We start from the raw sequence: 420,436 nt of genomic DNA, 5'->3' as shown, positions 1-420,436 counted from the left end.
CCTGTTTCCGGCATCTAAGCCAAACTCAGGCAGAAATTCCACTTATCCCTGCTGTGCAGTTTTCCCGAGCCACCTCTCCCCCACCACAACATATTGTGTCTGAGAAATCTCGGTTGGTACTGAAACATAAGCAGTTCGAACAGGATCCGTTGTTGATCGCAATTGAGAAGAACTGGATAGGCACCATTCGGCAAGTGCATAGCTTTCCGAACGACTACACGTGACGCGCTGAGCTGAAACGCCGCCGTACAATGCGATTACATGTGGTTACAGCTACTTTGACATACGCTCGGGCCTGAACAATCCTTCCATGGTCGGCAAAGCCGCCGATGGTAAGGAGAACTTCACATGAAAATCGTAAAATCAGACCGACCGGGCTACAAGGCCAAGGCCGGCGCAAACGGAACTGAGCTTCGCTACTGGATCCCCGCGCGGGCCATCAAGGCCGCGCCGATCGATCTTTCAGATGTCGCATCGAGGGTGATTCCCTCCGATGCGCCGATGAAAACCGTCAACGCGCTATGCACCGCGTGGACACAGGAGTTGTTCGATGAACTGCTCACCATCCCGGTCAACAGCGAGTTCGATCCGCGAATCGAGTTCGATGGAACCATCGCCTCGCTGATCAGCTGTTACCGGCGCGATCCGTCATCGCCCTATCAGGGGCTCAAGCACACCACCCGCCAGCGCGACTATGAACCATCGTTGCGGATGATCGAGAAGCATGTCGGCGAGCGAGCCATCGGCGCGCTGCGCGGCAGCGACTTCAAGCGCTGGTATGAAAACTGGCTCAAGCGCGGCCAGCGCACTGCACACGGCGCGATCAGGAAGGTCCGGGCGATCTTGAGCTACGGAGTGGCCGAGAAGCTGCCAGGCTGTCAGGAAGCACGCGAAATCCTCGCTGTGATGAAGTTTGCGGCACCGAAGCCCCGCAAGGTCGCCCTGACCTACGAATGGGCGCAGGCGATCGTCACCGAGGCAATGCAGCGTGGCGCCTACTCGCTTGCGCTCACCCAGGCGCTGCAATGGGACAGCGGCTTGCGCAGGATCCACATCATCGGCGAATGGCAGCCGGGCGCTGATGGCAGCGGCGGGGTGATCCGTGGCGGCAGTCGCTGGGTCGGGCCTACCGTGGCCGATATCGACGCGGACGGGGTTTTCCGGCCGAGCAATATCTCGGGCAACAAGGCAGCGCCGGCGCATGACCTGTCGGGCTATCCGATGGTTCAGTCGGTACTGGCAAAAATGGCGCTTCCGAAGTTCGGGCCGCTGATCGTCAACGAGAACACCGGCCTGCCCTACTGGAATCGCGAGTACACGAAACTGTGGAGAACCATCGCCCGCGAGGTCGGTGTGCCTGATGACGTGTGGTCGATGGACACGCGCGCAGGAGCCGTGACCGAAGTCGAAGAAGCATTGGGGATATCGATCGCCGGCAAATTTGCCGGTCACTCGAACCCTCGAACGACGCTTGGCTATGTCCGTGACGATGGCGTGAAGGTGTCGCGCCTGGTTGCCGATGCCCGGCGCAAGATGCGCGAATCGTAAATCGCATGGAACCGTGTGGAACTGTGGAATTGGCTAAATTGTTGAACAGCACGAAATCTGAATACATTCAACCGCTTGGTTTGGAGCGGGTAGCGGGAATCGAACCCGCGTATTCAGCTTGGAAGGCTGCTGCTCTACCATTGAGCTATACCCGCATTCATGACCCCGCGACGGTGGTGGAGGAAGTTGGATTTGAACCAACGTAGGCGAAGCCAACGGATTTACAGTCCGTCCCCTTTAACCACTCGGGCATTCCTCCGGACCAGCCGTCAGGGTCATGCATCCAAGATGGACAGCCTGAAAGCTTCAGGCGTCGCGGGCCAAGTGATTGGTTGGAAACACCTGTACCGCGGTCGGCGTTATGACGGCGAGAGGTTCCCGTGTCAACACGGATTGAGACAAAAACCGACAGTTCTTCCAGACCCGCCCCCGGCCTGCCGCGGCGGCCCCTTGCGGTGCGGTCGCAAAAGCATGGGCACAGCACCGATTGCACCCTACGGCAATTGGCGTATAAGCGCGCCATGAGCAAAGATGACGATGCCGGCGCGCCCGGTTCCAACCGCGACACCCATTACGCAAAGCTGCGCCGCGCCCACCGCGATGCCAAGCGCGACCAGCAAGGCCTGCCGCCGGCGCAACCGCGCGGCAAACGCGACCTGCCGGCACGCAAGGGCACGCTGTATGCGGACCGCGTCGCCCCTGACACGATCTATCTCTATGGCCTGCACACGGTGCGTGCGGCGCTCGACAATCCGTCGCGGCGCATCACCGCGATGAAGGCCACGCGCAATGCGCTGATGCGGCTGGAGATTGCCGAGGGCGCCGACCTGCCCTACCCGCTCGAACTGGTCAGCCCGCAGGAAATCGACCGGCTGCTGGGTGACGACGCGGTGCATCAGGGTGTGCTGCTGGAAGCCGCGCCATTGACGCCAAGGCCGCTGTCGGCACTGGGCGACACGCAGCTTGTGGTCATTCTCGACCAGGTCACCGACCCGCACAATGTCGGCGCGATCATGCGCTCGGCGGTGGCCTTCGGCGCCGGTGCGCTGATCACCACCCAGCGCCACAGCCCGCAGGAATCGGGTGTGCTGGCCAAGGCCGCCTCCGGTGCGCTCGAACTCATCGACCATATCGAGGTCCGCAACCTGGCGGCAGCGATCGAAGACATCAAAGCGCAGGGCTTTGTCACCATCGGGCTTGATTCGGAAGGACCGGAGCCGATCGAGGCAGGGCTGTCGGGCGAGAAAATCGCCCTCGTGCTCGGCGCCGAGGGCAAGGGCTTGCGGCAAAAGACACGCGAGACCGTCGACATCCTGACGCGGCTCGACATGCCCGGCGCGATCAAGTCGCTCAATGTCTCCAACGCCACGGCAATCGCGCTTTACGCGGCGCGCCAGCATTTGAGCCGAAGCGGATCTGCCTGAACCGGCGGGCTTGCCGGGCCGCACCGGAGACGCCGCGGCTGCATTTGAGGGCAACCAGCTCTCACCGGGACGGAAAGACAGCCGATCACGCGATTTTTGCTTTACAGGCGCGATCAATATGCTATCCGCATCCCCGCTGCCCTTGTAGCTCAGTTGGTAGAGCACCTGATTTGTAATCAGGGGGTCGCGGGTTCGAATCCTGCCGGGGGCACCATTTTTTCAAATATTTGGCGAGATTTTGCTCGCCCCGCTGCCCAGCCGGGAAGCGCATAGTAAGCAATCCAAAGCTGGCTCGCACAGCAACAAACCTGCGTGAGCAACCCCAGCTGATTCGATTAGAGACGAGACCGACACATCCTCCATCTACGCCCTGGGCCGATTTCCCGATACGGAGTGCTTAGCGTGTGACCTGAGCGCCTTCATCTTCTCGGCCACCTCGGTCGTGATGCCGCCACCTTGGCCAGTATCAACCTCGACCCTTTTGACCCCGACGTTCAGCGTTTGTGGCGCACAGCCGATTTTCGACGAAATGGACAGGATCGCCTGCCAACGCGATCCATTCTGGTCCTGAATGTCCAGAACCAAACCCACCGCGCGCTCACGCACTTCGGGGGAAAACTTGTTCGTTGCCCTGCCCATGATGCTCCATACTACTCAGGAGTGGGAGCCTCCGACAAACCCGGCGCGGTTCAACCTGCGCAACAACGTAGTCCCAGTCGAAAATCGGGGCGACCGCATTCCACCTGAAATCATACCTGAAACAGATTCAGCCCAACATTGCCTGCTTGCGCCGATTTAGAGGAAGAATCCGCCTGCGAATTTGCGAGTTGTTCGATGTCGTTCGCGGCCGGATCAGGTGCACTGTTGTAGGCTGGGCCAGTCACGGACCACCACCTCTCACCAAATTGAGACGCTGGGTTCGTCAAAAGAGAATGGTGGCGGGTCTCGAGCCATTCTACCAATAGCTGATACGCAAGATAACTTTGAGACTCTCGGGAGGAGCACAGACATGAAAACTAGCACCACGGCGCGGTTGCTTGCAGCAGCAGGACTTGCGATCGGCGTCACCCTGACCGGCGCTGTTGCGTCATGGGCCGCGGATGTCACACTCAAGGTGACCGCCCAGCTTCCGGCCTCACATCCGACCACATCAAACCTTATGGAATTCAAGGAAATCGTCGAGGAGAAGTCCGGTGGCGAGATCGCGGTCGAAATCTACGACTCCGCCCAATTGTACAAGGACAGCGAAGTGCCGCAGGCGGTCTCTTCCGGTGCAGTCGCCATGGGTACAGCTTCGCTGACCCGTTTCGCCGGCACCATTCCGGCCGTTGATTTCTTCTATGTTCCGTTCAGCCTGCCGTCGCTCGAAGCCGTCGAGAAGGCAACCGCGCCCGGAAGCGAAATCCGCAACCTGCTGGATGGTGCGATTGCCGAAACCGGCGCCAAGGTGCTGTGGTGGCAGGCCGTTGGCGGCGCTGTGGTCATGAGCAACAAACCGGTTCACATGCCCGATGATCTCAAGGGCATGAAGGTTCGCGTGTTCGGCAAGACGCTGGGCAATTTCGTTGAATTGCTGGGCGGCGCACCAGCCCTGATTTCCGGCTCCGAGCAGTTCCTTGCCTATCAGCGCGGCACGGTCGATGCCGGCATGTCTTCGGCAGCGGGCGTGACTTCGCGCAAGATCTACGAGGTGCTCGACCATCTCACCGTCACCAATCACGCTGACGTGGAATTCGTGGTGCTGATCAACCAGGGCGTATGGGATGGCCTTAGCGATGCCCACAAGGCGATCGTCGATGCTGCCGCCAAACAGGTGGAAAAGAGCCTGCGCGACGACGTCAACCGCAAGGAAACCGAGGCGATCGACTTCGTCCGGACCCAGACCAAGATGGAAGTCATCACGCTTGATGACGAACAGCTTGCCGCCTGGAAGAAGGCGTCTGCGCCGATGATCGACAAATACATCGAAAGCTCGGGCGACCTCGGTCGTAAAGTTGTGGAAGCTGCCGAGGCGCTTCAGTAGACTTCGGTTTCTGGCGCCGGCCGCACAGGGTCGGCGCCATTAACTCCAGGTCGGGGCTTGGTCCGTCGATGTTCAGCAAAATCACCGGTTATTTCGCCATTGTCGCCAGCGCGCTTTTCGTCGCGATCGGGGTGATGATCAGTTACGAAGTGGTCATGCGCTATGTCTTCCTGGCGCCCACCAGCTGGACCGAGGAGATGGCGCGGTTTTTCCTGATCTGGGCGGTCTACATGTCAGCCGCGCACCTGCTTCACAAACGCGAACTGATTTCGATCACCGTGGTACAGGACAGGATGTCGCCCCGCTGGCGGCTGGCGAGTGAATTTCTGACGCTGATCTGGATCGCCGCCTTCAGCGTTGTCGCTGTCTGTTATGGAGTGGTGACGGTCAACGAGAGCATCCAGATTGGCCGCAAGACCGCCTCGATGCTATCGGTTCCGCAATGGCTGACAGAAATCTCCATTCCAATTGGCTTCGCGCTGCTTTTCGTCCAGTGCCTGGTCGAGGCGCGGGGTTTGCTTCGCGACGGCCATCCGAAGGGTAACGTCGACCGGAATTGGGAAGATACCATCTAGATGACCGCGTTCCTGATCATCCTTTCGCTGTTTGCTGTCCTGCTGGTCGGGATACCCATTGCCTTTGCACTCGGCGGCATGGGCGCGGTGCTGATCATCCTTGATGGTCTCAACCCGATTATTGTTACCCAGGCGCTCTACAGTTCGGTCGATTCCTTCATTCTGCTGGCAGTCCCGCTGTTTCTGCTGATGTCCAATATCCTGCTCAAGGGTGGCGTTGGCCGTGACCTGTTCGCGGCCGTTCAAAGCTGGGTCGGGCACTGGCCAGGCGGACTGGCCGTGGCAACAGTCATTTCCTGCGCCATCTTTGCCGCGATTTCAGGCAGTTCGATTGCCACCGCGGCGACGATTGCGACGGTGGCAATCCCGGAAATGACGTCACGCGGCTACCAGCGCCCGTTCGTGCTCGGGTTGCTTGCTGCCGGTGGCACGCTGGGCATCCTGATCCCGCCATCGGTACCGCTGATTGTCTATGGCGTCTTGACGGAGCAAAGCATTGTTTCGCTGTTTCTGGCCGGCGTAGCGCCCGGGTTGCTTCTGGCGGGTTTGTTCATCGCCTTTTCCATGCTCTATGCCGCCTACACCAAGGCCTTCGATCCGCTGCCCAAGGCAAGCTGGGAGGAACGCAAGGCAGCCAGTATCCGGGCATTGCCCAGTGTCGGCCTGGCTCTGATCATCTTCATCGGTCTCTATGGCGGCGTATTTACACCGACAGAAGCCGCCGGTGTCGGTTTCGTGCTCGCTATCATCATCACCGCGCTGATGCTCCGCACACTCACCTGGCAGCTTTTCGGCGAAGCGGTGATCGGATCAATGCGGACCACCGTGACGATTTTCCTCATTGTTGCCGGCGCCAAGATCTTCGCAAAGGCGATCACGCTTTACCGGATTCCCCACGAAATCTCCGGGCTGATCATCGACAATTTCGACCAGGTCGGCTCGTTCATCTTCGTCGTTTGCATTGCGTTGCTGATCCTCGGTTTTTTCCTCGAATCGCTGTCGATGCTGCTGATCGTGGTGCCGGTCCTGTTTCCTGCACTGTTGAGCATGGGCATCGATCCGGTCTGGTTCGGCATCGTCTTCATGTTGATGATCGAGATCGCGCTGATCACGCCGCCGGTGGGGCTCAACCTGTTTGTCATCCAGGCGGTGGGCAAGGCCACTCTGGGAGAGGTAACCAAGGGTGTTCTGCCTTTCCTGGCGATCATGCTGTTGACTGTGTTGCTGATCTACCTGTTTCCGCAGATCGTTCTGTTCATCCCGTTCGGATAGTCGAAAGGGCCTCTGCATTCGGCCAGACGGGACACAGCATTCGCCAATCGAGACTTGCCGATTTGCCGGGCATGTCAGAGTTTCGATCCAGCCGCTGCTGCGTCATTTCCACCTTGGAGCGTGTCTGGCTGCCGGCTCCGACAGTGTCTGAACGCATTGCCCGGACATTTTTCGCCGCTATCCTCCAAAGCGTGGCGCATGTGCAGGTTTGGAGCAGTCCGGCCCGGTTTTGAGTGAAGCAAAGTGAGACCATTGTGAGCGTCCATACAACATCGAAGAAGATCACCTCCCAGCACATTCGCTCGCGCAAGGGTGGCGAGCCGATTGTCGGCCTGACCGCCTATACAGCCTCGATGGCCAAGGCGATGGATTCCATCGTCGACTTCATCCTGGTCGGGGATTCGCTGGCGATGACGATCTATGGCGAGGATTCTACGGTGGGCGTCGACCTCGACACCATGATCCGGCACGGCAGGGCCGTGGTGCGGGCCTGCAATCATGCCTGCGTCGTGGTCGATATGCCGTTTGGCGACTACCAGGCAAGCCCCGAGCAGGCCTTCATGAGTGCGGCCCGGATCTTGCGGGAAACCGGATGCGATGCGGTCAAGCTCGAAGGCGGTATCGAAATGGCCGAAACCGTGGCCTTCCTGTCGGCACGCGGTGTGCCGGTGATGGGCCATATCGGCTTGACGCCGCAATCCATCAACACGATGGGCGGGTTCAAGACCCAGGGTAAGGATGAGCTTGCCGTTCAGGAACTGATTGCCGCGGCAAAGGCTATGGAAAGTGCGGGCTGCTTCGCGTTGGTGATTGAGGGGGTGATCGAATCTGCCTCCGAGAAGATCAATCAGGTGATGTCGATCCCCACGATCGGCATCGGCGCCTCGGTGGATTGTGACGGGCAGATTCTCGTGATCGATGACGTGATCGGTATGTTCGAGGATTTCAAGCCGAAATTCGTCAAGCGCTATGCCCAGGTCATGCCCACCATCCGCGAAGCCATCGAGACTTTTGCGAACGAAGTGCGCACCCGGCAGTTTCCTTCAGTCGACCATGTTTTCGGTCGCTCCAAAGGGTAAGCAATGGACCGGATTGAAATCACTGAAGTCGGACTGCGTGACGGGCTGCAGAACGAAAAGACGTTCTTCCCGACCGCTGATAAAATCGACATTGGCAACCGCCTGGTTGCAGCCGGTCTGCACCGACTTGAAGCCACCTCGTTTGTTTCGCCCAAGGCGGTGCCGCAACTTGCCGACGCCGAGGCGGTGATCGGCGGCATCAAGCCCGTCGACGGGCTTGTGCTTGAGGCGCTGGTGCCGAATGAGCGCGGCGCCAAGCGGGCCATGGCGGCAAATGTCAAGGTCTGGGTCGCCTTTGCATCGGCCACTGAAAGCCATTCGCTGGCCAATTCCAACGCCAGCATCGAGACAGCGCTTGAGCGCATCAAGCCGCTTGGCGAATTGGCCAAATCGGCTGGCGCTGAGCTTTATGGCTCGGTGGCCGTGGCCTTTGACTGCCCGTTCGAGGGACAGGTCGGGACCGCCCAGGTGCTCAGGCTCGCCGAGGCTTACCATGCGATGGGAATCCGGGTTCTCAAACTTGGCGACACCATCGGCTCTGCGTCCCCGCGACGGGTAAAGGAACTGGTTTCGAGCCTTCAGGCGGAACTGCCGGACATGCAGCTGATCCTGCATTTTCACGACACGCGCGGCATGGGGCTCGCCAACGTCATGTCGGGACTGGAGGCAGGTGCGAACCGGTTTGAAAGCGCCCTTGGCGGTCTTGGTGGTTGTCCGTTCGCACCGGGCGCATTGGGCAACATCTCGACCGAGGACCTGGTGCATTTGCTGCATCTCGAAGGCCTGTCCACCGGCATTGATTTGCCGGCTCTGATTGGCGTAGGCAAGCTGCTTGAAAGCAGGCTTGGCCGCCCCCTCCCCGCCCGGCTGTTGCGCTCAGAACCGGTCGGAACCCTTTATGACCTGAACGCCTCGGCACGCGCTTCGGGTTGAACCAACGGCGCCCGGCCACCAGCGCCAGGCAATGACGGAGACAAGCATGAGCCTCAGTGGAATTCGGGTTGTCGATCTGACACGCATTATTTCCGGTCCGTTCTGCACCCAGCTCCTTGCAGATCTGGGCGCGGACGTGATCAAGATCGAAACCATCGGCGGCGACCCGCTGCGCGAACAGGGCGCCAAGGTGAATGGCTTCAGCTGGTATTTCGCGGCCTACAATCGCAACAAACGCTCGGTTTCGCTCGATCTCTACAGTGATGAAGGCAAGGCCATTCTCAGGCAGATAATCCGCAGCGCCGATGTGCTGGTGGAGAATTTCAGGCCGGGTGTGCTCGACAAGATGGGCCTGTCCAAACCGGAACTGGAAGAACTCAATTCCAATCTGATCGTCTGCAACATCAGTGGCTTCGGCGCCAGCGGTCCGTATGCGCAGAGGCCGGCCTTCGATTTTATCGCCCAGGCCCTCAGTGGCTTCATGAGCGTCAATGGCGTCGAAGGCGAACCGCCGCTTCGTTCCGGGTTGCCGATCAGCGATCTGGTGGCGGGCCTGTATGGCGCATTGGGGGTGGTCTCGCGCCTCGTGGGGCGGCAGGGGCCCGGCGAAACGCCTTCCGGGGTTCAGAATGTCGACATCAGCCTGACCGACAGCATGGTCAGTCTGCTAAGTTACATGGCGTCCGATCACCTGGCGATCGGCAGGTCCCCGATGCGCAGCGGCAATGATCACCCGCTGGTTGCGCCCTATGGTGTGTTCGAAACGGCGGACAAGCCGATTGCGCTGGCGCCCAGCAATGACGGTGTTTACGCCAAGTTGCTTGCTGCGATGGATCTGCAGCATCTGCACAGCGATTCCCGGTTCGTGACCAATGCCGACCGGCTGGCCAATCGTGGTGCATTGCGTGATATCCTGGAGCCAATCTTCAGGTCCGCCCCCAGCGCCCACTGGATCGCGCTCCTCAACAAGGCGGGAGTTCCGGTGGGACCGATCCTGACGGTGCCGGAAGTCTTCGAGGATCCCCAGATCATGCACCGCGATATGAAGATCGAGGTCGATCATGGCGATCGCGGCCCCGTGCAGATGTTGGGCTTCCCGATGAAATTCAGCCCGGATTTCTGCGAAATCCGGCTTGCGGCTCCGACCTTGGGCGAGCACAGCAGCCAGGTGCTGGCTGAAGCCGGTTTCAGCCAGGCCGAGATCGACGCATTCGTCCAGCACGGCGTGTTGCGTCAGGACTGACCAGACGGTTTTGCCCGTTTGTATCCTGGCGCCTCGCTTGGCTTCCGTGAGATGCCGCGGCTTCCGGAAGCGGCTGGCGGAGCGTGTTGATCGTTATCAGTCTTGCGGAGCACCGCGGCGGCGAGTAGGTTCCGGCCATGCCAGCCACCGGCATTGCACCCACATTTTGCGCTGCCGGTCACCGTCGTCATCCGTGATCAGAAAAGCCTCTCATGAATATTGACTTTGTCAGCCTGAAGGCATTCTTGACCGTCGTCGATACCGAGAGCATTCGCGCCGCATCGGACAATCTCAACCTGTCCATTTCCGCCGTCAGCCGGCGCATATCCGAGCTTGAGATCGAGTTTGGCCAACAGCTTTTCACACGCCATTCGCGCGGCGTGGAAATCACGGAAGCAGGACGGCTGCTGGCCGCGCACACCCGCGAGACCTTTGCAACGCTGGGGCTGATGTGCTCGGATATGGAAAAGCTCAAGGCGGGCGACATCGGCCGGGTGATGATCAGCGCCAATGGCTCGTCGCTGGTCAATGGACTGGCCAGACATATTCGCGAGTTTCTCGATGCCCACCCCAACGTCGCCGTCGATCTTCAGGAACAGCTGACACCGGATATCCTCCAGCACGTGGCCGGCGGCTCGACCGATATCGGCTTCGTCTCCAACACCATGCGGTTGCCCGAGGGCGTGACGACCTATCCCTACTGCAGCGACAAGCTGGTGCTGGCGGTTGCTGCAACCCACGCCCTGGCAGGCCTTGGAAGCGTGCGGTTTTCGCAGATGCTCGAATTCCAGGTCATCGGTGTCAGCGAAACCAGTTCACTCACACGGCTGCTGCGGAAGGTTGGCGGCATGGCCAATTCGGGATTCAGTTACAGCTACATGGCCAGCACCAACGAGATAGCCCGCACAATGGTGGCCAACAATCTCGGCATTGCAGTTCTGCCCGAGCAATTTGTCCTGCCCTACACCGACATGCTGCCCATCCGCGCGATCCCGATTGCCGAGGAATGGGCGCATCGCGAGATCTCGATGGTCATTCGCAGCGGAGAGGAAATTTCCGGTCCGGCAAGAGCATTCTTTGACTGGATCTGCAAGATGAACATAGATCAAGAGATTATGCAGCGTTAAGTTCGTTTCCAGAGTTTTTTTGCTTTGATCGGTAATTGATGTTCCGGGTGTTGGCACGGCCATTCCCGTCTAGCACAGCGTCAGCAATCGTCGCACCTTGCCCTTGCAGAACTTCAACCTGCCGAAGCTTCGATACGATCTCTTCCGGCTTCTCTCGTTTTCCAGCCATCGCTGATCCTTCAATTTGAGGGGTAATCCATCCCGGTTGGTGGATCCCTTTCAGGGGGCAACTCCAACCCCACAAACTATTGCCGACACGTCATGAGCTGCGCTGTCGTCTCGCTGCGCATTCGCCGCATGGTCAAAAGCACCAGATCACCAAGACGCATCGCCACTAACGCTGCACTTGTAACCGCAGCCGCCCAGCGTATGGATTACGTTGGTAGTAAGGGTGTCGCAGGCTCGAATCCTGCCGGGGTGCCATTCTTTCAATGATTCAGGCCGCGCAGGGATTGCGCGGCCCTTTTTTAAGCTGCCGTCAAGGTGCCAGCGGGAGGCAAATCGCGGCGGGCGGCAGTTCCGCCGCATGCGTGTCTCCACAATCGCAATCAATTCAGAAATGTCCGCCCAGCAACCGGTCGATCGGGGCGTAGTCGTCGGTCAGGCGGGCGGGCGAGCTTCTTGCGACAAGGCGGTCGGTGAAGCTTTGGGCCATGGCCGCGAAGCGGGTCGGATCGGGTGCTGCTGCCGTGATGGCGGGAAACGCTGTCGGCCTGTCTGCCGCGACAAGGACGAAGACCCGCTGCTCGCCGGGGACGGGCAGGCTTTCCTCGGTCCAGATCTCGACACTTGCAAACACCGACTGCAGCGTTGCCGCTATGGCACTGAGCGCCTGCAGGCGTTCGGGGAAATCGATGACATTCATCAGGAAAACGCCGTCTTCGGACAGCCGGGAGCGGACCAGGCGGAAAAATTCCTGCGTGATCAGGTGCGGCGGCACGGCGATGTCACCGAACGCGTCGCCAACGATCACGTCGTAGCGCGCATCCGGCCGCCTCTGCAGGGCGACGCGGGCATCTTCATCGAGAATGCTCATGCCATCCGGCTCGAGCCAGAAATCACGTACCGCGGTTGCAGTCACTTGCGGATCGATCTCGGCCACGGTTATCGGCCCGGTGTTGCGGTCAGCCCAGGCGCGCGGCACCGAATAGGTTCCGCCGCCGATGAAGAACGCGGAAAAAGGTCCCGGCTCCAGCCTGCCCCTGGCAATCGCATCAAGCATCGCGGTGAATTGGGAAAACATGGTTCGCGGCAGATCCCGGGCGCTGGTGCCATGCGACAGGTGATCGAGAACAAGCCGCCTGACCGGCGCGCCCGGATCGGCCGACACATCCAGGACCCGGATGCAGAAATACTGGCTTTCCGTGGTGCAGCTGGACACGCGTGACACCGAGAAAGTGCCGAGCGCCATGATCAGTACCGCAACCACCAGCGCCACCACCGGATGACTGACCGGGCGGACGAGCCACAGCATGAGTGCCGCGGCAAACAGATAGATTGCCGTGACGATGGCCAGAGTGAGTGCCGTTCCGAGCCAAGGGATGAAGACAAACCCGGCAAGCAGCGTCCCGGCAATCGCACCGACCGCGCCGGCGGCGAACATGGCACCGAGCGAGCGGCCCGATTGCGCGCCCTGCTGCATCACCGCGATCTGCGCCAGCACCGGGGCCGGAACACCGGCAAACAGCGACGGCAGGAAAAACACGCAAGTGGTCAGGATGACGATGCTCCAGAGCGGATGATCCACCGAGCCCAGAACCGGCCCGCCGATCAGCCGCAGCAGCAGAAGCGCCGCCGCAGTCGAGAATGCCGCCGCCAACAGGATCCAGCCGGTCCGGGCCAGTGCCTGTCTTGCCTGCCGCCCGGCAATGTGGCCACCCCACCAGTGTCCGGCGGAGAACCCGGCAAGCACCACCGCGATGATCGACGTCCAGGTGTAGAGCGACATGCCGACATAGGGGGCCAGCATCCGGCCGGCGACGATTTCGACGATCAGGCTGACGCCAGAGACCGCAGCCTGAAGCGCAACCAGAAGCCACAGCGGCACATGTGTTTGGGGCATCCGCATCCATCCTGCTCCCGGGGTCAGACAACATCTTCATCTTTATCCGGCCTCACCACCAAGACAAGCCATTGCCGGAACCGCGGTGACTTTGACCTGCGGCAATGCATGTTCTGTTTCAAGCGTGTATTGATCACATCTGTCCCCATCCTTGGGTGCGCCACGGGTGCCCTTTGCCCGGGGACAGATTTCGCTGGCTTCGGGACCATCGGGGCCTGAATATGAACTGACATGATGTGCGGCCGGGCCCCGCGCGCAACCATCAAGGGACGGCAACTGACGTGACCGATTTTCTTCAGGACCGTTTGAAGGTCGCGCTTCTGGTGATCTCCCTCACCGGTCTGATTGCCGGGCTGGTGCTGAGCCTTGCCGGTTTTCCTCAGGCCGCAGACCTCGCCTGGTCAGCAGGCGTCATTCCTGTGCTGGCGGGACTCCTGGCCGAAATCGTCAGGAGCCTGAAGGGCGGAGAAGTGGGCCTCGACATCGTTGCCGCCTTGTCGATGACGGCTGCGCTGATATTTGGCGAGACGCTGGCCGCGGCTGTGGTGGCGCTGATGTATTCGGGCGGGACCTTGCTTGAAAGCTTTGCCGAAGGGCGGGCGCGCCACGAGATGCGCAGCCTGTTGTCACGGGTTCCCCGCACCGCGTCCAGGCACCTCGATGGCACCCTCGAGGAAGTCCCTCTGGAGGAGATCGAGCCGGGCGATCTGCTGCTGATCCGGCAAGGAGACGTTGCGCCCGTCGACGGCACTCTCGAAAGTGGCCAGGCCATGCTGGACCAATCAGCGCTGACCGGAGAATCACTACCGGTTCGTCTTGATCATGGCGCGGAGGTGATGAGCGGCTCCACCAATGCCGGTGAAGCCTTCGACCTTCGGGCGACACGCCATGCCAAGGACAGCACCTATGCCGGCATTGTCAGGCTGGTCGAAGCGGCACAGAAATCGAAAGCGCCGATGGGCCGGTTGGCGGACCGCTACTCGATGGTGTTCCTGGCTGTCACTGTGGTGATTGCCTTTGCGGCCTGGTGGTTTACCGGCGATCCGATCCGGGCTGTCGCGGTTCTTGTCATCGCCACGCCATGCCCCTTGATCCTCGCGGTGCCGGTGGCGCTGGTGGCTGGACTTTCCCGGGCTGCGCATTTCGGCGTGCTGATCAAGGGGGCAAAGCCGCTCGAGGCGCTGGCGCAGATCAAGACCCTGATTCTCGACAAGACCGGCACGCTTACCGATGGCAGGCCGGTGGTCGTGGCCATCGAGAGCTACGGAGAGCTGTCGGAAGCCGAAGTGCTTCATTTCGCGGCTGCGCTGGACCAGGCCTCCAAGCACCCGATCGCGCAGGCACTGGTGGCTGCTGCAAAGGCACGTGGAGAGGCCCTGCCCTTTCCCCAAAACCTTGATGAGACCGCCGGAGAAGGCATTTCCGGCATCATCAATGGCAGGAAGATTGCCGTTGGCGGATCCAGCTACATCGCGTCTCTGGTCGGGACTGCAGGGCCGGAATTGTCGACGCGGGAAGCCGGAGAGGTCGTCGTTGCCCTGGCGGTCGATGGCAAGCCTGCCGGTCGCCTGGTCATGGCCGACACATTGCGCACCGGAACGGCTGATCTGCTGGCCGGACTTCGCAGACGCGGCATCGAGCGTATCCTGCTTGCGACAGGCGATCGCCAAGCTGTGGCCGAGGCCGTGACCGAAAAGCTCGGACTTGATGCGGTGCGGGCCGATTTGACGCCTGATCAAAAGGTCTTGCTGGTCCTGAGCGAGCGCAAGAATGGCCCGGTGATGATGGTCGGCGACGGGGTGAATGATGCGCCTGCGCTGGCGGCTGCCGATGTCGGTGTCGCCATGGGCGCGCGCGGTGCAGCCGCGTCGGCAGAAGCCGCCGATGTGGTTTTGCTGGTCGATCATCTCGACCGCCTTCTGTCCGGACTGGAAATCGCACAACGCTCGAAGCGGATCGCCCTTGAAAGTGTTGCCGTGGGCATCAGCCTGTCCGTGGCCGGAATGATTGCGGCCGCCCTGGGTTATCTGACACCCGTTCAAGGCGCGGTTCTGCAGGAAGTGATCGATGTCGCGGCAATTCTGAATGCGCTCAGGGCATTGCGTATTACACCGACGGTTCCTGGCTTGCCCGCAGTCACGCAAGCGGCTGCAAGGTCTGCCTGAAGCCTGGCCGCAGCAAACAGCGTTCCTTTCGGCAAAGACGCCGCGTGTCTGCCCTTGCATCCTGATCTGCCAATCGCCATTGTCACTCAAGGAGTGGGAGTAAGCTCATCACATGACTTGGAAATTCAGTTTCATTGCCTCACCGGCGCCGGACGCCCAGGAGGCGGCAACCCATCTCGCCGCACTTTATGGCAATACCCGCCAGCAGGATGCGGACATTATCGTGGCACTGGGTGGCGACGGCTTCATGCTGCAAACGCTGCATGAGCAGATGAACAGCGGACGCGCCGTCTACGGCATGAACCGGGGGTCTGTCGGGTTCCTGATGAATGACTACTCGGATGAAGATCTTCCGGGCCGGATCGACGCTGCGGTGGAGAACATCATCCGCCCGCTCGAGATGACCGCCAAGGACGCGCATGGCGCCACCCACAAGGCGCTTGCGATCAACGAGGTCTCGTTGCTCAGGCAGAGCTACCAGGCGGCCAAGCTGAGACTGTCGATTGACGGCCAGGTGCGGATGGAAGAACTGATCTGCGATGGCCTGATGGTGGCCACGCCCGCCGGATCGACCGCCTACAACCTGTCGGCCCACGGCCCTATCCTGCCGCTTGACGCCCAGTTGCTGGCGCTGACACCGGTCAGCCCGTTCCGGCCGCGGCGCTGGCGCGGAGCCTTGCTGCCCAACAAGGTGGTAGTCACGATAGATGTTCTGGAAAGCGACAAACGCCCGGTCAACGCGGTTGCCGATCATATCGAAGTCAAATCCGTGACCCAGGTCCAGGTGGCTGAATCCAAGGAATCGACCACCCGGATCCTGACCGATTCCAGCCATTCATGGAATGACCGTATATTGGCCGAACAGTTCCTTTACTGAGGCGAAACCAAGGGAGGTTGCGTGATGATCCGTAGAGCATCGAAATTGTTGCTGGTACTTGCCTGCCTCGCCGCTGCGGCGCCGGCCGCAGGCCTTGCCCAGGAGGCTGAGAAACTGGCCGAGAGCCTGTCGCCCCGGATTCTGTTCGTCACCAGCGGTGGCTATTGGGAACAGGAGGATGCCGAGGCCGGTTCACCGCAGCGCGGCTATTACCGGCTGATCGCCATTCGCGGAGAGGACAACCGTTCGCTGGTCGAATTGCAGCACATCGCCCTCGCGCCGGGTGGACCGGACGTTGTGACCACCACAAGCATCGAAGAGATCAACACTCTTGGCGGTTACATCACCGATATCCGGCCGGAGGATTCGACCGGAGCGGCAAGCCAGATGGGCTTTGCCGCCTACATCTATCTCAAGACCGATCCGAAAGTGGTCGAGCCGGAAACATGGGCACTCTATATCGACGAATTCGGAGATATCGTGGTGGAGCGATCAAGCAACTGACCACCCACATGCGCCGGGAAACTTCCAGGAACGCTTGATGGTCGGATACGGACAATCTGCCTGAGGGGCAGACCTGCAATCAATCGATGTCTTCGACGTCGGCAGCGCCACCATAGACGCGCTGGGCAAGGGCTGCTTCCATGAACTGGTCGAGGTCGCCATCCAGCACACCTTGCGGATTGGTGCTTTCAGTGCCGGTGCGCAGATCCTTGACCAGCTGGTAGGGCTGAAGAACGTAAGAGCGGATCTGGTGACCCCAGCCGATCTCGGTCTTTGAAGCCGCTTCCTCGTTGGCCGCTTCCTCGCGCTTTTTCAGTTCCGCCTCGTAGATCCTCGCACGGAGCATGTCCCATGCCTTGGCGCGGTTCTTGTGCTGCGAGCGTTCCTGCTGGCACTGGACCACGATCCCGGTCGGATTATGGGTGATGCGGACGGCCGAGTCGGTGGTGTTGACGTGCTGGCCGCCGGCGCCGGATGCGCGGTAGGTGTCGATTCGGCAATCGCTCTCGTTGATATCGACATCGATCGAATCATCGATCACCGGGTAGGTCCAGATGCTCGAGAACGAGGTGTGGCGGCGGGCCTGGCTGTCATAGGGCGAGATCCGCACCAGACGGTGAACGCCCGATTCGGTCTTCAGCCATCCGTATGCATTGTGGCCCTTGATCAGCAGCGTGGCGGACTTGATGCCGGCTTCTTCGCCGTCGTGGATTTCGAGCAGTTCGACCTTCATGCCGTGCTGTTCGGCCCAGCGGGTGTACATGCGCAGCAGCATGTTGGCCCAGTCCTGGCTTTCGGTACCGCCGGCGCCGGAATGGACTTCAAGATAGGTGTCATTGCCATCGGCTTCGCCAGAAAGCAGGGATTCGATCTGTTGGCGGGTGACTTCGGTGCGCAGCTCCTTAAGCGCGGCCTCGGCCTCGGAGACGATGGCCGCATCACCCTCCTCTTCGCCCATCTCGATAAGTTCGAGATTGTCGGAGAGCTGGGATTCGAGCCGCTTCAGGCCGTTGATGGCGTCGTCAAGATGCTGGCGCTCGCGCATCAGCTTCTGGGCTTCCTGCGCATCATCCCAGATCGAGGGATCCTCGGCCTTGGCGTTCAGCCATTCCAGACGTTTTTGGGCAGGTTCCCAGTCAAAGATGCCTCCTCAGCAGGCTTATGGCCTGCTTGATTTCGTCGACAACGACCTGGGTTTCTGCGCGCATTGTTCTCTGGTTCCATGCTGTTGTGTGGCAAGCGTTCTTGCCGAAGCGGGCGGACCATAAGGTCCACTCCGCACGATGTAAAGGCGTCAAGGGCGCCGATTTTCCTGAGCGTCAGTAGAGCCCGCCGACACCGTTGACCACCGCCTGGTTGGCCTGCGGCGATATGGTGGTGATGGCGTCACCGGTGGCGAAATCTTCCAGTCCGATGACCGAATAGACATCCGAGGGGCCGGTCCCGGGCTTGAATGCTTCCATGATCACATCACCCTCGCCTTCAAACGCCTGCATGCCGGTCTTGCGGTTGATGGCGATCAGCTTCATGCCCGGCGGGACACGGAAATCGGCAGGCCTGGTGCCTTCGAGCGCGCCCTGCATGAACTCGTTGAACACAGGGGCTGCCAGCGCACCGCCGGTGGAGCCGCGCCCCATCGGCTTCGGCGTGTCAAAGCCGATGAACACGCCGGCCACCAGGTCTGCGGTGTAGCCCATGAACCAGGCGTCCTTTTCCTCGTTGGTGGTGCCGGTCTTGCCGGCGGTCGGACGGTCAAGCTTGACCTTTCCGGCGGCGGTTCCGCGGGTGACAACACCCTCCATCATCGAGGTGATCTGGTAGGCCGTCATCGGATCGAGCACCTGCTCGCGGGTATCGATCACTTCGGGCTCTTCCTGCGAGATCCACGCTGTGGCGATACAGGCGTCGCAGCTGCGTTCCTCATGCTTGAAGATGGTCTTGCCGTAGCGGTCCTGGATGCGGTCGATCAGCGACGGCTTGATCTGCTTGCCGCCATTGGCGAGCACGGAATAGGCCGAGACCATGCGCATCACCGTGGTCTCGCCCGACCCCAGCGACATGGCCAGCACCGGCAGCATGTCGTCATAGACACCGAACCGCTCGGCATATTCGGCCACGAGGTTCATGCCCATGTCCTTGGCAAGCCGCACGGTCATGAGGTTACGCGAACGCTCGATGCCGAGCCGCAAGGTCGACGGGCCGGCGGAGCCGCCGCCATAGTTCTTGGGCTTCCAGAGTTCGCCACCGGAGACAATCTCGATGGGAGCGTCGAGCACCACTGAAGCAGGCGTATAGCCGTTGTCGAGGGCGGCTGCGTAAACGAAGGGCTTGAATGCCGAGCCCGGCTGACGCTCGGCCTGGGTTGCCCGGTTGAACTCCGACTGGGCGAAGGAGAAACCGCCAACCATGGCAAGCACGCGACCGGTGTGCGGATCCATCGCCACCAGTGCGCCCTGGATTTTCGGCGGCTGCCTGAGGCGAAGACGTTGTACGCCCTCCTTCTCGTACGGCTCGACATAAACAACGTCGCCCGGCTTCAACACGTCGGCGGCGGATTTTACATTGCGGCTCTTTTCGCCGTCGAAATTGAGCCTGAAGGCCCATTTCATGTCCTCGGCCAGGATCGAGCCGGTAACGCGCTCGGCACCGGCTGCGCCAGACACTTCCCGACCCGGACGAAGGCCGACATCGACCTTGTCGTCGGTTGCCGACAGGACAACGGCGAGCCGCCATTCGGGCATGTCGCGCAAGGGGTCGACTTCGCTCAGCGGAGCACCCCAGTCGCCGGACACGTCAATGCGCGTGACGGGGCCGCGGAAGCCGCGGCGCTCGTCATAGGTTATCAGACCCTTCTGCAGCGCCTTGCGGGCAATTGCCTGCAGTCTCGGGTCAAGCGTGGTGCGGACCGACAAACCGCCTTCATAAAGCGCGTCATCGCCGTAACGGCCGATCAGCTCGCGGCGGACCTCCTCGGCGAAATACTCCGAGGCGAACAGGTAGGATCCGGTCTTGCGCGGCGTCACGCCCAGCGGCTGCGCCTTGGCTTCGGCACCATCGGCGGCGCGGACATAGCCGTTCTCGACCATGCGGTCGATGACCCAGTTGCGCCGCTCGACTGCACGTTCGGCGTGGCGGAACGGATGATAGTTGTTCGGCGCCTTCGGCAGGGCCGCGAGATAGGCCGTTTCGGCGATGGTCAGTTCGTTGACCGACTTGTTGAAATAGGTCAGTGCCGCACCAGCGATGCCGTAGGAGTTGAGGCCGAAGAAGATCTCGTTGAGGTAAAGCTCGAGAATCCGGTCCTTCGAATAGGCCTGTTCGATGCGGAAGGAGAGAATGGCTTCCTTGATCTTGCGCTCGTAGGTCTGGTCGGACGAGAGCAGGAAGTTCTTGGCGACCTGCTGCGTGATCGTGGATGCACCCTGGCGCCCGCCGGTGCGGATGTTGTTGACAACCGCACGGGCCAGGCCGACCGGATCCACGCCGGGGTGATGGTAGAAATTCTTGTCTTCAGCCGACAGGAAGGCAGCCTTCACCCGGTCCGGTATCGCCTGGATGGGCAGAAACAGCCGCCGCTCGCGGGCGTATTCCGCCATCAGTTCGCCAGAGGCTGCATGAACGCGCGTGGTCACAGGCGGCTCGTAGCTGTTGAGGACCTCGTAGTCCGGCAGGTCCTTGGACACATCTCCGATGTACCAGGCAACACCGGCTGCAACGATCAGAAACAGCACGGTCCCAATCCCGAAGAAATATCCAATCAGTCGTATCATCAGCCAGCTACCGTTTGCTTGTCCTGTCGGCCCGCCTGGCTGTCGCCAGGGCATGAGCCCGCCATGTCGTGTGCCCGGTTAGCCCGGACAATGTGAATAAAATAGGGCGCAGCCGCATTTGCCGCATCATACTTGCCGCCCGAAGGAAGCCGGAACGCCTTGCGGCTCAACATCGGCGCCCGCCCAAACCATTCGAGGTTCAAAGGCCGGTGCACCGCAAATTTGGCCGGCATCGAGCAGGTCCTCGCCCGTCGCGCCGTTACCAATCCGACAAACCGCTTGTTCCATCCAGATTCGTAATTCGCTTTATCGGCCATCATTGCCTGCCCGCCAAGATCATTTCGCGGTAATTCTGCACGGACTGGGCGAGCAATTGCGCCGTGCTTTTCCGCCACTCCTCGTCGTTGAGCAGTTTTTCATCTTCCCGATTGGACAAATATCCCATTTCCACGAGGACCGAGGGGACATCGGGCGCCTGCAGCACGCGGAAGCCGGCATGCCGCAACGGGTTCTTGATCAACTTGACCTGTCCCTCGAAGGAATTGATCACCTGCTGGGCAAGACCGGTGGAAAACACCCGGGTTTCGGTCCGCGCCAGATCGACGAGAATGGCTGCAATCGCTTCGGGCGCGTTTTCCAGGCTCGCGCCGACAATCGCATCCTCGCGGTTTTCCTGGTCAGCCAGCGACTGGGCCAGCGCATCGGAGGCCTTGTCTGACAGGGTGTAGACCGTCGCGCCGCGCAGCGAGCGCACGGCAATCGAATCAGCATGCAGCGAGATCAGCAGGTCCGCCGCCTCGTCGCGCGCCCGGCGAACCCGCGCCGACAGCGACAGGAAGCTGTCATCTGTCCGGGTCATCGCGACGCGGATGCCTTCCTCTTCCTCGAGGGCTGCTTTCAGCGCCTCTGCGAAGGCAAGAGTGACATTCTTCTCCATCGAACCTGCAGGGCCTTCAGCACCGCCGTCGATGCCGCCATGTCCCGCGTCGATCACGATGGTCAGCGTGTCGCCCGGAGGCGCGGCCGCTTGCCCGACTGCCGCATCCTCATCCGACTCGGGCCAGTTCGAGGCGGTCACTTCCGCCGAAAATTCGTCCCGGTCGAGAGTGGTGATGTCAAACACCATCCGGTGCACGGCGCCGGCGGCTTCCTTGCTGGTTTCGACAAGTTCCATTTTCGCCGGCGCGGTGAATTCGAACACCATCCGCGCCCTTCCCTTGCCGGAATTGCCATAGCGGACGGAGGAAACCAGCCCGCGCGCCTGCAGGGAATCGTCCGGAAAGGCGAAGACCGTTTCGGGCAGGTCGATCACGGCGCGATAGGGATTTTCCAGATAATGCAGCCTGAATTCGGGTTCGCGCTCGAAGTCGAGCACCAGACGGACCCGGCTTTCATCGCCCGCCAGGCGGGCAGCAATGACAACATACCTGGAATCACGCGCATCGTCCGGCATGGCAAGGGATACCGCGGGCGAGACAATCAGCATGGCATGGGCGACAAGCGTTATCAGCACACAGGAGAATACGGCGCGGGCCCACGCCAGATACGGGCGCCCGCTTGCTTCAATCCGCCGGTGTTTCGCACATAACCGCATTCGTCAGCTTCCAGCCTTCAACCCTTGGGGCCACCCCTGCACGGCCCGTTGCCAGCTGATAGCGGCAAACAGCGTCAAGAGAATGGCACGATTCGACTTGCGAACCCGGCAAGAGCATCGCGCATTCGGGTTAACCATCCGTTCACCATGATTTCGGGCAAAATTCTTACCCAGACGTCCGCAACGTCAACCCGCGCGGTTGTACAACCTGAAGTGCAGATGTTTTCAGTTGCCAGATCGCTACTCAGCCCATAAAAGCTTTCATTGGGTAAGTATATTGACGGGATAGAACTGTCACCCTTCCGGCCGCCGCCTGTAACAGGCCCAGGGCGCCAGGAGTGCGGATCGTCCGTCGTCTAATAATGTTCCTTCCCCGGAGCGGCCAGCTCTTTGTTTCCATCCAGGAAACCCAATCTGACTGCTCCTGCCAGGCAATATGGCCGAAAATGCGGAAAGGCTCTTCAGCCTTCGACAGCACCAAGGCCACGACAGTGATTAAACCCGGCAGGCGAGGACTCCTGCCACAACCTTCGCGGCCTTGCTGCCGCACGCCCCTTCAAGGGCTTTCATCGGTCCGCAAGGACTATACGCAAATGAAATTTCGGCCGGCTTTTATGGTGCAAATGCGGATCTCCCAAAGTGTTAGCAGGCCCCGGGCATACAACGCCCCGGGTACTGTCCTGCTGACCACTGCTCCATGCCGAGTACCGGAATACCTATCATCCGGCGCACTCCCCACCGACCATCCCCTGCCCCGACTTTCGGAGCGGCGGAGTCTCACGTCGAGAGCGCGCCGAGGAGCTTACATTCAATGGCAGAAAAAATGCTTATCGACGCCTCCCATCCCGAGGAGACTCGCGTCGTTGTCGTACGTGGAAACCGCATAGAAGAATTCGATTTCGAATCAGAGCACAAAAAGCAGATCCGAGGAAATATTTATCTGGCAAAGGTGACACGGGTTGAGCCGTCACTTCAGGCCGCTTTTGTAGATTATGGTGGCAACCGCCACGGCTTCCTGGCGTTCTCGGAAATCCACCCCGACTATTATCAGATCCCGTTGGCCGACCGGCAGGCGCTGCTTCAGGCAGAAGCCGAAGACGCTGAGAACGACCCCGACTTCGAAAGCGCAGATGAGTCTGACAACGGCTCGAGCCAACCCAAATCCAAGTCTCGGTCCAGGGCTAAGCCCGCTGAAGACGATGACAGCAGCGAAGACGGCAAATCTTCGAAGTCACGTCCGCGCCGCAGCCGTCGCGGCAAGAAGTCCGACGACACGCCCAAGTCCGAAGATGCTGACGCAAACGCTGCAGCAGAGGGCGAAGACGCTACATCAAGCGAAGAGCCCGTCAGCAATGCAGACGACGCGCCCGCTGAGGATGTCGTGGTTGCAACGAATGCGGCTGAAAGCGATACGGCGGAAACGCCCGGTTCGACCGATGACAGCGACGACGATGACAAGCCGACCGAAATGGCTGCTGACGTTGAAGCCGACGAAATCTCCGAACCGGTAGCGCCGCGCAGACGCAAAGCCAAAAACAATGATGATGATGCTTCCGCGGATGATGAATCCGTCGAATCGGTCGGTTCCGAAGACGCAATGGAAGAAGTTCCGACACGCTCGCAGCGCAAGCCGCGCAAGCAGTACCGGATCCAGGAAGTCATCAAGCGCCGCCAGATCCTGCTGGTTCAGGTGGTCAAGGAAGAACGCGGCAACAAGGGCGCGGCCCTGACAACCTACCTGTCGCTGGCCGGCCGCTATTCCGTGCTGATGCCGAACACCGCCCGTGGCGGCGGCATCTCGCGCAAGATCACCAATCTTCCGGACCGCAAGCGTCTCAAGGAGATTGCACGCGAACTCGAAGTGCCCAAGGGCATGGGCGTCATCCTGCGTACAGCCGGCGCCAACCGCACCAAGGTCGAGGTCAAGCGCGACTTTGAATACCTGATGCGGCTTTGGGAGAACGTCCGCAACCTGACGCTGAAGTCAACGGCGCCAAGCCTCGTCTACGAGGAAGGCAGCCTGATCAAGCGGTCGATCCGTGACCTTTACAACAAGGACATCTCGGAAATCGTCGTTTCGGGTGAAGAAGGCTACCGCGAAGCCAAAGACTTCATGAAGATGCTGATGCCGAGCCACGCCAAGGTGGTTCAGCCCTATCGCGACCTGCACCCGATCTTCTCGCGCTCGGGCATCGAAACCCAGCTTGACCGGATGCTGCAGCCGCAGGTGACACTGAAGTCCGGTGGCTACATCATCATCAACCAGACCGAGGCGCTGGTCGCCATCGACGTCAACTCGGGCCGTTCGACCCGTGAGCACTCGATCGAAGACACGGCACTGCAGACCAACCTGGAAGCTGCAGAGGAAGTTGCCCGCCAGCTCAGGCTGCGCGACCTTGCCGGCCTGATCGTCATCGACTTCATCGACATGGAAGAAAACCGCAACAACCGCGCGGTTGAAAAGCGGATGAAGGATTGCCTGAAAAACGACCGCGCCCGCATCCAGGTTGGCCGGATCTCGCATTTCGGCCTTCTGGAAATGTCGCGTCAGCGCATCAGGGCTTCGGTTCTGGAAAGCACGATGCAGATCTGCCCGACATGCGGTGGCAACGGCCATATCCGCTCGCAATCATCGGTGGCGCTGCACGTGCTGCGCGGTGTCGAGGAATACCTGCTCAAGAACACCACGCACGACATCATCGTGCGGACGACTGCAGACACTGCGCTCTACATGCTCAATCACAAGCGCGACACGGTAGTCGATCTGGAAAACCGCTTCGGTGTTTCGATCAGCTTCTCGGCCGATGAAGAAGTCGGAGCCAACCACTTCGCCATCGATCGCGGCGCAGCGGTGGAATCGCCGGTCAATATCGAGCACATCACCGTCAATTCGCCGTCCTATCCCGAAGATGACGACGATCCGGAAATCGTCGATGAAATCGACGACGAGATCACGGAAACCGAGGAAACTTCGGAAGCCCAGGGCGACGACCGTCCCGAGCGCGAAGATGGCCAGGGCAAGAAGCGGCGCAGACGCCGTCGCCGCGGTGGCCGCAAATCCGACGGTGAAAACGGCAATGGCGACGATCAGTCCGCCTCTGCCGACAATGGCTCCGATCAGGACGAGAAGAGCGACAACGGCGATGCCGACGCATCATCCGACGAAGACAGCACCGAGGCTGCATCTGACGGTGAAGGTGACGACCAGCGCCGTGGCAAACGCCGTCGTCGCGGCAAGCGCGGTGGCCGTCGCAATCGCGAAGAAGAGGCAAATGGCTCGGCAGAGTCGACCGACGACAACGGACAGGCGGACGAGGCTGCGGCTTCATCCGACGCGGATTCCGCTGCTGCCGAAGTAACTGCCGACGTTTCCGAAGCGGACCCTGCAGTGGAAGCTGCGCCCGCCGCGGCAGAGCAGACAGAAGACGCACCGGCAGCCGAGGAAGAAGCGCCCTCCAAGCCGGCCCGCAAGAAGCGCCGGACCAAGGCGCAGATCGCTGCCGACAAGGCCGCCGAGGAAGCTGCAGCAGCTGCTGCAGTCGAAGCGGACGTCAGCCCCGACATCCCGACCAGCTCCGAAGCCGAAGCGGAAGCGACACCGGAAGCAGCCCCCGAGGCCGTAACTGCGGAGAGCAGCGAAGCCGAAGAGAAGAGCGAAGAAACAGCGGCTGACCGCACTGCGCGCACCGACCTGGCAGCCATTGCCACCGCACCGGTGGTTACCTCATCGAGTGGCAAGGATGAGGAAAAGAAACCCAAGAAAGCCGGCTGGTGGCAGAAGCGCGGATTCTTCTGAGCCAAGTCCTGGAGTGAAACGAAAAAACCGGCGTACCCACGCCGGTTTTTTTTGCTCTCTCGAAGCGAGGATTCCGCTCCGGGCCTCACTTCAAGTTCCTAACTCATTTTATCAGCACTTACTAATAATTCATTCCTATCATTGTGTTTTGTCACCATCAGCATCGCGCCGGCAATGGCCTAGCGGCTGCCAAACCAACCTTCGATGCGGTCGAGCGCAGTCACCATGTCCGCATGGCTTCCGGCATAGGAAAACCGCATGAACCGTGCGCCGTCCACGGGGTCGAAATCCCTCCCCGGCGTTGCCGCGACGTGAATGTCGGACAGCATCTGGCGGGCAAAGGCCATCGAATCATTGGTGTATTCCGACACATCCACCCAGGCGTAGAAAGCACCATCCATGGGTGCTGCGAACGGCAAGCCAAGCGCGGGTAGCCGTTCGGCAAGCAGGGACCGGTTCTGCCGGTATCCCCCGCGAACCGCTTCCATCTCGGCGGTCCCGTCCAGGGCCGCTTCAGCGGCAATCTGGGAGAGTTCCGGCGCGCTGATATAGAGGCTTTGGGCCAGGCATTCGACAGGCCGCACCAGGTCGTCGGGCAGAACCATCCAGCCGATCCGCCAGCCGGTCATGCAGAAATATTTCGAGAACGAGTTGATCACCACGGCATTGTCGGAAACGGAGAGTGCGGTTGCCTCCTCCCCGCTCCAGGTCAGGCCGTGATAGATTTCGTCGGAAATGAAGGCCACGCCACGCTCGGCACACCAGGCGTCGAGTTCGGCGATCGCCTGCCTGGAATGAACCGCGCCGGTGGGGTTGGCCGGGCTCGCGATCAGGACGCCAGCGACGCGGGCGCCGGCCTCACGTTCGGCTGCCTCGATTGCCGCCGGCGTCAGGGCATGGCCGGTCTCCGCCCCGACCGCAATCTCGATCACCTTGAGACCGAGAGCGGAGAGAATATTGCGGTAGGCAGGATAGCCGGGCCGGGTGATGACCACGAGGTCGCCGGGATTGAAGAGCTGCAGGAACGCCAGGGTGAAGCCTGCCGACGAGCCGGTGGTGACTGCAATGCGGCGCGGGTCGATATCCACACCGTATTGATGCCGGTATCGCGCGGCGATCGCCTGGCGCAGGCTCTTGAGACCCAGCGCATCGGTATAGCCAAGCCCTCCGGCCTCAAGCGCACGCATGGCGGCAGCCCTTGCCGTCGCCGGTGCCGGATGGGCCGGCTGCCCCACAGCCATGGAGATGACAGGCTTGCCCTCCCCCTTGAGCCGCGTCGCCTCGGCCAGAACATCCATGGCATGAAACGGTTCAACCGATGGCTTGCGCTGAATTGTCAAAACTCGAACTCCCCTGCCCGTCATCCGGCGTACCGGACCAGGGCTCTATCGTCAGTAACATCGTGATGTGGCCACGAATGCGGCGCAATCACATCCGCGCCCGTGTCAGGTATGCGCGGTTGGCCGCACAAATGCCCGATTGTCGTGGCCATCACAAGAGCGAGAGTTTGATGGCTTGTTCCGGTTGAGCGATTGCTTTTCCGGACTTAGACATTACCTTCCATGTTCATGACAAGGACATCACGCATGATGGCGAAAGCTACCCGGACGCCGCATACAGGCACAAAGGAAACAGGCTGGCTCCGCCGCGCTGTCGGAACAGTGACGGCTGTTGCGCTTTGCTTCACGCTGACGATGCCGGCCCATGCCCAAGGCAGGGTCGCAGTGGTCCGCGATGCGGAAATCGAAACCCTTCTCAAGGACTATGCGAGCCCGATTTTCAAGGCCGCCGGACTGAAGACAAGCCGGGTGCAGATCGTCCTGGTCAATGATCGGAGCTTCAACGCCTTTGTCGATGGGCAGCGGATGTTCATCAATACCGGCGCACTTGCCGATTCAGCCGTACCGAACGAGATCATCGGGGTCATCGCGCATGAAGCGGGCCACCTGGCGGGCGGCCATCAGCAACGGCTGCGCGAACAGATTGCCACAGCTCAGACGCTGGCCATTGTCGGTGGCTTGCTGGGTGTCGGAGCCCTTGCCGCCGGAAGCATTGCCGGCAGCAGCGGCGGTGCCCAGGTCGGCGGGGCGCTGATCACGGCGACACCGACACTGGTTCAGCGCAATCTTCTGAGCTATCGCCGCTCGGAGGAAATGAACGCCGACCAGGCAGCCGCGCGCTATCTCAATGCCACCGGGCAATCGATGCAGGGCATGCTGACCACTTTCCGGCGGTTTTCCCAGAGCCTGTCGCTGTCGGGCGTGCAGGTGGATCCTTACCAGATCAGCCACCCGCTGCCCCGCGAGCGCATAGCATTGCTGGAAGAACTGGCGCGCAAGAGCAAATATTTCGACGCCAGGGATCCGCAACGGCTCAATGAGCGGCATCAATTGATGCGGGCAAAGATCGCGGCCTATTCGGGAGGTGCGGCCGCAGTGGCGCGGATGTTCTCCAAGGACCGCGGCTCGCTTGCGGCGCGCTATGGCGAGGCCATTGCCACCGACCTTTCGGGCAATTCCGCAGCATCACTGAAAAAGCTGGATGCGCTAATCCGGGAACAGCCCAAGAATCCCTATTTCCACGAGTTTCGCGGCGAGGTGCTGCTGAAACTGCGCAAGCCCGACGAGGCGATCAAGGCGTTTGCCCAGGCGGTCAAGCTTGACCGGACCAAATCGCCGCTGATCCGGGCGCGTCTCGGATTTGCGCTGGTGGCATCGGGCAAGCCGGGAAACATGAACCGCGCCATTCAGGAATTGCGGGTTGCGGTCCAGGCCGAACCCGACAATTACACCGCTTACCGCAACCTCTCCCAGGCCTATGGCCAGGTCGGCGACATAGCCAATGCCGAACTGATCATGGCCGAGGGGAATTTTCGCGCCGGCAATTCCAGGGAAGCCAAGGCATTTGCCGCCCGCGCCCTGCAGAAGCTGCCGAAGGGCTCGCCCGGCGCCATCCGCGCCAATGACATCTTAACCATCGGAAAATAGAAAGCTTCTTCAGGCCGCACCAGACGCGGCCCGCATGGACAGGCATAAGGATTGATCGACATGGGATTACATAACCGCAAGGGCCTGATGGCCGCTCTTCTGATCGGCATGTCGACAGCACTGCCGCTGCCGGCCGTGGCGCTTGACGATACCCAGAAGCAGGAATTCGGCGCCTTCATCCGGGAATATCTCCTGGCAAATCCGGAACTTATCGAAGAAATGAGCCAGGCGCTTGAGATCAAGAAGGAAGCCGAAAGCCGGGTGATGGCGCAGGCCGCGATCACGGACAACAAGGACGCGATCTTCAACGCCCCCGAAGACATCGTGCTCGGCAATCCGGACGGCGATGTCACGGTGGTCGAATTCTACGATTACAATTGCGGCTTCTGCAAACGTGCGATGACGGACATGCTTGCCCTCTTGGACAAGGATCCGAATGTCCGTTTCGTGCTCAAGGAATTTCCGATCCTCGGCCCCGATTCCCTCGCAGCCCACCGGGTCGCGATGTCGTTCCGGGCGCTGGCGCCCGAGCAGTATGGCGAATACCATTTGAAACTCCTTGGCGGTGACGTTCGTGCGACGGAATCGCATGCGATTGAACTTGCAAAGGGTTTTGGCGTTGACGAAGCCGCGCTGCGGGATGGAATGAACGATCCGGCAATCGATCAGTCGATCCGCCAAACCTATGAACTGGCCAATGCGCTGGGCATTTCAGGCACGCCATCATTTGTGATCGGTGATGAAGCGGTGTTCGGCGCAGTCGGTGAAGACGTGCTGCTGGGCAAGATCGCCAACATGCGGCAATGCGAAAGCACCGTCTGCTAGATCCTGACACCCGCAGGCATCGTCAAGGGCTTGATACAGCTTATCGAGCCCTGGTCTCGGGACAATCGCTTGTGGACAATGCGGTGCGGCTGCGAAAGCTTTGCCAACGGCTTGGCCAGACAGTGTATGGGTGGAGGCCAGAGGGCCTGCACCTGAAGCGAGGGTTTCGGGTCTATTCGCAGTTCCAGATGCCGCCCGGGCTTGTCACCGGGCAGTTCGGGGCTGTAAAGGACAGACAACCAGCGGTACGGCTTGAACTGCCGCCCGCAACAACAAAAACAAAGGCAATAGTCCGATGGCAACACGAAAACCGTCGATCGACCAGGATCTGATCCGGGATCTGGCCAATATTCTCAACGAAACCGACCTCACCGAGATCGAGGTCGAGCAGGATGATTTGCGCGTCCGGGTGAGCCGTGCCGGTACACCGCAGATGGTTCATGCACCGGTCGCGCAGCAGCAGATGCCTGCACCGCAGCCGGTTGCCGCACAGCCTGCTGAAGCTGCCCCGGCGGCTGCGACATCGGCCAATGCAGTGACAGCTCCGATGGTCGGCACGGTCTACCTGTCGCCTGCCCCGGGCTCCAAGCCGTTTGTCGAGGTCGGCCAGTCGGTCAAGGAAGGCCAGACCATCCTGATCATCGAAGCAATGAAGACAATGAACCAGATCCCTTCACCGCGCTCCGGCAAGGTCGTAAGCGTTCTGGTTGCCGATGGCGATCCGGTGGAATTCGCTGAACCGATGATCGTGATAGAATAAGTGAGCGAGCCTATGTTCTCCAAGGTTCTCATTGCAAACCGTGGTGAGATCGCGCTCCGGGTGCTGCGCGCCTGCAAGGAGCTCGGTATCAAGACTGTCGCGGTGCATTCCACCGCCGATCAGGACGCCATGCATGTGCGCCTTGCCGACGAGAGCGTTTGCATCGGCCCGCCGCCCTCGCGCGACAGCTATCTCAACATTCACCAGATTGTTGCCGCCTGTGAAATCACCGGCGCAGATGCCGTGCATCCGGGCTATGGCTTTCTCTCCGAGAATGCCAAATTCGCCGACATTCTCGATGCCCACGGCATCACCTTCATCGGACCGACCGCGGATCATATCCGCATCATGGGCGACAAGATTACCGCCAAGAAGACCGCGGAAGCGCTGGGCATTCCGGTGGTTCCGGGATCCGAGGGTGAAATCACTACCGATGAGGACGCTGCCAAGATCGCCAAGGAGATCGGTTTTCCGGTGATCATCAAGGCGACTGCCGGTGGCGGTGGCCGCGGCATGAAGGTGGCCAACAACGAGGAAGAACTCTCGCTGGCGCTGTCGACCGCGCGCTCGGAAGCGGGTGCGGCGTTCGGCAATGCCGCGGTCTATATCGAGAAATATCTGGGCCGGCCACGCCACATCGAGATCCAGGTGCTTGGCGACGGCGAAGGCAACGCGGTTCACCTGGGCGAACGCGACTGTTCGCTGCAGCGGCGGCACCAGAAGGTCTGGGAAGAAGCCAATTCTCCCTCGCTGAACGAAGACCAGCGCATGGAAATCGGTGAAATCTGCGCGGCGGCGATGCGCAAGCTGAAGTACCGCGGCGCGGGAACCGTCGAGTTCCTGTATGAGGACGGCAAATTCTATTTCATCGAAATGAACACCCGCCTGCAGGTCGAGCATCCCGTTACCGAAGCCATTACCGGCATCGATCTGGTCAACGAGCAGATCCGGGTCGCTTCGGGTGCCGGTCTGTCGGTCACCCAGGAAGACATCCGCTTTCACGGCCACGCCATCGAATGCCGGATCAATGCCGAGGACCCGGACACGTTCGTCCCCTCGCCCGGCACGATCACCCATTACCATCCGCCCGGCGGACTTGGCGTGCGCGTCGATTCGGGCGTGTATCAGGGCTACAAGATCCCGCCCTACTACGACAGCCTGATCGGAAAGCTGATCGTTCATGGCCGGACACGTGTCGAGTGCATGATGCGGCTCAGGCGGGCGCTCGACGAATTCGTGGTCGACGGCATCAACACCACGATCCCGCTGTTTCGTGATCTTCTTGCCAACCCGGACATCGCAAATGGTGACTACGACATCCACTGGCTGGAAAAATTCCTTGCGGCCAAGGCAGGCAAATAGGGCTCTGCTGACACTGGTCCGGGGAGGCTGAGGTGCGGCACGGCGCCAATCCCCAGATTACCCCTGATCTGCTGCTGCGCGCCTATGCCTCGGGATTGTTTCCGATGGCCGATTCGGCTGACGATCCGGACCTGTTCTGGGTCGAACCGGAACTGCGCGGCGTGCTGCCGCTCGACGGGTTTCATGTCCCCAAGCGGCTGGCGCGCACCGTGCGGCAGGCGCCGTTCGAAATCCGCTACAACACGGCGTTTGACGAGGTTGTCGCGGCCTGTGCAGAAAGCGTCGAGAACCGCCCCTCGACCTGGATAAATTCCACCATTACCGAACTCTACAGCAGCCTGCACAGACTCAACCATGCCCATTCCGTCGAAGCCTGGAAAGACGGCAAGCTGGTCGGCGGGCTCTACGGCGTTTCCCTGCGGCGGGCGTTTTTTGGCGAAAGCATGTTCAGCCGCGCCACCGATGCCTCAAAGGTCTGCCTGGTGCACCTGGTCAACAGGCTTCGCGAGCGCGGTTTCGTGCTGCTTGATACCCAGTTCACCACCGAGCACCTGAAGCGCTTCGGGGCGATCGACGTGCCGCGCGAGGAGTATGCCGGCATGCTGGCCGAAGCGCTCGAGGGGGCCGACCTGGCCTTTTCCGACGCCCCCTGAAGCCGCGGCAACATCCCTCAAATAGCCATGGTTACGCGGTAGGAACGATCTCCTTCCGGTTCCTCCGGCTCATACCCATCCGCATGTAGCGCCCGGTCAAAAACCACCGGGTGAGACCAGAAGACGCCGCCGGACAATTCCCGGGGGTCTTGTGCTCAGGCGATAGATGACGAGGTGAATGGAACCGCTGTGGGCGCCAACGCGTTGACCGCTTGAAGGAACGTTATCCGACAGGAGTTGCCCTCGTGACATTGACACGCATATTGCTCGCCTCCACCGCCATAAGCCTCGCCGGCCTTGGCTCCTCCGGCGCTGCGCCTTTCAGCCAGACACGCTCACTCGACGCAGCAAGACCTGCGGTGACGCAGTATCTGAGCCTAGTGCAATTGAGCATCGGCGATGCGGAAGCGCAGCTGGCCGAAGCACTTGCCCGCAAGGCAGAGGCGGAAGCGTCGGGCGGCGATCTTGCCGCGGCTCAGGCCGAGGTCGAGGCGGCGCAGGCCGGGCTCGCGGCCGCCCAGGCCGCAGTGGAAGCTACGGCGGAACCGACGGTAGAGGCCGTAGAAACGCCCGCCGCCCCCGTACAGGTCCCGGAAGCAACCGAAGCGCCGGCCGCCAGCGAAGAGGCACCTGCGGAAACCGTGCAGCCTGCACCGGAACCTGCCGGCAAACCCGAGGCAGCAACCGAGCCCGCGCCGGAACAACCGGTGACCGAAACGGCACCCGTAGAAGACATCCCGGAGCCTGCAGCTGAAGTGGAAGCTGCCCCAGAAATGCCCGCCGCTGTTGCCGAAGAAGCTGCCCCTGTTCCAGAACCCGCCCCCGAGGCTGAAAACACAACGGAACCGGAAATCGTTGATGAACCAGTACCTCCCTCAACAGTCACGCCCGAGCCCAAGCCCGCCATACAGTCTGAGGAAACTCCCGCGGCCACAGAAACGACCCCGGCGGAGACCGTTCCCGGCGACGCGCCGGCCCCCGTTGAACCAGCCGATGCTGCAGAACAGCCTGCAGCCGAAGTTATTCCGGAGACCAAACCGGCGGCTGCCGATGCAGACACCAAGGCGCCGGTCACTCCGAAGGAAGAGGTTTTGACCTTGCCCATCCAGGATGGCGCGCCTGTGCTCGACAGTGCCAAGGAAGAGCCGGTAGCCGGCGATGGCGACGCTTCCCGGGCCGCGGCACCCGCTTCCAGCGAACCTGCACCTCCGCCGCCAACCTCGGACGCGGATGCGCAAGCCTCCACGGCAAAGAGCGAACCGGCACCCAAGGCGTTGTCAGAGCGTGGAGAACGCACCAGCGAGCGTCCGGAGCGCGAAGCGCAGACCAATGTGAGCATCATCAACCAGATCGACAACCGGACCATCATTGAAGTCGACAACCGCACCATCGTTGAACATGACGACCGGGACCGGCTCCAGGCCGGCAGCAACGAGGTTTATTACGAGCGCCTGGGCGGTGGCCGCGTGCGCGAGGTCATCGTAAGACCGAACGGCGTGCAGCTGGTAACAGTGACCAATCGCTGGGGCGATGTGATCCAGCGCAGCCGGGTGATGCCGGACGGCCGCGAATATGTGCTGTTTTACGCCAATGCCAACAGCGACGGTTCGCGCGAAGCCTTTGTCGATCCAGGCCGGAGACTGCCGCCGCTGCGGTTGTCGATCCCGATCAGCGACTACATCCTCGATTCGACGGATGCCAACCCCTCGGCGTTTCTCGAGTTCCTGATGGAGCCTCCGGTCGAACGGGTCGAGCGTCTCTATTCGGTCGAGGAAGTGCGCCGTTCCGCCCGTATCCGCGACAAGGTTCGCCGGATCGACCTCGACAGCCTGACTTTCGAATTCGGCAAGGCGACGATTGCCGAAGACCAGATCCAGCGGCTATCGGACGTTGCCGATGCCGTCACCAGCATCCTCGAGCGCAACCCGGCGGAGACGTTCCTGATCGAAGGCCACACCGACGCGGTGGGCCGCGACGAGGCGAACCTGCTTCTCTCCGACCGCCGGGCAGAGACGATTGCCGTAGCACTGAGCGACGTGTTCGGAATTCCGCCGGAAAACCTGGTGACCCAGGGCTATGGCGAGCGCTATCTCAAGGTCAGGACCGAGGCGCCGGAACGCTTGAACCGAAGGGTCACGATCCGGCGGATCACCCCGCTGGTGGCCCCTGTCGCATCCCGCTGAGCACAAACACCAAGCCAGACAACTTCAACGCCGCGCATTCACCAAGATGCGCGGCGCTCTTCTGTGTGATTGTTGATATCAGCATATAAACCGGCAGGTCCGCGGGACAGATATCCAAGGCGCGCAGTGCCCGGCGGAAATCAGTTGCCGGCGGTTGGCGGCGGAACGTCTGATTCTTGCTTGCAGTCCTTGAGCCAAACGTCATAGACGGCATGGTCAACCGCGTTCAGCCCGGGAGAATCCGCGAACATCCAGCCGGTGAACAGACGGCGGATCTTGCGGTCGAGGGTGATCTCATCAACTTCGACAAAAGTGGTGGTCTTCGGCGCTTCGGTTTCGTCGCGGCTGTAGCAAACGCGCGGCGTTACCTGCAACGCGCCGAATTGCACGGTCTCCCCGACATAGACATCGAAGGTGGTGATTCGTCCGGTGATCTTGTCGATACCGGAAAACACTGCCACCGGATTGTCGATGCGAGCGGCATGGACAGCAGCCCCCGCAGCGAAAAAGGCCGAACCGGCAACCAGAACCGCACCTGCGGTCCTTGCAAGACTGTCTAAATGGAAAATCATTCGCTTCACTCGTCACAAGGCCCATTGAAGGCCGTTCCCGGCATGTCTCCGGCCGGGAACTTAACCCTTTGCCGTCTATGAAGCGTTAACCATGAAATGTGGCATGGCTGCGCCGAAGAGATGGCAGCAGGTCAGGATTTCGGGGTCCACGCATCATAATCGCCGGTGACATGCGGACGCGCGCCCTGATTGAGGATCGAGCCCTTGGGACGGTATGCGCGCCCGGTTCCGGTCATGTTGGCCTGATGCGCCTGTTCCCAGGGCTTTGCCGCATAGGTTTCGGTTGCAGGGGAAACGTCGGTGCGATGATGCATCCAGCCGTGCCAGCCGGGAGGAATCGCTGACGGTTCCGATGGTCCGTTGAAGATCACCCAGCGGCGGGTGCGGCCTTCGGAATCAGAGCCGCCTTCATAATAGACATTGCCGGCAGCGTCTTCACCGACCCGTTTTCCGTGGCGCCAGGTGTGAAACCTGGTTCCCCAGGTCTGTCCGTTCCACCAGGTGAACATCTGAAGAAGTAGTGCCTTCATGAAAGCCTCTCGTTCGTGGACCTGACGGCCATATTGCAGCCGCGTCGCATTCCGCCTTATGACCCGCTGCGCCGGCATTGTCCAGTGTCGCGGCAACCCTGGTCAGCGCAATTTCATCTTGAAGCCGAGATGGCTCTGGCTGAAACCAAGGCGTTGATAAAACCGGTGCGCATCGTGGCGGGTGGCGTTTGACATCAACTGTATCAGGCGCACACCGCTTGCCCTGCCCTGCTCGATGGCGTGGTTGATCATCGCCTGGCCGATCCCGTGACCGCGCATGTCGCTGCGGGTATGGACGGCCTCGATGGTCAGGCTCAGGCTGCCCTTGCCGGTCAGCGACGTGATCAGCGTGGTCTGGAACGTGCCGACCACCTCGCCATCGCGAACGGCAACGAAAAGGCTGTCGTTCGGGCTTGCGGCAATGCGGTCGAATGCCGCGAGGTAATCCGGCAGATCGGCCGGATCGTCGCTGTCACCGTGCCCGCCAAGCGTATCCTGGGCAAACATGGCCGCAATCGCTGCCACGTCGTCGCGTTGTGCCGTCCGGATTGTCACGCTGTCTGTCATGTCTTCACACACCGGCTGGCGAAAGGGTCGCCACCGAGAACAGCACGCTGAACTGCTCACACCAGATCACGACCGAGCCCCAGTCTGCAATATCGGCGGTTGCCGGTAGCACGTAGGTCTGGTCGCCCTTGTTGCCCTTGAGCGGGCCGAGCGAAAGCCACTGACTGGCGTTGACGTCGGCAGATTTCTTCGGGTCGGGGTTCTTGACCAGCCAGACTTCAAGGTCCGGGCCGTTGGTGACTTCGAATTCGGCAAACCGGAGCAGCGTACCGCCGGCAGCATTGGACAGGACCTTCACACTTCCTGAGCCGCGGTGGGCCCCGTCGACATCGCGGAAATTTCCGCTGCGCAATTCGCTCAGTTCGAAACCGGCCGGAAGCTCTTCGTTGACGACGCGGTCAATAAAGGCCGGTGAAAACAGGTACCAGAAGCCGGCACCGGCGATAAAGCCCAAGAGGAAGACCGGTATCGCGATTTTGTAAACCTGCGTCATGTCTCATAACTCTTTGAAGGTCCCCAGTGCTGTTTGACTAGCACAGCTTACGTGAAGTGTCGTGAGGTAAGGCTGTGGAAAACATCGTGATTGATCAACTTGCCGCGGCCCTGGCGCTCCAACTCGCCTGCTCGCTGTTCAGATGAGGAAAATGCCTGCATGATCACAGTCTCTGCATGAACAGGGGAAAACTGATGATCATGAAATTCATATGCGCGGCCCTGATCGCGCTGGCAGGGGCTGCGCCTGCCGCCTTCGCCCAGAACGGCCCCATCGGCATCGCCTTTGCCGAAGCACCGGAACAATCGTCAGGTGTATGCACCGGACAGAGCACAGACAAGACGCTTGCCTGCGCGCGGACCAAATGCGTTGAAGGCGGGGCGAGAGCGGAAGACTGCCTCCGGGTCAAATGGTGCTATCCGGCAGGCTGGTCGGCGGACTTGTTCGTCCAGCACACCGAAGGCCTGCATTGGCATCAGTATCTTTGCGGCTGGGACAGCAAGGAGGCCCTGTTGGCAGCGGTTGCGGTGGCCTGCGACAAGACCCTGCGCCCTTACATCATGGAATGCTCGGCGGTGCGGCTGTGGGACAACAATGGCCGGGAACAGGATGTAAACTGAGGTTGTGAATGCGCCTGGAAGTGGTCAGCCTAGAAGCGGCTTGGTCATGATCACGGCGGGTATGCCCGATTCGCCCTTGCCGCAATTTTCGGTGCGGCCGGTCTCGGTCATTCCGTGCGACTGATAGAACGCGATCGCCGGTTCATTGCCGGGATCGACTTCCAGCGACAGGGTTTGCGCGCCGGGGAAACAGGTTTCGATTTCGGCAAACAGATCCCGGCCAATGCCCAGCCCCTGACATGCGGGCCGGACGTAAAGCTGGTGCAGAGAGACGACATGGGTGCCCGGGGCGTGGCTGGCGAAAGCAACGCCACCAATCTGCTTGCCGTCATCAGCCACAAGGAATTCGCCGTTGGGGCGCTCCATATAGGCCTTGATCGCGGCTTCCGAATGCCAGTCGGCGATGATTTCCTCGACCCGCGCCGCGCCGTAGAACGGAGCGTAGGTGGCGCGCCATGTCTCAGCCAGCACATCCCGGATAGCCGGGATGTCTCTTGACGATGCGGAGCGGACGAAGAACATCAGTTCAGCCTATTCCTCGATGCCGAGCTTGGCCTTGACCAGATCCTGCACCGCTTTCGGATTGGCCTTGCCGCCGGTTGCCTTCATCACCTGGCCGACGAACCAGCCGGCGAGTGCGGGCTTGGCGGCGACCTTGGCGACCTGATCGGGATTGGCTGCGATGATATCGTCAACGGCCTTTTCGATCGCGCCGGTGTCGGTAACCTGCTTCATGCCCCTGGCTTCAACGATCTCGGCCGGCTCACCGCCCTCGGTGAACACGATCTCGAACAGATCCTTGGCGATCTTGCCGGAAATGGTGCCGTTCTTGATCAGATCAAGAATGCCGCCGAGCTGCTCGGGTGAAACCGGAGTCTCTTCAATGCCTTTGCCGGCCTTGTTCAAGGCGCCAAGCAGATCATTGATGACCCAGTTCGCAGCGGTCTTGCCGTCACGTCCCGCGGCCAGTTTCTCGTAATAATCGGCAATTGCCTTTTCCGAAACCAGGATCGAGGCGTCATAGACGCTCAGGCCCATGTCGGCGACAAAACGGGCCTTCTTGTCGTCGGGCAATTCCGGCAATTCCGCCTTCAGCGCATCGACAAAGGCCTGATCGAATTCGAGCGGCAAAAGATCCGGATCGGGGAAATAGCGGTAGTCGTGCGCGTCTTCCTTCGAGCGCATCGAGCGTGTCTCGCCCTTGGCCGGATCGAACAGGCGGGTTTCCTGATCGATGGTTCCGCCGTCCTCGATGATGGCGATCTGGCGGCGGGCTTCCGATTCGATGGCCTGACCAACGAAGCGGATCGAGTTGACGTTCTTGATTTCGCAGCGGGTGCCGAATTCGCCGCCGGGCTTGCGCACCGAGACGTTGACATCGGCGCGCATCGAGCCTTCATCCATGTTGCCGTCACAGGTGCCGAGATAGCGCAGGATCGAGCGCAGCTTGGTAACATAGGCCTTGGCCTCGTCAGCCGAACGCATGTCGGGCTTGGAGACGATCTCCATCAGCGCCACGCCGGAGCGGTTGAGATCGACATAGGACATCGAGGGATGCTGGTCATGCATCGACTTGCCGGCATCCTGCTCGAGATGCAGCCGTTCGATGCCGATCTCGATGTCCTCGAAATTGCCCTTGCGGTCGGGGCCGACCGAAATGATGATCGTGCCTTCGCCGACGATCGGATCCTTGAACTGGGAGATCTGATAGCCCTGCGGCAGATCCGGGTAGAAATAGTTCTTGCGGTCAAACACCGAGCGGTTGTTGATCTGCGCTTTCAGGCCAAGCCCGGTGCGCACGGCCTGGGCCACGCATTCCTCGTTGATCACCGGCAACATGCCGGGCATGGCGGCATCAACCAGGCTGACATTGGAATTGGCAGCCTTGCCGAATTCCGTCGACGAGCCGGAGAACAGTTTGGATTTGCTGGTTACCTGGGCATGGACTTCCAGACCGATGATGATTTCCCAGTCGCCGGTGGCACCGGCAATCAGGCGTTTCGGATCAGGGGTACGGGTATCGACAAGGCTCATGACAGGCTCATTATCTTTGAAGGATCAGCTCCCTGTCGGGTAGAACAAAGCCGGCCCGACTGCAAGGCTTTACCGGCACAGGGCGGCCCAGCAGCGGGAAACTACCTGCAAAATGTTTGACCGAGATCAATGCGGGCACCCGGGCACCATGGGATTCTCAACTCAACATCGAAGAGGAGATGATCATGAGCGTACTTGATATTTTCAGCCGTTTGACAAAACAGGCCGACCTTATGGACGCCATGATGACCAAGCTTGGCGTTGCCGACGAGATCTGGAAACTGCCCGATCATGCCGGCGTGCTGCGCCGGGCCGCCAACCGCTGCTTGACCTGTGACCGGCCGGATGCCTGCCAGAGCTGGCTGTCGCACGAGGTCGATGCGGACGAGGCTCCCTCGTTCTGCCGCAATCACGATCTTTTCGAGCGGGTGCTCAACAACGCGAATTCGCAACCCGCAGCCTGATTTCTGGCTCCCGCCTATTCTGCTCCCTCTAGGCAAAGAGATCTTTGCCCGACTTGAAAGCCCGGATCGGGATTCCCGTGTCCGGGTCTTTTTTTGGGCTTTCGGCAGAAGGCCGCTTTTGCAGCACTGCGTGCCCGGGACATGACAGTGGCGTCATTCAGAGATTGTAGAGACCGTATTCGCCGGCATCGGGATCAACCGGATCGCTGTGGGGCTCGAATTCCTTGATCATTTCCACCTTGTCGATGTCCTCGTCGAGCGGTTCGGAATAGGTCACGAAGTAGGTTTTGACGCGATAGCCAAGCCGCTTGTAGAGCCGGATCGCATCCAGGTTTCGGGCATGGGTGTCGAGCCGCGCGGCGGAAAACCCGCGTTGCCGGATGCCGGATTCGATCTTGTCGAGCAGCGCCGTGCCGATGCCCCTGCCCTGAAATTCCGGCAACACCCAGAGATCGGTGATGAAATCATCGGCCTTCTCGCACGAGCCCCAGCCGGCAAGTTCGCCATCCCATTCGGCAACCAGGATATCGGGCCAGCAGCGGGTGCAGAAATCGTAATAGGCTTCCCTGGCGTTCTCGCGCAGGCGCTCCGCATCCTCTCCCCAGACGCGAATCGCCTTTTCCCAGGCGGCCAAACCGATCTTGGCGAGATCCTGGGCTTCGGCGGAAGTTGCAGGCCTGATAGCAAGCATTGTGACCGCTCCGTCGAATTTCCGCCAGGCGAAGATGCATGACGCTTACGAGGAGTTTCGCCGGAAACGGGCGGTTCATCAAGCCCTGCACCGTTTTACCGGGTAATTGCGCAACAGTACCAATCTTTCGAAGCGGCCGCACAGAGCTGCGATCTTGATCCAGCCACAGCCGGTTACTATCGTGCACAGGTCCATCACCGGAGCCTTTATGTACTTCCTGTCCGAGTCCCGATAAAGGGCCTGCGTCCTGCGTTCAACACGCCGCGCATGGCCCAACAAAAACATGAAGCCGCTGACGTCCGTGACGTCGGCCGATGTTTTTGTGCGCTCAACCGAGCGCTATTGGACAGAACAGACAATGGATATCTCCCGCGCTGAACAGCGCATTTTACACCTGCTGGCGCAAGGCGGCAGGATCGAACTGACCCGTGATGACAACCGGAAAATTGCCGAAATCAAGCTCATCACCCGGGAAGGCTGGCTGTTTACCGGTCTGGAACCTGAAACCTTTCGCAAGCTGAAGCGCAAACGCGCGATAAGCTCGCGCAAGGGCCAGCCCTATGGCGTCACACGTCGCGGGTTGGAGCTGGTCAGATCGCAGTTGAACAATCGCTAAACGCAAAAGCGGCGCCTCAGGGCGCCGCTTCTTTCAAGCTGTCTGTTTGGAACCGGTCTCACCACCACTTGTTCGGTTCGAAACGGCCTGCGGCCTGTTCGATGACGTGGGCGGCCTTGAACAGGGTTTCTTCCCCGAACGGGCGGCCGATCAGCTGCAGGCCAAGCGGCAGACCCTTCGGGTCAAGGCCCGCAGGAACCGAAATTCCCGGCAAACCGGCCATGTTGACGGTGACGGTGAAGACGTCCTGCATGTACATCTTGACCGGGTCGCTGGCCAGGCTCTCGTCGCCGATGGCAAAGGCCGAAGACGGGGTGGCGGGCGTCAGGATGGCGTCGACGCCGGCATCGAAAGCGAGCTCGAAATCGCGCTTGATCAGGGTGCGTACCTTCTGGGCGCGCAGGTAGTAAGCGTCGTAGTAACCGGCCGAGAGCACATAGGTGCCGATCATGATGCGGCGCTTGACTTCCTGGCCGAAACCTTCGGCACGGGTCTTCTCGTACATCTCGGCAATGTCCTTGCCGGGCACGCGCAGGCCGTAACGGACGCCGTCGTAGCGGGCCAGGTTCGACGAAGCTTCAGCGGGCGCGACGATGTAATAGGCCGGCAGCGCATACTTGGTGTGCGGCAGCTCGATATCGACGATTTCGGCGCCGGCGTCCTTGAGCCAGGCGATCCCCTGCTGCCACAGCGCATCGATTTCGGCGGGCATGCCGTCGATGCGGTATTCGCGCGGAATGCCGATTTTCAGGCCCTTGACCGAACCGCCCAGCGCTGCTTCGTAATCCGGCACCGGCATGTCCACCGAGGTGGTGTCCTTGTCATCGACCGATGCCATCGACTTGAGCAGGATTGCGGCATCGCGCACGTCGCGGGCAATCGGGCCTGCCTGATCGAGCGAGGAGGCAAAGGCGGCAATGCCCCAGCGCGAGCAGCGGCCATAGGTGGGCTTGATGCCGACGGTGCCGGTAAACGCCGCAGGCTGGCGGATCGAACCGCCGGTGTCGGTGGCTGTCGCGCCGGCGCACAGCAGTGCCGCAACGGCCGCCGCCGAGCCACCGGAAGAACCGCCGGGCACCAGATTGGCGTTGGAACCTTCGGCGCGCCAGGGGTTGATCACCGGACCGTAGTACGATGTCTCGTTGGACGAGCCCATGGCGAACTCGTCCATGTTGAGCTTGCCCAGCATCACCGCGCCATCGGACCAGAGATTGGCGGTAACGGTCGATTCGTAACGCGGCTCGAAGCCGTCGAGCACGTGGGAACAGGCCTGTGTGTGCACGCCCTCGGTTGCGTACAGATCCTTGACGCCGAGCGGGATGCCCTCGAGCGCTCCGGCAGAACCGCCGGCGCGGCGGGCGTCGGAGGCCTTGGCCATCTCGCGGGCCTTGTCGGCTGTGATTTTCACATAGGCGTTGATCGCCGGGTTGGCGGCCTCGATGGCGGCCAGGTAGGCGTCGGTCAGTTCAACGCTGGTAAAGGCACCCTTGCCCATTTCGTCACGGGCTTCGGCGATGGTCAGACGGGTCAGGTCACTCATGCGGACAACTTCTTTTCAAAGAACCGGGAATAGCCGGAATCAGGGTAATCGAGGACGGCGCCACATTCGGTGAAGCCATGATTTTGATAAAGCCGGACGGCGGCGGCAAGCCCCTCGCCCACGCCGGTTTCAAGAACCAGCCGTTTCATGCCCTTGGCGCGGGCACGCGCGCAGATCGCATCCAGCAGTGCCGAGCCTATGCGCTGGCCACGGACCCGCGGGGCAGTGAACATGCGCTTGACTTCGCCGGTGAGAACTCCGGCATCCAGGCCCGCATCCTTGAGCGCACCAATACCGATGGCCTCGCCGGCGTCGTCACGTGCCACGAACACCGTGGTATCGTCGCCCGCCATTTCCTCGATGTTCAGACCGAAATGGAATTCGGCCGGCGCCAACGGCACCAGATAGGCGTCCAGGGCTTCCACAAGCCCTGTGACGTCATCCTGAAGCGGGGATTCAATGGCGACCGAGACAGCCATGCTGCTACTCTACCACCTTCGGGACAACGAAGAAGTTGTCGGTGGATTCGGGCGCGTTGGCGACGATGTCCTCGGCCTTGGAGCCGTCGGTGACAACATCGGCGCGCTTCTTCATCGCCATCGGGGTGACCGATGTCATCGGCTCGATGCCGTCGACATCGACTTCGGAGAGTTGTTCGACAAAGCCCAGAATGGTGTTGAGTTCACCTTCCATGCGGGCGGCTTCCTCGTCGGTGACCGCAATACGGGCCAGGTGCGCAACGCGTTTGACGGTGGCAAGATCTACGGACATCGGGTCCTCATCGGGTGGTGTGAACAGGTGGCCCCGCTATAGCGGCGAGCGGGCAGACGCGCAACTGCGGGCTGATGATTTGTCATCGCGAACGCCATAAAGGGAGCGTGAAAGTCAATCCTGCTTGATCGCAACCACATGGAGCCAATCGGTTGGTCGTCCGTCATAGCCTCCGCCCTTTTCGGCTGTGATTGTCACATCAGCCCAAGCTGATGCAGCGTACCATTCCCGCAAGGTGCTCTCGGAAGGATAATTGTAATACCGGTTGAACCGGTCGCGGCCTTCTGTTTCGCCAGCCTTGAAACTGGCGTAAAAGGCTCCGCCTTTCTTCAATGCGGCATGAATTTTCGATAAGACGCCCGGCAGATCTTCTCTGGGGACATGCAACAGGCAGGCATTCGCCCATATTCCGTCACAGGTGCTTTCCTCATCCAGATCCGCGAACAACAGCGTGGCAACCGGGATCCCGAGGCGCTGTTCTGCCGCTTGGGCCAATTCTGGCGTCCCATCCGTCGGATGCACCTCGTATCCCCTGCCGATCATGAATTCACTGTCCCGCCCGGCACCGCATCCCAACTCGAGAATGGCAGCTCCGGCTGGCAGCAAAGACAGAAAAGCCTCGATATGCTTCGAATTCGAATATTCATCGCGTGAGGCATAGGCTGAAGCTTCCCGGGTATAAAAGCTGAGCGTCCGATCATCCTGGCTCATTTTCTTCCCATGTTCCGCTTCGCGGCCAATCAATGGATAGACCTTCGATCCCGTCGCGTTTTGCCAAAAATTGCCCAGTCAGGGCGTCAGACAGTCACGCTTTCACCGGATTTGGGCACGGCGACGTTCTTGGCATCGTCTTCCATACCTTCGACAAAGGCATCCGCGGTCTGGTCCAGCGCCGGGAACGTGCCGTAATGGCAGGGCAGCACCTTGGCGAAGGAGAAGTACCTGCGGCAGGCAAGCGCTGCCACCGCGCCGCCCATGGTGAAACGGTCGCCGATCGGCACGATGCCGATTTCCGGGCGGTGCAACTCGTTGATCAGCGCCATGTCGGAGAAAATGTCGGTGTCGCCCATGTGCAGAAGGCCCGGCTCATCCTCGAAATGCAGCATCAGGCCGTTTGCGCTCCCCAGTGAATGCGACACACCGTCGGTGGTGATCTGCGCCGAGGAGTGGAAGGCGTTGACGAAAGTGGCCGAAAAACCATCGAGCGAGATGGTGCCGCCGGTGTTGCCCAGTTCAAGCTTTTCGACCCCCTGGTGGTGGCCAAGCCACATGCCCAGATCGTAATTGCACAGCACGACCGCGCCGGTTTCCTTGGCAATGGCCGCCGTGTCGCCGATGTGGTCCGCGTGGCCGTGGGTCAGCAGGATGTGGGTGACATCCTTGACCGCATCCTTGCGGTCATTGCCTTCAAAGGATGGGTTTCCGGTGAAAAAGGGATCTATCAGGATTGTCGATTTGGCTGTTTCGAGCCGGAACGCCGAATGGCCCAACCAGGTTATCTTCATCGATTGCACTCCCTCGCAATTTGCGGATTTGTTCGCTAAAGCAACATCTAGCGCGGCTGAAGCTGTGGCGCAAAGGCAGAGAGCAAAAAATGGCCGCTATCACCATCGAAGAGCTTGCAGGGCAAATTCAGCCCGGACAGACCATCGCCGGCATCGACCTGGGGACGGAAACCATCGGTCTGGCTGTCTCGGACCTGTCGCTCAGGCTTGCCTCGCCGCGGACGGTGATCAAGCGCAAGAAGTTCACACTCGACGCCATCGCGCTGATCGCGGCGCTGGAACAGGACAAGGCGGGCGCTGCGGTGATCGGCCTGCCGGTCAACATGGATGGCAGCGAAGGTCCGCGGGCCCAGGCAACACGTGCCTTCGTCCGCAACATGGCGCAGAAAACGGACCTGCCGTTCGTGTTCTGGGACGAGCGGCTGTCGACGGTTGCGGCGGAACGGGCGCTGATCGAGATGGATGTCTCGCGCAAGAAGCGCAAGGAGCGGATCGATTCGGCCGCCGCCAGCTTCATCCTGCAGGGCGCGCTCGACCGGCTGACCGGTTTGCGCGCTGGGCAGGATGCATCAGGAAATACGTGAGAACTCGGCTTCGGCGGTGTTGCCGGTGTGCATTGGGCTTTCGCCCTGTTCGGTCCAGCCCAGCATCTTGCGGATGGCGGCCCAGATCTGCTTGCGGCGGCGCTTGATCACGATGAAACCGATGACCAGAAACGTGTCGAGTATGATCGCCTTGAGCACCAGCGGCGGAATCGTTTCGGGCGGAATGCCGAGCAGGTTGCCGTAGATGGTGAACACCAGGTCGTGCAGCTCGCGGCTGAGAATGCGGTAGCCGAAATTGATGTCGTAATAGGACAGGCCATACCAGCTTCCCAGCAGGACGATCGGCATGATCCAGAGGACGAGAAAAACCTTCATGACTGTGTTCCATGCCTGGAGAAAGATGCAAGCTGGGCGCTGAAAGCGGCATGATTGGCAGCGTGATCGGCAATCACCTGATCAAGCTCGCCCAGCCCCTCCTCCACCACATCGTCGGGTTCGATCCGCGCCTGTGCAAGTGACATGACGGTCAGGAACAGACCGCCAAGCGCACCGAATTCAAGCGCCAGCAGAGCGCCCGCCTGGCCGCCTGCAAAGAAGACGAGCGTCGACAGCATTGCGGCGAGCACGGTGCAGGCCACCGCCCCTTGCGCCAAGGGCCGCGCCTCGCGTTGTTCGCGTTCCTGACCGAACACGTAGAATATCATCGCAAACAACAGCAGCCCGGCCGATGCGGCGCTGAAACCGCCGAGAAGCCCGAAGACGACGCTTTGACCTACCGGTGACAAGCCGATCGCCTGCATTGCTGCGATGGCGCTATCGACCAGCCCGGAATCGGCAAACAGCGTCAATCCGGCCAATTCGATACCGCCCTGCGGCGCGTAGGTTACAACCAGCGCCAGAAGCGACAGGTAGCAAACCCAGAACAGCATCATCGAGGCGTAATACAGGCGACTTGAAATCATCACGGATCCGTCGGGGCTCATGGATGTGGTTACTCTGAGCAGACACCATGCCGGTGGTGGCTGGGTCACGCAATGTAAACCATTTGTTAAGGTTAACAGCCGCCATTGCCCAACGCACTTTAGCCGCTTATGAGAGGGCGCAATCCATCCGGCGGTACCCATGATCCCCATATTCGAAAGCATCCTGCCGATTTTCCTGATCGTGCTTCTCGGCATTGTCCTGCGTCGGGTCCCGTTCATCGACCAGAGCGTCTGGCCGGGTCTGGAAACGCTGGGCTACTACCTGTTCTTCCCGTTTTTGCTGTTTCTCACCCTGGCCAAGGCCGACTATTCCGGCATCGAACTGGGCACCGTCGCGATTGTGTCGCTGCTCGCCGTCGCGGTCATGACTGTTTTTTTGCTGGCGCTGCACCCGCTGGCACGGGCACTGGGCATGACAAATGCGAGCTACACGACGCTGTTTCAGACATCTTCGCGGTGGAATGCGTTCGTGGCGTTGGCGATTGCGGAGAAAATGACCGGCGTGAGCGGACTGGCTCTTGTTGCACTGGTCATGGCGCTGCTCGTCATCCCGCTCAACTTCATCAATGTGGCCATGCTGGTCTGGTACGGAACCGGCGGCCGCAGCGCCCTTACCCTGGTCAAGCGGATAGCCGGCAATCCACTGATTCTTGGCTGCGTCGCAGGCATCGTCGTCAATGCCCTGCCCTTCGGAATGTACCCACCGTTCGAGCAGGCGGTCGACCTGATCGCCCGTGCTTCCCTGGGGCTCGGGCTGCTGATGGTCGGCGCGGGTCTCAAACTCAACGACGCGCTTCGCCCCCGCCCGGCGGTGCTGGTGCCTGTTGCGCTCAAACTGATCGCGTTCCCGGCCATCATGGTGGCGCTGGCGGTGGTCTTCGGCCTTGGCGGCGAATCGCTGATCATCCTGGCGCTCTGCGCGGCCGTGCCCACGGCGATGAACGGCTACCTGCTGGCGCGGCAGATGGGCGGCGATGCACCGCTTTATGCCGCCGTGACCACCGTGCAGACGGTGGCCTCCTTCCTGACAATCCCGGCGGTGATGTGGGCTTCCGGGTTGATCGCAGCCGCTCAGGCTGCCGGCGGATAGAGCAGATCGACGATCTGGCGCGCATCGAAGCGGGCATCGAGCATGCCATAGGTCGAGCGCCAGGCGCCGCCGAGCCGGGTTTCGACAAAGGCTTCGGCCACGTGGCCTGATCCCAGACGGGTCAGTTCGGCGGCAGCGGCAGCCAGCGCCAGTTGCTCGGTCAACAGTCGCGCAGCCCCCTCATCGCGTTCGGCCACCGCCATGCAGGCGCGCAGCACGTCCACGGTGCGCGGGCCCGCGGCGCCGAGATCCTTGTTGATGCTCTCGAGCGCGACTTCGCAGAGGTCGCGGCCGCGTGTGAGTACGCGCAAGACATCGAGCGCCATGACGTTGCCCGAGCCTTCCCAGATGGCGTTGACCGGGGCTTCGCGGTAGTGCCGGGCGACCGCGCGTTCCTCGACATAGCCATTGCCGCCCATGCACTCCATCACCTCATAGATGACCGATGGCGCGATCTTGCAGACCCAGTACTTGACCACCGGGGTCAGGAGCCGGGCGATTGCCGCCTCGGAGGGGTTGTCGCGGGCCTTGTCGAAGGCGCGCGCCAGACGCAGAGACAGCGCGGTAGCCGCGGCTGTCTCAAGCGCCAGATCGGCCAGCACACGTACCATCAAAGGCTGGTCGATCAGCAACTCGCCAAACACCCGCCGGTGGCGGCAATGGTGCACGGCTTCAGCCAGGCTGGCGCGCATCATGCCGGCCGAGGCCAGCGCGCAATCGAGCCGGGTCAGCGTCACCATGTCGAGAATGGTGCGCACGCCCTCGCCTTCGCCACCGAGCAGAAAGCCGAACGTGTCGCTGAACTCAACCTCGGAGGAGGCGTTGGAGCGATTGCCGAGCTTGTCTTTCAGGCGCTGCAGGCGAAGACCGTTGAGACTGCCGTCTTCGAGAATGCGCGGCACCAGAAAGCAGCTGAGTTCGCCGCCAGCGTCGCCACCGGTCTGGGCCAGCATGACGAAGGCGTCGGACATCGGTGCTGACAGGAACCATTTGTGGCCCGACAGCCGGTAGACCCCCTCGCCCGCGCGGGTCGCGACACTCTGGTTGGCGCGCACATCGGTGCCGCCCTGCTTTTCGGTCATGCCCATGCCGATGGTCACGCCGGATTTCTGCATCGCCGGACGGTGGCTTGAATCATACCGGCGCGAGACCACCTGCGGCGCCCAGGCCTTCTCGATGCGCGGCGAGGCCATGATCGCGGCAATCGAGGCATTGGTCATGGTCAGCGGGCACAAATGGCCGCATTCGAGACCGGCGGTAAGGAAAAAGCGGATGGCGCGGGCCTGGTGCGCATAGCCCGCCTCCTCGCGCTTGCCTTCCCAGACCGAGCCCTGCAGCCCCCCAGCCACACTCCGGCGCATCAGCGCGTGCCAGCTGGGATGGAAATCGACCTGGTCGATGCGGTTGCCATAACCGTCATGGGTCCTGAGCTCGGGCACGGAGCGGTTGGCGATGCGCGCAAGATCCTGCGCTTCGGCCGATGCCACGAACTTGCCGACCGTTTCGAAATCGATGCGGAGCGCGCGCGGCATGTCGGCCGCGATGTCCTTCAGCAACGGATCGGAGCGATAGGCGTTGTGCCCGGAAAAGGGCGGGCTTTGATTGTCGGCCTGGTGGCCAAAGGCTTGAATAGGGCTCATCGAACCTCGCTTACAGGGATTCGCGCGGTTTTGCATGGGGACATCGCGCATTTGAGGCCCCGGCAAGCTTGCCCCTGCCCCAGAACCTTTCTATAGACCGGCAAAGACCTCAACCCGATGGGACGCATGATGTCATTTCCGCACCGCCACCTGCTCGGAATCAAGGGGCTTTCGGAGCCGGACATCCACTATTTGCTCGATCAGGCGGACGAAGCGGTCAAAATCTCCCGCCAGCGCGAAAAAAAGACCACCACATTGCGCGGCCTGACCCAGATCAACCTTTTCTTCGAGAATTCGACACGGACCCAGGCTTCGTTCGAGCTGGCCGGCAAACGGCTTGGCGCGGACGTGATGAACATGTCGGTTGCCAATTCGAGCGTCAAGAAGGGCGAAACGCTGGTCGACACGGCGATGACGCTCAACGCCATGCGGCCCGACGTGCTGGTGGTGCGGCATTCTTCCGCGGGCGCCGTGGCGCTGTTGTCTCAGAAAGTGGGCTGCCCGGTGATCAATGCCGGCGACGGCGCGCATGAACACCCGACACAGGCACTGCTTGATGCGCTGACCATCCGCCGCGCCAAGGGCAAGGTCGGCCGCCTGATCGTCGCCATCTGCGGCGACGTGCTGCATTCGCGCGTCGCCCGGTCCAACATCCTGCTGCTCAACGCGCTTGGCGCGCGGGTCCGGGTGGTTGCCCCCTCGACGCTGCTTCCGTCCGGTATAGAGGACATGGGCGTGGAGGTGTTCCGGCGCATGGATGAAGGGCTCAAGGATGCGGACGTGGTGATGATGCTGCGGCTGCAACGCGAACGCATGGCGGGTTCGTTCGTGCCCTCGGTGCGCGAGTATTTCCGCTATTACGGTCTCGACGCCGAAAAGCTCAAGTCCGCGAAGGAGGATGCGCTGGTGATGCATCCGGGACCGATGAACCGCGGCGTTGAGATCGCCTCCGACATTGCCGACGGGCCACAAAGCGTTATCGAGCAGCAGGTCGAGATGGGGGTCGCGGTGCGAATGGCCGTGATGGAGACGCTGATGCTGCACGGGGAGCTTGCCCGATGACTTCGAGAGTTCTCCGGAATGTAAGAATTGTCGATCCCTCGACGGACATGGACGAAACCGGCGACATCGTCATTGTCGACGGCAAGATCGCTGCCTGTGGTGCGAAAGCTGCCGAATTCGCAATTGCTTCCGACGCCGAGATCGAGGATTGCAGCGGCCTGATCGCCATTCCCGGGCTGGTCGACGCCTGCGTGCATATTGGCGAACCGGGTGCCGAGCACCGCGAGACCATCGCCTCGGCCAGCCGGGCTGCGGCCAAGGGCGGGGTGACCTCGATCATCATGATGCCCGACACGGACCCGGTGATCGACGACGTGGCGCTGGTCGATTTCGTCCAGCGGCTGGCGCGTGACGAGGCGATTGTCCGCGTCTACCCGGCCGCGGCCCTGACCAAGAGGCTCAACGGCGAGGAAATGACCGAATTCGGCCTGCTTTTCGAGGCCGGCGCGGTGATGCTGAGCAATGGCCGGCATACGGTCGACAATCCGGCGGTGATGCGGCGGGCGATGACCTATGCGCGCGATTTCAACGCGGTGATCGCGATGGCGACGCAGGACCGGCAACTGGGCGGCGCAGGGGTGATGAACGAAGGCCTGTTCGCGAGCTGGCTGGGATTGCCCGGCATCCCGCGCGAAGCCGAAATCATACCGCTGGAACGCGATCTGCGGCTGGCGGCGCTGACCCGCTCGCGCTATCACGCGATGAGCATTTCGGTGCCCGAATCCGCCGAGATCATTCGCGCAGCCAAGGCACGCGGGCTTGATGTCACCGCCGGGATCTCGATCAATCACCTCACGCTCAACGAAACCGATATCGGCGAGTATCGCACCTTCTTCCGGCTGTCGCCGCCACTGCGGACCGAGGACGACCGCCGGGCGATGGTCGAGGCGCTGGCTGACGGCGCCATCGACATCATCGTGTCGGCGCATGACCCGCAGGACGTCGACACCAAGCGCCTTCCCTTCGCGGACGCCGAGAACGGTGCAATCGGGCTTGAAACCCTGCTGGCGGCGGCACTGAGGCTTTACCATTCAGGCGATGTTCCGCTGATGCGGCTGGTGGACGCCATGTCCACCCGCCCGGCGCAGATCCTCGGGCTTGACGCGGGAACGCTGAAAACCGGCGCGCGCGCCGACATCGCGCTCGTCGACCCCGAATATCCTTGGGTGCTTTCCAAGGACGATATCGTTTCAAGGTCCAAGAACAGCGCGTTCGAGGACGCCCGGTTTACCGGCAAAGTATTGCAAACCATGGTTGCAGGTGTCACAGTTTACCGGGCCTGAGAACGGCCGGGAACGCCAGCCAACCGGGGTCGTGGGAGGAAGAACGCGCCGTGCCTGATATGATCCAATGGACGCTGTCCGCTCCCCTGATGCTTGGTTCCCTGCTGTTTGGCTATCTTTGCGGCTCGATCCCGTTCGGCCTGCTCCTGACCCGCATGGCCGGGCTTGGTGATGTGCGCAGCATCGGTTCGGGCAATATCGGCGCAACCAACGTGTTGCGCACCGGCAACAAGAAGCTTGCCGCGGCGACCTTGCTCGCCGATGCGCTGAAGGGAACGGTTGCGGTCGTGGCTGCACGCCATTTCCTCGGCATGGAGGCCGCGCTGATCGCCGGTCTGGGTGCCTTTCTGGGCCACCTTTACCCGGTCTGGCTGAAATTCAAGGGCGGCAAGGGCGTTGCGACCTATCTGGGCGTGCTGCTCGGGCTTGCACCGCTGATGGTGCTGGTGTTCGCCGCCGTCTGGCTCGGTATGGCCAAGCTGTTCCGCTATTCCTCGCTGGCGGCACTGGCTGCCGCCGTGGTGGTTCCGGCCGCTCTCTATATGTATGGCAAGCCGGAGGTTGGATCGCTGTTCGTGGTGATGTCGCTGATCACCATCCTCAAACACCACCAGAACATCCGCCGTCTGCTTTCCGGCACAGAAAGCCGGATCGGGGACAAGGGCTGATGCCTGCCGGCGACGAAGGGAGACGCGGCGTCCCCCTTTCCGATCGCCAGCGACTGAACTGGCTGCGGCTGATCCGCTCGGACAATGTCGGCCCGGCAACCTTTCGCGACCTGATCAATCATTTCGGTTCGGCCGAAACAGCCATCGCGCAACTGCCGGAACTGTCGCGGCGCGGCGGATCGGCACGCGCGATCCGGGTGGCCAGTATCGATGATGCAGAACGCGAACTGGAGGCGGCACAGAAATTCGGCGCCGTCTTCATCGGCATTGGCGAACCAGACTATCCGCCGGCGCTGCGGCGCATCGACGGCGCACCGCCCCTGATCACGGCAATCGGCGACCTGGCGCTTTCAACGCAGGTTTCAGTCGGCATTGTCGGTGCGCGCAATGCCTCGGTCTCGGGCGCCAAGATGGCGGCACGAATGGCGCGGGAACTTGGCGCCGCGGGTTATGCCATCGTCTCCGGCTTTGCCCGCGGCATTGACGCGGCAGCACACCGGGCGAGTATGGAAAGCGGCACGATTGCGGCGCTGGCGGGTGGCCTGGATCAACCCTATCCGCCGGAAAACAACGAACTCTACCAGGAAATCTGCGCCGGCAACGGCCTGGCGATCAGCGAGATGCCGATGGGCTGGGAACCGCGGGCGCGGGATTTCCCCCGGCGCAACCGGCTGATTGCCGGAATCGGGCTGGGGCTTGTGGTGATCGAGGCCGCGCAGCGCTCGGGCTCGCTGATCACCGCACGGCGCGCCGCGGATTTCGGCAGGCTGGTGTTCGCTGTTCCCGGTTCGCCGCTCGATCCGCGCGCGGCGGGAACCAACGGGCTGCTCAAGGACGGCGCCATCCTGACCACCGGCAGCAGCGACGTGATTGACGCCCTGGCGCCGTCGAGCCGGGTGTTTCCCGACGACGCCCCCTTTCTTGAAGAACCGGAGAGTGAAGACGGCGCACCGTTTGCGGAGCCGCGTGACGATGACCGGACAAGGGTAATCGAGGCGCTGGGTCCCTCGCCTGCCGAAGTGGATGACATCATCCGGCATACCGGTGTTTCGGCACAAACCGTCTACCTGGTGCTTTTGGAGCTGGACCTGGCCGGCCGGTTGCACCGGCATCCCGGCGGCATGGTGTCGCTGGCCTTTGACGCGGACTAGAAGTTCCGGGCGGCTCTAGTTCTGCTGCCCGACCACGCTGAGCGGCCTGGAGCCCGCCAGCACGTCTCCTGCCTCAAGATAGGCCATCTCGATCAGATAACACAGCATGTCGGCATTTTCGTTGCGTGCAACGGCACCCAATTCCCCCAGCATCTGCCTGATATAGGCGATGTTTTGCTGAGTGCGCGCTTTCTCAAGCTTGTCTTGAGAGGGGTGGGTTTGCATTGACGCTCCCTTGGTGTTGACCGTCCCCAGGCTCATGGAGAGTGGTGCACAGATCATAAAAACACGATACCTTAGTTATCTTAAATTGCAATACAGTTGTAATCGCGTTTTAGTTGTATTCGGGTTGCGAAATGGCCGTAAATCGGAAGATGGGCTTGACCGCACCGATTTCGATGTACATTTCGTGGGCCAAATCGGTACGGCGCGAATTCGCGCGGCATGCCGAAAACCCGGCCGAATGCGAGCAACCTTATGAATGTAGTGGTAGTGGAATCGCCTGCGAAGGCAAAAACGATCAACAAGTACCTCGGCAGCGGGTACAAGGTACTGGCATCGTTCGGCCACGTCCGCGACTTGCCGGCCAAGGACGGTTCGGTGCTTCCCGACGAGGATTTCGAGATGAAATGGGAGGTCGACACGGCCTCCAACAAGCGGCTCAAGGATATCACCGAAGCGCTCAAGGGCGCCGATTCCCTCATTCTGGCGACTGACCCGGATCGTGAAGGCGAAGCCATTTCCTGGCACGTGCTGGAAGTGCTGAACAAGAAGAAGGCGCTCAAGGACAAGAAGGTCTCCCGCGTCGTCTTCAATGCGATCACCAAGAAATCGGTTCTCGATGCGATGGCCAATCCGCGCGAGATCGACACGCCACTGGTCGACGCCTACCTGGCGCGCCGGGCGCTCGACTACCTGGTTGGCTTCAACCTCTCGCCGGTTCTGTGGCGCAAGCTGCCCGGCGCACGTTCGGCCGGCCGCGTTCAATCGGTGGCGCTCCGCCTGGTCTGCGACCGCGAAAGCGAGATCGAACGCTTCGTCTCCGAGGAATACTGGCAGATTTCGGCTGACCTGAAGACCCCGCGCGGCGATGGTTTCACCGCACGGCTGACCTCGCATGACGGCGAGAAGATCACCAAGATGTCGGTGTCCGACGGGGAGCTCGCCAACAAGATCAAGGACATGCTGGAGGGCGCATCGTTTGTCGCCGACAGCGTCGAAGCCAAGCCGAACCGGCGCAATCCTTCTCCGCCCTTCACCACATCGACGCTGCAGCAGGCAGCCTCCTCCAAGCTTGGCTTCAACGCCTCGCGAACCATGCAGGTGGCGCAGAAGCTCTATGAAGGCATCGACATCGGCGGCGAGACCGTCGGTCTGATCACCTATATGCGTACTGACGGCGTGCAGATGGCGCCCGAAGCGATCGAGGAAGCCAGAACCGCGATCGAGACGCGGTTCGGTGCACGCTATGTACCTGAAAAGGCGCGCCTCTACTCGACCAAGGCGAAGAATGCGCAGGAAGCGCATGAGGCCATCCGCCCGACCGGTTTCGAGCGCGCTCCGGATGACCTGAAGAAGTATCTCGATGCCGACCAGCTCAAGCTCTACGACCTGATCTGGAAACGCGCCACCGCCAGCCAGATGGCCTCGGCAGAGATCGAACGGACCACGGTGGACATCACCGCCTCCAAGGACGGCAAGACGGCCGGCCTGCGCGCCACAGGCTCGGTGATCCGTTTCGACGGCTTCATTGCCGCCTACACGGACGCCAAGGAAGACGGGGAGCAGTCCGATGGCGACGGCGATGATGATACCCGGCTGCCGGAAATCAATGCGCGGGAAGCACTGGCAAAGGACAAGATCAACGCCAGCCAGCATTTCACCGAACCTCCGCCGCGCTACTCGGAAGCTTCGCTGATCAAGAAGATGGAAGAGCTCGGCATCGGCCGGCCGTCGACTTATGCCTCGACGCTGGCAACGCTCAGGGACCGCGAATATGTGCTCATCGAGAATCGCAGGCTGACCCCTGAACCCAAGGGCCGTCTGGTCATCGCGTTCCTGGAGAACTTCTTCAACCGCTATGTCGAATTCGGCTTCACCGCCGATCTCGAAGAAAAGCTCGACCGGATTTCGGCGGGCGAGCTGGCCTGGAAGGATGTGCTGCGCGAATTCTGGACCGAGTTCCATCAGCATATCGACGACACCAAGGAGCTTCGCGTCACCCAGGTGCTCGATGCACTCAACGAAGCGCTTGCGCCGCTGGTGTTCCCGGTGCGCGAAGATGGCTCCAATCCACGGATCTGCCCGACCTGCGGCACCGGCAACCTGTCGCTCAAGCTCGGCAAGTACGGCGCCTTTGTCGGATGTTCGAATTATCCGGATTGCAACTTCACCCGCCAGCTGTCCAGCGATCCGAGTGCGGAAGGCGAAGCATCACTTTCGAACGAGCCGAAGGATCTGGGAAAAGACCCGCACACGGAAGAGCCTATCACCTTGCGCACCGGCCGTTTCGGACCATATGTACAGCGTGGCGAAGGCAAGGAAGCCAAGCGCGCCAGCCTGCCCAAGGGATGGGCGGTCGATTCGATCGATCACGAGAAGGCCATGGCGCTTCTCAGCCTGCCGCGCGACATTGGCCAGCATCCCGAATCCGGCAAGATGATCTCCGCAGGCATCGGCCGTTACGGACCGTTCGTGCTGCATGACGGCACCTATGCCAACCTGGAATCGGTGGAAGACGTGTTTTCCATCGGCCTCAACCGCGCGGTCACCGTGATCGCGGAGAAACAGGCCAAGGGTCCGGGCCGCGGACGCGGGACACCGACAGCGCTGAAGGCACTCGGCGACCATCCCGATGGTGGTCCGATCACCGTGCGCGACGGCAAGTACGGGCCTTATGTCAACTGGGGCAAGATCAACGCCACCCTGCCCAAGGACAAGGTTCCGGCTGAAGTGACGGTTGAAGAAGCGCTCGAAATGATCGCCGCCAAGGCCGCCGCCTCGGGCAAGAAAACCAAGGCGCCGGCAAAGAAAGCAACCAAGGCCAAAGCCAAGCCAAAAGCTGCGGCGAAAAAGCCGGCTGCAGCCAAAAAGCCAGCTGCCTCCAAGGCCAAGAAGGACTGAATTTGGGACACCCTCCCCGCAAACCCGGGACCAGCAAGCCGAAAACCGGCAAGGGTGACGGCAACGCAGCAGACGCACGCCCGGCCTTCCGGCGCGGCGACCTGCCCGACAGGGAAACCATCCTGCGTTTCCTTGGTGAAAACCCCGATCGCGCATCAAAGCGCGATATCGCCAAGGCCTTTGGCCTGAAAGGCGATACCAGGGCCGAGTTGAAAGACCTTTTGCGGGAACTCGAGGACGAGGGTCTGATCGAGCGCGACCGCAAGATGCTCAGGCGCCCCGGCACTCTGCCCGCAGTTGCGGTGCTCGAAATCACCATGCGCAACAGCGATGGCGACCTGGTTGCCCGGCCGGCGGAATGGCTCGAGGATCACGGCGCCGCACCCGTGGTGACTGTGCGCCAGTCCAATGCAGGGCGCGAGCGCGGCAAATCCCGTTCGCCATCGACTGCGGCAAGTGTCGGCGACAAGGTGCTGGCACGGATCTTCGCGTCGACGCATGGCAAGGGGACGAGCTACACCGCCCGGATCATGAAAATCCTCGACCGGCGCGACGGGCTGGTCCTCGGGGTTTTCCGCTCGACGCCCGGTGGTGGCGGCCGGCTGATGCCGATCGAGCGGCGCGGCGAGGAATTTGCAATCGATCCCGATTTCACCGGCGACGCCAAGGACGGCGACCTGGTCGAGGTCGAAACCGCGAAGCTGGGACGGATGGGGCTTCCCCGCGCCAAGGTGCACGCGGTGCTGGGCTCGGTGGAGGGCGAAAAGGCGATCTCGATGATCGCCATCCATTCGCACGGCATTCCACACGTGTTTCCGGCCGAGGTGATCGAGGCCGCGGAAAATGCCAAACCGGCGCCGCTTGCCGGCCGTGAAGACTGGCGGCATGTTCCGCTGATCACCATCGACCCGCATGACGCAAAGGACCATGACGACGCGGTCTATGCCGAGGAAGATCCCTCCCCGGACAATCCCGGCGGCATCATCATCACCGTGGCGATTGCCGATGTCTCCTGGTATGTGCGGCCCGGAACCCCGCTTGACCGCGAGGCGCTCAAGCGCGGCAACTCGGCCTATTTCCCCGACCGCGTCGTGCCGATGCTGCCCGAGCGGATCTCCAACGATCTGTGTTCGCTGCGCGAAGGCGAAGACCGCCCGGCGCTGGCGCTGCGCATGGTGTTTTCGGCCGAAGGCCGCAAGGTCGGCCACAAGTTTCACCGGGTGATGATGAAGAGCGCCGCCAAACTGTCCTACCAGCAGGCACAGGCGGCGATTGACGGCAATCCCGATGACAAGTCCGGGCCGTTGCTTGATACTGTGCTGAAGCCTTTGTGGAAGGCCTATGCCGTGCTCAAGCGCGAGCGCGACCGGCGCCAGCCGCTTGATCTGGACATGCCCGAGCGCAAGATCCTGCTGACGCCGGAAGGCAAGGTCGACAAGGTGATCGTCCCCGAACGGCTCGACGCCCACCGGCTGATCGAAGAATTCATGATCCAGTCGAACGTCGCGGCAGCCGAAACGCTGGAGAAACGCAAGCAACCGCTGATCTACCGGGTTCACGACCAGCCGTCGCTGGCAAAGCAGGAAGTCCTGCGCGAGTTTCTCGGCACGCTGGGCCTGTCGCTGGCGCGTGGATCAGCCATCCGGGCCAATGCCTTCAACGGCATCCTGGCCAAGGCCGTTGGCCAGCCCTACCAGGGCATGGTCAACGAGATGGTTCTGCGCAGCCAGAGCCAGGCCATCTACTCGCCTGAAAACATCGGTCATTTCGGCCTCAACCTGATGCGGTACGCGCACTTCACCTCGCCGATCCGGCGCTATGCGGACCTGATCGTGCATCGCGCGCTGGTCGGAGCCTTGGGGCTGGGCGAAGGCGGCATCACGCCGGACGAGGAAGCGGCGCTTGAAAGCATTGCCGCAGAGATATCGACGACCGAACGGCGGGCCATGGCCGCAGAGCGTGACACCGTCGACCGGCTGGTCGCGCACCACCTGGCCGGGCGCATCGGCGAAGCCTTCGACGGGCGCGTCTCCGGCGTGACCAAATCGGGGCTGTTTGTGAGCCTGCCTCAATTTGGCGCAGATGGGTTTATTCCGGTTTCAACTTTGGGACTGGACTATTATCACTATGACGAGGCCCACCAGGCGCTGACGGGTGAGAAGACCGGACTGGGGTATCGTCTGGGGGATGAAGTGGAGGTCAAGCTGGTCGAGGTGATCCCGCTGGCAGGCTCAATGCGGTTTGAGATGCTGAGCGAAGGGCAGACAATGCCAAAGGGTACCCGATCGTTTCACAAATCAGGCCGCGCCCGCCGGGGCACACCGAAGAAGCCCGGCACACGGCCACCTCGCGGACGGCGCTGAGACAGCGCCAGGCGACAAGACAGGCGTCCCAAGCGCCGGTCAGAACCAGGAGAGACAAGATGCTCGAATTTGGCGGCAAGGCAGCCCATGATGTCCAACAGGACGCGCCCAGAGACACCTGGCGCGCCGTCAAGCGCGGCCTGCTCGGTCGCTGCCCCAATTGCGGCGAAGGCAAGCTGTTCAGGGCTTATCTGAAGCCGGTGGATGCCTGTTCGGACTGCGGTGAGGAAATGATCCATCACCGGGCCGACGACTTCCCGGCCTATCTGGCGATCTTCATTGTCGGCCATATCGTCGTCGCGGGCTTCATGGCCACGGACAGCTGGCTGGTTCTTGAAAGCTGGCAGCACCTGTTGATCTGGATCCCGGTGACGATTGTCATGACGCTGGCGATGCTTCAGCCGATCAAGGGCGGGGTCATCGGATTGCAATGGGCATTGCGCATGCACGGATTTGGCGGTGAGTCGGAAGACCCCTTGCTCGCCGATGCCACCTACGAGGATGCGCGATGAGCGACAGCGTTACCGCCAAAACCGCGCTCCTGACAGAGGAACATCAAACCAGGACAAGCGAGAAGCGGTATCCGACGCGGGCGCCACGCGACGCGGCGTCGCTGATCCTGATGGACCGGAGCGGCGATGTGCCCCGCGCGCTTCTGGGAAAGCGCGGCAAGGCTCATGCCTTCATGCCCGATCTCTACGTGTTCCCCGGCGGCCGGCGCGACCCGGGCGACAACCGGGTGCCGCTTGCCCGTCCCTTGCGCAACGAAGTGCTGGACAAGCTATTGGTGCGGACACAGGCCCGGTTTCGCGACCATGCGGCCCGCGGCCTGGCCGTGGCCGCCGCGCGGGAGATGATGGAAGAGGCGCATCTTTCGCTCACACCTTCCCAGCACGCCGATTCATTGTGCCCGGACGTCTCGCATTTCCGCTTCCTGGCCCGCGCAATCACACCTCCGGGCCAGTCCCGCAGGTTCGACACCCGGTTCTTCGCCTGTTTCTGCGACGAACTCGACCTCGATCCATCCGCGGTTCGCGACAGCGATGAACTGCATGACCTGACATGGCTGCCGGTTGATGACCATGAAAGCCACCCGTTGCCCCGGATCACCCGGGTGATTCTCTCCGATCTGGTTCAGGCGCTTGACGAAGACCCCTCTTTACCATTTGGCAAAGCGGTTCCGTTCTACTACTCCCGCAACGGACGCTTCGTTCGCGAATTGATTTAAGGCGAATTCCAGATGGACAACTCATCCTCACGCACTCCCGTGATCCGCGAGGATATCCACTGGCCAGCCCTGATCGCAGCGGTCGCGTCCATTACCGCGGTCGGCATCGCCATCGGCCTCGGGCTGCCACTGTTGTCCATCATCCTGGAAAAACGCGGCGTTTCATCCACCATGATCGGCCTGAACTCGGCGATGGCCGGTGTGGCGGCGATGGTTGCGGCACCGCTGACAACCATGATCGCGCAGCGGCTCACCGTGGTTACCACGATGGTGCTGGCGATCGTTGCCGCCGCGGCCAGTGCGCTCGGGTTTTATTATGCCGAAGCCCTGTGGATGTGGTTTCCGCTGCGGATCGTGTTCCACGGCGCCATTACCGTGCTGTTCGTGCTCTCCGAATTCTGGATCAACACCGCCGCCCCGCCGTCGCGCCGCGGGCTTGTGCTCGGCATCTACGCGACGGTGCTGTCGCTGGGATTTGCGGCCGGGCCGCTGATCTTCTCCGTCATCGGGTCCGACGGTGTGCTGCCGTTTGCGATCGGGGCCGGCATCATCCTGCTTGCCGTCATCCCGGTTCTGATGGCGCGCAAGGAAAACCCGGTGATCGATTCACAGCCGGACCTTCCGTTCATGCGCTACGTGTTCCTGGTGCCGACAGCGACAGCTGCTGTGTTCATCTTCGGCGCGGTCGAATCGGGCGGGCTGTCGCTGTTCCCGATCTATGCGAGCCGCACCGGCTTTACCGAATCACAAGGCGCCCTGCTGCTGATGATGATGGGGCTGGGCAATGTGCTGTTCCAGATCCCGGTTGGCCTGATTGCCGACCGGATGAAGGACAGGCGCCCACTTCTGTCCCTGTTTGCCATCATCGGCCTGGCGGGGTCGCTCGCCCTGCCCTTCCTGATCCACAACTGGCTGCTGACGGCTGTTATCCTGCTGTTCTGGGGTGGCAGCGTGGCGGGCCTCTATACGGTCGGCCTGGCGCATCTGGGGGACAAACTGCACGGTGCGGACCTGGCGTCGGCCAATGCCGCCTTCGTATTCTGCTATGCGCTGGGGATGCTGGTGGGGCCGCAAACCATCGGCGTCTCCATGGATATTGCCGGTGATCACGGATTTGCCTGGGCGCTGGCGTTCTTTTTTGCGCTTTATGTGGCCCTGACGCTGTTTCGCATCGTGCTGCGGCCAAAACGGGCTTGACTTTCCCGGCGGCTTTTGTAGTTTCCGCGCAAGTTTCGCCGTGGAGCCTTGTGCGCTGTCCGCGGCTTCATTTTTGAAGAAGGCAAGACACCATGGCCAAGGCGACCACAATCAAGATCAAGCTCCTGTCGACTGCCGATACCGGCTTTTTCTACGTTACCAAGAAGAACAGCCGTACCTTCACCGACAAGATGGTGAAGACCAAGTACGACCCGATTGCCAAGAAGCACGTTGAATTCAAGGAAGCCAAGATCAAGTAATCTGGCTTGCCTACCTGCCTTCGGGCAGGATTTTCGACGGCAGACAAAAAAACCCGCCTCCTTCCGGAAGCGGGTTTTTTCGTGTCGAGGGCCGATCGAAACAAAGGCGTGGAACGAGGATGCCACAATGCACTTGGTCTCGATCGGCCACCCCACGACCCAGGAGATGCGGCGGACCTGAACATCATGGGGTATTCGAAAACTCTTGCTGTCGCAGGATGCCAAGAAGGCAGTCCCAAAACACTGCATGTGGGGATAATATTTGTCCCAAAGCGGTAAAAAATCAATAGTTTCTTAAGACTATTTCCAACAAGTCGCCGATAGTGGTTAATATTGGATTCAATTTTAACTATTAATCCGCCCGGAAACATAGATCACAAAACTATGCTCGGGCCTTTTGAATTGCCCGGGCAGTTTGCAAAACAACATTGAGAAAATAGTCAGGCAGCCTGTCCGACAACCTGGTTCCGGCCATTGTTCTTGGCCTGGTAAAGCGCCTTGTCAGCGCGACGAAGCAACGAGTCGGCGCCTTCGCCATCTGCTTCGAGCGTTGCAATGCCCACCGAGGTGGTCACTGGCGCGGCGACACCGGAAGCCGCGATCCTGAAGGGGGCGCCGGCAACGGCATCACGCAGCCGCTCTGCCACCTGGGCGGCGATCTCGAATGTCGTATCCGGCATCACCACCACGAACTCCTCGCCACCATAGCGGCACGCCAGATCGGCGCCGCGCACTGCCCCGCGCACGCGCTTGGCAAATTCACGCAGCACATCGTCACCGCCCTCGTGGCCGTGGGTATCGTTGATGGACTTGAAGAAATCGATATCGGTGATCAGCACCGACAAAGGACGTCCGCGGCGATTGGAGCGATCGACCAGGGTTGCCAGGTGGGTATCGAGATAACGGCGGTTGTTGAGGCCGGTGAGCGCATCGGTCACGGCGAACTCGACCGATTCGGAAAGGCTGGCGCGCAACCGGTCGGAATAACGCTTGCGGCGGATCTGGGTGACGCTGCGGGCCACCAGTTCGTTGGGATCGAGCGGGCGCAGGAGGTAGTCATTGACGCCGAGCTCGAGCGCGCGGATCACGAGATCCTCCTCGCCCTGTTCGGCGACCACCAGCATCGGGATGAACCGGGTCCGGTCGAGCGAGCGCAGCTGGGAGCAAAGCCGCAGCGGATCGTAATCCTCGAGCGACGAGGACACGATGACCAGTTCGTAAGGCTTGTCGGCAGCCTCGAAGAGTGCGGCCTGCGGATCGGCGATTGCGGTAATCTCCGCAACACCGCTCAGGGCCCGCGACATGCGGTCCTGCGTGTTGGCGCGGCTTTCGACAAGCAACACCATGCCGGGTTCATCAAGCTTGCCCTGATGCGGCGCAAGAAGCGTTTCCAGCCCCATGCCACGCGCAGTCTCGGCACGCAGACGCAACTCGTCACTCAGCGCCTTGAAGCGGATCAGGCTCTTGACCCTGGTCATCAGCTGCAGGTCATTGACAGGCTTGGTCAGAAAATCGTCGGCGCCGGCCTTGAGCCCGCGAACACGGTCCGCCGGCTGATCCAGCGCCGTGACCATGACAATGGGAATGTGGGCGGTGCGCGGGTTCTGCTTGAGCCGTTCACAGACCTCAAATCCATCGATACCCGGCATCATGATGTCGAGCAGAATCAAATCGACCGGCGTCTGGTCACAGATTGTCAGTGCAGTCATGCCGTCGGCGGCGGTCAGAACTTCGAAATACTCGGCCAGCAACCGGGCTTCGAGAAGCTTCACATTAGCCGGAATGTCATCAACCACAAGGATGCGCGCGGTCATGTCAGCTCTCCACCCTCACGCATCGCCGAGGTAGGTCTTGATGGTTTCGATGAACTTGGGCACCGAGATCGGCTTGGAGATATAGGCCTCGCAACCACCCTGGCGGATACGTTCCTCATCCCCCTTCATCGCGAATGCGGTAACGGCAATGATCGGAATGACATGCAGGTCGTCGTCCTGCTTGAGCCATTTGGTGACCTCGAGACCGGAAACCTCGGGAAGCTGGATATCCATCAGGATAAGGTCGGGACGATGCTTGCGGGCAAGATCCATCGCTTCCAGACCGTTGCGGGTCTGGATCGTCTTGTAACCTGACGCTTCGATCAGATCCCTGAAGAGTTTCATGTTGAGTTCATTGTCCTCAACAATCATAACCTGCTTTGTCATACCCGATCCCATTCCCGATCCAGCCAGACAATACACTTGCCAGACCCTGTCGTTGCCGACGACCAATGGTTGATTTCACCGGCTTCCGGCTGCCCCAGTCCACGCAAAATCTGATCCGCATAACCGGTCAACAGCCTCACCTTAGTTCCATTAGGTTGAAAAAGTGGTAATCGGTCATTTCGAATACCGTGCATGAGATTTCGGAAGGACAGGACAGTGATGGCGGATGCGGAAGAAACAGCGATTGCCGTGCTGGTCTGGCTTGCAGGCGAGCCTGAACTGATGGGCCGCTTCCTGGCCCTGACCGGGCTTGAAGCCTCCGGCCTGCGCGAGGCCGCAAAGGAGCCGGGCTTTCTTGCCGGGGTTCTGGGCTTTCTGATGAGCCATGAGCCGACCCTGCTGGCATTCTGTGCGGCAACCGACACCAGGCCTGAAACGATTTCCCGCGCGTTCCAGGCCCTGGGCGGCAGCACAGAGGTATGACGATGCTTATCCCCGATGCCGAACATGATGATCTCCATCTTGGCGAGCGGCCGCTGATCGTGTGCGACATCGACGAGGTGGTGCTGGAATTCGTCACCCCCTTCGAGGCCTATCTCGATCAAAATGGCCACGAGTTGCGGCCCACTTCGTTCCGGCTGCATGGCAACATCTTCAGCCGCGCCGACGGCAGCGAAACGCCGGGCGAGACCGTCAGCGCCATGCTCGAAGCATTCTTTCAGGCCCAGGACGAGTGGCAGACGCCGGTGACGGAAGCGGCAGACTGCCTGGCGCGGCTGTCCGCGCAGGCAGATATCGTGTTCCTGACGGCGATGCCGCCACGCCACCGGGAGCAGCGGCGAACTCTGCTCTCCCGGCATGGCTTCGACTACCCGATGATTGCGACGGAATCCCCCAAAGGCCCGGCCGTCCAGACGCTGCACGGTGCGCGGGCCCAGCCGGTGGTGTTTATCGACGACATCTTTGTCAATCTGCAGTCGGTGCGCAAACATGTACCCGAGACGCTGCTGGTCAACCTGATGGCCAATGAAAACTTCCGGACGCTGGCGCCGCACCCCGGCGAAGGGGTCGCGATCGCCCGTGACTGGCCACATGCCGAAGCGCTGATTACAGCCCATTTCGACAAGGCCGCCGGCTGAGCGATCGAAAGCAGCGCCGGTCCCTGTGAGATAGGCAGCAGGGCAAATCATGCAAGCACTTGCCGCATCAATGGCCGTCCCGGCTTCCGTTCGGCAACACGCTCAAATCCTGCCTTCTCGAACACCGATACGGAACCTACGAACAGGCCGACAGATTTCGACTGACTGGCCTTGAGTATCGGGCAGGCCTCGACAACCCGGGCACCATTGTCCCGTGCATGGGCCACCGCAGCGCTCAGCAAGGCGTGGCTGATCCCCTGCCCGCGACGCTTGGACTGAATGAAGAAGCAGGAAATCGCCCACAGTCCCGGATCGGACGGGTCGTCTCCCTCAAGCGGCCGTGACACCGTGCGGGGAGTGTTCCAGCGCGGCACATGGGATCGTGGCGTTACCTGCACCCACCCCACCGGAACGCCGTCATCGAGCGCGACCAGGCCGGGCGGCAAAGGCTGGCTGGTGGCGTCTTTCAACAGCTGCTTCCGGTCATCCCTGGAAAGCACCTCCCGTTGTTTCGGCGCCAGCCGGAAATAGCTGCACCAGCACCCGTAACAGGCGCCCTGCGGGCCAAACAGGGTTTCGAGCGATGGCCACAGACTGGCGCTGACGGGGTGGATGTTCAGGGTCAAAAAGTTCGGGCTCCAGCGGATTTGGCAGGCTTGTGAGTCTGAAGATTATTGCGTAACCTGAGAATGTTCAACCTTTGTTCTCATTCATGAACCCATGACCCAATCACCGCCGCCTCCAGATCCGGTTCCCGGTTTTTGCCGCGACTGCCTGACGCCTGCCGGCGCGGGGCGGCGCTGTGTGAGATGCGGCAGCCCCAGAATCATACGGCATGCGGAGATTGACGAGCTGACGCTGGCGCATGTGGATTGCGATGCGTTTTACGCAACGGTGGAAAAGCGCGACAATCCGGAGCTGGCCGACAAGCCGGTGATCATCGGCGGCGGCAAGCGCGGTGTCGTCTCCACCTGCTGCTACATCGCGCGGATTCATGGCGTGCGCTCGGCAATGCCGATGTTCAAGGCGCTGGAAGCCTGCCCCGACGCTGTCGTGATCAAGCCCGACATGGAGAAATATGTCCGCGTCGGGCGAGAAGTGCGGCAGATGATGGAGGAACTCACGCCCTTGGTACAGCCGATCTCGATCGATGAAGCGTTTCTCGATCTCGCCGGTACCGAGAAACTGCACAAGGACACCCCTGCGCGCACGCTGGCGCGCTTTGCAGCGCGGGTGGAAGCGGAAATCGGCATCAGCCTGTCCGTCGGGCTGTCCTATTGCAAGTTCCTCGCCAAGGTCGCCTCCGATCTCGACAAGCCGCGCGGGTTTTCGGTGATCGGCAAGCAGGAAGCGCTGTCGTTCCTGGCGCCCAGGCCCGTGTCGCTGATCTGGGGCGTCGGCAAGGCCTTCTCGGCCACGCTGGAGCGCGACGGCATCCGCACCATCGGGCAGCTGCAGACGATGGAAGAAACCGCGCTGATGCGCAGCTACGGGGTAATGGGCAAGCGGCTCTACCATCTGGCGCGGGGCGAGGACGACCGCACCGTGCACGCAAACGAGGGCGCAAAAAGCGTGTCTGCCGAAACCACCTTCAATTCCGACCTGTCGGAAGCAAAGGACCTGGTGCCGGTGCTCAGGCGATTGTCGGAGAAGGTGTCAGCGCGCCTGAAGGCATCGGGGATCGCCGGACACACGGTGGTACTGAAGCTCAAGACCTCCGATTTCAAAAGCCGGACACGGAACTTCAAACTCGAGGACCCGACCATCCTGGCTGACCGGATCTTCCGCACCGGCCTGCACCTGCTCGAACGCGAACTCGGGCAGGACCGGTTCCGGCTGATCGGAATCGGGGTCAGCGACCTGACCGACGCGGAGCGCGCCGATCCGCCCGACCTGGTCGATCCGGCAGCGGCGCGGCGGGCGGTGGCGGAAAGTGCCATCGACAAGGTGCGGCAGAAATTCGGCCGCGACATCGTCGAGACCGGCTACACGTTCGGAACCTCACGCAAGCTGCGGCAGGCGGACGAGGATTAAGCCGCCCTGCCCCCTCCTCCCGAAGCGCCTTAAACCAGTTCGACGTCCAGCACGCCGGGTGCGGCCTTCAGCGCCGAGGCCAGCTGCGGCGAGATCTTGTAGCGATCCGGCAGGGTGACCTCGATTTCGCGGCGGCCATCATCCTTGATCATGACGAAGGACACCTGCCCCTCGCCGCGCGATTTCAAATGGGTCGAGACCGAATTGAGCGGCCGTGCATCACGCATGAAGACCCTGAGCGCCGACTGGCCTCGGGCAGCGCGATCCTCAAGCGAATCTGCGGTCTGGATTCTCAACCCGATGCCTTCGGGCCGTTCTTCGGCATGGACGGTGATGACGATCGACTTGCCCGGTTCGAGCAGTTCACGGTAGAGCGCCAGGCCTTCCGAAAACAGCACGGCCTCATACTGGCCGGAGCTGTCGGAAAAGGCGACGATACCCATCTTGTTGCCGGTGCGGGTCTTGCGTTCCTGCTTGCTGGTCACGGTGCCGGCGAGCCGCCCGGCGGTGGCGCCGGCCTTCACGGCAAGGGAAAAATCGGCCCAGGTCTGGACCCGCATCTTGGCGAGAAGATCATTATAGGAATCAAGCGGATGGGCGGAAAGATAGAAGCCCAGCGCCTGGTATTCGCGATGCAGTTTTTCCGCAGGCAACCAGGGCGTCGCGGCCGGCAGCTGGATTGTTTCCGCCTCGACCGCACCACCACCGATGCCGAACATGTCGCTCTGTCCGCTGATGCGGTTTTCCTGGGCGCGCTGGGCAAAGCCAAGAATCCGGTCGAGCCCGCCGCTCAGAATGGCACGGTCATGACCGAAACAATCAAATGCTCCGGCGGCGATCAGGCTTTCGAGCACCCGGCGGTTGACCTGGCGCGGGTCGATGCGGGTGCAGAAATCCTCGAGAGAGGCAAACGGCGTATCACCGCGCACCTCGACAATATGCTCGACCGCGGCATCGCCGACGCCCTTGATGGCAGCCAGCGCATAGTAGATCTTGTTGTCGCCGGTTTCGAAATGCCGGAAACTGGTCTGCACCGATGGCGGCACCACTTCGATGCCGAGGCGCCGCGCGTCCTGCCGGAAATCGACCAGCTTGTCGGTGTTGGACATGTCGAGCGTCATCGAGGCGGCGAGGAACTCAACCGGGTAATGCGCCTTGAGGTAGGCGGTCTGGTAGGAGACGATGCCGTAGGCGGCGGCGTGGGACTTGTTGAAGCCGTAGTTTGCGAACTTGGCGAGCAGATCGAAGATCATGTCGGCCTGCGGTTTGGAAACGCTGCGTTCGACAGCACCCTCGACGAAACGGGCGCGCTGCTTGTCCATCTCCTCCTTGATCTTCTTGCCCATGGCACGGCGCAGAAGGTCGGCTTCGCCGAGCGAGTAACCGGCCAGAACCTGGGCGATCTGCATCACCTGTTCCTGGTAGACGATCACGCCCTGGGTCTCGGCCAGCAGGCCATCGATCTTGGGATGGATCGATGCGACCTCTTCCTCGCCATGCTTGCGGGCGTTGTAGACCGGGATGTTCTCCATCGGTCCCGGACGGTAGAGCGCCACGAGGGCGATGATGTCCTCGATCCGGTCCGGGCGCATGCCGATCAGCGCCTTGCGCATGCCCGCCGATTCCACCTGGAACACGCCAACAGTCTCGCCGCGCGAGAGCATCTCGTAGGTGGGCTTGTCATCCAGCGGCAAGGCTTCGAGATCGATGGTGATGTTGCGCTTGGCGATGAAACCGACAGCGGTTTTCAGCACCGTCAAGGTTTTCAGGCCGAGAAAGTCGAACTTGACCAGGCCGGCCTGCTCAACCCATTTCATGTTGAACTGGGTGACCGGCATGTCCGAGCGCGGATCGCGGTACATCGGCACCAGTTCCGACAGCGGCCGGTCACCGATCACGATGCCGGCAGCGTGGGTCGAGGCGTGGCGGTAGAGGCCTTCCAGCTTCTGCGCGATATCGAGCAGCCTGCCGATGGCCGGTTCCTTGTCCACCTCCTCGGCAAAGCGCGGCTCTTCCTCGATCGCCTTGCCGAGAGGCGTCGGGTTGGCCGGATTGTTGGGCACCAGCTTGCAGATGCGGTCGACCATCCCGTAGGGCATTTCCAGCACACGGCCGACGTCGCGCAGCGCCGCGCGTGCCTGCAAGCTACCAAAGGTGATGATCTGCCCGACCTGTTCGCGGCCATACTTGGCTTGCACGTAACGGATCACCTCTTCGCGGCGGTCCTGGCAAAAATCGATATCGAAGTCGGGCATCGAAACGCGGGCGGGATTGAGAAAGCGTTCGAACAGCAACGAGAACCGCAACGGGTCGACATCCGTAATGGTAAGCGCATAGGCCACCAGCGAACCTGCACCCGAACCACGGCCGGGCCCGACGGGAATGTCGTGGTCCTTGGCCCATTTGATAAAGTCGGCCACGATCAGGAAGTAACCGGGAAACTTCATGTTCTCGATGATGTCGAGTTCGACGTTCAAGCGCTCGCGGTAATCGTCTTGCGTATATCCTTCGGCCAGGCCAATCCTTGCCAGCCGGCGCTCCAGCCCCTCGATCGACTGCCGCCTGAGTTCGGCGGCTTCGGCAGCAAGTGCTGCCTGCGGATCGTCTTCTCCGCCCCCGGTAAAGCGCGGCAAGATCGGCGCCCGGCGCTCGACAATCGCGCTGCACCGGCGGGCAATTTCTATCGTGTTTTCGAGAGCCTCCGGAATGTCCGCGAACAATTCGGTCATTTCGGCGCGCGACTTGAGGCAATTGTCGACGCTGAGCCGCGGACGGCGGTCGTCCGACATCACCGCGTTGTTGGCCACAGCCATCAATGCGTCATGGGCTTCAAAATCGTCAGGTGTCGGAAAGAACGCCTCGTTCGTGGCAACCAGCGGTACTTCTGCGTCGTAGGCAAGCGCGATCATCCTGGCTTCATGGGCCCGGTCATAGCCACCCTGGCGCTGCAGCTCGAGGTAAAGCCGGTCACCGAACACCTGCTTGAGGCTTTCCAGCCGCGCCCTGGCCTGTTCTGGGTGCGCGTCACGTATCGCCTGGTCGACAGGGCCGCCTCCGGCGCCGGTGAGCGCGATGATCCCTTCCGCCCCCTGCTGCAGCCATGACAGCATGATATGAGGCCGGTCGGTGTTGTCGCCGCCAAGATAGGCCTGACTGACAAGGGCCACGAGCCGGTCATAGCCGGCCGGGGTGGCTGCATACAGCACGATCGAAGGCCGCTTCTGAAGATTATCGCGGTGCGACCGGCGATCCCCGGACTGGCCGTCTTCCATGTCGATATCAAGCTGGCAGCCGATGAGCGGCTGAATGCCGGCTTCCATCGCCTTGATCGAAAACTCGAGTGCGCCGAACAGATTGTTGGTATCGGAAATCGCCAGCGCCGGCTGGTCATCGGCCACAGCCCGCTTGATCAGGGTCTTGATCGGAAGCGCGCCCTCGAGCAACGAATAGGCCGAATGCACCCGCAGATGCACGAAACCGGGCCAGTTCCCGCTCTCCCGATCGCCAGCCTGCCTGCCGCGCTCCCGCGCCTGCTCCGCTCCTGCGGCCAGATTGGCCAGCAGTTTTGCCGACTTGTTTTCGCGTGCCATTGTTGCCCTCTGCCGTCTGATCCGCGGCCCAGCACCATGCCGGTGCAGCCGAAGACTCAAAGGCCAATTGTGAGGACCCGGACCGTAAAGTCCAGAGCACATGCAGCTAAATCAGCGCGGTCCCGCAGTGCGATGGCGAACATCGTCGGAGGGGCCTCAAGCCACCCTCTTTTAGGGCAGCAACACCCCCAGCAACTTGGGGGTTATTCGGGCCCGGCAGAGGACATGCCGAACCCATTCAAACAGATGTTCACGTCAGAAAAATCCAGCGCAATCAGAAGGCCATGGCAAGAACGGCGAAGCTCGCCACAAACAGGGACATGGAAACGAAAGCGGCAATGTCACGGGCAAATGCAGTCATGATCAACTCCTGTTAATTCCCTATGTGTATTATGTATGTTCTATCTTTGTTCCATTGTCAATCACATTTGTGGCGAATTCTCGATACCGGGCTTTCAGCATCGTTCAGCGCCAGGAAACGTCGACAGGCGCGGATAAGTGCATGCGGGATTGCCAGACAGGAACGGACGGACCGGCAAACAAAAAGCCCGGGCGCAGGCGCCCGGGCTCTCAACTTTTGCACTTGTCAAAAGAGGCTTAGTTGCAGGCGTCCTTGAGACCCTTGCCGGCCGAGAACTTCGGCACGTTGCGTGCAGGAATATCAACTTCCTTGCCGGTCTGCGGGTTGCGGCCCTTCGAGGCTTCGCGACGCGAAACAGTGAAGTTGCCGAAGCCGATCAGGCGGACGTCGCCGCCATTCTTGAGTTCACCGGTGATGGTTTCGAAAACGGCTTCAACAGCCGAAGTTGCGTCACCCTTGCTGAGGCCCGATTTCTCGGCAACAGCTGCCACGAGTTCATTCTTGTTCATTTCCGTCCCTTTCTGGCGTTATGTCGACTCATTTCGTTCGATGCGGTGATCCTACGCATCTCGACGTCCCGTGCAACCAAACTCCCCGGAAACCCGGGCTTTATAACGGTTTTTCACGGGGAAAACGTTACTTTCCTGTTCGGTGAACCGCCGGACGCCTCCGAAATCATGCTGAAAGGCGGCAAGCCGTTCCCTTTCGGCACATCCTGCCCGTGATTCCAGTCCTATGCGGCGTCTGAAGATACAAAAACGGGCGGGAGATTCTCCCGCCCGAAAGGCTTTATCGAATGCTGGCAACAGCCTAGTGGGCGATGGTGGCTCCACCGTCTTCACCGGCATCTGCCGCGATCGGGGTTTCCGTCTTTGCGTCGGGATCCCATGTGATCGGTTCCGGCATTCTGACCAGCGCATGGCGCAGGACATCGCTCATTTTGGCAACCGGAATGATCTCGAGACCGTTTTTGACATTGTCGGGGATCTCGGGGAGATCCTTGGCATTGTCTTCCGGGATCATCACGGTCTTGATGCCGCCGCGCAGGGCCGCGAGCAACTTTTCCTTGAGACCGCCGATCGGCAGCACCCGTCCGCGCAGCGTGATCTCGCCGGTCATGGCAACATCACGGCGCACCGGAATACCGGTCATGGTCGAGACGATCGCGGTCGCCATGCCGACGCCGGCCGAGGGACCGTCCTTCGGCGTGGCGCCTTCGGGGACGTGAACGTGGATGTCACGCTTGTCGAACAAGGGCGGCTCGATGCCGAAATCGACGGCCCGCGAACGGACATAGGATGCCGCCGCAGAAATCGATTCCTTCATCACGTCGCGCAAGTTGCCGGTCACGGTCATCTTGCCCTTGCCGGGCATCATCACACCTTCGATGGTCAGCAGTTCGCCGCCCACTTCGGTCCAGGCAAGCCCGGTTACAACGCCAACCTGATCGTCAAACTCGGCTTCGCCATAGCGGAAGCGCGGCACACCGAGATAGTCGGACAGGTTTTCGGCGGTCACGCTGACCTTCTTGACCCCGGTCTTGAGGATCTCGGTCACAGCCTTGCGCGACAGCTTCATCAGCTCACGCTCGAAGTTACGCACACCGGCTTCGCGGGTGTAGGTGCGGACGATCTGCAGCAGCGCCTCGTCGGTGACCTCGAACTCCTCGGGCTTGAGCGCATGATCGCGCACAGCCTTGGGCAGAAGGTGCCGGCGGGCAATCTGTAGTTTCTCATCCTCGGTATACCCGGCGATGCGAATAACCTCCATCCGGTCCATCAGCGGAGCCGGAATGTTGAGCGTGTTGGCCGTGGTGATGAACATCACGTTGGACAGGTCGTACTCAACCTCGAGATAGTGGTCCATGAAGGTCGAGTTCTGTTCCGGATCGAGCACCTCAAGCAGTGCCGACGACGGATCGCCACGGAAATCCTGACCCATCTTGTCGATCTCGTCGAGAAGGAAAAGCGGGTTGGTCTTCTTGGCCTTTTTCATCGACTGGACGACCTTGCCGGGCATCGACCCGATATAGGTACGCCGGTGACCGCGGATTTCGGCCTCGTCACGGACGCCGCCAAGCGCCATACGCACATATTCACGGCCGGTCGCCTTGGCAATCGACTTGGCGAGCGAGGTCTTGCCGACGCCGGGAGGTCCGACGAGGCAGAGGATCGGGCCCTTGATCTTGGACGACCGCGCCTGCACGGCAAGATACTCGATGATCCGCTCCTTGACTTTTTCAAGGCCGAAGTGATCCTCGTCGAGCACCTTCTCGGCGGCATTGAGGTCAATCTTGACGCGGGATTTCTTGCCCCAGGGCAGACCAAGCAACCAGTCGAGGTAGTTGCGCACGACGGTGGCTTCGGCCGACATCGGGCTCATCTGCTTGAGCTTCTTGAACTCGGCGTCCGCCTTCTCGCGGGCTTCCTTGGACAGCTTGGTCTTGGCTATGCGGGCTTCCATTTCGGCCATCTCGTCGCGGCCGTCCTCGCCGTCGCCGAGCTCCTTCTGGATCGCCTTCATCTGCTCGTTGAGGTAATATTCGCGCTGGGTCTTCTCCATCTGCCGCTTGACGCGGGAACGGATGCGCTTTTCCACCTGCAGCACGGAAATCTCGCCTTCCATGAAGCCGAGCGACTTTTCCAGCCGGCCCTTGACCGAGACGGTCGAAAGCATGTCCTGCTTCTCGGGGATCTTGATCGACAGATGCGAGGCAACCGTATCGGCGAGCTTGGAATAGTCGTCGATCTGGCTGGCCGCGCCGACCACTTCGGGCGAAATTTTCTTGTTGAGCTTGACGTAGTTTTCGAACTCGGAAACCACGGAGCGCGACAGGGCCTCGATCTCGACCGGGTCTTCCTCGGGCTCGGCGAGCTCGACGGCGCGAGCTTCATAATAGTCTTCGCGGTCGGTGTACTCTTCGATCTCGGCGCGCGCGCGTCCTTCGACGAGAACCTTCACGGTCCCGTCGGGGAGCTTCAGCAGCTGCAACACATTGGCAATGGTGCCGATTTGATAGATGCCCGCAGGTTCGGGATCGTCGTCGCTGGCATTGATCTGGGTGGCAAGCATGATCTGCTTGTCCGATCCCATCACTTCCTCAAGCGCACGGATCGACTTTTCGCGACCGACAAACAGCGGCACGATCATGTGTGGGAAGACAACGATATCGCGCAACGGAAGAACGGGATAGATACCTGCCTCTTCGGGGGCGTGTGATGGGCTCACATTTTTATCCGGCATTTTGTTTCCTTTCGTGGTCTGTTCAGACCGATTGGCAACGCTGCACGCGGTCCCGGTTCATCCAGCAACCGCCATTTGCGTCCTTGTAGGGGTAAACCCCTTTCCAGTCTAATTGGAGAACCGGCGCCCCGGTTTCAAGTCAGATCATCAACGGCAAATTGTTTCATTACCGATTCGCGACAATATTAGACATCGAAAGTGGCGGGAAGCTGGAGCGGGGCGAAAAACATCACTGCGCATGCCGGCTTAGGCAACGCCTGTAACGGCCGTCAACCCGCCTGGCAAACCACGCGGTGGTCAAGGGGCGGTCCAGTTTCACGCTTTCCAGCGTGATCTCCGGGATGCGCGCAAACGGCGGGTCTTCGCCATAAGTGGTTTTGTAAAGTGCAGTCAGCCGCGTGTAGCTCAGGGTTCCGGTGAAGCCGAAGTCCTTTTCGAGTAGAAGATCCCGCCGGACCTGGCGCGCATCGAGATCAAGCCCGCTTGCTTTCGCAACCCGCATGATTGCCTGCTCCGTCCGGCTTATCGCGGCCGAAGCCTTTTGCCCCTTGTAGATCAGGAGATCGCCGTCAAGAGCGAGGTCCTTGCCGTCCAGGCGGGAGACAACCCACTGAAACGCGGCATTGCGGCTCGAGTGACGGCCGGCATTGTAATCGGCGAACCGGTGCACCTTCCTCGTATACCCGCTCCGGTAGGCCAGAAGCTGCCGGGTTCCGGCCAGAATGCCGCCGCGGCGGGTGTAGAGATAGTCCCGCACACGATAGATATCCTCGAAATAGAGCGGCCGGCCAAGATAGCGGCGCTCGAATTCCAGGGCCGAGGCCACGGACACCTGCATCGATCCGATGGTCGTGATCTCGTTGCGGGCTTCAAGGAATTCCGCCGCCCCCAATCCGTAGTCGCGGTCGAGTTCGATGATGGACTGGATGGTGAGAGTTTCCCCGATCAGCTTCCGGTAGGCGACATCGATGTCGCGTTCCGTCCGGGCCGCCCGAAGCCGTTCAAACAGGCGCCGCTTGATCGACGGATCAGCGGCAAACAGGGTTCGCAGCACCAGCGCATTCAGCCCGGTTCCCTCAAGTTTTGCCTTCAGGGCAGCGATGGCGCGCCGTCCCAGCCCCTCCACCGGCGGGTTGGCCTTGAAATTGGATTCCTGATCGATTGTGGCAATCAGCGCGCAGACGTTCTCGGCACTGCGGGACAGGCCGGAAAACTGCAAGGCCCAGAGAATGTCCCGGGCCCAGCCGGCAGCGTCCTTCAAGCGGGGCCGGGCAAGACTGATCAGGCGCCGGGTCTGGTCCTGCCCTAGAGACTTCTCGGCAATGCCGGCCGAGACTGCTGCGCGCTCCGCGGCCAGCAATGGACCAACCGGCACAAGGCCCAGCGTGATGGCGACGATCAGGGCGCCCCGGCAGGCACGGGCCAAGCGTCCGACAATCACACCAGCCCTCCCCATCCGTTCCTCTGCCCGCCGTACAATCTATGCAGCATTTCGCCGGCAGACAACAAGTCAGCCGATTACAGGGAGGCCGGAAACGAAAACGGGCCCCGAAAGGCCCGCTCAAACAGATCTGGATGTGTCCGGCGTCAGGCCACTCAGGCGGACGCTGAATCCTTGGTCTCGCCGTCCCGCTCCGCGTAGATGTAGAGCGGACGCGCATTGCCGGTGACGACATCGTCGGAAATGACGACCTCGCGCACACCTTCAAGTGTCGGCAGTTCGAACATGGTGTCGAGCAGGATCTTCTCCATGATCGAGCGCAGTCCACGTGCACCGGTTGCGCGGATGATGCCGCGCTTGGCGATTTCCTGCAGAGCGCTCTCGTGGAATGTGAGTTCCACATCTTCCATCTCGAACAGGCGCTGGTACTGCTTGACCAGAGCGTTCTTCGGCTCGGTCAGGATCTGGATCAGCGCGGACTCGTCAAGATCCTCGAGCGTGGCAAGAACCGGCAGACGACCGATGAATTCCGGGATGAGACCGAATTTCACCAGATCTTCTGGCTCGAGCTCGCGCAGGACTTCGCCAACCCGGCGTTCGTCCTGGGCGCGAACATTGGCGCCAAAGCCGATCGAGGTCTTTTCGCCACGTGCGGAGATGATCTTGTCGAGGCCGGCGAATGCGCCACCGCAGACAAACAGGATGTTGGTCGTGTCAACCTGCAGGAATTCCTGCTGCGGATGCTTGCGGCCACCCTGTGGCGGCACGGACGCAACCGTGCCTTCCATAATCTTCAGAAGCGCCTGCTGAACGCCCTCGCCCGAGACATCGCGGGTGATCGAAGGATTGTCCGACTTGCGCGAGATCTTGTCGACCTCATCGATGTAGACAATGCCGCGCTGGGCGCGTTCGACGTTGTAATCAGCCGACTGCAGCAGCTTGAGAATGATGTTCTCGACATCCTCACCGACATAACCGGCTTCGGTCAGTGTCGTTGCGTCGGCCATGGTGAACGGCACATCGATGATGCGCGCCAGCGTCTGGGCCAGATAGGTCTTGCCGCAGCCGGTGGGGCCGACGAGCAGGATGTTGGACTTCGCCAGTTCAACTTCCCCCGACTTGGAGGAGTGGTTGAGACGCTTGTAATGGTTGTGAACCGCCACCGACAGGATCTTCTTGGCCTGGTGCTGGCCAATCACATACTCGTCGAGTGTGGCGATGATTTCCTGCGGGGACGGCACACCATCGCTGGATTTCACCATCGAGGATTTGTTTTCCTCACGGATGATGTCCATGCACAACTCCACGCATTCATCGCAGATGAACACTGTGGGACCGGCAATGAGTTTGCGCACTTCATGCTGGCTCTTGCCGCAGAAAGAGCAATAAAGGGTATTCTTTGAATCGCCGCCGTTGCTGCCGCTGACCTTGCTCATTTCACTTTCCTTCCCGCGATCCCGGCATCAATGCCCGGATGTATGGCGCCTGACCGCAAAACCGCCGTGGCGATGATGCATACAGGCAATCTAGGGGTACAAACCCGACCATCAGGTAAACATTCCTGCGGCCGGTGGCAACGAATCCCCGTCAATCTGGCGATGCTACGCCAGAGAAATTGAACATAGACTTAACGTCCATATTAGCGCGCTCTGGCTCCTGCGCCACCCCAAGCACACACAAACGTGTTGCAGGAGTAGCGCAATGGCCTTGAAAACGACGCCTGTTTCGAAACAATAAGCCGTGTTCCCGTTCTTAAGAATCCGTCTCGATGTACTCGCGCTTGTCAATAACGCGGTCAATCAGACCAAAACCAAGCGCCTCTTCGGCCGTCATGAAGTGATCACGATCCAAAGTCTTCTCGACTGTTTCGTAATCCTGGCCGGTGTGGGTGACATAGATATCGTTGAGCCTGCGCTTCATCTTGATGATGTCCTGCGCGTGGCGTTCGATGTCGGATGCCTGGCCCTGGAACCCGCCTGAAGGCTGGTGCACCATGATGCGGGCGTTCGGCGTTGCAAACCGCATGCCCTTCTCGCCGGCAGCCAGCAGCAGCGAACCCATCGAGGCCGCCTGGCCGACGCAGAGCGTGGAGACCGCAGGCCGGATGAACTGCATGGTGTCGTAGATCGCCATGCCGGCCGTGACTACGCCACCGGGCGAATTGATGTAGATGGCGATTTCCTTCTTCGGGTTCTCGGCTTCGAGAAACAGAAGCTGGGCGCAGACAAGCGTCGCCATGTGATCTTCAACCGGGCCGGTGATGAAGATGATGCGCTCCTTGAGGAGCCGCGAATAGATGTCGTATGACCGTTCGCCGCGGTTTGTCTGCTCAACGACCATGGGCACCAGGGCCATGGCGTTATCAATTGTATTTTTCATTGCGCTTCCCTTGTCAAACGGCCCGGCAGACGGCAAGCCTGCCCAGAATCAGTCCTATTGAACCCACTACATAGAGTGTGCCCCCCCGCCGCTTCAAGACGCAAGGCGGCGAAACGGCTGAGATCTCTTGTTCACCACTGACGTTAAAGTGAAGTTACGGTTTTGAATTTGTCGGTATTTAGGCGACAATTCAGCTCATCGCCCGGTGGCTTCTGCGCCATTGGCCCGGCCCGACCCCGAAGACCTGTGTGAAACGCCTGCCGAATGCGGGGACAGACCGGTAGCCACACTGTTCGGCGATTTCGGCCATATCCAGACCGGGTTCGGTCAGCAACTGCCGCGCCCGGATCATCCGCCACTGGGTCAGGTAGGCAACCGGAGTGAGGCCGACCCGTTGCATGAACTTCTGGGCGAAGCGCGAACGCGACATGCCGGCATGCCCGGCTAGTGTGTCCAGGGTCCATTGCCTGGCCGGCTGGGCATGGATCACGCTCAAGGCCTTTCCAAGCCTGGGATCGGCCAGCGCGGCTGCAAAACCTTCATCAGCGCGACCGGCAAGACGTTGACGGGCAACCTGCATCAATAGGATTTCAACTGCCCGGAGCACAATTGCCGCCTGTCCCGGAGCCTGTTCACGGGTCTCGGCACGCAGCAGATCCAGGGCGGCGATTGCCCCGGCGGGCATTTCACAATCCGAATGCGGCAGCGCTATAACCGCCGGCAGGTTTTTCAAGACCGGATGGTCGATCGCCTCGTCGAAACGCAGAAACCCGCACAGGATCCGGCATGACGGCCCCTGTTCGCCAAACTCCAGAACACCGTCAAGCGGCGGTGCACGCGACAGCACCTCGTCAAGATCAAGAGCCTGGCTTACATCCTCGCCGGACGAGAGAGTTTGTGGTGCTCCGTCCGGGATCAAGACCAGTTCCCCCTGAGCCACAGAGACTTGCCGCTCTCCTGGAACCGTGACGACACAGGCACCTTCAAGAACGAGATGAAACCTGATGCGGCGCTGCTCGGCCGCCAGACGGACGGCGAAATCGCCCCGAAAACAGGTGCTGAAATAGAGGCCGGCTTCCAGACGAAGTGCCGCAAAGACTTCCGTGAGAACATCCATACGCGCATATCAAGCAAGTTTTGGGACGACCTGCAAACTAATCGGGCATACTGAGCAGTGATATGCGCAACCAGCCGGTCTAGAAATCCCTGTAATCCATATCGCTTGCCGGGAGTTCAATGCCTTGCCGATCGAAACCGCCTTCGCCCTTGCGGGCTTCGCCTTCGTCATGTCTGCGTCGCCGGGACCGGGCAATTTTCTGTTGCTCGCTTCGGGCGTCAATTTCGGCTTCGGCCGCTCGTTGCCGCTGATCTTCGGGATAAGTCTCGGGTTTCTGGCAATGGTGCTGATGGTGGGGCTGGGACTGGGGCAGCTGCTCAAGGACCATCCCGTGCTTGGCGAGATCATCAGGATCGCCTGCGGGATCTACGTGGTATGGCTGGCGGTCAAGATCGGTCGCAGCCGTTCGCTCGGTCCGGATGGCGAACAGAAAATCGGCCACCCATTCACCTTTGTCCAGGCGGCAATGCTGCAACTGGTCAACCCCAAGGCCTGGACGGTGGCGATCATCGTGACCGGGTCCTATGTCGATCCGCAACGGCCGGTTGCCAGCCTGGCAGTACTGGTGGGGTTGTTTGCGCTGGTCAACATTCCGTCGATAAGCCTTTGGGCGATATCGGGAAAGGCCTTGCGGTCCACCCTCGAACAAGGCCACCGGATCGTGGTTTTCAACATCGCCATGGCGCTGTTGCTGGTCGTATCGATGGCGCCGGTGATCCTCTCGGCAGCGCAGTGAACCGCAGTTTGTGCCGCGGCCGATTCGTCCCGGCATGTGGCCGAGGCGGCAAACGTCAATGTTTTGCTTTCCTTGCGCCACAGAGTGAGTCACACTCTTTTCTCAAGTCGCGGAGACGGCCCAAAGAATGCCGCTGCCGCGACAAGGGAGCGTGTATCATGATTGAGTTCTTGCCTTTCCGCCGCGGCATTGCCGCCGCCATTCTGGCCCTGTCCGTCGCCTCACCGGCAGCCGCCGGCGGCAAAACACTGGCCTGCTACCAGCAGGTTCATCAGCCAGCGGTCTACAGGACCGTTCACGAACAGGTGGTCGTCAGACCCGGCGGCGTTGTCCACGAAACCATCCCTGCCCGCTACAGCCAGGTTACCGAGAAGGTGCTTGTCGCGCCTGAACGGGTGGTCGCACGGCACATTCCGGCCGTAACCAGGACAGTGCACCAGACCGTCATGGTCCGGCCAAAATCGGTTGGCTGGGAATGGCGTCACGTCCACGGCGTCAAGACGCTGTGCAAGGTGGTGCATCCGGCACAATATGCCACGCGGGCGCAAACCGTCGTGGTGCAGCCCGCGCGCACCGTGCACGAGCGGATTCCGGCGCGTTACGCGCACCGCACCCGCACCGTTCTGGTTCAGCCGGAACGCACCATTGCACGGCACGTGCCGCCGGTGATCAAGACGGTGGCGCGCACGGTAGAAGTCCGTCCAGCCTCTGCGGGCTGGGTGCAGGTTTCGGGCAAACGCCGCTGTCGCTGACAAGCTGCAGCCGCATGGCTGGCGTCCGGCGACACCATGTCGTCATCATCACGCGCGGTGGAGTTGCCGCGCGAACCGGGTGTCAACAGTAGCGCTCGGCATTGTGAATGCCGACCCGGCTTTCGCGATCGATTTCAACAGCAAGCGTCATGATTTCACGGCACAGTGAATGCGGATCCGGCAGGCCGCGGCATTCAATGATGATGTGATCGCGTGTGCAAATTTCGCTCGGGGACGTGGCCGTCTTCCTTTCCGAAAACATCCGACGTGGGCGGGGAGAAAAATACCTGAATTTGACCCGCAAAAACCGCCTCTGATGGGAACAAGGGATTTTGCCGGGTCCGATTCCGCGCTAAAGCCTCGTTCATGACCATACACGCGCTTTCCGTTTCGCAAGACCCGAGAGATCCCGGTTTCGTCCAGGATCCCTACGGCTTTTATGCCGACATGCACCGCACCTCCCCGGTTTTCTACTGGCGCGACTACGGCATGTGGTGCGTGGCGGGCTATGACCAGGTCAACGCCTTGCTGCGCGACCGGCGGCTTGGCCGGGAGAACCGCTGGGGCGCACCGCTGAACCACGTCGAGAGCCGTGAGCATCTGCATGATTTCGACCGGATCGAGAGTGGTTCGCTGCTCGAGCGTGAACCGCCGGCGCACACTCGGCTGAGAACGCTGGTCAACCGCGCCTTTGTCTCCCGTTCGGTGGAGCGGCTGCGGCCACGGATCAGGGCGCTTGCCAACGAACTGATCGACGCCCTGCCCGCCGGTCAGCCTTTCGATCTGTTGCCGTCGTTCGCCACGCCGATCCCGCTGACGGTGATCTGCGAGTTGCTCGGCGTTCCGGTGGACCGGGGCAATGACCTGCTGTCCTGGTCGCATGCCATGTGCGAGATGTATGTGCCGCAGCGATCGCACGAGACAGAGCTGCGCGCCAATCGCGCCTCGGCGGAATTCGGTGCGTTTTTAACAGCGCATATCGAAGAGCACCGGCACAATGGCGCCGACGATCTGCTTTCGGCGCTGATCGCGGTGCGCGACACCGGCGAAAAGCTCAGCGATGACGAGCTGATCTCGACTTGCGTGCTGCTGCTCAACGCGGGACACGAGGCAACCGTGCACCAGACCGGCAACGCGGTGAAGACAATCCTCGAGCAAGGCGGCGATCCGCGCAGGTTCCTTGCCACGCCGGAGTTGGCGGCGGCCAGCATCGAGGAGACGCTGCGCTTCGATGCGCCGCTGCACATGTTCACCCGCTACGCCTACGAGGAAATCGACCTTGGCCCGGTGACGCTGAAACCGGGAGAACAGGTGGCGCTGCTGCTTGGGGCAGCCAATCGCGATCCGTCCGCCTTTGACGCACCGGACGAATTCCGCCCGGGCCGCACTGACCAGAAGAATGTCAGTTTCGGAGCTGGCCTGCATTTTTGCATCGGCGCGCCGCTGGCCCGGCTGGAATTGCAGGAATCGCTTGCCGTGCTGTTCGAGCGCCTACCGGACCTGACGTTCGAGATCCCCCCGCGTTACCGCGACAGCTTCCATTTCCATGGACTTGAGAGTCTGGTTGTCAGCTAAAGGCTGCGGTAATACTCAGACATCAATAAACATTAGCGATTACTAACTTAAAGCCGTTTTCGCACGCAATACATTAGTTTTTTATAACGTAATCTTTGCGAGTCGTTTCAATCACTTCCCAACTTCCCTTGAAGCCGGGCCTGAGGATGAAGCTGTCGCCGGTTTTGACGGTAACGGTTTCGCCGCCATCCTCGGAAATCACCGAAACGCCTTGCAAAATGCGGCAATATTCCCATTCGTCGTAGGAGATCCGCCATGTGCCGGGCGTCGATTGCCAGATACCGCAGTAGAGGCCGTCGCGTTCCTCAAGGTTCCAGGTGGTATGAACCGGATCGCCTGAAATCACCTTCTCCGGTTCCGGTCTCGAGATTTCCGGCTCGACAGACGGAGTGACCGGGATGAGGTTTGCCTTGGTCATGATAACGCACCTAAAATGAATTGAACCGGAAGCCGCCGTCCATGCAAGAATTGAGGCAGGATGCACCAATGCGAATAGACAAAGCAATTGAAAGCTCGATGATGATGGACGACGCCACCTGGGCGCGCCATGCGAATCCGTGGAGTTTCTGGACGCGGGTGCCAATCCTGGTGCTGTTCGCGCTTGCCGTGTGGAGCCGCGTCTGGATCGGCTGGTGGTGTCTTGTCCCCATCGGTCTGGTGATTGTGTGGACGCTGGTCAATCCGCGCGCCTTTCCGCCACCGGCCGGACTGGGCAACTGGGCGTCGCAGGTTGTTCTGGGTGAACGCTACTGGCTTGCTCGCAAGGCCACCCCGATCCCCGCGCAGCATGCGAAAGCGGCCATGATCCTGAGCGTGCTGTCGGGCGTTTCGGTCATCCCGCTTGCCTACGGCCTCTGGGTGCTCGACCCCTGGGCAGCTTTCGCCGGCGCCATGTTGTCATCGGTGTTCAAACTGTGGTTCGGCGACCGGATGGCGTGGCTCTCAGCAGACATGCAAGGCTCACACGAGGGTTGAGCCAGCGTATTCAACAGACCTGAGTGTCACATTCGCTGATAGTGAACGTGTCCGCCTGTTCGGTCAGCGAAGCGTCAAACTGGCGTCCATCGGCACATTGGGCGCGGGCTTCAAATGTCAGCCGCCCGGCCAGTTTGCCTTCCTTGATGTTGAGAAAATAGTCGACTGCACAGGCCTTCTCGGTGGCGAGCTGTTCCGACAGCTGATCGAGCCAGGCAGGATTGGCCGACTGGGCGTGGGCAAATGGCATCATCGCCAAACCTGTGGCCGCTGCAAGTATCAGGGATTTCAGAGTGATATGGGACATGGGGCCTCCACCATTCAAGTTCAGGTGAAGTCTAGCTCCATTGACGGGCAATTGCCTTGTTACAGATCAAACGGCCCGGCTGTTTCGGCCGGGCCGTTGATTTCAATGCTGCTATCGAGGCCTCAGGCCTTGGCGAGTGCCTGATCGAGATCGGCGATGATGTCCTTGACGTCTTCGATGCCGATCGACAGCCGCACCACGTCCGGTCCAGCGCCGGCTGCGGTCTGCTGCTCAGCTGTCAGCTGGGCGTGGGTGGTCGAAGCCGGGTGGATGACCAGCGAGCGGGTGTCGCCGATATTGGCCAGGTGCGAGAACATCTCCAGGCCTTCGACAAACTTGACGCCGGATTCATAGCCGCCCTTGAGGCCGAAGGTGAAGACCGCGCCTGCGCCCTTGGGCGCGTAACGCTGCTGCAGGGCGTGGTTCTCGTGATCCGGCAGGCCTGCATAGTGCACCCAAGACACCTTGTCGTGCTTGCTGAGCCATTCGGCAACAGCCTGGGCGTTGTCGCAATGGCGCTGCATGCGCAGCGGCAGGGTTTCGGCGCCGGTCAGGATCATGAAGGCGTTGAACGGCGAGATCGCCGCACCGAGGTCGCGCAGGCCGATCACCCGGCAGGCAATGGCAAAGGCGAAGTTGCCGAAGGTTTCGTGCAGAACGATGTTGCCATATTCCGACCGCGGCTCCGACAGGATCGGATACTTGCCCGATTTCGACCAGTCAAAGGATCCGCCATCGACAATGATCCCGCCCATGGAATTGCCGTGACCACCGATGAACTTGGTCAGCGAATGCAGAACGATGTCGGCGCCATGGTCGATCGGCTTGATCAGGTAGGGCGTGGCCATGGTGTTGTCGACGATCAGCGGCAATCCGTGCTTGTGCGCCACTTCGGCGATCGCATTGATGTCGACGAAAGTGCCGCCGGGGTTGGCCAGGCTTTCAACGTAAATCGCCTTGGTGCGCTCGTCGATCTGGCTTTCAATGCTGGCCATATCCGCCGGATTTGCCCAGCGAACGTGCCAGTCAAACGACTTGAAGGATTTGCCGAACTGGTTGATCGAACCGCCATAGAGCTGGTTGGCGGCGACAAAGTTGTCGCCCGGGCTCATGATGGTGTGGAACACGATCAGCTGTGCGGCGTGGCCGGAGGCAACGGCGAGCGCGGCGGTGCCGCCTTCGAGCGCTGCAACCCGCTCTTCGAGCACGGCCTGGGTCGGGTTCATGATGCGGGTGTAGATGTTGCCGAAGGCTTTCAGCCCGAACAGCGCTGCGGCATGATCGGCGTCATCAAAGACGAACGCGGTGGTCTGGTAGATCGGCGTGGTGCGCGCGCCCGTTGCCGGGTCCGGCTGGGCCCCCGCATGAATGGCAAGCGTATCAAAACCTGGTTGATTGTTCGACATGGACCTCTCCCCTTGTGCCCTGAATTGGCGTCGAGGTGGTTATCCCGCATGTCCGCGTCACGGTCAAAGAAGAATTTTGCGCAAGATCCGGGGCAAGCGTTGGATATGGCGCAATCCAGGGGCCATGACCGGAATACTTTTCTGCGAATTGCGCCAAGGGGACAGTCTGAGTGCCCGGCGATGCATGGTGCGCACCATTGGTGTCCCGGAAGCCCGGCGCTCGTGCCCTAAAGCGATGCGTCCGCAGCAGCGCAATCAGGCAATTGCGACAACAACCAGTCGCGCGATGGGCGGACCTGATCCGGCAGATCCTGCAGCACATCATCGACAACTTCGGCAGATACCGCGCTCACCTCGCAGCCATAGGCTTCGAGATCGCCGTCCGGATTGTCTTGCTTCCATTCGAGGTAATCCTGGCGTTCGAAGGCAATGGCCGCGGCTATGCCGGCGACAGGAAGAACCACAAGGGCCCGGCGCAACCTGGCCTTGGCCTTGGTTCTGAGCACGGCTGCGGCGATGGCCTTTCGATTGGCAATGGCGGCTGCGGCAGCGCTGGCCGTCATCGTGGTCACCTGCGCCGTGAGTGAAACCGCCCAGATCCCCATGCTGACAGCTGTTGTTGCCAGTGACACGCACAGGGCCACGAGAAACGCGGTGGTACGGATAAATCCAATGAAACGCATGATGACGGCAACCCCAAACCCCGGCCTGCCTTCCCGTCACTTGCGACGGCAGCAAGCCTAAAACAGACATCCTGCAAAGCAATGAAACGAAACTGTGTCAAAGCTTATCGCGCGACGCCATACAAATCGTCAGCGTTGCCGGTTGCCTGCATGGCTTCTGGCAGAGCGCTTGTGCAGTTCAAAGCCAAGCGCCACCAACACCAGAACCGGCCCTGCACTCACCAGCAACATCAGATTGATAAGATGGGGAACCGTCAGGACATCAGCGATGACATCCGGTGTGAAACGGCATCTTTGGAAAGCGAAGTCGCTGAATTCGCAATCAAAATCCAAGAACAAGGATATGGACATGGAAACGAGGAAATAGCCGCCACACCACCTGAGCATGAATACGGACACTCTGCTTTGGGCATAAAAACTCAAGATCACCGCAATCAACGGCAAGCCCAATGCGACAATTTCAAATATCATCATTTCAGCGACCCAGGGAGAGCCGACCGTGTCAGGACTTCCCGTCCTCCGGCTCAGTCCTGAGGCCGTAGCTTTGAAACCCCGTGCGCATTACCGGTTTGCGCGATGACAAAACACCCGAGTTGACACCGTTCCAGCCGATTTCGCCGGACAGGCGGGCATATTCGATCTTCGGGCAGCGGTTCATCACCACCTTGATGCCGGCGGCTTCGGCGCGGGCGGCGGCTTCGTCATGGCGAACAGTCAGCTGCATCCAGATGACCTTGGGCAAAGGATCGAGCGCCAGTGCTTCCTCGACAATGCCGGGCACCGCGTCCGAGGCGCGAAAGATGTCGACCATGTCGATGGCGACGGGAATGTCGGCAAGCCGCGCATAGGTCATCTGCCCGAGAATGGGCTTGCCCGCCTGCCCGGGATTGACCGGAATGACATCGTAGCCCTTGCCGAGCAGGTATCTCATCACGAAGAAGGACGGACGAACCTCATTGGCCGACGCACCGACCACGGCGATGGTCTTGACCGACTGCAGGATGCCGGAAATGTAGGCGTTGTCGTAATTGTCGTGGTTCATTGGCGGACTTCCGGAACAATAATCTCCCAGATGTGGCAATGGCCGGGGGTGACGTCAAGCGCCAAAGATCTTGTCTTCCTCCTGATCTGCGCCACAATTGTCTGTATTCTCGATGCCAATGGACCCAGGGAGCTCCCATGACAGAGACATTCAAGCCCATCCGGATGGTGTTGCCGGCAGCAGTGGTTTTTGCGGCGGCACTGGCCGCGACCACCGGTCCGGCAAATGCAATCAGCCGCATCGAAACCATGAAAAACGATTGCAGCACCATCCGCGGGACGCTGATACGCGAGGGCGCGGCGATCCTGAGATACACCTCGAAGCGGGGATTGCCGATCTATGACCGGTACGTCAGCTCGTCGCTTCTGTGCGAAAGCCCGTCAGTCGGGGTCTGGGCCAGGGTGCCCGCACGCGACACCAATTCATGCCGGGTGATCCGCTGTGATCCCCATGCCGGCGATGACGAGGACGGCCTGCTCAACTTCCGCCCGCTGTTGCGCCTGAAATAGCAGCCAGCTGGCGAATCCTCAGAGTTGCGGACGAAACCTGATTTCGCCTGAAACCCGGGGGCCGCGCCCTGCCCCCTATTCCGGCAAGGTCATGTGGCCGTCTTCATCCAGGTCCATGAACGGATTGTGCGCCAGTTCCCACAGGTGACCGTCGGGGTCGGCGAAATAGCCCGAATACCCGCCCCAGAACACCTCGTGCGGTTTCTTCACCGGCTTGGCGCCACATTTGACCGCAAAGGCCCATGCCTTGTCGACCTCATCGCGTGAAGCGAGATTGTGCGCCAGCGCCGTGCCTTCGAAAGCTTGAGGCCTGGTGGGCTCAAGACCTGCGTCGGCCGCCAGTGCATCGCGCCCGAACAGACCAAGCACGGTGCCCCTCATGTGGAAGAAGGTCACATTGTCATTGGACGCCGAAGAGCGCTTGAACCCGAGTTTCTGGTAGAATGCTGTCGATACAGCGACATCGGCAACACCGAGCGTAATCATGCTGATACGGGGCTGCAATGTCATCTGAACTCCCTCCAGTCACCATTTCTCACGCCACTGGCAACATCGATCCAATACGGAACATAAGGCGAACATAGAGCGTTTTATTGGTTGCGTCAACGACCGGACAGGTGGCTGAATTGCGGCAGTTCGGGGTCGATCTACTCCCCAGTCCATTCCGGCTTGCGCTTGGCGATGAAGGCGCCGATGCCTTCCTGGGCATCGCGGGCCATCATGTTTTCCACCATCACGCCGGCGGTGTATTCATAGGCGTCCTCAAGCGACATCTCGGCCTGACGATAGAACGCCTCCTTGCCGATCTTCACGGTCAAAGGCGACTTGGACGCAATGACCTCGGCGTATTTCATCACCACCTGATTGAGGTACTGGCGCGGCATGATCCGGTTGATCAGCCCGAATTCACGGGCGGTCGAAGCGTCGATGGTCTCGCCGGTCAGCAGCATTTCCATCGCCTGCTTGCGGTGCACATTGCGGCTGAGCGCCACCATCGGTGTCGAGCAGAACAGCCCGATATTGACGCCCGGGGTGCAGAAGGTCGAGGTGTCGGTGCACATTGCCAGATCGCAGGAGGCGACAAGCTGGCATCCGGCGGCGGTGGCAAGGCCGTCAACCTCTGCGATCACCGGCACCGGCAGATGCACAATGGTCTGCATCAGTTCAGCGCAGAGCTTCATGGTGCGGGCGAAGAACGCCCTGCCCCGATCCTCGTCGGCGCGATGGACCGTCAGTTCCTTGAGGTCGTGGCCGGCGGAAAACAGTTTTCCCGGCGTCGCAGAGGCGATGATCACCACGCGAACGGAGGCGTCCTCACGCGCGGTATCCAGTTCGGCCTTGAGGGCTTCCATCATGGCTATCGACAGGGCATTGGCCGGCGGATTGTTCATCTCCAGCCTGAGCACATTGCCGTGTCTTTCGACCTTGATCAGGCCGGCGGGTGCATCCTGTTTCAACTCGATGACGTTCATGTGTCGGGACCCTTTTCACTATTTGCCGGCAATTTAACGCGGCCAGCAGGCTGCGGAAACCCCACGACGGCGTTGACCACACCCTCGATTTCCGCAACGGTGCCTGCCAGAGAGAATCTGGCGGGAGCGTGCGAAACAACAACATGACAACAGCTGTCGCTGGATACCAGCCAGGATTGCTTGCCCACCAACACCTTTCCCTTTCCCGCACAGGAACCCGCCCATGCCCGCACCGGTAACGCCCGTGATGTCCGCCCCTGAAGTTTCGGCCTATCTCGACGAGGTCTTTCCGCAGATCAGGACGAACGGGGACAATATCTCGGTGGAATCGGTATCTGCCGGAACCACGCGTGTTCGGCTCCATGCCGACGACAAGCACCTGCGTCCCGGCGGAACGGTGAGCGGCCCTACCCTGTTCATGCTTGCCGACCTTGCAGCTTACGCGGTGATCCTGGCCCATATCGGCAAAGTGGCGCTGGCGGTCACCACCAATCTCAACATCAACTTCCTGATGAAGCCCGAACCCGGCCCGCTGGACGCCACCGCGATGATCCTGAAACTGGGCAAGCGTCTGGTGGTCACCGACATTGGCATCCGCGATTCCGGCGGGGAACTGGTGGCGCATGCGACGGCCACATACTCGATTCCACCGCGAAACTGAGCCATACCAGCTGAAATTTGTACGGTATTATTATACCTCACACGTAACTGATTGTTTTTGAAAACCTATTTTTGCTTTGCGTCGAAACCGTCTGCTTGACGCTCATATGTGGCTCGCCTATAAGCACGCAGCGTTGGCACCTTTACGGGCACCGGCGCAAAGTTGGTGTGGATGAAGGCCTTCCGGCATTCTTCCGAAACAACACAAGCAACAAGAAACGTCCGGCGGCTGATCTGATCGGTTCCGGATCCTGAATGAAGAGAGAACTTAAATGAAAACCTTCTCGCAGAAGCCTGCAGAGGTGGAAAAGAAGTGGGTGATTATCGACGCGACAGATCTCGTCGTCGGCCGTCTCGCCACTGTTGTTGCCAACCGCCTGCGCGGCAAGCACAAAGCCACCTACACCCCTCATGTTGACGATGGCGACAATGTCGTGATCATCAATGCCGAAAAGGCGGTCCTGACCGGCAAGAAGTACACCGACAAGAAGTACTACTGGCACACCGGTTATCCCGGCGGCATCAAGGAGCGCACCGCGCGCCAGATTTTCGAAGGTCGCTTTCCCGAGCGGATCATCGAAAAGGCTGTCGAGCGCATGGTTCCGCGTGGGCCCCTCGGCCGTCGCCAGATGAAGAACCTGCGCGTTTACGCCGGTGCGGAACATCCGCATGAAGCCCAGCAGCCGACCGTCCTCGACGTCGCCTCGCTGAACACCAAGAACAAAAGGAGCGCCTGATAATGGCTGAACTCAATTCGCTTGAGGAGCTCGGCGCATCGGTCAACGCTGCCGAAGCTGAACCTGCCGCACCGGTTCACGTCCGCAAGGTCGACGACCTGGGCCGTTCCTACGCAACCGGCAAGCGCAAGAACGCGATTGCCCGCGTCTGGATCAAGCCCGGCACCGGCAAGATCACCGTCAACGGCCGTGATTTCGTGACCTACTTCGCACGTCCCGTGCTGCAGATGGTTGTGCAGCAGCCGGTTGTCGCCGCTGACCGTCAGGGCCAGTTCGACGTCGTCTGCACCGTCACCGGCGGCGGCCTCTCCGGCCAGGCCGGTGCTGTTCGCCACGGCATCTCCAAGGCGCTGACCTACTATGAGCCGGGCCTGCGCGCGGTTCTCAAGAAGGGTGGCTTCCTGACCCGCGACAGCCGCGTTGTCGAACGTAAGAAATACGGCAAGGCCAAGGCCCGCCGGTCGTTCCAGTTCTCCAAGCGTTAATTCGCAGGAGCAACATTGGAAAGCATTCTGGACGGGGCTTCGGCCCCGTCTTTTTTTGTGCGTTATGACGGGAGCAGCCCTACAGGAACCACGAGACCCCTGCCGATGCGGGGTGCCTATTCAGCCGGACCGGTGACCGCCGCGGCTGGCGCAACTCCAGACGATGGCTTCCGCCGCAACTTGCGCAGGGTCCAGCGCGACAGCGGTGTTTCGATGATCATATAGTAGGCCGCAGCGCCCAGAACCGCGATGACGGTCATGATCAGATAATGCACAGGCCAAGGCAGCTCCACCGTCGTCACCGCCGAGATGACGTGCTTGATATAGAGAGTGATCACGAAGACATGGGTGAGATAGAGCGCATAGGACCAGTCGCCCAGGCGCGCGAGCAGCGTGCTGCGGAAATTGAGAACGCCGAGCCCGCCATACAACACGGCGGCAGACGGTATGCCCCAGAACAGCACCCTGAGATCACCCACCGGCCGTTCCCATTGCAGGATCAGCAGCACGGCTCCGGTGGCAAAGACCGCCAGCTTCGTCAGCCCGGGTCGGCCGTGACCGGTCTGGCTCCATGCCCGATAGACCAGAATGCCGAAGATGAACTCGAGCAGGATCGGATCGGTGTAAAAATTCATCGTCGGGATGGCCGGCTGTAGCCATACGCCGGCAGCAACGAGACAGATGATGACCACAGATGTCCCGATCAGCTTGCGGTCGGCAAACAGGCCAGCCGTCAGCGCCACGATCGCATAGAAGAACATCTCGTAATTCAAGGTCCAGCCGACCACCAGCAATGGGCCGGTGCTGCCATCGCCGTGGTCGAGGGCGACGAAGGACAGGGAAGTCAGCAGCGTGAAAATATCTGCCGTCGTCGAATTGAACAGGCTGGGCTTGAACGAGGCCAGCGCGAAGACCGCCAGCGTGATCACCCAATAGGCCGGGACCACCCGCGCGATGCGGCGGATCCAGAATTCGCGGCCGTCGAAGGTCCCGGGCCGGGCCACGATCATCGCCATGACAAATCCGGACATGACGAAAAACAGGTCCACGCCGGCGGCGCCGACATGGTCGATGCGTTCGGGATCCAGCCCCCAGGTCTGCTGGGACAGCGTTGAAATGTGGTAATAGACAACAGCCAGTGCCGCTGCCGCACGCAGATATTGCACGGAATACAGCGTCTCCGACGAGACGGATGAAGACCGGTCTGCGCTCATTGCTGTTTTCCGTCTCCTGGCTTCCATTCCCTGTACTGGGCAGCCATCGTTAACCGACAAAGCTTCTCAAACCCTAAATCCAGTCAATTGTGACGGCGGCTTGGGCAACCGGGACGCTTCGGCATGGCTTTATCATGACGGCTGAATGGACTAGACAGGAACTGCATTGATCACTCGCGTCCGGGACCCGACCATGGCCAACAAATCCATCGACCACGCCTTTACCGCCCGTTCGCTGACCTCGGCGGCAAGCGATCCGACCTATGCCGGGGCGCTGTCGTTCATGCGGCGCAAATACACCAAAACGCTCAAGGGAGCGGACGCGGTGGTCTGGGGCATTCCGTTCGATGCCGCGGTGTCGAACCGGCCAGGCGCCCGTTTTGGCCCACAGGCAATCCGGCGGGCATCGGCGATCATGGACAATGATCCGCAATACCCGTTCGATCGTGACCTGTTCGAGGCGATGGCGGTGATCGACTACGGCGATTGCCTGCTCGACTACGGCAACCACCAGAAGACACCGGCGACCATCGAGCGCGAGGCAGGCAAGATCCTGGCATCTGGCGCATTCCTGATGAGCATGGGCGGCGATCATTTCGTCACCTGGCCGCTGTTGAAATCGCACGCCGCAAAGCATGGTCCGTTGGCGCTGGTGCAGTTCGACGCACATCAGGACACCTGGTTCGACGACGGCAAACGGATCGACCACGGCTCCTTTGTCGGCCGCGCCGTGCGTGACGGGGTGATTGACCCGACCCGCTCCATCCAGGTTGGCATCCGCACCCATGCACCGGAGGATTGCGGCATCCGCATCCTCTACGGCCACGAGATCGAGGATATGTCTGCCGCCCAGATCGCCGGAACCATTCTCGACCATGTCGGCGATGCGGCCTGTTACATCACCTTCGACATCGACTGCCTCGATCCGGCCTTCGCACCGGGAACCGGAACACCGGTGGCCGGCGGCCCGTCCAGCGCCCGGATGCTGTCTGTACTGCAGAAACTCGGGGGGCTTGATATCAGGGGCGCCGATATTGTAGAGGTTGCTCCAGCCTATGACCACGCGGACATAACCGCGATAGCCGGAGCCTCTGTCGCCATGCATTATCTCGGACTGCTCGCAGAACGCCGCTCGCGACGATAACGTCTCGCAAGCCCTCAACGCCGCTTCGCGCCTGACGCCGAAGCGCTGCGCAAGTCCCTGAATTATATGCATGAACGGAGAAGCCCGATGGCTCCCAAGATCTTTATTGACGGCGAACACGGAACAACCGGCCTGCAGATCGTATCGCGGCTGCAGGACCGGACCGATATCGAACTGATGTCGATGCCGGCCGAACAGCGGCGGGATGCGGATGTGCGGACAAAGTTCCTGCGCGAGGCCGACATCGCCATTCTGTGCCTTCCCGACGACGCGGCGCGGGAAGCTGTGGCGCTGGCGGCAGATGCGGGAACACGGTTCATCGACGCCTCGACCGCGCACCGGACCAATCCCGACTGGACTTTCGGCTTTGCCGAACTGTCCCCCGGACAGGCTGCACGCATTGCAGGCGCACAGTTCGTCTCCAACCCCGGCTGCTATTCGACCGGCGCCATCGCGCTGATCGCGCCATTGGTGGCTGCGGGGCTTCTGCCTGCCGACTATCCGGTCACCATCAATGCGGTGTCGGGCTATACCGGCGGCGGCAAGCAGCTGATCGCGCAGATGGACGATGCGGGCCACGACGATGCGGTCACGGCCGCCTATTTTGCCTATGCGCTGACGCTGGCGCACAAGCATGTGCCGGAAATCATTGCCCATACCGGGATTGCGCGGCGGCCGGTCTTCACGCCAGCCGTGGGCCGTTTCGCCCAGGGCATGCTGGTCAATGTACCGTTGCATCTCGACCTGATGACCGGCAATCCGTCGATGGCGGATGTCCACTCTGTGCTGGAAAAGCACTATGCGCAGGGCGGCGTTGTCAGCGTCGTGCCGCTGGCGGAGAGTGCCGCTCTGGCGCGGCTTGACCCGGAAGAGCTGGTCGGGACCAACGGCATGAAGCTCTATGTCTGCGGCACAGAGGGTGCGGGCCAGGTCAACCTGGTGGCGTCGCTCGACAATCTCGGCAAGGGCGCTTCGGGCGCCGCGGTGCAGAACCTCGATCTGATGATCGGCGCCTGAGCCTGCTCAGGTCCTGACTTCCACGGCGGTCTCGAAAGGGTACGCGCCGTGGAAACCGCGCCAGTGGGCGACGGCAAATCCGAGAACGAGAACAGCCCAGCCCTGGTGCAGCAAGGCCCAGCCAACCGGCACCTGGGTGAGGATGACCACGATCCCGATCAGCGCCTGAATGGTGATCATGCCGAACAGCACCACCGCGCGGCGGCAATGGGTGGAACCCCGGCCGCGCCGGATCGACGCCACCATGTGCCACAATGCGAGGGCAAAAAGCAGATAGCCGCCGAGTCGGTGGACGAATTGCACGGTGAGTTCGTTTTCAAAGAAATTGCGCCATGCCGGCGTGATTTCCAGAAGTCCTTCGGGCACCAGCGCACCGTTCATCAGCGGCCAGGTGCTGGAAGCCAGCCCGGCGTCAAGACCGGCGACCAGCCCGCCAAGATAGATCTGTACCAGCACGAGTCCTGCCAGAGCCCCTGCCCCGCGCTGCAGCCCGATGCTTGGAACCGGATCAGCGGAATGACGGGCCAGCCCGCGCATCACCCAGACAATCGCCGCGAAAATCAGGCAGGCAAGCGTGAGGTGCGTTGCCAGCCGGTACTGGCTGACGTCAACCCGGTCGACAAGACCGGAGGCGACCATCCACCAACCGACAGCACCTTGCAGCCCGCCCAGGACCAGAAGCCCGAACAGAGGCCAGCGCAAGCGCTTTTCAACGCGCCCGGTCGCAAGGAAAAACAGGAACGGCACGCCAAACAGCACGCCTACGCCGCGGGCCAGCAGCCGGTGCGCCCATTCCCACCAGTAGATGGTCTTGAACTCGTCGAGACTCATGCCCTTGTTGATCAGCTGGTACTCGGGGATCTGGCGGTAGAGTTCGAGTTCTTCCTGCCAATCCGCTTCGCTCATCGGCGGAATAACGCCGTGAATCGGTTTCCACTCGGTGATCGACAGGCCGGAATCAGTCAGCCGCGTGGCGCCGCCGACCAGCACCAGTGCGAAAATGGCGACCAGCACGATGAAGAGCCAGATGCGCTGCGCCGTCCGGTTGCGCCGGATGCGCTGCTGCTCGGCAATCACCGGATTTGCATCCGGCGACGGTGTCTCCTGGTTTTCAACTTGCGGAGCGGCGATACTGGCAGTCATGTCCGATTTCTTCCTTTGAACAACAAGGCGGACATGTGCACCACAGCTTGGTGCAAGGCAAGGGTTATGGCTTTGCGGCATGCCGTCGCGGCACTGACCGGCCACCTGCTTTTCCTTGCACTCAGTTTCAAAGCCGCTATGTCGGTTCCTGTACCAGCTGAAACGTACACAGTCACAAGGCCTGCCCCATGCCCGTCCGCCTCAAGAAACTCATCGGAACCGTGATCATCGTCGCGCTTGTGGTGCTTTACGCGCTTGTTGCCACAACGATCGCCACTTACCGGCTGGCGGAATCGGCCTGGTACGTGCACCTGCTTTATTTCCTGTTCACCGGCGTACTCTGGGTGGTGCCTGCGATGTTCGTGATCCGCTGGATGGAACGTCCGCCGAAGAACAAGCAGGCCTGACGCACAGCTGCGGTTGCACAGGCACCGCTTGGCGTTAACGCCATATTAGCCTTCAGTTACGCTTTTCGCTGCCAATGCGGCGATATTTACCCGATTTTCGATACTCCGCGCCATGCTCCCGCAAGAAGCATGGAATTGCGAGAGCGTTGACATCATGGCGAATGCACAGAACCTAACCACGCCGCTGGGCACAGCTGCAAACCGCGCCCGTCCACTTGCCCACCAGCTTGCGGCAAAGGTGACGTCGCACCCCGGCGCAGTGCTTGCCCTTTGGCAGGATCTGGAAGCCGACCCGGCGGTTGCGTTCCATCAAAGCCGCGCCTGGGTCGAAGCCTGGGCCCAGGGAACCGGCAAAGACCTCTCAATCGTCACACTGGAGCAGGACGGCGCACCGTTTGCTATCCTGCCACTCGAAATCGAACGGATGGGCGGGCTGAAAATCGCCCGCTTCGCCGGAACCGCCTACTCCAATGAAAACACCGGGCTGATCGACACCGGGAAATCAAACCGCATCGAACCGGTTTCTGCAGCTCAGCTGGCCGCAGCACTGTCCCGCGGCGGGCTATCGGCTGACATCGTGCTGTTTGACAAGATGACGCCGGACGCGGCTGCCCGCGTACCCTTTTCCAGGCTGCCGCGGGTATTCCATCAGAACCCGAGCTTCCAGCTGCCATTGTTTGAAGACTTCAACACGGTGCTGGCCCAAATCAATGGCAAGCGCCGCCGCAAGAAGTATCGCGTCTCCGAGCGGCGGCTTGAGGCCATGGGTGGGTACAAGCACATCACCGGTGACACCGACGCCGAGGCATTGCGGTTGCTCGACACATTCCTTCAGCAGAAATCCGTGCGGCTGACAGCCCAAGGGCTTCCAAACGTGTTTGCCGATCCGGGCATACAAGCCTTCCTGCGCCAGCTTGCCACGACGCGTGACACGAACTGCAGTCCGGCGCTCGAACTTCACGGCATCGAGCTTGCCGGCGGCGACCATGCAGGCCGGATCATCTCGGTGGCCGGACTGACCACCAAGGATCGTCACGTCACCTGCCAATTCGGCTCGATCGATGAAGACGTGGCTGCCGATGTGAGCGCCGGAGAACTGCTGTTCTACCGGATGATCGAACGCGCCTCTGCGGCTGGCCACCAGGTTTTCGATTTCGGTGTCGGCGACCAGCTCTACAAGCGCTCGTGGTGTCCGCAACGCACAGAACTGGTGGATTGCTACGTACCGCTCAATTTCAAGGGACGCCTGGCCGCTCCCTTGATCGTCGGCATGATCCGGCTGAAACGGCAGATCAAGACGTCACCGATGCTGCACAAGATTGCGGCCCGGGTGCGCAGCCTGATGGTGCACAAATCAAAGCCGGCACAGGAAGCTGACTGACCGCGTCAAGCCGCGATCAACCGAATCCGTTTCCTGTTCAGGCAGCAGTGCTGCGATTTCCGAGCGGGCTGACCGGCTGACCCGGTGTCATCAGCAACACATCCTCAAAGCCCTGTGCATTGAATTCCGCCAGCATTCGGGCGACTTCGGCTTCACCGGAGCGCAAGATCGAGAGCACGATCTCTCCACGTTCGGCACGGGCGACCCTGGCTATAGAGGCCGCGTCGGCAGCGCCGCATTCAACAATGACCAGGTCATAGGCTTCCGTCAGCGCATCGATGATCATCGGCAAACGGTCGATGGCACGCATGGCGCGTCTTGCATTGGCGTTGCCGCGCGGAATGATGTGGGACGATGACAACCGGTCGGGATGGATCGAGTCGGCAATGCTGATTTCGCCGCACATCAGATCCGTCAGGCCCGGAAGACGCACGGATTCGGCCATCAGTTCGGTCGGGCACGCAGACCCGGTCAGATCGATCAGCAGGGTTTTCAGACCGTCGCCGGCGACCGTGCGGGCAAGCATGACGGCTGCAGCGGAGCCTTCGTCGCCCTCGGGAGAGACGCAGACCGCCACAGGGGTCACGTCGGTAACCAGCTGTTCGGCAACCGCCTCGACACTGAAATCATCGGCATCATTGGAGATGTGCGGCAATGGTCCCGCGATGTCCGCGGACGGCTGTGCCGCAGCCACGACCGGTGCGACCTGCCCTGTCGCATTGCCTGCGACCGGCAGCTGATCGTCGGGCGCAACCCGCACCAGCCCGGATGATGGCCGCAAGGCGCGGCCGGAGAACAGTTCCCCCAGCATCACGCCGATGGAAGACAGCAGAAATGCCGCAAGCGCCGAGACAATGATGATCGGTCCGGTTTTCGGGAAATAGGCTTCGGAAGCCGGCACTGCGCGCGAAATCACCCGGGCATCGGCAGGCAGGGCCTTGGGCTCGGTGCGCGACGCTGCCTCGCGGTAGCGGCTCAGGTAGGTTTCCAGCAGTTCTCTCTGTGCTGCAGCTTCGCGTTCGAGCGAGCGCAGTTCAACGGCCTCCTCGCCCTCGCGGGCCGATCCGGCTTTCAAGGCGTTGAGCTGGGCCGTCAGTTCCTCTTCGCGAATGCGCGCCACCTTGGCATTGCTTTCGAGGCTGGAAAGTACCTTGCGGATTTCTCCGAGGATCTGCTGTTCGATATCAGCCAGCTGCGCGCGCAGTCCCTTCATGCGCGGATGCGCCTCCAGAAGCGTCGTCGACAGATCGGCGAGTTGCGCCCGGACATTGCCTTCGCTTTCGCGCAGCCGCTGAATGACCGGGGAATCCAGCACATCCGACACAGCATCGACGGCCTGGCCGTTCTTGAGCGCACTGCGCACAGATTGCGCACGGGCTTCGGAATCTGCCCGCTCGGCCCTGACGCGGCTCAATTCAGTCGAAATATCAGAGAGTTGCTTGGCAGCAATGGTGTCCTGCTGATTGACAAGCAGGAGGCCGGTGCGGGCACGGTATTCTGCGACCTTGCTTTCGGATTCACGAACCTTCTCGCGCAGCTTGGCAATTTCCGGTTCAAGCCAGGCACTGGCGTCGGTATTGTTTTCAAGCTTTGCGCCCGACTGGAATGCCAGGTAGGCGTCGACAAGCGCATTGGGGACGGCTGCGGCAAGTGCGGCGTCTTCGGACGAGAACTCGATGCCGATAACCCGCGATTCCGGCACGGCATAAACGTCGAGCTTCTTGTAAAATTCCTTGAGGATGCGTTCCTCGGCGGGAACATCGAGCGGGTTCTTCTTCAGCCCGAGCATGATGAGCAGATCGCCGATGGCCGAGGGATTGGCGGCGGGATCGAATTCCTCGCGTGAGGACAGGTCGAGCGTGCGCGCCACCTGCTTGACCAGATCTGTCGAACGGAGAATCTCGACCTGGCTGGTGACTGCGCGGTCATCGAACGTGACGTCTGATGCCTGCTGGTTCTGATCGCTTGAATAGACCGGCTCGCGGGTTTCGATCAGAAGCCGTGTTTCCGACTTGTAGAGCGGATTGAGCATGCCGGTAACGATGAAAGCCAACCCTGCGGCCGCAGCGGTCAGCCCCGCCACAAGCGCTCTCTTTTCCCAGACCGCCGCTACCAGGCGGCCAAGGTCAATATCCACATCAGGTTGTGTCATCGGTGAAACAGACATACGCAGCTACTCCGTACTTGTACTGAGCCGCAAGCGTAAAGGAACATGGTAACGCAAGGGTTAAAGGCAAAGTCAGAGTTCCTTTACCTTTGACGCCCCCTTCCCGTCTGGCGTGTGATCACAGCTGCCGGAAGCGGTTGCCGACGGGCTGGATCCAAAAATCTTCGGAGTTTTACCAGCCGTTAACCCTAATGGATCGATAACGGGTTTCCAATTTTGCACGTTTCGCGTGGAGCACGTAAAAGCATGAAACCCGCCAAGTCCAAAGTGACACATCTTCTGGCGGCCATTATGACCGCGGTCATAATGGCGGGGTGTTCCGGCTACCAGCCGGCGCCGCGGGCATTCCATGAAGCCGTGATGCAGCCCTACCGGCTTGATGCCGGCGACCGGCTGCGGGTGACCGTGTTCGAACAGACCGGCTTGACCGGCACCTACACCATCGACCAGTCGGGATACATCGCCTTCCCGCTGATCGGCGCAGTGCCGGCGCGCGGACGCACCTTGCAGGAACTCGAAGGCAGCATCGCAGCGAGCCTGAGGCAGGGCTACCTGCGCGATCCCGACGTTTCGATCGAGATCGACCGGTACAGATCCTTCTTCATCATGGGCGAAGTCGGCCAGGCCGGCCAGTATTCCTATGTCGCGGGCATGACCGTGCAGAACGCAATTGCCATTGCCGGCGGTTTCTCCTCGCGGGCCAACCAGCGCAATGTCGACATTACCCGCAATATCAACGGCAAGATCATGACCGGGAGGGTCAAGATCACCGATCCGATCCTTGCGGGCGACACGATCTATGTGCGTGAGCGGCTATTCTAACCTCATGGCAGCACACACACCCTTGCGGATCCTCCATTGCTTCCGGTCGCCGGTGGGCGGCATCTTCCGCCACGTGCGGGACCTGGCGGAAGAGCATGCCAAGGCGGGCCATCAGGTCGGAATCATCTGCGATTCCACAACGGGCGGCGCTTACGAGGACAAGCTGTTCGAAAGCATCATGCCTCATCTGGCACTTGGGCTCACACGTCTGCCCATTCGCCGGTCCCTGGGGCTATCCGACATCACCACGGCCCTGAAAACCCTTGGTGAAGTCAAGAATTTGCAGCCTGATGTGTTGCACGGACATGGCGCCAAGGGCGGCGCTTTCGTGCGATTGATCGGCTCACGGTTACGGGTATCAAGGTCTTGCGTTGCCCGTCTTTATTCCCCGCATGGCGGGAGCCTGCACTACAGCGAGAGAACCTTGCGCGGGCAGGCCTATTTCGCGATCGAGCGGCTGCTCGAGCGCTGGACAGACAATCTGGTGTTCGTTTCCGACTACGAGCGGCGCACCTACGAAACGAAGATCGGGGTGCCGCGAGTACCCTGGCGACTGATCCACAACGGCCTGAGAGCGCATGAATTCGAGCCGGTGGAAAACGATCCGCAGGCAGTGGATTTTCTCTATATCGGCATGATGCGCGATCTCAAGGGACCGGACGTGTTCATTGAGGCGCTCCGCCGCGCCGAACAACTGGCCGGCAAACCTTTGCGTGGCGTCATGGTCGGCGATGGTGACGACAAGGCGCGTTACCAGGCACGGCTTGATGTCCTGGGCATGGGCGACCGGGTGAAAATGCACGACGCCATGCCGGCGCGTGACGCTTTCGCGATGGCCCGGACGGTTGTCATTCCCTCAAGGGCTGAATCCATGCCCTATATCGTTCTCGAAGCCGTTGCCGCGGGCAAACCGGTGATCTCCACCGAAGTCGGCGGCATACCGGAAATCCTCGGCGCCGGCTTTGCCGGATTTGTGCCACCGGGGGACATCGAGGCGTTGGCGGCGGCCATGGCGCATGCCATTGCCGATCCACGCTGGCTGGCCGACGCGATGCCGGAAATGACCGCTTTCAGAGAGAATTTCTCAGCACAAACAATGGCCAGCAAGATGGCGACGCTCTATCAGGATTGCCTGGATGGGCGATTGCGGGACACTCCGGGTCAGGCAGCGTCAAGCCTTTCTTAGGGAGCACATGATATCGAGGTTGAATAGGTTTCCGGGGAGAGTTCGACCGTGAACAAGTTCGACCGCGAAGACGCGTTCAATTCCGATGGCATTCGCAAGGCCATGGCCGACATCAAGGTCAAACCGAGTCTCAAGGGCGCGGACGGCAAGCCTGTCGTTGAAATGAGCCGCCTGGCGCGCCAGACCGCCAACCGTCTTTCGCAGGAAAACTATTCCCCGACGATGATCATCGGTTCGCTGCGGCTGGCGGAATTCGCGCTGCTGGCGCTGACAGGCCTTATCGTCCACGCGCTCTATGTCGGCATTTCCCCGGACGCGACGCTGTACTTGTACGTTCCGGCCATCCTGATCGGCTCGACACTGGCCGTGCTGCTGATCCAGATTGCCGACGGCTACCAGGTTCCCGCGCTCAGAAGCGCCTTGCGAACCCTGCCCAAGGTCCTGAGCGCATGGTCGATCGCCTTTGCGATCATCGCGCTGCTGGCGTTTTTCATGCAGTACGGACTGGCGTTCTCGCGGTTCTGGTTTGCGGCCTGGTATGTCTCCGGGGCGATTGCCCTGGTCATCGAACGCAACCTCGTATCCTTCGGCATCAGGCGCTGGGCCAGAAACGGGATCATGGAACGGCGGGCGGTGATCGTCGGCGGCGGAGACATCGCCAAGGCGCTGATCCGCTCGATCGAACAGGATGCCGACAACGACATCCGGATATGCGGCTTTTTCGATGATCGCGACGACCGGCGCTCGCCGCCGATGATTGCCGGCTATCCGAAGCTGGGAAACATCGACGCATTGGTGGAATTCGCCCGCATGGCGCGGATCGACATGCTGATCATCGCCATGCCGCTGAATGCGGAAACGCGGGTTCTCGAGTTGCTGAAGAAACTCTGGATCCTGCCGCTGGACATTCGCCTTGCCGCGCACGCCAACAAGCTCAGGTTCCGGCCGCGCGCCTATTCCTATGTCGGCGCCGTGCCGATGCTCGACATCTTCGACCGGCCGATCACCGACTGGGACTCTGTCGCCAAGCGGGCCTTCGACATCTTCTTTTCGCTGCTGGCCATCGCGGTGCTCTGGCCTGTGATGGTCGGAACCGCAATCGCCATCAAGCTCGATTCAAAAGGCCCGGTGCTGTTCAGGCAGAAACGGCACGGCTTCAACAACGAAGTCATCTCCGTGCTGAAATTCCGCTCGATGTACACCGATCAGTGCGATCCCACCGCGCGGGCGGCGGTGACCAAGGGCGACCCGCGTGTGACCAAGGTCGGGCGCTTCATCCGGAAGACATCGATCGACGAGTTGCCGCAGTTCTTCAACGTGCTGCGCGGTGAACTTTCGCTGGTCGGCCCACGGCCACATGCCGTTGTCGCCGCAGCGCATGACCGGCTTTTTGCCGAGGTTGTCGATGGCTATTTCGCCCGGCACAGGGTCAAGCCCGGTGTTACCGGCTGGGCCCAGATCAATGGCTGGCGTGGCGAAATCGACAATGACGAGAAGATCAAGCAGCGTACGGCTTGCGATCTCTACTACATCGAGAACTGGTCCCTGCTGTTCGACCTCAAGATCCTTTTCCTGACACCGCTCAAACTGCTCAACACGGAAAACGCCTATTGACCAGCGCCACCCTGCCAGCACCTGTCCTGTTTCAGCCGCAACGCGCGGCGATCTCGATGCTGGCCTCGATGCTGGTGGCCTTTGGCGTGTTCCTGTCCGGCTTCGTGATCAACGAGCCAGCGCCCTATGAGCTTTTCCTGGTGGTGCTGATCGGCGTCTGGGCGGTGTTCGGGCTGCGGCTGTCGCGGCACATCGCACCGCTGATCACGCTCTACGTGATCTTCAACATCGGCGGCATGTTCTCGATCCTGACGATGGACGACGTCAAGGACACGCCGATGTATCTCGCGGTGTCGCTGTTTCTGGCGTTTACCTCGATGTTCTTCGCCGCGATCATCGAGGCCGACCAGCGGCGGCTGCCGCTGATCTTCCGCGCCTATGTTGCCGCCGCCATCATTACCGCGTTGCTGGGCATTTTGGGTTATCTCGGTGCGATTCCCGGCGGCGAGGTGTTCACCCGCTATGGCCGGGCGATGGGCGCGTTTCAGGATCCCAACGTGTTCGGCCCCTACCTGGTGCTGCCGGCTCTCTACCTCATGTACGGGCTGCTGACGGGCACGCTGAAGACTGCGCCGCTGCGCATCGCCGGACTGGTGATCCTGGTCCTGGGGGTGTTCTTCTCGTTCTCCCGCGCCGCCTGGGGCCTGTTGCCGGTGACGATGGTTCTGCTCGTCACCACGATGCTGATCAAGGAGCGCACCGGCGCGTTCCGGCTGAAGATCCTGGTAATGACGCTGATCGGGACGCTGCTGCTCGTCGGCGCAATCATCGTCGCGCTGCAGTTCGACCAGATTGCGGACCTGTTTTCCGACCGCGCCAAGCTGGTGCAGTCCTATGACGGCGCGCGGCACGGCCGCTTCGAGCGCCACGCCATCGGGTTCCTGATGGCGATGGAGCACCCGCTCGGAATCGGCCCGCTGGAGTTCGGCTTGATGTGGGGTGAAGACACCCACAACATCTGGCTCAAGGCGCTGATGGATTACGGCTGGCTGGGCTTTGTCAGCTACGTGACGCTGATTGCCTGGACGCTCGTGCAGGGTTTTCGCTTCCTGCTGCGCGACCGGCCCTGGCAACCCTATCTCATGCTCGCCTACATCGTGCTGGTCGGGCACATGATCATCGGCAACGTGATCGACACCGATCACTGGCGGCATTTCTATCTGCTGATGGGAATCGTCTGGGGTTGCATCGCGCTGGAAATGCGCTGGCAATCGCGACTGCGGGCCGAGGCCGGACTACCGGCAAGGCCCCTGCCCGCCTGACAACCGCGGAAAACAGGTGCCCGGCCGCTGTTTGGCGGCCGTTGGGCAAAGAGATCCTGATTTTTGGAAATGGTCGGAGCGGCGGGATTCGAACCCACGACCCCTTGTCCCCCAGACAAGTGCGCTACCGGGCTGCGCTACGCTCCGACTGGGGACAGGGCTTAGATCATCAGTGTTTTGCGGGCAAGAGCAAAATGTCAGGTCTTTGGTAAAAAGCGGGAAAAGCCGTTCAAGCCGCTACTCGTCGAAGCCCAGGAACCGCACCACATTTTCAAGCGGGCGGCGGCGGGAGACGACGGAGTTCGCCACAAACGTCTCGTCGGGCCAGCCAAGCGCCACGCAGGTCAGGATCACCTGATCGTCGGGAATGCCCGCCACTTCGCGCACCACCGGACTTTGCATGATGCCCTGACCGTTGATCACGGCGCCAAGCCCCCTGCTCCAGGCCGCGAGAACAAGACCATAGGTCATGGCGCCGGTGTCAAAATGGGCGATCGTGTTGTTGAGCAGATCCCGGTCGAAGCAGACCACCACGGAAACCGGTGCGTCGAATTGTCGAAATCCGCGCATCACCCAATCCTGCCGGCGTTCGGCGTCGTGGCGCTCGATCCCCATGGCTTCAAACAGCTGCACGGCAATCTCGATCTGGCGTTTGCGGTGCTCGCCTTCATAGGCGGCATAATCCTCGATCTCACGGCTTGGCGTCACACCGCCCAGCATGCGCTCGGTGTTGCCCTTGCGAACTCTTTCGAGAGGCTCGCCGGTGAGCACGTGCAGATGCCAGGGCTGGGTGTTCATCGATGAGGGCGCGCGGTTGGCGAGCGCAATGACTTCTTCCAGCAGTTCCCGGGACACAGGTTTGTCGAGAAAGCCGCGAATGGACCGGCGTTCCTGCATCGCTTGATCAAGGTTCATGAGACTGCCTTCTGGCTGGAAACTGACTGGGGCCGGATGGCCGTCGGATGAATACCGGTAACGGATATCCGGTTCGTTTTCAAACGGATAGCAACCGGCGACCATTCCCGGCCTGCTGCGGGCAGCCCGGCCAGGGCTGGCTCGAGACCACCCAGGCAACTTTCACGAGTCCTGATTGTGTCGGAGCGTCACCAAATATGATCTTGGCGCCCTGAGGTTTCGGGGCCGGATTAACCCATGTTAATTGACATGCATTCGGTTGTCTTTAAGTCTCAGCCGCTTGTGACCACAGGCGGAAACCGCATTGCGCAGATACTCAATATCGACATGGCTGGCGGTTGCGCTGTTCGCGATCATCGCTCCGTTCAGCCTGTTTTTGTGGTTCCTGGCAGCGCAACTGCAATCAAACGAAGCCGAATCCGTCGAAAGACGGACGCTTCGGTCCGCTCAGAGCATTGCGCGCGCGGTGGAGCCCGTCATCAACAGCATGATGACCACGGTGAACCTGCTGGCGTCGACCGAAGAGCTGGCCAACGGCGATCTCAGGACCTTTCACCGCCGAAGCCAGTTTGCGCTTCGCGAAACCGGCCAGTTCGTCATCGTCGTCGATGAGGCCGGAAACCAGATCCTCAATACCCGTGTGGACTACGGCGCCGCGCTGGGAACGATCGCCGATACCGCAGGCTTCAACCGGGCGATGGAAAACGGCCGTCCCGTCGTCTCGAACTTCTTCATGGGAAAAACCAGCGGCAAATGGGTGTTCAACGTCCTCAAGCCGATCGAGGTTTCCGCGATCTCCAATGCGCGCATGCTGGTGACAACCATGAATGCCGACGACCTTGTCGGCGCAGTGGCGGAGTTGCCGCTTCCAGATGGCTGGACGGCGGCGATCATCGACGGCGACGGCAACATGATGGTGCCCGAAAGCCCGATATCGATCGCAATGACCTCGCCCGACATCCTGCCGGGCGAGATCCGTACCGAAGATATTTCGAACTTGCCCTTCATCACCCGTTTCGAGGGGCCGGAGGAGCAGATTCTCGCCTATGCGCCCATCAGGGGAACGCCCTGGAACGCGGTGATAGCGGGTCCGTTCGCCTCAGCCCAGGCGCCGATCCTGAAGACATGGAGAATCCTGATTGCCGGGACGCTGGTGCTGCTGGGTGTGTGTGTCATTGTGATTTACGCCGCATCGAAGCTGATCCAGACCGAGGTCCGAGGCATCGCCCGGATGGCGCAAGGCCTCGGCGCGGGCCGTATTGTGCCGCCAATCCAGACCCGGATCCGGGAGCTCGACCTGATCGCGCGGGCGCTTTCGAATGCATCATACGACCGCAGTCAGAAGGAAGAACAGCTGACAATGGTGATGCGGGAACTGGCCCACCGGACCAAGAACCTGATTTCCGTGGTGCTGGCGATGGTGCGGCAAAGCTCGAAGAAGGCAAAGACACCGCAGGAACTGGTGGCGACGACCGCGGACCGGATTGCAGGCCTTGGCCGCTCTATCGATCTGCTGACAGCCAGCGAATGGAAAGCGATTACCATGCGGGACCTGGTCGAGAACCATCTGAGCACCTTCGGCACGATCGGCACCACCATCGTGCTCGATGGTCCGGAGTTCTACCTGGGGTCGGATGCTGTGCAAAATCTCGGAATGGCCATTCATGAACTTGCCACCAATGCCTCAAAATATGGCGCCCTCAGTGTCGATTCCGGCAAGGTTGAAATCCGCTGGGCAGAACAGCAAAGCGAGACCGGCGAACGGCTGGAATTGCGCTGGCAGGAAACCGGAGGTCCGCCGGTCACGCCGCCGGACCAGACCAGTTTCGGCACACAGATCCTTGACCGCCACCTGAGCGCTGCCCTGAACGGACAGACCGAGATCAACTACCATCCGGCGGGGCTGATCTGGATTCTGAATGCCCCGGTGGCGACCCTGAACCGGGCAGTTCTCGCCTGACGGACCGAGCTCCGGGTTGCGTGATCGGGCGCCGGGCATTCAACCGCCGGCCGGTTTCCGATCCTTGTACCCAGGACTACCGGACGACCGGGTCGCCGCCGGAGTGATCAACTGCTACCGAAGGCCGGCGGTGTGCGATATGGCGTCACCGGTCCGGACAAACGTCAGGGCACGTCTTCTGCGTTTCCGACAAACATAGAGACAGATAAACATGTCCGTATATTAGAAACTGGTTTTTTAACCCTTGCCGGCATTATGGAGTCTACAAGCAACCTCAACCCGCAAGGGCGAGAGCTAACAAATTGGATCTGGTATCGAGCCGACGCCAGCGAGACCGGGGCCAACACATGCTCAACAAACAGTCCTTCAAGCGTGACACATCCGGCAATTTCGGATTGACCTTCGGGTTTCTTGCAGTACCGGTCATGCTGGCAGGCGGGCTGGCGGTTGATTATGCCGGATTGAGCCTCGACAGGAGCGCATTGCAAAATGCGGCTGACGCAGCTGCGCTGGCAGTCGCTCGCGAGGGCAACATCCCGAATTGGCAGGCCGAGGACATTGCCCGAAACGTCATCAGTGCCAATTACGGATTTTCCGTCGCTCAACTGTCTGTCAGCCTCAATGATGGCGTGGCCAGCGTTAAAGCCGGCATCGACCGGCCGCTGGTTTTCGGCGGCATCGTCGGCAAGAAAACCATGCCCGTGACGGTCAATGCGGAGGCAACCTTCGCATATACGAAATACGAGATCGCCCTCGTACTCGACACCACCGGATCGATGGCCGGAGGCAAACTGGTCTCCATGCAGAATGCAGTCATCGGCCTTATCGAGGGGATGTCGGATCTGGGGCTTGAAGAAGACCAGATCAAGTTTGCGCTGGTGCCCTATGCCGGGTTCGTCAATGTCGGACCGGAATATGGCCCGACCATCAACGGACTTGGGATGATCGTGAAGCCGGGAGCAGACTGGCTCGACCAGGACGCCAAGGCACCTGTGCCGCAGTCCGACCTTCCCTCAAATCTCAGCCGGTTTGCCCTGTTCAAGCACCTCAACGTCAAGTGGCCCGGTTGCGTGGAAACACGTGTCCCGAAGAAGAACGCGCTGCACGATGTAGACGACACGGTTCCAGATGTCTCGGATGTGAATTCGCTGTTCACCCCGTTCTTCGCCGTCGATGAACCGGACGAGGCACGGAAGTATCCGAACTCCTACCTTCCCGACGAGGGGGCGCCGATCAAGGGCAAGAACGCCACCGAGGCTGACAAGGAGGAACAGCTCTCGCGGTACGGACAGACCGGCAAATACGTCAAGCCGAACAATGTCGTGGCCGCGCTGTTGCAGATGCTGAAGTGGAAGAAACCGAAGATCGACAACTCGCCCTCAAGTTTCTATTCCAACAAGAAAGACCCGAAGGGCCCTGCCTTCGGCTGTGAGGTCGAACCCCTGGTGCCGTTGACCTCAAAGGCATCCGACATCACCAAGACAGTGAAGAAGCTGGAGGCCAGCGGTTCGACCAACATGCTCGAAGGCGTGATGTGGGGATGGCGGGTGTTGTCGAGCCGCGAACCGTTCACCGGCGGGGCCAGCGAAAGCGACAGTTCGGTCGAAAAGATCATGATCTTCCTGACCGACGGCCAGAATTCGTTCGGCAATCTGAACAACAATCTGGGGTCGGGCTACACCAGCATGGGCTACCTGGTTGACGGACGGCTGGACAACCTTACTGCGGCCTCGAGCGCCCAAACCAATAATGCGCTGGACAAGAAGACCCTGGCGGCCTGCACGAACGCGAAAGAGGACGGCATCGAAATCTACACGATCCGGCTGGAGGAAACCGATACCGGGACCGGGACATTGCTCTCCGAATGTGCGTCGAGCAAGAGCCACTATTTCGACGCGCCCTCGCGCAGTCAGCTGTCACCGATTTTCGACACCATCAAGAAGGGCGTGGTCAAGCTCAGGATCACCTCCTGACACTCCGCTTCATGGGTCAAACGAACAAATACCGAGGGCCGGGATCATGACAGATGATCCCGGCCCTTTGGCTTGGATATATGGTTTGGCAGGCAGCCGCCTGCGGCAGCTGCATCCAATTCGATAAAACCGGGCGGGCGCGCCGCGTACGGTGGCGTCAACCCTGCGCCCGCCCGGCAAACCGCTGGTCGTTAGGCTTCCCCGGCGGTTTTGGAGTTCAGAACGAAGACATTGTCGCTTCGCTCCGAGAACGCGAGTTTCATTTTGAGGCGCAACAGTGCCTCGAGGCTTGTGTCCGACACCTTGGAGGGCTCCTCTCCCTCCCAGTCGAGTGCGGTCTGCAACACGGCCATGTTGATGAGGCGGCTCAGATCGCCCAGCTTGAGGCGGTCGGCTTCCTCCCGGCAGGTTACAAGCGTGCGGATGATCCAGGCATAGGAACCGGCATCAGACGTCATCTCGGATGTCATCACTGTTTCCTTTCAAACCCGTAAACCATGCGCATCAGCCTGCCGGAGCGCGGAAGTTTCCAGCGGTCCCGGCGCATGCCAGGCCCCTTCAGGACGGATCAGGCGATAGGGATCATCCTTGAGCGACAGCGCGGTCGCAGAAGGCTCGATCTCGTCCACCATCTCGACAAAGACGTGATCGGAGAACGCGAACGGCGCGCCGTTTTCCTTGAGCTTGAAACCGAAATGCTGCCAGAAGCCGAGATAATCCTCCCGGGCGTGACCGTAGATCCGCCTGAAGCCCTTTTCCTTGCACAGGGCAACGCTGGCGCGGACCAGTTCGAATGCTGTCCTGGAGGTCCGGAACTCCTTGCGCACGGCCAGACGCTCAAGCTTGGCAAAGTCGCCGAAGAACCTCAGGCGCATGCAACCGGCCGGCTCGTTGTTGACCAATGCCAGCAGGTGGGTCGCGGCAAGGTCGTTGCCGTCGAATTCCTCATCATAGGGACAGGACTGGTCGCCAATATAGACCGCCGAACGGACCGCGGCGACGCGCATCATGTCGTCAAAGCCGTTGACCACCCTGATGCCGGTCGGGCGCAGCACAGGGTCGTAGGTGGCATAGCTCGGCTGACGCGAGGCGAGTGTCTTGGGACGGCGCGGGATCATGTAAAAATCCTCGAGAAAGGTACCGTCGTGCCAGACCCCCTGCTCGAACCCTCGCCGCACCATGGCGCGATGGCCGCGCAGGGTGAACGAGGTCGAGATGATATCGGCCTGGGCATAATGGGGAGAATCAAACCGGTCCATCACCCGGTTGATGCCGGCTGCGAGAACGCCGGGCGTGAAACTCGCCCAGACATAGATTGCGGCCGGGCGTTCATGCTGGCAGACCAGATACTCGTTCTGCGGATCGAGCAGGTTCAGGGATCCGTCAAACAGCGCAGACCGGCCGGCCTCATTGAGCAGCAGGGCAGACATGAAGCCTTCCGGACGGCTTCTGCCGCGGCGCGTGAACAGCCACACGGCATCGGCGTTCTTCTCCGCGACGCGAATGACGGTTTCGGGCGCGGCCAGACGGCCGATAACCTTGCCTGCCGCTTCAAGCAGACGCGGAACCTCGGAGTGCTCGAGACGGTTGGTCACGGTGACCATGGCAGCGGCGCGCTGCATACGCTCGGCTTCCAGAGCCGCTTCCGCGGCCAATGCACTTGCATTTGACGGTGAAAAACTATTGTGTGGTGTGGCGGACATGACCGGGAACCCCTTCTGATAGGGTACCCTAGCCACGCTGGTCCGATTTGACTTTGGCAAAGAATGAAACAGAGAGTTCCACCCATGGAACACCAATGGCGCAACGCCGATTGGAACAGCATCAGAATCTTCCTGGCCGTCGCGAGACTGTGCAGTTTTCGCAAGGCTTCGGAAGAGCTCGGGATGTCTGTCAACACGGCGCGACGCACCATCTCCCGTCTTGAAGACCAGCTAGGCTATCTTCTGCTTTTTCGCGAAGCCGAAGGCGTGCGGCTGACCGATGAAGGGCGCAGGGTTGTGCTCGCCGCACGCGACGTCGAGAGCTCGGTTTCGGACATGTGGCGGGTCGCGGCGATGGCGGAGCGCGAGGCAAGCGGTCCGATCCGGCTGGCGATAACCGAAGGCCTGGGCAGTTTCTGGCTCACCCCGCGCATCGTCGACTACATGAACGACACCGGCGCCCAGAACCGGGTCGAACTGCAATGCGCCATGCGTTCGGTTGATGTGTTGCGCATGGAAGCCGACATCTCCGTGCAACTGGAGATGCCCAACCGGCCTGAACTCAAGGCCAAACGGCTTGGCTACCTGCATCTGGTCCCGTTTGCCAGCACCTCCTATCTCGAACAGTTCGGACGGCCGAAAAACGTTGCCGACATGGTCAACCACCGGGTTGTCGAACAGCAGACCGACCAGTTGCGCGGCTATGAGCTGGACAAGATCTTCGGCCCCAAGATCGCCGAACGCATGGTCAGGATGAAGACCAATTTCTCCTCGGCGCACTACTGGGCCGTTGCCAAGGGCGCTGGCATCGGGCTGATGCCGAATTACGCCAGGGCCATCGGCGGAGACGTCGAACACATCGATCTCGGCTTCGATTTTCGCGTCGAGATCTGGCTTGCAACGCATCCCGAGGTGGCCAAGAGCGCACGCCACAGGGCATTCATCGATTTCCTGACCGACAGCTTTGACGACAAGAAATTTCCCTGGTTCGGCGCCGATACGATGACCCCGGAGGAGATCGAGAAGCAGTTTTCCCGGGAGGATCTCAAATCCTACTTCGAAGGGTTTACCGCCCGCTCATGACCTTGCGCCGCCTCTCCCGACCTGTTCCGGAAACCGTAACTTTGGCGACGCAGGACGAACATGACCGTATTGCCATGCTGATCATGCAACTGGACATGGCCCTGGCTTTGGCGAGAACAAAGGGGCTTGCGCGTCTGGAAGCGCATCTTGAGGCAGCGATCGCCGAAGCCCGGGGCCTGCACAGCAAGCTGCTGAACTAGATCTGATCACCGCAAACGGCAAACATATGGACACTCGTCGCGGTGCCTTGGGTCAACGCACCTGGTCGAGCAGACGCTTGCATTCGAGCAAATCGTAGAGCGCTTCCTGCAACAATGCGCGGTCATCGCGCTTGAGGCCGCCTGCCCCGCTCTCGGGCGCTTCTGCCTCCGGCTTGCCGGCTTCGCCGCCCAGTCCGAAAAACCGTCGGGTGGAGGGCAATCTCGGCTTGCCGACCAGCTGGTCTTCTTCAGTCGCCGGCGCACGCGCGGCGGGCTGCTCTTCCATCATGGCGGCTGACAGCGCTTCCACCGCGGCCATGTCCCCACTGCCGATGGCAATGACGAACTTGTTGCCGTTCTGCTTCAGCAGCTTCTGGACGCCCTTGATGGTATAGCCCTGATCATAAAGGAGAATCCGGATGCCCTTGAGCAGTTCTATGTCGTCGGGACGGTAGTAGCGCCGGCCACCGCCGCGCTTCATCGGCTTGATCTGGCTGAACCTTGTTTCCCAGAACCGCAACACATGCTGCGGAAGATCCAGGTCTTCCGCCACTTCGGAAATTGTCCGGAACGCGTCAGGGCTCTTGTCCATTGGGCCACTCCGATCTCAAAAAGCGTCCCGCGCCCGGTAAAACCGGCAAAGGACGCTGCAGCACTTCCACATTGATGCGCAGCACTTGCTTCGCAGACGAACAAATCCAAACGCTGCACGTGACACCGTACCGGCGGCATCACGAATCGCGGTCAGGGACCGTTGTGCAGACATCATTTCAAAGCTTTGCGGCCGAAATATCAAGTGCTGCTCAAGACGCGATTGGCCCCGTACAGGGATTGCGCCTGTTTTGGCGCTCAGCGCCGGAACAACACTAATCTCAGGGCTTGGCCTTGCCCTTGCGCGCGAGGTGGCCCTTGAGAACCCGGTTCTTGAGGACATTTGATGCCTTGAAGGTCATCACGCGGCGCGGGCTGATCGGAACTTCTTCACCGGTCTTGGGATTGCGCCCGATGCGCTCCTTCTTGTCACGCACCTGAAATGTGGCAAAGGAGGAAAGCTTGACGCTGTCGCCCCGGACAATCGCACCACACACTTCATCTATGACCATCTCAACGAGTTCCGCTGATTCAGTTCGAGAAAGCCCGACTTTGCGGAAAACCGCTTCCGCAAGATCAGCTCTGGTAATTGTTTTACCACTCATATTTTCCAACCAAACTGGTCAGCTTCCCCGCCGCCCATAGATGCAGTCTGGTAACTTTATGGATCATGTTCCTCAAGGTCAAGCAACTCCCGCAAATGCAACCAATTTCCGTCACCCGCGCCCAAACAGCAGTGCGGGGATGGTTAATATTCTGTTTTGCAAACGCCGTGGCTACCAGCGCAGAAGCACCGATCCCCAAGTGAATCCGCCGCCCATGGCTTCCAGCAGAACCAGATCACCTTGCTTGATCCTGCCATCCCCGGCGGCTTCGGCCAGAGCCAGCGGAATCGAGGCCGCAGAGGTATTTCCGTGATGATCGACGGTGACGACGACCTTGGAATCATCGATCCCGAGCTTGCGGGCCGAGGCATCGATGATCCGGCGGTTGGCCTGATGGGGTACGAACCAGTCAATATCCTCGGACCCCATGCCGGTGGCTGCATAGGCAGCCTCGATCACATCGGTGATCATTCCGACAGCGTGCTTGAACACTTCCCGGCCCTGCATGCGCAAATGACCGACTGTGCCCGTGGTCGAAGGACCACCATCTACATAGAGTTTCTCGCGATGGGCGCCGTCCGAGCGCAAATGCGCGGTCAGAATGCCACGATCATCCGTCGTCCCCTCGCCTTCGGCGGCCTCCAGCACAACCGCACCGGCGCCGTCGCCGAAAAGAACGCAGGTCGTCCGGTCGTTCCAGTCGAGAATACGCGAGAAGGTTTCCGCGCCAATGACGAGGATGCGCTTGGCCAGGCCGGACTTGATGTAGCTGTCGGCAGTCGTGAGCGCGAAAATGAAGCCCGAGCAGACAGCCTGAACATCGAAAGCCGCACCGTGGTGCATACCGAGCCGGTTCTGGATATTCACCGCAGTGGCGGGAAAAGTGTTGTCGGGTGTGGATGTGGCGCAAATGATCAGATCAATGTCCGCCGGGGTCATGTTGGCGCGATCAAGTGCGGCCCGGGCAGCCATCTCGCCGAGAGAGGCCGTGGTTTCGCCCTCGCCGGCAATATGGCGCTGGCGAATGCCGGTGCGCTGAACGATCCATTCATCGCTGGTTTCAACAACGCCTTCAAGATCGCTGTTTTTCATAATGCGATCAGGGAGGTGGGCCCCGAAACCACGGACAACGGAACGGATCATGCTGGCATCCTAGCTGGAAGAACTGTCCACGGCCGGAACAGCGAGAGCTGACCGCCGGGTATGATAGAGTTTGAGATCGTGTTCGATTTTGGCCTTGAGGCCGTTTCTGGCCATGTCATAGCCAACATCGACGGCTGCGGCAAAGCCTTCCGCGTCGGCGCCGCCGTGGCTTTTGATGACAATGCCGTTGAGCCCCAGGAAGACACCGCCATTGACCTTGCCGGGATCCATTTTCTCGCGCAGCAAATCGAATGCGCCCTTGGCAAAAATGTAGCCGATGCGGGCCATCAGGGTTCGCGACATCGCCGCGCGCAGATAGCTTGCGATCTGGCGGGCCGTGCCTTCAGCGGTCTTGAGCGCGATGTTTCCGGAAAAACCTTCGGTCACGACCACATCGACGGTTCCCTTGCCGATATCGTCGCCCTCGACGAAACCGAAATAGTCAAAGCTCGGCATTGCAGCCTCGCGGATCAGGCGTCCGGCTTCCTTGACTTCTTCCTGGCCCTTGATTTCCTCTACACCGATATTGAGCAGGCCGACCGTCGGCTTTTCGATCTCGAACAGCGCGCGGGCCATGGCAGCCCCCATCATGGTGAAATCGATGAGCTGCTGGGCATCGGCACCGACGGTCGCGCCAACGTCGAGAACGATGCTCTCGCCACGCATGGTCGGCCAGATCGCGGCAATCGCCGGCCGGTCAATATTGGCCATGGTGCGCAGGCAGAACCGTGACATCGCCATCAGGGCACCGGTGTTGCCGGCCGAGACGCAGACATCAGCGTCGTCTGTCTTGACCGCTTCAATGGCGCGCCACATCGACGACCGGTAACGGCCGTGCCGAAGCGCCTGGCTCGGCTTGTCGTCCATGCTCACGGCAACTTCGCAGGCCACGAAAGTGGATGCCTCGCGCAGTGCCGGATACTTTTCGAGTACGGGGGTACATTCGCCTTCAAGGCCAAACAGGGTGAAGCGGATGTCCGGATGACGTTCCAGCGCCTTTGCAACGCCGGGCACGACAACCTTGGGACCATGGTCGCCCCCCATCAAATCAACCGCTATCCTGATCACGCCCCATCCTATATCCCCGGCTCTACAGGCCGGATTTGTGGGCAGAAAATACCCGTTTTCGCACGGTGTACAACCGCTTTGTCATCACTTGTGAAGCTAACCGGAGGATTCGTCGCGCTTGAGTCCCTGCAGAACCGCAAAAGGTGACGGTTTTTTGTCCGAAATTGGGTCACTTTCAATGCGGTCGGTATATTCCAGGCCTTCCTTGCGTGGATAGGCATCGATCGAAAGGGCTGCAAACTCGGCGGCAACGGCGCCGACATCTATCGAATCGCCATTGAACAGCTCGGGCAGATCAGGACCGTCCGGATCGAGGAACATCTCGCCATTGCCATCCACCATCCGCTGCGCCAGCCGCGAATTCTCGGGCAGGAAAACCGCTTCCAGGTCCTCTTCGATCTGCTGCTTCACCGGATCCAGGGTGACGACGCATTCCTGAACGATTGCGGAGCTGACATGGCCCTTTACCCGCACACCATCGCGTTTCCAGCGACCGAGGACCAGTTCGGCCTCAAAGCTCTGGACCTCGGGCACGCCCCACTGGCGGCTCAACCGCTTGAGGTCGGCAGCATCGGCCGAAATCCTGACCGTGAACGGATTGGCCGACACATGGCTGACCTTGACCTCGTAGGAAAACTCATCCTTGCCGGGTTCACTCATCAGATAGTCTCCCTATCGGCAGCCCTGAACGACAGCAGCCCCGCCGCAAGCTTTTCTTCAGGCACGTCTTGAAGCGTTCGCTCGGTGGCGAGCATCCAGTCGGCAAGCGCCTGAGTGGACGGCGCATCATCTCCGCTCTCGGGATGAAGATTGCGCCTGAGCGCCTCGACGAGGCCCTGCCGATCATCCGTGTCCAGCGCCTGGCCGTAGGACGTCACGCGGCCGTAAAACATCTTGGCCAGTTTTTTCATCCGCTTGGGCACCCCCATGTCGCCAATGCCGAGTTCACGGATCGAATGGTCCACGTCCTCGAAAAAGGCATCGACCAGATCCTGCGCGAGCCCCTTTGTGGCCTCCCCCGCCGAGCTGGCCCGGCGCAGATACATGATAAGATGGATCGAAATCATCTCGAACCGGCCCATGACCGTATCGGGCACGCCCATCGCCTCGTAAAAAACCGGCGAGCGGGCCGCTCCGGTAATCTCGGCATATTGCCTTTCAACCAGAGCCTGATTGGATTTTTTTCGCTTGAACAGGTTCCAGATCATGAAATTGCCTTCAATGGCCGATGGATATCAACGCAACTGCGAGAGACTGGCGTGTTGCATCCGTGCGGAAGCTGGTTTACCGAATGGGACGCAAAACGCAATGGCTGCGGCTTTCGGGCCCGCGTGCCAAAGGGAGATGTCGTTGACGATAAGAGTTTTCAAGGCAACCGGACGGAATTTGCGTCTCGGCGCTGCAATTGCGGTCATCTCAACGGTCGCTCTGGGCGGCTGCACCACCGGTGAAGTCTTCAATCAGGGGTACGTCGTCGATCAGACCGCGCTTGAACTGACGCCTGTCGGATCAAGCCGCGAGCAGGTGCTGCTGTCGCTGGGCACGCCGTCGACAACAGCAACCTTCGACAACGAAGTTTTCTACTACGTGTCGCAGAAGCGCACGCGCGGCGCGATGTTCATGAAGCCGAAGCTGGTCGACCAGTCGGTTCTGGCGGTCTATTTCGATGAAGAAGGCACGGTCAAGCAGATCGCCAACTACACGCTGCAGGATGGCAGGGTGTTCGACATGATCTCCCGGACCACACCGACCGGCGGTGTCGACAAGTCCTTCCTGGCACAGGTCATGTCGGGTGCGACAAGTTCGGAATCGGCTGCAAGCACAGCCCGCAACATTCTTGGCGGTGGCAACTAGGCCCCGGGCCACACCGGTTCGTCGAAGCCAGCCAAAACGGTATACGATACAAAAACCCCGCGGAGATCGCTCTCCGCGGGGTTTTCAGTTTCAGATGATCCGTTTTCGGGATCAGTGCGCAAGCACTGCGAGCAGCAGCAGCGCGACGATGTTGGTAATCTTGATGGCCGGGTTGACGGCCGGACCGGCTGTATCCTTGTAAGGATCGCCGACCGTATCACCGGTCACGGATGCCTTGTGCGCCTCGGAGCCCTTCTCGTGCCTGACGCCATCCTTGTCGACGAAACCGTCTTCAAAGGATTTCTTGGCGTTGTCCCACGCACCACCACCCGAGGTCATCGAGATGGCGACGAACAGGCCGTTGACGATCACGCCGAGGAGCGATGCGCCGAGTGCCGCAAAGGCCGAGGCCTTGGAACCGGAGATCAGCAGCACGCCAAAATAGACGAACAGCGGAGCCAGAACCGGCAGCAGCGAGGGCACGATCATCTCGCGGATCGCGGCCTTGGTCAGAAGGTCGACAGCGCGGCCATAGTCAGGCTTCTGTGTGCCTGCCATGATGCCCGGGCTTTCCTTGAACTGCCGGCGCACTTCCTCGACGATGGAGCCTGCCGCACGGCCAACAGCCGTCATGGCGATGCCGCCGAACAGGTAAGGGATCAGACCACCGAAGATCAGGCCTGCAACCACGTAGGGGTTGGACAGATCGAACGAGATCTCGCCCATATCCTTGAAGTAGGGATAAAGGGTCGAGCCTTCGGCGTTTGCCTTGGCGGCAAAGAACTGAAGGTCGTTCGAATAGGCTGCGAACAGCACCAGTGCACCCAGGCCGGCGGAACCGATGGCATAGCCCTTGGTGACGGCCTTGGTGGTGTTTCCAACCGCGTCGAGCGCATCGGTTGCCTGACGGACTTCCGGCGGAAGACCCGACATTTCGGCGATACCGCCGGCATTGTCGGTGACAGGGCCGAAGGCATCGAGTGCGACGATCATGCCGGCGATGCCGAGCATGGCGGTGACCGCGATACCAGTGCCGAACAGACCGGCAAGCTGGTAGGTCGAGATGATGCCGCCGACAATGACGATTGCCGGCATGGCGGTCGATTCCAGCGAGATGGCAAGGCCCTGGATCACGTTGGTGCCGTGACCGGTGACCGAAGCCTGGCTGATCGAGTTGACCGGACGCTTGTTGGTGCCGGTGTAGTACTCGGTGATGACCACGATCAGCGCGGTGACGATCAGGCCGACCACGCCGCAAGCGAACAGCTTGGTACCGTTGATCATGGTTCCGTCAGCAAGCGCGATGTCGCCCCAGCCGATGGTCAGCGAAGTTGCGCCGCCCAGACCGACGATCGACAGCAGGCCGGTAACGATCAGGCCCTTGTAGAGCGCGCCCATGATCGAGCCGTTCTGGCCGAGCTTGACGAAGAAGGTGCCGGCGATCGAGGTGATGATCGAGGCACCGCAGATGGCCAGCGGATAGAGCATGACGGAGCCAAGGATATCCGTACCGCCGAAGAAGATGGCGCCCAAAACCATGGTGGCGACAACGGTCACCGCATAGGTTTCAAACAGGTCGGCTGCCATGCCTGCGCAGTCGCCGACATTGTCGCCGACGTTGTCGGCGATGGTTGCCGGGTTGCGTGGATCATCTTCGGGAATGCCGGCTTCAACCTTGCCGACAAGGTCACCACCAACGTCGGCGCCCTTGGTGAAGATGCCGCCGCCGAGGCGGGCGAAGATCGAGATCAGCGATGCGCCGAAGCCGAGCGCCACCAGTGCGTCAATCACCTGACGGCTGTCTGACGCCAGTCCCATCGGACCGGTGAGGATGTAGTAGTAGACAGCAACGCCGAGAAGCGCGAGGCCTGCCACCAGCATGCCGGTGATGGCGCCCGCCTTGAAGGCGATGTCGAGGCCGCCGGCAAGATTGACCGCAGAGGCCTGTGCCGTGCGCACGTTGGCGCGGACAGAGACGTGCATGCCGACATAGCCCGCAGCACCCGACAGCACAGCGCCGATCAGGAAGCCGATGGCAGCCGTGGAGCCGAGCAGCGCCCAGGTAATGACGAAAACAACCGCGCCAACAATGGCAATGGTGGTGTACTGGCGGTTCAGGTAGGCCTGAGCGCCTTCACGAATGTAGCCTGCGATTTCCTGCATGCGTGCGTTGCCCTGGTCGGCGGCCATCACCGACTTGGTCGCCCAGATGGCGTAAACAACGGAAAGCAATCCGCAGGCGATCACAGCAAAAAGAATTGTCATGCTGATATCCCTCCAATTTGGCCGGAATCCTCCCTCCGGCCAGAACCCCGCGGCGAGAGGAACACGGACCACACGTCCGGGCACCCTGCCGCATCGCGGCGGATGATTGCGACAGAGGTGGGGTGCCGTCAAGGGCACATATAGTGTTATTGCCCGAAGGTGGCCAATAAGCTCTGGGAAACGTTGCCAGATTGGGAAGTTCGATGCCGGCGTGCCCAAAATCCGGAGTGGAGCGGGACAGACCGGCAGCCGGTCCCGTCAGCTGATCAGAATGACCGGCGGCGTTCCCAGAAGACCTGTGCGCCAAGCGCCAGCAGGCAGAACAGGGCAACCGGCCAGAACAGGGTGTTGAGCGCATCCCATCCCCAGGCGTTGAGCACCTTGCCCGACATCAGCGACGCGAAGGCAACGATGCCGAACAGGGTGACATCGTGAAAGCCCTGCACCTTGTTCTTCTCGGAGGGACGGTAGGTCATGGTCACCATTGTGGTGGCGCCGATGAAGCCGAAATTCCAGCCGACGCCCAGCAGCACCAGGGCGAGCCAGAAATTCCACAGCTCGATCCCCATATGCGCGACGATGGCGCACCCGAGCAGAATGAAGAGGCCGGTGGCGGTGATGGTGTCACGGCCAAAACGCGCGATCAGCTTGCCGGTGAAGAAGCTCGGCGCGAACATCGCCATCACGTGCCACTGGATGCCAAGCGTTGCCAGTTCGGGCGAGAACCCGCAGCCGACCATGGCCAGCGGCGCACCGGTCATCATGAAGGTCATCAGCGCATAGGACCCGACACCGCAGATCATGGCCGTGATGAAGCGCGGCTGGCTGATGATCTCGAACAGCGGACGGGCCGGAGTTTCATCATGGCCGGCATCGCCGGGCTTGGTGTCGTTGGGGATGCGCAGGAACCACAGGATCGACATGGTGATCAGGGCCAGCGGAACCAGGGCCACGAACGAGCCGGCAAACATCACCGGATCGAACAGCTCGCGCGTGAAGATCACCGTCTGCGGCCCGATTATCGCGGCGAAGACACCTCCGGCCAGCACCCAGGATATGGCCTGCGCCTTGAAATTGGTCGGAGATCCGTCGGCTGCGGCAAAACGGTATTGCTGCACGAACGAGCCGCCAAGGCCGATAAAGGCCATGCCGAAGGCAAACAGCCAGAATTCATGCCGGAACAGCGCAATCGCAGCGATAATGCCGCCAAGCGCGGTCATAGCCATGCCCGAGAGGAAGCCGTAACGGCGGCCGATCTGGCGCATCAGCCAGGCGGCAGGCAAGGCGCCGACGGCAACACCGATGTTGAAGCCGGTGACGGGCGCCGTGGCGAGCGACTTGTCTGAGCCGAGCAGGTAGAAGCCGGCAAGGCCGCCCATGGAAATGGCAATCGGAGCGGCAGCGCCGCCAAAGGCCTGCGCACCGGACAACAGCAGCGCATTGCGGCGGGCCAGGTTCTCGGCGTCGGTCGCGCCGGCCAACCCGACCTTGTCGAGAAACGCCATATGCTCAGTCCTTGCCGGTCTTGGGATCTTCACGATACTTGCGTGCCAGACGGTCGAGGACCGCGTTGACGATCTTGGGTTCCTCGCCATCGAAGAAGGCCCGCGCCACATCGACATACTCGTTGACGATGACAGCGACCGGCACATCCTTCTTGCGGGAGAGTTCCCACGCCCCTGCCCTGAGGATCGCGCGCAAGGTCGCATCCAGACGTGACAGTGGCCAGTCTTCGGTGAGACCAGAGCGAATCACCGGATCAAGTGCGCGCTGGTTTTCGACGACGCCGGAGACGACGGCACGGAACCAGGCAGGATCGGCGGGGCGGTACTGTTCGCCGTCGATTTCACTGCCCAGGCGATGGGCTTCGTATTCGGCAACGATCTCGAGCACGCCCGCGCCGCCGATATCCATCTGATAAAGCGCCTGGACGGCAGCCAGCCGCGCCGCGCCGCGCTGGTTGGCGGCCTTGATTTCCGGCTGGGAAGCCGGTGTGGAGGAGGTTTCTTCTGTCGCCACGATCAACCCGCCAGTTTGTCTTTCAACGCGATCATCGACAGCGCTGCCCGCGCCGCAAAGCCGCCCTTGTCGAGCCGGTCCTTCTTGACCCGCTCCCAAGCCTGTTCGGCATTCTCGGTGGTCATGATGCCGTTGCCAAGCGCAAGGGATTCGGAAATCGACAATGTCATCAGGCCACGGGCCGATTCATTGGCGACAATGTCGAAATGGTGGGTTTCGCCGCGAATGACCACGCCAAGCGCGACAAACCCGTCATATTCCGCGCCGCCTTCATCCATTGCGTCGAGCGCCATGGCGATGGCAGGCGGAATTTCCAGCGCACCGGGAACAGTGACGACATCATAGGTGGCGCCGCCTGCATCGAGCGCGGATTTCGCGCCATCCAGCAGGGCGTCGGACATATCATCGTAAAAACGCGCTTCAACGATCAGAAGATGCGGGGTTTTGGGCTTTGCCATGACGGCTTTCCTTTTTGCGGACAGAATTGCCACGCGTCTGGATTCCGGATTGGAACCTGAGAACTGGGTCGGATCAGAGCGCGGTCAAATCACTTTGTCCACGGCTTGGCAAGGGAAAATGGCCACGGGACCAACTCTAGCGGCCTTTTGTCCGCTCAAGCAACCGGCGCACAGGCGGCGGTGCAGACCGTGTGCTTTCGCCAATCGGTTCAGACATCAGGCCGTGTCAACATCTTTGCGCAGGCCACCGACTCCGCTATGCAGGCAATCATGAGTGCAGCCAAACCTCGTGAAACTGACCTTTATCCACCGGTCAAAGCCTTGCTCGAAGCCCAGGGCTATTCGGTCAAGGGCGAGATCGGGGCGGCTGACATCGTTGCTGTTCGCGACGATGAGGACCCGGTTGTCGTGGAACTGAAAACCGGGTTTTCGCTGTCGCTGTTTCACCAGGGAATCGAACGGCAGGCCATTACAGACGTGGTCTATATCGCGGTGCCGCGCGGAACCGGGCGAACCTTTCAAAAGGCGATTGCCGCCAATACCTCGCTCTGCCGCCGGCTTGGCCTAGGGTTGATGACGGTGCGCCTGAAAGACGGCCTTGTGGAGGTGCACGCCGACCCTGCCCCCTACAAGCCAAGGAAATCAAAGATAAAGAAGGCCCGGCTGCTCAAGGAATTCGCCAGGCGGACCGGCGATCCCAATTCAGGCGGCGCCACACGGCAGGGGCTGATGACCGCCTACCGCCAGGACGCCCTGCGCTGTGCGCGGGTGCTGTCCGAGCTTGGGCCGACAAAAGCAGCCCTTGTCGCCAAGGCTTCCGGCGTGGACAGGGCGAGAACGCTGATGGCGGACAATCACTATGGCTGGTTCGAGCGCGTGGCTACCGGCATCTACGGGCTTTGCCCAAAGGGAGCTGAAGCGCTGGCGTTGCTTGGCGATCCGGACAACGGCGGAAACGCGCCAGCCAAGACCGAGGCCGGCAGTTGAGCCAAGGACAGTGTGCCGGCCCCTGCCCTCCGGCCTGCAGCTTCATCGTGTTCCCTTTGTAATATTTACACTCGGTTAACCACAAATGCCGATGCTCCGAGCCTGACACCTCTCGCCCGGGCAACGGCATGCGCCACGCATCATCATACCCTTCAGCCCCACTGCGCCGGCCGGCATGGCCGCCGTTGCAGGACAGCCTCGACTTTGCCCGGCCCGGCATCATGACACCCGGGGTGCTGCGGCTGACAGCGATTGTGCTTTCCGCGCTCGGGATGGCGCTGATGCTGATCTCGCTGCAGCCGTTCGCCAGCGCGAGCCTGGTCAGCGACACCGGCGGTGACGGCGGCAGCATCGTCAACCAGGTCGGTTTTCTTGCCGCCGGGCTGGTGTTTGCGGTGGCGACGATGTGCCTCGCCAGCCGCAAGGTGCTCGGCAGCCTTATCTCGCCCAGTTTTCTGCTGCTCGCCGTGGTGCTGGCCTACTCGGTGGCACGTGCTCCGGATCCGGATTCGACCATCCGCGGCGTGGTGCTGACAGTGATCGGCATGTTCATCGCGTTTGCGACCATTATCCTGCCGCGCAGCGAAAAGGATTTTCAGCTTGCCTTGCTCGCCGGAGCGGCTGCGGCGCTGGCAATGTCCTATGGCGGGCTTGTCCTGGTGCCCGATCTGGCGATGCACGGCTACGACGCCTATGAGCCGCAGCATGCCGGGCTTTGGCGTGGTCATTTCAGCCACAAGAACGTTGCCGGTCCGGTGATGTGCGTGATCGCAATTTTCGGGCTGTACCTGATGCGGACAGGCCATCGTTTCGGCGGGTTGATCATCTTCCTGGCTGGCGCGTTGTTCGTGCTCAAGACCGGATCGAAAACCACCAGCGGCTTTTTTCCGCTGTCGATCATGATCGTGCTGATGGCCGGGCTGTTCGGGCGCAGCGGAGCGGCCGTCCTGGCGTTCCTAGGCACGCTGGGCGCGGTGGCGATGGTGACCCTTGGCTCGCTCTACAGCGGCCGCATCTCCTACTTCATCGAGGATTTGCTTGGCGATCGAACCTATACCGGGCGTACCACGCTTTGGGAGTTCAGCCTGTCGAAGATACCGGAGAAGCCCTGGCTCGGCTTTGGTCTGTACAATTTCTGGAGCACCGACAACGTGTTCCTGCTGGACAAGCCTTTCGAGGCTGCGTGGGACTACCGCTTCATCGTCCACGGCCACAACAACTATCTCGATATCCTGCTCAATCTCGGATTTCTTGGCGGATCGGTGCTGCTCTGGGTGCTGTTCGTCGGGCCGGTGATCAACTACACCAGAGCGCGGAAAATCCCGGGCAACCGGAAAATCGCGGACATGTTCTTCATGATCATCGTGTTTGCCGCGCTGCTGTCGTTCCTCGAAACGTTTTTCCTGGCGCGCAACGATTCCCTCTGGCTGATGCATGTGTTCGCGGTGTTCGGGCTGCATCTTGCCGCCCGGTTCAGCCTCGGACAGCCGCAATATCACCGCCCGGGCAACACCTCGTTCGGATAAGCGGTCAGGCCGGTTTCGCGGTTTCGGCGAGACGGGCGGCGTAACGCGCCATCTGGTCCACCTCGAGATTGACCAGATCTCCGACTGCACGGTCTCCCCAGGTGGTCACCGACAGCGAATGCCTGATCAGCAGAACGTCGAAATCGGTCTCCTTGACGGCGTTGACCGTCAGCGAGGTGCCGTCGAGCGCCACCGACCCCTTGGGTGCGATGAAGCGGGAGAGGTCCCCGGGCGCACGCAGGGTGAAGCGGCGGGCCTCGCCCTCATCCTTGATGGCAATGATCTCGGCCTGCCCGTCGACATGACCGGAGACCATGTGGCCGCCGAGTTCGTCGCCGATCTTCAGCGAGCGCTCGAGATTGATCGGGGTGCCGGGCGACCACGTGCCGACCGAGGTCAGCCGCAACGCCTCTTCCCAGGCCTCGACCTCGAACCAGCGGGAATTCTCGCCCTTCGCCGGAAGCGCGGTCACCGTGAGACAGACGCCGGAACAGGCGATCGAGGCGCCAATGTCGATGGAGGCCGGATCCCAGGCGGTTTCGATGCGCAAGCCCACGCCCTGATCGCGCTTGGTCACGGCGGCCACCCGGCCGATGTCGGTGATGATGCCGGTAAACATGGTTTCAGGCCCTTTCGTATTCATCCATCTGGTCGGCCCCGTATCTCATGGATGCGACCGGCCGGAAAGTCTCTGGCACCGTGGTACGGGTGACCGGTGCATTCACCGCATCGCCCTCGATCACGCCCTCCCCCGTCAGCAGGATCAGCCGGTCAACGAGATCCTCGGCCAAAAAGGCCTGGGCAACTTCCGCGCCGCCTTCGACAAACACCGTCGAGAGGCCGCGCGCGGCGATATCCTCGAGCAGTTCCGGCAATGCAATCCGGCCATCATGCGCATCGCAGGCCAGAAATTCCGCGCCCAGTGCGGCAAGTTCGGCCCGGCGCGGATCATCCGGCGCGGCTGCGGTGGCGATCCAGAGAGGCACATCGCGAGCCGTAGCCGCCAGCCTGGATTTCGCCGGCAATCTGAGATGCGTATCAAGCACCAGCCGCACCGGAGAGCGGTCTTCGAGCCCCGGAAGCCGGCAGGTCAGTTCCGGATCATCATTGATCGCAGTGCCCGCCCCGACCAGAATGACATCAGACCGGGCACGCAGCGCGTGAACCTGGTTGCGGGTGATCTCGCCGGTGATGGCCACCTGCTTGCCGTCGCGCCGGCCGATCTTCTCATTTTTAGAAATTGCTAATTTTAGAGTTACATGGGCGCGGTTGTTCATGCGGCGCGTGAGGTAACCGGCCAGGTCGCGCTCCGCCTCGCGGGCCAAGACGCCCTCCTCAACCACGATGCCGGCCGAACGCAAAATGGCGTAGCCACGGCCTGACACACGCTCATCGGGATCGGTTGCGGCGGCGACCACGCGGGTCACGCCGGAGGCTACCAGTGCCTCGGCGCAAGGTGGGGTGCGGCCGTGATGGGCACAGGGCTCCAGGGTGACATAGGCTGTTGCGCCACGCGCCAGCTCGCCTGCCTCAGCCAGCGCCTGCGGTTCGGCATGCGGACGGCCGCCGATGGCGGTGACGCCGCGGCCGACGATCACCGGAGCGCCTTCGATCTCGCGCACGATCAGCGTTGCGACCGACGGGTTGGATCCGGTGCGGCCTTCATGCCAGCGGGCAAGACGGATTGCCGCCGCCATGTAACGGCGGTCGAGCGCGCTCACCGCCATGATGTCAGATATCCCCGACGGAACTGTCGCCGGCAATCCGCGCGGTCAATTCGGCGATGGTCCGCTCGAAATCCTCGGGACCGGAGAAATCCCGGTAGACCGAGGCGTAGCGGACGAAACCGACATCATCGAGGGCCTTGAGCGCTTCAAGCACCAGCAGGCCGATCTCGTCGGTGGCGATCTCGGTCTCTCCGGAGCTTTCAAGCCGGCGGACTATTCCCGAAACCGCCCGATCAATGCGCTCGGGATCAACCGGGCGCTTGCGAAGCGCTATCTGGAATGACTTCGCCAGCTTGTCGCGATCGAACGGCACCTTGCGTCCGGTTTTCTTCAGAACCTGCAGATCACGCAGCTGAACCCGCTCAAAGGTGGTGAACCGGCCACCGCAATCGGGGCAGACCCGACGCCTGCGGATCGCGGCCCCGTCTTCGGCGGGCCGCGAATCCTTCACCTGACTGTCTTCGGAACCGCAATAAGGACAACGCATCTGGGTCTACCCGAGGTGCGGATAGAGCGGGAAACGTTCGGTCAGCGCCATCACCTTGGTTTTCACCGCGGCTTCCACCTGGGCGTTGCCTTCTTCCGAATTGGCAGCCTTGAGACCGTCGAGCACTTCGAGAATCAGTGCACCGATATCGCGGAATTCGGCCTCGCCGAAACCACGCGTGGTGCCTGCCGGGGTGCCGAGACGGACGCCGGAGGTGATCGTCGGCTTTTCCGGATCGTTGGGAACACCGTTCTTGTTGCAGGTAATGAAGGCGCGGCCGAGAGCGGACTCGGATGCCTTGCCGGTGAGGTTCTTAGGCCTCAGGTCCACCAGCATCAGGTGGGTGTCGGTGCCGCCGGAGACGATTTCCAGACCACCTGCCACAAGCGTTTCGGCCAGGGCTTCGGCGTTGCGGACGACGTTGCCGATATACTGCTTGAACTCGGGGGCCAGCGCTTCACCGAAGGCAACGGCCTTGGCGGCGATGACGTGCATCAGCGGCCCGCCCTGAAGACCGGGGAACACGGCCGAGTTGATTTTCTTGGCGATGTCCTCGTCATTGGTGAGAACGATGCCACCGCGCGGACCGCGCAGGGTCTTGTGGGTGGTCGATGTCGCGACATGGGCATGCGGGAACGGGCTCGGATGCGCACCGCCAGCCACGAGGCCCGCAAAATGCGCCATGTCGACCCAGAGAATGGCGCCGACAGCATCGGCGATCGCACGGAACCGGGCGAAATCGATGCGGCGCGAATAGGCCGAGCCGCCTGCAATGATGATGCGCGGCTTGTGTTCATGGGCGAGCGCCTCGACCTGATCGTAATCGATGGTGCCGGTGGCGATATCGAGACCGTACTGGACCGCATTGAACCACTTGCCCGACAGGTTCGGCCGGGCGCCGTGGGTCAGGTGACCGCCTGCATCCAGGCTCATGCCGAGAAGCGTGTCGCCGGGCTTGGCGAGCGCCAGAAGAACGGCCTGGTTGGCCTGCGAGCCGGAATTGGGCTGCACATTGGCAAAACCGCAATCAAACAGCTGCTTGACCCGTTCGATCGCCAGCTCTTCGGCGATATCGACGAAATGGCAACCGCCATAATAGCGTCGGCCGGGATAGCCTTCGGCGTATTTGTTGGTCATCACCGAGCCCTGCGCCTCCAGAACCGCGCGGGAGACGATGTTCTCGGAAGCAATCAGCTCGATTTCGTGACGCTGGCGACCCAGTTCACTCTGGATCGAGCCGAACACGGCCGGATCGGCCTCAGCCAGGGTGCGATTGAACGATGCATCTGAAAAGCGGGCGGCGGTGGCGGTCGCGTTGGACATGTTCCGGGTTCCTTGTGTGACTCGGGGTATGACTCGGGTCTGGCATAACGCCTGCCATGGGTGTTGGCGGCGTCCAAAGATAAGCTCGAATCCGGACCAGCTATTTTCCGACCGGATGCGGCTGTTTACCCCCGTCGCATGACGAGGGCAATATCCGCAGGCCTGATTGCGTCATTGTGCAGCGTGAAACAAAAAACCGCCCGGAAAGGGCGGCTTTTCAAGCTTGGCTGTCAGGCGTGAACCCGGTTCAGCGCAGCGCCAGTTCGTCGACGCCGTCGCGTTGGTAGACATCGTCGCGGAACTGGACGACGCCATCGCCGGAGGCCCAGGCCGTGAAATAGGTGAAATAGACCGGCACCGGGGTCGACAATGCGATTTCGGTGTTCTCCCGCGAAGCAATGGTCGCCTCGATGGCCTGACGGTTCCAGCCCGGGGTATCCTTGAGCAGCCAGGTGTTGAGATCGCGGACGTTCTGGACGCGCACGCAGCCTGACGATTCAAACCGCATGAGCTTGTTGAACACACCCTGCTGCGGGGTGTCATGCATGTAGACTGCATGAGGATTGTGGAAATTGATCTTGGTCGAGGACATGGCGTTGCCCTTGCCCGGATCCTGACGGAACATCAGGTTCGGTGCCTTTTCGGCATGCCAGTCAATCGTTTCCGGAGCAACTTCCTGGCCCTTGTTGTCGAACAGGCGGATGTTGTTGCGCGCCAGGTAGGTCGGATCCTTGCGCATCAACGGCACGATATCCTTTTCGATGATCGAGCGCGGCGAGGTCCAGTAGGGATTGAGAATGATCTCGTGGATCTTGGAATTGAGGATCGGTGTCTGACGGTCGATCTTGCCGACAATCGCCGTATGCCGCAACACGACGCTGCCGTTCTCCACCGCCTCGATCTGGGCTGCAGGGATGTTGACCATGACATAACGGTCGCCGAGGAATCCCGACATCGAGCGCAACCGGACAAGATTGGTTTCGAGCTGGCCCAGACGCACATCTGCGGAGACGTTGAGAGCCTGGTAGGAATAGCTGCCCAGAACGCCATCCGGCGGAAGGCCGTGGCGGGCCTGGAATTTCTTCACCGCGCCGTCGACATAGGAATCAAAGGCGTTGGAAAGCCCGGCGCTCTGATCCAGATCGCCCGAAGCCATCAGCCGCTGGCGCAGGATGCGAACCTCCGGCTCGGATACGCCCATGCGCAATTTCTTGGTCGCAGGCACGAAAGGCCAGCCACCGCGGGCCACCAGGTTCTGGTAATCGAAGATGGCGCGTTCGACGAAGGCGATCGTATCGGCGCTCGCGATCGGGTGACGCGTGGTGGTTTCGGCCACGGACCGGGAACTCTTGGCATCGAACTGGTCATCCCAGCTGCCGCGCCGGGGCGAGTTGATGATATCTTCAATGGCGGTCTGGGCCAGGGCGGGACCTGCCGTTACAGTCGCGGCTGCCAGCGCTGCGGCGCGGCCGATAAACCGGCGACGGGAAAGGGGTTCAGGTCGGGTTGGCTTGTTCATCCGTATTCCACCATGCATTCGTGTCTAGCGTCAGGTCTGGCGTTGAATACCAGTGTTAACGTTAAAATTTGGGGACCAAAACCAGGCCCGCAACACTTTTACGTGAGCATACGACAAGCGAAAAAGCCTCGCGAGGCTGCTTCTTGTCATCGCGCTTGTGCTTAGCACATTTGCTGTCACGGCAATATGGCTAATTCATGGTTCGCCGCCGGGCCGGACCGGCAGACTGCAGCCTGGCGTGATCGGGATTACAACACCCAATGCCCGCGGCACGGGCATCACAAACGACTGGAAACGTCCGATCTGTCGGAAGATCAGCCCCCTCCTCCGCAGGTTCTCAGGTGCAGAAACGCAAAAAGCGGCAGGTTCGAAGCCCGCCGCTTTTTGGTGTTTTCGGATTTCGCCGGATCAGAGGCGATACAGGATCTGGTCGTTCCAGAACCGGTCGAGGCGCTGCATCAGCTTGTTGAGTTCCTCGAACTCGCTGGCGCCGATGCCGCCGACCTTGGCGATCGAGTTGATGTGACGGTCATAGAGTGCGCCAACGGTTTCGGCGATCTCGGTGCCGTGCTCGGTCAGGCTGATGCGCACCGCGCGGCGGTCGACCCGCGAGCGCTGGTGATTGATGTAACCCAGGTCAACCAGTTTCTTGAGGTTGTAGGAGACGTTGGAGCCGAGATAGTAGCCGCGGCTGCGCAATTCGCCGGCTGTCAGCTCGGAATTGCCGATGTTGAACAACAGCAGCGCCTGGATGGCATTGATGTCGGTGCGGTTGGCGCGGTCGAACTCGTCCTTGATGACATCAAGCAGACGGCGGTGAAGCCGCTCGACCAGCTGCAGCGATTCCAGATAGAGATCGCGCAGGGCTTCGGACTCGTCGTTTGCAACTGCGGACTTGGGTCCTGCCGCAAGGGCTGAATTGGTATATGACATGATGACTGCCTCACTGTTTGTTGTGGCGGCTTTTGTTCCCGCCTTGAGACAGACCCTATCGAATACGCCTAAAATTCTACTTAAACTGCAAGCTTAACAGCGGGTTACCGGCCACCGACCGTCAATCAAAGTGAATCAGTTCTTACCTGCCGGGCGTCGTGGCGGCGCTTGACGAAGAGAGCAACACGGAATCCGACATAGACCGAGATCACCACTGTGTGGGCGATGACAAGCAACGGACGCTCGCCGAACCACTGCGGCAGGCCCTTGTGCATGATGATCTCCGAACCGGCTGCAACCACCCAGATCACAGGCCCCCAGGAGACCTGCATCCACAGCCCGACAGCGGCGACCGGCAGCAGCACGGCGAGCGATGCCGAGGCCAGCTGCCAATAGGACGGGATGAGATCGAAGCGGTAGACGCCGCCATCGGAATAGCCGATCAGCCGTCCCCAGTACTGCAGGCCGGCGAGAAGGCAGCTCAGCGCCACCAGCCGCATGAACAGCCGGAAACTCGATTCCAGTGCGCCTGCGCCGACTTCCGGGGCGGTTCCGATCTGCAATATCGCCATCATTGGGACCTTCCTTGTCCGGGGAGCAGAGGTTGTTGAGACACCCCGGCGGGTTCTGTCATAACCAATGCGCGGCACACGGGGCAAGCCCACGCGACCCCGCAGACACGGTGAGATGATTTGTCCAGCTTGACCGTCCCGCCCCCGGTGCGGTCTAAAGCGACTGACACGAGCGCCAGCGAGCCTGCACGGGACATCGGGCGCGACGGAAGCCAAGGGATGGAAAGCAATGGGTGCGGATTCGAAAAACACTGCGGCAGGACTGGCAGCAGCGGCGGCAAGCAATGTGGACGAGATCACCGGCCACCGGCGCATGCGCCGCACACGGGTCGCCGACTGGTCGCGGCGGATGGTGCGCGAGACGCGGCTGACGGTGGATGACCTGATCTGGCCGATCTTCATCGTTCCCGGCACCAACGTCACCGAACCGATCGACGCGATGCCCGGGGTCAACCGGATGAGCGTGGACAAGGCGGTGGAAGCGGCAAAAATGGCGGCGGATCTCGGCATTCCGGCGCTTGCCACCTTCCCCAATGTCGAAATGGAAAAGCGCGACGAGACCGGTTCGCATATTCTCGATCCGGACAACCTGATCAACCAGACCACCCGCGCCATCAAGCAGGCGGTGCCCAATATCGGCATCATCACCGACGTGGCGCTCGATCCGTTTACCAGCCACGGCCATGACGGCATCTTGCGCGACGGCGAGATCGTCAACGACGAAACCGTGCGCCAGATTGCGGCAGGTGCCGTGCACCAGGCCGATGCGGGCGCCGACATCATCTCGCCATCGGACATGATGGACGGACGCATCGGCGCGATCCGGCAGGCGCTGGATGCGGCCGGGCACCAGAATGTGGCGATCATGTCCTATGCGACCAAGTTTGCGTCGGCGTGCTACGGCCCCTACCGCGAGGCGATCGGCACATCGGGACTGCTCAAGGGCGACAAGCGCACCTATTACCTCGACCCATCCAACGCCATGGAAGCGATCCGCGACGCAGGAATGGATGTCGAGGAAGGCGCCGACATGCTGATGGTCAAGCCCGGCCTGCCCTATCTCGACATTTGCCGGGCGCTCAAGGACACCTATGGCCTGCCGACCTTCGCCTACCAGGTGTCGGGCGAGTATTCGATGATCAAGGCCGGGGCTGCTGCCGGCTACATCGACGGCGAGCGGATCATGATGGAGAAGCTGCTGGCGTTCAAACGCGCCGGCTGCGACGGCATCCTGACCTATTTCGCCCCCGAAGCGGCACGGCTGCTCGCCAAGGGCGGCTGGTGAAGCACTGGCTGCATCAGGACCAACCCTTTAACTGAGGCGCTCGAGTTCCTACATTACCCGTGTGCAGGCCAAGCGCCCGCATGAGATGACAGGAGAAACCGATGAGCCAGCCGATCCCCGACAGCGCAAGCGAAGCCACCATGGGCGCTTACGATGATATTGCGCTGTATGACGGTGTGCGCACCAAGCGCGTTCTGGCGTTTTTCATCGATTACGCCATCGTTCTGGCGCTGTGTGTTCCGGTTGCGATCCTGATCTTCTTCATCGGCATCTTCACGCTGGGACTGGGCTTCTTTCTCTACCCGATCCTGTTCCTGCTGGTGGTCATTCCCTATGTCGGCATGACAATGGGCGGGCCGAACCAGGCCACACCGGGCATGCGGATGATGGGCATCCGCCTTGTTCGCCTCGACGGACGGCCGGTCGATTTCATGCTCGCCGTGGTCCACAGTGTGCTGTTCTGGGCGCTCAATGCAGTCCTGACCCCGTTCATCCTGCTCGCCACGCTGGTGCTCGACCGCAAACAGACCGTGCATGACTGGCTCTTGGGCACCGTGGTGGTGCGGAGCTAACTCACACCTCTACCCGGGTTTCATGCTTCAACTGACGCAGGATCAGGTTGGTCTTGACCGTTGAAACACCTTCGAGCGCGAACATGAACTCTTCCAGGAATGCGTTGTAGGCGCTCAGATCCTTGCAGCGGATGCGCAGGTGATAGTCGGCGTCGCCGGTGGTGGCGAAACAGTCGAGCACTTCCGGGCGGGTCATTACGGCTTGAATGAAATTCTCGACATGGCCGGCCTGGTGGCGTGAAAGCACGACGTGGACCATGGCGTGGAACCCCAGCCCGACGGCTTCCGGATTGACCAGCGCGGTGTAGCGCTCGATGACGCCCCCCTCCTCCAGAGCCTTGACCCGCCGCCAGCAGGCAGACGCCGACATGTTGGCGCATTCTGCCAGGTCCTGGTTGGAAATGCGGCCATCCCGCTGCAAGGCTGCGAGAAGCTGCCGGTCAGCCGGTTGAATTTCTGTTTTCTCCGACATTTCGAAAATTCCTTTCGTACTCCATGCGAATTCTGAAAGTTCATTTCATTTTCTAACCTCTACCTGGCCAATCTGGCAAGTTCTACCAGCCCCGGAATGCTACAATCGGCGGCAGAGGAGCTGCCCATGACTTTCCATACGTCCGCCACATCCACCTATACGCTCAGCGACCGCTATGCGCTGCAATCCGGCCGGGTGTTCATGACCGGCACGCAGGCGCTTGTCCGTGCGGTGTTCGACCAGGCGCGGCGCGACCGGGCGGCGGGGCTCAATACCGGCGGTTTCGTATCGGGCTATCGCGGCTCCCCGCTGGGCGGTCTCGACATGGAATTGTGGCGGCAGAAGGCGCGGCTCAAGGAAGGCGGTATCGAGTTCCTGCCCGCGGTCAACGAGGATTTGGCGGCAACCGCCGTGCTTGGCTCGCAGCAGGTGGAGACCAATCCGAACCGCCAGGTCGAAGGCGTATTCGGGCTCTGGTACGGCAAGGGGCCCGGCGTCGACCGGGCCGGAGACGCGCTCAAGCACGGCAACGCCTATGGTTCATCGCCGCATGGCGGAGTACTGGTGGTGGCGGGCGACGACCATGGCTGCGTCTCGTCCTCGATGCCGCACCAGTCGGACGTGGCGTTCATGGCCTGGTTCATGCCGACGCTCAATCCGGCTAGCGTTTCGGAATATCTCGAATTTGCCGAATATGGCTACGCGCTGTCGCGCTATTCGGGCATGTGGGTCGGGTTCAAGGCAATTTCGGAAACAGTCGAGGGCGCCAGCTCGTTCCTGCTCAAGCCTGACCGGGTGTTCGCCGAGCCGGACTTTCAGATACCTGCCACCGGCCTGCACTACCGCTGGCCCGATCTGCCGGGACCGCAGATCGAGGAGCGGATGGAGGCCAAGAAACACGCAGTCTATGCCTTCGCCGATGCCAACCCGATCGACAGGGCGATCTACGGCATCAAGGACGCGCGGTTCGGCTTCGTGACCACCGGCAAGGCACATCTCGATCTGATGGAGGCGCTCAGGCTGCTCGGGCTTGACGAGGCGCGCTGCCGGGCGCTCGGCATCGACATCTACAAGGTCGGCATGGTCTGGCCGCTGGCGCGCCGCGCCGCGCTTAACTTCGTCCGCGGCAAGCGCGAAGTGCTGGTGATCGAGGAAAAGCGCGGCATCATCGAAAGCCAGTTCAAGGAATATTTCTATGACTGGCCCGGCGACAAGCCGCAGCGCATGGTCGGCAAGCATGACGAGACCGGGCGGCGGCTGATCCCCTGGACCGGCGAACTTTCGCCGCGGCAGCTGGTGCCACTGATTGCCAAGCGGCTCGACGGGGTGTTCCGGGGTGAGGATTTTGCCGCGCGGGCGGCCGAGATCACCGGAGAACCGGTCATCGCGCTCAGCGATCCCGGGGCAACGCGCACGCCCTATTTCTGTTCCGGCTGCCCGCACAACACCTCGACCAAGGTGCCCGAGGGCTCGAAGGCGCTGGCCGGCATCGGTTGCCATTTCATGGCCAGCTGGATGGACCGGGAAACCTCGTCGCTGATCCAGATGGGTGGCGAAGGGGTCAACTGGGCGGCCTCCTCGCGCTTTACCGGCAAGGACCACATCTTCCAGAATCTCGGCGAAGGCACCTGGTATCATTCCGGCTCGATGGCAATCCGCCAGGCGATCGCGGCGGGCGCCAACATCACCTACAAGATCCTCTACAATGACGCGGTGGCCATGACCGGCGGCCAGCCGGTCGACGGCCCGGTGTCTGTGCAAGCCATCGCCCATATCTGCCGCGCCGAGGGTGTCGAGCGCATCGCGCTGGTCTCCGATAATCCGGAAAAGTTCGCCGCCACCGATTTCCCGGGCGGCATCACCATTCACGCGCGGGCCGAAATGGATGCGGTCCAGCGCGAACTGCGCGAGGTGTCCGGTGTCTCGGTGCTGATCTACGAGCAAACCTGCGCCACCGAGAAGCGCCGCCGCCGCAAGCGCGGCGAACTGCCGGATCCGAAGAAATTCGCCGTCATCAATGAACTCGTCTGCGAGGGCTGCGGCGACTGCTCGACCGAATCCAATTGCCTGAGCATCGAGCCGAAGGAGACCGAATTCGGCCGCAAACGGCAGATCAACCAGTCCAACTGCAACAAGGACATGTCCTGTCTCAATGGTTTCTGCCCGAGTTTCGTGACGGTTGAAGGCGCGGTGCGGCGCAAGCCGAAACCGGCGGAACTCGATCTCGACAGCCTGATGCAGGGCGTGGCCCTGCCCGCGCTTCCGGCGCTTGATGCACCGTTCAACCTGCTGGTTACCGGCGTCGGCGGCACCGGTGTGGTGACTGTCGGCCAGCTGATCTCGATGGCGGCACACCTAGAGGGCAAGGGCGCCACCATTCTCGACTTCACCGGATTCGCGCAGAAATTCGGCGCGGTCCTGAGCTTCGTCCGAATTGGCCGCGAGCCGGACGACATCAACCAGGTCCGCATCGACACCGGCATGGCCGATGCTGTGATCGGCTGCGACGTGGTTGTCTCTTCCTCGCCCAAGGCATCGGGCACTTACCGCTCCGGCACGTCGGTGGCGCTGAACCTGGCATCGATGCCGACCGGCGATCTGGTGCTCAGGCGCGATGCCGATCTCAACATCGACAGCCGCGCATCGGCCATCGCAGCGGTCGTTGGTGCCGACAATCTGGCTGCGTTTGACGCCAACGCCACTTCGGAGGCACTGTTCGGAGACGCCGTGTTCGCCAATGTGATGATGCTCGGCTTTGCCTGGCAGCGCGGGCTGGTGCCGGTGACGCTCGATGCGCTGATGCGGGCGATCGAGCTCAACAATGTCGCCGTTGACGCCAACAAGCGGGCGCTGGCCTGCGGCCGGCTTATGGCGGACGATCCGTCGGTTCTGGCGCGGCACCTCAACCCGAAGCCGGATTTTGCGGGATCGCTCGACGCGATCGTCGCACGGCGGGCCGAGTTCCTCGAAGGCTACCAGAACGCAGTCTGGGCAGACCGGTATCGCTGCCGCCTCGACGGCTTTGCCACAAAAATGCCCGCCGAACATCGCGAGACGCTTGCGAGTGCGGCAGCCAGGTCGCTGTTCAAGCTGATGTCCTACAAGGACGAGTACGAAGTCGCGCGGCTGCATGGCGACCCGGCTTTCCGCAAGAGCCTTGAGGACCGTTTCGAAGGTGACTTCAAGGTGGTGCACCATTTCGCGCCACCGCTGCTCGGCGGCGGCAAGGATGCGCGCGGACGGCCGCTGAAGCGGGCCTTCGGGCCAGCAATCCGGCCGGCTCTTTCCATGCTCGCCCGGCTCAAGGGCCTGCGCGGAACAGCCCTCGATCCCTTCGGCTACACCGCCGAGCGCAAGATGGAGCGCGGGCTCATCAGCTGGTTCGAGGCCCTGATGGCGCGGTGCGAACAGGAGATCACCCCAGCAAATGCAGAACTTTGGCAGCAGGTATTGTCTGCACCGATGGAGATACGCGGCTACGGCCCGGTCAAGGACGAGGCGGTGCAGAAGGTGAAAACAAAGGTGGACGCGCTTCTGGCTCAATAGTCCGTTGCGGCGGTTCTGATCGGCCGGCTGCTTTCTTGCAGGCAGTTCGGGTGCGGCGGCAAGACGGCCAGGACACCTCACCCCACTGCCCGGTTTCGGTCCGGAACCATCGTGCGGGAACCATCGGCCGGAACGTCCGTTCCGGGTTTTGACACCGATCGCAGCATCCGTTGCGCCGGATATGCGTGAGCTGAAATATTCGCCCTAGGCGCTGGAGCCGGCAAAGCTGTAAAGTGGTGTCCCGATCGCGTCACCGGAGTCGCACCGCGTCCATGCCAGATTTTCATCTCATCGCCACGTTTGTCATCATCGCGGCCACCATCATCGCCTATGCGTCCGAACGCTGGCCGATGGAGACTGTTTCGCTGGTCTCGCTTGCCGCTGTGCTTGTGCTGTTTGGCTTCTTCCCCTTCACCGGGCCGGACGGCGCCGATCTCGAACCGGAACAGCTGCTGGCAGGGTTTTCGAATCCGGCGCTCGCCACGGTGATCGCGTTGCTGATCGTCGGGCAAGGCCTGTTTGCAACCGACGCCATGGAAGCGCCAGCGCGCAAACTCGGACGCATGGGTGGAGCCGCCACCTTTCGCCCGATTCTCTACATTCTTGTCGGCGCGGCACTGTTTTCGGCGTTTCTGAACAACACCCCGGTGGTGGTGATCTTCATCCCGATCCTGGTGGTGATCTCGGCGCAAAGGTCTATCTCGCCGAGCCGGGTGTTCATGCCGCTGTCCTTCATCACGATCCTGGGCGGAATGACAACCCTGATCGGCTCGTCGACCAACCTGCTGGTCGCCGGCGTGGTCCGCGATTACGGCTACGACATCGGCTTCTTCGACATCACCGGCATGGGCATCATACTTGCTGTTGTCGGCGGTGCCTATGTTCTTGGCGTGCTTCCCCGGCTGCTGCCCGAACGGGTGGCCGAGCTCTCGGCGGGAGCAAAGTCAGGTGCGCAGTTCATCGGTGAGATCACGCTGACGCGCGATCACCCGTTTGTCGGCATCAGCGCCAAGGCCGGCATGTTTCCGGGACTGGGCGAGTTGACGCTCAGACTGCTCCAGCGCCGTGACGTCCCGGTTCTGCCGCCGTTCGAGGACCTCACCCTGTCGGTCGGCGACACGCTGGTGGTGACGGGAACCCGGCGGGCCTTCTCCAAGGCGCTGGCGCGCGGCCGTGCCGGGCTTGAAAGCGAGGACGGCCCCGTCGAGGACACCCAGCACGACCAGCCGCCCGGCCCTGACTACCATCTGGCCGAAGCGGTGATCTCGCCGGGTTCGCGCTATGCCGGACGCACCATTCAACTCTCGGGCCTGCGGCCACAGTTCGGCATCTCGGTTCTTGGGGTGCAGCGCAAGAGCCGCATGGCACGTTCGGCGATGTCGGACATAAGGCTGGAGCCGGGCGACACGCTGCTGATCGGCGGCCCGATGGAGGCGATTAAGCTTCTAAGGGGCAATCACGACCTGCTGCTGCTCGAGTATTCCGCCGAGGCCGTGCCGCAATCGCGCAAGGCGCGCATCGCGGTGGCGATCTTCACCGCGATCGTGCTTTTGTCGGCGTTCTCGATCGTTCCGATCGTGGTGGCGGCGATCAGCGGCGCCGTATTGATGCTGCTGACCGGATGCCTGTCGATCCTGCAGGCGGGCCGTGCATTCGACCGGCAGATCTTCCTTCTGGTCGGGTCGTCCGTGGCCTTGGCCACGGCTCTTGAAGCAACAGGCGGCGCGGCACTGATTGCCTCCGCTTCCCTGAGCCTGCTGGAAGGCGCTTCGGCGGGCGTCATTCTGTCGGGACTTTTCCTGGTGATGGCGATGCTGACCAACGTACTGTCCAACAATGCAACCGCCGTGCTGTTCACGCCGATTGCGCTGGGGATTGCCAAAGGCATGGGCGTTTCGCCAGAGCCCTTCATCGCAGCGGTGATTTTTGCCTCGAACGCGTCGTTCGCCACGCCGATCGGATATCAGACCAACCTCCTGGTCATGGGCCCCGGGCACTACCGGTTCAGCGATTTTCTTCGCGCCGGAACGCCGCTTGTGATCATCATATGGTTGACGTTTTCGTTACTTGCGCCATGGTACTATGGACTTTGACCAGCATTGAATCCAAGAGATGATGAACAAACCCATCAATTCACCGCAGTTTTTTCTGACAGCCCCGTCGGAATGCCCTTATCTTGAGGGCCAGAGCGAGCGGAAGGTGTTTACCCATCTGGTTGGAGAAAAAGCCTCGGAGCTGAACGACCTTCTGACCCAGGGCGGCTTCCGCCGGTCGCAGAACATCGCCTACAGGCCGGCGTGCGAAACCTGCCGCGCCTGCATCTCGGTCCGCATTCTCGCCAATGAATTCAAGCTATCGAGATCGATGCGGCGCAACAAGGCGCTCAATGCCGACCTGGTTGCCGCCGAATATCACGCCGAACCCTCGAGCGAACAATTCAAGCTGTTCCGGCGCTATCTCGACAGCCGGCACCAGAGCGGCGGCATGGCCGACATGAGCATTGGCGACTACGCCATGATGGTCGAGGATTCGCATGTCGACAGCCGCATCATCGAATACCGGGTGAGAACCGAGGGCGACGGGCTGCAGGAGCAGCCGGCGGGCGAATTGCTGGCGGTGGCGCTGACCGACCGGATGGGCGATGGCCTGTCTATGGTCTATTCGTTCTACAATCCGGATGCGACGGCGCGGTCGCTCGGCACCTACATGATCCTCGATCACATCGAACGGGCCCAGACGCTTGGCCTGCCGCATGTCTATCTCGGCTACTGGGTCAAGGGATCGCGCAAGATGGAATACAAGACCCGCTTCCTGCCGCAGGAACACCTGATGGCGCAGGGTTGGCAACGGTATGAACCGGACCAGGAAGTCTCCCGATAAAGGGCTGCAACGGCCGGTTCATCAACAATTCGGCTCCACGCCCAAGTCATCCGCCGTCTCTCCCAAAAGGTCCCTCCATATGCAGGATCCTCTCCGCCAGGCGGCCAACCACCGCAAAGGCCTGCTGATCACCGCGTTTGGCGGATTGCTGCTGACCATCGACATCCCGCTGATCCGGCTGGCGCAGGGCGAGGTCTGGTCGGTTCTGGCGGTGCGGAGCGCGCTTACATTCTGCGCGGCGATCATTGCCTGGAGCGTCATCCGGGTGATCTTGAAACGGAACATCGCCTTCATCCCGGGCAAGACCGGCCTGTTGGTGGTGGCGCTTTACGCCACTGCCGCTGTCACCTTCATGCTGGCCGTGTTCAACACCACCACGGCCAATCTGGTGTTCATACTTGCCTTCAACCCGATGTTTTCAGCCCTGCTCGCCTGGTGGCTGGTCGGAGAAAAACCGAAGCCGCAGACATTCGCGGCGATGATCGCCATGGTGCTGGGCGTATTGCTGATTGTCTCCGATGGGATCAAGGCCGGCAATCTGTCCGGCGACCTGCTCGCTTTTGCGTCGAGCTTCATTCTCGCCGGTGCGATTACCGTCAGCCGCAAGGCGCGAACCGATCTGGGGTTTGCTCCACTGTTTGCGGCAATTGTGCCGTCCATCGTCGGAATGGTGATGCTGGGAAGCCCGTCGAACCTGGTCCTGCAAGAACCGGTCTGGCTGGTCCTGAACGGGGCGGTGATCATCCCGATCGCGTTCTGGTGCCTGGCGACGGGCCCGAAATACATCTCCGGGCCGGAGGTGGCGATGTTCTATCTGCTGGAAACAATCCTTGCGCCGGTATGGATCTGGATGATCTTTGCAGAAGCCCCCACCGTGACCGGGCTGATTGGCGGCGCCATCATCATCACGGCCCTGGTGTCGCACTCGTTGTGGCAATTGTCGATGCACCGGCGTGCCGTCCGAACGCTGGCGCCGCGGCATCCGGTCTGACCTGGCTGCCCTAAAAACGTCGTATCGCAGTGATCTGGTTGGCGTCCCCCGAAAGACTGCCTCTATCCGGATCTGCTGTTGCCCCGATTGAAGAAATTCGTGCTTTTTGTGCTCCTGTGCTTTGTCGCACCGGCACTGGCCTCGCTTGCCGTTCGTGCGGCGAGTTCTCAGCCGGGCTCCTGGCGGGCCGCGGACTGGTCTTCGGCAGACATATTGCCCGATGCCGACACCGAGCCGGATGCGGCAATTTATGTGATGGCAGCGCGGACCGGCGGGCTCAAGGGAGCACTGGCGGTTCACAGCTGGATCGTGACAAAAGCCTCAGGCAGCACAAGATACACCCGCTACGACAAGGTTGGCTGGGGCAGCCCGATCCGCACCAATGCCTATGCCGCTGACGGAAGCTGGTATTCAAATGCGCCGCAAGTGCTTGCCGAGGTTCACGGCGCCGAGGCATCCCGGCTGATCCCGCAGATAGAAGCCGCCATTCAGGCCTACCCGTTTTCGAACCGTGGCGATTACACGATCTGGCCGGGCCCGAACTCCAATTCCTTTGTCGCCCATGTGCTTAGACAAGTACCGGACCTCGAGCTGGCGCTGCCACCCGAAGCGATTGGCCGTGATTTCAGAGCCTTTGGCGATTTCGTCACGCTGTCATCCGACTGGCGCAATCTCGAGCTTTCGCTCGGCGGCTATGCCGGGCTGGCGATCGGCACGCTCTACGGCATCGAAGTGCGGCTCGGCGGGCTGGTGTTCGGCATCGACATCGCCCGGCCCGGCATCAAGCTACCGGGCTTCGGGCGGATCGGCGTCCAGGGGAAACCGTTCAGCTGAACTTGCCGGACCGCGGGAAGCCCTTGGGCACAAGGCGGCCGGCCTGGGCGCGGTCGGCGATCCACTCGGTCAGCTCTTCCTTCTTGCGGTTGTGCATGCGCCCGGCGCTGTCTTCCCAGGTCAGCCCGTCCTCCATCGCGAAGCAACGGATATCGGCGATGCCGCCATCCTTGTAACGCTGCAGGCGAACGCCCTTGCCGCGGCTCATTTCCGGCAGTTGCTCGAGCGGGAAAATCAGCATCTTGCGGTTTTCGCCGATGATGGCGACATGATCGCCGCTCACCGGCACGCACAGCCTCATCTCGACAGGCAGGCTGACATTCATGATCTGCTTGCCCTTGCGGGTGTTGGCGACCATGTCACTCTCGGCAACGACGAAGCCGTTGCCGACGGTGGAAGCCACCAGCAGCTTGCGCGCCGGATCATGCACGAAGGCGGTCAGAACGGCCTGGTCATTGTCCATGTCGACGATGATCCTGAGCGGCTCGCCATGGCCACGCCCGCCGGGCAGCTTGTCGGCGCCAAGCGTGTAGGCCTTGCCGCCGGTGGTGACGATGACCAGCTTGTCGGTGGTGTTGGCGTGGAAGGCAATCTTGAGCTGGTCGCCGTCCTTGAACTGCAGGCCAGCGAAATCGGCCATGTGGCCCTTCATGGCGCGGATCCAGCCCTTCTCGGAGATCACCACGGTGATCGGCTCTTTCTCGATCATCGCCTGCTCGATAGCGGCCAAATCGGCGACCGGCGCCTCGGCGAACTTTGTTCGGCGGGCGCCAAGTTCGGTTTCCTTGGAGAAGGTCTTGCGCACATTGCCGACTTCCCAGGCGACCGTCTGCCACTGCTTGGCGTCCGAGCCGAGCAATTCCTCGATCTCGGCCTTCTCGTTTGTCAGTCCGTCGAACTCCTTGCGGATTTCCAGCTCTTCGAGCTTGCGCAAGGACCTCAACCGCATGTTGAGAATGGCTTCGGCCTGAACATCTGTCAGTTCGAAGGTCTTCATCAGTTCGAGCTTGGGCTCATCCTCCTCGCGGATGATGCGGATCACCTCGTCGAGATTGAGATAGGCGATGAGGAAACCCGATAGCAATTCCAGACGCCGCTCGATCGCCGCCAGGCGGTGGCGTGAACGGCGCTGCAGCACCTCGCGGCGGTGCGCCAGCCATTCCGACAGCACCTCGGCCAGGTTCATCACCCTGGGCACCTTGCCCATCGACAGGACATTGAGGTTGAGCGGGATACGATTTTCCAGATCGGACAGCCGGAACAGGGATTCCATCAGCAGCGTCGGATCGACCGTGCGGCTCTTGGGGATCAGAACCAGACGCACGTCTTCAGCGGATTCATCGCGGATATCGTCCAGCAGCGGCAGCCTGCGGGCGATCAGAAGTTCGGCGATCTTTTCGATCAACCGGGATTTCTGCACCTGATAGGGCATCTCGGTGACGACGATCTGGTAGCCACCGCGACCGGTGTCCTCGATCTCCCACTTGGCGCGAACGCGGAAACCGCCACGGCCGGTCTGGTAGGCCTCGAGAATGGATTCGCGGCTGTCGATGACGACGCCACCGGTGGGGAAATCCGGACCCTCGACATATTGCAGCAGGTCTTCGACCGTGGCATCGGGCTTGCGGATCAGCGCAAGTGCTGCATCGCAGAGCTCGGCTGCATTGTGTGGCGGGATCGAGGTTGCCATTCCCACGGCAATTCCGGTGGCGCCGTTGGCGAGCAGGTTCGGAAACGCGCCGGGCAGAACCACTGGCTCGCTGTTTTCCTCGTCATAGGTGTCGCGGAAATCGACCGCGTCCTCGTTGATGCCCTCGATCAGCAGTTCGGCGACCGCGGTCATCTTGGATTCGGTGTAACGCATCGCGGCGGCACTATCGCCATCGATGTTACCGAAGTTGCCCTGACCGTTGGCCAAGGGGTAGCGCACGGCAAAATCCTGCGCCAGCCGCACCAAGGCGTCATAGATCGACTGGTCGCCGTGCGGATGGAAGTTACCCATCACCTCACCGACAATCTTGGCGGATTTCTTGAATGACCCGGCTGACTTCAGCCCCATCTGGTTCATGGCGTAGACGATACGGCGATGCACCGGCTTCATCCCGTCGCGTACATCGGGCAGTGCCCGGTGCATGATGGTCGACAGCGCATAGGCCAGATAGCGCTCCTCGAGCGCCTTTTTCAGGTCAACGGCATGAATGTGGTCGCCCCCACCGGGCGGAAGCAGGCTTTTTCCCATGGGGTCGGGTTATCGGAAGCACTGATTCGGAGCAAGAGCCAGCCGGCATCAGCGGCCATGCAAGATGTTTTTTTGTCCGATTGTGGATTTGCCCTGTCGAATTCCGCTGTGCCGGTTCGTCCGGTTCACAGTGCAGCCAACCGGCAGCACATCGAAATGAAATCCAGAATGAAGGAACAACCCATGACGAACCTGACCGGGCTGTATGCAGTCGCTCTTGCCTTGATGATGATCGGTCTCTCCGCCTATGTCAGCGCCTTGCGGGCGAAAACCGGCACCGCGATACTCGATGGCGGACACATCGCCCTGGCGGAGAGAATCCGCCGTCACGGCAATTTCATCGAGAATGTGCCGATGGCCCTGCTGCTGATGGCATTTGCCGAATCCGGCGGAACTGCATCCCTGTGGATCCATAGCGCCGGACTGAGCCTTGTCGCCGGACGGATCCTGCATCCGCTCGGGCTGTTCCACGACAAACCAGTCACGTTTGCCCGTATTGCAGGCGGATCGCTGAGCTGGTTATCGATGCTGATCTCGATGATCAATATTGTCATCAATCAGTGGGCAGCTTGAGTTATTTCTCCAGCCAATGTCGAATTGGGGAAGTCCCAATCGTCTCCATGTCGTAAACACAGGCAAAACCGGCAATGCCGCAAGCCTGCCCCCAGGAAGAGGAAAACACTATGAAATATCTTGCGCTCATCTATGCCGCGCCAGGAGCCGGACCGGACTACGGCACCCCGGAATTCGGTCCCTACATGGAGGGCTACCGCAAGGCCACCGAAACCTACCAGCGCGACGGCGTGATGCTGGCCGGCGAAGCCCTGCAGGAAACGTCGACCGCGACAACAGTACGGGTTCGCAACGGCAAGACCGAAACAATGGACGGGCCGTTTGCCGAAACCAAGGAACAGCTCGGTGGGTTCTACCTGTTCGACTGCGCCAATCTCGATGAAGCGATAAAGTATGCAGCGATGATCCCCTCGGCCGAGCACGGCTCGGTCGAAATTCGTCCGGTGATGGAAATCGAATAATCCGCATGGCAGCGAATACCCCCGAAATGGAACGAGGCGCGCGCGAGGCGATAGAAGTCCTCGCGCGCGCCGACACTGGGCGTCTGCTGGGCACGCTTCTTCGCGACACCCGGGATTTCCAGCTGGCGGAGGACTGCCTGCAGGAAGCGATGGAATCGGCGCTGGTGCACTGGACGCGCAACGGTCTGCCTGCATCTCCCGCGGGTTGGGTGTTGCAAACGGCGCGCCGCAAGGCCATCGACCGGTTCCGGCGGGCGCGCAATTTCGACCGCAAGAGGGAAGAGTACGGCTTGCTCATCGAACTTGATCAGCAAGCCATGGACAGCCACGAAGCACCGGCCATCCCAGATGAACGGCTGCGGCTGATCTTCACCTGTTGCCATCCTGCGTTGGATGCCAAGACCCGCATTGCCCTGACATTGAGAACCCTGTGCGGATTGACAACCCGGGAAATCGCCCGCGCCTTCCTCGACACTCCTGAAACAATGGCGCAGCGGCTGGTGCGGGCACGTCACAAGATCACAAAGGCCGGCATCCCGTTTGAAATTCCCGAACCGGACCAATGGGCCGAGCGGCTGAATTCGGTTTTGTCGGTGATTTACCTCACCTTCAACGAAGGCTACTCCGCAACCGCCGGAGCATCGTCACTGCGCCATGACCTGTGCCTTGAAGCCATCCGGATGGGACGCCTGATGCTGGAACTCGTACCCGGCGATGCTGAATGCGAGGGATTGCTGGCCCTGATGCTGCTCAACCATTCCCGCGAACAGGCCCGGTTTGGCCTGCAGGGCGAAATGATTGCGCTGGATCAACAGGACCGAAGCCGGTGGCATCAGGATGACATCGAACAAGGCTGCCGTCTGCTGGACCATGCACTCGGGCGCGGCCAGCCGGGCCTGTTTCAGCTTCAGGCCGCTATCAGCGCGCTGCATGCCCAGGCACCGAGCCACGACGCGACGGACTGGCGCCAGATCGTTCTGTTGTACGACGCCATGCACGCGATAGCGCAGAACCCTGTCTACCTGCTCAACCGTGCCGTCGCGCTGTCTTACATGACTGGTGCGGAGGCTGCACTGGCCGCGCTCGATACTGTTGAAACAGCCCTCGCCGACTACCAGCCCTTTCACGCAGCCAGTGCCGATTTCCTCCGCCGGTTGGGCCAGATCGATGCGGCCCGAGTGAGCTACCGGCGCGCTATCGAGTTGAGCGGCAACGAAAGTGAACGGCATTTTCTCCAGGCTCGCATGGAGATTATGGGAGATGATACACAGGGCCGCCGATTGGCCTCATCTGCACCACAAAGCTGTGATCGATGAGGACCCGGGCACCATTCAGGGAAATGGTTGAGGTGCTTGCCAAATCAGGATGCCGGCCTCAACCGCATCGACAGCAAAAGGACTATACGATGACAATCCGATCCACCCCAAAGCGGTTGTTTTGCGCGTCTATTGTTACGCTGGCGGTTTGCGGTTTTGCGATTCCGGCGATGGCGCTCGATGCGGATGATTTTGCGACGAAGCTGTCCGCCAGCATCAGCCAAAGCGGCACCCGGTTGAGTTTTTCGGAGATCGAACCGGATGGCAGCACAATTACACTCAGATCGGTGCGGGCGGACTCCCCCGGCAATCCGTCAATTCCTTTCGGTGATGTCACCTTCAATGGCGTCGAGGAAGTGAATGACGGAAGCTATTTCGTCAACGAGGCGGTATTTGGCGAGATCGAGTTTTCACAGGGGCAAAACACATTCTCCATTGACGGAGTCAATGTGAACGGCCTGTCGATCCCCGCCGATGGCGCGGCCAGTTCATTCGACAGCATGCTGGACTATGAGGGTTTCTCGACCGGTGCGATCCGTGTCGTGAACAATGGTTCGACCGTGTTTTCGATGGCAGGCATCGACCTGGATGTCGTGCGGGCCGACGCGGCATCAAGGGTCAACATGATGATGACCGGATCCGATCTGAAGATCGATCTCGGCAACGTCAAGGACACGAAGACAAGGGATGCCCTGAAACAGCTCGGCTATGAGACCCTGACAGGCGACGTCAAGATGGTTGGCACCTGGGACAGGCAGTCCGGGCTGATCGAACTCGAAGACTACTCGCTCACCCTTGATGACGTCGGGCGTTTGAGCCTCTCGCTTGAAATCTCGGGCTACACGCCCGAGTTCATAAAAGCGATGCAACAGGCGCGGAGCTCGGCCGCGTCCAACCCCGGTACGCAGGCAGCACAACAGGCCATCGATGCCACCATGCGGGAGATGCTGCAGCAACTCAGCTTCAAATCCGCCTCGGTCCGGTTCGACGACGCTTCGGTCACCGAACGGGCGCTGGAATTCGCGGGCAGGAAGCAAGGCGTCTCCGGCGAGCAAATGCGCGAGTTCGTCAAGTTCATGATGCCGCTGGCATTGGGGCGACTGGGCATTCCGGCGCTGCAGCAGCAGATTTCCGCTGCCGCCAGCATCTATCTCGACAATCCCCAGAACATCACCGTCACGGCCACTCCCGCCCAACCCGTCGCCGTGCCGGTGATCCTGGGTGCCAGCATGGGCGATCCACGCAGCCTGGCGGACCTGCTCAACCTGCAGGTCATTGCCAACAGCCCGGTCGAGCAGTGCTGCAAGCAGTAGGAAATCCCGGCCATGGCGGGGTGTCCGGGCTGACCTCCGGGTGACGGATCGTCACGGTTGCCCTACTCGCGCCCTGCACCGGGTTGCTTGTTCGCCGATGTGGGCGCAGGGTGGGCCGAACGATCAGCGAATTGCCGTTCCGATTCCGCGCGCCGGTCGCCATCCTCTTACCCGCACTGGACCCATCAGATGATCCGTTTCAAGGCCACCCCGCCTGCTGAAAAGCCCGCGACAGCAGCTGCTGCCAAGCCAGCGAAGGCTGCAGCAAAAGCCAAGGCCAGCGTTGCCAAGTCCAAGGAAGATCTGCTTGATCTCGCCTCGGACACGCAGGACGACAAGGACTGAGCGGGAAGTTCCCCGACACATTCACGTCACGAGAAAAAGCCCGGGAAAACAGATGTTTGCCCGGGCTTTTTGCTGATCTGAATCCGCTTGCGGTCTAGTCGGCCTTGGGCGGAATGGCGCGGAGCGAAAGTTCGCGCATCTGGGCCGGAGACGCCGGGCTCGGCGCGCCCATCAGCAGGTCCTGGGCCTGCTGGTTCATCGGGAACAGCGCCACTTCACGCAGGTTCTTGGCGCCGACGATAAGCATGATCACCCGGTCCACACCGGCCGCCATGCCGCCATGCGGCGGTGCGCCGTACTGGAAGGCGCGGTAGAGGCCGCCGAAGCGCTCCTCGACGTCGGCCTGGCTGAGTCCCACCTTCTCAAACGCCTTGACCATCAGTTCCGGCGACTGGTTCCGGATCGATCCCGAAGCGATCTCGAAGCCATTGCAGACCAGGTCATACTGGTAGGCCTTGATGGTCAGCGGGTCCTGGTTTTCCAGGGCGTCCATGCCACCCTGCGGCATCGAGAACGGGTTGTGGGCAAACTCGACCTTCTTGGCGTCTTCATCCCATTCGTAGAACGGGAAGTCGACGATCCAGCACAGTTCAAAACGATCCTCGTCAATGAGTTTCAATTCCTCGCCGGCGCGGGTGCGGGCGTCACCAGCAAAGCGGGCGAACTTGGCCGGATCACCGGCTGCGAAGAAGCAGGCATCGCCGTCTTCAAGGCCCATCTGAACGCGGATCGCCTCGGTGCGCTCAGGACCGATGTTCTTGGCGATAGGTCCGGCGCCTTCGAGCTTGTCGCCTTCCTTGCGCCAGAAGATGTAGCCCAGACCCGGCTGGCCCTGGCCCTGTGCCCAGGAGTTCATCCGGTCGCAGAATGCGCGGGAACCACCGGTCTTGGCCGGGATCGCCCAGACCTCGACCTTGGGGTTGTTGGCGATCATGCCGGCAAACACCTTGAAGCCGGAACCGGCAAAGTGCTCGGTGACGGCTTGCATCTCGATCGGGTTGCGCAGGTCCGGCTTGTCGGAGCCATACTTGCGGACCGCCTCGTCATAGGGAATGCGGCGGAATTCCTGTGTCACCGGCTTGCCTTCGGCGAATTCCTCGAAGACGCCGCGCATCACCGGCTCCATCGTGTCCCAGACATCTTCCTGGGTGACGAAGCTCATTTCCATGTCGAGCTGGTAGAACTCGCCCGGCAGGCGGTCGGCGCGCGGGTCTTCGTCGCGGAAGCACGGTGCAATCTGGAAGTAGCGGTCGAAACCGGCGACCATTAACAGCTGCTTGTACTGCTGCGGCGCCTGCGGCAACGCGTAGAACTGGCCGGGATGAATGCGGCTCGGCACCAGGAAGTCGCGTGCGCCTTCAGGCGATGACGCGGTCAGGATCGGGGTCGCATACTCGCCGAACCCGATATCGGTCATGCGCTTGCGCATGTCGGCAATCACCTTGGTGCGGGTGACGATGTTCTTGTGCAGGGTTTCGCGGCGCAGATCGAGGAAGCGGTACTTGAGGCGCACATCCTCGGGATAGTCCGGCTCGCCAAAGACCGGCAGCGGCAATTCCTTGGCGGCCGACAGGATTTCGATTTCCTGGGCAAAGACCTCGATCTCGCCGGTACCGAGATTCGGGTTGATGGTGTCGGCCATGCGGTCCTTGACCACGCCGTCGACGCGGATCACCCATTCGCCGCGGACGGTTTCAGCGGCCTTGAATGCCGGCGAGTCCGGATCGGCGACAACCTGTGTCAGGCCGTAATGGTCGCGCAGGTCGATGAACAGCACGCCGCCATGGTCGCGCACGCGGTGCACCCATCCGGAAAGCCGGACCTGGGCACCGGTGTCGCTCTTTCGAAGCGCGGCGCAAGTGTGTGAACGGTAGCGATGCATGGCATATCCTCGGTGGCTGGGACCAATGGCTGGAAACGGCGGATCGGCAGGGTGCGATTGACACGCACATAGCCGCCTCGGCGCACGGTAAAAATCGCGCGGAAAAGCGCATGACCTACCCGATTTGTCAAGGTGAAACGGCGCAATCGGACTGTGCATTGGCGGGTTTTCACCACGACGGCCAGACAAATTCGATGTAGGAGTCAGGATACTGTTTCTCGCATCCGGCATGTCATGCATTCGCTCCGCCCACTCATTCCGCTTCTGACCACCGCTGGCGTGCTGCTGGCGGGCAACGGACTTCAAGGCACGCTGATCTCGCTGCGCGGCTCGATCGAGGGGTTTTCGCCCACCGTCATCGGGCTTGCGGGCGCCGGGTATTATTTCGGTTTCATCATCGGGTGCTGGATGACGCCCTGGCTGCTGAGAACCTCCGGCCACATTCGCGCCTTTGCCGCCATGGCCGCAGTTGCGGCCTGCGCTTCGCTTGCCATGGTGATGGTGATCGATCCGTTTTTCTGGTTCCTGATGCGGATGGTTACGGGCATCTGCTTTGCCTCGATGTTTGCCAATGTCGAAAGCTGGATCAACTCGCAGACCACCAACACCAACAGGGCCAGGACACTGGCAATCTACCGGTTTGTCGATCTGGGTGCGGTAACGCTGTCGCAATACATGCTGCCGGTGTTCGGAATCGGCGGCTTCGAGATTTTCGCGGTGATGACCATGCTCATCATCCTGTCGATCGTGCCGGTTTCACTTGCCGACCGGTCGAACCCGGCCCCGCCTGCCCCGTTTTCCTTCAGTCCCAAACGGTTATGGCTGGTGTCGCCGCTGGCCTCGGCAGGCGCTATCACGGTGGGGCTGACGACAGCCTCATTCCGCTCGGTGGGGCCGCTTTATGCCGAAAGCCTCGGATTGCAGGTCTCCGACATCGCCTCGTTCATGAGCGCCGGCATCATCGGCGGCATCATGCTGCAATATCCGCTGGGCTACCTCTCCGACAGCATCGGCCGCCGCTCGGTGCTGTTGATGGCCACCAGCGGCTCCACCCTTTGCGGGCTGTTCATGGTGCTTTTCGCCGGCGGCAGTGTTGCCCTGAACCTGATCGGCATCTTCCTGTGGGGCGCATTCACCATGCCGCTGTACTCGCTCTCGGCGGCACACGCCAACGACAAGGCCAATGCAGGCGAATATGTGCAGATTGCCTCCGGACTGATGTTCTTCTGGGCGATTGGCGCGTCGATCGGTCCGCTGCTGTCGGCGGTGCTGGTGGACTGGCTCGGCGCATCGGCGTTCTTCGCCTTCATCTGCGCCATGCACGGCGCCTTCGTCGTCTACACCCTGGTGCGGATCGTTCGCGGTTCTCCCGATGAACCCGAACGCGGCCGCTTTGCCGGATTGCTGCGCACCTCTCCGGTTTTTGCACGCATGGCGGCACAATCGGTCAACCGCCACGTTCCCCCGGACAATAAAGACGTGCCGGGGGGAGAAGACAAACCGGAAAATTCCCGCTAAATGCCAAGCATGGACATGATTACAACGACCGAGGCGCTTGCCGCCTTCTGCGCCCGCCTCGCCAAACACGACTTTGTCACCGTTGACACCGAGTTCCTGCGTGAGACCACTTACTGGCCCGAACTGTGCCTCATCCAGATGGCCGGTCCGGAGGACGAGGGAATCGTCGACCCTTTGGCCAAAGGCATTGATTTAAAACCGTTTTTTGATCTGATGGCGGAACCGTCAGTGATCAAGGTGTTCCATGCGGCACGCCAGGACATCGAAATCGTGGTGAAGCTCGGCGATCTTGTGCCGCATCCGATTTTCGACACCCAGGTCGCCGCCATGGTCTGCGGTTTTGGCGAATCGATCTCCTATGATCAGCTGGTCTCGCGGATCACCGGAGCGCCGATCGACAAGTCCTCGCGGTTCACCGACTGGAGCCGCCGGCCGCTGACCGACAAGCAGCTCGACTACGCGCTCGCCGATGTCACGCATCTGCGCGATGTCTATCTCGAGCTGGTCTCGCGCCTGGAAACCGAAGGCCGTGGCGACTGGGTGGCCGACGAGATGGCGGTGCTGGAAGCACGATCGACCTACGAGATCGAACCTGCGGACGCCTGGAAGCGGCTGAAGATGCGGGTGAAAAAACCGGCCGAACTCTGCGTGCTGCAGCATGTGGCGGCGTGGCGGGAGCGCGAGGCGAAATCCCGCAATGTGCCGCGCGGCCGGGTGATCAAGGACGATGCGATTTACGAGATCGCCCAGCAGCAGCCGAAGGATAGCGAGGCGCTGGGACGGCTCAGGACCATCCCGCGCGGCTGGGAACGTTCGCAACAGGGCGCCACGCTGGTCGAGATCGTCAACGAGGCGCTTGAAACGCCAAAGGACGAGATGCCGCGGCTGCCGCGCCAGAAGCAGACGCCGGAGGGAGCGCAAGCCTCAATCGAGCTGTTGCGGGTGTTGCTGAAACTGACCGTGGAAAAGGAAAACGTCGCGGCCAAGATCATTGCCAATTCCGATGACCTTGAAGCCATCGCCGTTGATGGCGAAGCGGCCGACGTGCCGGCACTCAAGGGCTGGCGCCGGGACCTGTTCGGCGAGCGGGCGCTCAAGCTGATCCGCGGCGAACTGGCGCTGAGATTTGCCAACAAGAAGGTCGAAGCGGTCGAACTCTAGAGTTAGAGTTCGACGCTCACTGCCTATCTATACAGATCGGCGCGGGTCGGCGGCAGGCCGGCCGGTCCGCGTTGCACCTTGGTTGTCACCGTCTGGTAGAGCCGAACTGTGTTGCGCTCGAACGCGATCGAGCAACCGCCGAGATAGACCAGCCAGAGCCTTGACTTGACCTCGCCGACTTCAGCCACAGCAGCGTCGTAATTGGCCAGCAGCCGGTCATGCCAGAGCCTGCAAGTGCGCTGGTAGTGCTCGCGCCAGTTCTCCACATCATGGACCTCGAAACCGTGCTGCTCGAGCATGGTCACGGTGTTGCCGATGTGGTCGAGTTCGCCGCCCGGGAAGATGTATTTGGTCAGAAGCGCGAACTCCTTGTTCTTCTTGCGGAAGGTCTTGGCGTCCTTTTTCGCTGGCCGGGTGATGGCGTGATGCAGGTAGATGCCGCCCGGTTTCAGCACCCGGGCGACGGTCGCGTAATAGGTCGGGTAATTGTCGATGCCGATATGCTCGTGCATGCCGATCGAGGTTATCTTGTCGAACTGGCCTTCAACCTTTGCGTAATCGAGCAGCTCGAACCGGACGCGATCGGACAGTCCCAGAGCATCCGCCTTTGCACGGGCATACTCGACCTGTTCTTCAGACAAGCTCACGCCGGTGACGTGAACGCCGTAATTGGCCGCGGCATAGAGCGCCAGTGATCCCCAGCCAAAGCCGATATCGAGCATCGTCTCGCCGGATCTCAATCGAAGCTTGCGGCAGATCATCTCCAGCTTGTCGCATTGCATCTGGTGGATGTCATTGTCCCAGTCGGTGCAATAGCCGCAGGTGTAGACCATCTGGTCGTCGAGGAAGAGTTTGTAGAACGCGTTGGAGACATCGTAGTGATAGGCGATGTTCTTCCGGTTTTCCTCGGCATTGCCGTCGGAAGGTTTCTCGTCGGGCTGATCGCTCAGCGGCCAGGGCCCGCCCTTGTCAACGAACAGGAACTTGCGCGCATTGTTGAGCAGCAGAAACTTGCTGAGCTGCTTGCGAATTTCGCGTGTGCGCACTTTCGGACGCCGCGCCACGAGATCGAACATGTCGCCATTTTCAAAATCGATGCGTTTGGAAACCCAGAGATTGAGCAGTGTTTCCGGATTTGGCGACCGCATCAACGCGGCAACCAGGCCTTCGTCGGCCAACCGGATCGCAAAGGCGCCGGGAGCAAGGTCGTCAGGTACGGTGGATCCATCCCAGAGCCTGAACCCGATATCGAGTTTCAGGATCTCACGGGCGTGGGCGAGGAGTTTGCGAAAACTTTTCAGCCGGCTGTTTGCACTCACTACTTTATCTCCAGCAATTTGGCCCTCAAGGGGCCGGTCTTGAAAAATGCCGGGCGCGGCATATTTTCAGAAACAACAGCGTCCACTGACAGCAACAGCCTAGCATGGCGAGGGCGTCAGGCCAGCACCGAAAACCGCGGCGGCGGCACTCGTCAGAGACCACGTGTCGGAAAAATTTCGTGTGGTGGCTCTTGCAAAGGAAAACGGACGCACCATATTGAGGTCAACAAAGAAATTTGTCTCCAGCCTGACCACGGATGTACTGGCAGGTTTGTTGAGGCAAGTCAGGAAGGTCGGTGCGAATTTCGCCCGGCCTTTTTCTTTGTGGAATCCTAATGTTTGTCATTTAGAAGCGCCGTGACTGGTCAGAGCCCTGTCTCACCGGCCATCGCCGCACTCTGTCAATGACCCGAGGACACCAGGATCCCATGGCCCTATTCCAGCAAGACAGCGCAACCCGGACGCCCCGGCAGCGCAAGCTCTACGCGATCTACGAACTGACCTACACCATCGTTGACGCGGCGGCGGCCCTGTTCTTCCTGGTCGGCTCTGTGCTGTTTTTCTACCAGTCACAGCAAGACCCGGCGATCTGGCTGTTTGTCATTGGCTCGGCCTGCTTTGCGTTGAAGCCGGTGCTGCGTGTGGTCCGCGAATTTCACCTGCTCGCAATCGGCGACATCGATGACCTGGCCGCGCGCTACGAATAGCGGCCGGTTCAGCCGATCCTGAAACCCAGCCGCTTGCCAGTCAGCTTGGCGAGCTGTTGCAGACGGCCATTGAGCCGTTCGCCGACGAAGGCGTCGCAGGATTGCGGCACCTTGAGGACGATGTCGACATCGCCGTCGGAAGCCGCGGCAGGCACGAATTCAAGTTGCGGCACCATGCCGGGCATGGAAGCCGAGAACAGGTAGACTACCCGCAACATGCCGCCGAGCAACTTGGCGTAATCGAGATATTTCGGACCGGCAATCGCCGCCAGTTCGGAAGACACGCCATCATCATTGAGGCCTTCGAAACGGAAATAATTGGCCAGCGCGATATAGGCGCGGCCGGCGTGGCTGATCCCGGTAAAGGTCCCGTGGGCGATGATGTTGAGCGCCTGCGGTCCGCGGTAGTCGGGATGCGCCCGCCAGGAGATATCCGCGAGCAGACAGGCGGCCTGGCGATACCGGGCTTCCTCTTCGCTCTCGTTGACGCCGAACACCGGGAACATGCGGCCGGTCCAGGCGGCAAGCTCGCGGGCGTGTTCGGGTGAACGGGCACGCAGGATTGCAAGTTCCCCTGCGGCCGTCAGCAGCGGGTCGCGGGCGGCTTCGGCGGCTCCTAGCAGGGAGTAGAGATAGCCCTCGCGCACGCCCAGCGCGGAGAAACTGACCCGCGCCGCCTTCATGGCAATCAGCGTTTCCTGCAGCGCCACCGCGCCATAGGGCAGCAGGCCGCGGCGGTTTCTGGAGATCGCCTTGATCGCGCTGATCCGCGACTGCTTCATCGCCGCGACTTCGCCGAGAAACTCGATCGCGGGCTTTGCGTCGATCTCGTAGGCCTGCATCATGTGCAGCGGGTAGCCGGTGATCTCCATGTGCAGCTTGGCGATGTTCCGCCAGGTGCCGCCAACCGCGTAGAAGGTGCGCCCTGCCCCACCGGGAAGCACACGCGATAGCTTCAGCGACCGCTTGGCAATGCTGCGCGCCTTTGAAATCGAATTGCCGGACATTTCGGCCAGTCTCAACCCGCCCAGCGGCAGGGTCTGGCCGCCGGAATGGACATTGCCTTTGACATCGACAAGTTCAAGCGAGCCGCCGCCCAGATCGCCGGCGATGCCATCGGGCTTGTAATAACCGGCAATCACGCCGAGGGCCGAAAACCGGGCTTCTTCCTCGCCGGTGAGAACCCGGACATTGCAGCCTAGAATGGATTCGGCGGCGTCAATAAAGCTCGCGCCGTTTTCGGCTTCCCGCGCCGCGGCGGTTGCCAGCACATGCATCTCGGAGGCGCGGGCCTGTTCGGAAAGCGCCCGGAACCGCCTGAGCGCGGCAAGGGCGCGCTCGATGCCGAGCTCGTCCATCCTGCCGGTCGCGACAAGTCCCTTGCCGAGGCCGCACAGGACCTTTTCGTTGAACAGCACGGACGGCGCCCGGTTGAGCCCCTCGTAGATGACAAGGCGCACGGAGTTGGAACCGATATCGATGACGGAAACAGGATGTATACCCGGCAGCCGGCCTTGCGCTTCCGATTCCACCATGTCCAGGGCGCTCTTCGGTTAGGGCGACGCGTTCCACATATGCAGAGCGAGACCAGGGTCAACAAATTCAGCGCCGTTATATATGGCATTAGCGAGAACTGAAACCCGGCAAAAACACTTCAGGCACAGTTGTCCCGCAAGAATTGTCACGGTTGTTGTCGTGAAACGAAGCCGAAATCACTGAAGGCCCGGCCAGTTTTCCGGCCGGCAAGCACGAGACAAGCCCAAAATTCAGCGTGTGCTGCGCGACGCCCGGGCCAGGCGGTCGGCGATCAGTTTGGGAGCGTTCGATTTCAACGCTTCTCCCCTGCCCGACAGGCTCGGATTGGTCATGAAATAGACCTGCGCATTGAAGGGTTCCTCGTCAGGGCCCGGCTCCACCCGGCGCGATGTTCCATCCGGCAGGATCTCGTAGCTCTGCTGGTTGTCAATCATGTTGCCCAGCATGATCTGCGAAAGCACCTGCTCGTGCACGGTCTTGTTGACCATCGGCACCAGGGTTTCAACCCGGCGATCGAGATTTCGCGGCATCAGGTCGGCCGAGCCGATATAGACCAGTGCCTCGGAGGACGGCAGTCCATGGCCGTTGCCGAAGCAATAGATCCGGCTGTGCTCAAGGAACCGTCCGACAATCGACTTGACGTGGATATGCTCGGAAAGGCCGGGAACCTGCGGCCTCAGGCAACAGATGCCGCGGACCACCAGATCGATCTCGACGCCGGCCTGGCTGGCGCGGTAGAGGGCATCGATGATCTCGGGATCGACCAGCGAGTTCATTTTCATCCAGACCGCGGCCGGACGCCCCGCCTTGGCGTGGGAGATTTCGGCATCGATGTTCTCGAGAATCCTGGTGCGCAGATTGAGCGGCGAGACCGCGAGTTTGACGAGCCCTTCGGGTTCTCCGTAACCGGTGATGAAATTGAAGACATGGGCCATGTCGCGGGCAATCACCGGATCACAGGTAAAATAGGACAGATCGGTGTAAATCTTGGCGGTGATCGGGTGATAGTTGCCGGTGCCCAGATGGCAGTAGGATACCAGCTTGCCCTCCTCGCGGCGGACGATCAACGACATCTTGGAGTGGGTCTTGAGTTCGATGAACCCGAAAACAACCTGCACACCGGCACGCTCGAGATCGCGGGCCCAGCGGATGTTGGCCTCCTCGTCAAAGCGGGCCTTGAGTTCGACCAGAGCCGTGACCGATTTTCCGGCCTCCGCCGCATCGATCAGCGCGCGGACGATAGGACTGTCGTTGGAGGTGCGGTAGAGCGTCTGCTTGATCGCCAGCACATCAGGATCGCGCGCGGCCTGGAACAGGAACTGGACCACCGCGTCGAAGGATTCATAGGGGTGGTGAACGATCAGATCCTTTTCGCGGATCGCGGCGAACGTATCGCCGACATGCTCGCGGATGCGCTCGGGAAAACGGGCATTGTAGGGCTCGAACTTGAGATCGTCGCGCGGCGCCTTGGTGATCTCCGACAGCGTGTTGAGCGCCAGCAGGCCCGGCAGCACCGCGACCCGGTCTTCCGGAACGTTGGTTTCGTGAACCACGAATTCGCGCAGGCTCTGGGGAAGTTCCGAATCGAATTCGATGCGGATCACCGAGCCACGGCGGCGGCGCTTGAGCGCGCTTTCAAACAGACGGACCAGATCCTCTGCCTCTTCCTCGACCTCGATGTCGGAATCGCGAATGATCCGGAAGGTGCCGGATCCGCGGACCTCGTAGCCGGGGTAGAGTGAGCTGATGAAAAGGCTGACCACGTCTTCAAGCGTGATGTAGCGGATGGCACCGTCGAGATCGGGCAATCGCACGAAGCGGTCAAGCGCCACCGGCAGACGGATCAGCGCGGTCATTGGCTCGTTTGCCGCCTTCGAGGCCAGCTGCAGGCAGATGGAAAAACCAAGGTTCGGAATGAACGGGAACGGATGGGCCGGGTCGATTGACAGCGGCGTCAGCACCGGAAAAATCGACTGCAGGAATTCATCCTCGAGCCAGGCCATGTCACCTTCCACCAGAACGGAAGGACGAACGATGTAGATGTTCTCGGCGGCCAGGTTCTGCTGCAGAATGGCGAGCGAGGCCTGCTGCTCGAGTTGCAGACCGTCGATTTCCTCGAGGATCTGGTCAAGCTGTTCGTTCGGCGACAGCCCGTCAGGCGAGCGGTTGGTAATGCCTTCGCGCACCTGGCCTTCAAGGCCGGCAACGCGGACCATGAAAAACTCGTCCAGATTGGCAGCAGAGATCGACAGGAACCGCACCCGCTCAAGCAGCGGGTGGGCGACGTTGAGGGTCTCTTCAAGCACCCGGCGATTGAACTGGAGCCAGGAGAACTCCCGGTTGATGAAGCGTTTCGGACTGGTCAGCAGGTCCTCTTGCGAAAGATCCGACAGGGTCGGATCAATCCGCAGTTCACTCGCACCCGCACCCTCGATTTCGACCATCATGCACTCCAACGCTCCGGTTATGGAATCCACCGTCTATAGCACAAGAACGAAGGAACTATGACACTTCGGTGTCGTTCACTCCGCTGTCCATTTCAGCCAGCACCTCGGCTGCCAGGGCCCGGGTGATTTTCGATCCGCGCGCCAGCGCCAGCTGGTCAAGCCGGGTGACGACAGTGCGGGCTGCGGCGAGCGAACGCTCCATACGCGCAACCAGCCAGGCAATGATCCTATCATCAACCACGACCTGTCGGTCGGCGAACAGCTTGACCATCACCTTGGCCAGCAGTTCCTCATCCGGCTCGGCGATCTCGACCACCGTCGCCGCCTTCAGGCGGGAGGCCAGATCCGGCAAGGTGACATGCCAGCCGGCGGGCCACAGCCGGCTGGTGATCAACACCGCGCTGCCATGTTCGCGGACCGCATTGATGAGATGAAACAAAGCGGTCTGGTCAAATCCGGTGTGATCGATGTCCTCAATCAGCACCGGGCCTTGAGCGGCGATCTCGAGCACCATCGGGTCAGGCTTGTCGATTGCCACCTTGGTGGCGCCGACGCGGTTGGCCCAGATGGTGGCAAGATGGGATTTCCCCGACCCCGTTGGGCCGGCGAGGATGACCACTGGCGAGGGCCAGTCGGGCCAGCGGTCGACAATCGCCACAGCCGCATTCAAACGGTCGGAAACGATCAGGTCGTCCCGGCCGGTCGCCGGGTCATGGTCAAATTCGAGCGGCAATTGCCGTGTGACAGGCGGTTTGGACATCACTCAATCACTCACCAGCAGGGTCGTCAGCGGACCCGCCGGACAAGGGAAGCTGCCGCTGGGTGCCGTGATAAAGATCACTTTCGAGGTAACGGGAAATGGCAAAACGCACCAATACCCCGACCGAGGCGGCAGCTGGCACCGCGATCAACATGCCGACGAAACCGAACAGGGCACCGAAGGCAAACAGGGCGAACATCAGCCAGACCGGATGCAGTCCGACCGACTTGCCGACCAGCCGCGGCTGCAGGATGTTGCCTTCGAAAAACTGGCCGACCGCGAAGACGGCGATCACAGCGCCGATCATCACGAAATCCGGCCAGAACTGGACCACCGCGACAATCAGGGCCAGCACCAGGCCGACCAGCGAGCCGACATAGGGAATGAAACTGATCAGACCGGCAAACAGGCCGATCAGGAGGCCGAAGTTCAGCCCGACGACCGACAGTCCGATGGCATAGATCAGGCCGAGGATGATGCAGACACTGCCCTGCCCGCGAACGAAGCCGGCTATGGTGGCGTCGATCTGCCTGGCCAGATGACGGACAGTGTCGACATGATCACGCGGTATCCAATCGTCAATCTTCTCGACCATGTTGTCCCAGTCGAGCAGCAGATAGAAGGCAACGACCGGGGTCACCACGAACAGGGCGGCGATATCGAGAAGCGCCATGCCGGAATTCCAGATCTGCTTGAAGATGGTGCCGACCAGACCGGCGCCCTCCTTCAGAAGTGCGGCGAAGCTCTCCTTGATCTGGCCAAGCTGCTCGCTGACCCAGTCCGGCAGAAGGTTTGATTCCGACATCAGAAGCGACTGCAGCTGGGTGATGTAGCCCGGAATCCGGCCGCCCAGATCCGCGGCCTGCGTCACCAGGATGGGAATCACGACGATCAGCGAGATCGCGAACAGCGCGATGAACGTGGCGAGAATGGCAAGCGTGGCCATCAACCGGGAAAAGCCGCGGCGTTCGAACCAGTCGGCCACGGGATCGAGGAAATAGGCCAGCGCCATGCCGGCGATAAAGGGCAGCAGGATGGAGCGGAACACCATCAGGAATGCGATGACCACAGCCAGAGCCAGCAGCCAGAAGAATATCTGCCGGCGAAGCGCCGCCCGGTCTATGTGAGTGGTCATGATCACCTCGCTTGCGGACCCGCTGCGGCCGGCCTTTTCGCGTCCCTTATCAATCGGCTTTTTCCACGCCGGCCATGTGCCTGAGCCAGGTGACGAGATAGGCGCTGGCCGAAGCGATGGTCAAGCCTGCCACCGCATAGATCATCCATCCGATGAGGCCGTCAAGCGGGGCAAGCCCGGCCAGATCGGCCAGCACCAGAACCAGCAGGATGATCTGGAACAGCGTGTTGGCCTTGGAGATCAGCAAGGGCCGCATTTCGACCGGTCTTTGCATCAGGCTGGAGAGGACAACAGCGCCGACAATCAACGCATCGCGTGAAACGGCAAAGATCACCAGCCAGCCAGGCAACACGCCCAGCCATCCAAGCACGACGAACACACTGGCCAGCAACAGCTTGTCGGCCACCGGATCGAGCCAGGCCCCAAGCTCGGAACGCTGATTGAAATTGCGGGCGATGAAGCCGTCCAGCCCATCGGAGACGCCGGCCAGCAGGAACAGCACGAAAGCGGTCAGCATCTCGCCATTGATCATCGCAAGAATGATCAACGGAACCATGATGAACCGGGCAACCGTGATGAAATTGGGCAGCGTCATGAGCAACAATCAATCCTGATCGGTTTTGATATGGCGATTGGATAGCGCTTTTCCAATGATTTGGAGAAGGAATAGCACAGCCAAGTGCAGTTTTCCCGGCGTTTGTCGCGCAGCAGCCCTTGGTCCGGCTTGCGGAATTGCCCGCAAAATGCCATCCCCCCGGCATAAGTAACTCCTTTGAAACCCAGAGAGGGGAAGCCACGATGGCGGATCGGAAAAACGGCCTCACCTATGCTCAGGCAGGTGTCGACATCGATGCCGGCAATGAGATGGTCAACCGCATCAAGCCACTGGTACGCTCGACGCGGCGACCCGGTGCGGATGGCGAGATCGGCGGTTTCGGCGGCCTGTTCGACCTGAAGGCCGCGGGCTTTACCGACCCGGTGCTGGTGGCGGCCAATGACGGCGTCGGCACCAAGCTGAAAGTCGCCATCGAAGCCGGCATCCACGACACCGTCGGCATCGACCTGGTTGCCATGTGCGTCAACGATCTGGTTGTCCAGGGCGCGGAGCCATTGTTCTTTCTCGACTACTTTGCCACCGGCAAGCTCGATCCCGACCAGGGAGCCGCGATTGTCTCAGGCATCGCGCAAGGCTGCCTGCAGGCCGGGTGTGCGCTGATCGGCGGCGAAACCGCGGAAATGCCCGGCATGTACCGCGAAGGCGATTACGATCTCGCAGGCTTTGCCGTCGGCGCTGCCGAACGCGGCCAGTTGCTGCCTTCGGGCACGCTGTCTGAAGGCGATGTGGTTCTGGGGCTTGCCTCTTCCGGGGTGCATTCGAATGGCTATTCGCTGGTGCGCCGCATCGTCGAGCTGAGCGGGCTGGACTATGATGCCCCTGCCCCGTTCGACGCGTCCCGCAGCCTTGGCGCAGCGCTGCTTGAGCCAACCCGGATCTACGTCAAGTCGCTGCTTGCGGCGATCCGCGAAACCGGTGCGATCCAGGCGCTGGCCCACATCACCGGCGGCGGTTTTCCCGAAAACCTGCCACGGGTCCTGCCCGAAGGGCTTGCCGCGGAGATCGATCTGGGCACCATCAAACCGCCGGCGGTATTTTCCTGGCTGGCCAAGACCGGCGGCGTCGCGGCGGAAGAAATGCTGCGCACCTTCAATTGCGGCGTCGGCATGATCGCTGTTGCCCCGGAGGCGGAGGCCGATCGCGTTGCAGCCGCGCTTGAAGCTCAGGGTGAAAGCGTCATCCGGCTTGGGCGGCTGACAAAACGCACCGACAACGGACCGGGCGTTATCTACAAGGGAACGCTGGCGCTGTGACCGACACTCCGAAAGTCCCGGTTGCGGTTCTGATTTCCGGCCGGGGATCAAACATGGGCGCGCTGATCGCAGCCTCGTTGCATGGAGATTTTCCGGCAAAGATCGTTTCGGTGATTTCGGACAAGCCGAATGCCAAAGGCCTCGAACATGCCCGCGAATTCGGCATTGAGGCGCTGGCGGTTCCGCGCAGCGATTATGACAGCAAGGCCGCGCACGAGGCCGCCGTGAGCGCGGCGATCGATGCATCAGGAGCCCGGATCATCGCTCTTGCGGGCTACATGCGGCTGTTGTCGGGCGATTTTGTCCGCCGCTATGCGGGCCGGATGATCAACATTCACCCGTCGCTGCTTCCTGCCTTTCCGGGACTTGCGACCCATGAGCGGGCGATTGCCGCCGGGTGCCGGGTGCATGGCTGCACGGTCCATTTCGTCACCGAAGGCATGGACGAAGGCCCGATCATCGAACAGGCGGCGGTGCGCGTTGAACGTGACGATACGCCCGACACACTTGCCGCCCGGGTACTTGAAGCCGAGCACCGGATCTATCCCGAGGCACTTGCCATGCTGGCGCGCGGCGAAGTGCGGATGGGCGGAGACGGACGGGCCCAGTTCAGCGGCTGAGACGGCGCGCTGCAAACCAGACAATGAGTGATAGTTTGACTGCGGACAGGCTGCGGCCTGTATCGGCACCAGACAGGTTGGGTCTGCTCTTGTGACATCGGGCACAGGCGGGCATTATCGGCGTTTGCAAGGTTTTGTTATTGCAAAGGGAGACGCCATGCCTTCACTTTACGGACTGCTCGACAAAGCCATCAAGAAAGGCCGGTTGACCATGACCGACGCCAAGGGCGCGGTGCATGTATTCGGCGGCAAGGAACCGGGCCCGGAGGCCGCGATCCGCTTCACCAGCAAGACGGCCGAGTGGAAGATCTTCCTCAATCCCGAACTCAAAGCGGCTGAAGCCTATATGGATGGCGACCTGGTGATGGAGAGCGGCAGCATCCATGATTTGATCATGGTGTTTTACGCCAACAAACGCCATTTCGACCTGACCCCGAGCCAGATTTTCTGGCGCGGGCTGTCACGCAAGGTCCGCCGGTTTCAACAGAACAATGTGCTCTCAAGGTCACGTGCCAACGTCAAGGCGCACTACGATATCGGCGAAGATCTCTACAAGCTGTTTCTTGATCGGGACATGCAGTATTCCTGCGCCTATTTCCCCGATGGCACGGAGACAATCGACCAGGCTCAAACGCTCAAGAAGCGGCACATCGCGGCCAAGCTCAACCTCAAGGACGGCCAGAAGGTACTCGATATCGGCTGTGGCTGGGGCGGAATGGCCCTGTATCTCGCCCATGTGGCCGATGTCGAAGTTCTCGGCGTCACCTTGTCGGAACGGCAACTGGCGGTCGCCCGCCGCCGTGCGGAGATTCTCGGCGTCAGCGACCGGGTGCGCTTCGAGCTGATAGATTACCGCGAAGTGACCGAGACATTCGACCGGGTGGTTTCTGTCGGCATGCTCGAGCATGTCGGCGCGCCCTACCTGCCATCCTACTTCCTCAATGTGCGCGACCGGCTCGGTCCCGACGGGCTGGCGCTGATCCACTCGATCTCGACCAAGTCACCGCCAGGTGTGACGGGTCCATTCCTGCGCAAGTACATTTTCCCTGGGGGCTATTCGCCGTCACTGTCGGAGGCAGTCGCCGCCATCGAGCCGACCGGGCTGTGGCTGCTGGACTGCGAGATCTGGCGCTGCCATTACGGCTATACATTGCAGCACTGGCGCGCAAAATTCCTCGCCAACCGGGAGGCGGCGGTCAAGATCATGGGCGAGCGCTTCTGCCGGATGTGGGAGCTCTACCTGTCGATTGCCGAATGCGTGTTCCTGCAGGGTGCGAGCAATGTCTTCCAGCTGCAGCTCGGCCGCGAGCGGGATGGCGTGCCGATCACGCGGGACTATATCGCCGAGGAAGAGACCCGCATTGCAGAGCGCGAGACCGGGTTCCTCGAACGTGTTGTCGCCAGCGCAGCCCAGGCGCTTGACGAGGCGTGAGCGGGTCGTGGTTTCCTGCGGACACTGGAGCGTTTCCCGGTACGGGGAGCAAAGCAAGGCATCCGCCTTTGAAGCCGGCTCAACTCGCGTCCATTCGATGTGATTTCAGTCGCTGTTCCAGCAAGCGCAAGGCCTCGTCCGGACAGGAGCAGAACGCATCCTGTGTCTTGTCCAGGGTTTCGTCGCCGCAATATTCCATGATTGCCGCTTGCAGGGTCACTTCACCGCTGAGAACACGGTCTTCCAGCTCGGTCACATCGAGCTGAGCGGCAAACACCAGACCGGACACACAGACACCCGAGCAGGCCAGGGCCGAGATGAGCTTCATTTCGATGTGGCCATTATCGTCCTCATGGCCTTTTCCGCCATGTATGTCAGCCCGCCGCGGCTCAGGCTGTTGAAGTAGACAAGGCTGGTGAAGGGATTGCGGTTGTAGGGCGTGACATTGTTGTCGAGGTCTACCTCGATGACGAGCCGCGCGCCCGGAAGGGCCCCGCCCTGCATGACATGAAGCAGGCCCATCTTCGGATGCGGACAAATTTCGTAAGGTGTTCCGTCCGAGGCGACGATGTCAAAATGCGTATGGCCGCCTTTGACATGATTGGATGCGTAGCCACGGGTTTTCTGCAAATGCGCCGCCCGCTCAAGCACCGTGGCGACATCGTACTGTCCAGCACTCGCGGGGACACCAAACATTAGCGTTGACATCACGATGCCGCAAACAAGTTTCCGCGTCATAGGCCATCACCACCGCAAGAGGAATCTCAACTGATAATTGTGAATTATGCCACACCAAGGCCTGGATGCAACCATACGTGCAGGAATGCCCATGCAGCGCGCCGGGCTGGCATGCGTACCTGGAAACCGCCCGGGCGCAGCGTTTGCCATGATCGGCACCGGTGGATAGGCCATTTGGGCTTAGGAGCGTCTATCCGAGACAGGATTTCAGCCGTCCGGCAATCGACGCAAAACTGCCGCCAGCCGGTACGAAGTTGGCCCGGGTGACGGCAGCGGTTTTCAGCAGGCAATACCTGCCTGATCAGGCGAGCTCGGGGGTGATCTTGAGCGTGCCGGAGGTCGCATGCGAGTAAGGGCAGACCTTGTGGCCGCCGGCGATCAGGTCTTCGGCAACTGCCTTGTCGATGCCCGGCAGATCGACCTTGATCTTGACGTCGAGGCCAAAGCCCATGTCTTCGCGCGGGCCGATGCCGACGGTGACGGTCACGGTCGCATCATCGGGCACCTTCACATTTTTCTGGCCGGCGTAGAATTTCAACGCACCAAGGAAACATGCCGCATAGCCGGTGGCAAACAGCTGTTCCGGGTTCACGCCGCCGCCGGGACCGCCCATTTCGGTTGGAACGGCGAGATTGACATCCACTGCCCCGTCATGGGTTTTCGAATGACCATCCCGGCCGCCAGTGGCGGTGGCGGACGCGCTGTAGACAATCTTTGTCGGCATGATGTTAATTCCTTCGTTTGCGATTTAATCGTGTGCGATATATGTTGCCACTTGCGCACAACTGTCAAGCGCTTGCGATTGGCTCGCGCGCGAAATAATGTCCGCCTGCAACGGAGTTTTCACAATGAATGAACAGCCCAAGGCCATGGGCCGCGACATGGCGGTGGAGGAGATGCTCTGCTTTGACCTCTATTCCACCCACCACGCTGTCGGCCAGGTCTACAAGCCGCTGCTCGCGCCGCTCGGGCTGACCTATCCGCAATACCTCGTGATGTTGATCTTGTGGGAGGGCGACAGGTTGACCGTGGGGGCAATCAGCCAGCGGATGCATCTGGAATCCTCAACGTTAACGCCACTGATCAAGCGACTGGAGACCCAAGGTCTTGTCACGCGCAAGCGTGACAGAGCCGATGAACGCAAGGTTCGAGTGACGTTGACCGAAACCGGCGCCGGGATGCATCAGGCAGCAAAGCACATTCCCGACTGTATCATGGAAGCCTTCGGATTGCCGCTTGCCGACCTCGTCAAGCTGCATGCCGTGCTGGGCACCGTTCGCGCCGCGCTGCTGAAGCAGCCAATCGAACCACAAAGCTAAATCGTTCCATCTCAATCAAGTCTATCTCCCTTACCTGCTGGTTTCGGGTGCCTAAATCGGGTGGCTGGCCCTCTCCCTTCTGCCTAAGCATCAGCTCTCGCAACACAGGAGAGCACAATGCGACTTGAGGGAAAAACCATCATCATCACCGGCGCCAGCAGCGGGATCGGCGCGGCGGCAGCCGAACTTTTTGCCGCTGAAGGCGCCAATCTCGTGCTTGGCGCACGCCGGGAGACCGAACTGGCATTGATCGCCGGCAAGATCGGCGAAACCGGCCGCAAGGCGAAATGGCTGGCCGGTGACATCGCCGACGGCAATTATCACAAGGCGCTCGTTGATCTCGCAATCTCCGAATTCGGCGGACTTGATGGCGCCTTCAACAATGCCGGAACCACCGGCGAAATGGGCCCAATCCCGGACATGTCACCTGAAAACTGGGAGATGGTGATTGCCACCAACCTGACCGGCGGATTTCATGCAGCTCGGCATCAGATCCCGGCGGTGAAATTGCGCGGTGGTGGTTCGATTGTTTTCACCTCATCTTTTGTCGGTCACGCTATCGGCCTCCCGGGCATGGGCGCCTATGCCGCCTCAAAGGCCGGGCTGATCGGCCTTGTCCAGGTACTCGCTGCCGAACATGGTGCCGAAGGCATTCGCGCCAACGCGCTGCTTCCCGGCGGCACAAAGACCGCGATGGCGGGCGATGATCCCGCGTTTCATGACTGGGTGAAAGGATTGCATGCGCTCAAGCGGATGGCTGAGCCTGAAGAAATCGCCCGCGCTGCACTGTTTCTGGTGTCCGACGACTCATCGTTTGTGACCGGCAGTGCACTGATGGCTGACGGAGGCAATTCAATCAACAAGACCTGATCCAACGGCCTGCCGGTGTCATGCCGGCAGGCCGTTGACACTCAAAAAGCATCAGATTCGTCGCACCCACACCCGTGTGTCGTGAAATGCGGCGCCACCATAGGGGGCACAGGAATCAGCACCCGTGAGCGTGTTGATCCCCTCGCCGCCTTCGAAAGCGGAATTGGGCCACAGGCCTTCATGGATGACGACCCCGCGGCGCTGGCCCGAATCGAGTTTGGCAGGCATGGCCAGATCGCCGCGAGTATTGCCAAGCCGCACTTTGTCGCCATCGGCAATCCCGAGCTTGGCTGCATCATCGGGATGGATCAGCAGTTCGGGCCGCTTTTCCTTGGCTTTTGAAGACGCGGTTTCGGCGAAGGTGGAGTTGAGGAACGAACGTGCCGGCGATGTTGCCAGCCGGAACGGATGGTCGGCATCGGCGGTCTCGATCAGCTCGACATGGTCCGGGAATTCGGGCAACTGCTCTACAGGCCCCTGCGGACCCATGCGCCTGGGCGGCTTGTTGGCGGCCGGGGTGCCGGTCCAGTCAGGCCGGAAGCGATATTTGCCGTCCTTGTGGCCAAAACCGGTGAGAAAATGTGCGGTTTCGAAGTCGACCTGCACATCGGCCCATTTGTCAGCCTTAAAGCTGTCGAAATCGCCCAAGCCACGCTTTTTGAGCATGATGTCGATGTGTTCACGTTCAGTCAGGCCGAAGCCTTCGCGATCACTCACGCCCAGACGCTTTGCCAGTTGCTCGATCACATAATGATTGGGTTTCGGGCCTTCGGGCGGTTCGACCAGTTTCGGCCCAAGAGTGATGTGCTGGTTACCGCCACCGCGATAGATGTCGTCGTGTTCGAGAAACATCGTGGCAGGCAAAACAACGTCTGCATATTTCGCCGTGTCAGTCATGAACTGCTCATGGACGGCGACGAAAAGATCCTCGCGCTTGAAGCCTTCGATGACCTTGCGCTGTTCCGGCGTGACATTGGCGGGATTGGTGTTCTGGATCAACATGGCTGTCACCGGCGGGCCGCCATTGAGCGCTTCGGCCTCTCCGGTCAGCACCTGGCCGATCCTGGATTGATCGAGCCAGCGCAATCCCGGATCGGAATATTTGCGGCCCTCGAGCAAAGATTTGTCGAGCTTGAAAAGATCCGAGTTGGAATGAAACGCACCGCCGCCTTCATACTGAAAGCTGCCGGTGACAATAGCGAGCGACAGCGCCGCATGCATGTTGACGGCACCATTGCGCTGACGGGTAAAGCCGTAACCGAGCCGGAAAAATGTGCGCTTGGTGGTGCCGACCAGACGCGCAAAGGCTTCGATCTCGGCCACCGGCACACCACAAATGGCTTCCGCCCATTCGGGTGTGCGGCTCTGCAGATGTGATTCAAGACCCGCCGGGTCGTCACTGTATTTGTTGAGATAATCGCGATCGGCCAGGCCGTCGCGAAACAGCACATGCATCACCGCACAGGCAAAGGCCCCGTCGGTTCCCGGCTTCAGCAGGATCTTGATGTCGGCTTGCTTCATCGTCGGCGTGTCATAAACGTCAACGACGACGATCCTGGCGCCGCGCTGCTTGCGGGCGCGGATGGCGTGGGTCATGACATTGACCTGGGTGGCGACCGCATTTGTGCCCCAGATCACCACGCAATCGGATTTTGCCATCTCGCGCGGATCAGGTCCGCGCAGCGCGCCGGCGCCCATGGCAAACCCGGTCCAGGCCAGGTTGGTGCAAAAACTGTCGAACTGGTTGGAATAGCGCTTGGCGTGGCGCAACCGGTGGATGCCGTCGCGCTGCACCAGCCCCATGGTGCCTGCATAGAAGTTCAGCCACACCGTTTCGGAGCCGAATTTTGCCTCCGCCCGGTCAAAGTTTTCGGCAATGTGATCGAGAGCGGCAGTGAAACTGGCTTCCTTCCACTGCCCTTCGCCCTTGGCGCCCGAGCGGATCAATGGCTTCATGAGCCGGTCCGGATGATTGAGGCGCTCGGAATAGCGCGCCACCTTGGCGCAGATCACGCCCGCGGTGTAGCTGTTTGCCGCATCGCCGCGCACCCGGCCGATGCGGTTTCCCGCAAGCAGCTCGACCTCCAGCGCACAGGTTGACGGACAGTCATGCGGGCATGCGGAATGGCCGATGGCCGTTACTGCGCCGGAATCGCCTAGGGCGGAATCAATGGGGGTCGCGTCGTTCATGCTTTCTCTATAAGAGAATTCACGACGCCGCGCCACGCCACACCGTGCTGCATCAGATCAATTCAGGGACACATAACGTCAGACGATGAATTACCGTCACAGCTATCACGCGGGCAATTTCGCCGATGTGCTCAAGCACGCGGTGCTGGCCCAGATCATCACCTATCTCAAGCGCAAGGATCAGGCGTTCCGGGTGATCGACACCCATGCGGGTATCGGAACCTATGACCTGTCCTCGAACGAGGCGCAGAAAACCGGTGAATGGCGCGATGGCGTCGGCCGGTTGAGCGATGCGGAGCTGTCGGCGGAACTCAGGGCCTTTCTGGCGCCGTGGCTGGAAGCCGTCGAGACACTCAATCCGGATGGTGGCATCCGTCACTACCCCGGTTCCCCGAAGCTCTCCCGGCTGCTGATGCGCAAGCAGGACCGGCTGACGGCAATCGAGCTGCATCCGGATGATGCCGCCCGGCTCAGAAGTGCGTTTGAAGGGGATTTCCAGGTTCGCGTGATCGAACTCGATGGCTGGCTGTCGCTCGGCGCGCATCTTCCCCCGAAGGAAAAGCGTGGCCTGGTGCTGGTCGACCCGCCGTTCGAGGCAGACGGTGAATATGACCGGATGATCGACGGGCTGGCGCGTGCCACGCGGCGGTTTCCGGGCGGCACCTACATGTTGTGGCACCCGATCAAGGCGGACAGTCCGCTGGCAGCCTTCGACAAGAAGCTGATAGCGCTCGGCAGGCCGCGCACGCTTACGGTGCGGATGCTGGCGCGGGACAACACCACCGCGCCGGGGCTCAATGGCTCGGGGCTGGTGATCATCAATCCGCCATTTACGCTTGAGGCGGAACTGAAAGCCGTGCTGCCGGAACTCGCTACCCTGCTGGCGCAGGGTCCGGGTGCGGCAGCCGAGATACGGATGCTGGTTGGAGAGAGCTGAACCCGTTCCGGCTTGCCCAAGTGTGGTGGCACACTTTATACCGTGACTCGCATCCTGTTTGGAGGACCTGTCATGACCATGAAAAGCCTGATTATCGCATTCGCTGCAACGCTTGGTTTCTCGCTTTCGAGTTTTGCAAGTCCTGCCCTGGCCTTCAGTGGCGGAAACTTCCCGGCTTGCGATGCACCGCAGGTACTCAGATACATCCAGAAGCGGTTTGTCTGGACCGATCATCACGTTCTCAAGCGTGGCCTTGCCATCGAGAGCATTGAGCGCGCGCACCGGAATCGCTTCGGCGACGGCTATCAGGTCGCAAGCATTCCAAGGCTTTACTGCCACGGGACAGCCCACATGAATGATGGCCACAAGCGCACGATCTGGTGGCTCATCGAAGGCGGCATGGGATTTGCCGGCCTGGGAGACAATGTCGAGTTCTGCATCTCCGGGCTGGATCCGTTCAAGGTTCACGGCGCCTGGTGCAGGTCGGTTCGCTGACCGGGCGATGATAAAGGCCAATCTGCTCAGGATCCTGCTGGCCTTGCCGGTGCTGGCGCTTGCTGCTGCCTGCTCGGATGATGCTGCACCGCCGGCCCAGGCCGATACAAGCGTATCTGCGGCAAAAACCAGCGATGCGCCGTTGGGATCCGGGTTCGATTTCTATGTCCTGGCCTTGTCCTGGTCGCCCGCCTATTGCCTGGTCGAAGGCGATCGCGCCAACCGGCAGCAATGCGCCGAGGACCGCGACCTTGGCTTTGTCGTGCACGGGCTTTGGCCGCAATTTGAATCGGGCTATCCGGAATTCTGCCCGTCACGCGAACCCGACCGGGTGCCTTCCAGCCTGGGCCGCGACTATCTCGACATCGTGCCGACGATGGGGCTGATCGGTCACCAGTGGCGCAAGCACGGGTCGTGCTCGGGGCTTTCCCAGGCCAACTACCTGAAGGCGCTGCGGGCGGCACGGGCACGGGTCAAGGTGCCCGAAGAATTCGCGCTCGAAAACCTGCCGGCCGAGATCGACGCCCTGGAGGCCGAAGATGCCTTCATCGCCGCCAATCCGGGCATGAAACGCAACGCAATCGCCATCCAGTGCGAGCGCGGCCTCTTGCGCGAAGTGCGCATCTGCATGACACCATCACTTGAGTATCGCGCCTGTGGCGAGATTGACCGCACCGGCTGCAAGATCAAGGATCTCAATGTTCCCGAGCCGGGCTGAGTGCTGCAGGCCGTTTTTACGAAAAGAAGAGAACTCACGATGAAAATCCTCTATTCGCCTGCATCCCCCTATTCGGCCAAGGTTCGCATGGCGGCCAAATTCGCCGGTATCGATGCCGAAGCGGTGCTGACCGATACCAATGTGGCGCCGGCCGAACTGGTTGACAACAATCCGCTCGGCAAGATCCCGACACTGATCACCGATGAAGGCCAGGCCATCTACGACAGCCGCGCCATCATGCAGTTTCTCGACCGCTCCGGCGGCAAACGAATCTTTCCGCGCAATGCCGCCAAGCGGACGCAAGCCGAGGTCATGGAAGCCCTGTGCGACGGTATTTGCGATTGTCTGATTGCCATCATGTACGAGCGGCGGTTCCGTCCTGCGGAGATCGTCCACCAGGAATGGATCGACAAGCAGTGGACGAAGGCGACGCGCGCGCTTGATCATCTGGAAGCCAATTTGCCACGGATCACCAAAGTGCCGAACGGCGGGCACTTTGCAGCGGCGGCAATGCTTGGCTACCTGTCGCTGCGGTTTTCCGGACAGTGGGAACGCGGGCGGCCAAAGCTCAAGCGCTGGAGCGCCAAATTCGCGGCCAGCTTTCCCGAACTCGATGCCATGTTGCCAAAAGCGTGAGCGTGCGGCCTGACAAAGAGGTCGGGATTGCCCATGTCTTTGCCGCCGCGCGTTATTCGCTGGGTGGCGTCAGGCGTCTATGGGGCGAGACCGCATTCCGGCACGAGGTACTGGCCTTCGTGCTGATCACGGGTGTGTTTGCACTGGTGAGTGCGCCGCTGTGGGGATATGTCGGAGCCAGCTTGCTCTTCCTGCTGACGATATCGATCGAAGCCCTGAACACCGCGGTGGAGGAAATCACCGATCACGCTTCGCCGAACTACTCCGAAATGGCCAAGCATGCCAAGGACCTGGGATCGTTCGCGGTGTTCTGCCTGTTGCTGGCCAACGCGATCTGGGCAGGCTTCGTGCTCTGGACAAGCTGGCCGTTGATCGCCGGTTAAGTCCTCAGCCATTCCAGCAGGATGATGGTTCAGGCCTTTACAGATGCGACCCGCAACCGCTCCAGATCCTCAACCATGTCTTCGGCCAGCGCGGTCAGGTCCGCCTGCTCCATGCCGCGGTGCAATTCGAGCCTCAGCGCGTTGATGTTTGACTGGTAGCGCCTGGCCAAGCGCCTGGAATCAAGCTCTTGCGGAAGTTCGCCGATGGCCTTGGCGCGATCGAATGCGGCGGCAAAATCTGCCTGTATTTCCTCGATATAGTGATTGGCCCGATCGGCGATATCGGTATCCGTCGCCGTGGTATCGATCAGCGTCTTGACCAGCATGCAGGCCCTGCCCTGGTGGTCTTCCGAGCGCGACCGGACAAGTTGCAACAGGTACTCCGACAGCGCCGCAAGCGGCGACTCCGCACCTTGCATGTGCGAGGCAAAGCCTTTCCGGGACATTTCGAAATAGCGCTCGAGCGCTGCCAGGTAGAGGGCTTCCTTGCTTGAAAAGGCCGCATAGATGCTGCCCGGCTTCATGTGCAGCGCGGACTCAAGGTCCTTGAGCGAGGTGGCGTGATACCCCTTGATCCAAAACAGGTTCACGGCCGCATCCAGTGCGGTGTCTCGGTCATATGGTCGGGCGCGTTTCATGATGGCCCATAGATAGGCGAGATTTCCGGGTTTGTCTCGCAAGGCGTGCCGGACCTCGCCATCACGTTTGAGTGAACGCTCAAATCAATCATTGAGCGATCACTCAATGTGGCCATATACAGGCGACGTCCGCAACGGGACGCACATCCATTTCCCAGGAGACTGCCATGACCGACTTCCCAATCCACGACGAGACCACTGCTCCCGCAGAGAGCCAGGCGATGCTGGCTGAATCGAAGAAACAGAACGGCATGATCCCCGGACTGCATGGCACGATGGCGGAAGCCCCCGGTCTGCTGGCAGGTTACCGCTACGTACACGAGCAGTTCCTCAATTCCAGCTTTGACAAGGACGAACTGACGGTCGTCTGGCAGAGCGTCAATGTCGAACACGGCTGCCATTACTGCGTCCCGGCCCACACCGCCATCGCCAAGGGCATGAAGGTTGACGACGCGATCACCGATGCGCTGCGCAATGAAACAGCCTTGCCGAACGCCCGCCTGGAAGCACTGCGCGACTTTACGCTGAACGTTGTGCGCAACCGCGGCAATGTCGATGATGCAGCGGTCCAGGCATTTCTCGATGCCGGCTTCACCAAACGCCAGGTTCTCGAAGTGGTGCTCGGCGTCGCGCAGAAGGTGATGTCGAACTACACCAACCACCTTGCACAGACCCCGGTCGATGCACCGTTCCAGAAATTTGACTGGCAGAAGGCTGCCTGATCTGATTGCACGGGCCCGGGCAAGACCGGGCCCGTGCATTTCACCTCAACGCCAGTCAGAGGGATTTGAGCCATGAACCCAGCACCTGCCGCACCAAAACCGCTGATCGCCGACATCTGGCACTCGTTCCGGTCCCTGCCCGGCTGGGTGCAGATCTGGGTGGCCCTGATCCTGATGCCGGTGAACATGGCCAGCGCGGCCTTTACCCACGAGCCGGCGGGATTATGGATAGCGCTGCTGGCCAACGGCGCGATGGTTCTGAACCTGCCGGTGATGGTCCGCGAGCGCGGGTTTTCCAAGTTCATGGCCGTGCCGCACCTGATACCGTGGACGCTGCTTGTGGTGCTCATCGCGATCATCCAGCCACCGCTTGAGGGTCCGTTTGGCATCTATCTGTGGACGCTGTTTGCCGTCGACCTGGTCTCGCTGATCTTCGACTACCCTGATGCGGTCAAATGGTTCAGGGGCGAGCGGGACGTCGCAGGGCGATAGCGCGGCGATGAGACCAGCGCTGGTATTTTTCACTCCGCGCATTACCTGTGGCAAAAGCCATTGTTCAAACGTCAGACGATCGGAACCAAAATGACACAGACACATCAACCGCTGCGGATCGACATCATTTCGGATGTCGTCTGCCCATGGTGCATCGTCGGCTACAGCCAGCTCAAGCAGGCGCTGGACGCCACCGGCACCGCGCATGAAATTCACTGGCATCCGTTCGAACTCAACCCGGAAATGCCAGCCGAAGGCCAGAACCTCGGCGAGCACATCGCCGAGAAATACGGCAGCACGCGCGAGCAGTCGCTCGAAAACCGCGAACGGCTGGCCAAGCTGGGCGCAGGACTGGGCTTCGAATTCAACTTCACCGACGACATGCGCATGTACAACACGTTCAACACGCACCAGCTGATCCACTGGGCGGACACCCAGAATCTCGGCCATGAATTGAAACAGGCGATGTTTGCCGCCTACTTCACCGAGCAGCGGGACCTGTCGGACATTGATGTTCTGGCCGATATCGCCAGCAAGGTCGGGCTTGATGCGACAGAAGCGAAGGCCGTGCTGGAAGACCAGCGCTATGCAGAGGACGTGCGGAAGCTGGAAAGCTTCTGGGTGCAGCAGGGCATTCGCGGCGTGCCGGCAATTGTGTTCGAGGGCAAGCACCTCGTCACCGGCGCCCAGGGAACCGAAAACTACACCAGCATTCTCAAGCAGCTGACCGGCGCCGGCGCTGACGCCTGACGCCACTCCGGCTCTTCAGCGAGCCGCTCTGCCATAAATCAAAAAGCCCGGACGATCATTCGCCCGGGCTTTTCGCATTTTCAGGGTCTGACGGATCAGAACTTCATGCCGATACCGACGCGGACCGAATGATCGTCGAAGCCGGACGACACGTTGGTGCCGCCGAGATTGTAGTTCTTCGACTGATAATCGGTGTAGCGGTATTCGATGCGGGTGGTGATGTTTTCGGTCAGGAACGCTTCCGCGCCCGTACCGACGGTCCAGCCCACATGCGTGTTGCTGTCCGAGCCGGAGGCATTGGTCAGCTTGGCATTGGTGGCCGCGATACCGCCGGTGGCGTAGATCAGGAATGGATTGATGTCCACGCCCATACGCGCACGCAGCGAGCCGTTGAAGCCCTGCTTGCCGGTCAGGCCGGCAGCGGAAAAATCGGCACCCGAATAGCCGAGATCGGCTTCTGCACCGTAGACAATGTTGTCTGACTGCCAGTTGTAGCCGCCATAGACGCCTCCACCGAAACCATTGGCATTCTGAGTGGGAGCAGTGCTGAACTCGCCCCATTTGTACTCGCCATAGCCGCCAACATACCCGCCGGACCAGAGATAGGCCTGGGGGGCTACGTCCGCGACCGGCGGCTCAGGAGGCTGTTCGATAATAGCGTCCGCGGCCAGCACGGGGCCAGCGAGCGGCACGGAAAGGGCTGCGGCCAGCAGTGCCAGTTTACGAATACGCATGTCATTCTCCTTGTTATTTCAAGCCCGACACGAAACAGCGGGCCATGAGTACCGGCGGCATTGGGATGCATGCCTCCGACGAGTTGCAAGATGGAGATCGAATGCGGCGGGCGAGAAGCAGGAATGTGGAAACACGACGGCCAAAAAAGGGCAGCGGCAAGTGTTGTTTTCAGGCAACATTTTTCCCCATGCTCTGGCCCCGCATCCATTGCGAATGAGAACCCACCGCCTATATGAAACGTTTACCGATCCAAACCGCGAGCGTTGATTCCAAAGCATGTTGAGCATCTTGACCCTGATCGCAGGACTGGTCGTCCTTGTCTTTGCCGGTGATTACCTGGTTCGCGGTGCTGTGGGTCTGGCCGAAAAGCTGTCGATAGACCCGCTGATCATCGGGCTGACGATTGTGGCTTTCGGGACTTCCGCGCCGGAATTGTTCGTTTCGCTGCAGGCGGCCTTCGACGGTGTCTCGGGTATCGCCATCGGCAATGTGGTCGGATCGAACATCGCCAACGTGCTGCTGGTGCTCGGGGCTCCGGCGATGCTGATGAGCATCAACTGCCGCGAAAACGGGCTGACAACATCGCTGATGGTGATGGTCTTCATGACGGTCGCGCTGATGGTGATGATGTGGCTGGGACCGCTGAGCCGTCTCGACGGGGCGATCCTGCTGGTTATGATCGCAGCCTATCTTGGCTGGCAGATCAAGGCCGCGCGGCATTGCGATGCAGTCAGCGTTCCTGATTATCATGATGAAGTCGCCGATCTTCCGCAGGAAGCCTGGCGGACCACGCTGTTCATCGCCGGCGGCATGCTCGGGCTGCCGATCGGGGCATGGCTGACGGTTCACGGCGCATCCGATCTTGCCCGCATGTTCGGGGCTTCGGAAACCGCCATCGGGCTGACCATTGTCGCCATCGGCACCTCGCTGCCCGAACTGGTGACCTCGATGATGGCCGCATGGCGCAGATCGGGCGCGGTCGCGATCGGCAACGTGGTCGGTTCCAACATTTTCAACATCGGCCTGATTCTCGGCGGCACCTCGGTGATCCTGCCGCTTGATGTCGATCCGCGCATCGTTTCGATCGACATGTGGGTGATGCTGGCGGCGAGCCTGCTGGTGGTGGCGCTGGCGCACTGGAACGTGCCGATCAAAAAGCTCGGCGGCATAGCTATGCTTCTGATCTTCTCGGCCTATATCATCTCGGTGTTCTGAAACTGAAAATGCCGCAAAGGCGCGGCAGAACGGACCGGGAAACAGCATGACATCTTCCAAGGGGACAGTTCTTGTGACCGGTGCCGCCCGGCGCATCGGCAAGGCCATCGCGCTGGATCTCGCCGCCAACGGCTACCAGATCGCAATTCACGCCAACCGCAGCGGCGCCGAAGCCGAGGCTCTGGCCCAGTCGATTCGCGATGCAGGCGGTGCGGCGGCGGTCTTTATTGCCGACCTTTCGGACGGCAAGGCGGTGCGCGACCTGCACAACCAGGTGCGCAAACAGCTGCGGGCGCCCGATATCATCGTCAACAACGCCTCGGTATTCGAGAATGACGATGTCCGCGCCTTTGACGAGGAGCTTTTTGACAAGCACTTCGCCATCCATCTGAAGGCCCCGGCAATCCTTGCCGAAGCCATGGCGGCAAACCTGCCTGAAGGACGCGAAGGCCTGATCATCAACATCATCGACCAGCGGGTCTGGAAACTGACGCCGCGGTTCTTCTCCTACACGTTGTCGAAATCGGCGCTGTGGACGGCGACACAGACCATGGCCCAGGCGCTGGCGCCACAGATCCGGGTCAACGCAATCGGCCCCGGACCGACACTCGCCAACGAACGGCAAAATCCCGATGATTTCGCCCGCCAGGCAGCGGCTGTGCCGCTCGGGCATGGACCGGAACTCTCAGAATTCGGCGCCACCATCCGCTATCTGCACGAAGCGCGCTCTGTCACCGGACAGATGATCGCCCTCGACGGCGGCCAGCATCTGGCGTGGGAGACACCGGATGTCACCGGGGTCGGGGAGTGATTTTCAATCTGCAAACGCCCAATGCTGAACCTGCTGCCGATTTGGAATCTGATCGGTATTTTCCCTTAAATTCGGGGATACACTTGCACGGGCTTGTATGAGCAATTGTGATTTTCGGCCTGTGAACCGGTCGTGATTGCCAACGGCTTTTTTTGCCTTTGGGATTTTGTTGAAACACGCGGATCGGGTCGGACATGAATGCACTCATCAGATTGACGATCCTGTTCCTCGCGACAACTTTCAGCATTATTGTCTTCTCCGGCCTGTTTGAAACCTTCAACGCATTCCCTGACCTTTGGTCGAAGCTCGGCAACGGGGTTCCCCATCAACAGACCGGATATCTGTTTCCGATTGGCTCGCTGTTCTGGGGCGCCATGTTTCGGGCCCCGTGGCATCTGTTTGCCGGCACCCTCCCCCTGCTCCTGGTGTTCATGGCTCTCGAATTCGGTGCAAAGCCAAGGCGGTGGGTTTACCTGTCTGTATGGGTCCTTGCGGGATTTCTTGCCGAAGGAATACTCTTTGGAGTGTTTTCCAGAGCCGTGGCGGCAATTGTCGCAGCGCTGATCGCGGGTCAGGTGTTCTGGTGGCTGGCAGGGCGACAGGCCGGCAGGTGGCGCCAGCAACCTGCATACACTGTCTCAGGCATGATCAAGCGTGCCTTTGGCGGGTACCGGCCGCTGAACTTGCTGGCCTATGCCATTGTGGCCTTCTTGGCCTATCAGCTTTCCGGACATGCTGTTTATGCCGGGAAGATGGTCTGGGTGAGCTTCATCTCGGAGCCTGATGCAGGAACTCCTCCGTACAAATACAAGCGTAAACGGGATTTCACGGTGTTCCACAAGGTTGCCTTGCTGAAGTTCCCGGACGCGAAGTCCTGCCTTCCGGATGATATGGAAGGCCTGTCGCCGGAAAACCTGAAGAAAATGGATTGGAGCAAAATTGAGAACTCTGCAGAAGCCGAAGTCTGCGGATTCCGGCTTCTGGGGTCCAATCCGGACATTTCCCATGCCACAGAATGGTTTGAAGCCCAGGGAATGACTGTTCCGGAAGATATGAGCGGCGCCAGCCCCTACAAGGGGCTGGATGGCAAATTGCGGGTTACTGCAAGCTGGTCAATCAGCAAGAATGGTCCAAAATTCTCCCAATATGGCCCTCTTCGCCGTTTGCTGTTTTTCACTCCCTACGGCATGTCGATCAGCTCCACCTGGTCACCCGATGGCAAAAAACTGATCGATTATGACGTCTACTTTCTTTTCCTTTGATCTGTGACCCAAGCTTGCAGGCAGCCTTGTCGAAGCTGACATCCGTATTTCGGCAAACACGCCTGAAACGGAGCTCGGAATGTCCCTCCAGACTGGCCGGTGCCCTACCACCACATATTAGCTGCTTGATAAGTCGCACTGCTGACGCCAGATGACAGAAGACTGCGCCCCCTCTCTTGCCCACCTCGCGCCGGAAGTTGATAAGATCACCGAATGACTCGCGATCCTGACCAGACATCCCCAAAGCCGTCAAAATCCGCCGGACAGACCGATGGCGGAGTGATCTATGCGGAAACAGACCAGGAAGACGACGAGCAGACCGAGGTCGAGGCTCCCCTTCCCGCGGATGTCGCCAATGTCGCCGGCATGGAATGGAACGAAAGCCCCGGTGTCACGCCGGGCCTGAAGGGCGCGGAAGTCATCCAGGCCTTCGTCAAGCACCTGCCCAACCAGCCCGGCGTCTACCGGATGATGAACGAGGCAGGCGACGTTCTCTATGTCGGCAAGGCGCGGAGCCTGAAGAAGCGGGTGACGAACTACGCGCAGGGCCGCGGCCACTCCAACCGTATCACGCGGATGATTGCGCAGACGACCAACATGGAGTTCGTCACCACGCGCACCGAAACCGAGGCGTTGCTGCTTGAGGCCAACCTGATCAAGCGGCTGAAGCCACGCTTCAACGTGCTGATGCGTGACGACAAGTCGTTTCCCTATATCCTGGTGACCGGCGACCACGAGGCACCTGCGATCTTCAAGCATCGCGGCGCGCGTTCGCGCAAGGGCTCCTATTTCGGCCCCTTCGCCTCCGCCGGCGCGGTCGGCCGCACCATCAACGCGCTGCAGCGGGCCTTCCTTCTGCGCACCTGCACCGACAGCGTCTACGAGAGCCGGACGCGCCCCTGCCTGCTCTACCAGATCAAGCGCTGCTCAGGCCCTTGCACTGGCGAGATCAGTGCCGAGGGTTATGCCGAGCTGGTTGGTGAAGCCAAGGACTTTCTCTCCGGGCGCAGCCAGGCGGTGAAAACCCAGATGGCGACGGCGATGCAGGCGGCGTCCGAAGAGCTCGATTTCGAGCGCGCGGCAGTCTACCGCGACCGGCTGTCGGCGCTCAGCCATGTCCAGAGCCATCAGGGCATCAACCCGCAGACGGTGGAGGAAGCGGATGTCTTCGCCATCCATCATGATGCGGGGATGGCCTGTATCCAGGTGTTCTTCTTCCGCACCGGACAGAACTGGGGCAACCGCGCCTATTTCCCCAAGGCCGATCCGTCGCTGGCCCCGGGCGAAATTCTCGGCGCCTTCATCGGCCAGTTCTATGACGACAAGCCGACGCCGCGGATGATCCTGGTGTCCGATGATTTCGAGGACAGGACGCTGCTTGAGGAAGCATTGAGCGTGCGGATGGATCGCAAGACGTCCATCAGCGTGCCGCAGCGCGGCGAAAAGCGCGAACTGGTCGAGCAGGTTCTCAACAATGCGCGCGAGGCGCATGGCCGCAACCTGGCCGAGACCGCGTCACAGGCGCGACTGCTGCAGGGGCTTGCAGAGACCTTCAACCTGCCGCATCCACCACGCCGCATCGAGGTCTACGACAACTCGCACATCATGGGCACAAATGCGGTGGGCGGCATGATCGTTGCCGGGCCGGAAGGGTTTGTCAAAAACCAGTACCGCAAGTTCAACATCAAATCGACCGACATCACCCCTGGCGACGACTTCGGCATGATGCGCGAAGTCATGCAGCGCCGGTTCTCCCGGCTGATCAAGGAGCATGGCGACCAGGGCCCGGTCAAACCGGAGCAAGCAACCGAGGGCGACGATGCGGAAGCGGTTGCAGCGGCAGGCATGCCGGCCTGGCCGGACCTGGTGCTGATCGACGGCGGCAAGGGCCAGATGAGCGCGGTGCGGAGCATTCTCGAAGAGCTCGGGATTGCCGACAAGATTACCGCCATCGGCGTTGCCAAGGGCATGGACCGGGAGGCCGGGCGCGAGCGGTTCTTCGTCGAAGGCAAGCCTGACTTCACCCTGCCGCCGCGCGATCCGGTGCTCTATTTCATCCAGCGGCTGCGCGACGAGGCGCACCGCTTTGCCATCGGCACCCACCGGGCGCGGCGCAAGAAGGAGCTGGTAGCCAATCCGCTCGACGAGATCGCCGGAATCGGACCGACTCGCAAGCGGGCGCTGCTGCACCATTTCGGAACGGCAAAGGCCGTGTCGCGCGCCGGAATCGACGACCTTGTCGCCGTCGAGGGGATCTCGCGCACCGTGGCCGAACTGGTCTACAATCATTTCCACGAGGAAAACCGGTGAATGAATGCCGAACCGGACATCAAACTGCGGCATTAAGACGTTAATCGGGGCAGAGGCGGTTGACCTTTCCGCTCGCCAACGCGCATCTTGCGCAAAATCCTGATACGGACGGGGTGCTCCATGGCGTCAAGCGCGCTCAACATACCGAATATGCTCACCTACGGACGGATTCTTGCCGTCCCGCTGATCGTCTTGTGCTTCTTCATCGAGGGCCGGCTGCACGGCTCCGATCTGGCGCGCTGGAGTGCACTGGTGATTTTCTCCATCGCGTCGGTGACCGACTTCTTCGATGGCTATCTCGCCCGCATCTGGGACCAGACCTCCAATATCGGCCGCATGCTCGACCCGATCGCCGACAAGCTGCTGGTTTCTGCAATCCTGCTGCTGGTCGCCGCCGACGGCACGATTGCCGGCTGGTCGATCTGGGCCGCGATCATCATCCTGTGCCGCGAGATCCTGGTTTCGGGGCTGCGCGAGTATCTGGCCGCGCTGAAGGTCTCTGTGCCGGTCACCTGGATTGCCAAGTGGAAGACCACCTTGCAGATGGTGGCGCTGGGATTTCTGCTTGCCGGCCCCGCCGGTGACAAGGTTCTGCCCTACACCACGGAGATCGGGATCGGGTTGCTCTGGGTTGCGGCGATTATCACGATTTACACCGGCTATGACTATTTCCGGGCCGGACTGAGACATGTGGTGGACGAATGAGCGTGCGGATTGTCTATTTCGCCTGGGTGCGCGAGCGCATCGGCAAGAGCTCTGAAGAGATCGAGCTTCCGGCGGACGTCAGGACGGTGGGTGAGCTGATTGCGCATCTGGCAACGCTGGGCGAGGAATACGCGGCAGCGTTCGCGGTTCCGCAGGTGATCCGTGCCGCCATCAACGAGGAACATGCCGAGCATGGCGAAGCCATCGGCGATGCGAAGGAAATCGCGCTGTTTCCGCCGATGACCGGAGGCTGAGATGACGGCAAGCGCTCCGGAACCGGTTGTCAACGTTCGCATCCAGACGCAGGATTTCGACATTTCATCCGAAATCGACGCCCTTACCCGGGACCGCGCCGACATTGGCGCGGTAGTCAGCTTTACCGGGCTGTGCCGCGATGAAAGCGGACGGCTGTCCGCTCTCGAACTCGAACACTATCCCGGCATGGCCGAACGCGCCATCCGCACGATCGCCGAAGAGGCGGTGAAACGCTTTGCGCTGACCGGCATCACCGCCATCCACCGTCATGGCGCAATCCCACCGGGCGGCAACATCGTGCTGGTGGTTGCAACCGCACCGCACCGCCAGGCAGCCTTTGATGGCGCGTCCTTCCTGATGGATTATCTCAAGACAGATGCACCGTTCTGGAAGAAGGAACACCTCAAGGCCGGCGGCACCGGGGAATGGGTTTCGGCCAAGGATGCCGATGACAAGGCCAAGGCCCGCTGGCGGCGCACATGACGAGTGCGCTCCCGAAGCTTGAGGGCGGCTGGAAAGCCGCGCTGTCGGATGAGCTGACGTCCCCCTATATGGCCGACCTTACGGCCTTTCTGAAAACCGAGACCGACGCAGGAAAGCAGATCTTTCCCGAGCGCGCGGAGTATTTCGCAGCACTTGAACTGACACCGCTCGACAGCGTCCGGGTCGTCATTCTGGGCCAGGACCCCTATCACGGCGACGGACAGGCGCACGGGCTGTGCTTCTCGGTTCGCCCTGGCGTGCGCACGCCGCCCTCGCTGAAAAACGTCTACAAGGAACTTGAGGCCGATCTCGGCATCCCGCGGGCCGGGCACGGAAACCTCGAAAGCTGGGCGCGGCAGGGCGTGCTGCTACTCAACAGCGTGCTGACTGTCGAGCGCGGCCTTGCCGCCTCGCATCGCGGCCGCGGCTGGGAGCGCTTCACCGACGCCGTGATTGCCCGGGTCAACGAACTCGAGCATCCCGTCGTGTTCCTGCTCTGGGGCGCCTATGCGCAAAAAAAGGCAGGCTTCGTCGACACCAGCCGCCACCTGGTTCTCAAGGCGGCACACCCCTCGCCGCTGTCAGCGCATAACGGCTTTCTCGGCTGCCGGCATTTCTCGCAAGCCAACGCCTTCCTCGAGAAAAACGGCATGAAACCGATCGACTGGCAATTGCCGGAATTCGCCTGACGGCAACGACCCCGCATCGGCATTATCTGCGATTTCTTCGACATGAGCGTTCTCTCGCGAGGGCTGACGCATTTGTTGTCGTTATTTTGTGTTTTATTTCAAAATTTTACGCAATTTTCCCGACAGTTTGAATCACTCAAAAAAAATATAGTTCCAATGGGCAGCAGGAGAAACCTCTTGCTGCGGTTTCAGGCGCAAACCGGCCCAGTTCGCGCCCTGTCCGCCTTGCGGGCGCCGGATACAATTGTCCAAAAAACCCACGTGGAATTGATCTGAGACAACTCACGCGGTTGCAAATCGCCCTACCACCGGAATGTCCCTGGGAGACAGGCCGGACGCATGTTCCCGGCAGCGGATGTGTGTTTGCAGAAGGATTTTGGCAGTGAGAAATATCAAGCTTGTCTTCTGGAGTGTTCTGATCCTGATCAGCCTTCTATGGCTGGTGGCCGACCCTGCAGTGTTTCAGGCCGACGGCGTGTTTTCGTTGCGCGGCTTCATGATGCAATACAGCGGCTTGCTGGCAATGGGCAGTATGAGCATCGCCATGATACTGGCTCTGCGACCGCGCTGGCCGGAGCGGTGGCTGGGCGGGCTCGACAAGATGTACCGGCTGCACAAATGGCTCGGCATTTCCGGGCTGACCTTTGCCGTCATCCACTGGCTGTGGTCGGAAACACCGAAATGGGCCATCGGTCTCGGACTGCTCACACGTCCCGAGCGCGGTGAGCGGCCAGCTTTGACCAACCCGGTGGAACAGTTCCTGGCGGGCTTGCGCGACCCCGCCGAAGGACTTGGTGAATGGGCTTTCTACGCATCGGTGCTGCTGATTGCCGCCGCACTGATCAAGCTCATCCCCTACCGGCTGTTCTTCAAGACCCACCGGTTCATCGCCGTGGCCTATCTGGTCCTGGTGTTTCACACCGTGGTGCTGACGAAATTCGACTACTGGGTTTCACCGCTCGGTATCGGTCTCGCGGCACTGCTGACCGCCGGCACCTTCGCGGCGGTGATTGTGTTGTTCCGGCGCGTGGCGCACGGACGTCAGGTGACGGGCGAGATTGTCGAGCTTCAGCAGTATCCGGGTGTCCGGGTGCTGGAAAGCCGGATCAAACTGCAGCCCGGCTGGCCCGGCCACCAGCCCGGCCAGTTTGCCTTTGCCACCTCCGACAGCCAGGAGGGCGCCCACCCCTATACAATCGCCTCTGCATGGGATCCTGAAAACCCGACAGTCACCTTCATCATCAAGGCGCTGGGCGATCACACAAGCCGGCTCGCAGCCAAGTTGCGCATTGGCCAGCAGGTCAAGATCGAAGGGCCTTATGGCTGCTTCACCTTTGATGACGGGGCCGCGCGCCAGATCTGGATCGGCGGCGGCATCGGCATCACGCCTTTCGTCTCGCGCATGAAATATCTTGCGCAGGCGAAACAAAGCGGTTCGGCGACGCCCCCGCAGATCATCGACCTGTTCCACTCCACCGCCGATCTCGACGAAAGCGCGCTGGCAAGGCTGGCGGACGACGCCGCCAATGCGGATGTGCGCCTGCATGTCCTGATTGATGCCAAGCACGGCAGGCTCACCGGCGACCGCATCCGCGCGGACGTGCCAGACTGGCGCGACGCCAGCATCTGGTTCTGTGGTCCGGTCGGGTTTGGCGACGCGCTGAGGGCCGACTTCGCCGCCCATGGCCTGGACGTCAACACCAGGTTCCACCAGGAGCTGTTCAGCATGCGGTGACCGGTTGGGCCAAATAAAAAAAGGCGGCCCGGAGGCCGCCTTTTGCATATGGTCGAGGCGCGCCGGAGACCCGGCAGCGCAATCAGCGGCTTCAGCCGACGATTTCGGTGCCGGAGAACCAGTAGGCGATTTCTTCGGCTGCGGTTTCAGGCGCATCCGAGCCGTGTACCGAGTTTTCGCCGATCGACAGCGCGTAGGTCTTGCGGATGGTACCTTCGGCAGCGTCGGCCGGGTTGGTTGCGCCCATGATTTCGCGGTTCTTGAGAATGGCGTTTTCGCCTTCGAGAACCTGAACGACGGTCGGGCCGGAAGTCATGCCTTCAACCAGTTCGCCGAAGAAAGGACGTTCCTTGTGGACAGCGTAGAAGCCTTCGGCTTCGCGCTTGCTCATCCAGACGCGCTTGGATGCGACAACGCGCAGGCCGTTGTCTTCGAATACCTTGGTGATGGCGCCGGTCAGGTTGCGCTTGGTGGCATCAGGCTTGATCATCGAGAAAGTGCGTTCAATCGCCATTTGAGTGTGTCCTGTCATCTGGTGGTGGTTGCGAGACTTGAGCCGGCTCGGGCCTGCGCAAGAAAATCGGGTGTAAAATTCCGGGCCAGACGTGGTCCGACCCGGAGTTGGCGCCTAGATAGCCGCATGCCCGGTTAATCGCAAGGGGACTCTGGCATGCTCATGGGCATCGGCAAGACAGGCGATGCGCCGAGGCTGCCGGCAAAATCCGGGATAAACCGGGTTCAGCCCGCTGCAGGTACCGAGCGTCCCAGCCCGTCATGAAGATCAAGGCAGCGTTCGAACCAGTCGGCGACCGGATCGCCTGCCTCAAACAACGTCACGCCTGCAGCAGTCACCCGCACCCACTGGAAGGCGCCGAAGACGATGTAGTCGGCAAACAGCGGCGACGATCCGCCGATCCAGGGCTGGGACTTGAGTGTCAGCCGCAGCGGCATCAGCGTGGCAGGCAAAGCCTTGAGTGCCGCCTCGCGTCCTTCGGCCACCTTTTCGAGCGTGACGCCCATGCGGGCCTCGCGGGAGGTGCGGAAATAATGCTGATCGGCGGGCGCCAGCGCATTGTGAATATCCATCAGCGCGATATCACGCATGGCGCCATGCAGCACCGAATTGGTCCAGCTCTCGACAAAACGCGCCATCGCCAGTCCGCCATCACCGCCAAACAGCGATGGCTTGTCGGGATAGGCTTGCTCGAGATAGGCGGCGATCATGAAGCTGTCGGCAATCACCTGGCTGCCGTCACGGATGACGGGCACGATCTTGGATACTCCGCCTTCGACCTCGGGCACCCTGGTGAAACAAACCGCCTTGCGTTCCACCGGCAGGCCCTTGTGGGCAAGCGCCATCACCGCTTTCCAGCAGTGCGGGCTGAAAGGCCGCGTTTCATCTGCGCCAACAAGTTCGTGCAAAACAATGCTCATGATACCCCACCCAATTGAAAACAATCACAGTCATGGCGGAAGCGAATTGATTTGTCACCCTCAGTCCGCTCATGCCGGCAGGGCAATATCTGTTTCGCAGATCGGTCACAGGGCTTGCCTGTTTGGCGGGATTTCATCACAGTCCGGCGGAAACTCTCAACCCTGCAAAGCCCGAAAGCACCAAACCGATGTCGCTGATGAAAACTGTCGCATGCACCAGGCCCGGCCAACTGGAGATCCGGACGGCTGCCCGGCCGGTGCGGGGCGACGGCGAGGTGCGGGTCAGGATCAGGCGGGTCGGCATATGCGGCACCGATTTCCACATTTTCGAAGGCAAGCATCCGTTCCTCGCCTATCCCAGGGTGATGGGTCATGAACTGGCGGCGGAAGTGCTCGAAACCGGACCGGACAGTGCCTTTGGCACCGGCGAACATGTGATCATCAATCCCTATCTGTCCTGCGGCACATGCCGGGCCTGTACACGGGGAAAGCCGAATTGCTGCACTTCCATCGCCGTTCTCGGCGTGCATCGCGATGGCGGCATGTGCGAGGAAATCTGCCTGCCCGAGCAAAACCTGGTGCGATCGGACGGCCTGTCGCTCGATGCCTGCGCCACCGTGGAATTTCTGGCCATCGGGGCCCATGCCGTCAGGCGCGGCGGCATTGGCGCTGATGACCGGGTCCTGGTGGCAGGCGCCGGACCGATCGGGCTGGGTGTGGCGATCTTTGCCAAGCTGGCGGGCGCCGAGGTCTCGATACTGGATCTCGATCCGGGCCGGCTTGAGGAAGCCTGCGCCATTGCCGGCGGTTGCCAGCCGGTCAAGGCCGGCGATGGAGCCGAAGCCCAGATCAATCGCCTCACCGGCGGTGACGGTTTTGACGCGGTGTTCGACGCGACGGGAAACCTGGCTTCGATCCAGTCTGGCTTTGCCAGGGTGGCGCATGGCGGACGGTATGTTCTGGTCAGCGTCGTCAACGAGACCGTGGCGTTCTCCGATCCCGAGTTCCACAAGCGGGAAATGAGCCTGATCGGCAGCCGCAATGCCACTTCCGAGGATTTCCGAACCGTCACAGCCGCGCTCAAGGCCGGGAACATACCGCTGGAGCGGATCATCACCCACAGGACCGACTTCGACAAGGTGACCGAGGACCTGCCGCGCTGGGCCCACGACAAGGACGGCCTGATCAAGGCGATGATCACGCTCGACTAGGCTTTTCCCTGCCCGGGCCCGGCCGAATTCGTTGCCCGACAACCACACAGGAACGCAGGCGGCCCATCTTTTGTCCGCAAGTTGCACTGCTTTGCCCATCTGTGCTTGCAAATCAGCCCGGTTACGGCCAAGAAGCCGCCATGCTTACGATTACAGACCTTTCCGCACGCATTGCCGGGCGGCTTTTGATTGACAATGCCTCGCTGGCCCTGCCCACAGGCATCAAGGCCGGGCTTGTGGGCCCCAATGGCGCCGGCAAGTCGACGCTGTTCAAGATCATCACCGGCGAGATGGCGAGCGAGACCGGCCATGTCACGATTCCGAAGAACACCCGCATGGGACAGGTGGCGCAGGAAGCGCCGGCCGAGGACACCGCGCTGGTCGAGATCGTGCTGCGTGCCGATCTTGAGCGCACGCGGCTGATGAAGGAAGCGGAAACCGCAACCGACCCCAACCGCATTGCCGAGATCCAGACCCGGCTGGTCGATATCGACGCCCATTCGGCCGAAGCCCGCGCCTCCTCGATCCTGGCAGGCCTCGGCTTCGACCAGGAAGCGCAGCAACGGCCCGCCTCGAGCTTTTCGGGCGGCTGGCGCATGCGCGTGGCGCTGGCCTCGGTGCTGTTCTCCGAGCCGGACCTGCTGCTGCTCGACGAGCCGACCAACTATCTCGACCTTGAAGGCACGTTGTGGCTGGAGGACTATATCCGCCGCTATCCGCACACCGTGCTGATCATCAGCCATGACCGTGACCTGCTCAACACCGCCGCCAACGCCATCGTCCATCTCGACCAGAAGAAGCTGACGTTTTATCGCGGCGGCTTCGACCAGTTCGAGCGGCAGAAGGCCGAACGCGACGAACACCAGATGAAGGCGCGGGAAAAGAGCCTGGCGGCGCGCAAGCACATGGAAGCCTTCGTCGAACGCTTCCGGGCCAAGGCCTCGAAAGCACGTCAGGCGCAGTCGCGGCTCAAGGCGCTGGAAAAGATGGGCACCGTCGATGCGGTGATCGAGAACAATGTCCGCGGATTCTCGTTTCCGCGCCCCGATCGCGGCGTCGCCTCGCCGATCATCGCGATCGAGGATGGCTCCGTCGGCTACACACCTGGAGCGCCGATCCTCAAGCGGCTGGATCTGAGGATCGACGCCGATGACCGCATCGCCCTGCTCGGTTCCAACGGCAACGGCAAGTCGACCTTCGCCAAGTTCATCGCCGGGCGGCTCGAGGCCGAGGGCGGCCTGATCCGCACCGCGCCGCAGCTCAAGACCGGATTTTTCGCCCAGCACCAGATGGATGACCTGATCCCGACCGAATCCGCCGTTGCGCATGTGCGCAGGCTGATGCCGGACGCGCAGGAAGCCCGCGTTCGCGCCCGGGTGGCGCAAATGGGCCTGACGGCTGAAAAGATGAACACCCCGGCCAAGGATCTGTCCGGTGGCGAGAAAGCACGGCTGCTGATGGGCCTGTCGGCGTTTCACGCGCCGAACCTGATGATCCTCGACGAGCCGACCAACCATTTGGATATCGACAGCCGCGCCGCCCTGATCCGGGCGCTCAATGATTTCCCCGGCGCCGTGATCCTGATCTCCCATGACCGGCACCTGATCGAAGCCACCGTCGACCGGCTGTGGATCGTCAAGGACGGCACCGTGAGTGCCTTTGACGGCGACCTGGAAGATTACCGGCAGGAAGTCGTGGGCTCGTCGAGCAAGAGCAAGAAGAACAACGACAGCGACGGCAGCTCCAAGGCCGAGAGGCGCAAGCAGGCGGCCCAGGAGCGCGCGAGCCTCGCGCCGATGAAGAAAAAGATCAAGGATTTCGAGGCCTTGGTCGAGCGGCTTAGCAAACAGATTCAGTCCCTGGACGCCGAGCTTGCCAATCCGGCGCAGTTTGCCGACGCACCCTACAAGATTGCGCAGAAGACCAAGCAGCGGGCCGAACGGGCAGCCGAACTGGCCAAGGCCGAGGAAGACTGGCTGCTTCTGACCAGCGAGGTCGAGGAAGCGGAAACGTCGGAATAAATCTCCGGACGCCCCTCGCCTCCTCCACGCTCGCTGAAGCTGGACAAAAATCCGAATAGACGCCCGAAATCAGGCTGACGGGTGGGGGCAGCGGCGTTACGGTGCCGCATGTTGTTCGACCTGCCTGACACGGCCACGCTTTATCAAGCGCTCTTGCAGCGCGATCCTGCCTTTGACGGCCGCGCCTATGTCGGGGTGTCGTCGACCGGCGTGTTTTGCCGGCTGACCTGCCCGGCACGCAAGCCGCGGCCGGAGAACTGCACGTTCTACTCAAGTGTCGGCGAATGCATCCAGGCCGGGTTCAGGGCCTGCAAGCGATGCCATCCAATGCCGCCGGCCGCCGAAGCCGATCCCGCCGTCAAGACGTTGCTGGCAGCGCTTGCCGAGCGCAAGGGACATCGCTGGAGCGAACCCGACATCGTCCGTTTGGGCCTTGATCCATCCACCGTGCGCCGCGCCTTCAACCGGCACTTCGGCATGACATTCCTCGAAATGGCGCGGCTCGAGCGGTTGCGCAATGCACATGTCGCGCTGGCCGGCGGCGGCAAGGTGATCGAGGCGCAAATCGATGCCGGTTTCGGCTCGGCAAATGCGTTTCGCGACACCTTCTCCAAGCTGATGGGCAAGCCTCCGGGCAGTTTTGCCGCCGATGCGCTGATCAGAGCCGATTACATCGATACGCCGCTCGGAGCGATGATTGCGCTGTGTGACCGGACCCATCTGCATCTGCTGGAGTTCGCCGACCGCAAGGCGCTGCCGGCCGAATTGCACCGGATGCACCAGGTCTTCAAGGACCGGATCGGGTTTGGCCGCCACGCTCCGCTGGACCTTCTCGAAGCCGAACTCGACGCCTATTTCTCCGGTCGCAACGGACAATTCAGCGTTCCCCTCGCGTTTCACGGCAGCGATTTCACCAAAACCGTCTGGCATGCGCTGGTGGAGATCCCGGCCGGACAAACAAGAAGCTACGGCAGGATTGCCCGCGACATCGGACGGCCTTCGGCTGTCAGGGCGGTGGCGCGGGCCAATGGCGCCAACCAGATTGCGCTTCTGGTACCATGCCACCGCGTTCTTGGCGCCGACGGCTCGCTGACCGGCTATGGCGGCGGGCTGTGGCGCAAGCAGAAGCTGATCGAGATTGAACGGCAGTACGGCTGAGCGACCGACCAATGTCAGCAACGCCAAGTTCGTGCTAACCTCCGCTGCGTCATAGTTTTTTTGGGGGGCTTGAGAGGCATGGCAGCGATTGCGGCATCACCGTGCGGCCGACCAGATTGCCAGGCAATTGCCCGGCTGGGCCTTCTGGGATGCCTTCTCCTGCTTGCGGCCGGCTGCACGTCCGGCAAACCGGGAACAACCAACCGCTCCTATAGTCTTTACGCGGAAACCCGGTCCGGATTTGCACGGAGCGTCCATTCAAGGGCACCTCGCAACGGACGCGCCTTCGGTCTGGTCGAGATCACCTTTCATCCGGACTACAGGCTTGCCGGCGCAAACTCCGGCTGCCGGGCCAAAGTCCGGGATGTCGGCCTTGAGCTGGTCATCACCTTGCCGAAATGGCGTGACGGGAAACCGGTTTCGAGCTCGATCCGGCACCGCTGGGCACGGTTTGAGCGAACTGTCCGCCGGCATGAAATGCGCCATGTCCGGATTGCGAAAGCCTATGCAGCCAGAATGCGCAAATCCATTACGGCTCTTCAATCCGGAACCGGCTGCAACGATCTGGCCCGCCGCATCAAGCAACGCATCACCCGGATCAAGGCCCAGCACCTGCGCGCCCAGAAGCGGTTTGACGCACGCGACAACAGGCGCCTGAAGACATTGTTGTAGAACGACAAACCGGATTCCAGTCACAGTCCGAGCGTCTCCTGAGCACGCGCAAGCAAGTTGCATCCAGGGCCACAAATACCCCTAAAATTGCAGTGCGAGTTTTAGCGATTGCTTTTAAACATGTCATTAACTTTTCAGAAACGCATAAATGAGAAAAAACTTATCTAACTGGCGCATGACGCGTCGATCCTGACCACCCCACAATCCTTGTATCCGGCTTCCACGCGGCTGAATCCCGTGCGGATCATAAGGCGAGTTGTATTCTGTAGGGACTTACCCAATGAGCTTCACCAGCATTGTCGGCTCTGACGATAAAAACATCATCCTGGCACTGAAAAAGTCACTCGCCGTCATCGAATTCGACCTGTCCGGGAACATCCTCGATGCCAACGAAAACTTCTGCCAGGCACTCGGTTACGAGTTGTCGGAGATCAAGGGCAAGCATCACCGGATCTTCGTCGATCCAAGGGAAGCAGCCACACCGGCTTATGCGGAGTTCTGGAAAAAGCTGGGCCGGGGTACGTTCGACAAGGCGCAGTACAAGCGCCTGACCAAGACCGGCGATGAGATCTGGATCGAGGCCAGCTACAATCCGGTGTACCGTGGGGGCAAGCCCTACAAGGTGGTCAAGTTCGCCAGCGACGTCACTGCACAGAAACTCAAGGCGGCGGACGACCGCGGCAAGATCGACGCTATTTCCCGTGCGCAGGCAATGATCGAATTCAATCTCGACGGCACAATCATCACCGCCAACGAGAACTTTCTCACAACGCTCGGCTACAGCCTTTCGGAGATAAAGGGCAAGCATCACAGGATGTTCTGTGAACCGTCCTACACCGAGAGCGCTGAATATGCCGAATTCTGGCGGAAGCTCAATTCCGGGGAGTTCTTCTCCAGTGAGTACCTGCGTCTCGGAGAGGGCGGAAACCATGTCCATATCCAGGCCTCGTACAATCCGATCTTCGACGCGGATGGCAAGGTTTTCAAGGTCGTCAAGTTTGCCACCGATGTGACCGAACGGGTCAACAATGTCGCTTCACTCTCGGAGGGTCTCGAATGCATGGCGGATGGCGACCTGACCGTCCAGATCACACAGCCATTCCAGCCGGCACTGGAACCCTTGCGGATCAATTACAACAAGGCCAACAAGGGGCTTTGCGACGCCATGCATTCGGTATCCGAAAACGCCAGGATGATCTCCAATGGCTCGGAAGAAATCCGCGCGTCTGCGGATGATCTGGCCAAGCGGACAGAGAACCAGGCGGCCTCCGTCGAGGAGACGGCAGCAGCGCTCGAGGAAATCACAAAGACCGTCGCCGCATCGAGCCAGCGCGCAGAGGAAGCCGGAGAACTCGTTTCCAAGACGAAGAAGGACGCGGAAACGTCCGGCAAAGTCGTCGACAAGGCTGTGGTTGCCATGGCCGAGATCGAAAACTCTTCCAAGGCGATCACCAACATCATCAATGTTATCGACGACATTGCCTTTCAGACCAATCTGCTTGCCCTGAATGCAGGTGTTGAAGCCGCCAGGGCGGGGGAAGCCGGGCGTGGCTTTGCGGTTGTCGCCCAGGAAGTGCGCGAGCTTGCGCAGCGCACAGCAACCGCGGCAAAGGAAATCAAGGATCTGATCACCGCCTCGGGCGAGCAAGTCAATTCCGGGGTTTCGCTGGTTGGCCAGACCGGCGAGGCTCTCGCCAACATTGTCGAGCAGGTCAAGCAGATCAACGCCAATGTCGAGGCGATTGTCACCGGATCACGCGAACAGTCGACCGGGCTGAACGAGATCAACACCGCCGTCAACGCCATGGATCAGGGCACACAGCAGAACGCCGCGATGGTAGAGCAGTCGACTGCAGCAAGCCATGGCCTGGCGCAGGAGGCTGCATCGCTGTTCCAGTTGCTCTCAAAATTCCGGCTTGATGCAGGGGCTGCGCATGCCCCATCCGGAACCGCCAACCACGGAGGCGCCTCGCCTGCCCACAAGGCGGCAAAAACATCACCAGCACGCCAGCGGCCCGCCTTTGACGGCAACGCCGCGGTCGACATCTCTGACTGGGAAGAGTTTTAGGACCGGCCTGCCCCCTCACACACGGGCCAAAGCATGACAAAGGCCTCCGGATTGCAGTCCCGGAGGCCTTTCTTGCGTCACGACGACGGCCCCGGCCCGATCTGCCAAGCAGCAGCAAAGTTTCACCTCATGGCCAATTGATCATTGAGGCGGATTAATCAATGCGGGCACGGTGGCAGCTTGACCCATGTCAACGGCCGCGCCAGAGATGGATGGTATGAAAGCCCAAGCAACGGGATTTCCACATGCCACCTTCCAAATCAGATATCGAATCGATCGTCAAAACAGCAGACAGCGGCCCATCGCTTTGGCGCTGGGCGAGATGGGGACTGGTGCTGGTTGTTGCCATGACCGGGCTATGGTTCTGGTGGAGTTCCGATTCCCGGCAAAACCTGCCGGTCTATATCACCGAGGCGGTCGAACGGGGCGACATCGTCGTCCAGGTGACGGCGACAGGCACGGTCGAGCCAACCAACCAGGTGGAAATATCGAGCGAGCTTTCCGGAACCGTGCGGTCGGTGGAAGCCGACTTCAATGACCTGGTCAAGAAGGGCCAGATCCTGGCGCGGCTCGATACCGACAAGCTTGAAGCCAATGTCGAACTCAGCCAGGCGTCGCTGACGGCAGCCCAGGCCCGCCTGGCCGAAGCAACCGCAACGCTGAATGAAACCAAGGCCAATTATGACCGGGCGGTGCTGCTTGAACAAAAGCACGTCACAACGCTCGAGGGCTTGCTCAAGGCCAAAGCCGCCTATGACCGCGCCAAGGCTGCGCTCAAGAGCGCGGAAGCCGACATTCGCGTGGCCGAGGCCAACCTGAAGATCAACCAGGCCAATCTCGACAAGGCCTGCATCTGCTCGTCCATCGATGGCGTCGTGCTCGACCGGAATGTCGAGGTCGGACAGATCGTGGCCTCGTCATTGCAGGCGCCGGTGCTGTTCACGCTGGCGGCTGACCTGACCAGCATGCAGTTGCAAGTCGACATCGACGAGGCGGACATCGGCAAGGTCAAGGTTGGTGACGAGGCCGTATTCTCGGTGGAGGCCTATCAGGGCCGCACCTTCCCGGCTGCGATTTCCGAATTGCGGTACGCGCCGAAAACCGTCGATGGCGTGGTCACCTACGAGGCGATCCTGTCGATCGACAATTCCGACATGTTGCTGCGTCCCGGGATGACGGCGACCGCAGACATCACGGTTGCCGAAATCAAGGACACACTGACAATTTCCAACGCGGCGCTGCGGTTCGCACCGCCGGTCGAGGAAACGGACAATGGCGGAACCGGCCTGCTGGGCATGCTGTTCAAGAATGCACCGCGGGCACCGGCCGCGACACCGAAAACCGACAGCGACGGCCGCCGCCAGATCTGGATCCTGAAGGACGGTGAAGCCACAGCCGTCGATATCCTGCCCGGCGAGACGGACGGGTCGAAGACCGAAGTCCGCGAGGGAGACCTGAGCGAGGGCGATCTGGTGATTACCGATCAGACAACCGAATGACGGACGCGCCGACTGCCGCCATCGAAACGCCTGACGAGATGCCGCTGATCCGGCTTCGCGGAATCACCAAGATCTACGGAACCGGGGATGCGGAAGTCTGGGCTTTGCGCGGCATCGACATGGATATCCGCGGCGGCGAGTTCGTCGCCATCATGGGGCCGAGCGGCTCGGGCAAGTCGACCGCCATGAACATACTGGGTTTCCTGGACAAGCCGACGGGCGGCACCTATCTCTTCGGCGGCGCCGAGGTGGATCATCTCGGGCGTGACCAGCTGGCGCTGCTGCGCCGGAATTTTCTCGGCTTTGTCTTCCAGGGCTACAATCTTCTGGCCCGCACATCGGCGATCGACAATGTCGAGCTGCCGCTGATCTATCAGGGCATGGCCCGGACCAAGCGGCGCCAGCTGGCGCGCGAGGCGCTTGCCAAGGTCGGGTTGAAGGGGCGCGAGGACCATGCCCCCTCCCAGCTTTCGGGCGGGCAGCAACAGCGCGTGGCAATCGCACGCGCCATCGTCACCAACCCCGACGTGATCCTGGCCGATGAACCGACGGGAAACCTCGACACCGCCCGCAGCCGGGAAATCATGGATTTGCTGACCAACCTCAACCGCAAGGACGGCATCACCATCCTGATGGTCACCCATGAGCCTGACATGGCGGAATATGCCGACCGGCTGATCCATTTCCTCGATGGACGCATCGAGACCGATTCCAGCAACACCAGGGAGGCCGTCGATGCTCTATGAAGCGGTCCGCCTGGCGCTGCAGGCGATATTGAGAAACGCATTCCGGTCTTTCCTCACGGTTCTGGGGATCGTCATCGGCGTTGCCGCGGTGATTGCCATGGTCACGGTCGGACAGGGGTCCACCGAGCAGGTGCAGGCCGATGTGTCGACGCTGGGTACCAATTTGCTGATGGTCCGTCCGGGGCAGCCCTCGCAAGGTCCGGGCTCCGGTGTGGGCGGCTCCGCGGCCGGGCTGACGCTGAAGGATGTCGAAGCCATCGAGCAGCAGATCCCCAGCGTTGCGGTTGCGACCCCGAGCAATTCGCGGTCGATGACGGCGATTTTCGGCAATGTGAACTACACCACCACCGTGACCGGGACCGACAACCGCTTTCTCGTAGCCCGCGACTGGGCGCTTGCCAGTGGAAGGTCGTTTTACGAGAGCGAGCTGCGGACCGGGTCCTCGGCCTGCATTCTGGGCAATACGGTACGCGAGAAACTGTTCGGCAACGGCGATCCGATCGGCGCCAATATCCGGCTCAAGCAGATCTCCTGCCGGGTCATCGGCACGCTTGCGGTCAAGGGCGCGTCCAGCTTCGGCACCGATCAGGACGACATCGTGCTGATTCCGATCCGGGCGTTCATGCGGCGCATTTCCGGCAACCAGGATGTCTCGATGATCTACGCCTCGATCAAGGAAGGCATTTCCACCGACAAGGGAAAAGCCGATATCGAAAGCCTGATGCGCGAACGGCGGCGGATTGGCCCGTTCGAGGATGACGATTTCAATGTCTTCGACATGAAGCAGATCAGCTCGATGCTGACCGGGATCACCAGCGTGCTGACCGGCCTGCTTTCGGCCGTTGCGGCTGTCAGCCTGCTCGTCGGCGGTATCGGCATCATGAACATCATGCTGGTCTCAGTGACCGAGCGGACGCGGGAAATCGGCATCCGGCTGGCAGTCGGCGCGACCGAGCGGCAGGTGCTCCTGCAGTTTCTGGTCGAAGCCACCGTGCTGTCGCTGATCGGCGGACTGATCGGCATCCTGCTGGGGCTGGCCCTGGGCCTGCTCGGCGCACACTTGCTGTCGGTGCCGTTTTCTCCCTCGGCAAGCCTGGTGCTGGCGGCCTTCGTCTTCTCCGCCCTGGTGGGGATCGTGTTCGGCTACTTCCCCGCCCGCCGGGCTGCGCGGATGGACCCGATCGAGGCGCTGCGGCACCAGTAGGCACTCAAGTGTGCTGCGGCGGCCAAGCCACCGCACCGTAAGCTACGCCTTCTTTTCCCAGCGCCGATCCGGTGTCTGCTGCCAGTAGGTCAGGGCATGTCCGCCCGCCTTCAGGGTTTTCCACTGCGCCCGGGCGGCGTCGAGCTGGCTCTGGTCATGGCCGTCAAACATCATCACCAGCCGTTCGACGCCCTCAAGTTCCGGAACATCCGCGCCATCGGCAACGAAGCGGACGGTCGAGCCATTGGAGGCTTCGCCGGAAAGCGTCAGCAGCACCGGCTGACGTTCGGCGTGGGGAGCTTCCGCCCCGCCATGCGGCAGGAAACTGTCCTCGCGAAAGGTCCACAGATGCGAATCGAGCGCTGCACAGCGTTCCTCGCTGCTCAGGTGCACGGACACCCGCCATCCGCGCTCGAGGCTTTTCTCAAGCAGCGGCGGCAGTGCGTCTTCCAGCCTGGATTCCGTCAGATGATAGAATAGCACCTCGGCCATGAGCCGCCCTAGCCCTCGTAGTTGGCGCGCACCAACTCATCGAGAAGCCGGACACCGAAGCCCGACGCCCAGGACTGGTTGATGTCGGTGGAAGGCGAGCCCATCGCGGTGCCGGCGATGTCGAGATGCGCCCAGGGCGTCTCGCCAACGAAGCGCTTGAGGAACTGCGCCGCGGTGATCGATCCGGCGTAGCGGCCGCCGGTGTTCTTCATGTCGGCGAACTTGGAATCGATCATCTTGTCGTAAGCCGGATCGAGCGGCATGCGCCAGACCCGCTCCTGGGTCACCTCGCCCGCCTTGCTGAGGGCTTCCGACAGCTTGTCGTCATTGGAAAACAGGCCGGCATGGTGCTGGCCGAGCGCCACCATCACGGCGCCGGTCAGCGTTGCCAAGTTGATCATGATCTCCGGCTTGAAGCGGTCCTGGCAATAGGTCAGCGCATCGCAGAGCACCAGGCGGCCTTCGGCATCGGTGTTGATGATCTCGATGGTTTGCCCCGACATCGAACGGACGATGTCGCCGGGGCGCTGGGCGGCGCCATCGGGCATGTTCTCGACCAGGCCGATGATGCCGATGGCATTGACCTTGGCCTTGCGGGCGGCGAGCGTGTGCATCAGGCCGGTGACGGCTGCGGCTCCGCCCATGTCGCCCTTCATGTCTTCCATGCCGGCTGCGGGCTTGATCGAAATGCCGCCGGTGTCGAACACAACGCCCTTGCCAACGAAGGCAAGCGGCTTGTCCTTCGGCTTGCCGCCCTGCCATTTCATGATCGCCATGCGCGGCGGGCGCACCGATCCGAGGGAAACGCCGAGCAGCGCCTCCATCTTGAGTTTCTTCATTTCCTTCTCGGTGAGAATTTCGACTTCCATGCCGAGGGCTTCGAGGTCCTTGGCGCGGGCGGCGAACTCGACCGGCCCAAGCACATTGGCCGGCTCGTTGACCAGATCGCGGGCCAGCTTCACGCCATCGGCAACGGCCTGACGGCTGGCAAACGCCTTCTTGCAGCCCGCTGCGTCCTCGTGCTGGAAGACGACGGAGATTTTGCGCGAGCCGTTCTCGTCATCGTCGCTCTTCTTGGTCTTGTAGAGATCAAAGGAATAGGCGCGCATCAGCAGGCCGAGCGCCATGTCGGCGGCAGCCTCGGGTGTCCCTGTGTCGCCAAGCAGCACGGTCACCTTTCCGGCCTTGCGGATGAGTGTGAACATCTTGCCGCCGACCCGCATCCACTCATGCGCGGTGAGCTTGACCGGATCCCCTGCCCCGACCAGCGCTATGCGGTCGGCCGGCGCATCAACGGGCGCAATGATGTCGGTGGTTGAAAACAGCTTGCCGGTGAAGCCCGAGACCTTGACCGCCTTGTCGAGCTGGCCGGCCGGATCCACACTGCGCGCGGCGGCGGACACCGGTTCGGTCAGGGAACCAAGAGCGACAACCAGTCCTCCAGTTGTTTTTGCTGTTTTGGAAAAACTGATTTCAATGCTCATCGACATGACGGCTCCAATGGATTCGGGTAATTTGTGTGGTGGGCGATCTTCGCGTTTTCGCCGAAGAAGGCAAGAGCGGACGGCCGGAACAGCCAGCAAATGCCTGTTTGGCCAAGACGAACCGGATTTGCGTCGAAAATTGGGCGCTTTCCGGCCGCAGTTTGCCATTGCCGGCAGAAAGTGCGCCCGATAGCACAAACCGGCATTGCAATTGCGAGACTCCGCCGCAATAAACCGTTAACCGCGTTTGTTTGCCACACATTATCCAATTTGCGATTTGATAAGGCCGGTGCATGGTTGGACTGGTCGAACCGGGACACTAACGTGCCGAACGAATCACGATTCTGCTCGGCCTGCTCCGGAAAGGCGCAATGAAGCAGATTGAACGTTACATATTCCGCCGCATGGCCATGCTGACCTTCTGGTCACTGTCTGCGGTCACCTTGCTTGTGATGACCACGCAGGTGCTTGTTCGTGTCAATGTGCTGACCACGACCGGACAGGCCTTTGGCGCGTTTGCACTGCTGGCGGCGACGCTGATTCCCTCGGTGCTGTCGATCGTGGCACCGTTTGCGTTGCTGATCGGCGTGAGCCAGGTTCTCTCGAGCATGAACTCGGACAGCGAGCTGGTGGTTATCGAAGCCGCCGGGGTTCCGCCTGCGACCGTGCTCAAGCCGGTGCTGCTGCTTTCGGCATCGATCTCGCTGATGGTGCTCGTGGTGAGCAATTTCGTCGAGCCCTGGTCGAACAACAAGCTCTATGATGTTCTCGCGCAGGCGCAATCAGACCTGTTTTCGGTCGCCGTGCGGTCCGGAACCTTCATGAAACTCGAGGACGGGCTCTACGTTCAGGTCAATGAAAAGCTCGCCGGCGGGCAGCTGGGCGGCATCTTCCTCTCCGACAGCCGCGCCGAAGACAACGAGACGATCTATTATGCGCGCAGCGGCGTCATACGGAAATCGGAAGAGACCGACACCAACATTCTCTACCTGGTCGACGGTGAGTTGCAGCAGCGCGACCTTTCCAACGACCGGATATCGATCGTGACGTTTTCTTCCTATGCGCTGGACATGGCGGCCTTCGTGCCGGCCGGCAGCTCGGCGGCACGCAGGCCCAGTGAACAACCGACCTCCTACCTGCTCAATCCCGACCCGGACGACTATTACCTGACGTCGGCCAAGAACCTGATGACCCAGGAACTGGTAAAGCGGTTTTCGGGGTGGATGTACCCGCTGGCTTTTGGCCTGGTGGCGTTTTCCTTCCTCGGCAAGGCGCGTTCGAACCGGCATGAACAGGTCCAGAACGGGGCACTTGTTGCCGCCATCGCCCTGGGAAGCCGTGGGTTCGGCTTCTACAGCAACGAGGCTGCCGGCATCAGTGCGACCATGGAAATCCTGTCCTACGCGGTCCCGGCCTTCATTATCGTGGTGTTCGGTTTCCTGACCCTCACCGGCCGGACACTGACCATTCCGAAGAGCTGGGCGCAACTGAACGACCGGCTGGTGGACACAGTGTCTGCATGGTCCGACCGGATTCAGGGCGGACGCGGCAAGCCGGGTGAAGGACAGTCTACATGATTGCCCCCTTCTCCACCCTGTCGCGCTATTTCTTCCGCCGGTATGTCTCGACTTTCCTGACCTATTGCCTCGGACTGCTGCTGGTGATCCTGCTGGTGGATTTCAACGAAACCAGCCGGCGGCTTTCGCGGGCCGAGGACTATTCCGTGGCTCTGGGGCTGTTCATCTCGGCCTTGCGCCTGCCCACCGTGCTGCAGCTGATCATCCCCTTTGTCGTTCTGGTGGCTTCGATTGCCACCCTCATGCAGCTCAACCGCAAGTACGAACTGGTGGTGACGCGGGCGGCGGGCATTTCGGCATGGCAGTTTCTGGCGCCGCTGATCGTTGCAAACCTTCTGATCGGGGCCCTGTCGGTCACCGCGCTGAACACACTTGCGGCCAAGGCAATGCTGAAGGCAGAGGATATCGTGGTCGAGCGCAATCTGGGCAGCCAGAGCCCGACAAATGTCGCGCCCTGGCTGCGGCAGCGCACCGAAGAAGGCGACACGGTCCTGGGTGCCCGCGCAAGCTCGGAGGGCGGCACCAAACTGTCTGGTGCGACCTTCTTCCTGTTTGACAAGGACCAGCGGATCAAGGAACGTCTGGAAGCAGAAAACGCGGTGCTCGGAGACGGAGTCTGGCAACTGACGAATGTGAAGAAAATTCGCGGATCGCAGCCGGTCGAGTTTCTGGAATCTGTAACCGTTCCGACCAGTTTGAAAGCCGAATTCGTTGGCGAATCATTGGCTTCACCGGAGACCGTGCCGTTTTTCGAGCTGCGTGGGAAAATTGCAACGGCCAAGTCATTCGGCCTTCCGGCGACCAGTTACGAGATGCAATTCCACCGTTTGCTGGCTCTTCCGGCCCTTTTGGCGGCGATGACGCTGATAGCGGCAATGGTGTCGCTGAAATTTGTTCGCTTTGGCCAGTCTTTAACGGTCATCCTGGGTGGAATCCTGGCGGGCTTCGTGCTTTATGTCGTCTCCGAGTTGATCCAGGCGTTCGCGAATGCCGGAACCATTCCGCCTGTCGTGGCGGCCTGGCTTCCTGTATTGGTCGCCTCGGCATTGGGGACAACAGTGCTTCTCCACAAGGAGGATGGATAGTGGCGGGTGTGCGCCGGTCGAGAGTTGATGCGTTTGCTGGCGTCCTGTGCGCCGGCGTGGCCCTCTGCACCATTTTTTCCTTTGCTGCGCCCCAGGCCGCGGCACAAATCGTTGCGCCCGGCGGTGTCAGCATTGCCGAAGACGCAAAGATGCTGCTGGCAGCCGACGAGCTGATCTACAACAATGATACGGGCGTGGTCATCGCAAGCGGTGGCGTGCAGATCGATTACGGCAATTACAAGCTGGTTGCCGACCGCGTCGAGTACGATCAGAACTCCGGCCGGGTACAGGCTTTCGGTTCGGTCGAGATGGTCGAGCCAAGCGGCAACCGGATCTACGCCGACAATCTCGACGTGACCGACGATTTCGCCGACGGCTTTGTCAATGCGCTGAGAATCGAGACGCCCGACAATACCCGCATTGCCGCGGAAAGTGCCGAGCGCGGCGGCGGACAGACGTCGTTCAACAATGGTATCTACACCGCCTGCGAGGCATGCGAGGAAAACCCCGAGCGGGCGCCCTTCTGGCAGGTCAAAGCCAAGCGGGTGATCCAGAACGGCGAGACCAAGACAATCCGCCTGGAACAGGCAACGTTCGAACTGTTCGGCATGCCAATCGCCTACCTGCCCTTCCTCGAGCTTCCGGATTATGATTCCAAGCGCAAGAGCGGCTTCCTGACGCCCAGCTATGTGACCTCCGAGAATCTCGGCACCGGAGTGGCCGTGCCCTATTACTGGGCAATATCGCCCTACATGGACGCGACCTTCACCGGCACCGGCTACAGCAATCAGGGCTTTCTTGGCGAAGTCGAGTTCCGGCAGAATTTTGCCAATGGCGAACACACCCTGCGCATGGCAGGCATTTCGCAGCTCCAGCCCGGCGATTTCGATGCAGGCACTTCGGACGCGCTGGTGACCAGACGCGGCATGATTGCCTCTAAGGGGCAGTACCGCATCAACCCGCGCTGGACATTCGGCTGGGACGGCATGCTGCAGACCGACAACAATTTCGCCCGGACCTACGGCATTGCCGGCTATTCGGACAGCACCGTCAAATCCGAAATGTATCTGACAGGCCTGTCCAACCGCAGCCATTTCGACCTGCGCGCCTACCAGTTTGACATTCAGGACGCCGACGAAAACAACCTCGCTGAAAAGCAGCAGGCCGCGGTTCATCCGTCGCTTGACTACAAGCGCACCTTCTCTGACCCGGTTGCAGGCGGCGAACTTTCGTTCAACGTCAACGGCTATTCGCTGTCGCGGAGTGAAGACGACTTCACCGTGCGCGCCGGTTCCGTTGCGACAGACCCGCTGAATGCCGACCGCTACAAGGGGTTTGCCGGCACCAATTCCCGCCTGAGCACCGAGCTTGAGTGGAAACGGACCTTCACGACAACGAACGGCCTGCGCCTGACGCCCATCCTGGCCGCGCGCGGCGATGTGAATTCAGTCAACGTGGACACCCTGCCAACCGACTATAACGGCAGCTTCGCCGGCAACGGATCGCATACACGCGGCATGGTGACCGCAGGGCTTGAAACCAGCTATCCGGTTCTGGTGACCGCGGCTGGCTCCAGCCATGTGATCGAACCCATTGCACAGGTGTTTGTCCGTCCTGACGAACAGATGGCCGGCGGCATTCCGAACGAAGATGCGCAGAGCTTCGTGTTCGACACGACGTCGCTGTTCGAGCGTGACAAGTTTTCAGGCTTCGACAGGACCGAAGGCGGAACCCGGGCCAATGTCGGCTTCCGCTATACCGGTAGCTTTGACAACGGCCTTCAGACGCAGGCCGCGTTCGGGCAGTCCTATCATCTGGCCGGTCTCAACTCGTTCGCCACACCGGATCTTTCCCAGGCAACGCGCAATGCAGGCCTCGAAGACCGCGTCTCGGATTTCGTCGGCATGGGAGGCTTTTCCTTCAACGGCTTCTCGCTGGCCGCGTCAGCCCGTTTCGACAAGGATGATTTCCGCGCCGAGCGCACCGATGTCCGCGCTGCCTACAGCAAGGACCGGATCAGCACCTCGATGACCTACACCGAAATCAAGGCGCCGCGGCCATTTGTTGCCGGTGACGAGGACCGCAGGGAAGTGACCGGCTATGCGTCGCTCAAGGTTCACGATTACTGGCGCGTCGCAGCCTCTGCCAGCTACGACCTGGTAGACCGGAAATTCAACACGAACGCTTTCGGCCTGCTTTACGAGGACGAGTGCTTTGCGTTTGCCCTCGCCTATGAAAACACGCGGGACGATAGCAGTACCAATGCCCGTGACTGGAAGGTCGGCGCCCGCTTGAGCTTCCGCACACTTGGCGGCTTGGGCGCTGGCGGCGTTGACAGCCCGTTGTTGCAACCAAGTTTCTAGGCAATGCGAAGCCGTGCAGGCAAACCCTGCCGGTTACGCCTCGTTTTCGCCGCATGCGATGGGCATTTACCTGTGACTGCGGATTTGCAAGACTGCTGCCATCACCTGTGACCGGACAAAAGGACTAGAAAGCATGAACTTTCCCGCGATCTTTCGCCTTACCGGGCTGCTGCTAACGGTCGCTCTCGCGCTGCCGCTTCTCGTTGCGCCAGCGACTACGGCGCGTGCAGCAAGCGAAATCAAGATCATCGTCAACAGCCAGGCGATCACAAGTGTCGACATCGCCCGCCGGGTTGCGTTTCTCAAACTGCAGCGCACGGGTGGAAATCTCGGCAAGAAGGCACGCGAACAGCTGGTCGAGGAAGCCCTGAAGATGCAGGAAGCGGCGCGGATCCGCGTGCTTGTCTCCGATGCGCAGGTTGATGCTTCCTATCAGCGGTTTGCAGCCTCCAACAACATGTCGACCAAGCAACTTACCCAGGTGCTCAACCAGGCCGGGGTGACACCCAAGCATTTCAAGGCCTTCATCCGGGTCCAGATGAGCTGGCCGCGGGTCGTGTCCGCAATCAGCGGCGGCGGCGGCATGTCCACCCAGGACCTGGTATCGAAAATGCTCGAACGGGGTGACGACAAGCCGTCGACCACGGAATACATCCTGCAGCAGGTCGTCTTCGTGGTGCCGGCCAGCAAGCGCTCGAAGTCCGTGCTGAACGCCCGCAAGCGCGAGGCTGACCAGCTGCGCGCCCGCATCCAGGGCTGTGACAGTTCCGCATCGATGATCAAGGGCTTGCGCGACGTATCGCTGCGTCAGCTTGGCCGCATCATGCAGCCGCAATTGCCGGCCGACTGGAAACCGCTGATCGAAAGAGCCAGCGCCGGCGGAGCGACAACCGCGCGCATTACCGAGCGCGGTGTCGAGTTCATCGTGATCTGCTCGGCAAAGACCGTATCGGACGACAAGGCCGCAGAACTGATGTTCCGTGCCGAGAGTGACCAGTCGGGTGAATCCGAGGAAGCCAAGAAGTATCTCGCCGAACTGCGCAAGCGCGCCGTTATTGCGAACAAGTAAGGATCTTCCTGACATGACCGGGAACCGCCGCGCGCTGGCCTTGAGCATGGGCGATCCCGCCGGAATAGGCCCGGACCTGGCGCTGGCCGCCTGGACAAACCGGGCCGAACTCGAGCTTCCTGCCTTCCTCATCATCGGCGATCTTGCGATGCTCGCCGAGCGGGCGGAGCTGCTTGGCCTGGATGTCCCGCTTGTCGAGACCTCCCCCGAGGATGCGGTGGCGAAATTCGGCATCGCCCTGCCCGTCCTTCCGGTGGCGCTTGCCAAGCCCGTGATTGCCGGCACGCCGGATCCTGCCAACGCCGAAGCGGTCATCGAGGCGATCCGGCTTGCAGTGGAGCTGACCACAGCCTCGAGAACCCGCGCCGTGGTGACCAATCCAATCGCAAAGTCGGTGCTTTATGCGTCCGGCTTCGGATTTCCCGGGCATACCGAGTATCTCGCGCATCTTGCAAGCGAAACAGCAGGACATCCCGTGATGCCGGTGATGCTGCTTGCCGGGCCGGACCTGCGTGTGGCGCCGGTGACCATCCATATCCCGCTCAGGCAGGTTGCCGAGGCGCTGACCACGCAGATGATCGTGGAAACGGCAGGGATCGTTGCACGGGATCTCGCGTCCCGCTTTGGCCTGAAAGCGCCGCGTATCGCCATTTCCGGTCTCAATCCCCATGCCGGCGAAGACGGTGCGCTGGGCAGCGAGGACGCCGACATCATCGTGCCGGCGATTGCCGAGCTGCAAGCGGCCGGAATCCAGGCATTCGGACCGCTTCCCGCCGACACCATGTTTCACGCCGAGGCACGGGAAAACTATGATGCAGCGATATGCATGTATCATGACCAGGCGCTGATCCCGGCCAAGACGCTTGGCTTCCACGATTCGGTCAATGCGACCCTCGGCCTGCCCTTTATCCGCACGTCACCGGATCATGGCACCGCGTTTTCGCTGGCAGGCAAAGGCGAAGCACGCTTCGACAGCCTGGTGGCGGCGATCAAGCTCGCGGCGAAGATGGCGAACACGGAAGCCGAAACCAAGATCCTTCACGCATTGAGCAGGGTATAATGGCCTCGACACCTGATGGCTTGCCGCCGCTGCGCGACATTGTCGCCACCTACGGGCTGGCGCCGAAAAAGGCGCTAGGGCAGAATTTCCTGTTCGACCTGAACCTGACGGCCAAGATCGCCCGTTCTGCGGGCCCGCTCGAAGGCTTTACCGTGTTTGAAGTCGGCCCCGGCCCTGGTGGCCTGACACGGGCCTTGCTGGCGCAGGGCGCCGCGCGTGTGGTGGCAATCGAAACCGATCCGCGCTGCCTGCCTGCCCTTGCCGAGATCTCGGATCACTATCCCGGACGGCTCGAGGTCGTCGAGGGGGATGCGCTGAAGACCGATCTGGCGGCGCTGGCCGGTGGCGCGCCAGCAAAGATCGTCGCCAACCTGCCCTACAATGTCGGAACCCAATTGCTGATCAACTGGCTGACCGCAGACGTGGACAACCCGTTCTGGAGCTCGATGACGCTGATGTTCCAGAAGGAAGTCGGACAGCGGATCGTCGCAGCCCCCGGATCGAACCATTATGGCCGCCTCGGTGTGCTGGCCGGATGGCTGGCGCACAGCGAGATCCTGTTTGACGTGCCGCCACAGGCTTTCACGCCGCCGCCAAAGGTGACCTCGAGCGTTGTGCAACTGGAGCCGCTGGCAGAGCGCCTGCCCTGCGACCTCGCCAGGCTCGAGCGCGTTACCCATGCCGCTTTCGGCCAGCGCCGCAAGATGCTCAGACAGAGCCTGAAACCGCTGGGTGGGGAAAGCTTGCTGGACCGGGTCGGGATCGAGCCCACGCGCCGCGCAGAGACGCTCAGCGTCGAAGAGTTCTGCGCACTGGCACGGGCACTCTAGAGCGCGAACTCAGCCTTCAAGCAGTTCACTGACGAAATCGAATAGACCCGGACGGCGATCGCGGCGCAGACGTTCGGCGTTGACGATGGAGCGTACGGCCGAATAGGCCCGGTCAAGATCGTCATTGACGACAACGTAATCATACTCGCGCCAGTGCTCGATCTCCGAGCGTGCATTGGCAAGCCGCTGCTCGATCACCTCGTCGGCATCCTCGGCCCGGCGGTGAAGCCGGGCGCGCAGTTCTTCCATCGACGGCGGCAGGATGAAGATCGACACCACATCGGCGCTCATCTTTTCCTGCAATTGCTGCGCACCCTGCCAATCGATGTCGAACAGCATGTCACGGCCTTCGGCCATCGCCACCTCGGCGGCTTCGCGCGGCGTTCCGTAGCAATTGCCATGGACTTCGGCCCATTCAATAAGCTCTTCGGAATCGCGCATGCGCTCGAAATCCCGCCTTGACTTGAAATGGTAGTGAACTCCCTCGATCTCGCTGCCGCGGCGTGGACGCGTGGTCACGCTGACCGACAGGCTGAGGCCGGGATCATGTTCAAGAAGATTGCGGGCAATGGTCGATTTTCCGGCACCCGAGGGGGAGGAAATCACCAGCATGAGGCCGCGCCGCTTGATGCGGGCCGAGGGAAGATGGGCGGGCGGCTGGCTCATCGCTACTCCAGATTCTGAACTTGTTCGCGAAACTGGTCTATAAGGACCTTCAAATCAAGCCCGATCGCCGTGACCGAGGCTGCATTTGATTTCGAACATATGGTGTTGGTTTCCCGGTTGAATTCCTGGGCCAGGAAATCGAGCCTGCGGCCTACCGCAGCCTCGCCGCCGATCAGCGCCTTCGCCGCATCGACATGGGCCTTGAGCCGGTCTATCTCCTCACGCAAATCCGCCTTGGTGGCAAGCAGCGCGGCTTCCATGTGCAGCCGGTCGCGATCAAGGCCTGCACCGGTATCCATCAGGCTCGCCACCTGCTCGGCAAGCCGGGCCCGGATGGCCTCGGGCGAACGTGACGGATCGGCCTCGACCGCCCGGGTCAGCGCGCCGATACGGTCAACCTGCTCGCTGAGCACGCCGGCCAGGGCAGCGCCTTCCGACAGCCGCATGGCCTTGAGATCCTCAAGCGCGCTCATGAAACCTGAAAGCACGGCCTGATTGCGCTCCTGCCGGGTTTCATCGGACAGTTCGGGATCGCGGAATTCAAGCACGCCCTTGATATTGAGAATGCCGTCGAGCGCCGGCTTGCGGGCATCAATTCTATCTTCCAGCTTGTTGACGAGCTCGATCACGGCATCAAGTGCCGTTTCATTGACCACCGCTTCCACCGCGGTACTGGGAACGCTGGTTGAAAGCGAGACCTGCAGATTGCCGCGTGTCATGGCCGCGGCGACGGCCTTCCGGATCGGTTGTTCAAGCGCCTCGAACCCCTGCGGCAGCCGCAGCCGCACATCGAGATTCTTGCCGTTGACCGAGCGGAGTTCCCATACGAAGCGGAAGCCTGACACTTCGCCCTCATGGCGTGCGAACCCCGTCATCGACTGGATAGCCATGCCTGCTGCCCCCCTTTATGCACCCGACCATAGCCCGTTGAGGCTGTGGCACTCAATCGTCCTGCGTTTTCGCCTCGTCTTCCGCCGCCTTTTCCGCAGCCAAAGCCTTTTCGCGTTCGGCCTCGAACCTGCGCCAGCGTGCAACATTGGAATTGTGCTCGCTCAGCGTTTCGGCAAATGCATGCCCGCCGGTGCCGTCGGCAACGAAGTAGAGATCGTTGGTGCGCGACGGATTGGCAACGGCCTCCATCGCCTCACGCCCCGGATTGGCAATCGGCGTCGGCGGCAAGCCGTCGATCAGATAGGTGTTGTAATCGGTCGGCTTGTCGATATCGGACTTGTAGATGGGACGATCCGACGGTTTGCCGGCGCCGCCGAACAAGCCATAGATGATCGTCGGGTCCGACTGCAGCCGCATGCCCTTCCTGAGCCGGTTGATGAAGACACCGGCGACACGCGGACGCTCGTCGGCGCGCGCGGTTTCCTTCTCGACGATGGAGGCGAGAATGACCAGGTCTTCCGGCGTTTCTAGCGGCAGGTCCGGCGCCCGGCGGGCCCAGATCTGTTCCAGCGCCCGCGTCTGCGCCTTTGCCATCTGCTCGAGGATTTCCGCGCGGGTGGTGCCACGGGAGAATTTGTAGGTCTCGGGCAGAAGAGCGCCTTCGGGCGGCATTTCCGCAGGCAGGTCTCCCTGCAGCATCTCGTCGGCGCGCAACCGGTCGAACACCTGCTGTACGGTCTGGCCTTCGGGCACGGTGAAGGAATGCAGGATGGATTTGCCCGACTGCATCAGCTCGACGATTTCGAGCATAGAGGACCCTGCCTTGATCTCGTACTCGCCGGCCTTGAGCGTGTCATCGCCGAGCACGCCCTTGGCGCCGATCGAGAAAATGCGCTGATTGGTAATGATGCCCTGACGTTCCAGCCCGGCGGCAATCTGGTTGAGGCCGGCGCCTTCGCGCACCATGAAGTCCGTGGTCTGGTCGAGCGGTCCGCGGCCTTCAAACTCGGTCTTGCCGTACCAGAAGATTCCGATCCCGACGATGGCCACGAAAATGATCAGCGAGAGAATGAAGTTGAGGAACACCACAACCTGGTTGCGGGCGCGGCGCGACCGCTTTGGCGGGGGCGGCGCCTTCTCCGGCTTCAATGCCTGCGATGGCGAGACCGGTACGATCGGCCCGGACGGTGCATTGCCATTGTCGCCAGCGCGGCCAAAAATGCCCTTGCCTTGATTATTGCGGTCGTTCACGAGGTCAATCTCCGCAGGAATTGTAACAGGGTCAGAGCCCGATGCATTGTTCTTGCCGCTCAATGTGGCGAAATGCCGGATCGAGAAGTTGGCTTCTCAATCCGGCCGAGATGTCATTGGCTCTGATAACGCTTCAGGACAAGCGACGCGTTGGTGCCGCCAAAACCGAAGGAATTGGACACGGCCACATCGACACGCCGTTTGCGCGCCACCTTGGGAACGAGGTCGATCTTTGTCTCGACTTCGGGATTGTCCAGGTTGAGCGTAGGCGGAGCGACATTGTCGCGGATGGCGAGCGCCGAAAAGACGGCTTCCATCGCACCGGCCGCGCCAAGCAGATGACCGATCGACGACTTGGTCGATGACATCGAAATCCCCGAGGCCGCATCTCCGACCAGACGCTCGACGGCGCCCAGTTCGATGGTGTCGGCCATGGTGGAAGTGCCATGGGCGTTGATGTAGTCGATTTCGGCGGGCGTGATGCCGGCGCGCTTGAGCGCCATTTGCATGCAGCGGTAGGCGCCATCACCGTCTTCGGACGGCGCGGTGATGTGATAGGCGTCGCCCGACAGGCCGTAGCCAACCACTTCGGCGATGATGTTGGCACCGCGCGCCAGCGCGTGATCGAGTTCTTCGAGAACCACGGTCGCAGCCCCCTCGCCCATGACGAAACCGTCGCGGTCGCGGTCATAGGGGCGCGAGGCCTTTTCCGGGGTATCGTTGTAGGCGGTGGACAGCGCCTTGCAGGCGGCAAAACCAGCCAGGCCAATCCGGCAGATTGCGGCTTCCGCACCACCGGCGACCATGACGTCGGCATCGCCTAGCGCGATCAGCCGGGCCGCATCGCCAATGGCGTGTGCACCGGTCGAGCACGCCGTCACCACAGCGTGGTTGGGGCCGCGCAATCCGTGACGGATCGAGATCTGGCCCGAAATCAGGTTGATCAGGCGGCCGGGAATGAAGAACGGCGAAACCCGGCGCGGGCCCTTGTCGCGCAAGGTGTAGCCAGCCTCGACGATGCCTTCCAGCCCGCCAACGCCCGAGCCCATCATCACGCCCGTGGCGATCTGATCTTCCCGTGTCTGAGGGTTCCAGCCGGCGTCCTTGAGCGCCATATCGGCAGCCGCGACACCAAACAGGATGAATTTGTCGACCTTGCGCTGTTCCTTGGGCTCCATCCAGTCATCCGGATTGAAGGCTCCTTCCACTGACGTATCAGTGGGAACCGAACAGGCAATCTGGGCAGCTATGTCGCTGACGTCGAAAGCGGTGACGCGTGAGGCACCGTTCTGGCCACCGATCAGGCGAGACCAAGTAATCTCGGTACCGCAACCGAGCGGAGAAACCACACCTGTGCCGGTAATGACAACTCTGCGCATCTTCTCAAGTCCCAGTCATGTCAGAATGCAAATAAACCGGCGCAGGTGCTGCGCCGGTCCGGACGACGGATTGAGATCCGCCGGTCAACTGAAGTCCGATCAGGCCTGAGCCGAAGAGATGAACTTGACTGCATCACCAACGGTCAGGATGGTGTCGGCAGCATCATCGGGGATTTCAACGCCGAATTCTTCTTCGAACGCCATCACCAGTTCGACTGTATCGAGCGAATCCGCACCGAGATCGTCAATGAAGCTTGCGCCTTCGTTCACTTTATCAGCGTCAACGCCCAGATGTTCGATGACAATTTTCTTTACGCGGTCTGCGATGTCGCTCATGTCGGATTCCTCGACCTGTTTCACATTGTTGTTGCGCCTCGTTACCTGCGCAAGCATGGGTAATCAAGCTCGTTGCGTGTTTTTATGCGCTATGCGCGGGTCCGTCAAAGCCGAAGCTGTGGATTTCAGCATTTTCAGCCTCAAAAGCACGCACGCACCGCGCTTGCAGCGGGGGCGAAGTACCATGGTTTGGCAATCGGGCAAAGCCGGAAAATGTGCTTCAACCGTGATTCCCGCCAGCATGGTGAACCCGGCGGCGGTGCCAGGCCCCGCGCCGCGATGGATCAAACCATCAGCATTCCGCCGTTCACGTGGATGGTCTGGCCTGTCACATAGGAGGCTTCGTTGGACGCCAGCCAGGTGACGGCAGAGGCGATTTCCGCGCCCGATCCCATGCGGCGCATCGGAATGGCGCCCATGATCGCCTCTTTCTGCTTGTCATTGAGCTTTTCGGTCATGGCGCTCTCGATGAAGCCGGGGGCGACGCAATTGACGGTGACGTTGCGCGGCGCGATCTCCTGGGCCAGGCTCTTGGAAAAGCCGATCATGCCTGCCTTGGCGGCGCAGTAATTGGCCTGCCCCGGATTGCCGGCAACGCCAACGACCGAAGTGATGTTGATGATGCGGCCGTTGCGGCGCTTCATCATCGGATGGGCCAGTTCGCGGGTCAGGCGAAACACGGCGGTCAGATTGACTTCGAGAACCTGATCCCAGGCATCGTCGCTCATGCGCACGAACAGCCCGTCCTTGGTGATTCCGGCATTGTTGACCAGGATATCCACCCCTTCGAGCCGCTCTTCCGCTGCCTTGCCCAGCGCCGAGACGGCGTCGCGGTCGGAAAGGTCGGCGGGAAACGTCATGACCCGGTCGCCAAGATCGGCGGCCAGCGCATCAAGCCGTTCGACGCGGGTGCCGTGAAGACCAACGGTTGCGCCCTGGCTGTGAAGCTGGCGGGCGATGGCTTCGCCGATTCCACCGGATGCACCGGTCACGAGTGCCTTGCGGCCTGTCAGATCGAACATGGAAAGTCCTTTCGGGAGTCTTCTTCAGTTTGAGCCTGAAACCAGGCCGTCATGATTTGGTGGCCAGATTTGGCAGCCGGACCGGATTAGGCGCTGATTGCGGCCAGAAACGGATCGATATCGTCGGGCCCGGACACATTAAGCCCCGTCAGCGACCGGTCAATGCGGCGGGCGAGCCCGGTCAGGACCTTGCCTGCGCCAATTTCAGCCAGCGTGTCGACACCGTTTGCGGCGAACCAGGCAACCGTCTCGCGCCAGCGGACCTGGCCGGTGACCTGCTCGACCAGCAATTCGGCGATCTCGTCGGGATCGGAGACCGGCGCGGCACGAACATTGGCGATGACAGGCACCACCGGGGCGGATTTGGTCACGCCGGCCAAGGCCTCGCGCATGGCGTCGGCGGCGGGCTGCATCAGGCTTGAATGGAAGGGCGCGGAGACAGGCAGCATCAGCGCGCGCTTGGCGCCCCTTTCGGTCGCAGCAGCAGCAGCCGCCTCGACCGCAGGCTTGAGGCCGGAAATCACCAGCTGGCCGCCGCCATTGTCATTGGCGATCTGGACTGCGCCGAGCGCACGGGCTTCGGCGCAGGCAGCCTCGACATCGTCGTTTTCCAGTCCGATGATGGCAGCCATTGCCCCCTCGCCTGCAGGAACCGCAGCCTGCATGGCATTGCCGCGAATGCGCAGCAGACGCGCCGTGTCGGATATCGAGAACATTCCTGCCGCACACAATGCCGAATATTCGCCGAGCGAATGGCCGGCGACATAGCTTGCGGTCTTTGCAAGGTCGAGACCGCGCGCCTCAAGCACCCGGATCAGCGCCATGGAGACCGCCATCAGCGCCGGCTGGGCGTTGGCGGTCAGGGTCAGCGTGTCTTCGGGGCCTTCAAAAATCACCGCCGAGAGCTTTTCGCCAAGCGCCGCATCGACCTCGTCAAAGACGGCCCTTGCTTCAGGATAGGCTGCGGCAAGATCCTTGCCCATGCCAACGGCCTGACTGCCCTGCCCCGGAAAAGTGAATGCTATGGCCATGTTGCGGCTCCGATCATTGGTGTCCTGTTGGCGCTTCAATTCACATTCGCAACGCCGGTGTCAAGTTTACGCCCTGTCGCGAATTCAGGCTACCGGCTGGCCAGCATGGCCCGATCCGGCCAAAACCGCCGCGAAATGCCTCGAGTTGGTGTGTTCAGACGAGGTTCAAACACTGCCATCCGAACCCGCAACGCGGATCAGGCTCCGGCTCTGATCAGGTCGGTTACCCCGTTGATCACGGCATCGACGGCAACCGCTGCAAGCACCATGCCCATAACCCGGCTGACAATCGCCGCGCCGCCATTGCCGATCACGCGCAGGATCGGCGAGGCCAACAACATGCATGCCAGCGCGACCGCAACAACGCACACCATGACGGTGCCGGTGACGATCTGTTCCTGGACGCTGAAGCGGTTGTTGTCGGTGAGCAGGACAATGGCGAGCATGGCGCCGGGTGACGCCAGCGACGGCACCGCCAGCGGAAACACCGCAACGGTATGCGCGTCCGCCAGCTTCTTCGCCTCTTCGGTCTCGGCTTCAGGCTTGGAAGTGTCGAAAATCATGGTCAGGGCGAACAGGAACAGGATCAGGCCGCCCGCGATCTGGAAGGCCGGAAGGCTGATATCGAGCGCCTCGAGCAGGAACTGCCCGGCGACCAGGAAAAACAGCAGCACGCAGGCCGCGATCAAGGCGGCCCGGATTGCGGTCTTCACGCGTTCGGAAGACGACATGCTGGCGGTAATTGCCACGAAAACAGGGATCGTACCGATAGGATCGATAACCACCCACAGCGTTACAAATTGCTCGAAAATCCCTATCATCGCCCTACTTTCATTGTTTCCTCGCCCGCGCGCTGCATTTTGCAAGGACATAGGCGTCAGATAGTGACCGGCAGGTCATCTCCCCCGCCTGTCACCGGATCTCTGATCCTACGGCGAAAATATTTCTCACCCATGAACGCATGCATCTTGAATTTGCCATCGCGCGCCGTCACATCATCGCCGTTGCGCTCGAATCCAGCAGCGCCTTTTTCGGACAAACAATGATGTCGCACACTGCGCCACACCCTGCATCGGCCACTTCCACCGAGAGCATCGCCATGCCTGCCCCCAAGACCAAATTCATCGCATTCCTCACCGCCATCGGCGCCATTGTGCTGATCGGTTCGGAAATCTGGCTCGCTGCCCTGTCGACGATATGGGCCGTTGACGGGTTCTTTGACCTGGCTGCGCTTGGAGACCTGATCATGATCGCCCTGATTGCGCCAATTGCGCTGTGGGCGACATGGATGACGGCAAAGCTCGCCATATCGGCCGAGATGAACCCCGAAAACGCCGACTGACCTGGCTTCGCCAATCTGTCATTGTGCTTGCTGGTACAGCCCCGCGCCGGAAGGTTCGTTCCCGCGCGCCGTAGCTGTGCGTTTTCACGCAGGGCGCCAAACGAAGGAAAAGCCTGATGCTATGGAGTCTCGCCTCACTTGCCGCCGGACTTGCGCTGCTGACCCTGGGGGCCGACTACCTGGTGCGCGGGGCGATCTCCTTTGCCAACCGGATGGGCATGCCGCCGCTGCTCATCGGGCTGACCGTGGTGGGCTTCGGCACCTCGATGCCCGAACTGCTGGTGTCGCTGCAGGCAGCACTCGACGGCTCACCGGCGATTGCCGTGGGCAACGTGGTCGGCTCCAACATTGCCAATATCCTGCTTATCCTGGGCACCGCCGCCGTGATCTCGCCGATCGCGGCACAGATCCCCAATCTCAAGCGCGACATGATGATGATGCTGCTGGCAGCCATCATCATGCTGGGCCTTGGCTACTGGGGTGTTGTCAATTTCTGGCTTGGCCTGGTCATGTTCATCCTGCTGGCGGCGTTCCTTGCTCGCGTCACCCACACCGACCGCCACCGCATGACAGCCGAGGAAGAAGAACTGGTGGTCAAGCTTGCGGGCTGGAAGGAAGCCGTCTTCATGGCCGGCGGGCTGGCCGGGCTGTTCCTGGGCGCCAACCTGCTGATCGATGCGGCCACGGCGATTGCGCGTGAGTTCGGCATTTCCGAGGCGGTGATCGGACTGACAATTGTCGCCGTGGGCACCAGCCTGCCCGAACTTGCAACCTCGGTGGTTGCGGCTTTCCGCCGCCATGCCGAAATAGCGCTCGGCAATGTTGTCGGCTCCAACATTTTCAACATCCTGGGCATTCTCGGCATCACAGCCGTGGTGACGCCTGTCCCGGTTGAACCGTCGATGGCGGCTTTCGACATTCCTTTCATGCTGGCTGTATCCATCGCCCTGATTGGCTTGATCCTGACCGCCGGGCGGATCGGCCGGGGCGCCGGCATTGCGATGCTCGCGATCTATACGGGCTATGTGGCCTGGCTGTTCTGATAAGGTCAAAGCGACAGCAAGCCGGCTGTTTGGCGACAAGCCGGGTTGCGCACCGGAATCCCGCCGGTATTGTGCGCGCAACTTACCAGCCAAGGGATACGACGCATGAAAATGAACCGGCTCGGCCGCACGGAGATGATGGTCAGCGAAATCTGTCTCGGCACCATGACCTGGGGCGAACAGAACACCGAGGCAGACGCCCATGAACAGATGGATTACGCGCTGACCCAGGGGATCAATTTCTTCGATACCGCCGAAATGTACCCGACCCAGCCGACACGGGCCGAAACGCAAGGCCGCACCGAGGAGTATATCGGAAGCTGGTTCCGCGCGTCTGGCAAGCGCGATGACGTCATCCTCGCCACCAAGATGGGCGGCGACGGGGTCAAATGGATCCGCGATGGTCAGGGCTTCACCCGGGCCTCGGTGATGCAGGCCGTCGATGGCAATTTGAAGCGGCTCGGCGTTGATCATATCGACCTCTACCAGCTGCACTGGCCCAACCGTGGCTCCTACCATTTCCGCAAGCACTGGGCGTTTGATGCCAGCACGCAGGACAAGACGACTACGGTCGACGACATTCACGAGACACTCGAGGGCCTGGGCGACGCGGTCAAGGCCGGCAAGATCCGTGCTGTCGGCCTTTCCAACGAAAGCGCCTGGGGCACGATGCAGTTCGTCCGGCTGGCCGAAGAGCATGGTTTGCCGCGCGTCGCCTCGATCCAGAACGAGTACAATCTGATCTGCCGGATGTTCGATACCGACCTCGCCGAAGTGGCGCATCACGAGGATGTCGGATTGCTGGCGTTTTCACCGCTGGCAGCCGGGATTCTCACAGGCAAATACCAAGGCGGCAAGATACCGGAAGGCTCCCGCCGTACCAAGGTGGAAAATCTCGGCGGGCGCTGGGGGCCGGAAGCGGAAGCCGCAGCCCAGGCCTATCTCGATGTTGCCGGCAAGCACGGGCTCGACCCGTCGCAAATGGCCATCGCCTTCTGCATGACGCGTCCGTTCATGACCTCGACCATCATCGGCGCGACAACGATGGACCAGCTCAAGACAGCGATCGGATCGAAAGACGTGACATTGTCCGATGCTGTTCTCGACGACATCGCCGCAGCCCGGCGGGCACATCCGCTGCCGATCTGAACACAAATGCAGTGCGGGACTGCCAGGTTGCAGTCCCGTCATTTTAAAGCCTGTCCCGGTCCCGCTGCCGATCTGGCGGGACTACATCCCGTCGAGCACTTCCTTTTTGTCTTTGTAAGACTTCTTGCTCACCTCCCGGATTCCCTGGAATTTCCGGATCGCCTTTTTGCACCCCCTGACGGTGCGGCCGCAATCTACTCTTTTGCCCTTGCCTACATCGGCATAGACGACGATCATGGCATCCGGATCGTCTTTCACCGCCACACCTTCCTTCGAGCTGCGTGACAGCTCGAAAATCCTGTAGGTTTTTCCATTCAAGGTGATCGGCTGCAGCTCTTTTTGGTGCGCGCCCCTGAATTCACTCCACTGGCCGTCCTTCGCACATCCCTGGGTCATTCCTGCAATCAGGCAAACCAAACCGACTATTCTGATCATCGCGTCACCGCCTCTGTTGTTGTGGACCGAAATACTGGTCCACCGGCGCCAGCGAGTAATCATCAGATGTGATGATCCGCCGACGCCCAGCCGTGGCGGATGCAGCGATCAAACGGTCACCCGGGCTGGTGAAATTTGCGCAGAAGATCCAGCTGACCGCGGCTGCCGGTCTTTTCGAGCAGCCGGCGCATGTGGGTCCGCGCCGTATTGACCGATACGCCCTGTCCCCGCGCATGATCGACCACGCTCAGACCGGCGGCCAGGCTTGCCAGCAGCCGCTGTTCCGCCGGCGTTATGCCGTGGCGGTCCGTAAACGCCTTGATATCTGTCTGCTGCGCGCGGCCGGCTGTGCGCAAGCGGTTGGCGACATCAACAACGGTCCTGTCGGGAAGATGGGAAACGATCTCGCGCACCCGGGCAAGCTGCGCGGGGTCCTGATCAAGGTCGAACAGACCGCTGTCGACAACCTGCTGCGGCAGGTCGATGCGTGTCCGATCGGCAAGCTCGCGATCGACTGCCGGCCTGCCGTCCGGCTCGTTCGGGTCTTTGTCGGATCGTTTTGTCATCATCCTGCCCCTGCCCTGTTGCAGGTTCAAATCCCGGCGGTGCGCGATCAAAAGCCCGGCAAAACGGCTGATCATTGCGCATTGGCTCCAACGGGGGGTATCCTGCCGGTCAGCGCCAAGGCAAGAGGATGGCACAAACCATGACAGCCGCCAAATCCGGCTTTCTGCACACCTATACGGACCAAAGACTTGCCGTCCTGGAAGCCGCGGATCTGGCACGCCGCTACTCGGCCAAAGCCGGGTGGGTCCGCGACCGGATCGACCGTCTGCTGGCCCGACTGGAAAACCGGTTCATCGAACGGACCCTGATCTTCCGGCTGAAGACCGCGCTCAACAAGACCGGCAGCCTTGCCGCCGCCGAAAGCCACGTCGCCTGGATGCGGGGCGCCTATGCAAGCGGTGCGATGGAGACACTGCCGAGTTTCGTGCCAAGCGGACTGGGCCTTGGTCCGCACCAGCCGCAGACATCACCGAACGATGCAGGTGATGAGCAGAAACACCGGACGAAAAACCGGCCTATTCTGCTGTATGTTGCGGGCGGCGGTTTCATCATGCCGCCTTCGCGCAAGCAGAAGACCATGGTCCAGCGGCTCGCCGAAGCAATCAATTGCGAGATCATGATGGTGCCGCACAGGCTGGCGCCCGAACACCCGTTTCCGGCAGCACCGGCGGATTTCGCCGCGCATTACCTAGGGCTTCTGGAGGACGGGCACCGGCCGGAGAACATCTTCCTTGCCGCAGACACTGCAGGCGCCTCGATTGTGCTGGGCGCGCTTCAGATGCTGCGCAAGGACGGCGCCGATCTGCCCGCCGGCACGATCCTGTTTGCGCCCTGGTGCGACCTCAGCCTGAGCGGCTGGTCCTACATCACCCGCAGCATGTCTTCACAGAGTCCGTTTCGAATGGAAACGGCGGCGTTCTGCGCACGGCTCTATCTGCAGGACGAGCCGGTCACGTCTCCTGTGGCTTCGCCGATTTTTGCCGACCAGACCGGCTGGCCACCGATCCTGATCCATACCAGCGAGAACGATCTGCATTTTGACGACGCAATCCGCATGGCTGAAAACGGTCAGAAGCACGGATGCGACGTCAGGATCAACTATTGGGATTCTCCACGGCATCACCTGGAGCGGCTGTCGTCAGAAGCGGCGGCGCAGTCGTTCCGCGAAGTCAATGCCTTCATCAATCGCCACTGGCGGCCTGGAACAGCCTGACGCCGCTCCATGATGACAGTGCACAGGAGGCCTCAAACAGCGGGGCCGGTTACCGGGTCTTCGAGGTGGCCGGTCTTGATGTAGATGGTTGCAGCCTCCGGCGCCGACAACGTCACCGCCATCCCTGCCGGGAACCGAGCCCAGCCGCCCTCGGGCAGCATTTGCCGCTCGAACTGGAGCTTGCCGTCAAGGACATAGATCTCGACGCCGCCAATCTCTTCCGGCAAGCCAATGCTGCCACCGTTGGTGAAACGCAGCATGGAGACCTTCTCGGACTTGAACCGGTGCAACTGCAGCCGCTCCATACCCTGCCCGATTGCCTGCCAGTCCGCATTTGCCGTGTCGACCACCACCGGCGCGGTATCGCCGTCCTGAAATTGCCAGAGCTTGACCAGAATAACGCAGCCGTCGCGGCTGCCCGGCGCGTGACTGGTGCCCACCGGATTGCGAACATAGGTGCCGGGGCCGTAATCGCCGTGCTGGTCGGAGAAGACACCCTCGACAACGAGGAATTCCTCGCCACCGGAGTGCGTGTGGCTGGGAAAATCCGAGCCCTGAGCATAGCGAACCAGGCTCGTCGCCCGCGCAACCTCGCCGCCAATCCGGTCGAGCGGCTTGCGGTCAACGCCGCCGGAGGGAGATGCAATCCAGTCGATGGCCTGGGTGTCGACCAGTTCAATCCTTGAAAAGTCGGTCCGGATTGCTGTTGGCGTTGTCATTGGAAATTCCTCATCGATCAATCGACATGCGTGGACCAACAGATGGCGCGCCCGCACAGGACTGTCAATTGCGGGCGGCCGCGTCGCGCGTGGCGGTTTTCCTCCGGCCGATCAACCGGTGCCTAAGCCATCGGGATCAATCACCAAAACGGCAATTTGACCGGCTTCAACCAATCGCCTTGGCTGACTCGTCGCTGTCGGGTTCTTCTGCAGCCAGCAATTTGAGCAGCAGAAGATGAACGTCTTCAATCGGTTGCGGACGTCCGTACAGGTAGCCCTGGGCGATGTGACAGCCGCTGTTGCGCAGGATCTCGTCCTGATCGGAGCTCTCGACGCCCTCGGCAACAACCTTCATGCCCAACTCGGTGGCCAGATCGACCACGGATTCGACGATCGACAGTGCGCGCGGATCATCTCCGAGATCGTCAACGAAGCTCTTGTCGATCTTCAACTCGTCCCAATCGAACTGTCTGAGATAGGACAGCGCCGAATAGCCGGTTCCAAAATCGTCGAGCGCAATCGATATGCCGAGACTTTTCAGCTCGTTGAGAGTCCGGGCGGCCAATTCAGGCTCGGACATCATCACCGATTCGGTCACTTCAAGCGTCAGCCGGTGCGCAGGAAACCCTGTGCTTGCGAGCACACCGGAAACCATCCCGATAACATCGTCGCGCAACATCTGGCCGACCGAAAGATTGACCGAGACGCGCATCTTATCGGGAAATTCCCTGGCTTGGGCGCAGGCGGTTGTCAGGATGCAGCGCCCCAGTTCGACAATCTGCGACGAGGTTTCGGCGATCGGGATGAATTCGTTCGGCCCGATCCAGCCCAGCTCCGGATGGTTCCAGCGTGCCAAGGCCTCAAACCCGACCACCTGGCCCGTCCTGATATCGACCTGCGGCTGATAGAACGGGAAGATTTCGCCGTTGCCGAGCGCGGTTTTCAGATCGATTTCGAGGCGGCCACGCCGTTCGAAGTCCTGGCGCATCGAAGGATCGAAGGTCACCACGATGCCCTTGCCCTGCGCCTTGGCATTGCTGAGCGCCAGATCCGCATCGAGCAACGGGTTGGAGGCAGAATCCCCGGCGCGGTCAAGCAGGGACAGGCCGATGGTGGCGCCGATGGCGACGGTACTGCGCTGGACCAGGTAAGGCCGGCTCAGTTCGGCCAGGATCCGTGCGGCAATGTCCCGGTGCCGGCTAACGGCGGCCTTGCCCTGCAAGAGCACGACAAATTCATCGCCGCCAAAGCGGGAAACGATGTTGCCGTGACCGAGCTTGTCCACCAGCTTCCTGAGCCGGGCAGAAACCTCGATCAGCAGGTCATCGCCAGCCGAATGGCCGAGCAAGTCATTAACCGCCTTGAACCCGTCGAGATCGATCGCGAACACCGCGAGCATGTTGCTGTCGTGGTCGGTGGCCTCCATGGCGGCGTCGAATTCTCCCTTGAAGGCAAGCCGGTTGGGAAGTCCGGTCAGGCCATCATGATGGGCAAGGTCGGAAAATCCTGCCGCAGATTCGCGGGCGGCGCGATGGGCGCGTACGAGCGATCTGTTCTGGTACATCATCACCATCAACAGCAGCGCGCCGGCACCAATCAGGCCGAAGGACAGGTACTGCTGCACACGCTGTTCCTCGATCAGTTGATCGCGAATTGCGGCATTGACCGTTACGGTGTGGGTGTGGGCGTCGGTGCCGATACGATCGAGGATCGGGACGATCAGATCTATCTTCTTTTGAAGACGCGCCAGAACCTCGGGGTCGTCGATCCTGGCAAACGCTGTTTTGGCATCGCGGAACTCGGCGTGGGCCCTGTCAAACATGGCCCGGCGCGCGGGCGAGTCATCAAGGTACTCGCCAAACACACCGGTGTTCCAGTTCTCCAGCCGGCCCTCGACGATCTGGCTGTAGAGATACACCTGGTCGGCATCTTCCGCACTGCCACTTTCCAGGTACTTGGCGACCCGGAGCTGCAACTCCAGAATTTCTATCCGGCCCGCCGAGCCGGTCCACGTCACATCGTAACGGGCCGAGCGAAAAGCGGAATCCTCCGTCGAAGCCACAAGACCAATGTGAATCCAGCCAATGGCGCCAAGCCCGATCAGGCTGGCGATGGCGAACAGATTGAATGTGGAGGTGGGGAGCCGCATGGATGCCGGATCTTTTGCGTCTTGATCTATTCGATGATGATGCTGCGGACCTGCCAGGCAGACCGGGCGTGGTAGATTTCGTTGTTGAGTTCCGGCTTGTCATCGAAGGGATAGATCACGAACAAGGGCCCCTTCTTGCTGATCGGCATGGGTTCGCCATTCCTGCGGCTTGCAAGGATGACGCCATGATCGACGAAGTCGGAAACCGGGATTTCGGTCCGGTACTTGTTGAGCGCCATGATCGCTGCGGTCTCGCCATCGGCGCCGACGGCCTGCATCAAAGCAGCCAGCGACACGCCTTCATAGGTGACGGCTACCGGTTCCCAGGTGGAGCTCGTGGTAATACTGGTGGTGCCCAACGCCTCCAGTTCCTCAAGCGTAAAGTCCACCGCTTCACCATTGGTCACCTTACCGGAGACGGTCAGCACCACCTTGCCGGAATCTGCGGCCTGAACCGGGATTGCACAAAACACCAGCGTCATGCCGACAAGCAGGGTCTTCAACACTGAGGACATGGGGTTTTCCTTCCGTTGCAGAGATCAAACCGGAGGAATTGCCAGTCTGTCGCTCAATTCATATTTAGTATTTCATAATATAAGCAGACAGATGAAACCGGCGTTAAACGGATAAATCAAAATTTACCGGTACTAAATCGGGGTCAAACCGGCAGGTCAGATCACGCCCAAAGGCCGGTTTTGCGGTTGGAGAGCTTGCAGACCTTGCGGTTACACGTTGGTTCGCCTTCCAGACCATTTCCGGCGCATCTGTTGCGCCTAAGCCCGCCAGGCGGGAAACAGAGCCCGGTTCAGGCGATTCCTTACCAATATCGAATGGCATTCCAGGTGCAAAACACATGACAAGGGGACGGTCGGCCGACTTATCAAAGCCAGGGTTTCAGGCAGGCAGGTTTTGGCCTTCCGGCTCCATCCTCCTCCGGCAATTACCTCCAAGAGATCCCGGCGACGAAATGGCTTTCAGGGTTTGCGGGATGCTTCGCTCTTGCAATGCAGCGAAAACGGCGTATAAGCGCGCTTGTTCGAACACCCGGTCATCTGGCTGGTGGCTGAACGGAGGGTGCGATCCTTCAGGATCCTAGGGGCACAAGCGCTCCGGCCTCCCGTGTCTCCGCTCACGACCGTCTCGATACCACGTCTTTCTTGCCCGGCCCAAATGGCCGCCAGGACAAGTCGCTGGGGCTTAGCGCCGGATCCGGGTGATGTTAAAGCAAGAAAGGCAAGTCAATCATGGCTCTTTATGAACATGTATTCCTTGCCCGGCAGGATGTCTCCAGCCAGCAGGTCGAAGCCCTCGTAGAACAGTACAAGGGTGTGATCGAAGCTAATGGCGGCAAAGTCGGGCGCATTGAACACTGGGGCCTCAAGTCCCTCACCTACCGCATCAACAAGAACCGCAAGGCGCATTATGCGCTGATGGACATTGATGCCCCTTCGGACGCCGTGAAGGAAATGGAGCGCCAGATGCGCTTCAACGAAGACATTCTTCGCTTCATGACCGTTTCTGTTGACGCCCATGAAGAAGGCCCGTCGGCCATGCTTCAGAAGCGTGAACGTGATGACCGTCCGCGTGGCGGCGATCGTGACCGTGGCGACCGCGGTGATCGTGGCGACCGTGGCCCGCGCCGTCCGCGCGAAGACCGCGAATAGGAGATTAGAGCAATGGTTGATATCAATCAGATCCCGACGCGCCGTCCGTTCAATCGCCGCCGCAAGACCTGCCCGTTCTCGGGTGCGAATGCGCCGAAGATCGACTACAAGGACGTCCGCCTGCTGCAGCGCTACATTTCCGAGCGCGGCAAGATCGTTCCTTCCCGCATCACGGCTGTGAGCCAGAAGAAGCAGCGCGAACTCGCCCGGGCGATCAAGCGTGCACGTTTCCTCGGCCTTCTGCCTTACGTGCTGAAGTAGAATATTACCGGATCCGGCGTTCAGGCGCCGGGTCCATTTCCCATCCCGCGACGGGCGCGGGGTCTGGGCCGCCAAAATCCCGGGTTGGGGCGTTTTGCCTCTAACTGCTTGAAGCAGGACAGCGACGAATGACACAGCAAAGCACATCGCTCCTTGTGGGCCTGCTTGCCGGCGTTTCCGCCGCGTTCCTGCTTGTCAGCGCCGGATCTCCTTCCAGCCTTTCCTTCATGCTGTTTGCCGCCGCGGCGCTTCCGATCCTGATTGCCGGCCTCGGCTGGTCCAATCTGGCCTCGATTGTCGCCGTTGCCTGCGCCATGGCCGTGATCGGCTTTGCGACCACACCGCAGGCCGCGCTGGTTTCCGCCGTTACCACGCTCGCCCCTGCCGCATGGATCGCCCATCTTTCGAACCTGGCACGTCCAGCCGAGGAAATCGGGGGGCCCGAGGGCGCGGTCGCCTGGTATCCGCTCTCCGACATCTTCGTCAACATCGCGTTTTGCGTCTGCATCGGCCTGATCGCCGTGGGGCTGGCGATGGGATACGGCGCGGAATTCGTCAGCGAGCTGGTCGACGTGTTTGTCGCCACCATCAAGGACGGCAACCCCGCCTACGAGCCTACAGCCGAGGGCACTGCGGACATGAAGCAGTTTTTCCTCTACGCCCTGCCCGCGATCCAGGCCGCGATGTGGGTGCTGATCCTGCTTGCCGGCTGGTACATCGCCTCGGCCATCGTGCGCATGTCGGGCCGCTCCAAGCGCCCCAGGGACGACATCCCCTCACAGCTGAGGATGCCGCGCATGGGTGCCGTCGCACTCGCCGCCGGCGTGGCCATGAGTTTCATTGAAGGCGGCGTCGGCCTGGTCGGCTGGACCATCTGCGGTGCTTTCGGCATCGGCTTCGTGGTCGCCGGCTTTGCCATCGCGCACCACCGCACACGGGGCAAACCGGCACGCGGCCTGCTGCTGTGGGCCGCCTATCTGGCGACCATCATCTTCACGCTGCCACTGGCATTTTTCCTGTTCCTCGGACTGTTCGACACAGCCCGCACACTCACGGTGACCGGTTCCGGTCCCAACTCCAATCACTGACAACCTCCTCGAAAGGATATCAACATGGACGTCATTCTTCTTGAACGCATCGCCAAGCTCGGCCAGATGGGCGACACCGTAAAGGTTCGCGATGGCTACGCCCGCAACTACCTGCTGCCGCAGGGCAAGGCACTGCGCGCCAACGCAGCCAACAAGACCCGTTTCGAGGCCGAGCGCGCTGTGCTTGAAGCCCGCAACCTCGAGCGCAAGTCGGAAGCCGAACAGATCGCCGAAAAGCTCGACGGCAAGACCTTCGTCGTCGTTCGTTCGGCTGGCGAAACCGGCCAGCTTTACGGTTCGGTTGCCGCTCGCGACGTGATCCAGGTGCTCGCCGACAACGGCTTCAACATCGGTCGCAGCCAGGTGGACATGAACAACCCGGTCAAGACCATCGGCCTGCACACCGTGCCGCTGGCACTGCATGCCGACGTCAGCGTGACGGTCACCTTCAACGTGGCACGTTCGGCTGATGAAGCCGAACGCCAGCTCAAGGGCGAAGACCTGTCGTCGGCCGATGCGATCTACGGCATCGACGAGGAAGCCGCTGCGGAAGCCGAAGAAGCCGCCGCCAACGATCCGGACTACCTGGATGATGAAGACGGCGAAGAAAACGCCTGATTTCGCTGTCATCTGACCGCAATCGAAAGACGCCCGGGATGTGCTCAACATCCCGGGCGTCTTTGCATGCATAAACGACTTGTTTCAGACGAGGATCACCGGCGCCAGCCCGCCGCCCGGGGTGCGGAAATTCGTGGTCTGCCCGGAATACATCCGCGCCACCGGAAACAGCGGTTTTCCGGCATAGGCATAGAGCCGGACATCAAACTTGAGCCGCATGGCCACGCCGTCGACCATCAGGCCGCGATCGGGCGGCGGAACGACATTCTGGGCGACATAATCGCCATCCAGGATGTTCTGCCAGACCTGCTTCGTCAGCTTGTCGCCACGATAGGCCGCACGGCTGCCAAAGCCGCCCGACGGTTTGAAGAACATCGATTTGCGGGCTTTCCATGCGGCTTCCCGATCCATAGCGGCAACCGCGCGGGTCAGCGGAATCATCGCACGGACATCCTCACTCACCGCGCCGGCTTCACGATCATCGCCACCCAGAAGCACGAGATTGCGCTTGTCGGCATACAGCGCATGGTGACGCGGCGACGGCGATATCACGGCAGCGTTCTCGACATAGGCCTGCCGCAGCGCCCGGCTCCGGGTGGCTTCAAGCCTGAAATCGGTCAGGCGGTTGTAGACCATGTCGATGATATCGTCGCCGTTACGCAATCTGCCATCGCGGAACTCAAGCGCCGCAGCATCGGCAATAATGGTGCGAATTCCGTGCGCGTTGAGCAGTTCGGCAGCGAGCAGCATGTCGGGGTAGAGATACTGGCTTTCGGGATCATCATCGACAATGGCCAGTGTGCCTAGCCGTTCACCCGGCCTGGCGCTGTTCCATTCTTCCACGAACATCGACACCAGCAAGTCATCGAGCCTGGCCTCACTGAAATCCGCCTGCTCTTGCGAAGCCCCCATACACCCCGAGCCCACGTCGGCAAACTGCTTGGCGAGAAATGCCGCACCGGCATTGGTGTTGATTTCGATCAGCCGCGGTCCGTCCGGCGAGATATGGAAATCAAAGCCCATCAGCACGCTGCTGCTTTCACGCTGACGCGTCAGGTCAAGGTCCGGATCGCGGGCATGAATGGCTGCCTCGTAGGATCTTGCAGCAGCGCTTTGGGCCACCGCCTCCACGAGCCTTGTCATTTGCCGGTAGTGATCGCGCGACAGGAACACGGCAGTGCCGGCATAGAGTCCCGGACGGGCGGTCAGAAGGCCCTCCAGCCCGAGACCTCGACTGCCCCCGGCAACGCGGGCGCGGCGCGTTTCCGCGTCAAACGGAAGGCAATGGCAGGAGCTGTTGATCGCCGCGACAGTCGCGGTATCGCAGCATCCGGCCTGCCCGGCACGGGTCAGCATGAGCATGCCCTCTGCACCGTCCGGCGCAGGCCTTCATCTCCGGCACAACAATCGTGCATGATGAAGGCGAACAGGACGCCAAGGGTTTCGAATTCGGCACGGTAGATCATCTGCTTTCCCTCGCGGCGGGCGCGGACAAGCTCTGCGTCGGCCATCAATTGCAACTGGGCGGAAACGGTTTTCACATTCTGCCCGATCGCTCCGGCCAATGCGCTCACCGACGATCCGCCTTCACCGGCCTGCACCAGTGTCTGCAACAGCAGCAAGCGCCCTTCATGGGCAAGGACCGAAAGAATTCTGACTGCGGTGTTGGTTTCCATCGTTCTCTTATTCCATGGAATGTCAGAATAAACAAGATGCTCCTGCAAACCGGCATGCGGCATCGTGGACCGCACTGGCCCGGCCCCTTCCCAGCCCTTCGCGCATCGGATAGAAATATCCCGATGGCAAGCACGGCACTTGAAATGGACACGGCGGAGCTCGCAGCGCTTTTGCATTTTTATGCCGAAGGCGGTGTCGACGACTTGTGCGAAGACGCGGCCATCGACCGGTTTGAACAATCGGCGAAAATACTCCAGTCACGCAGCCGGTCCCAGCCGCAGCCCGCCGCTGCCGCGCCAGCCGCAAGCGGCCAGAATTCCACCGGCAAACCGCCGCTTGCCGGGATGAGCGATGGACGCAAGAACGTCCCGCAACCGCTCGGACCGGCGCCGCAGGCCTCGCAACTGACGATACCCGGAGTCGCGGCGTTCGAGGATGCCCGGGCGCTGGCCGCAAGCGCCAGCACGATTGCCGAGCTGCGTGCGGCACTTGACGGATTTACCGGCTGCAACCTGCGCCACAGCGCCAAGACGCTTGTTTTTGCCGACGGAAACCCGGAGGCCGACGTGATGTTCATCGGCGAGGCGCCGGGCCGCGAGGAGGATCTTCAGGGCATGCCGTTTGTCGGCCGCGCCGGACAATTGCTCGACCGGATGCTGGCGGCCATCGGGCTGAGCCGCGAAACCGCCTATATCACCAACATGATTCCCTGGCGGCCACCCGGCAACCGCACCCCGGCCGCCCATGAAATCGAGCTTTGCCGCCCCTTTATCGAACGCCACATTGCGCTGGCGGAACCGAAGGTGCTGGTGATGCTCGGCAATGTCGCAAGCAAGTCTCTGCTGGACACGGACAAGGGGATCCTGTCGCTGCGCGGCACCTGGATGAGCCGCAAGATCGGCGAGCGGGAAATCCCCGCCATCCCGACGCTGCATCCGGCCTACCTTTTGCGCAATCCTGCGCAAAAGCGTCTCGCCTGGGCGGATTTCCTGTCGCTGCAGGAGCGGCTCGAACAGCTCAAGAGCGACTGACAGACCGTCCGGATCCGGACGGCGATTGAAGAAATATTTTCACCACGTCGCAATCGGGCCTTGCCGTCGCATTCGGGTGTGACAAAGTTAATTCAAGAATCACATTTGCAATCAGGTCTGCAAGATCCGGATAGGCCGGACTTTGGCAGACCGCGCTCCGTTGGTAGGGAGAGCCGCCATGATCCAGTCCGTTCGATCGGTGGCGTCGTTGCTGCTTTCGACGTTTTTTCTGCTGACCGCGATGGGGCTGTCGGGGTACCTGATTCCGGTCAGGGCCGTGGCCGAAGGCTGGTCGACCTTTGCGATTTCACTGATTGCGACCGGCTACGCCATTGCCTTTACCGCCAGCTGCATCATCACCCCGAGACTGGTGCTCAAGGTTGGTCATGTGCGGGTGTTTGGCGCGCTGACGACACTCATGGCCATGTCTTACCTGCTGCATACGCTGGTGGTGGATCCTACCGTGTGGGTGCTGACGCGGGCCATGGCCGGCTTTTCGATCGCCGGCGCCTACATGATCATCGAAAGCTGGCTCAACGAGAAGGTCAGCAACGAAAACCGCGGAGCGCTGTTTTCCGTCTACATGATGGTCAGCATGTCGGCGGTGATGGTCGGGCAGTACATCGTTCCCTTCGGCGATCCGAGCGGGCCGACATTGTTCATGCTGTGCACGCTGATCTGTTCGATGGCGGTGATGCCGACGCTGCTGTCGAGCGCGCAATCGCCGCAGCCGCTGACCCAGGTCAAATTCGATGTTCCCGCACTTTACCGCCGTTCTCCGGCGGCGGTGATCGGAACCCTGCTCGCAGGCGTGATTGCCAGCGCATGGGGCGGGCTCGGGCCTGTCTACGCGACACAGCTGGGGCTTTCGACAGCCGAGGGTGCTACCATGCTGGCCATTGCGATGGTCGGCGGGGCGATTTTCCAGTATCCGCTGGGCCGCATATCCGACCGAATGGACCGCCGCAGGGTGATGATCTTTGCCGGCATCATCGGTGTCCTCGCCTGCACAATTACCGTAAGCTTCGGCGTCGACAACCGGATCATCTTCTTTGCCGGCATGCTGTTCTTGGGAACCGTGCTGCTGCCGATCTACTCGCTCAATGTCGCGCATGCCAACGACCATGCCGAACCCGATGAGTTCGTCGAAGTTTCCAGCGGACTGATGATCACCTACGGCGTTGCCACCATGATCGGGCCGCTGATCACCGGTGGGGCGATGGACTGGTTCGGGCCGCACGCCCTGTTCGTGGTGATCGCCATCTGTTTTGCCGCCTATTCCGGCCATGCCGCCTGGCGCATCAGCCGCCGTGAGCAGCCCTCCGAAGAGATGCGGTCGAACTTCCTGCCGATGGCGGCAATGCCCGACCTGACGCCGCAGACAGCCGAGCTCGACCCGCGCTCCGACCCGGCCTGGGGAGAACAGAGTGACGAAGAAGAAGAAGAAGAAACGGCTGCGTAGTCACTGAAGGGGAATTGTGCCAGATATGAGCGCTGCGGAATGCCGGATTTTCAACCGGTCGCACGCACCGAAATGCTTACTGGGTTTGGGATATGGCTTCACAAAGGTCCGACGAGACGGCGCTTGGTGTGCTGCGCCGTCCCTTCTTCGTCAATTGGCCAAGACTAGTCGATCAGAGTCAGTATGCAACTGGCATTGTACTGGTTCCATGACAGCAAGCCGAACACCAGTTCGGTATCGGCGCCCGACCCCCAGTTCGAATATTCCCCGTCGGTGAAATAGCAGGCCCAGCTATGGTTGACATGCTGGACGACGGTGTCTGCGTCTTGTCCCGACGTATCACCCCGCGACGCCCGCCAGTTGCGAAGCGTGTTGTTGTAGTAGAACAGAAACTCGCGTGAAGCGGTTCTCCGCTTGCCGTCCCAGTCGTACATGCCGATACGGACCTGACATCCGTCGATGTCGCCACAAAGTTCCTCGATCACCCGTACCGGAATCGGAATGGTGGTACCCCTGCTGCTCTTGGGGGCATAAAAGGTCACCCGGCCAGGTTGTGACGCCGCTTCGTTCATTTCCATGAACTCGCGGTCAGCATCGGAATCGGACTGAGCCTCCATTTCCTGCATTGCCTCGGGAGGATCGATGACTTGCGCGGAAACCGCACTTGAGAACAAGAGAGTAAACGCTGTCACCGTCATGGTGAAAAATCCGAGATTCTTCATCGTGTATTCCTTTCCATATGTGGATTTGAAGTTCTTCCATCGGTTGTAGCGCTACAGATAAATACTACCATTGCGATATATTTTTGTATACCGCAACCTGTGGTTTATAATTGTCGTACATTGAAACCGGTCGGGGCAAACAAAATGCAAGCCGATCAATCCAGCGAACGCCGTGCCTTGAATCCCAGCAAGGAAGGAACGGAACGATGAATTGGATGTGCTTCCAGAGGATCGGAACTGCCGGTTCAGCCCTGAGGGGTCACCAGCTTGCGCTGGGCCTTGCGCTCCAGGCCGAGCCTGTGCTCGCGCAGGATCACGAACAGCCCCGCCCCGACCACGATCGTGGTGCCCACAAGCATGGACCAGGTGGGCACATCGCCGAAGACGAAGTAGCCGATGAGAATGCCGAGCACGATCGAGGTGTATTCGAACGGCGCAATCGTCGACACATCGGCATGGCGGTAACTCTGGGTCAGCAGGATCTGCCCGAGCCCGCCGCAAAAGCCGGCCATCGCCAGGAGGCTGACAGTCTGCCAGTCCGGCAGGATCCAGCCGAACGGCAATGTGCCGAGCGAAAGCACCGTCGCCGTCAGCGAGAAATAGAGTACGATTGTCGGGGTCTTTTCGGTCAGCACCAGTTTGCGGACCAGGATCATCGCGGTGGCAGCAAGACCGGCAGAGGCCAGCACCGCAGCCGCGCCAAGCGCCTCGCTGGAGCCGAATCCGTCCCCAAACAGGCTCAACCGCGGCCAGGTGATGATGAGGACGCCCCCAAGACCGACGGCGACCGCCGACCACCGGAAAACACGCACGGTTTCGCCGAGGAAAAGCGCCGCGAACACCACCGCCAGCAGCGGCATTGCATAGCCAATGGCAATCGCATCAGGCAGCGGCAGCCGCATGATGCCGTAAAAACTCAAGCCCATGGCGCTGACGCCGACCAGGCCGCGCAAGAAGTGCGACAGCGGATTTGCCGTGCGCCAGGCGGTATCGAGCTGCCCCCGCAATGACAGGAAAGCCAGGATCGGCCAAATCGCAAACGCCGAGCGGAAAAACACGATCTGGCCGGCGGGCATGCCGTCGGCGGAGGCCTTGATCAGCGTCGACATGGTGACAAGGACGGCGACCGAAGTGACCTTGAGCATAATCCCGATCAACGGCGATCCGGCCTGTCCATCACCAGCCTGGCCGCCACCGGCTTGCTCTGGCGCTGTCTGGCTGGGAGTGGTTGGCGGAGCTTCTGTCACCTGGCTTCTTTCATCGTCGAATTGCTGAAATGCGGCTGTCCAAAGTTCACAGATGGCACATTGCAGTGACCATAACCTGACAGGCGGGCATCGTCCGATCAATAATGCTGATGATCGCCCGCGTCGCGCTGATGGCTGCGGGCGATCACCTAAAGGCGGTTCAACCGTTCAGGGCGTCCCAGATGCGCTCAGGCGTGGCCGGCATCTCGATGTGGCGAACGCCACGGGCGCGGTAGAGCGCGTCGACAAGCGCGTTCATCACCGCCGGACAGGCCCCGATCGTGCCTGCCTCGCCGGCGCCCTTGATTCCCATGGCATTGGTGGTGGAGGGAACGTTTCGGGTTTCGAAATCGAAGAACGGCATGTCCTCGGCGCGGGGGACGGCGTAATCCATCAAGCTTGCGGTCAGCAGTTGCCCATCCTCGGAATAGACGACGCCTTCGCTCAGGCACTGGGCAACGCCCTGGACAACCCCGCCATGGATCTGGCCAAGCAGCAGCACCGGATTTACCGTTAGGCCGAAATCGTCGACAATCGTGTAGCGGACGATTTCGACATGACCGGTATCGGGATCGATCTCGATTTCACAGACATGGGTTCCATTGGGATAGGTGGCCTCGTCCTGAACCACATCGGCAACCCCAGTGCGGTCCTCATCTGACTTCGCAGCCTTTGCCATGTCGGCGTAGCTGATCACCCGGTCGGTGCCGACGATCCGTGCCGAACCATCAACCAGCTCGATATCTGCGGCCGAGGCTTCGAGCTCATCGGCGGCCAGTTTCTTCATCTTCTCAGCCAGCACCTTCGAGGCAGCGGAGACGGAAACCCCGCCGAGCGGGATCGAGCGCGAACCGCCGGTACCGCCGCCCTTTGCAAGCTCGGCGGTATCGCCCTGCCGCACGGTGATCTTGTCGAAATCGATGCCGATCTGGTCGGCGACGAACTGGCTGTAGGCGGTGGCATGGCCCTGCCCGTTGGTCTGGGTGCCGATGTAAAGCGTGATGCCGCCATCGGCATCGAGTGTCAGCCTGGCCGGTTCTGATCCGGCAAAGGCGCACGCCTCGATATAGACCGCCGTGCCGAGGCCGCGCAGCTTGCCGCGGGAAGCGGCCTCCTTGATCCGTTCGGGGAAACCGGCCGCATCGGCCTTTTCCAGAGCGCGGGTCATGTGCCCGTCGAATTCGCCGACGTCATAGTTGCGGCCGCCGGGCGTGTGATAGGGGAACTGTTCGGGTCGGATGAAATTCCGCCGCCGGAGTTCGGCCACCGGCAGGCCGATTTCGCGGGCCGCGGCATCGATCAGCCGCTCGATCAGGAAAGCCGCCTCCGGCCGTCCGGCGCCGCGGTAGGCGTCAACCGGCGTGGTGTGGGTATAGACGCCGCGCAGCTTGAAATCGAGATTCTGGATGTCGTAGACACCGGTGGCCATCGAGGCGCCGAAAACCGGAATGAAGGGGCCGAACTGGCTCAGATAGGCGCCCATATTGGCAAGCAGATCGATCTTTAATCCGAGAATCCGACCCTCCTTGTCCGTGGCCAGCGAAGCGGTGACCTTGTTGTCGCGCCCATGGGCATCGGCGAGAAAGTGCTCGGTGCGGTCGGACACCCATTTGACCGGGCGGTTGAGCCGCCGCGCGGCCTCCAGCGACAGCGGATACTCCCGGTAGTTGAACGTCTTGGTGCCGAAACCGCCGCCGACGTCGCGGGTGATCACCCGGAAATCCTCCAGATCCATCCGGAAGATGTCCTTGGCGAGGGTCTTTCGAATGCCGTGAACGCCCTGGGACCCGAGCGTCAGGGTAAACTTTTTGGCTTCACTGTCCCATTCGGCCAGACAGGCGCGGGGTTCCAGGAAATTGGAAACAAGCCGGTTGTTGATGAAGTCGATGGTGGTGATGTGATCGGCCGCGGCGAAGGCCTGATCGGTCTTTTCCGTATCGCCGATGCGATAGAGAAAGGCCTGATTGGTGCCGAGATCCGGCCAGACCAGCGGACGGTCGGCATCGAGCGCCGACGACAGGTCGGCCTGGGCCTCGCCGATCTGCCAGTCTATTTCGATCAGTTCGGAGGCTTCCTGCGCCTGTGCGAGACTGTCGGCAACGATGAAGGCAACCGCATCGCCGACATGGCGGACTTCGCCGTCGCACAGAAGCGGAATGTGTTTCTGGGCATGACGGGTTCCGTCGGGCTGCTTGAGAGTCACCTGGTTGGTCACCGGCCCGAGATGGGCCACGTCGCTCGCGGTCAAGACCAGATGTACGCCGTCTGCCGCGCGTGCGGCTTCAACATCGATGATTTCAAACCGGGCAGCGGCGTAGGCGGAGCGGAGCACATATCCGCGCAATTCGCCTTCGGCCCGTACATCGTCGGTGAAACTCCCCTCGCCCTTGATCAGCTTGAGGTCTTCCTTGCGCAACGCCGAAGCGCCCACGCCGAATTTAGGTGTCGCGATATTCATGGCATTTCCCGGTAGTGGATTGGATTTGGTGATCGCGGGCGCGAGTCCGTTACCATAATTAGCCCGGGAGCCAGGAATGTCGAGTGCTGGTTTTCGCACCCCTGACTGACGGCCGGACTTTCCGCAGGGTTCGCCCACCGGTTCGCCGGACCAACAAAAGCATTGCCAATTGCACCAATTGTTTTCGCGGAGGCATCACTGCGGGTGTGGATGCAGGGAAAAGTCACGACACCGTTCCAGCCACCTGATGAATTGGTGGACTTCCATCGTAGTCCACCCAAACTCTATTTCTGATTGAAGACACCTTCAGGCTACAAAAGCTCAGTCATCACAATATTTTTCTCCGCCTAAAACCATCAAGGCAACATACAGACAGTATTGCCCTGAACGACTAGCTGATTTTGCCGAGTTTCAATTCAAATTTCACGCATGATCAGCACAAGATAGCGAAAACCCTTGCCATCAGATCGGTTTTGGCGGGACTTTCCTCCCGTCGTTTGATGCGGGGTTATCTTAACCCGATGTCAGGATCCGTCGTGATAGCGTCCCGTCCCATAATGGGAAAATACGGGGCATAAAGCATATGCGGACTGAAACGGGACAAGTCTACAAGCTCACGGATTACAAGCCGACCGACTTCGTGGTCGAGCGGATCGATCTGACTTTCGAGCTTGATCCAAAGGAGACAACCGTTGTCTCCCGGGTGATCCTGCATCGCCGCGAAGGCGTTGCAGCGGATGCACCTCTGGTCTTTGACGGCGACGAGCTCACTCTCGACAGTCTGCAGATTGACGGCAATGATATCGACGCGTCGCTGTACGAGGCGACACCTGACAGCCTGACCATTCGCGGCCTGCCCGAGAGCGGTCCGTTCGAGGTGACTGTCAACACGACGATTTCACCCGATACCAATACAAAGCTGATGGGGCTTTACCGCACCAATGGCGTCTATTGCACCCAGTGCGAGGCGGAAGGTTTCCGCCGCATCACCTATTTCTACGACAGGCCCGATGTCCTGGCGGTCTATACCGTCACCATCATCGCCGGCAAGGATGACGCCAAGTACCTTCTGTCCAACGGCAACTTTCTCGGCGGCGGCAACTATGACGAAGGCCGGCATTTTTCCGCCTGGTTCGACCCGCATCCCAAGCCCTCCTATCTGTTTGCACTCGTGGGCGGTGACCTCGGTCTGATCGAGGACAGCTTCACCACCATGAGCGGCCGCGAAGTGGCACTCAAGATCTATGTCGAGCATGGCAAGGAAGGCCGCGCCGGCTACGCCATGGACGCGCTCAAGCGCTCGATGAAGTGGGACGAGGAAGTCTTCGGCCGCGAATATGATCTCGACATTTTCCAGATCGTCGCCGTGTCGGATTTCAACATGGGCGCCATGGAGAACAAGGGGCTCAATGTCTTCAACGACAAATATGTGCTGGCCGATCCGGAAACCGCAACGGACGCGGATTACGCCAACATCGAAGCCATCATTGCGCACGAGTATTTTCACAACTGGACCGGCAACCGCATCACCTGCCGCGACTGGTTCCAGCTGTGCCTGAAGGAAGGGCTGACGGTTTACCGCGACCATGCGTTCTCCGCTGACCAGCGCTCCGCCGCGGTCAAGCGCATTGCCGAGATCCGGTTGCTGAAAGCGCACCAGTTTCCCGAGGACGCCGGCCCGCTGGCGCATCCCGTCCGCCCGGAGACCTACAAGGAAATCAACAACTTCTACACCGCAACGGTGTATGAAAAAGGGTCCGAAGTGGTGCGCATGATCCGCACCATCCTTGGTGCTGACGATTTCCGCAAGGGCATGGATCTCTACTTCGAACGGCACGATGGCGACGCCGCGACAATCGAGGATTTCCTTGCCTGCTTTGCCGAAGCCAGCGGCCGCGATCTCAAGCAGTTCGCGCTGTGGTACAGTCAGGCCGGAACTCCTTCGGTATCCGTTTCGACAGCCTGGAACGAAGCCGCGAAAACCTTCAAGGTCACGCTCGAGCAATCGCTGGCGCCGACGCCTGGCCAGTCGCGCAAGGCACTGATGCACATTCCGCTGGCCTACGGGCTGATCCTGCCCGACGGAAGCGAGTTCGACGGGCGGCCGGACACCGACGACGCCGAAAACGGCGTGTTCCATCTGACCAGGCGAAAGCAGACCTTTACCTTTGCCAATGTGCCCGGCCGGCCGGTGCTGTCGATCAACCGCAGCTTCTCCGCCCCGGTCAACATCGCCATGGAACAGAGCGCCGCCGACCTGGCTCATATCGCCCGCCACGACAGCGACGGGGTTTCGCGCTGGCAGGCGCTGAACGAGCAGGCCATGCGGCACCTGGTGGCGGTGTCGAAACTGGCACGCGACGGACGCAACCTGCCTTCGGCCAAGGAGCTCGCAGACATTCTCGTCGCCACCGCCAGCGACGAAAGCCTCGAACCCGCCTTCCGCGCCCAGGCGCTGATGCTGCCGGCGGAAAGCGACATTGCCCGCGAGATCGGCTCCAACATCGATCCCGAAGCCATCCACACCGCGCGCGAAGCGGTTCTGTCGGAAGTTGCCGGCAGCGGCATCGAGGTCTTCACACGGCTCGCCGACAGCGCCCCCGAAGGCCCCTACAGCCCCGATGCGGCCGATGCCGGCATGCGGGCTCTCGCGGGTGTTGCCCTGGGCTATGCCTCGATCGCCGAAGCGCACCCTGACCGCGCCAAGGCTGCCTACGACAAGAGCGACAACATGACCGTCATGTCGCAGGCGCTGCAGGTTCTGGCGCACCAGTTCCCCGGCTCGGACGAAGCCGCCGACGCGCTGGCCGGGTTCAAGAGCCGGTTTGCCGGCGATCCTCTGGTGCTCGACAAGTGGTATTCGATCCAGGCCATGACACCGGGAGCACAAACCTGCGCGCGGGTCGAGGAATTGCTCAACAGCGACGACTTCGACCGCAGCAACCCGAATCGCATGCGTTCGTTGATCGGCTCGTTCTCGGCCGGCAACCCGACCGGGTTCAATGCCGCCGACGGTGCCGGTTACCGGCTCCTGGCGCGCGAAGTGGTCGACATCGACAAGCGCAACCCGCAACTGGCCGCACGCCTGCTGACTGCCATGCGTTCATGGCGCTCGCTCGAAACAGGACGGCAGGAACTGGCCCGCCTGGCCCTGGTTTCGATCCGGGAAGCCGGAGAGCTCTCGCCTGATGTCGGCGATATCGTCGACCGGATGCTGGCCAACTGACACTCACGGAATTTGCCTGAACCAGAAGCTCATGCCTCGTCGCTGCCTCCAGGCGACGCAGCATGAGCTTTTGAGCATTTAAGGACGTGGTTTTTCACAAAGCGGTCACGCGCCTCGTCGACACGCGCCAGACGCGCCGACTCGAATCCGCCAAAACACAAGCAAATTCAAAATCTTAAAGATTGGTTACTTTTAACACTGGACAAGGCGAATCACCTTTGATTCATTAGGGTAGATTCGGAAATGCGGTAGTCCGGATCCTAACGGGGATTTACTATTATTATGACGGATGCGCAGCACCTACCTGCGGCCGAAGGGTCGAATCATGCTCGCAAGACTGATGCGAAGCGTGCTGTTGGCGGGGGGATGTCCGGTCACGCAAAACTGTTTGCACAGCCTGCCTATGAACGCCTGATCCAGGCCGAGCCCTTTCTCAAGCGCTTGATTCCGGTGCTGATCGTGTGCTTCCTGGTGGTGGTCGCAGCGGCGCGATACATGAATATCAGCGACAATCGCGACCGTCTGATGGTAGGGGCGGAGCATGTGACCGCGATGTCGCTGGCGGCGGCGCACGCAACGCTTTCGGCGGAACTGGCGCCGGTCAGGCAATCGTTGCGATGGGAAACCGAGGCGCGGCTCAACCGCGTCATCAACGCGACGCCTGACAGCGCCGGGCGCTTCGTGCTGGTGTTCGACGCAAATGGGCGCGCGTTTGCCGCGACCGCGGGCGGATATGACCTGGTCGGCAGGCCGGTCTCTACACTGTTGAGAGACCCCTCGCCGCTGCGGTTGTTCGGCGAGCGCGCCGGCGTTCAGGCGATCGAACTGAACGGCGAACCGGTCCTGGCGGCGATGTCGCAATTGCCGGACAGCACCGGGGCTATCCTGTCGGTCACGCCCATCGCCGACATGAATGCCGCCTGGCGCCAGTCGGTATCGGTCAATGTCACCCTGTTCATCGCCACCTCCTCCATCCTGCTGGTCATCCTCTATGCCTATTTCAGCCAGGCCGGGCGGGCGCAGGAAGCCGACGACATCTATCTCGAGAGCCATCGGCGGGTCGACATGGCACTGTCGCGCGGACGCTGTGGTTTGTGGGACTGGGACATGGCGCGGGGCCGGGTCTACTGGTCGCGCTCGATGTATGAAATCCTCGGGCTGAAACCGCGCGACAGCGTGATCTCGTTTGGCGAAGCCTCGCACCTGATCCATCCCGACGACGGTGATCTTTACGAGATCGCCCAGAAAGTGGCGAGCGGCGACATCAAGCAGGTGGACCACCTGTTCCGCATGCGCCATGCCGACGGACACTATCTGTGGATGCGTGCACGGGCGCAGGTTGTCGACCCGACCTCGGCCCAGACCCATCTCATCGGCATTGCCATGGATGTCACCGAGCAGCATCGCCTGCAGCAACGCACCGTGGAAGCGGACCAGCGCCTGTTCGACGCCATCGAGAGTACATCGGAAGCCTTTGTGCTGTGGGACCGCGACGACCGGCTGGTGTTGTGGAACAAGCATTACCAGGAAATTCACGGCCTGCCGGCCGACAGCCTTGCGCCGGGAACGCCGCGCGCGGTGGTCGAGGCTGCAGCGACCCGCCCGGTGGTGGAACGGCGCCTGGCCGTCCCCTGCTCCAAGGGACTGGCGCAAACCTATGAAGTCCAGCTCGGCGACGGACGCTGGCTGCAGATCAACGAGCGGCAGACGCGCGACGGCGGTCAGGTCTCCGTGGGAACCGACATCACCCCGCTCAAGCGCAACCAGGAGCGGCTGCGCGACAGTGAAAAACGGCTGATGGCTACCATCGGCGACCTCACCACATCGCAGGCCGAGCTCAAGCGCAAGGCGGCCGAACTTTCCGAACTCAACAAGGATTACCAGATCGAGACCGAGCGCGCGGAAGCCGCAAGCAAGGCCAAGTCCGAGTTCCTGGCCAATATGAGCCACGAGTTGAGAACCCCGCTCAATGCCATCATCGGTTTTTCCGAAGTGCTGCAGGCGCGCATGTTCGGGCCGCTCGGGTCGGAAAAATACGCGGAATATGCAGACGACATCCACAATTCCGGCATCCATCTGCTGACGGTGATCAACGACATTCTCGACATGGCCAAGATCGAGGCCGGGCAGATGCAGATCGAACGCGAGGATGTGGACCTTGCGCCGTTGCTCGAGGAAACGCTGCGGTTGCTGGCGGTCCAGGCGGAGAAGAAGGGCATCGAGGTGCAGCAGAAGATCTCCAAGAACCTGTCGCTGAACGCCGACCGCCGCGCCATGAAACAGATCCTGCTCAACCTGCTGTCGAACGCGGTCAAGTTTACCGAACCGGGCGGCCGTATTCTGGTGCGCGCCCGCAGAACCTCAAACGCCGTGACGCTGACCATCGAGGACACCGGCATCGGCATCCCCAAGGCATTGCTCGGCCGCATCGGCCAGCCATTCGAGCAGGTGCAGAACCAGTTCTCCAAGTCCACCGGCGGCTCCGGCCTCGGTCTCGCGATCTCGCGCAGCCTGGCGGAACTGCATGGCGGCGCGATGAAGGTGCGGTCGACCGAGGGCGTGGGCACCATCGTCAGCGTCCGGGTGCCGGTTGAGTGTCCGCATGTCGAGGAGAGCTTCGCGGCCGCATGACACCGCGGATCTTCTGCAAGGCGTGGCTGCAGGAAAGGCTAGCCCAGCAGGCCTTCGGAGATGACGTCCCGCAAGTCAAACTTGTCGATCATGTCGACAATGCCGTGGGACCTGCACAGCTCGACAGTGACGTTTTCCCGCGCAGCCGAGATCACGTATATTTCGCTGTCGGGGCTGGCTGAGACAATGTCGCCGACGGTTTGGGTGAAATCCGTGTAGGGAGGAAGCCGGTTGTCGAGAAAGATCACGTCAACGGACTGCTGCGCCAGATGCGCCAAACCTTCGTCGAGGCTCTGCGCCGATGCGAAGTCTGCGTCAGCGCCGAATCTCTTCTTCAGATAGAATGACAGTATCTTGTGCTGGTTGGGATCGTCATCGATCAATAAAAGGCTCAGCATCACCCCCCCCGGATCGGCATGACAGCGCCTGGAGCAGAAGCAGTTCCAGACTTCCCCTAACCGGATACCACAAACCAGATTGTGCGGCCTATTGTCAGAATATGCACGATATATAGTAGTTGTTTTTTACTTTACTTATCTTGAATAAGCAGCGAATTTTGATTCGCGGATCAATGTCCCTCGCCGTGGACCAGGCATTCGGGGCAGGAAACAGGGGTAGCCGTCCATGCAGTTGAAGACTTCATGACTGATGTCAGAAGCCAGTTCGAACAGGTGATGGACCACTTGTGTTTTCTAGCCTTCCTGATCGACCTGAATGAAGCTGGAGAATTCGTCTTTCGCGGTGTGAATTCGTACTATACATCCGTGACCACGCTGACCAACGAGCAGCTCAAGGGGCAGCGGATACACGACGTTCTGCCTGTGCGCACGGCCGATACGTTGAGCGCCAATTACGCCAAGTGCGTCGATACGCGCGCATTGCACAAATACGAGGAACTGCTCAATCTGGAGACCGGGGAAACCTGGTGGCTGACCACGCTGTCACCGGTGTTTGGCGACGATGGAGCCGTGGTGGGAATCATCGGCATTACCGAAGACATCACGGCCTACAAGGAGCGGCAATTCAATTCGCTCGACTCGGTGATGGAAACCAAACGCCTGAGCGAGGAAATCAGCCTGTTCACGGCCCTGGCGGCCCATGACCTGCGCGGCCCCTTGCGGCAAATCAATCTGGTCACAGAACTGGTGGAAGACGGGTTCGAGGATTTCGGTGACGGCAAGCCCGAACTGCTGACAATGATCAAGGATGTGGCGGCGCGGGCGCTGGAGAAACTGGATGAGGTGCTGCGTCACGCCCGCTCCTTCATCGGCGAATCCGACACCAAGACCGTGGTGGATTTCGGCCATCTCTGTGCGGACCTGGTGGCAATCCTCGACCCCATGTCCCGTATCAAGGTGAGCTACCCGGAAGCGCATATCCTGGTTGAGGCCGTCGCGTTGCAGGTTGAACTGCGCAATATCCTCGACAATGCGATCAAACATGCCCGCTCAAGAATCCTGATCGAGCTGAAACAGTCCGATGCGGCCGAGAACATGCTGGAAGTGCGGGTTTCGGATGACGGGCCGGGTTTCGCCGATCCGGATTCCGCCCTCAACCTGGCCAAACCCGCGACCGCGGATCCGGACAAGGGCTTTGGCCTCGAAACGGTCGCGAGACTGGCTACGTCCCGGGGTGGAAAGGTATGGATCGGGGAGCCGGAACTTGGCAAAGGCGCCACCATTTGCTGGACCATCGACGCGACCATCGCTCAAGCCGATGCATGTCCGGGCGCAGCGAAATAATGCCTGCAGCAGCTGCCCTGCCCCGCAGTCCGGACCGGGTCAGTGACGCACCGGTTACTCGGGCTGAACGAGTTTGATGATCTCCGCCCCCAACTGGTAATAGCCATCGAGAGTTTCGGGTTTGACCCGGTACCAGTCCACGCCCATTTGCTCAGCCTTGAGCCGGTCGGTCATCGACGTGGACCCCGACAACATCAGCACCCGCATTTCCTGCAGCCGGTCATCCGAGCGGACCGCAGAGAGAACCTCGAACCCATCCAGAACCGGCATGCTCACGTCCAGGATGGCCAGGACAGGTTCCTCGCTGGAGATAACACTGACTGCCTTGCCGCTGTCATTGACCTCGATGAGATCGATGTTCGCACCGGCAGTGCGCAAGCCGCGACGCAACATGGAGATGTCAAATTCGCTGTCGTCGACGACAACCACTTTCTTGTTCATACCGTCTCCAATCGGCAAACCTGCCCGCGCCCGGCGCAGGACAAATTACCGATCACTCATGCCAGGGTTTCTCAAAAGCTTAGAAACACGCCATTCTGGTTCATATTATGACTTGTTCCCACATCTTCTCATGCCTACGCCACAACACTTTCACGCATGTACAAATCACGGAAACCAACGGTTAATCCGCTTCTCGACACCGCGCCAATCAAGATGATTTGCTGCGCATATCACGGTTTTCACTGCGCCAGGAACTGACATATTGTTTCAGTCCTGTATTGTATAGTCATCGGATCCGTGATGAACGGCATGGAACCGACCATGACACAGTTTATCCGCGCCACGTCCCTGATCAGGTGTGGATTGCTTTCAGCCGTTGCTTTATAATCGGCACCGTTTCCATGCAATTCCGGGCTTATCGCCGCTGGTCCGGCCGCCCGCCACCAAATCGCTTTTCGATCCGCTGGTCACGAATACGATCTTTCATCGGCGGTCGTGGATCAGGCCGTGGATGAATTCGAGCTTTGCGAAAATGGTGTCGGAAAGCACGAAGGGATAGAAATCGCCCAGACCGATAGAGCGGTTCATGGCGTTCATTGCCACCGTCAATGGCACCCAGGCGTCCATCAGCGGCTTGAACTCGGCTGCGCCATAAGGTCCGGCATCGGACCAGCCGCCCGGTGTCCGGTGCAGGCCGGCATCGGGTGTGTGACCGTCAAGCCCGTACCATCCGGCTGTCTCAAGTCCATCGACAATATGGAAGTAATGCGCCCAGGTCTCGGCGAAATCCTCCCAGGAATGGGCGCAGGCATAGGAGCTGACATGGGTTGCTTCCCATCCGGCCGGTGCGCCCTTCTCATAATGCCGCTTGAGCGCCTCGCCGTAGTCCTCGCGCTCGTCGCCGAAGATGGCGCGATAGGGCTCGAGTTTCGGCGTGTTCCAGACCAGATGGTCCCAGTAGTAATGGCCAATCTCGTGGCGGAAATGACCGATCAGGGTGCGGTATGGCTCCCCCATCGCCTTGCGGTATTTCTCGCGGATGGGATCGTCGGCCTCGGCGACATTGATGGTGATCAGGCCGTGATCATGGCCGGTGAGCACGCGCTTTGTCTTGCCGTCGCGCGAGGGCACATCGGCCTTGAATTCAAAGCGCAACGCCGTGTCCGGCTCGTTGACAAGATCACCGACACCAAGCCGGAATTTCTCGATCGAATAGAACAGCCGTCGCTTGGCTTCCTCTAGCGCGGCCCAGTGATCGCGGTTTTCACCCGACGAGAGATCCGGGATGACCAGGGTGTGACGGCAGCTCAGGCAATGCTCTTCCGCCTCTTCCTCCGCCACCAGCCAGTTGCACGATATCACCGGCCGGTTGGCGCAGGCATTGTAGGCGGTGGCGCCGTCGTGCCATTGGCTGTCGTCCGCACCGGTGGAAAACATCTGGTCGCGCGCGGGCACATACCCAAGCCGCGAATGGCAGTTGACGCATTCGGTGTTGCGGAAATGCACTTCGTTGGCGCAATTGGGGCAGGCATAGCGGCGCATCGGGCAAATCCCTCGGGCTGGGTTGGTGTCGGCGATCATATCAGGTTGGGCGGACTTTGGCTCACCAAGTCAAACATGCCCGGTTTGCCTGAACGTGCGGCATGGAAAACGGTTCCCGCGGCGCCACACTCTTGATCGCTTCATCAGCCGTGACAAGGCACTTCGCGGGATGGAGTGGCCATCGTCAGACAAAAAAACCGGCGCCTGCAACACACTGCAGACGCCGGTTTTAGTTTCAGTCCGGTAATTTATGACCGGCTTCAGGCGGCGCGGCGGCCTTGCTGGCCGTGTCCGCCGATCTGCGGCAGGCGGAAGTTGCGCAGCATCGAAGTCAGCTGCGCGCTTTCCTGCGTCAGCGTCATGCTCGCCGCACTGGTCTCTTCCACCATGGCCGCGTTCTGCTGGGTCATCTGATCCATCTGGTTGACGGCGGTGTTGACCTCGGCAAGCGCATTGGCCTGTTCGCGGGCGGCAGTGGCAATCGAGTTGACCTGCTCGTTGACCTGGGTGACGAACTTCTCGATTTCAGAGAGGGCCTCACCGGTCGACTGGACAAGCGACACGCCGTTCTGGACCTCGTTGGCGGAGCTGGAAATCAACTGCTTGATTTCCTGGGCTGCCGTTGCCGAGCGCTGGGCGAGTTCTCGCACTTCCTGGGCAACAACTGCAAAGCCGCGGCCCGCCTCACCCGCACGGGCAGCTTCGACGCCGGCGTTGAGGGCAAGCAGGTTGGTCTGGAAGGCGATCTCGTCGATCACGCCGATGATCTTGCCGATGCGGTCCGATTCGTCCTTGATCCGGGTCATCGCCGAGATTGCCTCGGTGACAATCTTGCCGGACTTGTCGGTGCTCTGACGGGTTTCGCCGACCATGCGGTTGGCTTCTGCCGCACGCTCGGAGGAGCCGCGCACCGTCGAGGTGATTTCGTCGAGCGCTGCTGCGGTTTCCTCGAGCGAAGCCGCCTGCTGTTCGGTCCGCTGCGACAGGTTGTTGGCCGCTTCGGAAATGCCGTCGGCACTGGAGTTGACCACATCGGTCGACTGCGCAATTGCGGTGATGACATCGCCGAGTGCGGAAACAGCCCGGTTGAAGTCGTCCCTGAGCTTTGCATATTCCGGCGCGATGTTGTCGATCTGGACCGTCAGGTCGCCGCTGGCCAGCTTCTCGAGAGCACCGCCGAGCTTGGCCATCACATCGGCCTGCGACTGGCTGATGCTTTCCTGGCGGCGGACACCGTCTTCGCGCTCGGCATCAAGCTGCTGCTGCTGCTCGGCTTCGCGGACCCGCATCTGGGCACGCTCACGCACGGAATCTCGCAGAACCAGAACAGAAGAGGCCATTTCGCCGATTTCATCCTTGCGGTCGGTTCCAGGCACCTCACCGCTGGCATCATCGCGGGCGATTGCCTGCATGGTCGCGTTGAGGCTGCAGATCGGATTGACCACGCTGCGGACCGTTGCATAGGCCATCAGCAGGATCGCCAGCGCACCAAGACCGAGAGTGACAGCCGTTGTTGTTGCATTTTGACGGAACAGAACCGCGAGGTCATCGGCATAGACGCCGGTGCCGACAACCCAGCCCCAGGGCTTGAAACCCTGCACGTGGGAATACTTGAGGGCTGGTTCCTCTTCACCAGGCTTGTTCCAGTAGTAATCGACGAATCCTTCGCCATTGGCCTTCACGACATTGATGAATTCCTGGAAGAATTTCTTGCCGTTGGCATCTTCAAGGTCGGACAGATCGTTTTTTTCAAGCGTGGCGCTGAAGGGATGCATCAACATGAAGTTTTCCATGTCGTTGATCCAGAAGTAGCCATTGCCTTCATAGCGCATGGGCCGGACAGCGGCCATTGCCTGGGTCTGGGCCTCTTCAGTCGTCAACTCGCCGGATGTTTCCATGTCCTTGAAGTGCTGGAGCATGGTCACGATGGTCTCGTTCATAGCCTTGAGCTTGGCCTTGCGCTCGACGACCATGGAATTCTGGGAATCATAGAGCTGGTAGACGGCAGCGGCGGTGAACACCGCCAGGGCCAGGCCAACGAGGAAATACAGCCTCGTAGAAATATTGAAGTTCTTCATCATTGCTGCATTCCGACCTTTTGAGAAAAACACTGAGTCTGTTCAGCAATAGGTCATGACGGCGTTAACAATGGCTGAAAACGGGATTCTCAAAAATCACAAATAAAGCGACAAAATCTCATATTTAATCATCCGGCAGCAATATTTCGGGCTCCGACTTCCAAAAACCGACCAACATTGGGCTTCAAACCCGGAAATCATGTTCCAAAGTGAAACGATCAAGGAGCGGTGGCCTTAGCCCGTCACCTGCCTGAAGATCGCCCGGATACGCTTGGTGGTGGCCTTGAAGTCGGCCTCCAGGCTTGCCAGGTCCGGCGCCTGTCCGGCGCGTATGACGAGGTCTATCAAGCCGGCGGGAGCTTCCCTCGGAGCGAAATCGCCCTCCGTACACAGCCGCACGATCTGGGCGTGACCGCTCCACAGCGCCAGCGCGGTCCGCAGGCTTTCGGTCACTTCCTCACCCAATGCATCGGGGCCGAGCGTCTTCAGCGTCGCATCCGTGCTGGTGCATTCATTGTGGTCGATGGCCTGGGCTTTCTGGTCAGGGTCAGCCCCGACCAGCAGCCCGGCGGCCCCGTCGTCTTCCGGCGCCGGCAACCAGCCGTCGGCGCGGGCACTGAGCAAGAGATACTGGGCGATAAACTCGATGTCGATCAGCCCGCCGGGGATCAGCTTGACGTCCCAGATATCGCGCGGCGGCTTTTCCTGTTCGATCAGCCCGCGCATTTCGGTCAGGTCCTGCAGCAGCTTTGTCCGATCGCGCGGCCTTGCCAGCACGTCATCGATCAGCGCCCGGGCTTCGCTGCACAAGCTCGCCTCGCCGGCCACGGCGCGGGCCCGGGTAAGCGCCATGTGCTCCCAGGTCCAGGCTTCTTCCGCCTGGTACTTGGAGAACGCCCGCACCGAAGTCGCCACCGGGCCCTTGTTTCCGGACGGGCGCAGCCTGAGATCCACCTCGTAGAGGATCCCTTCCGCGGTGGGCGCCGACAGCGCGGTGACCAGCCGCTGGGTCATGCGGGTATAATAGCGCACCGGATCCAGCGGCTTGGGGCCGTCGGATTCATCCGCGTCGGGATCATGGTCATAGAGCAGGATGATGTCGATGTCGGAACCGGCGGTCAGCTCGTAGCTTCCGAGCTTGCCCATGCCGAGCACGGCGACACGGCCTCCGGGCACCTTGCCATGCGCCTCTTCCATGCCTTCCTGCACCGCTTCCAGCGCGGCGCCGATGATCAAATCGGCGAGATGCGAAAAGCTGCGCGCGGCGCGCTCGGGCGAAATCGCACCGGTAAGCAGGCGCACGCCGATGAGGAATTTCTGTTCCAGGGCGACAATCCGCAACCGGTCAAGGATCTCCTCATAGGCGCTGGCGCCTTCAAGGAAACTCTCCAACCGTTCGGCGAGATAAGCCCGTGTCGGCAATTCCGCCATCAGGCCCGGATCGAGCATGCCGTCAAAAACGTGCGGCTTGTGCGAGATGATGTCGGCCAGACGCGGCGCGGAGGCCATGATCGTCACCATCAGCGACATCAGGCCGGGGTTGTTGCCGATCAGCGAAAACAGCTGGATGCCGGCGGGCAGTCCGGACAGGAATGCATCGAAGCGGATCAGCGCCTCGTCGGCGCGCTTGGTAGCGCCAAACACCTTGAGAAGTTCCGGCGTCAGTTCGGTCAGGCGTTCCCGCGCCTCGACCGACTGGGTGGCGCGGTAGCGGCCATAATGCCAGGTGCGGATGATGCGGGCGATGTCGGACGGCCGCTCGAACCCGAGATCGGCGAGCGTCTTGAGCGTGCCGGGATCATCGTCGTCGCCGGTGAAGACGAGGTTGCCGATACCGCCGGAAAGCCCCTGCTCCTTCTCGAACAGCTCTGCATAACATTCTTCCACCCTGGCAAGCACCGAAACATAGGTCTTGCCGAAACTGGCGGTGTCGGCTTCTCCCATCATCAGTGCGATGCGGGCGAGTTCGGCCTCGCTTTCGGGCAGAGTGTGGCTCTGCTCGTCGCGCAGCATCTGGATGCGGTGTTCGACATCCCTGAGATACCAGTAGCTTTCCACCAGCAGCCGGGCGGTGGCGGTGTCGATCCAGCGGGCGCGGGCCAGCGCCACCAGCATCTCGTCGGTGCGGCGCAGCCTGAGTTTCGGCATCCGCCCGCCGGCAATCAGTTGCTGGGTCTGAACGAAGAACTCGATCTCCCGGATGCCGCCGCGCCCGAGCTTGACGTTGTGGCCCTTGACCGCAATGTCACCAAAGCCACGATGGGCGTGGATCTGCCGCTTGATCGAATGAATGTCCGCTATGGCGGCAAAATCGAGATACTTGCGGAAGACGAACGGCACCAGTTCCTTGAGGAAACGCTCGCCGGCGCCGATGTCTCCGGCCACCGGTCGGGCCTTGATGTAGGCCGCACGTTCCCAGTTCTGGCCGCGGCTTTCATAATAGTTCATCGCCGCTTCAACCGGGAAAGCCAGCGGCGTCGAGCCGGGATCGGGCCTCAGCCGCAAGTCGGTGCGGAAAACATAGCCGTCGCCGGTGCGCTCCTGCATGATCCGCACCAGCCGCCGCACCATGCGGGCAAAAATCTCGCCTGCCTCGTCGCGGTCACGCACCACGCCTGCATCGGGATCAAAGAACACCACGATATCGATATCGGAAGAGTAGTTGAGCTCGCGGGCGCCATGCTTGCCCATGCCAAGCACGATCAGGCCGGATTTCTCACACGGATTTTCCGGGTCCGGCAGTGCAAGCTTGCCCGCCTCATGGCCGCCGCGCAGCAGATGGTCGAATGCCGCTGACAGGGCAACGTCGGCAAGGTCGCTCAGTGCCGCCGTGGTATGCCTCGCATCGATCAGCCGTGCCAGATCATGCAGGGCCAGCGTCAGCGAAACGCGCCGCTTGGCGCGGCGCAAATCCCGCATCAGTTCCGCCTCGGAGGCAAGCGCGCCCTCTTCATTTTTCCAGCAGGCGCGTGCTTCCTCGATGGTTTTCGCAACCAGGTACGGTGCAGGAACGGATACCGCAAGCGCCAGGGATTGAGGGTCCATCAACGCGATCTCGCGCAGATAGGGCGAGAGGGCAAGCGCTGCGAGCAGAAAATCGCGCGGTGCGCCGTCGGTAGACAGAATGGCGGCAATCTCGGGGTGATCGGCAGCAAGCGGCTTGAGATCGGCCGCAACAGATTTGGCGGCGTTCTGCGACGGCGCGCGAATGGGGCTCTTGGTGAGACCGGCAAGCGATCCCGTTTCTGGCGTGTCTGTCATGTCTCCCCCGGAAGCGCCATGATCGCGGCGAGACCCGGATTTTCCGTGGCTTCAGGCTGCGCGTCATCGAGTAGCAATTGCCCACCATGCAGCGCCGCAACGGCACGGACAAGGCTCAATCCAAGTCCGGTGCCAGGTTTTGAACGGCTTTCATCCAGACGCACGAAGCGCTTGACCACATCCTCGCGCCGGTTGGCGGGAACACCGGGGCCGTTGTCGCTGACCGCCAGCCGCACCTCGTTGCCAGACCGGCTGAGCGTGACCACGATCTCGGGCTCGGGCACATCGCCCACATACTTGATGGCGTTGTCGATCAGGTTGGACAGCGATTGCGCCAGAAGTTCGCGATTGCCGCGGATGGTCAGGCCGGGTGTTATCTGCGCGGTGAGCTTTACCCCCTCCTCCTCGGCCAGCGGCTCATAGAGTTCGGTCGCGTCCTGAGCCAGTCCGGAAAGATCGACATCGCTCATCTGCGCCGTCGATGATCCGGCCTCGACGCGGCTGATCATCAAAAGCGCATTGAAGGTGCGGATCAGCTGGTCGCTGTCGGCAATCATCTGCTCGAGCGCCTCCTGCCGGGCGGCCGGGCTGCCGTCATCCACCAGCGCTGCTTCGGCCCGGTTTCGAAGCCTGGTCAGCGGTGTCTTGAGATCGTGCGCGATGTTGTCTGACACCTGCCGCAGCCCTTCGTTGAGCCGTTCGATGCGGCCCAGCATGGTGTTCAGCGACTGGCTCAACCGGTCGAACTCGTCGCCCGAGCCATTGACCGGCAAGCGTTGCGACAGGTCGCCGGCAAGGATCTTCTTGCTCGCTTCCGACATGTGGTCGATGCGCTTGAGCGCTCGCCGCCCGACGAAGAACCAGATCGCCAATGCGCCTGCGAACATGATCGCCAGCGCCATCACCAGCGCCTGCCGCACCAGGCCGCGCACCTGCTCGCGCTCGCCCAGGTCCCGGCCGACCATCAGCCGCATGCCGTTGGGCAGGAACACCACCTGCGCCAGGGCCCGGTGATTTTCGTTGGCGGTTTCGCCGATGCGTTCGTAGCGGAAGGGAAGCGCACTCCAGCCTTCGGCATCCAGAACACCGGGCTGCAACGATGCGATGTTGCCGGCGATCAGTTCACCCGTCGGCGTGGCAATCGCGTACAGATTGGCGCCGGGCTGGCGCGAGCGGCGCTCGATGATGCGGACAAGGCCGGCCACGCCGCCGCCGCGATAGGCGGCGGCGACGATGCGCAATTCGTTGGCAATGGCATCTTGGGTCCGGTCGCGCTGCATGCCTTCGGAGATCGCGGTGACATAGAACACAAGCGCCACGGCGCAGAGCGCGAACAGTCCGAGATAGAGAGCCGACAGGCGGACAGCCGTCGTCGAGAGCATGGCGCGAAGCCGGGACATGGGCAATCAGCCTCCGGCTTTCATCATGTAGCCGGCACCGCGCACGGTGCGCAGCAACGGCTCGCCGAAATCCTTTTCGATCTTCGACCTCAACCGCGAGATGTGGACATCGATAACATTGGTCTGCGGGTCGAAATGATAGTCCCAGACATGCTCGAGCAGCATGGTGCGGGTGACCACCTGGCCGGCATTCTTCATCAGATATTCGAGCAGGCGGTATTCGCGCGGCTGCAACGGGATCGGCTGACCGGCACGGCGAACCTCATGGCTCAAGCGATCAAGTTCAAGATCGCCGACACGGTATGTGGTTTCCTGCTCGCGGCCGCCCTTGCGACGTCCGAGGATCTCGACCCGGGCGAGCAACTCGGAGAAGGCGTAGGGCTTGGTCAGATAATCGTCACCGCCGGCGCGCAGGCCGGTGACCCGGTCATCGACCTGCCCAAGGGCAGAGAGAATGAGCGCAGGCGTGTCATCGCCCTTGCTGCGCAACTCGCTGATGATCGACAATCCGTCGCGCTTGGGCAGCATCCGATCCACCACCAGCACGTCATAGCTGTTCTCCGACGCCAGGAAGTAGCCTGAATCGCCATCGCTGGCGTGATCAACGGTGATCCCCGCCTCGCGGAAGGCCTTGGACAGGTAGGCGGCGGTTTCGAGGTCGTCTTCGATGATCAGAATCTTCATTGCATAATCCTACCGGTTCACCCCCATCCCGCAAGCCTTTGGCAGCGGACGCCGGCTGGCGGGTACACAACACAAAAACGCGGCGGCTCATAGGGGCAAGCCGCCGCGTTGTTTCCCCCGGTCCTTCTTGCAAAGAACCGGGAGTGACAAGCTCAGGTATGAACTCAGCCCTGATCGATCGGCAGGGCGACGAAGCGCGAACGGTTCTCGTTCTCGACCTGAAACAGGGCTGCCTTTCGCCCATCCTTTGCAGCGGCATCGATAATGCCGACCACGTCGGAAGCCTTGGACACATCCTGGTTGTTGACCGCGATGATGACATCGCCGGCGCGCAGGCCGCGTTCTTCAGCAGCACTGTCAGGCGCAACCGAGGTGATCACCAGGCCGGTACCGGTTTCAGCGGGAACCACGGTCAGGCCAAAGCTGTCGAGAGTTGCCTCGGCCTGGGGCGCGGACGGGCCGTTGTCCTGATCGGGGGAAAGTGCAGCCACTTCCGTCGGCAGGACACCCAGTTCGACCTTCACGTTCTCGCTCTTGCCGTTGCGCCAGACCGTGATGTCGACGTCCTTGCCCGGATCCATGGCGGCGATCTTCTTGGCAAGATCACGGGGATCCTTGACCTTGTCGCCATCGACGGCAGTCACCACGTCACCGGCCTCGATGCCGGCCTTGGCGGCGGGCGCATCGTCCTGGGGCGCAGTCACCAGCGCACCTTCGGCTTCGGCGAGACCGAGAGATTCGGCGATGTCGGCGGTTACCGGCTGGATCTGCACGCCGAGCCAGCCACGTTCGACCGAACCGTCCTTGATCAGATCTTCGACCACGGCACGGGCCGTGGAGGCGGGAATCGCAAACGCGATGCCGACATTGCCGCCGGAAGGCGAGAAGATGGCGGTGTTGATGCCGATCACTTCACCATTGAGGTTGAAGGTCGGGCCACCGGAGTTGCCGCGGTTGACGGCGGCATCCACCTGGATGAAATCGTCGTAGGGGCCGGCGCCGATATCACGGCCACGCGCCGAAACGATGCCTGCGGTAACGGTGCCGCCAAGACCGAAGGGGTTGCCCACGGCCACGACCCAGTCACCAACGCGGATCTTGGAATCGTCGGCGAAGTCGACATAGGTGAACTTGCGGTCTTCCTCGACCTTGAGCACGGCCAGGTCGGTGCGGCTGTCGCGGCCGATCAGCTTGGCGTCGAGCTCCGTGCCGTCATCCATGATGACGGTGAAGGCGGAGCCATCTTCAACAACATGGTTGTTGGTGACCAGCAGTCCATCTTCGGAGATGAAGAAGCCCGAGCCCTGGCTCACCGGACGCACCCGGCCAGGGCGGGGTTTGCCATCGGATCCGCGGCGGTCACGCTCTGCACGGCGGTCGTCCTTGCCGCGCGGCTGATCACCGAAACCACGGCTGAACTGGTCGAAGAAGCGCTTCATCGGATGGTCGTCAGGCAGGTCCTCGAAACCCTTGCCATTGAAATCGAAGCTGAAGCCACCGTCATTGGAGACCGGCTTGACTTCCGCCTGCACCCGGACCGATACGACGGCAGGCGAGACGGCCTGGACGACATCGGCGAAGCTTGGCGCCTGCGGGGCCTCAACGCGGACAGCGTCAGCGAAGGCACCCGAGATCGGCGCGGGAACGCCCGTGGCAAGAAGCGCAGCTGCGATACCGGCAATGGCGGTTGTGCTCAGGAACCCCTTGGAAAATCTGCGTGGCGTTTTCGACATGTCTCAACCTCTTGTTTGTTGGCAAAGCCGTTCATCCGGCTCTTGAGGAAAAGAGATAGGCCGATTGCGGTTACGGCAAGCTTTCCGGATCATTAAACCTTTGTAATGTTCGCCGCCTTGTGTTCGCCACATTCCAGCCCCGGCGCTCCGGAATTACCGGACACGGTGACCGATCGATCCCGGGAGCAGGTGTGCAAGAGCCGGTCAGCGGACTTTCGTTACCACCTTGGCGCCATGCTCGAGCGTGCGGTGGACCGGGCATTTTCCGGCGATCTCGGCGATCTTGTCGGCAAGCGCGTCGGGCGTGCCGCCATCGATCGAGATGATCCTTTCGAACCGGTCGATCTTGCCGCCATTGGCCCGTTCCTCATCGGTGCATTCCAGGCAATCCGCCGCATGTACCTTGTTGTGGCTGACCTTCACCGTCACAAGGCCAAGATCGAGTTTCTTGAGCCGCACATACATGCGCAGGGTCATGGCGGTGCAGGCGCCAAGTGCCGCCGACATCAGATCGTAAGGCGACGGACCGGTGTCAGAACCACCGACATCGGCAGGCTCATCGGCAAGAAACCGGTGCGGCCCGGCCTGAACCGAGACCTGAAAACGCCCCTGCCCGGTTTCGCCGACGACCACATCCTCGACCGCCTCGTCTTCCGTGCGCGGCGCTTCGGCTGGCAGGTAGCGCGACACCCATGAGGCAATGACATCGGCGACATAATTCGCATCGGCCTGCTTGGTCAGCAAATGGTCCGCACCATCCAGCGAAACGAAACTCTTGGGATGACGCGCCGCGGTGAAAATCGCTGCGGCGTTGTCGATGCCGACCACCGCATCACGCGGCGCATGCAGGATCAGCAGCGCCTTCTTCATGTGGCTGATCCGTTCGGACAGATTGCTGGCATTGAGGTCGTCGATGAATTGCCGCTTGATCGTGAATGTACGGCCACCCAGATCGACCTCTGCCTCGCCGCTGGTGTGGATCTCGTCAACATGGTCCTTGAAATTGTGGATCACATGGCTTGCCTCGGAGGGCGCCCCGATGGTGGCGACGGCCTTGACCGACTTGAGTTCGCCCGCGATCGCCAGCACCGCTGCGCCTCCCAGGGAATGCCCGACGAGGATTTCCGGCGCATCGTAGTGCACGGCCAGCCATTCGGCGGCGGAGCGCAAGTCTTCGAGATTGGAAGAGAAATTGGTCGAGGCGAATTCACCGTCGCTCGACCCCAGGCCGGTAAAGTCAAACCGCATGACGGCGATGCCTGCCCGGGCCAATTCGCCCGAGATCCTCTTGGCCGCAAGCGTGTCCTTGGAGCAGGTGAAGCAATGGGCAAACAATGCCCAGGCCCGGATCTCGCCGGCCGGAAAATCAAGCCTTGCGGCCAGCTTGGCGCCGGAGTGGCCTTCGAATTCCGCCTTGATCGTTTGCGCCGTCATGTTGTGCCCCTTTATCCAGATATCGGCTCGTCATACTGGGGCGGTCTTATCAAACTTCGCGATCACGGTCTTTCAACACTTTCGCGAGCTCGGCTTGTTCGGCTTCGCTAAGTGAGTTGCCACCGCCAGAAGTGACCGTCTTGTCGCGGCCCCGGCTGTTGACCAGCATGACGCCCGCGCCGATCAGAAAGATCCCTATCGGCGCCCCCCACAGAAGCAGCGTTTGCACCGAGAAGCGCGGCTTGAGCAGCACGAACTCACCGTAACGCGACACAACATAATCGATCACGTCCTGATCGCTGTCGCCCGCCACCAGGCGTTCACGCACCAGGAGCCGCAAATCCCGGGCGAGTTCGGCGTTGGAATCGTCGATCGATTGGTTCTGGCAGACCAGGCACCGAAATTCGAGCGACAGGGCGCGCGCCCGCGCCTCGAGCGCCGGATCGTCCAGCACCTCGTCAGGATTGACGGCAAGCGCCGGACCGATCAGGGCCAGCGTCAGAAGGAATGCAGCCAGAACCTGACGCAGCACGATCATGCCGAAGCCTCCGCAGATTTCTTCGAGCGGGCCCGGTTGGGCGCGCCGATGCGCAGACGCCTGTCAGACAGCGACATGATACCGCCGATCACCATGATGATGGTGCCGTACCAGATGAAAGTCACCCATGACTTCCACCAGATGCGGACCACGAGGCCGCCATTGGCTTCGGGATCGCCGAGCGCGATATAAAGCTGACTGGGGCCGAAGGTCAGAATTCCGGCCTCCGTTGTGGGCATTCCCCGGGCCTGGTAAAACCGCTTGGCAGAGGCGATTTGCGCCACTTCGACACCACCGCGCAATACGGTGAATTCTCCCGACTGAGCGGAATAATTCGGGCCGTTGTAGTCGCGAACGCCATCAAAGCGCAGTTCATAGCCGCCGGCGCTGGCAATATCACCCTGCTTCATGGCGACAACTGTTTCGGTTGAAAACACGCTTGCGGCAACGACACCGATCACGGTCACGCCCAAGCCCATATGGCCAAGCGCCGAACCGAAGGCAGACCGCGGCAAGCCGGTCAGGCGGCTCCATGCGACGCCCACCCCAACCCGGCCGATGCCGGCGCGCAAGGCGAGATCGGTCAGTGCGCCGAGGATCAGGAACACGCCCAGCGCAATCCCAAGTCCGGCCAGAACCGGCGCACCGGTCTGCAGGAACACCACAGCAAGACCAACCAGCAGCGAAATGCCGACAGCGAAATAGAGCCGATGTGCAGCGCCTGCCAGATCGCCGCGCTTCCAGGCCAGCAGCGGCCCGAACGGCACGGCCAGCAACAACGGTACCATCAGCGGGCCGAATGTCAGGTTGAAGAAGGGAGGACCAACGGAGATCTTGGTGCCGGTGGTGGCTTCCAAAAGCAGCGGATACAACGTGCCAACCAGCACTGTGGCCGCTGCCGTGGTCAGGAACAGATTGTTGAGAACCAGGGCCCCCTCGCGCGAAATCGGGGCAAACATGCCGCCGGCTTTCAACGTGCCTGCCCGCAAGCCGAACAGGGCAAGCGCACCGCCGATGAAAACAACCAGAATGCCCAGGATGAACACGCCGCGGGCCGGATCGGTGGCAAAAGCGTGCACCGATGTCAAAACGCCGGAGCGCACCAGGAACGTGCCAAGCAGCGAGAACGAGAACGTCAGGATGGCAAGCAGCACCGTCCAGATCTTCAGCGCCTCGCGCTTTTCCATCACCAGCGCCGAATGCAGTAGCGCGGTGCCGACCAGCCAGGGCATGAACGAGGCGTTTTCGACCGGGTCCCAGAACCACCAGCCGCCCCAGCCGAGCTCGTAGTAGGCCCAGTAGCTGCCCATCGAAATGCCGGCGGTGAGAAAGATCCAAGCAGTCAGCGTCCACGGCCGGACCCAGCGGGCCCAGGCCGCATCAATGCGTCCCTCGATCAGTGCAGCAATGGCAAAGGCGAAGGAAATCGAGAAGCCGACATAGCCGAGATAGAGCATCGGCGGATGGATCGCCAGACCGATGTCCTGCAGGATCGGATTGAGATCATTGCCTTCCACCGGCGCGGGATCAAGCCGCAGGAAAGGATTGGAGGTCAGCAGAACGAAGAGCAGGAACGCCACCGTGATCCAGGCCTGGACCGAGAGCACATTGGCCTTCAGCGTATCGGGCAGGTTGCGCCCGAACAGCGCCACCAGGGCCGAAAAAAGCGCCAGGATCAGCACCCAAAGCAGCATCGAGCCTTCGTGATTGCCCCACACACCTGTGATCTTGTAGAGCATCGGCTTGAGCGAATGCGAATTCTCGACCACGTTCTGGACCGAGAAATCCGATGTCACATAGGCGTTGGTCAGCGCAACGAAGGCGATCGCGATGAGCATCAGCGTGGTCAGCGCCGCCATCGGGCCGACCGCCATCATTCCTGCGTCACGCCGGCGTGCGCCGATCAGGGGGATGACCGACTGGACGATCGAGGTCGCCAGCGCGAGGATCAGGGCGAAATGGCCGATTTCAGTGATCATGGCGTCATCTCCTCAAATGCCGTGGCGGCATGCATTGCAGTCAGGGCAGTCAGGCCTATTGCGTTTGTGTGCCGACACCAGGCGTTGGATCGCCTTCCTGCCAGACGCCTTGCGCCTTCAGCGAATCCGCCACTTCCTTGGGCATGTAATTCTCGTCATGCTTGGCCAGAACGGAATCGGCCAGGAAGGTGCCTTCGTCCTGTGAAAACGTGCCTTCGGTAACCACGCCCTGCCCTTCCCGGAACAAATCCGGCAAGATGCCGACATAGCGAACCTTGACCGAGGCATTGGTGTCAGTAACCAGGAATGTCACCGCGGAATTTTCACCACGTTCAACCGATCCCTTTTCGACCAGTCCGCCAAGCCGCACACGCGTGCCCGGCGCCAATGGCTGGGACAGGACATCGGTGGGCGAATTGAAGAAGACGATCTGCTCGCGCAGTGCCGATGTGACCAGCGCCGCGGCAGCTGCCAGGAACACCGCGCCTGCGGCAATGATCGCCAATCGTTTTTGCTTGCGGGTCATTGGCCCTCCACTGTGGGTTCGAGACCGAGCTGTGCGGCGAGATCAGCCAAGGCAAGGCCGCCTTCGCTGTCGCCCGGAAATGTTGCTCCGGCCCGGTCGAGAGCTGTTTGCGCAGCGATGCGATCGCCCAGAACAGCGTAGGAGCGCACCAGCCGCAGCCAGCCTTGGAGATTGTCGGGGTTTTCGGTCAGTTTTGCGTCAAGCGATTCCACCATGGTGCGGATCATCGCCGCCCGGTCTTCAACGGACATTTCCGAGGCTGCGGCGATATCGGCTTTCGTCGGCCCACCCGGTGCGGCCGGCGATGGAGGGGCAGCGTTCGGGGCCTGCGAGGCGGCAGCACCGGCGCCGGTGGCGGGCAGGATAAACGGCGTTTTCACTGCGGCCGACGGCGTGACGGCCGGCTCTTCCTGTGCGGGAACGGCGGGCGCCATCGGAACGCCGCCAAGCGTTGGCGTGACAGTCAGGCCGAGCTCGTTGGCAAGCGCACCAAGTTGCTGGCTTTCCGGGCCGGCAGGCGCAAACACCGCAAAAGCGCGATCGAGTGCTGCCTGTGCCTTGTCGCGGCTTCCGGTCACAACATGCGAGCGCACCAGCCTGAGCCATCCGGCGACGTTGTCGGGATTGTCTGCGAGCTTGGCTTCCAGGCCATTGATCATCGACGAGATCATCGCCTGCCGATCCTGCGGGCTCATGTCCTGCGCGGCAGCAATGTCGGCGGCGGTGGGATTGCCCGGTGCGGCCGCGCCTGCGCCAGACAATGGAGCTGCTCCTGCATCGGTCCGCAATGCGGCAAGCTGGCTTTGAACGGCCGGGATCCACGGCGCATCCCCCGGGGCTGTTTCCAGCATGCCGGAGAAGGCCGCGCGGGCTTCGGTCGTCTTGCCCGACTGGGCCAATGCCACGGCCAAGAAGAACTGCGGCCTCGGATCGGTCGAATCGAGTTCCCGGGCGGTCTGGAACGCCAGGCTGGCTTCTTCGGTCACGATGCCGCCTGCGGCTGAAAACAGGGCCTCGCCGAGGCTTGCAAGCCGGGTCGGTGACGGACCCAGAATGGAGATCGCCTTCTTGAACGCTGTCGCGGATTCCTCGTAACGCCCGGTCCGCAGGTAAATCGGGCCAAGCACGTCCCAGCCGCGCCCATCTTCGGGATTGTCCGCCAGATGCTTTTCCGCCTTGGCAATCAGCATGGCAATGTCATTTGTCTGCGGATCAGCCTGCAACCGCGCCGAAAGCGGCAATTGCGGCAAGCCGGGCTGGCCGAGTTCAAGATAGGCTGTGAGCGCCGCGACCGGCATGAAAAGAGCGATCAGAATTGCAGCCGCCCGGCGCCATCCGCGATTGCGGGCCAGCTTGCCGTCGGGATCCGCATTCTCGCTCTTGCGCGCGGCTGCCAGCAGCCGGCGGGAGATCTCTGTCTTCGCCACTTCGGCCTGGGCCGGCTCGACAAGTCCATCAGCCAGGTCGCGGTCGACCTCGGTCAACTGGTCGCGATAGACTTCGATATCATGCAATTCGGGGGCTTCAGATGCCTCCGAACGAGCACGCACCACCGGCCCCAGCAGGGCCAGGGTCGCAATGGCAGTCATGACGGCGGCGATTACCCAAAACAACATGTCGCTTCAATATCCGAGCATTGCTTGTTTTCCAACATCAATCGGCCTTGTAAACAAGATTGGGGCGTTTGGTCGCGTATGCGGGCGCCCTTCTTCCGATCATTGATCAAAACCGGCCGGAAAATCCTGATCTTTGGTATCTAGCTGGCTGTCCGGGCGGGCTCAATCAAGTCCGATTTTTTGCGGATACCGGAATCACTGTCAGGCTTTGAGCGAAACATGTCCGTCACGCAGCCTCAAGCGCGACTCGGATCAAACCAGTCTGCCAAGTGGACGGCAAGTCAGCTCAGCGGGGTCCAGCTGCCATCATCGTTGCGGCAGGCGGCTCCCTGCCCGGTCACCGGCACGCCCCTGATTGTGGCCTTGTGGGTGTATTGGCGGCAATTCTGCTGACCCACCTGGTAAGGTGTGCCTGCGGAAACTTCACCGGCGGTTCCGCTGGTCTGGCTTTTCCAGGCAACGACCTGGCCGAGCGAAGCCTTTTCGAGAGCCTGGTACTCGGCTTCGAGCGCGCGCAGCCGGTCAGGACCGGTCAGGCCGCCGGCGGCATCGGGGGGCAGGATTCCGCCATTGAGTGCAGCAAGGATCGAATCGCTGCCAGCAGGCTTCGACAACGAGACCGGGGCAAATGACAGAGGCCGGACCTTGCCCGTACCGGTGCAGCCGGCGACCACCGCCGACAGGCAGGCAATGATGCCGAACTGTACCAAACTCTTGACCGAATATGCCATTCTGCCGTTGTCCTCATCTGTAGTGCGGGTGAACTTCAGGGCCACACAATGTCCACGCACCCGGTTCCTGCCTTGTTCCTGTGGCGGCATTGTGACGCGAAGCCACCTGAAAGAGTGAGCTTACCGGACATTGCCCAAGGGATCCGAACACTTCGGTTCAAGCCTCTGTGATCAGCGCCGGCAGCGTCAATTGCGCCGACAGGCCACCGTTTTCGGCTCTCGCCAGCGCAAACGCGCCTTTGTATTCAGACGCGATCTCTCCGACAATCGACAGTCCCAGGCCGGTGCCGGGCTTGGATTCATCGAGGCGGCGTCCTCGTTTCATCGCCTCGCGCATCCCTGCCTCGTCGAGACCAGGGCCATCATCGTCGATATCGATGCGGATCATCGGTCGCTCGCCCTCAGTGCCGGGTAACGCCCGAAGTCTCACCACCACCTTATGACGTGCGAACTTGGCGGCATTCTCCACCAGATTGCCCAGCGCTTCCTCGAGATCCTGGCTTTCCATGGCCAGCACCGCATCACGCGGTTCGATGTCGGTGGAAAAATCCAGATCGCGGTTGAGCTTGGCCATCACCCGCACCAGCCGCTCGATGACCGGCGCTGCTTCGGTGCGCGCCAGGACACTGCCGCGCTGGGCTGCGATGCGCGCCCGGTCAAGATAGGTCTGGACCTGCGCCTGCATGGTTTCGGCCTGGGTGCGAACGAGAGCTGCATGCGCCGGCGTCATGTCGCGGGATTCGTTGATGAGAACAGCAATCGGTGTCTTGAGCGAATGGGCAAGGTTGCCGACCTGCATCCGGGCACGGTCGACGACGCGATGATTGGCCTCTATCAGCGCGTTGATCTCTCCGGCCAGAGGGGCAATCTCGCGGGGAAAGACGCCATCAAGTTGCTGCGCTTCGCCAGCGCGAATGCGGCCCAGCGCCTGCCGGGCATGATCAAGCGGCCGCAGACCGTAGAGAATGGCAATCGCATTGACGATCAGGCTGCCGATGCCGAACAGCGCCAACACCAGGTAGAGATTGGCCGAGAAAGCCGCGATTTCCGCTTCCAGCACCTCACGGTTGCCGGCGACGCGGAAGCGCGCCGCATGCCCCTGATTGTCCAGTTCGACCTCGGTCTCGATGACTTCGAGCCGGTTGCCGAAGCCGTCATCGGCCTGATAGCTGCGCTGGTAGCGCTCGTTGAACGGCAATGTCTTCACCGATGGCGCAGCTATCTCCTCATCCCCGATTGAAACCGAGGCCAGACGCGGTCCGTCCAGCGCGCCCAGCGGTTCAACCAGCCAGATCCAGCCGCTGCCGGGCTGATCAAACACCAAATCGCCCAGTTGCGGGTTGCCCGAAAGCCGGCCCGCCTCATTGATAGAGACCGCGTTGATGACGCTGTTGAGATGCGCGCGCAGCAAATCCGCAAAGGCGCGCTCGCTGCCGGCGCGATAGAGCTGGGATATGACGATGGCGATCGCCACCAGGGCAATCACTGCCCAGACCGATGCAAACAGCAGGACGCGAGCGGTAAGTGAGCCGCTCTTCATCCCGACTTGCCGCTGTTCTCGCCTTCCGGCGCAACCATCCGGTAGCCTAGGCCACGCACTGTCTCGATCAGCTCAACGCCGATCTTCTTGCGCAGCCGGCCGACAAAGACCTCGATGGTGTTGGAATCGCGGTCGAAATCCTGATCATACATGTGCTCGACCAGTTCGGTGCGCGAGACCACCTCACCCATGTGATGCATCAGGTAGGAGAGAAGCCGGAATTCGTGGCTGGTCAGCTTCAGCGTGGTTCCGTCGACACTGGCCTTCGACGCCTTGGTGTCGAGACGGACCGGACCGCAGGTAATTTCCGAAGAGGCGTGCCCGGAGGCACGGCGGATCAGCGCACGGATGCGCGCCAGCACTTCCTCGACGTGAAACGGCTTGGTGACGTAATCATCGGCGCCGGCGTCGATGCCGGCGACCTTGTCGCTCCAGCGGTCGCGTGCGGTCAGGATCAGCACCGGCATCACACGGCCGTCGGCGCGCCATTTTTCCAGCACCGTCACGCCGTCCATTTCCGGCAGGCCGATATCGAGGATCACCGCGTCATAGGGTTCGGTGTCGCCGAGAAAATGACCTTCCTCGCCATCATGGGCGCGGTCGACCACATAGCCCTGCTCCAGCAGCGCCTCGGCCAGCTGGCGATTGAGATCCTTGTCATCCTCGACAATCAAGATGCGCACGTGAACTGCTCCCGCTGTTTGTCTTCGCGCCGACCGGCCACAACCGCCAGTGCGCGCCCTCTTACCATGCACCGACTCGCACCTTCCGCGCGAGGCCGGGATGGCAAGGCCGGCATTCCAAAACATGCCATGCCTTGCCGCGTTTGCGTTCGCCTCTGCCTATTGCGGAACAGTGACGGTGACTTTCTTCGGACGGTCATTGCCATTGCCGGGCACCAGCACCGTGATCACGCAGACCACCTGGCCGCCCTGCGTCCGGGCGGAGGCCGACAGCAACTGCCCGCCGGTCTGGCCAACAACCTTGTTGGCTGCGCCCGAGCAGTCAGCCGCGGTGCGGACAATGGCAGTGCCGTCCGGCGCACGCAGATCCTGTGACACGGTGGCGACCGGTGTCATGGTTGCAGCCTGGGCGGCAACCAAACCAATACTGAGTAAATTCATGATCATGATCAGCCCTGAAGCGGTTCGTATTTCATCTTGGAGCCAGTGATACAAGATCTTGCCTGAACCGCAAATGAATGGAAACCATTGGAGTTCACCCAATCCGGTTCCGGGCCCTGATCCGCCCCATGATGGCGATGACGCCGCCAAGTCCTGCACCAAGCGAGGTCAGAAGCCCTGTCAGGGCTTCACGGTCCGCCTCGGCGAGATCGAGTCCGGTGAGACCAAGGACCGCTGATACGATCGTGACGACGGCGCCCCACAGGGTTTTCGATTGCCACCAGGGTTTCATGTCGGTCATGGCAGATGTCCTTTCAAGCGTTTCGGTCTAGACTATCGGTCAAGGTTGCGGGGATCAGAGACTGCAGGTCGCGGTTCGGGATATCCCCCAGGGCACCCGCTTTCCGGCCTGTGCCGCGCGAAACGTCAGTGCGGACTGCGGAGAGCCGAAATCCGCGAGTTCATCGGCTGCCGGATAAAGCCACTGCGCCGTGCCGGTCTCGACCGTCCTGACCACCGCGCCGTCATCGAGGATCTCGATGCGGTAACGCTCAAAGCCCTCGTCATTGGCAATCTCGGCGGGTGTCCAGCTGTCGGCGGAGAGCCTTCCGCACCGGATCCATGACAGTTTCACGCCCGCCGCCTGCCTCTGCGCCCGAAGATGCACCGGCGACAGCGGGGTCAGTGCCCGCTCCCCGCCGGCAAAAGCCACAGGCGCCTCTCCGCCGGCTTGGCCGCCCGCGCTCTCGGCAATCCAGTTGAACGCACGCCCGGCTTCATCAAGGGACAAGCCGAGTGATCTGACCGCCCCGTCCAGAACGATGAAAGCGGCCCCGGCGCCCGCACCTGCGCGCATGGCGTCATCGGTTCCGGCCTGACCACGTAGCAGGCTTTCAAGCCGCCAGCGCCCCGGCGCAATTTCTTCAGCGGTCTCGAACTGGATGATTTCCCAGACCCCGGCATCCGAGCGGACAGCAACCGCGTTGGCGCCATTGAGCACCGACAGGCGGCTGGCGCTCGACAGTCCGCCAAAACCGAGATCGACCAGCAGCGCCGCGCTGCGGTCGAAGCGACCTTCGATGGCGCCGGGCGGCAAGGCCTCGGCCAGCGAACCGATACGGGCCGGCGCATCCAGCGTTACCCGCGCCGTGTAGCCTTCCGCTTCCACCGAACTCGAAAGCACCATCTGCCGCCAGGGAATGGAGAGTGCGCCGGCGCGGGCCCACCCGGCCTCATCGATGCCCGTCAGCACCGGCAGATCGAGAAAAACGATTTCCGGCACGAACGCCGCGTTGGCGTCATTTCCGGCGCGGGCACCATAGGTTTCCACTGATGATGGGGCTGCGGCTCCGGCATGCGCCACCGCGTCGATGCGGCGGATCTCGCCATCCTCGATGCGGGTTATGCGGAAGCTGCTGAGCGGGGCGTTCTCCATCGAAAACCGGACCGTATCGCCGGGTTCAACCCGGACCGCCTGCGGCGGCAGGGCGAAACGAAGCTGACGGCGCTGCAAACGATGATCCTGCAGCCAGCGGTCTGCGGCCATGCGGGAGAGCCCCGGCTCGATCGCGACGCTCAGCGGCAGATCACGCTGGCGCACGGGCTCGCCCTCAAGCCTGCGCGAGCGTGCCGAGGCCGGGGCATAATCGTTCATCGGATCAGCCGACAACAGCACAGCTTCATTGGCGAATTCACTCAGCTCTCCGCGGATTTCCTCAAACACCGGCGTTTCGCCGGGATCGGCCACCGCGTCGATTTCGAGCGGTCGAGCGCCACGCGCCAGCCGCGAGGTGAACACCAACCCATCGGGACCTTCGCGGACATCGATGGCGAACGCCTCGATCAGCGGCTCAAGCAGCGCTCGCACCGAGGCCGGGCTGGAGACCACGTGGCCCGTCACCATGCCGTCGACCCGGTCGACATTGTACCCGGTCATTCCCGCCTCTGTCAGGATGGCGGCGATCAGATCCTTCAGCGCCACCGTCCCCAACCGGCCGTTGAGCCAGTGGCCGGTGCGCCAGTTGGAGCCGTCGGACCAGATCTGCGAAGACAGCGGAAAGGCGGGAAACGGCCGCGCGTCCCAGGTCCACAGGTGTATGCGGTCGGTGGCAACCATGCCATCGGCATTGGCCGCACCGGTCCAGTGGGCCAGATGCGCCTCGAGAAAAGCCCGCTGGGCCAGGTCGTCACGCGCACCCGACGAGTACCAGGGAATCGCGCCTTCCGACGATTTGGGATCCGGGAACAGGTTGGGCTGGTTGGCGCCCTTGTCCACCGCCGGGCACCCCAGTTCGGTGAACCAGAACGGTTTCGAGCCCGGCACCCAGGGGCTGGGGCTCTCCGCCTCGCTGCCGCCAACACGGTCATAATGCTGGTTCTGCCACCAGCCACGCAGATCCTTGGACCGGTACATCCAGTGTTTGCCTGCAAGACCATCACTGATTGGGAGCCGTTCCCGCGCATCCCGTCCTGCCTCGCCGGCATAATACCAGTCGTAGCCCTCGCCTCCGGTAATCGCGGCACGCATGGCGGCCACATCATTGGCAAAACCGGCGCCATCCGGGTTGCCGTCAGACAGGTTTGCGTCGCGCCAGTCGCTCAGCGGCATGTAGTTGTCGATGCCGATGGCGCCGATGGCGGGATGCGCCCATAACGGGTCGAGATTGAAATAGACGTCACCCGAGCCGTCATCGGGGCGGTATCCGGCATATTCGGTCCAGTCGGCGGCGTAGGTCACGGTCGTTTCCCCGCCAAGCATCGCCTTGGTGTCGGCCGCCAGCTGCATCAGTTGGTCAACGAAGGGAAATGCCCCGCTCTCGTCCCTGAGCCTGGTCAGACCGATCATTTCCGAGCCGATGACAAGCCCGTCGACACCACCGGCCGCGATTGCCAGTGCGGCGTGATGCAGGATGAAGCGCCGGTAGCCATCGTCGCCGCCTGACCAACTGACGCTGTCGCCGGTAACACCGATATCCGACACCAGCGTTTCACCGCAGAGTCCGGTGATTTCGGAACGCATCGCCGCTGTGCCTTCGGGTGTGCCCGGCAATCCCGGTGCAACACTCGCCGTCATGCGGCCGCGCCAGGGGTAGACCGGTTGCCCGGTGCCGCCGCCGGGGTTCGGCAGGCCATTGCCGGCCGGTATGTCCATCAGCACAAAGGGATAGAGCACCACCTTGAGGCCACGCCCCTTGAGATCGCGGATCGCCTCGATGAGCGATGCGTCGTCCGGCGTACCGCCATAGGCCGGACCGCCATTACTGGTGGAGACCAGATGCGCGCTGGCGCGGGTAAGAGAGCCCACCTTCCACGGCCGTGTTTCACCATTGCGCGCCACCACCTCGACGCCGGGACGAAACCGGCAATGGCTGGCGCGCAGATCGTCGCCAAACCAGGCCGACACCAGCGCCACGGACTTGAGATTGGGGCAAAGCGCCTGCAATTCGTCGATCGATTGAGCCCAGTCGGTCGCAGCCTGGCGCATGTTGCGATTGAGTGTCCGTGCAGCCCCTACCCCGGTGGTTTCGCGTATTTCGGTGGTTGCATAGCCATGCTCGGTTGATCCCGGAATCAGCGCCACGGCCTCGATTGCCGGTTCAAGCCCACCCACCGGTCGGACCACTTCAAACTGCAGCGCCGGAATGCGGTTGCCGAAATCGTCAAGCGGCAGCCGTTCGAACACGACATAGGCAAGCCCGCGCCAGGCAGGCGTGCGTCCCGCACCCTGCTTGGCTTCGATCAGCGGATCGGGCAATTGGGTCGCTGTTCCGCGGTAGATCCGCATGTCGAGGCTTTCGAGATCAAGTTCACGCCCGTCAGCCCAGACCCGGCGGATGAAGGCAATCGGGCCCTCGCACAGCCCGAGGGCGAAATTGGCGTGATAGTGATAGCGCTCGACCTTCGGGCCTCCGCCCTTGCCGCCCTGGCGTTCCCTGGTGACCGTTTCCTCGAACCGCGTCGCCCAGATCAGTGCTCCGGCAATGCGCATCGTGCCATGCACCCTGAGGATCGGCGAACCTTCGTCTGCGGAGGGGATGCGCGCGCCGCTCAGCCCCCTACCTTCAATGGTGCGGGTGGAATTGATCAGTGCGGTATCGAGCATGCCGCCAACGGTGGCGCCGATGGCCGAGCCGATCGCCGTGCCGACCGGCCCGAAGACGCCGCCGAGCGAGGCGCCGGCAACCTGCAAAAGGATTGTCGCCATTTCGAGATCTCGCTTTTCAGTCTGCTTCAGTCTGCCAGGGGAATGCGGTGCACGGCGGCAATCCGCCGCCGCCACGAGGGAACCAGTGCGCTTTCGATCACGCCTGCTGGTTCGTAAGAATGGATGAAATGATCGGGGCCGGTGAGGATGCCCGCGTGCTTGGCGGCCACCCCGGCGCGCCAGCGAAACAGCACAATGTCGCCGGCAACCGCCTGTGAAAGCGGAACAGGGTCGCCACAGTGTTGACGCGCCGCCGTCATCAGCCGCTCGCTGCCCGCGCGCTCGGCCCAGTCCGGCGCATAGGCTCCGGGTTCTTGCGCGGCGCTGCCGGTGATCTCGGCCCAGACCCCGCGCACCAGCCCGAGGCAATCGCACCCCACACCCTTGCGCGCGCCCTGGTGCCGGTAGGGCGTACCGATCCATGTGCGCGCCACAGCCACGATGCGCTCACGGTTTTGCTCCCCGCTCATGGCACGATCGGCCTTCCGTCATGAACCGTGTCGGCGTCGGCATAACCATAGGCGAAATCGCTGCCCGGCAGATGGGGAAAGCCCTGGAAATTGAATCCGTTGCCGAACTTGGCTGAACAGGTTTCGAAGGCCTTGTCGCAGCCCGCCGAGACAACCAGCTGATCGCCGGGTGCGGGCAATCTGGCCAGCGGCGACCACAGGGCAAGCCGCGCCCCGCCGGCTTCGGGCACATGGCTGGAGATGTCGGCGGACAACCCCGCAAGCAGGCCGGTGACGAACCGGATCCGGCCATTGTCAAACCAGCCCGCGGGCCGGTCCTCGAGGCCGCTGGCGGTCAGCGTCATCTCGTCATCAACCGCGACAATCGCTGCGCTCAAGGTAAACGGTGCCGTCGAGATGTCCTTGCCGCAGCGCGCATCGCCAAGATCGGCATCGCAGCGGCGGCCATAGAGCCGCCCGTGCGGCTGGTCGAGCGAAGCTGCCAGACTCCGAAGCTCGACCGTGAACGCCTGCCCTGCCGTGCGCACCTCGCCCAGTTCGCGCGTCGACAGCAGCACGCGATCGCCGGGGCTTTGCCAATTGACCAGAAAGGTCTCGACGCGGGCGCCGTCATAACGCCCCAGCGCCAGATCGTCAGCGCTGATCGCCGCATCGGAAAAGGCACCCGCGACGCTTGCCGCATCAGCCTCCAGCCCGAGCCCGGTTTCCACCTCGCTGGCGCGAAACCCGGTGGCGGCGGAAAACACCGTCCCGTCAAACTCGAGATCGTGATCATGCTCGGTGAAACCCAGCACAAGGCCGTCGCGCCGGGTCAGCCGCCAGGCATGGCAGGTGGTGGTCGATGTCTGGTCGAGATGGCTGGCAAGGGCTTCCGGAATGTCTCTCATGGCTTTATCTCCACCAGCGGCACGGTCGGCACCGAACCCGCCTTGAAAGCCGACAGGCTGATTTCGATGCGGTCGGTGTCAAAGCGCACCGGAATGTCGAACTCATAGCCGGCAGTCACCACCGCGCCGGGCGCTGGCGTTACTGCCGGCGCGAGCGTTACCAGCCCGCTGGCGTGATCGACGGCATAGTCGCCCGGATCCAGCGCCATGCCGTCAACCGCCAGCACCACGCTGCCATCGACCGGCTTTTCGATCCGGCGCACGGTCGCGCCGCCTGCGTCGGAATAGGTCTTGCTCAGTTCGAACAGGGTCTGCACCCCGTCGCCAATGCCGATCTGCTGGTCGATGGCGGTGATCGTCTGGCCTGGCGGGGCCGAGGCATGGTCGACCGGATCGCGAAAACGGAAACCGTAAAGCTGGCCGCGCCGCGCCTCGAAAAACGCGGTGAGCTGATACAGATCATCGAGCCCGCGCAGGCCGGTGCCCGCATCATAGCGCCGCCGCGCATCGGCCCAGCGGGCATTGCGGGTCTCGCCGCCATTCGACAGCGCCACGATGTCGGTGCGCCGCCCCGGTCCGCCGCTGGCGCCAAGCGCCAACCGCAATGGAAACTGCACCTCATGAAATCCAGTGCTCATGTCTGCCTCCTACAAACCACGGCGGCCACGGCCGACCGCGCGGGCCAGCATGGCCGTGACCTGCGCCTCGGATTTTGAAAAACTCGCCGCATCCGGCGTCATCACATTGAAGGTGATTTGCACCGGCTTTGCAGCCCCGCCCGAGGCAACGCCCAGGCTGCCGTCCGGTCCCCGGCTCAGCGGCAGGATTGCCTCGGCGCCGGCCTCCCCCATCAATCCGACATCGCCACCGGGCATCGGAAAATAGGACGGGCCTCCGACCACTCCGCCATCGGCGAAGGCGTTCATCCGGCCCGGCACGCCGCCGCTGGCAAACGGCAGCAGGCGGCCAAGGCTTCCGCTCAGTCCGGCGATCGAATTGCTCATCAGCTGGTTGAGCGGCCGCGTGCCCGCATCAACCGCGATGCTGACCATGCGGGTGGCGAGCTGGCGCAACACATCGTCAAGACCGCGGCCGTCCACGGCTGCGGATTTCAACGCACCGGACAGGGCTCCGCCAAAGGCGTCGGCCTTCCGCGTCAGTTCATCGAGCGCCCGGTCGGCGCCGTTGAGATCGAGATCGACATTGACGTTGAGGTTCGGCTCATCGGCCATCGGGGAAATCCTTTGCTGTGGGCGCGGCAAATGTTCCGCGGCTATCCGGATAGCGCGCCATCAGCGTCTCAAGCGAGGCCCGGGTCGTCGTGGCTTGGGGCTGCGCACTGGCGCCGGTGAGTGCGTTGAGTTCCGGCAGGCTCAGTTGCCAGAAGGCATCAGGGGGAAGCCGCAGGCGGCCAAGGCCGAAGCAGAGCACGGACGCCCAGGGGAAAAACGTCCGGTCCGGCATCGTCACCTCGTTGCCACCTGCGGCCCGGGAGGGTTTTGCGGATTGCCCCGCCTCCGGCCCTCCCGATCCGGTGTCGGGCTTGAAATCCCGACTTGCTGTTCACCGCCGAAACTCACCCAGAGAAGCTCCGTGGCGATCCGGGCAAAGCCTGTCACGCCGCCCTCGGTGGACATCTCGGCCACGTCCTCGTCGCTCACCCGGTTTCCCGCGCCGCGAAGTCCCGCGCCGACGATGCGGATGATGTCGCCCGCCGAGAGCTTTCCCGCCTCGAAGCGGTGCGCCAGCTCGGTGAGATCATCGACGCCGAATGCGCTTTCCAGTTCGGCCAGCGCACCGAGCGTCAGGCACAGAAGCCGGGTCTCGCCATCAAGCTGTGCCGCGATCTCGCCACGGCGGCGGTTGGGGTGAACGTTCATCGCCAGCCTCACGCCGCTACGAAGGCAAGCGCCCCGGCGGATTCGAGCGCGATCTCGAAGGTCATCTCGCCGTCGTGGCGTCCGGCATATTCAAGTGCCATGATCTGGAACGGCCCAGTCACTGTGCCAAAATCCGGAATCGCCACCTGCCAACTACGAATCTCGCCGGCAAAGAACACGCTTCGCGCCAGCGCGTCGCTCTGCTGGTCCTTGAACAGTCCGCCGCCTGACAGCGAGGCCCGCTGCACGCCTGCACCGCCCAGCAACTCGCGCCAGCGCCCGGCGGATTCCGCATCTGTGATGTCAACGGCTTCTGCATTGAACGCCAACCTTCGGGCGCGCAAACCGGCGATGGTGACGAAATTCCCGCCATCATCGATCTTGATGAGCAGGTCCTTGCCTTTCTGGGCGGTCATGGAAAAATCCTTTCAGCTTCTCGGATTGGAATATCGGCCGGCACCTGGTTCAGGGCTCGGTCACCGCGCGGAACCTCAGCCGCGCCACATGCAGCCCGCTCTTGGGCGCGCGGCGGCTGACGGTTCGCTCATGGCGGAGATTGACCAGCACCGCGCCTGCAAGCGACAGATCGGCATCATGCAGCGCAGCCCGCACCGCATCGGCCAGCTCGACGGCCTGCTTGCGGCCGTTCTGCCTGGTCCAGGCCTCGATCTCGAAACGGTGCTCGCTGGCATCCGCCTCACCGGTGGAAAAATCGGTGGTCACCGTCTCGCCCAGCACCAGGTAAGGCGGCTCGGCGCGGGTGATCAGCCGGTCGAAAATCCGGCCTTCGCCGGTAATGGCCAGCACGTCCGGATCGGCATTGAGCCGTTCGACCACACAATTCTGCAATGCATTGGCGCTCATGGCCTTGTCTCCCGGCAATCGCAAATCAGGTACCGGCGGGTTTCATCCGGATCGCGCACGGCGAGGATCAGCAGGCTGCGGCCGCGATGGGCAAAGCGCATGGCGTGGCGGACGTCGTCGCGATAGCGGATGGTCACCCGGTGGCTCACCGGCGCGGTGGCGGCACCCGCCTCCTCACCCGGCCTGGCACGCAGCGGCTCGACCCGCCCCCAGACGCTTGCCACCAACTCCCAGCCCTCGCTCACTCCGCCCTGCCCGTCGGAAATCTCGGTGGGTGTTTCAAGATCCAGGCGGGCATTGAGCCGGCCGGGATCGACAACGAATGCGCCCATCACAAAGTCCGCCTTTGCCAGGGCGCGATCAGCCGGTCATAGCCCGCCGGGATGGATGCTGGCTGCATGTCGGCACTCACCGCGCCGCGGAATTCATACAGGTGGGCGGCATGGATCAGGATGGCGCGCTTGAGCTCCGGCGGCACCTCGTTGATCGAGTTGAAGCCAGCGGTGAATTCGATCTCGATGCCGTTGATCGGCTGGCTGGGGCGTGGCCGCTGCGTGACCACCAGCCGTGCTGGATGCGCAATGCCATCAAGCAGCAGCCCCGACAGGTCGAGGTTCCGGGCCACACCGTCGGCATCATAAAGCAGAATCGCATCAACGGTTTGAACCGGTGTTCTCATCAATTGAATCACGGCATCTTGCGGCCAGTCATCGAGTGCCAGGCGAAATCCCTGGCTCATCAGCGCCACGCCGGTGACCGCTTCGAGATGGGTGCGGGCCACCCGGATCAGGCCTTCCAGCAGGCCGTCCTCGTCGGTCGCATCAAGGCGCAGATGCGCCTTCAGTTCGGCAAGCGTTACCGGCTCCGCCAGCGGCGGATCGGTCTGGATCAGGGTCATGGCAGTCTCCGGCAATGAGGTGGATGGGGGGTCGGATCCCTCCCCCGGAAGCCGGGAGAGGGGTTGCTCGAAAGCAGCGGACGATGCGTCAGGCGGCGAATTTGAGAAGCTTGATCGCCTCGAAATTCTGCACCCCGCCGCCAACGCGCTTGGTGGTGTAGAACAGCACGTAGGGCTTGGCCGAATAGGGATCGCGCAGGATGCGGACCCCGGTGCGATCGACCACAAGGTAGCCGCGGCGGAAATCGCCAAAGGCCAGCGCCATCGCGTTGGCGGCCACATCCGGCATGTCCTCTGCCTCGACCACCGGGAAGCCCATCAGCGAGGCGGCCTGACCGGCACCGGCCGGCGGCATCCAGAGATAGTTGCCGTCGGCATCCTTGAACTTGCGGATCTGGGCCTGGGTCTTGCGGTTCATCACGAACCGGCCGTTCTGGCGGTGGCCTGCTTTCAGCGCATAGATCAGTTCGACCAGCCGGTCGGACGGATCGGTGCCAAAGCCGCCGGCCGCCCCGGTAGCGAGAAAGCCGAGCTTGCCCCAGGTCCAGCTGTCATCGGCAACGCTCGGATAATCGAGAAAGCCGCGCGGCTTGCTGGCGCCGTCACCGGCCACAAACGCCGCACCTTCCTGCTCGGCAAACGCTGCCTCCACTTCGCTCGCGATCCAGCCCTCGATATCGACCGCGCCATCCTCGATCAGCGAGGCGGTGGCGGCCGGCATGGCGTAAAGCTCCATGGTCGGGAACTGCAGCTCTGCCAATTGCGGAGCCGCCGTCTGCGGCCGGGGATCGGTCTCGCCAACCCAGCCGGTGGCCATGCCGTCGAGCGCAAAGGGCTTTTTCAGCACCGCGCCCGAAACCTGCCGCACCGTGGCAATCGAGCGGATCGGCGAGAGTTCGGAGAGACGCCGCCCGATCTCGCTGTCGAGTTCGTCGGGCACCAGGTAGCCGCCGTCGGGGTCACTGCCCGCCGACATGGCCTTGAGTTCGCCCTGGCGCAACCCTGCCTCGTCGCCGCGGCGGACATAGGCATCGAACGCCTGCCGCACGGCCCCGGGCTGCGGCTTGGCGCGCCCGAGATCGGGACGCGCGCGCTTGACCAGCAGCGCATCAAGCGTGCGTTTCTGCTCGTCCAGCGCGTGATCGATGCGCGCCATCTTCTCCTCGGTGACCACGTCGGTGCTGCCGCGCCGCTCGATTTCGGCCAGCCGCTCGTCGTTGGACTGCTTGTAGTGCTCGAAGGCGGACATGAAGTCCTCGAAGGCAGCGGACACATCGGCGTCCACGCTCTTGGTTTCGGGCGCGCGCGGCGCCTTTGTCTGACAGGTCATGGGTCGTCCTTTCAACAGGTTGATGTCGGTGGAATGAACGGAACGGCCGAGCACCGCGGTCAGCGTGCGCAATTGCCGTTCCAGGCGTTTGAGGTCTTCCGGCGCAGCGTCCTGCCTGTCCGAAAGCGCGCCATAGCCGCGGGCAATCAGCCCGCGTGCCTGGCGTCTGCTCAGCCCCGCATCCCGCGTGAGCCGGCGTTCGAGTTCGCGCCGTGTCGGAGCCGGCGCCGGCGCTCCCGCAGCCTTGACCGCGGTCACCCGCGCGCCCGGCTGCATCGGGAATGTCACCACCGAGATCTCCCAGAGATCGGCGCTGAGGATCCGGCGTATCCCGGCCTTGGCCTCGTTGCGGGCGCGCAGGGTCTGGAAACCGATCGACAGCCCGTCGAGCGCGCCGGATTTCATCAGTTCGTGCACCTCGCGGGCGCGGGCCACACCGAGCGACAGCTTGCCCTCGACATGCAGCCCGCGGGCATCCTCGCGGATCGACAGCCAGCGGCCGATCGGCTGGTCCGGATCATGCTGGTAGAGCATGCGCACATCGCTGGCTCCCCTGCGCTTGAGTGAAGCCGCGAAGGCGCCGGGCTCGATCACGTCGCGGCCCAGGTCGACCGCGCCGAACAGGCTGGCATAGCCCGAAAAGCTGCCGTCGCCGCTGACGTCCTCCAGTGCCAGATCGACACGTTTTCGCTGCCGTCCGGATGCGCTCCAGTCGCTTGTCATGGTTTTGTCCTTGATGTTGTCGAAGTGGTTTCTGCCCGCCACGCGCGGCGTTACGGTCTGGGGCCGCGCCCGGCGCGGTCGGCAATGCGGGCTAGCGCACCCAGCACCCACCAGGCGGTCATGCTGGCGGCGGCCGATCCGGTCAGCAGGGTTTCGGCTGGCGAGAGCAACTGGCTCACGCCCATCCACTGCGCCAGCGCCACGCCGGCGGGAGAGCCGAAGACCAGGCCGGAGACGATGCCGGCCACGGCGCGGGCCGCGGCCTCGCGTGCACCCCTGGGCATCATGTAGGCGAGCGAGACCAGCGCCCCGGCAATGGCGCCGGTCACCCGTGCGGCCAGCATCGCCGGATCCGGATCGATATTCGGCATCGCTTTACCTCCGCATGTGACGGTCAATTCCGGTTCACAGTTTGATTCATCTGGCTGACGATCTGATTCCGCTTCAGCCCGGAACATTTTGATATCCCACGGCTTCCCGCTTTTCAGCATCGGAGAGAAAGTCCGCCGCGCCGAGCCGCGCCCAGAGCGCGTCGCGCTCCGCCGACAGGCCCGGAAGGCGGTCGGCGTCATAGTCGATTTTCAGTCCCGCACCATGCAGCGGCTGCAGCCAGGCGGTCAGTGCTGCGGCCGTGCGGTGGACCAGCGGCAAGACCGTGAGACGGCAGAAGGCGCGGTTGGCCTCCTGGTAATTGGCATAGGTCAGGTCACCCGGAATGCCGAGCAGCATCGGCGGCACACCGAGCGCCAGGGCGATGTCGCGGGCAGCTCCATTGCGGGCCTCGATGAAATCCATGTCGCGCGGCGTCAGCCCCATCGCCTTCCAGTCGAGGCCGCCTTCGAGCAGCATCGGACGGCCCGCACGGCGCGCGCCCTGGTAGCCATCCTCGAGCTCGGCTTTGAGCCGCTCGTACTGTTCCGGCGTCAGGTTGCCGCCCTCCTTGGGCTGGTAGACCAGCGCCCCCGAAGGCCGGGCGGAATTGTCCAAAAGCGCCTTGTTCCAGCTCATCGCCGCATTGTGCAGGTCGAGCGCCATCAGGGCTGCTTCCAGCGGCGCGAAACCCAGGTGATCATCGAGCGGATGGAACAGCTTGAGGTGCAAAAGCCCCGGCCCCTCTTCCGGGTGTGCGGCAAAGCGCTGGCGCCTGCCGCCCGACTGGTGTTCGTAGGCGACCGGCCAGCCATCCGGCCCTTCGATGACACGCATCCGGTCGGGCCTGAGCAATTGCAGCCCGGCGATGCGGCCGGCGGTGACGACCGGATTGACCCAGGCATTGCCCGAGAGCATCAGGTGGCCATAGAGCGTCTCGAAGAAGCCGTCTCCGGTCCCGGCCGGATCAGGCCGCGCCAGCAGGTCGATGACCGGATGGCGCTCCTGCTCGCGGCCGCCGTCAAACACCACCCAGGGCACAGAAGCCGCGGCCTCGGCGATCATCCGGGTCGCCCGGTGCGCCACCGGGTTGCGCATGAAGCCTTCGCGCGCAATGGCCGCGTAAGAGCGCCCGCTCCAGCTTGCGCCGGCGTCACCCGAAAGCGCCGCAATCGCGCCGGGCAGCCAGCTCTTGGCGGCGGGCGCACGAGGGTGCGCAGCATGGGTCCAGGGAAGCCGAAATCCGAATGCCATATCAATGCCCTTTCAAATCGAGTGGTGAAACCCCGGCGTTTACTTGCCGTCGCGGACCGCCTAGAAAATCGCATCCCCGCCCGTAAGGAGTGACTGCCTTGGTATTTCAATGGTTGATCGTCGCCAGCATTGTCGGGCTGGTCGCAACGTCGCTGGTCCATTCTCTGGGCGGCGAATTCTACCTGCTGCGCCCACTGTTCAAACATCGCGGCAACCGCGTGCTGGAGCATCCACTGGCGCGCATGGTTCTGCGCTTCGCCTGGCATGTCACGTCCATCTCATGGCTCGTGCTGGCGGTCATCTTGTACGCGCTCGCCTTCGACGAGCCGCACCTCCGCACCGCCATCCTTGGCGGCATAGGCCTCAGTTTTACCGCGGTCGGGCTCTTCGATCTGTTTGCCAGCCGGGGCCGCCATATCGGCTGGCCGCTCTTGCTTCTCACCGGCCTGTTTGCGCTCGCGGCCCTAAACTACGGGTAACCCGTCCCGCCTGAGCGCCAACCAGGTCCAGGTGATCCCGGCATCCCGGTTCTCCGGCTGGATCGAACCTTTGTCGATCCGTCTGATCAGAGCCATGCCGCTCGCCCGCGCCACCGCCACCAGCGCCTCCACATCAATCGGCCAGGCGCGCCGGTTTGACGGCCCCACGCCATGCCTGAGCGAGGCAATCAGCAACCCGCCAACCTTGAGCATCCCGGCAAGCCGGCGGATCGCAGCTTCATGCGCGTCCGGCTCCAGATGATGCAGCACGCCGTTGGCGAGCACGCAGTCAAACATCTCGCCTGCGCCGATCCGCTCCAGTTCCGGCAACCGGTCATCCAGCCATTCCACCGCCTCCAGAGGGTGCAAGCCCTGCCCGGCCTCTCTCAATTCCTTGACCGGTTCAACCGCGACAATCCGGTGCCCGCGCCCGGCGAGCCAGGCCGCGTCGCGTCCGGTCGCAGCGCCCAGATCGAGAACCCGGCCGGGCTCGACCGGCAGAAGATCGGTCACCGGCGCGTAAATCTCGTCACAGCTCAGACCGTCCGAGCGCGTGATCCAATCAGCACCAAGCCCGGCATAGCCCGCCAACACCTCATCCGTCGCAGTCTGCCTCGTGCCTGCCGTCATCCCCGTCTCCCTCGCCATCGCCATCGCTTGTGTGGCCTTCCAAGCTCCCCGATTCGCCGCCAGTCTCAAAGGTGCCTGACCTGCGGTTCGCTTTTGCGGCCGAGCAGCAGTTCGGTCAGCGCCCAGACCAGCGCATCGAGCCGGTCAGGAGACCGTCCGGAGCTCAGCCCGTCGGGACCGAAATCGCACATCTGGTCCTCGAGTGAAGCAAAATGACCGGCATGGAGCACCCGGCCCTGCTCGTAGAGTGCCGCCACCGGTTCGGCGCGGAGCCATTTGCCGCGCGTCGCCCGCACGGTTCTCACCGGCAATGTCGGCTCGACGGTCCTGAGCACGCTTGTCACCATGTCGCCGCCCTGGTTGATCTCGGCAACCACGCAATCGGCATCGAACCTGCGGTAGAGCCACGCCACCGCCTCGGCCCAGCGGGTCGGGCTTGCGCCCTCGACCGAGCAGTCGGCCAGCACCACGGCGCGGCCTTCGGCGTCCAGTCCGGCGGCGATGATGCCGCAGCAGGAGTGTCTGGCCTCACCGGATGCGGGCGGATCGACCGCCACCACGATGCGGGCAAGCAGGCCATGCTTGCGCACGATGAGCGCTTCGAGCTGGTCGCGCCGCCACAGCCCGTCCTCGCGGTCGGCGATCAGCTCGCCGTCCAGTTCCTGCCGTCCCAGCCGTGTGCCGCCATAGCGCGCCCGGATGGCGTCGAGAAAACCCGCGGCCAGGTTGGCGGCATTGTCCTCGGTGCGGATCCGTGTCACCCGCGTGGCCTGGTCTTTCACCAGCGCCAGCATCAAGGGCGTTGCCCTTGGCGTTGTCGTCACCAGCTGGCGCGGGTGCTGCCCCAGCCTGAGGCCGAATTGCAGCATGTCCCAGGTCTCGCGGGCATGCCGCCATTTGCCCAGCTCGTCGCACCAGGCCAGATCGAATTGCGGCCCGCGCAGGCTCTCGGGGTCTTCGGATGAAAACATCTGCGCCACCGCGCCCGATGGCCAGACCAGCCTGCGCCGCGTCGCCTCGAACACCGGGCGTTGATCACGCGCCACGCCGAGAATGCCGGAGATGCCATCGATCATGACTTCGCGGGCGTCGCCGAAGGTTTCGGCCACCAGCGCGATGCGGCCCTCCCGCCCCAGCCCCGGCAGCGTGCCGGAGGCGAGAGCGTGCACCCATTCGGCCCCGGCGCGGGTTTTTCCCGAGCCGCGCCCGCCCATCATCAGCCAGGTCCGCCACGCCCCTTCGGGCGGCAATTGCTCGGGCCGCGCCGTCAGCGCCCAGTCATGGGCATGGGCAAGCAGCGCCCGGTCGTCAAATCGCGCGACATGGGCCGCGACCAGGTCCTCGACGCAGATCGCACCGGCGACAGGTTGCGTTTGCGAAACCGAGTCAAGCAACTCGTCTACCGCGTTGTTTTTCCAAACCACCTGCGAACTGACCAGTCGCGGCGCCGGCACAGATTTCAGCTTCACTCCGGCAGCGAGAAGATTGCGGACCGGCACCGTTTGGCCAGGCACCGGGTCTGCCCACACGCCGCCTTTCAGCACTGCCACCATCGACCGGATCGTCATGGGTCTTCCTTTCGGGCGCCCGTTGCCGGGACCAGTGAAGTATTCCGATTTTGCGCCAGCGCCCCTCCAAGGTCCGTCATGCCGGACACCGATCCGGCATCCAGCCAGCCCAAATCCCTGGGCTGAAGAAAACGCTCTCATCCGGCCTCATCCCGATCCGCAGCCGCCGGCCCCGAACCGTCTCCAGCATCAGCCGCAAGCCTGCCCCCGGTGCTGCTCACATCACCGGCCTCGCGCTGCGCTGGCTGGTCGCGCATCCGCTCGACCGCCAACCGCTCGGCGGCGGCGAGGATCAGCTGCCGCACGGTCAGCCGCAGCTGCTCGCGTTCCTCGGTCCCGAGCCGCCCGCCTGCCGCGCGGGCCTCGTCCTCGGCGATCAGCCGCTCCATCTGGTCGATCTTCTCCAGCGTCCGGGCGATCAGCGCCACCTGGTCGACCGCCGCCTTGCCCTCGAGCCCGTCGGCGCCCAATCGTGCCGCCTCGCGGTCGAGGACAGTGCGCATCCGGGCCAGCATGGCGCGGGTGCTCTCGATCGACAGTTTCACCGCATCGTCGCCCGGCACGAGGCTGGGTTCCGCGCCATCCACTGCCCCGGCCAAGCTGGCCAGCATGGCTGGTGCGGCCACCTCATCGCAGCCCTCGCCGCCTGCCGGACCATCGGCACCCTTGTCCGTTGCCTGACCTGCAGCATCACCGGCCGCGACAGACGACTGCTTGATCTCGAACGGTTCGAGCGCCAGCAACAAATCGATCAGCCGGTCGACCAGCACCGTCTCGTCTCCGGCAAAAAGATCGGCTCCGGACAGCCCCAGCCGCCCGGCGGCAGCATATGCCTCGGTCATCACATGCCTCGCAATTTCTGGAACAGGCCGCATCCGGCCAGCAAAAAAGCGCCCCGGGAATCCCGAAGGCGCTTTGCGCACTCCTCAAATCTTCAGTCCGGCAGCCGTGCGCCAAAACGCACACCCGCCTTCGCCCGGCACCGTTTCCGGCGCACTTCTGTGACGATGACATAACCCTAGCAGAGGACCGTGACGGTGTAAAGGATTATTTTCCTATTTTGTGGTGAAACACGAGAACAAGCACCACTAAGCAGACTTGATGGAGCTATGCAGTGTCGTTGCAACGCTGCTCTTTTAACGAATGAGGTCTTTGTGGCCATGTGGACCGAAGGCCTTGAATGGCTTCCTCCAGTTCAGAGGCAAAGTTCCTAAACGTCATAGTCGACTGGTAAACGACGGCGCATTCTTTTAGGAGGTCGCGTCCCGATATACCTATCCCCCTGGCGTGAGTGCCGCCGTGGTACACGATTACCTCTGACCCAGACAGCCTGAATGGTGAATGAATTAGGTTGTTCCTATATTCTTGAAGACGATTCACTTGCGACACCAGAAACTTTATGTCTGCTTTGGCTTCCTCCGGGAGGCGATGGCCCAATGCATTGGTCTGCGACAAAGAGAGAAGGATTTCTCGCTGGGATCGATCTACCTTGATGGCATCCCAGATAGCGCCCGGAGTTAGGCGGTTTGGTATCTTCAGGATGGCCGAGAAGAGACCAGATAGAGAGACATGGAGGTCGTTCCATGCCAACGTGACTCTACCCAATTCTAGCGCAATCTTATCGAATGCGGGGTTATGGAAGTCTCGGTGGTTTAGATTCTCAGCCATGGTGCCCCCAATGAGCAAAAATGATCGAAAGCCTGTAGACGTTGTCGAAGAATGGCTCAATGATACGTGGTGCCGCACATTAGCGACGCCACCAAAGTTAAAAGAGAAAGGCGAAGGCCGAAGCCCCCGCCCCCCTGTTTAAAAGAAGATCTTGAGAATGGCGGCAATACCAAATAGGCAAAGCGCAACGTCTACAGTCACTTCCCATTTCACCGTAGGTTTTTTCCGCATTTGCGGGCTCCTAACGGGCAGTCCGGACTAGCCCTCAAAGAGAAACTAGGCGGAGTATTTTTATCGCGCCCTTGCTGGCGCTAGGCACGGCGTCCTGCAGAACATCGTAGCCGTCGGCGGTATCTAGCCTGAGTGAACAGGAATGCTGCCTTAGCCCCCGCTATCTGGTGGGGACACAGGCCCCGATACGGGCCTAAGCGGGCCGCTGGATTATCCTTTATGAGAGGGTCCCAGCGACCTGCCTAGTTGCATGATGCCCGATTCACGATTTTAAGTCGAGTCAGCGCCTTTTGCGCTTGTGGAGAAGCTTACGCGCCTTCTGTTTAGGCGTGACCGGCTTCACCAATCCGCCGATAGGTCAGGCGCTTGCCACGGATGGCTTCATGCATCCTGTCGGCCCCCTCACGCCCCCTCAGGCTCCACTTTCAGCTTGAGTCCCAGCGCCTTGATCACCCCGAACAGGGTCGGCATGCGCGGATCGCCCTTTCCACTGAGCGCCTTGTCGAGCGCTTCCCGGGTCACGCCGGCGTTACGGGCAATGTCGCTCATGCCCCGCGCCTTGGCGATGTCGCCGAGAGTTGCGGCAAACAGCGCCGGATCGCCATCCGCAAGCGCCGCATCCAGATAGGCCGACACCATCTCGGGACTATCGAGAAACTCTGCAGTATCAAAAGGTTGCGTTGCGAGTGTCATTCTTCAAAACTTCTTTTCCAGTCCCGGCGCCATTCAGGCCGCCAGTTCCGGGTTTGGCCGCTCCCAGACAATGGTGGGAATGAGATCGCGTAGCGGCAGCGAGTTGAGCTGGTCGCTGCTGATATGGTTGGCGATCACCAGATCGGTGGCGACATCGCACATGACCGCTTCAAATTCCTCAACCGTCGCGGCCTCGATATGCAGTCCGATGATGTCGCTCTCGGAGACATAGACCTGAGCCTCATCGTCCCACACGGCCTTGACGAAAAAACTTCTCTGCATGCAGCGCTCTAGTTGCCTTCCACGCATCAAAGCCAAACCCTAGCACATATCAGTCAGGCTGAGAATTCCGGTACGACCGCCCCCTCTAATGCCGCGAATCTTCCGCGATCCGCATCGCCTCGTCGATCTCGTCGCGCAGAATGGCGAGGTCGCCCTTGGCGAGGCCCAGGGTCAGCTGGCCGCCGCCTTCGAGTTCCAGCGCCAGCGCCAGTTCGCCGTGGCCGTTCATGGCCAGGCCCATGGCGGTGGTCTTGAGCACCTGAAAATTCGGGCGTTCGTCTTCGTCAAGGTCGGAGACCACCTGCCCGAGAAGGCTGGCCAGCGCGGTGATCGTCGCCGGGACGATCCTGGCGTCGAATTCGAGCCTGACTTTCCCGCCGCCGGCCGAGCCAAAGGCCAGCGCCACCGTTTTATCCTGCGGACGCGCCTCTCCGGCCAAAACGATGTCAAGTTTCGGGGCGGTGTTGATGTTCTCTGCCACTGTCGATTGCTCCTGTTGGGCGTTGCTTCCCCATGTAGGAAGGCGCGACCGGTTTGGCACCCCATGACTGGCGCAATATCGCGGCCGCCACTGACGCGGCGGCGGACGGGACCGGCATTAAAACCCAGGCGTTCAAGCGAGCTGCGGCGTCATTTGCAAATCGCAGCACAAAAAAACCGCCAGAGAGCGGGACTCTCCGGCGGGTTCAGGTGTGCTTCACACTTGGGGAGGATGAAGAACGGGCCGTCAGGCGATGGCGACGATGCCTAGGACGGCAAGAAGGAACAGGATCAGCACGACGCCGATCAGCAGCTTTGCGCCGGTGAGCGCTGCGCCCGACAGGCGGCCGAAGCCAAGCAGGCCGGCGACGGCTGCAACAATAAGCAAAATCAGGATCCACTGGATCATCGGATAACCCCTCCGTTTGGCAATTCAAACTTGCAATACGGGGGATCAACGCGGTCCGGCGGATATGGTTCCATGCCGGCGCCGGAAAAATGCGGGCAGACGGTTTTCTCAGGGTTGTTCGCCCGGCCAGTCCACCAGGTAGTCCTCGAAATCCTCGACCTTCATGTTGTCTTCGCTGACGGTCCGGTTGCGCACCGAAACGCCGGCCTCGTGCACGGTTTCGGGGTCGCCCGAGACCAGCGGATGCCACCAGTAGAGATCGGCGCCCTCGCGCACCAGCCGGTAGCCGCAGGTTGGCGGCAGCCAGGTGATGGTGTCGACCTGCGCCGGCGTCAGGCTGATGCAGTCGGGCACGGTGGCCTGGCGGTTTTCATAATCGGTGCAGCGGCAGCTGTATCCGTCAAGCAAGGTGCAGGCGATGTTGGTCCAGGCGATTTCGCCGGTGTCCCAGTCCTCGAGCTTGTTCAGGCAGCAGCGGCCGCAGCCATCGCACAGGCTTTCCCATTCGGCCGTGGTCATCTGGTCGAGCGTCTTGGCTTTCCAGAAGGGCGTGGCGTTCATTGCCGGTTTCCTTTTTATCATCTGCTTTGCGCGCGCGCATGCGCTGACGGCTTGTCCTTTGACTGAAAATGAGCCAAAAGCATAGGTCACAGGGGATAAAAACTGTGGTGACATCAGGCACCGCGGGAAAAACAACGCGCGACGATGCAGGTCGCCAACGCCCGCAATGGACATAGACCCGTGCAAGACCCGTTCAACCAGGAAAACCGCCCGCGCAAGCGCTCCAACCTGCTTCTCCGGATTGATTCCTGGATCGATTCCTCGATCTGGAATGCCGGTTTCCGCGTCGGCGAAGTCTGGGAGGAGATCACCATCTTCTTCCGCCGCTTCCGCACCCGCGGGGTCTGGAAGGCCGTGTTCGAGATCGCCGGCGAAGGCATGAATGTCGGCACCGCCGGGTTCGTTCTGCTTCTGGCGCTGGCGCTTCCGGCGTTCGAGGAAACGGCGGGAAACTGGCGCGCGCGGGATGATTTCGCCGTCACCTTCCTCGACCGTTACGGCAACGAGATCGGCCATCGCGGCATCATCCACGAGGATTCCGCGCCCGTGGACCAGCTGCCCGATCATTTCGTCAAGGCGGTGCTGGCCACCGAGGACCGGCGGTTCTTCGAGCATTTCGGCATCGATTTCCTCGGCCTGGCCCGCGCCATGACCGAGAACGTCAAGGCCAATTCGGTGGTCCAGGGCGGCTCCACCATCACCCAGCAGCTGGCCAAGAACCTGTTTTTGACCAACGAGCGGACGCTCGAACGCAAGATCAAGGAAGCGTTCCTCGCCTTCTGGCTGGAAGCCAACCTGTCGAAAAAGGAAATCCTCAGGCTCTATCTCGACCGCGCCTATATGGGCGGCGGCACCTTCGGTGCGGCGGCTGCGGCGCAGTTCTATTTCGGCAAGGACATCACCGAGGTCTCGATCGCGGAAGCGGCGATGCTGGCGGGCCTGTTCAAGGCCCCTGCCCGCTACGCCCCGCACATCAACCTGCCGGCCGCACGGGCGCGGGCCAACGAGGTGCTGTCCAACCTGGTGCAGGGCAATTTGATGACCGAGGGCCAGGTGATTGGCGCGCGGCGCAACCCGGCCAGCGTCATCGACCGGGGCGACCGCGATGCGCCCGACTATTTCCTCGACTGGGCGTTTGAGGAGGTCAAGCGCATTGCCGGCGGATTTGACCAGCATTCGCTGATCGTGCGCACCACGCTTGATCCGGGCATGCAAGAAGCCGCCGACGCCGCGGTGGAAGCCGGTCTGCGCCAGTATGGCAAGCAGTATCGCGCCAGCCAGGCAGCGCTTGTGCTGATCGAGAACGGCGGCGCCGTGCGCGCCATGGTCGGCGGACGCGACTACGGCGAAAGCCAGTTCAACCGCGCCTCGCGGGCATTGCGGCAACCCGGCTCGTCGTTCAAGATCTACACCTATTCGCTGGCCATGGAAAAAGGCATGACGCCGGACAGCCCGATCACCGACGCGCCGATCCACTGGGGCAACTGGCATCCGAAGAACTACGGCCTGAGCTATCGTGGCCGCATCGACATCAAGACCGCGCTGGCCAAGTCGATCAACACCATCCCGGTCAGGATCGCCAAGGAGCGGCTCGGCGAAGACCCGATCGGCCAGATCATGGCGCAGGCAAAGAAATTCGGCGTCGAGACACCGATCCGCCGCGACGTCACCATTCCGATCGGCACCTCGGAAGTCACGGTTCTCGACCAGGCCACGGCCTATGCGGTGTTCCCCACCGGCGGCTACCAGTCGCGCCGCCATGGCATCGCGCAGATCATGAACTACAACGGTGATGTGCTCTATGATTTCAACCGCGACGAGCCGCCGCCGGAACGCGTGCTGTCGGAAACCGCCGGCGCCTACATGAACCAGATGCTGACCCGGGTTCCCTATGTCGGCACGGCGCGGCGTGCGGCGGTCGACGGCGTTCTCACCGGCGGCAAGACCGGCACCACGCAGGCCTATCGCGATGCCTGGTTCTGCGGCTTCACCGGCAATTTCACCGCCGCGGTCTGGTTCGGCAATGACGACTACACCTCGACCAACCGCATGACCGGCGGCTCATTGCCGGCGATGACCTTCAAGCGGGTGATGGATTACGCCCACCAGGGCATCGAGCTTCGGGCCATTCCGGGTGTCGACAACCCTCTGCCGACCGCGAAAGCCACGCCGCTTGCCGCCAAGTCCTCGACCGACGAGAACGGCAACCCGCTGCCCGCACGGCAACGGTCGCGGTCGCTGAACCGGGAAACCACCGATGTTCTGCGCGGGCTGGTGGAACGGCTCAACAGCGCCCGGCCGCTTGGCGTGCCGGAACGCCTGGCAGCGGTCAAGAACCAGCCGGAGCTTGTTCCCGCAACCGTCGAGCAGTGATTGACCGGCATGGATCGGGCAATGGTGCATATCCCTATCTTTTCAATGCTGATGGCTGGTTATTGGCGCGGTATTGTGCTTTTTCGTCAGCCACGGTGCGGTTTGCGCGCCCGATCTGACGCGCCCCGGATGAATGCTCCGGACTGACGAGGGAAACCCTGCCACGTGTTTCGTCTGCCTGCCCTGGTTGCTTTGACGCTGGCGATCGCTTTTGGCGGTGGCGCCTGGTCTGCGTCGTGGATGCTCAAGGCCACATCCGGCTTCGGTGCGATCCGGCTCGGATCGTGGAGCGCCTATCCCGACCTGCAGACCGAGGACGCCGATCCGTTTGCCAAGGCGCACCGCGCCGGCGACGGACGGATTTTGCTCGGCCGTGCGGAAGGCCTGGTGTTTACCGCCGAGAGCGATGAAACCGGGGCCAGGCTTTCGGGGCGGTGCAGCTACGAGATTTCCGGATCGACGCCGCCGGCCCGGTTCTGGACATTGCGGGTCACCGATGCCGCCGGCAATCCGCTTGACGCGCCGGAGCGGGCTCCTGTCAGCCTCAACTCCTGGACCACGCTGCGCAATGTCGACGGCAGCTTCCGCATCCGGCTCGGCGCCGCTCCGAGCTCCGGCAACTGGATCTGGCTCGATTCGGACGGCGGTGTCAGTTTCGTGCTGACACTGATCGATACGCCGACCGCGGCCTCGGTCAGCATGGTCGAGCTCGACATGCCGAAAATCTCGCTTATCGGGTGTGCCGATGCGTAGCGTCCTGCTGTCCATCGCGATCGGGCTGGTCGGTGCGGCCTTCATCCATATCGTCATCATCCTGGCCCTGCCGATGTGGACCGGCGAGGATGCCTGGACCCGGGTGAAGATGCTCGGCGCGACCAACCGGTTCTATTCGCTGGCCAACGAGCCCAACACCAGCGGGCTCTACAACGAGAACCCCTATGTCCGCACCGCGGTCTGCCGGTTCGACATTTCCGATGGGCCGGTGCGCATCTTCGCGGCGGGCGACGTGCCGATCTGGACGGTGTCCGCCTATGACGCATCATCAAACGAAACCTATTCGATGAATGACCGCTCGGCCATCGGTACCGGCGTCAACATCACCTTCGTGACCCCGGCGCAAATGCTGCAATTGCGGCGCTTCATGCCACGTGCGCTCGAACGTGCGGTGCTGGTCGAGCTGAGTCAGCCGCAGGGCTATGTCGCATTGCGCGCCGTGGCGCCGACGCCGAGCCAGCAACCCGCGGCACGGGCGTTTCTGGAAAACGCGATCTGCGCCAGCATCACCATCGACCCGGCCTGAGCTAGGCTGCGCAAAGCCGGAGGAAGTGCTTGTAGGCCTGTTCGGCGCGGCGGTTGATCGCGGCCTCGTCGAGCGGCGGCTCACGGCCGATGACGCGGCGGATCTGCAGATCTCCAACCAGCAGGTTGAGATAAAGACCTACAGCCCCGGCGGTCTGATCAAATTCGAGCGCCCCCTCCTGCCGGGCACGCTCCAGCACCTTGCCAATCAGCGGCGCGACCGTTTCCCTGCCGCGCTCGGAAATAACCGCGCCGAGTTCTCCGGTCGGATCCGCCGCGGCTGCACGGTTGAGCTGGATGGCGCGGGGGCTGACAAGAAGCGCCAGCAGGCGCGGCCCGAGTGCCTGCAGGATCTCCAGCGGGCTGCCGTCCCTGTCCAGCCCCTCCTGCAGAAGCGTCCTGACCTGTTCTGCGTTGCGCACGACCAGTGCCTTGAACAGGCCGGTCTTGTCGCCATACCAGTTGTACAGGGTCTCGTTTGACGCCCGCGCCGCCCTGGCAATCGCCAGCATCGAGGTTCCGGCATAGCCCTTGGCTTCCAGGACCGCATAGGCCGCCTCTTCGATCTTCTGCTGGCGGGACGCCCTGTTCTCATCGCGCATCGATTGTCTCCGGATGGTTGACGAAAGGCGTAATTCAGATTACGGATAATTGCAACCGTACACACAATTACGTTTTTTTTGGAGATCGACAATGCCCCAACCCAACCAGACCTCCACTGCCGCATTGGCAGTCCTGATCATCCTGCAGGCCGTGATGCTCGGTGCGCTCTATGCAGGCGTTCCGCCGCATCCTCCTGCCGTCACCCCCCTGTTCGCAATCGCGCCCTTTCTCGGGGTGTCGATGGCCACGGCCGTGGCCGCGATCCTGCTTGGCGGAAGCACCAGCAGACCCGGCCGTATCCTGTGCCTGCTGGCCGCAACCATGGCACTGATCTCGTTTGGTCCGCAGAAATACCTCGACGCGCAGTTCGGGCTGATCTGGCCCGCGGTGATTGCCGGTCAACTGGCCTGCCTTGCGCTGTTTACCGACACGCTCCGGCACACCCGTTCCCCAGCCACGGCAGCTCGGCAGGAGCAGCAGGCATGATCTCGACACGGGTGTTTCCCCTCGCCTCGCTTTTGCTGAGCGCCGCGATCTTCGGCTTTTTCTATGCCTGGGTCTGCTCGACCATGTGGGGGCTTGATGCTGCCGGCCCGGCGGTCGCCATCGAGGCCATGCAGGCGATGAACGCCTCGGTGCGCAATGCGGTGTTTTTCCCGGCCTTTTTCCTGACGCCGGCGGTGCTGGCGGTCACCGCGGCCCTGCTGATGCGCACCGGCCGGCGCGGCGCCGCGATCTGGTTTGCACTTGCAGCTGGCGTCTACGCCACCGGCGGTTTCGGCGTGACCGTCCTCGTCAATGTTCCGATGAACCAAGCGCTGGCGCAGGTTGTCGTACCGGACGCCACCGAGGCGGCAGGTGAGATCTGGCGCAGCTATTCCGAACGCTGGCAGCTCTGGAACCAGGTCCGCGCGATGGCGAGCGGTCTGGCTGTCCTGCTGACCGGCATCGGCCTGCTCAGGATAAGCTGACGTTTCCCCACCTGAACCAAGACCTCCCGCCCGGTGTGAAGCCGTACCGCTCATTGATCTTGATCAATAAGAAGTACGGCCGCACGCGCTATATATATATCAACAACCACATATATATGCAGGCGCGGATTTTCCGGGCTAACGGAGGCTAAGCACATGAAAAAGTCTAACATTGTCGTCCTTGGCGCCGGACTTGGCGGCATCTCCATGGTCTTCGATCTCAAGGCTGAACTTGGGAAAGATCACCCCATCGTTCTGGTCAACAAGGCGGAAAGCTTCCAGTTCACCCCGTCCAATCCGTGGGTTGGCGTCGGCTGGCGCGAGAAGAGCGACATCACGATCGAGCTGGCGCCGCTGATGAAAAAGCATGGCATCGAGTTTGTTCAGGCCTCGGCCAAAAAGCTGCATCCGGAGGAAAACCGGATCGAGATGGAAGACGGCAGTTCGGTCGATTACGACTACCTGGTGATCGCCACCGGTCCGGAACTGGCCTTCGACGAGATCGAGGGTTTCGGCCCTGAGGGCTATACCCAGTCGGTCTGCACCGTCGATCACGCAACCCAGGCCAATGCCGCCTTCGAAGCCTTCTGCGCTGATCCCGGCCCGATCATCGTCGGCGCGGCACAAGGTGCTTCGTGTTACGGCCCGGCTTACGAATATGCGATGATCCTCGACAAGGAACTGCGCAACCGCAAGATCCGCGACAAGGTTCCGATGACCTTCGTCACCGCCGAACCCTATATCGGCCACCTCGGCCTCGGCGGTGTCGGCGACACCAAGGGCCTGCTCGAGCACGAGATGCGCCAGAGCAGCGTGCGCTGGATCACCAACGCCAAGGTGGAGAAGGTCGAAGCCGGCACCATGACGGTCTCCGAACTCAATGATGACGGCTCGGAAAAGACCAGGCATGAACTCGATTTCAAATATTCGATGATGCTGCCCGCCTTCCGCGGCATCGCCGCCGTGCGTGACATCGAGGGACTGGTCAATCCGCGTGGCTTCATCATCGTCGACAAGCACCAGCGCAACCCGAAATATCCCAATATCTTCGGCATCGGCGTGGCGATTGCCATTCCGCCGATGGAAAAGACCCCGGTGCCCACCGGTGTGCCGAAGACCGGCTACATGATCGAAAGCATGGTGCTGGCCACGGCCAAGAACATCAAGGCGCTGCTGGCCGGGAGCACGCCGGAAGAGGAAGCCACCTGGAACGCTTTCTGCCTGGCCGATTTCGGCGACCGCGGCGTGGCTTTCCTGGCGCAACCGCAAAACCCGCCGCGCAATGTCAACTGGGCCGCCGAAGGCATGTGGGTGCACCTGGCCAAGGTGGCGTTCGAGAAGTACTTCATGCACAAGGTCCGCAAGGGCATTACCGAGACCTATTACGAAAGCGCCATCATGAAGATGCTGGCGATGCACAAGCTGAAGTAAAAGCGCAGGCACTCAACCACACGCGCCCACCTGTCTGGAGGCAACCTCCTCCAGCGGGTGGGCGCGGCCTTGAGCGGACGGCAGGGCCTGGCATCGCAGTCCATTCCGTCCATCGGCTGGTCTAAAGCGGTATCGCCGTTTCCTCTTTCGCCGTCCTTATGACGACCATGGTGAAGAAGCGGGCAACATTGTTCTGGTCGCGGAACAGCCTGTCACAGAGCAGGTCGAACTCCTCCATGTCGCGCAGGCGCAACATCAGCACCACATCGGTTGCCCCGGTAACGGCATAGGCGTGCGAAACCGCCTCTTCCGCACTGGCGATTTCGAGAAAACGGCGCATCTGCTGCTCGCCGTGCAGTTTCAGTTCCACCGTGACGAATGCCTTGATCACGCGCCCTGCCCGGGCCGGGTTGAGGATCGCGACAATGCGCTCGATCACGCCTGATTTGCGCAGCCGCTGCAGCCGGCGCAGGCAGCTTGACGGCGACAGGCCAACCTCGTCGGCCATGTCGACATTGGTGCGCGAGGCATCCCGCTGCATCAGGTTCAAAAGCTTCCGGTCAATCTTATCCATTCCCGCACTCCGTCCACCGCCTGCGTATTTGCAATAATATTGCATACAATCACAATTTTTGACCACAAATTCGAACCGGGTCCGGCTAGGTAATCGAGGCAACCTCGGAGGAGCCTGCCTAACGCCTGCCCATCCACTGCCGTGCTTTCGTTGAAAAACACGGACGACAGTTGCAGCGCCCGGCAAGCTGAAAGGAAACCACGATGCCCCTGTTCAAGGCCATTTCGCGCAACACACTTGATTCCCTGAATATTTACTGGGTTCTCGTCCGGATCATGGTTCCGATCACCATCCTGACGGAAGTGCTGTCGCGGATGGGAGCGATCGAAGCGATAGCCCCTGCCTTTGCGCCGGTGATGGACCTGGTCGGCTTGCCATCCGAACTTGGCCTTGCCTGGCTGACAGCCATGGTTGTCGGAATATGGGGCGCCGTACCGCTGCTTTTCACCCTGGTTCCGGTATCCTCGCTCAGTGTGGCCGACGTGACGGTGTTCTCGTCGCTCATCCTGTTTGCGCACGGGCTGCCGGTCGAGCAGAAGATTATCCAGATGGCAGGCCCGGGCATGACCGTAACGACGGTCCTGCGCATTGCCGGCGGCCTGCTCTACGCTTTCGTGCTGCACCACATTCTCGCCTTCACCGGCTGGTTGTCGGCGCCGGTCAACCCGGCCTGGATCCCGATGACGGCAACCCCCGACTGGGCGGTGTTCTTCCAGGGGCTGGCGGAGACGATGATCTGGATGCTTGTGGTTCTGGTTGTCCTGTCCTGGTCCCTGCTGATCCTCAAGACGAGCGGACTGCTGGACTGGATGATGAAGCTTCTTTCACCGGTGTTGCGGCTCGCCGGCATCCGGGGCGAAGCAGGACACCTCACCGCTGTGGGCCTGTTCCTGGGAATTTCCTACGGTGCCGGACTTCTGATCCGCGAGGCGCAATCGGATGCGCTGCCACCACGGCAGATTTTCCTGTCCTGCGTCTTCATGGGTTTCGCCCACAGCGTGATCGAGGACACGTTGATCGTGATGGCGCTTGGCGCCGACATATCCGGTGTGCTTGCGGGCCGGCTGGCGTTCGCGGTTCTGGCCACCGCGCTGATTGCCGCCCTGCTTGGCCGTCTGGCCGACGAGAGGTTTTATGCCCACGCGTTCCGGCAAAAGGCCTAGGTCTCAGGCGTTCTTGCCGCGGCGGCGTTTCCGGCCGGTCGGCTTGTCGGGCGCGGAATCATCGAACATCGGTTCATGCATGACCGGCACAGGCAAACCGGTACTTGCATACAGCGGTTCGCGGCGGATGCCGGTAAACATTATCACTTCGGCAGTTTTACCGGGTGCATTGACTGAAGATGTTGCGGCATTTGCCTTGCGACATCTCGATTGATCAAAGGCCAATATTGTCGTCATTTCTGGACTCCAACTCGGTGGAACAGGAAATACGCTCGACATTTTTCTCCTTGCTAAAATGCATCAAGCCATCACTTGGTTAACAGCTCGCTAACGCTTTTGGGATAAGTTGACGGAAGTATCTTGTTGCGTTTGAGTAAGGTGTGCCCGTGTCAGACAATTTCCGCGACCTTGAACGGCCAGATGGCGCCCGCCGCAAGGATGCGGTGCTGATGGCAGCCATCAGCGCCCTTGAGTGCCTCGATCATCCCTCGCGCCAGGATCTGGCCCGGTTTTCCCAGCTCTTCATCCCGCTCTTCACCGCCGCCAGCCAGGAAACCCGCCGCACCGCGTCGGCGACACTGTCACGGCTGTCACGGGTTCCCGAGGACGTGGCGGAGATGCTGATCAACGAGCCGATCGCCATTGCCGCACCTTTCATCGTGCATTATCCGCTGCTCAACGAAACCGCGCTGACACGGGCGGTGATGCGCCACGGCGCGCCGCATGCGCGTGCCGCTGCACGGCGTTCGGACCTGTCGCCGCAGGCGATTGCCAAGCTGCAGGAACTGAAAGATCCGTCGGTCGACGGGCTTCTGGTGCTGCGCGGGCTGATTCCGGATCCCGCCACAACCCCAGTGCGCGCCCCCGCGTCGCCCCGGGCCGCAACCACGAGGCCGACCGTGGATGCGCCGCCGCTCGATCCGAGCGAGAAGCTCAGGGCACAGCTCAAGGCACTGGTGGCGGCAAGCCCGACGCCGAAATCGCCGCTCAACCGGCCGACAAGCACGCGCAAGCCGATAGCAAGCGACGCGCTCACCCCCGCCAGCACGAAACCCGCAAGCACAGAACCCGCCAGCGATGCCGCAACGGCCGCAGCACGGCGCCGGGTCGGAGACGTGCGGCTGGCGCAGCTGGCACGCCATGCCAGGACCGACCAGGAATCCTGGTTCGCCACGGCACTGGCCGATGCCATGGGCGCGAGCTATGCGCTCGCCGAACGCATCATGATGGATCTGTCGGGCCGGCAACTGGCGACGGCCCTGATCGGACTGGGCGCTCCGGAGAGCACCATCAAATCGGCGCTCGAGAGTTTCTTTCCGCATCTGGCCAAACCGTCAGCCCGGCACACACTGGCAACCGACCTGATCGAGGAACTCGACGGCGACAGTTGCGCCGCACGGCTGCAGGCCTGGCAGCGGGCGGACAGCTACACCAATGGCGCCGCCGCCCATGTTCCGGCGCTGGCCGACGGCAAGCCTGTGCGGCAGGACACCGAACGGCGGATCTCGCCGCGCGATGCCCGCCACCGGCTCTCCACCCCGCGCAAGACCGGCTGAACCAGGCCCGGATTCTCCGCATATCACGGATGCCTGCCCTCATCCGGCAGCGGCAAAGCCCGTTTCGGCTCGCCCGCTCCGGCGTTCAAATGCGTCCTGTCAAACAGAGTCACGCAACCGCTCTATCCGGTTGTTTTCACGCGTCGATACCCTGAAGTCATGAATCATGCTTTCGCTGAACCGATGCCAGCCATCAATCAGTCCGAGAGCCAGTTTTCGCACGCCTTGCGGGGAGACATTCGGTAGCGCGCCGAAGCAGCTGCGAATGGCCGGTCCCGGAGCTCACTGAGCGGCAGGGACGATCCCTAACAGGAAAAGGGCAACCGATTACCGCCAGGCTTTTCTCCAGCCGGCGGCCCTTGCATCGGCTTCGGAACAAAACCAGCGCTCGCCATATTGCGGGGATATCCTGGTTTTTGCGTAATATTCCTGACCGGGCACATGATAGATCCGCTCACCGCTGGTAACGCTGATGTTTCCCTTGATCACGCAGGAGCCAGAGTTTTCTGTCTGCACCTGCAGAATTTTCGATCCGCCGTGACTTACCGCGAACGGAGCAAGAAAAGCGGCAATCATACCGGCAACCAGCCATGTCGAGAATTTCGTCATCATCACCCCGATCCGATTTGACGCCTCGACCATGCGCCCGATCCCATAATGATGCCTTACGATCTTCGCTAAAATTGCGCACGACCGGGTTGCCGGTCTTGCACGGCAATCCCCGGATCAGGCCCGCTTTCGGGGCCTATTCCTCGATGAAATCCAGGTAGGTTTCAGGGGTCTCGGTCTCGATTTCCACCACCCAGATGTCAGGATCGAACTTCGCCTCGCGGGCGATCATTTCGGAGACTTCCTGTTCCGAAACACGGTCTTTTCTGAGCTCGAACAGCCGGCCGTCGGGATGCTCGTCGTCGAAGGCTGTCTGCGGCGCCGGCGCGGCGAGGCTTTCGGTGCCATCGCGATAGCGGATGCGGACGAATATCGCTCCCGCCTCTTCCGAGCCGTGCTTTTCTATCGCGGCCATTCCGCCATCGGCGAAAACCCGGCGCGTCAGGGCCGAGACGAATATGCCGGCCTTCAGTCTCACAGCGCGCCGATCTCGCGCAGTTTCTTCAGCACGGTCTCGTTGGGTTCACCGGTGACCGGCAGGCGGTAATGCTTCTCGAAGGCGCTGATAGCAGCGCGGGTCTGCGATCCGGCCACGCCATCGACGGTGATATCGGCATAGGCGATGTTGGAGAGACCCGACTGGATCTGGCGCACCAGTTCGCTGGGACCTTCGGCGATCAGTGCCGGAATGGTCACCGGCTCGCCAGCGCGCGTGTCGGAGGCGACAACAGGGGCAGGCCGGGGTTTTGGCGTCGGGCGCACCACCGGCTGGTTGCTTGCCACTTCAACGGCAGCTGCAGGTGCCCTGCCCTGATCCATGATGGCCAGCAGCGACGGGCTCGCCTCACCGGTTTCAGCATAGCCATTGTTCTTTTCCCAGGCGCGGATGGCGGCTGCGGATTTCGGCCCCATCAGGCCGTCGATCTCGCCCGAGTACAGCCCCTTTTCGGCAAGGATCGTCTGCATCCGCGCAAGCACCGGATCGGCGGCAGGCGCAGGTGCGGCTGCGGCTTCGGCCACATTCCGGGCCACGGCTGGCGCGGGCACGGCATTGGGAACCGGGATCGAGGCGGTGGACGTGTTGTCGCTGCGTTCAATCCTGTAGGTGGTCACGGTTCTTGTCGGCGCGCCCTTGATGAACGGCATCTGGGTGACAGGCGTCTGGACGACCGGCCGAGCGGTGGCGACGGGAATGCCAGTCGACGCAACATCACGCGTCTTGAGGATCGGAGCGGGATGCTTTCCGGGCTGATGCCACATCGCATTGGTGGCGACAAAACCGAAAATCACGGCAAACGCGACACTGCCCCCGGCAAGCGAGGGGTGCGCCGACACGACAGAACCGAGCATTCCCAGAATGCCATGGCCCTTGGCGGCTTCATCATCAAACACGTCAGGCGATACGCGCTGTCTCGGCATAGTCTTCATTCCTGATTTTTGCATCAATTCGGGCCGGAATTCCAGCGGATTTGCTGGCGGCCTTCGGCAGAACCGGCGGAAACACGACGGCAGTTCCCGACGGGTTGTCGCACGGCTGGCGGTTGGCGCCGGAGCCGTCGGCCGGCAGGTCGATGGTCACGACAGTGCCCTCGCCCTCGGTGCTTTCAATGGTGAATGTGCCGCCGTGCAGATCCACCAGTCCCTTGACCAGAGACAGGCCGAGGCCTGTTCCCTCGTAATGGCGGCCAAGCTCGTTTTGGGCCTGGACGAAGGGTTCGCCAATGCGGGCGAGCTTGTCGGCAGGAATACCGATGCCGGTGTCGCTGACAATGAGCTGGAGCCGGCCGTCGCGGATGGCGGCATCGACATTGACCACTCCACCGGGCTCGGTGAACTTGATGGCATTGCCGATCAGGTTGATGAGGATCTGCTGCACCGCGCTCCTGTCGGCCACGACTTCGCCTGCACCCCGGGCCAGCCTGCGGGTTAGCGTCACCCGGCTGTTGGAGGCCTGCAGCCGCAACATCGCGTCGCAGCTGTCGATGACATCGCCAATCGGGAATGGCTCGACGAACACTTCATAACGTCCGGCCTCGATCTTGGACATGTCGAGCATGGTGTTGACGAGCGAGAGCAGATGCTCGCCCGACTGGTGGATCAGGCCGACATATTCGCGCTGGCGTTCATCGCTGAACTTGCCGAACATTTCGCGCGCAAGAATATCGGAAAAGCCGATGATGGCGTTGAGCGGCGTGCGCAACTCATGGCTGACGGCGGCGAGAAACCGGGTCTTGGAAGCATTGGCGCTTTCGGCCTCTTCAACGACGGCGTTGGCGCGGAAGTAGTCCGCCACCTCGGCCGAAATGTCGCGGGTCTGGATCAACATGCCCGACAGCACCCCGTCCTCGTCCCGTTCGGCCGAGAGAGAGACAGCGGCATGGACAAACTGGGAGGCTTCGCCGGGGCAGTCAAAGCGCAATTCGAGCTGGCTGCGGTCTTCGCCGCGGCGGAGACTGTCGATGGCATCCAGGAATGCAATGCGGTCGGCGACGTGGATACGGCTGACAAAGCCCTTGCCGGACACATCGCCGATTTTCCGGGTGAAGTCGGCATAATCGGCGCCGGACACGCGCACCACGTCACCATGGACATTGTGCAGCGTCACCAGGCCGGAAAGTCGGTCGAGAAAATCGGAATTGCGGGTTTCGGCAGGCTGCACCGGCACGGAAGCGGCCACGGCCTGAACCGGACGCTGGCTTTCCAGGGAAAAGACCAGACCGCGCACCAGTGCGTAGAAGGCAAAAGCCAAGGTTGCGGCAGCAGGAGCGCTACCGGTAACGGGCAAGGCCTGACCGGCCGCATCGATTGCCGCGACTGCGAGCATTGCCGAGACCGCGGCCAGCAACCCGAGAGCCAGGCCCGGCAGCCGCCTCGACTGCATTGCCACCTCAAGCGGAAGCAATACCAGCAGCGGCAGAAACGGAGACGCTAGCCCACCGCTGCAGGCCGCAAGGCCAGCGAGCGTGATGGTAGCCGCAGCGAGGCTGGCACGGCCGGCAAGACGCGGCGAGCCGGTGGCTGCGAGCAACCCTGCCGCGGCAATCGGCATCGCGGCAGCGGCCAATGCACCGGCAATCGCATGCGGCCAGGAGAAGGCCATCAGCAGAACGGGAGCGGCGATCACGGGCGCGAGGATGACGCTGGACAGGCAATGGGTCATAGCGCGCAGCTGGCTCTCGTGAGCCTCTGCGTCAAGCGCAGCCGACCCGAGCCAGGATTCGGCGGTTTGCCGTCCAGCCAGCTTCATTCTGTCGATGAGGTTGTCCAATTTTGTCACTGCCGAATCCATACACGCCGCAGTTGTTTGTTATTGGGGCAACCATGTCATTGCCGGCTTAAGGAAAGGATAAGCCAAACGCCCGTGCGCGGCCAAAACCCACCGAATTGCCGATCGGGTGGTCATGCAGGAGTGGCTTTGCCAATTATGGTTAATTGTTGCTTTCCGGAATGGTGGGCGAAGGACTGTGTGACGCAATCCGCCCCGATCAGCGCAAGACCGCTACGTTTCGGCACTTGCGCCCCGGCTTGCGGGAATAGGCCAATGCGCCTTCGGGCCCAGACGGGTCGGCTTGTGGATAAATGGCGCTGCCGGAGCGATTGTGTAAAATTTTCGGCAAATTTGGCTCAAAACATATTGCCCGCTTCAAATCCGCCTTGAAGAAATTGCTTCATGGTGGGCGTCAAGTTCGGGACAACCCGGACAACCCCGTCCAAAGATGACGGACAACAGGAAGGGCTAACACATGTGGTTTCTGATAAAGGGAAGTTTCTGGTTTTCGCTTGTGCTGATCACCTTGCCGGTGCTCAATTCCAATTCGCGGGAAGCGCTTGAAGACGCGCCGCCGCTTGAAGTTGGCCAGAGCATGGCCGCAGCGGTCGAGGCTCTGTCGGACATCCGGCAGATCTGCGTCCGCAAGCCAGACATCTGCGAGACAGGCAGCGAGACCTTCGCGGCTCTCGGCGTGCGCGCCAAGGAAGGCGCCCGCATTGCCTACCAGTTTCTCGATTCCAAATTCGCCGATGGCGAACCCGACCTGGTAACAGGCTCCCTGCCTGTGACCAACTAAGTTTCCTCGTCCGCCTGCTCCGCCACGGAGCATTGGTCGAGGGTGCCTGCCCGTAGTTACATGATGCTAAACACTGCCAACTCCAGTCGCGTCTGACGCGCCGCCGCCGGGAACAGCCCTTCCTCCCGGCGGCGTTTTCTTTTTCCACACGCCATTCAACAGCAGGATATCGGCGCATTGCCGAGGTCAGTGCCGCGTTCACCGCCGACAGCGCCAGATTCCGATCTGTCGATTGGCCTATGAATTGCGCCTGAAACGGGGTGCACAAGCAGTCAAATCCGCCTATATGACTGTCGAGTTACAGGAAGCCCCCATGTCCAAGCTGCAAACCATCATTGACGACTTCGAGTATCTTGACGATTGGGAAGATCGTTACCGCTACCTCATCGAGATCGGCAAGGCACTGCCCGAGATGCCCAAGTCCGAGCAGATTGACGAGAACAAGGTCAAGGGCTGCGCCAGCCAGGTCTGGCTGGTCGCCGAAACCAAACCGGGAGATCCCGGCGATCCGGTGATGATCTACCGCGGTGATTCCGACGCCCATATCGTGCGCGGGCTTGTCGCCATCGTGCTGGCGGCAACCTCGGGGGAAAAAGCGTCCGCGGTCGAAAACCTCGACGAGACGGCGCTGATGTCACGGCTGGGACTGGGCGAGCACCTGTCGACACAGCGGGCCAACGGCTTGCGATCGATGGTGATGCGGATCAAGGCACATGCGGCGGCGGCGCGGGCTGCCGCCTGACCTTTCGACTTGGCATGGCGTAATGCCTGGCAAGGGCGGCGAGCGCCGTCCGCAGCATCAGTTTGGCTGAGCGGGCCGGCCATTGCCGCTCACGTTCGACCTCGCTCAGCCGCTTGAGAAAACAGCACACATCGAGCAGAACGCCGGACAGTTCCGGCCCGACATCCGCCATTGCGGCGTCCACGCGCAAGCGCGCCGCCATGGCCGAGTCTGTCAGATCCGCCGCACCGCCGGCAAGGCCGGGTTGCCGCCCCGTCCGCACCGGCTCCCAGCTCTGGCCTAGCGAGGGCTGCATCTGGCCGCGGGTGAAATCGGCCCGCAGCCTTTCACCTGCCTCGACCTGCGCGGGCTCAAGGAACAAGGCGCCGCCCCTGCCCCTTATCCGCGCCAGGGCCGCCAATGGCGATTCGTCCTGATTGATCCGCAATGCTCCGTGATCGGGATCCGAACCCGGCGCAAGCGTCCGGTGCTGGTCCTGGAAGGCGCTTTCAGGATCGGAAAGCCAGCGCTTGAGCGCGGCGCGGCCTTCAGGCGTCGCCGTGCAGGCTTGAGCCGTTTGGGCCGATTGCGCCCGGGCGGGGTCGACAACGATCAGGCCACGCTCAAGCGCTGCCTTGAAAATCCGCGCATCCACCTTGCGCGCCGTAGCGTCGCCACGGACCAGCTCGACGGTTGCCGGACGTTGCCGGTTTGCCGTGGAGCGTACCGTTGCGGTGCCGCGCGCAAGAAATCCGACAAGGGCGGCGAGCGCCTTGCGCGAACGGTGGGCCTCAGAGCTCGACATCATCGTTCCCCAGCGGTGCAAACACGGCCGAAATGCAGCGCTCGCACTGTTCGACGAAGCGGTCGTAACCGGCGTCGTCGCGGCGGTCCTCGACCACAGAGCAGGCGTGCATGACGGTTGTGCGGTCACGGCCGAAGGCGGTGGCTATGGTCTGGTAAGGCACGGACAGGACCACGTGGCTGAGATACATGGCAATCTGCCGCATGTGGCAGCGCGGCCTGCGTCGGGCGGCGGCTGCGGGAAGATCGCGCTCGCAGGCTGCGGCGAACAACTCCGCCACAAGCCGCCAGGTGACACGGCAGCGCAAGATGTCGACAAAGGTGATCCTGCCAGCCGGATCACCCGGCCGAGGGGGTGCGGCCCCGGCGGTGGAGACCGGCCCCGGCGCGCCGGCAAGGCCGAGCAATTCACTCAGGCCGGCACCGCCTGCAAGGGCTGCCAGGGCCACGACCGTCTCGCCACCGAGCACCGGGCCGCTCAGGGCATTCACCCCGGGCGTGCGCGCTGCCGGGACGACCTTCGGGGTGGCGGTGGAATTGCAGCCGGTGAATTTCTTGCGTCGGAATGTCATGATGAAAAACTCCTATGATAGGAATATTTTCTTACATGATATGCATGTCGTGGGGACGTGCAGCTACCCACCTGCTACACCCCAGCGTTGATTTCCTGTCGTTTTTGGATGTTTTGATCCAAATTGTGAGGATTTTTTTCCTCACACATTTTCCACATCGCCCTTGCGAAGGCATCACCACGGGCATGACCATTGCCACGACCGGGGTTTCCGGAGGGCCAAAAAAACCGCAGCCCGGAGGCCACGGCTTTTTTCAGGATCGCATATCCGGCTGAACTTCAATGCGACAATACGAACTGGTTCCTGCTGATCCCGGTTGAGGGTTGACGACCAAACCGGCAGATCAGCCAGACCTTACTTGCCGCGCTTGCGCTTCTGGCCGAGACCCATTTCCTTTGCCAGACGCGAACGCGCCTCTGCGTAGGAAGGAGCAACCATCGGATAATCCGCAGGCAGATCCCACTTTTCACGGTACTGCTCGGGAGTCAGTCCGTAATGGGTCATCAGGTGACGCTTGAGCGACTTGAATTTCTGGCCGTCTTCAAGGCAGATCAAATAATCGTTCTGAATCGACCGGCGAACCGACACTGCTGGCTTCGGCTTTTCAACGACTTCTTCCGTCGGCGTTGTGGCTCCACCAAGTGCAGCGTGCACCTGAGAAATCACATTCGGAAGATCATTTGCTGCTACCGAGTTGTTGCTCACGTAAGCAGCGACAATTTCCGCGGTCAACTCGATGAGCAAATCCGCACCATTGTCTTTGTTTGCTTCTGTCATAGTCTGGTCCTAACTTTTTCGAATTTGCAAGCTGCCTGGGTTTCGGAACAAATGGTTACAAATAACGCACACTCCGCACGACATGCTGCTGCGTTGGATTTACATTGTTTTATACCTTAAACAAGTACTATTTCTTGTAGAATCCGCCTCACGATCAATACAATTTGACACAAATTGGAAAGATTATGTAATTCATGCGCGAAGCTGCCGCCGAATTGAATTTATAGGTTGCAAACAATATGCAACTACTTTTGCCTGGGCCTACACATTGTCTCCCGGCTCCATGTCATCCATTACTGAAGAAGAGTGCAGCCGGTACCCCACCGCATAGGCAGCCTTGGCAAGAAGATGCGAGGATACCGGAGCTGTCAGCAAAAAGAACACAACGCCCGCCAGCGCCCGCGACATGGTACCGACGTCGGTTGCGTGAATGGCAAGCGCGATCAGCATCAGGCAGGACCCCATGGTGCCGGCCTTGGAGGCCGCGTGCATGCGGGTATAGACATCGGGCAACCTGAGCAGGCCGATGGAAGCAACCAGGGCGAAAAACGAGCCTACGACCAGAAGCGCCGCTGATATCAGTGTGAGCAGTTCACTCATTGTCCTGCCTTTCCGAAGTCTTGCCGGCCGCCGGCCTGACTTCCATTCCGCCCAACCCGCCCGCGGACCTGGCCTTTGCCGCCGCCTTTGCTTCCCGCCGTGCAACGGACACCGCTTCGCGTGCCTCGGCGATGATATCGTCCTCGGTCTTGCCACGCGACAAAACGAAACGGGCAAATGCCACGGTGGCGAGGAAACCGACCAGCCCCAGCGCAATCGCCACATCGACGTAGAGCGTGTAGCCGGTCTTGATGCCGATGACCGCGATGAAGCCGATGGCAATGGCCACCAGCATGTCGAGGCCAAGGATCCGGTCGGGCAAGGTCGGTCCCTTGACGATACGGTAGATGGTGACGAGGAACGACAGGCTCAAGATCCCCAGGGCAAGAGTGACCGCGTGATCAAAGATGGCTGCGACACTGATCATCGGAACGCCTCCATGATCTTGCGCTCAAAACCTTCGGCGATATCCCGCCGGGCGCCGTCAGGATCGGACGCGTCGATGGCATGTACATAAAGAATGCGGCGATCATCGGACACGTCGACCGACAATGTGCCGGGCGTCAGGGTGATGAGATTGGCCAGCATGGTGATTTCGAAATCACGATCCACCCTGAGCGGATAGGCGAAAATTCCCGGCTTCAGATCCATGCGCGGAGACAGCACCATCACCGCCACTTTCCAGGCCGACAGCACCAGCTCGTAGATGAACAGCAGCAATAGCGAGATCACCCTGCGGGCGCGGGAGAAATAGCCCACCGAGCCAACCTGCTCGCGGATCAGCGACAGGGCAAAGATCGCCAGCACGAAGCCGAAGGCAAAATTGAGGAAGCTGAAAGACCCGGTGACCGCCGACCAGGCCAGCGCCAGCAAGACATTGACCAGAAACAGGCTCATTGCGCCACCTCCGCGGGGAACACCGACAGCACATAGGCGGAAGGATCAAGCAGCCCAAGTGCCGCATCCTGGGCCAGCGCCAGCACCGGCTCGGGCCAGACCCCGACGGCAACGGAGATGGCAACCAGGCCGGCAAGCGCAATGGTCGTCCCCATCGGCAACGGGGTCATTGGTCCGGCATCCGGATCCACATCTGCAGCCGGGCGCCAATAGGCAAGCACCCAGATTCGCCCGACGGTAATGGTTGTCAGGAAACCTGTCACCAGGATCGAACCGGCCAGCCACCAGGCGCCGATGTCGAGCGAGGCCTTGACCAGCATGATCTTGGGCCAGAACCCGGAGAACAGCGGCAGGCCGGCGACGGAGAAGAACAGCATCAGCGTCATGGCCGCGATGAATGCGTTTTTCACGTAAAGACCGCCCGCCGAGGTCAGCTCGAAACTGCCACCAAGCCGCGCGCCAATGCCTGCGGCGAAATACAGCGCCGTCATCACCACCATGGAATGCGCGGCATAGAAGATGGCGCCCGACAGCCCCGCCGGGCTTCCTAGCGCAAGGCCCGCCATCATCACGCCGATGCCGGAGATCACCAAGAAGCCGAGCGAGCGGCGAATGTCGTTCTGCGCCAGCGCACCGATGACGCCGAGAAGCATGGTCAGCGCCGCGGCGATGGCAATAAGGAAGGACAATTCCTCGCGCTCGAAGGGAAACAGCATGCCCAGGATCCTGAGCAGCGCGTAGATACCGACCTTGGTCAGCAGTCCGGCAAACAACGCTGAAACCACCAGTCGCGGCGTGTGGTAGGAGGCGGGAAGCCAGAAATTGACCGGGAAGGCTGCGGCCTTCATGGCAAACGCCAGCAGATAGAGCGTGACCAGCGTCATCAGCGGCGCAGTGCCGCGCAACTCGGATGCCTTGACGGCGATATCGGCCATGTTGAGCGTGCCGAACAGGCCGTAGAGATAGCCGGTGGCGACCAGGAACAGCGTCGTCGCGATCAGGTTGAGGAAGGCATACTTGACCGCACCGTCGAGCTGCTTGCGTTCCGAGCCGAGCACCAGGAGCCCGAACGAGGAAATCAGCAGCACCTCGAACCAGACATAGAGGTTGAAGATATCGCCGGTCAGGAACGCGCCGAGAATGCCGGCCATGATCAGCATCAGGAACGGGTAGAAGCCATAGCGGCGGCCGGTGTCATCCACGTCGCTGCGGCCATAGATGCCGGCGCCGAGCGCCACCAGTGCCGATGTGGCGGCAAAGAAGGCACCGAGCAGATCAACGGTGAAGGAAATCCCGAACGGCGGCAGCCAGCGGCCCATGGTCATGGTCAGCGTGCCGTTCTCAAACACGTGCGCCAGCAGTCCCAGCGTCATCAGCACCAGCACCCCGAGCGCAGGAATGGCGATCACGGGCTGGATGTCGGTGCGCTTGCGCAACATTAAGAGAATGGCACCGACCAGGATGCACCAGACCACCGGAGCGATGATCAGCCAATCGGCAGCCGCCACCGGCTGCATGACGTAAACGGTGGAGAGATCCTGGAGAGTTTCGCTTTTGCCAGCCATTGCCGGTCTCCCCTCAGTAACCGACCGGAGGGGCTTTGTCGCCCTCCGGCTCGGCTACGCGCATGTCGTCGGAATTGTCGGTCTCCAGCTCCTGGAAAGCGCGGTAGCCCAGCACCAGCAAGAACGCAAAGAACGAAAACGAGATCACGATTGCCGTCAGGATCAGGGCCTGCGGCAGCGGGTTTGCAGCGGCGCTGGTCAAGGCATCGGCATCGCCCGGGATGATCGGCGGGACTTCGCGGGTGACGCGCCCGGCGGTGAAGATCAGCAGGTTGACCGCATTGCCGAGAATGGCCGCGCCCATCAGGACCCGGATGACGTGCTTGGACAGGAACAGGTAGATGGCGACGGTGAACAGTGCGCCGACAAGGATGGCAAAGATCGGTTCCATCAGTCGCGGTCCCTTTCCTCGAGCGCCAGTGCGATCGAGCCGATGGCGCCGACGACGACCAGATAGACCCCGACATCGAAGACCAGCACGCTCGACAGGGCGATTTCCACGCCGAACAGGTGCGGATAGATCCACAGGCCCGACATGTAGGGCACTCCGGCGAAGATCGACAGAACGCCGGCCGTGGCCGACATGAACAGGCCAAAGGCGGCAATCGCCATCGGGTGAAAATAGATGGCGCGGCGGACCGGGGCGACGCCGCAGGCAATGCCGTAGATCGCCAGCGCCGACGCCGCGATCAGGCCGCCGATGAAGCCGCCGCCGGGCTCATTGTGGCCGCGCAGCAGCACGAAGATGGAAAACAGCACCATCAGGCTGGTGAGGTAGGGCGCGATCGAGCGGAATATGACTGTGCGCATTATCTCGCCTCCCTGCTCTGCCCGGCTGTTTGTCCGGCACCCTGCCCTGAACTCTGGTCGGGATCATTGTCGGCCACCGCCGCGCGCGGGGTGCGAATGCGGATCAGCGACAGGATGGCAAGGCCGGTGACCATCACCACCGCGATCTCGCCCAGCGTATCTGTGCCGCGGAAATCGACGATGATGACGTTGACGACATTGGCGCCGTGGGCGACGACCTTGGAATAGGCGGAGAAGAAGTCACTCAGTGCCGTATTGAACGGCTGCTGGGTGACCGCCATCAGATAGAGCATGAAACCGCCGCCGCAGGCGATTGCCACGCTCATGTCGACGGCCTTCTGCAGGGTGGGCCGGTGATCCGACGCGTGCAGCTTCAGCCGTGTCATGACCAGGGCGAGAATGACCACCGCCAGGGTTTCAACCATGAACTGGGTAAAGGACAGGTCGGGCGCACCAAACAGCATGAACAGCAGCGCCACGGCAAAGCCCTGGATGCCGAGAGAGACGATCGCCGTCAGCCGGTCACTGGCATAGATGACGGCGCCCAGCCCGATCAGGACGATAGCAGCAGCCACCCATTCGTGGAACTGCACATCCTGGGGCCAGGCCGGCATGGACGGCCATTCGCCATACCAGGCCATCGGCCCGATCAGGGCTGCGGCAATCATCAGGAAGGTGACGGTCATGTAGATATCGAGGCGGCCGGGCTGGACAATCCGGGTCAGCCAGACAGACAGCCGCACCGCACCGGTGATGAACTGGTCGAAGCCGCGGTCCGGGCCCCAGCCGATGGCCGCCAGAAGCGACGCCATCGCCGCGCGCAGACGGTCGAGCATGCGGTAGGCAATGATGCCGAAAGCGATGGTGACCAGCGACAGGATCAGCGCCGGGCCCATGTGCGGAACGAGCGAGATCGTCACCGATTCGGCTTCTCCGGCTATGGCGGTTGCCATCGGAGAGGAAATGAAACGGTGGGTGACCGGCGAGATCAGCGCCGAAACCAGCGCGGCGATGCCAAGCGTCAGCGGTCCCAGCCACAACAGGGCCGGCCCCTCGTGGGCGGTTTTGGGTGTCTTCACCACGGGGCCGAAGAACGGCTTGATGGCGACGGCGAAACCGATGACGAACATCAGGCCATTGCCGATCACCGCGACCGCGACAAAGGCCAGCGACCAGGGATTGGTGGCCCAGAGCGCGTAATAGATTTCCTCCTTGGCGAGGAAGCCGATGAAGGGCGGCAGACCAGCCATCGAGATCGCGGCGGCCATGGCGGCAACAAAGGTGATCGGCATGGCCTTGCGCAGACCGCCCAGCCTGGTGACGTCACGGGTGCCCGCCTCGTGGTCGATGAGGCCCGCGACCATGAACAGCCCGCCCTTGAACAGCGAATGCGCCACAAGGTAGAGCACGGCTGCGGCAATGGCATGTTCCGTGCCGAATCCGGTGAGCATGACCAGCAGTCCGAGCGAGGACACCGTGGTGTAGGCCAGCATCAGCTTGAGATCGGTCTGGCGGACAGCAAGCAGCGTGCCGACGATCAGCGTGGTGCCGCCAAACACCGGCAGGATGGTTTCCCACCAGACGGTGTCGCCGAGCACCGGGTTGAGCCGCATCAGCAGGTAGACGCCGGCCTTGACCATGGTTGCGGAGTGCAGATAGGCCGAAACCGGCGTTGGCGCCTCCATGGCATTGGGCAACCAGAAATGCAGCGGGAACTGCGCCGATTTGGAAAACGCGCCGCCAAGCACCAAAAGCAGCGCCAACAGGTAGAACGGGCTGTTGCGCAACTCGTCCCCGAGGATCAGCAACAGCGATATCTGGCTGACGCCGGTGATGTTCCAGATCACCAGAAGGCCTGCCAGCAATGCCAGCCCGCCACCGCCGGTGACCACCAGCGCCTGGAAGGCTGCGCGGCGCGAGGCCTCGCGGGTGTGATCGAAACCGATCAGCAGGAACGAGGTGATCGAGGTCAGTTCCCAATAGACAAACAGCATCAGGAAACTGTCGGAAATGACCACGCCGAGCATCGCGCCCATGAACAGGAGCATGAACGAGAAGAACCGGCCGAGCTGCTCATGGCCTTTGAGATAGCCGCCGGAATAGAGCATGATCAGTGCGCCGATGCCGGAGATCAGCAGCACGAAGGTCAGGGACAGACCATCGATCAGCCAGGAAAAGCTGACATTGTAGGACGGCACCCATTGGAAGCCGCCGGTGACAACGCCGCCATCGGCAATTTCGGCAGAAAAGCCAAGAAAATGAAGGAAGATCGCCACCGGCGCCAAGGCCAGAAGCCAGGCGGCATTGTGGTCGAGACGACGCGTCAGCCACGGGGCAATCACCGCCGCCAGAAATGGCAGCATCAAGACAATAAAAGTCGTTCCAGGCGCACTGGCGCTCATCAATATTCCCCGGGGGATAGCCCTCTGAAATCCGCTTGGCGCGGTATTGTTCCCGTCACTTAGTCATCAGTTCCGACAAGGACAAGGCAATCCTTTTCATTATTGGTGGAAAAGCAATGGCCCGGCGCTTCGTTTTTGAAACCTGCGTCAATCTAACCGATTAACCGGCAACATGCTGCCCTCGTCGTGGATCGCAAACCGATTTTTTCAAATTAGGTCAGCATTGTTGACACATTTTCCGATTCGTGATCATTGTTGCTTCCAGACCATCATGAACGCAGTTTTGTTGCGCCCGGACCGGTCCATCTGAACGAAATGAGCTGGCATCACCGCAAAACGAAAATGGCGCGCCTTAGCCACGCGGGCCGCACTTGGGAGGATTGGACATGAGCACTCAGATGCAGGCTGACCTGACCGGCACGACAATTGCCGGACACGGGCTCGACTGGCCCCAGCTGTTCGCCACGCGGGCGGAGCGGATGAAGGCTTCGGAAATCCGCGAACTTCTGAAGCTGCTCGACCAGCCCGACGTGATCTCCTTTGCCGGCGGCATTCCCGATCCTGCGCTGTTTCCGGCGGAAGCCTTTGGTGCGGCGCTGACGTCAGCGCTGTCGGGGGATACCAAGGGCGCGGCGCTGCAATATTCGGTCAGCGAAGGCTACAAGCCGCTGCGCGACTGGCTGGTCACCCGCATGGCCTCGCTCGGTGTCGAGTGCTCCGCCGACAACATCATGATCACCTCGGGCTCGCAGCAGGCGCTGGATTATCTCGGCAAGCTGTTTTTGTCGAAGGGCGACACGGCGCTGGTCGGCTGGCCGACCTATCTCGGCGCGCTGCAGGCGTTCAACGCCTACGAGCCCAGTTACGACCGGCTGACCCCGCTCGGCAACCGCTCGGCTGCCGACTACCGCGAGACCGCGGCGGCCAACGGCGGTCAGGTAAAATTCGCCTATGCCTCGGCCGATTTCGCCAACCCCACCGGCGAAACGCTGCAGGCTTCCGCGCGGCAAAACATTCTCGATCTGGCGGAAGAGCTCGACATCGCGGTGATCGAGGACGCCGCCTACCAGTCGCTGCGCTATGACGGCGACGAGGTGCCGCCGATGCTGGCGCTCGACATTCAACGCACCGGCTCGATCGAAAATACCCGCACGATCTATTGCGGCAGCTTTTCAAAGACGCTGGCGCCGGGCCTGCGCGTCGGCTGGGTCTGCGCCGCCAAACCGGTGATCTCCAAGCTGGTGTTGATGAAACAGGCCGCCGACCTGCATTCGGCAACGCTGAACCAGATGGCGATCCACACCGTTGCATCCGACGGGTTCGAAGCCCAGATCGCCAGGATCAAGGCGACCTACCATGCACGCCGCGACGCGATGCTGGCAGCACTCGCCCGGCACATGCCCGAGGGCGTGACATGGACGAAGCCCGATGGCGGCATGTTCGTCTGGGTCACCCTGCCCGAGCATTTCGACGGCGCGGCGCTGCTGGCCGAAAGCCTGAAAACCGAACGCGTCGCCTTCGTCCCCGGCAAGGCGTTTTTTGCCGACGGCTCCGGCGCCAACACCATCCGGCTGTCATTCTCGTGTGCAAGCGAGGCAATGATCGAGGAAGGCATCAAGCGTCTGGGACGGGTGGTCCGGGGCGGTTAGGCCCACTCCACCGCGAACTGTTCGCAGAGCCACTCCGCGAGATGGTCGCGGTCGCGGACCGTGCGGGCGGGAGTGAGCGGGACCACGGCGTAAAAGCCGGTTGCGGACTCTGTCTGGTCGCGCCAGACCACCTTGAGATCTCCCGCCTCGATGTCCGGTTCGATCAGGGCTTCGGGGGCGATGGCGACGCCACGGCCGGCGCGGGCTGCGGCGATGGCCAGCGCTGTCTGGTTGAAGCGCGAGACGCGGGCGGCCTTGCCTGCTTCCTCGTCGCTGCCGAGCCACTGGCGCCAGTGGCGGTGGCTGTTTTCCAGCAGGCGATGGGCGCGAAAATCTTCAAGGTCAGTGATCGGCGGTGCGGTTTGCAGATAGGCGGGGCTGGCAACGGCGACCAGGTTGAGCGGCGCAAGCTGAACCGACTTGAGATTTGGCGCAAAAGGCGGGCTTGCCTGCCGCACCACCAGGTCAACGCCGTCGGTGTCGAAATCGGACAGGCTTTCCGAGCCGATCACCTGCAGGTCGATGTCGGGATAACGGGCTTCGAACTCGATGAGCCGGGGCATCAGCCACAGGCTGGCAAATGATGGCGGCACGCTGAGCACGACACTGCGGCTCTCCGGTGCCAGCCGCGCGGTGGCCTGGTCGATGCGGCTCAGGGCGGCGTGGATTTCCGAGAAATAGGCAGCCCCCTTTTCAGTCAGCTCCAGCCCGCGGGGCTTGCGGACAAACAGTTTCTGGCCGAGCGAGGTTTCAAGCTTGCGCACCTGCTGGGCGACAGCGCCCTGGGTGAGATTGAGCTCCTCGGAAGCAAGGCGGAAATTCAGGTGCCGCGCGGCGCATTCGAAGGCGCGTACGCCATTGAGATTGGGCAGACGCATGCAGCGCTCCGAGTGACAGTAGATTTTCTACAGTCTGAGCGAGAAAACATGATTGGTCAACGCCCTCGCCCGGCAGTACCAGATAGCCACGACTTCAAAGGAGACTTGATATGAGCGAACACAAGGTAGCCCTGATCACAGCCGGCGGCAGCGGCATGGGTGCGGATGCGGCTCGGCGGCTTGCCGGCGATGGCTTCAAGGTCGCCATCCTGTCGTCTTCGGGCAAGGGCGAGGCACTGGCCGAGGAACTCGGCGGCGTCGGCCACACCGGCTCCAATCTCGATCCGGCCGCACTCGAGGCCTTTGTCGGCAAGGCCCTCAAGGCCTGGGGGCGCATCGACGTGCTGGTCAATTCCGCCGGCCATGGCCCCAAGGGCGACATCCTGGAAATCAGCGACGACGACTGGCACAAGGGGATGGAATACTACCTGATGAACGTGATCCGTCCGACCCGGCTGGTAACCCCGCACATGGAAGCCCAGGGCGGCGGCACGATCATCAACATCTCGACTTTCGCCGTGTTCGAACCCGACCCGCTGTTTCCGACCTCGGGCGTGTTCCGCGCCGGGCTGGCGAGCTTCAGCAAGCTTTATTCCGACCGTTATGCGGCCAAGAACATCCGCATGAACAATGTGCTTCCGGGCTTCATCGATTCGCTGCCGGAGACCGAGGACCGCAAGGCGCGGATCCCGATGGGCCGGTACGGACATGCGCGGGAAGTGTCCTCGCTGATCTCCTACCTGGCGTCCGACGACGCGGCCTACATCACCGGCCAGAATTTCCGCATTGACGGCGGCCTGACCCGGTCCGTGTGACCGGCGGCTCTTGGGAGAATATGCCATGACGACTGCAGTTGTTGCCAAGGTTTCGGGCGAGCGGATCGCCTTTGCCGTCAAGTGGGCGGCATCGATCGTGCAGATAATGGGCTATACGGCGACCGGCTTCGGCTGGACGCCGTGGAACCTGTACCTGTTCGTGATCGGGGTGTTCGGCTGGTTCGCGGTCGGCGTGTTGTGGAACGACAAGGCGATCATGCTGATCCACATCGTTGCACTGGCGGCGATGATTGCGGGAATGTCGGCAGGCGACTGAGGCGCCTGCCCCGCCCTAGACCCGGAGCGCAGGCGTCGGGGCAAGCGTCTCGCCCTTCGCACTGGCCGGGGCGCCGGCCGGCGCAGGGGGGGAGGTTTTGGCTTTCGGCCGCACACCGTTGAACATCAGCGTGGCGATCGCGCTGCGGCTGACGGCCAGGTGAATGGCGTAGGAAATGACCCCCGCGGACACCGCGATGATGGCGAACTCGACAACCGGCGGCAGATCGACCACCAGGAACAGCATGGCCAGCACATAGATCACCGGGTGGTGAAACAGGTAGATGGTGAAGGACGCATCGACAAGCTTGCGGACCTTCGGGCTGGAGCGGCCGAAATGCCGGTGAGCGAGACCGGAGATGAAGCCGACGATCAGAAGCGCACCGACGATCGCGGCCATCACCTTGAGTGTGTGCAAAGGCAGGCCGGTATGGGTAAGCTGCGAGAAGATGACCAGCGCCACGCCGGCCATACCTGCAACCGGGCCGGGCGCGAGCAGCAGATCGTTAAGCCTGCGGCTGGAATAGACCAGCGCGCCGAATGCGAAATAGGTCACGTAGAGATTGTAGTTGATGACCGCGTTTCCGTAATAGGGGCTGGCGGCGACAACGAGCGTCTGGACATGGGCGGCGAGTGCGCAGACCGCCGCAAAGGCCATAAACGAGATGATGCGGTTTTCGGCCACCCACTCGACCAGGGCTTCCAGCCGGGCGCGGAGGTTTCCGCGGCACAGCGCCTGCAGCAGGGCGAGCCCGATGCAATAGGCAATCAGGACCCAGAGAAACCACAGATGCGCGATCCACGGCTCGCCGAAATGGGTGAGCTGGGTGGCAATCAGACCGGGCACGTCGGATGCCGGTACGGTGCCTTTCACGCTTAGCGCAACCTGCTGGACGGTGATCTGGAACGGCACGATCAGCAGCGTGGCAGAGATGAGCGGCAGGCCCAGCCGGAACAGCCTGGTCCTGAGCCACGGCCACGGCCCCTGGCGGTCGAGCAGCATCATCGAGAACAGGCCGGCAAGCAAGAAGAAGCCAGGCATGCGGAAAGTATGGAGGAACTCGGTAAACCAGGTCAGCACCTGGCTCTTGTCGGGCGAACTGATCGACCATTCATGGCTGAGCGAATAGATCACCGCGGCATGAAACGGGATCCCGAGCACGAGGTAGAGCGCCCGGGAAAAATCCCAGTGGTGCAGCCGTTCTGCCTTCTCGGTCTGCATGGAAGTCATCCGCATTCCCATCGCATTGATTGCCGACCAATCGAAACGGCATTCTGCCTTGAAAGGGGTTAAGGCCGGGTGCGGAGTGCGGGATGACTTTAATTCAAATTGTATCTGTCGGGCTTTTGGCGGATGGCCGCGGCGCGCGGCGCTGCTGCAGCCTGTGCCAGAACGGGAAAGGCCGGGGATTTCACCCCGGCCTTCCTGTTCAGTCCCAAGTCAATAATGCCTAGTTCTTGTCCTTGTCGACCAGGGCGTTGCCCTTGATCCACGGCATCATGCCGCGCAGCTTTTCGCCGACTTCCTCGATCTGGTGACGATCGTTCATGCGGCGGATGCCCTTGAAGCGGGCTGCGCCGGCCTTGTATTCCTGCAACCAGTCGGAGGTGAACTTGCCGGTCTGGATGTCGGTGAGCACGCGCTTCATTTCAGCCTTGGTTTCGGCGGTGATGATGCGCGGGCCGGAAACATACTCGCCCCACTCGGCAGTGTTGGAGATCGAGTAGTTCATGTTGGCGATGCCGCCTTCATAGATCAGGTCGACGATCAGCTTGACCTCGTGCAGGCACTCGAAATAGGCCATTTCCGGTGCGTAACCGGCTTCGACCAGGGTTTCGAAACCGGCGCGGATCAGTTCGACCAGACCGCCGCAGAGAACAACCTGCTCGCCGAACAGGTCGGTTTCGCATTCTTCGCGGAAGTTGGTTTCGATGATGCCGGAGCGGCCGCCGCCCACGCCACAGGCGTAGGACAGAGCCAGGTCATGGGCGTTGCCGGACGCATCGTGATGGACAGCGATCAGGCACGGCACGCCGCCGCCCTTCTGATATTCGCCGCGCACGGTGTGGCCGGGGCCCTTGGGTGCGATCATGACGACGTCGACCGAAGCCTTGGGCTCGATCAGGCCGAAATGGACGTTGAGGCCGTGGGCAAAGGCAATGGCTGCGCCGTCGCGGATGTTGGCTTCGATGTGGTCCTTGTAGATGTCGGCCTGGAGTTCGTCCGGGGTCGCCATCATCATCAGGTCGGCCCAGCCGGCAGCTTCGGCAACGCTCATGACCTTGAAGCCGTCAGCTTCGGCCTTCTTGGCGGTTGCCGAGCCTTCGCGCAGGGCGACGGCGACGTTGTTGGCGCCCGAATCCTTGAGGTTGAGCGCATGCGCCCGGCCCTGGGAACCGTAGCCGATGATGGCTACCTTTTTCGACTTGATCAGATTGAGATCGGCGTCGCGATCATAATATACGCGCATGAGACACTCCCGTTGGTTCGCGTTGTCGTTGTTCTCTCGGCAACGGGCACTTCACCCGCCGCCAAATTCCTGAGTTTCACCCCCGGCCGTAAAGCCCGAGGAATTTCGTCACCGCCTGCGCGGAGATCGCGTTAATTTCGGCATGATCCGGATGGCTGTCCTCGCCCAGAAGCAACCGGATCTGGGTATCGGCCACGACCAGCCCGAAAAAACTGCGGAAGGCATCGGCCACGTCCTCGAAGCCCAGCAGGCCCGCGGTCCTGCCAGCCTCAAGCAATGGCTCGATGCGCTGTTTCATCGCTATCGGGCCGTTGGTCAAGACGATTTCGCCAAGCCGGCTCTTGCCCGAGCCCGCATGGGAGACCGCCGCACGGTTGAGCGCGATCGACAAATCGCCGGTGATCACGGTGAGCCAGCTCTGGGCAAAGCCGGTGAGCGCCGTTTCGAGACTGGCACGCGTCAGCCGGTCCTCGGGCAGTTTCGGCATCCGGACTTTCGACGCCTGCCAGCGCACGGTGGCCGTGAGCAAGCCGTCGCGGTCGCCAAACCACTTGTACAGCGTTTCCTTGGAGCAGCTCGCCGCACGGGCCACGGCAGCAACGGAAAACCCGTCGCCCTCGGCCACCATCAGCTTGAGCACCGCATCGAGCACTTCGCGCTGGCGCTCCGACAGCCCCTCGCCCACTGATGCGCCAAGGGCGGCATCAGCAGGCGCTGCGGTCTGCTTGGGAGCAGTCTCGGAATGCAGGATCAGGTTCATGAACGGTGTGTACCGTACCGTTCGGTACGGTGTCAAGCGATGTCGTCGCTGCCTTCGCGCCAAGGCAAGGACTGGCCAATTCCGAATGCGATCTCGACGATCAGAATCGGGACGATGACGGCACTGAACCCGCCGGCCAGCGCATACAGCATCCATGCCGAGAACAGCGTCCGCGCCGCCGCATCGTAGCGCCCGAGCACGGGCAGACCGAGATGCAGCCGGACGATGGACCATATGACGACGACCGACCCCATCAGGTTGGCGAACAGCACATGCATCGGATCGGGAACGGGCAAGATGCCCGGGAGGCCGAGCCGCTCATGGGTCTGACGCAACAGGCTTTCCAGAAGGACAAAGGTCCAAGGGGTTGCAAAGGGTGCGGTGATAACGAGGTCATAAACCGCGCTTGCGCGCAGAAGTCGAAGATAGGTGGGTTTGGTCAGCATCCTGTTTCTCCCTTGATTGTGGATGCTGGGGTTTGTAAACCTTGGAGTATAGTCCAGGGTCAAGAGGGTTTGATGCAGATCGGCGAACTGGCGAGAATATCAGGCGTGAGCCGCGACACGCTGCGCTTTTACGAGAAACGCGGGCTGATCCGGCCGTTGCGCGGATCCAACGGCTACCGCAGCTACCCCGAACAGACAGCGATGATCGTCACCTACATCCGCATGGCGCAGCGGCTGGGATTCACCCTTGCCGAGATCGCCGACGAACTGCCTGAAGGCAGCGATGGCGAGATCAGCCAGGAGCGCCTGGCCGAGGTGCTTCGCGGCAAGCTCGAGGCGGTCGACGCACGGATCGCGGACATGCATGTCCTTCGCTCCCGTCTTGCCGCGATGATCGACAGCGTCTGCCCGCTCGCGGTGTCAGGCACCCCTGCCCGCCGCAAATAAGCCCGAAACCGGTCCATAGCTCCGCGCCGCACACTCACGCTTCGGGCAGGCATCAGAATGGACACGCAACTTTTCGCCATCATCATCCTGACCTTCGTCATACACCTGGTGGGCACGCTGGCGTTTGCGTTCAGGATCGCCGGGATCCGGACCGGGCATATCGCGATTGCGTTTTCGCTGTTCAATGCGGTTGTGCTGATCTCGCGGACGTCGAACTCGTTCCAGGCGCCGCTCTTGGCCAAGCGGGTGGAGACCTCGATCCTCGACGCCGCTTCGAGCCATCTGCAATGGGATTTCGCGCTGATCCTGGCGGCGGCATCGTTCGGGACGGTGATTGGCGGGCTGCTGATTCCCACGGTTCAACGCGTCGCCACCGGGGCGGTTGCGAGCTTCAAGAGACGGCGCAACCTGGCGCGGCTGATGCTGAAGGCGCTGACGCCGCGCGGGGCGTCCGTTGTCATGCAGTCGGTGGCGCTGCCGCGGTACCAGAACCTGACATCGCTGCGGGTGTCGAAAGAATTTCCCGCGGTCTATGTCGGGATGAATTTCCTTGCCACGGCACTGTGGACCGTCGGCGTGCTGTCGGCGATCTATGCCGGATCGATCGATCCGGAGTTCCGGGTGACGGCAAGCTCACTGTCCGCGGTGATCAACGGGGTTGCGACGATCATGATGTTCATCCTGATCGATCCCTATCTCGCAGGTCTCACCGACGACGTGGTCGCAGGCGAAGCCAGCGAGGCCCGTTACCGGCGGGTGTTGGTATGGATGGTGCTGAGCAGGCTGGCCGGAACCGTGTTCGCGCAAATCCTGCTGGTTCCGGGCGCACATCTGATCGCGGCTGTCGCCAGGTGGATCTAGCGTTCGCCCGCGCGCTGACGGCTATTGCAGCAGACGGCAGCGGACCATGGCGACGCCGGGGCGGTCTGGCGCGGTTCTGAGATAGAGCGAACGGCTGGAAAGCATCTGCAGCGAGATCGTGCGCTTGGTGGTCTTCCGGCCCCTGGCCTTGCAGGTCGCGTCTAGGCGGGCGACGTTCGAACCGGGTTCGCCGGGCTCGAAGGTGCAGGTTTCAGCCGAACGGCGCAGGCTGTTCGGCGTGATCACGGCAAAGCCTTCAAAGGCCGTCTGGTCCATCATCGCACATTTGTCGCCATCGGTGGCCCAGACGCCGACATAGCCAAGTCGGCTCTGGCTGCGGTCATGCGACAGGGCGGCGAGCGTATCGTCACGCAACAGGCTTTGCGGCGGCAGCACGGCATCGAGATTGACCGAGGTTTTTCTGCCGCCGGCATTCTGCGGGGACTGTGCAACACACCCGCACAGCGCCAGCGTAACAATCATGGCTGTGATTCTGATTCGACTCATATTCACCCCGGTTAAAGCTTTGCCGCTTTCTGGCCGAGCAGTCTGACAATTTCAAGACCAATCACAGGCAGTTTCAGGCATGTGAAATAAGGCGCGCCGAGGCAACCATTGCCGACAGGCCTGGCGGCTTGATGTCTAAGGGTTGGCGGGCCGGGAAATTCCTATGCGCCGCCTGCCCGGTCAAACTGCTTTCTGGCCGCATCGACCCGGGCGAAGTTCTCGCCTGCCCAGATCACCAGATCATTGAGCGGCGTCAGCATCGATGTTCCCAGATCGGTAAGGCCATATTCAACACTGGGCGGCTTGGTCGCATAGACCTTGCGGTAGACGTAACCGTCACGCTCGAGATCGCGGAGCGTCTGGGTCAGCATGCGCTGCGAGATGTCCGGGACCAGCCGACGCAACTCGCCAAACCTGTAGGGCCGCTCGGCAAGCGCCAGCACCAACAGGGTGCTCCACTTGCCGAATATGCCCTGCATGACCTGGCGCACCGGGCAATTCTCGAGCTTGTCCTCGCCCTGCATCATGCGGATCCGTTCGGAGAACGGGATATGGGCATCCATGGCGGTTCCTTTCAGGTGCCTATCGGCGGCAAAACTGCCTTCTTTCACATTCCACTTACATACCATATGTGCAGTAACTCTCAATATGAGAGTTACATCATTTTCGAGACTCGCAACTTGCGACGTCTCCCACCAAAGGAAAAAGACATGACTGGCAAACTTCTTGTCACCGGTGCTTCGGGTCAGCTTGGCGCGGCCGTGATGCATCACCTCATCGACACCTACAAGGTACCCGCCTCCTCGATCATCGCCGGTTCGCGCGATATCGCAAAACTGTCGGACCTCGCCGGCCGCGGTGTCGAAACCCGCAAGGTCGATTTCGATGATGCAGATACGCTGGCACGGGCGTTTGACGGCGTGGACAAGGTGCTGATCATCTCCACCGACGCGCTTGACGGCGAAGGCACCCGGCTGCGACAGCATCTGGCCGCGGTGACGGCGGCGAAGGCAGCCGGTGTCGGCCATATCACCTACACCTCGATGCCAAACCCGGAAGACGCCAAGGTCACCTTTGCGCCCGATCACAAGAAAACCGAAGACGCGATCAAGGCAACCGGCCTCGGCTACACCATCTTCCGCAACAGCTGGTACATGGAAAACCTGCTGATGACGCTGCCGCATGCGGTCGCCAGCGGCCAATGGTACAGCTCGGCCGGAACCGGCAAAATTGCCCATATTTCCCGTGATGACGTTGCCCGCGCGATTGCGGCAAGCCTGGCCAAGCCGGCATCCGGGAACGCCGTCTACACGCTCACCGGGCCAGTGGCCTACAGCACGGAAGAAATTGCGGATCTGGTTTCAAAGGCCACCGGCAAGCCGCTCGCCGTGGTTCACGTCACCGACGAGCAGCTGGGCCAGGGTATGGCCGGCGCCGGCGTGCCGGCCCCGTTCATCCCGACCTTCGTTTCCTTCGACACCAACACGCGGGAAGGCAAGATCGATATCGTGACCGATGATGCGGCCACGCTTTCCGGCGCAAAGCTGACGTCGCTGGCAGATTTTCTCAATGGCCAGAAAGCGGCGCTGCTGGGCTGACGCCGGGCTTCACGCCCGACCGATGTCATGGCTCTGATCTCCGGCCATGATCCTGGCCTCCCTTTGTCCATTGGCGACGGAGGGAGGTCAGACCGAAGAAAGCGGCCTAGCCACAGGCTTTGACAAAGCGGCGGACCGTTTCGGCCATTCCGTATTCGAGCGCATCGGCGGTCAGGCCGTGGCCGATAGAGACTTCCAGCAGATTAGGCAAGGCGCGGGCAAGCGCCGGAAGGTTTTCGACCGTCAAATCGTGACCGGCATTGACGCCAAGACCAAGCTCGCTTGCGATCCGGCCAGAGGTTTCAAGTTTCTTGAGCTCTTCGGCGGCGCGGACGGGGTCGTCATAGGTTCCGCCATAGGGGCCGGTGTAGAATTCGACCCGGTCGGCGCCGGTGGCTTTGGCCGCTTCGAGCGCAATCCGGCTGGCATCGGGATCGCAGAACAGCGAAACGCGGGCACCGCCCTTCTTCAGCCGCTGGACCACCGAGCGGAGGAAATTGCCCTTGCCTTCAAAATCCCAGCCGTGATCGGAGGTCGCCTGGGTGGGATCGTCGGGAACAAGCGTGACCTGCTCGGGCGCATTGGCATCGACCAGCGCCAGGAATTCGTCGGTGGGATAGCCTTCGATGTTGAACTCGGCCTGGGGGAATTCATCGTCGATCAGCGCCCGGATCTCGGGCAGATCGGAAAAGCGGATATGGCGCTGGTCAGGCCTTGGATGCACGGTCAGCCCGTGCGCGCCATTCAAAAGCGCTATCCGCCCCAGGCCGGTGACGCTCGGCCACGGCAGGTCGCGGCGGTTGCGGAGCATTGCGACAGCATTGAGATTGACGGAAAGTTGGGCGGGCATGGCGGCCTCACGGACAGGGACAACTGAATAACCGCAGGCTTACGGCCATGGGTTCCCGCCGATATCTAAAGCATTGGCGGCCGATGTGAAATGAATTTCAGGAAAGCCAGCATTCCCGGCTTGAATGAATGGGTTGGCCTGCCCGGCAATTGCCAACCGTCGCGGCAGGACGGCTCAGCGGATCACGGATCCGGGCAACGGGTTCAGGATCTGCCCTTGCGCAGCCGGCCTGAATAATCCTGAAGCTGTTCATTGTAGGATTCGATCATGCGGCGCTGGCGTTTCCTGCCGATCCTGAGCGCAATCCAGAAGAAGAACACTGAAAACAGGGCGATCACCCCGAAGATCGGCCAGCCGAGGTCTTTCGGATCGGAGGAACCGAAAGCCTGGGTGAGCAGGCGCTCGTAGTCGAAGGCATGGGCAGGGCCGGCCAGCGTGATGCCGATCAGGATTGCAACCGCGGTCAGATAGCGCATTGAAGTCTTCCTTGTGCGAAACACCTGATATCCTTGTAGCCTTTCAGCGTTAAGAAATCGCTCACCGGAAAGGCGGAGCCAAGGGCTCCCCGAACAGAGGGCAGCAGCCTTGCCGCCATCCTTGCCCGCAACCGGCAGGAAGCATAGGCTGGCGGACGAGGAGGCGGGCGATGATTTTCGTGGGCACGACCAGGACCGGCAAGCACGTCGAGTACCGCGACAAGAAACGCGGGCTGTGGATATTGTCGGTGCTGTCGCCTTCCCTGCCGGGCCTGGCGGCGACGGCCCTGCTTGTCACCGGAAACGCCTGGTGGGCGCTGGTCCCGATCGTGTTTTACTATGGCGTCTACATCGTCGGGGACCATCTGCTCGGCGTCGACCCGAACAACCCGCCCGAAGAGGTGGTCGAGGCGATGGCGTCGGACAATTATTACCGGGTGCTGTTGTTTCTCTCGGTGCCGGTGTTCTGGTTTTCCTTCCTCGCCTGCGCGATTGCCGCGGGACAACCCGGGACACCGCTGTGGGCCTCGGCCGGGCTGGTTGTCGCGGCAGGGGTGAGCTCGGGCACCGCCATCACCGTCGGCCACGAACTGGGTCACAAGCCGTACCGGCTGGATCAATGGGGCGCGAAATTCGCCAATGCGGTGTCCGGATACGGGCATTTCTGTATCGAGCACAATCGCGGCCATCATGTGCATGTCGCCACGCCGGAAGACCCGGCATCGGCCCGGCTGGGTGAAAGCCTGTGGCGGTTTGCTTGCCGCGAGATACCGGGCACAGCCCGGCGCGGCTGGCAGATGGAGCGGGAGCGGCTTGCGCGCAAGGGCTTGCGGTTCTGGCACTGGCGCAACGACATTCTGCAGGGCTACGCGATCACGCTGACGGTGGATGCGATGCTGATCGCGGCCTTCGGCTGGCCAATGCTGGCGTTCGTGCTGGTTCACAACCTGATCGGCTGGTTTCACCTGACAACCGCCAACTACATCGAGCATTACGGGCTCAAGCGGGATCTCAGGCCGGACGGGCGTTACGGTCCGTGCGAACCGCGGCATTCGTGGAACACCAACCACATCATATCCAACCTGATGCTGTTTCACCTGCAGCGGCACTCGGATCATCACGCCAATCCGGTCCGGCCCTACCAGGCGCTGCGCTCGTTTGACGATCTGCCGACATTGCCTTCGGGCTATCCCGGCAGCTTCCTGCTGGCAGCGTTTCCGTCGTTGTGGTTCAAGGTGATGGACCCGAAGGTGATGGCCTGGGCCGGAGGCGATCTGGGCAGGACCAATCTCGATCCGGCAAGGGCTGCGGACTACGGGGCACGGTCAAGCCCTGCCGCTTGACGCAGCAAGGCTGGAACCATGACTGTCAGGCCGCCCTGGTATAACGCGGCTGCTGCATCACCTGGTTGCTCTGTCCCGAAACCGAGAAGCGCGAGACAAGCTGGCCGAGGGTCTGGTTGATGCCGAGCAGGTTTTGCGTGGCGGCGTTGGTCTGTTCAACCATGGCCGCATTCTGCTGGGTGATCTGGTCCATCGAGCCGATGGCGGTGTTGATCTCGGAGATGCCGGTGGCCTGTTCCTGAGCCGCCATCGAGATCAGGCCGAAATGCTCGCTGATGACGCGCACCTGATCGCCGATGCTGCTGAGCGTGTCTCCGGTCTTGTTGACCAGCGACACTCCCCTCAAAACATCGTCGAAAGATGCGTCGATCAGGTCCTTGATTTCCTTGGCCGCGGCAGCCGAGCGCTGGGCCAGTTCACGAACCTCCTGCGCCACCACGGCAAAGCCGCGTCCCGCCTCGCCTGCCCGCGCCGCCTCGACACCGGCATTGAGCGCCAGCAGGTTGGTCTGGAACGAGATTTCGTCAATCACGGTGATAATCTGGGTGATCTTCTTGGAGGATTCCTCGATCTTGCCCATCGCCGAGATCGCGTCGGACACGGTCTCGCCGGACAACGCCGCCTGTTCCGAGGCAGCCTCGACAACCTGCCGCGCCTCACGCACGCGTTCTTCGGACTGCTTCGAGATGACCGAGATCTCTTCGACCGCCGCGGCGGTCTCCTCGAGAGCTGCCGCCTGCTGTTCTGTCCGCTTTGCCATGTCGTCGGTGGCACCGGAAAGCTCGCGCGTGTCCGATTCCGACTGCCGTATGGAGGTGATTATCTCGCCGAACGCTTCGCTGAGCTTGGCAACGGATGCGTTGTAATTGGCCTTGAGCTGGTCGAAATCGGCAGACAGGGGCTCGGAAATGGTGGAGCCGAGATCGCCTGCGGCCAGGCCGTGCAGCGCCTGCTCAAGCGCCTGCAGCGCCTTGTCCTGCTCTGCCTTGAGCCGGAGCTGCTCCTGCTCCGCCTTTTCGCGTTCCTCGGTCAGGACGTCGAGATAGACCGTGATCGAATAGTCCATGTCGATCAACGCAGCCTTGACCAGGGCAGCAACACCTTCAGCGGTTTCAGCGGCTTTTCGGCGTGCGCCGAAACCACCGAGTTCAGTGGTGATGAGGCCCTTGATCATCTCTTCGAGGACCAGCGAGTAGCCGCCGATATACCACTGCGGTTCCAGCCCCAGCCTGGCGTGGACCTTGCCGATCCTGGTCACGCCGTCAATGTAGGCCTGATCGAACTTTCCGGTCATGATCGTGCGCCAGTGCTCGACCTGTTTTTGCTTGGCGTGGCCGACATGGGATGCATCATTGAAATGCCGGGCGGTTTCCGGATTGGACGTCGCCTGGGCATAGAACCGGTCCAGCGCCGGCCCGATCAGGTTTTCGACCTGCGCCTTGCGCGCAGTCAGTGACGCCAGTTGCGCTTTACCCATTCCGACAAAGTCAAGCTTGGCCGCGATTTCGCTGCGCCTGGAAGCGTCATGATGCATAATTCTATTCCCTGATGATGGCACATGAGCCGGGGCAGTCATCTGCCGCTTTCAGAGCTCGCAACGAGACCCTCATGATCTCTCCCAACAACTATTTTCAAATGGCTAACGAGCCTTAAACAGGCTTATATGAGATTTTGATATTTTGATGTTTTCTCCATCATATCAGCCTCTTGAGCGCCCTTTTTGCCCCGGACGCTGCCTCTCTTCACACAGCCCAAGCGAAGCATGCCGGTGCGGCCGGCCGCAGTTTTCCTCTCAGGCTTGAGGGGCAAGCCCCGGCTTGGCGGCCAGCCAGATCATGTGCCGCGCGCCCCGCTTTTTCGTGCTGGCGCGGGTCGGCACCTCGGCAACCTGAAATCCCGCCTGTTTCAACCGTCGTGTGAAGGCGGGATCGGGGGCGGAGGACCAGACCGAAAAGACCCCGCCGGGCTTGAGCGCGCGATGGGCGCTTGCGAGCCCCTGGGCGGAATAGAGCGCATCATTGCCCTGCCGGGTCAGCCCGTCGGGACCGTTGTCGACGTCGAGCAAGATCGAGTCCCAGGCGCTGACGCTGCCGCGGATCAGTTCTCCGACATCGCCCGTGTGCAGGCTGACGCAGGGGTTTTCAAGACAGCCATCGAAGACGTCCGCCATCGGGCCTTTCGCCCATGCGATCACTTCGGGCACAAGTTCGGCGACGGTGATGCGCGCCTCAGCGTCGAGGCGCCTGAGCGCGGCGCGCAGGGTAAAGCCCATGCCGAGCCCGCCGATCAGCATGCGCTGCGCTTTCCTGCCCTCAAGCTTTTCCGCGGCAAGATTGGCCAACGCCTCCTCGGAGCCGCTCAGCCGGCTGTTCATCAGCTCGTTCGAGCCAAGCATGATGGAGAACTCGCTGCCGCGTTGCATCAGCTTGAGCTCACCGCCGTCTTCAAGTTGAACGGCGTCAAGCCGGTTCCAGGGAATCATCGCAGTTTCCGTCGCTTCGGATATGGTCGCGCCACCCTATAACATGCCTTGCCGGTATTCGAAGCGGTTGGGATGCCGCTAACGGCATTGGCAAAACCGGCAACCAAACTCACGCTATCCCATACCGGAAGGCAACCACAACAGGCCCGTCCGGCGTCATTACACCTTGTCGCACCACAACACACCGGTGATAAGTTGTAGCCCTATATGATTACATCCTTAAATTCTGCAATGCTAATCATCTCGCCCGACAGTTGCACAAGTTTCGCCACTGCAGGACCTAACAGGCGAGATGACGTTGGCAGGATCCCATCAGATGACGGTGAATGAAGCAGAGGCCGACAAACAGTCGCGGCAGCTCATTTTCATCTATCAGATTGCGTGTGTCATGGTCATCGGGATTGGTCTGCTGTGGGCCGTCTTCTTTTCCTGGAAACAGCAATGGCCGTTCGTCATGGCCGACCTGATCCTTGTCGGAGTGGCAGCCGGGGGCTGGCTGCTGCTTGAAACCGGCCGGCTGAATGCCGCAACCATCGCCACGCAACTGGCGCTGATGGTCTTCGTTACCTGCTTCGCGCTGACGTTTGACCAGCCAACCGCAGCGTTTCCGAGAAACACCCATCTCTACCTGCTCGACATCGCCTTTCTCGGCTTCATCAACCATGTGCGGCATCCGTCGAAGATCCACCTGGTGATAGCCGCGGCCTGCCTTTGCCTGTTCGTCGTGCTGGCGAGCACATCGTACATGTTTCCGTTCGCCCAACCGATTTCCGACGAGATCCGCACCAATGGCGTCTGGGTCAATTCGATCCTGGCAACCGCGTTGCTGTACGGCGGCATCTATGCGCTGCAGCGCGAGTTCACCCGGCCCAAGGGGCTGGCGCTGCAATTGCGCAATGCTGTCCGCAACTCGGAAATGCAATTGTATTTCCAGCCGCAGATCGACGATGCCGGTACCATTCGCGGCACCGAAGCGCTGTTGCGCTGGCAGCACCCCGAGCGCGGCCAGATCCCGCCGGGCGACTTCATCCCGGTGGCCGAAGAGGCAGGCCTGATGCCGCTGCTGGGTGGCTGGGTGCTCAAGGAAGCCTGCCGCACGCTGGCGGCATGGAGCGATGATCCGGTGCTGGGCAAGCTGACGCTGGCGGTCAATGTCAGCGCCAGCCAGTTCCAGGTCGAGGATTTCGAGAGCTCGGTTCTCGAAGCCGTGCGTTTCCACGGCATCGATCCGTCGCGGCTGAAACTGGAGCTGACCGAAAGCGTGCTTGTGTATGATCTGGCGTCAACGGTGACCAGGATGGAAAACCTGCGCGCCCAGGGCATCCGCTTTGCGCTGGATGATTTTGGCACCGGGTATTCATCGCTGAGCTATCTGCGCCGCCTGCCGCTCGACGAGCTCAAGATCGATCGCAGCTTCGTGCAGGAATCGCAGGAAAGCGAACGTGGCGCGGCACTGGTCAGGAGCATCGTCCAGCTTGGCCTCGATCTCGGCTTCGTGGTGCTGGCCGAAGGCATCGAGACCCCGGACCAGCATGCCTTCCTGCTCGATTGCGGATGCCACGAGTTTCAGGGCTATCATTTTGGCAGGCCGATGCCGGAAGCCGACTTCGCCGCGCATCTGCACCGGGCTTCGGCCTCCGCTTCACCCAAGCCGCACACCGCGCCGATGGAACAGCCCGTGCAGGCCGTGCTGGTCCAGAGCTTTACCTGACAATGACCAGCCGTTCGGCAGCCCGTGTGATCGCGGTGTAGAGCCAGCGTTCGCGGCTGTCGCGGAAGGCAAAGCTTTCATCGAACAGGACGACGGAGTTCCATTGCGACCCTTGCGCCTTGTGGACGGTGAGCGCGTAGCCATAGTCGAAATCGTCGTAGCGCTTCTTGGTCTGCCAGGGCACGTCCAGATCCGGATCGTCGAAAGCGCTCTTGAGCAGCTTGATCTTGGCCGAGCCGCGCTCCATGTCGTCATCCTCGGGCCGTACCAGCAGGTTGATGCCGGGTTTGACGGTTTCCTTGGACGAGGTCATGACCTGCCAGAGCGAGCCGTTGAGCAGGCCCTTGGCAGGATCGTTCCTCAGGCAGACAAGCTTGTCGCCGGCCTGCGGATAATTCTGGTCAAACCCCTTCAACTCCCGCAGACGCTGGTTGTAACGGCGGCGGGTGCGGTTGATCCCGACCAGCACCTGGTCGGCCTCGAGCACCATGTCGCGGTCGACCTCGTTCTTGCCGATCACCTGGGCTGCGCCGTAATCGCCATGCATGATCTCGCGGCCTTCACGCACCTGCATGGCCAGATCGATGATCGGGTTGTCGCGGGCCTGGCGGTGAATTTCGGTAAGCAGGATGTCGGGCTCGTGCTCGGTGAAGAAACCGCCACCGGAGATCGGCGGCAACTGTCCGGGATCGCCGAGCACCAGGATCGGCGTGCCGAAACTCATCAGGTCCTTGCCCAGCGCCTCGTCGACCATTGAGCATTCATCGATGATGATGAGTGCTGCTTGCGCCAGCGGGCTCTGCCGGTTGATGGCGAACATCGGCGAAACGGTGGTCTTGCCGGTTTCCTCGTCGGAAACCTCCTCCTCGCCCTTGGGCCGGTAGATCAGCGAATGGATGGTGCGGGCGTTCTTGGCGCCGCGGGCACGCAGCACCTGGGCCGCCTTGCCGGTGAAGGCTGCAAACAGCACTTCGCCATCGACATTGTCGGCGAAATACTTGGCCAGCGTGGTCTTGCCGGTGCCGGCATAGCCGAACAAGCGGAAGATCGGGGTCTGGCCATCCTTGAGCCAGCGCGAGACGGCTTTGAGCGCCTCATCCTGTTGGGGAGAAAACTTCATGATCCCTCATGGCAGATTCGGCAAGGCGATGCGACCCGGCAATTCAGCCGATCGGGCTAGAGAATCGATTCAAGATCATGCTTTGCCAGCGTTTGAAGGAAGGCCATCTTGGCCTGCCCCAGCACGCCCTTGAGGCCGCAACGCGGCAGGAAGGAGCATTGCTCGTCGCCAAAGCAGCCGGCGATGTTGAAATCGGGTTCCATGTGCAGGGCCACCGCCTTGAGATTGATGTCGCGCGCAGGCATTGCCAGGCGCAGGCCGCCATTGCGGCCGCGAACGGTGGAAACGAAACCGCCGGCGGTCAGGTTTTGGGCAACCTTCATAAGGTGATGTTTCGACACAGAGAACTCGCGCGCCAGATCATCGACCGATTGCACCTGATCGGGAGCGCGCGCCAGTGCCATCAGCACGCGAAATGCATAATCGGTGTGCAGGGTCAGACGCATGGGATACCTCGATACTGGTATATCATATATTGCATTTTGCTTGGCGATCTAATAGTGGTAATTCAAATACCAGAAAAGAGGTCGTCATGAAAACATTGCTCTGGCTGTTTCTGCTCCCGGGCGATCTGGTTCGCCAGAAGCTCGGCATTACGGTAGAACAGGATGGCGGCCTGATCCGCTCGTTTATCAACATGTGCTTCTGGGGAGCGATCGCGTTGCTGATCGCGCTGAAATATTATGGCTGACAAGCCCGCATCGATCGTGCTCACCGCCCGCCCGGCACCGCCACGGACACCGGCAGTCGACATCTCGCCGGGCGAGATTGCGCAGCTGGTCGACAGGTTCTACGGGGACATCCGCACACATCCGCGCCTCGGCCCGCTGTTCGAGGACCGGCTTGCGGGCAAGTGGGAGCCGCACCTGGAACGGATGAACAAGTTCTGGCGTTCGGTGCTGCTGCATTCGGGCGAGTATTCCGGACAGCCCGTGGTAAAGCACAATGGCTTGCCGGATCTGGAAGAAGACGATTTCCGGCAGTGGCTGGAGCTGTTCGAAAGCACAACGTCAAAGCTGTTTCAAGCTGACACTGCGGCGGCGATTGTGGTGATTGCCCGGCGGATTGCCCGCAGCCTTTGGCTGGCACGGTTCGGAACTCCGTTCAACAAGGCGCCCGACTGGCTCAACTGAGGTCAGGCAGGCAAGAACAGCCCGGCTTCACACCTTCTCGGGGTCATTTTCCAGCCTGATCGGTTGCCCGTGCGGTGTCGCGTGGGCGGCACGCTGCCAGGATGCGGAAAGTGCGTCGACCATGTCCCGGCCAGTCACGCCCTTTTCGCCCAGCAACCCCTCGAGCGCGGCCAGCCAGTGCTGGTAATAATCGCTGCCATCGGCTGCGGCACCGGGTTTGGCGACTTGCCGGGAGAGCGCGGCTGCCCATTCGGTCCAGGTAAACAGCCCGCGCTCATGCAGCGCTACCGCGAGCGCGAAGGCCTGTGCCTGCCAGGGTTCGGCAAATGCGGGCGCATCGGGATCGGTTCCTGCGGGCAGTTGAAATGGCTTGTCCGGTTCAGGCGGGTTCAAGATAGCTCTCCCAGGCGTCAATCGACACGGTCAGCGCCGGGTCGCCCCCCTGCCCCCACAACTCCCGACCATCGAAGCTGACGGTATAGACATGCTGCGGGACCTCGCCCTTGCCGTGGGCATTGGTGTCGGGGAAGACAAAGCCCTCGCGCACCGCTTCGATCACACCGGTTTTGCCGCGGGCATAGCGCGGTAGCCTGGTGTGGCCCTGCGGGTGCTCGTTGATGGTGCGCACCCGGTCGCCAGCATCGAATTTGGGCGCCGCCTCGACCTCGCGGTTGCAGGGTCCGCCACGCGCCAGAACAGCAGCCACATCGGAAGCGTGGAGCACGCGTTTCGGTTTGACGCCGGGCCAGATCTTGTGGCCGGCCGCAAGCTCGTCAGGGGAGACAAAACCATGGCGCTCGAGCAATGTCTCCAGCGCCCGGATCCAGATTTCATAGTAGCTTGCCGAGTAATAGGTCGCCGGATGCAGGCTTTCGCGGGCGTGGCGGCTTTCATCGATGTTCCAGGCGCCGAACGCTCCGGTTGCAAGGGTGATGCCGAGTGCGCGGCGCTCCCAACCAGCGTGGAAGACCGGCTCGTCGGTTTCCGGCGCAACCGGGCCAAAGCCCATCTGCCCGCCGAGATCATGCGGCCCGTTCATGTGGCTGCCCCGGGATCGGTCTGCGGCGGCCAGAGTGCGCCCGGGCCAAGCGATCCGGGCCTCAGCGGCAGGCCGGTGCCGATCATCGAATCGCGCGTCACCAGTTTCGCCAGTTCGTCTTCGCTCAAGTCTCCGGTTTCCGCCGGGCGCATCGGCACCACCATGTAGCGCAGCTCGGCGGTGGAATCCCACACCCGAATACGGGTTTCCTCCGGCAGCACGAGGCCGAATTCCGCCAACACGCCGCGCGGATTGATCACCGCCTGGCTGCGGTAGGGCGGCGCCTTGTACCAGACCGGCGGTACGCCGAGCACGGTCCACGGATAGCAGGAGCACAGGGTGCAGACGATGAAATTATGGGTATCGGGGGTGTTGAACACCGCCTGCATGTGTTCGCCCTGGCGGCCGCTGTAGCCAAGAGAGGCGATGGCCGCCGTGGCATCACGCTCAAGCCATTCGGCGAAGCCGGGATCGGTCCAGGCCTTTGCCACCACGCGGGCGCCGTTGCGCGGGCCGACCTTGTGCTCGTAGGTCTCGACGATGGTGTCGATGGCCGCCGGGTCGATCAGCCCCTTTTCGGTGAGGATGGTCTCCAGCGCCTTGACCCGGGCCGCGAAGGGATCGAGCTCGTTGTCGTGATGGTGGTCGTGGTGATCATGGGACATGGCGGCAGGTTAATCCTCTCGATGAGCTATCGCAACATCGGCCACAGGCTCAAAACCAGCAGCACCGCCATGGTGATGTTGAACCATTTGAGACGCACCGGATCGGACAGCCAGGATCTCAGCATCGAGCCGAAACCTGCCCAGGTGAAGACTGCGGGGAAATTGGTCAGCACGAAAGCCAGGCCGACCAGGAACACGGTGAGCGTGTAGCGGTCGGGGTTGGTGTAGATGGTCATTGCGGTCACGGCCATCACCCAGGCCTTAGGGTTGACCCACTGGAACGCCGCCGCCTGCAAAAACGTCAGTGGATGCTCACCGACCTTGCCGTCGGGCATCGCCCGCGACATGCCGATTTTCCAGGCGATATAGACGAGATAGGCGCCGCCGGCGATTTTCAACACCGTGTAGAGAACCGGCACCGTATTGAGCAGGGCGCCGAGACCAAAGCCAACGCCCAGCAGCAGAGAGAAGAAGCCGGCGCCGATGCCGACCATGTGCGGGAAGGTGCGGCGGAAGCCGAAATTCACGCCCGAGGCAAACAGCATCATGGTGTTCGGCCCCGGCGTCACCGAGGTGACGAAGGCGAAAACGATCAGCGACAGAAAAGTTTCCAGTACCATATCCGTTCCCGCCGGCTGAATGCCGGCCTATGGTTGATAAACCACCTTTCGTGCGTGGCAAACAAATTGTCGTCATGCCCGCATTCCAGAATGTGATCGACACCCATCCCGGCACAGGAGACCTGCATGAGCCATCCGCTTCCCACAGCCCGCTTCCCCGATGGTCATACCGTGCCGGCGCTCGGCCTTGGAACCTGGCACATGGGCGAGAACCGATCCGAGGCCGCAAGCGAGGTCCGGGCGCTGCAGGCGGGCATCGATTGCGGCATGACGCTGATCGACACGGCGGAGATGTATGCCAGCGGAGGCGCCGAGGAGATCACCGGCGAGGCCATCAGGGGCTGGCGCGATCAGGTGTTCCTCGTCTCCAAGGTGCTGCCGTCCAACGCCAGCCACAAGGGCACGATCGCCGCCTGCGAGGCCAGCCTCAAGCGGCTTGGCACCGACCATATCGATCTCTATCTGCTGCACTGGCCCGGCCGCCATCCGCTGAGCGGCACGCTGGAAGCGTTCGAGGAATTACGCGGCGCCGGGAAGATTGGCCGCTGGGGTGTCTCGAACTTCGACACTGTCGGAATGCGGCAGCTCTCCGCCCTGCCCCAAGGCGGCAATTGCGCCGCCAACCAGGTGCTTTACAACCTGTCGACACGGGGCATCGAGTTCGATCTCATGCCATGGATGACGGAGAATGCCATGCCGCTGATGGCCTATTCACCGCTTGATGAAGGCCGGCTGATGCGCCATCACGGGCTTGGAAAAATGGCGGGACGCCTCGGCGTCACACCGGCACAACTGGCGCTCGCCTTCCTCATCAGCCGCGACAATGTGATTGCCATACCGAAGTCTTCAAGCCCGGAACGGGTGGCGGAAAACCGCGCCAGCGCCGATATCGAACTGAGCGAGGACCAGATCGGTGAACTCGACCAGCTGTTCCCGCCGCCACGCTCGCGCGAGCCGCTGCAGATGATCTGAGATTACACTCCCAGATCACATGTACAGATCACATCCCCTGCGGGCCGCGGTTCATGGCGGCGATGCCGGTGCGGCAGATCTCGACGAGGCCGAGCGGTTTCATGATCGAGATGAATTGTTCGATCTTGGAGACCCGGCCGGTGATCTCGAAGATGAAATGCTCGGTGTTGGCGTCGATCACCTGGGCGCGGAAGGCGTCGGCGAGCCTGAGCGCCTCGACCCGGTCTTCGCCGGTGCCCGTCACCTTGACCAGGGCGAGCTCGCGTTCCAGCGGCTTGTCATGGCCAAGCTCGGACGAGCGCACCGTGAGGTCGACCACCCGGTGGACCGGAACGATGCGTTCAAGCTGCGACTTGACCTGTTCAAGCACGTTGGGCGTGGCGGTGGTGACGATGGTGATGCGCGACAGGTGCGCCTCGTGCTCGGTCTCTGACACCGTCAGGCTTTCGATGTTGTAGCCGCGGCCTGAAAACAGGCCGATGACCCGGGCAAGCACGCCGGGTTCGTTGTCGACCAGAACCGATAGCGTGTGGGTTTCCGGACGGGCGGTTTCGGCGGTCATGAAATAGGCCGAACCGGTGGGTTGATGCTGAGCGTTCATGTGATCAGTTCCTGTTCTGGTGGTGGGCTGGCTTTTCGAAACAGATGGGGCCATCTGTTTCGGCCAGACCACTGGCGGCTCAGACGAGCGCGCGGCCTTTTGCATCAATGGCGTTGGCGACAGCTTCGTCGGTGGCCTCGTCAGGCAGCAGCATGTCGTTGTGCGCCTTGCCCGAGGGGATCATCGGGAAGCAGTTGGCAAGCGAAGCCACGCGGCAATCGAAAATCACCGGCCGCGGCGTGTCGATCATGGTCTGGATCGCATCGTCGAGATCGCCGGGCTTGTCGCAGCGGATGCCGACGCCGCCATAGGCCTCGGCCAGCTTGATGAAATCAGGCATGGATTCGGTGTAGGAATGCGACAGGCGGTTGCCATGCAGCAATTGCTGCCACTGCCGGACCATGCCCATGTACTGGTTGTTGAGGATGAAGATCTTGACCGGCAGTTCATGCTGGACCGCACAGGACATTTCCTGGATGCACATCTGGATCGAGGCATCGCCGGCAATGTCGATGACGAGGCTGTCGCGATGAGCGACCTGGACGCCGATGGCGGCGGGGAAGCCGTAACCCATGGTGCCCAGACCACCGGAGGTCATCCAGCGGTTTGGCTCCTCGAAGCCGTAGAACTGGGCTGCCCACATCTGGTGCTGGCCGACTTCGGTGGTGATGTAGGTGTCACGGTCCTTGGTCAGCTCATACAGCCGCTGGATGGCGTATTGCGGCATGATGACGTCACTGTTGGCCGCATAGGCCAGTGAATTGCGCCCTCTCCACTTGGAGATCTGGGTCCACCAGTCGGCAAGCTGGCTGCGGTCGGTTTTCTTCGACGCACGCCACAGCCGGACCATGTCTTCAAGCACGTGGCCGACATCGCCGAGAATGCCGATATCGGTGCGGACGATCTTGTTGATCGAGGACGGGTCGATGTCGATGTGGATCCGCTTCGAATTGGGCGAAAACGCGTCGAGACGGCCGGTGATGCGGTCATCGAACCGGGCGCCGATGCAGACCATGACATCGCAATCATGCATCGCCATGTTGGCTTCATAAGTGCCATGCATGCCCAGCATGCCCATCCAGTTCTTGCCCGATGCCGGATAAGCGCCCAGACCCATCAGGGTCGAGGTGATCGGGAACCCGGTGAGTTCGACCAGTTCGCGCAGCAACTGGCTGGCTTCGGGGCCGGAATTGACCACGCCGCCGCCCGAATAGATGATCGGACGCTTGGCGGTCGCCATCAGCTCGATGGCTTCGCGGATCTTGTCGAGATCGCCCGAGACTTTCGGCTGGTAGCTCTTCTGCTCGATCACCGGCGATGGCGGGGTGTAGAGGCCGGTGGCGAACTGAACATCCTTGGGAATGTCGACAACGACCGGACCGGGACGGCCGGTGGTGGCGATACGAAAGGCTTCATGGATGACGCGGGAGAGCTGGTTGACGTCCTTGACCAGCCAGTTGTGCTTGGTGCACGGCCGGGTGATGCCGACGGTGTCGCATTCCTGGAAGGCGTCGGAGCCGATCAGCGATGTGGGAACCTGGCCGGTGAGGCAGACGATGGGGATCGAATCCATCAACGCATCCTGAAGCGCGGTGACCACGTTGGTGGCGCCCGGACCGGAAGTGACGAGAACGACGCCCGGCTTGCCGGTGGACCGGGCATAGCCTTCGGCCATGTGACCGGCGCCCTGCTCGTGGCGGACCAGAATATGCTCGATGTCTTCCTGCTGGTGCAGTTCGTCGTAGATCGGCAGCACCGCGCCGCCCGGATATCCGAAGATGTGCTCGACGCCGTTGTCCCTGAGCGCCTGCAGAACCATTTCCGCGCCTGTCATTTCCATTTGCTTGCCGGCCATATTGCCTGACCCCTTGTTTTCGTCTGTTTGTCGGGCTCAATAGCCCGGATTAAGCCATAAAAAAAGGCCCCCGGAGGAGCCTGTGTTTCGCGCATGGGAGCTTTCGCCGGGTGGCTACGCCACCCTGCCCATGCGCGGTCCTACCACGAGAATGTTCGCGATCTTGTTCATGCTTAATCTCGTACCGTCTCATAAACCCCGCGTCAACGAATTAATTGACCGAATGCCGGGTTCAAAACCGGCCAATCGTCAATGACCGCAACTCCGCATTAACCTGGCAGTGCGATGTTGGCCGGAATGGACAATGGGCAGACCACGGACGGCGAAATGACAACACCGGCTTCTAGCGAGGAGGACGGGCGCGCACGGCGTGGCATCTACCCGGCAGGAAACCGGCTGATGGGCCGCGTTGTCGGCTGCTCCGGTTCCAAGGCAACTGTAAGCGCTATCGCCGGCAAGGACGGCAACGGGCTGGCCGAACTCTGGTCGGTGGGCAGGCTGATTTCCATCAGTGTCGGCGCCAACCGTGTGGTGGCGCTTGTCTGTTCGATGGAGACCGCAACGACCGCGTGGTCGGAAGCCGACGAAAATGTCATGCACATCGAAGTCGAGCTGGTCGGCGAGATCCGCGAAGGCGTGGACGGTCAACCCGAGTTCAGCGCCGGCATTACCCAATACCCCTATCTCGGCGCCATCGCACACCGCATGCGCTCCTCCGATCTTGCAATTATCTACGACCCGGGTGTCAGCGACACCGCGGTGATCGGCAAGCTGACCCAGGACACCTCGCTGGGCGCACTCATTCACATTCCCTCGCTGCTGTCGCGGCATTTTGCCGTTGTCGGCACCACCGGCGTGGGCAAGACCACGGCGGTCACGCTGTTGCTGAACAAGGCGCTGAAGGCCGACCCTTCACTGCGGGTGCTGATCCTCGATCCGCACAATGAATTCGCGGCAGCCTTCCCCCACAAATCGGTGGTCATCGACACGGATACACTGGACCTGCCGTTCTGGCTGTTCAAGCTCGAGGAATTCACCGAAGTCCTGTTCCGCGGACGCCCATCCATTCCCGAAGAAATCGACGTGCTGCGCGACCTGATCCCTGAAGCCAAGCGGCTGTTCAAGGGCGCCACCGATACGGCGCTGATCCGCCGCGGACCGGAAAAATCCTCGCTCACCGCGGACACGCCGGTTCCCTACCGGGTCGCCGACCTGCTGGCGCTGATCGATGAACGCATCGGCAAGCTCGAGGGCCGGGCCGAGAAACCGCATTTGCGCTCGCTCAAGGTGCGCATCCAGGCGGCGATCAACGATCCACGCTACGAGTTCATGTTCTCGTCCAACACCATTCACGACACCATCCTGACCACGATCAGCCACATCTTCCGCATTCCCGGAGATGGCAAGCCGGTGACCACCTTCCAGCTGGCGGGGATCCCGTCCGAAGTGGTCAACTCGGTTGCCTCGATCCTGTGCCGCATGGCGTTTGAAATCGCGCTGTGGAGCGCTGGCGGCGTGCGCATCCTGGTGGTCTGCGAAGAGGCTCACCGCTATGTTCCGGCTGATCCGAAGCTCGGATTCTTTCCGACGCGCCAGGCCATTTCGCGCATCGCCAAGGAAGGCCGCAAATACGGTGTCAGCCTCGGCGTGATCACCCAGCGCCCGGGCGAACTCGATCCGACAATCCTGTCACAGTGCTCGACCGTGTTTGCCATGCGGCTTTCCAACGACCGCGACCAGGACATCATCCGCTCGGCCATTCCCGACTCCTCGGCCTCGACCATGAGTTTCCTGTCCTCGATCGGCAATGGCGAGGCCATCGCCTTCGGCGAGGCCGTGGCGGTGCCGATGCGCATGGTCTTTGAGCGGGTTTCGGAAGACGTGCTGCCGCGCGCCAATTCGGGGCTGCAGCCGGTTCACCGGGGTGACCCGAACACTGTCGACCTGGGCAAGATCGTCATGCGGATGCGGCATATCGATGACACGCAGAGAGCCCCTGCCCCGGCGGCAGCGGTCCCGGCTGAAGCCGTCAGGCCGCAGCAACCTTCGATCACCCCGCAGATGCCATCGATCGATCCGGCCGAACAGTTCGACGTGGCAGCGGCCCATCGCCGTCTCACCGACGCACAGCCGGCGCATCAGCCAACGGCTTACACACCGGAGCCGGGCACCCGCCCCGGACCGGCTGCCGCCGCACCGCGCCCGGAACTCAATTCCCTCCGTTCGAGCCTGCTGAAAAAGCCGCTGTCCTCCCTGCTCAAGGACTGACACCTGGAATCCTCGTGCCCGGCCGACAGCCTTGCCGTGCGCCTGAAGGCGCGATCTTGAGAAGATATGCGGGATTTGCGGGTTTGATTCAGGCGGCGCAGACCCGGTTGCGGCCCTGGCGCTTGGCTTCGTAAAGCTGCTTGTCTGCCCGGCGGTAAAGTTCTTCACCAGTTTCGATGCCATCCCAGACGGCCAGACCGGCACTGACGGTGACTTTCAGCGTGACATTGCCATTGGTGATCTTGAGCTCGGAGACAGCCTGGCGGATGCGGTCGGACAGACTGTAGAGCTGGCTCTCGGTGATGTTGGGAGAGAGAATGGCGAACTCCTCGCCGCCCAAGCGGGCGAGAACATCGTGATAACGGGTGAAAATCTTCAGGCACTCGGCGACCTGGCGCAAGACTTCGTCGCCGACATCATGGCCGTGGGTGTCGTTGACCTTCTTGAAATGATCGAGATCGAGAATGACCATGCCGATCGGCTTCTTGATCTGCCCGAAAGCCTCGAGATATTCGGCCAGCGCCTCGTCGAAATAGCGGCGGTTGTACATGCCGGTCAAACCGTCGGTGACGGCAGCATGCTCAAGCGACAGGGAGCGGACCGAAAGCGATTCCGTCATACGCTGCAACTTGCCGCGTTCGCGCAGGCTTCGTGACATGATCGGCAAGACCAGCAGAAAGCCGCAGACCACCGACAGTGCTGCCAGCACGGCACTCATGAGCGCAAAACGTGCCGCGGTTTCCACACCACCGACCACGAGGCCGCCAGTCGCGGCGGAAAATGCCGCCCACGAGAAGAGTCCGCCGATGGCTACAAGAACGATCAGCAGAAGAAAGAACAGCTCAACCTTGTGAAAACGCATTTTTCCAACTGAAACCCACGACAATGGAGCAAAGACTAGTGCCAACCCCTTATGTTTCGCTTAATACAGTTATCAACAAATGCGGGTACAGGAATTATTTTCGCCTCACGGCTGCAGTCTTTGCCATTCCTCGCCGAGCTGGTTGCGAAACCAGGTCATCTGACGCTTTGCGTATTGGCGGGTGGCGGTGCTTGCCAGTTCGACGGCTCGCTCAAGCGAGTGACGGCCGGCGAGATAATCGGCAATCTGGCTTACGCCGATGGCCTTCATGGCCGGGTGCTGCGGTGGAATGTCGAGCGCGATCAGCTGCCTGACCTCATCAATCGCCCCGTCCTGGACCATCCGGTCGAAGCGCTGGTTGATCCGTGCATGCAATTCCGGGCGCGCAGGCTCAAGCACCATGCAGCGGGCGCTGAGCGGATCGACGATCACGGCGCCGCCGCGGCCCTGAAACTCGGTGATCGACCGGCCGGTGGCGCGGACAACTTCGAGCGCGCGCAGGATACGCTGCCGGTCTGCCGGACGAAGCCGCTCGCCCATCACCGGATCGAGCCCGGCAAGTTCGGCGTGCAGCGCCTCGACCCCATCGGTTTCCAGCCGGGTGCGCAATTCGTTGCGGATGGGATCGGGAATTTCCGGCATTTCAGACAGGCCGCCGGTGAGCGCCCTGAAATAGAGCCCGGTGCCGCCGACAATCACCGGAAGCGCGCCGCGAGCCCGGATTGCGGCGATCACCTCCGTCGCCTGATTCAGCCAGATGCCGGTAGAATAGGCAGTACCGGGCGAAACATGGCCGTAAAGATGGTGCGGCACCTCGGCAAGGTCCTGGCTGTCGGGGCGCGCGGTCAGGCGGTCGAGCACGCCGTAGACCTGCATCGAATCCGCGTTGACGATCTCGCCGCCAAGCTCGCGCGCCATCTTGACTGCCAGCGCGGACTTGCCGCTGGCGGTCGGCCCGGCTATCAGAAGCGCGGATATATCCTGTTGCCGGAGTTTTTGTTCCATGGCCCTCGTTGCCACGCTTGTCGCCAATCCGTCAAACCCTGTTCTTGTGCCAGCGCTCGGGGAAGCCGCATTCAACGCCGTTGACGGTGCCGGTCTTTACTGGCTTGCCGATGGCGTTGCCTGCGACATCGCGCTCAAGGACGGGACCGATGCAGCCGGGGCGCTGGCGGCACTGCGAACCGTGATTGGCGACCAGCCTGTCGATGCGGCCATCCAGGTGAGCGAAACCCGGCGCAAGAAAATCCTCATCGCCGACATGGATTCGACCATGATCGGCCAGGAATGCATCGATGAACTGGCGGCCGAAGTCGGGCTGAAGGACAAGGTCTCGGACATCACCGCACGGGCGATGAACGGCGAGATCGCGTTCGAACCGGCGCTGAGGGAACGGGTGGGCCTGCTCAAGGGCTTGTCCGTCGACGTGATCGCGCAGGTGATCGAGAACCGCATCACGCTGACACCGGGAGGCCGTGAACTGGTCGCCACCATGCGCGCCAACGGCCATTACACAGCCCTGGTTTCGGGAGGTTTCACCTCGTTTACATCCGTCGTCGCCGCCATGATCGGCTTTGACGAGAATCGCGCCAACATTCTCGAAAGCGAAGATGGCGTGCTCAGCGGCACGGTGCGCGAACCGATCCTCGGCAAGCAGGCCAAGGTCGACGCGCTGGAAGACATCTCCGCCCGGCTGAATCTCGATCCCGTTGATGCCATCGCCGTCGGCGACGGGGCCAATGATCTGGGTATGCTCGGCCGCGCCGGCTCCGGCGTGGCGCTGCATGCCAAACCGTCGGTCGCGGCACAGGCCGATATCCGCATTGATCACGGCGATCTGACCGCCCTGCTCTACCTGCAAGGCTACCGCCGAACCGATTTCGTCAGCTCATGACCCTGCTCAGAACGGAACGCCTGATCCTGCGCAACTGGCGTGAGAGCGACCGCGAGCTGTTTCACCTGGTCAATTCCGACGACCGGGTGATGGAGTTTTTCGCGGTGCGTCGCAACCGCGCTGAAGCCGATGCGATGATGGACCGGCTGGCGGCCGGGATCGCGAAGAACGGTTACGGCTTTGCCGCGATCGAAATCGCCGAAACCGGAGAGACGGCGGGCTTTGCCGGGCTTTACGAAACAAGCAACGTGCCGGGCGTGGCGGATGGAACCGTCGAGATCGGCTGGCGGATGGCGCCCCAGTTCTGGGGCAAGGGCATCGCCAGCGAAGCGGCGCGGGCCTGGCGCGATTTCGGCTTTGACGAACTGGGGCTTGAGCGGATAATCAGTTTCGCGGTGGCGGACAATCATCGCTCGACAGCGGTAATGCGGCGGATCGGCATGACGGCCCGGCCGGAACTCGATTTTGACCACCCGAACGTGCCCGACACCCATCCACGACTGATCCGGCATGTGCTTTACGAGATGCTGGCCGGCGATCCGCGTTCCTGACACGGCTTTCATTGCCAAAACGAAAAAGGCGGCCCGAGAGCCGCCTTTTGATTGGTGTGCATAAAGACCTGATCAGTCCATGCGGACGGTGACAAAACGCAACTCGCCTGTGCGCCCGGCCAGCATCAACAGCGCGTTGCGGCGACCGTCCTGCTTGAGGGCCGCGATCCGGTCCTCGACGTCCTGCGGGGTCATGACGGCTTCCTGGGCAATCTCGACGATGACATCGCCGGGCATGATGCGCTTTTCGGCGGCGGCGGAATCGGGATCGACGTCGGTGATCAGCACGCCTTCGACATCATCGGCGATGGCGAATTCCTGCCGGCCGTCATCGGTCAGTTCTGCCAGCGTCATGCCGAGCACGTCGAGGGTCTCGAGCGCATCGGGCAAAGCCGGAGAGCCACTGCCGTCATCGGCATTGGCCTGCTTCTCGCTGTCTTCGAGACGACCGAGGGTTACCTTGACGGTCTCTTCCTTGCCGTTGCGGATGACGACGACATCGACGGCCTTGCCAACCGGGCTTTCGGCGACAACACGCGGCAGGTCCCGCATGGCTTCGACCTCCTTGCCGTCAAACCGGATGATCACGTCGCCCGGCTCGATGGATCCGTCGTCGACGGGGCCGCCGCGAACCACACCAGCCACGAGGGCTCCCTTGGCCTCATCCATGCCGAGGCTCTCGGCGATTTCATCGGTCACCGGCTGAATCCGCACGCCGAGCCAGCCGCGCCGGGTTTCGCCGAATTCGCGCAACTGGTCGATGACATTGACGGCAAGCTCGGTGGGCACGGCAAAGCCGATGCCGATGGAGCCGCCCGAGGGCGAGATGATCGCCGTGTTGATGCCGATGACCTCGCCGTTCATGTTGAACAGCGGGCCGCCCGAATTGCCACGGTTGATGGCGGCATCGGTCTGGATGAAATTGTCATAGGGACCGGAATTGATGTCGCGGCCGCGCGCCGAGATGATTCCGACGGTGACGGTGCCGCCAAGACCGAAGGGGTTGCCGATCGCCATCACCCAATCGCCGATCCGCATCTTGTCGGAGTCGCCAAAGGGAACCTCGGTCAGCGGCTTGACCGGTTCGACCTTGAGCACGGCCAGGTCGGTCTTGGAATCGGCGCCGACCAGTTCAGCCTTGAGCTTGGAGCCGTCGGCGAAATTGACCTCGATGTCGTCAGCGCCATCGATGACGTGGTTGTTGGTGACGATGATGCCCTCTTTGGCATCGATGACAAAACCCGAGCCGAGCGACGTAACCTTGCGGCTGCGCTGCCCTTCTCCCTGACGCTCCTTGAAGAACTCGTCGAAAAAATCCTGGAATGGGGAGCCGTCCGGCGCCTGCATCCGTGGCAGTGTGCGCCCGCTGCCGCCGACATTCTGCGAGGTGGAGATATTGACCACCGCATCGAGCAGTCCTTCGGCCAGATCGGCCACCGACGCGGGCCCGTGATTGGACTGCGCATAGGCGGGCATCATCATCGGCGATGCCATCAGCATGGCCGCGGCGAATGCCATCCGGACAGAGCGAAAGCGAATATTTCTCATCGAGTCGGTCTCCTTGAACGACATTCATTCATCAGTAATTTGCACCAAATATGGCGCGCGTCCGGCAGATCCGGTGCCGGCCGGACAACGGCGAAGGCGAACGGTTCAAATATGCCGCGCCAGATAGACCAGCCCAACGCCAATCGCCAGTGCGGCAACGCCGAAAATCCTCAGATACTCATCGCCCAGCTTGGGCAATTCCTCAGCCATCCGGCGGATAAAGGAAGGGGCCAGCGCATAGGCCAGCCCCTCCACTACAAGCACAAGTCCAACAGCCAGAAAGAACGTGCTCACTGGCGGTTACCCTTCAATCAATTGGCAGGTGCCGTTGCAGGCGCTGACTTTGCGTCGGCGACACTGTTGTTGAAGTAGCGGAAGAACTCCGAAGTCGGCGACAACACCATGGTGGTGCCGGAATTGGCGAGTGCTTCGCTATAGGCATTCATCGAACGGTAGAATTCGAAGAATTCCGCATCCTTGGAGAACGCCTCGGCGAAGATCCGGTTACGCTCACCATCGCCCTCACCCCGGATGATTTCCGCGTCACGGGCTGCTTCGGAAACGATCTCGACAACCTGACGGTCGGCGATAGCGCGAATACGCTGCGCTGCCTCGTTGCCTCGTGCACGGATCAGTTCGGCTTCTGCAAGGCGCTCTGCCTTCATCCGCTCAAACGTCTGCTGCGAGACTTCCTGAGTGAGGTCGGTCCGGCGGATACGCACATCGTCAATGCGCAGTCCGAGCGATTCCGCTTCAGGGCGAAGCTGGTCGCGCACTTCGCGCATCATCGAGGTGCGCTCTTCCGACAATGCTGCCTCGAACCCGCGCAGACCGTAAACGGTACGCAAGGCCGAGTTCAAACGGGTACGGAGCCGGGATTCAGCTGCGACCAGATCGCCCGAGACAGTCTGACGGAACCTGCGTGCATCGGTGATCTTGTAGAGCACGAACGCATCGACTTCGTAGAACTTGCCGCCCGAGACCTGAACACGGATGTTTTCGAGATCGAAGCGCAGGGCCCGGTCCTCGACATATTGCACCGTATCAGCGTCGATGAAGGCGAAAGGAAGCTTGAAGTAAAGACCCGGCTCGGTCTTCACGTCCTGGATTTCACCGAAGCGGACGACGATGGCCTGCTGACGTTCATTGACGACAAACAGCGACGACCAGACGATGAAGGCGATGACGGCAAGGATACCGCCGATAAGGGGAAGACGATTACCCATTAGTTGTTGCCTCCAGCATTCTTGCGGATTTCAGGCAGGGGCAGATAGGGCACAACGCCGGAACCGCTGCCGCCATCCTGGCCGATGATGACCTTGTCAGATCCACCGAGAACCTTTTCCAGGGTTTCGAGATACAGACGCGACCGTGTCACGTCCGGCGCCTTGGCATATTCCTCATAAACAGAGAGGAAGCGGCCTGCTTCACCGGTCGCCTCATTGACGACGCGATCCTTGTAAGCGGAGGCTTCTTCGCGAAGCTGGGCGCCTTCACCACGTGCCTGACCAAGCTTCTGGTTGGCGTACTGGTTGGCCTCCTCGACGAAGCGGTCCTCGTCCTGTTCGGCACGCTGCACCTCGTCAAAGGCATCAGCCACTTCGCGCGGCGGAGCCGCATCTTCGATCGAGACCTGATTGACCACGATGCCAGACGGGAATGCATCCATGACAGTCTGCATGATGGTCTGGACTTCAGCGGCGATCGCTTCACGATTGTCGCGGAAAATGTCCTGGGCCGGCCTGCGGCCAACCACTTCGCGCATGGCGCTTTCGGCAACCTGGCGAAGCGTGTCTTCGGGACGGGCGATATTGAACAGGAACGCCTTGGGGTCCTGAACGGCATACAGCACCTTGAACTCGACATCGACGATGTTCTGGTCACCCGAAAGCATCAGGCCATCGCTGGAGCCCGTACGGGAAGACCCGCCGGTGTCCATTTCACGTTCAACGATTGTTGCCAGTTCGACGGTTTCGAACGGCCAGAAAATCATGTGCAGGCCAGGCTGGGAAATCTCGTCCTTGGGCTTGCCGAAGCGCAATTCAACGCCACGCTCATCCGGCTGGACGGTGTAGACGGACTGCATCAGCCACAGGCCGGCAAGACCCAGAACCACCAAGGCGACAATCAGCTTGGTGCTGCCCGAACCGCCGCCACCGCCGGGAAGTGCCTGGCGAAGCTTGTCCTGGCCACGCCGGATCAGTTCCTCAAGATCTGGCGGGTTGCCACCGCCGCGCGGCGGCTGGGGGCCTTTCCCCCACGGACCTTGATTGTTTCCACCACCGCCGCCGCCCCATGGGCCGCCGCCTCCTCCGTTTTGATTGCTCCAGGGCATCAAGACCTCTTTCCAAACCGTGTTATGGCGCGCTCCGGAAATCTCCCGGAGTGCGCACGTTGTCCTCGTTATAGGTATCGGACCCGCCGCTTTCAACGCGACATTGTGCGATCATGCGCCGATTGACGCTTAATCCGGTCGAATTATCGATTTCGCCGCCGCCAGACGGCAAAGCGGACCGTATGGCTGTCTTTTTCGGTCTTCACCGGATCGGACAGGCTGAGCTTCTGCCATAGCTCCGAATCAATGGCCGGGAAGACCGTGTCGCCTTCAATTTCGGCGTCGACCTCGGTGAGCAGCAGTTCATCGGCACGACCTATGGCGAGGGCATAGATCTGACCACCACCAATGACGGACACCTGGTCCGCGCCGGTTTGCCGGGCGTGGTTCCGGGCAAGTTCGAGCGCTGCCTCGAAACTATCCACCGTCTCGACGCCATCCGCCGAGAAACCCGATCGCGAGACCACGATGTTGGCGCGGCCGGGAAGCGGCCTGCCAATGGAGAGATAGGTCTTGCGGCCCATGATCACCGGCGTGCCCAGGGTGGCCGCCTTGAAGTGCTTGAGGTCGGAAGGCAGCCGCCATGGCATGTCGCCGTCGCGGCCGATCACGCCGTTGCGGGCATGGGCTGCGACCAGAACGATTTTCGGATTATTCATCGGCGTTTCCGGCATGCTTGTACTCAGGCAGGTATTTGAACCATTTCCGCTCGGTGGCCTTTTCAACGTCGATCTCGAAACGTTCGGCGATCAGCAGAACCTGCGCCAGGCAGTCAGCGAGTTCATCCTCGAGCTGCAACCGGATCTGGGCCTCGGTATCGCCCTTGTGGCGTCCGCGGCTGGTCAGTCGCAGCCAGGCCTGCAGCAGCTCCCCGGTCTCTTCCTGCATCTTGAGGAAATACCAGTCATCGTCGCGGCGCACGTCGCAGTTTCTTGCATAGATCCGTGAAACGGCTTCGACCTTTACCTGGATCCGGCGCAAGTCCATGGTCACACCGCAATCGGGGCGGAAATCGCCGGTTGCGGGTCGTACCCCTCGAGCTTGAAATCCTCGTAGGTGAAGGCAAACAGATCGCTAACATCGGGATTGATCCGCATCACCGGCAAGTCCCCCGGCGCACGCGAAAGCTGCAGATGGGCCTGATCAAAATGGTTCTTGTAGATGTGGGCATCGCCCAGGGTATGGACGAAATCGCCCGGTTCCAGGCCGGTCACCTGCGCCACCATCATGGTCAGAAGCGCGTAGGAGGCGATGTTGAACGGTACGCCAAGGAAGATGTCGGCGGAGCGCTGGTAGAGCTGGCACGAGAGCTTGCCGTCAGCGACATAGAACTGGAACAGGCAGTGACATGGCGGCAGCGCCATCTGGTCGACTTCCGCCGGGTTCCAGGCCGAGACGATGTGGCGGCGCGACGAGGGATTGGTCTTGATCTGGCGGACAACGCCGGCGATCTGGTCGATTGTTGTGCCATCGGGCGCAGGCCAGGAGCGCCATTGCGCGCCGTAGACCGGGCCGAGGTCGCCATTCTCGTCGGCCCATTCATCCCAGATCGAAACGCCGTTGGCCTTCAGGTAGGCAATGTTGGTATCGCCTTTGAGAAACCACAGCAGTTCGTGGATGATCGAGCGGAGATGCAGCTTCTTGGTGGTCAGCACCGGAAATCCCGCCGCCAGATCAAACCGCATCTGGTGGCCGAACAGGCTGCGCGTGCCGGTGCCGGTGCGGTCGTCGCGGTCGGAGCCCTGGTCGAGAACCAGCCGGAGAAGATCGTGATATTGCTGCATGGGTGCCGCTTGATGATTCGAGGAAGTGCAATCCTAGCCGGTTTGGCGCGCCATCGAAACGACGCACGCGGGTTATCCCCGTTCCGAAACCGGCGGGACATGACAGATTGAGTCACGAACCGGCTGCAAGGCCCTGTTTTTCAATAAATCTCCGCACCCGGCAGCCCCCTCCCCGGCCTACGCGTCATCTGCGGTCGAGTACTTCCACAGCCAGGATCGTCGGCAGATGCCGCGCAATCTCGTCCCAGCTGTCGCCCTCGTCGAGGCTGGCAAAGACCGAGCCGCTGTTGGTGCCGAAATAGATGCCGGCCGGATTATGCGTATCGCCTGCCATCGCCTGACGCAAAACTGTGAAATAGCAGCTGTGCTGCGGCAGTCCCCGGCGCAGGTCCTGCCAGCTTGCCCCACCGTCGCGCGAGCGCCAGACAGCCGCGGCTGCATCGGGCGGATAGCGGCCCTGGCTATCGCCGTTGAGTGGCAAGGTCCAGAGCGTTTCCGGATCACGTGGATGCACCCGGATCGGGAAACCAAATGTCGAAGGCAACCCTTCGGTGATGTCATCCCAGTTGCGTCCGCCATCGACGGAGCGCCAGACACCGTGATGGTTCTGCTGGTAGAGCAGATCACCGGTTCCCGGCGCGCGCATCATGTTGTGAACGCAGTGACCGATCTCGCCGTCACGAGGTGCCGCCGGATGGTCGTGATGGCCACAACTGTCGGCGTTGGAGAGGCGGTTGCGACGTTCCCAGGTGACGCCACCATCTTCGGTGGCAAACACACCGGCCGCGGATATGCCGATCCAGAGTTTTCTCGGCTCCGCTGGGTCCGAAACGATCGTGTGCAACACCAGGCCCGCAGCCCCGGGGTTCCAGCTGCCGGCAGAGGGATGATTGCTCAATCCTTCAATTCTCTCCCAGGATTTCCCGCCATCCGTGCTGGCCAGCAGGCTCGCGGGCTTGGTGCCTGCGTATAGCGTGCCATGAGCATAACCCAGCGACCATATCTGCGAGAACGTGTCGGTGAACGGCAGGGCCTCGCCGCTCCAGTTGATCATGGCAGCAAAATCCGCATCGTTTTCGGCCCAGTCGTCGATCGTGCCGCGGGTCAGCCGCACAAGGTCCCAGGTCCCGCCACCGTCCCGGGAACACCAGACGCCGGCGCCGTGCCAGTCGCCGCCGCCTGCGGCCCACAACGTTCCGGTTTGCGGATCGCCGATCATGTGGTTGATCGGCCAGCCGTCGCAGAATGGTCCCTTGACGACCCAGCCATCGCGGTCATTGCTGCCGTCAACCAGAAAGGCGCCCTTTGTGGTGCCAATGAGGACTGTCACGCTGCGAGAAGACATCAGGGTGCGCTCCGTCAAGCCTGACGCAGGATATCATCGCATCCCTGCATTGCCTAGATCGCAGCCAGCCGGTGACGGCAGCAGCGTCTGTCTTGCGGGCAGCAAAAAACCCGCCCTGAGGATCAGAGCGGGGCATAGTCACGCACAGCCCGGATCAGAGATCGCCGAGCTTGCCAAGTTCCTTGGCGACCAGATAATAGAAGGTCACGCGCGCCTTGGAGTTGTCGCCCTTCATCATTTCGCAGACCTTGGCGACGGCATCATCGGCAGCCGCACCGGTGACGCCAAGCTTCTTGCCGCACCATTTTTCGGAAACGCGTGCGAGTTCCGACGGATCAGAACAGGCAACCATCGAGGAGTCGCGGTTTCTCAGCGCGATGCCGAGGTGCTTGACGATCTTGCCGATGGTTTCATCGGATGCACCGGGATCGTATTTCTTCACATCGGCGGCATAGTCGGTCATGGATATTCCCCTTGGACTGGAAGCCACCCCTTTGCGGAGCCGCATTCCGTTTGCAATTCAATAGCGGCATGTTTGGCAATGTAGCAGATGCTGTCAATAGTCAGCTGCGGTGATTAACCCCTTTTCATTAGAAGGTTCGCACCCTATATTGGGTGTGCTGCGCAAGCAGCTATGACAATAAACGAGCGTTGCAATAAACCATTCGGACCCGGGGGCGGTACCCGGCGCCTCCACCATGATCCGGCGAATACGCCGCAACGGCCAAACGGCCGGATGATGATGGGGGCGAAACAGGATCGACGAGGGTGTAAAGAGCGACTTTTTGTTCGGCATTGTACCACCGTTATCGGGCTAAACTTGTAGTTGCAAATGACAACTATGCGGAAGCTCGTCTCGCTGCTTAATTGCGGTGTGACACTTCAAATTAAGTCCTAGAGGGTCGCACTTCTGGGCGGGGTTCGGAGGTACCTGGCAACAGAAACCTCCACTTTCCCAGATGCATGGACAGAACGAAGCACTTACAACGCCTCTCCTGTCATTTGGGACCACCGGTCAGCTGAACTCGCCGCATTTGAACCGTTCCTGAAAGCAATCCGGCTTTATCCTGCAACACAGCTTTCAAGCGCATGGGCTTTCCGGTAATAAAGACAGGTGAATCGGCGTGATCCGACCGCCACAATATTCAGGAATTGGCTCTGAGCACCGGGCCCAGACAGGAAAGAACGCGCTGATGCCGCAAGACCACATTCGATACGACATTCTTGCCCAGGAGGCGCTGCGAGGCGTGATCCGCAAGGTGCTGTCCGAGGTAGCGGTGACCGGATACCTGCCGGGCGAACATCACTTTTTCATCACCTTCCTGACCGAAGCGCCCGGCGTGCGGATTTCGACCGCGCTCAAGGAACGCTACCCGGAACAGATGACCATCGTGGTGCAGCACCAGTTCTGGGATCTGAAGGTGACGGAATCGCAGTTCGAGATCGGCCTGTCCTTCTCCGACAAGCCGGAAAAGCTGGTGGTGCCGTTTGCCGCCATCCGCGGGTTTTACGATCCGTCGGTCAATTTCGAACTGGAGTTCGACACCGTGCTCGACGTGGCGGCCAATGATGGCGGCGATGACGAGGACAACGAACGGGCTGAACTGGCAGGCACGATCGAACGGCTTGTCGAGCCTGCGGCCAAGGACGAGAACGCGGCTGCGGCTGATGCCGGCGAGAGCGATGCGGATGCGGATGCGGAGAAGAAGCCCGGCGCCGATGTCGTCTCGCTTGATTCCTTCCGCAAGAAAAACTGACCGGGCCTGCGCGATGAGCGGCGACGTCGTCAATCTGCGCATGGCCCGCAAGCGGCGCGACCGCGCGGTGAAAGAGGCTGACGCCGAACGCAACCGTTTCGAGCACGGGCGCTCAAAGGCCGAACGCGATCTTGCGCGCGCGCGCAACGAAAAAGCCGCGCGCGAACATGACGGCTCCCGCCGCGAGCCCGACAACGGCAGTTCCTGACGCATGGCCGGCGGACAGATCCGCAAGCACTCGGTCAGCATTCGCGGACATCGCACCAGCATTACACTCGAAGACGCCTTCATGGATGCGCTCAGGCAGATGGCCGGACAGCGCGGCATGGCAGTCGCAGCCCTGATCGCCGAGATCGACGCGGCGCATTCGGCTGACGACCAGGCACAAGTCAACCTGTCCTCGGCAATCCGCGTGGCTGTGCTTGACTGGGCAATGAAGAAAAAAGGCGGCGTCGCCTCGCTTGAGGAATGACACCACCGGGCCGGCAGTTTCAGACCAAAAGCCTTGCCCGACTGCCCTGCCCCGGATTATCGGCGAGAGAGCCGTGGCAACTCAGTAGTTCGGGTCGATCAGGCTGCGGATCGGGTCTTCGACACCGGGCAAGTCATCAAAGCGCAGCTCAGGCACTTCAATCCGTTGCGGCTCGTCGGCAATGGCGGAGGGCGGATCGGCCGAAGGATCACGCAGCGGGCGGCGCTCGATCGCATCCGGCGCATCCAGCGGCCTTTGCTGGCGTGCGGCCTCTTCCGCAGCCTGCCGGGCGGCTTCTTCCGCAGCACGTTGCGCCGCAGCCTTCTCCTCAAGCGCGCGCTGCGCCTGTTCCTCGGCAAGGCGCGCCTGCTCTTCCGCAGCCTGCCGGGCCGCCTCTTCCGCAGCAAGCCGTGCAGCCTCTTCAGCCGCCACTCGTGCGGCCTCGGCTGCTTTGCGTTGGGCGGCGCGTTCGTTCAGAAGTGCAATTTCGCGCCGCAGCCGCTGCTTTTCGACGACACCGGCCTGAAGCAATTCAACCTTCCGGCGCTCGCGCTCGAAGGCCCGTATCGAGAGATAATTGGTCAACTGGGAGGCATCGATCGACACCGCGGGATCGACCAGAAGGCCACCGAGCACAAAGACCACCGACGGATCACCGCCGGCGACAGCCTCGACACCGGGCTCAAAGGCCAGCCGCCAGTCGGACTGAAGCCTGAGACCAATCAGGTCGACCCGCGCATCGCCCGTCAGCTCGGCGTTGTCGTCGCTGATCCCGGTGCCGGAAAAGCGCATGACCCCGCCGGTCAGGGTGAACGGCAGGCGCATGGCGTCGGCCTTCATTTCGCCGCCGGCCATCAGCGCATCGACCATGCCGGCCACTGCGTCGGTCTCGATCTTGAAATTCTCTCGGTCGGCGGCGCCTAGAATGCGGGCGAAGCCGCCGGAATCCAGCCTGGAGATGGCCAGGTCCGCAACCGTCAGCTCTCCGCCGCCGGCGAGCGAGGCAACGAGTTCGCGCATCGACTTGCCAGTGCCCTCAAGGCTGGCGCTGGCTCCTGCGGCACCTGAAAAGGCCGACGATCCGCGTACGGCCCGGTCCAGAGCCGCAAGATCGGTGCCGCTTGCCGTGACCCTGCCTGACAGAAACACAGATCCATCGGCATTGCTGAGCGAGACACGGCCGCCAAACCTGCCGCCAAACCAGTCGGCTTCGGCGTTCTCAAGCGACATCAACCCGGTACCGGTGGACAGGTCAGCCTTGAAATTCCGGGCGATTCCACCGCGTCCGAGATCGATCTTGCCCGCTTCAAGCGCGATCTGCAGGACCGGTTGACCCGGTGCGGGCGGCAGGAAAGGCTGATCACTCCAGGTCGCCCCGTCATCGGCAAACAGCTGCGGCCCGAGCGCCAGTTCACCCAGCCATTCGAGATTCGCATAATCGATCCGCAGCTTGCCGGTGCCGGACAGTTCGGAGGCCGAGCGATCCAATTCGAGCTGACCGGAGAAGACATTGTCTTCCGCCTTGCCTTCGATCTCCGACAGCAAGGCCAATTGATCGTTGATCGCCAGGCTTGCCGTCATTGCAAGCGGCAAGCCTGCCCCCGCCTGCGGCAGGGAATGACCGAACATGATCACATACGGCTCGATATCGGTCGCCTGGACCGCAAGACTGAACAGGCCGGTGGCGGGTTCGCTTGCCGGAATGCGGCCATTGCCATTGAGCGTGATCTGCGCATTTGCCGCGCTCAACCGCACATCGATGGCCAGATCTCCGTCATCGGCCCCGCCGGACGCCGTCAATTCGAGTTCCGATGGCCCTTCTCCTTCCAGCGGCAGCACGGCAAATCCGAGCTGTTCAAGAAGCCGGTATGCTTCAGTGTTCCCGGCATTGACGGCAAAGGTGCGTGGCCCGTCCCCGCCGGGGATCAGGCCGGTGCCCGATGCCGTGAGCGTGTAGCTGCTGCCGCCGGTGATGCCGCTGACAGTGAGGGCGGGTCCGGCATCCGGGTCGAGCGTCAGGTCGACGCTGCCGGTCAATTCATCGAAGGCGGCGCTGTTGGCGCCCAGGCGGCGGATGATCTGGTGGCCGCCGCTCAGCTTTTCGGCAAGGGCGAACAGGCCCGATGCGGCAGGGGCTGCGAAGTCCCCCTTGATCTCTCCGTCCGGGGCCGAGAACGAGCCTGCCAGCGTGCCGCTGAACTCTCCCGACGCACCACCGAAATCGGCAAATTTCAAACGTTCGATCCTGAGTTCGCCGTCACGCCAGAACATCGATGTGTCGAGGCCCGAGAGACGGTAATCCCCCATGGTGAACGTGTCCGCGGTGATGCGGCCTGCAAGATTGTACTCCCCGAGCGGACGAACCGCATTGCTTTCAGCACCGGCAAGCAACGCCAGCGCGCGCACCGCATCGGCATCAAACGTGTCTCCGGACAGCTCGACAGAAAGCGAAGGCGCGCCCTTCTCCGGCGTCTGGCGCTCCAGCCTGCCTTTGAGCGTGGCCGGGCCGACCGCGACTTCCAGCGCTTCGAACCGTTGCAACAGCGGAGACAGGCTGACATTTGCGGAGAAACCGGCAGCGCCCAGCCGCCGGATCACCGGATCGACATCGCCGACAAGCCAGTTGGCAAGGCCCGAGGGCTGGGTCGAGGCCACAGTCAGTGTACCGTCGAAACTGGCAGCCTTGCCCGAGACCAGCCTGCCCCTGGCCTCGACGGTGGTGCGTCCGGGAAGATTGGCGGAAAAGCTGTCGACCAGCCAGGCATCGCCATCGGGCCGGGCTTCGAGATTGATTTCCCGCAAGGTGGTGTCGCCCGCGACAATGGCCGGAAGATTGAGAGAGATGCGCCCCGGCAGTGGCAGCGGCGGCAAGCGGTCGATCATCGCGTTGACGAGGGCAAGCCGTTCGCCCAGCGGCACCGCAGCGGCACTTCCGTCAGCTGCGGGCTCCTCGCCCGACAGCCGGTCCATGTTGATCTGCTGGCCATCGGCGAGCAGCAGGAATTCCGGATCGGGACCGGTGTCGATGCTGGCCTGTCCGGTGACGATGTAGGGATCGGTGGCAAACCCGATTTCCGCGCGCCATTCGTTGATGGTCAGGCGCTCGTTGGTCGCTGCGAAATCACCCTTGGCGACGACCAAAGGCTTCTCCGACACGACACCGCCTGCCCCCGGTTCGGACAGGGCCGTAAAGGTGAACAGGCCATCATAGAGCGGCTTGTTGCCCTCGATCCTTGCCTCGCCCTCAGTTTCCAACAACACCGGCCAGGCGTCCGGCACGGCTCTGACGCGCATGCGGATCGACCCGTCAGGCTGGGCGGTTCCGGTGGCGATCGACACGCCGCCATGATGGCCGGCGATTTCGCCTTCGGCCTCGATGAGCCAGGGCCCGGACAACGACTTGGCCGAGACCTGCGCATCGATATCGCGAAGCTTGTGGGTGCGACCATTCTGATCGTCGACGATGGTGATATCGGCATCGGCAATGGTGACACGCTCAAGCACGACAAGATCGCCGGGCGGCGTCGGCCTGCGCTTGAGCGCCCAGTCGAGCCGGCCATCTTCAAGAACCCGAACAACGGCCTTCGGCGCGTCCACCCGCATATCGAAGATCAGGACTTCACCGCTCAGGAACGGCGCCAGTTCCGCATCCATTGAAAACCGGCTGATGGTCATGGCCGGTTGCGCCTCGTCGCCAACGACGACGTCGGAGAATGTTACCGAGGGAAACGGCAGCAGCCGCGCATCCGCATCGCCGCGCACCTTGACCGGCTGGCCGATGATGCGGCTTGCCTCGGCCTCGAATGCTGTCCGGTAGCTGCTCCAGTCGATAAAATACGGAGCGATCAGCGCCGCAAACAACGCCAGCACCAGTAAACCGCCAATGGCAACAAATACCCGAATCAGCTTTCAATCCTCCCTCGCGGCCAGCATAGCCGCTTCTGTTGGTTTCAGCCCTCGAACGGAAAAATCTTGCCCGGATTCATGATGTTCATGGGATCGAGCGCCTGCTTTATCTGCCGCATCACCGATACGCTCTCACCCATTTCGAGGGGAAGATAGGGCCGCTTGCCCTGACCTATACCATGTTCGCCGGTGCAGGTTCCATCCATCGCCAGGGCGCGGGCATTGAGCCGTCCGACAAAATCTTCCGCGGCCGTGATTTCCGCAGGAACATCGGTATCGAGCAAAATCAGCACATGAAAATTGCCATCACCGGCATGACCGACAATCGGGGCGATCAGTCCGTGGGCTGCAATATCTTCCTGGGTTTCGGCGACACATTCGGCCAGCCGGGAAATCGGCACACAGACATCGGTGGAAATGCCCTTGGCGCCGGGACGAAGTTGCAGCGACGCCCAGTAGGCGTTGTGACGTGCTTTCCACAATTCGGTGCGCTGTTCGAGATTGGTGGTCCAGAGGAACTCGCCACCGCCGCATTCCGCCGCGATTTCGCCAAACAGCGCCGCCTGTTCGGCGACGCCGGCGTCGGTTCCGTGAAACTCGAGGAACAGCGACGGGCTTTCGGGATTGTTGAGCTTCGAATAGGCGTTGCAGGCCTTCATCTGCAACGCATCGAGCAGTTCGATGCGGGCCACCGGAATGCCCATCTGGATGGTCATGATGACGGCGTTGCAGGCGGCCTCGACACTTGGAAATGGGCAGACGCCGCCGGAGATCGCCTGCGGAATGCCCTGCAGGCGCAGGGTGATCGATGTCAAGACCCCAAGGGTTCCCTCGGAGCCGACAAACAGCCGCGTCAGATCATAGCCGGCGGAGGATTTGCGGGCACGCCGGGCGGTGCGTATTTCCTCGCCGGAGGCGGTCACCGCCGTCACCGCGATGACATTGTCGCGCATGGTGCCGTAGCGCACGGCGTTGGTGCCGGAGGCGCGGGTTGCCGTCATGCCGCCGATCGAGGCGTTGGCGCCGGGATCAATCGGGAAGAAAAGGCCGGTGTCGCGCAGGTAGGTGTTGAGCTGCTCGCGCGTCACTCCTGGCTGAACCGTGCAGTCGAGATCTTCGGCATTGACTTCGAGCACCTTGTCGAGGCGCGACATGTCGATGGAAATGCCGCCATTGGGCGCGTTGACCTGGCCCTCGAGCGAGGTGCCGGTGCCAAACGGGATCACCGGCACGCGGTGATCGGCGCAGGCCCTGACGATCAGCTTGACCTCTTCGGCCGAGCCGGGAAACACCACCGCGTCGGGCAGTTGGCCGGGGATATAGGTGGTGGTGTGGGCATGTTGGGCGCGCAGCGCCTCTCCCGTCTGCAATTGCTCGCCAAAGCGCTGGCGCAAAACGCCAATGACCGCTTCGATGCCTTCTTCATTGCGAAGGCCGGGCTCGACGTCGCTCAGACCCATGTTGTTTTCTCCGGTCAACCGTTGTTACGCTAACTGCGCCAGATGCTTGCTGCTTCGGCGTGATGAGGTAATGTGCAAACTGAAGCGCTCTTGTCCAGTGTGGGCGACGCCGCAGGCAGACAATAGTGGCCACAGGCAAAGATTAGTAAGGGAGAAGCCATGTTGTTTGATGCTCCGGTGATCGCGCCAGCGCGCGGACTGGACCCGGCCTGGCTCGATTACAACGGTCATCTGAACATGGCCTATTACAATGTCCTGTTCGATCAGGGCGCCGACCACGTCTTCGCAATGATCGGCAGCGGCCCGGACTACGTGGCGGAGCGCAACATGAGCTTTTTCAATGCCGAGGCGCATGTCTGTTACGTCAGGGAGCTCAAGCCCGACGCGATGGTCAGGGCGAGCACACAGATCCTCGATTTCGATGCCAAGCGAATCCAGTTGTTTCAGGAACTCAGGCATGTCGACGGATGGCTTTCTGCGACCTGCGAAAGCATGCTGCTGCATATCGACATGAGTGGTCCGCGCACGATGGACATGCCGGATGACATTTTCGCCAATGTCACAGCCATGGCCGAAGCGCACAAGAGCCTGCCGCGGCCCGAGCAGGCCGGACGATCCATCGGCATCCCGCGCCGCCAAGTCCACGGGGCATCCTGATTAATGCTGTTTGAAATTCTCCGTGCAACGCCTGGCCGCATCCGAAGCTGGGTTCTTCCCAATATTCGAGCCTTCATCGAGCACCGGCAGCCGGTCATCTGGCTGCTGTCCTTGCTGATCGGGCTCTCGGTGGCCTGGGCTGCGATCGCTTTCCGGCAGCTGATCGGCATCGTTCAGCTCTACTGGCTCGGCGACACCTCCGAACAGGTGCTCACCGTCGCCCGGCATACCCCGTGGTACATGATTGTCGCCGGGCCGACGCTTGGCGGCGTCGTGGTCGGCATTCTCGTGAGCCGGTTCACTCCTTCCCGTCGTACCTTCGGGGTGGCCGATGTGATCGAGGCGCGGGCCCTGACCGGACGGCGGCTGAGCCTGCGCGAGGGGATCATGAGCGCGGTGACAACGGCGATTTCGCTGGGCGCGGGCGGCAGCGGTGGCCGCGAAGGCCCGGTGATCCATCTCGGCGCGACAATTGCAAGTGCGGTAGGCGACCGGCTGCACCTGCCCGACTATGCCCGCCGCACCCTGCTTGCGGCCGGGGTTGCCTCGGCGATTTCCGCCAGCTTCAACGCGCCGATTGCCGGCGTGCTGTTTGCCCACGAGGTGATCCTGGGGCACTACGCCTCGCGCTCCTTCGTGCCGATCGTGATATCGTCGGCAGCCGGCGCGATCGTGTCGCGGCTGTGGTTCGGCGACGCGGCGGCGTTCATCGTGCCGTCCTACCAGATCACCTCCTACTGGGAGTTTCCCGCCTTTGCACTGCTCGGCGTGGTCTGCGCCTTCGTCGCTGCGACTTTCCAGTTCGCGCTGCTCTCCTCCGAATACCTGGCGCGGCGCTCGCCGATACCGGTCTGGGCGCTGCCGATCTGCGGCGGGTTGATCGTCGGGCTGATGGCCGTCGCCTTCCCCCACATCCTTGGTGTTGGTTATGAGGCAACCGACCTGGCGCTGTGGGGCCAGCTGTCGCTGGGCCTGATGCTGACGCTGATCGTGATGAAGACGCTGGCGACCGCGATCACGCTGGCCGCCCGGTTTGGCGGCGGGGTGTTTTCGCCCTCGCTCTATCTCGGCGCGATGACCGGCGGCGCTTTCGGCATCATCGCGGCCTCGGCGTTTCCCGAGCTGGCATCGAGCCAGGCGCTCTATTCGATCCTCGGCATGGGTGCGGTGGCGGGCGCCGTGCTCGGCGCGCCGATCTCGACCACGGTGATCGTGTTCGAACTGACCGGCGGCTATGCGCTGTCGATCGCGCTGCTGCTGACCGTCGCCATCGCCCACGGGGCCAACCTGGCGCTGCACGGACACTCCTATTTCCAGTGGCAGCTGGAAATGCGGGGGCTGTTCTTGAAGGATGGCCCGCACCGGACCGAATTGCGCAATGCGCGGGTGATGGATTTCATGACCCTGCCCGGCGAGGATGACGAGACCGAATATTACGATCCGGAGCAGGACACCCCCTCGCTCAAGCCGATCGACACGCTTGAAACCGCGTTGCGGGTGTTCGATACCAGCGGCCACACTCGATTGCCGGTGGTGGCCGATGGCGAAGAGCGGCGGATCGTCGGCTGGGCCGAACAGGTCAAGGCCGTCAGTCACTTCAACCGCCGCCTGATCGCCGCCAGCGAGGAAGAACACCGCTAGTCCGGAAAGTCTCCGTTAATCCCGGAGCCCGGAATAGGCGGAGAGGACGCACTCACCAGGCGGCCTGGAGCTACTCCGAGCTTCCGGGACCGCCACACAATCACGCCCGAGCAAAGAGATCACAATGAAGCCGATCAAATTCAACCGCGAAGAAACCAAGGCCATGGTGGGCGAAATCCAGGACTATTTCCGCGAGGAACTGGACCAGGATATCGGCGCGATGCCGGCCGAGATGCTGATGCGGTTCTTCATCGACAAGATGGGGGCGTATTTTTACAATCGCGGCCTGTATGACGCACGGGATTTGCTCATACAGCGGATGGACAGCCTTTCCGACGACGTGTTCGCGCTGGAGCAGCCGACCAAGCACTTGCGGTAGCCTCAAGCAGCCGGGCACCGGAGACGAGCGGGGCCCGGCCATTTACTTCTCGTCCAATTTCCGGCATCCGCATGGCTGCGGGAGTTTCAATTTTCCCGGCAACCCAATTCATGGAGATCAACTATGCAGAACCTGACACCCGCGCTTTCGGCGGTCGGCATCTATGCAGCACTCAACATGGTCATCCTGCTGTGGATCGCGACCCAGACCGGCCGGTTGCGCGGCAGGTACAAGGTTTCCATCGGCGATGGCGGCGTCAAGCATCTGATCCGCATCATCCGCGGCCATGCCAACGCGATTGAAAACATGCCCATGTTCCTCATCATGCTGCTGGTCGCGGCGCTGATCGGCATGCCGGTGTCAGCCGTGCACGGGCTCGGCCTGGTCTTCACCATCGGGCGCGGGTTTCATGCCTGGCACTTCATCCAGGAAGATGCACCGGGCTGGCAGCGCGGCGGCGGTTTCGCCCTGTCGTTCCTGGCACAGCTTGTGCTGCTCGCGGGCCTGCTCGGGCACGGACTCTGGACGCTGGCGGGATAAGAGCCGCGCATTCAGCCTGGCTGGATATCGACTTGAAAAATGTCAGGCCGCGTCTTTTCAGGCGCGGCCTTTTTCGTGGGCTGGTTCAGGAGAGCGCGCGCTTGAGACGCGGGATGCGCGAAACCACCAGTGCGTCCAGGGCCATCACCGCGAGCAGCGTCAGCCCGGCCATCGGGAACGCCATGGACACGGCCAGCGCCACGAGCGTGGCACCCTGCCAGAGCGGCATGTCGCGCGGCAGCGGCGGTGCGGAAAGGCGCAGGCCCTGGGCCCGGCGCTTCCACCACATCACCACGCCACTAATGCACAGGAACAGCACCGATGTGCATACGAGCGTGTTTGCCAGCACACTCCACAGTCCCATGGTGCCCATGTGCAGGGCAACGCCAACTGCCATGGCCTTGCCGGCCCAGGAGTAATCCTCGAAACGGACGTCGGCGAGGATGTTGCCGGTGTAGCGGTCGACATGAACGGTGCGGTCCGACGTCGGATCGGAACTGTCGGTGCTCATCGAATCCCGGCTGAAGGTGTAGACACCGGTTTCGCCGGACGGGACGTTCATCTGGTAACGGCCGTCAAAGCCGATGCTGCGGGCCAGCTGGTCCATGGCGTCGATGGTGACTTCAGAGCCCGCGGGCAGCCCCGCCTGCCCTGCCTGGCTGCCGGATGCCGGCATCGGGGTCTGTTCAAGCGCCCAGGGAACCTCCTTCGGTCCGTGGTTCATGCTGGCGTGGGTGTCGTCGGAGAGTGGAACATTGTCCCATTTTGCCGCCGGGAACTGGCTCCAGGCCTGCACCATCTTCTCGCCCCAGACACCGGCCCAGGACAGGCCGGAGACGAGGAAGAACACCAGAAACAGCGAGATCCAGAATCCCGCCACGCCATGCAGCGACCGCCACATGACCCGGCCGCCACGGGCAAAGGACGGGACCAGGGCCGCGCGCCAGCCGGTGGTGCGCGGCCACCACATGTAAAGCCCGGTGGCGATCAGCACCATGCCGAGCGAAGCGGCGACCTCGATCATCCGGTCACCGGTGACACCAAGCATGAGATCGCTGTGGACGTTGTCGAAGAAATCATACCAGCCGCTCCGGCGGGGAAACTCCGCCAGCACGGTGGCGCTGTAGGGATCGACCGCGACCATGGTCGCCTTGCCGTCCAGATCGACGCGGAAAATCGCCGCCAGATCATCGGCACGCGGGGCGACATATTGCCTGAGCGTGCCACCGGGGATGACCGCCAGCGCCGCATCGGCCTGTGCCGAGACCGATTGGGCAACCTGTTGCGGGACAACGGCGATGCGTTCGCCGTCGCGCCCGTCGATATAGGCGATCCAGGCCATGGCCATGCCGGTGACGGCAAGCACCATGAAGAAGGGGATGACATAGAGCCCGGCATAGAAATGCCAGCGCCATGCCGCGAGATAGAATTTGCTGGTGCTTGCAGGCGCACGGTCCTGCACAGACGCACCGGTCTGTTCGATTGAGACCATCAGTCTCTCCTCTGACAAAATTGTTTCGGATCTTGAGCGTCAGAGGATGAAAGGCGGCGCCCGTGCATGCCGGTTCGACTTGATCTTTCCGGAGCGGAGGATGGTCTTTTCAAAGGCAACTGCCCGGGTGCGGGTGAACACCAACGGCTCAACCGCAATGCCGGCTGCAGGCACTGTTGCCGCATGGATCTGCATCGACCAGTCGCAGGGCGAATGCGCCGGATCTTCGGCCGGATCATCTTCACCGGTGGCGGAAACCGTCTCGATACCGGTTCCGGTACAGATGATGATCTGCATGCCCTGTTCGGAAAAGCGGGGCATGGTGTGGACAGAGAAGAACGAGAACAGCAGCACGGGCACGAACAGGGCCGCAAAGACCAGTCGTCTCACTTCCAGCTCTCTGAGTGTCCTCATCATGCCGAATTCCCTACAGAACAAAATGTAGCCGGGATAGCCGCATTTTGCTGGAATTCAGTGTTTTGAATGCGCTCGGGCCCGCAGGCGTCGCGGCTGGCGTGCCTTGTTCGGAATGACCGGGTGCGGGATCATGGCTGCTATGGCCGGGTATCGGCGCTGACGGTCAGAATCTTTGCCTTGCCGGGGATTTGCAGCGACACCAGGCTTGTATTGCCACCGGGCTGAGCCTGCTGTCCGGACGTGCTCGCAAGCTTGTTTGACATGAGATTGAACTGATCATCGATCACGGAGCCGAGTGTTTCGGCCCCGGTCAGGAGCGCCACGGATATGATCGCCGCTGTCAGGGCGTATTCCATGGCGGTTGCGCCGGATTCGCAATCGGCGGCGCGTGTGCAGAGTACCTTCATCATGGAGGTCCCTTCCAAACAAGCAGTTTGCACTTATCCGATCGATCATGACCGGAGCCGGCCTATCATTGGCCTGACACCGGAAAGTTGCACACAGCATCTTTCAAATCTGTTGATGGCACTGGTCAGGAATGTGCCGAAATGAAACACCAGTTCCATTATGGGAGTTGCAGGCCATCTGGGCGGATCCGGCGGGATGCACAAACGCCGCCCGGAGGATGTCTCCCGGCGGCGTGAAAATGATGAAGCTGCGCCGCTTACGCCGGCAAACCGTCGCCGTCACATCCGCCGGAGCTTCATCAACTCTGCACCGTTGGCTGCCTTGAAAATCACGGTGCGGCCTTCGCGGACAACGATCCGGCTGGTGGTGAGCGCACGGCGAAGACCGTCTTCTGCCGCGGTTTCTCCCTGCCCCGTGCAACGCATCTTGGTTTGCATCACCTGCCCGTCGGTGCGGATACGGCCATCGCGAACCGCAATGCGGGTCGACAGATTGTTGCAGCCGATCGTCGCGCTGACCGCGCCGCGCCCATCAAGCCCAAAGCGTGCTCTTGCCGCCATCTGCTGGCCGAGCTGGACCAGATAACCATTGTCTGCGGCAATGTGGGTGATGCGGTAGTTGCCGGCAATGTCCCTCAGGTCGACGCCGCTGCCCTGGTCTGCATTTTGCCGGGCCGAGCGCGCATCGACGAGGCGGAAGGTTTCCCAACCGGATGCCCGCTCGGACACAGCTGCAAGATGCGACCGTTTTCCAACACCGGCACGGACAAATTTGCCGTTCTGCAACGAGCGAAGCGCGACGGTTCGTCCGCGCAGGTCGATCACCTCGAAGGTTTCCCAGCCCCGGATATGCGGACTGCCCGCGGCCAGAAAGGTTCCCTGCCCAACGCCCGCACGCACGAAGCTGCCGGAGCGCAGATCGCGAAACGCCATCCTGTTGCCCTGCAGCGGAACAGTGTCGAGGCGGAGGGCGCTGTTGGCGTCCGGGGCGGCGGCGGCAAGCTTGCCGCCCACCACGGTGACATATTTCCCCGACTGGACAGACTGGAGATAGATTTCCTCCGCCTTGGCAATGGCCTGGGCGGCGAGCAGGAAGCTGAGAGCAAGAAAGCTGCGAAGAATGTTTTTCATGGCCGCCCCCCCTTGTTGACCTTTGAGTGATGCCCTTTTGTGCAGTCAACCGATTGAACAGACCTTGAACGGCAAATTCATCCGGCATTCATCAGGTAGACCGGATTTTATGCTGCGCCGATGAAAAAGGGAACGAGCGATCGCGTTGTTTCTGAATGGGTGCGCGGTGCGGCGAACTGATCGAACAGGCCGTGTTCAATGGCGCCGGCGTCCTTTAATGTAAGCACCAGCACCATTTCTAGGAGAGGATGATAGAGATCGATCATGAGTGCTTCAAAACGCTCACCATTTAAAGCACGAGTAGCGCAGCTGGATACAAAAACCAGGATCGAATGTGCAAAAACGATGATTAGGGATAAAATCATCAACCATGTGCTCGAGGTCGTCGCGATACAGGCCAATAACGAGTACCTCGTTTATTCCAATCGCTTGACCGAACAAATTCCGCGGTCCTACGCTGCTAACGCTTATAATGTTTTGAGCCAAACTTCCTTTTTGTTCGCGGTACTCCGAACAGCCGCGTTGTGGGATACGGCTGATGAGAATACCGCGAGCATTCTAACTATTGTTGAATATGTCGATGACGATGACGTCATTAATGCGTTAGCCGAAGAACATCGGCATGCGCATGCATCACTTGGGGTCGGGATGCTGAACAAGCCACATTCTGATCCAGCAATTCAAGCCGCATTAGAACGATCCATTCAAGACAGCCAAAACCGATTTGCCGAAAAACAAGCGTGGAAAGCTCGCAGGCGCTTAAGGCGCGCCATTTGTATCTCTCGAAAAATAGCTCAATCCCCTGCCCTCGAACGACTACGAAACTCTCGAGACAAGCACATTGCTCATGCCCTGATACAAACACGCAGGGAAAGACGAAACCCGGTGGCACCTATGAAGTATGGTGATGAGGTGCATTTGCTGCGGCAAAGCATCTGGCTTGCTGAAAACTTCTATTGCTGGGTGAATGGAACTAGCTTTGATATTCAACGGGATTCTCGGGACATCGCTAAAAAGCGTGCCCAAGAGCTTTGGGAGAATGTGGAACTCCATATCCCATCTCGGTAGCGCCCATTGTTTTTTAAACCCGTTCCACAAATCCATCCAGCACCCGCTTCTGCCCGGCCTTGTCGAAATCGATGGTCAGTTTGTTGCCATCGATCGATGCAATATTGCCGTTGCCGAATTTCATGTGAAAGACGCGGTCGCCGACGGAATAGGCCGAGGTTGTTCCTGTGGATTTGGCCACCAGTTCGCCATCGATGGTTCTGCCGCCGCGCGGGCCGCTTTCACCGTAGGCGATGCGTTCGACGGCGTGGCCCGAGCGGGTGCCCCAGTTGTCGCGGGCGGCGTCGGTCTTGTTGGCCTGGGCGCGTTTCCAGCCGGGCGTGTTGTAATTGCCGGCAAACGGTTCGGCCTTGTCGAAGCGGGAGGCGCCGTAGGGGCCGCCGGTCTGGCCGCCCTGCCCGCCGAAACGACCGCCGCGGCCATAGCCACCGTAGCCTGTGTCCATTTCGGCAACCTCGACATGGGCTTCGGGCAATTCATCGAGGAAGCGCGAGGGCAGTGTCGATTGCCACAAGCCGTGAATGCGGCGGTTGGAGACAAACCAGATGTGGCAATAGAGTTTGGCGCGGGTCAGGCCGACATAGGCGAGCCTGCGCTCTTCCTCGAGCCCCGAGCGGCCGCCCTCGTCGAGCGCGCGCTGGTGCGGGAACAGGCCTTCTTCCCAGCCGGGCAGGAACACGGTTTCGAATTCCAGCCCCTTGGCCGAGTGCAGCGTCATGATCGAGACGGCATCGAGATCGGGGTTGTTGTCGGTGTCCATGACCAGAGCCACGTGCTCAAGGAAGGCGCGCAGCGATTCAAAGCTGGAGATGGTCTCGATCAGTTCCTTCAGGTTTTCCAGCCGCGTCGGCGCATCGGCCGAGCGGTCATTCTGCCACATCTCGGTGTAGCCGGACTCTTCCAGAATGGTTTCGGCCAGCTCATGGCCGGGTTTGGTCTCCAGCATCCCCTGCCAGCGGGTGAACATCTCGACCACGTCGGTGAGAGACTTGCGCGGCTTCGGCTTGAGCTCGTCGGTGAGGATCAGATCGCGGGCAGCGGCCAGCATCGGCACGCCGCGGCCCCGGGCGACATCATGGATCTGGCGCACGGCGGCCTCGCCCAGGCCGCGCTTCGGCACATTGACGATGCGCTCGAAGGCGAGATCATCGGCGGGCTGGGAGACCACGCGGAAGAACGCCATGGCATCACGGATTTCCTGGCGCTCATAGAAGCGCGGGCCGCCGATGACGCGGTAGTTCAGCCCAAGCGTGACGAAGCGTTCCTCGAACTCGCGCATCTGGAACGAGGCGCGGACGAGGATGGCCATGTTGTTGAGGGCGCGGCCCTTGTGCTGGGCCTGTTCGATCTCCTCGCCGATGGCGCGGGCCTCTTCCTCCGAATCCCAGGCGGCATGGACATGCACGCGCTCATGATCGGGGTCGGACTGTTCGGTGAACAGCGTCTTGCCGAGCCGGCCTTCATTGTGGGAAATCAGATGCCCGGCAGCGCCGAGAATATGCTCGGTAGAGCGGTAGTTGCGCTCGAGCCGTATCACCTTGGCGCCGGGGAAATCCTTGTCAAAGCGCAGGATGTTTTCAACTTCGGCGCCGCGCCAGCCATAGATCGACTGGTCGTCATCGCCAACGCAGCAGAGGTTGGGGCGTTCGCCAGCAGGGCGCTGGGCCAGGAGTCTCAGCCACATATATTGCGCGGTGTTGGTGTCCTGATACTCGTCGACCAGGATGAAGCGGAATTTGCGCTGATATTCCTTGAGCACATCAGGATGGGCCCGGAACATGCGGATCGGCAGGCAGAGCAAATCGCCGAAATCGACGGCGTTGAGCGTCTGCAGGCGTTCCTGATAGGCTTTGTAAAGCACCCTGCCCTTGCCATTGGCAAAGCCGCGGGCGTCACCCTCGGGGATATCTTCCGGTCCGTAGCCCTTGTTCTTCCAGCCGTCGATCATGTTGGCGAATTGCCGGGCCGGCCAGCGCTTGTCGTCAATGCCTTCGGCCTGAATCAGCTGCTTGCACAGCCGGATCACATCATCTGTGTCCAAAATGGTGAAGTCGGAGCGCAGGTTTGCCAGTTCGGCATGACGGCGCAGCAGCTTGACGCCGATGGAGTGGAAGGTGCCGAGCCAGGGCATGCCCTCGACCGCGCCGCCGACCAGAACGCCGACGCGTTCCTTCATCTCGCGCGCCGCCTTGTTGGTGAAGGTCACCGACAGGATCTGCGAGGGATAGGCGAGCCCGAGATTGAGAATATGGGCAATGCGGGTGGTCAGAACCCGTGTCTTGCCGGTGCCGGCGCCGGCCAGCACCAGCACCGGGCCTTCGATGGATTCCACCGCATCGGCCTGTTCGGGGTTCAGCCCCGAGAGGTAGTTCGGTGTCGGCTGGGCCGCACTGCGTGCCTGCTGGCTGGCAGCAAGGGCGCGCGCCGCAATCGAGCCGCCTGCATTTGCTGCAGGTGGGGCTGAAGATCGGGCTGCCGGGGGGGTGCGCGGTGCCGGATCTTCGTCGCCGAAAAACGGAATATCATCATCTGCTGAGCTCATAGCGAGTGAATGTAGTGATTCGGCACCGAAAGACCAGCGTTCGCGGTTTATTCCGGTGCCTGAAGCACCGGGGTCAACAACTTGTGAGCCGCCACACCACCTAATTCAGGCTTGACCCGCATTGGCAGTTGAGAAACAATCTGGCCACGGCCAGCGCTGCCGGCAGTCCGCGCCTCATTGAGGTTTGGCGAAAGCGCGTCTTGTTTTTCCGGTTCACCTGATCGGCGAAAAAGTCAGCAATGCGGACACTGATCATCCACTTCGCCGCAGACAGGACAGAACTGGACTATGCGCACATATCTCGATGCAAAAGCCATGGCGTCAGCCATGCGCGAGCGGCTGGCCGGCACCGGCCTTGCCATTTCCCACAGCCAGGCGCTGGAAATCGTGGCCCGTCAATTCGGCTTCGACACCTGGAACATTCTGGCGGCGCGGATTGCGGCAAGCCCGGGAGCCCGCGACGATGGCGGCATCGGCCTCGAGGCCGCAGCGCCGATCATCCGGATTTTCGACGAAGCCAAGGCACGCGAATTCTATCTCGAGTTTCTCGGCTGCAGCGTCGACTGGGAGCACCGTTTCGGGCCCGATGCGCCGCTCTACATGCAGGTGTCGCGCGGGGCGATGGTGCTGCATCTGAGCGAGCATTCGGGCGACGCAACGCCGGGCGCCAATGCGGTGGTCTTTGCCAGAGACGTCGAAAAGCTGCATGGCGAACTCCTGGCGCGCAATTACCGCTACAACCGGCCGGGCCTGCAAAAGCAGGATTGGGGGCTGGAGATGCAGGTGACCGATCCGTTCAGCAACCGCTTGCGCTTCATCGAACGCAAAGCGGGGTGGGAGAGCTGATCCGAAGCCTCCGAGAAGCAGCCTGCTTTCCTGCCAATGCGGGAAAGCAGGCTGTGCGTTGCTACCAGGGTGTTTCGCCGTCCGGTTCAACAAAGCGGCCAGAGCCTTTGTCATCAAGCGCGAAGCGAACAGGTAAGCGGGCTCCCTCCTCCGGCGTCATGGTGCCATAGCCGGTGAGATCGGTCTTGACGAAGCCGGGGCTTACGGAGTTGACCGCAATCGACGTGCCGCGCAGTTCCTCGTGGAGCTGGATCGTCAGCATGTTGAGCGCCGCCTTGGAGGCGTTGTAGCCGATGAACTGGTTGGCGTAATAGGTTGAGGACGGATCGCCGTTCAACGCCAGCGAACCGAGTGAGCTTGATAGATTGACAATCCGGGCCGCGGGCGCCTTGCGCAACAACGGCAGGAAAGCCTGGGTGACGGCAAGTGTTCCGACGAAATTCGTGTTCATCACCTTGCGCACCGCGTCGAGGTCGGCCTGTCCCGGTTTTCCATCGGCGAAGTCGAAAATACCTGCATTGTTTATGAGAATATCGAGCAGACCATGCTCCGCCCCGAACTTCTCGGCCGCGGCAGCTGCGCTTGACCAGTCGTCAAGGTCGATACGGACGAAGCCAGCCGACAGCCCTTCCGACGCCAGTTGCCTGATGGCCGCGCTGGCACGATCCTGATCGCGCGAACCGATAATGATCTTGATGTCTGCCTGTGCCAATTGCCGGGCGATCTCCAACCCGATCCCCTTGTTGCCGCCTGTTACAAGCGCGATACGTTTTTCCGACATGAACCTGTCCTTTGCGTTTCTATTTGCTGGCGCTAGAATATGAAGGATTGTTCAGTTTGAGGATTCGCTTTTGCCGCCCGCCGCTCCACGCTCGCTTGCCCCCCGGAAAAGGCCGCGTCAGGCGCGCGCAACCGTAACCCTGGACGCTGTCTTCGAGGCAACCATTCAGGTTTTGCTGACTGTCGGGCCCCACCGGCTGACGACAACGCGTGTTGCCGAGCGCGCCGGCGTTTCGGTGGGGACGATGTACCAGTATTTTGCCCACAAACAGGCCCTGATTTACGCGCTCAACGAACGCTATCTTGACGCTCTTGCCGACAAGATCGAGGTCACGTGTCTCGAGCAGCGCGGCATGCCGGCCAGGCAGATGATCGAAGCCCTGATCGAGTGTTACTGGCGCGCGAAGACCGAGCGTGCCGACGTCACCCAGGCGCTGTACCGCTCGGTGGCAGAACTGGACAACGAAGCCTTGATCGATGCCTTCGCCGCACGGGCTGATGCTGCGACCAAAGCCATGCTGGCGAGCGCGCCGGACCTGGACACACAGGAACTCGAGAGTATGACGCGTACCCTGCTGACTGTCATTTTCGGCAGTGTCCGCAACGCGTTCGAACGAAATCTCGATGAGGTGGCTGCCCGACAGTTGCGCGGCCATCTGGCCGTCATGTGTGGCGCTCTGCTTGACAGCCGATCAGGTCCGCCCGCCTGACAGGCGCATCGCTGGCCTAGCCGCTCGCGCCACAGCATTTCTTGTATTTCTTGCCCGAGCCGCAGGGGCATGGATCGTTGCGGCCCACTCCGCCTACCCCGACGGCCGCTTGCGCGGCTGGCATACGGTCGGAGTAGAACCAGCGGCCATCGATGCGGCGAAACTCAGAGGTTTCCACGAGCGTCTGCTCAGTGCCCTTGTGGCGATAATGCGCGGTGAAACTGACCGTGCCTTCGCTGTCACGCTCCCGGCCTTTCGTGGTCCGGCCGACCTCAAGACCGAGCCATTGCGTGCCCAGTTGCAAAGTCTCGGCTTCCGCGCGGTCAAAGGCCATGGCAGCCGGGCCGCAACAGGTGGCCTCGATGTAATCGAGATTGCCCAGCGCATAGGCCGCATAACGCGAGCGCATCAGCGCTTGAGCCGTCGGCACCGCCTCACCCGCATGGTAGCGGCCGCAGCAGGCAGAATAGGTTTGGTCTGAGCCGCAAGGGCATGGGGTCATGGTGAGATCTGCTTTTCCGTCAGGGACATACAGTATCGGGCTCTTGCAAAACCGCGCTCCCAGCGCAACCTGCGGCCAGGACTTACATCTGGCGCGATCCGCCTTCACCGGTCTCGGCAGACACCATCGCTTCGGGCATCCGGGACCGCCGGTATTGCAGGGCCACAACCTTGTAACCGCCGGCCTTGAGCTGCGCCAGCAGCGAGGGGAGCATGGCAGCGGTGCGCTTGTGAATATCATGCATCAGGATGATGCCTTTGCGCCTGGCGCGGACCTGCGCCATGGTGCGTGCAGCGATGGTTTCCGGACTGGACGAGAAATAATCCTTGGAGTCGATATCGACGTCGAGAATGACCATACCACGTGCGGCTACGGAATGACGCAGCGCGCCTGTGTCGGCCAGATAGGGAAACCGGAAGAAGCCGACCGGGGCGCCGGTTGCCCTCTCCACCGCCGCGTTGCCGGTGGCAATGTCGTTGAGCGCGCGGGTGTTGCCCGCATTTGCCAGATTGGCATGGTTGTAGGTGTGGCCGCCGATGGAATGTCCATGATTGACCACCCTTGCGGCGACCGCCGGATAGCTGCTTGCCATCTGACCGACCATCAGAAAGGTCGCCTTGACGCCATACTCGCTCAGGATCTCCAGCACCCTGTCCGTCTTGCCAGGCATGGGCCCATCGTCAAAGGTCAGAATGACCTCCTTGTCAGCCAAGCGGATTTCGGACAGCGAAGCCACCTTCAGGGTCCGCCCGGCCAGCAACCCGAATCCCTTGCCGCCGGGCGCCCTGCCAAAACGGGCAAATGCCGGATTGTCAGCCGCGCCGTCCCGGTCGCGGTCAAGCAGCGATTGCTGGCCGGCAACCGGCACATAAGCTGTTTTCGCGCCCTGCAGACTGGAAGGTGGCTTGGAAGCACAGCCGGCCATGGCAAGGCATGACAGCACAGACACAAGGGCAAGACGCGAAACCATGGCTCAAATAACTCATAAAAGCAGCGATGCCAAACTATCGCTGACTATGGTTAACCGAGCGTTGACGTTCTCCAAGCCTGCACGTTTGAAGCGAGACCGCGCATTGGCCTGAAGACGCATGGAAAGCCCATGCCTGCCTCAATTCTGGCGTCAGTGCCCCCCTAAAACCAGCCCTTGCGCTTGAACCAGAGATAGGGCCCCAGTGCAGAGGCGGCCATGACGGCGAGCGCGATCGGGTAGGCCCAGGGCTGGCTGAGTTCGGGCATGTCCTGAAAGTTCATGCCGTAGACGGTGCCGATGAAGGTCGGTGGCAGGAAAATCATCGCCGCAACCGAAAGCACCTTCATCACCTGGTTCTGCTGCACCGAAATCAGGCCGAGCGAGGCGTCGAGCAGGAAGATGATGTTTTCGGAAATGAAATCAGCGTGTTCGGAGAGCGACTGGACGTCGACCGCCATCGAGCGGCAGCGCTGCTTGAGTGTCCGGTCGCCCATGATCTCCGGCAGGGTCTGCAGAAAGCTTGTCACGCGGGCCAGCGACATCAGGCTTTCGCGCACCTTGGCAACGGTGCGCTGATGCCCCGCGATGACACCGAGCGTGGCTTCGAGATCGCGCGTGACGGCTTCGGGGTTGTTGGCAGCGCTGCGCGAAAACACCTCGGTCGAAAGCGCATCGATCCGCCGCGAGCGATGTTCGAGAACCTCGGCGCTGCGGTCGATCATCGCCTCGATCAGACGGGCCATCACATCATGACCGCCGGGACTGGCAATATCGCGGTGCGCGAGTTCGCGGTGAGCGCTGGCGGCAAACACGGTGAAGGCCTTGGGTTCTGCATAGCGGATGGTGATCAACCTGTGACCGGCCAGCACGAAACCGATATCGGCAATTTCGGCGAACTCGGTATCGGCCTTGGAGACCACGCTGGCGGTGAGATAGACCGCACCGTTCTCGATATAAAGCCGGCTTGAAGGCTCGATATCGTGCAATTCGTCGCGGCTCGGCACCTCGACACCGATCAGGGCCTCGACCTGCGCCTCTTCGCCGGGCGTCGGGTGCAGCATGTCGATCCAGCACGCTGCTTCGGGCAGCGCCGCATCATCTGTTCCGGGATTGTCGAGACAGATCCCCTGACCGTCATAAAGCCGGATCATCGCTATGAGCCGGACCGGCCGGCATCGAACACGTCGTCTACCGGGACCTGCAGCGCGGTGGCCAGCTGGTTGGTCTTGCCGGCCAGCCCGATGATCGCAAGCAATTCGCCATACTGCTCCTCGGTCATGCCCTTGGCGCGGGCCGCAGCCGTGTGGGAATGAACACAGTAGGTGCAGTTGTTGGCGACCGAGACGGCGACGTAGATCATCTCCTTGGTCAGCGGATCGATCGAGGACGGCTTGCCGACCACTTCCTTGACCTCGGTCCAGGTACGCTCAAGCAGGGCCGGATCGAACGCCAGCCAGCGCCACATGTTGTTGATGAAGTCGGTCTTCCGGGTCGCCCTTATGTCGTCGAACACCGCCTTGACGCGGGGATCGGATTCAAGCTCTTCAGCGGGTACCAGCGTGGTCATGGTGTGGTTGTTTCCTCTGCTTGGGTCACAGGTATTGCGGGCTCATACGGTCGACGGGGTCCGGCGCTCCCCAAGGGGGCTCACATTGCCCTGACGGGTTCCCATCGTTTCAATGCCAGAGCCGCCCGAGACAAGATTGCATAGCGGATATCTCAGCAAGCGGAAAGGATGTGATGACCTGCCCCGCTTGCCAGGACGGGGGACCAGCCGTCCAAAGCGGCCTCTGAGGCAAATTGTCCCTGGTTCACGATTCGATAAACAGCGGATAAGATATCGTTCACACCCAAAACATAGAATGCGGACACATGCATTGGTCGATCAATATGTCTGATTATGACAGCTCAGGTCTCATGTTGCGTGATGGCTGCGCATAATACCCTGTTACTTAATGGGGAATGCCAATCTCTTGTCTTTAACGCATACTAATATATTGAAATCGCGTATTGCTGTGAATTGAAATCGGGAGAACAAACATGGCAGACAAACCAACCGTTACACAGGCCATGATTCAGGCTTATGATGAGTACACCCATCTGACGCTTGACCGGCGCGGTTTCATGAACAAGCTGACCAAGCTTGCAGGATCCGGCGCGGCGGCGGCAGCGATTGCGCCCTTGCTGGCGGCAAACAGCGCCAAGGCCGCGATTATCCCGGAGGATGACCCCAGGGTGGCAACTTCCGATGTGAGATTCCTCGGCACCACCGGTGTCATGGGCGGGTATCTGGCCATACCCGCATTCGCCACCGACCGGGTGCCCGGCATCATCGTTGTTCATGAAAACCGGGGTCTGAACGACCACATTCGCGATATCGCGCGGCGCCTGGCGCTGGAAGGCTACGCCGCACTGGCGGTTGACTTCCTTTCGCCGCTTGGCGGCACGCCCGCAGACGAAGACACTGCACGCGAAATGGTCAGCGAACTCAAGCCGGACGAAACCGTCGCCAATGCGGTGGCGGCGCGCGCCTGGCTCGCCGGGCATCCGAGAAGCACCGACCGGGTTGCGGCAATCGGCTTCTGCTGGGGTGGCGGGCTGGTCAATGAGCTGGCGGTTGCCGACCCTGACCTGCGCGCGGGCATCGTCTATTACGGACGCCAGCCGGACATCAATGACGTTCCCAAGATCAGGGCTGCGATGCTGCTGCATTACGCTGGCCTGGACGAGCGAATCAATTCCGGCCTGCAGGCATACAGCTCGGCGCTGCGAACCCACGACAAGGTGTTTGCCGTCCACATATATCCCCGCGTCAACCACGCCTTCAACAATGACACCTCTGCGGCACGCTACAGCAAGCCGGCGGCCGATCTGGCGTGGACACGCACCCTCGCCTTCCTCAAGGGCACGATGTTCTGATCTGTCGCCAAATGGTCATCCCTGACCTGTATCGTGAGAGCAACGGCAATTATCGGCGGATTATGTGCTCAAATCTGGCTGGTGCTGCTTGCATTGGCCAAATCTGCCGTTTACGCTTACGTTAACGTCACATATCCGGAGGATTCCCCTTGAACGATCTTATTTCCCGCATTGCAACCAATGTTGGCATCGATGCCGATACCGCGACCAAGGCCGTCGGCGCCATTCTCGAATTCTTGCAGTCGGAAGGCCCGGCTGACAAGGTCAAGGAAATGCTGGCGGCAGTGCCCGGCGCGGAAGACCTGATCGCCCAGGCGCCAAGCGGCGGCATGTTGTCGATGGGCGGCGTGATGGGCCTCGGCCAGAAGCTGATGGGCATGGGCCTTGGCATGGGTGAAATTTCCAGCGTTGCCAAGGAAACCATGGGCTACGCCCGTGAAAACGGCGCAGGCGATTCCATTGATGAAATCGTCGCTTCGATCCCCGGACTGTCCCAGTTCGTCTGAAGCTGCGGCAAGGCCTCGCGCCTGCCCGTTCCAATACCGATCAATCCGGCGACATCCATCGCCGGATTTTTTGTGCGATTCATTGAAAATCCAAGGGCCAACGCAAGCTTCAACCACTCATATCCGGCACGATTCTGGCTGTGTGGATATCTGGCCTGGTCTGCGTTTTCATGAATTGGCGTGCGCCGGATGCAAGCAGCGGGGCTGACTGCTGTTGCAGGCCAGCCCCGCGCTCCTCCCCAACCGCGGCCCTGCGTCAAGGCAAGTCCCACGCAGCCGGTCTTGATGAGGATCCGGCGTGTGGAATTCGCTGCGTCAGGCCGGGCGGATTGCCTTGTTCAGTTTGGAACCGATCAGCCAGGCAACAGGCAAGGCAACCAGCGCCCCCAAACCGGCCGCAATCGAGATCGACATTGCATCGACCCGGTCCAGCGTCAGTGCGGCTATGACAAAGCTGCCCGCCAACATGCTGCCGACTATGATGTAGACCATCGCTGCAAGTTTGAGCATGATCGCCTCCTGTATTACCGGTCCCGCAGCCCGAATGGCCCGGTATCCTTCAAGACGGAGACTATACCGGAAACGAGAGAAATCTTTTGATCTGGCTCAAGCGAAACGCAAAATCCCGGCGGCAGGGCAGATGGTCGCATCGGGTGTGGGTAATCGGTGAAGGCCGTTGCCATCGCAGCCGATGCTCCCTTATCTTGAAGCTGTCTATTTTTTGAAACAAGGCGGTTCGCCTGGCGCAAGATTGCGCGCCGCAAAGGGGAGCTGCATTTTCCGGCCTGCCAATTGCCAGACAGGTGGGCCAGATCACGATTTAAGGATTGCCGATGTCTTCTCTTGTCTCAAGCCCTGTCTTGCCACTGGTTGCTGCCGCCTGCCTCATGCTGGCCGCCACGTCAGCCGATGCCGCGGTTTCCGACAGTTTCGACTGCAGTGGCCGCGGGATCACGATCACTCTGACACTCGAGCCGGAAACCGGAACGGCAACACTTGTCAGTCCCGGCGGAACAGAGGAGCTGAGCGCGGAAGGCGGCGGCATCTGGCGCGACGATACCCAGCGACTGCAGTTTTTCTCCGATGAAACACCGCCGGTCATCTGGATGGGACCGGAGCAATTCACCTGCAAGGAAACGCGCGCCGGCAACTAGCGGGACCATGTCCCTGGCGCCGATGGCGGTTGCGAAAAGCCGGCCATGCCGGCGATTGCCTGACGGATCTGTCCCATTCCGGCACAAATGAAACTGGCACGGTTCGTGCTCCATGTCGTGCATGACCAGGAACCTTCACATTCTGAGCCGCCGCCGCCTTCTCGCCAGCCTTGCAGGCGCAGGGGCGGCAAGTCTTCTTGCTCCGGCCTTGGCCCCGCCTGCGCTGGCGGGCGAGCTGTTCAACCGGGTTGACCTGCGCGGCGGACATGACGCCGATCTGTCGGGCCTGCTTCCCGATGCCGCCGACGACCAGAGCCGGCTGTTTCAGCGCGCCATCGACGAGGCTGCGGCTGCGGGCCGGATTCTCCGGCTGCCGCCAGGCAGTTTCGTCATCTCCAACATCGACCTGCCCGACGGCGCCCGGATCATCGGCGTGCCGGGGGCGACGCGGCTGATCTATGGCGGACGCGGCCATTTCATGCTGGCCGAAGGGGCACGCCGGATCGAATTGTCAGGCATGGTGCTTGACGGTGCCAACCAGCGGCTGGGCGGGCACGTATCCGGCCTTCTGCACCTGCGCGGCGTCAACGAAGCCATCGTCGAAGACATGGCTGTCGCCGGAGCTGACGGGCACGGCATCACGCTGGAAGCCTGCGGCGGACGCATCCACCACACGGACATTTCCGGCGCACGGCTGGCCGGCATCTATGCCATCGAAAGCCGGTCGCTTGCGATCACCCGCAACATGGTACGCGACTGCGCCAATGGCGGCATCCTGGTGCACCGCTGGTCCATCGGCGAGGATGCGACGCTGATCGACGGCAACCGGGTGATGCGGATTGCGGCACGCGCCGGCGGCACCGGCCAGAACGGCAACGGCATCAACATCTTTCGCGCCGGCAATGTGATGGTGACCAACAACCATGTCTCCGATTGCGCCTTCTCTGCGATCCGCGCCAACTCGGCCAGCAACATCCAGATCATCTCAAACCAGGCTATCCGTTCTGGCGAGACGGCGATCTATGCCGAGTTCTCGTTCGAAGGTGCGGTGATCGCCTCCAACCTGATCGATGGCGGCACGGTGGGGATATCGGTTGCCAATTTCAACGAGGGTGGACGACTCGCCTCGGTCACCGGCAACATCATCCGCAACCTGACGACCAAAGGCCCCTACCCGGCCGAATATGCCGGTTTCGGCATTGGCATGGCGATCGAGGCGGATGCGGCGGTCAGCGGCAACGTCATCGAGGGCGCGCCCAAATGGGGCGTGCTGATGGGTTGGGGTCCGTTCCTCCGGGCAGTCAATTTTTCCGGCAACACCATCCGCGACTGCGGCGCAGGCATCGCCGTCTCGGTGGTCGAGGGCGCCGGTGCGGCCCTGATCTCGGGCAACATGTTCGACGCCACCCCCGGCGGCGCGGTTCTGGGCTGCCGCTGGAACGAGGTGGTGACCAAGGACCTGGCCAAGGTCGGCGCGGGCCGCTTCAAGCACCTGACACTGGAACGCAATGTGGTTGCCTGAGAGGCACCAACGCTGAACTTGCGACATTTTCCAACCGCCCGTCAGGGTGGAGTTTGGCGTGTGCCCAGCCTTTGCAGCAAGGACCTCGCGGGCCAGTTGAATCCGGTCTCACGCAGCCCGGCGCGCGGCGTATGTCGCATCGGGCAATGCCACGCGCGGTCGGTTGGCAATCTGGCCGGCCCATACGGAACTCAGGACGATCGCCGCTCCGATGAACTGCACCGGCGTCAGCGCCTGCCCCAACCAAAGCCAGCCGAGGATCACGGCGGTCACAGGGCTCATCATGCCAAGCATCGATGCGGCACCGGGTTCAAGCCGCGCCAGACCGCGGAACCAGAGCCAGTAGGTCAGCGCGGCGCCGATCAGGCCTAGCCAGACGAGACCGGCGAAGTTGACGGGCGTCAGTGCCGGCAAGGCAGGCTCGACAGCCAGAGCCAGCGGAACGAGCAGAAGGCCGCCCGCCGTCAATTGCCATGCGGTGAAGCTGAGCGCCGAAACCGGCGGCTGCCATTTGCGGCTAAGCACCGTGCCTGCAGCCATCGAGGCTGCGCCACCAATTCCGGCGGCGACCCCGACCGGATCAAGGGCCGCATCGGGTCCGAGCAACAGAAGGGAGACACCGGTGACACCGGCAAACGCAGCAGCGACGGCACCAGCACGGATCCGCGTGCCGAGCCAGCCACGCGCCATCACGATCACCATCAGCGCCTGCAGCGAACCAAGCGTGGCGGCGACCCCGCCGGGCAACCGGTAGGCTGCAACGAACAGCAGCGTCCAGAACACGGCGAAGTTCAGGGCGCCGAGCAGCAAGGTCCGGCCCAGCCAGCCCCTGGGCGGCAGGCAACGGGTGAGCGCGAGCAGCAACAATCCGGCAGGCAAGGCCCGCAAAACCGCGAGTGTCACGGGATACCCTGTGGGCAACATTTCCGTGGTGACAAGATAGGTGCTGCCCCAGATTGCCGGTGCGAGTGCGGTCAAAACAATATCGGTGGTCCGGCTCATAGCGAAACTCCTGTTCTGGATTGCCTCAGGGAGGCCTTGGGCACATGCCTATGGTCAGGGGCAGTATCGAACCCGATGTCGCGCATCAGATGCGGGCTGAGACCGAGCGGTGCACGGCGGCCGCTGTTGTTGGTTGCGAAAAGGCTCAAGAACATCGGTCTTCCTCCCATGCCTGCGGGATCAAACCGGATACGGCACGAAGCTGCGTACGCAACTCGTCAATGGTGCCGTTGACCAGCCGGGCGCCGGTATCGCGAATAATCAGGGCGGGAATGCTGCGCAGCTGCATCCTGCGCGCGGCCTGACGGTCGTCCTCGACAGCCTGTGCAGTCGCCGGATCACTCATGGCGCGGGCAAAGTCGGACGCATCAAGACCGGTGTCGCTGGCAGCTTCGGCGAGCACTGCCGGATCTGCGATGTTGCGGGCCCGGGCGAGGTGGGCGAGCTGAATGCGGTCAAACATGTTCCAGTGAGCCGTTTGCCCTCCAAGAGACTCGGCGCCTTTACAGGCAAGAGCCGCGGTCCAGCCGTGCGGATAATCAAACCCGGCGTTGCGCATGGCTTCGACATCAATCAGATCAGGCCGGTCGCTGGCCTCACGACACGCGGACCAGTGACCAAGGATGGTTTCATGCGCTTCTTCGGGCTTACCCCAGCGGGCGGCCATTTCCTCGGCGCTTGCCTGCAGCACGAAAGTGCGATGTCGGATGTCGAGGTCAAGTTCGCGGCCAAGGCTGCGCATCCGCGAAGAGATGTTGAAGCACCAGCAGCATACCACGTCGTGAAAGAAGTCGACGGTCAGACGCTGGGCCATCAAGCCACCTCCCGGACCGGCAGGTCCGCCGTCAGGCGATATGCGAGCTCGGCCACATGGCGGCCCTGAAACCGGGCGCCGGCCAGATCGGTCGCAGTCGGCTGCAGCGATCCGTCCGCACCGGCGATGGTTCCCGCCCCATAGGGGGCACCGCCGATGATGGCGTCAGCGGCAGTCTGGCCTGCAAAGGTGTAGGGCAGACCGGCGATCAGCATGCCGAAATGCATCAGCGGAATGTGGGTCGACAGCAGCGTCGCCTCGTGGCCCCCGTGCTGCGATCCGGTGGAAGCAAAGACCGCGGCGACCTTGCCGACCAGAGCGTTCTGCGCCCACAACCCGCCGGCCTGGTCAAGGAACTGCTTCATCTGCCCCGCCATCATGCCAAACCGCGTCGGCGTGCCGAAAATAATGCCGTCATAGGCGGCGAGATCGGAGGGCGTGGCGACAGGGGTGTCATCGTCAATGTACCCCGCGGCCTGGCGCACAGCCTCGGGCACGGTTTCGGGGATGCGGCGGATGTCGACCGATGTGCAGGCAATGCTGCGGGCGCCTTCAGCCTCGGCTTCGGCAAGCGCGCGGACATGGCCGTAGCTGGAATAGTAAAGAACGAGAATGCGGGTCATGAGATCCTCTCCGGCGTGATGTTTCGATGCCGGGAAGATCGTTGAAACCGGGCCCGGGAATAAGCCGCCGGCTTGCAAAGGATTATTTACGTGGCGTTATGAATGGCGCTGAAGTGCTGCGCAAAGATGGTCGATGAAGGCTGTCACCCGCGCATTCATGCCGAGCCGCGATGCGGTGACGGCAAAGATTTCCGGCGCGGGCAGCTCCCACTCCGGCAGGACCCGAACCAGATCGCCGCGGGCCTCGGCGGCATCGGAAACGAAATCCGGCAAGGTGCCGATCCCGTGCCCGGCGATCAGAAGATCGCGCAGCACGAGACTGTTGCCGACCTTGACCTCGGGATCGAGCGGGATGGTCTGTTCGCCGCCGGGGCCGGAGAGGTTCCAGCCGGTCAGGTGGTCGGCGAGCAGGAAACCGACAATCCTGTGGTGCTGGATGTCGTCCGGGACCTCGGGCGTTCCGGCGCGTGCCAGATAGGCGGGCGAGGCAAAGATCCGTTGCCGCGCGGTTCCGATCCGCCGCGCCACCAGCGCCGAATCCGGCATCGCCGCACGGATACGGATCGACACATCGAAGCCGCCCTCGACCATGTCGACCACCCGATCATCCAGCGACAGCGTGAACCTGAGATCGGGATATTGATCCAGAAACCGCGGCAGGAACGGTGCAATCACCATCTGGCCGAAGGAGCTTGAGGCGTTGACCCTGAGATGCCCCCGCACTGCGCCGACAGCCTCGCGAATACGGTCCTCTGACCGGTTCACGGCATCGAGAATGCTTTGCGCTTCCTCATAATAGAGACGTCCGGCATCGGTGAGCGACATGCTGCGGGTCGTGCGCGTCAGCAGTTCGCAGCCGAGACTTTCCTCCAGCAGCTTCAGTTCGCGGCTCAAGAGTGCCGCCGATACGCCCAGATCATCCGCCGCGCGGGCAAAGCTGCCGCGCTCGACGATGCGGCAATAGGCATTCATGACCGAGAGCTTGTCCATCCAGTTTCTCCGTACGTCGGCGCCAGCCGGGCTGACGCTTTTCGGGAGGTTTGCCTTAGCACGGTTGTCTCAGAGGCAAAATGTGCAGGGACCGGTGGGGCCACGGCATCGCTCGGTCGGGGGCGTGACGGAGTTGCCGGCCTTTCGAAATGCCCGTGGCACACTCCGGCGCAGACGACCGGTCCGGAGTGTGCTGTTCAGGTTGCTTCAGGACGGCTCGATGGCTGGCGTGTGACGCTAGAGAAATTCCACCTTGCCGGTGGCGATGTCGTAGATTCCGGCGGTGGAGCTGATCTTTCCGGCTCCGTGGAATTCGGACAGGATCGGGTCGGACGCGGCGGCCTTTTCGGCGTTCAGCCGGGCGTTCCGTGCGGTTGCCGCGGCCAGAAGGTCGTCCGGGTTGTCTTTCATGACATCGTAGACCGCAGGCCGGATCGCGTTGACAAGGCTAGGCAGATGCCCGGCCGGAAGCGCATTGTCCGCAATCGACGAGATCGTGGCGCCAACCGCGCCGCAGCCGGTGTGCCCGAGGATCACGATGGCCTTGATGCCGAGAACCGCGACAGCGTATTCCAGGCTGGCCAGCCCGTCGTCGTTGAGGAAGTTGCCGGCAACGCGGACAACGAAAAGTTCGCCCGGCCCCTGGTCGAAGATCAGTTCCGGCACGACGCGCGAATCGGCGCAGGCGACGACGGCGGCAAAGGGCTGCTGGCCCAGCGAGCGAGCGGCGCGGGTGACGGAATGATCGGTGTTGATCGCCTCATTGGCGACATAGCGGGCATTGCCGTCGATGAGGCGCTGAAGTGCTGCATCGGGTGTTGCGGGGGCTGCTTCACCCGATTGAGCAAAAGCCACGGATCCGGAGGACACTGCCGCCAGAGTGGCGAGGCCGCCTGCAAACAACCCGCGACGGCTGATGGTTGTCTTCGCACAAATCTCACACATAAATGTGTCCTCAATGGTTGTGATATCACTGTTTGATGATCGGCCGGCCGAGCGCCCGTTTGAGCGGCCGGCCGGTCTGGTGGCTATTCGGCGTACGCCTCGTAGAGATGCTGCATCACCTTGCCCGCGGCTTCGTCGGCCGTGGTGCCGGGGTAATTTGTCATCACCACAACGGCGAGATCGCGGTCCAGATCAACAACGATCTTGGCGAGGTTCATCGAATTCGATCCGTTGTGGGTCATCAGCGGTTTGTCCGCCCAGTCGAACTCGACAAAGCCCCAGCCAAACCCGTAGTCTCCGGTGCCCGGGGTTCCCGGAGGCGGGTTTTTGCGCACAGGGGTCACGACCTTGGGCGTGTGGAGTTGCTGCAGCGTATCGGCGGAAACCAGCTCCGGTCCACGCTCTCCCGCGCCTGCATTCCAGCCTGCCCACTTGGCATAGTCGACAACCGACATATGCGCATTTCCGGCAGGGGCTATCACCTGCGGACCATCCGCCGCCGGTCCCCACAGCATCGGCGTTACCGTGCCATCGGGCCCGATCCGGTGGCCGACCGGCGCGTCGAGCTTTCCGTAGGTCGCCTGCGGGCCGAGCCCGGCGGTCTGCATTTCCAGCGGCTCGAATATCCGCTCGCGGATCAGCTGTTCCCACGTGGTTCCCGAAGCCTTCTCGATCATCACCCCGGCAATGAGGTAGCCGAGATTGGAATACTGGAACGGCGAACCATCCGGAACGGTGATCTCGTTGTTCTTCCACTGATCGATCAGGTGAACGCGCAAGGCCGACAGATTGTAATCAAAGACATCGGCGTTGAAATAGAGATCGCCGATGCTCTCGTTGTCGCTGGGAATTCCGCTCGAGTGTGACAGAAGCTGCTCGAGCGTGGCGTTGGCCAGGCTTTCGCTCATGCCCTTCACATCGTCGCCGAGCACCTCGCCGATGCTGGAATCCCAGCGCAACTTGCCTTCGTCGACCATCATTCCGGCCAGGGTCGCGGTCATCGATTTCGTGTTCGAACCGATATGGAAACGGTCATCAAGCGTCACCGGAAGGTCCTTGCCAAGAATCCGGGTGCCGACCGCTGCCACGGCGACGGTTTTGCCGTCCTTGACCACGGCTGCCGCAAGCGCGGGCAAGCCGCTTTCCTCGCGCACGGTCTCGAGGTAGCTGTCGAGATCGAGGTCCCCGGCCGTGGCGGGCGCGGCTAGCAGCATGGCGCCCATCAGGCCGGCCAGCACACGCGAGGTGAATTTCGGGGGAGCTTTTCGTGCAGTCAGGTGTGTCATCATTTCAACCATCCTATGTCGACTGGTTTCAAGGTCGGCGACCTGTTTGCCTTCCTGCGGGCAAACGGATCGGGCCGTTGATGATCTTCGGGATCATCTCCGGCCGACAGGGTTCATGGCCAGAATAGCGCCGGGGCGAGCAAGCGGGCTATCCGTTTTCCGCAAAGCGTCCAGCTGACGTCCGAATATCGCATGGCGCAGGCGCGCGAGGCCCCTCAGGCAGCCAGTGTCTCCGACGGGCTCTCGTCAAAGGCATGCCTGTAATCGCGGGCAAAACGGCTCAAATGCAGGAATCCGTAGCGCATCGCAGCCTCCGTCACCGTCATTTCGCCGGGAGACGCCTCGATGAGTGTTGTGCGGACACGATTGAGCCGCAGCAGCCGGAGATAGACCAGCGGGCTCATTCCGACATAGGAGCGGAAGGCATATTGCAGCGTGCGCTCGGACACACCGACCGCCGTGCAAAGGTCAACGATTGTCGGCAGGTCGTCGGCTTCCAGGCGGTCTTCGGCAAAGGCGCACGCCTGCCGGCAGATGCGCAGTGCCCGCACCCGCGCAGCCGCCGGCACCGTGCCTGCATCGTCCGGGATCGTTGTCGTGGCAACCTGCAACATGGTCTGGAGCAGAAGCCGGCGCATGACATCCGCATCCATGGCGCCGCCCTGCCTTGCCGCCACGCTCGCGGTTTTGAACCATATCTCGACGGCGTCGCTGAACAGGGCTTTGTGGTTTGAACGGAGCGGCTGAACGCCTTGCGGGGCGGTTTCCCACTGTGCCGGGTTGAGCACCCGTGCGGCGGAGAGGAATTCGTCCTGATCAAGACTGATGTAGGTGGTCTGCACACCGGCGGGCACATGGATGTCGAATTCGCTGTTCTCCGACAGGAAGAAGACCGTATCGGCGTCGCCCGCGTCATGCTCCGAAAACCGCAGATCGCGGTCAAGCGTGCAAAAGGACAGCGTACAGAGATTGCCGGGTGTGGCGCCGATTTTCTGAACCGTGGCATGCTGGTATTCACGCACAATCCGCGTGTTTCCCAGATCCAGACAATCCAGCTGCCCCAGGCGTTTGCCGCGGCTGAGCTGAAAACATTCCATTTCGATCCAGGGCTGGACTGCCGCCTGAATGGCGGCATGGTCTATCAGGGTCGAATGCAAGCTCAAACCGCCGGCACCAGGCGCCTGTTTCCTACTGTGTTCGTTCAACAGGACGTGCCCTCCCCGGCAATCGCATCATACAACTTGAGATTATTGCACGGAGATTCTGCAACAAAGATTAATCACGGCTATGGACACCGGGTCTGAACTGCGACCACACTTCTCACTCGCCGGAGAAGCGCCATGAGTGTCGAATTTCTCATCACCACGCTGATCGTCGTGGTCCTGCCCGGAACCGGGGTAATCTACACGCTGGCCGCGGGGCTGACCCAGGGCGCGCGGGCGTCAATGCTGGCGGCGTTCGGGTGCACACTCGGCATCGTGCCGCATGTGGCTACATCGATTGCCGGGCTGGCAGCGGTGCTGCATACCAGCGCGATTGCCTTCCAGACGCTGAAATATCTCGGCGTCATCTATCTTTTCTACATGGCATGGCAGATGTGGCGCGATACGGGTTCGCCGAAGATCGATGCCGCGAACGGTGCAGGCCTGCGGGTGCATTCCGGGCGCCGGATTGTCGGCGCGGGCATCCTGATCAACCTGCTCAATCCGAAGCTGACGCTGTTTTTCCTGGCCTTCATGCCGCAATTCGTCGATGTCGGGGCGGCCAATGCAACGGCGGAAATGCTCGGGCTGGCGGGTGTGTTCATGGCGCTCACCTTCATCGTCTTCGCGCTGTACGGACTTCTGGCGGCACAGGCGCGCGACCATGTGATTTCACGTCCCGGGGTGATGCGGATGGTCAAGCGGTCATTTGCCTCGATGTTCGCGCTGATGGGACTCAGGCTGGCGCTGGCGGAACGCTGAGCAGGCAGGTTCGAAGAGGTCTGGTCAAACTTGCCCGTTTCTGTCGGCAGCCTTTGCTCACCACATGAAACGGGAATACCGAGATCAACAGAGCGCTTTAATTTGGCGGTGAAACAATGCTAGTACGCCCCATAACATCCAACCTTTCGAGGAATTGGCCTGAAGATGCGTGCACTCAGGACCCAACCATTCCCAATTCAGAGTTGTCTCGATGCAAGAAATTACCATCAATGGAAAATCGTTCCGGGTTGAGCCAGAGGGTTACGAGTACTTCTGGCCGCAAGTGAACAGTGGAGAATGGGAACCCTCCACATACGCAAATTTTGACCGGAATATTGACGATTCGACCTTGATGATTGACATCGGTGCATGGATCGGGCCAACGGCACTTTACGCCGCGCAACTCGCAAAAAAATGCGTCGCCTTTGAACCCGACCCGATTGCTTTTGAACGCTTGCAAGCAAATGTCGCATTGAACAGCTCGGCAAGCTGGATCAAGAATCTTGTCATTTTCAACAAGGCAGTTGGCACGAAAGCGGGAACTATTCCATTCGGGAGTCGAAAGGGTGGCGGCGATTCCACGTCCAGCGTGCTGTTTGCCGATGGTCCCACGAATTGGCTCGTGCAAGCCATAACGCTCCAAAGTGTGCTGGACGACCATGCCGAACCCGGCCAGAAGATATTCTTGAAAATAGATATCGAGGGCGGAGAGTATGACCTTATTCCGGCGATCAAAGAAGTGCTTGCAAACCCGAATGTGACCGCTGCAATCTCACTTCACCCTACCTTTCTGCGGCGCTCACTGAGAAAGTCTCTTGGCCGGTTTTTCGGGTTTCCCAGGTTCATACAATCAAGAAAGCAATTTCTGAAAATCAACAGGTCCCTTGTGGAGGCCCTGCCAAGCAACAAGAGAGTGACGATCAACGGCAAGGAATATACGGACTTCAAGTGGTTCTTGATCAATGCATTTGTCAGACTTCGTTCACCGATGGATATCCTGATCACAAACGACGCTTGATCCGACAGTATTCTCAACCAGGCGCTGCGTGCTGACTGAACCTCGATGGAGCGCCTCGCACCCTCGGTGAATCCTACTCCCTCATGTTTCGGCAGCAGGATATGGCCGTCCGGCTAACCGACACCGCCGGTGCTCCTCCGGCGGCAGATCCGCGGCGCTGCAACGCATTGAGTGCATGATTTCCACTATTGCACGAGTGGATCTATCCGGGCACGAAATGCATGAGGCGCGGTTTGTCTCACGGCTGCGATTTCGGCCAATTCGCGGAACCTTTTTCAGATTGCCCCGTTGCTAGCGGGAGAAGGCGCGCCTATGTTCTGGCGACGTTGCGGGATTTCACGTTCCGCCGCCAAATCAATTTTCAAGAGGAGAGACCCCATGGCCCTCGAACTGCCAAGCCTGCCTTACGACTATGACGCCCTTGCGCCTTTCATGTCGCGCGAGACGCTGGAATTTCACCACGACAAGCACCATCAGGCCTATGTCACCAACGGCAACAAGGCACTCGAAGGTTCCGCCCTCGAAGGCAAGTCGCTCGAGGAAATCTGCAAGGCAGCCTATGCCGAGAAGAACGCTGCGCTGATCAACAATGTCGGTCAGCACTACAACCATTTGCACTTCTGGAAATGGATGAAGAAGGGCGGCGGCGGCAACAAGCTGCCAGGCGCGCTTGCCAAGGCTGTTGAGTCGGATCTGGGCGGCTACGACAAGTTCCGCGCCGATTTCATTAATGCCGGCACCACCCAGTTCGGCTCCGGCTGGGCATGGCTTGCGGTCAAGGACGGCAAGCTTGCGGTGATGAAGACCGCCAATGGCGAAAACCCGCTGATGCACGGCGCGTCGCCGATCCTGGGTTGCGACGTCTGGGAGCACAGCTACTACATCGACTACCGCAACGCCCGGCCGAAGTATCTCGAGGCGTTTGTCGACAATCTGATCAACTGGGATCACGTCGCTGAAATGTACGAAGCGGCGGTCTGAGCCCGGCTCGACTGACTGACTCCAATGGAAGGGCCCGGCGAAATCATCGCCGGGCTTTTTTTATGACAAAATCAAAGTTCATCCGGGAAAACCCCTCGGAGGACACACTGTTCACAAACTTTTGACTACCCTGAGATTTGCATCATGCAATCATGTCACGGCGTGAGAAATCCAACCGTTCAATCACTGCAGGAGAGACTTCATGAAATTCCGGACCTTGTTTGCCGCAGCCCTCATCGGCGCTGCAGGATTTGCGCCAGCAATCGCCGCCGACGAGCCGCAGGTGGTTCGCCAGGAAATGATGAAGAAGGTTGGCGGTGCAACCGGCGCCATGGCCAAGATGGTCAAGGGTGAAGCCGATTTCGACGCTGCAGCCGCCTTGGCAGCATTGACCACGATCAGCGAAGTGGCGGGTTCGATCGGCGAGTATTTCCCGGCCGGGTCCGAGACCGGATTTGAAACCGAAGCCGCACCGGCAATCTGGACCGACATGGACGGCTTCAAGGCCAAGCTTGCAGCCTTCAAGGCCGACGCCGATGCCGGCGTTGCAGCGGCTCCCGCTGATCTCGATGGTTTGAAGGCCGTCTTCGGCCCGCTGACCAAGAACTGCGGCTCCTGCCATGAGACCTATCGCCTGAAGAAGAGCTGATGGGCAGAAGTCTTCCTACCGCTTCATCCGGGCGCCAGTCATGAAACGGCTGGCGCTTGGTCTTGGCCTGGTGGCGATCGCCGGCGCGGGCATTGCCTTTGCGCTGACCGCCCCACGGCCCGTTGCCGCCGACCGGCTTGAAGCCATAGCCGCGATCGATGGCGATGCCGCAGCAGGAGAAACCCTGTTCTGGGCGGGCGGCTGCGCCTCCTGCCATGCCGCGCCCGGATCCGAGGGCGACGCGAAGCTGGTTCTGTCGGGCGGAGTGCGGCTGAGCAGCGATTTCGGGACTTTCATCGCGCCCAACATATCGCCTGATCCGGATGCCGGGATCGGCGCCTGGTCGATCTCGGATTTCGCCAATGCCATGCTGGCGGGTGTCTCGCCTCAAGGCCAGCATTACTATCCGGCGTTTCCCTACACATCCTACACGCGAATGACCGATCGCGACATCGCCGATTTGTTCGCCTTCCTCAAGACCCTGCCCCGGAGCACGGTCGCATCGCTTCCGCATGAGGTCGGGTTTCCGTTCAACATCAGGCGGTCGCTGGGCGGATGGAAGCTGCTGTTCTTTTCAGACAAGCCGCGCGTTGAACTTGCCGGTGCAGATGCGCAGGTCGTCCGCGGGCAGTACCTGGTCGAGGGGCCTGGTCATTGCGGCGAATGCCACACGCCGCGCAACCCGATCGGCGGCTTTGTCTCCGATGCCTGGTTATCGGGGGCCAAAAACCCCGAAGGCGAAGGCGTGATCCCCAACCTGACACCGGGGGGAAAATCCATCGGCGGCTGGAGCGCCTCCGACATCGCCTACTATCTCGAAAGCGGCTTCACGCCGGATTTCGACAGCGTCGGCGGATCGATGGTGGATGTGCAGAAGAACATGGCCAAGCTGACAAGCGGCGACCGGGATGCGATCGCCGCCTATCTCAAGGCACTGCCCGAAAGGGCCAATGGCTGGGAATGACGGAAGTGCCGTGACCGGCGCTCCGCCCTGCCCTTTCCCTACTGGGTAAGCCGGGATGCCACCTGGGATGCCTGCTCACCGATGCTCTTGAAAGCTGCGACCAGATCGACGCTGCTCCGGGCATCGAAGAAGTGGGCGGAACTGGTGGCGCAATAGGACAGCAGCTCCTTGCCGCGCGTGGGCGCAGCAAATGCGACCGTATAGACTTGGACGCCCTCGCCCTTTGCCTTGTCGCAAAGGATCTTGGTGGAGGAGTCGGCGGAACTGTAGTTGTTGTCGCCATCGGTCATGAAGACGATGTAGCGCACGGGCTCCTGACCGTTCTTGTCCATATGCTTGTTGAGCTCCTTGGTCGCGGAAACGCTGTCAAAGGCCCAGCTGAACGCCTGGGTGGAATCCGTTCCGCCGGAAGCCGGAAGCGCGTTGACGAAATCGCGTGTCTTGCTCGGCTTCCAGGTGAGCTTCTGCGAGCCGGTCATGTAGGTGCTGTAGCTGGAAGCGCCAATCCGGACATAGGTCCGGCTGGGATCGGCCGTTTCGATCTGGGTGAGAAGACCGTCGACGGCGGACTTCAGCACGTCGATCTTGCGCTGACCATCCAGCTTCCAGTCCATCGAGCCGGAACGGTCGAGCACCAGAGCCATGGAAAAGGCTCCCTGGGTGGTCCCTGAAGCGCTTTCCGACTTGCCAAGAACACCAACACTGATGCTGTCCTTCCCCATCAACCGCGCCATCGGAGTCAATGCCTGGGTACCGGTCATCGAGATCGCCACGCGCCAGATGGTGGCGCCGTTGTCCTCGGCAGTGGTTATCTCGACTGTCGGCTTCACACTCATGTCGGTAAAGACCGGCATGTCTTCCTCGACCTGCCCCTGAAGGAACGTGACGGCAAAGGCTTTCGCGTCCTCGAGGCTGAGATCTTCTTCCTGCGCCAGCCTGGTCGAGGTCGCAAGTGCGGCGCTGTCGACCGCATTCTGCAACCGGACTTTCATCGACATCGCATTGGTGGTGTCAACGGCGAGGCTACCCGCGATGAACACAACCGGGATAGTCAACCCTGCCAGCATGGCGAAGTTGCCATTCTTGTTGCGAAGCAAATCAGCAATTTTCTTCATCATTGAGCTGGTCATCTCTCGACCCCGTTTTCATCTGGAACTCTATGAGAAAACAGATACAGCGGAAGCCATAAGCGTTGGCTTAAACGAGACGCTCAAATTTTACCGATTCCCGAATCGAGACGCCCAAAGGGGCTTTTTCCGCTTATGAGACGGCTGATTTCCGGATTTTTTCAATATCGGTACATGCGATAAAGCTGATTCTGCACCGGGCCAGCCGAACTCATGCCCGCAAAATTCCCCACAGCCGGCAGTCTTGTGGCGTCTGGCCGGCAAAAACGTCAACTTGCGCGGCTTGAATGGCTCGATCCGGCCTGGGCGTTGCACCCTGGCCAGATCCTTGCCGCCATTTCGAACTGCCGTTTTCAGTTCACCGGCAAGCCATCAGACTGCCGCTTGTGCAGAACTCAGGCCTTGCCGACAACCTTGAGCGCAAAGGCATATTCATAGGCAATTTCCTCAAGCCGCTGGAAACGCCCCGACGCACCGGCATGACCGGCTGCCATGTTGATCTTGAACAGGACCGGATTGCCACTGGTCGACAATTCGCGCAGCCGCGCCACCCATTTGGCAGGCTCCCAGTAGGTGACGCGCGGATCGGTCAGGCCGGCGACAGCCAGGATCGGCGGATAGGCCTGCGCCGTGACATTGTCATAGGGCGAGTAGCCGGCGATGGTGCGGTAATCCTCGGGCGAGACGATGGGGTTGCCCCATTCCGGCCATTCCGGCGGCGTCAGCGGCAGGCTGTCATCAAGCATGGTGTTGAGCACATCGACGAAGGGAACCGCGGCGATGATGGCGCCGAAGGCATCGGGCGCCATGTTGACAACCGCCCCCATCAGCATGCCGCCGGCAGAGCCGCCTTGCGCGACGATGCGGTCATGCGATGTGAAGTTTTCCCTGTCGAGGTAGCGTGCGGCCGCAATGAAATCCTTGAACGTGTTGGTCTTGTTGCCGCGCTTGCCGGCTTCGTACCAGGCAAAGCCCTTTTCCTTGCCGCCACGGATGTGGGCGATGGCGTAGACAAAGCCGCGATCGACCAGCGACAGGCAATTGGTGTTGAAGCTGGCGGGGATCGAAATGCCGTAGGACCCATAGCCGTAGAGCAGGCACGGTGCAGATCCATCAAGCGGTGTGTCGCGGCGGTAGAGCAGCGTGACCGGCACCAATTCACCGTCCTCGGCCGGAGCCATGACGCGCCGTGTGACGTAGTCGGCCGGATCGTGGCCCGATGGCACCTCGTCACGCTTGAGCAGCGTGCGCTCGCGGGTGGTCATGTTGTAATCATAGAGTTCGGACGGCGTGGTCATCGAGGAATAGCTGAACCGGACAATCTCGGTGTCGTATTCCATCGAGCCCTGGAAGCCGAGCGAATAGGCCTCTTCATCGAAGGCGATGGCGTGTTCTTCACCGGTGGTGCGGTCGCGGATGACGATGCGCGGCAGGCCGTTCTCCCGTTCCATCCAGACCAGGTGGTTGCGGTAGGCGCTGACCGAGAGGATCAGCCGTCCGGGCTTGTGGGGGACAACCTCGCTCCAGTTTTCCGGTCCGGGTGATCCGACCGGCGCCTGCATGATCTTGAAATCCTTGGCGCCATCGGCGTTGGTCAGGATAAAGAAGACATCGCCGCCTTCGCTGAGCGAATACTCCACACCGGTCTGGCGGGCCGCCACCAGTTGCGGCCTTGCTTTCGGATCATCGGCCGGCATGACCCAGCACTCCGAAGTCTCGTGATCATTGATGCCGATCATGATGAAGTCGTTCAGACGTGTGCCCGACACGCCCATGAAGAAGCCGGTGTCCTGCTCCTCGTGGATCAGCACATCCTCGCTCTGGGGCGTCCCGAGGCGGTGATGGAAGATCTTGCTGGGCCGGTGATTGTCATCGACCGCGGTGTAGAAAAAGCCGGTGCAATCGGCCGACCAGGCCGCGCCGCCACCGGTGTTCTCGATCAGGTCGGAGTTGTCCTCGCCGGTTGAAAGATCGCGCACCTTGAGGGTGAAGAATTCGGACCCCTTGTCATCATAACCCCAGATCATTGCCGCGTGATCGGGCGAATGCCCGGTGCCGGCGAGGCGGAAATAGGCCTTGCCGGCAGCTTCATGATCACCGTCGAGAATAATCTGCTCGTCGCCGCCATCACGCGGGATGCGGAAGTATTTCGGCTGCTCGCCTCCGGTCACGAAGCGCACGCCATAGAGCCAGGGCCCGTCGGGCGACGGCACCGAGCTGTCGTCTTCCTTGATGCGGCCGCGCATCTCCGCAAACAGTGTCTTCTGCAGCGCCTCGGTGTCCGCCATGGCCACTTGCTGGTAGAAATTCTCCGCTTCGAGATGGGTGCGGATAGCCGGATCGAGGATCGACGGATCCTTGAACATCGCCTGCCAGTTGTCGTCACGCATCCAGGCGTAGTCATCGGTACGGGTGATGCCGTGACGGGTGTCGGAGACGGGACGCTTTTCAGCGACCGGGGCAGCGGGCAGGTTTTTGAATGCGGACAAGGAGAGCTCCATGTGCGGGGAAGGATTGGGCTCGAACAGAACCGGTATCCCGACATAGAGCCCGCGACTGGACCGATCAAGGCAAGGCAACGGGAAAACCGCCAGATGCCGTTTTCTTTACCGGACAACCAGCGCCGTGAGGGTCAGTCCAGACGCCAGAAAGCTTGCCAGCGTTCTCAGGCTGTTCAGGTTCACCCACCGCGTCATGTAAGTCTCCTTCCAGAATGCAAGCGTCTGCGCTGCGGAAGGATCCATCGCAGCAAGCTGGTTGTTGAGCGGCACATTGCCAGCCGCAGTCACACCGAACACGCCGACGAGATAGATTGCGCCGGCGAGCATCAGCAAGCGCGCGGACAGACCCTCAAGCCTAATCCCGGCATAGATCGCAATGAGCAGAGAGATAGCTGCCAGACCGATGAAAAACACCATGAACACCGAGCGCATGATCTCGACATTGAGCACCTGCATGGACTGGATGCCGCCTGGGCCGGTAACGAGATTGAACGAACGCATGATGAAATCGGAGAACGCCAGAAACACGCCGCCGATGGCGGCATAGGCGAGAACGGATGCTGCGCAGAGCAGCGTGAACCACAAGGACATGAGTTTGGCTTTCGCGTTGCGGGCCCAAGGGCCCTGAAGGTTTCGGATATCGAACGGCGGGCGGCCTCTCCGACCGCCCGTGCATGATCAGGCTGTCTTGCGCGCGGCGATCAACGCCGCCAGTCCTGCAAGTCCGATCACCAGTTCCGCGATCATGGCGGTGGAAAGACCTGCATCGGGTTGTCCGTCGAGGCCGATGCTCAACAGACGAGTGGCACCGTAGGTCATGAACATGGCTGCCGCGAGCAATGTGGAGGCCAGCGCAAACCGGGTAAAGGCCAGTCCCGCCAGAACGAGAACGCCCAGCATCACCACGCTGCCGCCAGAGGCACGCAGCTCGTTGGTCAGGCTGACATCACCGGCAAGCGAGATGCCGTAAGCTGCATAAAAGGTATCGGGCGACGCCAGGATCGAGCCTCCGATGAAGATTGCGGTGAGGCCTGCAATCAGCAGAACCGCCTTTTGAAAGATTGAAGATTTCACGGGATTACTCCTTGTTGAGAGACTGACCAATCGGACCGGGTACCGGTCAGGCGGCCTTTTTCCAGACACCGCTGGCGGCAGCGTTGCGGCAGAATTCGACAAAGTCCCGCGGCTCGCGGCCGAGCGCACGCTGGACGCCATCGGTCAGATAGGCATTGTGGCCATCCAGCGTTTCGCGGCAGATCTCGGTGAAGACATCGGCCACCACCGGACCGCCGATACCAAGCATGGCGTCGTGGAACTGTTCGAGCGTGATCGGCTGGTAGCACACCGGATAACCGGCAGCGGCGGAGATTTCGGCGGCGGCCTCGGAGAAGCTCAATAGCCGTGGGCCGGTGATCTCATAAAGTTCGCCATTGTGCCGGTCATCGGTAAGTGCGGCCACGGCAACCTCGGCAATGTCGTCGACATCGGCGATCGGCTCCCTGATGTCGCCGGCGGGCAGCGCGACCATGCCGTCGAGCACCGGGGCCTGCAGATAGCCTTCGGAAAAATTCTGGGCAAACCAGGCGGCGCGGACAAGCGTGAAGTCGAGGCCGGAGTTGCGCACGATCTCCTCGCACGCCACCGCATGGGCTTCTCCCCTGCCCGACAGCAGCACAAGCTTGCGGACACCGGCGACAGCAGCGGCCTGGGTCAGGGCCTCGATCTTTTCCGCAGCACCGGGAAAGGCAAGATCGGGGAAATAGGAAACATAGGCGGCGCGGACACCTGCGAGGGCTGCAGCCCAAGTTTCAGGTTGATCCCAGTCGAATGGCACGGATGAGTTTCGCGATCCGGGACGCACGGGAAAGCCCTTTTGGGCCAGCAGCTTGACGATGCGGCTACCGGTCTTGCCGGTTGATCCGATCACGAGAATGGGTTGGTGTTGCATGAGAAGCTCCTTGGGCTTGATTGTCGATGAGCCAGACCTAGACCCGTATCTCTGGATGAACAATGATTTTGTATCTATGAATATATGCAGATCGTCCAACATGATGGACATTCCGCAAAATCATCGCTAATCAAGTGCCATGTCCAAACCTGATCCGACCGTCCCCGTCACCTCCGATCCGCTAGCAGAAACGCTGCATATGCTGCGGCTGACCGGAACCCTTTATTGCCGCGGCGAGCTGACCGCGCCTTGGGCCATCGCCATTCCGCAGCTCGAAGGTGTGATGTCCTTCGTGGTGGCCACCTCAGGTGCGCTCTGGCTGAAACTTGAGGGAATGGAGCCGCAGCTGCTGTCGCAAGGCTGCCTGGCGCTGATCCCGCACGGCACGCCGCACGTGATCTCGAGTGCGCCGGGGATGACCGGCGAACCGTTGTTCGACCTGCCGGTGGAAAAGGTCTCCGAGCGCTACGAGATCATGCGCCATGGTGGCGGCGGCGCGATGACCCGCACCATGTATGGCGTGGTCCGCTTTGACGATGTCGCCGCCGAACATCTGCTCGGGCTGCTGCCGGAGATCATCAACATCGATGCGTGGGATGACCAGACCGGCGGCTGGCTGCAGAGCACGCTGCGCTTCATTGCCAGCGAGGCCGCATCGCTCAAGCCCGGAGGCGAAACGGTGATCACGCGGCTTTCGGATGTGGTGGTGATCCAGGCGATCCGCTCGTGGCTGGAAACAGCGCCCACCACCGAAACCGGCTGGCTTGCGGCGCTGCGCGACCCGCAGATCGGCAAGGCCCTGGCCTTGATGCACCGGCGGCCCGGCGAAGACTGGAGCGTGGATACGCTGGCTGTTGAAGTCGGCATGTCGCGCTCGGCTTTCGCGGCGCGCTTTGCCAATCTGGTGGGACAGACGCCGCTGCGCTACCTCACCGAATGGCGGATGCGCGTGGCCCGCGCCCGGCTGATCGACACCGGTGACGCCCTGGCGGCGATTTCGGGCGACCTCGGATACCAGTCAGAAGCCGCCTTTTGCCGGGCCTTCAAACGGGTCTTCGGCAAGCCGCCCGGCAGCATCCGCCGCGCAGAGCCAGGTCGCGCCGGGGCAGCCTTTCCCGTGCCGATGGCCGCCAGCGCAAGCTAGGGTCTGCTCAGGCAAGTCCGCCGGCGGGACGGATGCTGCCGACCTCGATGCCGTTCCAGTTCTTCAGCGTCTTGCGCGACCAGTCGCCGAGCCTGGACGAGACTTCCTCGTCGTCGCTGAACAGCTTGGCCAGCACCGCGCCGATCATCGCTTCGGCGCCACGGGTGGACCCGTCCTCGCATTTCAGCGCGATGCCGTAGCCCTTCTCGGGAATGGTTGCACAGAAGACGCCTTCGGCACCGGTCTTGGCGAAGATCCGGCCGGGGGCGATCTGCATCAGTACGGTGCAGGCCCTGCCGGTGCCCGCGACATGCCACGGCTCGGCCATGCAGGCCGACATCAGCCGCTGTGCCGCCCTGGCGCGTTCAGGGCCGAGGCCGGTGCCGGAGGCCATGCGGGCAAAGCCGTGGGCTATGCTTTTCAGCGGTGCGGCGTAGGTGGGGATCGAACAGCCGTCGGTGCCGCAATTGTCATGACCCAGGGCCGTGCCGGTGAGATCGGACATGACGTCGCGCACGGAGGACTGGACGAAATGGTCGTAGCCGACATAGCCGTGATGATCGACGCCGGCATGGCAGGCCAGGCAGAGAAAGCCCGCATGCTTGCCCGAGCAATTGTTGCCGAGCTGGTTGGGCTTGTCGCCGGCGCGGGCCTGGGCGATCAGCACCTTCTGCTCGGAACTCCAATGGCAGCCGCACTCGAAATCCGCTTCGCTCAAACCGGCGCGGGCGACAATTTCGCCGGCCAGCTGCATGTGTCCGGGCTCGCCGGAATGGGAGGAACAGGCAAGCGCCAGCTCCTTGTTGCCAAATTCGTAGCGGTCGGCAGCGCCGGTCTCGACCAGCGGCAGCGCCTGCATCGACTTGACTGCCGAGCGCGGGAACACCGGGGTGTCGACGTCGCCAAGGCTCATCACCACCGAACCGTCGCCATCGACCACCACCGCCATGCCGCGATGCCGGCTTTCAACCATCTGGCCACGGGTGACTTCAACAAGGACGGGGTTCTGCATGGTTGATTTCCTGCGGTGGGTGTCAACGGGCGACCGGTAGCGCTGGCCGGTCAGGTCTCCGAGTGATCGCAGAAGCAGCTGCTTCGGGCAAGAGGCCGGGGACAAAAGCACAGCCCTCTTCAGCAATCGGTGCCTGCCCGGAGGAGAATCCGGGCCGCCGGTCAACGCTGCCAGTCCGCTGCACTCGCCCTGGCAAAGGTTTGAGCCGGCTGCGTTTTTCAGGAACCCGCAGCGCCGGGCCGATCCACGCGTTCGAGCCTTGCGGCTTGGCGAAGCGGAGACAACGCCACTGCCAATTCATCCACACCCGAAAATGCGCACCTAGACTTGCCTGCATTGTTCCCTCGAACCTGCAAACGGGAGGCATCATGCCCCGGATCCCATTCCTCAACACCCTGGTTGCCTGGCTCACGGCACGGCTGATTCCGGGCAAACCGCCCTCCCCCGGCACTGAGCGACAATCCCAACCGGTTGCGCAACCGCCCGAGATGACCGGGCAGCCTGAGAAAATCGCCTGGGGTGCGCATGTATCGGCCGCTTTCCGGGACAAGGTGATCGCGATCGCCCGCAGACTTGAAATGGACCCGAGCCATCTGATGGCAATCATCGCGTTCGAAACCGGCCGCAGTTTCGATCCGGCAGAGACCAACCGGGCCGGGTCCGGCGCCACGGGGCTGATCCAGTTCATGCCCGCGACCGCCAAGGGACTGGGAACCAGCACCGCACTGCTGGCCCGGATGAGCGCTGTCGAGCAACTCGATTACGTCGAGGCATATCTCACCCCTTTTGCAGGCCGGATGAGAGATCTTCCAAGCGCCTACATGGCGGTGCTCTATCCCCGCGCTGTCGACAAGGACCCCGGCTACGTTCTGTTCCGAAAGGGGTCGAAAGCCTACAAGCTCAACCGGGGGCTCGATGCCAACGAAAACGGACTGGTGACCAAGGCAGAAGCTGCGGCGAAGGTTGATGCCCTGCTGATCGAGGGCCTGCGCGCTGGATCGGTCGGCTGAAGCACGCTCCGGCTGCATTCAGCGGCAACGCCTCCGGACATTTTGTCCGTGGCTCTCTTGCCCGGCTGCCCCGGCCAAAGCTGCCCGCCCGCACTCCTCTCCCCCCCTGCCTCCAAATTGGTCTACCCAAAAGTCGAGAATGGACCTTTCGATGATGCCAATCCAATCATCTGATAAAGCGGCCTCACGGGGACCCCGGCAGCGGACGCTCGACGAAATCGTGACCGGGCAGTTTGGCAGCAGGATGAAGACAAGAGTGGAAGCCGCAACGGCATTCGACACCAAGAGAGGATTGAACCATGAAATTACTGGCAAGCAAACTTCTGGCGACAGCGGCGGTGATCATCGCCGCGTCAGCTGGCGCCGCCAATGCCGAAACCTTGCGGCTGCTTACCTGGGGCAGTTATGCGCCCGACGAGGTCATCAAGCTTTTCGAAGCTGAATATCCGGACATCACCGTCGAGGCGACGTTCTCGAACAATGAGGAGATGGTGGCCAAGCTGCGCGCCACCGGCGGCGCCGGTTTCGACCTTGCACAACCGGGCTTCAACCGCGTTGCTGCGGCTCAGCAGGAATACAACATCTACAAGCCGATCGACCTCTCCAGGATCAATACAGACGCCCTGCGCCCGGATTTCCTTGAACAGGTCAAGCAGGTTGCCGCCGTCGATGGCGTTGTCTACTCCGTGCCTCATATGTGGGGCACCTCGGGCCTCGTGGTCGACAAGACAAAGGCACCCGAGATCAAGGATTGGCTGGATATCTGCGACCCGCAATATGAGGGCAGAACCTCCATGCGCCTGAAGCGCTCCATCCTCGTCGGTTCCGCCTTTGCGCTCGGTTACAACCCCTACGAGGCTTACGCCGATCTCGACGAGTACGGCAAGATCCTTGATGAAGTTGCCGAAAAGCTCATTGCCTGCAAGAGCGTCATCAAAACCTACTGGACCGGCGGAGACGATCTGGCGAACCTGATGACGTCGGGCGAAGTCGTGGCATCCGACACCTGGGACTCGACTGCCTTCAAACTCAACCAGCAGAATCCGGACCTGGTGTATCTGCCGCCCAAGTCCGGCACGCTGGGCTGGATCGACACATTCACCCTGCCGAGAAAGGGCGAGGCCGATGACGCGGCCTACAAATGGATCAACTTCGTGCTGCGCCCGGACATCATTCCGCTGATTTCGGCCAGCACCGGCTCGATCGTCGCCACTACCAACGGGATCGACCTGCTGCCCGGCGACATGAAAACGACCGTTGCAGGCGCCTTCACCGAGGCCGACCTTGCCAACATCAAGTTCGCCGCCCGGATTCTGCCAGGTGTCGAAGATCTCGAGGGCAAAGTGCTCGAACGCATCAAGGCTGCCAACTAACCGATGTTTCGACCTGCGCCGGGAGAGCCATATCTCCCGGCGCAACGACTGCGGCACGCAGTCTCCTGCGCATTGCCAGGGTATGGCACCCACCTAGTGCTGGGCGCTCCATTTCCCAATTGCGCCCGCCCCACAGATCGCTAAGCTCGCAGCAGGCCCACCCAAACCCTTTGACCCTTCATGCTGCGCACAATCCTCATTACCGTTCTGGGGCCCATGTTATGGGGCACGACCTATGCGGTGTTTACCGAGACCCTGCCGGTCAGCCATCCGCTGCTCACCGGCGCCATGCGGGCGCTGCCGGCGGGGCTGATCCTGCTGGCGCTCAATCCGAAGATCCCGCCAGCCGCGGCGCTGAAGCGGCATGCGGTGATCGGCGTCTCCAATATCGGGCTGTTTTTCGCGCTGCTGTTTGTCGCCGCGGCCAGAATGCCCGGCGGGCTGGCGGCAACGCTTGGTGCGATCCAGCCGCTGGTGGTGATCCTGATTTCAGGCTGGCTGATCGGCCGCGCTCCTCACCCGGTGCAGATCCTGGCCGGTATCGCCGGCGTGATCGGGGTTGGACTGCTGGTGCTCTCGCCCGAGGCAAGGCCCGACCTGCTGGGGGTGGCCGCGGCAATTGGCGGAGCGCTGTCGATGGCGATGGGCACGGTGCTGATCGACCGCTGGGGGCGGATGGGCACGCCGCTTGAAACCACCACCTGGCAGCTGATTTTCGGTGGCGCGATGCTGTTGCCGGTGGCGCTGCTTGTCGAAGGCTTGCCGCCCGCGCCGGGGATGACGGAAATGCTCGGCTACGGCTGGCTGATGCTGCTGGGAACCGCATTTGCCTATTTCGTCTGGACCCGCGGCATCGGCCGGATCGGGCCCAGTGCCGCCTACCTGGCGCTCGCGAGCCCGGTGGTGGCAACCGCGATTGGTGCCGTCGCGCTCGGCGAGTGGTTCACACCGATGCAATGGGCCGGAATGGTGCTGGTGATCGGCGCGACGGCGGTTGGCGTGTCGATCGGGCGGCGGGCCTGAGTCTCGTCCGCTAGCGTCCCGCAATTATTCCCGAAGAGGAAAACCCGCCATCGACGGTCAACACCTGACCGTTGACGTAGCTCGATTGCGGCGAGAGCAGGAACAGGATGGCGTCGGCGATTTCTTCCGGCCGGCCATAACGGCGGAGCGGGATCTGTGCGGTCCAGCGCTTGCGGTCGTCGATGGTGTGAAGTTTCGAGATCAGCGGCGTGTCGACCGGCCCGGGGGCGACGACATTGACGCGAACGCCGGATGCGCCCCATTCGTTGGCCAGCACCTGGCTCATCAGGATGACGCCGGCCTTGGATGCGCCGTAGGCCACCCTGCCGGCATTGGCGCGGATGCCCGAAGCTGAGGACAGATTGACGATAGAGAGCGTGTCGCCCATCTGGTCGAGCGCCGCACGGCAGAGAATGAAGCTTCCGGTCAGATTGACGTCGAGGATCTGGCGGAACAGTTCGGCACTGGTTTTCTCGGCCGGGACGTCTCGGGCAATGCCTGCGCAATTGACTAGGCCGGTGACCGGCCCGAAAGTCTCGACGGCCTGCGCCAGGCAATCGGCCACCTCCTCCTCGTCGGTGACATCGCAGACCAGCGCCTGCATGTCCTCACCCGACAGGAGGTCCTCAACGCGGGCGACCGCTTCGGCGCTGGCATCAAGAATGGTGACGGCAGTGCCTTGGTCGATCAGCGCCTGCGCGGTCACCTCGCCGATGCCGGACGCGCCGCCGGTGACGACAACGTGACCGGCGGCGCTGGCAGTCACCGGATGCGCTCGAGGATGGAGACGTAGTTTGCCACCGCGGCGCCGCCCATGTTGAAGATGCCTCCAAGCTGCGCATCCTTGACCTGGATGCCGCCGGCCTCGCCGGTCAGCTGCATGGCCGAAAGCACGTGCATGGAGACGCCGGTGGCGCCGATCGGGTGGCCCTTGGCCTTCAGCCCGCCCGATGGGTTGACCGGCAGGCGGCCGTCCTTCTGGGTTTCGCCGCTCATGGCGAAATCGCCGCCCTGCCCCGGCTTGGCCAGCCCCATGGCTTCATATTCGATCAGTTCGGCGATGGTGAAGCAGTCATGGGTTTCGACGAAGGAGAGATCATCGAGCGATGTTTTCGAGTTGGCAAAAGCCTGCTTCCAGCCGAGTGCGCAGCCTTCGAAGGCGAGGATGTCACGCTTGGACATGGGCAGGAAATCCTGCACGTGTTCGGCGGCACGGAACAGAACGGCGCGCGGCGCCTGCATGGCGGTGGTCACATCGGAAAGCACGATGGCGGCTGCGCCATCGGAAACCAGCGAACAATCGGTGCGCTTGAGCGGGCCTGCGACGTAAGGGTTCTTGTCGCTTTCGGTGCGGCAGAAATCATAGCCCAGATCCTTGCGCATCTGCGCCCAGGGGTTATCGACGCCGTTCTTGTGGTTCTTGGCGGCAATGGCGGCTAGGCCGTCGGACTGGTCGCCATATTTCTGGAAATAACCATCGGCGATCTTGCCGAAGACACCAGCGAAGCCTGCGGGCGTATCGCCATCCTCGGGCAGATAGGAGGCCTTGAGCAGGTTGGCGCCGATCTGCGGGCCAGGTGTTGTCGTCATCTGCTCGACGCCGACCACCAGTACCCGCTTTGCGGCACCGGCGCGGATCGCCTTGATGCCCTGATGCACGGCGGCCGAGCCGGTGGCGCAGGCGTTTTCGACACGGGTTGTCGGCTTGAAGCGGAAGGCGTCATCGGCCTGCAGCACCAGGCTGGCGGTAAAATCCTGGGCGGAAAAACCGGCGTTGAAGTGACCGAGATAGATCTCGTCGATGTCGGAAGCTTCAAGCCCGGCATGTTCGATCGCCTCGCGCGCCACTTTCGTGACCAGGCTTTCGACGGTCTCGTCGGTGTGTTTGCCAAAGGGCGTGTGGGCCCAGCCGATGATGCAGGCGGTCATGAATAGCGTCTCCAGAATGCCGAATAGGGTTGGCGCATTTTGAGCGCGCCGGCGGCTTTGTAAAGGGGGAGAACGGATTCATAAACCCTCGACATGCCGCCGGCACCACTTATTCGACAGCCGGAGACAGCGGCAGCAGCAATCAGGCGGGCGCGTTGGCCGCATCGAATTCCTCGATCCGGCCAGCGGAGGGCCGCGCCTGACAGCGCTCGATCCAGTCCCTGATCACCGGCACGTCGGGTGCGGATTGAGGGAACCAGACATAGGGTGAAACCAGCAGCAGGTCGGCCGCAGAGAATGCGTCGCCAAGCAGATATGGCGTTTTGCTAAGCTGCGTGGAAAGCCGTGCGGCGACTTCCGGGACTCCGCGGAAGGTGGCGTCGAGAATGGGGTGAGACAGGCCCGCGGCGGTGAAGACGATAACCGGTTCGACAACGCCACAATACCACGCGAGCCAACTCAGATAGGCGCCGCGTTCTGGATGTCCGACCGAGCGGCCAAGACCGGCATCGGGGAACAGATCGGTCAGGTACAGAACGATGGCGCTTGATTCCCATATCTCCACGCCGTCATGAACCAGGAGAGGCACCTTGCCATCGGGATGCGGATTGGCCGGATCCGCGCCGCCGGATCCGTCGTTGCGCCGGATGCCGACGATACGGATATCGACCTGATCGAGAACACCGAGCTCATCGAGCAGACGAACAATGCGGGAAGAACGGGAGCGTGGGGAATGATACAGCGTGAGCATGACAGATTTCCTGGTCGGGATGTTGTGACTGAAGACAACATAGCAGCCCCATGCTGTCAGTTTCTGTCAGCAAGAATACTGACAGATTTCACCAAGACGTGATTGGAATTGTGGCCGAAGCGTCTGGATTTGGTCACAGTTGGCGGTAAGAGGTCCGGCATGCCCGTTTACCGCCTCATGTTCCTGTGCCTGCTCGCCGTCACGCTTGGCCTGACGGGACCGTTGGCGCGTGGATTGTCGCCGCAGAAACCGGCAGCACCGCAGATCATCGAGATCACGCGGACAGCAGGCGTTTCCGAGCTGAAAACCGGGTCGTCCAACCGCTGCCTGCGCGGCGCCATCGCCTGGTTCGGTTGCTGGCATAACGCGGTGCCGCCGGCACCGACCGGCCTCCCGGCGCCGGGCGTGTCCGGCCAGCCATTTGAGCTCGCGTCCGACGGAATCCGGCGCGAGCTGAAATCGAGCCGGATCTTCAGGCCTCCGCGTCTGGGCTGAACCTAAACCCGGGCCTGTGCACAGACGGCCCAAGTTTGCTTCAGCATCAAGGACAGAAAACCATGATTACCCGACGCCTTTTCCTCGGCGCAGCCTCGCTGGCTGCGCTCTCGGGCTGCACCAGTCTTTCCAGCCGCGAGACTCCCAGAACAGAACCGGTCAAGCCACGCCTGCAAACCATGCCCGCCGCCTATGGCCCGATCACCGACGAACCCTACCCGATCGAAGCGGTGCCGCGCGGCGTGGTGCCCAAGCGTTTCTGGCGCCAGCGCGTGCCCAACCCTTTCCCCAACGAGGCGCCGGGCACGCTGATCGTCGATCCGGGCACTTTCTACCTGCACCTGGTTGAAGAGGGTGGCACTGCCATGCGCTACGGCATCGGCGTCGGCCGCCAGGGATTTTCCTGGTCCGGCAACGCCGTGGTCCAGTACAAGCGCAAATGGCCCCGCTGGAAAGCGCCCGACGACATGGTGGCGCGCAACCCGTCACTGGCGCCCTACTCCGTGGCCAATGGCGGAATGGACCCCGGACCGCTCAACCCGCTGGGCGCGCGCGCGCTCTACCTGTTCCAGAACGGCCAGGACACGCTCTACCGGATCCACGGCAACCCGGAAGCGAACTCGATCGGCAAGGCCGTTTCCTCCGGCTGTATCCGGCTGCTCAATCATGACATCATCGACCTTTACGACCGGGTCAGGAACGGCGCCAAGGTGGTGGTCAAGCAAGCAGGCATGCCTGCCTCCATGGCCTGATGCGGCTTCGGATCGGACCGCCTGCCCGGGGCGGTCCGCTGCGGCTCATCGCCGAGCAGCACCCGGCGACCGCCGCGCACCTTGGCGAAAACGTGTGCCTTCAACGGCCAAACCAACCCGCCACTTTGCCTCACAATCCAGTTCACAGACCGACTCCCCCGGACATTTCCTGGCTGTTTTTCATTGATTGATCAGTCAATCAAAACTAGACTGCGACCTCGCAGCCTGAAAAACGTACCCCCGAAAAGGCTCCAGGGAGACACTTGATGCCCAAGATCGGCATGGAACCCATCCGCAGGAAAGCCCTGACCGATGCTGCAATCGAAGCCATCGGCGCGCGCGGTTCAATTGACGTGACGATGTCCGATATTGCCGGGCGGGCCGGAGTGTCGCCGGCGCTGGCGCATCATTATTTCGGCTCCAAGGACCAGCTGATCGCGGCCTCTGTCCGGGCGCTGCTGAGCGACCTGCGCGGCGATACCGTCCAAGCCCTGAAGGCTGCCCGCAGCAACCGCGGGCGGGTTTCGGCCATCATCGCAGTCAGTTTTTCCGACAAGCAATTCTCCGAGGACGTGGTTGCCGCCTGGCTGGCATTTTATGTCGACGCCCAGCGGGCCACCGAAATCCGGCGATTGCTGTCGGTCTATGCGCGGCGGCTGCATTCCAACCTGATGAGCGGACTGACTCCGCTCGCAGGTGCCCATGAGGCGGAACGCATCGCCGAAGGCGCGGCGGCGATGATCGACGGGCTTTACATCCGCAAGGCTCTGGGCACCGGCCCGGCACGGCATGACGCGGTGGCGCTGGTCGAGGATCACATCGAAACGCAATTGCTGGAAATTCGCGGGAGGACAGTATGACGGACGGTCACGCCAGGGCCAAAAGGCCCAACATTCTCATCCTGATGGTCGACCAGCTCAACGGCACGCTGTTTCCCGATGGCCCGGCGGATTTCCTGCATGCGCCGAACCTGAAGAAACTGGCCGAGCGCTCGGTGCGGTTTTCGAAGAACTACACCGCCTCGCCGCTGTGCGCGCCGGGTCGGGCGTCCTTCATGTCCGGTCAGCTGCCGCGGCGGACGCGGGTCTATGACAATGCGGCCGAATTTGCGTCCGACATTCCGACCTATGCGCACCACCTCAGACGGGCGGGCTACTACACCTGCCTGTCGGGCAAGATGCATTTTGTCGGACCTGACCAGATGCACGGCTTCGAGGAGCGGCTGACCACCGACATCTACCCCGCCGATTTCGGCTGGACACCGGACTACCGCAAGCCCGGCGAGCGGATCGACTGGTGGTATCACAATCTCGGTTCAGTCACCGGCGCGGGCGTGGCGGAAACCTCCAACCAGATGGAATATGACGACGAGGTGGCGTTCTTCGCCACCCAGAAACTGCACCAGTTGTCACGCAGCAGCGACGATGCATCAGCCCGGCCCTGGGCGCTGACGGTTTCCTTCACCCATCCGCACGATCCCTATGTAGCCCGCAAGAAGTACTGGGACCTGTACAAGAACTGCGCCGAACTGACACCACGGATCGCACCGATCCCCTATGCGCAAATGGATCAGCATTCTCAGCGGCTTTACAACGCCAATGATTCCGAGCGGTTCGACATTACCGAAGACAATGTCCGGCGGTCGCGGCAGGCCTATTTCGCCAACATCTCCTATCTCGACGACAAGATCGGCGACATTCTGGCAACGCTCAAGGCCACCCGCATGGAGGACAACACCATCGTGGTGTTCTGCTCCGACCATGGTGACATGCTGGGCGAACGCGGCATGTGGTTCAAGATGAGCTTCTTCGAGGGGTCGGCGCGGGTGCCGCTGATGGTTGCCGCGCCGGGTACGGAAGGCCGCCTGGTGGATGAGCCAACCTCCAACCTCGACATCACCCCGACGCTAGCCGAGCTTGCCGGCGTGTCGCTCGACGAAGTCGCGCCGTGGACCGATGGCGAAAGCCTGACGCATCTCATGGACGGAGAAAAGCGCACCGCACCGGTGCTGATGGAATACGCGGCCGAAGGCTCGGAAGCGCCGCTGGTGGCGATCCGTGACGGCAAGTACAAGTTCGTCCATTGCGAACTCGACCCGCCGCAACTGTTCGATCTCGACGCCGATCCGGATGAGCTGACTAACCTCGCAGCCGATCCCGCGTATGCGGAGCTGGTGACGACCTACATGATCAAGGTTCGCGCCAAATGGGACATGACGCGTTACGACAACGAGGTCCGCGAGAGCCAGGCGCGGCGCTGGGTCGTCTACGGGGCGCTCAGGAACGGCAACTACTACCCGTGGGATTTCCAGCCTTTGCAAAAGGCCTCCGAGCGCTACATGCGCAACCACATGGACCTCAACATCCTCGAAGATTCACAGCGGTTTCCGCGCGGCGAATGAGCCCGGATCCGGCCACCAAGGAGACATGACATGACCGTGCAACCCAAAGCCTCCCACCATATCGGCGGCGCCTATGTTGAAGACACCGCCGGTGCGGTGATCGAAAGCATCTATCCGGCCACCGGCGAGCTGAACGCCAAGCTGCACTCAGCCACACCGGCCATTGTCGAGAAGGCAGTCGCCGCGGCAAAGGCCGCACAGCCGGCCTGGGCTGCGCTCAAGGGCGTCGAACGCGGGCGGATCCTGCTGCGCACGGCGCAGTTGCTGCGCGAGCGCAACGAGGAACTCTCGCGCATCGAAACGCTCGACACCGGCAAGGCGATCCAGGAAACGCTCGTGGCGGACGCGGCTTCGGCGGCTGACGCGCTTGAGTATTTCGGCGGGCTGGCCGGCGCAATCACCGGCGAGCACATCGATCTCGGCGGCGGCGATTTCGCCTATACTCGCCGCGAGGCGCTTGGCGTCTGCGCCGGTATCGGCGCGTGGAACTACCCGATCCAGATCGCGGCCTGGAAAGCGGCCCCCGCGCTCGCCTGCGGCAACGCCTTCATCTTCAAGCCATCGGAACAGACGCCGCTGACAGCGCTGCTGCTGGCCGAAGCCTTCAAGGATGCGGGTCTGCCCGAGGGTATCTTCAACGTGGTGCAGGGCTATGGCGATGTCGGCGCGGCACTGGCCAGCCATGCCGATGTTGCCAAGGTCTCGCTCACCGGCTCGGTGCCGACCGGCGCCAAGGTGCTGGCCACGGCGGCCCAGACCATCAAGTCCGTGACCATGGAGCTTGGCGGCAAATCGCCGATCCTGGTGTTCGACGATGCAGATCTGGAAAGCGCCATCGGCGGCGCGATGCTGGGCAATTTCTACTCCACCGGTCAGATCTGCTCGAACGGCACCCGGGTGTTCGTGCAGCGCGGGGTCTATGACCGTTTCCTCGACCGGCTCAAGGCCCGCACCGAAGCGATCCGGCTCGGCGATCCGCTTGATCCCGACACCCACCTGGGACCGATGGTCACCGTTGCACAGCGCGACAAGGTCCTGGGCTACATCGAGACCGGCAAGAAGGAAGGCGCGCGGCTTGTCACCGGCGGCGGCGTTCCGGTGCTTCAGGGGTTTGACAACGGCGCATGGATCCAGCCCACCGTCTTCGCCGATGTCACCGACGACATGACCATCGCGCGCGAGGAAATCTTCGGACCGGTGATGAGCGTGCTGCCGTTCGACGACGAGGACGAAGCGGTCGCCCGTGCCAATGATACCCAGTTTGGTCTCGCAGCCGGTGTGTTCACCGCCGACCTGACACGCGGGCACCGGGTTGTTGCAAACCTGGAAGCCGGCACGACCTGGATCAACACCTACAACCTCACCCCGGTCGAGATGCCGTTCGGCGGCGTCAAGCAATCGGGCATCGGGCGCGAGAACTCGCGCGCGGCCATCGAGCATTACACCCAGCTCAAGAGTGTCTACGTGGCCACCGGGCCTGTCGACAGCCCTTACTGAGGACGGATCAACATGAGTGACATGCAAGCAGATTTCGTCATCGTCGGCGCCGGTTCGGCCGGCTCAGCAATGGCCGCGCGGCTGAGCGAGGACGGCAAGCATTCGGTGATCGTCATCGAGCATGGCGGATCGGATTTCGGCCCGTTCATCCAGATGCCCGCCGCCCTGTCCTACCCCATGAACATGGGGATCTATGACTGGGGCTACACCACGGAACCGGAACCCAATCTGGGCAACCGGCGGCTGGCCGCGCCACGCGGCAAAGTCATCGGCGGGTCGTCCTCGATCAACGGCATGGTGTTCGTGCGCGGCCATGCGGAGGACTTCAACCACTGGGCCGAACAAGGTGCCTCCGGCTGGTCGTTCGCGGATGTTCTGCCCTATTTCAAGCGCATGGAAACCTCGCACCAGAATGGCGGCATCGGCGGCGAAGAGGGCTGGCGCGGCACGGATGGACCGTTGCATGTACAGCGCGGACCGGCGGTCAATCCATTGTTCGATGCCTTCATCGAGGCTGGGCGCCAGGCCGGTTACGGGGTGACGCAGGACTACAATGGATCGCGCCAGGAAGGCTTCGGCCTGATGGAGCAGACCATCCACAAGGGGCAGCGCTGGTCGACCGCCGAGGCCTATCTGAAGCCGGCGCTGAAGCGCAAAAACGTGAGTCTCGTCAGAGGGCTGGCACAACGGGTTGTCATAGAGAATCAACGCGCGACCGGCGTCGAAATCGAGGTTCGCGGGGCGATTCAGGTTGTTAAAGCGCGACGTGAAGTCATCATCGCCGCATCGGCGTTCAACTCACCCAAGCTGTTGATGCTGTCGGGCATCGGCCCGGCGGCACACCTGGCCGAGCACGGCATTGACGTGGTCGCCGACCGGCCCGGTGTCGGCGCCAACCTGCAGGACCATCTCGAGGTCTACATCCAGCAGGAATGCATCCAGCCGATCACGCTTTATTCGAAACTCAACCTGTTCTCGAAAGCGCTGATCGGGGCGCAATGGCTGTTCCTCAGGCGCGGGCTTGGCACCTCCAACCAGTTCGAGGCGGCCGCCTTCGTGCGCTCTGCGGCAGGCGTGCCCTACCCCGATATCCAGTTCCATTTCCTCCCCGGCGCGATCCGTTACGACGGCAAGGCGGCTGCACCCATGCATGGTTTCCAGGCCCATGTCGGGCCGATGCGGTCACCTTCGCGCGGTGCGGTGACGCTGCGCTCGGGCGAGGTAAAAGACGCGCCGGTGATCCGCTTCAACTACATGAGCCACGAGGAAGACTGGCGCGATTTCCGCCGCGCCGTGCGGATCACCCGCGAGGTGTTCTCCCAGTCCGCGTTCGATCCCTATCGCGGCATGGAGATCCAGCCGGGCGCACATGTCCAGAGCGATGACGAGATCGACGGCTTCATCCGCGAGCATGCGGAGAGCGCCTATCATCCGTGCGGCACCTGCCGGATGGGACGCGCGGACGATCCGAACGCGGTGGTCGATCCGGAAACAAGGGTGATCGGCGTCGAGGGGCTGCGTGTCGCGGATTCCTCGATCTTCCCGCGGGTGACCAACGGCAATCTCAACGGCCCGTCGATCATGACCGGCGAGAAAGCCGCCGATCACATTCTCGGCCGCACGCCGCTGGCGCCGAGCAATCTGGAACCCTGGATGAACCCGGACTGGCGCGAGACCGACAGGCTGGCCTGAACCACCCCGGGCAGAGGCCGGCCACCGGCCTCTGCTTTTCCCGGACTTGTGGGGGGTATACGGCAGACGGATGCCTTGTATCGCACCCATAAGGTGTGCGATATTTTCTAATGCTACCAATGATTGATTTCATCAATACAATCAATTCACTCGTGCAAAAATGTGAACCTGCGCATCAATGTAGAAACGACATATGTTTCGAACTTTAATATATTTTAATTGACTAATTTCAGATGTATTACAATAATAGGTTGTCAAATGTAAATATACAACCTGTGATGCACGCAATCATATCGGTCTGTATCTGCGAACTTGCGCACCAGTAGCGTCATTTTGCTGAATCAATTCTGCACCGATCACATGTGTACCTCTCAGTAAACGCACCTCCTTGTTCTGACACGGAGGTTCAACTTCAACAGGTGAGGAACAGTCATGCGCAAAATCTTGATCAGTGACCCGGCATCCAACGCGGCAATGAAAAGCTATGAAGCCCACCATCCGCTTGCCCTGTCGAGTGAACACCCCTTGACGACATCGGCGCTCGCCGCTGTCAACGACAAGTCCTGGAACCATCTGTATGGGGCCATGATCGACGGGTTGAACGTATCGCCCAACAATTTTCAGTTGATCTACCCATTCACCACCTGGGACTGGCCGATCGTTCCGACCGGTTACACCAGCGCCGCACAGTGGGACTTCTGCTCGTCGGTGCCGCAATTCAGCGCCACGGGCCAGTACACCTCGTCGGGTTCGGCCTTCAATGACACCTATGGCCATATGCTCAACGTGGTGAGCGCAGCGACGAGCGACCCGAAGCTGAAAGCCGAGATAGAACAGGCGCGCAACATGCAGCAGCTTGCTGCCAACAACTACGACACGATCTACAAGCAAGCGAGCGATGCCTACCAGACCGAAACCGGCGGCACCAACACTCCGGCCTTCACCGAATGGCTGGGAACAATGGGCGGCCGCTCCTGGCAGGCACAGCTGGAATCGGCATGGAAGAACGTCCAGGCCCAGCAGAACGTCTACAACCAGCTGCTTTCGGAAACCACGACACCGGGCCTGAAAGACGCCCAGGACCGGAACGGCAACAAGGACTATTATACCAAGATGCAGGATCCCGGTCTGTCGAGCTTTTCCGCGGTGCCCGGCTATTCCATTTCCATGGATGCAACGACCTGGCTCAACAAGGTCAAGGCAGGCACCGGTGGCAGCTCCGGGTCTATCGGGTTTTCCAACTCGCAGTCCGAGTATGACTACAAGAAGACCTGGGCCGGCGGCAGCGCATCGATCGACAAGTTCTTCTGGAGCGTCAATGTCGGTGGCTCCTGGGAGCGGGTCGACGAGTTCGCATCCGATTCATCGCTGAAGGTCGATATCAACTTCAAGGCGTGGGACCAGATTTCGATCACGGCGTCCCGCTGGTACAACGGCGCGTTCGTGACCGGGATCCAGAACGGGCCTTTCATTCGCGGCTACACGCCCTATGGCGACAGCGGATCGAAAGCGGTCTGGGGGCCGGATGGCATCATGTCCGTGCAGAAGGTCGGCATGCTGGTTTGCTACAAGCCTTCCTTCAGCATCACCGTCAGCGATTCGACGTTCAAGTCGTTCTCCGAGAAATGGGAGGTCTCGGCAGGCTTGCGCATAGGACCGTTCAGCTTCGGCGGCGGCGGCGGCAGTTCGTCTTCGGGCTGGAAAGCGGATTCCGCGACCAAGACGTTCACCGGCGAATCGACCGCTGAAACCGCTTTGATCATGGGGACCAGTATCAACCTGATCAATCCGCAGTAGTCCTCCCGGACTGCCTGCACGGCATGTGGTCCGGGACAAGCCGAGGAAGCAACGCCGTCCTCGGCCCCCGCCCGCCCCCGGCTTCCCGGCTTGCCCGGGCTGCATGCCGTCACCAGTTTCATGAAAAATGCCAGGCCGGCTGCAGCTGGTCTGGCGCCGGGTTCGGGCATCGCCCTGCCTCCCCCCGCGGGCCCTTTCCACACATGCAGACGACAAGATGAAGCCCTTACGGACCCGCCGATGAGATCCGGCGCTCGTCGGTTAAGGAGCACTCATGCAAAGCGGTCAGCCGTTAGCCCTGCCGGTGGGGTCCTGCCCCCAGCAGACGAAACGGCCGCAATCGAAATCCGAATTGTCGACACCGTATTCGAGCGGCTTGCCGTCGAGACCGAGTGTAATGCCGCCCGCGGCGCGAAGTACGGCGTCACCGGCAGCGATGTCCCATTGATGAAGACAGACAAGCCGGGGATAGACATCGGCCTTGCCCTCCGCCACGAGGCAGAATTTCAGCGAAGAGCCGATATGGGTGGTCTCGTGCGCCGGCAGCTTGTCGAGCCAGGCTTGCGTCTCCGGCTCGCGATGGCTGAGGCTGACAAGCGCGACCGGTGTCTTGGGAAGCGCACGGGTGCGGATTTCCCTGCGGTCGTGAACTTCACCATCCGCCGTCACTTCCCCCACACAGGCCTTGCTGCCCGAACCGCTCCATATGCGCCCCAGCGCCGGCGCATAGACCACACCCGCCACAGGCTTGAGATCACGGATAAGCGCCACGTTGACGGTGAATTCATTGCGGCCGGCGATGAAATCGCCCGTGCCGTCGAGCGCGTCCACGAGGAAATAGGACGCCTGGGTGCAGCTTGGGCATTTGCCGTCCTCGGCCATTTCCTCGGCGACCACAGGGACGTCCGGAAACTGTTCTGTCAGCCTGGCAAGAATGATGGCTTCGGCAGCGCGGTCGGCCTGGGTCACCGGGGTCGAATCCGACTTGATGAAAACCTTGGCGCCGGCAGCGCGGGCGGCGAGGATTTCCCTGCCGGCCTCGATGGCCGCTCTCTCAAAGGTATCGATCAGGTCCGGCAACGGCTGATGATCGGGATCGGCTAAATCTGGGGCGCCCATCTGCAATGGTCCAGGATCGTTACTGTTGTCTTCTGGCGTCGCATGATTGCAGCGCCCGGTCAATGTTAAGTGCAATGCAACAATGGCGGTATTTGGACAGGTTTTTCCGTTGCACCCCGCCTTGGCAGAACAACTGACCCTTTCGGCCCGGGCAAAAAGACTGTGATACCTCGTTTTCGCGGACACAAGAGTTGAAAATTGAGACTTCAACCGGAGCTGTTTCCATGTCCAAGCCTCACTCTTCCAAAGCTCGCGCCTCACGCCCGGAGTTCGGCCCTCGCCTCGCCGCACAGCTCAATGCGGAACTTGCCTCGATGCCGCTGCCGGGCCGGATCCTGCGTGTCGCATCACTGGGCCGGGCGGTGTTTACAACCTCGCTGGGGCTTGAGGACCAGGTGCTGACCTCGGTCATCGCCGCAACCCGCGCGAACTTGCGCATCGTCACGCTCGATACCGGACGGCTGTTTGCGGAGACCGAGACGCTGATCGGCGAAACCGAAACGCAGTACGGCCTGTCCATCGAGGTGTTCAAACCCTGGAAAGAAGAGGTCGATGGCTTCGTCGCGCTGTATGGCATGAACGGGTTTTACGACAGCGTCGAGGCGCGGCACGCCTGCTGCCACGCCCGCAAGCTGCAGCCGCTGGGCCGGGCGCTGGCGGACGCCGACATCTGGGTCACCGGCCTGCGCCGCGGCCAGTCGGGCAACCGCGCCAATGCTCCGCTGGCCGAATGGGACGCAGACCGCGGTCTGCTCAAGGTCAATCCGCTGGCGGACCAGTCGCTGGAAGCGCTCAAGGCACGAGCACTGGCAGATGATGTGCCAATCAACCCGCTGCATGCCAGGGGCTTCCCCTCTATCGGCTGCGAGCCGTGCACCCGCGCCATCAAGCCGGGCGAGCCCGAGCGTGCCGGGCGCTGGTGGTGGGAACAGGACGAACGGCGCGAATGCGGCCTGCATCTCTCGGCCTCGGTGTCGGGTTCGCGCGCCAAGGGCCAACCCAAGGCCACGGCCTCGCAAGTTTAGTCAAAGGACACCCCATGAACGTGATTGAACACGGACGCGGCAAGCCGCCGCTCGATCCGCATCTCAAGGCGCTGGAAAACGAGGCGCTCCACATCTTCCGCGAGGTGGCTGCGGAATTCGAGCGCCCAGTGATGCTCTATTCGATCGGCAAGGATTCCTCGGTGCTTTTGCACCTGGCGCTGAAGGCGTTTCACCCGGGCACGCTGCCGTTTCCACTGGTGCACATCGACACCGGCTGGAAGTTTCCGGAAATGATCGCCTTCCGGGACAAGGTGGTCGCCAGACATGGTCTCGACCTGATCGCCCATACCAATCCGGACGGACTGCGCGATGAGGTCAGCCCGTTCAGCCACGGTTCGGCGCGCTACACCGACATCATGAAAACACAGGCGCTTAAGCAGGCGCTCGACATGGGCCGTTACGACGCAGCCTTTGGCGGCGCGCGGCGCGACGAGGAAGCCTCCCGCGCCAAGGAGCGGATCTACTCGTTCCGCACACCCGACCATGCCTGGGACCCGCGCAACCAGCGGCCCGAACTCTGGTCGATCTACAACGGCATGATCCATCCCGGCGAAAGCGTGCGCGCCTTTCCGCTGTCGAACTGGACCGAGGTCGACATCTGGCGCTACATCCAGGCCGAACAGATCGAGCTGGTGCCGCTCTATTTCGCCGAGCGCCGCAAGGTCGTCGAGCGCGACGGCATGCTGATCCTGGCCGAAGACAAGCGGCTCGAACTGCTGCCCGACGAACAGGTGCGCGAGGAGATGGTGCGGTTCCGAACGCTCGGCTGCTTCCCGCTGACTGGTGCGGTGCGCTCGGAAGCGACGACGCTGGACGAAGTCATCACCGAGCTCGAGATCGCAACCGTCTCCGAACGGCAGGGCCGTGCGATTGACCGCGACCAGTCCGGCTCGATGGAAAAGAAAAAACGCGAAGGCTATTTCTGATGAGTACTCAAACACTTTCGCACATCACTGAATCTGTTGATTCCAGTGACGACGCCACCGATGCCCTGCCCCAAACCGACAAGGCCGCGCGCCAGGCGCGGCCGCTGAGGTTCATTACCTGCGGCTCGGTGGACGACGGCAAGTCGACACTGATCGGCCGGCTGCTGTGGGATACCAAGGCGGTCAAGGAAGACCAGGCGGCAACGCTCAGGCGCGATTCCACCGGCAAGCAGAACGAGCTCGGCCTGCCCGATTTCGCGCTGCTGCTCGACGGGCTCCAGGCCGAGCGCGAACAGGGCATCACCATCGATGTCGCCTACCGCTATTTCGCCACCGACCGGCGCTCGTTCATCGTCGCCGACACGCCGGGCCACGTGCAGTACACCCGCAACATGGCGACCGGCGCCTCGACCGCCGATCTGGCGGTGCTGCTGGTCGATGCCCGCGCGGGCATTCTCGAGCAGACCCGGCGGCATGCCACTATCGCGGCGCTAATGGGCATCCGGCAGTTCGTGCTGGCGGTCAACAAGATCGATCTCGCGCATTATGACGAGGCCGGGTTCCGGGCCATTTCCCGCGACTTCAAGGAAATCGCGCTGTCGCTCGGCGTGCGCCAGGTGACCGCCATTCCGGTGTCGGCGCTGAAAGGCGAAAACATCGTGCTGCGCGGTGACGAGTTCATGCCGTGGTACACCGGCCCGACGCTGGTGGAAGTGCTGGAGAAAGCCACCCAGCGCACCGGCCAGACCACCGGATTCCGGCTGCCGGTGCAGCGGGTCTCGCGTCCCGGCGAGGGGTTCCGCGGCTATCAGGGTACGGTTGCCGGCGGGTCGATCAAGCCTGGCGACAGCGTCGTGGTGCTGCCGTCGGGTGTCGAGGCCAATGTCAAAGCCATCGTCACCTACGACCTGGTGCGCAACGCGGCGGTGCATGGCGACGCCATCACGCTGGTGCTCGACCGCCCGGTCGATGTCGCGCGCGGCGACATGATCGCGGCCATCGACCAGCGGCCGCAGACAGGACGGGCCTTCACCGCCCGGCTGGTGGCGCTGTCACAAGACGGGGTCGTGCCGGGCAAACGCTACTGGCTGAAAGCCGGAGCGCGGCGCCAGCGTGTGATGGTGCGCCCGACGTCGGCGCTCGATCTTTCCACCGGCAACTGGGACGACGCCACCTTCCTGCCGGTCAACGGCATCGGCGTGGTGGAGCTTGATTTCGAAGACACCGCGATCTTCGATGCCTACGAGACCAACCGCGAAACCGGCGCCTTCATCCTGATCGATCCCGACACGCTCAACACCGTGGCCGGCGGCATGATCGACGGCAAGCGCTCCAAATCCGGCCGCTTCGATGCGTTGCCGGATGCCGACCGCGCTTCCATCACCCTGCCCGCCCGGCTGCTGGAAACCTTCCTGAAAACCGATTTCGCCCGGGCGCATGCCGGCGAAATCAGGGTTTCCGGACCCGAGGAAGTTGATGGAGAGTAGAGTGTGAAATCTCGCTCGGGGTAGCTGCCTCAAGCCTCTCCGGGCGTCTTGATCAATTCGGCACCACCGGTCAAAGCAACCTCTTCGAACGGGGCTGTCAGCTGCCATTGCACGCCTTCGGGTGCGTAATCCAGCTCCACCGTGCCGCCGACCGACAGTGCCGCCATGCGCTCGATGACGGTGCGCCCGAAACCCTTGTGTTCGGGAGGGCTGACCGGAGGGCCGCCCCGCTCGGTCCACCTGATCCAGAACGACTTGCCGTTGTCGGTGGTGTCCCAGTCGATTGACACGGTCCCCTTGGGATTCGACAGCGAACCGTATTTGAGGGCATTGGTCGACAATTCATGCAGCGCCATGCCGATGCCTTGCGCAGCGGTCGGCGTGAAGACCATTTCGGGGCCTTCGGTCCGGATGCGGTTGCCCTGCAGCTCCGCGCCGAGGTGCTCGATTTGCGACTGGACCAGCCCCTTGACGCTGACGCCGCCCCAGTTGCCCTGAACGATCAGATCCTGCGACCCCGACAGCGAATAAAGCCGCTGGGCAAAGCGCTCCAGGAACTCCGCCGGCGGGCTGTTGCGCGAGGTCTGGCGGGCTATGGACAGCACCACCGTCAACAGGTTCTTGGAGCGGTGATTGACCTCGCGCATCAGGTAGCGGATGTGCTCGTCATATCTCTGCCGTTCCGACAGATCATAGAAATTGCACACCACGCCCGGGCGTCCATCCGGCATGGTGATGCGCTCGATCTTCCAGTCGTAGGCTTCGACATCGTTGCTGTCCTGCCTGCGCTCGATGGTCGAGGGCGCGTGATAGGGCTCTCCGGTCTGCAACGTGTGCTGGAACAGCTTGATCGTCTCGCTGGCAAAGGGATCGGGCCAGATGATCCTGATCGCCTCGGAGAAATCGCGCCCGATCAGGGGCCGGACATTCTCAAAGACCGGTTGCGCGCCGTTGCTGACATGGGCGAGACGGAAATCGGCATCGACGGTGTAGATGCCGAAGGGAGAACCCGCCACCATGTCCTTGAACGTGTCATGCGAGGTTTTCAATGCCTGGATCATCGCCTTGCGGTCGGAGATGTCGATGCCGGACGGGATCAGGTTGATGACCACGCCATCCGCATCGAGAAGCGGCGCCAGCTGGAAATCGATCCACAGCAGCTGGTCGCCAGCGACCCTGACCTGAACATCATAGCGGACGATCTCGCCGTCGCGCGCACGCTGGCACGATTGCTGCAACTGGCCCTGGATTTCGGACGCATAGTTCCACCAGTAGCAATCCCAGAATTTCTTGCCGACAACGTCTTTCGCCTCGATGCCTGCAGCCTCAAGCGGCGCACGATTGGCTTCCACCAGCGTCCCGTCCGGCTCAAGCACGCCGACGAAGGCGAAGAGATTGTCGAGAACGCTGCGCAGCCTCTGCTCGGCCAAACGTTCTTCCGTCACGTCGCGATGAACGGTTGAGACGCCGACCACATCACCGGTGGCGGAGCGAACCGGTGCGGCGGTGACCGCGATGGTGCGCAGCTCCCCCGATCTGGTCTGGCGGACCACGTCAAAATACTTGATCTCGCTTTCGATGATCTCGGCGATGTAATCGCTCGCCCCCTGCGGCCAGTCCGAGGGATACAACATCTCGATGGACTGGCCGACCATGCCGCCGCTTTCATAGCCGTAGAGCTTTTCGGCGGCGGCATTCCAGCTGGTGATCAGCCCCTGGCGATCAAACGCAATGACCGCATCGGGCATGGTGGCGACGATTGCCGAGAGGTTGCGGGTGTTCTGCTCGGCATCGGTCAGTTCGATCCGGGCGCGTTCCAGGGTGGTGATATTGCGGTGGGTGATGAGAACATAGCACGCGCCACCCAGCTCAAGCGGAGCCGCCAGCAACTCGAACCAACGCTGTTCGGTGTCCGAGTGACAGGGGTACTGGACGCGAAAGTCGGTGCCACCGGCCAGGATTTGCATGAGCCCGGCCTCGACCTGTCTGGCCAGCGCATCGCCCAGTTCAGCACTTTTCCGGCAGATAAGCAGGTAGTTTTCGCCGATATAATGACTGTTCGGATCGCCGCCATTGTCGATGGCAAACTGTCGCCAGACATGATTGACACATGCGATCGTGCCGTCTTCCGCCATGATGGCAACGCCGTCGCGCATGGCATCGATCAGTGACTGCAGCGCAGACGCATCGGACGGCAAAATGCGCTGGCTCATGTTTTGGTCACCCGGCCACCCTCTCAACAAAAACTCTCGTCCAAAAAGCTACCCGATCCGCGCCAGCTTGGCCACAGGTTCGGTGAGTGCGCCTGGGAACGTGGATTGGCAGCAGCCATGAAGGGCGGCGTCGGCCATCGGCAGATTTCACCCTGCCGTGGAAAGCTTTCCTTAGAGGCTTCGTGTTCAAATTGATGCAAGTTTTCATCAACTCCGGACCCGGACCTTTCTCTTCATGGAACATTACGACTTCATCGTTATCGGCAGCGGCCCTGCCGGGCGACGGGCGGCCATTCAGGCTGCAAAATTCGGCAAGAAGGTTCTCGTTGTCGAACGCGGCGGCCGGGTTGGCGGGGTTTCGGTTCACACCGGCACCATCCCGTCGAAAACGCTGCGCGAAACCGCCCTGAACCTTTCGGGCTGGCGCGAGCGCGGATTTTACGGCCGCTCCTACCGGGTCAAGCAGGACCTGACCGCGGATGATCTTCGCGCCAGGCTCGACATCACGCTGAACCACGAGATCGAGGTGCTCGAGCACCAGTTCGCCCGCAACCAGGTCACCACGCTGCGCGGCGATGCGCGGTTCAAAAACAAGACAACCATCGAGGTTGAGGGCGAACAGGGAGAGACCTTCGAATTCTCCGCCGATTCGATTCTGCTGGCTGTCGGCACGGTTCCGTTCCGCCCGGACTATGTGCCGTTTGACGGCAAGAACGTGTTTGACAGTGACGGGATCCTGACGCTTGACCACTTGCCCCGCTCTATCACGGTGATCGGCGCCGGCGTCATCGGCATCGAATACGCCACGATCTTCAGTTCGCTCGATGTGCATGTGACGCTGGTCGAGCCGCGCGACACCATGCTCGACTTCATCGACCGGGAACTGATCGATGATTTCACCCATCAGCTCAAGGACCGCGGCATGGTGCTGCGCTTTGGCAAGAAGGCGGAAAAGATCAGCAAGCTCGACAACGGCATGTGCGAGATCCAGATGGAGGGCGGGCGCAACATCCGCTCGGAGATGGTGCTGTTCGCTGCAGGCCGGATGGGCGCAACGGCCAGCCTCAACCTCGAGGCCTGCGGTCTTGAAAGCGACGCGCGCGGGCGGATCAAGGTTGACCCCAAGTCATTCGTGACCGACGTGCCGAGCATCTATGCCGCAGGCGATGTGATCGGTTTTCCGAGCCTTGCCTCGACCTCGATGGAACAGGGCCGCATCGCGGCCTGCCATGCGCTGGGCATGCGGGCGCATGAACCGCCGAAGTTCTTTCCCTACGGGATCTATTCGGTACCGGAAATGTCCACCATCGGCATGACGGAAGAGGAAGTCATCGCCCGCGGGATTTCCTACGAATGCGGCGTCGCCCGGTTCAGGGAGACATCGCGCGGTCACATCATGGGGCTGAGCACCGGGATGCTGAAGATGATCTTCTCGCTCAAGACCCGGAGGCTTCTGGGCTGTCACATTGTCGGCGAAGGCGCGACGGAGCTGATCCACATCGGCCAGGCGGTGCTCAATCTCAAAGGCACACTGGAGTATTTCGTCGAGAACGCCTTCAACTATCCGACCCTTGCGGAAGCCTACAAGATCGCCGCGCTGGATGCCTGGAACCGGATGCCTGTGGAGTGATATTGGGACGCGTTTCAGGCGGAGCAGATGTGAATTTAGGCTCGATTGCCAGTCCAAAGCTCAGTGGCAGCGGTGCGATTTTTTGAACCGTCGTCTGCCGGCAAGACATGGTTACGAAGGGCGGGAAACGGAAGTCGGCTGCAGATTGCACTAAGCTCTGCTGAGCGGACCAAGCCGCCGTTGGCGATCTGAGCCGCGACGGCCGCTTTTCGTTTCGCTACAGCGCTTCTCTTTACCCTACAGAAGCGAAGCCCGGAACTTCTACTGCTTGCCGTCCCGATCTCTGGGAAATCATACGGAGTTCGTATAAGTCTTCCCCATGAGCACACCGACCCACAGCCAGGCGGCCGCCCTTCGCACCGCAATTGACACCCTGATGCGGCGTTTCAAGATCGCAGAATCAGAGGTCTCGGATGGCAAGCACCTGAACCAGATCGACATGCAGGTCATGCTCTATGTGTCAGCTCACGACGCGTGCGGGCCAACGGATATAGCGCGGTACCTGGGGGTTGCGCCGACGACGATCACCTCGGCAACCGACAGGCTTGCCAGACATGACTATCTGCGCCGCGAGCGTCCTGAAGAGGATCGCAGGGCTATCGCGCTTCGCCTTACACGGGACGGAGAGAGCTATGTCTCCAATCTCATCGATGTTCAGACGGACCATTGCCGGATGATGCTCGAGGCGCTTTCGGGCGAAGATCAGGACACCTTGATCCGGCTCATTTCCACGATTGCAAAAAACGAAGATTGAATAATACGAAATTCGTATTATATTCCTATCCTATCCTGCAAACGCATGAAGAGGATGAATGATGGCCGCGATACATGTCATGACGGGCGCAACCTCGGGGCTGGGGCTGGAAGTCGCCCGACGTCTGGCGGAGAAGACGAGGGACGAAATCGTCGCCGGCGTAAGGGACCCGGCCAATGCCGTTGACCTGAAACAGGTCGTCCCAGCCGGCCAGCTTGTCCCGCTGCGGCTCGACACGGCCTCGCCCGATCTGGTCAAGGCCTTCGCGTCCGAGGTTAGGCAGCGGCTGGGCGGACGGAAAATCGCGTCCCTGTCCTGCATCGCGGGGCTTCAGATTCTTGGGCCGCAGAAGCTGACTGCCGACGGTCTCGACGAGACCTTCGCGACCAATGTGGCGGGCCACCTGCTGCTTGCCGATGAATTGAGCGAGCATTTGGAACCGGGCGCGGTCGTCATCACCATCGGAAGTGGAACGCATGATCCGGCCAACAAACTCGCCCGCCGTGCGGGGTTCGCGGGCGCGGATTTCACCTCCGCCGCGGCCGCCATGAGGGGCGAAAGCACAAGACCGGAGCGTGACGAGAGGGCGCGCGCGCTGGACCGCTATGCCACGTCAAAGCTCTGCGCGATCTACCATGCCACTGCTGCTGCCACCGAACCGGCATTCGCGGATGTGCGTTTCTATTGCTTCGATCCCGGCCTCATGCCCGGCACCGGTCTTGCCCGCCAGCAGAACGCAGCAGTACGGTTTGTCTGGAAACGAATCATGCCGCTTCTGGCGGGCTTTGCCGAAGGGGTCAGCACGCCGGAACGATCGGCGCGGTTCCTGGTCGATCATCTGATCCTCGGCCCGCGCGAATACCCATCAGGCGGGTATATCGAGTTCACGGGAAAGCCCGCACCTGCCAGCAACGAGGCGAAGGACCTGAGCACAGCGAAACGCTTCCTTAAAGAAGCGAGAGCCATGCCGTAGGAAGATGCTCCCCGAGCTGCCGTGAATTCCGAAAGGGGCTCACTGCCGACATTCGGTGCGGATTGCATCAATGTCAGCAATGGGCCGAAACTGTCGGACCAACGCCCCAACCTGAAGGTTTGGAACAGCCTCGAAGCGGCGGTCTCGCGAACCTGGCAATCAGGTCTTACCTCTCACTGCACCCGGCGCAGAGGCCACGTAGCTCAACAACCGCCTTCTTGACAGTGAAGCCATCCTCGTGGGCAAGGTCGCGCAGCCGGTTTTCAAGCGCTTCGTCGGAGATTTCAGTGACCTTGCCGCAGGTTTCGCAGATGGCGAAGGCGATGGTCTGGTGGCTGTCGCAGCCGGGGTGGCTGCAGGCGACAAAGGCGTTGAGGCTTTCGAGGCGGTGGACGATGCCGGTCTCGACCAGCTTGTCGAGCGCGCGGTAGACCTGCAGCGGCGCGCGGAAGCCATCATCACGCAACTGATCGAGGATGGTGTAGGCCGACAATGGTCCCTCGGCGCGGGAGAGCGCGCCAAACACCAGCGACTGGTTCTTGGTCAGGTCGGACGGGGCGCGCCCGTGATCATGGCTGTGGGTGTCCTGGTTCATGATGAAGTTCCGCCTGCTTTGGCTGGAGGAGTGCGGCCACGCACGAGCCGCATGATCAATGTGCCGATGGGAGACATGGCAGCTAGGAACAGGACAAGGGCTGCAACGACAATGCTCGGGCCGGACGGCGTGTCCCATCTCAGCGAGCTTTCAAGACCAAGCACGATCGCCGCCATGCCGGCAAGCGAGGCAAAGACCGCCATCTGCTCAGGCCCCGAGGCAAAGCGGCGGGCGGTGGCGGCGGGAATGATCAGCATGGCGGTGATCAGCAGCACGCCGACAATCTTGATCGACATGGCAATCACGGTGGCCATCAAGATCATGAAGATGAGATTGGCGCGGTCGGGGTGCATGTCTTCGGCTTCCGCCAGTTCAGCGCTGACGGTGGCGGCAAACAACGGCCGCCAGATCAGGGCCAGCACCACCAGCACAACGATGCCGCCGGCCCAGATGACGGCGATGTCGGTCTTGGAGACGGCGAGAATATCACCGAACAACAGCCCCATCAGGTCCATGCGCACCCAGGTCATGAAGGCCAGCGCGACAAGACCCAAGGCCAGCGCTGAATGCGACAACAGACCGAGCAGCGCATCGGAGGACAGCGTGGCGCGTTTTTGCAGCAGCAACAGCGCCAGCGAGATCAGCACCGAAACCGCAAACACGGCGAGCGTGATGTTGATCTCGAACAGGAAGGCCAGCGCCACGCCGAGAAGGGCCGCGTGCGACAGGGTGTCACCGAAATAGGCGAGCCTGCGCCAGATGATGAAACAGCCGAGCGGACCCGCAACGAGTGCGACGCCGAGACCGGCGAGGATGGCGCGGGTGAAGAAATCATCCAGCATTGCGATTGTCCTCCCCTGCTTTCGAGCCGGAACTGCCGACCGGGGAATGGTGATGCTCATGGCCGGGAGCATGATCATGGCCGGCATGGCCGTCATGATGTCCATCATCCGGGTGACAGCTCTCGGTGATCGAGCCATCGGCATGACGCACGGTTCCGTCGGGCAGATGAGTGTGATCGTGATTGTGCTCGTAGACCGCAAGGGCGGCATCAACCCGGTCACCGAACATGCGACGGTATTCATCGCTCGCGGCGACGGCCACCGGCGTGCCCTGGCAGCAGACGTGACCGTTGAGGCAGATCACCCGGTCGGTGGCGGCCATGACCACGTGCAGATCATGCGAGATCAGCAGAACACCGCAGCCAATGTCGTCGCGGATTTTCCGGATGAGATCGTAAAGCGCAATTTCACCGCTGTAATCGACCCCCTGCACCGGTTCGTCGAGAACCAGAAGATCGGGTTTGCGGGCAATGGCGCGGGACAGCAGGGCGCGCTGGAATTCTCCGCCCGAGAGATTGCGGACTTCGGATGAAACCAGATGCGAGATGCCGGTGGCCTCGAGCGCCTGGGACGCGGCTTCAGATGACACCCCACCGGTCAGATGCATGAAACGCCCCACCGTCAGCGGCAGGGTCCAGTCGATTGAAAGTTTCTGCGGCACATAACCGACCCGCAGGCCGGGTTTGCGATGCGCGCTGCCCTCGTCAGGCTTGATCACTCCGAGGGCAATCTTGGCGGTGGTCGATTTGCCAGAGCCGTTGGGGCCGATCAGGGTGACGATCTCGCCCTTGCGGATGGTCAGATCGACCCCGCGCACCAGCCAGCGTCCGGCGCGTTCGGCACCGGCGCGTTCAAGTGAAATCAGCGGCGGTTCAGGTTGCAGCATATCGAATCCTCAAAAAACCGGCTTTCCGATCTTGCCTGATGATATGGCACACGTTATACAGTTACACAACATTGTTACAGTATAACATTAATCGGAGATTTCATGCTTTCGCTTCGCTCCCTTGCCGCCAGCGCCGCGCTGTCCCTCGCACTGCTGCCGATCTGGTCCACGCATGGCCTTGCCGCCCCTCGCGTGGTGGCCTCGATAAAACCGGTTCATGCGCTTGTTGCCGCCGTGATGGAAGGCGCGGGAACACCCGACCTGATTGTCGGAGGCGCGGCCTCGCCCCATTCCTATGCCCTCAAGCCCAGCCAGGCCCAGGCGCTGGAAAATGCGGATCTGATCTTCTGGGTCGGACACGAGCTCGAGAGTTTTCTGGAAAAACCCATCGAGACAATCGGAGCGCACGCCCGCTCGGTGGAACTGATTGACGCCAGCGGCCTCATCCGGCTGCCTTTCCGCGAGGGTGGGCCTTTCGATGCCCACATGCATGAAGAGCATGAGGACCATGCGGATGGTGATGATCACGACCATGATCATGACGGGGGCGAAGAGCACGCAGAAGCCGAAGACGGCCATCATGACGACCACCATGATGACCATGATGGCGGTTTTGATGCCCATCTCTGGCTCGATCCGCTCAACGCCAAGGTTTTCGTGCGGGCTATCGGCGAAGCGTTAACGGAAGCAGACCCGGCCAACGCGGCGCTCTATGCCGCCAATGTCGCCAGCACCGACCAGAAGCTCGACGCCCTGATCGGCGAGGTCAGCGCCACCCTCGCGCCGGTGCGCGGCAAGCAGTTCATCGTCTTTCATGATGCCTACCACTATTTCGAAAACCGTTTCGAGATGAAGGCGGCAGGTTCGGTCACGGTCAATCCGGAGGTGCGCCCGAGCGCCGAACGGGTTGCCGCAATCCAGGACAAGGTGCGTGAACTCGACGCGGTCTGCGCCTTTTCGGAACCGCAGTTCGACAGCCAGTTGATCGACGTGGTGATCGAGGGCACCGACGCCCGCACCGCGGTTCTCGATCCGCTCGGCGCAACACTTGACGATGGGCCGGAGCTCTATTTCGACCTGATCCGTCAGCTCGGCACCTCGATGCGCGACTGCCTCGAGGGCCGCTGAGGCAAATCCACCCTGCAAAACCATTCGGGAATAGAACTTGCGGAACCATTCCGGATTCCGCAAGTTGCCCGTATGGAACGGTGCCCGGGTTGCGGCGGGGTGGCTTATGGACTATCCCGCCCCCTCCCCCGGCCAAACGGCACCGGTGAAAGAGCAGGCATGGATAGGACACATAGAACATGAGCGGATTGCTTGCCCTTCTGGATGACGTCGCAGCCCTGACCAAGCTCGCAGCCGCTCAACTCGATGACATTTCGGCGCAAGCCGCCAAGGTCGGGGTCAAGACGGCCGGGGTGCTGATCGACGACACCGCGGTGACGCCGAAATACGTGCACGGCCTGCCGGCAGCGCGCGAGTTGCCGATCGTCTGGAAAATCGCGCGCGGATCGATCTTCAACAAGATCGTCATCCTGCTTCCGATCGCGATGCTGCTCAACCTGTTTGCACCCTGGCTGCTGTCCCCTTTGTTGATGATCGGGGGCGCTTATCTGTGTTTCGAGGGCGGCGAAAAGATATGGCACCTGTTTCACCCCAAACCGCTTCCTGTCGATGACGGCAATCCGATCGACCACGCCCATCTCGAAAAGCAGCGCGTCGCCGGAGCAATCAAGACCGACTTCATCCTGTCGGCAGAAATCATGACGATTGCGCTGTCGTCCATCGAGTCACCCTCGCTCTGGGCGGAAGGCCTGATACTGGCGCTGGTGGCGGTTGGCATTACAGCTCTCGTCTATGGCAGCGTCG

At 61.5% G+C, this 420,436-nt stretch carries 409 protein-coding genes, 4 tRNA genes, 1 other RNA gene and 2 pseudogenes (1 of these 416 only partly in view); 190 read left to right on the top strand and 226 right to left on the bottom strand.

Annotated elements, in window-relative coordinates; all coding sequences use genetic code 11:
• Together WNY80_RS13995 and WNY80_RS13990 are read left to right on the top strand one after the other, a co-directional pair.
• A partial coding sequence (locus tag WNY80_RS13995; RefSeq protein ID WP_342887981.1) for a hypothetical protein occupies positions 1-224 on the top strand: 224 nt, incomplete at its 5' end.
• Between the two features lie 124 nt (positions 225-348).
• Positions 349-1,548 carry a hypothetical protein gene (locus tag WNY80_RS13990; protein ID WP_342887980.1) on the top strand — a complete coding sequence of 400 codons (1,200 nt, stop codon included), beginning with the start codon at positions 349-351 and terminating at the stop codon, positions 1,546-1,548.
• 81 nt (positions 1,549-1,629) lie between these two features.
• On the opposite strand, the gene WNY80_RS13985 is transcribed toward WNY80_RS13990, so the two are convergent.
• Both WNY80_RS13985 and WNY80_RS13980 read right to left on the bottom strand, forming a co-directional pair.
• Positions 1,630-1,703: transfer RNA gene (locus tag WNY80_RS13985), tRNA-Gly, on the bottom strand.
• A 19-nt stretch (positions 1,704-1,722) separates the two neighbouring features.
• Positions 1,723-1,807 (bottom strand) — tRNA-Tyr (locus tag WNY80_RS13980).
• A gap of 262 nt (positions 1,808-2,069) precedes the next feature.
• Between WNY80_RS13980 and WNY80_RS13975 the strand changes: the two genes are divergently transcribed.
• Both WNY80_RS13975 and WNY80_RS13970 read left to right on the top strand, forming a co-directional pair.
• Entirely contained in the window at positions 2,070-2,972 is a 903-nt protein-coding gene (locus WNY80_RS13975) for an RNA methyltransferase (protein ID WP_342887979.1), read from the top strand.
• Between the two features lie 138 nt (positions 2,973-3,110).
• Positions 3,111-3,186, top strand: a tRNA-Thr gene (locus WNY80_RS13970).
• A 149-nt stretch (positions 3,187-3,335) separates the two neighbouring features.
• On the opposite strand, the gene WNY80_RS13965 is transcribed toward WNY80_RS13970, so the two are convergent.
• Positions 3,336-3,611 carry a hypothetical protein gene (locus tag WNY80_RS13965; protein ID WP_342887978.1) on the bottom strand — a complete coding sequence of 92 codons (276 nt, stop codon included), beginning with the start codon at positions 3,609-3,611 and terminating at the stop codon, positions 3,336-3,338.
• A gap of 370 nt (positions 3,612-3,981) precedes the next feature.
• Here WNY80_RS13965 and dctP point away from each other — a divergent pair, with 370 nt between their 5' ends.
• The 7 genes from dctP (at position 3,982) to WNY80_RS13930 (ending at position 11,224) form a co-directional block, all read left to right on the top strand.
• Positions 3,982-4,995 (top strand): TRAP transporter substrate-binding protein DctP, encoded by a 1,014-nt coding sequence (gene dctP / locus WNY80_RS13960; RefSeq protein WP_342887977.1) that lies wholly within the window; start codon positions 3,982-3,984, stop codon positions 4,993-4,995.
• Between the two features lie 68 nt (positions 4,996-5,063).
• On the top strand, positions 5,064-5,570 hold the full coding sequence (locus WNY80_RS13955) for a TRAP transporter small permease (protein ID WP_342887976.1): 507 nt from the start codon (positions 5,064-5,066) through the stop codon (positions 5,568-5,570).
• A complete protein-coding gene (locus WNY80_RS13950) occupies positions 5,571-6,842 on the top strand; it encodes a TRAP transporter large permease (RefSeq protein WP_342887975.1) in 1,272 nt (423 codons plus the stop codon).
• A gap of 254 nt (positions 6,843-7,096) precedes the next feature.
• Positions 7,097-7,921: a 3-methyl-2-oxobutanoate hydroxymethyltransferase gene (gene panB / locus WNY80_RS13945; protein ID WP_342887974.1), complete on the top strand. Its 825-nt coding sequence runs from the start codon at positions 7,097-7,099 to the stop codon at positions 7,919-7,921.
• Positions 7,922-7,924: 3 nt separating this feature from the next.
• On the top strand, positions 7,925-8,854 hold the full coding sequence (locus WNY80_RS13940; RefSeq protein WP_342887973.1) for a hydroxymethylglutaryl-CoA lyase: 930 nt from the start codon (positions 7,925-7,927) through the stop codon (positions 8,852-8,854).
• 46 nt (positions 8,855-8,900) lie between these two features.
• Complete coding sequence (locus WNY80_RS13935) at positions 8,901-10,097, top strand: CoA transferase (RefSeq protein ID WP_342887972.1); 1,197 nt, start codon at positions 8,901-8,903, stop codon at positions 10,095-10,097.
• Positions 10,098-10,309: 212 nt separating this feature from the next.
• Positions 10,310-11,224: a LysR family transcriptional regulator gene (locus WNY80_RS13930; protein WP_342887971.1), complete on the top strand. Its 915-nt coding sequence runs from the start codon at positions 10,310-10,312 to the stop codon at positions 11,222-11,224.
• Positions 11,225-11,777: 553 nt separating this feature from the next.
• Here WNY80_RS13930 and WNY80_RS13925 read toward each other — a convergent pair.
• A complete protein-coding gene (locus WNY80_RS13925) occupies positions 11,778-13,286 on the bottom strand; it encodes a fused MFS/spermidine synthase (RefSeq protein WP_342887970.1) in 1,509 nt (502 codons plus the stop codon).
• 281 nt (positions 13,287-13,567) lie between these two features.
• On the opposite strand from WNY80_RS13925, the gene WNY80_RS13920 reads away from it, so the two are divergent.
• From WNY80_RS13920 to WNY80_RS13910, 3 genes are all read left to right on the top strand, one after another.
• Positions 13,568-15,451 carry a heavy metal translocating P-type ATPase gene (locus WNY80_RS13920; protein ID WP_342887969.1) on the top strand — a complete coding sequence of 628 codons (1,884 nt, stop codon included), beginning with the start codon at positions 13,568-13,570 and terminating at the stop codon, positions 15,449-15,451.
• Between the two features lie 112 nt (positions 15,452-15,563).
• A complete protein-coding gene (locus WNY80_RS13915; protein ID WP_342887968.1) occupies positions 15,564-16,328 on the top strand; it encodes an NAD kinase in 765 nt (254 codons plus the stop codon).
• Positions 16,329-16,352: 24 nt separating this feature from the next.
• Complete coding sequence (locus WNY80_RS13910) at positions 16,353-16,832, top strand: hypothetical protein (protein WP_342887967.1); 480 nt, start codon at positions 16,353-16,355, stop codon at positions 16,830-16,832.
• Positions 16,833-16,911: 79 nt separating this feature from the next.
• Here WNY80_RS13910 and prfB read toward each other — a convergent pair.
• The 3 genes from prfB to WNY80_RS13895 all read right to left on the bottom strand — a co-directional run bounded on the left by prfB (position 16,912) and on the right by WNY80_RS13895 (position 22,196).
• A protein-coding gene (gene prfB / locus WNY80_RS13905) for a peptide chain release factor 2 (RefSeq protein ID WP_342887966.1) occupies positions 16,912-18,040 on the bottom strand; the annotation gives its coding sequence in 2 pieces (ribosomal slippage) (positions 16,912-17,970 and positions 17,972-18,040; 1,128 coding nt in all).
• 111 nt (positions 18,041-18,151) lie between these two features.
• On the bottom strand, positions 18,152-20,602 hold the full coding sequence (locus tag WNY80_RS13900) for a penicillin-binding protein 1A (protein ID WP_342887965.1): 2,451 nt from the start codon (positions 20,600-20,602) through the stop codon (positions 18,152-18,154).
• A 316-nt stretch (positions 20,603-20,918) separates the two neighbouring features.
• On the bottom strand, positions 20,919-22,196 hold the full coding sequence (locus WNY80_RS13895; protein ID WP_342887964.1) for an N-acetylmuramoyl-L-alanine amidase: 1,278 nt from the start codon (positions 22,194-22,196) through the stop codon (positions 20,919-20,921).
• Between the two features lie 811 nt (positions 22,197-23,007).
• On the opposite strand from WNY80_RS13895, the gene WNY80_RS13890 reads away from it, so the two are divergent.
• On the top strand, positions 23,008-25,992 hold the full coding sequence (locus WNY80_RS13890) for a ribonuclease E/G (RefSeq protein WP_342887963.1): 2,985 nt from the start codon (positions 23,008-23,010) through the stop codon (positions 25,990-25,992).
• Between the two features lie 179 nt (positions 25,993-26,171).
• On the opposite strand, the gene WNY80_RS13885 is transcribed toward WNY80_RS13890, so the two are convergent.
• The gene (locus WNY80_RS13885; protein ID WP_342888013.1) at positions 26,172-27,290 is read right to left on the bottom strand and encodes an aminotransferase class I/II-fold pyridoxal phosphate-dependent enzyme; all 1,119 of its coding nucleotides are present in this window, start codon (positions 27,288-27,290) and stop codon (positions 26,172-26,174) included.
• A 288-nt stretch (positions 27,291-27,578) separates the two neighbouring features.
• Here WNY80_RS13885 and WNY80_RS13880 point away from each other — a divergent pair, with 288 nt between their 5' ends.
• From WNY80_RS13880 to WNY80_RS13855, 6 genes are all read left to right on the top strand, one after another.
• On the top strand, positions 27,579-28,979 hold the full coding sequence (locus WNY80_RS13880) for a M48 family metalloprotease (RefSeq protein ID WP_342887962.1): 1,401 nt from the start codon (positions 27,579-27,581) through the stop codon (positions 28,977-28,979).
• 60 nt (positions 28,980-29,039) lie between these two features.
• Positions 29,040-29,804, top strand: a complete 765-nt coding sequence (locus WNY80_RS13875; protein ID WP_342887961.1) for a DsbA family protein — start codon at positions 29,040-29,042, stop codon at positions 29,802-29,804.
• Positions 29,805-30,099: 295 nt separating this feature from the next.
• On the top strand, positions 30,100-30,564 hold the full coding sequence (accB, locus tag WNY80_RS13870) for an acetyl-CoA carboxylase biotin carboxyl carrier protein (RefSeq protein WP_342887960.1): 465 nt from the start codon (positions 30,100-30,102) through the stop codon (positions 30,562-30,564).
• A gap of 12 nt (positions 30,565-30,576) precedes the next feature.
• Complete coding sequence (gene accC / locus WNY80_RS13865) at positions 30,577-31,926, top strand: acetyl-CoA carboxylase biotin carboxylase subunit (RefSeq protein WP_342888012.1); 1,350 nt, start codon at positions 30,577-30,579, stop codon at positions 31,924-31,926.
• Positions 31,927-31,958: 32 nt separating this feature from the next.
• The gene (aat, locus tag WNY80_RS13860) at positions 31,959-32,579 is read left to right on the top strand and encodes a leucyl/phenylalanyl-tRNA--protein transferase (protein ID WP_342887959.1); all 621 of its coding nucleotides are present in this window, start codon (positions 31,959-31,961) and stop codon (positions 32,577-32,579) included.
• Between the two features lie 245 nt (positions 32,580-32,824).
• On the top strand, positions 32,825-34,762 hold the full coding sequence (locus WNY80_RS13855; RefSeq protein ID WP_342887958.1) for an OmpA family protein: 1,938 nt from the start codon (positions 32,825-32,827) through the stop codon (positions 34,760-34,762).
• A gap of 140 nt (positions 34,763-34,902) precedes the next feature.
• Here WNY80_RS13855 and WNY80_RS13850 read toward each other — a convergent pair whose 3' ends face one another.
• The 4 genes from WNY80_RS13850 to WNY80_RS13835 all read right to left on the bottom strand — a co-directional run bounded on the left by WNY80_RS13850 (position 34,903) and on the right by WNY80_RS13835 (position 36,924).
• Complete coding sequence (locus tag WNY80_RS13850) at positions 34,903-35,334, bottom strand: DUF2155 domain-containing protein (protein ID WP_342887957.1); 432 nt, start codon at positions 35,332-35,334, stop codon at positions 34,903-34,905.
• A gap of 131 nt (positions 35,335-35,465) precedes the next feature.
• The gene (locus tag WNY80_RS13845; RefSeq protein WP_342887956.1) at positions 35,466-35,864 is read right to left on the bottom strand and encodes an NADH:ubiquinone oxidoreductase subunit NDUFA12; all 399 of its coding nucleotides are present in this window, start codon (positions 35,862-35,864) and stop codon (positions 35,466-35,468) included.
• A gap of 102 nt (positions 35,865-35,966) precedes the next feature.
• Positions 35,967-36,431, bottom strand: a complete 465-nt coding sequence (locus WNY80_RS13840; RefSeq protein ID WP_342887955.1) for a GNAT family N-acetyltransferase — start codon at positions 36,429-36,431, stop codon at positions 35,967-35,969.
• Positions 36,432-36,435: 4 nt separating this feature from the next.
• Positions 36,436-36,924 carry a DM13 domain-containing protein gene (locus WNY80_RS13835; protein ID WP_342887954.1) on the bottom strand — a complete coding sequence of 163 codons (489 nt, stop codon included), beginning with the start codon at positions 36,922-36,924 and terminating at the stop codon, positions 36,436-36,438.
• A gap of 194 nt (positions 36,925-37,118) precedes the next feature.
• Between WNY80_RS13835 and WNY80_RS13830 the strand changes: the two genes are divergently transcribed.
• Complete coding sequence (locus tag WNY80_RS13830) at positions 37,119-37,544, top strand: hypothetical protein (RefSeq protein ID WP_342887953.1); 426 nt, start codon at positions 37,119-37,121, stop codon at positions 37,542-37,544.
• Between the two features lie 24 nt (positions 37,545-37,568).
• On the opposite strand, the gene WNY80_RS13825 is transcribed toward WNY80_RS13830, so the two are convergent.
• Positions 37,569-38,066, bottom strand: a complete 498-nt coding sequence (locus WNY80_RS13825; RefSeq protein ID WP_342887952.1) for a GNAT family N-acetyltransferase — start codon at positions 38,064-38,066, stop codon at positions 37,569-37,571.
• A 9-nt stretch (positions 38,067-38,075) separates the two neighbouring features.
• A complete protein-coding gene (gene gatB, locus WNY80_RS13820) occupies positions 38,076-39,578 on the bottom strand; it encodes an Asp-tRNA(Asn)/Glu-tRNA(Gln) amidotransferase subunit GatB (RefSeq protein WP_342887951.1) in 1,503 nt (500 codons plus the stop codon).
• Between the two features lie 185 nt (positions 39,579-39,763).
• Between gatB and WNY80_RS13815 the strand changes: the two genes are divergently transcribed.
• Positions 39,764-40,042: a DUF6455 family protein gene (locus WNY80_RS13815; RefSeq protein WP_342887950.1), complete on the top strand. Its 279-nt coding sequence runs from the start codon at positions 39,764-39,766 to the stop codon at positions 40,040-40,042.
• Between the two features lie 157 nt (positions 40,043-40,199).
• Here WNY80_RS13815 and WNY80_RS13810 read toward each other — a convergent pair whose 3' ends face one another.
• On the bottom strand, positions 40,200-40,733 hold the full coding sequence (locus WNY80_RS13810) for a GNAT family N-acetyltransferase (RefSeq protein ID WP_342887949.1): 534 nt from the start codon (positions 40,731-40,733) through the stop codon (positions 40,200-40,202).
• Positions 40,734-41,091: 358 nt separating this feature from the next.
• Between WNY80_RS13810 and WNY80_RS13805 the strand changes: the two genes are divergently transcribed.
• Entirely contained in the window at positions 41,092-41,349 is a 258-nt protein-coding gene (locus tag WNY80_RS13805; RefSeq protein ID WP_342888011.1) for a YjhX family toxin, read from the top strand.
• A 58-nt stretch (positions 41,350-41,407) separates the two neighbouring features.
• Here the strand turns inward: WNY80_RS13805 and gatA are convergent, their stop codons facing one another.
• From gatA to WNY80_RS13780, 5 genes are all read right to left on the bottom strand, one after another.
• Positions 41,408-42,889, bottom strand: coding sequence for an Asp-tRNA(Asn)/Glu-tRNA(Gln) amidotransferase subunit GatA (gene gatA, locus WNY80_RS13800; RefSeq protein WP_342887948.1), 1,482 nt, complete (start codon positions 42,887-42,889; stop codon positions 41,408-41,410).
• Positions 42,886-43,368, bottom strand: coding sequence for a GNAT family N-acetyltransferase (locus tag WNY80_RS13795; RefSeq protein WP_342887947.1), 483 nt, complete (start codon positions 43,366-43,368; stop codon positions 42,886-42,888). Before WNY80_RS13795 ends, gatA begins: the two co-directional genes overlap by 4 nt.
• A 4-nt stretch (positions 43,369-43,372) precedes the next feature.
• Positions 43,373-43,660: an Asp-tRNA(Asn)/Glu-tRNA(Gln) amidotransferase subunit GatC gene (gene gatC / locus WNY80_RS13790; RefSeq protein ID WP_342887946.1), complete on the bottom strand. Its 288-nt coding sequence runs from the start codon at positions 43,658-43,660 to the stop codon at positions 43,373-43,375.
• A gap of 114 nt (positions 43,661-43,774) precedes the next feature.
• On the bottom strand, positions 43,775-44,371 hold the full coding sequence (locus WNY80_RS13785) for a class I SAM-dependent methyltransferase (RefSeq protein ID WP_342888010.1): 597 nt from the start codon (positions 44,369-44,371) through the stop codon (positions 43,775-43,777).
• A gap of 86 nt (positions 44,372-44,457) precedes the next feature.
• Positions 44,458-45,165 carry a metal-dependent hydrolase gene (locus WNY80_RS13780; protein ID WP_342887945.1) on the bottom strand — a complete coding sequence of 236 codons (708 nt, stop codon included), beginning with the start codon at positions 45,163-45,165 and terminating at the stop codon, positions 44,458-44,460.
• An 89-nt stretch (positions 45,166-45,254) separates the two neighbouring features.
• Between WNY80_RS13780 and ruvX the strand changes: the two genes are divergently transcribed.
• Positions 45,255-45,749: a Holliday junction resolvase RuvX gene (gene ruvX, locus WNY80_RS13775; RefSeq protein WP_342887944.1), complete on the top strand. Its 495-nt coding sequence runs from the start codon at positions 45,255-45,257 to the stop codon at positions 45,747-45,749.
• Here ruvX and WNY80_RS13770 read toward each other — a convergent pair.
• A complete protein-coding gene (locus WNY80_RS13770; protein WP_342887943.1) occupies positions 45,735-46,085 on the bottom strand; it encodes a DUF6105 family protein in 351 nt (116 codons plus the stop codon). The genes ruvX and WNY80_RS13770 overlap by 15 nt on opposite strands.
• Positions 46,082-46,672 carry a hypothetical protein gene (locus tag WNY80_RS13765; RefSeq protein WP_342887942.1) on the bottom strand — a complete coding sequence of 197 codons (591 nt, stop codon included), beginning with the start codon at positions 46,670-46,672 and terminating at the stop codon, positions 46,082-46,084. The genes WNY80_RS13770 and WNY80_RS13765 overlap by 4 nt, the downstream gene beginning before the upstream one ends.
• 160 nt (positions 46,673-46,832) lie before the next feature.
• Between WNY80_RS13765 and WNY80_RS13760 the strand changes: the two genes are divergently transcribed.
• Complete coding sequence (locus WNY80_RS13760; protein ID WP_342887941.1) at positions 46,833-47,783, top strand: AEC family transporter; 951 nt, start codon at positions 46,833-46,835, stop codon at positions 47,781-47,783.
• On the opposite strand, the gene WNY80_RS13755 is transcribed toward WNY80_RS13760, so the two are convergent.
• Positions 47,765-49,423 (bottom strand): acyl-CoA dehydrogenase family protein, encoded by a 1,659-nt coding sequence (locus WNY80_RS13755; RefSeq protein WP_342887940.1) that lies wholly within the window; start codon positions 49,421-49,423, stop codon positions 47,765-47,767. The genes WNY80_RS13760 and WNY80_RS13755 overlap by 19 nt on opposite strands.
• A 126-nt stretch (positions 49,424-49,549) precedes the next feature.
• Between WNY80_RS13755 and WNY80_RS13750 the strand changes: the two genes are divergently transcribed.
• From WNY80_RS13750 to dprA, 4 genes are read left to right on the top strand one after another with little or no spacing between them, the layout of a single operon-like run.
• Positions 49,550-50,485: an aspartate carbamoyltransferase catalytic subunit gene (locus WNY80_RS13750; protein ID WP_342887939.1), complete on the top strand. Its 936-nt coding sequence runs from the start codon at positions 49,550-49,552 to the stop codon at positions 50,483-50,485.
• Positions 50,482-51,768 (top strand): dihydroorotase, encoded by a 1,287-nt coding sequence (locus WNY80_RS13745; protein WP_342887938.1) that lies wholly within the window; start codon positions 50,482-50,484, stop codon positions 51,766-51,768. The genes WNY80_RS13750 and WNY80_RS13745 overlap by 4 nt, the downstream gene beginning before the upstream one ends.
• A 59-nt stretch (positions 51,769-51,827) precedes the next feature.
• Positions 51,828-52,436, top strand: a complete 609-nt coding sequence (plsY, locus tag WNY80_RS13740; RefSeq protein WP_342888009.1) for a glycerol-3-phosphate 1-O-acyltransferase PlsY — start codon at positions 51,828-51,830, stop codon at positions 52,434-52,436.
• The gene (gene dprA / locus WNY80_RS13735; protein WP_342887937.1) at positions 52,436-53,587 is read left to right on the top strand and encodes a DNA-processing protein DprA; all 1,152 of its coding nucleotides are present in this window, start codon (positions 52,436-52,438) and stop codon (positions 53,585-53,587) included. The genes plsY and dprA overlap by 1 nt, the downstream gene beginning before the upstream one ends.
• A gap of 15 nt (positions 53,588-53,602) precedes the next feature.
• On the opposite strand, the gene WNY80_RS13730 is transcribed toward dprA, so the two are convergent.
• Entirely contained in the window at positions 53,603-53,812 is a 210-nt protein-coding gene (locus WNY80_RS13730) for a hypothetical protein (protein ID WP_342887936.1), read from the bottom strand.
• Between the two features lie 252 nt (positions 53,813-54,064).
• On the opposite strand from WNY80_RS13730, the gene topA reads away from it, so the two are divergent.
• The 6 genes from topA to rpmG all read left to right on the top strand — a co-directional run bounded on the left by topA (position 54,065) and on the right by rpmG (position 61,758).
• The gene (gene topA, locus WNY80_RS13725; RefSeq protein ID WP_342887935.1) at positions 54,065-56,710 is read left to right on the top strand and encodes a type I DNA topoisomerase; all 2,646 of its coding nucleotides are present in this window, start codon (positions 54,065-54,067) and stop codon (positions 56,708-56,710) included.
• A gap of 101 nt (positions 56,711-56,811) precedes the next feature.
• On the top strand, positions 56,812-59,073 hold the full coding sequence (rnr, locus tag WNY80_RS13720) for a ribonuclease R (protein WP_342888008.1): 2,262 nt from the start codon (positions 56,812-56,814) through the stop codon (positions 59,071-59,073).
• A gap of 59 nt (positions 59,074-59,132) precedes the next feature.
• Positions 59,133-59,585 carry a DUF983 domain-containing protein gene (locus tag WNY80_RS13715; RefSeq protein ID WP_342887934.1) on the top strand — a complete coding sequence of 151 codons (453 nt, stop codon included), beginning with the start codon at positions 59,133-59,135 and terminating at the stop codon, positions 59,583-59,585.
• On the top strand, positions 59,582-60,301 hold the full coding sequence (locus tag WNY80_RS13710) for an NUDIX hydrolase (protein WP_342887933.1): 720 nt from the start codon (positions 59,582-59,584) through the stop codon (positions 60,299-60,301). Before WNY80_RS13715 ends, WNY80_RS13710 begins: the two co-directional genes overlap by 4 nt.
• A gap of 12 nt (positions 60,302-60,313) precedes the next feature.
• Positions 60,314-61,498, top strand: coding sequence for an MFS transporter (locus WNY80_RS13705; protein WP_342887932.1), 1,185 nt, complete (start codon positions 60,314-60,316; stop codon positions 61,496-61,498).
• A 92-nt stretch (positions 61,499-61,590) separates the two neighbouring features.
• A complete protein-coding gene (gene rpmG, locus WNY80_RS13700; protein WP_007197024.1) occupies positions 61,591-61,758 on the top strand; it encodes a 50S ribosomal protein L33 in 168 nt (55 codons plus the stop codon).
• A 440-nt stretch (positions 61,759-62,198) separates the two neighbouring features.
• Here the strand turns inward: rpmG and WNY80_RS13695 are convergent, their stop codons facing one another.
• Both WNY80_RS13695 and WNY80_RS13690 read right to left on the bottom strand, forming a co-directional pair.
• On the bottom strand, positions 62,199-63,572 hold the full coding sequence (locus tag WNY80_RS13695) for a PleD family two-component system response regulator (RefSeq protein ID WP_342887931.1): 1,374 nt from the start codon (positions 63,570-63,572) through the stop codon (positions 62,199-62,201).
• A 15-nt stretch (positions 63,573-63,587) separates the two neighbouring features.
• Positions 63,588-63,959, bottom strand: coding sequence for a response regulator (locus WNY80_RS13690; RefSeq protein WP_152009157.1), 372 nt, complete (start codon positions 63,957-63,959; stop codon positions 63,588-63,590).
• Between the two features lie 219 nt (positions 63,960-64,178).
• On the opposite strand from WNY80_RS13690, the gene WNY80_RS13685 reads away from it, so the two are divergent.
• Together WNY80_RS13685 and WNY80_RS13680 are read left to right on the top strand one after the other, a co-directional pair.
• The gene (locus WNY80_RS13685) at positions 64,179-64,442 is read left to right on the top strand and encodes a DUF3572 domain-containing protein (protein ID WP_342888007.1); all 264 of its coding nucleotides are present in this window, start codon (positions 64,179-64,181) and stop codon (positions 64,440-64,442) included.
• A complete protein-coding gene (locus WNY80_RS13680) occupies positions 64,439-65,098 on the top strand; it encodes a hypothetical protein (protein ID WP_342887930.1) in 660 nt (219 codons plus the stop codon). The genes WNY80_RS13685 and WNY80_RS13680 overlap by 4 nt, the downstream gene beginning before the upstream one ends.
• A gap of 47 nt (positions 65,099-65,145) precedes the next feature.
• Here the strand turns inward: WNY80_RS13680 and WNY80_RS13675 are convergent, their stop codons facing one another.
• Positions 65,146-65,724, bottom strand: a complete 579-nt coding sequence (locus tag WNY80_RS13675; RefSeq protein WP_342887929.1) for a GNAT family N-acetyltransferase — start codon at positions 65,722-65,724, stop codon at positions 65,146-65,148.
• Positions 65,725-65,818: 94 nt separating this feature from the next.
• On the opposite strand from WNY80_RS13675, the gene WNY80_RS13670 reads away from it, so the two are divergent.
• A complete protein-coding gene (locus tag WNY80_RS13670) occupies positions 65,819-67,132 on the top strand; it encodes a DNA polymerase IV (RefSeq protein ID WP_342887928.1) in 1,314 nt (437 codons plus the stop codon).
• Between the two features lie 29 nt (positions 67,133-67,161).
• Here WNY80_RS13670 and dnaE read toward each other — a convergent pair whose 3' ends face one another.
• From dnaE to WNY80_RS13635, 7 genes are all read right to left on the bottom strand, one after another.
• The gene (gene dnaE, locus WNY80_RS13665; protein WP_342887927.1) at positions 67,162-70,722 is read right to left on the bottom strand and encodes a DNA polymerase III subunit alpha; all 3,561 of its coding nucleotides are present in this window, start codon (positions 70,720-70,722) and stop codon (positions 67,162-67,164) included.
• Positions 70,723-71,319: 597 nt separating this feature from the next.
• Positions 71,320-71,592 carry a DNA-binding protein HupB gene (gene hupB / locus WNY80_RS13660; protein ID WP_152009162.1) on the bottom strand — a complete coding sequence of 91 codons (273 nt, stop codon included), beginning with the start codon at positions 71,590-71,592 and terminating at the stop codon, positions 71,320-71,322.
• A gap of 301 nt (positions 71,593-71,893) precedes the next feature.
• Positions 71,894-74,326, bottom strand: coding sequence for an endopeptidase La (gene lon, locus WNY80_RS13655; protein ID WP_342887926.1), 2,433 nt, complete (start codon positions 74,324-74,326; stop codon positions 71,894-71,896).
• Between the two features lie 229 nt (positions 74,327-74,555).
• Positions 74,556-75,767 carry a DUF1615 family protein gene (locus WNY80_RS13650; protein ID WP_342887925.1) on the bottom strand — a complete coding sequence of 404 codons (1,212 nt, stop codon included), beginning with the start codon at positions 75,765-75,767 and terminating at the stop codon, positions 74,556-74,558.
• A 155-nt stretch (positions 75,768-75,922) separates the two neighbouring features.
• Positions 75,923-77,203 carry an ATP-dependent Clp protease ATP-binding subunit ClpX gene (gene clpX / locus WNY80_RS13645; protein WP_342887924.1) on the bottom strand — a complete coding sequence of 427 codons (1,281 nt, stop codon included), beginning with the start codon at positions 77,201-77,203 and terminating at the stop codon, positions 75,923-75,925.
• Positions 77,204-77,519: 316 nt separating this feature from the next.
• A complete protein-coding gene (clpP, locus tag WNY80_RS13640) occupies positions 77,520-78,146 on the bottom strand; it encodes an ATP-dependent Clp endopeptidase proteolytic subunit ClpP (protein ID WP_342887923.1) in 627 nt (208 codons plus the stop codon).
• A gap of 190 nt (positions 78,147-78,336) precedes the next feature.
• Entirely contained in the window at positions 78,337-79,263 is a 927-nt protein-coding gene (locus tag WNY80_RS13635; protein ID WP_342887922.1) for an AraC family transcriptional regulator, read from the bottom strand.
• A gap of 124 nt (positions 79,264-79,387) precedes the next feature.
• Between WNY80_RS13635 and WNY80_RS13630 the strand changes: the two genes are divergently transcribed.
• The 3 genes from WNY80_RS13630 to WNY80_RS13620 all read left to right on the top strand — a co-directional run bounded on the left by WNY80_RS13630 (position 79,388) and on the right by WNY80_RS13620 (position 82,326).
• The gene (locus WNY80_RS13630; protein ID WP_342887921.1) at positions 79,388-79,999 is read left to right on the top strand and encodes a LysE family translocator; all 612 of its coding nucleotides are present in this window, start codon (positions 79,388-79,390) and stop codon (positions 79,997-79,999) included.
• 158 nt (positions 80,000-80,157) lie between these two features.
• On the top strand, positions 80,158-80,751 hold the full coding sequence (locus tag WNY80_RS13625; RefSeq protein WP_342887920.1) for a hypothetical protein: 594 nt from the start codon (positions 80,158-80,160) through the stop codon (positions 80,749-80,751).
• Between the two features lie 366 nt (positions 80,752-81,117).
• Positions 81,118-82,326, top strand: a complete 1,209-nt coding sequence (locus WNY80_RS13620; RefSeq protein WP_342887919.1) for a cytochrome P450 — start codon at positions 81,118-81,120, stop codon at positions 82,324-82,326.
• Positions 82,327-82,399: 73 nt separating this feature from the next.
• On the opposite strand, the gene WNY80_RS13615 is transcribed toward WNY80_RS13620, so the two are convergent.
• Positions 82,400-82,744: a cupin domain-containing protein gene (locus WNY80_RS13615; RefSeq protein WP_342887918.1), complete on the bottom strand. Its 345-nt coding sequence runs from the start codon at positions 82,742-82,744 to the stop codon at positions 82,400-82,402.
• Between the two features lie 68 nt (positions 82,745-82,812).
• On the opposite strand from WNY80_RS13615, the gene WNY80_RS13610 reads away from it, so the two are divergent.
• On the top strand, positions 82,813-83,301 hold the full coding sequence (locus WNY80_RS13610; protein WP_342887917.1) for a DUF6653 family protein: 489 nt from the start codon (positions 82,813-82,815) through the stop codon (positions 83,299-83,301).
• A gap of 10 nt (positions 83,302-83,311) precedes the next feature.
• Here WNY80_RS13610 and WNY80_RS13605 read toward each other — a convergent pair whose 3' ends face one another.
• The 5 genes from WNY80_RS13605 to WNY80_RS13585 form a co-directional block, all read right to left on the bottom strand.
• Complete coding sequence (locus WNY80_RS13605; protein WP_342887916.1) at positions 83,312-83,608, bottom strand: hypothetical protein; 297 nt, start codon at positions 83,606-83,608, stop codon at positions 83,312-83,314.
• 122 nt (positions 83,609-83,730) lie between these two features.
• The gene (locus WNY80_RS13600; RefSeq protein ID WP_342887915.1) at positions 83,731-85,014 is read right to left on the bottom strand and encodes an O-acetylhomoserine aminocarboxypropyltransferase; all 1,284 of its coding nucleotides are present in this window, start codon (positions 85,012-85,014) and stop codon (positions 83,731-83,733) included.
• Positions 85,015-85,241: 227 nt separating this feature from the next.
• Positions 85,242-85,697, bottom strand: a complete 456-nt coding sequence (locus WNY80_RS13595; protein WP_342887914.1) for a hypothetical protein — start codon at positions 85,695-85,697, stop codon at positions 85,242-85,244.
• A 129-nt stretch (positions 85,698-85,826) separates the two neighbouring features.
• Positions 85,827-86,171, bottom strand: coding sequence for a hypothetical protein (locus WNY80_RS13590; RefSeq protein WP_342887913.1), 345 nt, complete (start codon positions 86,169-86,171; stop codon positions 85,827-85,829).
• A 28-nt stretch (positions 86,172-86,199) separates the two neighbouring features.
• Positions 86,200-86,739: a CoA-binding protein gene (locus tag WNY80_RS13585; protein WP_342887912.1), complete on the bottom strand. Its 540-nt coding sequence runs from the start codon at positions 86,737-86,739 to the stop codon at positions 86,200-86,202.
• A gap of 137 nt (positions 86,740-86,876) precedes the next feature.
• Here WNY80_RS13585 and WNY80_RS13580 point away from each other — a divergent pair, with 137 nt between their 5' ends.
• The gene (locus tag WNY80_RS13580) at positions 86,877-87,248 is read left to right on the top strand and encodes a hypothetical protein (RefSeq protein WP_342887911.1); all 372 of its coding nucleotides are present in this window, start codon (positions 86,877-86,879) and stop codon (positions 87,246-87,248) included.
• Between the two features lie 75 nt (positions 87,249-87,323).
• Here WNY80_RS13580 and WNY80_RS13575 read toward each other — a convergent pair whose 3' ends face one another.
• Together WNY80_RS13575 and WNY80_RS13570 are read right to left on the bottom strand one after the other, a co-directional pair.
• Entirely contained in the window at positions 87,324-87,758 is a 435-nt protein-coding gene (locus tag WNY80_RS13575; RefSeq protein WP_342887910.1) for a VOC family protein, read from the bottom strand.
• A gap of 137 nt (positions 87,759-87,895) precedes the next feature.
• Positions 87,896-88,720, bottom strand: a complete 825-nt coding sequence (locus WNY80_RS13570; RefSeq protein ID WP_342887909.1) for an enoyl-CoA hydratase — start codon at positions 88,718-88,720, stop codon at positions 87,896-87,898.
• A 223-nt stretch (positions 88,721-88,943) separates the two neighbouring features.
• On the opposite strand from WNY80_RS13570, the gene WNY80_RS13565 reads away from it, so the two are divergent.
• The 3 genes from WNY80_RS13565 to rpsI all read left to right on the top strand — a co-directional run bounded on the left by WNY80_RS13565 (position 88,944) and on the right by rpsI (position 90,602).
• Positions 88,944-89,381, top strand: a complete 438-nt coding sequence (locus WNY80_RS13565; protein ID WP_342887908.1) for a PaaI family thioesterase — start codon at positions 88,944-88,946, stop codon at positions 89,379-89,381.
• A gap of 271 nt (positions 89,382-89,652) precedes the next feature.
• Entirely contained in the window at positions 89,653-90,117 is a 465-nt protein-coding gene (rplM, locus tag WNY80_RS13560; protein WP_342887907.1) for a 50S ribosomal protein L13, read from the top strand.
• 2 nt (positions 90,118-90,119) lie between these two features.
• Positions 90,120-90,602 carry a 30S ribosomal protein S9 gene (rpsI, locus tag WNY80_RS13555; protein ID WP_342887906.1) on the top strand — a complete coding sequence of 161 codons (483 nt, stop codon included), beginning with the start codon at positions 90,120-90,122 and terminating at the stop codon, positions 90,600-90,602.
• 116 nt (positions 90,603-90,718) lie between these two features.
• Here rpsI and WNY80_RS13550 read toward each other — a convergent pair whose 3' ends face one another.
• Positions 90,719-91,816, bottom strand: a complete 1,098-nt coding sequence (locus WNY80_RS13550) for an acyltransferase (RefSeq protein WP_342887905.1) — start codon at positions 91,814-91,816, stop codon at positions 90,719-90,721.
• Positions 91,817-92,009: 193 nt separating this feature from the next.
• On the opposite strand from WNY80_RS13550, the gene speB reads away from it, so the two are divergent.
• Positions 92,010-92,960, top strand: a complete 951-nt coding sequence (gene speB / locus WNY80_RS13545) for an agmatinase (protein ID WP_342887904.1) — start codon at positions 92,010-92,012, stop codon at positions 92,958-92,960.
• 87 nt (positions 92,961-93,047) lie between these two features.
• Complete coding sequence (gene argC / locus WNY80_RS13540) at positions 93,048-93,977, top strand: N-acetyl-gamma-glutamyl-phosphate reductase (protein WP_342887903.1); 930 nt, start codon at positions 93,048-93,050, stop codon at positions 93,975-93,977.
• A gap of 6 nt (positions 93,978-93,983) precedes the next feature.
• Here the strand turns inward: argC and WNY80_RS13535 are convergent, their stop codons facing one another.
• Positions 93,984-95,120 carry a COX15/CtaA family protein gene (locus WNY80_RS13535; protein ID WP_342887902.1) on the bottom strand — a complete coding sequence of 379 codons (1,137 nt, stop codon included), beginning with the start codon at positions 95,118-95,120 and terminating at the stop codon, positions 93,984-93,986.
• A 188-nt stretch (positions 95,121-95,308) separates the two neighbouring features.
• Here WNY80_RS13535 and WNY80_RS13530 point away from each other — a divergent pair, with 188 nt between their 5' ends.
• Together WNY80_RS13530 and WNY80_RS13525 are read left to right on the top strand one after the other, a co-directional pair.
• On the top strand, positions 95,309-95,527 hold the full coding sequence (locus tag WNY80_RS13530) for a DUF2842 domain-containing protein (protein WP_342887901.1): 219 nt from the start codon (positions 95,309-95,311) through the stop codon (positions 95,525-95,527).
• A gap of 154 nt (positions 95,528-95,681) precedes the next feature.
• Positions 95,682-96,908 (top strand): GNAT family N-acetyltransferase, encoded by a 1,227-nt coding sequence (locus tag WNY80_RS13525; protein ID WP_342887900.1) that lies wholly within the window; start codon positions 95,682-95,684, stop codon positions 96,906-96,908.
• Between the two features lie 37 nt (positions 96,909-96,945).
• Here WNY80_RS13525 and WNY80_RS13520 read toward each other — a convergent pair whose 3' ends face one another.
• Positions 96,946-99,060: a Wzz/FepE/Etk N-terminal domain-containing protein gene (locus WNY80_RS13520; protein WP_342888006.1), complete on the bottom strand. Its 2,115-nt coding sequence runs from the start codon at positions 99,058-99,060 to the stop codon at positions 96,946-96,948.
• A gap of 261 nt (positions 99,061-99,321) precedes the next feature.
• Here WNY80_RS13520 and WNY80_RS13515 point away from each other — a divergent pair, with 261 nt between their 5' ends.
• The 4 genes from WNY80_RS13515 to WNY80_RS13500 are packed head-to-tail and all read left to right on the top strand — an operon-like array spanning position 99,322 to position 103,959.
• Complete coding sequence (locus tag WNY80_RS13515; protein WP_342887899.1) at positions 99,322-99,897, top strand: polysaccharide biosynthesis/export family protein; 576 nt, start codon at positions 99,322-99,324, stop codon at positions 99,895-99,897.
• A 4-nt stretch (positions 99,898-99,901) separates the two neighbouring features.
• Entirely contained in the window at positions 99,902-101,083 is a 1,182-nt protein-coding gene (locus WNY80_RS13510) for a glycosyltransferase family 4 protein (RefSeq protein ID WP_342887898.1), read from the top strand.
• 48 nt (positions 101,084-101,131) lie between these two features.
• Complete coding sequence (locus WNY80_RS13505; RefSeq protein WP_342887897.1) at positions 101,132-102,697, top strand: undecaprenyl-phosphate glucose phosphotransferase; 1,566 nt, start codon at positions 101,132-101,134, stop codon at positions 102,695-102,697.
• Positions 102,694-103,959, top strand: a complete 1,266-nt coding sequence (locus WNY80_RS13500; protein WP_342887896.1) for an O-antigen ligase family protein — start codon at positions 102,694-102,696, stop codon at positions 103,957-103,959. Before WNY80_RS13505 ends, WNY80_RS13500 begins: the two co-directional genes overlap by 4 nt.
• A 70-nt stretch (positions 103,960-104,029) precedes the next feature.
• On the opposite strand, the gene WNY80_RS13495 is transcribed toward WNY80_RS13500, so the two are convergent.
• Together WNY80_RS13495 and WNY80_RS13490 are read right to left on the bottom strand one after the other, a co-directional pair.
• Positions 104,030-104,106: transfer RNA gene (locus WNY80_RS13495), tRNA-Pro, on the bottom strand.
• Positions 104,107-104,196: 90 nt separating this feature from the next.
• Complete coding sequence (locus WNY80_RS13490) at positions 104,197-104,874, bottom strand: nitroreductase (protein ID WP_342887895.1); 678 nt, start codon at positions 104,872-104,874, stop codon at positions 104,197-104,199.
• A 304-nt stretch (positions 104,875-105,178) separates the two neighbouring features.
• On the opposite strand from WNY80_RS13490, the gene WNY80_RS13485 reads away from it, so the two are divergent.
• Positions 105,179-106,834 carry a sensor histidine kinase gene (locus WNY80_RS13485; protein ID WP_342887894.1) on the top strand — a complete coding sequence of 552 codons (1,656 nt, stop codon included), beginning with the start codon at positions 105,179-105,181 and terminating at the stop codon, positions 106,832-106,834.
• 347 nt (positions 106,835-107,181) lie between these two features.
• Positions 107,182-108,807, top strand: coding sequence for a pilus assembly protein (locus WNY80_RS13480; RefSeq protein WP_342887893.1), 1,626 nt, complete (start codon positions 107,182-107,184; stop codon positions 108,805-108,807).
• 191 nt (positions 108,808-108,998) lie between these two features.
• Here the strand turns inward: WNY80_RS13480 and WNY80_RS13475 are convergent, their stop codons facing one another.
• Both WNY80_RS13475 and WNY80_RS13470 read right to left on the bottom strand, forming a co-directional pair.
• Positions 108,999-109,277 (bottom strand): hypothetical protein, encoded by a 279-nt coding sequence (locus WNY80_RS13475; RefSeq protein ID WP_342887892.1) that lies wholly within the window; start codon positions 109,275-109,277, stop codon positions 108,999-109,001.
• A gap of 12 nt (positions 109,278-109,289) precedes the next feature.
• Positions 109,290-110,510 carry a GNAT family N-acetyltransferase gene (locus WNY80_RS13470; RefSeq protein WP_342887891.1) on the bottom strand — a complete coding sequence of 407 codons (1,221 nt, stop codon included), beginning with the start codon at positions 110,508-110,510 and terminating at the stop codon, positions 109,290-109,292.
• A 63-nt stretch (positions 110,511-110,573) separates the two neighbouring features.
• Between WNY80_RS13470 and WNY80_RS13465 the strand changes: the two genes are divergently transcribed.
• The gene (locus tag WNY80_RS13465) at positions 110,574-111,593 is read left to right on the top strand and encodes a LysR family transcriptional regulator (protein WP_342887890.1); all 1,020 of its coding nucleotides are present in this window, start codon (positions 110,574-110,576) and stop codon (positions 111,591-111,593) included.
• A complete protein-coding gene (locus WNY80_RS13460) occupies positions 111,590-111,793 on the top strand; it encodes a hypothetical protein (protein WP_342887889.1) in 204 nt (67 codons plus the stop codon). The genes WNY80_RS13465 and WNY80_RS13460 overlap by 4 nt, the downstream gene beginning before the upstream one ends.
• A 52-nt stretch (positions 111,794-111,845) precedes the next feature.
• Here WNY80_RS13460 and WNY80_RS13455 read toward each other — a convergent pair whose 3' ends face one another.
• From WNY80_RS13455 to WNY80_RS13430, 6 genes are all read right to left on the bottom strand, one after another.
• Positions 111,846-112,385 (bottom strand): MerR family transcriptional regulator, encoded by a 540-nt coding sequence (locus WNY80_RS13455; RefSeq protein ID WP_342887888.1) that lies wholly within the window; start codon positions 112,383-112,385, stop codon positions 111,846-111,848.
• 280 nt (positions 112,386-112,665) lie between these two features.
• Positions 112,666-112,989, bottom strand: coding sequence for an integration host factor subunit alpha (locus WNY80_RS13450; protein ID WP_342888005.1), 324 nt, complete (start codon positions 112,987-112,989; stop codon positions 112,666-112,668).
• Positions 112,990-113,160: 171 nt separating this feature from the next.
• On the bottom strand, positions 113,161-114,132 hold the full coding sequence (locus tag WNY80_RS13445) for a beta-ketoacyl-ACP synthase III (RefSeq protein WP_342887887.1): 972 nt from the start codon (positions 114,130-114,132) through the stop codon (positions 113,161-113,163).
• 9 nt (positions 114,133-114,141) lie between these two features.
• A complete protein-coding gene (gene plsX, locus WNY80_RS13440; RefSeq protein WP_342887886.1) occupies positions 114,142-115,200 on the bottom strand; it encodes a phosphate acyltransferase PlsX in 1,059 nt (352 codons plus the stop codon).
• A gap of 96 nt (positions 115,201-115,296) precedes the next feature.
• Positions 115,297-115,860 (bottom strand): DUF177 domain-containing protein, encoded by a 564-nt coding sequence (locus tag WNY80_RS13435; RefSeq protein WP_342887885.1) that lies wholly within the window; start codon positions 115,858-115,860, stop codon positions 115,297-115,299.
• Positions 115,860-116,408 (bottom strand): ubiquinol-cytochrome C chaperone family protein, encoded by a 549-nt coding sequence (locus tag WNY80_RS13430; protein WP_342887884.1) that lies wholly within the window; start codon positions 116,406-116,408, stop codon positions 115,860-115,862. Before WNY80_RS13430 ends, WNY80_RS13435 begins: the two co-directional genes overlap by 1 nt.
• A 178-nt stretch (positions 116,409-116,586) precedes the next feature.
• Here WNY80_RS13430 and WNY80_RS13425 point away from each other — a divergent pair, with 178 nt between their 5' ends.
• Positions 116,587-117,054 (top strand): outer membrane protein assembly factor BamE, encoded by a 468-nt coding sequence (locus WNY80_RS13425; protein ID WP_342888004.1) that lies wholly within the window; start codon positions 116,587-116,589, stop codon positions 117,052-117,054.
• A gap of 111 nt (positions 117,055-117,165) precedes the next feature.
• On the opposite strand, the gene WNY80_RS13420 is transcribed toward WNY80_RS13425, so the two are convergent.
• From WNY80_RS13420 to ribH, 4 genes are all read right to left on the bottom strand, one after another.
• Entirely contained in the window at positions 117,166-119,319 is a 2,154-nt protein-coding gene (locus WNY80_RS13420; RefSeq protein ID WP_342887883.1) for a sodium-translocating pyrophosphatase, read from the bottom strand.
• Between the two features lie 266 nt (positions 119,320-119,585).
• On the bottom strand, positions 119,586-120,824 hold the full coding sequence (locus WNY80_RS13415) for an MFS transporter (protein ID WP_342887882.1): 1,239 nt from the start codon (positions 120,822-120,824) through the stop codon (positions 119,586-119,588).
• Between the two features lie 4 nt (positions 120,825-120,828).
• Positions 120,829-121,338 carry a transcription antitermination factor NusB gene (gene nusB, locus WNY80_RS13410; RefSeq protein ID WP_342887881.1) on the bottom strand — a complete coding sequence of 170 codons (510 nt, stop codon included), beginning with the start codon at positions 121,336-121,338 and terminating at the stop codon, positions 120,829-120,831.
• A 2-nt stretch (positions 121,339-121,340) separates the two neighbouring features.
• Complete coding sequence (gene ribH, locus WNY80_RS13405) at positions 121,341-121,796, bottom strand: 6,7-dimethyl-8-ribityllumazine synthase (RefSeq protein ID WP_342887880.1); 456 nt, start codon at positions 121,794-121,796, stop codon at positions 121,341-121,343.
• Positions 121,797-122,066: 270 nt separating this feature from the next.
• On the opposite strand from ribH, the gene WNY80_RS13400 reads away from it, so the two are divergent.
• Together WNY80_RS13400 and WNY80_RS13395 are read left to right on the top strand one after the other, a co-directional pair.
• A complete protein-coding gene (locus WNY80_RS13400; RefSeq protein ID WP_342887879.1) occupies positions 122,067-122,783 on the top strand; it encodes a DUF2161 family putative PD-(D/E)XK-type phosphodiesterase in 717 nt (238 codons plus the stop codon).
• 185 nt (positions 122,784-122,968) lie between these two features.
• Positions 122,969-124,309 (top strand): O-antigen ligase, encoded by a 1,341-nt coding sequence (locus WNY80_RS13395; protein WP_342887878.1) that lies wholly within the window; start codon positions 122,969-122,971, stop codon positions 124,307-124,309.
• Between the two features lie 4 nt (positions 124,310-124,313).
• Here the strand turns inward: WNY80_RS13395 and WNY80_RS13390 are convergent, their stop codons facing one another.
• The 7 genes from WNY80_RS13390 to WNY80_RS13360 all read right to left on the bottom strand — a co-directional run bounded on the left by WNY80_RS13390 (position 124,314) and on the right by WNY80_RS13360 (position 130,873).
• Positions 124,314-124,928, bottom strand: a complete 615-nt coding sequence (locus WNY80_RS13390) for a riboflavin synthase (RefSeq protein WP_342888003.1) — start codon at positions 124,926-124,928, stop codon at positions 124,314-124,316.
• Between the two features lie 4 nt (positions 124,929-124,932).
• Positions 124,933-126,036, bottom strand: coding sequence for a bifunctional diaminohydroxyphosphoribosylaminopyrimidine deaminase/5-amino-6-(5-phosphoribosylamino)uracil reductase RibD (gene ribD, locus WNY80_RS13385; protein ID WP_342887877.1), 1,104 nt, complete (start codon positions 126,034-126,036; stop codon positions 124,933-124,935).
• A 4-nt stretch (positions 126,037-126,040) separates the two neighbouring features.
• On the bottom strand, positions 126,041-126,523 hold the full coding sequence (nrdR, locus tag WNY80_RS13380) for a transcriptional regulator NrdR (RefSeq protein WP_342887876.1): 483 nt from the start codon (positions 126,521-126,523) through the stop codon (positions 126,041-126,043).
• A 6-nt stretch (positions 126,524-126,529) separates the two neighbouring features.
• Positions 126,530-127,846 (bottom strand): serine hydroxymethyltransferase, encoded by a 1,317-nt coding sequence (glyA, locus tag WNY80_RS13375; protein WP_342887875.1) that lies wholly within the window; start codon positions 127,844-127,846, stop codon positions 126,530-126,532.
• Positions 127,847-128,093: 247 nt separating this feature from the next.
• The gene (locus WNY80_RS13370) at positions 128,094-129,365 is read right to left on the bottom strand and encodes a L,D-transpeptidase family protein (RefSeq protein WP_342887874.1); all 1,272 of its coding nucleotides are present in this window, start codon (positions 129,363-129,365) and stop codon (positions 128,094-128,096) included.
• A 408-nt stretch (positions 129,366-129,773) separates the two neighbouring features.
• On the bottom strand, positions 129,774-130,298 hold the full coding sequence (locus WNY80_RS13365) for a MarR family winged helix-turn-helix transcriptional regulator (protein ID WP_342887873.1): 525 nt from the start codon (positions 130,296-130,298) through the stop codon (positions 129,774-129,776).
• A 125-nt stretch (positions 130,299-130,423) separates the two neighbouring features.
• A complete protein-coding gene (locus tag WNY80_RS13360; RefSeq protein WP_342887872.1) occupies positions 130,424-130,873 on the bottom strand; it encodes a DUF6163 family protein in 450 nt (149 codons plus the stop codon).
• A gap of 226 nt (positions 130,874-131,099) precedes the next feature.
• Between WNY80_RS13360 and hemB the strand changes: the two genes are divergently transcribed.
• Positions 131,100-132,155 carry a porphobilinogen synthase gene (gene hemB / locus WNY80_RS13355; RefSeq protein WP_342887871.1) on the top strand — a complete coding sequence of 352 codons (1,056 nt, stop codon included), beginning with the start codon at positions 131,100-131,102 and terminating at the stop codon, positions 132,153-132,155.
• A 140-nt stretch (positions 132,156-132,295) separates the two neighbouring features.
• Complete coding sequence (locus WNY80_RS13350; protein ID WP_342888002.1) at positions 132,296-132,727, top strand: RDD family protein; 432 nt, start codon at positions 132,296-132,298, stop codon at positions 132,725-132,727.
• A 1-nt stretch (position 132,728) separates the two neighbouring features.
• Here WNY80_RS13350 and WNY80_RS13345 read toward each other — a convergent pair whose 3' ends face one another.
• The gene (locus WNY80_RS13345) at positions 132,729-133,199 is read right to left on the bottom strand and encodes an Lrp/AsnC family transcriptional regulator (protein ID WP_342887870.1); all 471 of its coding nucleotides are present in this window, start codon (positions 133,197-133,199) and stop codon (positions 132,729-132,731) included.
• A 126-nt stretch (positions 133,200-133,325) separates the two neighbouring features.
• Here WNY80_RS13345 and WNY80_RS13340 point away from each other — a divergent pair, with 126 nt between their 5' ends.
• The 5 genes from WNY80_RS13340 (at position 133,326) to WNY80_RS13320 (ending at position 141,450) form a co-directional block, all read left to right on the top strand.
• Entirely contained in the window at positions 133,326-136,745 is a 3,420-nt protein-coding gene (locus WNY80_RS13340; RefSeq protein ID WP_342887869.1) for an indolepyruvate ferredoxin oxidoreductase family protein, read from the top strand.
• A 272-nt stretch (positions 136,746-137,017) separates the two neighbouring features.
• The gene (locus tag WNY80_RS13335; protein ID WP_342887868.1) at positions 137,018-138,838 is read left to right on the top strand and encodes an SLC13 family permease; all 1,821 of its coding nucleotides are present in this window, start codon (positions 137,018-137,020) and stop codon (positions 138,836-138,838) included.
• Between the two features lie 19 nt (positions 138,839-138,857).
• Complete coding sequence (locus WNY80_RS13330; RefSeq protein WP_342887867.1) at positions 138,858-139,625, top strand: arginyltransferase; 768 nt, start codon at positions 138,858-138,860, stop codon at positions 139,623-139,625.
• Between the two features lie 79 nt (positions 139,626-139,704).
• On the top strand, positions 139,705-140,616 hold the full coding sequence (locus tag WNY80_RS13325) for a DMT family transporter (protein WP_342887866.1): 912 nt from the start codon (positions 139,705-139,707) through the stop codon (positions 140,614-140,616).
• 99 nt (positions 140,617-140,715) lie between these two features.
• Positions 140,716-141,450, top strand: a complete 735-nt coding sequence (locus WNY80_RS13320; RefSeq protein WP_342887865.1) for a DUF3750 domain-containing protein — start codon at positions 140,716-140,718, stop codon at positions 141,448-141,450.
• On the opposite strand, the gene parC is transcribed toward WNY80_RS13320, so the two are convergent.
• The gene (gene parC, locus WNY80_RS13315) at positions 141,443-143,689 is read right to left on the bottom strand and encodes a DNA topoisomerase IV subunit A (protein WP_342887864.1); all 2,247 of its coding nucleotides are present in this window, start codon (positions 143,687-143,689) and stop codon (positions 141,443-141,445) included. The genes WNY80_RS13320 and parC overlap by 8 nt on opposite strands.
• Before the next feature lie 183 nt (positions 143,690-143,872).
• On the opposite strand from parC, the gene WNY80_RS13310 reads away from it, so the two are divergent.
• From WNY80_RS13310 to WNY80_RS13290, 5 genes are all read left to right on the top strand, one after another.
• Entirely contained in the window at positions 143,873-144,262 is a 390-nt protein-coding gene (locus WNY80_RS13310; RefSeq protein ID WP_342887863.1) for an MAPEG family protein, read from the top strand.
• Between the two features lie 110 nt (positions 144,263-144,372).
• Positions 144,373-144,723: a YciI family protein gene (locus WNY80_RS13305; RefSeq protein WP_342887862.1), complete on the top strand. Its 351-nt coding sequence runs from the start codon at positions 144,373-144,375 to the stop codon at positions 144,721-144,723.
• 5 nt (positions 144,724-144,728) lie between these two features.
• Positions 144,729-146,039 (top strand): RNA polymerase sigma factor, encoded by a 1,311-nt coding sequence (locus tag WNY80_RS13300; protein ID WP_342887861.1) that lies wholly within the window; start codon positions 144,729-144,731, stop codon positions 146,037-146,039.
• 89 nt (positions 146,040-146,128) lie between these two features.
• A complete protein-coding gene (locus WNY80_RS13295; RefSeq protein ID WP_342887860.1) occupies positions 146,129-147,352 on the top strand; it encodes a hypothetical protein in 1,224 nt (407 codons plus the stop codon).
• A gap of 189 nt (positions 147,353-147,541) precedes the next feature.
• Complete coding sequence (locus tag WNY80_RS13290; RefSeq protein WP_342887859.1) at positions 147,542-147,697, top strand: hypothetical protein; 156 nt, start codon at positions 147,542-147,544, stop codon at positions 147,695-147,697.
• A gap of 94 nt (positions 147,698-147,791) precedes the next feature.
• Here WNY80_RS13290 and aspS read toward each other — a convergent pair whose 3' ends face one another.
• The gene (aspS, locus tag WNY80_RS13285; protein WP_342887858.1) at positions 147,792-149,579 is read right to left on the bottom strand and encodes an aspartate--tRNA ligase; all 1,788 of its coding nucleotides are present in this window, start codon (positions 149,577-149,579) and stop codon (positions 147,792-147,794) included.
• A gap of 234 nt (positions 149,580-149,813) precedes the next feature.
• Here aspS and WNY80_RS13280 point away from each other — a divergent pair, with 234 nt between their 5' ends.
• Positions 149,814-151,097 carry an MFS transporter gene (locus tag WNY80_RS13280; protein ID WP_342887857.1) on the top strand — a complete coding sequence of 428 codons (1,284 nt, stop codon included), beginning with the start codon at positions 149,814-149,816 and terminating at the stop codon, positions 151,095-151,097.
• Between the two features lie 15 nt (positions 151,098-151,112).
• On the top strand, positions 151,113-152,258 hold the full coding sequence (gene rnd / locus WNY80_RS13275) for a ribonuclease D (protein ID WP_342888001.1): 1,146 nt from the start codon (positions 151,113-151,115) through the stop codon (positions 152,256-152,258).
• Positions 152,259-152,281: 23 nt separating this feature from the next.
• Here rnd and WNY80_RS13270 read toward each other — a convergent pair whose 3' ends face one another.
• Positions 152,282-153,577 carry a cyclopropane-fatty-acyl-phospholipid synthase family protein gene (locus WNY80_RS13270; protein WP_342887856.1) on the bottom strand — a complete coding sequence of 432 codons (1,296 nt, stop codon included), beginning with the start codon at positions 153,575-153,577 and terminating at the stop codon, positions 152,282-152,284.
• Positions 153,578-154,005: 428 nt separating this feature from the next.
• On the opposite strand from WNY80_RS13270, the gene WNY80_RS13265 reads away from it, so the two are divergent.
• A complete protein-coding gene (locus WNY80_RS13265; RefSeq protein ID WP_342887855.1) occupies positions 154,006-154,284 on the top strand; it encodes a YrhK family protein in 279 nt (92 codons plus the stop codon).
• Between the two features lie 8 nt (positions 154,285-154,292).
• On the opposite strand, the gene WNY80_RS13260 is transcribed toward WNY80_RS13265, so the two are convergent.
• The 5 genes from WNY80_RS13260 to WNY80_RS13240 form a co-directional block, all read right to left on the bottom strand.
• The gene (locus WNY80_RS13260; RefSeq protein ID WP_342887854.1) at positions 154,293-155,819 is read right to left on the bottom strand and encodes a Ppx/GppA phosphatase family protein; all 1,527 of its coding nucleotides are present in this window, start codon (positions 155,817-155,819) and stop codon (positions 154,293-154,295) included.
• A 231-nt stretch (positions 155,820-156,050) separates the two neighbouring features.
• Positions 156,051-158,264, bottom strand: a complete 2,214-nt coding sequence (locus WNY80_RS13255; RefSeq protein ID WP_342888000.1) for an RNA degradosome polyphosphate kinase — start codon at positions 158,262-158,264, stop codon at positions 156,051-156,053.
• A gap of 58 nt (positions 158,265-158,322) precedes the next feature.
• Positions 158,323-159,027, bottom strand: coding sequence for a DnaA regulatory inactivator HdaA (hdaA, locus tag WNY80_RS13250; protein ID WP_342887853.1), 705 nt, complete (start codon positions 159,025-159,027; stop codon positions 158,323-158,325).
• A gap of 7 nt (positions 159,028-159,034) precedes the next feature.
• Entirely contained in the window at positions 159,035-160,162 is a 1,128-nt protein-coding gene (locus tag WNY80_RS13245) for an AI-2E family transporter (RefSeq protein ID WP_342887852.1), read from the bottom strand.
• Positions 160,163-160,211: 49 nt separating this feature from the next.
• The gene (locus WNY80_RS13240; protein WP_342887851.1) at positions 160,212-160,757 is read right to left on the bottom strand and encodes a CDP-alcohol phosphatidyltransferase family protein; all 546 of its coding nucleotides are present in this window, start codon (positions 160,755-160,757) and stop codon (positions 160,212-160,214) included.
• Positions 160,758-160,960: 203 nt separating this feature from the next.
• Here WNY80_RS13240 and purM point away from each other — a divergent pair, with 203 nt between their 5' ends.
• From purM to WNY80_RS13225, 3 genes are all read left to right on the top strand, one after another.
• Positions 160,961-162,031 carry a phosphoribosylformylglycinamidine cyclo-ligase gene (gene purM, locus WNY80_RS13235; protein ID WP_342887850.1) on the top strand — a complete coding sequence of 357 codons (1,071 nt, stop codon included), beginning with the start codon at positions 160,961-160,963 and terminating at the stop codon, positions 162,029-162,031.
• Positions 162,028-162,651 carry a phosphoribosylglycinamide formyltransferase gene (gene purN, locus WNY80_RS13230; protein ID WP_342887849.1) on the top strand — a complete coding sequence of 208 codons (624 nt, stop codon included), beginning with the start codon at positions 162,028-162,030 and terminating at the stop codon, positions 162,649-162,651. The genes purM and purN overlap by 4 nt, the downstream gene beginning before the upstream one ends.
• Positions 162,652-162,808: 157 nt before the next feature.
• A complete protein-coding gene (locus WNY80_RS13225; protein WP_342887848.1) occupies positions 162,809-164,083 on the top strand; it encodes a cyclopropane-fatty-acyl-phospholipid synthase family protein in 1,275 nt (424 codons plus the stop codon).
• Positions 164,084-164,162: 79 nt separating this feature from the next.
• Here the strand turns inward: WNY80_RS13225 and WNY80_RS13220 are convergent, their stop codons facing one another.
• The 3 genes from WNY80_RS13220 to WNY80_RS13210 all read right to left on the bottom strand — a co-directional run bounded on the left by WNY80_RS13220 (position 164,163) and on the right by WNY80_RS13210 (position 165,545).
• Positions 164,163-164,411, bottom strand: coding sequence for a hypothetical protein (locus WNY80_RS13220; protein WP_342887847.1), 249 nt, complete (start codon positions 164,409-164,411; stop codon positions 164,163-164,165).
• A complete protein-coding gene (locus WNY80_RS13215) occupies positions 164,408-164,821 on the bottom strand; it encodes a hypothetical protein (protein ID WP_342887846.1) in 414 nt (137 codons plus the stop codon). The genes WNY80_RS13220 and WNY80_RS13215 overlap by 4 nt, the downstream gene beginning before the upstream one ends.
• Positions 164,822-165,122: 301 nt before the next feature.
• Entirely contained in the window at positions 165,123-165,545 is a 423-nt protein-coding gene (locus tag WNY80_RS13210) for an organic hydroperoxide resistance protein (protein ID WP_342887845.1), read from the bottom strand.
• 124 nt (positions 165,546-165,669) lie between these two features.
• Between WNY80_RS13210 and WNY80_RS13205 the strand changes: the two genes are divergently transcribed.
• Positions 165,670-166,140: a MarR family transcriptional regulator gene (locus WNY80_RS13205; protein ID WP_342887844.1), complete on the top strand. Its 471-nt coding sequence runs from the start codon at positions 165,670-165,672 to the stop codon at positions 166,138-166,140.
• 117 nt (positions 166,141-166,257) lie between these two features.
• Positions 166,258-167,010, top strand: coding sequence for an SDR family oxidoreductase (locus WNY80_RS13200; RefSeq protein ID WP_342887843.1), 753 nt, complete (start codon positions 166,258-166,260; stop codon positions 167,008-167,010).
• A gap of 51 nt (positions 167,011-167,061) precedes the next feature.
• On the opposite strand, the gene WNY80_RS13195 is transcribed toward WNY80_RS13200, so the two are convergent.
• Positions 167,062-169,200 carry a molybdopterin oxidoreductase family protein gene (locus tag WNY80_RS13195; protein ID WP_342887842.1) on the bottom strand — a complete coding sequence of 713 codons (2,139 nt, stop codon included), beginning with the start codon at positions 169,198-169,200 and terminating at the stop codon, positions 167,062-167,064.
• Between the two features lie 85 nt (positions 169,201-169,285).
• On the opposite strand from WNY80_RS13195, the gene rlmJ reads away from it, so the two are divergent.
• The 5 genes from rlmJ (at position 169,286) to WNY80_RS13170 (ending at position 172,369) form a co-directional block, all read left to right on the top strand.
• Positions 169,286-170,137: a 23S rRNA (adenine(2030)-N(6))-methyltransferase RlmJ gene (gene rlmJ, locus WNY80_RS13190; RefSeq protein ID WP_342887841.1), complete on the top strand. Its 852-nt coding sequence runs from the start codon at positions 169,286-169,288 to the stop codon at positions 170,135-170,137.
• A gap of 72 nt (positions 170,138-170,209) precedes the next feature.
• Positions 170,210-170,632: a hypothetical protein gene (locus WNY80_RS13185; RefSeq protein ID WP_342887840.1), complete on the top strand. Its 423-nt coding sequence runs from the start codon at positions 170,210-170,212 to the stop codon at positions 170,630-170,632.
• 7 nt (positions 170,633-170,639) lie between these two features.
• Entirely contained in the window at positions 170,640-171,350 is a 711-nt protein-coding gene (locus WNY80_RS13180; RefSeq protein ID WP_342887839.1) for a ribonuclease, read from the top strand.
• A gap of 39 nt (positions 171,351-171,389) precedes the next feature.
• Entirely contained in the window at positions 171,390-171,986 is a 597-nt protein-coding gene (locus tag WNY80_RS13175; RefSeq protein WP_342887838.1) for a glutathione S-transferase, read from the top strand.
• A gap of 2 nt (positions 171,987-171,988) precedes the next feature.
• Entirely contained in the window at positions 171,989-172,369 is a 381-nt protein-coding gene (locus WNY80_RS13170; RefSeq protein ID WP_342887837.1) for a diacylglycerol kinase, read from the top strand.
• Positions 172,370-172,398: 29 nt separating this feature from the next.
• On the opposite strand, the gene WNY80_RS13165 is transcribed toward WNY80_RS13170, so the two are convergent.
• Positions 172,399-172,959, bottom strand: coding sequence for a helix-turn-helix domain-containing protein (locus tag WNY80_RS13165; protein WP_342887836.1), 561 nt, complete (start codon positions 172,957-172,959; stop codon positions 172,399-172,401).
• Positions 172,960-173,174: 215 nt separating this feature from the next.
• Between WNY80_RS13165 and WNY80_RS13160 the strand changes: the two genes are divergently transcribed.
• The 3 genes from WNY80_RS13160 to WNY80_RS13150 all read left to right on the top strand — a co-directional run bounded on the left by WNY80_RS13160 (position 173,175) and on the right by WNY80_RS13150 (position 174,971).
• Positions 173,175-173,729 carry a carboxymuconolactone decarboxylase family protein gene (locus WNY80_RS13160; protein ID WP_342887835.1) on the top strand — a complete coding sequence of 185 codons (555 nt, stop codon included), beginning with the start codon at positions 173,175-173,177 and terminating at the stop codon, positions 173,727-173,729.
• 72 nt (positions 173,730-173,801) lie between these two features.
• Positions 173,802-174,221, top strand: coding sequence for a hypothetical protein (locus WNY80_RS13155; protein WP_342887834.1), 420 nt, complete (start codon positions 173,802-173,804; stop codon positions 174,219-174,221).
• A 90-nt stretch (positions 174,222-174,311) separates the two neighbouring features.
• Entirely contained in the window at positions 174,312-174,971 is a 660-nt protein-coding gene (locus WNY80_RS13150) for a DsbA family oxidoreductase (protein WP_342887833.1), read from the top strand.
• Positions 174,972-175,066: 95 nt separating this feature from the next.
• Here WNY80_RS13150 and WNY80_RS13145 read toward each other — a convergent pair whose 3' ends face one another.
• Positions 175,067-175,705 (bottom strand): outer membrane protein, encoded by a 639-nt coding sequence (locus WNY80_RS13145; protein WP_342887832.1) that lies wholly within the window; start codon positions 175,703-175,705, stop codon positions 175,067-175,069.
• Positions 175,706-175,982: 277 nt separating this feature from the next.
• On the opposite strand from WNY80_RS13145, the gene WNY80_RS13140 reads away from it, so the two are divergent.
• The 9 genes from WNY80_RS13140 (at position 175,983) to WNY80_RS13100 (ending at position 185,171) form a co-directional block, all read left to right on the top strand.
• Positions 175,983-176,921 carry a calcium/sodium antiporter gene (locus WNY80_RS13140; RefSeq protein ID WP_342887831.1) on the top strand — a complete coding sequence of 313 codons (939 nt, stop codon included), beginning with the start codon at positions 175,983-175,985 and terminating at the stop codon, positions 176,919-176,921.
• Between the two features lie 46 nt (positions 176,922-176,967).
• Positions 176,968-177,732: an SDR family oxidoreductase gene (locus WNY80_RS13135; protein ID WP_342887830.1), complete on the top strand. Its 765-nt coding sequence runs from the start codon at positions 176,968-176,970 to the stop codon at positions 177,730-177,732.
• A gap of 194 nt (positions 177,733-177,926) precedes the next feature.
• Complete coding sequence (locus WNY80_RS13130; RefSeq protein ID WP_342887829.1) at positions 177,927-178,994, top strand: hypothetical protein; 1,068 nt, start codon at positions 177,927-177,929, stop codon at positions 178,992-178,994.
• Positions 178,995-179,207: 213 nt separating this feature from the next.
• Complete coding sequence (gene uvrC, locus WNY80_RS13125; RefSeq protein WP_342887828.1) at positions 179,208-181,304, top strand: excinuclease ABC subunit UvrC; 2,097 nt, start codon at positions 179,208-179,210, stop codon at positions 181,302-181,304.
• 120 nt (positions 181,305-181,424) lie between these two features.
• A complete protein-coding gene (gene pgsA, locus WNY80_RS13120) occupies positions 181,425-182,009 on the top strand; it encodes a CDP-diacylglycerol--glycerol-3-phosphate 3-phosphatidyltransferase (RefSeq protein WP_342887827.1) in 585 nt (194 codons plus the stop codon).
• Positions 182,006-182,263, top strand: coding sequence for a molybdopterin converting factor subunit 1 (gene moaD / locus WNY80_RS13115; RefSeq protein ID WP_342887826.1), 258 nt, complete (start codon positions 182,006-182,008; stop codon positions 182,261-182,263). The genes pgsA and moaD overlap by 4 nt, the downstream gene beginning before the upstream one ends.
• 1 nt (position 182,264) lies before the next feature.
• Positions 182,265-182,747, top strand: coding sequence for a molybdenum cofactor biosynthesis protein MoaE (locus tag WNY80_RS13110; RefSeq protein ID WP_342887825.1), 483 nt, complete (start codon positions 182,265-182,267; stop codon positions 182,745-182,747).
• Positions 182,744-183,436, top strand: a complete 693-nt coding sequence (gene ung, locus WNY80_RS13105; protein WP_342887824.1) for a uracil-DNA glycosylase — start codon at positions 182,744-182,746, stop codon at positions 183,434-183,436. Before WNY80_RS13110 ends, ung begins: the two co-directional genes overlap by 4 nt.
• Before the next feature lie 382 nt (positions 183,437-183,818).
• Complete coding sequence (locus tag WNY80_RS13100; RefSeq protein WP_342887823.1) at positions 183,819-185,171, top strand: ferric reductase-like transmembrane domain-containing protein; 1,353 nt, start codon at positions 183,819-183,821, stop codon at positions 185,169-185,171.
• A 91-nt stretch (positions 185,172-185,262) separates the two neighbouring features.
• Here WNY80_RS13100 and ndk read toward each other — a convergent pair whose 3' ends face one another.
• Entirely contained in the window at positions 185,263-185,685 is a 423-nt protein-coding gene (ndk, locus tag WNY80_RS13095) for a nucleoside-diphosphate kinase (RefSeq protein ID WP_342887822.1), read from the bottom strand.
• A gap of 224 nt (positions 185,686-185,909) precedes the next feature.
• A complete protein-coding gene (locus WNY80_RS13090; protein ID WP_342887821.1) occupies positions 185,910-186,605 on the bottom strand; it encodes a glutathione S-transferase family protein in 696 nt (231 codons plus the stop codon).
• 197 nt (positions 186,606-186,802) lie between these two features.
• Here WNY80_RS13090 and WNY80_RS13085 point away from each other — a divergent pair, with 197 nt between their 5' ends.
• From WNY80_RS13085 to WNY80_RS13050, 8 genes are all read left to right on the top strand, one after another.
• The gene (locus tag WNY80_RS13085; RefSeq protein ID WP_342887820.1) at positions 186,803-187,816 is read left to right on the top strand and encodes a zinc-binding alcohol dehydrogenase family protein; all 1,014 of its coding nucleotides are present in this window, start codon (positions 186,803-186,805) and stop codon (positions 187,814-187,816) included.
• Between the two features lie 140 nt (positions 187,817-187,956).
• A complete protein-coding gene (locus tag WNY80_RS13080; RefSeq protein ID WP_342887819.1) occupies positions 187,957-189,837 on the top strand; it encodes an ABC-F family ATP-binding cassette domain-containing protein in 1,881 nt (626 codons plus the stop codon).
• 108 nt (positions 189,838-189,945) lie between these two features.
• Positions 189,946-190,995 (top strand): trifunctional transcriptional activator/DNA repair protein Ada/methylated-DNA--[protein]-cysteine S-methyltransferase, encoded by a 1,050-nt coding sequence (locus tag WNY80_RS13075; RefSeq protein ID WP_342887818.1) that lies wholly within the window; start codon positions 189,946-189,948, stop codon positions 190,993-190,995.
• A gap of 78 nt (positions 190,996-191,073) precedes the next feature.
• Positions 191,074-191,667, top strand: coding sequence for a DUF922 domain-containing protein (locus tag WNY80_RS13070; protein ID WP_342887817.1), 594 nt, complete (start codon positions 191,074-191,076; stop codon positions 191,665-191,667).
• Between the two features lie 280 nt (positions 191,668-191,947).
• Positions 191,948-193,735, top strand: coding sequence for a PAS domain-containing methyl-accepting chemotaxis protein (locus WNY80_RS13065; RefSeq protein ID WP_342887816.1), 1,788 nt, complete (start codon positions 191,948-191,950; stop codon positions 193,733-193,735).
• Between the two features lie 245 nt (positions 193,736-193,980).
• On the top strand, positions 193,981-195,234 hold the full coding sequence (locus WNY80_RS13060; protein ID WP_342887815.1) for an efflux RND transporter periplasmic adaptor subunit: 1,254 nt from the start codon (positions 193,981-193,983) through the stop codon (positions 195,232-195,234).
• 38 nt (positions 195,235-195,272) lie between these two features.
• Positions 195,273-195,980 (top strand): ABC transporter ATP-binding protein, encoded by a 708-nt coding sequence (locus WNY80_RS13055; RefSeq protein WP_342887999.1) that lies wholly within the window; start codon positions 195,273-195,275, stop codon positions 195,978-195,980.
• Positions 195,970-197,184, top strand: coding sequence for an ABC transporter permease (locus tag WNY80_RS13050; protein ID WP_342887814.1), 1,215 nt, complete (start codon positions 195,970-195,972; stop codon positions 197,182-197,184). Before WNY80_RS13055 ends, WNY80_RS13050 begins: the two co-directional genes overlap by 11 nt.
• 42 nt (positions 197,185-197,226) lie before the next feature.
• Here the strand turns inward: WNY80_RS13050 and WNY80_RS13045 are convergent, their stop codons facing one another.
• Positions 197,227-197,676, bottom strand: coding sequence for a DNA polymerase III subunit chi (locus tag WNY80_RS13045; protein ID WP_342887813.1), 450 nt, complete (start codon positions 197,674-197,676; stop codon positions 197,227-197,229).
• Positions 197,677-197,684: 8 nt separating this feature from the next.
• Entirely contained in the window at positions 197,685-199,166 is a 1,482-nt protein-coding gene (locus tag WNY80_RS13040; protein ID WP_342887812.1) for a leucyl aminopeptidase, read from the bottom strand.
• A 365-nt stretch (positions 199,167-199,531) separates the two neighbouring features.
• Here WNY80_RS13040 and WNY80_RS13035 point away from each other — a divergent pair, with 365 nt between their 5' ends.
• The 6 genes from WNY80_RS13035 to rsmA all read left to right on the top strand — a co-directional run bounded on the left by WNY80_RS13035 (position 199,532) and on the right by rsmA (position 207,144).
• Positions 199,532-200,737 (top strand): LptF/LptG family permease, encoded by a 1,206-nt coding sequence (locus WNY80_RS13035; protein WP_342887811.1) that lies wholly within the window; start codon positions 199,532-199,534, stop codon positions 200,735-200,737.
• Positions 200,734-201,822 (top strand): LPS export ABC transporter permease LptG, encoded by a 1,089-nt coding sequence (lptG, locus tag WNY80_RS13030; protein WP_342887810.1) that lies wholly within the window; start codon positions 200,734-200,736, stop codon positions 201,820-201,822. The genes WNY80_RS13035 and lptG overlap by 4 nt, the downstream gene beginning before the upstream one ends.
• On the top strand, positions 201,822-204,185 hold the full coding sequence (locus tag WNY80_RS13025; RefSeq protein ID WP_342887809.1) for an LPS-assembly protein LptD: 2,364 nt from the start codon (positions 201,822-201,824) through the stop codon (positions 204,183-204,185). Before lptG ends, WNY80_RS13025 begins: the two co-directional genes overlap by 1 nt.
• Positions 204,186-204,318: 133 nt before the next feature.
• Complete coding sequence (locus tag WNY80_RS13020) at positions 204,319-205,254, top strand: SurA N-terminal domain-containing protein (RefSeq protein WP_342887808.1); 936 nt, start codon at positions 204,319-204,321, stop codon at positions 205,252-205,254.
• A 13-nt stretch (positions 205,255-205,267) separates the two neighbouring features.
• Positions 205,268-206,314: a 4-hydroxythreonine-4-phosphate dehydrogenase PdxA gene (gene pdxA / locus WNY80_RS13015; protein ID WP_342887807.1), complete on the top strand. Its 1,047-nt coding sequence runs from the start codon at positions 205,268-205,270 to the stop codon at positions 206,312-206,314.
• Complete coding sequence (rsmA, locus tag WNY80_RS13010) at positions 206,314-207,144, top strand: 16S rRNA (adenine(1518)-N(6)/adenine(1519)-N(6))-dimethyltransferase RsmA (RefSeq protein WP_342887806.1); 831 nt, start codon at positions 206,314-206,316, stop codon at positions 207,142-207,144. Before pdxA ends, rsmA begins: the two co-directional genes overlap by 1 nt.
• Before the next feature lie 9 nt (positions 207,145-207,153).
• On the opposite strand, the gene gmk is transcribed toward rsmA, so the two are convergent.
• The 8 genes from gmk to WNY80_RS12970 form a co-directional block, all read right to left on the bottom strand.
• Complete coding sequence (gene gmk, locus WNY80_RS13005; RefSeq protein ID WP_342887805.1) at positions 207,154-207,810, bottom strand: guanylate kinase; 657 nt, start codon at positions 207,808-207,810, stop codon at positions 207,154-207,156.
• Between the two features lie 2 nt (positions 207,811-207,812).
• Positions 207,813-208,700: a YicC/YloC family endoribonuclease gene (locus WNY80_RS13000; RefSeq protein ID WP_342887804.1), complete on the bottom strand. Its 888-nt coding sequence runs from the start codon at positions 208,698-208,700 to the stop codon at positions 207,813-207,815.
• A 52-nt stretch (positions 208,701-208,752) separates the two neighbouring features.
• Positions 208,753-209,922 carry an endolytic transglycosylase MltG gene (mltG, locus tag WNY80_RS12995; RefSeq protein ID WP_342887998.1) on the bottom strand — a complete coding sequence of 390 codons (1,170 nt, stop codon included), beginning with the start codon at positions 209,920-209,922 and terminating at the stop codon, positions 208,753-208,755.
• A gap of 143 nt (positions 209,923-210,065) precedes the next feature.
• Positions 210,066-211,331 carry a beta-ketoacyl-ACP synthase II gene (gene fabF / locus WNY80_RS12990; RefSeq protein ID WP_342887803.1) on the bottom strand — a complete coding sequence of 422 codons (1,266 nt, stop codon included), beginning with the start codon at positions 211,329-211,331 and terminating at the stop codon, positions 210,066-210,068.
• Positions 211,332-211,430: 99 nt separating this feature from the next.
• Positions 211,431-211,667: an acyl carrier protein gene (locus tag WNY80_RS12985; RefSeq protein ID WP_269385776.1), complete on the bottom strand. Its 237-nt coding sequence runs from the start codon at positions 211,665-211,667 to the stop codon at positions 211,431-211,433.
• A 284-nt stretch (positions 211,668-211,951) separates the two neighbouring features.
• A complete protein-coding gene (gene fabG, locus WNY80_RS12980; RefSeq protein WP_342887802.1) occupies positions 211,952-212,689 on the bottom strand; it encodes a 3-oxoacyl-[acyl-carrier-protein] reductase in 738 nt (245 codons plus the stop codon).
• A gap of 86 nt (positions 212,690-212,775) precedes the next feature.
• Positions 212,776-213,720, bottom strand: a complete 945-nt coding sequence (gene fabD / locus WNY80_RS12975) for an ACP S-malonyltransferase (RefSeq protein ID WP_342887801.1) — start codon at positions 213,718-213,720, stop codon at positions 212,776-212,778.
• 197 nt (positions 213,721-213,917) lie between these two features.
• The gene (locus WNY80_RS12970) at positions 213,918-214,541 is read right to left on the bottom strand and encodes a MarC family protein (RefSeq protein WP_342887800.1); all 624 of its coding nucleotides are present in this window, start codon (positions 214,539-214,541) and stop codon (positions 213,918-213,920) included.
• A gap of 140 nt (positions 214,542-214,681) precedes the next feature.
• Between WNY80_RS12970 and WNY80_RS12965 the strand changes: the two genes are divergently transcribed.
• The 3 genes from WNY80_RS12965 (at position 214,682) to WNY80_RS12955 (ending at position 217,254) form a co-directional block, all read left to right on the top strand.
• Positions 214,682-215,062, top strand: a complete 381-nt coding sequence (locus WNY80_RS12965) for a hypothetical protein (protein ID WP_342887799.1) — start codon at positions 214,682-214,684, stop codon at positions 215,060-215,062.
• 116 nt (positions 215,063-215,178) lie between these two features.
• On the top strand, positions 215,179-216,105 hold the full coding sequence (locus WNY80_RS12960; RefSeq protein WP_342887798.1) for a calcium/sodium antiporter: 927 nt from the start codon (positions 215,179-215,181) through the stop codon (positions 216,103-216,105).
• A 105-nt stretch (positions 216,106-216,210) separates the two neighbouring features.
• Positions 216,211-217,254 carry an aldo/keto reductase gene (locus WNY80_RS12955; protein WP_342887797.1) on the top strand — a complete coding sequence of 348 codons (1,044 nt, stop codon included), beginning with the start codon at positions 216,211-216,213 and terminating at the stop codon, positions 217,252-217,254.
• 81 nt (positions 217,255-217,335) lie between these two features.
• Here WNY80_RS12955 and WNY80_RS12950 read toward each other — a convergent pair whose 3' ends face one another.
• Both WNY80_RS12950 and WNY80_RS12945 read right to left on the bottom strand, forming a co-directional pair.
• Complete coding sequence (locus WNY80_RS12950; RefSeq protein WP_342887796.1) at positions 217,336-217,689, bottom strand: hypothetical protein; 354 nt, start codon at positions 217,687-217,689, stop codon at positions 217,336-217,338.
• 116 nt (positions 217,690-217,805) lie between these two features.
• Complete coding sequence (locus WNY80_RS12945; protein WP_342887795.1) at positions 217,806-218,255, bottom strand: helix-turn-helix transcriptional regulator; 450 nt, start codon at positions 218,253-218,255, stop codon at positions 217,806-217,808.
• Between the two features lie 140 nt (positions 218,256-218,395).
• On the opposite strand from WNY80_RS12945, the gene WNY80_RS12940 reads away from it, so the two are divergent.
• Positions 218,396-219,469, top strand: coding sequence for an alpha/beta hydrolase (locus tag WNY80_RS12940; RefSeq protein ID WP_342887794.1), 1,074 nt, complete (start codon positions 218,396-218,398; stop codon positions 219,467-219,469).
• A 32-nt stretch (positions 219,470-219,501) separates the two neighbouring features.
• On the opposite strand, the gene WNY80_RS12935 is transcribed toward WNY80_RS12940, so the two are convergent.
• The 3 genes from WNY80_RS12935 to WNY80_RS12925 form a co-directional block, all read right to left on the bottom strand.
• Entirely contained in the window at positions 219,502-220,188 is a 687-nt protein-coding gene (locus WNY80_RS12935) for a cupin domain-containing protein (protein ID WP_342887793.1), read from the bottom strand.
• Between the two features lie 166 nt (positions 220,189-220,354).
• Entirely contained in the window at positions 220,355-222,337 is a 1,983-nt protein-coding gene (locus WNY80_RS12930) for an EAL domain-containing protein (RefSeq protein ID WP_342887792.1), read from the bottom strand.
• 26 nt (positions 222,338-222,363) lie between these two features.
• Complete coding sequence (locus WNY80_RS12925; protein ID WP_342887791.1) at positions 222,364-222,852, bottom strand: molybdopterin-dependent oxidoreductase; 489 nt, start codon at positions 222,850-222,852, stop codon at positions 222,364-222,366.
• A gap of 729 nt (positions 222,853-223,581) precedes the next feature.
• On the opposite strand from WNY80_RS12925, the gene rpsF reads away from it, so the two are divergent.
• The 4 genes from rpsF to rplI all read left to right on the top strand — a co-directional run bounded on the left by rpsF (position 223,582) and on the right by rplI (position 225,968).
• Positions 223,582-224,001, top strand: coding sequence for a 30S ribosomal protein S6 (rpsF, locus tag WNY80_RS12920; protein WP_342887790.1), 420 nt, complete (start codon positions 223,582-223,584; stop codon positions 223,999-224,001).
• A 12-nt stretch (positions 224,002-224,013) separates the two neighbouring features.
• Complete coding sequence (gene rpsR, locus WNY80_RS12915) at positions 224,014-224,262, top strand: 30S ribosomal protein S18 (protein ID WP_342887789.1); 249 nt, start codon at positions 224,014-224,016, stop codon at positions 224,260-224,262.
• Between the two features lie 128 nt (positions 224,263-224,390).
• Positions 224,391-225,350 (top strand): DUF2232 domain-containing protein, encoded by a 960-nt coding sequence (locus WNY80_RS12910; protein ID WP_342887788.1) that lies wholly within the window; start codon positions 224,391-224,393, stop codon positions 225,348-225,350.
• A 24-nt stretch (positions 225,351-225,374) separates the two neighbouring features.
• Positions 225,375-225,968: a 50S ribosomal protein L9 gene (gene rplI / locus WNY80_RS12905; RefSeq protein WP_342887787.1), complete on the top strand. Its 594-nt coding sequence runs from the start codon at positions 225,375-225,377 to the stop codon at positions 225,966-225,968.
• Positions 225,969-226,052: 84 nt separating this feature from the next.
• Here rplI and WNY80_RS12900 read toward each other — a convergent pair whose 3' ends face one another.
• Both WNY80_RS12900 and WNY80_RS12895 read right to left on the bottom strand, forming a co-directional pair.
• Positions 226,053-227,330, bottom strand: a complete 1,278-nt coding sequence (locus WNY80_RS12900) for a hypothetical protein (RefSeq protein ID WP_342887786.1) — start codon at positions 227,328-227,330, stop codon at positions 226,053-226,055.
• Positions 227,318-227,644 (bottom strand): metalloregulator ArsR/SmtB family transcription factor, encoded by a 327-nt coding sequence (locus tag WNY80_RS12895; RefSeq protein ID WP_342887785.1) that lies wholly within the window; start codon positions 227,642-227,644, stop codon positions 227,318-227,320. The genes WNY80_RS12900 and WNY80_RS12895 overlap by 13 nt, the downstream gene beginning before the upstream one ends.
• Before the next feature lie 123 nt (positions 227,645-227,767).
• Between WNY80_RS12895 and WNY80_RS12890 the strand changes: the two genes are divergently transcribed.
• Both WNY80_RS12890 and WNY80_RS12885 read left to right on the top strand, forming a co-directional pair.
• Positions 227,768-228,676: a uracil-DNA glycosylase gene (locus WNY80_RS12890; protein ID WP_342887784.1), complete on the top strand. Its 909-nt coding sequence runs from the start codon at positions 227,768-227,770 to the stop codon at positions 228,674-228,676.
• 178 nt (positions 228,677-228,854) lie between these two features.
• The gene (locus tag WNY80_RS12885) at positions 228,855-230,138 is read left to right on the top strand and encodes an MFS transporter (protein WP_342887783.1); all 1,284 of its coding nucleotides are present in this window, start codon (positions 228,855-228,857) and stop codon (positions 230,136-230,138) included.
• A gap of 164 nt (positions 230,139-230,302) precedes the next feature.
• Here WNY80_RS12885 and WNY80_RS12880 read toward each other — a convergent pair whose 3' ends face one another.
• The 3 genes from WNY80_RS12880 to WNY80_RS12870 form a co-directional block, all read right to left on the bottom strand.
• A complete protein-coding gene (locus WNY80_RS12880; RefSeq protein WP_342887782.1) occupies positions 230,303-230,860 on the bottom strand; it encodes a hypothetical protein in 558 nt (185 codons plus the stop codon).
• A 245-nt stretch (positions 230,861-231,105) separates the two neighbouring features.
• Positions 231,106-232,005, bottom strand: coding sequence for a DMT family transporter (locus WNY80_RS12875; RefSeq protein WP_342887997.1), 900 nt, complete (start codon positions 232,003-232,005; stop codon positions 231,106-231,108).
• A gap of 262 nt (positions 232,006-232,267) precedes the next feature.
• Positions 232,268-234,565, bottom strand: a complete 2,298-nt coding sequence (locus WNY80_RS12870) for a xanthine dehydrogenase family protein molybdopterin-binding subunit (protein WP_342887781.1) — start codon at positions 234,563-234,565, stop codon at positions 232,268-232,270.
• A gap of 583 nt (positions 234,566-235,148) precedes the next feature.
• Here WNY80_RS12870 and pepN point away from each other — a divergent pair.
• Together pepN and WNY80_RS12860 are read left to right on the top strand one after the other, a co-directional pair.
• A complete protein-coding gene (gene pepN, locus WNY80_RS12865; protein ID WP_342887780.1) occupies positions 235,149-237,791 on the top strand; it encodes an aminopeptidase N in 2,643 nt (880 codons plus the stop codon).
• Between the two features lie 366 nt (positions 237,792-238,157).
• A complete protein-coding gene (locus WNY80_RS12860) occupies positions 238,158-240,422 on the top strand; it encodes an ATP-binding protein (RefSeq protein WP_342887779.1) in 2,265 nt (754 codons plus the stop codon).
• 38 nt (positions 240,423-240,460) lie between these two features.
• Here WNY80_RS12860 and WNY80_RS12855 read toward each other — a convergent pair whose 3' ends face one another.
• Positions 240,461-240,820, bottom strand: a complete 360-nt coding sequence (locus WNY80_RS12855; protein ID WP_342887778.1) for a response regulator — start codon at positions 240,818-240,820, stop codon at positions 240,461-240,463.
• A gap of 243 nt (positions 240,821-241,063) precedes the next feature.
• Between WNY80_RS12855 and WNY80_RS12850 the strand changes: the two genes are divergently transcribed.
• On the top strand, positions 241,064-242,164 hold the full coding sequence (locus tag WNY80_RS12850) for a PAS domain-containing sensor histidine kinase (protein WP_342887777.1): 1,101 nt from the start codon (positions 241,064-241,066) through the stop codon (positions 242,162-242,164).
• Between the two features lie 54 nt (positions 242,165-242,218).
• Here the strand turns inward: WNY80_RS12850 and WNY80_RS12845 are convergent, their stop codons facing one another.
• The 32 genes and pseudogenes from WNY80_RS12845 to WNY80_RS12690 all read right to left on the bottom strand — a co-directional run bounded on the left by WNY80_RS12845 (position 242,219) and on the right by WNY80_RS12690 (position 275,670).
• The gene (locus WNY80_RS12845; RefSeq protein ID WP_342887776.1) at positions 242,219-242,605 is read right to left on the bottom strand and encodes a response regulator; all 387 of its coding nucleotides are present in this window, start codon (positions 242,603-242,605) and stop codon (positions 242,219-242,221) included.
• A gap of 483 nt (positions 242,606-243,088) precedes the next feature.
• On the bottom strand, positions 243,089-244,147 hold the full coding sequence (locus WNY80_RS12840; RefSeq protein ID WP_342887775.1) for a putative zinc-binding metallopeptidase: 1,059 nt from the start codon (positions 244,145-244,147) through the stop codon (positions 243,089-243,091).
• A 260-nt stretch (positions 244,148-244,407) separates the two neighbouring features.
• A complete protein-coding gene (locus WNY80_RS12835) occupies positions 244,408-246,225 on the bottom strand; it encodes a methyl-accepting chemotaxis protein (RefSeq protein WP_342887996.1) in 1,818 nt (605 codons plus the stop codon).
• 234 nt (positions 246,226-246,459) lie between these two features.
• Positions 246,460-249,486, bottom strand: a complete 3,027-nt coding sequence (locus WNY80_RS12830; protein WP_342887774.1) for a bifunctional [glutamine synthetase] adenylyltransferase/[glutamine synthetase]-adenylyl-L-tyrosine phosphorylase — start codon at positions 249,484-249,486, stop codon at positions 246,460-246,462.
• Positions 249,483-250,886 (bottom strand): HAMP domain-containing sensor histidine kinase, encoded by a 1,404-nt coding sequence (locus WNY80_RS12825; protein ID WP_342887773.1) that lies wholly within the window; start codon positions 250,884-250,886, stop codon positions 249,483-249,485. Before WNY80_RS12825 ends, WNY80_RS12830 begins: the two co-directional genes overlap by 4 nt.
• A gap of 6 nt (positions 250,887-250,892) precedes the next feature.
• Positions 250,893-251,570, bottom strand: coding sequence for a response regulator transcription factor (locus WNY80_RS12820; RefSeq protein WP_342887772.1), 678 nt, complete (start codon positions 251,568-251,570; stop codon positions 250,893-250,895).
• A gap of 164 nt (positions 251,571-251,734) precedes the next feature.
• Positions 251,735-253,303, bottom strand: a complete 1,569-nt coding sequence (locus WNY80_RS12815) for a Do family serine endopeptidase (protein WP_342887771.1) — start codon at positions 253,301-253,303, stop codon at positions 251,735-251,737.
• 204 nt (positions 253,304-253,507) lie between these two features.
• Positions 253,508-254,737 carry a bifunctional alpha/beta hydrolase/OsmC family protein gene (locus tag WNY80_RS12810; RefSeq protein ID WP_342887770.1) on the bottom strand — a complete coding sequence of 410 codons (1,230 nt, stop codon included), beginning with the start codon at positions 254,735-254,737 and terminating at the stop codon, positions 253,508-253,510.
• A 49-nt stretch (positions 254,738-254,786) separates the two neighbouring features.
• Complete coding sequence (locus WNY80_RS12805; protein WP_342887995.1) at positions 254,787-255,269, bottom strand: cytochrome c-type biogenesis protein; 483 nt, start codon at positions 255,267-255,269, stop codon at positions 254,787-254,789.
• Between the two features lie 2 nt (positions 255,270-255,271).
• Positions 255,272-257,254, bottom strand: a complete 1,983-nt coding sequence (locus WNY80_RS12800; RefSeq protein ID WP_342887769.1) for a heme lyase CcmF/NrfE family subunit — start codon at positions 257,252-257,254, stop codon at positions 255,272-255,274.
• A 55-nt stretch (positions 257,255-257,309) separates the two neighbouring features.
• Complete coding sequence (gene ccmE / locus WNY80_RS12795; protein ID WP_342887768.1) at positions 257,310-257,780, bottom strand: cytochrome c maturation protein CcmE; 471 nt, start codon at positions 257,778-257,780, stop codon at positions 257,310-257,312.
• Complete coding sequence (gene ccmI / locus WNY80_RS12790) at positions 257,777-259,396, bottom strand: c-type cytochrome biogenesis protein CcmI (protein WP_342887767.1); 1,620 nt, start codon at positions 259,394-259,396, stop codon at positions 257,777-257,779. The genes ccmE and ccmI overlap by 4 nt, the downstream gene beginning before the upstream one ends.
• Positions 259,397-259,677: 281 nt before the next feature.
• A complete protein-coding gene (locus WNY80_RS12785; RefSeq protein WP_342887766.1) occupies positions 259,678-260,127 on the bottom strand; it encodes a hypothetical protein in 450 nt (149 codons plus the stop codon).
• Positions 260,128-260,284: 157 nt separating this feature from the next.
• On the bottom strand, positions 260,285-261,667 hold the full coding sequence (locus tag WNY80_RS12780) for a HAMP domain-containing sensor histidine kinase (RefSeq protein ID WP_342887765.1): 1,383 nt from the start codon (positions 261,665-261,667) through the stop codon (positions 260,285-260,287).
• Positions 261,664-262,350 (bottom strand): response regulator transcription factor, encoded by a 687-nt coding sequence (locus WNY80_RS12775; protein ID WP_342887764.1) that lies wholly within the window; start codon positions 262,348-262,350, stop codon positions 261,664-261,666. The genes WNY80_RS12780 and WNY80_RS12775 overlap by 4 nt, the downstream gene beginning before the upstream one ends.
• Before the next feature lie 159 nt (positions 262,351-262,509).
• The gene (locus WNY80_RS12770; protein ID WP_342887763.1) at positions 262,510-262,791 is read right to left on the bottom strand and encodes a hypothetical protein; all 282 of its coding nucleotides are present in this window, start codon (positions 262,789-262,791) and stop codon (positions 262,510-262,512) included.
• A 94-nt stretch (positions 262,792-262,885) separates the two neighbouring features.
• On the bottom strand, positions 262,886-263,092 hold the full coding sequence (locus WNY80_RS12765; protein WP_342887762.1) for a hypothetical protein: 207 nt from the start codon (positions 263,090-263,092) through the stop codon (positions 262,886-262,888).
• 54 nt (positions 263,093-263,146) lie between these two features.
• A complete protein-coding gene (locus WNY80_RS12760; RefSeq protein WP_342887761.1) occupies positions 263,147-266,995 on the bottom strand; it encodes a glycoside hydrolase/phage tail family protein in 3,849 nt (1,282 codons plus the stop codon).
• 26 nt (positions 266,996-267,021) lie between these two features.
• Positions 267,022-267,465: an NlpC/P60 family protein gene (locus tag WNY80_RS12755; RefSeq protein WP_342887760.1), complete on the bottom strand. Its 444-nt coding sequence runs from the start codon at positions 267,463-267,465 to the stop codon at positions 267,022-267,024.
• Positions 267,462-268,352, bottom strand: a complete 891-nt coding sequence (locus WNY80_RS12750) for a DUF2163 domain-containing protein (protein ID WP_342887759.1) — start codon at positions 268,350-268,352, stop codon at positions 267,462-267,464. Before WNY80_RS12750 ends, WNY80_RS12755 begins: the two co-directional genes overlap by 4 nt.
• Positions 268,349-268,990 (bottom strand): DUF2460 domain-containing protein, encoded by a 642-nt coding sequence (locus WNY80_RS12745; protein ID WP_342887758.1) that lies wholly within the window; start codon positions 268,988-268,990, stop codon positions 268,349-268,351. Before WNY80_RS12745 ends, WNY80_RS12750 begins: the two co-directional genes overlap by 4 nt.
• A gap of 9 nt (positions 268,991-268,999) precedes the next feature.
• Positions 269,000-269,584, bottom strand: a complete 585-nt coding sequence (locus WNY80_RS12740) for a phage tail tape measure protein (RefSeq protein ID WP_342887757.1) — start codon at positions 269,582-269,584, stop codon at positions 269,000-269,002.
• Entirely contained in the window at positions 269,574-269,816 is a 243-nt protein-coding gene (locus tag WNY80_RS12735) for a rcc01693 family protein (protein WP_342887994.1), read from the bottom strand. Before WNY80_RS12735 ends, WNY80_RS12740 begins: the two co-directional genes overlap by 11 nt.
• 2 nt (positions 269,817-269,818) lie before the next feature.
• Entirely contained in the window at positions 269,819-270,232 is a 414-nt protein-coding gene (locus tag WNY80_RS12730; protein WP_342887756.1) for a gene transfer agent family protein, read from the bottom strand.
• Between the two features lie 8 nt (positions 270,233-270,240).
• Positions 270,241-270,648 (bottom strand): phage major tail protein, TP901-1 family, encoded by a 408-nt coding sequence (locus WNY80_RS12725; protein WP_342887755.1) that lies wholly within the window; start codon positions 270,646-270,648, stop codon positions 270,241-270,243.
• 49 nt (positions 270,649-270,697) lie between these two features.
• On the bottom strand, positions 270,698-271,096 hold the full coding sequence (locus WNY80_RS12720) for a DUF3168 domain-containing protein (protein WP_342887754.1): 399 nt from the start codon (positions 271,094-271,096) through the stop codon (positions 270,698-270,700).
• Positions 271,093-271,428 carry a phage head closure protein gene (locus tag WNY80_RS12715; RefSeq protein WP_342887753.1) on the bottom strand — a complete coding sequence of 112 codons (336 nt, stop codon included), beginning with the start codon at positions 271,426-271,428 and terminating at the stop codon, positions 271,093-271,095. Before WNY80_RS12715 ends, WNY80_RS12720 begins: the two co-directional genes overlap by 4 nt.
• Positions 271,428-271,994, bottom strand: a complete 567-nt coding sequence (locus tag WNY80_RS12710; RefSeq protein WP_342887752.1) for a head-tail connector protein — start codon at positions 271,992-271,994, stop codon at positions 271,428-271,430. The genes WNY80_RS12715 and WNY80_RS12710 overlap by 1 nt, the downstream gene beginning before the upstream one ends.
• 88 nt (positions 271,995-272,082) lie before the next feature.
• A complete protein-coding gene (locus WNY80_RS12705; protein WP_342887993.1) occupies positions 272,083-273,324 on the bottom strand; it encodes a phage major capsid protein in 1,242 nt (413 codons plus the stop codon).
• 249 nt (positions 273,325-273,573) lie between these two features.
• Positions 273,574-274,047, bottom strand: a pseudogene (locus tag WNY80_RS12700) (HK97 family phage prohead protease); the annotation flags it as partial.
• 50 nt (positions 274,048-274,097) lie between these two features.
• Positions 274,098-274,418, bottom strand: a complete 321-nt coding sequence (locus tag WNY80_RS12695; RefSeq protein ID WP_342887751.1) for a DUF6107 family protein — start codon at positions 274,416-274,418, stop codon at positions 274,098-274,100.
• A gap of 73 nt (positions 274,419-274,491) precedes the next feature.
• On the bottom strand, positions 274,492-275,670 hold the full coding sequence (locus WNY80_RS12690) for a phage portal protein (RefSeq protein ID WP_342887750.1): 1,179 nt from the start codon (positions 275,668-275,670) through the stop codon (positions 274,492-274,494).
• A 98-nt stretch (positions 275,671-275,768) separates the two neighbouring features.
• Between WNY80_RS12690 and WNY80_RS12685 the strand changes: the two genes are divergently transcribed.
• Positions 275,769-276,149, top strand: a complete 381-nt coding sequence (locus WNY80_RS12685) for a hypothetical protein (RefSeq protein WP_342887749.1) — start codon at positions 275,769-275,771, stop codon at positions 276,147-276,149.
• Here the strand turns inward: WNY80_RS12685 and WNY80_RS12680 are convergent.
• The 8 genes from WNY80_RS12680 to WNY80_RS12645 all read right to left on the bottom strand — a co-directional run bounded on the left by WNY80_RS12680 (position 276,135) and on the right by WNY80_RS12645 (position 282,671).
• A complete protein-coding gene (locus WNY80_RS12680; RefSeq protein ID WP_342887748.1) occupies positions 276,135-276,779 on the bottom strand; it encodes a class I SAM-dependent methyltransferase in 645 nt (214 codons plus the stop codon). The genes WNY80_RS12685 and WNY80_RS12680 overlap by 15 nt on opposite strands.
• Before the next feature lie 65 nt (positions 276,780-276,844).
• Complete coding sequence (locus tag WNY80_RS12675) at positions 276,845-278,347, bottom strand: terminase family protein (RefSeq protein WP_342887747.1); 1,503 nt, start codon at positions 278,345-278,347, stop codon at positions 276,845-276,847.
• 137 nt (positions 278,348-278,484) lie between these two features.
• Positions 278,485-279,189: a hypothetical protein gene (locus tag WNY80_RS12670; protein WP_342887746.1), complete on the bottom strand. Its 705-nt coding sequence runs from the start codon at positions 279,187-279,189 to the stop codon at positions 278,485-278,487.
• 1,459 nt (positions 279,190-280,648) lie between these two features.
• Positions 280,649-280,939, bottom strand: coding sequence for an addiction module antidote protein (locus WNY80_RS12665; RefSeq protein ID WP_342887745.1), 291 nt, complete (start codon positions 280,937-280,939; stop codon positions 280,649-280,651).
• A gap of 33 nt (positions 280,940-280,972) precedes the next feature.
• Entirely contained in the window at positions 280,973-281,221 is a 249-nt protein-coding gene (locus tag WNY80_RS12660) for a DUF1902 domain-containing protein (protein WP_342887744.1), read from the bottom strand.
• A gap of 85 nt (positions 281,222-281,306) precedes the next feature.
• Positions 281,307-281,702 carry a hypothetical protein gene (locus WNY80_RS12655; RefSeq protein ID WP_342887743.1) on the bottom strand — a complete coding sequence of 132 codons (396 nt, stop codon included), beginning with the start codon at positions 281,700-281,702 and terminating at the stop codon, positions 281,307-281,309.
• Positions 281,703-281,948: 246 nt separating this feature from the next.
• Positions 281,949-282,110, bottom strand: a complete 162-nt coding sequence (locus WNY80_RS12650) for a DUF1328 family protein (protein WP_342887742.1) — start codon at positions 282,108-282,110, stop codon at positions 281,949-281,951.
• A 108-nt stretch (positions 282,111-282,218) separates the two neighbouring features.
• Positions 282,219-282,671: a YcgN family cysteine cluster protein gene (locus WNY80_RS12645; protein WP_342887741.1), complete on the bottom strand. Its 453-nt coding sequence runs from the start codon at positions 282,669-282,671 to the stop codon at positions 282,219-282,221.
• A gap of 144 nt (positions 282,672-282,815) precedes the next feature.
• Between WNY80_RS12645 and WNY80_RS12640 the strand changes: the two genes are divergently transcribed.
• The 3 genes from WNY80_RS12640 to WNY80_RS12630 all read left to right on the top strand — a co-directional run bounded on the left by WNY80_RS12640 (position 282,816) and on the right by WNY80_RS12630 (position 286,344).
• On the top strand, positions 282,816-285,044 hold the full coding sequence (locus WNY80_RS12640; protein WP_342887740.1) for a PBP1A family penicillin-binding protein: 2,229 nt from the start codon (positions 282,816-282,818) through the stop codon (positions 285,042-285,044).
• Positions 285,045-285,209: 165 nt separating this feature from the next.
• Positions 285,210-285,797 carry a DUF1214 domain-containing protein gene (locus WNY80_RS12635; RefSeq protein ID WP_342887739.1) on the top strand — a complete coding sequence of 196 codons (588 nt, stop codon included), beginning with the start codon at positions 285,210-285,212 and terminating at the stop codon, positions 285,795-285,797.
• Entirely contained in the window at positions 285,790-286,344 is a 555-nt protein-coding gene (locus WNY80_RS12630) for a DUF1254 domain-containing protein (protein WP_342887738.1), read from the top strand. The genes WNY80_RS12635 and WNY80_RS12630 overlap by 8 nt, the downstream gene beginning before the upstream one ends.
• A 1-nt stretch (position 286,345) precedes the next feature.
• Here WNY80_RS12630 and WNY80_RS12625 read toward each other — a convergent pair whose 3' ends face one another.
• Positions 286,346-286,945, bottom strand: coding sequence for a TetR/AcrR family transcriptional regulator (locus WNY80_RS12625; protein WP_342887737.1), 600 nt, complete (start codon positions 286,943-286,945; stop codon positions 286,346-286,348).
• A gap of 91 nt (positions 286,946-287,036) precedes the next feature.
• Between WNY80_RS12625 and WNY80_RS12620 the strand changes: the two genes are divergently transcribed.
• The 3 genes from WNY80_RS12620 (at position 287,037) to WNY80_RS12610 (ending at position 289,348) form a co-directional block, all read left to right on the top strand.
• A complete protein-coding gene (locus WNY80_RS12620; RefSeq protein ID WP_342887736.1) occupies positions 287,037-287,432 on the top strand; it encodes a hypothetical protein in 396 nt (131 codons plus the stop codon).
• Entirely contained in the window at positions 287,429-287,917 is a 489-nt protein-coding gene (locus WNY80_RS12615; RefSeq protein WP_342887735.1) for an anthrone oxygenase family protein, read from the top strand. The genes WNY80_RS12620 and WNY80_RS12615 overlap by 4 nt, the downstream gene beginning before the upstream one ends.
• Positions 287,918-288,073: 156 nt before the next feature.
• Complete coding sequence (locus WNY80_RS12610; protein ID WP_342887734.1) at positions 288,074-289,348, top strand: FAD-dependent oxidoreductase; 1,275 nt, start codon at positions 288,074-288,076, stop codon at positions 289,346-289,348.
• 121 nt (positions 289,349-289,469) lie between these two features.
• On the opposite strand, the gene WNY80_RS12605 is transcribed toward WNY80_RS12610, so the two are convergent.
• The gene (locus WNY80_RS12605; RefSeq protein WP_342887733.1) at positions 289,470-289,922 is read right to left on the bottom strand and encodes an Lrp/AsnC family transcriptional regulator; all 453 of its coding nucleotides are present in this window, start codon (positions 289,920-289,922) and stop codon (positions 289,470-289,472) included.
• Between the two features lie 203 nt (positions 289,923-290,125).
• Here WNY80_RS12605 and WNY80_RS12600 point away from each other — a divergent pair, with 203 nt between their 5' ends.
• Positions 290,126-291,085, top strand: a complete 960-nt coding sequence (locus WNY80_RS12600; RefSeq protein WP_342887732.1) for a nucleoside recognition domain-containing protein — start codon at positions 290,126-290,128, stop codon at positions 291,083-291,085.
• Positions 291,086-291,088: 3 nt separating this feature from the next.
• Here the strand turns inward: WNY80_RS12600 and WNY80_RS12595 are convergent, their stop codons facing one another.
• The gene (locus WNY80_RS12595; RefSeq protein WP_342887731.1) at positions 291,089-291,364 is read right to left on the bottom strand and encodes a hypothetical protein; all 276 of its coding nucleotides are present in this window, start codon (positions 291,362-291,364) and stop codon (positions 291,089-291,091) included.
• Positions 291,365-291,471: 107 nt separating this feature from the next.
• On the opposite strand from WNY80_RS12595, the gene WNY80_RS12590 reads away from it, so the two are divergent.
• A complete protein-coding gene (locus WNY80_RS12590; protein WP_342887730.1) occupies positions 291,472-292,641 on the top strand; it encodes a hypothetical protein in 1,170 nt (389 codons plus the stop codon).
• Between the two features lie 327 nt (positions 292,642-292,968).
• Here the strand turns inward: WNY80_RS12590 and WNY80_RS12585 are convergent, their stop codons facing one another.
• The 4 genes from WNY80_RS12585 to WNY80_RS12570 form a co-directional block, all read right to left on the bottom strand.
• Entirely contained in the window at positions 292,969-293,253 is a 285-nt protein-coding gene (locus WNY80_RS12585) for a hypothetical protein (protein ID WP_342887729.1), read from the bottom strand.
• Positions 293,254-293,386: 133 nt separating this feature from the next.
• On the bottom strand, positions 293,387-293,728 hold the full coding sequence (locus WNY80_RS12580) for a DUF1491 family protein (RefSeq protein WP_342887728.1): 342 nt from the start codon (positions 293,726-293,728) through the stop codon (positions 293,387-293,389).
• On the bottom strand, positions 293,725-294,669 hold the full coding sequence (locus WNY80_RS12575; protein WP_342887727.1) for a peptidoglycan-binding domain-containing protein: 945 nt from the start codon (positions 294,667-294,669) through the stop codon (positions 293,725-293,727). Before WNY80_RS12575 ends, WNY80_RS12580 begins: the two co-directional genes overlap by 4 nt.
• Complete coding sequence (locus WNY80_RS12570) at positions 294,644-296,527, bottom strand: PAS domain-containing sensor histidine kinase (RefSeq protein WP_342887726.1); 1,884 nt, start codon at positions 296,525-296,527, stop codon at positions 294,644-294,646. Before WNY80_RS12570 ends, WNY80_RS12575 begins: the two co-directional genes overlap by 26 nt.
• 466 nt (positions 296,528-296,993) lie before the next feature.
• Between WNY80_RS12570 and WNY80_RS12565 the strand changes: the two genes are divergently transcribed.
• Entirely contained in the window at positions 296,994-297,317 is a 324-nt protein-coding gene (locus WNY80_RS12565) for a DUF5330 domain-containing protein (RefSeq protein ID WP_342887725.1), read from the top strand.
• A 313-nt stretch (positions 297,318-297,630) separates the two neighbouring features.
• The gene (locus WNY80_RS12560) at positions 297,631-298,059 is read left to right on the top strand and encodes a SufE family protein (protein WP_342887724.1); all 429 of its coding nucleotides are present in this window, start codon (positions 297,631-297,633) and stop codon (positions 298,057-298,059) included.
• Here WNY80_RS12560 and WNY80_RS12555 read toward each other — a convergent pair.
• The 10 genes from WNY80_RS12555 to WNY80_RS12510 all read right to left on the bottom strand — a co-directional run bounded on the left by WNY80_RS12555 (position 298,022) and on the right by WNY80_RS12510 (position 306,465).
• Entirely contained in the window at positions 298,022-298,843 is an 822-nt protein-coding gene (locus WNY80_RS12555; protein WP_342887723.1) for a DUF6456 domain-containing protein, read from the bottom strand. The two genes, WNY80_RS12560 and WNY80_RS12555, sit on opposite strands and share 38 nt — an antisense overlap.
• On the bottom strand, positions 298,830-299,414 hold the full coding sequence (locus WNY80_RS12550; protein ID WP_342887722.1) for a helix-turn-helix domain-containing protein: 585 nt from the start codon (positions 299,412-299,414) through the stop codon (positions 298,830-298,832). The genes WNY80_RS12555 and WNY80_RS12550 overlap by 14 nt, the downstream gene beginning before the upstream one ends.
• A 354-nt stretch (positions 299,415-299,768) precedes the next feature.
• The gene (locus tag WNY80_RS12545; protein WP_342887721.1) at positions 299,769-300,191 is read right to left on the bottom strand and encodes a MucR family transcriptional regulator; all 423 of its coding nucleotides are present in this window, start codon (positions 300,189-300,191) and stop codon (positions 299,769-299,771) included.
• Positions 300,192-300,452: 261 nt separating this feature from the next.
• Positions 300,453-300,791: a monovalent cation/H(+) antiporter subunit G gene (gene mnhG / locus WNY80_RS12540; protein ID WP_342887720.1), complete on the bottom strand. Its 339-nt coding sequence runs from the start codon at positions 300,789-300,791 to the stop codon at positions 300,453-300,455.
• A complete protein-coding gene (locus WNY80_RS12535; protein WP_342887719.1) occupies positions 300,784-301,218 on the bottom strand; it encodes a cation:proton antiporter in 435 nt (144 codons plus the stop codon). Before WNY80_RS12535 ends, mnhG begins: the two co-directional genes overlap by 8 nt.
• Positions 301,215-301,688, bottom strand: a complete 474-nt coding sequence (locus WNY80_RS12530) for a Na+/H+ antiporter subunit E (protein ID WP_342887718.1) — start codon at positions 301,686-301,688, stop codon at positions 301,215-301,217. Before WNY80_RS12530 ends, WNY80_RS12535 begins: the two co-directional genes overlap by 4 nt.
• Positions 301,685-303,253 carry a Na+/H+ antiporter subunit D gene (locus WNY80_RS12525; RefSeq protein WP_342887717.1) on the bottom strand — a complete coding sequence of 523 codons (1,569 nt, stop codon included), beginning with the start codon at positions 303,251-303,253 and terminating at the stop codon, positions 301,685-301,687. The genes WNY80_RS12530 and WNY80_RS12525 overlap by 4 nt, the downstream gene beginning before the upstream one ends.
• A gap of 13 nt (positions 303,254-303,266) precedes the next feature.
• Positions 303,267-303,644: a Na+/H+ antiporter subunit C gene (locus tag WNY80_RS12520; protein ID WP_342887716.1), complete on the bottom strand. Its 378-nt coding sequence runs from the start codon at positions 303,642-303,644 to the stop codon at positions 303,267-303,269.
• A complete protein-coding gene (locus WNY80_RS12515) occupies positions 303,644-304,063 on the bottom strand; it encodes a Na(+)/H(+) antiporter subunit B (protein WP_342887715.1) in 420 nt (139 codons plus the stop codon). Before WNY80_RS12515 ends, WNY80_RS12520 begins: the two co-directional genes overlap by 1 nt.
• The gene (locus WNY80_RS12510) at positions 304,063-306,465 is read right to left on the bottom strand and encodes a putative monovalent cation/H+ antiporter subunit A (RefSeq protein ID WP_342887714.1); all 2,403 of its coding nucleotides are present in this window, start codon (positions 306,463-306,465) and stop codon (positions 304,063-304,065) included. The genes WNY80_RS12515 and WNY80_RS12510 overlap by 1 nt, the downstream gene beginning before the upstream one ends.
• 386 nt (positions 306,466-306,851) lie before the next feature.
• Between WNY80_RS12510 and WNY80_RS12505 the strand changes: the two genes are divergently transcribed.
• A complete protein-coding gene (locus tag WNY80_RS12505; protein WP_342887713.1) occupies positions 306,852-308,114 on the top strand; it encodes a PLP-dependent aminotransferase family protein in 1,263 nt (420 codons plus the stop codon).
• On the opposite strand, the gene WNY80_RS12500 is transcribed toward WNY80_RS12505, so the two are convergent.
• Positions 308,111-308,992: a LysR substrate-binding domain-containing protein gene (locus tag WNY80_RS12500; protein WP_342887712.1), complete on the bottom strand. Its 882-nt coding sequence runs from the start codon at positions 308,990-308,992 to the stop codon at positions 308,111-308,113. The two genes, WNY80_RS12505 and WNY80_RS12500, sit on opposite strands and share 4 nt — an antisense overlap.
• 110 nt (positions 308,993-309,102) lie before the next feature.
• Between WNY80_RS12500 and WNY80_RS12495 the strand changes: the two genes are divergently transcribed.
• Positions 309,103-309,807 carry an SDR family oxidoreductase gene (locus WNY80_RS12495; RefSeq protein WP_342887711.1) on the top strand — a complete coding sequence of 235 codons (705 nt, stop codon included), beginning with the start codon at positions 309,103-309,105 and terminating at the stop codon, positions 309,805-309,807.
• A 25-nt stretch (positions 309,808-309,832) separates the two neighbouring features.
• Positions 309,833-310,084: a DUF6552 family protein gene (locus WNY80_RS12490; protein WP_342887710.1), complete on the top strand. Its 252-nt coding sequence runs from the start codon at positions 309,833-309,835 to the stop codon at positions 310,082-310,084.
• 15 nt (positions 310,085-310,099) lie between these two features.
• Here the strand turns inward: WNY80_RS12490 and WNY80_RS12485 are convergent, their stop codons facing one another.
• From WNY80_RS12485 to WNY80_RS12470, 4 genes are all read right to left on the bottom strand, one after another.
• Positions 310,100-311,314 carry an acyltransferase family protein gene (locus WNY80_RS12485; RefSeq protein ID WP_342887709.1) on the bottom strand — a complete coding sequence of 405 codons (1,215 nt, stop codon included), beginning with the start codon at positions 311,312-311,314 and terminating at the stop codon, positions 310,100-310,102.
• Between the two features lie 220 nt (positions 311,315-311,534).
• Positions 311,535-312,554 (bottom strand): ketol-acid reductoisomerase, encoded by a 1,020-nt coding sequence (gene ilvC, locus WNY80_RS12480; protein ID WP_342887708.1) that lies wholly within the window; start codon positions 312,552-312,554, stop codon positions 311,535-311,537.
• Between the two features lie 76 nt (positions 312,555-312,630).
• Positions 312,631-313,314, bottom strand: a complete 684-nt coding sequence (locus tag WNY80_RS12475; RefSeq protein WP_342887707.1) for a TetR/AcrR family transcriptional regulator C-terminal domain-containing protein — start codon at positions 313,312-313,314, stop codon at positions 312,631-312,633.
• A gap of 32 nt (positions 313,315-313,346) precedes the next feature.
• Positions 313,347-313,760 carry a hypothetical protein gene (locus WNY80_RS12470; RefSeq protein ID WP_342887706.1) on the bottom strand — a complete coding sequence of 138 codons (414 nt, stop codon included), beginning with the start codon at positions 313,758-313,760 and terminating at the stop codon, positions 313,347-313,349.
• Between the two features lie 72 nt (positions 313,761-313,832).
• Between WNY80_RS12470 and WNY80_RS12465 the strand changes: the two genes are divergently transcribed.
• The gene (locus WNY80_RS12465) at positions 313,833-314,207 is read left to right on the top strand and encodes a MerR family transcriptional regulator (RefSeq protein WP_342887705.1); all 375 of its coding nucleotides are present in this window, start codon (positions 313,833-313,835) and stop codon (positions 314,205-314,207) included.
• Between the two features lie 57 nt (positions 314,208-314,264).
• Positions 314,265-315,068 (top strand): lipid II flippase Amj family protein, encoded by an 804-nt coding sequence (locus tag WNY80_RS12460; protein ID WP_342887704.1) that lies wholly within the window; start codon positions 314,265-314,267, stop codon positions 315,066-315,068.
• A gap of 21 nt (positions 315,069-315,089) precedes the next feature.
• Here the strand turns inward: WNY80_RS12460 and WNY80_RS12455 are convergent, their stop codons facing one another.
• Both WNY80_RS12455 and WNY80_RS12450 read right to left on the bottom strand, forming a co-directional pair.
• Positions 315,090-315,575: a hypothetical protein gene (locus WNY80_RS12455; RefSeq protein ID WP_342887703.1), complete on the bottom strand. Its 486-nt coding sequence runs from the start codon at positions 315,573-315,575 to the stop codon at positions 315,090-315,092.
• 161 nt (positions 315,576-315,736) lie between these two features.
• On the bottom strand, positions 315,737-316,102 hold the full coding sequence (locus tag WNY80_RS12450) for a helix-turn-helix domain-containing protein (protein ID WP_342887992.1): 366 nt from the start codon (positions 316,100-316,102) through the stop codon (positions 315,737-315,739).
• A 183-nt stretch (positions 316,103-316,285) separates the two neighbouring features.
• Between WNY80_RS12450 and WNY80_RS12445 the strand changes: the two genes are divergently transcribed.
• On the top strand, positions 316,286-317,173 hold the full coding sequence (locus tag WNY80_RS12445; protein WP_342887702.1) for an SDR family oxidoreductase: 888 nt from the start codon (positions 316,286-316,288) through the stop codon (positions 317,171-317,173).
• Positions 317,174-317,279: 106 nt separating this feature from the next.
• Here the strand turns inward: WNY80_RS12445 and WNY80_RS12440 are convergent, their stop codons facing one another.
• Positions 317,280-318,023 (bottom strand): pyridoxine 5'-phosphate synthase, encoded by a 744-nt coding sequence (locus WNY80_RS12440; RefSeq protein WP_342887701.1) that lies wholly within the window; start codon positions 318,021-318,023, stop codon positions 317,280-317,282.
• A 203-nt stretch (positions 318,024-318,226) separates the two neighbouring features.
• A complete protein-coding gene (locus WNY80_RS12435) occupies positions 318,227-318,499 on the bottom strand; it encodes a hypothetical protein (RefSeq protein ID WP_342887700.1) in 273 nt (90 codons plus the stop codon).
• Between the two features lie 170 nt (positions 318,500-318,669).
• On the opposite strand from WNY80_RS12435, the gene WNY80_RS12430 reads away from it, so the two are divergent.
• Positions 318,670-319,842, top strand: coding sequence for an alkane 1-monooxygenase (locus WNY80_RS12430; protein ID WP_342887699.1), 1,173 nt, complete (start codon positions 318,670-318,672; stop codon positions 319,840-319,842).
• Between the two features lie 25 nt (positions 319,843-319,867).
• On the opposite strand, the gene WNY80_RS12425 is transcribed toward WNY80_RS12430, so the two are convergent.
• A complete protein-coding gene (locus tag WNY80_RS12425; protein WP_342887698.1) occupies positions 319,868-321,376 on the bottom strand; it encodes a globin-coupled sensor protein in 1,509 nt (502 codons plus the stop codon).
• 258 nt (positions 321,377-321,634) lie between these two features.
• The gene (locus WNY80_RS12420; protein ID WP_342887697.1) at positions 321,635-322,324 is read right to left on the bottom strand and encodes a spermidine synthase; all 690 of its coding nucleotides are present in this window, start codon (positions 322,322-322,324) and stop codon (positions 321,635-321,637) included.
• Between the two features lie 316 nt (positions 322,325-322,640).
• Between WNY80_RS12420 and WNY80_RS12415 the strand changes: the two genes are divergently transcribed.
• On the top strand, positions 322,641-324,035 hold the full coding sequence (locus WNY80_RS12415) for an EAL domain-containing protein (protein WP_342887696.1): 1,395 nt from the start codon (positions 322,641-322,643) through the stop codon (positions 324,033-324,035).
• Here WNY80_RS12415 and WNY80_RS12410 read toward each other — a convergent pair.
• Positions 324,028-325,155 carry an ATP-dependent RecD-like DNA helicase gene (locus WNY80_RS12410; protein WP_342887695.1) on the bottom strand — a complete coding sequence of 376 codons (1,128 nt, stop codon included), beginning with the start codon at positions 325,153-325,155 and terminating at the stop codon, positions 324,028-324,030. The genes WNY80_RS12415 and WNY80_RS12410 overlap by 8 nt on opposite strands.
• 56 nt (positions 325,156-325,211) lie before the next feature.
• Positions 325,212-325,601, bottom strand: a complete 390-nt coding sequence (locus tag WNY80_RS12405; RefSeq protein ID WP_342887694.1) for an Rrf2 family transcriptional regulator — start codon at positions 325,599-325,601, stop codon at positions 325,212-325,214.
• Positions 325,602-325,687: 86 nt separating this feature from the next.
• On the opposite strand from WNY80_RS12405, the gene WNY80_RS12400 reads away from it, so the two are divergent.
• Positions 325,688-325,846 (top strand): hypothetical protein, encoded by a 159-nt coding sequence (locus WNY80_RS12400; RefSeq protein ID WP_342887693.1) that lies wholly within the window; start codon positions 325,688-325,690, stop codon positions 325,844-325,846.
• Complete coding sequence (locus WNY80_RS12395) at positions 325,839-326,288, top strand: group III truncated hemoglobin (RefSeq protein WP_342887692.1); 450 nt, start codon at positions 325,839-325,841, stop codon at positions 326,286-326,288. The genes WNY80_RS12400 and WNY80_RS12395 overlap by 8 nt, the downstream gene beginning before the upstream one ends.
• Positions 326,289-326,315: 27 nt before the next feature.
• Here WNY80_RS12395 and WNY80_RS12390 read toward each other — a convergent pair whose 3' ends face one another.
• Genes WNY80_RS12390 through WNY80_RS12375 form a run of 4 tightly spaced genes read right to left on the bottom strand, consistent with a single transcriptional unit; the run spans position 326,316 to position 328,612 of the window.
• The gene (locus tag WNY80_RS12390; protein WP_342887691.1) at positions 326,316-326,681 is read right to left on the bottom strand and encodes a nitrile hydratase accessory protein; all 366 of its coding nucleotides are present in this window, start codon (positions 326,679-326,681) and stop codon (positions 326,316-326,318) included.
• Entirely contained in the window at positions 326,668-327,327 is a 660-nt protein-coding gene (gene nthB / locus WNY80_RS12385; RefSeq protein ID WP_342887690.1) for a nitrile hydratase subunit beta, read from the bottom strand. Before nthB ends, WNY80_RS12390 begins: the two co-directional genes overlap by 14 nt.
• Positions 327,324-327,992: a nitrile hydratase subunit alpha gene (nthA, locus tag WNY80_RS12380; RefSeq protein WP_342887689.1), complete on the bottom strand. Its 669-nt coding sequence runs from the start codon at positions 327,990-327,992 to the stop codon at positions 327,324-327,326. Before nthA ends, nthB begins: the two co-directional genes overlap by 4 nt.
• A 26-nt stretch (positions 327,993-328,018) precedes the next feature.
• Complete coding sequence (locus tag WNY80_RS12375; protein WP_342887688.1) at positions 328,019-328,612, bottom strand: LysE family translocator; 594 nt, start codon at positions 328,610-328,612, stop codon at positions 328,019-328,021.
• A 126-nt stretch (positions 328,613-328,738) separates the two neighbouring features.
• On the opposite strand from WNY80_RS12375, the gene WNY80_RS12370 reads away from it, so the two are divergent.
• Positions 328,739-329,584 carry an aldo/keto reductase gene (locus tag WNY80_RS12370; protein WP_342887687.1) on the top strand — a complete coding sequence of 282 codons (846 nt, stop codon included), beginning with the start codon at positions 328,739-328,741 and terminating at the stop codon, positions 329,582-329,584.
• A gap of 28 nt (positions 329,585-329,612) precedes the next feature.
• On the opposite strand, the gene ilvN is transcribed toward WNY80_RS12370, so the two are convergent.
• Both ilvN and WNY80_RS12360 read right to left on the bottom strand, forming a co-directional pair.
• A complete protein-coding gene (gene ilvN / locus WNY80_RS12365) occupies positions 329,613-330,185 on the bottom strand; it encodes an acetolactate synthase small subunit (RefSeq protein WP_342887686.1) in 573 nt (190 codons plus the stop codon).
• Positions 330,186-330,264: 79 nt separating this feature from the next.
• Positions 330,265-332,040, bottom strand: coding sequence for an acetolactate synthase 3 large subunit (locus WNY80_RS12360; protein WP_342887685.1), 1,776 nt, complete (start codon positions 332,038-332,040; stop codon positions 330,265-330,267).
• Positions 332,041-332,367: 327 nt separating this feature from the next.
• On the opposite strand from WNY80_RS12360, the gene WNY80_RS12355 reads away from it, so the two are divergent.
• Entirely contained in the window at positions 332,368-334,308 is a 1,941-nt protein-coding gene (locus WNY80_RS12355) for a DUF87 domain-containing protein (protein ID WP_342887684.1), read from the top strand.
• Positions 334,309-334,396: 88 nt separating this feature from the next.
• Here WNY80_RS12355 and WNY80_RS12350 read toward each other — a convergent pair whose 3' ends face one another.
• The gene (locus tag WNY80_RS12350; protein ID WP_342887683.1) at positions 334,397-335,170 is read right to left on the bottom strand and encodes a GGDEF domain-containing protein; all 774 of its coding nucleotides are present in this window, start codon (positions 335,168-335,170) and stop codon (positions 334,397-334,399) included.
• 105 nt (positions 335,171-335,275) lie between these two features.
• The gene (gene miaA, locus WNY80_RS12345) at positions 335,276-336,175 is read right to left on the bottom strand and encodes a tRNA (adenosine(37)-N6)-dimethylallyltransferase MiaA (RefSeq protein WP_342887682.1); all 900 of its coding nucleotides are present in this window, start codon (positions 336,173-336,175) and stop codon (positions 335,276-335,278) included.
• On the opposite strand from miaA, the gene serB reads away from it, so the two are divergent.
• Together serB and WNY80_RS12335 are read left to right on the top strand one after the other, a co-directional pair.
• Positions 336,174-337,064 carry a phosphoserine phosphatase SerB gene (gene serB / locus WNY80_RS12340; protein WP_342887681.1) on the top strand — a complete coding sequence of 297 codons (891 nt, stop codon included), beginning with the start codon at positions 336,174-336,176 and terminating at the stop codon, positions 337,062-337,064. The two genes, miaA and serB, sit on opposite strands and share 2 nt — an antisense overlap.
• Positions 337,061-337,615: a GNAT family N-acetyltransferase gene (locus tag WNY80_RS12335; RefSeq protein WP_342887680.1), complete on the top strand. Its 555-nt coding sequence runs from the start codon at positions 337,061-337,063 to the stop codon at positions 337,613-337,615. The genes serB and WNY80_RS12335 overlap by 4 nt, the downstream gene beginning before the upstream one ends.
• 72 nt (positions 337,616-337,687) lie before the next feature.
• Here the strand turns inward: WNY80_RS12335 and WNY80_RS12330 are convergent, their stop codons facing one another.
• The 9 genes from WNY80_RS12330 to WNY80_RS12290 all read right to left on the bottom strand — a co-directional run bounded on the left by WNY80_RS12330 (position 337,688) and on the right by WNY80_RS12290 (position 345,090).
• Positions 337,688-339,115, bottom strand: coding sequence for a DegQ family serine endoprotease (locus tag WNY80_RS12330; RefSeq protein ID WP_342887991.1), 1,428 nt, complete (start codon positions 339,113-339,115; stop codon positions 337,688-337,690).
• Between the two features lie 153 nt (positions 339,116-339,268).
• On the bottom strand, positions 339,269-339,457 hold the full coding sequence (locus tag WNY80_RS12325; protein WP_342887679.1) for a DUF2065 family protein: 189 nt from the start codon (positions 339,455-339,457) through the stop codon (positions 339,269-339,271).
• A 17-nt stretch (positions 339,458-339,474) separates the two neighbouring features.
• Complete coding sequence (locus tag WNY80_RS12320; RefSeq protein ID WP_342887678.1) at positions 339,475-340,389, bottom strand: protease modulator HflC; 915 nt, start codon at positions 340,387-340,389, stop codon at positions 339,475-339,477.
• The gene (gene hflK / locus WNY80_RS12315; RefSeq protein ID WP_342887677.1) at positions 340,389-341,498 is read right to left on the bottom strand and encodes an FtsH protease activity modulator HflK; all 1,110 of its coding nucleotides are present in this window, start codon (positions 341,496-341,498) and stop codon (positions 340,389-340,391) included. Before hflK ends, WNY80_RS12320 begins: the two co-directional genes overlap by 1 nt.
• A gap of 143 nt (positions 341,499-341,641) precedes the next feature.
• A complete protein-coding gene (locus WNY80_RS12310) occupies positions 341,642-342,157 on the bottom strand; it encodes a dihydrofolate reductase (RefSeq protein ID WP_342887676.1) in 516 nt (171 codons plus the stop codon).
• Positions 342,150-342,485 carry a MazG nucleotide pyrophosphohydrolase domain-containing protein gene (locus WNY80_RS12305; protein WP_342887675.1) on the bottom strand — a complete coding sequence of 112 codons (336 nt, stop codon included), beginning with the start codon at positions 342,483-342,485 and terminating at the stop codon, positions 342,150-342,152. Before WNY80_RS12305 ends, WNY80_RS12310 begins: the two co-directional genes overlap by 8 nt.
• Positions 342,486-342,487: 2 nt before the next feature.
• A complete protein-coding gene (locus WNY80_RS12300) occupies positions 342,488-343,282 on the bottom strand; it encodes a thymidylate synthase (RefSeq protein ID WP_342887674.1) in 795 nt (264 codons plus the stop codon).
• Positions 343,283-343,466: 184 nt separating this feature from the next.
• Positions 343,467-344,627 carry an exo-alpha-sialidase gene (locus tag WNY80_RS12295; protein WP_342887673.1) on the bottom strand — a complete coding sequence of 387 codons (1,161 nt, stop codon included), beginning with the start codon at positions 344,625-344,627 and terminating at the stop codon, positions 343,467-343,469.
• A gap of 154 nt (positions 344,628-344,781) precedes the next feature.
• Positions 344,782-345,090, bottom strand: a complete 309-nt coding sequence (locus WNY80_RS12290; RefSeq protein ID WP_342887672.1) for a DUF2853 family protein — start codon at positions 345,088-345,090, stop codon at positions 344,782-344,784.
• Between the two features lie 117 nt (positions 345,091-345,207).
• On the opposite strand from WNY80_RS12290, the gene ssrA reads away from it, so the two are divergent.
• From ssrA to WNY80_RS12270, 4 genes are all read left to right on the top strand, one after another.
• Positions 345,208-345,579: a transfer-messenger RNA gene (gene ssrA / locus WNY80_RS12285) on the top strand.
• 241 nt (positions 345,580-345,820) lie between these two features.
• A complete protein-coding gene (locus WNY80_RS12280; RefSeq protein ID WP_342887671.1) occupies positions 345,821-346,384 on the top strand; it encodes an SspB family protein in 564 nt (187 codons plus the stop codon).
• A gap of 13 nt (positions 346,385-346,397) precedes the next feature.
• Positions 346,398-346,592, top strand: coding sequence for a DUF4169 family protein (locus tag WNY80_RS12275; RefSeq protein ID WP_342887670.1), 195 nt, complete (start codon positions 346,398-346,400; stop codon positions 346,590-346,592).
• A 3-nt stretch (positions 346,593-346,595) separates the two neighbouring features.
• Complete coding sequence (locus tag WNY80_RS12270) at positions 346,596-346,856, top strand: ribbon-helix-helix domain-containing protein (RefSeq protein WP_342887669.1); 261 nt, start codon at positions 346,596-346,598, stop codon at positions 346,854-346,856.
• Positions 346,857-346,937: 81 nt separating this feature from the next.
• Here WNY80_RS12270 and WNY80_RS12265 read toward each other — a convergent pair whose 3' ends face one another.
• Both WNY80_RS12265 and WNY80_RS12260 read right to left on the bottom strand, forming a co-directional pair.
• Positions 346,938-350,741, bottom strand: coding sequence for an AsmA family protein (locus WNY80_RS12265; protein ID WP_342887990.1), 3,804 nt, complete (start codon positions 350,739-350,741; stop codon positions 346,938-346,940).
• Positions 350,742-350,806: 65 nt separating this feature from the next.
• Positions 350,807-352,222 (bottom strand): FAD-linked oxidase C-terminal domain-containing protein, encoded by a 1,416-nt coding sequence (locus WNY80_RS12260; protein ID WP_342887668.1) that lies wholly within the window; start codon positions 352,220-352,222, stop codon positions 350,807-350,809.
• A 159-nt stretch (positions 352,223-352,381) separates the two neighbouring features.
• On the opposite strand from WNY80_RS12260, the gene WNY80_RS12255 reads away from it, so the two are divergent.
• From WNY80_RS12255 to WNY80_RS12240, 4 genes are all read left to right on the top strand, one after another.
• A complete protein-coding gene (locus WNY80_RS12255; protein WP_342887667.1) occupies positions 352,382-352,879 on the top strand; it encodes a thioesterase family protein in 498 nt (165 codons plus the stop codon).
• A gap of 3 nt (positions 352,880-352,882) precedes the next feature.
• Complete coding sequence (locus WNY80_RS12250; RefSeq protein WP_342887666.1) at positions 352,883-354,520, top strand: chloride channel protein; 1,638 nt, start codon at positions 352,883-352,885, stop codon at positions 354,518-354,520.
• A 124-nt stretch (positions 354,521-354,644) separates the two neighbouring features.
• The gene (locus WNY80_RS12245; protein ID WP_342887665.1) at positions 354,645-354,899 is read left to right on the top strand and encodes a DUF2164 domain-containing protein; all 255 of its coding nucleotides are present in this window, start codon (positions 354,645-354,647) and stop codon (positions 354,897-354,899) included.
• A 123-nt stretch (positions 354,900-355,022) separates the two neighbouring features.
• The gene (locus tag WNY80_RS12240) at positions 355,023-355,439 is read left to right on the top strand and encodes an MAPEG family protein (RefSeq protein WP_342887664.1); all 417 of its coding nucleotides are present in this window, start codon (positions 355,023-355,025) and stop codon (positions 355,437-355,439) included.
• An 85-nt stretch (positions 355,440-355,524) separates the two neighbouring features.
• On the opposite strand, the gene WNY80_RS12235 is transcribed toward WNY80_RS12240, so the two are convergent.
• The 5 genes and pseudogenes from WNY80_RS12235 to WNY80_RS12215 form a co-directional block, all read right to left on the bottom strand.
• Positions 355,525-356,931, bottom strand: a complete 1,407-nt coding sequence (locus WNY80_RS12235; RefSeq protein ID WP_342887663.1) for a PepSY domain-containing protein — start codon at positions 356,929-356,931, stop codon at positions 355,525-355,527.
• A gap of 39 nt (positions 356,932-356,970) precedes the next feature.
• Positions 356,971-357,348 (bottom strand): hypothetical protein, encoded by a 378-nt coding sequence (locus WNY80_RS12230; protein ID WP_342887662.1) that lies wholly within the window; start codon positions 357,346-357,348, stop codon positions 356,971-356,973.
• Positions 357,349-357,596: 248 nt separating this feature from the next.
• Positions 357,597-357,755 (bottom strand): annotated as a pseudogene (locus WNY80_RS12225) (Flp family type IVb pilin); the annotation flags it as partial.
• 279 nt (positions 357,756-358,034) lie between these two features.
• Complete coding sequence (locus WNY80_RS12220) at positions 358,035-358,886, bottom strand: META domain-containing protein (protein WP_342887661.1); 852 nt, start codon at positions 358,884-358,886, stop codon at positions 358,035-358,037.
• Positions 358,887-358,993: 107 nt separating this feature from the next.
• The gene (locus tag WNY80_RS12215) at positions 358,994-359,152 is read right to left on the bottom strand and encodes a hypothetical protein (protein WP_342887660.1); all 159 of its coding nucleotides are present in this window, start codon (positions 359,150-359,152) and stop codon (positions 358,994-358,996) included.
• On the opposite strand from WNY80_RS12215, the gene WNY80_RS12210 reads away from it, so the two are divergent.
• A complete protein-coding gene (locus tag WNY80_RS12210; protein WP_342887659.1) occupies positions 359,151-359,954 on the top strand; it encodes a hypothetical protein in 804 nt (267 codons plus the stop codon). The two genes, WNY80_RS12215 and WNY80_RS12210, sit on opposite strands and share 2 nt — an antisense overlap.
• A gap of 13 nt (positions 359,955-359,967) precedes the next feature.
• Here the strand turns inward: WNY80_RS12210 and WNY80_RS12205 are convergent, their stop codons facing one another.
• Positions 359,968-362,496 (bottom strand): UvrD-helicase domain-containing protein, encoded by a 2,529-nt coding sequence (locus tag WNY80_RS12205; RefSeq protein WP_342887658.1) that lies wholly within the window; start codon positions 362,494-362,496, stop codon positions 359,968-359,970.
• Between the two features lie 288 nt (positions 362,497-362,784).
• On the opposite strand from WNY80_RS12205, the gene WNY80_RS12200 reads away from it, so the two are divergent.
• Entirely contained in the window at positions 362,785-363,342 is a 558-nt protein-coding gene (locus tag WNY80_RS12200; protein WP_342887657.1) for a glyoxalase superfamily protein, read from the top strand.
• 61 nt (positions 363,343-363,403) lie between these two features.
• Here WNY80_RS12200 and WNY80_RS12195 read toward each other — a convergent pair whose 3' ends face one another.
• Positions 363,404-364,123: an SDR family NAD(P)-dependent oxidoreductase gene (locus tag WNY80_RS12195; RefSeq protein WP_342887656.1), complete on the bottom strand. Its 720-nt coding sequence runs from the start codon at positions 364,121-364,123 to the stop codon at positions 363,404-363,406.
• A gap of 70 nt (positions 364,124-364,193) precedes the next feature.
• On the opposite strand from WNY80_RS12195, the gene WNY80_RS12190 reads away from it, so the two are divergent.
• A complete protein-coding gene (locus WNY80_RS12190) occupies positions 364,194-364,832 on the top strand; it encodes a TetR/AcrR family transcriptional regulator (protein WP_342887655.1) in 639 nt (212 codons plus the stop codon).
• Between the two features lie 16 nt (positions 364,833-364,848).
• On the opposite strand, the gene WNY80_RS12185 is transcribed toward WNY80_RS12190, so the two are convergent.
• The 4 genes from WNY80_RS12185 to WNY80_RS12170 all read right to left on the bottom strand — a co-directional run bounded on the left by WNY80_RS12185 (position 364,849) and on the right by WNY80_RS12170 (position 367,871).
• Positions 364,849-365,334 (bottom strand): YchJ family protein, encoded by a 486-nt coding sequence (locus WNY80_RS12185; protein WP_342887654.1) that lies wholly within the window; start codon positions 365,332-365,334, stop codon positions 364,849-364,851.
• A gap of 82 nt (positions 365,335-365,416) precedes the next feature.
• Positions 365,417-366,304, bottom strand: coding sequence for a polysaccharide deacetylase family protein (locus WNY80_RS12180; protein WP_342887653.1), 888 nt, complete (start codon positions 366,302-366,304; stop codon positions 365,417-365,419).
• A 161-nt stretch (positions 366,305-366,465) separates the two neighbouring features.
• Positions 366,466-367,455, bottom strand: coding sequence for a magnesium transporter CorA family protein (locus tag WNY80_RS12175; protein ID WP_342887652.1), 990 nt, complete (start codon positions 367,453-367,455; stop codon positions 366,466-366,468).
• A gap of 2 nt (positions 367,456-367,457) precedes the next feature.
• The gene (locus WNY80_RS12170) at positions 367,458-367,871 is read right to left on the bottom strand and encodes a carboxymuconolactone decarboxylase family protein (RefSeq protein WP_342887651.1); all 414 of its coding nucleotides are present in this window, start codon (positions 367,869-367,871) and stop codon (positions 367,458-367,460) included.
• A gap of 473 nt (positions 367,872-368,344) precedes the next feature.
• Here WNY80_RS12170 and WNY80_RS12165 point away from each other — a divergent pair, with 473 nt between their 5' ends.
• Together WNY80_RS12165 and WNY80_RS12160 are read left to right on the top strand one after the other, a co-directional pair.
• Positions 368,345-369,223, top strand: a complete 879-nt coding sequence (locus WNY80_RS12165; protein ID WP_342887650.1) for a dienelactone hydrolase family protein — start codon at positions 368,345-368,347, stop codon at positions 369,221-369,223.
• Between the two features lie 149 nt (positions 369,224-369,372).
• Positions 369,373-369,729 (top strand): DUF2780 domain-containing protein, encoded by a 357-nt coding sequence (locus WNY80_RS12160; protein WP_342887649.1) that lies wholly within the window; start codon positions 369,373-369,375, stop codon positions 369,727-369,729.
• Positions 369,730-370,044: 315 nt separating this feature from the next.
• On the opposite strand, the gene WNY80_RS12155 is transcribed toward WNY80_RS12160, so the two are convergent.
• A complete protein-coding gene (locus tag WNY80_RS12155; RefSeq protein WP_342887648.1) occupies positions 370,045-370,239 on the bottom strand; it encodes a hypothetical protein in 195 nt (64 codons plus the stop codon).
• A 323-nt stretch (positions 370,240-370,562) separates the two neighbouring features.
• Here WNY80_RS12155 and WNY80_RS12150 point away from each other — a divergent pair, with 323 nt between their 5' ends.
• Both WNY80_RS12150 and WNY80_RS12145 read left to right on the top strand, forming a co-directional pair.
• Positions 370,563-370,883 carry a hypothetical protein gene (locus WNY80_RS12150; RefSeq protein ID WP_342887647.1) on the top strand — a complete coding sequence of 107 codons (321 nt, stop codon included), beginning with the start codon at positions 370,563-370,565 and terminating at the stop codon, positions 370,881-370,883.
• Positions 370,884-371,004: 121 nt separating this feature from the next.
• On the top strand, positions 371,005-372,405 hold the full coding sequence (locus WNY80_RS12145; protein WP_342887646.1) for a TIGR03808 family TAT-translocated repetitive protein: 1,401 nt from the start codon (positions 371,005-371,007) through the stop codon (positions 372,403-372,405).
• Positions 372,406-372,513: 108 nt separating this feature from the next.
• On the opposite strand, the gene WNY80_RS12140 is transcribed toward WNY80_RS12145, so the two are convergent.
• From WNY80_RS12140 to WNY80_RS12110, 7 genes are all read right to left on the bottom strand, one after another.
• Positions 372,514-373,407, bottom strand: coding sequence for an EamA family transporter (locus WNY80_RS12140; protein WP_342887645.1), 894 nt, complete (start codon positions 373,405-373,407; stop codon positions 372,514-372,516).
• 145 nt (positions 373,408-373,552) lie between these two features.
• Positions 373,553-374,221, bottom strand: a complete 669-nt coding sequence (locus WNY80_RS12135; RefSeq protein ID WP_342887644.1) for a DsbA family protein — start codon at positions 374,219-374,221, stop codon at positions 373,553-373,555.
• A complete protein-coding gene (gene wrbA / locus WNY80_RS12130; RefSeq protein WP_342887643.1) occupies positions 374,221-374,844 on the bottom strand; it encodes an NAD(P)H:quinone oxidoreductase in 624 nt (207 codons plus the stop codon). The genes WNY80_RS12135 and wrbA overlap by 1 nt, the downstream gene beginning before the upstream one ends.
• Positions 374,845-374,940: 96 nt before the next feature.
• A complete protein-coding gene (locus WNY80_RS12125; protein ID WP_342887642.1) occupies positions 374,941-375,834 on the bottom strand; it encodes a LysR substrate-binding domain-containing protein in 894 nt (297 codons plus the stop codon).
• Between the two features lie 237 nt (positions 375,835-376,071).
• Positions 376,072-376,779: a carbonic anhydrase gene (locus WNY80_RS12120; protein ID WP_342887641.1), complete on the bottom strand. Its 708-nt coding sequence runs from the start codon at positions 376,777-376,779 to the stop codon at positions 376,072-376,074.
• Positions 376,780-376,862: 83 nt separating this feature from the next.
• Entirely contained in the window at positions 376,863-378,068 is a 1,206-nt protein-coding gene (locus WNY80_RS12115; protein ID WP_342887640.1) for a serine hydrolase domain-containing protein, read from the bottom strand.
• A 212-nt stretch (positions 378,069-378,280) separates the two neighbouring features.
• A complete protein-coding gene (locus WNY80_RS12110; RefSeq protein WP_342887639.1) occupies positions 378,281-379,270 on the bottom strand; it encodes a helix-turn-helix domain-containing protein in 990 nt (329 codons plus the stop codon).
• 135 nt (positions 379,271-379,405) lie between these two features.
• Between WNY80_RS12110 and WNY80_RS12105 the strand changes: the two genes are divergently transcribed.
• The 5 genes from WNY80_RS12105 to WNY80_RS12085 all read left to right on the top strand — a co-directional run bounded on the left by WNY80_RS12105 (position 379,406) and on the right by WNY80_RS12085 (position 383,641).
• Positions 379,406-380,029, top strand: coding sequence for a LysE family translocator (locus tag WNY80_RS12105; RefSeq protein WP_342887638.1), 624 nt, complete (start codon positions 379,406-379,408; stop codon positions 380,027-380,029).
• Between the two features lie 211 nt (positions 380,030-380,240).
• Complete coding sequence (locus WNY80_RS12100) at positions 380,241-381,047, top strand: FkbM family methyltransferase (protein ID WP_342887637.1); 807 nt, start codon at positions 380,241-380,243, stop codon at positions 381,045-381,047.
• A 378-nt stretch (positions 381,048-381,425) separates the two neighbouring features.
• Complete coding sequence (locus WNY80_RS12095) at positions 381,426-382,028, top strand: superoxide dismutase (protein ID WP_342887636.1); 603 nt, start codon at positions 381,426-381,428, stop codon at positions 382,026-382,028.
• Positions 382,029-382,230: 202 nt separating this feature from the next.
• Positions 382,231-382,677: a cytochrome c gene (locus WNY80_RS12090; RefSeq protein WP_342887635.1), complete on the top strand. Its 447-nt coding sequence runs from the start codon at positions 382,231-382,233 to the stop codon at positions 382,675-382,677.
• A 40-nt stretch (positions 382,678-382,717) separates the two neighbouring features.
• On the top strand, positions 382,718-383,641 hold the full coding sequence (locus tag WNY80_RS12085) for a cytochrome c (RefSeq protein WP_342887634.1): 924 nt from the start codon (positions 382,718-382,720) through the stop codon (positions 383,639-383,641).
• A gap of 38 nt (positions 383,642-383,679) precedes the next feature.
• Here WNY80_RS12085 and WNY80_RS12080 read toward each other — a convergent pair whose 3' ends face one another.
• The 5 genes from WNY80_RS12080 to WNY80_RS12060 all read right to left on the bottom strand — a co-directional run bounded on the left by WNY80_RS12080 (position 383,680) and on the right by WNY80_RS12060 (position 389,217).
• Complete coding sequence (locus WNY80_RS12080) at positions 383,680-384,759, bottom strand: TadE/TadG family type IV pilus assembly protein (RefSeq protein WP_342887633.1); 1,080 nt, start codon at positions 384,757-384,759, stop codon at positions 383,680-383,682.
• 404 nt (positions 384,760-385,163) lie between these two features.
• Positions 385,164-387,269 (bottom strand): S9 family peptidase, encoded by a 2,106-nt coding sequence (locus WNY80_RS12075; protein ID WP_342887989.1) that lies wholly within the window; start codon positions 387,267-387,269, stop codon positions 385,164-385,166.
• Positions 387,270-387,374: 105 nt separating this feature from the next.
• Positions 387,375-387,860: an anthrone oxygenase family protein gene (locus tag WNY80_RS12070; RefSeq protein ID WP_342887632.1), complete on the bottom strand. Its 486-nt coding sequence runs from the start codon at positions 387,858-387,860 to the stop codon at positions 387,375-387,377.
• A gap of 87 nt (positions 387,861-387,947) precedes the next feature.
• Positions 387,948-388,343, bottom strand: coding sequence for a DUF4345 domain-containing protein (locus tag WNY80_RS12065; RefSeq protein WP_342887631.1), 396 nt, complete (start codon positions 388,341-388,343; stop codon positions 387,948-387,950).
• Between the two features lie 46 nt (positions 388,344-388,389).
• Entirely contained in the window at positions 388,390-389,217 is an 828-nt protein-coding gene (locus WNY80_RS12060) for an NmrA family NAD(P)-binding protein (RefSeq protein ID WP_342887630.1), read from the bottom strand.
• 139 nt (positions 389,218-389,356) lie between these two features.
• On the opposite strand from WNY80_RS12060, the gene WNY80_RS12055 reads away from it, so the two are divergent.
• A complete protein-coding gene (locus tag WNY80_RS12055) occupies positions 389,357-390,361 on the top strand; it encodes an AraC family transcriptional regulator (protein WP_342887629.1) in 1,005 nt (334 codons plus the stop codon).
• A gap of 7 nt (positions 390,362-390,368) precedes the next feature.
• On the opposite strand, the gene WNY80_RS12050 is transcribed toward WNY80_RS12055, so the two are convergent.
• Positions 390,369-391,373 (bottom strand): asparaginase, encoded by a 1,005-nt coding sequence (locus WNY80_RS12050; RefSeq protein ID WP_342887628.1) that lies wholly within the window; start codon positions 391,371-391,373, stop codon positions 390,369-390,371.
• 368 nt (positions 391,374-391,741) lie between these two features.
• On the opposite strand from WNY80_RS12050, the gene WNY80_RS12045 reads away from it, so the two are divergent.
• From WNY80_RS12045 to WNY80_RS12035, 3 genes are all read left to right on the top strand, one after another.
• On the top strand, positions 391,742-392,383 hold the full coding sequence (locus WNY80_RS12045; protein WP_342887627.1) for a transglycosylase SLT domain-containing protein: 642 nt from the start codon (positions 391,742-391,744) through the stop codon (positions 392,381-392,383).
• Positions 392,384-392,682: 299 nt separating this feature from the next.
• Entirely contained in the window at positions 392,683-393,756 is a 1,074-nt protein-coding gene (locus WNY80_RS12040) for an extracellular solute-binding protein (RefSeq protein WP_342887626.1), read from the top strand.
• 180 nt (positions 393,757-393,936) lie between these two features.
• Positions 393,937-394,779: an EamA family transporter gene (locus tag WNY80_RS12035; RefSeq protein ID WP_342887625.1), complete on the top strand. Its 843-nt coding sequence runs from the start codon at positions 393,937-393,939 to the stop codon at positions 394,777-394,779.
• 10 nt (positions 394,780-394,789) lie between these two features.
• Here the strand turns inward: WNY80_RS12035 and WNY80_RS12030 are convergent, their stop codons facing one another.
• From WNY80_RS12030 to WNY80_RS12020, 3 genes are all read right to left on the bottom strand, one after another.
• Complete coding sequence (locus tag WNY80_RS12030; RefSeq protein ID WP_342887624.1) at positions 394,790-395,545, bottom strand: SDR family NAD(P)-dependent oxidoreductase; 756 nt, start codon at positions 395,543-395,545, stop codon at positions 394,790-394,792.
• On the bottom strand, positions 395,542-396,708 hold the full coding sequence (locus WNY80_RS12025; RefSeq protein ID WP_342887623.1) for an acetyl-CoA acetyltransferase: 1,167 nt from the start codon (positions 396,706-396,708) through the stop codon (positions 395,542-395,544). Before WNY80_RS12025 ends, WNY80_RS12030 begins: the two co-directional genes overlap by 4 nt.
• 142 nt (positions 396,709-396,850) lie before the next feature.
• On the bottom strand, positions 396,851-397,459 hold the full coding sequence (locus tag WNY80_RS12020; protein ID WP_342887622.1) for a glutathione S-transferase family protein: 609 nt from the start codon (positions 397,457-397,459) through the stop codon (positions 396,851-396,853).
• Between the two features lie 159 nt (positions 397,460-397,618).
• Here WNY80_RS12020 and WNY80_RS12015 point away from each other — a divergent pair, with 159 nt between their 5' ends.
• From WNY80_RS12015 to WNY80_RS11985, 7 genes are all read left to right on the top strand, one after another.
• Positions 397,619-397,954 carry a hypothetical protein gene (locus WNY80_RS12015; RefSeq protein ID WP_342887621.1) on the top strand — a complete coding sequence of 112 codons (336 nt, stop codon included), beginning with the start codon at positions 397,619-397,621 and terminating at the stop codon, positions 397,952-397,954.
• A 62-nt stretch (positions 397,955-398,016) separates the two neighbouring features.
• On the top strand, positions 398,017-398,706 hold the full coding sequence (locus WNY80_RS12010; protein ID WP_342887620.1) for a L,D-transpeptidase: 690 nt from the start codon (positions 398,017-398,019) through the stop codon (positions 398,704-398,706).
• A 266-nt stretch (positions 398,707-398,972) separates the two neighbouring features.
• Entirely contained in the window at positions 398,973-399,566 is a 594-nt protein-coding gene (betI, locus tag WNY80_RS12005; RefSeq protein ID WP_342887619.1) for a transcriptional regulator BetI, read from the top strand.
• Positions 399,563-401,107 (top strand): choline-sulfatase, encoded by a 1,545-nt coding sequence (gene betC, locus WNY80_RS12000; RefSeq protein WP_342887618.1) that lies wholly within the window; start codon positions 399,563-399,565, stop codon positions 401,105-401,107. The genes betI and betC overlap by 4 nt, the downstream gene beginning before the upstream one ends.
• A gap of 30 nt (positions 401,108-401,137) precedes the next feature.
• Positions 401,138-402,604, top strand: coding sequence for a betaine-aldehyde dehydrogenase (gene betB / locus WNY80_RS11995; RefSeq protein WP_342887617.1), 1,467 nt, complete (start codon positions 401,138-401,140; stop codon positions 402,602-402,604).
• 21 nt (positions 402,605-402,625) lie between these two features.
• On the top strand, positions 402,626-404,296 hold the full coding sequence (gene betA, locus WNY80_RS11990) for a choline dehydrogenase (RefSeq protein ID WP_342887988.1): 1,671 nt from the start codon (positions 402,626-402,628) through the stop codon (positions 404,294-404,296).
• A 432-nt stretch (positions 404,297-404,728) separates the two neighbouring features.
• Positions 404,729-406,093 (top strand): hypothetical protein, encoded by a 1,365-nt coding sequence (locus WNY80_RS11985; protein WP_342887616.1) that lies wholly within the window; start codon positions 404,729-404,731, stop codon positions 406,091-406,093.
• 285 nt (positions 406,094-406,378) lie between these two features.
• Here the strand turns inward: WNY80_RS11985 and cysQ are convergent, their stop codons facing one another.
• Positions 406,379-407,212 carry a 3'(2'),5'-bisphosphate nucleotidase CysQ gene (gene cysQ / locus WNY80_RS11980; RefSeq protein WP_342887615.1) on the bottom strand — a complete coding sequence of 278 codons (834 nt, stop codon included), beginning with the start codon at positions 407,210-407,212 and terminating at the stop codon, positions 406,379-406,381.
• Positions 407,213-407,436: 224 nt separating this feature from the next.
• Between cysQ and WNY80_RS11975 the strand changes: the two genes are divergently transcribed.
• The 3 genes from WNY80_RS11975 to cysN are packed head-to-tail and all read left to right on the top strand — an operon-like array spanning position 407,437 to position 410,671.
• Positions 407,437-408,237 (top strand): phosphoadenylyl-sulfate reductase, encoded by an 801-nt coding sequence (locus tag WNY80_RS11975; protein ID WP_342887614.1) that lies wholly within the window; start codon positions 407,437-407,439, stop codon positions 408,235-408,237.
• A 14-nt stretch (positions 408,238-408,251) separates the two neighbouring features.
• Complete coding sequence (gene cysD, locus WNY80_RS11970) at positions 408,252-409,184, top strand: sulfate adenylyltransferase subunit CysD (RefSeq protein WP_342887613.1); 933 nt, start codon at positions 408,252-408,254, stop codon at positions 409,182-409,184.
• On the top strand, positions 409,184-410,671 hold the full coding sequence (cysN, locus tag WNY80_RS11965; RefSeq protein ID WP_342887612.1) for a sulfate adenylyltransferase subunit CysN: 1,488 nt from the start codon (positions 409,184-409,186) through the stop codon (positions 410,669-410,671). Before cysD ends, cysN begins: the two co-directional genes overlap by 1 nt.
• Before the next feature lie 29 nt (positions 410,672-410,700).
• Here cysN and WNY80_RS11960 read toward each other — a convergent pair whose 3' ends face one another.
• The gene (locus WNY80_RS11960) at positions 410,701-412,884 is read right to left on the bottom strand and encodes a PAS domain-containing protein (protein WP_342887611.1); all 2,184 of its coding nucleotides are present in this window, start codon (positions 412,882-412,884) and stop codon (positions 410,701-410,703) included.
• Between the two features lie 235 nt (positions 412,885-413,119).
• Here WNY80_RS11960 and sthA point away from each other — a divergent pair, with 235 nt between their 5' ends.
• The 3 genes from sthA (at position 413,120) to WNY80_RS11945 (ending at position 416,241) form a co-directional block, all read left to right on the top strand.
• Positions 413,120-414,514, top strand: a complete 1,395-nt coding sequence (sthA, locus tag WNY80_RS11955; RefSeq protein WP_342887610.1) for a Si-specific NAD(P)(+) transhydrogenase — start codon at positions 413,120-413,122, stop codon at positions 414,512-414,514.
• A gap of 319 nt (positions 414,515-414,833) precedes the next feature.
• The gene (locus WNY80_RS11950) at positions 414,834-415,268 is read left to right on the top strand and encodes a MarR family winged helix-turn-helix transcriptional regulator (protein ID WP_342887609.1); all 435 of its coding nucleotides are present in this window, start codon (positions 414,834-414,836) and stop codon (positions 415,266-415,268) included.
• Between the two features lie 61 nt (positions 415,269-415,329).
• Positions 415,330-416,241 (top strand): SDR family NAD(P)-dependent oxidoreductase, encoded by a 912-nt coding sequence (locus WNY80_RS11945; RefSeq protein ID WP_342887608.1) that lies wholly within the window; start codon positions 415,330-415,332, stop codon positions 416,239-416,241.
• 166 nt (positions 416,242-416,407) lie between these two features.
• Here WNY80_RS11945 and WNY80_RS11940 read toward each other — a convergent pair whose 3' ends face one another.
• The 3 genes from WNY80_RS11940 to WNY80_RS11930 are packed head-to-tail and all read right to left on the bottom strand — an operon-like array spanning position 416,408 to position 418,564.
• A complete protein-coding gene (locus tag WNY80_RS11940; protein WP_342887607.1) occupies positions 416,408-416,836 on the bottom strand; it encodes a Fur family transcriptional regulator in 429 nt (142 codons plus the stop codon).
• Complete coding sequence (locus tag WNY80_RS11935) at positions 416,833-417,678, bottom strand: metal ABC transporter permease (RefSeq protein ID WP_342887606.1); 846 nt, start codon at positions 417,676-417,678, stop codon at positions 416,833-416,835. The genes WNY80_RS11940 and WNY80_RS11935 overlap by 4 nt, the downstream gene beginning before the upstream one ends.
• The gene (locus WNY80_RS11930; protein WP_342887605.1) at positions 417,668-418,564 is read right to left on the bottom strand and encodes a metal ABC transporter ATP-binding protein; all 897 of its coding nucleotides are present in this window, start codon (positions 418,562-418,564) and stop codon (positions 417,668-417,670) included. Before WNY80_RS11930 ends, WNY80_RS11935 begins: the two co-directional genes overlap by 11 nt.
• Before the next feature lie 102 nt (positions 418,565-418,666).
• Here WNY80_RS11930 and WNY80_RS11925 point away from each other — a divergent pair, with 102 nt between their 5' ends.
• Together WNY80_RS11925 and WNY80_RS11920 are read left to right on the top strand one after the other, a co-directional pair.
• Positions 418,667-419,692 carry a zinc ABC transporter substrate-binding protein gene (locus WNY80_RS11925; RefSeq protein WP_342887604.1) on the top strand — a complete coding sequence of 342 codons (1,026 nt, stop codon included), beginning with the start codon at positions 418,667-418,669 and terminating at the stop codon, positions 419,690-419,692.
• 179 nt (positions 419,693-419,871) lie between these two features.
• On the top strand, positions 419,872-420,436 hold the 5' portion of the coding sequence (locus WNY80_RS11920) for a DUF808 domain-containing protein (RefSeq protein WP_342887603.1). It continues 374 nt past the right edge of the window; only the first 565 of its 939 coding nucleotides appear in the window; its start codon is at positions 419,872-419,874; its stop codon lies beyond the right edge, outside the window.

Origin of the sequence: Hoeflea sp. AS16 (genome assembly GCF_038900095.1) — a bacterium.
Lineage (GTDB): Bacteria > Pseudomonadota > Alphaproteobacteria > Rhizobiales > Rhizobiaceae > Hoeflea.
Note: the sequence above shows the minus strand (reverse complement) of the source record. Positions and strands in the feature narration are given on the sequence as shown.

Coding starts and splice junctions, on each gene's coding strand:
- WNY80_RS12335 (WP_342887680.1), top strand. CDS start 337,061: ATGACCCTGCTCAGAACGGAACGCCTGATCCTGCGCAACTGGCGTGAG.
- WNY80_RS12155 (WP_342887648.1), bottom strand. CDS start 370,239: ATGCTCAAACTTGCAGCGATGGTCTACATCATAGTCGGCAGCATGTTG.
- ribH (WP_342887880.1), bottom strand. CDS start 121,796: ATGGCAAAGCCCAAAACCCCGCATCTTCTGATCGTTGAAGCGCGTTTT.
- WNY80_RS13830 (WP_342887953.1), top strand. CDS start 37,119: ATGATCATGAAATTCATATGCGCGGCCCTGATCGCGCTGGCAGGGGCT.
- WNY80_RS12485 (WP_342887709.1), bottom strand. CDS start 311,314: ATGACTTCCATGCAGACCGAGAAGGCAGAACGGCTGCACCACTGGGAT.
- WNY80_RS12405 (WP_342887694.1), bottom strand. CDS start 325,601: ATGCGTCTGACCCTGCACACCGATTATGCATTTCGCGTGCTGATGGCA.
- WNY80_RS13760 (WP_342887941.1), top strand. CDS start 46,833: ATGATCCCCATATTCGAAAGCATCCTGCCGATTTTCCTGATCGTGCTT.
- WNY80_RS13390 (WP_342888003.1), bottom strand. CDS start 124,928: ATGTTTACCGGCATCATCACCGACATCGGCCGGGTGGCCGCCGTGACC.
- WNY80_RS13930 (WP_342887971.1), top strand. CDS start 10,310: ATGAATATTGACTTTGTCAGCCTGAAGGCATTCTTGACCGTCGTCGAT.
- WNY80_RS12515 (WP_342887715.1), bottom strand. CDS start 304,063: ATGCGCACAGTCATATTCCGCTCGATCGCGCCCTACCTCACCAGCCTG.
- WNY80_RS13825 (WP_342887952.1), bottom strand. CDS start 38,066: ATGTTCTTCGTCCGCTCCGCATCGTCAAGAGACATCCCGGCTATCCGG.
- WNY80_RS12145 (WP_342887646.1), top strand. CDS start 371,005: ATGACCAGGAACCTTCACATTCTGAGCCGCCGCCGCCTTCTCGCCAGC.
- WNY80_RS13310 (WP_342887863.1), top strand. CDS start 143,873: ATGACGAACCTGACCGGGCTGTATGCAGTCGCTCTTGCCTTGATGATG.
- WNY80_RS12500 (WP_342887712.1), bottom strand. CDS start 308,992: ATGCGTCTGCCCAATCTCAATGGCGTACGCGCCTTCGAATGCGCCGCG.
- nrdR (WP_342887876.1), bottom strand. CDS start 126,523: ATGCGTTGTCCTTATTGCGGTTCCGAAGACAGTCAGGTGAAGGATTCG.
- rsmA (WP_342887806.1), top strand. CDS start 206,314: ATGGCCTCGACACCTGATGGCTTGCCGCCGCTGCGCGACATTGTCGCC.
- WNY80_RS12070 (WP_342887632.1), bottom strand. CDS start 387,860: ATGTCCTTGTGGTTCACGCTGCTCTGCGCAGCATCCGTTCTCGCCTAT.
- WNY80_RS13710 (WP_342887933.1), top strand. CDS start 59,582: ATGAGCGACAGCGTTACCGCCAAAACCGCGCTCCTGACAGAGGAACAT.
- hflK (WP_342887677.1), bottom strand. CDS start 341,498: ATGCCCTGGAGCAATCAAAACGGAGGAGGCGGCGGCCCATGGGGCGGC.
- WNY80_RS12425 (WP_342887698.1), bottom strand. CDS start 321,376: ATGCATCATGACGCTTCCAGGCGCAGCGAAATCGCGGCCAAGCTTGAC.
- WNY80_RS12815 (WP_342887771.1), bottom strand. CDS start 253,303: ATGTCGAAAACGCCACGCAGATTTTCCAAGGGGTTCCTGAGCACAACC.
- WNY80_RS12925 (WP_342887791.1), bottom strand. CDS start 222,852: ATGTCCTCAGTGTTGAAGACCCTGCTTGTCGGCATGACGCTGGTGTTT.
- parC (WP_342887864.1), bottom strand. CDS start 143,689: ATGGGAAAAAGCCTGCTTCCGCCCGGTGGGGGCGACCACATTCATGCC.
- WNY80_RS12705 (WP_342887993.1), bottom strand. CDS start 273,324: ATGACCTGTCAGACAAAGGCGCCGCGCGCGCCCGAAACCAAGAGCGTG.
- WNY80_RS12985 (WP_269385776.1), bottom strand. CDS start 211,667: ATGAGCGACATCGCAGACCGCGTAAAGAAAATTGTCATCGAACATCTG.
- WNY80_RS12445 (WP_342887702.1), top strand. CDS start 316,286: ATGACTGGCAAACTTCTTGTCACCGGTGCTTCGGGTCAGCTTGGCGCG.
- WNY80_RS13805 (WP_342888011.1), top strand. CDS start 41,092: ATGGATATCTCCCGCGCTGAACAGCGCATTTTACACCTGCTGGCGCAA.
- WNY80_RS12640 (WP_342887740.1), top strand. CDS start 282,816: ATGCAGGTCGCCAACGCCCGCAATGGACATAGACCCGTGCAAGACCCG.
- WNY80_RS13605 (WP_342887916.1), bottom strand. CDS start 83,608: ATGTCCCATATCACTCTGAAATCCCTGATACTTGCAGCGGCCACAGGT.
- WNY80_RS13590 (WP_342887913.1), bottom strand. CDS start 86,171: ATGATGATATTTGAAATTGTCGCATTGGGCTTGCCGTTGATTGCGGTG.
- lon (WP_342887926.1), bottom strand. CDS start 74,326: ATGCCGGATAAAAATGTGAGCCCATCACACGCCCCCGAAGAGGCAGGT.
- WNY80_RS12470 (WP_342887706.1), bottom strand. CDS start 313,760: ATGCTGACCAAACCCACCTATCTTCGACTTCTGCGCGCAAGCGCGGTT.
- WNY80_RS13745 (WP_342887938.1), top strand. CDS start 50,482: ATGACTTCGAGAGTTCTCCGGAATGTAAGAATTGTCGATCCCTCGACG.
- WNY80_RS13520 (WP_342888006.1), bottom strand. CDS start 99,060: ATGACACAACCTGATGTGGATATTGACCTTGGCCGCCTGGTAGCGGCG.
- WNY80_RS12350 (WP_342887683.1), bottom strand. CDS start 335,170: ATGCGTTTTCACAAGGTTGAGCTGTTCTTTCTTCTGCTGATCGTTCTT.
- WNY80_RS13000 (WP_342887804.1), bottom strand. CDS start 208,700: ATGGCTATCCAGTCGATGACGGGGTTCGCACGCCATGAGGGCGAAGTG.
- WNY80_RS13020 (WP_342887808.1), top strand. CDS start 204,319: ATGAACTTTCCCGCGATCTTTCGCCTTACCGGGCTGCTGCTAACGGTC.
- WNY80_RS12015 (WP_342887621.1), top strand. CDS start 397,619: ATGCCCGTTTACCGCCTCATGTTCCTGTGCCTGCTCGCCGTCACGCTT.
- WNY80_RS12415 (WP_342887696.1), top strand. CDS start 322,641: ATGACGGTGAATGAAGCAGAGGCCGACAAACAGTCGCGGCAGCTCATT.
- WNY80_RS13180 (WP_342887839.1), top strand. CDS start 170,640: ATGATAAAGGCCAATCTGCTCAGGATCCTGCTGGCCTTGCCGGTGCTG.
- WNY80_RS12135 (WP_342887644.1), bottom strand. CDS start 374,221: ATGGCCCAGCGTCTGACCGTCGACTTCTTTCACGACGTGGTATGCTGC.
- WNY80_RS12555 (WP_342887723.1), bottom strand. CDS start 298,843: ATGTCGAGCTCTGAGGCCCACCGTTCGCGCAAGGCGCTCGCCGCCCTT.
- WNY80_RS12120 (WP_342887641.1), bottom strand. CDS start 376,779: ATGTGTGAGATTTGTGCGAAGACAACCATCAGCCGTCGCGGGTTGTTT.
- WNY80_RS13780 (WP_342887945.1), bottom strand. CDS start 45,165: ATGAAGATAACCTGGTTGGGCCATTCGGCGTTCCGGCTCGAAACAGCC.
- miaA (WP_342887682.1), bottom strand. CDS start 336,175: ATGGAACAAAAACTCCGGCAACAGGATATATCCGCGCTTCTGATAGCC.
- WNY80_RS12045 (WP_342887627.1), top strand. CDS start 391,742: ATGCCCCGGATCCCATTCCTCAACACCCTGGTTGCCTGGCTCACGGCA.
- WNY80_RS12950 (WP_342887796.1), bottom strand. CDS start 217,689: ATGATCAGAATAGTCGGTTTGGTTTGCCTGATTGCAGGAATGACCCAG.
- WNY80_RS12730 (WP_342887756.1), bottom strand. CDS start 270,232: ATGAACGTTCACCCCAACCGCCGCCGTGGCGAGATCGCGGCACAGCTT.
- WNY80_RS13850 (WP_342887957.1), bottom strand. CDS start 35,334: ATGATTTTCCATTTAGACAGTCTTGCAAGGACCGCAGGTGCGGTTCTG.
- WNY80_RS12665 (WP_342887745.1), bottom strand. CDS start 280,939: ATGACACTCGCAACGCAACCTTTTGATACTGCAGAGTTTCTCGATAGT.
- WNY80_RS12260 (WP_342887668.1), bottom strand. CDS start 352,222: ATGGGTCTGAGCGACGTCGAGCCCGGCCTTCGCAATGAAGAAGGCATC.
- WNY80_RS13185 (WP_342887840.1), top strand. CDS start 170,210: ATGACCATGAAAAGCCTGATTATCGCATTCGCTGCAACGCTTGGTTTC.
- WNY80_RS13600 (WP_342887915.1), bottom strand. CDS start 85,014: ATGTCGAACAATCAACCAGGTTTTGATACGCTTGCCATTCATGCGGGG.
- fabF (WP_342887803.1), bottom strand. CDS start 211,331: ATGCGCAGAGTTGTCATTACCGGCACAGGTGTGGTTTCTCCGCTCGGT.
- WNY80_RS13110 (WP_342887825.1), top strand. CDS start 182,265: ATGACGGCAAGCGCTCCGGAACCGGTTGTCAACGTTCGCATCCAGACG.
- WNY80_RS12270 (WP_342887669.1), top strand. CDS start 346,596: ATGGCCGGCGGACAGATCCGCAAGCACTCGGTCAGCATTCGCGGACAT.
- WNY80_RS12035 (WP_342887625.1), top strand. CDS start 393,937: ATGCTGCGCACAATCCTCATTACCGTTCTGGGGCCCATGTTATGGGGC.
- WNY80_RS13045 (WP_342887813.1), bottom strand. CDS start 197,676: ATGGCCGAGGTGCTATTCTATCATCTGACGGAATCCAGGCTGGAAGAC.
- WNY80_RS12460 (WP_342887704.1), top strand. CDS start 314,265: ATGGACACGCAACTTTTCGCCATCATCATCCTGACCTTCGTCATACAC.
- rplM (WP_342887907.1), top strand. CDS start 89,653: ATGAAAACCTTCTCGCAGAAGCCTGCAGAGGTGGAAAAGAAGTGGGTG.
- betB (WP_342887617.1), top strand. CDS start 401,138: ATGACCGTGCAACCCAAAGCCTCCCACCATATCGGCGGCGCCTATGTT.
- WNY80_RS13695 (WP_342887931.1), bottom strand. CDS start 63,572: ATGACCGCGCGCATCCTTGTGGTTGATGACATTCCGGCTAATGTGAAG.
- WNY80_RS12075 (WP_342887989.1), bottom strand. CDS start 387,269: ATGGAGCTCTCCTTGTCCGCATTCAAAAACCTGCCCGCTGCCCCGGTC.
- WNY80_RS12620 (WP_342887736.1), top strand. CDS start 287,037: ATGCCCCAACCCAACCAGACCTCCACTGCCGCATTGGCAGTCCTGATC.
- WNY80_RS13090 (WP_342887821.1), bottom strand. CDS start 186,605: ATGAGCATTGTTTTGCACGAACTTGTTGGCGCAGATGAAACGCGGCCT.
- WNY80_RS12330 (WP_342887991.1), bottom strand. CDS start 339,115: ATGCTGATGGCATCGCCGATGATGATGCCCGCCTATGCGCAGTCCAAT.
- WNY80_RS12930 (WP_342887792.1), bottom strand. CDS start 222,337: ATGCGGCTCCCCACCTCCACATTCAATCTGTTCGCCATCGCCAGCCTG.
- WNY80_RS13685 (WP_342888007.1), top strand. CDS start 64,179: ATGGCGGATGCGGAAGAAACAGCGATTGCCGTGCTGGTCTGGCTTGCA.
- WNY80_RS12695 (WP_342887751.1), bottom strand. CDS start 274,418: ATGCCGAATATCGATCCGGATCCGGCGATGCTGGCCGCACGGGTGACC.
- WNY80_RS13330 (WP_342887867.1), top strand. CDS start 138,858: ATGATGAACAAACCCATCAATTCACCGCAGTTTTTTCTGACAGCCCCG.
- clpP (WP_342887923.1), bottom strand. CDS start 78,146: ATGAAAAATACAATTGATAACGCCATGGCCCTGGTGCCCATGGTCGTT.
- WNY80_RS13625 (WP_342887920.1), top strand. CDS start 80,158: ATGATTGAGTTCTTGCCTTTCCGCCGCGGCATTGCCGCCGCCATTCTG.
- WNY80_RS12175 (WP_342887652.1), bottom strand. CDS start 367,455: ATGATCCGGCTTTATGACGGTCAGGGGATCTGTCTCGACAATCCCGGA.
- WNY80_RS13365 (WP_342887873.1), bottom strand. CDS start 130,298: ATGTCATATACCAATTCAGCCCTTGCGGCAGGACCCAAGTCCGCAGTT.
- gatC (WP_342887946.1), bottom strand. CDS start 43,660: ATGTCCGTAGATCTTGCCACCGTCAAACGCGTTGCGCACCTGGCCCGT.
- WNY80_RS12720 (WP_342887754.1), bottom strand. CDS start 271,096: ATGAGCGCCAATGCATTGCAGAATTGTGTGGTCGAACGGCTCAATGCC.
- WNY80_RS12650 (WP_342887742.1), bottom strand. CDS start 282,110: ATGATCCAGTGGATCCTGATTTTGCTTATTGTTGCAGCCGTCGCCGGC.
- WNY80_RS12535 (WP_342887719.1), bottom strand. CDS start 301,218: ATGATCAGTGTCGCAGCCATCTTTGATCACGCGGTCACTCTTGCCCTG.
- WNY80_RS13460 (WP_342887889.1), top strand. CDS start 111,590: ATGACCTTGCGCCGCCTCTCCCGACCTGTTCCGGAAACCGTAACTTTG.
- WNY80_RS12250 (WP_342887666.1), top strand. CDS start 352,883: ATGCTGTTTGAAATTCTCCGTGCAACGCCTGGCCGCATCCGAAGCTGG.
- WNY80_RS13915 (WP_342887968.1), top strand. CDS start 15,564: ATGACTTGGAAATTCAGTTTCATTGCCTCACCGGCGCCGGACGCCCAG.
- WNY80_RS13950 (WP_342887975.1), top strand. CDS start 5,571: ATGACCGCGTTCCTGATCATCCTTTCGCTGTTTGCTGTCCTGCTGGTC.
- WNY80_RS12150 (WP_342887647.1), top strand. CDS start 370,563: ATGTCTTCTCTTGTCTCAAGCCCTGTCTTGCCACTGGTTGCTGCCGCC.
- WNY80_RS13075 (WP_342887818.1), top strand. CDS start 189,946: ATGTTGTTCGACCTGCCTGACACGGCCACGCTTTATCAAGCGCTCTTG.
- WNY80_RS13155 (WP_342887834.1), top strand. CDS start 173,802: ATGAACCCAGCACCTGCCGCACCAAAACCGCTGATCGCCGACATCTGG.
- WNY80_RS13885 (WP_342888013.1), bottom strand. CDS start 27,290: ATGGATGTTCTGGCCGAGGCGACGCGGCTCAAGGGGGAGGGCAAGCCT.
- WNY80_RS11950 (WP_342887609.1), top strand. CDS start 414,834: ATGAGCACACCGACCCACAGCCAGGCGGCCGCCCTTCGCACCGCAATT.
- WNY80_RS13450 (WP_342888005.1), bottom strand. CDS start 112,989: ATGAGTGGTAAAACAATTACCAGAGCTGATCTTGCGGAAGCGGTTTTC.
- WNY80_RS12545 (WP_342887721.1), bottom strand. CDS start 300,191: ATGACAGAAGCAAACAAAGACAATGGTGCGGATTTGCTCATCGAGTTG.
- glyA (WP_342887875.1), bottom strand. CDS start 127,846: ATGTCCAACGCGACCGCCACCGCCGCCCGCTTTTCAGATGCATCGTTC.
- WNY80_RS12475 (WP_342887707.1), bottom strand. CDS start 313,314: ATGAACCTGATCCTGCATTCCGAGACTGCTCCCAAGCAGACCGCAGCG.
- WNY80_RS13050 (WP_342887814.1), top strand. CDS start 195,970: ATGCTCTATGAAGCGGTCCGCCTGGCGCTGCAGGCGATATTGAGAAAC.
- rpsR (WP_342887789.1), top strand. CDS start 224,014: ATGGTTGATATCAATCAGATCCCGACGCGCCGTCCGTTCAATCGCCGC.
- plsY (WP_342888009.1), top strand. CDS start 51,828: ATGATCCAATGGACGCTGTCCGCTCCCCTGATGCTTGGTTCCCTGCTG.
- pdxA (WP_342887807.1), top strand. CDS start 205,268: ATGACCGGGAACCGCCGCGCGCTGGCCTTGAGCATGGGCGATCCCGCC.
- WNY80_RS12040 (WP_342887626.1), top strand. CDS start 392,683: ATGAAATTACTGGCAAGCAAACTTCTGGCGACAGCGGCGGTGATCATC.
- WNY80_RS12760 (WP_342887761.1), bottom strand. CDS start 266,995: ATGGCGACAATCCTTTTGCAGGTTGCCGGCGCCTCGCTCGGCGGCGTC.
- WNY80_RS12105 (WP_342887638.1), top strand. CDS start 379,406: ATGAGTGTCGAATTTCTCATCACCACGCTGATCGTCGTGGTCCTGCCC.
- WNY80_RS13940 (WP_342887973.1), top strand. CDS start 7,925: ATGGACCGGATTGAAATCACTGAAGTCGGACTGCGTGACGGGCTGCAG.
- WNY80_RS12615 (WP_342887735.1), top strand. CDS start 287,429: ATGATCTCGACACGGGTGTTTCCCCTCGCCTCGCTTTTGCTGAGCGCC.
- WNY80_RS12430 (WP_342887699.1), top strand. CDS start 318,670: ATGATTTTCGTGGGCACGACCAGGACCGGCAAGCACGTCGAGTACCGC.
- accB (WP_342887960.1), top strand. CDS start 30,100: ATGGCAACACGAAAACCGTCGATCGACCAGGATCTGATCCGGGATCTG.
- WNY80_RS12830 (WP_342887774.1), bottom strand. CDS start 249,486: ATGACAGACACGCCAGAAACGGGATCGCTTGCCGGTCTCACCAAGAGC.
- WNY80_RS12710 (WP_342887752.1), bottom strand. CDS start 271,994: ATGACCCTGATCCAGACCGATCCGCCGCTGGCGGAGCCGGTAACGCTT.
- WNY80_RS13690 (WP_152009157.1), bottom strand. CDS start 63,959: ATGACAAAGCAGGTTATGATTGTTGAGGACAATGAACTCAACATGAAA.
- WNY80_RS12245 (WP_342887665.1), top strand. CDS start 354,645: ATGAAGCCGATCAAATTCAACCGCGAAGAAACCAAGGCCATGGTGGGC.
- WNY80_RS12955 (WP_342887797.1), top strand. CDS start 216,211: ATGAAAATGAACCGGCTCGGCCGCACGGAGATGATGGTCAGCGAAATC.
- WNY80_RS13910 (WP_342887967.1), top strand. CDS start 16,353: ATGATCCGTAGAGCATCGAAATTGTTGCTGGTACTTGCCTGCCTCGCC.
- WNY80_RS12230 (WP_342887662.1), bottom strand. CDS start 357,348: ATGATGAGGACACTCAGAGAGCTGGAAGTGAGACGACTGGTCTTTGCG.
- WNY80_RS13200 (WP_342887843.1), top strand. CDS start 166,258: ATGCGACTTGAGGGAAAAACCATCATCATCACCGGCGCCAGCAGCGGG.
- WNY80_RS12970 (WP_342887800.1), bottom strand. CDS start 214,541: ATGATAGGGATTTTCGAGCAATTTGTAACGCTGTGGGTGGTTATCGAT.
- WNY80_RS13470 (WP_342887891.1), bottom strand. CDS start 110,510: ATGTCCGCCACACCACACAATAGTTTTTCACCGTCAAATGCAAGTGCA.
- rpsI (WP_342887906.1), top strand. CDS start 90,120: ATGGCTGAACTCAATTCGCTTGAGGAGCTCGGCGCATCGGTCAACGCT.
- WNY80_RS12305 (WP_342887675.1), bottom strand. CDS start 342,485: ATGGACTTGCGCCGGATCCAGGTAAAGGTCGAAGCCGTTTCACGGATC.
- WNY80_RS13680 (WP_342887930.1), top strand. CDS start 64,439: ATGACGATGCTTATCCCCGATGCCGAACATGATGATCTCCATCTTGGC.
- WNY80_RS13055 (WP_342887999.1), top strand. CDS start 195,273: ATGCCGCTGATCCGGCTTCGCGGAATCACCAAGATCTACGGAACCGGG.
- WNY80_RS13325 (WP_342887866.1), top strand. CDS start 139,705: ATGCAGGATCCTCTCCGCCAGGCGGCCAACCACCGCAAAGGCCTGCTG.
- WNY80_RS13990 (WP_342887980.1), top strand. CDS start 349: ATGAAAATCGTAAAATCAGACCGACCGGGCTACAAGGCCAAGGCCGGC.
- WNY80_RS12940 (WP_342887794.1), top strand. CDS start 218,396: ATGACAGCCGCCAAATCCGGCTTTCTGCACACCTATACGGACCAAAGA.
- WNY80_RS12625 (WP_342887737.1), bottom strand. CDS start 286,945: ATGCGCGATGAGAACAGGGCGTCCCGCCAGCAGAAGATCGAAGAGGCG.
- WNY80_RS13715 (WP_342887934.1), top strand. CDS start 59,133: ATGCTCGAATTTGGCGGCAAGGCAGCCCATGATGTCCAACAGGACGCG.
- WNY80_RS12010 (WP_342887620.1), top strand. CDS start 398,017: ATGATTACCCGACGCCTTTTCCTCGGCGCAGCCTCGCTGGCTGCGCTC.
- WNY80_RS12855 (WP_342887778.1), bottom strand. CDS start 240,820: ATGCTGAGCCTTTTATTGATCGATGACGATCCCAACCAGCACAAGATA.
- WNY80_RS11985 (WP_342887616.1), top strand. CDS start 404,729: ATGCGCAAAATCTTGATCAGTGACCCGGCATCCAACGCGGCAATGAAA.
- WNY80_RS13175 (WP_342887838.1), top strand. CDS start 171,390: ATGAAAATCCTCTATTCGCCTGCATCCCCCTATTCGGCCAAGGTTCGC.
- WNY80_RS13215 (WP_342887846.1), bottom strand. CDS start 164,821: ATGACGCGGAAACTTGTTTGCGGCATCGTGATGTCAACGCTAATGTTT.
- mnhG (WP_342887720.1), bottom strand. CDS start 300,791: ATGAGTGAACTGCTCACACTGATATCAGCGGCGCTTCTGGTCGTAGGC.
- WNY80_RS13220 (WP_342887847.1), bottom strand. CDS start 164,411: ATGAAGCTCATCTCGGCCCTGGCCTGCTCGGGTGTCTGTGTGTCCGGT.
- rpmG (WP_007197024.1), top strand. CDS start 61,591: ATGGCCAAGGCGACCACAATCAAGATCAAGCTCCTGTCGACTGCCGAT.
- WNY80_RS13065 (WP_342887816.1), top strand. CDS start 191,948: ATGAGCTTCACCAGCATTGTCGGCTCTGACGATAAAAACATCATCCTG.
- WNY80_RS12455 (WP_342887703.1), bottom strand. CDS start 315,575: ATGAGTCGAATCAGAATCACAGCCATGATTGTTACGCTGGCGCTGTGC.
- WNY80_RS12860 (WP_342887779.1), top strand. CDS start 238,158: ATGTCCGGTCACGCAAAACTGTTTGCACAGCCTGCCTATGAACGCCTG.
- WNY80_RS12320 (WP_342887678.1), bottom strand. CDS start 340,389: ATGGGTAATCGTCTTCCCCTTATCGGCGGTATCCTTGCCGTCATCGCC.
- WNY80_RS12750 (WP_342887759.1), bottom strand. CDS start 268,352: ATGAGAGACATTCCGGAAGCCCTTGCCAGCCATCTCGACCAGACATCG.
- hupB (WP_152009162.1), bottom strand. CDS start 71,592: ATGAACAAGAATGAACTCGTGGCAGCTGTTGCCGAGAAATCGGGCCTC.
- WNY80_RS13445 (WP_342887887.1), bottom strand. CDS start 114,132: ATGATCCGTTCCGTTGTCCGTGGTTTCGGGGCCCACCTCCCTGATCGC.
- WNY80_RS11940 (WP_342887607.1), bottom strand. CDS start 416,836: ATGAACCAGGACACCCACAGCCATGATCACGGGCGCGCCCCGTCCGAC.
- WNY80_RS12505 (WP_342887713.1), top strand. CDS start 306,852: ATGAGCACTCAGATGCAGGCTGACCTGACCGGCACGACAATTGCCGGA.
- WNY80_RS13510 (WP_342887898.1), top strand. CDS start 99,902: ATGGCAGCACACACACCCTTGCGGATCCTCCATTGCTTCCGGTCGCCG.
- WNY80_RS12140 (WP_342887645.1), bottom strand. CDS start 373,407: ATGAGCCGGACCACCGATATTGTTTTGACCGCACTCGCACCGGCAATC.
- WNY80_RS11945 (WP_342887608.1), top strand. CDS start 415,330: ATGGCCGCGATACATGTCATGACGGGCGCAACCTCGGGGCTGGGGCTG.
- WNY80_RS13085 (WP_342887820.1), top strand. CDS start 186,803: ATGAAAACTGTCGCATGCACCAGGCCCGGCCAACTGGAGATCCGGACG.
- WNY80_RS13335 (WP_342887868.1), top strand. CDS start 137,018: ATGCCAGATTTTCATCTCATCGCCACGTTTGTCATCATCGCGGCCACC.
- WNY80_RS13475 (WP_342887892.1), bottom strand. CDS start 109,277: ATGACATCCGAGATGACGTCTGATGCCGGTTCCTATGCCTGGATCATC.
- WNY80_RS13550 (WP_342887905.1), bottom strand. CDS start 91,816: ATGAGCGCAGACCGGTCTTCATCCGTCTCGTCGGAGACGCTGTATTCC.
- WNY80_RS12020 (WP_342887622.1), bottom strand. CDS start 397,459: ATGCTCACGCTGTATCATTCCCCACGCTCCCGTTCTTCCCGCATTGTT.
- WNY80_RS12165 (WP_342887650.1), top strand. CDS start 368,345: ATGGCAGACAAACCAACCGTTACACAGGCCATGATTCAGGCTTATGAT.
- WNY80_RS13595 (WP_342887914.1), bottom strand. CDS start 85,697: ATGCGTTTCATTGGATTTATCCGTACCACCGCGTTTCTCGTGGCCCTG.
- WNY80_RS13530 (WP_342887901.1), top strand. CDS start 95,309: ATGCCCGTCCGCCTCAAGAAACTCATCGGAACCGTGATCATCGTCGCG.
- WNY80_RS12610 (WP_342887734.1), top strand. CDS start 288,074: ATGAAAAAGTCTAACATTGTCGTCCTTGGCGCCGGACTTGGCGGCATC.
- WNY80_RS12360 (WP_342887685.1), bottom strand. CDS start 332,040: ATGGCCGGCAAGCAAATGGAAATGACAGGCGCGGAAATGGTTCTGCAG.
- WNY80_RS13145 (WP_342887832.1), bottom strand. CDS start 175,705: ATGCGTATTCGTAAACTGGCACTGCTGGCCGCAGCCCTTTCCGTGCCG.
- WNY80_RS13205 (WP_342887844.1), top strand. CDS start 165,670: ATGAATGAACAGCCCAAGGCCATGGGCCGCGACATGGCGGTGGAGGAG.
- WNY80_RS13815 (WP_342887950.1), top strand. CDS start 39,764: ATGAGCGTACTTGATATTTTCAGCCGTTTGACAAAACAGGCCGACCTT.
- ilvN (WP_342887686.1), bottom strand. CDS start 330,185: ATGAACGCTCAGCATCAACCCACCGGTTCGGCCTATTTCATGACCGCC.
- WNY80_RS13360 (WP_342887872.1), bottom strand. CDS start 130,873: ATGATGGCGATATTGCAGATCGGAACCGCCCCGGAAGTCGGCGCAGGC.
- rnd (WP_342888001.1), top strand. CDS start 151,113: ATGATTACAACGACCGAGGCGCTTGCCGCCTTCTGCGCCCGCCTCGCC.
- WNY80_RS13845 (WP_342887956.1), bottom strand. CDS start 35,864: ATGAAGGCACTACTTCTTCAGATGTTCACCTGGTGGAACGGACAGACC.
- WNY80_RS13890 (WP_342887963.1), top strand. CDS start 23,008: ATGGCAGAAAAAATGCTTATCGACGCCTCCCATCCCGAGGAGACTCGC.
- rplI (WP_342887787.1), top strand. CDS start 225,375: ATGGACGTCATTCTTCTTGAACGCATCGCCAAGCTCGGCCAGATGGGC.
- WNY80_RS12890 (WP_342887784.1), top strand. CDS start 227,768: ATGGCAAGCACGGCACTTGAAATGGACACGGCGGAGCTCGCAGCGCTT.
- WNY80_RS12210 (WP_342887659.1), top strand. CDS start 359,151: ATGAGTGCTTCAAAACGCTCACCATTTAAAGCACGAGTAGCGCAGCTG.
- WNY80_RS13345 (WP_342887870.1), bottom strand. CDS start 133,199: ATGTCGGAGAAAACAGAAATTCAACCGGCTGACCGGCAGCTTCTCGCA.
- WNY80_RS13900 (WP_342887965.1), bottom strand. CDS start 20,602: ATGATACGACTGATTGGATATTTCTTCGGGATTGGGACCGTGCTGTTT.
- WNY80_RS12205 (WP_342887658.1), bottom strand. CDS start 362,496: ATGAGCTCAGCAGATGATGATATTCCGTTTTTCGGCGACGAAGATCCG.
- WNY80_RS13040 (WP_342887812.1), bottom strand. CDS start 199,166: ATGTCGATGAGCATTGAAATCAGTTTTTCCAAAACAGCAAAAACAACT.
- WNY80_RS12550 (WP_342887722.1), bottom strand. CDS start 299,414: ATGACATTCCGACGCAAGAAATTCACCGGCTGCAATTCCACCGCCACC.
- WNY80_RS13785 (WP_342888010.1), bottom strand. CDS start 44,371: ATGAGCCAGGATGATCGGACGCTCAGCTTTTATACCCGGGAAGCTTCA.
- betI (WP_342887619.1), top strand. CDS start 398,973: ATGCCCAAGATCGGCATGGAACCCATCCGCAGGAAAGCCCTGACCGAT.
- WNY80_RS13770 (WP_342887943.1), bottom strand. CDS start 46,085: ATGAAGGTTTTTCTCGTCCTCTGGATCATGCCGATCGTCCTGCTGGGA.
- ccmE (WP_342887768.1), bottom strand. CDS start 257,780: ATGACCCGCAAGCAAAAACGATTGGCGATCATTGCCGCAGGCGCGGTG.
- ndk (WP_342887822.1), bottom strand. CDS start 185,685: ATGGCGATTGAACGCACTTTCTCGATGATCAAGCCTGATGCCACCAAG.
- WNY80_RS13965 (WP_342887978.1), bottom strand. CDS start 3,611: ATGGGCAGGGCAACGAACAAGTTTTCCCCCGAAGTGCGTGAGCGCGCG.
- WNY80_RS12375 (WP_342887688.1), bottom strand. CDS start 328,612: ATGGTACTGGAAACTTTTCTGTCGCTGATCGTTTTCGCCTTCGTCACC.
- WNY80_RS13535 (WP_342887902.1), bottom strand. CDS start 95,120: ATGACTGCCAGTATCGCCGCTCCGCAAGTTGAAAACCAGGAGACACCG.
- WNY80_RS13730 (WP_342887936.1), bottom strand. CDS start 53,812: ATGCAAACCCACCCCTCTCAAGACAAGCTTGAGAAAGCGCGCACTCAG.
- WNY80_RS12520 (WP_342887716.1), bottom strand. CDS start 303,644: ATGGAACCGATCTTTGCCATCCTTGTCGGCGCACTGTTCACCGTCGCC.
- WNY80_RS13240 (WP_342887851.1), bottom strand. CDS start 160,757: ATGACGCTGCCCAATTTCATCACGGTTGCCCGGTTCATCATGGTTCCG.
- nthB (WP_342887690.1), bottom strand. CDS start 327,327: ATGAACGGGCCGCATGATCTCGGCGGGCAGATGGGCTTTGGCCCGGTT.
- WNY80_RS13635 (WP_342887922.1), bottom strand. CDS start 79,263: ATGGATGTTCTCACGGAAGTCTTTGCGGCACTTCGTCTGGAAGCCGGC.
- rpsF (WP_342887790.1), top strand. CDS start 223,582: ATGGCTCTTTATGAACATGTATTCCTTGCCCGGCAGGATGTCTCCAGC.
- WNY80_RS12200 (WP_342887657.1), top strand. CDS start 362,785: ATGCGCACATATCTCGATGCAAAAGCCATGGCGTCAGCCATGCGCGAG.
- WNY80_RS12435 (WP_342887700.1), bottom strand. CDS start 318,499: ATGCGCTATCTGACCGCGGTTGCAATCCTGATCGGCATCACGCTGGCC.
- WNY80_RS12965 (WP_342887799.1), top strand. CDS start 214,682: ATGCATCTTGAATTTGCCATCGCGCGCCGTCACATCATCGCCGTTGCG.
- WNY80_RS13080 (WP_342887819.1), top strand. CDS start 187,957: ATGCTTACGATTACAGACCTTTCCGCACGCATTGCCGGGCGGCTTTTG.
- WNY80_RS11925 (WP_342887604.1), top strand. CDS start 418,667: ATGCTTTCGCTTCGCTCCCTTGCCGCCAGCGCCGCGCTGTCCCTCGCA.
- fabD (WP_342887801.1), bottom strand. CDS start 213,720: ATGGCCATAGCATTCACTTTTCCGGGGCAGGGCAGTCAGGCCGTTGGC.
- WNY80_RS12725 (WP_342887755.1), bottom strand. CDS start 270,648: ATGACCGCCCAGAAAGGCAAGGACCTGCTCATCAAGATCGATGATGGC.
- WNY80_RS13610 (WP_342887917.1), top strand. CDS start 82,813: ATGCGAATAGACAAAGCAATTGAAAGCTCGATGATGATGGACGACGCC.
- WNY80_RS12600 (WP_342887732.1), top strand. CDS start 290,126: ATGCCCCTGTTCAAGGCCATTTCGCGCAACACACTTGATTCCCTGAAT.
- WNY80_RS13350 (WP_342888002.1), top strand. CDS start 132,296: ATGGGCGCTTACGATGATATTGCGCTGTATGACGGTGTGCGCACCAAG.
- WNY80_RS11960 (WP_342887611.1), bottom strand. CDS start 412,884: ATGAGCCAGCGCATTTTGCCGTCCGATGCGTCTGCGCTGCAGTCACTG.
- WNY80_RS13060 (WP_342887815.1), top strand. CDS start 193,981: ATGCCACCTTCCAAATCAGATATCGAATCGATCGTCAAAACAGCAGAC.
- dctP (WP_342887977.1), top strand. CDS start 3,982: ATGAAAACTAGCACCACGGCGCGGTTGCTTGCAGCAGCAGGACTTGCG.
- WNY80_RS12185 (WP_342887654.1), bottom strand. CDS start 365,334: ATGACCCCATGCCCTTGCGGCTCAGACCAAACCTATTCTGCCTGCTGC.
- WNY80_RS11930 (WP_342887605.1), bottom strand. CDS start 418,564: ATGCTGCAACCTGAACCGCCGCTGATTTCACTTGAACGCGCCGGTGCC.
- WNY80_RS13280 (WP_342887857.1), top strand. CDS start 149,814: ATGCATTCGCTCCGCCCACTCATTCCGCTTCTGACCACCGCTGGCGTG.
- WNY80_RS12900 (WP_342887786.1), bottom strand. CDS start 227,330: ATGCTCATGCTGACCCGTGCCGGGCAGGCCGGATGCTGCGATACCGCG.
- WNY80_RS13400 (WP_342887879.1), top strand. CDS start 122,067: ATGAGTGCAGCCAAACCTCGTGAAACTGACCTTTATCCACCGGTCAAA.
- WNY80_RS12055 (WP_342887629.1), top strand. CDS start 389,357: ATGTCCAAACCTGATCCGACCGTCCCCGTCACCTCCGATCCGCTAGCA.
- WNY80_RS12835 (WP_342887996.1), bottom strand. CDS start 246,225: ATGAAGAACTTCAATATTTCTACGAGGCTGTATTTCCTCGTTGGCCTG.
- WNY80_RS12675 (WP_342887747.1), bottom strand. CDS start 278,347: ATGACGATCCGGTCGATGGTGGCAGTGCTGAAAGGCGGCGTGTGGGCA.
- gmk (WP_342887805.1), bottom strand. CDS start 207,810: ATGAGCCAGCCGCCCGCCCATCTTCCCTCGGCCCGCATCAAGCGGCGC.
- WNY80_RS12525 (WP_342887717.1), bottom strand. CDS start 303,253: ATGGCTGGCAAAAGCGAAACTCTCCAGGATCTCTCCACCGTTTACGTC.
- ruvX (WP_342887944.1), top strand. CDS start 45,255: ATGGCCGCTATCACCATCGAAGAGCTTGCAGGGCAAATTCAGCCCGGA.
- ccmI (WP_342887767.1), bottom strand. CDS start 259,396: ATGTTGTTTTGGGTAATCGCCGCCGTCATGACTGCCATTGCGACCCTG.
- WNY80_RS12240 (WP_342887664.1), top strand. CDS start 355,023: ATGCAGAACCTGACACCCGCGCTTTCGGCGGTCGGCATCTATGCAGCA.
- WNY80_RS12080 (WP_342887633.1), bottom strand. CDS start 384,759: ATGATGAAGAAAATTGCTGATTTGCTTCGCAACAAGAATGGCAACTTC.
- WNY80_RS12605 (WP_342887733.1), bottom strand. CDS start 289,922: ATGGATAAGATTGACCGGAAGCTTTTGAACCTGATGCAGCGGGATGCC.
- dnaE (WP_342887927.1), bottom strand. CDS start 70,722: ATGGCACGCGAAAACAAGTCGGCAAAACTGCTGGCCAATCTGGCCGCA.
- WNY80_RS12840 (WP_342887775.1), bottom strand. CDS start 244,147: ATGCGCCGCTATGCCTGCCCCAATTGCGCCAACGAAGTGCATTTCCGC.
- WNY80_RS12400 (WP_342887693.1), top strand. CDS start 325,688: ATGAAAACATTGCTCTGGCTGTTTCTGCTCCCGGGCGATCTGGTTCGC.
- ribD (WP_342887877.1), bottom strand. CDS start 126,036: ATGGCGGTGAGCGCGCTCGACCGCCGTTACATGGCGGCGGCAATCCGT.
- WNY80_RS12195 (WP_342887656.1), bottom strand. CDS start 364,123: ATGTCGGAAAAACGTATCGCGCTTGTAACAGGCGGCAACAAGGGGATC.
- WNY80_RS13265 (WP_342887855.1), top strand. CDS start 154,006: ATGGCCCTATTCCAGCAAGACAGCGCAACCCGGACGCCCCGGCAGCGC.
- nthA (WP_342887689.1), bottom strand. CDS start 327,992: ATGTCCCATGATCACCACGACCACCATCACGACAACGAGCTCGATCCC.
- WNY80_RS12300 (WP_342887674.1), bottom strand. CDS start 343,282: ATGCAGCAATATCACGATCTTCTCCGGCTGGTTCTCGACCAGGGCTCC.
- WNY80_RS13210 (WP_342887845.1), bottom strand. CDS start 165,545: ATGCCGACAAAGATTGTCTACAGCGCGTCCGCCACCGCCACTGGCGGC.
- betC (WP_342887618.1), top strand. CDS start 399,563: ATGACGGACGGTCACGCCAGGGCCAAAAGGCCCAACATTCTCATCCTG.
- WNY80_RS12755 (WP_342887760.1), bottom strand. CDS start 267,465: ATGAGCGGGGAGCAAAACCGTGAGCGCATCGTGGCTGTGGCGCGCACA.
- WNY80_RS13565 (WP_342887908.1), top strand. CDS start 88,944: ATGCCCGCACCGGTAACGCCCGTGATGTCCGCCCCTGAAGTTTCGGCC.
- WNY80_RS13765 (WP_342887942.1), bottom strand. CDS start 46,672: ATGATTTCAAGTCGCCTGTATTACGCCTCGATGATGCTGTTCTGGGTT.
- pgsA (WP_342887827.1), top strand. CDS start 181,425: ATGGCGTCAAGCGCGCTCAACATACCGAATATGCTCACCTACGGACGG.
- WNY80_RS13295 (WP_342887860.1), top strand. CDS start 146,129: ATGACAATCCGATCCACCCCAAAGCGGTTGTTTTGCGCGTCTATTGTT.
- WNY80_RS13435 (WP_342887885.1), bottom strand. CDS start 115,860: ATGAGTGAACCCGGCAAGGATGAGTTTTCCTACGAGGTCAAGGTCAGC.
- WNY80_RS12220 (WP_342887661.1), bottom strand. CDS start 358,886: ATGAAAAACATTCTTCGCAGCTTTCTTGCTCTCAGCTTCCTGCTCGCC.
- sthA (WP_342887610.1), top strand. CDS start 413,120: ATGGAACATTACGACTTCATCGTTATCGGCAGCGGCCCTGCCGGGCGA.
- WNY80_RS13420 (WP_342887883.1), bottom strand. CDS start 119,319: ATGACAATTCTTTTTGCTGTGATCGCCTGCGGATTGCTTTCCGTTGTT.
- WNY80_RS13070 (WP_342887817.1), top strand. CDS start 191,074: ATGGCAGCGATTGCGGCATCACCGTGCGGCCGACCAGATTGCCAGGCA.
- purM (WP_342887850.1), top strand. CDS start 160,961: ATGGCGGATCGGAAAAACGGCCTCACCTATGCTCAGGCAGGTGTCGAC.
- dprA (WP_342887937.1), top strand. CDS start 52,436: ATGCCTGCCGGCGACGAAGGGAGACGCGGCGTCCCCCTTTCCGATCGC.
- WNY80_RS13955 (WP_342887976.1), top strand. CDS start 5,064: ATGTTCAGCAAAATCACCGGTTATTTCGCCATTGTCGCCAGCGCGCTT.
- WNY80_RS13480 (WP_342887893.1), top strand. CDS start 107,182: ATGCTCAACAAACAGTCCTTCAAGCGTGACACATCCGGCAATTTCGGA.
- WNY80_RS13455 (WP_342887888.1), bottom strand. CDS start 112,385: ATGGACAAGAGCCCTGACGCGTTCCGGACAATTTCCGAAGTGGCGGAA.
- WNY80_RS13260 (WP_342887854.1), bottom strand. CDS start 155,819: ATGGTGGAATCGGAAGCGCAAGGCCGGCTGCCGGGTATACATCCTGTT.
- wrbA (WP_342887643.1), bottom strand. CDS start 374,844: ATGACCCGCATTCTCGTTCTTTACTATTCCAGCTACGGCCATGTCCGC.
- WNY80_RS12465 (WP_342887705.1), top strand. CDS start 313,833: ATGCAGATCGGCGAACTGGCGAGAATATCAGGCGTGAGCCGCGACACG.
- WNY80_RS12085 (WP_342887634.1), top strand. CDS start 382,718: ATGAAACGGCTGGCGCTTGGTCTTGGCCTGGTGGCGATCGCCGGCGCG.
- WNY80_RS13935 (WP_342887972.1), top strand. CDS start 8,901: ATGAGCCTCAGTGGAATTCGGGTTGTCGATCTGACACGCATTATTTCC.
- WNY80_RS12275 (WP_342887670.1), top strand. CDS start 346,398: ATGAGCGGCGACGTCGTCAATCTGCGCATGGCCCGCAAGCGGCGCGAC.
- WNY80_RS12765 (WP_342887762.1), bottom strand. CDS start 263,092: ATGACCGACATGAAACCCTGGTGGCAATCGAAAACCCTGTGGGGCGCC.
- WNY80_RS12630 (WP_342887738.1), top strand. CDS start 285,790: ATGCGTAGCGTCCTGCTGTCCATCGCGATCGGGCTGGTCGGTGCGGCC.
- uvrC (WP_342887828.1), top strand. CDS start 179,208: ATGACTCGCGATCCTGACCAGACATCCCCAAAGCCGTCAAAATCCGCC.
- WNY80_RS12645 (WP_342887741.1), bottom strand. CDS start 282,671: ATGAACGCCACGCCCTTCTGGAAAGCCAAGACGCTCGACCAGATGACC.
- WNY80_RS12960 (WP_342887798.1), top strand. CDS start 215,179: ATGCTATGGAGTCTCGCCTCACTTGCCGCCGGACTTGCGCTGCTGACC.
- WNY80_RS12290 (WP_342887672.1), bottom strand. CDS start 345,090: ATGACCGACTATGCCGCCGATGTGAAGAAATACGATCCCGGTGCATCC.
- ilvC (WP_342887708.1), bottom strand. CDS start 312,554: ATGCGCGTATATTATGATCGCGACGCCGATCTCAATCTGATCAAGTCG.
- WNY80_RS13575 (WP_342887910.1), bottom strand. CDS start 87,758: ATGACATTGCAGCCCCGTATCAGCATGATTACGCTCGGTGTTGCCGAT.
- WNY80_RS13585 (WP_342887912.1), bottom strand. CDS start 86,739: ATGAACCACGACAATTACGACAACGCCTACATTTCCGGCATCCTGCAG.
- WNY80_RS12845 (WP_342887776.1), bottom strand. CDS start 242,605: ATGAACAAGAAAGTGGTTGTCGTCGACGACAGCGAATTTGACATCTCC.
- cysN (WP_342887612.1), top strand. CDS start 409,184: ATGAGTACTCAAACACTTTCGCACATCACTGAATCTGTTGATTCCAGT.
- WNY80_RS12945 (WP_342887795.1), bottom strand. CDS start 218,255: ATGACAAAACGATCCGACAAAGACCCGAACGAGCCGGACGGCAGGCCG.
- WNY80_RS13035 (WP_342887811.1), top strand. CDS start 199,532: ATGAAGCAGATTGAACGTTACATATTCCGCCGCATGGCCATGCTGACC.
- WNY80_RS13195 (WP_342887842.1), bottom strand. CDS start 169,200: ATGAACGACGCGACCCCCATTGATTCCGCCCTAGGCGATTCCGGCGCA.
- betA (WP_342887988.1), top strand. CDS start 402,626: ATGCAAGCAGATTTCGTCATCGTCGGCGCCGGTTCGGCCGGCTCAGCA.
- WNY80_RS13750 (WP_342887939.1), top strand. CDS start 49,550: ATGATGTCATTTCCGCACCGCCACCTGCTCGGAATCAAGGGGCTTTCG.
- WNY80_RS13525 (WP_342887900.1), top strand. CDS start 95,682: ATGGCGAATGCACAGAACCTAACCACGCCGCTGGGCACAGCTGCAAAC.
- WNY80_RS12885 (WP_342887783.1), top strand. CDS start 228,855: ATGATCCAGTCCGTTCGATCGGTGGCGTCGTTGCTGCTTTCGACGTTT.
- WNY80_RS12420 (WP_342887697.1), bottom strand. CDS start 322,324: ATGATTCCCTGGAACCGGCTTGACGCCGTTCAACTTGAAGACGGCGGT.
- WNY80_RS12875 (WP_342887997.1), bottom strand. CDS start 232,005: ATGCTCAAGGTCACTTCGGTCGCCGTCCTTGTCACCATGTCGACGCTG.
- WNY80_RS12870 (WP_342887781.1), bottom strand. CDS start 234,565: ATGAATATCGCGACACCTAAATTCGGCGTGGGCGCTTCGGCGTTGCGC.
- WNY80_RS13580 (WP_342887911.1), top strand. CDS start 86,877: ATGACAGAGACATTCAAGCCCATCCGGATGGTGTTGCCGGCAGCAGTG.
- WNY80_RS12810 (WP_342887770.1), bottom strand. CDS start 254,737: ATGACGGCGCAAACGATCAAGGCGGAATTCGAAGGCCACTCCGGCGCC.
- WNY80_RS12095 (WP_342887636.1), top strand. CDS start 381,426: ATGGCCCTCGAACTGCCAAGCCTGCCTTACGACTATGACGCCCTTGCG.
- WNY80_RS13895 (WP_342887964.1), bottom strand. CDS start 22,196: ATGCGGTTATGTGCGAAACACCGGCGGATTGAAGCAAGCGGGCGCCCG.
- WNY80_RS13515 (WP_342887899.1), top strand. CDS start 99,322: ATGAAACCCGCCAAGTCCAAAGTGACACATCTTCTGGCGGCCATTATG.
- WNY80_RS12170 (WP_342887651.1), bottom strand. CDS start 367,871: ATGACCACGCTGGTACCCGCTGAAGAGCTTGAATCCGATCCCCGCGTC.
- gatA (WP_342887948.1), bottom strand. CDS start 42,889: ATGAGTGACCTGACCCGTCTGACCATCGCCGAAGCCCGTGACGAAATG.
- WNY80_RS11935 (WP_342887606.1), bottom strand. CDS start 417,678: ATGCTGGATGATTTCTTCACCCGCGCCATCCTCGCCGGTCTCGGCGTC.
- WNY80_RS12295 (WP_342887673.1), bottom strand. CDS start 344,627: ATGTCTTCTCGCAGCGTGACAGTCCTCATTGGCACCACAAAGGGCGCC.
- WNY80_RS12560 (WP_342887724.1), top strand. CDS start 297,631: ATGTCCAAGCTGCAAACCATCATTGACGACTTCGAGTATCTTGACGAT.
- WNY80_RS12910 (WP_342887788.1), top strand. CDS start 224,391: ATGACACAGCAAAGCACATCGCTCCTTGTGGGCCTGCTTGCCGGCGTT.
- WNY80_RS12715 (WP_342887753.1), bottom strand. CDS start 271,428: ATGGGCGCATTCGTTGTCGATCCCGGCCGGCTCAATGCCCGCCTGGAT.
- WNY80_RS12850 (WP_342887777.1), top strand. CDS start 241,064: ATGACTGATGTCAGAAGCCAGTTCGAACAGGTGATGGACCACTTGTGT.
- WNY80_RS13160 (WP_342887835.1), top strand. CDS start 173,175: ATGACCGACTTCCCAATCCACGACGAGACCACTGCTCCCGCAGAGAGC.
- WNY80_RS12410 (WP_342887695.1), bottom strand. CDS start 325,155: ATGAAGTTTTCTCCCCAACAGGATGAGGCGCTCAAAGCCGTCTCGCGC.
- WNY80_RS12565 (WP_342887725.1), top strand. CDS start 296,994: ATGTGGTTTCTGATAAAGGGAAGTTTCTGGTTTTCGCTTGTGCTGATC.
- WNY80_RS12280 (WP_342887671.1), top strand. CDS start 345,821: ATGCCGCAAGACCACATTCGATACGACATTCTTGCCCAGGAGGCGCTG.
- lptG (WP_342887810.1), top strand. CDS start 200,734: ATGATTGCCCCCTTCTCCACCCTGTCGCGCTATTTCTTCCGCCGGTAT.
- gatB (WP_342887951.1), bottom strand. CDS start 39,578: ATGAGCCTTGTCGATACCCGTACCCCTGATCCGAAACGCCTGATTGCC.
- WNY80_RS13245 (WP_342887852.1), bottom strand. CDS start 160,162: ATGACCACTCACATAGACCGGGCGGCGCTTCGCCGGCAGATATTCTTC.
- WNY80_RS12440 (WP_342887701.1), bottom strand. CDS start 318,023: ATGCCCGCCCAACTTTCCGTCAATCTCAATGCTGTCGCAATGCTCCGC.
- WNY80_RS12575 (WP_342887727.1), bottom strand. CDS start 294,669: ATGCCGAGACAGCGCGTATCGCCTGACGTGTTTGATGATGAAGCCGCC.
- topA (WP_342887935.1), top strand. CDS start 54,065: ATGAATGTAGTGGTAGTGGAATCGCCTGCGAAGGCAAAAACGATCAAC.
- WNY80_RS13615 (WP_342887918.1), bottom strand. CDS start 82,744: ATGACCAAGGCAAACCTCATCCCGGTCACTCCGTCTGTCGAGCCGGAA.
- WNY80_RS13620 (WP_342887919.1), top strand. CDS start 81,118: ATGACCATACACGCGCTTTCCGTTTCGCAAGACCCGAGAGATCCCGGT.
- WNY80_RS13415 (WP_342887882.1), bottom strand. CDS start 120,824: ATGGCGTTTCTCGACAAGGTCGGGTTGGCCGGCGCGACCGACGCCGAG.
- WNY80_RS13570 (WP_342887909.1), bottom strand. CDS start 88,720: ATGAACGTCATCGAGTTGAAACAGGATGCACCCGCCGGCCTGATCAAG.
- WNY80_RS13225 (WP_342887848.1), top strand. CDS start 162,809: ATGCCTTCACTTTACGGACTGCTCGACAAAGCCATCAAGAAAGGCCGG.
- WNY80_RS12180 (WP_342887653.1), bottom strand. CDS start 366,304: ATGGTTTCGCGTCTTGCCCTTGTGTCTGTGCTGTCATGCCTTGCCATG.
- WNY80_RS13430 (WP_342887884.1), bottom strand. CDS start 116,408: ATGATCTGGAACCTGTTCAAGCGAAAAAAATCCAATCAGGCTCTGGTT.
- WNY80_RS12660 (WP_342887744.1), bottom strand. CDS start 281,221: ATGCAGAGAAGTTTTTTCGTCAAGGCCGTGTGGGACGATGAGGCTCAG.
- WNY80_RS12690 (WP_342887750.1), bottom strand. CDS start 275,670: ATGGCATTCGGATTTCGGCTTCCCTGGACCCATGCTGCGCACCCTCGT.
- rlmJ (WP_342887841.1), top strand. CDS start 169,286: ATGAATTACCGTCACAGCTATCACGCGGGCAATTTCGCCGATGTGCTC.
- WNY80_RS12780 (WP_342887765.1), bottom strand. CDS start 261,667: ATGAAGAGCGGCTCACTTACCGCTCGCGTCCTGCTGTTTGCATCGGTC.
- WNY80_RS12785 (WP_342887766.1), bottom strand. CDS start 260,127: ATGGCATATTCGGTCAAGAGTTTGGTACAGTTCGGCATCATTGCCTGC.
- WNY80_RS12770 (WP_342887763.1), bottom strand. CDS start 262,791: ATGAATTTACTCAGTATTGGTTTGGTTGCCGCCCAGGCTGCAACCATG.
- ung (WP_342887824.1), top strand. CDS start 182,744: ATGACGAGTGCGCTCCCGAAGCTTGAGGGCGGCTGGAAAGCCGCGCTG.
- speB (WP_342887904.1), top strand. CDS start 92,010: ATGGCCAACAAATCCATCGACCACGCCTTTACCGCCCGTTCGCTGACC.
- WNY80_RS12530 (WP_342887718.1), bottom strand. CDS start 301,688: ATGAGCCTGTTTCTGGTCAATGTCTTGCTGGCGCTGGCCTGGTCGGCG.
- WNY80_RS12025 (WP_342887623.1), bottom strand. CDS start 396,708: ATGACCGCCTGCATCATCGGCTGGGCCCACACGCCCTTTGGCAAACAC.
- WNY80_RS12255 (WP_342887667.1), top strand. CDS start 352,382: ATGTTGTTTGATGCTCCGGTGATCGCGCCAGCGCGCGGACTGGACCCG.
- WNY80_RS12355 (WP_342887684.1), top strand. CDS start 332,368: ATGACAACACCGGCTTCTAGCGAGGAGGACGGGCGCGCACGGCGTGGC.
- WNY80_RS12235 (WP_342887663.1), bottom strand. CDS start 356,931: ATGGTCTCAATCGAACAGACCGGTGCGTCTGTGCAGGACCGTGCGCCT.
- WNY80_RS12510 (WP_342887714.1), bottom strand. CDS start 306,465: ATGAGCGCCAGTGCGCCTGGAACGACTTTTATTGTCTTGATGCTGCCA.
- WNY80_RS13340 (WP_342887869.1), top strand. CDS start 133,326: ATGACTTTCCATACGTCCGCCACATCCACCTATACGCTCAGCGACCGC.
- hemB (WP_342887871.1), top strand. CDS start 131,100: ATGGGTGCGGATTCGAAAAACACTGCGGCAGGACTGGCAGCAGCGGCG.
- WNY80_RS13300 (WP_342887861.1), top strand. CDS start 144,729: ATGGCAGCGAATACCCCCGAAATGGAACGAGGCGCGCGCGAGGCGATA.
- pepN (WP_342887780.1), top strand. CDS start 235,149: ATGCGGACTGAAACGGGACAAGTCTACAAGCTCACGGATTACAAGCCG.
- WNY80_RS13880 (WP_342887962.1), top strand. CDS start 27,579: ATGATGGCGAAAGCTACCCGGACGCCGCATACAGGCACAAAGGAAACA.
- WNY80_RS11975 (WP_342887614.1), top strand. CDS start 407,437: ATGTCCAAGCCTCACTCTTCCAAAGCTCGCGCCTCACGCCCGGAGTTC.
- aspS (WP_342887858.1), bottom strand. CDS start 149,579: ATGCATCGCTACCGTTCACACACTTGCGCCGCGCTTCGAAAGAGCGAC.
- WNY80_RS12495 (WP_342887711.1), top strand. CDS start 309,103: ATGAGCGAACACAAGGTAGCCCTGATCACAGCCGGCGGCAGCGGCATG.
- WNY80_RS12670 (WP_342887746.1), bottom strand. CDS start 279,189: ATGACCGAGGCATATGCTGCCGCCGGGCGGCTGGGGCTGTCCGGAGCC.
- WNY80_RS12800 (WP_342887769.1), bottom strand. CDS start 257,254: ATGATCACTGAAATCGGCCATTTCGCCCTGATCCTCGCGCTGGCGACC.
- WNY80_RS13835 (WP_342887954.1), bottom strand. CDS start 36,924: ATGACGCAGGTTTACAAAATCGCGATACCGGTCTTCCTCTTGGGCTTT.
- WNY80_RS12310 (WP_342887676.1), bottom strand. CDS start 342,157: ATGAATAATCCGAAAATCGTTCTGGTCGCAGCCCATGCCCGCAACGGC.
- WNY80_RS13135 (WP_342887830.1), top strand. CDS start 176,968: ATGACATCTTCCAAGGGGACAGTTCTTGTGACCGGTGCCGCCCGGCGC.
- WNY80_RS13975 (WP_342887979.1), top strand. CDS start 2,070: ATGAGCAAAGATGACGATGCCGGCGCGCCCGGTTCCAACCGCGACACC.
- WNY80_RS12680 (WP_342887748.1), bottom strand. CDS start 276,779: ATGACGGCAGGCACGAGGCAGACTGCGACGGATGAGGTGTTGGCGGGC.
- WNY80_RS13465 (WP_342887890.1), top strand. CDS start 110,574: ATGAAACAGAGAGTTCCACCCATGGAACACCAATGGCGCAACGCCGAT.
- WNY80_RS12450 (WP_342887992.1), bottom strand. CDS start 316,102: ATGATGCAGGGCGAGGACAAGCTCGAGAATTGCCCGGTGCGCCAGGTC.
- moaD (WP_342887826.1), top strand. CDS start 182,006: ATGAGCGTGCGGATTGTCTATTTCGCCTGGGTGCGCGAGCGCATCGGC.
- WNY80_RS12060 (WP_342887630.1), bottom strand. CDS start 389,217: ATGCAACACCAACCCATTCTCGTGATCGGATCAACCGGCAAGACCGGT.
- WNY80_RS13925 (WP_342887970.1), bottom strand. CDS start 13,286: ATGCCCCAAACACATGTGCCGCTGTGGCTTCTGGTTGCGCTTCAGGCT.
- WNY80_RS12895 (WP_342887785.1), bottom strand. CDS start 227,644: ATGGAAACCAACACCGCAGTCAGAATTCTTTCGGTCCTTGCCCATGAA.
- WNY80_RS13705 (WP_342887932.1), top strand. CDS start 60,314: ATGGACAACTCATCCTCACGCACTCCCGTGATCCGCGAGGATATCCAC.
- clpX (WP_342887924.1), bottom strand. CDS start 77,203: ATGAGCAAGGTCAGCGGCAGCAACGGCGGCGATTCAAAGAATACCCTT.
- WNY80_RS12370 (WP_342887687.1), top strand. CDS start 328,739: ATGAGCCATCCGCTTCCCACAGCCCGCTTCCCCGATGGTCATACCGTG.
- WNY80_RS12825 (WP_342887773.1), bottom strand. CDS start 250,886: ATGTCCCGGCTTCGCGCCATGCTCTCGACGACGGCTGTCCGCCTGTCG.
- WNY80_RS12880 (WP_342887782.1), bottom strand. CDS start 230,860: ATGAAGAATCTCGGATTTTTCACCATGACGGTGACAGCGTTTACTCTC.
- WNY80_RS13875 (WP_342887961.1), top strand. CDS start 29,040: ATGGGATTACATAACCGCAAGGGCCTGATGGCCGCTCTTCTGATCGGC.
- hdaA (WP_342887853.1), bottom strand. CDS start 159,027: ATGTCCAAACCGCCTGTCACACGGCAATTGCCGCTCGAATTTGACCAT.
- WNY80_RS12125 (WP_342887642.1), bottom strand. CDS start 375,834: ATGGACAAGCTCTCGGTCATGAATGCCTATTGCCGCATCGTCGAGCGC.
- cysD (WP_342887613.1), top strand. CDS start 408,252: ATGAACGTGATTGAACACGGACGCGGCAAGCCGCCGCTCGATCCGCAT.
- WNY80_RS12100 (WP_342887637.1), top strand. CDS start 380,241: ATGCAAGAAATTACCATCAATGGAAAATCGTTCCGGGTTGAGCCAGAG.
- WNY80_RS12585 (WP_342887729.1), bottom strand. CDS start 293,253: ATGATGACGAAATTCTCGACATGGCTGGTTGCCGGTATGATTGCCGCT.
- WNY80_RS12735 (WP_342887994.1), bottom strand. CDS start 269,816: ATGCCGGACCGGACGTTTTTCCCCTGGGCGTCCGTGCTCTGCTTCGGC.
- WNY80_RS12740 (WP_342887757.1), bottom strand. CDS start 269,584: ATGGCCGATGAGCCGAACCTCAACGTCAATGTCGATCTCGATCTCAAC.
- WNY80_RS13370 (WP_342887874.1), bottom strand. CDS start 129,365: ATGAACAAGCCAACCCGACCTGAACCCCTTTCCCGTCGCCGGTTTATC.
- WNY80_RS12595 (WP_342887731.1), bottom strand. CDS start 291,364: ATGTCGAGCGTATTTCCTGTTCCACCGAGTTGGAGTCCAGAAATGACG.
- WNY80_RS13670 (WP_342887928.1), top strand. CDS start 65,819: ATGACCCAATCACCGCCGCCTCCAGATCCGGTTCCCGGTTTTTGCCGC.
- WNY80_RS13290 (WP_342887859.1), top strand. CDS start 147,542: ATGATCCGTTTCAAGGCCACCCCGCCTGCTGAAAAGCCCGCGACAGCA.
- WNY80_RS12115 (WP_342887640.1), bottom strand. CDS start 378,068: ATGATGACACACCTGACTGCACGAAAAGCTCCCCCGAAATTCACCTCG.
- accC (WP_342888012.1), top strand. CDS start 30,577: ATGTTCTCCAAGGTTCTCATTGCAAACCGTGGTGAGATCGCGCTCCGG.
- WNY80_RS13255 (WP_342888000.1), bottom strand. CDS start 158,264: ATGGTCGAAATCGAGGGTGCGGGTGCGAGTGAACTGCGGATTGATCCG.
- WNY80_RS13130 (WP_342887829.1), top strand. CDS start 177,927: ATGAATGCACTCATCAGATTGACGATCCTGTTCCTCGCGACAACTTTC.
- WNY80_RS12490 (WP_342887710.1), top strand. CDS start 309,833: ATGACGACTGCAGTTGTTGCCAAGGTTTCGGGCGAGCGGATCGCCTTT.
- WNY80_RS13795 (WP_342887947.1), bottom strand. CDS start 43,368: ATGGCTGTCTCGGTCGCCATTGAATCCCCGCTTCAGGATGACGTCACA.
- WNY80_RS12395 (WP_342887692.1), top strand. CDS start 325,839: ATGGCTGACAAGCCCGCATCGATCGTGCTCACCGCCCGCCCGGCACCG.
- WNY80_RS13150 (WP_342887833.1), top strand. CDS start 174,312: ATGACACAGACACATCAACCGCTGCGGATCGACATCATTTCGGATGTC.
- WNY80_RS12050 (WP_342887628.1), bottom strand. CDS start 391,373: ATGCAGAACCCCGTCCTTGTTGAAGTCACCCGTGGCCAGATGGTTGAA.
- WNY80_RS13840 (WP_342887955.1), bottom strand. CDS start 36,431: ATGACAGACAGCGTGACAATCCGGACGGCACAACGCGACGACGTGGCA.
- WNY80_RS12215 (WP_342887660.1), bottom strand. CDS start 359,152: ATGATCGATCTCTATCATCCTCTCCTAGAAATGGTGCTGGTGCTTACA.
- WNY80_RS13810 (WP_342887949.1), bottom strand. CDS start 40,733: ATGCTTGCTATCAGGCCTGCAACTTCCGCCGAAGCCCAGGATCTCGCC.
- WNY80_RS12090 (WP_342887635.1), top strand. CDS start 382,231: ATGAAATTCCGGACCTTGTTTGCCGCAGCCCTCATCGGCGCTGCAGGA.
- fabG (WP_342887802.1), bottom strand. CDS start 212,689: ATGTTCGATCTGACAGGCCGCAAGGCACTCGTGACCGGTGCATCCGGT.
- cysQ (WP_342887615.1), bottom strand. CDS start 407,212: ATGGGCGCCCCAGATTTAGCCGATCCCGATCATCAGCCGTTGCCGGAC.
- WNY80_RS13140 (WP_342887831.1), top strand. CDS start 175,983: ATGTTGAGCATCTTGACCCTGATCGCAGGACTGGTCGTCCTTGTCTTT.
- serB (WP_342887681.1), top strand. CDS start 336,174: ATGGCCCTCGTTGCCACGCTTGTCGCCAATCCGTCAAACCCTGTTCTT.
- WNY80_RS13755 (WP_342887940.1), bottom strand. CDS start 49,423: ATGAGCCCTATTCAAGCCTTTGGCCACCAGGCCGACAATCAAAGCCCG.
- WNY80_RS12745 (WP_342887758.1), bottom strand. CDS start 268,990: ATGAGCACTGGATTTCATGAGGTGCAGTTTCCATTGCGGTTGGCGCTT.
- WNY80_RS12820 (WP_342887772.1), bottom strand. CDS start 251,570: ATGAAGATTCTGATCATCGAAGACGACCTCGAAACCGCCGCCTACCTG.
- WNY80_RS13305 (WP_342887862.1), top strand. CDS start 144,373: ATGAAATATCTTGCGCTCATCTATGCCGCGCCAGGAGCCGGACCGGAC.
- WNY80_RS12935 (WP_342887793.1), bottom strand. CDS start 220,188: ATGACAACGCCAACAGCAATCCGGACCGACTTTTCAAGGATTGAACTG.
- WNY80_RS13490 (WP_342887895.1), bottom strand. CDS start 104,874: ATGAACCTTGATCAAGCGATGCAGGAACGCCGGTCCATTCGCGGCTTT.
- argC (WP_342887903.1), top strand. CDS start 93,048: ATGGCTCCCAAGATCTTTATTGACGGCGAACACGGAACAACCGGCCTG.